The sequence below is a fragment of the Nesterenkonia lacusekhoensis genome, assembly GCF_017876395.1.
In the GTDB taxonomy this organism is placed as follows: Bacteria; Actinomycetota; Actinomycetes; order Actinomycetales; family Micrococcaceae; genus Nesterenkonia; species Nesterenkonia lacusekhoensis.
In genome coordinates this window covers 2,116,343-2,566,410 of record NZ_JAGINX010000001.1, presented here as the reverse complement: position 1 = coordinate 2,566,410, position 450,068 = coordinate 2,116,343, and the positions used below count along the sequence as shown (strand labels likewise).

Annotated in this window: 427 protein-coding genes, 6 tRNA genes, 17 pseudogenes and 4 riboswitches (2 of these 454 running past the window's edge); of the genes and pseudogenes, 235 read left to right on the top strand and 215 right to left on the bottom strand. The window is 66.8% G+C overall.

From position 1 onward, the window contains the following. Positions 1-1,015, bottom strand: partial view of a hypothetical protein gene (locus JOF45_RS12195; RefSeq protein ID WP_210050650.1) — the 5' portion only. Its footprint begins 170 nt before the window's first position; only the first 1,015 of its 1,185 coding nucleotides appear in the window; the start codon lies at positions 1,013-1,015; its stop codon lies beyond the left edge, outside the window. Between the two features lie 89 nt (positions 1,016-1,104). Between JOF45_RS12195 and JOF45_RS12190 the strand changes: the two genes are divergently transcribed. Together JOF45_RS12190 and JOF45_RS12185 are read left to right on the top strand one after the other, a co-directional pair. Continuing rightward, on the top strand, positions 1,105-1,614 hold the full coding sequence (locus JOF45_RS12190) for an SRPBCC family protein (protein ID WP_210050647.1): 510 nt from the start codon (positions 1,105-1,107) through the stop codon (positions 1,612-1,614). 244 nt (positions 1,615-1,858) lie between these two features. Then, a complete protein-coding gene (locus tag JOF45_RS12185; RefSeq protein ID WP_210050634.1) occupies positions 1,859-2,692 on the top strand; it encodes a CGNR zinc finger domain-containing protein in 834 nt (277 codons plus the stop codon). A 77-nt stretch (positions 2,693-2,769) separates the two neighbouring features. On the opposite strand, the gene JOF45_RS12180 is transcribed toward JOF45_RS12185, so the two are convergent. The 9 genes from JOF45_RS12180 to JOF45_RS12140 form a co-directional block, all read right to left on the bottom strand. Beyond that, entirely contained in the window at positions 2,770-3,363 is a 594-nt protein-coding gene (locus tag JOF45_RS12180) for an OmpA family protein (protein WP_210050631.1), read from the bottom strand. A 2-nt stretch (positions 3,364-3,365) separates the two neighbouring features. Next, positions 3,366-4,148 carry a hypothetical protein gene (locus tag JOF45_RS12175; protein WP_210050629.1) on the bottom strand — a complete coding sequence of 261 codons (783 nt, stop codon included), beginning with the start codon at positions 4,146-4,148 and terminating at the stop codon, positions 3,366-3,368. A gap of 166 nt (positions 4,149-4,314) precedes the next feature. After that, on the bottom strand, positions 4,315-5,589 hold the full coding sequence (locus tag JOF45_RS12170; protein ID WP_210050627.1) for a serine/threonine-protein kinase: 1,275 nt from the start codon (positions 5,587-5,589) through the stop codon (positions 4,315-4,317). Then, entirely contained in the window at positions 5,589-6,284 is a 696-nt protein-coding gene (locus tag JOF45_RS12165; RefSeq protein WP_210050625.1) for an RNA polymerase sigma factor, read from the bottom strand. The genes JOF45_RS12170 and JOF45_RS12165 overlap by 1 nt, the downstream gene beginning before the upstream one ends. Positions 6,285-6,371: 87 nt before the next feature. After that, entirely contained in the window at positions 6,372-6,755 is a 384-nt protein-coding gene (locus JOF45_RS12160) for a hypothetical protein (protein ID WP_342591492.1), read from the bottom strand. A gap of 69 nt (positions 6,756-6,824) precedes the next feature. Then, a complete protein-coding gene (locus JOF45_RS12155; protein WP_210050618.1) occupies positions 6,825-7,379 on the bottom strand; it encodes a hypothetical protein in 555 nt (184 codons plus the stop codon). A 24-nt stretch (positions 7,380-7,403) separates the two neighbouring features. Beyond that, complete coding sequence (locus tag JOF45_RS12150) at positions 7,404-8,744, bottom strand: MATE family efflux transporter (protein WP_210050616.1); 1,341 nt, start codon at positions 8,742-8,744, stop codon at positions 7,404-7,406. Next, entirely contained in the window at positions 8,741-9,751 is a 1,011-nt protein-coding gene (locus JOF45_RS12145) for a CPBP family intramembrane glutamic endopeptidase (protein ID WP_210050613.1), read from the bottom strand. The genes JOF45_RS12150 and JOF45_RS12145 overlap by 4 nt, the downstream gene beginning before the upstream one ends. A 56-nt stretch (positions 9,752-9,807) precedes the next feature. After that, entirely contained in the window at positions 9,808-10,812 is a 1,005-nt protein-coding gene (locus tag JOF45_RS12140; protein WP_210050605.1) for an acyl-CoA thioesterase, read from the bottom strand. 165 nt (positions 10,813-10,977) lie between these two features. On the opposite strand from JOF45_RS12140, the gene JOF45_RS12135 reads away from it, so the two are divergent. Beyond that, a complete protein-coding gene (locus JOF45_RS12135) occupies positions 10,978-14,193 on the top strand; it encodes a beta-phosphoglucomutase family hydrolase (RefSeq protein WP_210050603.1) in 3,216 nt (1,071 codons plus the stop codon). A gap of 128 nt (positions 14,194-14,321) precedes the next feature. Here the strand turns inward: JOF45_RS12135 and JOF45_RS12130 are convergent, their stop codons facing one another. From JOF45_RS12130 to JOF45_RS12120, 3 genes are all read right to left on the bottom strand, one after another. Then, positions 14,322-15,671: a sugar porter family MFS transporter gene (locus JOF45_RS12130; RefSeq protein ID WP_210050602.1), complete on the bottom strand. Its 1,350-nt coding sequence runs from the start codon at positions 15,669-15,671 to the stop codon at positions 14,322-14,324. Positions 15,672-15,748: 77 nt separating this feature from the next. After that, on the bottom strand, positions 15,749-16,501 hold the full coding sequence (locus JOF45_RS12125) for a sulfite exporter TauE/SafE family protein (RefSeq protein ID WP_210050600.1): 753 nt from the start codon (positions 16,499-16,501) through the stop codon (positions 15,749-15,751). 152 nt (positions 16,502-16,653) lie between these two features. Next, positions 16,654-17,592: an HpcH/HpaI aldolase/citrate lyase family protein gene (locus JOF45_RS12120; RefSeq protein ID WP_210050598.1), complete on the bottom strand. Its 939-nt coding sequence runs from the start codon at positions 17,590-17,592 to the stop codon at positions 16,654-16,656. Between the two features lie 77 nt (positions 17,593-17,669). On the opposite strand from JOF45_RS12120, the gene JOF45_RS12115 reads away from it, so the two are divergent. Together JOF45_RS12115 and JOF45_RS12110 are read left to right on the top strand one after the other, a co-directional pair. Further along, positions 17,670-18,494, top strand: a complete 825-nt coding sequence (locus tag JOF45_RS12115; RefSeq protein ID WP_210050591.1) for an electron transfer flavoprotein subunit beta/FixA family protein — start codon at positions 17,670-17,672, stop codon at positions 18,492-18,494. Beyond that, positions 18,491-19,489, top strand: a complete 999-nt coding sequence (locus JOF45_RS12110) for an electron transfer flavoprotein subunit alpha/FixB family protein (RefSeq protein WP_210050585.1) — start codon at positions 18,491-18,493, stop codon at positions 19,487-19,489. Before JOF45_RS12115 ends, JOF45_RS12110 begins: the two co-directional genes overlap by 4 nt. 104 nt (positions 19,490-19,593) lie before the next feature. Here the strand turns inward: JOF45_RS12110 and JOF45_RS12105 are convergent, their stop codons facing one another. Continuing rightward, the gene (locus JOF45_RS12105; protein WP_281069769.1) at positions 19,594-21,063 is read right to left on the bottom strand and encodes an AbgT family transporter; all 1,470 of its coding nucleotides are present in this window, start codon (positions 21,061-21,063) and stop codon (positions 19,594-19,596) included. A gap of 62 nt (positions 21,064-21,125) precedes the next feature. On the opposite strand from JOF45_RS12105, the pseudogene JOF45_RS12100 reads away from it, so the two are divergent. The 5 genes and pseudogenes from JOF45_RS12100 to JOF45_RS12080 form a co-directional block, all read left to right on the top strand. Beyond that, a pseudogene (locus tag JOF45_RS12100) lies at positions 21,126-21,665 on the top strand (ISL3 family transposase); the annotation flags it as partial. Between the two features lie 187 nt (positions 21,666-21,852). Then, positions 21,853-22,248: an ArsR/SmtB family transcription factor gene (locus tag JOF45_RS12095; RefSeq protein WP_210050583.1), complete on the top strand. Its 396-nt coding sequence runs from the start codon at positions 21,853-21,855 to the stop codon at positions 22,246-22,248. Continuing rightward, a complete protein-coding gene (locus JOF45_RS12090) occupies positions 22,238-23,116 on the top strand; it encodes a permease (RefSeq protein ID WP_210050581.1) in 879 nt (292 codons plus the stop codon). Before JOF45_RS12095 ends, JOF45_RS12090 begins: the two co-directional genes overlap by 11 nt. Positions 23,117-23,163: 47 nt before the next feature. Then, positions 23,164-23,331 carry a hypothetical protein gene (locus tag JOF45_RS12085; protein WP_210050579.1) on the top strand — a complete coding sequence of 56 codons (168 nt, stop codon included), beginning with the start codon at positions 23,164-23,166 and terminating at the stop codon, positions 23,329-23,331. A 265-nt stretch (positions 23,332-23,596) separates the two neighbouring features. Next, positions 23,597-24,970 (top strand): ISL3 family transposase, encoded by a 1,374-nt coding sequence (locus JOF45_RS12080; RefSeq protein WP_245324190.1) that lies wholly within the window; start codon positions 23,597-23,599, stop codon positions 24,968-24,970. Positions 24,971-25,039: 69 nt separating this feature from the next. Here the strand turns inward: JOF45_RS12080 and JOF45_RS12075 are convergent, their stop codons facing one another. The 6 genes and pseudogenes from JOF45_RS12075 to JOF45_RS12050 all read right to left on the bottom strand — a co-directional run bounded on the left by JOF45_RS12075 (position 25,040) and on the right by JOF45_RS12050 (position 29,650). Further along, a complete protein-coding gene (locus JOF45_RS12075) occupies positions 25,040-26,350 on the bottom strand; it encodes an ISL3 family transposase (RefSeq protein WP_210050577.1) in 1,311 nt (436 codons plus the stop codon). A gap of 57 nt (positions 26,351-26,407) precedes the next feature. Further along, complete coding sequence (locus tag JOF45_RS12070; RefSeq protein WP_210050575.1) at positions 26,408-26,614, bottom strand: hypothetical protein; 207 nt, start codon at positions 26,612-26,614, stop codon at positions 26,408-26,410. Between the two features lie 77 nt (positions 26,615-26,691). After that, a complete protein-coding gene (locus tag JOF45_RS12065) occupies positions 26,692-27,120 on the bottom strand; it encodes a universal stress protein (protein WP_210050573.1) in 429 nt (142 codons plus the stop codon). 84 nt (positions 27,121-27,204) lie between these two features. Beyond that, a complete protein-coding gene (locus JOF45_RS12060) occupies positions 27,205-28,167 on the bottom strand; it encodes an SMP-30/gluconolactonase/LRE family protein (protein ID WP_342591491.1) in 963 nt (320 codons plus the stop codon). 54 nt (positions 28,168-28,221) lie between these two features. Then, positions 28,222-28,947, bottom strand: a pseudogene (locus tag JOF45_RS12055) (SDR family NAD(P)-dependent oxidoreductase); the annotation flags it as partial. A gap of 106 nt (positions 28,948-29,053) precedes the next feature. Beyond that, on the bottom strand, positions 29,054-29,650 hold the full coding sequence (locus tag JOF45_RS12050) for a GntT/GntP/DsdX family permease (RefSeq protein WP_210050569.1): 597 nt from the start codon (positions 29,648-29,650) through the stop codon (positions 29,054-29,056). On the opposite strand from JOF45_RS12050, the gene JOF45_RS12045 reads away from it, so the two are divergent. Continuing rightward, positions 29,600-29,905, top strand: coding sequence for an FCD domain-containing protein (locus JOF45_RS12045; protein ID WP_210051477.1), 306 nt, complete (start codon positions 29,600-29,602; stop codon positions 29,903-29,905). The genes JOF45_RS12050 and JOF45_RS12045 overlap by 51 nt on opposite strands. 95 nt (positions 29,906-30,000) lie before the next feature. On the opposite strand, the gene JOF45_RS12040 is transcribed toward JOF45_RS12045, so the two are convergent. Continuing rightward, positions 30,001-31,257, bottom strand: coding sequence for an alpha-hydroxy acid oxidase (locus tag JOF45_RS12040; RefSeq protein ID WP_210050567.1), 1,257 nt, complete (start codon positions 31,255-31,257; stop codon positions 30,001-30,003). Between the two features lie 12 nt (positions 31,258-31,269). Next, positions 31,270-32,031: an FGGY-family carbohydrate kinase gene (locus JOF45_RS12035; protein ID WP_210050565.1), complete on the bottom strand. Its 762-nt coding sequence runs from the start codon at positions 32,029-32,031 to the stop codon at positions 31,270-31,272. A gap of 89 nt (positions 32,032-32,120) precedes the next feature. Between JOF45_RS12035 and JOF45_RS12030 the strand changes: the two genes are divergently transcribed. Continuing rightward, complete coding sequence (locus JOF45_RS12030; protein WP_210050563.1) at positions 32,121-32,357, top strand: LysR substrate-binding domain-containing protein; 237 nt, start codon at positions 32,121-32,123, stop codon at positions 32,355-32,357. Positions 32,358-32,478: 121 nt separating this feature from the next. Beyond that, positions 32,479-33,465: an L-talarate/galactarate dehydratase gene (locus tag JOF45_RS12025; RefSeq protein ID WP_210050561.1), complete on the top strand. Its 987-nt coding sequence runs from the start codon at positions 32,479-32,481 to the stop codon at positions 33,463-33,465. Positions 33,466-33,484: 19 nt separating this feature from the next. Here JOF45_RS12025 and JOF45_RS12020 read toward each other — a convergent pair whose 3' ends face one another. Both JOF45_RS12020 and JOF45_RS12015 read right to left on the bottom strand, forming a co-directional pair. Further along, positions 33,485-34,024 carry an NADPH-dependent FMN reductase gene (locus JOF45_RS12020; protein WP_210050559.1) on the bottom strand — a complete coding sequence of 180 codons (540 nt, stop codon included), beginning with the start codon at positions 34,022-34,024 and terminating at the stop codon, positions 33,485-33,487. A gap of 101 nt (positions 34,025-34,125) precedes the next feature. Continuing rightward, positions 34,126-35,370, bottom strand: coding sequence for a pirin family protein (locus tag JOF45_RS12015; RefSeq protein ID WP_342591490.1), 1,245 nt, complete (start codon positions 35,368-35,370; stop codon positions 34,126-34,128). 114 nt (positions 35,371-35,484) lie between these two features. Between JOF45_RS12015 and JOF45_RS12010 the strand changes: the two genes are divergently transcribed. From JOF45_RS12010 to JOF45_RS12000, 3 genes are read left to right on the top strand one after another with little or no spacing between them, the layout of a single operon-like run. Next, entirely contained in the window at positions 35,485-36,726 is a 1,242-nt protein-coding gene (locus tag JOF45_RS12010; protein WP_210050557.1) for a hypothetical protein, read from the top strand. 25 nt (positions 36,727-36,751) lie between these two features. Then, entirely contained in the window at positions 36,752-37,798 is a 1,047-nt protein-coding gene (locus JOF45_RS12005; protein WP_210050555.1) for a hypothetical protein, read from the top strand. Further along, on the top strand, positions 37,795-38,145 hold the full coding sequence (locus tag JOF45_RS12000; RefSeq protein WP_342591489.1) for a GntR family transcriptional regulator: 351 nt from the start codon (positions 37,795-37,797) through the stop codon (positions 38,143-38,145). Before JOF45_RS12005 ends, JOF45_RS12000 begins: the two co-directional genes overlap by 4 nt. 109 nt (positions 38,146-38,254) lie before the next feature. Here JOF45_RS12000 and JOF45_RS11995 read toward each other — a convergent pair whose 3' ends face one another. Next, complete coding sequence (locus JOF45_RS11995; protein ID WP_210050553.1) at positions 38,255-38,683, bottom strand: organic hydroperoxide resistance protein; 429 nt, start codon at positions 38,681-38,683, stop codon at positions 38,255-38,257. Between the two features lie 83 nt (positions 38,684-38,766). Here JOF45_RS11995 and JOF45_RS11990 point away from each other — a divergent pair, with 83 nt between their 5' ends. The 3 genes from JOF45_RS11990 (at position 38,767) to JOF45_RS11980 (ending at position 40,867) form a co-directional block, all read left to right on the top strand. Then, complete coding sequence (locus JOF45_RS11990; RefSeq protein WP_210050551.1) at positions 38,767-40,143, top strand: galactokinase; 1,377 nt, start codon at positions 38,767-38,769, stop codon at positions 40,141-40,143. Positions 40,144-40,260: 117 nt separating this feature from the next. Then, positions 40,261-40,410 (top strand): hypothetical protein, encoded by a 150-nt coding sequence (locus tag JOF45_RS11985; RefSeq protein ID WP_210050549.1) that lies wholly within the window; start codon positions 40,261-40,263, stop codon positions 40,408-40,410. 10 nt (positions 40,411-40,420) lie between these two features. After that, the gene (locus JOF45_RS11980) at positions 40,421-40,867 is read left to right on the top strand and encodes a hypothetical protein (protein ID WP_210050547.1); all 447 of its coding nucleotides are present in this window, start codon (positions 40,421-40,423) and stop codon (positions 40,865-40,867) included. Positions 40,868-40,876: 9 nt separating this feature from the next. Here JOF45_RS11980 and JOF45_RS11975 read toward each other — a convergent pair whose 3' ends face one another. Together JOF45_RS11975 and dnaB are read right to left on the bottom strand one after the other, a co-directional pair. Continuing rightward, positions 40,877-41,785, bottom strand: coding sequence for an HAD family hydrolase (locus JOF45_RS11975; protein ID WP_210050545.1), 909 nt, complete (start codon positions 41,783-41,785; stop codon positions 40,877-40,879). Between the two features lie 119 nt (positions 41,786-41,904). Beyond that, positions 41,905-43,266, bottom strand: coding sequence for a replicative DNA helicase (gene dnaB / locus JOF45_RS11970; RefSeq protein WP_210050543.1), 1,362 nt, complete (start codon positions 43,264-43,266; stop codon positions 41,905-41,907). A 55-nt stretch (positions 43,267-43,321) separates the two neighbouring features. On the opposite strand from dnaB, the gene pyrE reads away from it, so the two are divergent. Beyond that, the gene (pyrE, locus tag JOF45_RS11965) at positions 43,322-43,882 is read left to right on the top strand and encodes an orotate phosphoribosyltransferase (RefSeq protein ID WP_210050541.1); all 561 of its coding nucleotides are present in this window, start codon (positions 43,322-43,324) and stop codon (positions 43,880-43,882) included. A 67-nt stretch (positions 43,883-43,949) separates the two neighbouring features. Here the strand turns inward: pyrE and JOF45_RS11960 are convergent, their stop codons facing one another. Beyond that, the gene (locus JOF45_RS11960) at positions 43,950-45,335 is read right to left on the bottom strand and encodes a condensation domain-containing protein (protein WP_210050538.1); all 1,386 of its coding nucleotides are present in this window, start codon (positions 45,333-45,335) and stop codon (positions 43,950-43,952) included. A 136-nt stretch (positions 45,336-45,471) separates the two neighbouring features. Here JOF45_RS11960 and JOF45_RS11955 point away from each other — a divergent pair, with 136 nt between their 5' ends. Further along, positions 45,472-46,272, top strand: coding sequence for an alpha/beta fold hydrolase (locus JOF45_RS11955; protein ID WP_210050536.1), 801 nt, complete (start codon positions 45,472-45,474; stop codon positions 46,270-46,272). A gap of 592 nt (positions 46,273-46,864) precedes the next feature. Further along, complete coding sequence (locus JOF45_RS11950) at positions 46,865-47,983, top strand: LLM class flavin-dependent oxidoreductase (protein ID WP_210050534.1); 1,119 nt, start codon at positions 46,865-46,867, stop codon at positions 47,981-47,983. 14 nt (positions 47,984-47,997) lie between these two features. Here JOF45_RS11950 and glsA read toward each other — a convergent pair whose 3' ends face one another. The 8 genes from glsA to mmsB form a co-directional block, all read right to left on the bottom strand. Beyond that, a complete protein-coding gene (gene glsA, locus JOF45_RS11945) occupies positions 47,998-49,128 on the bottom strand; it encodes a glutaminase A (RefSeq protein ID WP_210050531.1) in 1,131 nt (376 codons plus the stop codon). Positions 49,129-49,356: 228 nt separating this feature from the next. After that, positions 49,357-49,809: a 50S ribosomal protein L9 gene (gene rplI, locus JOF45_RS11940; RefSeq protein ID WP_210050525.1), complete on the bottom strand. Its 453-nt coding sequence runs from the start codon at positions 49,807-49,809 to the stop codon at positions 49,357-49,359. A 28-nt stretch (positions 49,810-49,837) separates the two neighbouring features. Further along, positions 49,838-50,077, bottom strand: a complete 240-nt coding sequence (gene rpsR / locus JOF45_RS11935) for a 30S ribosomal protein S18 (RefSeq protein ID WP_044495657.1) — start codon at positions 50,075-50,077, stop codon at positions 49,838-49,840. A 69-nt stretch (positions 50,078-50,146) separates the two neighbouring features. After that, positions 50,147-50,707 (bottom strand): single-stranded DNA-binding protein, encoded by a 561-nt coding sequence (locus JOF45_RS11930; protein ID WP_210050523.1) that lies wholly within the window; start codon positions 50,705-50,707, stop codon positions 50,147-50,149. 43 nt (positions 50,708-50,750) lie between these two features. Continuing rightward, positions 50,751-51,050 carry a 30S ribosomal protein S6 gene (gene rpsF, locus JOF45_RS11925; RefSeq protein ID WP_210050521.1) on the bottom strand — a complete coding sequence of 100 codons (300 nt, stop codon included), beginning with the start codon at positions 51,048-51,050 and terminating at the stop codon, positions 50,751-50,753. Between the two features lie 103 nt (positions 51,051-51,153). Further along, positions 51,154-52,254 carry a GntP family permease gene (locus tag JOF45_RS11920; RefSeq protein ID WP_210050518.1) on the bottom strand — a complete coding sequence of 367 codons (1,101 nt, stop codon included), beginning with the start codon at positions 52,252-52,254 and terminating at the stop codon, positions 51,154-51,156. Positions 52,255-52,324: 70 nt separating this feature from the next. Then, on the bottom strand, positions 52,325-53,857 hold the full coding sequence (locus JOF45_RS11915) for a CoA-acylating methylmalonate-semialdehyde dehydrogenase (RefSeq protein ID WP_210050502.1): 1,533 nt from the start codon (positions 53,855-53,857) through the stop codon (positions 52,325-52,327). Between the two features lie 14 nt (positions 53,858-53,871). Then, entirely contained in the window at positions 53,872-54,822 is a 951-nt protein-coding gene (mmsB, locus tag JOF45_RS11910) for a 3-hydroxyisobutyrate dehydrogenase (RefSeq protein ID WP_210050500.1), read from the bottom strand. Positions 54,823-54,948: 126 nt separating this feature from the next. Here mmsB and JOF45_RS11905 point away from each other — a divergent pair, with 126 nt between their 5' ends. Continuing rightward, positions 54,949-55,893, top strand: a complete 945-nt coding sequence (locus tag JOF45_RS11905; RefSeq protein ID WP_245324228.1) for a LysR family transcriptional regulator — start codon at positions 54,949-54,951, stop codon at positions 55,891-55,893. Positions 55,894-55,987: 94 nt separating this feature from the next. Here JOF45_RS11905 and JOF45_RS11900 read toward each other — a convergent pair whose 3' ends face one another. From JOF45_RS11900 to JOF45_RS11860, 9 genes are all read right to left on the bottom strand, one after another. Then, the gene (locus tag JOF45_RS11900) at positions 55,988-57,322 is read right to left on the bottom strand and encodes a M18 family aminopeptidase (protein ID WP_210050489.1); all 1,335 of its coding nucleotides are present in this window, start codon (positions 57,320-57,322) and stop codon (positions 55,988-55,990) included. A 20-nt stretch (positions 57,323-57,342) separates the two neighbouring features. Continuing rightward, positions 57,343-58,206, bottom strand: a complete 864-nt coding sequence (locus tag JOF45_RS11895; RefSeq protein WP_210050486.1) for a response regulator transcription factor — start codon at positions 58,204-58,206, stop codon at positions 57,343-57,345. A gap of 133 nt (positions 58,207-58,339) precedes the next feature. Then, entirely contained in the window at positions 58,340-59,728 is a 1,389-nt protein-coding gene (locus tag JOF45_RS11890; RefSeq protein WP_210050484.1) for a sensor histidine kinase, read from the bottom strand. Positions 59,729-59,753: 25 nt separating this feature from the next. After that, on the bottom strand, positions 59,754-60,587 hold the full coding sequence (locus JOF45_RS11885; RefSeq protein WP_210050481.1) for an ABC transporter permease: 834 nt from the start codon (positions 60,585-60,587) through the stop codon (positions 59,754-59,756). Further along, entirely contained in the window at positions 60,584-61,495 is a 912-nt protein-coding gene (locus tag JOF45_RS11880; RefSeq protein WP_210050473.1) for an ABC transporter ATP-binding protein, read from the bottom strand. The genes JOF45_RS11885 and JOF45_RS11880 overlap by 4 nt, the downstream gene beginning before the upstream one ends. Before the next feature lie 70 nt (positions 61,496-61,565). Next, the gene (locus JOF45_RS11875; RefSeq protein WP_210050464.1) at positions 61,566-62,801 is read right to left on the bottom strand and encodes a DUF418 domain-containing protein; all 1,236 of its coding nucleotides are present in this window, start codon (positions 62,799-62,801) and stop codon (positions 61,566-61,568) included. A 3-nt stretch (positions 62,802-62,804) separates the two neighbouring features. Beyond that, positions 62,805-64,946 (bottom strand): TRAP transporter permease, encoded by a 2,142-nt coding sequence (locus tag JOF45_RS11870; protein ID WP_210050462.1) that lies wholly within the window; start codon positions 64,944-64,946, stop codon positions 62,805-62,807. Next, entirely contained in the window at positions 64,943-65,938 is a 996-nt protein-coding gene (locus JOF45_RS11865) for a TAXI family TRAP transporter solute-binding subunit (protein ID WP_210050460.1), read from the bottom strand. Before JOF45_RS11865 ends, JOF45_RS11870 begins: the two co-directional genes overlap by 4 nt. An 81-nt stretch (positions 65,939-66,019) precedes the next feature. Beyond that, complete coding sequence (locus tag JOF45_RS11860; protein ID WP_210050457.1) at positions 66,020-67,495, bottom strand: glycosyltransferase family 87 protein; 1,476 nt, start codon at positions 67,493-67,495, stop codon at positions 66,020-66,022. A 71-nt stretch (positions 67,496-67,566) separates the two neighbouring features. Here JOF45_RS11860 and JOF45_RS11855 point away from each other — a divergent pair, with 71 nt between their 5' ends. Beyond that, positions 67,567-68,652 (top strand): inositol-3-phosphate synthase, encoded by a 1,086-nt coding sequence (locus JOF45_RS11855; protein WP_210050443.1) that lies wholly within the window; start codon positions 67,567-67,569, stop codon positions 68,650-68,652. A 54-nt stretch (positions 68,653-68,706) separates the two neighbouring features. Here JOF45_RS11855 and JOF45_RS11850 read toward each other — a convergent pair whose 3' ends face one another. Then, the gene (locus tag JOF45_RS11850; RefSeq protein WP_210050435.1) at positions 68,707-70,131 is read right to left on the bottom strand and encodes a CCA tRNA nucleotidyltransferase; all 1,425 of its coding nucleotides are present in this window, start codon (positions 70,129-70,131) and stop codon (positions 68,707-68,709) included. 101 nt (positions 70,132-70,232) lie between these two features. Between JOF45_RS11850 and JOF45_RS11845 the strand changes: the two genes are divergently transcribed. From JOF45_RS11845 to trxA, 5 genes are all read left to right on the top strand, one after another. Then, positions 70,233-70,802, top strand: a complete 570-nt coding sequence (locus JOF45_RS11845; RefSeq protein WP_210050433.1) for an NUDIX hydrolase — start codon at positions 70,233-70,235, stop codon at positions 70,800-70,802. A 23-nt stretch (positions 70,803-70,825) separates the two neighbouring features. Further along, positions 70,826-72,604: a murein biosynthesis integral membrane protein MurJ gene (gene murJ, locus JOF45_RS11840; protein ID WP_210050431.1), complete on the top strand. Its 1,779-nt coding sequence runs from the start codon at positions 70,826-70,828 to the stop codon at positions 72,602-72,604. Between the two features lie 39 nt (positions 72,605-72,643). Beyond that, entirely contained in the window at positions 72,644-74,689 is a 2,046-nt protein-coding gene (locus JOF45_RS11835) for a hypothetical protein (RefSeq protein WP_210050428.1), read from the top strand. A gap of 140 nt (positions 74,690-74,829) precedes the next feature. Then, positions 74,830-75,813 carry a thioredoxin-disulfide reductase gene (gene trxB / locus JOF45_RS11830; RefSeq protein ID WP_210051472.1) on the top strand — a complete coding sequence of 328 codons (984 nt, stop codon included), beginning with the start codon at positions 74,830-74,832 and terminating at the stop codon, positions 75,811-75,813. Positions 75,814-75,830: 17 nt separating this feature from the next. After that, a complete protein-coding gene (gene trxA, locus JOF45_RS11825; protein WP_210050426.1) occupies positions 75,831-76,157 on the top strand; it encodes a thioredoxin in 327 nt (108 codons plus the stop codon). Between the two features lie 121 nt (positions 76,158-76,278). Here the strand turns inward: trxA and JOF45_RS11820 are convergent, their stop codons facing one another. Beyond that, entirely contained in the window at positions 76,279-77,679 is a 1,401-nt protein-coding gene (locus JOF45_RS11820; RefSeq protein WP_210050417.1) for a ParB/RepB/Spo0J family partition protein, read from the bottom strand. A 1,871-nt stretch (positions 77,680-79,550) separates the two neighbouring features. On the opposite strand from JOF45_RS11820, the gene JOF45_RS11815 reads away from it, so the two are divergent. Next, entirely contained in the window at positions 79,551-79,883 is a 333-nt protein-coding gene (locus tag JOF45_RS11815) for a hypothetical protein (protein ID WP_210050410.1), read from the top strand. Between the two features lie 244 nt (positions 79,884-80,127). On the opposite strand, the gene JOF45_RS11810 is transcribed toward JOF45_RS11815, so the two are convergent. From JOF45_RS11810 to rpmH, 7 genes are all read right to left on the bottom strand, one after another. Beyond that, complete coding sequence (locus tag JOF45_RS11810; RefSeq protein ID WP_210051471.1) at positions 80,128-81,003, bottom strand: ParA family protein; 876 nt, start codon at positions 81,001-81,003, stop codon at positions 80,128-80,130. Between the two features lie 178 nt (positions 81,004-81,181). Next, positions 81,182-81,841, bottom strand: a complete 660-nt coding sequence (gene rsmG / locus JOF45_RS11805) for a 16S rRNA (guanine(527)-N(7))-methyltransferase RsmG (RefSeq protein WP_245324851.1) — start codon at positions 81,839-81,841, stop codon at positions 81,182-81,184. 205 nt (positions 81,842-82,046) lie between these two features. Then, positions 82,047-82,691 (bottom strand): Jag family protein, encoded by a 645-nt coding sequence (locus JOF45_RS11800; RefSeq protein WP_210050406.1) that lies wholly within the window; start codon positions 82,689-82,691, stop codon positions 82,047-82,049. A gap of 2 nt (positions 82,692-82,693) precedes the next feature. Continuing rightward, positions 82,694-83,662, bottom strand: coding sequence for a membrane protein insertase YidC (gene yidC, locus JOF45_RS11795; protein WP_210050397.1), 969 nt, complete (start codon positions 83,660-83,662; stop codon positions 82,694-82,696). Positions 83,663-83,731: 69 nt separating this feature from the next. Then, positions 83,732-84,163: a membrane protein insertion efficiency factor YidD gene (yidD, locus tag JOF45_RS11790; RefSeq protein WP_342591487.1), complete on the bottom strand. Its 432-nt coding sequence runs from the start codon at positions 84,161-84,163 to the stop codon at positions 83,732-83,734. Beyond that, positions 84,156-84,626 carry a ribonuclease P protein component gene (gene rnpA / locus JOF45_RS11785; protein ID WP_342591486.1) on the bottom strand — a complete coding sequence of 157 codons (471 nt, stop codon included), beginning with the start codon at positions 84,624-84,626 and terminating at the stop codon, positions 84,156-84,158. Before rnpA ends, yidD begins: the two co-directional genes overlap by 8 nt. Positions 84,627-84,739: 113 nt before the next feature. Further along, on the bottom strand, positions 84,740-84,877 hold the full coding sequence (gene rpmH / locus JOF45_RS11780) for a 50S ribosomal protein L34 (protein WP_084709957.1): 138 nt from the start codon (positions 84,875-84,877) through the stop codon (positions 84,740-84,742). Positions 84,878-85,227: 350 nt separating this feature from the next. Here rpmH and dnaA point away from each other — a divergent pair, with 350 nt between their 5' ends. The 10 genes from dnaA to JOF45_RS11730 all read left to right on the top strand — a co-directional run bounded on the left by dnaA (position 85,228) and on the right by JOF45_RS11730 (position 96,406). Further along, positions 85,228-86,787 carry a chromosomal replication initiator protein DnaA gene (dnaA, locus tag JOF45_RS11775; protein WP_342591508.1) on the top strand — a complete coding sequence of 520 codons (1,560 nt, stop codon included), beginning with the start codon at positions 85,228-85,230 and terminating at the stop codon, positions 86,785-86,787. 726 nt (positions 86,788-87,513) lie between these two features. After that, the gene (gene dnaN / locus JOF45_RS11770) at positions 87,514-88,641 is read left to right on the top strand and encodes a DNA polymerase III subunit beta (RefSeq protein ID WP_210050395.1); all 1,128 of its coding nucleotides are present in this window, start codon (positions 87,514-87,516) and stop codon (positions 88,639-88,641) included. Between the two features lie 24 nt (positions 88,642-88,665). Continuing rightward, a complete protein-coding gene (gene recF / locus JOF45_RS11765; protein ID WP_210050388.1) occupies positions 88,666-89,856 on the top strand; it encodes a DNA replication/repair protein RecF in 1,191 nt (396 codons plus the stop codon). After that, the gene (locus JOF45_RS11760; RefSeq protein WP_210050386.1) at positions 89,846-90,424 is read left to right on the top strand and encodes a DciA family protein; all 579 of its coding nucleotides are present in this window, start codon (positions 89,846-89,848) and stop codon (positions 90,422-90,424) included. The genes recF and JOF45_RS11760 overlap by 11 nt, the downstream gene beginning before the upstream one ends. A 197-nt stretch (positions 90,425-90,621) precedes the next feature. Further along, positions 90,622-92,658, top strand: a complete 2,037-nt coding sequence (gyrB, locus tag JOF45_RS11755; RefSeq protein ID WP_210050370.1) for a DNA topoisomerase (ATP-hydrolyzing) subunit B — start codon at positions 90,622-90,624, stop codon at positions 92,656-92,658. Between the two features lie 18 nt (positions 92,659-92,676). Then, the gene (gene gyrA / locus JOF45_RS11750; RefSeq protein WP_210050360.1) at positions 92,677-95,355 is read left to right on the top strand and encodes a DNA gyrase subunit A; all 2,679 of its coding nucleotides are present in this window, start codon (positions 92,677-92,679) and stop codon (positions 95,353-95,355) included. Continuing rightward, a complete protein-coding gene (locus JOF45_RS13685) occupies positions 95,352-96,008 on the top strand; it encodes a DUF3566 domain-containing protein (RefSeq protein WP_210050351.1) in 657 nt (218 codons plus the stop codon). The genes gyrA and JOF45_RS13685 overlap by 4 nt, the downstream gene beginning before the upstream one ends. Before the next feature lie 92 nt (positions 96,009-96,100). Next, positions 96,101-96,174 (top strand) — tRNA-Ile (locus JOF45_RS11740). 31 nt (positions 96,175-96,205) lie between these two features. Beyond that, the gene (locus JOF45_RS13795; protein WP_210050348.1) at positions 96,206-96,319 is read left to right on the top strand and encodes a DLW-39 family protein; all 114 of its coding nucleotides are present in this window, start codon (positions 96,206-96,208) and stop codon (positions 96,317-96,319) included. 14 nt (positions 96,320-96,333) lie between these two features. Further along, positions 96,334-96,406: transfer RNA gene (locus JOF45_RS11730), tRNA-Ala, on the top strand. Between the two features lie 1,152 nt (positions 96,407-97,558). On the opposite strand, the gene JOF45_RS13680 is transcribed toward JOF45_RS11730, so the two are convergent. Both JOF45_RS13680 and JOF45_RS11720 read right to left on the bottom strand, forming a co-directional pair. Continuing rightward, complete coding sequence (locus JOF45_RS13680; protein ID WP_210050339.1) at positions 97,559-98,428, bottom strand: rhomboid family intramembrane serine protease; 870 nt, start codon at positions 98,426-98,428, stop codon at positions 97,559-97,561. A 10-nt stretch (positions 98,429-98,438) separates the two neighbouring features. Next, complete coding sequence (locus tag JOF45_RS11720; protein ID WP_210050336.1) at positions 98,439-98,972, bottom strand: peptidylprolyl isomerase; 534 nt, start codon at positions 98,970-98,972, stop codon at positions 98,439-98,441. 259 nt (positions 98,973-99,231) lie between these two features. On the opposite strand from JOF45_RS11720, the gene JOF45_RS11715 reads away from it, so the two are divergent. The 3 genes from JOF45_RS11715 to JOF45_RS11705 all read left to right on the top strand — a co-directional run bounded on the left by JOF45_RS11715 (position 99,232) and on the right by JOF45_RS11705 (position 102,191). Next, positions 99,232-100,041 carry a hypothetical protein gene (locus JOF45_RS11715; RefSeq protein WP_210050333.1) on the top strand — a complete coding sequence of 270 codons (810 nt, stop codon included), beginning with the start codon at positions 99,232-99,234 and terminating at the stop codon, positions 100,039-100,041. 90 nt (positions 100,042-100,131) lie between these two features. After that, positions 100,132-101,400 (top strand): Mur ligase family protein, encoded by a 1,269-nt coding sequence (locus JOF45_RS11710; RefSeq protein ID WP_210050325.1) that lies wholly within the window; start codon positions 100,132-100,134, stop codon positions 101,398-101,400. Continuing rightward, a complete protein-coding gene (locus tag JOF45_RS11705; protein WP_210050318.1) occupies positions 101,397-102,191 on the top strand; it encodes a type 1 glutamine amidotransferase in 795 nt (264 codons plus the stop codon). The genes JOF45_RS11710 and JOF45_RS11705 overlap by 4 nt, the downstream gene beginning before the upstream one ends. A 32-nt stretch (positions 102,192-102,223) precedes the next feature. Here the strand turns inward: JOF45_RS11705 and JOF45_RS11700 are convergent, their stop codons facing one another. From JOF45_RS11700 to JOF45_RS11690, 3 genes are read right to left on the bottom strand one after another with little or no spacing between them, the layout of a single operon-like run. Beyond that, complete coding sequence (locus JOF45_RS11700) at positions 102,224-102,859, bottom strand: anthranilate synthase component II (protein WP_210051467.1); 636 nt, start codon at positions 102,857-102,859, stop codon at positions 102,224-102,226. Between the two features lie 5 nt (positions 102,860-102,864). Then, entirely contained in the window at positions 102,865-103,029 is a 165-nt protein-coding gene (locus JOF45_RS11695; protein ID WP_210050315.1) for a hypothetical protein, read from the bottom strand. Continuing rightward, entirely contained in the window at positions 103,029-103,865 is an 837-nt protein-coding gene (locus tag JOF45_RS11690) for a class E sortase (RefSeq protein WP_210050313.1), read from the bottom strand. Before JOF45_RS11690 ends, JOF45_RS11695 begins: the two co-directional genes overlap by 1 nt. A gap of 34 nt (positions 103,866-103,899) precedes the next feature. Between JOF45_RS11690 and JOF45_RS11685 the strand changes: the two genes are divergently transcribed. Then, positions 103,900-104,223 carry a cell division protein CrgA gene (locus JOF45_RS11685; RefSeq protein ID WP_342591485.1) on the top strand — a complete coding sequence of 108 codons (324 nt, stop codon included), beginning with the start codon at positions 103,900-103,902 and terminating at the stop codon, positions 104,221-104,223. Between the two features lie 115 nt (positions 104,224-104,338). Here JOF45_RS11685 and JOF45_RS13535 read toward each other — a convergent pair whose 3' ends face one another. From JOF45_RS13535 to JOF45_RS11650, 7 genes are read right to left on the bottom strand one after another with little or no spacing between them, the layout of a single operon-like run. Next, entirely contained in the window at positions 104,339-106,714 is a 2,376-nt protein-coding gene (locus JOF45_RS13535) for a protein kinase domain-containing protein (RefSeq protein WP_210050311.1), read from the bottom strand. Next, entirely contained in the window at positions 106,711-108,555 is a 1,845-nt protein-coding gene (locus tag JOF45_RS11675; RefSeq protein WP_210050299.1) for a protein kinase domain-containing protein, read from the bottom strand. Before JOF45_RS11675 ends, JOF45_RS13535 begins: the two co-directional genes overlap by 4 nt. Then, positions 108,552-110,000, bottom strand: coding sequence for a penicillin-binding transpeptidase domain-containing protein (locus JOF45_RS11670; protein ID WP_210050296.1), 1,449 nt, complete (start codon positions 109,998-110,000; stop codon positions 108,552-108,554). The genes JOF45_RS11675 and JOF45_RS11670 overlap by 4 nt, the downstream gene beginning before the upstream one ends. After that, a complete protein-coding gene (locus JOF45_RS11665) occupies positions 109,997-111,469 on the bottom strand; it encodes an FtsW/RodA/SpoVE family cell cycle protein (RefSeq protein WP_342591484.1) in 1,473 nt (490 codons plus the stop codon). Before JOF45_RS11665 ends, JOF45_RS11670 begins: the two co-directional genes overlap by 4 nt. After that, positions 111,462-113,288, bottom strand: a complete 1,827-nt coding sequence (locus JOF45_RS11660; RefSeq protein ID WP_210050290.1) for a protein phosphatase 2C domain-containing protein — start codon at positions 113,286-113,288, stop codon at positions 111,462-111,464. The genes JOF45_RS11665 and JOF45_RS11660 overlap by 8 nt, the downstream gene beginning before the upstream one ends. A 3-nt stretch (positions 113,289-113,291) precedes the next feature. After that, positions 113,292-113,795: an FHA domain-containing protein FhaB/FipA gene (locus JOF45_RS11655; protein ID WP_210050281.1), complete on the bottom strand. Its 504-nt coding sequence runs from the start codon at positions 113,793-113,795 to the stop codon at positions 113,292-113,294. A gap of 5 nt (positions 113,796-113,800) precedes the next feature. Beyond that, the gene (locus JOF45_RS11650; RefSeq protein ID WP_210050278.1) at positions 113,801-114,631 is read right to left on the bottom strand and encodes an FHA domain-containing protein; all 831 of its coding nucleotides are present in this window, start codon (positions 114,629-114,631) and stop codon (positions 113,801-113,803) included. 371 nt (positions 114,632-115,002) lie between these two features. Here JOF45_RS11650 and JOF45_RS11645 point away from each other — a divergent pair, with 371 nt between their 5' ends. The 3 genes from JOF45_RS11645 (at position 115,003) to JOF45_RS11635 (ending at position 117,715) form a co-directional block, all read left to right on the top strand. After that, positions 115,003-115,548 (top strand): YceI family protein, encoded by a 546-nt coding sequence (locus tag JOF45_RS11645; protein WP_210050268.1) that lies wholly within the window; start codon positions 115,003-115,005, stop codon positions 115,546-115,548. 243 nt (positions 115,549-115,791) lie between these two features. Next, positions 115,792-116,556: a TSUP family transporter gene (locus tag JOF45_RS11640; RefSeq protein ID WP_342591483.1), complete on the top strand. Its 765-nt coding sequence runs from the start codon at positions 115,792-115,794 to the stop codon at positions 116,554-116,556. Between the two features lie 304 nt (positions 116,557-116,860). Beyond that, positions 116,861-117,715, top strand: coding sequence for a hypothetical protein (locus JOF45_RS11635; protein ID WP_210050265.1), 855 nt, complete (start codon positions 116,861-116,863; stop codon positions 117,713-117,715). On the opposite strand, the gene JOF45_RS11630 is transcribed toward JOF45_RS11635, so the two are convergent. From JOF45_RS11630 to JOF45_RS11595, 8 genes are read right to left on the bottom strand one after another with little or no spacing between them, the layout of a single operon-like run. Then, positions 117,700-118,230 (bottom strand): Na+/H+ antiporter subunit E, encoded by a 531-nt coding sequence (locus JOF45_RS11630; protein WP_210050262.1) that lies wholly within the window; start codon positions 118,228-118,230, stop codon positions 117,700-117,702. The genes JOF45_RS11635 and JOF45_RS11630 overlap by 16 nt on opposite strands. A gap of 39 nt (positions 118,231-118,269) precedes the next feature. Next, the gene (locus JOF45_RS11625) at positions 118,270-120,153 is read right to left on the bottom strand and encodes a proton-conducting transporter transmembrane domain-containing protein (RefSeq protein WP_210050247.1); all 1,884 of its coding nucleotides are present in this window, start codon (positions 120,151-120,153) and stop codon (positions 118,270-118,272) included. After that, positions 120,150-121,730: a complex I subunit 5 family protein gene (locus JOF45_RS11620; protein ID WP_245324225.1), complete on the bottom strand. Its 1,581-nt coding sequence runs from the start codon at positions 121,728-121,730 to the stop codon at positions 120,150-120,152. The genes JOF45_RS11625 and JOF45_RS11620 overlap by 4 nt, the downstream gene beginning before the upstream one ends. After that, positions 121,724-123,376, bottom strand: a complete 1,653-nt coding sequence (locus tag JOF45_RS11615) for a complex I subunit 5 family protein (protein ID WP_210050238.1) — start codon at positions 123,374-123,376, stop codon at positions 121,724-121,726. Before JOF45_RS11615 ends, JOF45_RS11620 begins: the two co-directional genes overlap by 7 nt. After that, positions 123,373-123,759: an NADH-quinone oxidoreductase subunit K gene (locus JOF45_RS11610; protein WP_210050235.1), complete on the bottom strand. Its 387-nt coding sequence runs from the start codon at positions 123,757-123,759 to the stop codon at positions 123,373-123,375. Before JOF45_RS11610 ends, JOF45_RS11615 begins: the two co-directional genes overlap by 4 nt. After that, complete coding sequence (locus JOF45_RS11605; RefSeq protein WP_210050232.1) at positions 123,759-124,844, bottom strand: MnhB domain-containing protein; 1,086 nt, start codon at positions 124,842-124,844, stop codon at positions 123,759-123,761. The genes JOF45_RS11610 and JOF45_RS11605 overlap by 1 nt, the downstream gene beginning before the upstream one ends. Next, positions 124,841-125,182, bottom strand: coding sequence for a cation:proton antiporter (locus JOF45_RS11600; protein WP_245324224.1), 342 nt, complete (start codon positions 125,180-125,182; stop codon positions 124,841-124,843). Before JOF45_RS11600 ends, JOF45_RS11605 begins: the two co-directional genes overlap by 4 nt. Continuing rightward, complete coding sequence (locus JOF45_RS11595; RefSeq protein ID WP_210050229.1) at positions 125,179-125,535, bottom strand: hypothetical protein; 357 nt, start codon at positions 125,533-125,535, stop codon at positions 125,179-125,181. Before JOF45_RS11595 ends, JOF45_RS11600 begins: the two co-directional genes overlap by 4 nt. Positions 125,536-125,619: 84 nt before the next feature. Here JOF45_RS11595 and JOF45_RS11590 point away from each other — a divergent pair, with 84 nt between their 5' ends. From JOF45_RS11590 to JOF45_RS11580, 3 genes are all read left to right on the top strand, one after another. Next, positions 125,620-126,330 carry a dienelactone hydrolase family protein gene (locus tag JOF45_RS11590; RefSeq protein ID WP_210050226.1) on the top strand — a complete coding sequence of 237 codons (711 nt, stop codon included), beginning with the start codon at positions 125,620-125,622 and terminating at the stop codon, positions 126,328-126,330. Between the two features lie 202 nt (positions 126,331-126,532). Next, positions 126,533-127,396 (top strand): LysR family transcriptional regulator substrate-binding protein, encoded by an 864-nt coding sequence (locus JOF45_RS11585; protein ID WP_210050217.1) that lies wholly within the window; start codon positions 126,533-126,535, stop codon positions 127,394-127,396. A 48-nt stretch (positions 127,397-127,444) separates the two neighbouring features. After that, positions 127,445-129,091 (top strand): amidase family protein, encoded by a 1,647-nt coding sequence (locus JOF45_RS11580; RefSeq protein WP_210050214.1) that lies wholly within the window; start codon positions 127,445-127,447, stop codon positions 129,089-129,091. Positions 129,092-129,137: 46 nt separating this feature from the next. Here the strand turns inward: JOF45_RS11580 and JOF45_RS13675 are convergent, their stop codons facing one another. The 3 genes from JOF45_RS13675 to JOF45_RS11570 all read right to left on the bottom strand — a co-directional run bounded on the left by JOF45_RS13675 (position 129,138) and on the right by JOF45_RS11570 (position 130,879). Beyond that, positions 129,138-129,626, bottom strand: coding sequence for a zinc-binding dehydrogenase (locus JOF45_RS13675; protein WP_342591482.1), 489 nt, complete (start codon positions 129,624-129,626; stop codon positions 129,138-129,140). Continuing rightward, a complete protein-coding gene (locus tag JOF45_RS13670) occupies positions 129,590-130,084 on the bottom strand; it encodes an alcohol dehydrogenase catalytic domain-containing protein (protein ID WP_342591481.1) in 495 nt (164 codons plus the stop codon). The genes JOF45_RS13675 and JOF45_RS13670 overlap by 37 nt, the downstream gene beginning before the upstream one ends. Before the next feature lie 246 nt (positions 130,085-130,330). Continuing rightward, on the bottom strand, positions 130,331-130,879 hold the full coding sequence (locus tag JOF45_RS11570) for an RDD family protein (RefSeq protein WP_210050211.1): 549 nt from the start codon (positions 130,877-130,879) through the stop codon (positions 130,331-130,333). Between the two features lie 117 nt (positions 130,880-130,996). Between JOF45_RS11570 and JOF45_RS11565 the strand changes: the two genes are divergently transcribed. Continuing rightward, positions 130,997-131,545, top strand: a complete 549-nt coding sequence (locus tag JOF45_RS11565; protein ID WP_210050202.1) for a type 1 glutamine amidotransferase domain-containing protein — start codon at positions 130,997-130,999, stop codon at positions 131,543-131,545. Between the two features lie 122 nt (positions 131,546-131,667). On the opposite strand, the gene JOF45_RS11560 is transcribed toward JOF45_RS11565, so the two are convergent. Both JOF45_RS11560 and JOF45_RS11555 read right to left on the bottom strand, forming a co-directional pair. After that, positions 131,668-131,805 (bottom strand): hypothetical protein, encoded by a 138-nt coding sequence (locus JOF45_RS11560; protein WP_210051494.1) that lies wholly within the window; start codon positions 131,803-131,805, stop codon positions 131,668-131,670. Then, entirely contained in the window at positions 131,802-132,059 is a 258-nt protein-coding gene (locus tag JOF45_RS11555; RefSeq protein ID WP_245324223.1) for a hypothetical protein, read from the bottom strand. Before JOF45_RS11555 ends, JOF45_RS11560 begins: the two co-directional genes overlap by 4 nt. 104 nt (positions 132,060-132,163) lie before the next feature. On the opposite strand from JOF45_RS11555, the gene thiE reads away from it, so the two are divergent. Continuing rightward, the gene (gene thiE, locus JOF45_RS11550) at positions 132,164-132,886 is read left to right on the top strand and encodes a thiamine phosphate synthase (protein ID WP_210050199.1); all 723 of its coding nucleotides are present in this window, start codon (positions 132,164-132,166) and stop codon (positions 132,884-132,886) included. 57 nt (positions 132,887-132,943) lie between these two features. Here thiE and JOF45_RS11545 read toward each other — a convergent pair whose 3' ends face one another. Then, positions 132,944-133,561 (bottom strand): malonic semialdehyde reductase, encoded by a 618-nt coding sequence (locus tag JOF45_RS11545; protein WP_210050197.1) that lies wholly within the window; start codon positions 133,559-133,561, stop codon positions 132,944-132,946. A 209-nt stretch (positions 133,562-133,770) separates the two neighbouring features. Between JOF45_RS11545 and JOF45_RS11540 the strand changes: the two genes are divergently transcribed. From JOF45_RS11540 to JOF45_RS11485, 12 genes are all read left to right on the top strand, one after another. Beyond that, positions 133,771-134,427: a hypothetical protein gene (locus JOF45_RS11540; protein WP_210050194.1), complete on the top strand. Its 657-nt coding sequence runs from the start codon at positions 133,771-133,773 to the stop codon at positions 134,425-134,427. A gap of 101 nt (positions 134,428-134,528) precedes the next feature. Continuing rightward, positions 134,529-134,599: transfer RNA gene (locus JOF45_RS11535), tRNA-Gly, on the top strand. A 171-nt stretch (positions 134,600-134,770) separates the two neighbouring features. Then, on the top strand, positions 134,771-135,718 hold the full coding sequence (locus JOF45_RS11530) for a macrolide 2'-phosphotransferase (protein ID WP_342591480.1): 948 nt from the start codon (positions 134,771-134,773) through the stop codon (positions 135,716-135,718). Then, positions 135,715-137,010, top strand: coding sequence for an FAD-dependent oxidoreductase (locus JOF45_RS11525; RefSeq protein ID WP_210050191.1), 1,296 nt, complete (start codon positions 135,715-135,717; stop codon positions 137,008-137,010). Before JOF45_RS11530 ends, JOF45_RS11525 begins: the two co-directional genes overlap by 4 nt. Before the next feature lie 28 nt (positions 137,011-137,038). Then, a complete protein-coding gene (gene thiS, locus JOF45_RS11520; protein WP_210050188.1) occupies positions 137,039-137,278 on the top strand; it encodes a sulfur carrier protein ThiS in 240 nt (79 codons plus the stop codon). A 3-nt stretch (positions 137,279-137,281) separates the two neighbouring features. Then, positions 137,282-138,106 (top strand): thiazole synthase, encoded by an 825-nt coding sequence (locus JOF45_RS11515; RefSeq protein ID WP_210050180.1) that lies wholly within the window; start codon positions 137,282-137,284, stop codon positions 138,104-138,106. After that, on the top strand, positions 138,106-139,362 hold the full coding sequence (gene moeB, locus JOF45_RS11510) for a molybdopterin-synthase adenylyltransferase MoeB (RefSeq protein WP_210050178.1): 1,257 nt from the start codon (positions 138,106-138,108) through the stop codon (positions 139,360-139,362). Before JOF45_RS11515 ends, moeB begins: the two co-directional genes overlap by 1 nt. 20 nt (positions 139,363-139,382) lie before the next feature. Continuing rightward, entirely contained in the window at positions 139,383-140,381 is a 999-nt protein-coding gene (locus JOF45_RS11505) for a carbohydrate kinase family protein (RefSeq protein WP_210050175.1), read from the top strand. Positions 140,382-140,383: 2 nt separating this feature from the next. Next, positions 140,384-141,319, top strand: coding sequence for an HAD family hydrolase (locus tag JOF45_RS11500; protein WP_210050173.1), 936 nt, complete (start codon positions 140,384-140,386; stop codon positions 141,317-141,319). Next, positions 141,306-142,145, top strand: coding sequence for a glycerophosphodiester phosphodiesterase family protein (locus JOF45_RS11495; RefSeq protein WP_342591479.1), 840 nt, complete (start codon positions 141,306-141,308; stop codon positions 142,143-142,145). The genes JOF45_RS11500 and JOF45_RS11495 overlap by 14 nt, the downstream gene beginning before the upstream one ends. Positions 142,146-142,226: 81 nt before the next feature. Beyond that, on the top strand, positions 142,227-142,544 hold the full coding sequence (locus JOF45_RS11490) for a PLD nuclease N-terminal domain-containing protein (RefSeq protein WP_210050170.1): 318 nt from the start codon (positions 142,227-142,229) through the stop codon (positions 142,542-142,544). 188 nt (positions 142,545-142,732) lie between these two features. Further along, positions 142,733-143,665 carry a sugar-binding transcriptional regulator gene (locus tag JOF45_RS11485; RefSeq protein WP_210050167.1) on the top strand — a complete coding sequence of 311 codons (933 nt, stop codon included), beginning with the start codon at positions 142,733-142,735 and terminating at the stop codon, positions 143,663-143,665. A 36-nt stretch (positions 143,666-143,701) separates the two neighbouring features. On the opposite strand, the gene JOF45_RS11480 is transcribed toward JOF45_RS11485, so the two are convergent. Continuing rightward, positions 143,702-144,421, bottom strand: a complete 720-nt coding sequence (locus JOF45_RS11480; protein WP_210050164.1) for an ASCH domain-containing protein — start codon at positions 144,419-144,421, stop codon at positions 143,702-143,704. Positions 144,422-144,531: 110 nt separating this feature from the next. Between JOF45_RS11480 and JOF45_RS11475 the strand changes: the two genes are divergently transcribed. Beyond that, positions 144,532-146,094 (top strand): mannitol dehydrogenase family protein, encoded by a 1,563-nt coding sequence (locus JOF45_RS11475; protein ID WP_210050149.1) that lies wholly within the window; start codon positions 144,532-144,534, stop codon positions 146,092-146,094. 43 nt (positions 146,095-146,137) lie between these two features. Here the strand turns inward: JOF45_RS11475 and JOF45_RS11470 are convergent, their stop codons facing one another. Both JOF45_RS11470 and JOF45_RS11465 read right to left on the bottom strand, forming a co-directional pair. After that, positions 146,138-147,508, bottom strand: a complete 1,371-nt coding sequence (locus JOF45_RS11470) for a YjiH family protein (protein WP_210050146.1) — start codon at positions 147,506-147,508, stop codon at positions 146,138-146,140. A gap of 1 nt (position 147,509) precedes the next feature. Then, entirely contained in the window at positions 147,510-149,246 is a 1,737-nt protein-coding gene (locus JOF45_RS11465) for a flavin monoamine oxidase family protein (RefSeq protein ID WP_378578142.1), read from the bottom strand. Between the two features lie 164 nt (positions 149,247-149,410). On the opposite strand from JOF45_RS11465, the gene JOF45_RS11460 reads away from it, so the two are divergent. Next, on the top strand, positions 149,411-150,196 hold the full coding sequence (locus tag JOF45_RS11460) for a nitrilase-related carbon-nitrogen hydrolase (protein WP_210050144.1): 786 nt from the start codon (positions 149,411-149,413) through the stop codon (positions 150,194-150,196). Positions 150,197-150,588: 392 nt separating this feature from the next. On the opposite strand, the gene JOF45_RS11455 is transcribed toward JOF45_RS11460, so the two are convergent. Next, complete coding sequence (locus tag JOF45_RS11455; protein ID WP_210050141.1) at positions 150,589-151,740, bottom strand: ABC transporter ATP-binding protein; 1,152 nt, start codon at positions 151,738-151,740, stop codon at positions 150,589-150,591. A 159-nt stretch (positions 151,741-151,899) separates the two neighbouring features. Between JOF45_RS11455 and nagA the strand changes: the two genes are divergently transcribed. After that, a complete protein-coding gene (nagA, locus tag JOF45_RS11450; RefSeq protein ID WP_245324222.1) occupies positions 151,900-153,057 on the top strand; it encodes an N-acetylglucosamine-6-phosphate deacetylase in 1,158 nt (385 codons plus the stop codon). Positions 153,058-153,194: 137 nt separating this feature from the next. On the opposite strand, the gene JOF45_RS11445 is transcribed toward nagA, so the two are convergent. The 3 genes from JOF45_RS11445 to ectA all read right to left on the bottom strand — a co-directional run bounded on the left by JOF45_RS11445 (position 153,195) and on the right by ectA (position 155,521). Next, positions 153,195-153,587 carry an ectoine synthase gene (locus JOF45_RS11445; RefSeq protein ID WP_210050139.1) on the bottom strand — a complete coding sequence of 131 codons (393 nt, stop codon included), beginning with the start codon at positions 153,585-153,587 and terminating at the stop codon, positions 153,195-153,197. A gap of 66 nt (positions 153,588-153,653) precedes the next feature. After that, a complete protein-coding gene (ectB, locus tag JOF45_RS11440) occupies positions 153,654-154,940 on the bottom strand; it encodes a diaminobutyrate--2-oxoglutarate transaminase (RefSeq protein WP_210050136.1) in 1,287 nt (428 codons plus the stop codon). Positions 154,941-154,993: 53 nt separating this feature from the next. Continuing rightward, a complete protein-coding gene (gene ectA / locus JOF45_RS11435) occupies positions 154,994-155,521 on the bottom strand; it encodes a diaminobutyrate acetyltransferase (protein ID WP_210050133.1) in 528 nt (175 codons plus the stop codon). Positions 155,522-155,833: 312 nt separating this feature from the next. Between ectA and JOF45_RS11430 the strand changes: the two genes are divergently transcribed. From JOF45_RS11430 to JOF45_RS11405, 6 genes are all read left to right on the top strand, one after another. Beyond that, positions 155,834-157,243 carry a uracil-xanthine permease family protein gene (locus tag JOF45_RS11430; protein WP_342591478.1) on the top strand — a complete coding sequence of 470 codons (1,410 nt, stop codon included), beginning with the start codon at positions 155,834-155,836 and terminating at the stop codon, positions 157,241-157,243. 190 nt (positions 157,244-157,433) lie between these two features. Then, on the top strand, positions 157,434-157,634 hold the full coding sequence (locus tag JOF45_RS11425; protein WP_210050130.1) for a CsbD family protein: 201 nt from the start codon (positions 157,434-157,436) through the stop codon (positions 157,632-157,634). Positions 157,635-157,750: 116 nt separating this feature from the next. After that, positions 157,751-158,461 carry a response regulator transcription factor gene (locus tag JOF45_RS11420; RefSeq protein WP_210050127.1) on the top strand — a complete coding sequence of 237 codons (711 nt, stop codon included), beginning with the start codon at positions 157,751-157,753 and terminating at the stop codon, positions 158,459-158,461. Continuing rightward, entirely contained in the window at positions 158,461-159,594 is a 1,134-nt protein-coding gene (locus JOF45_RS11415; protein ID WP_210050118.1) for a sensor histidine kinase, read from the top strand. Before JOF45_RS11420 ends, JOF45_RS11415 begins: the two co-directional genes overlap by 1 nt. Positions 159,595-159,757: 163 nt before the next feature. Next, on the top strand, positions 159,758-160,384 hold the full coding sequence (locus JOF45_RS11410) for a DUF305 domain-containing protein (protein WP_210050110.1): 627 nt from the start codon (positions 159,758-159,760) through the stop codon (positions 160,382-160,384). Positions 160,385-160,474: 90 nt separating this feature from the next. Continuing rightward, entirely contained in the window at positions 160,475-161,068 is a 594-nt protein-coding gene (locus tag JOF45_RS11405; RefSeq protein WP_210050107.1) for a CueP family metal-binding protein, read from the top strand. A gap of 30 nt (positions 161,069-161,098) precedes the next feature. Here the strand turns inward: JOF45_RS11405 and JOF45_RS11400 are convergent, their stop codons facing one another. After that, on the bottom strand, positions 161,099-162,661 hold the full coding sequence (locus tag JOF45_RS11400) for an amidase (RefSeq protein WP_210050092.1): 1,563 nt from the start codon (positions 162,659-162,661) through the stop codon (positions 161,099-161,101). A gap of 84 nt (positions 162,662-162,745) precedes the next feature. Here JOF45_RS11400 and JOF45_RS11395 point away from each other — a divergent pair, with 84 nt between their 5' ends. Both JOF45_RS11395 and pheA read left to right on the top strand, forming a co-directional pair. Further along, complete coding sequence (locus tag JOF45_RS11395) at positions 162,746-163,075, top strand: rhodanese-like domain-containing protein (protein ID WP_210050089.1); 330 nt, start codon at positions 162,746-162,748, stop codon at positions 163,073-163,075. Further along, complete coding sequence (gene pheA, locus JOF45_RS11390; RefSeq protein WP_210050086.1) at positions 163,072-163,992, top strand: prephenate dehydratase; 921 nt, start codon at positions 163,072-163,074, stop codon at positions 163,990-163,992. Before JOF45_RS11395 ends, pheA begins: the two co-directional genes overlap by 4 nt. Positions 163,993-164,171: 179 nt before the next feature. On the opposite strand, the gene JOF45_RS11385 is transcribed toward pheA, so the two are convergent. Further along, complete coding sequence (locus JOF45_RS11385) at positions 164,172-165,302, bottom strand: diacylglycerol/lipid kinase family protein (RefSeq protein ID WP_210050079.1); 1,131 nt, start codon at positions 165,300-165,302, stop codon at positions 164,172-164,174. Positions 165,303-165,448: 146 nt separating this feature from the next. On the opposite strand from JOF45_RS11385, the gene serS reads away from it, so the two are divergent. After that, positions 165,449-166,738 carry a serine--tRNA ligase gene (gene serS / locus JOF45_RS11380; protein WP_210050076.1) on the top strand — a complete coding sequence of 430 codons (1,290 nt, stop codon included), beginning with the start codon at positions 165,449-165,451 and terminating at the stop codon, positions 166,736-166,738. Positions 166,739-166,845: 107 nt separating this feature from the next. Here the strand turns inward: serS and JOF45_RS11375 are convergent, their stop codons facing one another. From JOF45_RS11375 to JOF45_RS11350, 6 genes and pseudogenes are all read right to left on the bottom strand, one after another. Beyond that, the gene (locus JOF45_RS11375) at positions 166,846-167,055 is read right to left on the bottom strand and encodes a hypothetical protein (RefSeq protein WP_210050073.1); all 210 of its coding nucleotides are present in this window, start codon (positions 167,053-167,055) and stop codon (positions 166,846-166,848) included. Positions 167,056-167,129: 74 nt separating this feature from the next. Further along, entirely contained in the window at positions 167,130-168,158 is a 1,029-nt protein-coding gene (locus JOF45_RS11370) for an IS481 family transposase (protein WP_210050070.1), read from the bottom strand. A 49-nt stretch (positions 168,159-168,207) separates the two neighbouring features. After that, entirely contained in the window at positions 168,208-169,029 is an 822-nt protein-coding gene (locus JOF45_RS11365) for a hypothetical protein (protein WP_210050067.1), read from the bottom strand. Positions 169,030-169,166: 137 nt separating this feature from the next. Further along, positions 169,167-169,595, bottom strand: a pseudogene (locus JOF45_RS11360) (SDR family oxidoreductase); the annotation flags it as partial. 54 nt (positions 169,596-169,649) lie between these two features. After that, on the bottom strand, positions 169,650-170,138 hold the full coding sequence (locus JOF45_RS11355; RefSeq protein WP_210050065.1) for a Dps family protein: 489 nt from the start codon (positions 170,136-170,138) through the stop codon (positions 169,650-169,652). A gap of 164 nt (positions 170,139-170,302) precedes the next feature. After that, positions 170,303-170,488 carry a sugar-binding domain-containing protein gene (locus tag JOF45_RS11350; protein WP_210050056.1) on the bottom strand — a complete coding sequence of 62 codons (186 nt, stop codon included), beginning with the start codon at positions 170,486-170,488 and terminating at the stop codon, positions 170,303-170,305. Here JOF45_RS11350 and JOF45_RS11345 point away from each other — a divergent pair. Together JOF45_RS11345 and JOF45_RS11340 are read left to right on the top strand one after the other, a co-directional pair. Then, positions 170,459-171,532, top strand: coding sequence for a LacI family DNA-binding transcriptional regulator (locus JOF45_RS11345; protein ID WP_210050054.1), 1,074 nt, complete (start codon positions 170,459-170,461; stop codon positions 171,530-171,532). The two genes, JOF45_RS11350 and JOF45_RS11345, sit on opposite strands and share 30 nt — an antisense overlap. Before the next feature lie 124 nt (positions 171,533-171,656). Continuing rightward, positions 171,657-171,875 (top strand): hypothetical protein, encoded by a 219-nt coding sequence (locus tag JOF45_RS11340; protein WP_210050051.1) that lies wholly within the window; start codon positions 171,657-171,659, stop codon positions 171,873-171,875. A 52-nt stretch (positions 171,876-171,927) separates the two neighbouring features. Here the strand turns inward: JOF45_RS11340 and JOF45_RS11335 are convergent, their stop codons facing one another. From JOF45_RS11335 to JOF45_RS11325, 3 genes are all read right to left on the bottom strand, one after another. Further along, entirely contained in the window at positions 171,928-173,394 is a 1,467-nt protein-coding gene (locus JOF45_RS11335) for a xylulokinase (protein ID WP_210050049.1), read from the bottom strand. A 9-nt stretch (positions 173,395-173,403) separates the two neighbouring features. Further along, the gene (locus JOF45_RS11330) at positions 173,404-173,682 is read right to left on the bottom strand and encodes a hypothetical protein (protein ID WP_210050046.1); all 279 of its coding nucleotides are present in this window, start codon (positions 173,680-173,682) and stop codon (positions 173,404-173,406) included. Positions 173,683-173,868: 186 nt separating this feature from the next. Next, the gene (locus JOF45_RS11325; protein WP_245324814.1) at positions 173,869-174,657 is read right to left on the bottom strand and encodes an HAD family hydrolase; all 789 of its coding nucleotides are present in this window, start codon (positions 174,655-174,657) and stop codon (positions 173,869-173,871) included. 238 nt (positions 174,658-174,895) lie between these two features. On the opposite strand from JOF45_RS11325, the gene JOF45_RS11320 reads away from it, so the two are divergent. Beyond that, positions 174,896-175,819: an aldose epimerase family protein gene (locus JOF45_RS11320; protein WP_210050042.1), complete on the top strand. Its 924-nt coding sequence runs from the start codon at positions 174,896-174,898 to the stop codon at positions 175,817-175,819. Positions 175,820-175,980: 161 nt separating this feature from the next. Here JOF45_RS11320 and JOF45_RS11315 read toward each other — a convergent pair whose 3' ends face one another. Together JOF45_RS11315 and JOF45_RS11310 are read right to left on the bottom strand one after the other, a co-directional pair. Next, positions 175,981-176,235, bottom strand: coding sequence for a cory-CC-star protein (locus JOF45_RS11315; protein WP_210050039.1), 255 nt, complete (start codon positions 176,233-176,235; stop codon positions 175,981-175,983). A 98-nt stretch (positions 176,236-176,333) separates the two neighbouring features. Beyond that, a complete protein-coding gene (locus JOF45_RS11310) occupies positions 176,334-178,040 on the bottom strand; it encodes a carbon starvation CstA family protein (protein WP_210050037.1) in 1,707 nt (568 codons plus the stop codon). Positions 178,041-178,281: 241 nt separating this feature from the next. On the opposite strand from JOF45_RS11310, the gene JOF45_RS11305 reads away from it, so the two are divergent. The 3 genes from JOF45_RS11305 (at position 178,282) to JOF45_RS11295 (ending at position 182,339) form a co-directional block, all read left to right on the top strand. Next, positions 178,282-179,736, top strand: coding sequence for a cytochrome P450 (locus JOF45_RS11305; RefSeq protein ID WP_210050035.1), 1,455 nt, complete (start codon positions 178,282-178,284; stop codon positions 179,734-179,736). A gap of 193 nt (positions 179,737-179,929) precedes the next feature. Further along, entirely contained in the window at positions 179,930-181,003 is a 1,074-nt protein-coding gene (locus JOF45_RS11300; protein ID WP_210050017.1) for a phosphatase PAP2 family protein, read from the top strand. A gap of 163 nt (positions 181,004-181,166) precedes the next feature. Then, on the top strand, positions 181,167-182,339 hold the full coding sequence (locus JOF45_RS11295; protein ID WP_210050015.1) for a DNA glycosylase AlkZ-like family protein: 1,173 nt from the start codon (positions 181,167-181,169) through the stop codon (positions 182,337-182,339). Between the two features lie 19 nt (positions 182,340-182,358). On the opposite strand, the gene JOF45_RS11290 is transcribed toward JOF45_RS11295, so the two are convergent. From JOF45_RS11290 to JOF45_RS11275, 4 genes are all read right to left on the bottom strand, one after another. Then, complete coding sequence (locus JOF45_RS11290) at positions 182,359-182,709, bottom strand: hypothetical protein (RefSeq protein WP_210050013.1); 351 nt, start codon at positions 182,707-182,709, stop codon at positions 182,359-182,361. Further along, entirely contained in the window at positions 182,702-183,790 is a 1,089-nt protein-coding gene (locus JOF45_RS11285; protein WP_245324221.1) for a serine hydrolase domain-containing protein, read from the bottom strand. Before JOF45_RS11285 ends, JOF45_RS11290 begins: the two co-directional genes overlap by 8 nt. Next, the gene (locus JOF45_RS11280) at positions 183,787-184,374 is read right to left on the bottom strand and encodes a winged helix-turn-helix domain-containing protein (RefSeq protein WP_210050005.1); all 588 of its coding nucleotides are present in this window, start codon (positions 184,372-184,374) and stop codon (positions 183,787-183,789) included. Before JOF45_RS11280 ends, JOF45_RS11285 begins: the two co-directional genes overlap by 4 nt. A gap of 161 nt (positions 184,375-184,535) precedes the next feature. Further along, entirely contained in the window at positions 184,536-185,111 is a 576-nt protein-coding gene (locus tag JOF45_RS11275; RefSeq protein ID WP_210049997.1) for a GNAT family N-acetyltransferase, read from the bottom strand. 133 nt (positions 185,112-185,244) lie between these two features. Between JOF45_RS11275 and ppa the strand changes: the two genes are divergently transcribed. Beyond that, positions 185,245-185,724 carry an inorganic diphosphatase gene (gene ppa / locus JOF45_RS11270; RefSeq protein ID WP_210051452.1) on the top strand — a complete coding sequence of 160 codons (480 nt, stop codon included), beginning with the start codon at positions 185,245-185,247 and terminating at the stop codon, positions 185,722-185,724. A 109-nt stretch (positions 185,725-185,833) separates the two neighbouring features. Here the strand turns inward: ppa and JOF45_RS11265 are convergent, their stop codons facing one another. Next, complete coding sequence (locus tag JOF45_RS11265) at positions 185,834-187,015, bottom strand: ferrochelatase (protein ID WP_210049995.1); 1,182 nt, start codon at positions 187,013-187,015, stop codon at positions 185,834-185,836. 73 nt (positions 187,016-187,088) lie between these two features. Between JOF45_RS11265 and JOF45_RS11260 the strand changes: the two genes are divergently transcribed. Continuing rightward, on the top strand, positions 187,089-187,637 hold the full coding sequence (locus JOF45_RS11260) for a MarR family winged helix-turn-helix transcriptional regulator (protein ID WP_245324220.1): 549 nt from the start codon (positions 187,089-187,091) through the stop codon (positions 187,635-187,637). Positions 187,638-187,680: 43 nt separating this feature from the next. Here the strand turns inward: JOF45_RS11260 and JOF45_RS11255 are convergent, their stop codons facing one another. Together JOF45_RS11255 and JOF45_RS11250 are read right to left on the bottom strand one after the other, a co-directional pair. Beyond that, positions 187,681-188,349 (bottom strand): response regulator transcription factor, encoded by a 669-nt coding sequence (locus JOF45_RS11255; RefSeq protein ID WP_210049993.1) that lies wholly within the window; start codon positions 188,347-188,349, stop codon positions 187,681-187,683. Between the two features lie 10 nt (positions 188,350-188,359). Continuing rightward, the gene (locus JOF45_RS11250; RefSeq protein WP_210049991.1) at positions 188,360-189,610 is read right to left on the bottom strand and encodes a histidine kinase; all 1,251 of its coding nucleotides are present in this window, start codon (positions 189,608-189,610) and stop codon (positions 188,360-188,362) included. A gap of 208 nt (positions 189,611-189,818) precedes the next feature. Here JOF45_RS11250 and JOF45_RS11245 point away from each other — a divergent pair, with 208 nt between their 5' ends. The 9 genes from JOF45_RS11245 (at position 189,819) to folP (ending at position 199,823) form a co-directional block, all read left to right on the top strand. Further along, positions 189,819-190,652, top strand: coding sequence for a hypothetical protein (locus JOF45_RS11245; RefSeq protein ID WP_245324219.1), 834 nt, complete (start codon positions 189,819-189,821; stop codon positions 190,650-190,652). 124 nt (positions 190,653-190,776) lie between these two features. Further along, on the top strand, positions 190,777-191,943 hold the full coding sequence (locus tag JOF45_RS11240; protein ID WP_210049989.1) for a zinc-dependent metalloprotease: 1,167 nt from the start codon (positions 190,777-190,779) through the stop codon (positions 191,941-191,943). After that, positions 191,936-193,054, top strand: coding sequence for a tRNA lysidine(34) synthetase TilS (tilS, locus tag JOF45_RS11235; RefSeq protein ID WP_245324218.1), 1,119 nt, complete (start codon positions 191,936-191,938; stop codon positions 193,052-193,054). Before JOF45_RS11240 ends, tilS begins: the two co-directional genes overlap by 8 nt. A 50-nt stretch (positions 193,055-193,104) precedes the next feature. Next, the gene (gene hpt / locus JOF45_RS11230) at positions 193,105-193,656 is read left to right on the top strand and encodes a hypoxanthine phosphoribosyltransferase (RefSeq protein WP_210049980.1); all 552 of its coding nucleotides are present in this window, start codon (positions 193,105-193,107) and stop codon (positions 193,654-193,656) included. A 303-nt stretch (positions 193,657-193,959) separates the two neighbouring features. Further along, on the top strand, positions 193,960-194,808 hold the full coding sequence (locus JOF45_RS11225) for an FUSC family protein (RefSeq protein ID WP_245324217.1): 849 nt from the start codon (positions 193,960-193,962) through the stop codon (positions 194,806-194,808). Between the two features lie 267 nt (positions 194,809-195,075). Further along, positions 195,076-196,191, top strand: a complete 1,116-nt coding sequence (locus tag JOF45_RS11220; RefSeq protein WP_245324216.1) for a TM2 domain-containing protein — start codon at positions 195,076-195,078, stop codon at positions 196,189-196,191. A 165-nt stretch (positions 196,192-196,356) separates the two neighbouring features. Further along, complete coding sequence (gene ftsH, locus JOF45_RS11215; protein WP_210049972.1) at positions 196,357-198,351, top strand: ATP-dependent zinc metalloprotease FtsH; 1,995 nt, start codon at positions 196,357-196,359, stop codon at positions 198,349-198,351. After that, positions 198,344-198,949: a GTP cyclohydrolase I FolE gene (gene folE / locus JOF45_RS11210; protein WP_210049962.1), complete on the top strand. Its 606-nt coding sequence runs from the start codon at positions 198,344-198,346 to the stop codon at positions 198,947-198,949. The genes ftsH and folE overlap by 8 nt, the downstream gene beginning before the upstream one ends. Before the next feature lie 13 nt (positions 198,950-198,962). Continuing rightward, positions 198,963-199,823 (top strand): dihydropteroate synthase, encoded by an 861-nt coding sequence (gene folP, locus JOF45_RS11205; RefSeq protein ID WP_210049960.1) that lies wholly within the window; start codon positions 198,963-198,965, stop codon positions 199,821-199,823. 69 nt (positions 199,824-199,892) lie between these two features. On the opposite strand, the gene JOF45_RS11200 is transcribed toward folP, so the two are convergent. After that, positions 199,893-200,807: a cation diffusion facilitator family transporter gene (locus JOF45_RS11200; protein WP_210049958.1), complete on the bottom strand. Its 915-nt coding sequence runs from the start codon at positions 200,805-200,807 to the stop codon at positions 199,893-199,895. A gap of 156 nt (positions 200,808-200,963) precedes the next feature. On the opposite strand from JOF45_RS11200, the gene folK reads away from it, so the two are divergent. The 14 genes from folK to JOF45_RS11125 all read left to right on the top strand — a co-directional run bounded on the left by folK (position 200,964) and on the right by JOF45_RS11125 (position 216,404). Beyond that, positions 200,964-202,142 (top strand): 2-amino-4-hydroxy-6-hydroxymethyldihydropteridine diphosphokinase, encoded by a 1,179-nt coding sequence (folK, locus tag JOF45_RS13410; protein WP_245324215.1) that lies wholly within the window; start codon positions 200,964-200,966, stop codon positions 202,140-202,142. Next, the gene (locus tag JOF45_RS11185; RefSeq protein ID WP_210049956.1) at positions 202,139-202,753 is read left to right on the top strand and encodes a DUF3180 domain-containing protein; all 615 of its coding nucleotides are present in this window, start codon (positions 202,139-202,141) and stop codon (positions 202,751-202,753) included. Before folK ends, JOF45_RS11185 begins: the two co-directional genes overlap by 4 nt. Further along, on the top strand, positions 202,734-203,267 hold the full coding sequence (locus tag JOF45_RS11180) for a PH domain-containing protein (protein ID WP_210049953.1): 534 nt from the start codon (positions 202,734-202,736) through the stop codon (positions 203,265-203,267). The genes JOF45_RS11185 and JOF45_RS11180 overlap by 20 nt, the downstream gene beginning before the upstream one ends. 8 nt (positions 203,268-203,275) lie before the next feature. Continuing rightward, positions 203,276-205,030: a PH domain-containing protein gene (locus JOF45_RS11175; RefSeq protein ID WP_210049936.1), complete on the top strand. Its 1,755-nt coding sequence runs from the start codon at positions 203,276-203,278 to the stop codon at positions 205,028-205,030. 123 nt (positions 205,031-205,153) lie between these two features. Then, a complete protein-coding gene (locus tag JOF45_RS11170; RefSeq protein WP_342591477.1) occupies positions 205,154-206,125 on the top strand; it encodes a Rossmann-like and DUF2520 domain-containing protein in 972 nt (323 codons plus the stop codon). A 144-nt stretch (positions 206,126-206,269) separates the two neighbouring features. Continuing rightward, positions 206,270-207,010, top strand: coding sequence for a hypothetical protein (locus JOF45_RS11165; RefSeq protein WP_210049927.1), 741 nt, complete (start codon positions 206,270-206,272; stop codon positions 207,008-207,010). 94 nt (positions 207,011-207,104) lie between these two features. Then, positions 207,105-208,121 (top strand): pantoate--beta-alanine ligase, encoded by a 1,017-nt coding sequence (panC, locus tag JOF45_RS11160; protein WP_342591476.1) that lies wholly within the window; start codon positions 207,105-207,107, stop codon positions 208,119-208,121. Positions 208,122-208,156: 35 nt separating this feature from the next. Further along, the gene (locus JOF45_RS11155; protein ID WP_210049917.1) at positions 208,157-210,142 is read left to right on the top strand and encodes a M13 family metallopeptidase; all 1,986 of its coding nucleotides are present in this window, start codon (positions 208,157-208,159) and stop codon (positions 210,140-210,142) included. A 56-nt stretch (positions 210,143-210,198) separates the two neighbouring features. Next, positions 210,199-211,194, top strand: a complete 996-nt coding sequence (locus tag JOF45_RS11150) for a DMT family transporter (RefSeq protein WP_210049915.1) — start codon at positions 210,199-210,201, stop codon at positions 211,192-211,194. 37 nt (positions 211,195-211,231) lie between these two features. Then, the gene (gene lysS / locus JOF45_RS11145) at positions 211,232-212,785 is read left to right on the top strand and encodes a lysine--tRNA ligase (protein WP_342591475.1); all 1,554 of its coding nucleotides are present in this window, start codon (positions 211,232-211,234) and stop codon (positions 212,783-212,785) included. A gap of 24 nt (positions 212,786-212,809) precedes the next feature. Then, entirely contained in the window at positions 212,810-212,962 is a 153-nt protein-coding gene (locus tag JOF45_RS11140) for a hypothetical protein (RefSeq protein ID WP_188682169.1), read from the top strand. Positions 212,963-213,157: 195 nt separating this feature from the next. After that, a complete protein-coding gene (locus JOF45_RS11135) occupies positions 213,158-213,460 on the top strand; it encodes a histone-like nucleoid-structuring protein Lsr2 (protein ID WP_210049911.1) in 303 nt (100 codons plus the stop codon). Between the two features lie 188 nt (positions 213,461-213,648). Next, positions 213,649-214,959: an ISL3 family transposase gene (locus tag JOF45_RS11130; RefSeq protein ID WP_210049903.1), complete on the top strand. Its 1,311-nt coding sequence runs from the start codon at positions 213,649-213,651 to the stop codon at positions 214,957-214,959. A 131-nt stretch (positions 214,960-215,090) separates the two neighbouring features. Next, complete coding sequence (locus JOF45_RS11125; protein ID WP_210051442.1) at positions 215,091-216,404, top strand: ISL3 family transposase; 1,314 nt, start codon at positions 215,091-215,093, stop codon at positions 216,402-216,404. Between the two features lie 291 nt (positions 216,405-216,695). Here JOF45_RS11125 and JOF45_RS11120 read toward each other — a convergent pair whose 3' ends face one another. Beyond that, entirely contained in the window at positions 216,696-217,394 is a 699-nt protein-coding gene (locus JOF45_RS11120; protein WP_245324789.1) for a Fic family protein, read from the bottom strand. Between the two features lie 120 nt (positions 217,395-217,514). After that, positions 217,515-219,062: a SulP family inorganic anion transporter gene (locus JOF45_RS11115; RefSeq protein WP_210049901.1), complete on the bottom strand. Its 1,548-nt coding sequence runs from the start codon at positions 219,060-219,062 to the stop codon at positions 217,515-217,517. Between the two features lie 25 nt (positions 219,063-219,087). On the opposite strand from JOF45_RS11115, the gene JOF45_RS11110 reads away from it, so the two are divergent. Next, positions 219,088-219,513, top strand: coding sequence for a MerR family transcriptional regulator (locus JOF45_RS11110; RefSeq protein WP_210049899.1), 426 nt, complete (start codon positions 219,088-219,090; stop codon positions 219,511-219,513). Between the two features lie 71 nt (positions 219,514-219,584). Here the strand turns inward: JOF45_RS11110 and JOF45_RS11105 are convergent, their stop codons facing one another. Then, positions 219,585-223,142: a proline dehydrogenase family protein gene (locus JOF45_RS11105; protein ID WP_210049897.1), complete on the bottom strand. Its 3,558-nt coding sequence runs from the start codon at positions 223,140-223,142 to the stop codon at positions 219,585-219,587. 80 nt (positions 223,143-223,222) lie between these two features. Here JOF45_RS11105 and JOF45_RS11100 point away from each other — a divergent pair, with 80 nt between their 5' ends. Next, the gene (locus JOF45_RS11100; RefSeq protein WP_210049894.1) at positions 223,223-224,677 is read left to right on the top strand and encodes a GntR family transcriptional regulator; all 1,455 of its coding nucleotides are present in this window, start codon (positions 223,223-223,225) and stop codon (positions 224,675-224,677) included. Between the two features lie 105 nt (positions 224,678-224,782). Here the strand turns inward: JOF45_RS11100 and JOF45_RS13790 are convergent. Beyond that, a pseudogene (locus tag JOF45_RS13790) lies at positions 224,783-225,127 on the bottom strand (type II toxin-antitoxin system VapC family toxin); the annotation flags it as partial. Next, positions 225,124-225,390, bottom strand: a complete 267-nt coding sequence (locus JOF45_RS11090) for a FitA-like ribbon-helix-helix domain-containing protein (RefSeq protein ID WP_210049891.1) — start codon at positions 225,388-225,390, stop codon at positions 225,124-225,126. The pseudogene JOF45_RS13790 and the gene JOF45_RS11090, both read right to left, overlap by 4 nt. 68 nt (positions 225,391-225,458) lie before the next feature. Between JOF45_RS11090 and JOF45_RS11085 the strand changes: the two genes are divergently transcribed. Both JOF45_RS11085 and JOF45_RS11080 read left to right on the top strand, forming a co-directional pair. Continuing rightward, on the top strand, positions 225,459-226,049 hold the full coding sequence (locus JOF45_RS11085) for a GNAT family N-acetyltransferase (RefSeq protein ID WP_210049889.1): 591 nt from the start codon (positions 225,459-225,461) through the stop codon (positions 226,047-226,049). Between the two features lie 26 nt (positions 226,050-226,075). Beyond that, complete coding sequence (locus tag JOF45_RS11080; RefSeq protein WP_210049887.1) at positions 226,076-226,807, top strand: hypothetical protein; 732 nt, start codon at positions 226,076-226,078, stop codon at positions 226,805-226,807. A gap of 16 nt (positions 226,808-226,823) precedes the next feature. On the opposite strand, the gene JOF45_RS11075 is transcribed toward JOF45_RS11080, so the two are convergent. After that, entirely contained in the window at positions 226,824-227,285 is a 462-nt protein-coding gene (locus JOF45_RS11075; protein ID WP_210049878.1) for a hypothetical protein, read from the bottom strand. Between the two features lie 392 nt (positions 227,286-227,677). Here JOF45_RS11075 and JOF45_RS11070 point away from each other — a divergent pair, with 392 nt between their 5' ends. Further along, positions 227,678-230,197, top strand: a complete 2,520-nt coding sequence (locus JOF45_RS11070; RefSeq protein ID WP_210051441.1) for an ATP-dependent Clp protease ATP-binding subunit — start codon at positions 227,678-227,680, stop codon at positions 230,195-230,197. Between the two features lie 124 nt (positions 230,198-230,321). On the opposite strand, the gene JOF45_RS11065 is transcribed toward JOF45_RS11070, so the two are convergent. The 4 genes from JOF45_RS11065 to arsB are packed head-to-tail and all read right to left on the bottom strand — an operon-like array spanning position 230,322 to position 233,739. Beyond that, complete coding sequence (locus JOF45_RS11065; protein ID WP_210049876.1) at positions 230,322-230,777, bottom strand: arsenate-mycothiol transferase ArsC; 456 nt, start codon at positions 230,775-230,777, stop codon at positions 230,322-230,324. Positions 230,778-230,834: 57 nt separating this feature from the next. Next, the gene (locus JOF45_RS11060; RefSeq protein ID WP_210049873.1) at positions 230,835-232,160 is read right to left on the bottom strand and encodes an NAD(P)-binding domain-containing protein; all 1,326 of its coding nucleotides are present in this window, start codon (positions 232,158-232,160) and stop codon (positions 230,835-230,837) included. Beyond that, the gene (locus tag JOF45_RS11055; RefSeq protein WP_210049871.1) at positions 232,157-232,615 is read right to left on the bottom strand and encodes an arsenate reductase ArsC; all 459 of its coding nucleotides are present in this window, start codon (positions 232,613-232,615) and stop codon (positions 232,157-232,159) included. Before JOF45_RS11055 ends, JOF45_RS11060 begins: the two co-directional genes overlap by 4 nt. After that, positions 232,612-233,739 carry an ACR3 family arsenite efflux transporter gene (gene arsB, locus JOF45_RS11050; RefSeq protein ID WP_378579606.1) on the bottom strand — a complete coding sequence of 376 codons (1,128 nt, stop codon included), beginning with the start codon at positions 233,737-233,739 and terminating at the stop codon, positions 232,612-232,614. Before arsB ends, JOF45_RS11055 begins: the two co-directional genes overlap by 4 nt. 92 nt (positions 233,740-233,831) lie before the next feature. On the opposite strand from arsB, the gene JOF45_RS11045 reads away from it, so the two are divergent. Beyond that, positions 233,832-234,239 carry an ArsR/SmtB family transcription factor gene (locus JOF45_RS11045; protein ID WP_210049858.1) on the top strand — a complete coding sequence of 136 codons (408 nt, stop codon included), beginning with the start codon at positions 233,832-233,834 and terminating at the stop codon, positions 234,237-234,239. Positions 234,240-234,376: 137 nt separating this feature from the next. Further along, positions 234,377-235,303: an HhH-GPD family protein gene (locus tag JOF45_RS11040; RefSeq protein WP_210049850.1), complete on the top strand. Its 927-nt coding sequence runs from the start codon at positions 234,377-234,379 to the stop codon at positions 235,301-235,303. Between the two features lie 102 nt (positions 235,304-235,405). Here JOF45_RS11040 and radA read toward each other — a convergent pair whose 3' ends face one another. Beyond that, positions 235,406-236,812, bottom strand: coding sequence for a DNA repair protein RadA (radA, locus tag JOF45_RS11035; protein WP_210049848.1), 1,407 nt, complete (start codon positions 236,810-236,812; stop codon positions 235,406-235,408). Positions 236,813-237,055: 243 nt separating this feature from the next. On the opposite strand from radA, the gene JOF45_RS11030 reads away from it, so the two are divergent. Then, positions 237,056-238,618, top strand: a complete 1,563-nt coding sequence (locus tag JOF45_RS11030; RefSeq protein ID WP_210049831.1) for an NCS1 family nucleobase:cation symporter-1 — start codon at positions 237,056-237,058, stop codon at positions 238,616-238,618. A gap of 226 nt (positions 238,619-238,844) precedes the next feature. Here JOF45_RS11030 and JOF45_RS11025 read toward each other — a convergent pair whose 3' ends face one another. Continuing rightward, a complete protein-coding gene (locus JOF45_RS11025; RefSeq protein ID WP_210049822.1) occupies positions 238,845-239,936 on the bottom strand; it encodes a hypothetical protein in 1,092 nt (363 codons plus the stop codon). Positions 239,937-240,220: 284 nt separating this feature from the next. Here JOF45_RS11025 and JOF45_RS11020 point away from each other — a divergent pair, with 284 nt between their 5' ends. Both JOF45_RS11020 and JOF45_RS11015 read left to right on the top strand, forming a co-directional pair. Further along, positions 240,221-241,027 carry a hypothetical protein gene (locus tag JOF45_RS11020; protein ID WP_210049820.1) on the top strand — a complete coding sequence of 269 codons (807 nt, stop codon included), beginning with the start codon at positions 240,221-240,223 and terminating at the stop codon, positions 241,025-241,027. Next, positions 241,024-242,208, top strand: a complete 1,185-nt coding sequence (locus JOF45_RS11015) for an FUSC family protein (protein ID WP_245324214.1) — start codon at positions 241,024-241,026, stop codon at positions 242,206-242,208. The genes JOF45_RS11020 and JOF45_RS11015 overlap by 4 nt, the downstream gene beginning before the upstream one ends. Before the next feature lie 41 nt (positions 242,209-242,249). Here the strand turns inward: JOF45_RS11015 and JOF45_RS11010 are convergent, their stop codons facing one another. Then, a complete protein-coding gene (locus tag JOF45_RS11010) occupies positions 242,250-242,765 on the bottom strand; it encodes an amino-acid N-acetyltransferase (protein WP_210049818.1) in 516 nt (171 codons plus the stop codon). A 246-nt stretch (positions 242,766-243,011) separates the two neighbouring features. Here JOF45_RS11010 and pstS point away from each other — a divergent pair, with 246 nt between their 5' ends. The 4 genes from pstS (at position 243,012) to pstB (ending at position 247,286) form a co-directional block, all read left to right on the top strand. Next, entirely contained in the window at positions 243,012-244,127 is a 1,116-nt protein-coding gene (pstS, locus tag JOF45_RS11005; RefSeq protein WP_210049816.1) for a phosphate ABC transporter substrate-binding protein PstS, read from the top strand. A 155-nt stretch (positions 244,128-244,282) separates the two neighbouring features. Then, the gene (gene pstC / locus JOF45_RS11000; protein WP_378579597.1) at positions 244,283-245,275 is read left to right on the top strand and encodes a phosphate ABC transporter permease subunit PstC; all 993 of its coding nucleotides are present in this window, start codon (positions 244,283-244,285) and stop codon (positions 245,273-245,275) included. After that, positions 245,275-246,483, top strand: a complete 1,209-nt coding sequence (gene pstA / locus JOF45_RS10995) for a phosphate ABC transporter permease PstA (RefSeq protein ID WP_210049814.1) — start codon at positions 245,275-245,277, stop codon at positions 246,481-246,483. Before pstC ends, pstA begins: the two co-directional genes overlap by 1 nt. Positions 246,484-246,506: 23 nt before the next feature. After that, the gene (gene pstB, locus JOF45_RS10990; protein ID WP_210049812.1) at positions 246,507-247,286 is read left to right on the top strand and encodes a phosphate ABC transporter ATP-binding protein PstB; all 780 of its coding nucleotides are present in this window, start codon (positions 246,507-246,509) and stop codon (positions 247,284-247,286) included. A gap of 22 nt (positions 247,287-247,308) precedes the next feature. On the opposite strand, the gene JOF45_RS10985 is transcribed toward pstB, so the two are convergent. From JOF45_RS10985 to cutA, 3 genes are all read right to left on the bottom strand, one after another. Further along, positions 247,309-248,289 (bottom strand): inorganic phosphate transporter, encoded by a 981-nt coding sequence (locus JOF45_RS10985; RefSeq protein ID WP_210049810.1) that lies wholly within the window; start codon positions 248,287-248,289, stop codon positions 247,309-247,311. 55 nt (positions 248,290-248,344) lie between these two features. Further along, the gene (locus tag JOF45_RS10980; protein ID WP_210049808.1) at positions 248,345-248,956 is read right to left on the bottom strand and encodes a DUF47 domain-containing protein; all 612 of its coding nucleotides are present in this window, start codon (positions 248,954-248,956) and stop codon (positions 248,345-248,347) included. Between the two features lie 284 nt (positions 248,957-249,240). After that, positions 249,241-249,603, bottom strand: coding sequence for a divalent-cation tolerance protein CutA (gene cutA / locus JOF45_RS10975; RefSeq protein ID WP_245324775.1), 363 nt, complete (start codon positions 249,601-249,603; stop codon positions 249,241-249,243). 202 nt (positions 249,604-249,805) lie between these two features. Here cutA and JOF45_RS13405 point away from each other — a divergent pair, with 202 nt between their 5' ends. The 8 genes from JOF45_RS13405 to JOF45_RS10945 all read left to right on the top strand — a co-directional run bounded on the left by JOF45_RS13405 (position 249,806) and on the right by JOF45_RS10945 (position 254,096). After that, positions 249,806-249,979, top strand: coding sequence for an alcohol dehydrogenase catalytic domain-containing protein (locus tag JOF45_RS13405; protein ID WP_342591473.1), 174 nt, complete (start codon positions 249,806-249,808; stop codon positions 249,977-249,979). Positions 249,980-250,048: 69 nt separating this feature from the next. Beyond that, positions 250,049-250,393, top strand: coding sequence for an MDR/zinc-dependent alcohol dehydrogenase-like family protein (locus JOF45_RS13400; RefSeq protein ID WP_245324213.1), 345 nt, complete (start codon positions 250,049-250,051; stop codon positions 250,391-250,393). Continuing rightward, positions 250,341-250,835 (top strand): zinc-binding dehydrogenase, encoded by a 495-nt coding sequence (locus JOF45_RS13395; protein WP_245324212.1) that lies wholly within the window; start codon positions 250,341-250,343, stop codon positions 250,833-250,835. The genes JOF45_RS13400 and JOF45_RS13395 overlap by 53 nt, the downstream gene beginning before the upstream one ends. Positions 250,836-250,895: 60 nt before the next feature. Beyond that, positions 250,896-251,105 carry a hypothetical protein gene (locus JOF45_RS10965; RefSeq protein WP_210049804.1) on the top strand — a complete coding sequence of 70 codons (210 nt, stop codon included), beginning with the start codon at positions 250,896-250,898 and terminating at the stop codon, positions 251,103-251,105. A gap of 4 nt (positions 251,106-251,109) precedes the next feature. Beyond that, positions 251,110-252,606, top strand: a complete 1,497-nt coding sequence (locus JOF45_RS10960; protein WP_210049801.1) for a sodium:solute symporter family protein — start codon at positions 251,110-251,112, stop codon at positions 252,604-252,606. 130 nt (positions 252,607-252,736) lie between these two features. Beyond that, positions 252,737-253,009: a glutaredoxin domain-containing protein gene (locus JOF45_RS10955; protein WP_210049799.1), complete on the top strand. Its 273-nt coding sequence runs from the start codon at positions 252,737-252,739 to the stop codon at positions 253,007-253,009. 224 nt (positions 253,010-253,233) lie between these two features. Further along, complete coding sequence (locus JOF45_RS10950; RefSeq protein WP_210049797.1) at positions 253,234-253,704, top strand: universal stress protein; 471 nt, start codon at positions 253,234-253,236, stop codon at positions 253,702-253,704. A gap of 191 nt (positions 253,705-253,895) precedes the next feature. Further along, positions 253,896-254,096 carry a hypothetical protein gene (locus JOF45_RS10945; RefSeq protein WP_210049795.1) on the top strand — a complete coding sequence of 67 codons (201 nt, stop codon included), beginning with the start codon at positions 253,896-253,898 and terminating at the stop codon, positions 254,094-254,096. Here the strand turns inward: JOF45_RS10945 and JOF45_RS10940 are convergent. The 8 genes and pseudogenes from JOF45_RS10940 to JOF45_RS10905 all read right to left on the bottom strand — a co-directional run. Beyond that, positions 254,065-254,889: pseudogene (locus JOF45_RS10940) on the bottom strand (ISL3 family transposase); the annotation flags it as partial. The gene JOF45_RS10945 and the pseudogene JOF45_RS10940 sit on opposite strands and share 32 nt — an antisense overlap. A 51-nt stretch (positions 254,890-254,940) precedes the next feature. Next, a protein-coding gene (locus JOF45_RS10935; protein ID WP_210051256.1) for an IS3 family transposase occupies positions 254,941-256,052 on the bottom strand; the annotation gives its coding sequence in 2 pieces (ribosomal slippage) (positions 254,941-255,782 and positions 255,782-256,052; 1,113 coding nt in all). Between the two features lie 82 nt (positions 256,053-256,134). Then, positions 256,135-256,622: pseudogene (locus JOF45_RS10930) on the bottom strand (transposase family protein); the annotation flags it as partial. 101 nt (positions 256,623-256,723) lie between these two features. Then, a complete protein-coding gene (locus JOF45_RS10925) occupies positions 256,724-257,644 on the bottom strand; it encodes a rhamnogalacturonan lyase family protein (RefSeq protein WP_210049794.1) in 921 nt (306 codons plus the stop codon). 145 nt (positions 257,645-257,789) lie between these two features. Next, positions 257,790-258,527 carry a metallophosphoesterase family protein gene (locus JOF45_RS10920; protein ID WP_342591507.1) on the bottom strand — a complete coding sequence of 246 codons (738 nt, stop codon included), beginning with the start codon at positions 258,525-258,527 and terminating at the stop codon, positions 257,790-257,792. 24 nt (positions 258,528-258,551) lie between these two features. Then, a complete protein-coding gene (locus tag JOF45_RS10915; protein ID WP_210049792.1) occupies positions 258,552-260,222 on the bottom strand; it encodes an ABC transporter permease in 1,671 nt (556 codons plus the stop codon). Between the two features lie 14 nt (positions 260,223-260,236). Beyond that, the gene (locus JOF45_RS10910; RefSeq protein ID WP_210049789.1) at positions 260,237-261,319 is read right to left on the bottom strand and encodes an extracellular solute-binding protein; all 1,083 of its coding nucleotides are present in this window, start codon (positions 261,317-261,319) and stop codon (positions 260,237-260,239) included. Between the two features lie 35 nt (positions 261,320-261,354). Beyond that, entirely contained in the window at positions 261,355-262,458 is a 1,104-nt protein-coding gene (locus tag JOF45_RS10905) for an ABC transporter ATP-binding protein (RefSeq protein WP_210049787.1), read from the bottom strand. Between the two features lie 184 nt (positions 262,459-262,642). Here JOF45_RS10905 and JOF45_RS10900 point away from each other — a divergent pair, with 184 nt between their 5' ends. Both JOF45_RS10900 and JOF45_RS10895 read left to right on the top strand, forming a co-directional pair. Further along, positions 262,643-263,140: a GNAT family N-acetyltransferase gene (locus JOF45_RS10900; RefSeq protein WP_210049785.1), complete on the top strand. Its 498-nt coding sequence runs from the start codon at positions 262,643-262,645 to the stop codon at positions 263,138-263,140. 280 nt (positions 263,141-263,420) lie between these two features. Further along, the gene (locus tag JOF45_RS10895; RefSeq protein WP_210049783.1) at positions 263,421-264,668 is read left to right on the top strand and encodes an ATP-binding protein; all 1,248 of its coding nucleotides are present in this window, start codon (positions 263,421-263,423) and stop codon (positions 264,666-264,668) included. Positions 264,669-264,827: 159 nt separating this feature from the next. Here the strand turns inward: JOF45_RS10895 and JOF45_RS10890 are convergent. Beyond that, a pseudogene (locus tag JOF45_RS10890) lies at positions 264,828-265,538 on the bottom strand (ISL3 family transposase); the annotation flags it as partial. Positions 265,539-265,593: 55 nt separating this feature from the next. Here JOF45_RS10890 and JOF45_RS10885 point away from each other — a divergent pair. After that, a pseudogene (locus JOF45_RS10885) lies at positions 265,594-266,780 on the top strand (IS3 family transposase). A gap of 31 nt (positions 266,781-266,811) precedes the next feature. Here JOF45_RS10885 and JOF45_RS10880 read toward each other — a convergent pair. Then, positions 266,812-267,420 (bottom strand): annotated as a pseudogene (locus tag JOF45_RS10880) (transposase family protein); the annotation flags it as partial. Here JOF45_RS10880 and JOF45_RS10875 point away from each other — a divergent pair. The 12 genes from JOF45_RS10875 (at position 267,325) to JOF45_RS10825 (ending at position 275,928) form a co-directional block, all read left to right on the top strand. Then, positions 267,325-268,344 carry an ABC transporter permease gene (locus tag JOF45_RS10875; protein WP_342591472.1) on the top strand — a complete coding sequence of 340 codons (1,020 nt, stop codon included), beginning with the start codon at positions 267,325-267,327 and terminating at the stop codon, positions 268,342-268,344. The pseudogene JOF45_RS10880 and the gene JOF45_RS10875 overlap by 96 nt on opposite strands. An 85-nt stretch (positions 268,345-268,429) precedes the next feature. Then, positions 268,430-269,008, top strand: coding sequence for a DUF7134 domain-containing protein (locus JOF45_RS10870; protein ID WP_210049779.1), 579 nt, complete (start codon positions 268,430-268,432; stop codon positions 269,006-269,008). Beyond that, entirely contained in the window at positions 268,968-269,678 is a 711-nt protein-coding gene (locus JOF45_RS10865; RefSeq protein ID WP_210049777.1) for a sensor histidine kinase, read from the top strand. The genes JOF45_RS10870 and JOF45_RS10865 overlap by 41 nt, the downstream gene beginning before the upstream one ends. Continuing rightward, positions 269,675-270,349 carry a response regulator gene (locus tag JOF45_RS10860; protein ID WP_210049775.1) on the top strand — a complete coding sequence of 225 codons (675 nt, stop codon included), beginning with the start codon at positions 269,675-269,677 and terminating at the stop codon, positions 270,347-270,349. Before JOF45_RS10865 ends, JOF45_RS10860 begins: the two co-directional genes overlap by 4 nt. A gap of 113 nt (positions 270,350-270,462) precedes the next feature. Further along, positions 270,463-271,368 (top strand): ABC transporter ATP-binding protein, encoded by a 906-nt coding sequence (locus JOF45_RS10855; protein WP_210049773.1) that lies wholly within the window; start codon positions 270,463-270,465, stop codon positions 271,366-271,368. Further along, on the top strand, positions 271,365-272,108 hold the full coding sequence (locus JOF45_RS10850) for an ABC transporter permease (protein ID WP_210049772.1): 744 nt from the start codon (positions 271,365-271,367) through the stop codon (positions 272,106-272,108). The genes JOF45_RS10855 and JOF45_RS10850 overlap by 4 nt, the downstream gene beginning before the upstream one ends. 2 nt (positions 272,109-272,110) lie before the next feature. Further along, positions 272,111-272,857 (top strand): ABC transporter permease, encoded by a 747-nt coding sequence (locus JOF45_RS10845; protein WP_210049771.1) that lies wholly within the window; start codon positions 272,111-272,113, stop codon positions 272,855-272,857. A 16-nt stretch (positions 272,858-272,873) separates the two neighbouring features. Beyond that, a complete protein-coding gene (locus tag JOF45_RS10840; protein WP_210049769.1) occupies positions 272,874-273,194 on the top strand; it encodes a hypothetical protein in 321 nt (106 codons plus the stop codon). 43 nt (positions 273,195-273,237) lie between these two features. Beyond that, the gene (locus JOF45_RS10835; protein WP_210049767.1) at positions 273,238-274,371 is read left to right on the top strand and encodes a VanZ family protein; all 1,134 of its coding nucleotides are present in this window, start codon (positions 273,238-273,240) and stop codon (positions 274,369-274,371) included. Beyond that, a complete protein-coding gene (locus JOF45_RS10830; protein WP_245324210.1) occupies positions 274,368-275,315 on the top strand; it encodes a helix-turn-helix transcriptional regulator in 948 nt (315 codons plus the stop codon). The genes JOF45_RS10835 and JOF45_RS10830 overlap by 4 nt, the downstream gene beginning before the upstream one ends. Positions 275,316-275,387: 72 nt before the next feature. Then, positions 275,388-275,717 carry a helix-turn-helix domain-containing protein gene (locus tag JOF45_RS13785; RefSeq protein ID WP_378578434.1) on the top strand — a complete coding sequence of 110 codons (330 nt, stop codon included), beginning with the start codon at positions 275,388-275,390 and terminating at the stop codon, positions 275,715-275,717. Continuing rightward, positions 275,653-275,928: a tyrosine-type recombinase/integrase gene (locus JOF45_RS10825; RefSeq protein ID WP_378578431.1), complete on the top strand. Its 276-nt coding sequence runs from the start codon at positions 275,653-275,655 to the stop codon at positions 275,926-275,928. Before JOF45_RS13785 ends, JOF45_RS10825 begins: the two co-directional genes overlap by 65 nt. A 558-nt stretch (positions 275,929-276,486) precedes the next feature. On the opposite strand, the gene JOF45_RS10820 is transcribed toward JOF45_RS10825, so the two are convergent. Beyond that, entirely contained in the window at positions 276,487-277,515 is a 1,029-nt protein-coding gene (locus JOF45_RS10820; RefSeq protein WP_210049762.1) for an IS481 family transposase, read from the bottom strand. Positions 277,516-277,649: 134 nt separating this feature from the next. Here JOF45_RS10820 and JOF45_RS10815 point away from each other — a divergent pair, with 134 nt between their 5' ends. The 3 genes from JOF45_RS10815 (at position 277,650) to JOF45_RS10805 (ending at position 280,413) form a co-directional block, all read left to right on the top strand. Beyond that, on the top strand, positions 277,650-278,246 hold the full coding sequence (locus JOF45_RS10815; RefSeq protein WP_483428761.1) for a Pycsar system effector family protein: 597 nt from the start codon (positions 277,650-277,652) through the stop codon (positions 278,244-278,246). Positions 278,247-278,253: 7 nt separating this feature from the next. Continuing rightward, positions 278,254-278,985 (top strand): adenylate/guanylate cyclase domain-containing protein, encoded by a 732-nt coding sequence (locus tag JOF45_RS10810; RefSeq protein WP_210049758.1) that lies wholly within the window; start codon positions 278,254-278,256, stop codon positions 278,983-278,985. A gap of 316 nt (positions 278,986-279,301) precedes the next feature. Beyond that, a protein-coding gene (locus JOF45_RS10805) for an IS3 family transposase (RefSeq protein WP_210051256.1) occupies positions 279,302-280,413 on the top strand; the annotation gives its coding sequence in 2 pieces (ribosomal slippage) (positions 279,302-279,572 and positions 279,572-280,413; 1,113 coding nt in all). Here the strand turns inward: JOF45_RS10805 and JOF45_RS10800 are convergent. From JOF45_RS10800 to JOF45_RS10785, 4 genes are all read right to left on the bottom strand, one after another. Further along, positions 280,360-280,938 carry an adenylate/guanylate cyclase domain-containing protein gene (locus JOF45_RS10800; RefSeq protein WP_210049756.1) on the bottom strand — a complete coding sequence of 193 codons (579 nt, stop codon included), beginning with the start codon at positions 280,936-280,938 and terminating at the stop codon, positions 280,360-280,362. The two genes, JOF45_RS10805 and JOF45_RS10800, sit on opposite strands and share 54 nt — an antisense overlap. A 265-nt stretch (positions 280,939-281,203) precedes the next feature. Next, positions 281,204-282,022 carry an AAA family ATPase gene (locus JOF45_RS10795; protein ID WP_210049753.1) on the bottom strand — a complete coding sequence of 273 codons (819 nt, stop codon included), beginning with the start codon at positions 282,020-282,022 and terminating at the stop codon, positions 281,204-281,206. Next, a complete protein-coding gene (locus JOF45_RS10790; RefSeq protein WP_210049751.1) occupies positions 282,019-283,425 on the bottom strand; it encodes a Mu transposase C-terminal domain-containing protein in 1,407 nt (468 codons plus the stop codon). Before JOF45_RS10790 ends, JOF45_RS10795 begins: the two co-directional genes overlap by 4 nt. 10 nt (positions 283,426-283,435) lie before the next feature. Further along, complete coding sequence (locus JOF45_RS10785; RefSeq protein WP_210049749.1) at positions 283,436-284,032, bottom strand: recombinase family protein; 597 nt, start codon at positions 284,030-284,032, stop codon at positions 283,436-283,438. A 436-nt stretch (positions 284,033-284,468) separates the two neighbouring features. Between JOF45_RS10785 and JOF45_RS10780 the strand changes: the two genes are divergently transcribed. From JOF45_RS10780 to JOF45_RS10770, 3 genes are all read left to right on the top strand, one after another. Next, on the top strand, positions 284,469-285,029 hold the full coding sequence (locus JOF45_RS10780) for a hypothetical protein (protein WP_210049747.1): 561 nt from the start codon (positions 284,469-284,471) through the stop codon (positions 285,027-285,029). 22 nt (positions 285,030-285,051) lie between these two features. Continuing rightward, positions 285,052-285,387, top strand: coding sequence for a hypothetical protein (locus JOF45_RS10775; RefSeq protein WP_210049745.1), 336 nt, complete (start codon positions 285,052-285,054; stop codon positions 285,385-285,387). A gap of 446 nt (positions 285,388-285,833) precedes the next feature. Then, positions 285,834-286,259, top strand: coding sequence for a pyridoxamine 5'-phosphate oxidase family protein (locus JOF45_RS10770; protein WP_210049743.1), 426 nt, complete (start codon positions 285,834-285,836; stop codon positions 286,257-286,259). A gap of 48 nt (positions 286,260-286,307) precedes the next feature. On the opposite strand, the gene JOF45_RS10765 is transcribed toward JOF45_RS10770, so the two are convergent. From JOF45_RS10765 to JOF45_RS10750, 4 genes are all read right to left on the bottom strand, one after another. Next, positions 286,308-286,850, bottom strand: coding sequence for a TetR/AcrR family transcriptional regulator (locus JOF45_RS10765; RefSeq protein ID WP_281069679.1), 543 nt, complete (start codon positions 286,848-286,850; stop codon positions 286,308-286,310). After that, a complete protein-coding gene (locus tag JOF45_RS10760) occupies positions 286,837-287,220 on the bottom strand; it encodes a DMT family transporter (RefSeq protein ID WP_210049737.1) in 384 nt (127 codons plus the stop codon). Before JOF45_RS10760 ends, JOF45_RS10765 begins: the two co-directional genes overlap by 14 nt. Further along, positions 287,217-287,534: a DMT family transporter gene (locus JOF45_RS10755; RefSeq protein ID WP_210049735.1), complete on the bottom strand. Its 318-nt coding sequence runs from the start codon at positions 287,532-287,534 to the stop codon at positions 287,217-287,219. The genes JOF45_RS10760 and JOF45_RS10755 overlap by 4 nt, the downstream gene beginning before the upstream one ends. Positions 287,535-287,650: 116 nt before the next feature. After that, the gene (locus tag JOF45_RS10750) at positions 287,651-287,989 is read right to left on the bottom strand and encodes a nuclear transport factor 2 family protein (protein ID WP_210049734.1); all 339 of its coding nucleotides are present in this window, start codon (positions 287,987-287,989) and stop codon (positions 287,651-287,653) included. Positions 287,990-288,211: 222 nt separating this feature from the next. Here JOF45_RS10750 and JOF45_RS10745 point away from each other — a divergent pair, with 222 nt between their 5' ends. Beyond that, positions 288,212-288,670 (top strand): GNAT family N-acetyltransferase, encoded by a 459-nt coding sequence (locus JOF45_RS10745; protein ID WP_210049732.1) that lies wholly within the window; start codon positions 288,212-288,214, stop codon positions 288,668-288,670. 174 nt (positions 288,671-288,844) lie between these two features. Here JOF45_RS10745 and JOF45_RS10740 read toward each other — a convergent pair whose 3' ends face one another. Next, on the bottom strand, positions 288,845-289,336 hold the full coding sequence (locus JOF45_RS10740; RefSeq protein WP_210049730.1) for a hypothetical protein: 492 nt from the start codon (positions 289,334-289,336) through the stop codon (positions 288,845-288,847). 57 nt (positions 289,337-289,393) lie between these two features. Next, positions 289,394-289,654 carry a helix-turn-helix transcriptional regulator gene (locus tag JOF45_RS10735; protein ID WP_210049727.1) on the bottom strand — a complete coding sequence of 87 codons (261 nt, stop codon included), beginning with the start codon at positions 289,652-289,654 and terminating at the stop codon, positions 289,394-289,396. Positions 289,655-289,844: 190 nt separating this feature from the next. On the opposite strand from JOF45_RS10735, the gene JOF45_RS10730 reads away from it, so the two are divergent. The 4 genes from JOF45_RS10730 to JOF45_RS10715 all read left to right on the top strand — a co-directional run bounded on the left by JOF45_RS10730 (position 289,845) and on the right by JOF45_RS10715 (position 291,440). Further along, positions 289,845-290,105: a hypothetical protein gene (locus tag JOF45_RS10730; protein WP_210049724.1), complete on the top strand. Its 261-nt coding sequence runs from the start codon at positions 289,845-289,847 to the stop codon at positions 290,103-290,105. Between the two features lie 85 nt (positions 290,106-290,190). Further along, complete coding sequence (locus JOF45_RS10725) at positions 290,191-290,448, top strand: hypothetical protein (protein WP_210049722.1); 258 nt, start codon at positions 290,191-290,193, stop codon at positions 290,446-290,448. A 103-nt stretch (positions 290,449-290,551) separates the two neighbouring features. Continuing rightward, positions 290,552-290,827 (top strand): hypothetical protein, encoded by a 276-nt coding sequence (locus tag JOF45_RS10720; RefSeq protein ID WP_210049720.1) that lies wholly within the window; start codon positions 290,552-290,554, stop codon positions 290,825-290,827. Between the two features lie 4 nt (positions 290,828-290,831). Continuing rightward, a complete protein-coding gene (locus tag JOF45_RS10715) occupies positions 290,832-291,440 on the top strand; it encodes a gamma carbonic anhydrase family protein (protein WP_210049718.1) in 609 nt (202 codons plus the stop codon). A 135-nt stretch (positions 291,441-291,575) separates the two neighbouring features. Here JOF45_RS10715 and JOF45_RS10710 read toward each other — a convergent pair whose 3' ends face one another. The 3 genes and pseudogenes from JOF45_RS10710 to JOF45_RS10700 form a co-directional block, all read right to left on the bottom strand. Then, positions 291,576-292,511 carry an Abi family protein gene (locus JOF45_RS10710; protein ID WP_210049716.1) on the bottom strand — a complete coding sequence of 312 codons (936 nt, stop codon included), beginning with the start codon at positions 292,509-292,511 and terminating at the stop codon, positions 291,576-291,578. Between the two features lie 789 nt (positions 292,512-293,300). After that, positions 293,301-293,552: pseudogene (locus JOF45_RS10705) on the bottom strand (integrase core domain-containing protein); the annotation flags it as partial. Positions 293,553-293,584: 32 nt separating this feature from the next. Continuing rightward, a pseudogene (locus tag JOF45_RS10700) lies at positions 293,585-294,771 on the bottom strand (IS3 family transposase). A 631-nt stretch (positions 294,772-295,402) separates the two neighbouring features. On the opposite strand from JOF45_RS10700, the pseudogene JOF45_RS13665 reads away from it, so the two are divergent. Continuing rightward, a pseudogene (locus JOF45_RS13665) lies at positions 295,403-295,867 on the top strand (site-specific integrase); the annotation flags it as partial. 47 nt (positions 295,868-295,914) lie between these two features. On the opposite strand, the gene JOF45_RS10695 reads toward JOF45_RS13665, so the two are convergent. Both JOF45_RS10695 and JOF45_RS10690 read right to left on the bottom strand, forming a co-directional pair. Next, positions 295,915-296,844 (bottom strand): IS3 family transposase, encoded by a 930-nt coding sequence (locus JOF45_RS10695; protein WP_152744531.1) that lies wholly within the window; start codon positions 296,842-296,844, stop codon positions 295,915-295,917. A 17-nt stretch (positions 296,845-296,861) separates the two neighbouring features. After that, entirely contained in the window at positions 296,862-297,179 is a 318-nt protein-coding gene (locus tag JOF45_RS10690) for a transposase (RefSeq protein WP_010080477.1), read from the bottom strand. 76 nt (positions 297,180-297,255) lie between these two features. On the opposite strand from JOF45_RS10690, the gene JOF45_RS10685 reads away from it, so the two are divergent. Beyond that, on the top strand, positions 297,256-297,486 hold the full coding sequence (locus JOF45_RS10685; RefSeq protein WP_210049714.1) for a hypothetical protein: 231 nt from the start codon (positions 297,256-297,258) through the stop codon (positions 297,484-297,486). 6 nt (positions 297,487-297,492) lie between these two features. Here JOF45_RS10685 and JOF45_RS10680 read toward each other — a convergent pair whose 3' ends face one another. Then, positions 297,493-298,068, bottom strand: coding sequence for a TetR family transcriptional regulator (locus JOF45_RS10680; protein ID WP_342591470.1), 576 nt, complete (start codon positions 298,066-298,068; stop codon positions 297,493-297,495). Positions 298,069-298,327: 259 nt separating this feature from the next. Between JOF45_RS10680 and bioB the strand changes: the two genes are divergently transcribed. The 6 genes from bioB (at position 298,328) to JOF45_RS10650 (ending at position 305,840) form a co-directional block, all read left to right on the top strand. Beyond that, positions 298,328-299,554, top strand: coding sequence for a biotin synthase BioB (bioB, locus tag JOF45_RS10675; protein WP_210049710.1), 1,227 nt, complete (start codon positions 298,328-298,330; stop codon positions 299,552-299,554). Beyond that, a complete protein-coding gene (bioA, locus tag JOF45_RS10670; RefSeq protein WP_210049707.1) occupies positions 299,547-300,899 on the top strand; it encodes an adenosylmethionine--8-amino-7-oxononanoate transaminase in 1,353 nt (450 codons plus the stop codon). The genes bioB and bioA overlap by 8 nt, the downstream gene beginning before the upstream one ends. Continuing rightward, the gene (locus JOF45_RS10665; protein WP_210049705.1) at positions 300,896-303,250 is read left to right on the top strand and encodes an aminotransferase class I/II-fold pyridoxal phosphate-dependent enzyme; all 2,355 of its coding nucleotides are present in this window, start codon (positions 300,896-300,898) and stop codon (positions 303,248-303,250) included. The genes bioA and JOF45_RS10665 overlap by 4 nt, the downstream gene beginning before the upstream one ends. Continuing rightward, positions 303,247-303,960, top strand: coding sequence for an ATP-dependent dethiobiotin synthetase BioD (gene bioD, locus JOF45_RS10660; RefSeq protein ID WP_210049703.1), 714 nt, complete (start codon positions 303,247-303,249; stop codon positions 303,958-303,960). Before JOF45_RS10665 ends, bioD begins: the two co-directional genes overlap by 4 nt. Before the next feature lie 419 nt (positions 303,961-304,379). Continuing rightward, positions 304,380-305,006 (top strand): hypothetical protein, encoded by a 627-nt coding sequence (locus JOF45_RS10655; protein WP_210049701.1) that lies wholly within the window; start codon positions 304,380-304,382, stop codon positions 305,004-305,006. A 15-nt stretch (positions 305,007-305,021) separates the two neighbouring features. Beyond that, positions 305,022-305,840: a spermidine synthase gene (locus JOF45_RS10650; protein ID WP_210049699.1), complete on the top strand. Its 819-nt coding sequence runs from the start codon at positions 305,022-305,024 to the stop codon at positions 305,838-305,840. A 107-nt stretch (positions 305,841-305,947) separates the two neighbouring features. On the opposite strand, the gene JOF45_RS10645 is transcribed toward JOF45_RS10650, so the two are convergent. Together JOF45_RS10645 and JOF45_RS10640 are read right to left on the bottom strand one after the other, a co-directional pair. Continuing rightward, positions 305,948-307,618 carry a sodium:solute symporter family protein gene (locus JOF45_RS10645; RefSeq protein WP_210049697.1) on the bottom strand — a complete coding sequence of 557 codons (1,671 nt, stop codon included), beginning with the start codon at positions 307,616-307,618 and terminating at the stop codon, positions 305,948-305,950. After that, the gene (locus JOF45_RS10640) at positions 307,618-307,941 is read right to left on the bottom strand and encodes a DUF4212 domain-containing protein (protein ID WP_210049695.1); all 324 of its coding nucleotides are present in this window, start codon (positions 307,939-307,941) and stop codon (positions 307,618-307,620) included. Before JOF45_RS10640 ends, JOF45_RS10645 begins: the two co-directional genes overlap by 1 nt. Positions 307,942-308,216: 275 nt before the next feature. Between JOF45_RS10640 and JOF45_RS10635 the strand changes: the two genes are divergently transcribed. The 6 genes from JOF45_RS10635 to JOF45_RS10610 all read left to right on the top strand — a co-directional run bounded on the left by JOF45_RS10635 (position 308,217) and on the right by JOF45_RS10610 (position 314,091). Then, on the top strand, positions 308,217-308,735 hold the full coding sequence (locus JOF45_RS10635) for a hypothetical protein (RefSeq protein WP_245324208.1): 519 nt from the start codon (positions 308,217-308,219) through the stop codon (positions 308,733-308,735). Positions 308,736-308,750: 15 nt separating this feature from the next. Next, positions 308,751-309,191, top strand: a complete 441-nt coding sequence (locus tag JOF45_RS10630; RefSeq protein ID WP_210049692.1) for a hypothetical protein — start codon at positions 308,751-308,753, stop codon at positions 309,189-309,191. Further along, positions 309,188-310,789 (top strand): sodium/solute symporter, encoded by a 1,602-nt coding sequence (locus JOF45_RS10625; protein WP_210049690.1) that lies wholly within the window; start codon positions 309,188-309,190, stop codon positions 310,787-310,789. Before JOF45_RS10630 ends, JOF45_RS10625 begins: the two co-directional genes overlap by 4 nt. Then, the gene (locus JOF45_RS10620; protein ID WP_245324207.1) at positions 310,786-312,186 is read left to right on the top strand and encodes a histidine kinase; all 1,401 of its coding nucleotides are present in this window, start codon (positions 310,786-310,788) and stop codon (positions 312,184-312,186) included. The genes JOF45_RS10625 and JOF45_RS10620 overlap by 4 nt, the downstream gene beginning before the upstream one ends. A gap of 115 nt (positions 312,187-312,301) precedes the next feature. Next, positions 312,302-313,150, top strand: coding sequence for a LytR/AlgR family response regulator transcription factor (locus JOF45_RS10615; protein WP_210049688.1), 849 nt, complete (start codon positions 312,302-312,304; stop codon positions 313,148-313,150). A gap of 113 nt (positions 313,151-313,263) precedes the next feature. Then, positions 313,264-314,091: an aldo/keto reductase gene (locus JOF45_RS10610; RefSeq protein WP_210049686.1), complete on the top strand. Its 828-nt coding sequence runs from the start codon at positions 313,264-313,266 to the stop codon at positions 314,089-314,091. Between the two features lie 138 nt (positions 314,092-314,229). Here JOF45_RS10610 and JOF45_RS10605 read toward each other — a convergent pair whose 3' ends face one another. Next, positions 314,230-316,344, bottom strand: coding sequence for a BCCT family transporter (locus JOF45_RS10605; RefSeq protein ID WP_210049684.1), 2,115 nt, complete (start codon positions 316,342-316,344; stop codon positions 314,230-314,232). Positions 316,345-316,532: 188 nt separating this feature from the next. On the opposite strand from JOF45_RS10605, the gene JOF45_RS10600 reads away from it, so the two are divergent. The 3 genes from JOF45_RS10600 to JOF45_RS10590 all read left to right on the top strand — a co-directional run bounded on the left by JOF45_RS10600 (position 316,533) and on the right by JOF45_RS10590 (position 319,924). Then, complete coding sequence (locus JOF45_RS10600; RefSeq protein ID WP_210049682.1) at positions 316,533-317,789, top strand: endonuclease/exonuclease/phosphatase family protein; 1,257 nt, start codon at positions 316,533-316,535, stop codon at positions 317,787-317,789. Positions 317,790-317,791: 2 nt separating this feature from the next. Next, a complete protein-coding gene (locus JOF45_RS10595) occupies positions 317,792-318,802 on the top strand; it encodes a hypothetical protein (RefSeq protein ID WP_210049680.1) in 1,011 nt (336 codons plus the stop codon). Between the two features lie 150 nt (positions 318,803-318,952). Continuing rightward, positions 318,953-319,924 carry a glycerophosphodiester phosphodiesterase gene (locus JOF45_RS10590; protein WP_210049678.1) on the top strand — a complete coding sequence of 324 codons (972 nt, stop codon included), beginning with the start codon at positions 318,953-318,955 and terminating at the stop codon, positions 319,922-319,924. A gap of 52 nt (positions 319,925-319,976) precedes the next feature. Here JOF45_RS10590 and JOF45_RS10585 read toward each other — a convergent pair whose 3' ends face one another. From JOF45_RS10585 to JOF45_RS10570, 4 genes are all read right to left on the bottom strand, one after another. Next, the gene (locus tag JOF45_RS10585) at positions 319,977-321,047 is read right to left on the bottom strand and encodes a universal stress protein (RefSeq protein ID WP_245324206.1); all 1,071 of its coding nucleotides are present in this window, start codon (positions 321,045-321,047) and stop codon (positions 319,977-319,979) included. A gap of 95 nt (positions 321,048-321,142) precedes the next feature. Beyond that, positions 321,143-322,561 carry a NupC/NupG family nucleoside CNT transporter gene (locus JOF45_RS10580; protein WP_210049674.1) on the bottom strand — a complete coding sequence of 473 codons (1,419 nt, stop codon included), beginning with the start codon at positions 322,559-322,561 and terminating at the stop codon, positions 321,143-321,145. 101 nt (positions 322,562-322,662) lie between these two features. Next, entirely contained in the window at positions 322,663-325,095 is a 2,433-nt protein-coding gene (locus JOF45_RS13660; protein ID WP_210049672.1) for a C40 family peptidase, read from the bottom strand. A gap of 338 nt (positions 325,096-325,433) precedes the next feature. Beyond that, a complete protein-coding gene (locus JOF45_RS10570; RefSeq protein WP_210049670.1) occupies positions 325,434-325,799 on the bottom strand; it encodes a metallopeptidase family protein in 366 nt (121 codons plus the stop codon). Between the two features lie 64 nt (positions 325,800-325,863). On the opposite strand from JOF45_RS10570, the gene JOF45_RS10565 reads away from it, so the two are divergent. Beyond that, the gene (locus JOF45_RS10565) at positions 325,864-326,667 is read left to right on the top strand and encodes an exodeoxyribonuclease III (protein ID WP_210049668.1); all 804 of its coding nucleotides are present in this window, start codon (positions 325,864-325,866) and stop codon (positions 326,665-326,667) included. 74 nt (positions 326,668-326,741) lie between these two features. Here the strand turns inward: JOF45_RS10565 and JOF45_RS10560 are convergent, their stop codons facing one another. Then, positions 326,742-327,239, bottom strand: coding sequence for a DUF4282 domain-containing protein (locus tag JOF45_RS10560; protein ID WP_210049666.1), 498 nt, complete (start codon positions 327,237-327,239; stop codon positions 326,742-326,744). A 222-nt stretch (positions 327,240-327,461) separates the two neighbouring features. On the opposite strand from JOF45_RS10560, the gene JOF45_RS10555 reads away from it, so the two are divergent. Together JOF45_RS10555 and JOF45_RS10550 are read left to right on the top strand one after the other, a co-directional pair. Continuing rightward, a complete protein-coding gene (locus JOF45_RS10555) occupies positions 327,462-328,760 on the top strand; it encodes a tannase/feruloyl esterase family alpha/beta hydrolase (RefSeq protein WP_210049664.1) in 1,299 nt (432 codons plus the stop codon). A gap of 161 nt (positions 328,761-328,921) precedes the next feature. After that, complete coding sequence (locus tag JOF45_RS10550; RefSeq protein ID WP_342591469.1) at positions 328,922-329,965, top strand: LacI family DNA-binding transcriptional regulator; 1,044 nt, start codon at positions 328,922-328,924, stop codon at positions 329,963-329,965. Here JOF45_RS10550 and JOF45_RS10545 read toward each other — a convergent pair. The 4 genes and pseudogenes from JOF45_RS10545 to JOF45_RS10530 all read right to left on the bottom strand — a co-directional run bounded on the left by JOF45_RS10545 (position 329,925) and on the right by JOF45_RS10530 (position 334,638). Further along, a complete protein-coding gene (locus tag JOF45_RS10545) occupies positions 329,925-331,289 on the bottom strand; it encodes a glycoside hydrolase family 32 protein (protein WP_210049662.1) in 1,365 nt (454 codons plus the stop codon). The genes JOF45_RS10550 and JOF45_RS10545 overlap by 41 nt on opposite strands. Before the next feature lie 47 nt (positions 331,290-331,336). After that, a complete protein-coding gene (locus JOF45_RS10540) occupies positions 331,337-332,116 on the bottom strand; it encodes a carbohydrate ABC transporter permease (RefSeq protein ID WP_210051430.1) in 780 nt (259 codons plus the stop codon). A 201-nt stretch (positions 332,117-332,317) separates the two neighbouring features. Further along, a complete protein-coding gene (locus JOF45_RS10535; RefSeq protein WP_188682298.1) occupies positions 332,318-333,229 on the bottom strand; it encodes a carbohydrate ABC transporter permease in 912 nt (303 codons plus the stop codon). Continuing rightward, positions 333,226-334,638 (bottom strand): annotated as a pseudogene (locus tag JOF45_RS10530) (extracellular solute-binding protein). Before JOF45_RS10530 ends, JOF45_RS10535 begins: the two are co-directional and overlap by 4 nt. Positions 334,639-334,848: 210 nt before the next feature. On the opposite strand from JOF45_RS10530, the gene poxB reads away from it, so the two are divergent. Both poxB and JOF45_RS10520 read left to right on the top strand, forming a co-directional pair. Beyond that, positions 334,849-336,564 carry a ubiquinone-dependent pyruvate dehydrogenase gene (gene poxB, locus JOF45_RS10525; protein ID WP_210049660.1) on the top strand — a complete coding sequence of 572 codons (1,716 nt, stop codon included), beginning with the start codon at positions 334,849-334,851 and terminating at the stop codon, positions 336,562-336,564. A gap of 63 nt (positions 336,565-336,627) precedes the next feature. Next, positions 336,628-337,344: a TIGR03085 family metal-binding protein gene (locus JOF45_RS10520; protein WP_210049658.1), complete on the top strand. Its 717-nt coding sequence runs from the start codon at positions 336,628-336,630 to the stop codon at positions 337,342-337,344. A gap of 36 nt (positions 337,345-337,380) precedes the next feature. Here the strand turns inward: JOF45_RS10520 and JOF45_RS10515 are convergent, their stop codons facing one another. After that, positions 337,381-339,519, bottom strand: a complete 2,139-nt coding sequence (locus JOF45_RS10515) for a RecQ family ATP-dependent DNA helicase (RefSeq protein WP_378578033.1) — start codon at positions 339,517-339,519, stop codon at positions 337,381-337,383. A gap of 138 nt (positions 339,520-339,657) precedes the next feature. Between JOF45_RS10515 and JOF45_RS10510 the strand changes: the two genes are divergently transcribed. Continuing rightward, on the top strand, positions 339,658-340,461 hold the full coding sequence (locus tag JOF45_RS10510) for an isocitrate lyase/PEP mutase family protein (protein ID WP_210049656.1): 804 nt from the start codon (positions 339,658-339,660) through the stop codon (positions 340,459-340,461). A 1,027-nt stretch (positions 340,462-341,488) separates the two neighbouring features. After that, entirely contained in the window at positions 341,489-341,821 is a 333-nt protein-coding gene (locus JOF45_RS10505) for a hypothetical protein (RefSeq protein WP_210049654.1), read from the top strand. Positions 341,822-342,158: 337 nt separating this feature from the next. Here the strand turns inward: JOF45_RS10505 and JOF45_RS10500 are convergent. The 4 genes from JOF45_RS10500 to nadE all read right to left on the bottom strand — a co-directional run bounded on the left by JOF45_RS10500 (position 342,159) and on the right by nadE (position 343,421). Continuing rightward, positions 342,159-342,234, bottom strand: a tRNA-Phe gene (locus JOF45_RS10500). Between the two features lie 51 nt (positions 342,235-342,285). Then, a tRNA-Asp gene (locus JOF45_RS10495) sits at positions 342,286-342,359 on the bottom strand. 90 nt (positions 342,360-342,449) lie between these two features. Next, positions 342,450-342,522 (bottom strand) — tRNA-Glu (locus tag JOF45_RS10490). A 74-nt stretch (positions 342,523-342,596) separates the two neighbouring features. After that, a complete protein-coding gene (gene nadE, locus JOF45_RS10485; protein WP_210049651.1) occupies positions 342,597-343,421 on the bottom strand; it encodes an ammonia-dependent NAD(+) synthetase in 825 nt (274 codons plus the stop codon). A gap of 82 nt (positions 343,422-343,503) precedes the next feature. On the opposite strand from nadE, the gene JOF45_RS13655 reads away from it, so the two are divergent. Together JOF45_RS13655 and JOF45_RS13650 are read left to right on the top strand one after the other, a co-directional pair. After that, entirely contained in the window at positions 343,504-344,652 is a 1,149-nt protein-coding gene (locus JOF45_RS13655; protein WP_342591468.1) for an MFS transporter, read from the top strand. Between the two features lie 58 nt (positions 344,653-344,710). Next, positions 344,711-345,031: a trypsin-like serine protease gene (locus JOF45_RS13650; protein WP_342591467.1), complete on the top strand. Its 321-nt coding sequence runs from the start codon at positions 344,711-344,713 to the stop codon at positions 345,029-345,031. 53 nt (positions 345,032-345,084) lie between these two features. Here JOF45_RS13650 and JOF45_RS10475 read toward each other — a convergent pair whose 3' ends face one another. Then, entirely contained in the window at positions 345,085-345,729 is a 645-nt protein-coding gene (locus JOF45_RS10475) for a hypothetical protein (protein WP_210049647.1), read from the bottom strand. 6 nt (positions 345,730-345,735) lie between these two features. Continuing rightward, on the bottom strand, positions 345,736-346,914 hold the full coding sequence (locus JOF45_RS10470; RefSeq protein WP_210049645.1) for a MalY/PatB family protein: 1,179 nt from the start codon (positions 346,912-346,914) through the stop codon (positions 345,736-345,738). Positions 346,915-346,945: 31 nt separating this feature from the next. Between JOF45_RS10470 and JOF45_RS10465 the strand changes: the two genes are divergently transcribed. After that, on the top strand, positions 346,946-347,563 hold the full coding sequence (locus JOF45_RS10465; RefSeq protein ID WP_210049642.1) for a TrmH family RNA methyltransferase: 618 nt from the start codon (positions 346,946-346,948) through the stop codon (positions 347,561-347,563). Positions 347,564-347,631: 68 nt separating this feature from the next. Continuing rightward, a complete protein-coding gene (gene putP, locus JOF45_RS10460; protein WP_210049640.1) occupies positions 347,632-349,125 on the top strand; it encodes a sodium/proline symporter PutP in 1,494 nt (497 codons plus the stop codon). 133 nt (positions 349,126-349,258) lie between these two features. On the opposite strand, the gene JOF45_RS10455 is transcribed toward putP, so the two are convergent. Further along, positions 349,259-349,711: an Lrp/AsnC family transcriptional regulator gene (locus JOF45_RS10455; RefSeq protein ID WP_245324205.1), complete on the bottom strand. Its 453-nt coding sequence runs from the start codon at positions 349,709-349,711 to the stop codon at positions 349,259-349,261. Positions 349,712-349,774: 63 nt separating this feature from the next. Here JOF45_RS10455 and JOF45_RS10450 point away from each other — a divergent pair, with 63 nt between their 5' ends. Beyond that, positions 349,775-350,488: an AzlC family ABC transporter permease gene (locus JOF45_RS10450; RefSeq protein WP_210049638.1), complete on the top strand. Its 714-nt coding sequence runs from the start codon at positions 349,775-349,777 to the stop codon at positions 350,486-350,488. Then, positions 350,485-350,799, top strand: coding sequence for an AzlD domain-containing protein (locus JOF45_RS10445; RefSeq protein ID WP_210049636.1), 315 nt, complete (start codon positions 350,485-350,487; stop codon positions 350,797-350,799). The genes JOF45_RS10450 and JOF45_RS10445 overlap by 4 nt, the downstream gene beginning before the upstream one ends. Positions 350,800-350,843: 44 nt before the next feature. On the opposite strand, the gene JOF45_RS10440 is transcribed toward JOF45_RS10445, so the two are convergent. Then, positions 350,844-351,662, bottom strand: coding sequence for a Cof-type HAD-IIB family hydrolase (locus JOF45_RS10440; RefSeq protein ID WP_210049634.1), 819 nt, complete (start codon positions 351,660-351,662; stop codon positions 350,844-350,846). Further along, positions 351,659-352,072, bottom strand: a complete 414-nt coding sequence (locus JOF45_RS10435; RefSeq protein WP_210049632.1) for a hypothetical protein — start codon at positions 352,070-352,072, stop codon at positions 351,659-351,661. The genes JOF45_RS10440 and JOF45_RS10435 overlap by 4 nt, the downstream gene beginning before the upstream one ends. Before the next feature lie 168 nt (positions 352,073-352,240). Between JOF45_RS10435 and fbaA the strand changes: the two genes are divergently transcribed. The 9 genes from fbaA (at position 352,241) to JOF45_RS10390 (ending at position 361,184) form a co-directional block, all read left to right on the top strand. Beyond that, entirely contained in the window at positions 352,241-353,263 is a 1,023-nt protein-coding gene (gene fbaA / locus JOF45_RS10430; protein ID WP_210049630.1) for a class II fructose-bisphosphate aldolase, read from the top strand. Between the two features lie 125 nt (positions 353,264-353,388). Beyond that, positions 353,389-354,228 carry an HAD family hydrolase gene (locus JOF45_RS10425; RefSeq protein WP_210049628.1) on the top strand — a complete coding sequence of 280 codons (840 nt, stop codon included), beginning with the start codon at positions 353,389-353,391 and terminating at the stop codon, positions 354,226-354,228. Positions 354,229-354,384: 156 nt separating this feature from the next. Next, complete coding sequence (locus tag JOF45_RS10420; RefSeq protein ID WP_210049626.1) at positions 354,385-355,434, top strand: phosphate/phosphite/phosphonate ABC transporter substrate-binding protein; 1,050 nt, start codon at positions 354,385-354,387, stop codon at positions 355,432-355,434. A 22-nt stretch (positions 355,435-355,456) separates the two neighbouring features. Then, positions 355,457-356,305, top strand: a complete 849-nt coding sequence (gene phnC / locus JOF45_RS10415; protein WP_342591466.1) for a phosphonate ABC transporter ATP-binding protein — start codon at positions 355,457-355,459, stop codon at positions 356,303-356,305. After that, a complete protein-coding gene (locus JOF45_RS10410; RefSeq protein ID WP_210049624.1) occupies positions 356,302-357,372 on the top strand; it encodes a PhnE/PtxC family ABC transporter permease in 1,071 nt (356 codons plus the stop codon). Before phnC (JOF45_RS10415) ends, JOF45_RS10410 begins: the two co-directional genes overlap by 4 nt. Further along, on the top strand, positions 357,372-358,571 hold the full coding sequence (locus JOF45_RS10405; RefSeq protein ID WP_245324204.1) for a PhnE/PtxC family ABC transporter permease: 1,200 nt from the start codon (positions 357,372-357,374) through the stop codon (positions 358,569-358,571). Before JOF45_RS10410 ends, JOF45_RS10405 begins: the two co-directional genes overlap by 1 nt. 81 nt (positions 358,572-358,652) lie before the next feature. Further along, positions 358,653-359,075, top strand: coding sequence for a DUF3151 domain-containing protein (locus JOF45_RS10400; RefSeq protein WP_210049622.1), 423 nt, complete (start codon positions 358,653-358,655; stop codon positions 359,073-359,075). A gap of 3 nt (positions 359,076-359,078) precedes the next feature. Further along, positions 359,079-359,723 (top strand): thymidine kinase, encoded by a 645-nt coding sequence (locus JOF45_RS10395; protein ID WP_210049620.1) that lies wholly within the window; start codon positions 359,079-359,081, stop codon positions 359,721-359,723. 171 nt (positions 359,724-359,894) lie between these two features. After that, positions 359,895-361,184 (top strand): adenylosuccinate synthase, encoded by a 1,290-nt coding sequence (locus tag JOF45_RS10390; protein ID WP_210049618.1) that lies wholly within the window; start codon positions 359,895-359,897, stop codon positions 361,182-361,184. Between the two features lie 17 nt (positions 361,185-361,201). Here JOF45_RS10390 and JOF45_RS10385 read toward each other — a convergent pair whose 3' ends face one another. The 12 genes from JOF45_RS10385 to JOF45_RS10330 form a co-directional block, all read right to left on the bottom strand. Beyond that, the gene (locus tag JOF45_RS10385) at positions 361,202-361,534 is read right to left on the bottom strand and encodes a hypothetical protein (RefSeq protein WP_210049616.1); all 333 of its coding nucleotides are present in this window, start codon (positions 361,532-361,534) and stop codon (positions 361,202-361,204) included. A 111-nt stretch (positions 361,535-361,645) separates the two neighbouring features. Beyond that, complete coding sequence (locus JOF45_RS10380; RefSeq protein ID WP_210049614.1) at positions 361,646-362,485, bottom strand: hypothetical protein; 840 nt, start codon at positions 362,483-362,485, stop codon at positions 361,646-361,648. Further along, the gene (locus JOF45_RS10375; protein ID WP_210049612.1) at positions 362,452-362,820 is read right to left on the bottom strand and encodes a hypothetical protein; all 369 of its coding nucleotides are present in this window, start codon (positions 362,818-362,820) and stop codon (positions 362,452-362,454) included. The genes JOF45_RS10380 and JOF45_RS10375 overlap by 34 nt, the downstream gene beginning before the upstream one ends. A 74-nt stretch (positions 362,821-362,894) precedes the next feature. Continuing rightward, positions 362,895-363,215 carry a hypothetical protein gene (locus JOF45_RS10370; protein WP_210049610.1) on the bottom strand — a complete coding sequence of 107 codons (321 nt, stop codon included), beginning with the start codon at positions 363,213-363,215 and terminating at the stop codon, positions 362,895-362,897. 169 nt (positions 363,216-363,384) lie between these two features. Beyond that, positions 363,385-363,873, bottom strand: coding sequence for a signal peptidase I (locus JOF45_RS10365; protein ID WP_210049608.1), 489 nt, complete (start codon positions 363,871-363,873; stop codon positions 363,385-363,387). A gap of 26 nt (positions 363,874-363,899) precedes the next feature. Continuing rightward, positions 363,900-364,418 carry a flavin reductase family protein gene (locus tag JOF45_RS10360; protein WP_210049606.1) on the bottom strand — a complete coding sequence of 173 codons (519 nt, stop codon included), beginning with the start codon at positions 364,416-364,418 and terminating at the stop codon, positions 363,900-363,902. Between the two features lie 10 nt (positions 364,419-364,428). After that, positions 364,429-364,956: a CoA-binding protein gene (locus tag JOF45_RS10355; RefSeq protein ID WP_210049603.1), complete on the bottom strand. Its 528-nt coding sequence runs from the start codon at positions 364,954-364,956 to the stop codon at positions 364,429-364,431. After that, positions 364,953-366,254 (bottom strand): O-acetylhomoserine aminocarboxypropyltransferase/cysteine synthase family protein, encoded by a 1,302-nt coding sequence (locus JOF45_RS10350; RefSeq protein WP_210049600.1) that lies wholly within the window; start codon positions 366,252-366,254, stop codon positions 364,953-364,955. The genes JOF45_RS10355 and JOF45_RS10350 overlap by 4 nt, the downstream gene beginning before the upstream one ends. Then, a complete protein-coding gene (locus JOF45_RS10345) occupies positions 366,251-368,371 on the bottom strand; it encodes an acetate--CoA ligase (RefSeq protein ID WP_210049597.1) in 2,121 nt (706 codons plus the stop codon). The genes JOF45_RS10350 and JOF45_RS10345 overlap by 4 nt, the downstream gene beginning before the upstream one ends. Next, positions 368,362-369,279 (bottom strand): ABC transporter permease, encoded by a 918-nt coding sequence (locus JOF45_RS10340; protein ID WP_210049595.1) that lies wholly within the window; start codon positions 369,277-369,279, stop codon positions 368,362-368,364. Before JOF45_RS10340 ends, JOF45_RS10345 begins: the two co-directional genes overlap by 10 nt. Continuing rightward, positions 369,276-370,400: an aliphatic sulfonate ABC transporter substrate-binding protein gene (locus tag JOF45_RS10335; RefSeq protein ID WP_378578061.1), complete on the bottom strand. Its 1,125-nt coding sequence runs from the start codon at positions 370,398-370,400 to the stop codon at positions 369,276-369,278. The genes JOF45_RS10340 and JOF45_RS10335 overlap by 4 nt, the downstream gene beginning before the upstream one ends. A gap of 110 nt (positions 370,401-370,510) precedes the next feature. Further along, positions 370,511-371,374, bottom strand: coding sequence for an ABC transporter ATP-binding protein (locus tag JOF45_RS10330; RefSeq protein ID WP_210049593.1), 864 nt, complete (start codon positions 371,372-371,374; stop codon positions 370,511-370,513). A 10-nt stretch (positions 371,375-371,384) separates the two neighbouring features. Then, a riboswitch (SAM riboswitch) is annotated at positions 371,385-371,486 on the bottom strand. A gap of 178 nt (positions 371,487-371,664) precedes the next feature. After that, positions 371,665-371,754, top strand: a riboswitch (SAM riboswitch). 6 nt (positions 371,755-371,760) lie between these two features. On the opposite strand from JOF45_RS10330, the gene JOF45_RS10325 reads away from it, so the two are divergent. From JOF45_RS10325 to JOF45_RS10300, 6 genes are all read left to right on the top strand, one after another. Then, on the top strand, positions 371,761-372,615 hold the full coding sequence (locus JOF45_RS10325) for a methionine ABC transporter ATP-binding protein (RefSeq protein ID WP_210049591.1): 855 nt from the start codon (positions 371,761-371,763) through the stop codon (positions 372,613-372,615). After that, positions 372,615-373,277 (top strand): methionine ABC transporter permease, encoded by a 663-nt coding sequence (locus tag JOF45_RS10320; protein WP_210049588.1) that lies wholly within the window; start codon positions 372,615-372,617, stop codon positions 373,275-373,277. The genes JOF45_RS10325 and JOF45_RS10320 overlap by 1 nt, the downstream gene beginning before the upstream one ends. A gap of 84 nt (positions 373,278-373,361) precedes the next feature. Beyond that, positions 373,362-374,249: a MetQ/NlpA family ABC transporter substrate-binding protein gene (locus tag JOF45_RS10315; protein ID WP_210049586.1), complete on the top strand. Its 888-nt coding sequence runs from the start codon at positions 373,362-373,364 to the stop codon at positions 374,247-374,249. 107 nt (positions 374,250-374,356) lie between these two features. After that, on the top strand, positions 374,357-375,199 hold the full coding sequence (locus JOF45_RS10310) for a MetQ/NlpA family ABC transporter substrate-binding protein (RefSeq protein WP_342591465.1): 843 nt from the start codon (positions 374,357-374,359) through the stop codon (positions 375,197-375,199). Then, positions 375,189-376,514 carry an acyl-CoA dehydrogenase family protein gene (locus tag JOF45_RS10305; RefSeq protein ID WP_210049583.1) on the top strand — a complete coding sequence of 442 codons (1,326 nt, stop codon included), beginning with the start codon at positions 375,189-375,191 and terminating at the stop codon, positions 376,512-376,514. The genes JOF45_RS10310 and JOF45_RS10305 overlap by 11 nt, the downstream gene beginning before the upstream one ends. A gap of 2 nt (positions 376,515-376,516) precedes the next feature. Beyond that, positions 376,517-377,863 carry an LLM class flavin-dependent oxidoreductase gene (locus JOF45_RS10300; RefSeq protein ID WP_210049581.1) on the top strand — a complete coding sequence of 449 codons (1,347 nt, stop codon included), beginning with the start codon at positions 376,517-376,519 and terminating at the stop codon, positions 377,861-377,863. Between the two features lie 6 nt (positions 377,864-377,869). Here JOF45_RS10300 and JOF45_RS10295 read toward each other — a convergent pair whose 3' ends face one another. Continuing rightward, positions 377,870-378,634 (bottom strand): GntR family transcriptional regulator, encoded by a 765-nt coding sequence (locus tag JOF45_RS10295; protein WP_210049579.1) that lies wholly within the window; start codon positions 378,632-378,634, stop codon positions 377,870-377,872. Between the two features lie 189 nt (positions 378,635-378,823). Here JOF45_RS10295 and JOF45_RS10290 point away from each other — a divergent pair, with 189 nt between their 5' ends. The 7 genes from JOF45_RS10290 (at position 378,824) to JOF45_RS10260 (ending at position 385,159) form a co-directional block, all read left to right on the top strand. Further along, positions 378,824-379,966, top strand: coding sequence for an ABC transporter substrate-binding protein (locus JOF45_RS10290; protein ID WP_210049577.1), 1,143 nt, complete (start codon positions 378,824-378,826; stop codon positions 379,964-379,966). Continuing rightward, the gene (locus tag JOF45_RS10285) at positions 379,963-380,952 is read left to right on the top strand and encodes an ABC transporter permease (protein ID WP_210049575.1); all 990 of its coding nucleotides are present in this window, start codon (positions 379,963-379,965) and stop codon (positions 380,950-380,952) included. Before JOF45_RS10290 ends, JOF45_RS10285 begins: the two co-directional genes overlap by 4 nt. After that, positions 380,940-381,803 (top strand): ABC transporter permease, encoded by an 864-nt coding sequence (locus tag JOF45_RS10280; RefSeq protein WP_210049573.1) that lies wholly within the window; start codon positions 380,940-380,942, stop codon positions 381,801-381,803. The genes JOF45_RS10285 and JOF45_RS10280 overlap by 13 nt, the downstream gene beginning before the upstream one ends. Continuing rightward, entirely contained in the window at positions 381,800-382,906 is a 1,107-nt protein-coding gene (locus JOF45_RS10275; protein WP_210049571.1) for an ABC transporter ATP-binding protein, read from the top strand. The genes JOF45_RS10280 and JOF45_RS10275 overlap by 4 nt, the downstream gene beginning before the upstream one ends. Continuing rightward, entirely contained in the window at positions 382,903-383,601 is a 699-nt protein-coding gene (locus JOF45_RS10270; protein WP_210049568.1) for an HAD family hydrolase, read from the top strand. Before JOF45_RS10275 ends, JOF45_RS10270 begins: the two co-directional genes overlap by 4 nt. A 53-nt stretch (positions 383,602-383,654) precedes the next feature. Beyond that, entirely contained in the window at positions 383,655-384,593 is a 939-nt protein-coding gene (locus JOF45_RS10265; protein WP_210049565.1) for an endonuclease/exonuclease/phosphatase family protein, read from the top strand. 218 nt (positions 384,594-384,811) lie between these two features. Further along, complete coding sequence (locus JOF45_RS10260) at positions 384,812-385,159, top strand: hypothetical protein (protein ID WP_210049563.1); 348 nt, start codon at positions 384,812-384,814, stop codon at positions 385,157-385,159. A gap of 162 nt (positions 385,160-385,321) precedes the next feature. Here JOF45_RS10260 and JOF45_RS10255 read toward each other — a convergent pair whose 3' ends face one another. After that, positions 385,322-386,725 (bottom strand): LLM class flavin-dependent oxidoreductase, encoded by a 1,404-nt coding sequence (locus JOF45_RS10255; RefSeq protein WP_210049561.1) that lies wholly within the window; start codon positions 386,723-386,725, stop codon positions 385,322-385,324. Positions 386,726-386,740: 15 nt separating this feature from the next. Further along, a riboswitch (SAM riboswitch) is annotated at positions 386,741-386,835 on the bottom strand. A gap of 28 nt (positions 386,836-386,863) precedes the next feature. Here JOF45_RS10255 and JOF45_RS10250 point away from each other — a divergent pair. Continuing rightward, positions 386,864-387,601: a hypothetical protein gene (locus JOF45_RS10250; protein WP_210049559.1), complete on the top strand. Its 738-nt coding sequence runs from the start codon at positions 386,864-386,866 to the stop codon at positions 387,599-387,601. 20 nt (positions 387,602-387,621) lie between these two features. Further along, positions 387,622-388,689: an ATP-binding protein gene (locus JOF45_RS10245; protein ID WP_210049557.1), complete on the top strand. Its 1,068-nt coding sequence runs from the start codon at positions 387,622-387,624 to the stop codon at positions 388,687-388,689. An 80-nt stretch (positions 388,690-388,769) separates the two neighbouring features. On the opposite strand, the gene panD is transcribed toward JOF45_RS10245, so the two are convergent. From panD to JOF45_RS10230, 4 genes and pseudogenes are all read right to left on the bottom strand, one after another. Next, a complete protein-coding gene (panD, locus tag JOF45_RS10240; RefSeq protein WP_210049555.1) occupies positions 388,770-389,201 on the bottom strand; it encodes an aspartate 1-decarboxylase in 432 nt (143 codons plus the stop codon). Positions 389,202-389,333: 132 nt separating this feature from the next. Next, complete coding sequence (locus JOF45_RS13380; RefSeq protein ID WP_245324203.1) at positions 389,334-389,780, bottom strand: PucR family transcriptional regulator; 447 nt, start codon at positions 389,778-389,780, stop codon at positions 389,334-389,336. A gap of 43 nt (positions 389,781-389,823) precedes the next feature. Next, positions 389,824-390,081, bottom strand: a pseudogene (locus JOF45_RS13780) (PucR family transcriptional regulator ligand-binding domain-containing protein); the annotation flags it as partial. Between the two features lie 273 nt (positions 390,082-390,354). Then, positions 390,355-391,625 (bottom strand): IS3 family transposase gene (locus tag JOF45_RS10230; RefSeq protein WP_245324202.1). Its coding sequence is split into 2 segments (ribosomal slippage): positions 390,355-391,322 and positions 391,322-391,625, totalling 1,272 coding nucleotides; the frame shifts between segments, so codons are not numbered across the junction. Between the two features lie 327 nt (positions 391,626-391,952). Between JOF45_RS10230 and JOF45_RS10225 the strand changes: the two genes are divergently transcribed. Both JOF45_RS10225 and JOF45_RS10220 read left to right on the top strand, forming a co-directional pair. After that, the gene (locus JOF45_RS10225) at positions 391,953-393,092 is read left to right on the top strand and encodes a glutathione-independent formaldehyde dehydrogenase (protein WP_210049551.1); all 1,140 of its coding nucleotides are present in this window, start codon (positions 391,953-391,955) and stop codon (positions 393,090-393,092) included. A gap of 150 nt (positions 393,093-393,242) precedes the next feature. Beyond that, entirely contained in the window at positions 393,243-394,406 is a 1,164-nt protein-coding gene (locus JOF45_RS10220; protein WP_342591464.1) for a hypothetical protein, read from the top strand. Between the two features lie 195 nt (positions 394,407-394,601). Here JOF45_RS10220 and JOF45_RS10215 read toward each other — a convergent pair whose 3' ends face one another. The 10 genes from JOF45_RS10215 to JOF45_RS10170 form a co-directional block, all read right to left on the bottom strand. After that, positions 394,602-395,582 (bottom strand): ISAs1 family transposase, encoded by a 981-nt coding sequence (locus JOF45_RS10215; protein WP_210049549.1) that lies wholly within the window; start codon positions 395,580-395,582, stop codon positions 394,602-394,604. Positions 395,583-396,099: 517 nt separating this feature from the next. Further along, positions 396,100-398,694, bottom strand: coding sequence for an HAD-IC family P-type ATPase (locus tag JOF45_RS10210; RefSeq protein WP_342591463.1), 2,595 nt, complete (start codon positions 398,692-398,694; stop codon positions 396,100-396,102). A 5-nt stretch (positions 398,695-398,699) separates the two neighbouring features. Then, positions 398,700-399,851, bottom strand: a complete 1,152-nt coding sequence (locus JOF45_RS10205; protein ID WP_210049545.1) for a zinc ribbon domain-containing protein — start codon at positions 399,849-399,851, stop codon at positions 398,700-398,702. Between the two features lie 353 nt (positions 399,852-400,204). Then, on the bottom strand, positions 400,205-404,218 hold the full coding sequence (eccCa, locus tag JOF45_RS10200; protein ID WP_210049543.1) for a type VII secretion protein EccCa: 4,014 nt from the start codon (positions 404,216-404,218) through the stop codon (positions 400,205-400,207). After that, positions 404,215-405,159 (bottom strand): MinD/ParA family ATP-binding protein, encoded by a 945-nt coding sequence (locus JOF45_RS10195; protein ID WP_210049541.1) that lies wholly within the window; start codon positions 405,157-405,159, stop codon positions 404,215-404,217. The genes eccCa and JOF45_RS10195 overlap by 4 nt, the downstream gene beginning before the upstream one ends. Beyond that, the gene (gene eccD, locus JOF45_RS10190; RefSeq protein WP_210049539.1) at positions 405,159-406,472 is read right to left on the bottom strand and encodes a type VII secretion integral membrane protein EccD; all 1,314 of its coding nucleotides are present in this window, start codon (positions 406,470-406,472) and stop codon (positions 405,159-405,161) included. Before eccD ends, JOF45_RS10195 begins: the two co-directional genes overlap by 1 nt. Then, on the bottom strand, positions 406,469-406,816 hold the full coding sequence (locus JOF45_RS10185; RefSeq protein ID WP_210049537.1) for a hypothetical protein: 348 nt from the start codon (positions 406,814-406,816) through the stop codon (positions 406,469-406,471). The genes eccD and JOF45_RS10185 overlap by 4 nt, the downstream gene beginning before the upstream one ends. Then, positions 406,806-409,181 (bottom strand): nucleotide-binding protein, encoded by a 2,376-nt coding sequence (locus JOF45_RS13645; RefSeq protein ID WP_342591462.1) that lies wholly within the window; start codon positions 409,179-409,181, stop codon positions 406,806-406,808. Before JOF45_RS13645 ends, JOF45_RS10185 begins: the two co-directional genes overlap by 11 nt. 120 nt (positions 409,182-409,301) lie before the next feature. Next, on the bottom strand, positions 409,302-411,152 hold the full coding sequence (locus JOF45_RS10175; protein WP_210049534.1) for a putative sodium/potassium/calcium exchanger: 1,851 nt from the start codon (positions 411,150-411,152) through the stop codon (positions 409,302-409,304). 79 nt (positions 411,153-411,231) lie between these two features. Continuing rightward, entirely contained in the window at positions 411,232-412,857 is a 1,626-nt protein-coding gene (locus JOF45_RS10170) for a PQQ-binding-like beta-propeller repeat protein (RefSeq protein ID WP_210049532.1), read from the bottom strand. Positions 412,858-413,201: 344 nt separating this feature from the next. Here JOF45_RS10170 and JOF45_RS10165 point away from each other — a divergent pair, with 344 nt between their 5' ends. The 5 genes from JOF45_RS10165 to JOF45_RS10145 all read left to right on the top strand — a co-directional run bounded on the left by JOF45_RS10165 (position 413,202) and on the right by JOF45_RS10145 (position 417,027). Then, positions 413,202-413,528, top strand: a complete 327-nt coding sequence (locus tag JOF45_RS10165; RefSeq protein WP_188682434.1) for a hypothetical protein — start codon at positions 413,202-413,204, stop codon at positions 413,526-413,528. A gap of 23 nt (positions 413,529-413,551) precedes the next feature. After that, complete coding sequence (locus JOF45_RS10160) at positions 413,552-413,860, top strand: pore-forming ESAT-6 family protein (protein WP_210049530.1); 309 nt, start codon at positions 413,552-413,554, stop codon at positions 413,858-413,860. 105 nt (positions 413,861-413,965) lie between these two features. Then, entirely contained in the window at positions 413,966-414,310 is a 345-nt protein-coding gene (locus JOF45_RS10155; RefSeq protein WP_210049528.1) for a hypothetical protein, read from the top strand. Next, positions 414,310-416,400 carry an alpha/beta hydrolase gene (locus JOF45_RS10150; RefSeq protein ID WP_210049526.1) on the top strand — a complete coding sequence of 697 codons (2,091 nt, stop codon included), beginning with the start codon at positions 414,310-414,312 and terminating at the stop codon, positions 416,398-416,400. Before JOF45_RS10155 ends, JOF45_RS10150 begins: the two co-directional genes overlap by 1 nt. Before the next feature lie 117 nt (positions 416,401-416,517). Further along, positions 416,518-417,027 carry a hypothetical protein gene (locus JOF45_RS10145; protein ID WP_210049524.1) on the top strand — a complete coding sequence of 170 codons (510 nt, stop codon included), beginning with the start codon at positions 416,518-416,520 and terminating at the stop codon, positions 417,025-417,027. Positions 417,028-417,065: 38 nt separating this feature from the next. Here JOF45_RS10145 and JOF45_RS10140 read toward each other — a convergent pair whose 3' ends face one another. Next, entirely contained in the window at positions 417,066-417,620 is a 555-nt protein-coding gene (locus tag JOF45_RS10140; RefSeq protein WP_210049522.1) for a hypothetical protein, read from the bottom strand. Here JOF45_RS10140 and JOF45_RS10135 point away from each other — a divergent pair. After that, positions 417,614-418,072 carry a hypothetical protein gene (locus JOF45_RS10135; RefSeq protein WP_210049519.1) on the top strand — a complete coding sequence of 153 codons (459 nt, stop codon included), beginning with the start codon at positions 417,614-417,616 and terminating at the stop codon, positions 418,070-418,072. The genes JOF45_RS10140 and JOF45_RS10135 overlap by 7 nt on opposite strands. Here JOF45_RS10135 and JOF45_RS10130 read toward each other — a convergent pair. After that, a pseudogene (locus tag JOF45_RS10130) lies at positions 418,052-418,384 on the bottom strand (transposase); the annotation flags it as partial. The gene JOF45_RS10135 and the pseudogene JOF45_RS10130 overlap by 21 nt on opposite strands. Before the next feature lie 47 nt (positions 418,385-418,431). Between JOF45_RS10130 and JOF45_RS10125 the strand changes: the two are divergent. Beyond that, positions 418,432-419,618, top strand: a pseudogene (locus tag JOF45_RS10125) (IS3 family transposase). Between the two features lie 39 nt (positions 419,619-419,657). Here the strand turns inward: JOF45_RS10125 and JOF45_RS10120 are convergent. Together JOF45_RS10120 and JOF45_RS10115 are read right to left on the bottom strand one after the other, a co-directional pair. Beyond that, a pseudogene (locus JOF45_RS10120) lies at positions 419,658-419,981 on the bottom strand (transposase family protein); the annotation flags it as partial. 394 nt (positions 419,982-420,375) lie between these two features. Continuing rightward, positions 420,376-421,335: an AEC family transporter gene (locus JOF45_RS10115; RefSeq protein WP_210049517.1), complete on the bottom strand. Its 960-nt coding sequence runs from the start codon at positions 421,333-421,335 to the stop codon at positions 420,376-420,378. Positions 421,336-421,553: 218 nt separating this feature from the next. On the opposite strand from JOF45_RS10115, the gene JOF45_RS10110 reads away from it, so the two are divergent. The 3 genes from JOF45_RS10110 to phnE all read left to right on the top strand — a co-directional run bounded on the left by JOF45_RS10110 (position 421,554) and on the right by phnE (position 424,260). Next, a complete protein-coding gene (locus tag JOF45_RS10110) occupies positions 421,554-422,507 on the top strand; it encodes a PhnD/SsuA/transferrin family substrate-binding protein (RefSeq protein ID WP_210049515.1) in 954 nt (317 codons plus the stop codon). A 111-nt stretch (positions 422,508-422,618) separates the two neighbouring features. Next, positions 422,619-423,392, top strand: coding sequence for a phosphonate ABC transporter ATP-binding protein (gene phnC, locus JOF45_RS10105; RefSeq protein WP_210049514.1), 774 nt, complete (start codon positions 422,619-422,621; stop codon positions 423,390-423,392). Continuing rightward, complete coding sequence (gene phnE / locus JOF45_RS10100) at positions 423,382-424,260, top strand: phosphonate ABC transporter, permease protein PhnE (RefSeq protein WP_210049512.1); 879 nt, start codon at positions 423,382-423,384, stop codon at positions 424,258-424,260. Before phnC (JOF45_RS10105) ends, phnE begins: the two co-directional genes overlap by 11 nt. Positions 424,261-424,374: 114 nt before the next feature. On the opposite strand, the gene JOF45_RS10095 is transcribed toward phnE, so the two are convergent. Then, positions 424,375-424,818 carry an SseB family protein gene (locus JOF45_RS10095; RefSeq protein WP_210049510.1) on the bottom strand — a complete coding sequence of 148 codons (444 nt, stop codon included), beginning with the start codon at positions 424,816-424,818 and terminating at the stop codon, positions 424,375-424,377. 122 nt (positions 424,819-424,940) lie between these two features. On the opposite strand from JOF45_RS10095, the gene dcd reads away from it, so the two are divergent. Both dcd and JOF45_RS10085 read left to right on the top strand, forming a co-directional pair. Next, positions 424,941-425,522 carry a dCTP deaminase gene (gene dcd, locus JOF45_RS10090; RefSeq protein ID WP_210049508.1) on the top strand — a complete coding sequence of 194 codons (582 nt, stop codon included), beginning with the start codon at positions 424,941-424,943 and terminating at the stop codon, positions 425,520-425,522. Between the two features lie 174 nt (positions 425,523-425,696). Continuing rightward, positions 425,697-426,626 carry a PDDEXK family nuclease gene (locus tag JOF45_RS10085; RefSeq protein ID WP_210049506.1) on the top strand — a complete coding sequence of 310 codons (930 nt, stop codon included), beginning with the start codon at positions 425,697-425,699 and terminating at the stop codon, positions 426,624-426,626. Positions 426,627-426,748: 122 nt separating this feature from the next. Here JOF45_RS10085 and JOF45_RS10080 read toward each other — a convergent pair whose 3' ends face one another. Next, complete coding sequence (locus JOF45_RS10080; protein WP_210049505.1) at positions 426,749-428,128, bottom strand: MFS transporter; 1,380 nt, start codon at positions 428,126-428,128, stop codon at positions 426,749-426,751. An 87-nt stretch (positions 428,129-428,215) separates the two neighbouring features. Here JOF45_RS10080 and JOF45_RS10075 point away from each other — a divergent pair, with 87 nt between their 5' ends. The 6 genes from JOF45_RS10075 to mnhG are packed head-to-tail and all read left to right on the top strand — an operon-like array spanning position 428,216 to position 435,105. Then, on the top strand, positions 428,216-431,266 hold the full coding sequence (locus tag JOF45_RS10075; RefSeq protein WP_210049503.1) for a Na+/H+ antiporter subunit A: 3,051 nt from the start codon (positions 428,216-428,218) through the stop codon (positions 431,264-431,266). Then, positions 431,263-431,733, top strand: a complete 471-nt coding sequence (locus JOF45_RS10070) for a Na(+)/H(+) antiporter subunit C (protein ID WP_210049501.1) — start codon at positions 431,263-431,265, stop codon at positions 431,731-431,733. The genes JOF45_RS10075 and JOF45_RS10070 overlap by 4 nt, the downstream gene beginning before the upstream one ends. Continuing rightward, positions 431,696-433,468, top strand: coding sequence for a Na+/H+ antiporter subunit D (locus tag JOF45_RS10065; RefSeq protein WP_210049498.1), 1,773 nt, complete (start codon positions 431,696-431,698; stop codon positions 433,466-433,468). The genes JOF45_RS10070 and JOF45_RS10065 overlap by 38 nt, the downstream gene beginning before the upstream one ends. Beyond that, a complete protein-coding gene (locus tag JOF45_RS10060; protein ID WP_210049496.1) occupies positions 433,468-434,085 on the top strand; it encodes a Na+/H+ antiporter subunit E in 618 nt (205 codons plus the stop codon). The genes JOF45_RS10065 and JOF45_RS10060 overlap by 1 nt, the downstream gene beginning before the upstream one ends. Continuing rightward, the gene (locus JOF45_RS10055; protein WP_210049494.1) at positions 434,078-434,719 is read left to right on the top strand and encodes a monovalent cation/H+ antiporter complex subunit F; all 642 of its coding nucleotides are present in this window, start codon (positions 434,078-434,080) and stop codon (positions 434,717-434,719) included. The genes JOF45_RS10060 and JOF45_RS10055 overlap by 8 nt, the downstream gene beginning before the upstream one ends. Beyond that, positions 434,719-435,105: a monovalent cation/H(+) antiporter subunit G gene (gene mnhG, locus JOF45_RS10050; protein ID WP_210049492.1), complete on the top strand. Its 387-nt coding sequence runs from the start codon at positions 434,719-434,721 to the stop codon at positions 435,103-435,105. Before JOF45_RS10055 ends, mnhG begins: the two co-directional genes overlap by 1 nt. 80 nt (positions 435,106-435,185) lie before the next feature. Here the strand turns inward: mnhG and JOF45_RS10045 are convergent, their stop codons facing one another. The 5 genes from JOF45_RS10045 to JOF45_RS10025 form a co-directional block, all read right to left on the bottom strand. Beyond that, entirely contained in the window at positions 435,186-435,452 is a 267-nt protein-coding gene (locus JOF45_RS10045) for a DUF4235 domain-containing protein (protein WP_210049489.1), read from the bottom strand. Positions 435,453-435,523: 71 nt separating this feature from the next. Continuing rightward, complete coding sequence (locus JOF45_RS10040) at positions 435,524-436,858, bottom strand: LLM class flavin-dependent oxidoreductase (RefSeq protein WP_210049487.1); 1,335 nt, start codon at positions 436,856-436,858, stop codon at positions 435,524-435,526. After that, a complete protein-coding gene (locus tag JOF45_RS10035) occupies positions 436,855-437,682 on the bottom strand; it encodes a 3-oxoacyl-ACP reductase (RefSeq protein ID WP_210049485.1) in 828 nt (275 codons plus the stop codon). The genes JOF45_RS10040 and JOF45_RS10035 overlap by 4 nt, the downstream gene beginning before the upstream one ends. 77 nt (positions 437,683-437,759) lie before the next feature. Then, a riboswitch (TPP riboswitch) is annotated at positions 437,760-437,864 on the bottom strand. 427 nt (positions 437,865-438,291) lie between these two features. Continuing rightward, positions 438,292-439,101, bottom strand: a complete 810-nt coding sequence (locus JOF45_RS10030; RefSeq protein WP_210049483.1) for a carbon-nitrogen hydrolase family protein — start codon at positions 439,099-439,101, stop codon at positions 438,292-438,294. A 61-nt stretch (positions 439,102-439,162) separates the two neighbouring features. Then, the gene (locus tag JOF45_RS10025; RefSeq protein ID WP_210049481.1) at positions 439,163-440,119 is read right to left on the bottom strand and encodes an aminotransferase class IV; all 957 of its coding nucleotides are present in this window, start codon (positions 440,117-440,119) and stop codon (positions 439,163-439,165) included. A 90-nt stretch (positions 440,120-440,209) separates the two neighbouring features. Between JOF45_RS10025 and cls the strand changes: the two genes are divergently transcribed. The 3 genes from cls to JOF45_RS10010 are packed head-to-tail and all read left to right on the top strand — an operon-like array spanning position 440,210 to position 443,471. Next, positions 440,210-441,721, top strand: a complete 1,512-nt coding sequence (gene cls / locus JOF45_RS10020; protein ID WP_210049479.1) for a cardiolipin synthase — start codon at positions 440,210-440,212, stop codon at positions 441,719-441,721. 48 nt (positions 441,722-441,769) lie between these two features. After that, positions 441,770-442,720, top strand: a complete 951-nt coding sequence (locus JOF45_RS10015) for a hypothetical protein (protein WP_210049477.1) — start codon at positions 441,770-441,772, stop codon at positions 442,718-442,720. Further along, the gene (locus JOF45_RS10010; RefSeq protein ID WP_210049475.1) at positions 442,704-443,471 is read left to right on the top strand and encodes a hypothetical protein; all 768 of its coding nucleotides are present in this window, start codon (positions 442,704-442,706) and stop codon (positions 443,469-443,471) included. The genes JOF45_RS10015 and JOF45_RS10010 overlap by 17 nt, the downstream gene beginning before the upstream one ends. On the opposite strand, the gene JOF45_RS10005 is transcribed toward JOF45_RS10010, so the two are convergent. After that, positions 443,472-445,013 (bottom strand): anthranilate synthase component I family protein, encoded by a 1,542-nt coding sequence (locus JOF45_RS10005; protein ID WP_210049473.1) that lies wholly within the window; start codon positions 445,011-445,013, stop codon positions 443,472-443,474. Further along, complete coding sequence (locus JOF45_RS10000) at positions 444,995-445,198, bottom strand: hypothetical protein (RefSeq protein WP_210049471.1); 204 nt, start codon at positions 445,196-445,198, stop codon at positions 444,995-444,997. The genes JOF45_RS10005 and JOF45_RS10000 overlap by 19 nt, the downstream gene beginning before the upstream one ends. A 60-nt stretch (positions 445,199-445,258) precedes the next feature. On the opposite strand from JOF45_RS10000, the gene JOF45_RS09995 reads away from it, so the two are divergent. The 3 genes from JOF45_RS09995 (at position 445,259) to JOF45_RS09985 (ending at position 449,247) form a co-directional block, all read left to right on the top strand. Continuing rightward, a complete protein-coding gene (locus tag JOF45_RS09995; RefSeq protein WP_210049469.1) occupies positions 445,259-445,903 on the top strand; it encodes a TetR/AcrR family transcriptional regulator in 645 nt (214 codons plus the stop codon). A gap of 119 nt (positions 445,904-446,022) precedes the next feature. Next, the gene (locus JOF45_RS09990) at positions 446,023-448,722 is read left to right on the top strand and encodes an MMPL family transporter (protein WP_210049466.1); all 2,700 of its coding nucleotides are present in this window, start codon (positions 446,023-446,025) and stop codon (positions 448,720-448,722) included. Positions 448,723-448,887: 165 nt separating this feature from the next. Beyond that, the gene (locus JOF45_RS09985; protein WP_210049464.1) at positions 448,888-449,247 is read left to right on the top strand and encodes a hypothetical protein; all 360 of its coding nucleotides are present in this window, start codon (positions 448,888-448,890) and stop codon (positions 449,245-449,247) included. A 238-nt stretch (positions 449,248-449,485) separates the two neighbouring features. On the opposite strand, the gene JOF45_RS09980 is transcribed toward JOF45_RS09985, so the two are convergent. Then, positions 449,486-450,068: the 3' portion of an HAD-IIA family hydrolase gene (locus JOF45_RS09980; protein WP_210049461.1), read on the bottom strand. 230 nt of this gene lie beyond the right edge of the window; the window shows 583 of its 813 coding nt (coding positions 231-813); the start codon falls outside the window, past its right edge; the stop codon is at positions 449,486-449,488.

The window sequence follows — 450,068 nt, the reverse complement described above, 5'->3', positions numbered from 1 at the left end:
CGGCCGCGGCCAGCAGACACATCAGGTAGAAGGTCTTCGGAAAGCCGGGCAGCCAATAGGGCATCCCGATCAGCAGCGCCAGGAAGAACACTCCGAAGGAGGCGGTGACCAGCGTGTGCAGCTCGTTCTGCACGTTCACCGGCACCATCCCGACGCCGGCCAGGGAGGCCCCCATGCCGATCATCGTCACCCGCACCGCCAGCACGCGAGGGCGGCGGAAGTGCCTCAGACGCCCATGGCGTTCGGTCAGGTGGTTCACCCAGATCTCCAGGTCCCGGGTGATGAAGGCGGTCAGGGTGGTGATGATGACCCCGGAGACGATCAGCGTGGTGTTGAAGGTCCAGAAGCTGGTCAGCCCGGCCTGACCGGTGCCCAGCTCGGAGAACATCACATGCCACCAGAACGGGTTCTCCGCGAAGAGCATCGAGACCAGCACGCCGGAGGCCATGAAGATCGCCAGCAGAGTGGACAGGGAGAAGGCGTTGATCCGCGCCCCGGAGTTGAAGCTGAAATAGGCCGCACCCGCCCCGACGATCCCCAGCAGGATGGAACCGGCGATGTAGTCCACCGTCAGCCCGACGAAGGCCTCCTGGAACACCCGGAACAGGCCCAGGGCCGCCATCACGGCGATGGAGGAATGGGCCACCAGCAGCGCCACGGTGTCCAGCAGCTGCCGGATCCTGGGCCGCTGACCCAGCCAGAGGTTCGCCATCCGGGTGTTGAGCGAATAGCCCAGCACGAAGGCGATCCCGGCGGTCACTCCGCCCACGATCGAGGAGTAGAACTGGATGGATGCGTCCCCGGCCAGCGCCGGCTCGGCTCCCGGGAAGGCGATGAAGCCCACGGCCAGGCCGATGATTCCGCCCAGGATCGCGCTCCAGACGGCCCTGGACTCGACCAGGATCTGAAGCCGGGCCTGCGAACGAACCTGAGACGGCGTCGTCGTCGTGGGGTGTCCTGCCTCCTCCACGGCAACACGAGCGGCCAGGCGGCGTGCTTGGCCGCGCCTGCTCATCGTCACCATGACAGCCCACCACTCTCTTCGCCTCGATGCAGTGGATACCCAAGTTACCGAACCCGGGGCTGTTCCGTAGACTGCCCAGTATGGGAGACACACCACAGAGTCTGGACCGGGGTGCCGAGATCGTCACCTACACGATCACTGTGGATGCGCCTGCGCACCAGCTGTGGGCGATCGCGGCGAACCCGCACCGTCACCATGAGCTGGACGGCTCCGGCACAGTCCGCTCCAGCGCCATCGGGCCCCGACAGCTGATGACCGGGGACCGCTTCCGTGTGGACATGAAGAAGTTCGGCCTGCCCTATGCGCTGACGCTGCGGGTCACCGAGTCCCGACCGCCGGAGACTCCCGACGCCGGCGAGCCCGTCACCGGCGTGGTGGAGTGGCGTCAGCCCACCGGCCACCGGTGGCGCTGGGAGTTCGCGCCCGTCGTCGGCGACGGCGGCGCCGTGCGGACCGAGGTGACGGAGAGCTATGACGCCTCCGGACAGCAGCCGGTGGTGCGACGGTTCCTGAACGCCGTGAAGGTCACCGAGGAGAACGCCCGCGGGATCCGCGCCTCTCTGGAGCAGCTGCGCGCGCGCTTCGCCTGAGGAGTCGGCGTGGAGTGCCAGATGTTACGGTGCCTCAGGTGATGACCTTCGAAGCGTGAGCGGCACGGATACCCGAAGACAGTTTCGGGTGTTGTGCCGAAACTCCCGCTAGACTGAAGGTGACGAAGAGGATCCGCAGGAGTCGTGCACCTGACTCCCGTCGGCTCTGTTCATGTTGCACCAGAGCACCACCGTCGCCGTTCCGACGGGGGTGCACCTTTATTCCTGTCAGGAGAAGAACTGCATGTTCGACGCAGAGATCAATCGCGCGCTGACCGCGGCCGTGGACCTGTTGAATACGGCTGAGGGACAGCACAGCGCCAAACCGATCCCCGATGATCTCACCAGCATCGAGGCGCTGAAGAAGTTCGTGGCCGCGCGGGACTCCTCCCTGGGATGGACGGCCTCCGGCGCCGACCGCGATGAGGTGGACCGTGTCCGAGACCTGCGCCGCAGCGTGGCGGCCATCTGGACGGCGGAGGAGGGCGAAGCCCCGGTCGAGAAGCTGAACTCCCTGCTCGAAGGCGTGGGGACCAAGGTGGTCCCCACCTCTGAGGGCTCAGGCGACGAATCCGCCTACCGGGCGGTTCCCATCCCGGTCAGCAGCAAGCCGGCCGATGTGATGACGGCCAGCATCGCCAACGCCCTGCAGTTCCTGGTGGTCCAGGGTGAGACCGGCCGTATGCGCACCTGCAAGGGCGCCGACTGCGACGCCGCGATCGTGGACCTGACCCGCAACCGCTCCAAGCTGTTCTGCGACTTCGGCAACTGCGCCAACCGTGCCCATGTCCGGGCCTACCGCGCGCGTCAGGCCGCTCTGCGCGAGTCCGCCAAGCGCGGCGGCTCCGAGGCTGCGGCCAAGAAGTCGGCGGCCGCGGGCGAGGCTGCCGCCGAGGAGAAGTCCGGACGCAGCAAGCCCTCCTCCGCGGAGAAGGCCGCCGAGCTGGAGGAGCCGACCTCGGTGTCCTCGGTCGCGGCCAAGGAGTTCCGCGACCGCATGCGCGATGATCTCATGGAGAAGCGCGATAAGAAGGACAAGAAGTCCAAGAAGAAGGGGAAGAAGAAGTCTAAGAAGTAGGATCTCTCTCTTCTCCCAGACGACGGCGGGCCCGGTGCATGATGCACCGGGCCCGCCGACGCATGGGGTGAGGTGGGTCAGTCGCCGTAGCGGATCTCCACTCGACGGTTCGCCGCGAACGTGCTCGGATCATCGTCATCCTCCGTCACGGCCGGCTCCTCGTCCCCAAATCCCTCGACGTCCAGCTCAAGATCCGGGCGCTCCTCCTCCAGGACATCGGCGACCGCCTCGGCGCGGCGCTCGGAGAGCTCCTGGTTGTCGAAGTCATGGGCCTCCGGGACAGGGTTGGAATCGGTGTGGCCGTGCACGTCGACGACGGCGCCCTCCGGCACCTCCTCGGTCAGCGCTGTGATGGATGCGGCGGGCGACTCCGGCAGATCCCACTCCATCGCGCTGAAGAGCAGGTCGGTCTCCAGAACCACCACATCTTCCTCCTCGGACTCACTGTCACCCAGCTCGGTGACGTTGTCATGGCCGGACCAGACGATGATCGAAGAGTCCAAGTCACCCTGGGAGATGCCGCCCTCAGGCTCCGGCGGTGGGCCCTGAGGGATCTCATCCTCCGCCTGTCCGGCTTGGGCCGCAGAGGCCAGGCCCACGGAAGCCACCGCCACGATGGATCCGGCGCCCAGGGCGGAGAGCAGGTGCGTGCGCCATGTGCGGGCAGCCATGATCACTCCTCCTCGTCCTGCTCGTCCTGGTCAGCGCCGCTCCGGGCATCGGCGTCCTGGTCAGCGCTGTCGTCAGCGCTGTTCTCGTCCTCAGACTCCTCGTCCTCAGACCCCTCGGAGCCGCGTGGCTCGTTGCCGTCCCAGTCGATCTCCACGTCCTCGAACTCGATGGCCCCTGGCACCACGGTGACGGTGATGCTGTCGATGTCATCGATCGGAGTGGAATAGTAGCCCCAGTACGGAGCGGTCTGGCCGCTCTCATATCTCAGGGATGACGCGCCGACATCGGTGGACCAGGTGTCCCACTCACTGGGTCCCAGGAGGGTGTACTGCTTGAGGTTCTGACGATCGTTGAGCACGGGGTAGAGATTCTCCCCGCCGAACATGCCGAAGACCGCGTGCTCATCACGGTCGTAGAACTCACCGGTGAAGGACAGCTCCAGGAGCATCACCTCATCGACGACGCGCAGCGAATGCAGTCCGACCTCCACGCTGTTGCTGCTCTCCCCCGGAACCTCATAGACGATGGTCTCGATGGCATCTTCGGGATCCAACGGACCCTCCTGTCCGGCGGAGCCGGACTCGTCATCGGCCTCCTCATCCTGCTCCGGGGCCTCGCTCTCCTCGAGGTCCTCCTCCGAGGTCTCCTCGACCTGGCCGGCCGGCTCTCCCTCTTCGAACTCAGCCGGCTCATCGGCCGAGCAGGCGGTCAGCGTGAGCATGGCCAGCGCGGCAGTTCCGAGCCCACCGCGCAGCAGTGTGGTCTGAGCTGGAGTCTTCTCCATCGCTTCTGTCCCTTCGGTGTGTGATTCAGCGGTATGTGATGCAGGGATCTGTGGTTCAGCGCGGGCGCAGCACCCGGTCATCGTTGTCGTGACGCCTATGAGTCGTTGCGGATGCTCGAAAAGTTGCACCATCGAGGAGAAATCTCTCAGAACCTCCTCCGGATCCTCACTCCTCCGTGACGTCGATGGTGTGGCTGGCCTCGAGTTCAGCGCCCTCCGGAGTGTGGGTGCGCAGGACGACCTCGGCGGTGCCGGGGCTGGTGGGCGTCAGCACCGCCTCCTCCTCATCGGCCAGGTGCCCGCCGGTGGGCAGCACCCACACCCAGGAGTCCACGCCCTCCACCTGGGCGGTGAACGTGGCCGGCTCCCCGACGGCGACTTCCTCAGGCCCGTCGATAGCCACCGAGACGTCCGCAGAGGAGGACGGCACGTCCTGTTCGGAGCCGCGCAGCAGATACCCTCCCAACAGGCCCAGCGCGGCGGCCAACAGCACGACGCCGACCATGGCCAGTCCGCGCTTCCAGGGCGAGGCCCGACGGCGCGGTCCCTCAGTCTTCTCGGGATCAGCGGAATGGATGTGATCACCCGAGCGGGGCGTGACGGACGGCGGGTAGTGACCGGGAGGGACGGGCAGCGCCAGCGCCTGCTCCACCTCAGCCAGCCAAGCGGCGACGTCGGGGTACCGGCGTCGGGGATCTGTCTGCAGCCCGCGCTTGAGGACCCGGCGCAGCGCGCGGTCCATCTCCGGAGGGAGGTCGGCCTCCTCGCCCACCCAGCGCAGCACGGCGGACATCGCCCAGATGTCGGCGCGGAAGTCGACCAGGCCGGTGCCCTGCTGTTCGGGCGGACGAAAGCCGGAAGTGCCACCGGAGACCGTGAGCCCGGAGTTCATGGCCAGGTCCTTGCACATGCCCAGATCGGCCAGCAGCAGACGTTCGTCAGGGCTCACGAGTGCCGATGCCAGCGGCTCGGCCTCCTGGGTCTGCTGAGGCTCCTCCTGGGCGGGGGCGCTGGCCAGCAGGACATTGCCGGGACTGAGATCACGGTGGACCAGCTGGGCGCGGTGCACTGCTGCGACGGCGGCGGCCAGCGGCCGGGCCACGGCCAGCAGATCCTCCCGACGGGGGCGCCAGCCCCTGCGCCGCAGCTCGGTGACGCGCTGGGCGAGGGTGCCGCGATCGGCATGGGCCAGCACCAGATAAGGCTGCTGGCGGTCGGATTCTCCGATGTCATGGACGCTGACCACATGGGGGCTGCTGACCCGGCGCAGGCTGCGACCCTCAGCGATGAAACGTTCCCGGATCTCCGGGTTGAGGCTGTGGTTCTCCGCGAGGATCTTGACCACCACAGTGTCATCGAGGTGCTCATCGCGGGCCCGGTGCACGGTGGCGAAGGACCCGACGCCGATGACCTCCTGGAGCTGATAACGGCCCGCCTGCATCAGAACTCCTCGCTCAGCTGGGCGGCGACCATGGCTCGTCCGCGGCTGATCTGGGCCTTCACCGTGCCCTCGGCGCGGTCCAGGCGCTGGGCGATCTCCGCATAGGTCAGACCGTCGATGTCGCGGAGGGTGACCGGATCCCGGTAGAGATCCGGCAGGGCGGCCAACGCGTCCTGAACGGTGGCGCGGGAGGCGACCATGGAGCTCATCCGCTCGGCCGGGCCGACCTCTTCGGTGAGGGAAGTGGTCTCGCGCCGGCGTCGCAGGTGGTCGGTGACCCGCCGTCGGACGATGCTGCGCACCCAGGTGGTGACCTTGCCGCGACCGTCCCAGGAGGCGGCCGAGGAAGCGATGGAGATCAGCGCGTCCTGGCTGACGTCCTCCACGGCGGAGTGGTCCAACAGAGCCGCTCCGGCGAAGCGGCGGACCACGCATGAGGCGTCGAGGGCTTCGATGAGCAGCTCCACAGCCAGCGGGTTCTCTGCCGCGCGGGAGGCCAGTTCAGCCAGGGCGGCGTCGAGGCCTGCCGACTCCACGGCCTGGGAGGTGAACCGGCGTGCGGCACTGTCCTCGCCGGCGTCGAGCGCGCGCTTCAGCTCAGCGACGAGGTCTGAGGCGGAGTGTGGGGCGGGGTCTGCTGCAGAGTGAGGTACGGGGTCTTCCGCGGACGAAGGCTCACCGTAAGGGTGGGTCATGGGACCAGTCTATGACGTGCCTGTGGACCTCCCTGCTTCCCGTGGGTCAGGGGAGCAGGGACAGGAGCGGCCGAGGAGAAGGGCTGCTCAGCCGTCGTCGCGGCGGCCGTACTTGGGCTCTTCGCCGGCCTCGCGGGCACGCTCGGCCTCTTTGCGGCGAGCCTCCTCGCGGCGCTTGGCCACCTGCTGACGGTAGAGCTCCTCAGAGTTTCGGTTCACCCCGGCACCCTGGGAGAGCTCCTCAGGGTTCTCACGGGAGGCCAGCTGCAGCATGGAGACGATCAGCAGGGCGGCGATGAACGCGATGCCGAAGGCGATCAGACCCAGGTCCACGCGCGGCGAGTTCTCCGTCCCCCCGGAGGCTGCGATGGTTGTGACCGCTGCCGCGACCAGACCGAGCGCAGCGGAGAAGATCAGCGGAGCCTTCACCGTCTCCAGGAAGGAGCGGCGGCCTTTCTTTCCGTCAGCCACTGAGAATCCTCTGTTCACGCGCGAATGTGTACTACCCGATTCTACTTCTTCTACAACGTGTCGAAAAAGTCACGACTTCTTGGAGTCATGGATCAGCCCGCCGCCGCTGATCAGCAGCAGCACGGCCATCACGATCACGCCCATGCCGGAGATGCCCAGGATTCCGTGCGGGTCCAGCTGGCTCCCGACCATCAGGGACACACCGGTGAGCGTTCCCACCGCGCCCAGAATGGTGTGATCCCGCGCAGGGACGAACTCCTCTCGGCTGCGCAGCCCACCCACCAGCTCGGCGACCCCCATACCGAGGAAGCCGACGGCGGCGACGACGGCCGCCGCAGTGTTGCCGCCCACGAACACGGCGGCCACACCGGAGAGCACCCACACCGAAGCGCCGACGGCGAGCATGCCGCGCAGCGAATCCGGGACCACCTCGAGCTTGGCGTAGTCCCAGACGGCGGTGGCGCCCAGGACGAAGAACGCCGCCAGCGAGATCTTCAGCAGCGTGAGGGTGTCGTCCTGCCAGAACGTGGTGAATATGGCGAAGGCCAGAGTGATGAGGCCTCGCATCCACACCGGGCGGATGAGGTCCTGGGCAGTCGGGGCTGGGATCTTCTTCACGGACACGCGGACGATTCTACCCGCCATAGGTCACCGCGACTCCCCGAGCACCATCCAGCGCTCCCCGGCGGCGCGCACGCCCAAGGTCACCCCGCGCGCACCCATGAACACGACGGCGAACCCGACCCACAGCCACAGGATCGCTTGGGTTCCGCCCAGGCCCAGCGTGCTGATCCACCACAGCACCGGAAGGTAGACGGCCAGGTTCACCAGGCCCACCACGGCCAGGTACTGCACATCACCGGCCCCCATCAGGACGCCGTCGAGCACGAACACGTAGCCGGCCAGCGGCTGGGCCACCGCCATGACCAGCAGAGCCGCGGTGATGGAGGAGGCGACGCCGGCGTCGGGCGTGAACAGCCCTGAGCCGAACGGCGCGAAGAGTGCCAGCAGCGCCCCGGTCAGCACGCCGAAGCCCAGTCCCCACCAGATCATCACGCGGACCATATGGCGCGCACTCTCCCGCCGGGCCGCCCCCAGCTCCTTGCCGATCAGCGCCTGGGCGGCGATGGCCAGCGCGTCCAGGGCGAAGGCCATCGTGGAGAACACGGTGAAGGCCACCTGGTGGGCGGCCAAGGTCTGAGGCCCCAGATCTGTGGCCACGAAGACGGTGGCCACGATCGCCGCCCGCAGGCTCACAGTGCGCAGGAACATCCAGAACCCCACGCCGAAGGATCGGCGCAGACCCAGACGATCCGGCCCCAGCTCCACCTTCTGAGCGACCAGCCGCGGCACCAGGATGATCAGATAGGTCAGCGCCATCCCCCACTGGGCGATGGAGGTCCCGACGGCGGCACCGGTCACACCCAGCCCGACACCGTGGACCAGCAGCAGGTTCAGCAGGATGTTCCCGCCGAAGCCGACTCCGGCCACGATCAGTGGGGTCTTGGTGTCCTGCATCCCGCGCAGCACGCCGGTGGCGGCGAAGACCAGCAGGATCCCGGGGATCCCGGGCAGCGACCACAGCAGATAGTCCCAGGCGTTGGCGTGGACCCCGGGGCCGCCGGAGTCGTGGCTGCCCATCAGGCCCAGAAGCTGTTCACCGGCGACCGCGCCCAGCAGCGCCAGCCCGACGCCGAGCAGCAGCGCCAGCCACAGGCCGTCGCGCCCGGCGGCCAGCGCCTTGCTGAGCCGGCCTGCGCCGATATAGCGCGCCACGGCCGGCGTGGTGGAGTAGGCCAGGAAGATCATCAGACCGGTGACCGTGTGCATCACGGTGATGCCGAGGGCGGCTCCGGCCAGCTCCTCGACGCCGAGCCGGCCGATGATGACGGTGTCGGCCAGCAGGAAGAGGGGCTCGGCCAGCAGCGCGCCCAGAGCGGGGACCGCGAGCGCGAGGATCTGCCGCGGCAGCGGACGCGGGTCGCTCATGCGCCGACCAGCACCACGCGCAGGATGTGACCGGCCTGCTCCAGCTGGTCCAGCTGCTCCTCCATGTCCTCGGCCCAGGGCATCACGTAGTAGGTGACCAGCAGCGACATGGTGTTGTTGAAGGCATGCAGCAGCCAGGCGTAGATCAGTGAGCGCCCGGTGAGGATGTAGGCCAGGGTGAAGGCCAGGCCCATGGTCAGATACGGCAGGACAGCGACCAAGGTCAGGTCATCGGCCGCCCCGACGAGTGCCGGCAGGAAATGGAGGAGCGGGAATGAGACCACCGAGATGGCCGCGCAGATCCAGATGTTCACATGCCGTGAGAGCTTGCCGATCAACAGATGCCGGAAGAAGTACTCCTCCACATAAGGGCCCAGCAGTCCGATGACCACGAAAGCGGCCAGGAAGGGCACCACCCCGAGCATCTCGACGATGCCCTCCTGATTCTGTGAGGTCTGCGGCTCCTCTCCGAGGATGAGGACCAGCGCAGCGTTGAAGACCAGGATGCCCACCCAGATGACTGGGATCAGCAGCAGCTTCAGCCACCAGAGGTACGAGAAGGTTCTGATCGAACGGACCAGAGCGCCGAAGGACAGGACGATGGCGACTGTGCCGAGGATGCCATAGCTGATGGCGTTGCCCAAGAAGGCGGCCAGGTTGAGGTCCTCCTGCACGCCGCTGGTGAGCAGATCGCTGACGCCGGGGAGCACGTAGATCAGCAGGGAGATCAGGCCTGTCATGAACCCGAGGATGTAGAGCAGGGTGGCTCCGGCGTCCCACCAGGTGAAGCGGCCGGGATCGGCGTCGAGCTGCCTCTTCCGGGGCGGCTGCGGGTACGGCTGGTACTGCTGCGGAGCCTGACCCGGATAGCCGGGCTGGAACTGTTCCGGCGACGGGCCAGGGGGCTGGAACGACGGGCCGGGCTGCCCGAGCTGCTGCCCGGAGTCCCCGGCCTGACCGGGCTGCTGTGGAGGGTACCCGTAGGGGTTCTGCTCTGGATGCGTCATCGGGTCCAGTCTAGAAGGGACCCATCGCCTCCCCGGCAGAAGCCCGCCCCCGCGGCTCAGCTGGAGGAGGCCAGCGGGCTGGGGGTCAGCAGCGTCGCGTTGCGCAGGTCCCGCAGCTGACGGGCCTTCTCGGCCACGGCGTGATCCTCATCGGTGATCGGCTCCCAGGGCGGGATGTGCCGGGCGGAGCCTTCGCCGTCGGGTGCCACCATCACGGGCAGACCGTAGGCGACCACCTCCGGATTCCGCTCCTGACGTCCGCCGGCACGCACACGCACCAGCACGTGCATGGACTTCGACCCGGTGAGCACCAGGCGGGCATCCACCTCCACCAGATCCCCGATGGTGATGGGCCGGTAGAAGCGCACCCCTCCGGTCAGCACGGCGGCGACGTCATAGCCGCAGTACCGCTCCGCGCAGATCTCAGCAGTCTTGTCGATCCACTTCATGACCGCACCGCCGCGCATCTTCCCGTCCGGATACCGATCCTCGGTGTCGGCCAGGAAACGCAGGGTCAGCGCCTCGGAGCTGCCCATCCCCTCCGGCATGGACTGGATGGTCTCCTCCACCTGACGCCGGTAGACCATGCGCTGAGAAGCGTCGACGTCACGGCGCCGCTCCAGCTCGGTCTGCGGCTCGAAGGGCTCCACCGGCGCAGGATCGCCGTCCTCCCCCACGGCCACATAGATCATGAAGCACTCGGTGCACACGGTCCAGACGTCGTCGGGGGTACCCCCGGCGCCTTCACCCTCAGCGCTCTCGGCTCGCGCGCCCGAGGCCGTGGTGTTCCGGATCAGCACGCGGGTCTGGATATGCACGGAGGTCTTGCCGGTGTGCACCACGCGCGCCTGCACGGTCACCGGAGTGTCCCGCGGGACCGGCACGGTGAAGTGCATATTGCCCACATAGGAGGTCCGACAGGCCGAACGCGCCCAGGAGGCGGCACAGGCGTAGGCAGTCTTATCGATCCAGTCGACGACGACGCCGCCGGCCACTGTGGTCTCTTTGGACGTTCCGGTGACCTCCAGGAACGTCAGCTCGATGCTGCTCCGCCGCGCCATATCAAGAACGGTAGCAGGATCATCGGCCCCGGGAGGAGGACACTGGAACCGGACACATGCCCGAAACCCAAAGTTGCCTAGGGTGACCGCAGCCCCGCGCATAAGATGGGGACGCGGACATGAAATGACAGTAGACGACCTCTGACACCAGCCGAGAGGTACCTGATGCATCCCTTTGAGAATCCCTTCCGTCACAGCGCCGAGGCCAAGCGGCACGCGCTGCGCCACTTCCGGGCGGTGATCTTCGACATGGACGGCGTGGTCACCGACACCGCCGGTGTCCACGCCCAGGCATGGAAGGAACTGTTCGACGCCGCGCTGACGGAGATCGCCGGGTCTCCGCAGCCGGAGTTCACGGACGAGGACTACCTCAACTACGTGGACGGCCGCCCGCGTGAGGACGGAGTCCGCAGCCTGCTGAAGGCGCGGAACCTCCCAGTGCCCGACGGCGACCCGGGCGACTCCCCGCAGACGCTGACGGTCCACGGCCTGGCCGCCCGCAAGCAGAGCTTCTTCGAGCAGGTGCTCGAGCGCGACGGCGTCGAGGTCTTCCAGACCACGGTGGAGCTGATCCACCAGCTGCGCGCCGACGGCATCCCCACCGCGCTGGTGACCTCCTCCCGCAACGGCCGCCACGTGCTGCAGATCGCCGGACTGCTGGATGCCTTCAACGTGATCGTCGACGGCACCGATGCCCTGGAGCTGGGGCTGCCCGGCAAGCCCAGCCCGGCGATGTTCCTGCACGCCTCTGCGCTGCTGCGCGTGGAGCCGGAGGACGCCATCGTGGTCGAGGACGCCGTCTCCGGGGTCCAGGCCGGCCGGGCCGGGAACTTCGGCATGGTGGTCGGACTGAACCGCGGCGATGACCCGTGCCGGCTGAAGGAGGGCGGGGCCGACGTCGTCGTCCAGGACCTCGCCGTGATGAACCTGGCCAACCGCACCACTAAGCCGTATGACCCGGACTGGGTGCTCAGCTATGACAGCTTCGACCCCAAGGACGAGCCCACCCGTGAGGTGCTGTGCTCGATGGCCAACGGCTATTGGGGAACCCGAGGCAACTACCCCGGAACCACGGCCGATGCCACCCACTACCCGGGCACCTACATCGCCGGGGTCTTCAACCGCCTGAAGACCGACATCATGGGCAAGACGGTGGAGACCGAGCATATGGTCAACATCCCGGACTGGACCTTCCTCCAGGTCACCCCGGAGGCGGGAAACCCGCTGCTGCCCGGCTCCCCAGAGCTCATCGACTACTGCCAGGAGCTGGACATGCGCCGCGGTCTGGTCACCCGGATCGCCCGCTTCCAGGACCTCCACGGGCGGCGCACCAAGGTCACCACCCGGCAGTTCCAGGCACTGGCCGGGGTGCAGCTGGCCGCCATGGAGATGAAGATCGAGGCCGAGAACTGGTCCGGCAACGTCAACGTCCGGTCCATGATCGACGGCCGGGTGGCCAACCGGAACGTGGCCGCCGACCGCGAGCTGGCCGGCAACCACCTCGACCCGGTGGACTCCCGCGAGGTCGACGGCGAGACCGTCCTGCTGGAGACCGAGACCAACCAGTCCAAGGTGCAGATCGCCGTCGCGACGCGGACCTCGGTGATGACCAACGGCAACACCCGTCCGATGCGCCGCCCGGTGCACGAGGGCAATCTGGTGGCCGGACAGGACATCTCCCTGCACCTCGACGCCGGGGGGCCGGTGCGGATCGAGAAGATCGCCGCGGTCTCCAACTCCCACGACCACGCCATCTCCACCGTCTGGCACAACGCGGTCAAGAAGGTCCAGCGGGCCTCCCGCTTCCGCACCCTGCTGACCTACCACGAGGAGATGTGGGGCGTGCTGTGGCACCGCTTCGCCGTCTCCATCGGCTCGGAGCCCTCCCGGCAGCAGCTGGCGCTGAATCTGCACACCTTCCACGTGCTGCAGACCGCCTTCGGCGCCCGCCATGACCTGGATGCGACCCTGCCGGCCCGCGGCCTCTCCGGGGAGGGCTACCGCGGTCACCTGTTCTGGGACGAGATGTTCATGTACCCGATGCTGACGCTGCGTCGCCCAGAGCTGACCCGTGGGCTGCTGCTCTACCGGTCCCGCCGGCTCGGAGAGGCCCGTGCGATGGCGCGTGCCGAGGGTTACGAGGGCGCGATGTTCCCGTGGCAGGCAGGATCCGACGGCCGCGAGGAGACTCCCACCGAGCTGTGGAACCCACGCTCGAACTCGTGGATGCCGGACAACTCCCACCGGCAGCGCCACGTCTCCCTGGCGATCGCCTACTCGGTGCTGCAGTACTTCGAGATCACCCAGGACTACACCTTCCTCTCCGACTACGGCGCGGAGATGCTGGTGGAGATCAGCCGGTTCTTCGCCTCGCTGGCCACCTACGACGCCGAGTCCGACCGCTACGACATCGAAGGTGTCATGGGCCCGGACGAATACCACGACGGCTATCCGGAGACCCCGGGCTCCGGCCTGCGGAACAACGCGTACACCAACGTCATGACCTCCTACATGCTGCGGCACACCGCGGAACTGGTGCGGGAGCTCGACGGCCGGGACGATCCGCTCTCCGAATGGCTGGACATCTTCGAGGACGAGCTGGACCACTGGGAGCACATCTCCCAGCGGCTGCGCCTGCACTTCCATGAGGACGGGGTCATCAGCCAGTTCGACGGCTATGAGGATCTGCTGGAGTTCGACTGGGAGGGCTATAAGGCCAAGTACGGCAACATCGGCCGCCTGGACCTGATCCTGCAGGCGGAGGGCGACGCCACCAACCGGTACAAGCTCTCCAAGCAGGCCGATGTGCTCATGCTCTGCTACCTGTTCTCCGCCCACGAGCTCATCAACACCCTGGACCACATGGGCTACGAGCTGACCATCGAGGACTTCGGGAACACGGTGGAGTACTACCTGGCCCGTTCCTCCCACGGCTCCACGCTCTCCCGGCTGGTCCACGCCTGGGTCGCCGCGCGCTTCGACCGCGCCGGCTCCTGGAACCTCTTCAAGGAGGCTCTGGAGTCCGACCTCTCCGACACCCAGGGCGGCACCACCCGCGAAGGCATCCACCTGGGCATGATGGCCGGGACCGTGGATATGGTGATCAGGTGTTATGCCGGCGTCGAGACCCGCGCCGATGCGCTGTGGATGCACCCGCTGCTGCCGGATGAGCTGCCCGAGGTCACCTTCCGGATGCGCTACCGCAACCAGCCGATCGTGGTGCACATCGATCACGAAGAGGTGAACCTGAAGCTCTCCGAGGGTTCGGCGGAGCCGATCGACGTCAACGTGGAGGGCAAGGCCAAGCAGCTGGCCCCCGGCGAGGAGTGGACGGTGAAGCTGGAGCATCAGGCCCGCGAGCATCAGCGCACAGGGGCCTGAGCCCCCGCTGCTGCGATTCACTGCGATTCCTACTGCGATTCGAGCGGGGTTTTCGCCCTTTTCAGCCTGATCAAGGCGTCATAAGGGCCAAAAGCCCGCTCGAATCGCAGGTGCGGCAGGCAGTGTGTTCAGCGCCGGAAGGACTGTTCGATCTGCTCCAGTGAGCGCTCCTTGGTCTCCGGGACCTTGGTCCAGGTGAACAGGAACGCCGCCGCGCAGATGCCTGCGAAGCCCGCGAAGACCCACCCGACGCCGAAGGCCTCCAGCACCGTGGGGAAGAACAGCGAGACCGCACCGTTGGCCACCCAGTGAGCGGCGGTGACCACACCCATGGCGGCCGCGCGGACACCCAGCGGGAAGATCTCGCCGAGCACCACCCACACCAGGGCTCCCCAGCTGACCTGGAACAGGAAGATGAACACGCCGAGGCAGCCCAGAGTGATGATGCCCAGCGGCCCGAGGCCCTCGGGCGCGGGCATGGTCAGGTTGACCGCGGCGAGCACCGCCAGGGAGATCGCCGTGCCGGCTGCTCCGACCAGGAGCATGGGCCGGCGCCCCCAGCGGTCGGTGTAGGTGATGGCGACCCAAACCGCCAGGATGTTCAGCGCGCCGATGATGAGGTTCGAGGCAATGGCGCCCTCGTCGGAGAAGCCCACATTCTGCAGGGTGGTGGGCGCGTAGTAGAGCACGGCGTTGATGCCCATGATCTGCTGGAAGACACCGAGGCCAAAGCCGACCAGCAGGATCGCCAGCACCCAACGCTGGGCCAGGGCGCGCAGGCCTCGGACGCCGTCGCGCTCCTCCTGCTGCTGGACCGTGTGGATCTCTTCCAGCTCGCCGCGCGCCTCCTCAGGGCTGCGGTCGCGCAGCAGCAGCTCATGAGCCTCCTGCTCACGGCCTTGGCGGACCAGCCAGCGCGGGGTCTCGCGCACGGCCAGCAGTCCCAGGGCGAAGAACAGCGAGGGCACCACGGAGAGCCCCAGCATCCAGCGCCAGGACTCCATGGGCGCGAAGGCCACGCCCACCAGGAAGCCGAGGAACTGACCGATCACGATGGCCAGCACGTAGAAGGCGGTGACGCGTCCGCGGATCTTCCGCGGCGACATCTCGGAGAGGTAGACCGGCAGCACGACGGCGGCCAGGCCGGTTCCCAGCCCCACCATCAGCCGGAAGCCGAAGAGGGTCTCCGTGTTCGGGGACAGCGCCATACCCAGAGGCGCAAGAGTGAACAGCACTGCGGTGATCATCAGGACCACCCGGCGCCCATAGGCGTCGGAGAGCCGGCCGCCCAGCGTGGCACCGAAGACGGCCCCCAGAGCCAGTGCAGTGACGACGCCACCCTCGGCCCAGCTGCTCAACTCGAAGTCGCGCCGCAGATAGACCAAGGCCGCGGAGATGACGCCGGTGTCATAACCCCAGTTCAGCCCGCCGAGGGCTCCGAAGAGATAGATCAGCCAAGGACTTCGCGCTCTGAGCATCCCTCCATGATGCCGGAGAGCGGAGAGATCGCCACGTCCGGCTCTCACGGCGCGCTCCAAAGACCCCGCCCGCAGGCTCAGAAGAACGTCATGCGCACGCCGGTGATCAGCGCCAGCAGAGCGCCCGCCACGGCCAGGCCCACCACAAAGCGGCTCACCACTCTGGCGTCCACCGCATTCTGGATCAGCCGCCCGATCCAGATCCCCAGCGGGATCGCCAGCAGCGCTCCCAGCCAGCCCCACCAGGGCAGGCCGGGCACGACGCCGTCGCCCAGGTACCACTTGGAGCCCACGGAGGCGGCGGCGATCACCACCCACAAGGGCTGCATCGTGGCGATCATGGGGAGCAGCGGCCAGCGGGAGAGCATCCCGTAGATGGTCAGCGGAGGAGCCGCCACACCTGCGATGACCGCCCCGGCTCCGGCGGTCACACCGGTGGCGGTCTGCAGCGCCGCGCCGTCCACGTGGACCCGGCCGGCGAAGAGCGACGAGGTGACCAGCCCGGCCAGCACCACGGCCCCGACCACGATGTAGAGCGGCCCGGCCGGCGCCTGCACCGAGACCCACGCGGCGGGCATCATGATCGCCAGCCCACCCAGGGAGAGCCAGAAGAACTTCCGCCACTCGATGTGGGAACGCAGCTCCCACATGATGAACAGCGGCGGGACCAGGCTCAGGAGATTCGCCAGCATCACGCCCTCATGGGGATCCAGCAGGACCACCAGGAATGGGGCCATGACCAGCCCGAACCCGAATCCGGCCACGCGCTGAACGGCCGAGACCAGCAGCACGAGGCCGCAGACGGTGAGGGCGATGAGTGCAGTGGTCATATCGGGTGACATTACCCCTGCTCAGCTCAGGGCAGGGAACCGGCGTCACAGTGTGGACGAGACGAATCGAACGGTGGACGTTCCGAGTTGTTTGGGCGAAGAACTGCCGTCTGAGAGCAGTTTCAGCGCTGGGACGGCAACTCTTCGCCCAATCAACGCTGGCGGGTGGCGTCGTACCGGCTGAGCACGCGCTGGGCCTGCAGGACCACCGGTGCGTCGATCATCTCGTCTCGGAAGCTGAAGGCTCCCACCACGGTCGGCTCAGCGTGGCGGCCTTCGTCCATGGCCAGGCCGGCTTCCTGCTCGAAGGCTGCGATCAGCGCCTTGGCCCACTCCACATCGGCGTCCTCCGGGGTATAGGCCCGCCGCACCGTGGCCACCTGGTTCGGGTGCACACAGGCCTTGGCGATGAAACCCTCCGCCGCTGCGTCCTCGGACTCCACCGCCAGGCGTTGGGAGTCCGCGAGCGCGCCGCAGATGGTGTCGATGGCAGGGATGCCGCAGGCCGCCGCCGTCAGCAGCACCGTGTGGCGGATGTGCCCGATCACTCCGCGCGGAGTGCCGTTGGGACGACGCGCGGTCACTCCGCCCAGCCCGGCGATCAGGTCCTCGGTGCCCCAGAACAGCGCCACCACTGCCTCGTGGTGAGCCAGCCGCTCAGCCTCCAGCACGCCCCGCGGGGTCTCGATCTGCGGAATGATCCCCACTCCGGGCAGACGCTCGGCCAGAGCGTCGAGCTCCTCCACGGACTCGCATTTCGGCACCACCAGGTGACCCAGCTCTGTGCCCGCCAAGGCGTCGAGGTCGGCGTCGAGCTCTCCGGAGGAGGCGGTGTTGACCCTGACCAGCGTGGTGGCGGGGTCCAGGCCGGGCTCCTCCCAGTTCAGCGCCTGGACCACGTTCTGCCGCGCCTGCTCCTTCTCCCCCGGGACCACGGCGTCCTCCAGGTCCACGATGACGGCATCGGAGCGCTCAGCCGCTTTGGAGAAGCGGTCCGGGCGGCTTCCGGGGCAGAAGAGCAGCGCCGGCCCCAGGGAGAATCGCCTCCCCTGCTGCGCGCCGGACGGACGGGGTATGACGGACTCAGACATCGCAGCTCCTATTCGTGGGAACATAGGAGACGTTTCCATACTCGAACCATCACGTCGAGAGTGAGGCGGTCCGTCACATGCCCCATGCGGCTGAAGTGCACATCATCGTCCCGGTCAAATGGGTCCCCGATGCTCAGCTCGAGCGCCGGTTCACCGAGCAGCGGCGCATCGACCGCAGCGAGGGAATCCTCGGCGAGCTCGACGAGTACCCGCTCGAAGCTGCGCTGCAGCTCAAAGAGGCCGCAGAGGCCGAGGTCCGGGTCTCCGCTCTGACCGTCGGCCCCGAGGGCGCCTCCGCCGCGGCGAAGAAGGCCCTGCAGATCGGCGCCGACGACGCCTTCCACCTCTCGGATGAGGCGCTGACCGGCGCCGATGTCTCCGTCACCTCGGCCGCGCTGAAGGCGGCGGTGGACCAGATCCTCGCCGCATCAGAGCTCGACGGCGACGCGCAGACCCTGGTGCTGACCGGCATGTCCTCCGAGGACGGCGAGTCCGGCGCAGTCCCGGCCCAGCTCGCCGAGCGTCTGGGCGCCCATCTGATCACCCAGGTCACCGCACTCTCCCTGGAGGAGGGCCCGCTGACCGCCACCCGCGTCTCCACCGGCTCCGGGCACGCCGAACAGCAGAGACTCGCCGCAGCCCTGCCCGCAGTGGTCTCGGTGACCGATCAGGCCAACGACCCCCGCTACCCCAACTTCAAGGCCATCATGGCCGCGAAGAAGAAGCCGCTGACCACCTGGCAGCTGGCCGATGTGGCCGGTGAGCCCTCCGCGGCCGAGACGAAGCTTCAGGTCCTCTCGGCCGAGGCCCGCCCACCGCGCACCGCCGGTGAGATCATCACCGATGATGGCGATGCCGGCGTGAAGATCGTGGAGTTCCTCGCAAAGGAGCGTGTGCTGTGACCACTGCCCTCGTGTTCTTCGATTCCCTGGCCGCCGACGGCGCCCTGTCCGCCGGACAGCAGGAGCTGCTGGCCGCAGCCCGCGGCCTCGGCGAGGTCGCCGTGGTGACCGGCGCCCCCGGTGAGACCGCCGCCCAGGCACTGGGCTTCGCTGAGGTCGCCACCGTCTACACCGGCGACGGCGAGATCTCCGCGCCCGACCCCGCCCTGGTCGACCTGCTGGAGACCGCGGTCCAGGAGAGCGGGGCCGGCGTCGTGCTGGGCGCCGATATCCCTGAGACCACTGATGCGCTGGCGCGCCTGGCGGTGCGGCTGGACACCGGGCTGATCACCGGCGGCATCGGCGTGGAGTCCTCGGCCGATCAGACGGTCGTGACCAAGCCCGTGCTGGCGGGCACCTACACCACCACAGCTGCTCTGAGCGACGCCGCGGCGGACCGGCCGCTGCTGGTCACCCTGCGCCCCAACAGCATCGACGCCGACCAGGTGGCCGCCGCGCTGAGCCCTGGCGCCGATCCGGAGGTCACCGCGCTTCCGGTCAGCGCCGGCCTCGGCAACGGGGCGGCCGCCGAGGGCCAGATCGAGATCCTGGAGCGCACCGAGCTGGAGAAGTCCGAGCGTCCCGCCCTGACCGAGGCCCGCGTGGTCGTGGCCGGCGGACGCGGCGTCGAGGGCGACTTCGGACCGCTGGAGGAGCTGGCCGATGAGCTGGGAGCCGCCATCGGCGCCTCCCGCGCGGCCACCGACGCCGGCTGGATCGACCATGCCGCGCAGGTGGGTCAGACCGGTGTGACCGTCTCCCCGCAGCTCTACATCTCGGCGGGCATCTCCGGAGCGGTGCAGCAGCGCTCGGGCATGCAGACCGCCCAGACGATCGTGGCGATCAACAAGGACGAGGACGCTCCGGTCTTCGAGATCGCCGACTTCGGCGTGGTGGGCGACCTCTTCGAGGTCATCCCGCAGATGGTGGAGGAGATCCGCCGCCGCAAGGGCTGAGCGCCCTACTGGACACAGATCACCCCGGGCTCATCCCGAGAATCGGCCGAGAAGGCCAGATCTCAGGAGGAACCCGGGGTGATCGTGCTCAGGCCCCGCTGACCTCAGTCGTAGAAGACCGGCGCGTTCGGCCCCAGCGGCAGGTCCAGGCCCATCCAGCCCATCGTCATCAGGGTCCAGACCGCCATGAAGGCCAGCGAGTAGGGCAGCATCACCGAGATCAGCGAGCCGATGCCGATGCGCTTGTCATACTTCTGCGCCACCGCGATGATCAGGGCGAAGTAGGTCATCAGCGGCGAGAGGATGTTCGTGCTGGAGTCCGCCACACGGTAGGCCGCCTGAGTGAACTCGGGAGAGATGCCCAGCTGCATCATGATCGGCACCATGATCGGCGCGAGCATGGCCCACTTGGCCGAGGCCGAGCCGACGAAGAGGTTCACCACACCCACGAAGACGATGAACAGCAGGACCAGCGGCACGCCGGTCATGTTGATCGACTCCAACCAGTCGGCGCCGATCACCGAGAGGATCAGCCCCAGGTTGGACTGGTCGAAGAAGGCGATGAACTGCCCGGCGGTGAAGGCGAGCACCAGGAACATGGCCATACCGGCCAGCGTCCGGGAGAGGTGGTCGACCACGTCGGTGTCGTTGCGGACCACCTTGGTGACGATGCCGTAGACCAGGCCGGGGACGAAGAAGGCCACGATGATCACCACGACCAGCGAGCTCATGAACGGCGACTGGACCACCGCACCGTCCTCACCGCGCAGCGGGGCGTTCTCCGGAACGATCAGCAGCATCATCAGGCCCAGAGTGACCAGCAGGGAGACGCCTGCCCAGATCAGACCGCGCTTCTCCACCGAGGTGATGGTCAGGTCCTCGGAGTTCTGGCCCTTCAGGACGCCTTCGCCCTTCCAGGTGCCCAGGCGAGGCTCCACGAGGAACTGGCTGACCAGGGTGCCGGTGATGACCAGCACGGCGGTGGAGACGATGATGAACCAGTAGTTCATGGCCAGGTTCATCTGATCCGCGTAGGCGGGATCGATGGTGCTGGCGGCCTCGATGGTCAGCTCACCGAGCATGACGTCAGTGCCGGAGAGCAGCAGGTTCGCGCTGAAGCCCGCCGAGACGCCGGCGAAGGCCGCGGCGATGCCGGCCAGCGGGTGACGTCCGAGCGCCATGAAGAGGATCGCGGCCAGCGGCGGCAGCACCACGTAGCCGGCGTCGGAGGCCACCGAGGACATGATGCCGGCGAAGACGATGCCGAAGGTCACCAGGAACTTGGGGATCGACAGGATGAAGCTGCGCAGCAGCGTTCCGATCAGACCGGTCTGCTCGGCCATGCCGATGCCGATCATGGTCGCCAGGACCACGCCCAGCGGCGCGAAGTTGATGAAGTTGTCCACCGCGGAGGTGAACATCCATTCGATGCCGCCGGAGGAGAGGAGGTTGAAGACCTCGACCTCTTCCCCTTCGAGCGGGTCCTGTACGGTCAGACCGGCCTGGGAGAACGCCCAGGAGAGCACGACGACCGCCAGGGCCAGCAGAGCGAAGAGCGAGACGGGGTGGGGCAGCTTATTGGGCTCTTCGCGTTTGAGGGTGTAGCGGCCGGGGCGAAGAACGACGGCGTGGCGGTGTGAACTGTCCCGGGGATGCGTTGGAGAGGACCAGGCAGCGGGTTCAACGTCAGACCACTGGGCACCGGGGTCGTTCTGGGGATCCGCTCTATGGTGCCCGCAGGACGCTGCGCACAGGAGCTGATCTGTTCAGCGAATCCCAGGATAGGAAGCTCACCCGCGTGTTCCCCTCTGATGAGCATGTCGAGGTCGAAGCGACCTGGGCGATCTACCAGAAGATCGTCGCCGTCTACCGGCACCCGAAGACGAGCACCGGCAAGCAGTTACTCATCGAAGTCATCGATGCCCTGCGCCGCGGGGTGCCCAAGCGGTTGCCGGAGCTGATCAGCCTGGGCCGGACCCTGAAGCACCGAGCAGTGGACATCCTGGCCTACTTCGACCGGCCCGGCACCTCGAACGGACCCACTGAGGCGATCAACGGCCGGCTCGAACACCTGCGTGGGACCGCGCTGGGGTTCCGGAACTTGGGCAACTACATCACCCGAGCGCTGCTGGACACTGGAGGATTCAGGCCCCTGCTACACCCTCATCTGCGATGAGCCGTTTTTCTCCGCAGAGCCAGGGGACTGGACCGTGTTCATTCCGGCCGCCTTGTGCGAAGTCGACCACACCGCGATGGCGACCGTACGCTCCCGAACACCTCCGGGTCTCCAGCGCCGCGGAGCAGTAGTGGCGACACAATGACGACCATTTGTGACACAAGCGATGACTTGTTAGTGTGTAGGCATGACCTCAACGATCCAACTCCTCGCCGTGGCTTCGGACCTCACGGCCAGAGAGCAAGCCGCCTATCTGGTGCCGACCCTGGCGGCGCTGGCCGATGAGAACCGCTTGACGATCGTTTTGTCCCTGACCGATGGGGAGAAGACGAACGTGCAACTGCAAGAGGCCACTGGGCTGAGCCAGGCGCTGGTCAGTCACCACGTTGCCGTTCTGCGCAAGGCCGGTCTGGTCACCTCCACTGCGCAGGGTCGCTCGAACCTGATCTCGATCTGCTGCGAGCAACTGGCTACCCCGGTCCAGTGGCTGGCCCACCTGGCCACCCTGACTCCGGCAGGACAGCAGGCCTGCTGCACCGAAGCTGCGATCCCGGCGGGTACGGCGACGATCGATGCTGACTGACACGCTCGGAACCTTCGCCCTCATCCTGGGCGAACTGCTGGCGCTGTTCCTCGTCGTGTCCACCACCATCGCATTGGTCAATCGGCGATTCGGGCCGGAGAAGATGCGGGACTGGATGAGCAACGGCCGCGTCCCCAGCCCCCTTAAGGGTCTGGTCCTGGGGGCGGTGACGCCGTTCTGCTCCTGCTCGACACTGCCCATGCTGGTCGGGATGCTCAACGCCGGAGTCGCTTTCCAAACGGCGATGACGTACCTCATCTCCTCGCCCTTGCTCAACCCGATCATCGTCGGTGGCGTCGGCATCATCTTCGGGTGGCAGACTGCGATCACCTACACGATCTTCACGCTTGCCGTGTCGTTGATCGCCCCGTGGGCCTGGGGCGCGTTGGGCATGGAAAAGAGCCTCAAGCGCGTGCGCGTACAGGGAGAGGGGACGCCTGAGCCATGGAACGGTCTTCGCAGTGAGATGCCCGGAGCGCTGCGGCAAGCCTGGACCGATCTGCGACCCTTGCTCATCCCGATGCTCGTCGGCGTGGCGATCGGGGCAAGCATCTATAGCTTCGTCCCCGCGGACCAGCTCACCGCGTTCGCCGGGGCCAACATCTGGTGGGCCGTGCCCCTGGCGGCGGTCATCGGCATCCCGCTCTACATCCGGCTGGAAACCATGCTCCCGGTCGGCCTCGCCCTACAGTCCGCCGGTGTGGCCGTCGGCCCCATCTTCGCCCTGATGATCGGCGGGGCCGGGGCCTCCCCGCCGGAGGTGTCGATGCTTGCGGCGATCTTCAAACCACGACTCCTGGCCACGTTCGTCATCACCATCCTGGCCGTGGCGATCGGTGGTGGTTACATCATCTCGATCACCGCTTGACCCAACCCAGAACCGTCCCAGCACACCCCTGAAGGAAAGGAACCACCATGGGATTGAAAGACCTGCTCACCGGACGTTCGAGCAAGGAGCAGTCGGACTGCTGCACCGTCGAAATCGTCCCCACCGACGAAGACGACACCCAGCAGAACGACAACGCTGAGGCATCCCAACGGGAAGACGGACGCTGCTGCCAAGACGACAGAGTTCAAGGCTGACACTCCAGAAATCCAAAACCCCGGTCACCGTCACCGGGACCACGAAGAGGACCCCCGCCACCAGCGGGGGTCCTCTTCCGCTGTCCTCAAGTGCTGGTCGTAGCCTGACGCCCTCGCTGAGGGTTACGGTCAAGCGCTGAACGGCAGACGGGAATAGCGGCCATTCGCGGTTAAGCGTGGAGGTGTCGTGGGTCAAGGGGCTCGCGCCCTTGTTGGATGATGGGTTCTGCGAGGAATCACATCGTCTACACGAAGGACGCGAGCTATGTTCCAGCCTACGGGCCCTGACCTGTCCCTGCCCACTGCCAGCAGCACTGCCGAGCTCTTTCGGGATCCGGACTCGGTGGTGTTCAACCTGCCCGGCTACCAGGTGGTCACAGCGTGTGATCTGCCGATGGGTGGCCGCCGGGTCATCGCCGTCGCCAACAGCGTCGAGGCGGCCTGCCCAGACTGTGGGGCGATCTCCTCCCGGGTGCATCAGCGCACCCGCCAGCGGGTCAAGGACCTCGGGGTCGGCGGCAAGAACATCGAGCTGATAGTCATCAAGCCTCGGTTCCTGTGCACCGAGGTTGCCTGTGCTCGGCGGACCTTCACCCAGGTCACCAGCCAGCTGCCCTTCCGTGCCCGGTGCACCGCCCGGTTGAAGGCCGCCGCTGTCGAGGCGGTGCTGGATGAGGGGATGCCGATCTGGCGGGCTTGTGCCCGTCACCGGCTGGGCTGGGCAACGATCAACGCCGCAGTAGTAGCCGATACGCTCACTATCCCTGATCCTGATCTGGTGCCGGTGCGGGCGCTGGGGATCGATGAGCACCGCTTCGCTCGAGCGAAGTGGTTCAAGCACCCCGAGACTGCTCAGTGGTGCCGGGTTGAACCGTGGATGTCGACCTTCGTCAACGCCGACACCGGCCACATCCTCGGCGTCGTCGATGGCCGCTCCAGTGCGAACATCACCCGCTGGCTGAACCAACGCTCCCAAGCCTGGCTGGACCAGCTGGAGGTCGTGGCGATCGACCCCGCTTCCGCGTTCCGCAACGCGGTGCGCCAGGTGCTGCCGGCGGTGGAGATTTCAGTTGATCACTGGCACGTAGTGCGCCTGGGTAACCAGATGCTCACCGAGGTCCGCCAACGAGTCACCCGCGAGGTCTTGGGTCGGCGGGGCCGCAAAGACGATTCAGTGTGGGCCCACCGGATGCTGCTGCTAAGAGCCGGGGACCGACTCACCGAGGCCGGGCTGTACCGGCTAGAAGAAGTCCTCGAGGATGCCGACTTCGAGGAGGTCGCTGCCGCCTGGGCAGTCAAAGAGCGCCTGCGGGCAATGCTGGCCGCCAAGGACATCCCAGCGGCCCAGAACACCCGGATCGACTTCGAGATGGCCGTGGCAGCCGCTGACATGGCCGAGACGGATAAGCTCGCCGCCACCGTCGCGAACTGGTGGACCGAGATCAAAGTCTTCATCCGCACCCAAGTCACCAACGCACGTACTGAAGCCGCAAATACCGGGATCAAGCACATCAAACGCACCGGCCGCGGATTCCGCAACCAGAAGAACTATCAATCCCGTATCCTAGGCACCAGCATCAGGCAGACACGCCGACGCCGCAGGATCCCCCACCAACAGGGACTCCACGCTCAACGGTGAATAGCCGGAATAGCAGGCGCCCCCGGAGGCCGATCGTCATACGGCCCTCACGAGCGCCACTTAGCAGGCTCATCGCAGATGAGGGTGTAGCAAGGGCCTGAATCCTCCAGTGTCCAGCAGCGCTCGGGTGACGTAGTTGGCCAGATTCCGGAAGCCCAGAGCGGTCCCACGTAGATGCTCGAGCCGGCCGTTGATCGCCTCAGTGGGTCCGTTCGAGGTGCCGGGCCGGTCGAAGTAGGCCAGGATGTCCACTGCTCGGTGCTTCAGGGTCCGGCCCAGGCTGATCAGCTCCGGCAACCGCTTGGGCACCCCGCGGCGCAGGGCATCGATGACTTCGATGAGTAACTGCTTGCCGGTGCTCGTCTTCGGGTGCCGGTAGACGGCGACGACCTTCTGATACACACTCCAGGTGGCCTCGAGTTCGACATGCTCATCAGAACCGAAGACTCGATCGAGCTTGGACCCCTGGCCCGGAGTGAGCAGATCGACCCCGGTGCGCAGCGTCTTCCGCGCCCCGTAGAGCGGATCACCCGATCGCCCCCGGTGGCCGGTGGTCTCACGCTGGATGCGCTGCCGGGCCTGGTCCAACGCGTCGCCGGCCAGCGCGACGACATGAAATGGGTCCATCACTGCGGTGGCCTCGGGCAGCTCTTCTGCTGCGGCAGTCTTGAACCCGGAGAACCCGTCCATGGCGACCACCTCGACCCCGGCGCGGAAGTCCTCGCTCTGGGTCCCGAGCCAGGTGGCGAACACGGCCTTGGAGCGTCCTTCGACCATGTCCAACAGCCGGGCCGGGCCTCGACGTTCTCGGACCGGGGTCAGATCGATGATCACGGTCACGTAGTGGGATCCGTGGCCGGTGTGGCGCCAGCAGTGCTCATCGACCCCGATCACCGCGACCCCATCGAACCGGCGAGGATCCTCGAGGAGTAGCTGCCGGCCCGCTGCGAGGACGGCATCGTTGACGGTGTGCCATGAGCAGTCCAGCCCGGCGGCGAGGCGAGCGATCGACATCCTGTCGATGACCACGGACTTCAGCGCCCAGAGCACCGCGTGCCTGGAGAGCTTCGCCCGCGGGGCCGCGGCATCGGTGGTGTCCTGGCGCCAGACCCGCAGGCAGTCTGGGCACCGATACCGGCGAACTCGGATCCAGAGCTGGGTGGGCCGCCACCCCAAGGGGACGTGGGCCAATTTCCGCAGCACCGTGCCCTTCGGGATGCCTTCGCCGCCGCAGGAGCGGCACCAGGGATCATCCTCACGGACTCGGCACTGAAGCACTGCTCTCTCAGGTTCGAGGTGCTGGCCGGTGACGGTCAGGCCGAGCGCGTCGACCATGCAGAAGGTGTCGAGATCCGGGGCGGTGAACGTAGGCTGGGGCACGTCGAGGTCTTTCGGATGGGCTGTGTGGTAACTCCCATCGTCGGAAGGCCTCGACCTCTATCCGGACACCGCCACGCCCAGACCACTGGGACCTGTCTCTACACCCTCATCTGCGAAGAGCCGCTTATTGCCGACCAGCTCGACGCCGTCGAGGAAGCGCTGGAAGATGCCGTGGCGCCGGTTCTTCTCACCCGCCGAGGGCTCCTCAGCGCTGGGCGTCAGGCCGTCGCCGTCGGGCACAGAAGAATCTGGAATGTGGGACATGCCCGGGATTCTTCCATGGAATTGCCGAACCTGCAGGGGTGCCGGCGGATTGATTGCCCTCCGCCGGCACCTGAGGCTCAGTCTTCGTAGGTGTTGGCGATGTAGACGTCGCAGGTGGCGTTGTGCGAGACCGAGTTGGCCACGCTGCCCAGAACACGGGTGACACCGCGCATACGCTGGTTGCCGACGACGATCAGGTGGGCCCCGACCTTGTCCGCGTAGCTCATCAGCGCCTCTGCAGGCTTGCCGTGGGCGGAGGCGGGCACGATGTTCTGACCCGGGGTGCGCAGCTTCTTCACCACCTCTTCGGCGATGTAGAGGGCGTTGTCCGCACTGGAGATCTCCCACTGGTCGGAGCCGGAGTTGGTGTGGGTGATCTTGTGCTCGGTGTGCGCGGAGACCACGTGCAGGGACACTCCGAGCTTCGCGGCGAGATCCTTGGCAGTCTCTGCGGCCTTGCGTGCGGTGGGGCTGCCGTCGACGCCGACGATGATCGGACCGGTCATGATGATGCTCCTCTTATATTCAACCTATGATCAGACAGATATGTGATGCACAGCACTATATCTGAGGAAGTCCGCCCGCGGGACCTAGGCGGAGATCCTCGTCCAGGCGGCATCACGCACGGTGACCGGCAGATGGTAGATGCTGGTGGTCGCTGTGATGAACAGGTCCCTGCCATCCTCTCCGCCGAAGCAGAGGTTCGCCACCACCTCCGGTACCGGCAGATGCCCCAGGTGCTCGCCCTCAGGAGTATAGACGTGAACTCCGTCAGCCGCTGAGCACCAGATTCGTCCTGACTCGTCCACGCGCAGCCCGTCCGGGACGCCTGCGGGGATCTCGAAGAGGGTCCGGCCCTCGGTGCAGCGCACGGCAGGGCCTGCACCTTCAGGACCCACGCCGTCAGCATCATCAGCGCGTTCCACGCGATAGGCCCGCACATGCCGGTTGCCCACGCCCTCAGGCTTGCGCACTGCCGAGGAGTCGGCCACGTACAGCGTGGCGCCGTCTGCGGAGAAGGCCAGCCCGTTGGGCTCCTCCATATCGGTCACCACCGGATCCAGACGTCCCGACGCCGGCTCCCAGCGGAAGACATAGCAGGCGCCGTACTCCATCTCGCCCGGATACCCCTCCCCCGGCGAGGTGAGCCCATAGTGCGGATCGGTGAACCAGACGGAGCCGTCGCCGTCGACCACCACATCATTGGGCGAGTTCAGCCGCACTCCGTTCCACGAGTCGACCAACGGCTCCACGACGCCGTCGCGCTCCGCCTCCACACGGCGCAGCCCGTGGGAGCACTGCACCGCATAGCCCTCCGGATGCCAGGTGCGCCCGTTGGTGAACTCCACACCGGTGCGGTGTTCGGTCACCTCTCCGCGCCGCGGGTCATCTGAGGAGGGGGTGTACTGCAGGATGCGGTCGCCGTGGATGTCGGAGCAGCGCAGCACGCCGGCGTCGGGGATCCAGCAGGGCCCTTCGGACCACGTGGCCCCGGTGGCCACCTGGGTGAGCTGGGCGTCGGGTGCCATCAGTTCTGCGGGCAGGGGCTGCACGGGCCTCTCCTCTCGTCGGGCGGTGTGCGGTGCGGCGGTCACATGGGCTGCGGGTTATGCGGCGGTGTACCCGCCGTCGGCTTGGAGGTTGGAACCGGTGATGAAGGATGCCGCGGAGGAGAGCAGGAAGCAGTTCGCCGCGGCGATCTCCTCGGCCCGTCCGACCCGCTGCATGGGGTGGGTCTGTGCCAGCTTCCTCTCCGCGGCGGCAGGGTCGTCCTGTCCGCTGAGGAAGGAGTCGAGGACCGCGGAGTGCACGGAGCCGGGACCCACCGAGTTGCACCGGATCCCTTCGGCCGCGTGCTCCACTGCGATCTGGCGGGCCAGCTGGACCACCGCGCCCTTCGACGCCGCATAGGCCGCCTGGCGGTGCTGGCCGGTGAGCGCAGAGATGGACCCGGTGTTGACGATCGACCCCTGGATCCCGTGCTCGCGAAAATGCAGCACCGCGTGCTTGCAGCCGAAGAAGACACCCCGGGCGTTGACGTCCAGGCAGCGGTCCCACTCCTCCTGCGTGGTCTCCACCAGGGGTTTGGTGACGATGACCCCTGCGTTGTTGACCACGCCGGTGATCGGACCGAGCTCCGCCGCGGCCTCGGTGAACAGCCGCTGCACCTGATCCTCCTGGGAGACATCGGCCGTCAGCGCCGTCGCGGATCCTCCGCGTGACCTGATCTCCTCGGCGACTCTGCCGACTGCTGCGTGGTCGATGTCTGCCGCGGCGACGGCGACGCCCTGCTCCGCGGCCATCCGCGCGGTGGCCTCGCCGATGCCGGAGCCGGCGCCGGTGAGCCGGTGACGAGCACCCGCTGGCCCCGCAGAGGCAGCGTCACAGACGGTGCGGACCCGTCCTGAGCCGGAGTGTCCTTCACTGCTCGCCCCTCTCTCACGAGATCACCATCCACAGCGCACTGATGATCAGCATTCCAGCCCATCCCAGGATCGTGGTCAATACCGTCCAGGTCCGCAGCCCGTCGGCGACGGAGAGGCCCATGAACTTATTGGCCACCCAGAAGCCGGAGTCATTGACGTGGGACAGCGCGGTGGAGCCGCAGCCGATCGCCAGGACGATCAGCGCCACCTGCAGGGAGGTGTAGTCACCGGCGGTGACCGTGGACTGCACCAGGCCCGCAGCGGCAAGCGTGGCCACCGTGCCGGACCCCTGCGCGACCTTGAAGACGCTCGCCAGCAGGAAGGCCAGCAGCAGGATCGGCACACCGGTGTCCAGCATCAGGGCAGAGATCGTCTCCCCGATGCCGGTGTCGGTGAGGATGCGGGCGAAGACGCCTCCGGCACCCGTCACGAAGACCACGATGGCGGCAGGAGCCAGGGAGGCGTCCATGAGGCCGCCGAGCTCCTCCATCCTCCAGCCGTTGCGCACACCCAGCACGTAGATCGCCAGGGCCACGGTCAGCAGCAGAGCGAAGCCCGGTTGGCCGATCAGCGCCCCCAGGCCTTCGTCGAGGCGGACGCGCACTTCCATCAGGGCATTGCGGCAGCCTCACAGAACACGGCGCTGGCCGTGGTGCTGCAGAGCGTCCGAGCGCTGCTGCGCGTGTGGGTGGACCGCAGCGTCCACTCCCCCGATCACGCCTGCCGAGCCCGCGACGAGCACACCGCCGTGCTGGACGCCATCACCGCACGGGACCCTCAGGGGGCCGCCGAGGCGATGGCAGCCCATATGGCCACCGCCAGCAGGCGGGTGCTCTCGGCCCATGCAGAAAGTCACGAGAACTGAGCTGAGCAAGACTGGGCACAGCAGGACCGAGCCCAGGAGCGCTGAGCGCAGCGAGAGTGCAGCCGCGGCAGAAGCGGATCCGCGACGACTCCCGCTCAGCCTCGGCGGTGGAAACGCTCCAGCTGAGTGACGTGCTTGGGCTCCAGCTCGGCGACCTCGGAGACCTCCAGAAGCTTCATCGTCCGCACGATCTGGTCCCGCAGGATCTCGATCGCCCGGTCCACACCGGGGCGACCGCCGGCCATGAGCCCATAGAGATAGGCCCGGCCGATGAAGGTGAACTTCGCGCCCATCGCCAGCGAGGCGACGATGTCGGCGCCGTTCATGATCCCGGTGTCCAACGTGACGTCCAGGTCCTGCCCGACCTCGCGCACCACCTCCGGCAGCAGATGGAAGGGCACCGGCGCCCGGTCCAGCTGACGGCCGCCGTGGTTGGAGAGCACGACGCCGTCCACCCCGAGCTCGGCCAGCTTCTTCGCGTCCTCGACCGTCTGGACGCCCTTGACCACGATCCGGCCGCTGAACAGGTCCCGGATGATCTTCAGGTCCTCGAAGCTGATGGAGGGGTCGAAGGCTTTGTCGATCAGCTCGCCGACGGTGCCGCCGGTCGAGGTCAGTGAGGCGAACTCCAGCGGCGGGGTGGTCAGGAAGTCGATCCACCACCAGGGGCGCGGCACGGCGTTGAGGATGGTGTTCACGCTCAGCTGCGGCGGAATGGAGAAGCCGTTGCGGGTGTCGCGCAGGCGGGCCCCGGCCACCGGAGTGTCCACAGTGAAGAAGAGGGTGTCGAAGCCGGCGTCGTCGGCTCTGCGGGTGAGCTCGTAGGAGACCTCCCGGTCCTTCATCACGTAGAGCTGGAACCAGTTGCGGCCCTGCGGGTTGGCGGCTTTGACGTCCTCGATGCTGGTGGTGCCCAGCGTGGAGAGGGTGAAGGGGATGCCTGCCGCCCCGGCCGCACCGGCTCCGGCGGCCTCGCCCTCGGTCTGCATCAGACGGGTGAACCCGGTGGGCGCGATGCCGAAGGGCAGTGTTGAGGACCCGCCGAAGATCTCCGTGGAGGTGTCCACTGCGGAGACGTCACGCAGGATCGAGGGGTGAAACTCCACATCCTCGAACGCCCGGCGAGCCCGGGCCAGGGAGAGCTCACCCTCAGCGGCGCCGTCGGTGTAGTCGAAGGCAGCCTTGGGAGTGCGGCGCTTGGCCACCTTCCGCAGATCTTCGATGGTCAGGGCCGCGTTGAGCCGCCGCCGGGACGCGTTGAGATCGATCGCCTTGAACTTCATCAGCGGCGCGAGGTCACGGGGCTTGGGCACCTGGCGCTGGATCCGGTTCCGGTTCTTGGGTTCTGTCATCGTGCTTTCCTCTCAGCCACGGCCTGCTGCCGGGGCAGGCCTATAGGTTCTCAGCCGCTGCGTGCGGGAGATCAGCTCCCGCAGGTCGGGCAGTCCGCCGCTCAGCGTCCCTGCGGAGCGGGCTTGGATCAGCAGGTTGCCCAGGACGGTCGCCTCCACCGGGCCGGCCACCACGGTCAGCCCGGAGCGGTCCGCGGTCGCCTGGCACAGCAGCGCGTTCTGCGATCCTCCCCCGACCATATGCACAGCACCGGGACTCCGCCCGGAGAGCCGCGCCGCATCATCCAGCGCGCGGGCGAAGCCGGCCGCGATGGATTCGACGATGCTGCACACCAGTTCGGCACGAGTGCCCGGCACCGGCAGGTCCTGCTCCGTGCACAGTGCGGCGATCCGCGCCGGCATATCACCGGGGGCGACGAACCGTTCGTCCTGGACGTCGAAGACGACGGCTTCGGCCGGCACCTCGGCTGCGGCCTCCAGCAGGGCCGTGAGACTGGGTTCCTGCCCCGCTGCGGCGGCGTCCTCCCGTGCCCAGGTGCGCAGCGTCTCGGAGAGCAGCCAGGTGCCCATGACGTTGGTCAGGAAACGAGTGGTGCCGTCCACCCCGCCCTCGTTGGTGAAGTTGGCCTGCCGGGAGTCCTCGGTGACCACCGGCGCCTCCAGCTCCAGGCCGACCAGTCCCCAGGTGCCGCAGGAGATGTAGGCGGCGTCCGGCCCCGACAGCGGGGTCCCCACCACGGCGGAGGCGGTGTCATGGGAGCCCACCAGGGTCATCGGGTGCTCTCGGCGCAGCGCTGCCCGGTCAGCCAGTAGCCCAGCAGGTCGGGCACCATCAGCAGCTGCCCATCGATGATGATCAGATCGTGCATCGCACCTCTCAGGTGCTCACGATCCTGGCACTGGTGGGAGCCGGGCGAGGCCTGGCGTTCGTGCCGGAGTCCACCCAGCAGATCGCGACGCCTTCGGTGAAGTACCTGCCCTTGGACCATGGCGAGGACTCCCGCATCGAGCTTCACGCCCTCTGGTCGCCGGAGAACACCAACCCGGTCGTAGAACGCCTGCTCGAGCACCTCCGCGCAGACGGACTGGGGCCGAGCTGATTCCCCAGCGGTATCGAGCGATCCTCATTTTGTCCTAGACAGGCATCGAGCCCGGGTCTAACCTCAGGTCACCAGACCATGATCCATCTCACATCGATCCGCTCTGCCCCTGAGGAGACCCATGTCCGCTGACTCCATCCGAGGCGTCAAACTGTCCTCCGTGACCCTCCCGCTGAAGACGGCCATCTCAGATGCCAAGGTCTTCACCGGCCGTCAGAAGCCGATGACGGAAGTCGCCTTCCTCTTCGCCGAGATCAGCACCGAACAAGGCCTTGAGGGGATCGGGTTCAGCTACTCCAAGCGCGCCGGCGGACCCGCTCAGTTCGCCCATGCCAAGGAAGTGGCCGAAGGACTCATCGGGGAGGACCCCAATGACATCGGTCGGCTGATCACCAAGCTGCAGTGGGCAGGGGCCTCCGTGGGACGCTCCGGTCTGGCCACTCAGGCGCTGGCCGCCGTCGACATCGCGCTCTACGACCTCAAGGCCAAACGAGCCGATCTTCCCCTGGCCAAGCTGCTGGGCGCCCACCGTGACTCGGTGCGGACGTACAACACCTCGGGCGGCTTCCTGAACGCCTCCCTGGATGAGGTCAGAGATCGCGCGAGCCGCTCTGTGGAAGAGGGCATCGGCGGCATCAAGATCAAAGTGGGCCTGCCGGACAGCGCCGAGGACATCAGGCGCGTGCGTGGAGTGCGTGAGCACATCGGCGACGACGTCCCGCTCATGGTCGACGCGAACCAGCAGTGGGACCACAGCACTGCGCTGCGCATGGGGCGCCGCCTGGAGGAGTTCGACCTGGTCTGGATCGAGGAGCCCCTGGATGCCTACGACGTCGAAGGCCACGCACGTCTGACCCGAACCCTGGACACACCGATCGCCACCGGTGAGATGCTCGCCTCCGTGGCAGAGCACGAACGGCTGATCGACGGCGGGGCCTGCGACATCATTCAGCCCGATGCACCTCGGGTCGGCGGAATCACACAGTTCATGCGCCTGGAGACCAAGGACGGGCGCATGCTGATTCCGGACCGGCCCGGACTGGGCATCACCATCAGTGACCAGGCTCGCGCCTGGACCGTGGACTCAGCAGAGTTCGGCAGAATCTGAGGCTGCGCCTTCCCGGCCCTCAGCGGTGCCCAGCGACGAACTCGGTGAAGGCCTCCATATAGGAGGCCGCGCGCCGGGTGGTCTGCTCATCGGCGCCGTCGTCGGTGAAGGTCTCTTTGGCGGCGTGGACCGCCAGCACCGGTGAGCCCATGAGCTTCACGCCCAGAGGCGGGAGGAACTGACGCAGCTGGGACTGGCCGTTGATCGTGCCGAACCGTCCGGGTGAGGCCCCGGCGATCCCCAGCGGCAGGCCGCCGATGATGTTCTTCCCCTGGGGGCGGGTGAGGATGTCCAGCGCGTTCTTCACCGCGGCGGGGAAGCTCTGGTTGTGCTCGGGGCTGACCAGCAGCAGTCCGTCCACCTCTGCGACCTGGGCCTTATAGTCGGCCATGACCTGCGGGAAGTCGTCATCCATGTCCCGGTGATACAGCGGCAGATGACGGATGGGGATGTGGACCATCTCTGCCCGCTCCGGTGCCTGATCCACCAGGAGCCGTGCCAGCTTCTGGTTGAGGGAGCCCTCTGCCGTGCTGCCGATGATGTAGCCGATTCTCACCATGGCCCCACCCTAGCGGGCCTGGCCGCGGGGAAATCGTGTACCTGAACTGTGTGAATACCGGGATCGCGTACCTCATCGTCGAGAATCAGGTACGCGATTCGTCAGCCTCGCGGCTTCATGCGGGTGTTCGGCAGCTGCGGCGCCGGCAGCGGAGCGGACTGCCCGGCCGGGAAGTCTCCGAACTGCGGGAAGGGCCGGCCGTCGTCGTACCGCGTCCCGCCCAGGACATCGCGCAGCTCCCCCTGGATCGGTTCGCCGAGCGCACCGGCCTCCACGTCCACCTCCCGAGTGTCGCCGTTGGGTTCGGCCGCAGTCTCACGCCCACCGGAGCTCCCGACGCCGGCTCCCGCACCGTCCGCGGCGCCGTCGAGTCCCAGCCGTGCGAACATCGGCGAATCCTCCTGCGGCGCCTCGAAGCCCATCTCCGCCTGATAGGCGGCGCGGTAGGCGGCCACCTCCTCATGGGAGCGGCCTACGAAGTTCCACCACATGACGATCTGCTCGCCCAGCGGTTCGCCGCCGATCAGCAGCGCCAGCACCGGCTCCTCGCGGGCCTCCACACGCAGCACCGAACTGCCGGTCTCCACCACGCCCAGGTGGTCCTCCGGGATGTCCTCACCGTTGAAGCGCACCGCCCCGGTGACCTGCAGCAGCGCGTGCTCGTGGTCTTCGGGGACCTCGATCTCCAGCACCGTTCCCGGTTCCAGACGCAGCTCAGCCCCGGTGAGGGGGATGTAGGTCTTCACCGGGGAGTCGTACCCCAGCAGGGAACCCAGAAAGACCTTCGCCTCCCAGCCGTCGCCGCGGACGGGTTCGGGCCGGTGGGCATCCAGTGATGGCTCCACGAACCGGTGCTCATCCGGGAACGCGTACCAGAGCTGAGCGCCGTGGAGGACCTTGGTGTCCGCCGTCGAGTACTCCGAATGGGAGATGCCGCGGCCGGCGTTCATCAGCACCACGTCGCCGGGCCGGACGGTGGCCCAGTTGCCGGCCGAGTCCATATGGTCGATCCGTCCGCAGAACAGCCAGGAGACGGTGGCCAGACCGGTGTGGGGATGGCGCGGCACGCGCATCGGCTGGGCCTCGGTCAGGTCATCGGGCCCGTAGAAGTCCAGAAAGCACCAGGCCCCCACCAGCGAGCGCGCCCGCTGAGGCAGCGTCCGTCGGACCTGCATGGCACGCGGCCCGCCCAACGGCACCTCGCGCGGCTCGAGCATTTCGACGCCGGACTCCCCCACGACCACTCCGTCGCGCAGTCCGCTGGAGGAGCTGAGCTCCTGCACCGTGTCCGAGCTGTTGATGCAGACCTGCTCAGTGGCGTTGACGGGATTGGCTTCGGCGCTCATGGGCCCATCGTTTCAAATGTGAACAGATTCGCCCAGGGACTCCGGCCGCCGCTGGCCCCTCACTCTCATCTGCCTCTCACAGAAGCCCAGCATGCTGGGGCCAGGAGGATGAGGATGACCCAGAACGCTCGCACCCGCATGACGCTCGTAGCCCTGATCGGGGTGAACGGCGCCCTCGTGCTGCTGCTGACGCTGCTGACGGTGCGGACCGTGCTGCTGAATCAGGTCGACCGCAGCGCTGATGAGGCCATCGTGGACGGAGTGGACGAGTTCATCGCTTCGGTGGAGGGCGGCCAGAGCTCCGAGGACCTCCGGGCCGGATCAGGTGAGCAGCTCGACACCGAGGAGGCCCTGATGCGCGAGTTCCTGGCCCGCCGGGCTCCGGAGGAGCACACGGTGCTGGTGGCGGTCTCCGGGGGCGAGACCATCCTCCTGGACAACTCGCAGGAGGGCATGGGTCAGCGGTTCGTCGAGGAGAGCCCCGCCTTCGACTCCCTACTGCAGGCCGACGCCGCCTCCGGCGCGGAGGCAGCCCCCGGCTTCGGCGAGATCCGCTGGGGCAAGGTCCTCACCGATCAGGACGGCGCCTTCCTCGTGGTGCACTTCACCGCCGCCGCAGAGGAGGACGTCGCAGACACGCTCTGGACCTTCACCTGGATCTCCACGGCCGCACTGCTGCTGGTCAGCGCAGCGTCCTGGTTCGGCATCGGGCTGGTCCAGCAGATCCTGGGCCGACGCCGGCGCAGACGACACGACGACGCCGACTGGATGGTGACCCCGGTCCGCCCCCTTCCTGACGAGGCGACTGAGCCCACTGTGCCGCTGAACGATCTGATGGTCCCGGCTGATCTGGAGAAGACTGCTGGCCTGGAGAACACTGCAGGTCTGCTGGATTCTGCTGGCGCCGGACGCCTGCAGCGCACCTCGGCGGCGTCGCTGATGCTTCGCGCTCAGCACCGGCTGCAACAGCATCATCCGGAGCACCGCTTCGTCCTGACCCTGGAGGGCCGCGAGCACGGCGCCGGGCACACGGCGGATGTGCTGGGCACCCTGGCCCAGACCGAGGCTGAATTGGACGTCGAGGCGGTGGAGGCCGAGTATCTGAACCTGGTCGCGGAGGCGCTCGAGCGGGCCGAGCTTGGAACCGCCGTCGTGCTGGGCGCCGGACTCTCGCCCCGCGCAGGTGGCGAGGGCCCGCGGCTGCGCCTTTCGGTCAACGCAGGCTCACCGGCGACCAGCAGCATGACGGTGCCGCTGGAGCCGGAGCGGACCACACCGCTTGTGGCGTCTGCACGGGCTGACTCTCCTTCCCAGCCCGGAGCTCTTGTCGGGGATTCTGTATTGACACATAGTTAGCAGTATCGCGACGGAAGGACGTGTCATGAGCTTCATCCTGTGGAGCTTCATCGCCCTGGCCATCATCCTCTCCGCCGCGAGCAGTCCCAGCCCTGCGGAGCAGAAGACCGGACTCCCCCTGCCCTCGGCGCTGCACCGCCCGGTGAGTCGACGTCTGCGTGCCCAAGCCCGTACCACCCAGATCGGTGGGCTGCTCGGCCTAGCGGTCGGCGCTGCTGTTCTTCTGTTGTCCGAGCTCGCTGACCAGCACGGTGGTCTGGTAGTGCTCGCCGCCCTGCTGGGCATGGCCTGCGGCGGGACGGCGACCACCCTGCTCGGCCGCAAGGGCCGGCTGCCTGACGGACCCCGTGTGGCCCGTCTGCAGGCCACCGAGAAGTCCGACTACGTTCCCGAGGGGCTGCTGTGGGCCGCCCGGGTGGGACCGCCGCTGGCCGTCGCAGCCGTGCTGCTGGCCTGGACGGCACTGAACTACGCGCCGTTCGAGGTCCCCGCGGCCGGCCTGTGGTGGGACTGGATGACGACCGCCGGAGTGAGCGTGCCGACGCTGGCCCTCTGTTGGTTCGCCGTGGAGCTGACAGCTGCCGCGGTGCTCCGCCGGCCCCAACATGCCGGTTCCGAACTCGAGCTGGCCTGGGACGACTGCTGCCGCTCCGAAGCGCTGCGCCACCTCTACGCCCTGCCCGTCGCGCTGTCCGGGCTGACCTGCCTGCTGGCTGTCACCCCAGTGGGGCTGGTGGCCACCGCCCCTGAGGTGCGCGAGGATGCCATGGACGAGACGCTGCTCGTGGGCTCAGGCATGTTCTTGGTCACCCTGCTGCTGGTCGGCATCTTCCTGGTGCCGCTGCTGAAGGAGTTCGGTCGGGGGACGCACCGGCATGTGCTCCGGAGGCTGTGGGCAGGCACCGACTTCACTGACGGAGGCGTGGAAGCCGGCCTTGGGGACTCGGCTACGGCAGCCTCAGAGCTTGCCCTGCCCGGCACTGTTGAGTCCGGCGCTGCCGAGCCCCGTGGAACAGATTCCGACGGCGGTGCGCCCCCTGCGGAACCGCGGCACAGGCGGGATTCCGCATGATGCTGAGGATCGACCCGCATGCCGCTCGCCCGCCCTATGAACAGCTGCGGGAGCAGCTCATGGCTCAGATCCGGCAGGGGCAGCTGAGCCCAGGGACGACTCTGCCCCCGGTGCGGCGCCTGGCCAGCGATCTCGGTCTGGCCCCGAACACCGTGGCTCGGGCCTACCGAGAGTTGGAGGCGGCCGGTGCGGTGAAAGGCCGGGGACGCCGCGGCACCTTCGTGCTGCAGGAACCGACGGCCCAAGCCGCCGAGCAGCTGACCAAGGACTATCTGGCGTCCATGGCCGCGCTGGGCCACACCGACGACGACGCCCTCGCCTGGATCCACCGCCTGCGGCGCGGCTGAGCCACAGTCCCCGGAAGAACAGCCACGAGAAAGGCCCCACGGACCGCATCGCAGTCCGCAGGGCCTTTCTCGATCACCGCGGGCCGATAGGCCCGCCGCACAGCCGGGATCAGTCCTGGCTGGTGGTGACCTTCACGTCGATGTTGCCGCGGGTGGCCTTGGAGTAGGGGCAGAAGGCGTGGGCCTTCTCCGCGAGCTCCTCAGCGCGTGCCTGCTCCTCGTGGGGCAGCACGACCTCGATCTCAGCGGCCAGGCCGAAGCCGTCGTCCTCGGTGTCCTTGCCGATGCTGACCTTCACGCCGATGGCGGCGTCGTCGGTGTTGTAGTCGTCGCCGGCGACCTTCTTCAGGGCGCCCAGGAAGCAGGCCGACCAGCCGGTGGCGAACAGCTGCTCGGGGTTCACACCGTCGCCGGAGCCGCCCATCTCCTTCGGCGGAGCGAGCGTCAGGTCCAGTGCCCCGTCCTTGGTCTTGGCCTGGCCATCACGGCCGCCGCCGGTGGCGAGAGCTTCTGCGGTGTACACGGATTCGACAGCCATCTTCGTGTCCTCTCATTCGATGGGGGAAGAGACCTTCCACCCCTTAGAACATCACATGGAAGTCAGTGGCACAATGGTGCCTCGTGCGAACACTCGACGCCGCCCGGCACCCTGCCGGAGACCCTGAACAGATCACCCAAGACCTGGGGGCTCAGTTCCTCAACACCTTCGGACGCGAAGCCGCTGGAACCTGGTTCGCCCCCGGCCGCGCCAACCTCAACGGGGAGCACATCGACTTCCACGGCGGCCGCTGCCTGCCGATGGCCCTGCCCCACGGCACCTACGTGGCGGCCGCCCCGCGCACCGACGGCATCCTGCAGATGCGCACCCTGGACCCCGAGCTGGACAGCGGAGTCATCGCCTCCGGGCCGGACGCCCCCTCCTGGACCCACTACGTCTCGGGCGTCCTCTGGGCGCTGCAAGGCTTGGGGACCGACGCGGTGGACATCACCGACGACGCCGACCCCGCCCTGGTGACAGATCTCACCCCTGAGGACGGCTTCGGCGCGGATCTGCTGATCCTCTCCACCGTCCCGGTCGGCGGCGGGCTCTCCTCCTCGGCCGCACTGGAATGCGCCTGCGCCCTGGCCTTCGTGGGCTTGGGCACGCCTCTGGGCCACGAACACCCGGAGGACGAGCTGACCTCCGCACTGTCCGATGATCACCGGGCGCTGCTCGCCCAGGCCTGCATCCGCGCCGAGGTGGAGTTCGTGGGCGCCGGAACCGGCGGCCTGGATCAGACGGTGAGCCTGCGTGGGGCAGAGAACCGGATCCTCTCCCTGGACTGCCGCGACTTCACGGTGAGCCAGCTCAACGCCGCCTGCCTGCTGCGCGGCTATCGCTTCCTCGCTGTGGACACCCGCCAGGCGCACTGGCTGGGAGACGGCCAGTTCGCCGCCCGGCGCGCCGAGGCCGAGGCCGCCGGCGCACTGCTGGGCTTCTCCGCGGCCGAGGGCCACCAGCTGCGCGAGGCTCTGCCGGAGCGCAAGCCCAAGAAGCTGCACGTCTCCGAACGTCTGGCCGAGTTCGACGAGAAGACCGCCGACCGCGCCCGGATCACCGGCCCGGACGGCCAGGACTACGATCCCGCCTCCTGTCGGCGTCGCCTCAAGCATGCGCTGATGGAGATGCTCCGCTCCGAGAAGCTGCACACGCTGCTGGCCGAGGAGGCCTTCGGGTTGGACCATATGGCCGCTGAGATCGGCGAGATCATGACAGCAGGCCACGTGAGCATGCGCGATGAGGCTGAGGTGTCCTTCCCGGCCGCAGACCGGATCGTCGACGCCGCCCTGGGCGCCGGCGCCGCCGGGGCCCGCCTGATCGGCGGCGGGTTCGGCGGATCGGTGCTGGTGCTCGTCCACGAGGACAGGATCGCCGATGTGGCCGCGGCCGCGCTGAAGGTCGACTCGGGCCTGCGCTTCCTCGACGTGGCACCCTCAGCCGCCGCCCGGCGGGTCTGAGCCGACGTCGGGAGCCTGCCGAGCCCCGGTTGACGCTCCGCTCAGGCCGTTTCCAGCAAGTCTGCCTACAGTTGCGCAGGTGACGTACCTGGTCCCTATCCGCGCAGCGAGGTGCTCATGACGTCGCGGGAGCCGGAAGGAACGCACCACAGCCCGGAGGGCAGCCACTCTGCGCCCTCCTCCAACCGTGCAGTGGGCATCTGCCTGGTGCTCGGCATCGCGCTGCTGGTCCTGGTGCTGCTGCTGCCGTACTTCGGCCGGATGTAATCTGGAGTGAGTGAGCAGAAAGAAGAAGGCTCCGGCGAAGAAACCCTCCCCCACCCGGAATCCGGCCGCCGCAGCCAGCCAGAAGACGCGCAGCGGCCAGCGGGAACGCACATCAGCTGAGAACGCCTCGAAACGGTCGCGCCTGCTCCGCGGAGGCATCGCCTGGGGCCGCTGGCTGTGGGCGACCGTCACCGCTCTGATCCTGGCCGCCATGCTCTTCGAGCCCACTATGCTGTGGTGCCTGAGCGTGGGTCTGTGGATGGTGGCCGAGACCGAGTTCATCGGACTCTGGATGATCGCCGCAGGGTACGTGCTGGCCTGCGTGCCGTGGGCCTTCGGGCTGGTGATCGGCACCGGCCGCTTCTGGAAGAGCCTCACCCACAGCCTCTGGATCGGGCTGGTCTACGCCGTGCTCGGCTTCGTCTTCCTGGACCGGATCCTCGGGGTCTTCACCTGAGCCGGAGCTTCAGCTGATCTCTACGGCGAAGTGCTGAGACAGCACGCGGGCGATGCCTTCATCGTCGTTGGTGCTGGTCACGACGTCGGCGGCCTCCTTGGCCTCGGCGATCCCGTTGCCCATGGCCACCCCGACGCCGGCGGCGCGCAGCATGGTCACATCATTGCCGTTGTCGCCGAAGGCCATGGTCTCCTCCGCTGCGATGCCCTGAGTCCGGCAGAAGTCGCCGATGGCGGTGGACTTGTCCACTCCCGCCGCCGTGGCCTCCAAGTAGATGGGTGAGGAGTAGGTCAGCTCGATCTGATCGGCATACTCGGCCCGCAGCCGTTGCTCCAGGACCTCCAGCTCGGGACGCTCTGCGCTGAAGAGCACTTTGGTGGGAGCGATGTCCGGGCGGGCGATATCCCCGATCCCGCGGACGGTCAGCCCGTTGCCGGCCGCCTCATGCCTCACCTGGGGGTGATCCGCATGCTCGGAGCCGACCACCAGTTCGGCGTCGTGCGGGAGCATGACCACCACGCCGTGCTGTCGGCCCAGCTCGATGATCGGTTGGGCGGTCTCCGCGGGGACCGGGTGCCGCGCGAGGGTCTCCTCGCTGGCCTGGTCCACCACCACAGACCCGTTGAGTCCGGCGAAGATCAGGTCCCCTCCCAGGCCGCAGCGGGCGGCGAGAGCCTTCAGCCCGGGGATCGGCCGGCCGGAGGCCAGCATGATCCGAGTGCCGGCGGCGCGCATCGCCTCGAAGGCACGCAACGTGCCCGGCTGGGGGACCTTATCGGAGCCCAACAGCGTGCCGTCGATGTCGAAGGCCACCAGGCGGGGGCGCCCCGGGTGGGCGACGGCTTCTGCGGGGGCTCCGGCCCCCGCATCTGTGTGTGCGGAGTCGTACGAACGGTCGACGCGCGGTTCTGAGGTCACAGCGGTGATCCTATCGGAGTGTTCTCGGCGAAGACGCCCGGCCACGATCAACCGCCCCACCCCGGAGGCAGCAGGAGCGCCCTGCGAGAGGTTCGCGGGGCGCTCCTGCTGTCAGGTGCTCAGATGTCCTGAGCCATGTCCTGGAAGCGGGCGTAATGGCCCTGGAAGGCGACGACGATGTCTCGCGTCGGACCGGCACGGTTCTTCGCCACGATGATGTCGGCCTCACCGGCGCGCGGGGACTCCTTGTCATAGACCTCATCGCGGTGCAGCAGCAGGACCATATCGGCGTCCTGCTCGATGGAGCCGGACTCACGCAGGTCGGAGACCTGAGGACGCTTATCGGTGCGCTGCTCGGAACCGCGGTTCAGCTGCGAGAGCGCGATGATCGGGACGTCGAGCTCCTTGGCCAGCAGCTTCAGCGTTCGGGAGAACTCCGAGACCTCCTGCTGGCGGGACTCCACGCGCTTTCCGGAGGAGAGCAGCTGCAGGTAGTCCAGCACGATCAGCTTCAGGTTGTTCCGCTGCTTGAGGCGGCGGCACTTCGCGCGGATCTCCATCAGGGACATGTTCGGGGAGTCATCGATGAACAGCGGCACCTCGTTCAGCCGGTCCACCGCCAAGGACATCTTGTCCCAGTCCTCATCCCGGATGTCGCCCTTGCGCAGGTCCTGGAACTGGATGCGCGCCTCCGCGGAGAGCAGACGCATCGCAATCTCATTGCGCCCCATCTCCAGGGAGAAGAAGGCTGCGGTCATCCCGTTGTTCACCGCGGCCGAGCGGGCGAAGTCCAGAGCGAGGGTGGATTTACCCATCGCGGGACGGGCCGCGACGATGATCATCTGACCGCCGCTGAAGCCGTGGGTGAGCTCATCGAGCTCCCGGAAGCCGGTGGGGATGCCGGTCAGGCCGCCGTCGTGGGAGGCGTTGGTCTCGATCTCATCGATCGTGGGGACCAGTACCTCACCCAGGGAGACGTAGTCGGCCGACTGCCGGTTCTCCGCGACGTTGTAGATCTCCGACTGGGCCTCATTGACGATGGCGTCGACCTCGCCGTCGGCGCCGTGGCCCAATTGGACGATCTTGGTGCCGGCCTCCACCAGGCGGCGCAGGATGGCGCGCTCCCGCACGATCTCGGCGTAGAAGGAGGCGTTGGCCGCCGTCGGGACCGACTGTGCCAGGTTGTGCAGATAGGCCGGGCCGCCGATCCGCTGCAGCTCCTGACGTTTGGTCAGGTGGTCGGAGATCGTGACGACGTCGGCCGGCTCTCCGCGGCCGTAGAGGTCCACGATGGCGTCATAGATGATCTCGTGGGCAGGCCGGTAGAAGTCGGGGCCGCGGACGATCTCGACGACGTCGGCGATGGCGTCCTTGGAGAGCATCATGCCGCCCAGCACGGACTGCTCGGCGGCCATGTCCTGCGGCGGGGTGCGGGATTCCGCCCCGGCCGGCGCACTGGTGTCATAGACGTCGGAACTCACCGTTCCACAATACCGGGTGGAGCCGAGTGCTCGAGCGCCCCTGTGGATGAGTAGGATGGCGCCCATGAGTCATCGCACGCGCCTGCAGGAACTGATCACCGAGCTCGCCGTCGTCCGGGGACAGGTCACTCTCTCCTCGGGAGAGGAAGCCGACTACTACGTGGACCTGCGCCGCATCACGCTGCACCATGAGGCCGCTCCCCTGGTGGGCGCTGTGATGACCGAGATGCTCGACGAGGCCGGCGTCAGCTTTGAGGCCACCGGCGGGCTGACCATGGGCGCAGATCCCGTCGGTGCGGCGATCATGCACCACACCGCGGGCCAGGGCCGCCTGGTGGACACCTTCGTGGTGCGCAAGGCGCAGAAGGACTACGGCATGCAGCGCCAGGTCGAGGGCCCCTCGGTGGAGGGCCGCACAGTGGTCATCCTCGAGGACACCTCCACCACCGGTGGCTCTGCGCTGACCGCCGTGGAAGGCGTGCGCAAGGCCGGCGGCGAGGTCCAGGCCGTGGCCGTGCTGGTGGACCGGGACACCGGTGCCAAGGAGCGCGTCGAGCAGGAGGCCGGCGTGCCCTATCTCTTCGCCTACTCCAAGTCGGAGCTCGGGCTGGACTGAGCTCCACCCGACCGCGGGGCTCGTCCCAGGCGCAGGGCTCGGCTCAGGCTCACGGCTGCACTCTGTGTCATCCCGCCTCCAGCGGGGCCCGCAGGCCATAGACCAGCCCCGCCAACCACGTGCGCATAGCGCGGCGAGCCTGTCGGGTGTCCGGATAGCGGCAGCGCAGGTGCATCCCGGAGTCGTTGATGACGAACCAGATCATCACCCCGTCGGTGCGGATCACCGCGGAGACGTGCTGGGGCTGCAGATCCTCAGCCACGTTGACCGGCAGCTTGCGGTGGTCCAGCCAGGACATCGCGAACATCCCCGGCTCCTGAGGCATCCCACCGTAGGGCTCCATGATGGGCCCCAGCGGATAGGAGCCTAACCGGATGGCCTCTTTGACCGTGCGGTAGCTGGCGGCATAGCCCTCGTCATCGTTCTCCAGCACCGAGTTGGTGATGAACCAGCCCACGGAGTCGAACCAGCGCGGATCCTCCCGACTGTGCACCGGGAAGACGGTGCGCAGCGGCTGATCCGCCAGTTCACGCGCCAGACGAGTCATCACAGAGACGGCGACGCCGATCAGCCGCACCCCCTGCTGCGCGGCGTGGGATTCGAGGAAGGCCAGCGCCTCGGCATCGACGACGTCACGGACCTCCACCACCTCCTGCCTCGGAACGGAGAGGTCTCCGAGGTTCAGCGGGAAGCTGGGCATGGCTCCCCCGCCGGCATCGAGGATCTCCCGCCAGCGCGCGGTGATCTCCTCGGGTGCGGTGGGCTTGGCGGCCATCTGGCGGGTGTGGGCCGCGAAGGAGGCGGCCTCCGGCAGACGGGCGCCCAGGGGGCGGCCGGCGTCGAGGTCCTCCAGGCAGGAGGTCAGGTCCCGGATCAGCACCAGCAGGGACCAGGCGTCCACGTGGGCATGGTCGGCTCCGATGATGATCTGCGGGCCCTGCTGCTCAGGATCCTGCGGACTGGGCTCCACCACGCAGAGCCGGTGCGCGGGCTGGGCGAAAGGGTCGCAGGCCACGTCGAAGAGATCCCGCAGCGCAGCCCTCAGCTCGGCCGGGGCGGCGTCGTCGGTGAGCCGCTGCCAGCGGCTGCCGGTGGGATCGGCACGGCTGAGCCGCAGCTGCGGGCCCTGCCCGCCCGTCCGGTCCCCATGCGCTCCCGCCGGTCCCCCGTCCTCGCCGCCGTCGGGCTCCTCCGCGCTGGTGAAGACCGAGCGCAGCGTGCCGTGGCGGCCCAGGACGTGCTCCCAGGCCTCGGCGATCTGCTCCAGCCCGGTGGGATGCAGCAGTCGGAAGGACGCTGCCATCCAGGAGCCCGGCCTGGAGCCGAAGCTGACGTGACGGCGCTGGTCGAAGGACAGGGGCAGCCGCTCAGTGTCCTCCGGCGTGGCGGTCACCACGCAGCTGTGCAGTCGGCCAGGCTGCACCTGCATCTGGGAGACGTTCGTCAACCGCATATCACGCAGTCTAGGGAGGCTTCGCGTACGCTATGTGTCGCGCGGGAAACCTGAGGTTTACACATCCGCGAGATGCTGGGATCAGCGCCGCGCAGAGCACTGCGGCGAGCGGAACCGAAGAGGTGGCAGCGGAACAGTGGGCATATTCCAGACCGACGGGGCGAAACTCGCCTATGAGATCACCGGGGCCGGTCCCACCTTCGTCCAGCTCCACGGTCTGACCTCCTGCGCCTCACGTGAGCACCGCGCAGGACTGGATATGAGTGGAGCGCTGAGCGGCTTCCAGGTGCTGCGCTATGACGCCCGCGGACACGGCTCCTCCACCGGCCGCACCGTCCCGGAGGACTATCTGTGGCCGCGGCTGGCCGATGATCTGCTCGCCCTGCTCGATGAGCTCTGCCCCGGTGAGCAGGTCCACGCCGCGGGCCCTTCGATGGGCACCGCGACTCTGCTCTATGCGGCGCTGAAGGATCCCGAGCGCTTCGCCTCGCTGACTCTGCTGGTCCCGCCCACCGCCTGGGATACCCGAGCCTCCCAGACCGAGAGCTACCGGAGGTCCGCAGATCTGGTGGAAGGCAGCGGCATCGGGGCCTTCGTGCGCGTCGGTGCCTCGGTGCTGCCGCCGCCGGCTCTGGCGGACCGCCCCCGGGAACGGGTGCCGGCGGTGAGCCAGGAGCTTCTGCCCTCGATCTTCCGGGGCGCAGCTCTGACCGATCTTCCGCCGAAGGACGAGGTGGTCGGCGTCGAGGTTCCCGTGCAGATCCTGGCCTGGGTGGATGACCATGCCCATCCGGTCTCGACGGCGGAGGAGCTGCAGCGGCTGCTGCCGCAGGCGCAGCTGGGGATCGCGGAGACGCCGGAGGATCTGAACACATGGCCGACGCGGACGGCAGATTTCGTGGCGGCCCATCCGGTTAGCGTCGGATCGCCGGGCTGAGCGGCAGAATCACGACCGCGGCCGTGATTCCCTTCCCTTCGCCGCCGAGCCCGACGATCCGTACCAGGCCCTCGCTCATCTGCTCACCGGACGGCCGCGAAGCGCATTCCGTCCTTCGAGCAGGGGGCCGCACACGCCGCGGGCCCTGTTCTCGTCCGGGAGGCTGGGCGCCGCCCCGGGGGTTCACAGGAGCGGATGCACGCCGACTTCTGCCGGCCAATACCCACTCACTGCGCGAGGGACGCCTCACACGATATGGGGACTTCTCGCCCGGGGCAATAGCCTGACCCACAACCCCTGTGGATAAGATGTGGACTGCACGGCGTGTTCTGTGCAGAACATGGGAACAACTCTGTGGAGAGACTTGATCTTCACCCCTCGATATCCCGCTGACCTGGAACGATGTATCCACACACCTGTGAATTGAAGGTTTTTCCCACCCCACAGCACCCCCTCTGTGAGGGGTTGTCGTTTGCCCTGAGTTGGGTGTATAGGCACCTTTCGCCGCCTTTTATCCACACGTTATCCACACCCTGGTATACTTCAATTTTGAAATACCCCTGATCGCAGGCTCACGAGCAAGGAGCTCCTCATGCAGTTCGGCATCTTCAGCATCGGCGACGTCACCCCGGACCCCACCACGGGCCGGACCCCCTCCGAGCACGAACGGATCCAGGCCACCGTGACCATCGCGAAGAAGGCCGAGGAAGTGGGCCTCGACGTCTTCGCGATCGGCCAGCACCACAACCCGCCCTTCATCGCTCCGGCGAACCCGCCGATCTTCATGGCTCACGTCGCCGCCCAGACCGAACGGCTGCAGCTCTCGACGGCGACCACACTGATCACCACCACCGACCCGGTGCGCATCGCGGAGGACTACGCCTATGTCCAGCACCTCACCGGCGGGCGCGTGGACCTGACGCTGGGACGCGGCAACACCGGTCCGGTCTATCCGTGGTTCGGCAAGGACATCCGCTCCGGCATCCCGCTGGCCGTGGAGAACTACGCGCTGCTGCACCGGCTGTGGCGCGAGGAGGGCGTCGACTGGCAGGGCCGGTACAGGACCCCGCTGCAGAACTTCACCGCCACTCCGCGCCCGCTGGACGGCGTCGCACCCTTCGTCTGGCACGGATCCATCCGCTCTCCGGAGATCGCCGAGCAGGCCGCGTACTACGGCGACGGCTTCTTCCACAACAACATCTTCTGGAACAAGGAGCACACCGGACGCATGGTGGACCTCTACCGGGAGCGCTTCGAGCACTATGGCCACGGCACCGCTGAACAGGCCATCGTGGGCCTGGGCGGCCAGGTGTTCATGCGGCGGAACTCCCAGGATGCGGTCCGCGAGTTCCGGCCCTACTTCGACAACGCCCCGGTCTACGGCGGCGGCCCCTCGCTGGAGGACTTCACCGAGCAGACCCCGCTGACCGTGGGGACGCCTGAGCAGGTCATCGAGCGCACGCTGAGCTTCCGCGAGTACGCCGGGGACTACCAGCGCCAGCTCTTCCTGATCGACCATGCGGGCCTGCCGCTGAAGACCGTCCTGGAACAGATCGACATGCTGGGCGAGGAGGTCGTGCCGGTGCTGCGCAAGGAGGTCGCGGCCCGTGAGCCCGAGGGCACGCCGCAGCCGCCCACCCACGAGCTGCTCAAGGCCCGCAAGGCCGAAGGCCGCGAGCCGGTCCCCGGAGGCACGCAGAAGGAGAGCTGAGGGCTGACGGAGGCTCAGTCCTCCTCCGGGTCCGCCTCCTCCACGGCGCCGAAGCGCGGCTCGTTGCTCATCAGGTGCATGCCCATCTCGGAGGAGAGCTTCTCGAACATCTCCACGCCCTGGACGCTGTTGCCCGCACCGTCCAGGCGTGGGGCGAAGCTGGCGATACCCACCTGACCGGGCAGCACGCCGATGATCCCGCCGGAGACTCCGGACTTCGCCGGGATGCCGATCCGCGCCAGCCAGCGGCCGGAGGCGTCATACATCCCGCAGGTGGCCATCACCGACAGCGTCAGCCGGGCGGCCTCCTGGGAGCAGGCCCGCTCCAGGGTCACCGGGTTCACCCCGTTGTTCGCCAGGGTGGCAGCCATCAGCGCGATGTCCTTCACGGTCACCAGCACCGAGCACTGGTCCAGGTAGCCGCGCACCGCCTCGGCCGGCTCTCCGGTGATGATCTCGTGGATGCGCAGCATATGGGCGATGGCCAGATTGCGGTGGGCGGAGTCGTATTCCGAGTCCGCTGAGGCGAAGTCCACGGTCAGCTCGCGGCCTGCGAAGCAGGAGAGCCCCTCCACGATCCGCGCAGTGCGCCGCCGGACCGCCTCAGTGCGGGTGTGGTGCTCCCGGCCGCCGGCCATGGGATCATGCTCGGAGCCGTCCAGCAGCGGGTGCACCGCTATGGCCCCGGCGTTGATCATGGGGTTCAGCGGGCGTCCGGTGCCGCCCTCCAGCGACATCTCGTTGAACGCTTCCCCCGAGGGCTCCATCCCCACTGCGGTGATCACCTGGTCCAGGCCCAGGTCATCCACGGCCATGGCGTAGACGAAGGCCTTGGAGATCGACTGGATGGTGAACTGGTGGCCGTCGTCGCCGGCCGAATGGCTGACTCCGTCGGCCGTGGTCACCGCCAGGGCGTGCAGCCCCGGATCCACAGCGCGAAGCTGCGGGATGTAGTCCGCCACCGCTCCGGAGGTGTCCGCGGCTGTGTGCTCCAGGATCTCGGCGAGGTAGGTGCCCATCGCATCGTCATGGACGTCCTCCGGGGCGTCGATCTCCTCGGGATGCGGCTGGTGGGCCGCAGTCTCGATGACGTCGGTGGGCTCGGCCTGGCTCTGCTGGGGCTGCTGGGAATCTGACTGGGACATGCCACCCAGGCTACGACGCCGACTCCGCCACTTTCATCCGTGGGTGATCAATAAAACCCACTGCTCAGCGCGACACGCCGTGGTTTCGGCCCCCGAGATGGGTTTTTCTGATCACCCACGCGCGCAGCGCCCCAGCGCACAGAAAAGCGGCCCCGGGATCATGTCCCGGGGCCGCTTCTGCTCACTGCCGGATCAGCCCTCAGCGAGGGCCGTCCTCAGCCATGATGATCACTTCTCAGCGACGACCTGCAGGTCGACGGTGGCGGTGACATCGGCGTGCAGCTTCACCGTTGCGGTGTAGTTGCCGGTCGTCTTGACCCGCTCGGGGATCTCGACGGTGCGCTTGTCGATGGAGCCGAGGCCTGCGGCCTCAACGCCCTCAGCGACGTGAGCGGCGCCGACGGTGCCGAACAGGCGGCCGTTCTCGCCGGTCTTCACAGCGATCTTGACCGGCTGGGACTGCAGCTTCTCAGCGATCTGCTGCGCCTCCTCGACGGTCGCGATCTCGCGGGCCTGACGGGCCGCGCGCAGACGCTCGACGTCCTTCTCGCCGCCCTTGGTCCACGTCATTGCGTAGCCGCGGGGCAGCAGGTAGTTGCGTGCGTAGCCGTTCTTGACCTCGACGACGTCGCCGGCAGCGCCGAGACCGGTCACTTCCTGAGTCAGGATGAGCTTTGCCATGGTGTGTTCCTTTCCTTCCTCAGTCCGATCAGCCGCGGCCAGCGCCGGAGTAAGGCAGCAGAGCCACCTCGCGGGCGTTCTTGATCGCCTGAGCGATCTTCCGCTGCTCCTGGACGGACACGCCGGTCACCCGGCGTGCGCGGATCTTGCCTCGGTCGGAAATGAACTTCCGCAGCAGGGCGGTGTCCTTGTAATCGATGACCTTGATGTCAGCAGCCTTCAGCGGGTTCGCCTTGGGCTTCGGCTTCTTCAGTTCAGCCTTTGCCATCGTGGTGCTCCTTCTCTGTGTGGAGCCCGCACTGGGTGCGGGATGGTGAATAGATTCAGTGGTGCAGGATCAGAACGGGGGCTCGCTGCTGCCCGGGGTGTCCCAGCCTCCGCCGCCGGAGGGCTGTCCGCCCCACGGATCGGCTCCGCCGTCGTTGCCCCAGCCGCCGGAGCTCTGCCCAGGGCTGCCGCCGTTGAAGGAGTCGCCTCCTCCGAAGCCGCCGCCTGCTGCAGCACCTCCGCCGAAGCCACCGCCGCCGCCTCCGCGGCCCTGGCGCTGGATGCTCGCCGTGGCGAAGCGCAGCGACGGACCGATCTCGTCGACGTCGAGCTCCCAGGAGGTCCGGCTCTCGCCTTCCTTGGTCTGGAAGGAGCGAGCCTTCAGTCGGCCCTGAGCGATCACGCGGGTGCCCTTGGTCAGGGATTCCGCAGCGTTCTCGGCCGCCTCACGCCACAGCGAGCAGCGGACGAACAGCGTTTCGCCGTCCTTCCACTCATTCGCCTGCCGGTCGAAGAACCGGGGCGTCGAGGCGATGACGAAGTTCGAGACCGCAGCACCGGAAGGGGTGAAGCGGAGCTCGGGATCCGCCGTCAGGTTCCCGACGACGGTGATGATGGTTTCGCCTGCCATGTTCTGTACCTGCTTTCGAGTGGTGTACCCAGGTGTCGCCTGGTCAGGCGACCTTGAACTCTTCGGGACGGATGATCTTGGTGCGCAGGATCGTCTCGTTCAGACGCAGCAGGCGATCAAGCTCTGCCGATGCTGCGGGAGTGGCGTGGAAGTTCACGACGGCGTAGATCGCCTCGGACTTCTTCTGGATCTCGTACGCCAGGCGACGACGTCCCCAGACGTCGATCTCGTCCACGGAGCCGCCGTCCTTCTTGACGATCTCCATGTACTTGGCGAGAGTCGGTTCCACAGTGCGCTCATCCACCTCGGGGTCGACGAGCACCATCAGTTCGTAGTGACGCATGAGTGAACCCACCTCCTTCGGTCTTGCGGTCACGGGATTTCCGTAACAGGAGGTTCAATCGATCACGTAGATCTGCCCATCACGGGCAGTCAACTCAGCAATCTTACCGCCTCCGGCGAACTCCCGCGAACCAGCAGGTCAGGCTCAGAAGACGCCGGTTGCCAGGACCAGAGGGATCAGCGCCGCGGAGTCTGCGCAGGTTCCGCAGGTTCAGCATCAGGATGCTCAGGATGGCGCCGAGCATGGCACAGAGCACCGCCCAGACTCCGCTGCGCTCCCCCAGACTGGTCTCATAGTCATCCAGGTGGCCCCAATCCATGGCGGGGAACACCAGGACGGTGCAGCCGAAGTTGATCGCGAAGACCATCAGAATCGGGATGAACGGGACCAGGTGGTTCGGCGGCCTCAGCGCCGGCTGCTGGCCGGCGTCGGGCTGTGCCGCAGGCTGCGTGGACTGAGTGGACCGCGCGGGGGCGGCGGAGCCGACAGCTGCGGCACCTGGACCGTCCGACTGCGCCCGAGCCTCGGCGGCATCGACCTTGCGCTCCGCCGCGGTGGGATCCCAGAACGTCTCCCCTGCGGCCAGGAGCCGGCGCTTTCGCCCTTCCAACCAGAGCATGCCCAGGATGAAGATCACCGTGCCGCCCAGGATGCCCACTCCCGGAGCCGCGAACGTGTTGGTCTCGAAGGCCTGGCCGGGAATGATGTTCTGCACCTGGGGACTGCCGGGCAGGGCCGTCATGGTGAAGGTCAGCATGCCGTGGGCGATGGCCCCGGGGATCAGCCTGCGCGGGATCCCGGCCTGGCGGAACAGCTCTCGGGCCAGCGGGAACATCACAAAGACGACGACGAACACGCTGATCCCGCCGTAGGTCAGCAGTGCTGTGGTCAGCACTGTGGCCAACATGGCGCGCTTGGGACCCACCCATCGGGTGATGGAGGCGGCCAGGTCCGTGGCGTAGCCCGAAACCGTCATCAGCTTGCCGAAGATCGCACCGGTCAGAAACAGCGGGAAGTACTGGCCGATGAAGTCCGCCAGAGCGGGCATGAAGGTGTCGGTGTAGTTAACCAACACGGGTGCGCCGGAGAAGAGCATCGCCACCAGGGCGCACAGCGGGGCGGCGATGATGATCGTCATCCCGCGGTAGGCCAGGGTGATCAGCAGCGCGAGGGACAGCAGAATTCCGAAGAGACCGAGGATCACAGCTCCTCCTCAAGGGCATGCCTGTCCGGGGCCCGACGGCGCGCACGGCCGCCGGCCCCCGGTCGGCCGATCAGTGGGTGGGGAATCCGAGGCTGACCTGGGACTCGCTGGGTTCGGGCCAGCGGCGGGTGACCACCTTCCGCCGGGTGTAGAAGTTGAAGGCCTCGGGTCCATACATATGGGTGTCTCCGAACAGCGAGTCCTTCCACCCGCCGAAGCTGAAGGCTCCCACCGGCACAGGGATCGGCACGTTGATGCCCACCATCCCGACCTCGATGTCGAACTCGAACTCGCGGGCGGTCTTGCCGTCGCGGGTGAAGATCGCGGTGCCGTTGGCGTAGCGGTTGGCGTTGATCAGCTCCACCGCCTCGTCATAGGTCTCCACGCGCACCACGGAGAGCACCGGACCGAAGATCTCATCGTCGTAGACCGACATCCCGGGCTTCACGCGGTCCAGCAGTGTGGGACCGATGAAGTAGCCCTCCCCCTCGAAGGACCAGTCACGGCCGTCGACGACGACATCAGCGCCCTCCTCTGCAGCACCGGCCACATAGCCGCGCACCCGCTGCAGCGCCTCAGCAGTGATCAGCGGCCCCATCTCCGAGCCGGCATCCGTACCGTCTCCGACGGTGAGACTCTGGGCGCGGGAACGGATCTTCTCCACCAGCTCATCGGCGACATCCCCGACGGCGACGGCCACAGAGACTGCCATGCAGCGCTCTCCTGCGGAACCGTAGGCCGCGCTGACGGCGGCGTCGGCGGCTGAGTCCAGGTCGGCGTCGGGCATCACGACCATATGGTTCTTGGCCCCGCCGAGGGCCTGGACCCGCTTGCCCTGCTCGGCGCTGCGGGAGTAGATGTACTTGGCGATCGGGGTGGATCCCACGAAGGAGACCGCGCTGATGCCCTGGTGGTCCAGCAGTGCGTCCACGGCAGCCTTATCCCCATGGACCACATTGAGGATGCCGTCGGGCACCCCGGCGTCCTTGAAGGCCTGGGCCAGGAACACGGCGGCCGAAGGGTCGCGCTCCGAGGGCTTGAGGATCACCGCGTTGCCCGCGGCGATGGCCGTGGTGATCATCCACAGCGGCACCATGGCCGGAAAGTTGAACGGCGTGATGCAGGCGACGACGCCGAGCGGCTGACGCACCTGGTGGACATCGAGTCCGCCGGCCACCTGTTCGGCGTATTCGCCCTTGAGGTGATGCATCAGACCGGCGCAGAAGTCCACGTTCTCCAGCCCGCGGGTGATCTCGCCGTCGGCGTCGGAGAGCACTTTTCCGTGCTCGGCGGTGATCAGCGCGGCGAGCTCCCCACGCCGCTCCTGCAGGATCTGGCGCAGGGTGAACATGATCTGGCTCCGCTTGGCCAGGCCGGTGCTGCACCACGCACGCTGAGCCTCAGCGGCGGTGGACACAGCCCGGTCCACCAACTGTGCATCGGCCAGGGCCAGCTGGGCGGTCTGTTGGCCGGTGGCGGGGTTGTAGACGGGGGCGAGGCGGCCGGCATCGGTTCCGGCATCGGACTCTCCAGCGATCACGTGACCGATGGTGGGCAGCGCTGTGGGGTCAGAGACAGGGGAAGTGGCTGGGGCCTGGGTCATGGTGGGTCCTTTCATCAGGCGGCGTCGGCGACGTCGTGCTCTGCGGTGTAGCCGGGCGCCTCGCCCTCGGGGGAGACGTATTTGGTGATGAGCGTGCAGTCCTTATGGCCCAGGCCCTCATCGGCGAGTGCCTGCAGCTGTGAGGTGGCCAGCTCGGCAGCGGTCAGCGAGAGATCGGCCTCCCTGCCGGCCTGAGTGGCCAAAGTCAGGTCCTTCAGGGCGAGGTCCGCGCGGAAGGTGGCGTCATAGTTGTTGTTGGCCGCCGCGCTCTCCACGATCCCCGGCACCGGATACCAGGTCTTCTGGGCCCAGGACTGTCCTGAGGAGACCGAGACGATGTCCCAGAAGACCTTCGGGTCCAGGCCCAGGCGCTCGGCCAGCTGAGACCCCTCAGCGGCGGCCATGATGCTGATGCCGAGCATCATGTTGTTGGCCAGCTTGGCCGCGATCCCTGCGCTGGGCCCGCCGGCGGGGAAGGTGTTGCCGGCCATGGGTTCGATGAAGGGCAGGGCCTGCTCCACGTTCTCGGGGCGCCCGCCCACCATGAAGGTCAGGGTGGCCGCCTCAGCACCGGAGATGCCGCCGGAGACCGGAGCGTCCACAAAACGGAGCCCCCGGGCTTCGGCCTCGCGGTGGCACCAGCGGGAGGTCTCGAAGTCCACCGTGGAGCTGTCGATCAGCAGCGTGTCCTGAGAGGCATGCTCAAAGATCCCGCCCTCTCCGGCGAAGACCTCACGGACCTGCTGGCCGGCCGGGAGCATGGTGAAGACGACGTCGGCGCCCTCCAGAGCCTCCGGGATGCCGGTGACGGGGGTGACTCCGCGCTGCTGGGCATCGCCGAGGCTGCGGTGGTCCAGGTCGAATCCGCGGACGCTGTGGCCTGCGTCGACGAGGTTGCCGGTCATGGGTCCGCCCATATTGCCGAGCCCGATCCAGCCGTACTGGGATTCTGATCCATCTGTCATCGCTGCTCACTCCTCCTGCTCACGCTGATGTGATGCGCATCACGCTAGCGGCTCACGAGTGTGAGCTGAAGGCACAGGAGACTGGAGATTTTGCACCGCTGGTGTGCGTCTATGCACACTTGAACGATGAACGCCCCAGATCTCCGCGTGATGACCGACCACCTCGACGAGCTCATGACGCTGTTGGCCGTGGGTCGACTGGGCCGCTACACCGCAGCCGCCGAGTCCCTGGGCGTCAATCACTCCACCGTCTCTCGCCGGATCAGCTCCCTGGAGCGCGCGCTCGGTGGGCGCGTGATGCTGCGCGCCGCCTCCGGCTGGGCGCTGACAGACCTCGGGCAGCGCGCAGTGGAGGCCGCGGAGAAGATCGAGGAGGCGATGGGTGGACTCACCGACCGCGAACAGGACCACGCGGCCTTCACCGGCACCGTGCGCCTGGGAGCCCCGGACGCCTATTCGGTGCATATCGCGGCGCCGGCCATGGCAGGGCTGCTGCGGCGCTACCCCCAGCTGAGCATCGAGAACATCAGTGCCACCCAGCGGGCCCGGCAGGTGCGTTCAGGCCTGGACCTGGAGGTCGTCGTCGAGAAGCCGGAGATCCGGCACGCCACTGCGTCCCATCTGACCGACTATGCGCTGCGGCTCTACGCCACCCGGGAGTACCTGGAGCGCAACGGCACTCCGCAGTCGGCGTCGGAGCTCTCCGAGCACCCGCTGAACTACTACGTGGAGTCCGTCCTCACCGTGGATGATCTGGACCGGGCTGTGGCTCGCCTGCCGCGGATGCGCCGCGGAGTGGCCTCGACCAACATCCTCGCCCACGTCACCGCGACCCTCGCCGGCGCCGGCATCGGCCTGCTGCCGGACTACGTGGCCCGGCAGGATCCTCGGCTGCAGCCGGTGCTGGCTGAGGAGATCGCGCATCCGCTCTCCTACTGGGCGGTCATCCGCCCCGATGCCATGCGCAATCCCGCCGTGGAGGCGGTGTACCGCGCTCTGGCAGAGGCGGGGCCGGACGAGGCGGGGCCGGGGCCGACGGGGCAGACGCAGATCGCCCCGGGCTTCTCCTGAGAATCGGCGATTTCGCCTGATTCTCAGGCAGAACCCGGGGCGATCCGGCGAGCGGTGGCCCAGGATCAGCCGAGCGCGAGTCGGCCCAACCAGCTCAGCCGAGCTCAGCGGTGAAGAAGCTGCGCACCGCACGGGTCAGGTACACCACGTCCTCGACGCCGCACATCTCCCGTGCCGAGTGCATGGACAGCAGCGGGATCCCCACGTCCACCGTCCGGATCCCCAGACGGGTGGCGGTGATCGGGCCGATGGTGGAGCCGCAGGGGATGTCGTTGTTGGAGACGAACTCCTGGGTGGGCACGCCGGCGTCGCGGCAGACCCGCACCCACATGGCCGCGCCGGGAGCGTCGGTGGTGTAGCGCTGGTTGGCGTTGATCTTCAGCAGCGGACCACCGTTGGGCAGCGGGCGGTTGGCCGGATCGTGCCGCTCAGCGTAGTTGGGGTGCACGGCGTGACCGGCGTCGGAGCTCAGGTGCCAGGATGCGGCCAGGGCCTGCGCCCGCTGGGTGACGGTGGCACCCAGGCCCGCATAGATCCGGCCGAGCACCTCCTCCAGGAACGGTCCGGCCGCACCGGAGCGCGACGCCGACCCCAGCTCCTCGTGGTCGAAGGCCGCCAACATGGGGATGGCCTCACCCGACGCCGCCTCCTCGGCAGCCTGCTCCAGCGCCACCACCCCGGCGTGGACCGAGGAGAGGTTGTCCAGACGCCCCGAGGCGAAGAACTCACCTTCTGCGCCGAAGACCCCCGGCTGCTGGGAGTCGGCCACGACCACGTCGTAGCCGTCCACCTCATCGGCTGCGACCCCGGCGGCGTCGGCGATCACCTTCAGCACGTCTGCCTCGGCGGCCTCCTGCGCGGATCCGGCCAGGCTGAGCACCGGCGTGGTGTGGGCCTGCTTGCCCAGCTTCAGTCCTTCGTTGACCTGGCGGTCCAAGTGGATGGCCAGCTGAGGGATGCGGGCCACCGGGCCGGTGGCGGCCAGGTGGGTGGCGCCGTCGCGGGTCACCAGCCGGCCGGCCAGGCGCAGCTCGCGGTCCAACCAGGAGTTCAGCAGCGGGCCGCCGTAGACCTCGGTGCCGGCCTGCACCCAGCCGTGGGAGAGGACGGTGGACCGTGGCTTGAGCTTGAAGCCGGGGGAATCGGTGTGGGCGCCGAGGATGCGGACCGGAGTGGTCGGCGTCGCGCCCTCGGGGACGATCCAGGCGAGCACTGCGCCGTCGCGGACCAGCACATAGCGGCCGGGGCCTGCGGATTCGGGGGCGGCGGACCAGTCCTGGTGCTCGCCCAGCTGGGTGAAGCCGGCAGCCACCAGACGCCGCGCCACGGCCTCTGCGGCGTGGTAGGAGGAAGGGGATTCCATGACGAACTCGCCCAGATCCTCGATGAGACGGTCGGTGCTCTCGGGTGATTCAGCGCTGTTGCTCATAGGCCCCATCCTATGCGGGCTCAGCTCACCAGACCGGTCTGGTACGCATAGACCACGGCTTGGACGCGGTCGCGCAGATGCAGCTTGGTGAGGATCCGGCGCACGTGGGTCTTCACCGTGGCTTCGGAGAGGAAGAACTTCTGGGCGATCTCCGCATTGGAGAGCCCCTCGGCGACGGCGAAGAGCACCTCAGCCTCCCGCTGGGTCAGCGCCTCCCGAGGGGTGCCGTCCTCCAGCGCGGCCGATACCTCCGCGCCGGTCGGCGTCGCCGCAGCACCACCGGCTGCCGGCACGGCGGACGGGGAGCCGACTGCCGGGGAACCAGCCGCAGCACCAGGATCCTCAACGACGGCGGGCTCGACCGCGCTGGGTCCGACAGCGCTGGGTCCGACTGACCCCGGGCCGGAGCTCCCAGGCTTGCGCACAAAGGTGTCCAGCAGCCGCTGAGTGATCCTGGGCGCGACCACCGCGTCGCCCTCGGAGACCACGCGGACGGCGTCGACCAGATCCTCCGGAGCCACGTCTTTGAGCAGGAAGGCGCTGGCACCGGCCTGCAGCCCGGAGAAGGCATATTCGTCCAGGTCGAAGGTGGTCAGGATGATCACCCGGACCTCCGGATTCAGCTCCACCGCCTGACGCGTGGCCTCGATCCCATCCATACGCGGCATCCGCACGTCCATGAGCACCACGTCCACCGGCTGCTCAGGCTGCTTCAGGATCTCCAGCGCCTCCACGCCGTCGGCGGCCTCGGCGACCACCTCCAGATCGTCCTCGCCTTCGAGGATGAGCCGGAAGCCCATGCGCAGCAGATGCTGATCGTCCACGAGCATGACCCGGATGGGCCCGCCGCCCTCATCCGTGCCGTGACTCTGCGTCGTCTCCATGGTCCGTCCCTCTTCCCCTCTCCAGCGCTGTCGCCGTCTGCGGCAGCAGCGCCATCTCCGTCTGATTGTCGCGCAGATGTCGGAAAACCTCTCGTTTCGGCGCCCTTCCGGCACCTGCACGACAGCTGAACCATCAGTGAGGCGGCTGGAGCACCGCCCGTACGGTCCATCCGCGCGGGTGCCCGGGCCCCGCGTAGATCGATCCGTTGTAGAAGGCCACCCGTTCGGCCATGCCGTGGATCCCCTGCCCGGAGCCCACGGACTCGGCCCGCTGCCCGCCGCTGCTGGGCAGGCCGTCGTCGGTGATGGTCAGCACCACCTGACAGCTGCGCCCCATCCCCAGCGCGTCCTGCTCCTCCTGGCTCAGACCCTCCTCATCGCGGAGCCGCTCGGACTCCTCCTCGGTGAGGCCGGTCTGGTGCTCCACGCGGACCTCCACCTGGCTGACCTGCCGGCCGTAGCGCAGCACATTGGTCAGCGACTCCTGGATGATCCGATGCACTGTCAGCCCGAAGCCGGTGTCGTCGGGCAGCGGCGGCCCCACTGTGGTCACCGTCAGCGGAAGCCCCGCCTGGCGGAAGCCCTCATAGAGCTCCTCCAGGGTCTCCCGGACCGGGCCGCGCTCCTGTTCGCGGGCCTCCGCGACGTCGTCGCCGCGCTTGAGGACACCGATGATCCGCCGCATATCTCCCAACGCGCTGCGCCCGGTCCCGGAGAGCTCCTCCAACACCTCAGCGGCGCGCTCCGGATCCCGACGCACCACCACGCGGGCGCCGTCGGCCAGGGAGATCATCACCGAGAGCGAGTGGGCGACCACGTCGTGCATCTCCCGGGCGATCCGATTCCGCTCCCCCACCTGTGCCATCTCCTGGGAGCGCTGGGCCCACTCGAGGATCTCCCGCTGGTGCTCGCGCCCTCGCCGAACCGCAGCTCCGATACCGGCGGACATCCCGCAGAACAGCAGCATCACCGGTGCCGCCGCCCAGAAGAAGGACGCGCTGCTCATCGGCTCGTCCATGGACTCCACCAGCACGGAGGTTCCGTACTCGGCCTCCCAGGCGGAGAGCCGCAGAACCGGAACGTATGAGAAGGCCCAGGAGACCGCAGCTACGGGCAGGGCCCATTTCAGGCCCAGGGCCAGGCCCACACAGTAGAGAGCGAAGCACAGACCGATCAGCTGCGCGTTGTGCCAGGGGTAGATGGTCAGCGCGGCGGCCTCCGCCACGGTCACCGCGGCGGTGACGGTCAGCGGTGCACGATGCCGGAAGATCAGCAGGGCCGCGATCACCAGGTCGATCCCGAGGATCAGCCAGCCGCGCTCGGCCATATCCGCAAAGAGGAACCCCAGGTTCCCCACCGACAGCAGCAGGTAGATCAGCACCACGACGGCGTTCATCACCCGCGGGTGCCGGCGGAACCATCCGCGCACACCGCGGCGCCGGACGATGCCGAGCTCCTCCCAACCCTTCAGCGGTTGGTTCTGCCCGGTCTCGTCCGGCGCCGTGGTCCTGCCGGTGTTCATCTGTCCGAGACTACCGGGGCGGGCCTCACACGTCCCGCTTCACAAACGCCAGCCAGCCCAGCCCGAAGGGCACGGCTGCCCAGATCAGCATCCCGATCCCGCCGAACAGCGGGCCGGGGTCGCTGGCCTCAGGGTTGGTGAAGGTCTCGATCAGGGTGGCGTACTCGTAGTCGAGCAGGGTCTGGAGCCAGTCCGCCTGCATGATGCCCCACGCGATGAACAGCACCGTCTGCAGGACGAACAGGAACACCGTGAGCACCACGATGCCGCCCGCCGAGCTGCGCAGCAGCGCACCGAGCCCGACGCTGAGCACCGCGGTGACCACCACGGCGGCCCAATTGGCGAGGTAGTGGTGCAGCACCGCAGAGTTCTCGAACGGCGCGGTCATGGTCACCGAATCGGTGAAGAACACGACCACCACATGACACAGCACCACGATGACGGCTGTGACCAGTCCGATCAGCGCGGCGGCGGCCAGGGTCTTGGCCAGGTAGAGCGTACTGCGCCGCGGCACAGCCGCCAGCGAGGAGCGCACCGAGCCGCTGGTGAACTCCGTGGTCATGGAGATGACCGCCAGCGAACCGAGCAGCATCATGGCGAACCAGAGTCCCACCACGGCTCCCTGGACCACCCACGCCGCATCGTCCCCGGGCTGGACAGTCGCGGCCATAGCCACGGCGATCAGCACCGAGAGAACAACGGAGATCAGCGAGAGCCAGAAGGTGGTCCGCAGCGCCATCAGCTTGGCGAACTCGGAGCGCAGCACTCCGAAGAAGCTCAGCCCGCTCAGCGAAGGGTCCGTCTCAGCGCGCTGCAGCGTCTGTGCCGGGGAGGTTCCTTGGGCGGTGTTCATGTTCATGAGAGGCCTCCTGACCGGTATTCCACCTCGTCATCGGTGAGCTGCATGTAGGTCTCCTCCAGAGAGGACTGCAGCGGAGTGAGTTCATGCAGGGCGGCCCCGACCTCCAGGGCCCGCTGGCCCACAGTCCGGGGGTCCAGACCTGAGACTTCGAAGGTCTCGGCGTCGCGGCTGGTCAGGGTGACCTCCGGGGCCGAGAGCGCGTTCATCAGCGTGGTGGCCTGTGCGCTGCGCACCAGCACCCGCCCGGGCCCGCCGGAGTCGATGATGTCCTGGATGGGGGCATCGGCGATGATCCGGCCGCGGCCCAGCACCACCAGGTGATCCGCGGTCTGGGACATCTCACTCATCAGATGGGAGGAGAGGAACACGGTCCGGCCCTCGGCGGCCAGCTGGCGGCACATCTGCCGCACCCAGCGCACGCCCTCGGGGTCCAGACCGTTGACCGGCTCGTCGAAGATCAGCGTGGCCGGATCTCCCAGCAGAGCGGCGGCGATGCCCAGGCGCTGGTTCATGCCCAGCGAGAAGCCTTTGATCCGCTTCTTCGCCACAGCTTCCAGACCGGTCAGCTCGATGACCTCCTGGACCCGCGCAGCGCCGATGCCGTGGGTGGCGGCCAGGACCTTCAGGTGCTGGCGAGCGGTGCGTCCGGGGTGGGTGGCGCCGGCGTCGAGCACTGCGCCGACCTCGCGCAGCGGCGCGCGGTGCTGGGCGAAGGGCCGCCCGTTGACGGTGATGCTGCCCCCGCTGGGCCGGTCCAACCCCATGGCCATACGCATCGTGGTGGACTTGCCGGCGCCGTTGGGCCCGAGGAATCCGGTGACCCGGCCGGGCTGCGCGGTGAAGCTGATGCCGTCCACAGCGTTCTTGGACCCGTAGGTCTTCCGCAGGTTCTCCGCGGTGATCATAGTGAGCTCCTTCCCACGCTTCCCAAACTACGCGTGCGGAAGGCCGATGGAACCACCCCTGAGGATGACCTCAGGCTCCACCTTTGGGGTGACCGGCTTTGGGGTGTCCGGCAGGGATGAGGCGGCCATAGGTCACCGCACGCACCAGCACCTCCATCGGCCCCCGGCGCAGGTGCTGCAGCCACAGGGCTGAGAGGATCACCTGAGCCGTCCACAGGATCAGCACGACGGCGCCCACGGCAGCCGCACTCAGCTGCCCCGCCAGTCCCAGACCGAGTCCGGAGAAGATCAGCGCCAGCACCAGCGACTGCCCCAGGTAGTTGCTCAGCGACATCTGTCCGGCCGGGGCCAGCCGGTGGGTCAGCCCTCGGAACGACTCGCTGCGCAGGACCAGCAGAGCGGCGATCACGTACCCGAACGCTTGGACGGGACCGGCCAGGAAGATCAGCGTCTGACCCACCAGCTCTGCGGCGGGCTCCTCGGCGGAGCTGGCCCCGGCCGCGTCGGTGGAGCCCGGCGGGCCCCAGAGCTGCTGTGCGGCCACCCAGCTGATCATCAGGCCCACCACCAGCGCCGGGACCATCCAGGTGATCAGCCGAGCCGTGGCGATCTCGCGGCCCAGGATGCGCTCAATCAGCTGGGCACGGCCCACCGCCAGTCCGATCAGGAAGGCGCCGAAGGCCATCGGCCCCTGACCGAGCAGAACGTTGGGCATCACCCAGGCATACGCCTCCAGCTGGAAGCTCAGATACGAGGACAGCCCGCCGGCATAGGCAGCGCGGGCCGCCTCTGGATCCCCCGCACCAGGTGCTGAGAACCCGTCCCCGCCCAGGGTGAGGAAGGCGCTGGCCACCAGCAGCAGCGGCAGGCCCACCAGCAGCACGACACCGAACAGCACCGCCCAGCGGGCCCCCACTCTGCGCATGCCCAGCAGCAGACAGCCCAGCACCGCGTAGGCCAGCAGAATATCGCCGCTGAACAGCAGGACCCCATGGATAACCCCCAGCACGGCCAGTGAGGCGAAGCGCCGCAGCGACCGTCCGACTTCGCCGACGCCGGCCCGTTGGGCCGATGTCCACTGCCACACGAAGGAGAGCCCGAACAGGAAGGAGAAGACCACGTAGGCCTTGCCTTCGACGAACAGTGTGGTCGCGGAGGAGACCAGCTGATCTCCCGGAGCGTCCCGCGCGGCGCTGCGCCACCCGGACTCCAGGAACTCCGGTTCGGCGAAGTACCAGACGTTGGCCGCCAGGATGCCCAGCAGGGCCAGGGCCCGCAGGGCGTCCACCTCACGCAGACGCTGCATGGATCAGGCGGCCGCCGCTGCCGGTTCCGCGGTGGTTCCGCTGCGCCCGCGGGTCAAGAGCTGCAGGGTCACCGCCGCGATCAGCATGACCAGCCCGGCCCCGGAGACCATCGGGTCGGGGTAGATCAGCAGGAAGCCGGCCCCCAGCAGCAGTGCACGCTGCACCCAGTTCGCCCGGGTCAGCAGGTAGCCGGCCAGCCCGGAGGCCAGGGATATCAGGCCGAGGATCACAGTCCCCAGGGCCAGCAGCAGCTCTGTCACCGTGCCCTGCAGCAGCAGCGCCGGCTCCAGGATGAAGGCATAGGGGATCAGGAACCCGGCGAAAGCTATCTTCAGCGCCGCCACACCGGCGGCCATGGGATTGGCGTGGGCGATGCCCGCACCGGCATAGGCGGCCAGACAGACCGGCGGAGTGATGTCAGCCAGGATGCCGAAGAAGAAGACGAACATATGCGCCGCGATCAGCGGCACATCGAAGTTGTTGTAGAGGATGGGCGCAGCGATCGTCGCGGTGACCACATAGTTCGCCGTGGTCGGCAGGCCCATGCCCAGCACGATGCAGGCGATCATCACGAAGAACAGCAGCAGCAGGAAGTTCCCGCCGGCCAGGTTCATCAGACCGGCACCGAGCTGGCCGCCCAGACCGGTGGAGGTCACCGTGCCGGCCACGATGCCGGCACTGGCGCAGGCGGCGATCACCGGCAGCGCGGTCCGCGCCCCGGCGATGAACATGTTGACAACGGCATGGGCCAGGGCCAGCAGCAGCTTGCCCGTCTCCACCCACGGGCTCCTGCCCTGTCTGACGCCCTCGGCGATGACCGGGATGAAGTGTTCGGAGATCGCCCGCAGCAGGCTGATGGCCAGGGCGGTGCCGATGCCGAACAGCGCGGCTCGCATCGCAGACATCCCGGAGAGCAGCGTGGTGATGATGACCACCAGCGGCAGCAGCATATCCATCCGCACCAGCAGTGAGCGCCAGGAGGGCAGCTCCTCCGGTGCCATGCCCTTGAGTCCGTTGCGCTTGGCCTCGAAATGCACGCTGAGCATCGCACCCAGGAAGTACAGACCTGCAGGGATGATCGCGATGACGATCAGCTCGTTGTACTCCAGGTCCCCGATGTTCTGAGCCATGATGAAGGCCGCGGCACCCATGATGGGCGGCATCATCTGCCCGCCGGTGGAGGCGGTGGCCTCGGTGGCCGCTGCGATATGCGGCTTGAAGCCGGCCTTCTTCATGATCGGAATGGTGAACGAGCCCGAGGCCACCGTGTTGGCCACCGAGGAGCCGGAGATCATCCCCTGCAGTCCGGAGGCTGCCACGGCGGCCTTGGCCGGACCGCCGGTGAACCGCCCCGCGGCCCGGAAGGCCAGGTCGTTGAAGAACTGGCCGATGTGGGTGCGCAGCAGCACCACGGCGAAGAAGAGGAACAGGAAGATGAAGTTCGCCGAGACCTGGATGGGCGTGCCGAAGATGCCCGCACCGGAGGAGAGGAAGGTGTTGGTGACCAGCTCCTCCCAGTCCTGGCCGCGGTGGGAGAAGACCGGCAGCCCGTTGCCGTAGACGGCGTAGAGGATGGCCAGCCCGGCGATGATGACGATGGGCAGACCCACACAGCGGCGCGTGGCCTCCAGGACCAGCAGCACACCGACGGCGGCCACCAGGATGTCCCAGTCCTCGTAGCCGAGCATCTGCACCCGGTTGGACACCAGATAGCCGTAGTTGCCGAAGATATAGGTGCTGCAGTAGATGGCCGCAGCCGCCAGGACGGCGTCGTACCAGGCCACACCGTGATGCCGACCGATCAGCAGGTTGATCCAGCGGCTGCTGTCCGCGGCCGCCGGGCGCAGCAGCCTCCGGGAGGCCGGATAGAGCAGGAAGATCAGTCCGAGGGCACCGGCCACATGCAGCGACCCGTGCATCCAGGTGTTGTAGGGACGGTAGAACGCCGCGAAGAGGTGGTACGCGGTGAAGGCGACCGCGAGGGCCCCCACGAGCCAACCCCACCAGCCCAGCTCCGTGCGGAACCGGCTGGAGATGTCGTGCTCGCGGAGGACCTCCTCGGTCTGCTCCTCAGCAGCGGCCCCGGGGGTGGCCCCACCCTGTGCGGACCGCGCCCGAGACCGCTCAGCTGCCTGATCGGTCACGGCACCTCGATGTCGTTCTCTTCGAAGTAGCGCTGCGCGCCGGGGTGCAGCGGAATGTCGCCGAGACCGTTGAAGGCCTCCTCGATGTCGATGCTGGCGCCCTGGTCCACGGTGATCTGGTCGATGTTGTCGAAGAGTGCCGCGGTGATGTCGTAGGCCAGGTCCTCGCTGACCTCATCGGTGGAGGCCACCAGTGCGGCGAACACCGAGAGGGTGGTGACGTCCTCCTCCAGGAAGCCGTAGGCGTCGGACTCGATCGTGTACGCCTCGTAGAAGCCGTCTGCGGCGATCTCCTCGGCGTCGCTGTCCTCCAGCGAGAGCAGGCTGACGTCGGTGGTCTCGGCCAACTGGGTCAGGGAGGCCACGGGCACACCCACCACGAACATGGAAGCATCGATCTGACCGTCGGCCAGCATCTCGGTGGAGTCGCCGAACTCTGTCTCCTCGGCGGTGTAGTCGATGTCGTAGTGCTCCAGGATGGCGTCCGAGATGGCGCGCGTTCCGGAGCCCACGTCTCCCACCGCGATGGTCTGGCCGTCGAGGTCCTCGATGGACTCGATGCCGGAATCCTCGGTGACCACGATGTGCATGGCCTCGGGGTAGAGGTTGGCGATCCAGCCGAGGTTGTCCACGGTGATGAACTCTTCGTCCTCGCCGTCCTCGCTGATGTCCAGGTCGCCGTTGACCGCATCAGCGGCGGTGTCGTTCTGGGTCATCGCCAGCTGAGCGTCGCCCTGCAGGATCTGGCCGAGGTTGTCCACCGAGCCGCCGGACTCCACGTAGTTCACGCTGGCGTCGGTCTCGCTCTCGAAGATGCTGGAGAGCTCGCCGCCCAAGGGGTAGTAGGCACCGCCGGTGCCGCCGGTGGCGAAGGTCAGGTCCTCGGTGTAGTCGGCGTCCCCGCCGCCGTCGCCGTCACCGTTGCCGCATGCTGACAGGGCCAGCAGCGCAGCGGCGGCCGTGGCTGCTGTCGCAGTGTGTCGGATCCTCATGGTCGTCTCCTCATCAGGTGGAGTGCTCCGGCCGGGCCATCCGACCGGCGAGTGTGATTGAAATCCTACACAAGTGACCGATTACACAGAGGTTAATCCGCCCGAGCGCACCGGATCCCGCTGCGGGCGCCATACGTCGAGGATCACCTGGACCATGAGGTATCCGGTGGCGGCGAACTGGGCGATCACCGCCGCGGCGAAGACCCCCTCCCCCAGGGTGTGCTGCGGAAGGGCCTCAGGCTGCCGGCCCAGGAAGTACATCCAGATGGCCCAGAAGTGCAGGACCTGGAAGGCCTGCCAGATCAGCGCATCCCGCCAGCGCGGACGGGCCAGGGCGATCAGGGGGATCAGCCAGATCATGAACTGCGGCGAGTACACCTTGTTGAAGATCATGAACGCGGCCACGATCAGCAGCAGCAGCTGGACCATGCGCGGCTCCTCCGGGGCCAACAGGCCCAGAGCGAGCACGCTCAGACAGGACAGCAGAAACAGCGTGAAGCTCCAGAAGGAGACCTGGTCTGCGCTGAGGCCCTGGCCATCAGCCAGGAGCCAGACGTGCCAGATCGAGGAGTTGCCGGCCCCACGCTCGGCCGAGAAGCTGTAGAACTGCTGCCAGGAGTCCCAGCTGGCGAGCATGGCCGGCAGGTTGATGAACAGCCAGCTGCCTCCGGCGCCGGCGGCGGTCAGGCCGAACTCGCGCAGACCGATCCGTCCGCTGCTGGCGCGTCCGCCCAGCATGCCCCGTCGGCTGAGCTCATGCCGCAGCGCGAGGACCAGGACGGCTCCCAGCAGGAACAGTGGGAAGATCTTGAAGGAGACCCCGACTCCGACCATCACCCCCGCGCCCAGGTGTCGGCCGCGCACGTGGAGAAGCACGGCCAGGGCCAGGGAGGCGGTGGCCCAGAGGTCCCAGTTGATGCCGGCTCCGAAGAGGATGGCCGGAGACAGGGCCACGATGGCCGCATCCCAAGGCCGGCCCCGGGCGGAGGGGCCGGCGTCGCGTCCGGCGGTGCGCATCACGGTGAGCACCAGGACGATCCACACGGCGGCTGTGAGCAGGAAGCTGATGTCCCAGTGGAGCAGCTCGGTGCGTGCGCCCCAGTAGCCGACGGAGAGCGCATCCAACCCGTGGGTGATCAGTGCGGCGACCGCAGCCACCAGGCCGGTCAGCACCGGGTACTCGAACCGGTGCTCCCCGGAGAAGGGGGCCCAGGGGTTCTGGTCCAGCTCGCGGGCGGAGTAGAGCGCGGCGACGTCCGAGTAACAGCCGTGCAGGTTCATCCCGTCCCCAGCCCAGCCGTTGACCCGGCACCACTGCATGGACAGCGCAGAGAGCAGGATCATCGCCACAGTCATGGCCACCAGGACCCGGGGGACGCTCCAGAAGCGCCCGGCGCCGCCGGCTCCTTCCGCACCGCTCAGCCCTGAGGCCGTGCCGGGGTCGGAGCTCCTCAGGCGGCGCCCGGTCGGCCCGCCGGCACGCTCGCTGAGGTGCGCGACGAGAGGGTCGTCCTGGGTGGGTGCGACGACCCCGTCTCGAGATATGGTCCTCGTCACCAACCTGGGGTCTCCTCGATTAGAGTGAGCCTCATCCGAACGCCTCCGACCTATTCTCAAAGGAGATGAGCTTGGCCTCAAACCCTATCCGTGTCGCGATCGTAGGTGTGGGAAACTGCGCCTCCTCCCTCATCCAGGGAGTGCAGTACTACAAGGACGCCCCAGACGATCAGCAGGTCCCCGGACTCATGCATGTCCGCTTCGGGGAGTACCACATCGCCGACATCGAGTTCGTGACCGCCTTCGACGTCGACGCCGCCAAAGTCGGCCTGGATCTGTCGAAGGCCATCGAGGTCTCGGAGAACAACACCATCCGGATCGCCGATGTCCCACCCACCGGCGTGGAGGTGCTGCGCGGCCCCACCCTGGACGGACTGGGCCGCTACTACCGGGAGATGATCGAGGAGTCCCCGGCGCAGGCCGTGGACGTCGTCGCAGCTCTGCGGGAGGCCGCCGTGGACGTCCTGGTCTGCTATCTGCCGGTGGGCTCCGAGGAGGCCGCGAGGTTCTATGCCCAGGCCGCCCTGGACGCCGGCGTCGCCTTCGTCAATGCCCTGCCGGTGTTCATCGCGGGGGTGCCCGAGTGGGCTGAGAAGTTCGAGCAGGCCGGAGTCCCGATCGTCGGCGATGACATCAAGTCCCAGATCGGGGCGACGATCACCCACCGGGAGCTGGCGCACCTGTTCGAGCGGCGCGGTGTCATCCTGGACCGGACGTATCAGCTCAACGTCGGCGGCAACATGGACTTCAAGAACATGCTCGAACGCGACCGGCTGGAGTCCAAGAAGGTCTCCAAGACCCAGGCCGTCACCTCCAACACCTCAGCGGACCTTCAGGACGGGGACGTGCACATCGGCCCATCCGACTATGTGCAGTGGCTCGATGACCGCAAATGGGCCTATGTGCGTCTGGAAGGCCGCAACTTCGGCGATGCTCCGGTCTCCATCGAATACAAGCTGGAGGTCTGGGACTCTCCGAACTCTGCCGGGGTGATCATCGACGCCGTCCGCGCGGCGAAGATCGGACTGGACCGAGGCATCGGCGGTCCGCTGACCTCCGCCTCGAGCTACTTCATGAAGTCCCCGCCCGAGCAGCTCCACGACGCCGAGGCCCACGAGGCGGTGGAGGCCTTCATCCGCGGAGAGGTGGAGCGCTAGGAGCCGGGCTCGACCCTCGCCCGCTCTGGCCTGCTCAGCGCTGTCGTGCCCAGTTCAGTCTTGTTCCGCCCACCACTGCTTGAGCAGGGCCGCTGCTTGTTCCTCCGCCACCGGACCGTTCTCCATCCGGTGCTCGAGCAGGAACTTGTAGGCCTTGCCCACCGTGGGTCCGGGCGGGATCTCCAGGATCGACATGATCTGCTGACCATCGAGGTGCGGCCGGATCTTATCCAGCTCCTCCTGCTCGCGCAGTGCGGCGATCCGGTCCTCCAGATCGTCATAGGCGTGGTCCAGCCGGGCGGCCTTCTTCCGGTTGCGGGTGGTCACATCTGAGCGGGTGAGCCGGTGCAGGCGCTCCAGCTGGTCTCCGGCGTCGGTGACATAGCGGCGCACCGCAGAGTCGGTCCACCCCTGGTCTCCGTAGCCGTAGAAGCGCATATGCAGCTCCACCAGCAGGGTGACCGCCCGGATGGTCTCCTTGTCGAAGCGCAGCGCCTGCATGCGCTTACGGGTCAGCTTGGCACCGACCACATCGTGGTGACGGAAGCTCACCCCGCCGCGGGCCTCGAAGCGCCGGGTCTTGGGCTTGCCCACATCGTGCATCAGGGCGGCGAAGCGCAGGATGAAGTCCGGGCCGGGGACCGGGCCGTCGGCGTCGGTCTCCAGGTCAGCGGCCTGCTCCAGCACCTTCAGCGAATGCTGATAGACGTCCTTATGTCGGTTGTGCTCATCATCCAGACGCTTCAGCGCAGGGACCTCTGGCAGCACGATCTCGGCCAGGCCGGTCTCCACCAGCAGGTCGACGCCGGCGCGCGGGTGATCACCGATGATCAGCTTCACCAGCTCCTCACGCACCCGCTCGGCGGAGACGATGGAAATCCGCTCGGCCATCGCGGTCATCGCCCCACGCACCCCCTCAGCCACGTCCAGTCCGAGCTGGGAGGCGAAGCGGGCGGCCCGCATCATGCGCAACGGGTCATCGGAGAAGGACTCCTCCGGCGTCGCGGGGGTGCGCAGCTGCCCGGCGTAGAGATCCCGGACCCCGCCGTGGGGGTCCACCAGCTCAAAGCTGGGCAGCTTCAGCGCCATGGCGTTGACGGTGAAGTCGCGGCGGACCAGGTCATCGCCCAGATCCCGGCCGAAGCGCACCTCGGGCTTGCGCGACTCCGGGTCATAGGCCTCGGCCCGGTAGGTGGTGACCTCGATGGTGTCATCGCCCTTGCGGATGCCGATGGTGCCGAAGTCCCGGCCGATGTCCCAATGAGCATCGGCCCAGCCGGAGACCGCGGAGATGATCTCGTCCGGCCTCGCGTCCGTGGTGAAGTCCAGGTCCGGGGAGGTGCGGCCCAGGAAGAGGTCACGCACCGGCCCGCCGACCAACGACAGTTCGAATCCGGCGGCGGCGAAGACTTCGCCGAGATCGACGACGACATCCGACAGCCACGCGCCGTCAGGGAAACCAGAGGGAAGGTAAGGCATAGCCTTCTCAGTTTCCCACACAGCCGGATCCCGCTCCCCCGCCGCTGGTCAGCGTGGACCCTGACACACCAGCGTTGCCTGCGCCGATTAGAGTAGTGGGTATGACCAGTTCGGGAACCGAGGGTGAACGGCAGACGCCTCTGACGGCGTCGATCAGTGCTGCCCGCACGCCGTCGCGCTCCTCCCGCCGCGCTCCGGTGCCGCACCCGCCCCGAGCCCGGGGTGCGCTGCCCACGGTGGAGGAGGTCAGCGCCGGAGGCGTGGTCATCCGTCCGGCCCCCCAGGGCTTCGATGCGGCCATCATCGCCCGCTACAACCGTGGCGGCCGCATGGAATGGTGCCTGCCCAAAGGCCACCCCGAAGGCCAGGAGACCCACGAGGAGGCGGCGGTCCGCGAGGTCGCCGAGGAGACCGGCATCGAGGGCTCCATCCTGACCAGCCTGGGCAGCATCGAGTACTGGTTCACCGTGCCCACCCATCGGGTGCATAAGACGGTCCACCACTTCCTGTTGGAGGCTGTGGGCGGTGACCTGACCACAGAGAAGGACCCCGACCACGAAGCCGTGGACGTGGCCTGGGTGAATCTGGACGAGCTGGAGCGCGTCCTCTCCTTCCCCAACGAGCGCCGGATCGTCAGCCTCGCCCAACAGGTCATCCAGGACTCGCTCTGACGTCTCCGCTATAGTCCTCCCCGATGACACAGACTTCCCCCTCAGCCCGGACGGCAGCGGATCAGCAGGATCCCGACGCCGGCCGAGCCCCCGACGCCGCAGCCGACCCGGACTCCCACCTGCCCAAGAACGGCATGGCCAAAGCAAGCGCCGTCATGGCCGCAGGAACGCTCCTCTCCCGCGTGCTGGGCTTCGTCCGGACCGCGCTGCTCGCGGTGGCGATCGGCCAGACCACGCTGATCGCGGATGTCTTCGAGAAGGCCAACACCATCCCGAACGTGATCTATCTGCTGCTGGCGGGCGGCATGTTCAACGTGGTGCTGGTTCCCCAGCTGATCAAGGCCGCCAAGCGTCCGGACCGCGGCGCCGACTACACCTCCCGGCTGCTGACACTGACCACGGTGATCCTGGCGGTCTTCACACTGCTGCTGACGGTCATGGCCTACCCCATCGTCATGACGCTGACCCGCGGTTGGACCGAGCCCATGCTGGTCCTCGGTGCGGCCTTCGCGGCCTGGACCCTGCCGCAGATCTTCTTCTACGGGCTCTATGCCGTCGTGGGCCAGATCCTCAACGCCAATGCCCGATTCGGCTGGTACATGTGGGCTCCGGTACTGAACAACATGATCGCGATCACCGTGATCATCAGCTTCATCATCACCTTCGGCAGCTACTCCGCCACAGATGATCAGATGGTCGAATGGACCACCCAGCAGACCATCTGGCTGGCCGCCGGACACACTGCCGGCATCGTGGCTCAGGCGCTGCTGCTGCTCTGGCCGCTCTCCAAGCTGGGCATGAAGATCCGGCCCAAGTTCGGCATCCGCGGCATGGGCCTGAAGACCACCGGCAAGATCGCCGGCTGGACCCTGGTGGCCATGCTGATCGGCAATGTGGCCAACCTGCTCTACTTCCGACTGATCTCCGGCGCCACCGCCGGCCGCCAGGAGGTGGCGGCCGAGGGCATCTCCCCGGCCTCCATCCCCGGTGAGACCTCAGCGAACATCGCCGAGCTGATGGTGATCCTGCCGCACTCGGTCTTCGTGCTCTCCATCGCCACAGTGCTGTTCAACCAGCTCTCCCGGTCCATGGACCTGGGCCACCTGGGACGCGCCCGCGAACTCATCAACGAGGGGCTGCGGATCTTCGCCATCCCGGTGATGTTCTTCATGATCGCCATCCTGGTGGTGGCCGGGCCGCTGGGGCGCATCTTCGGCGGCTCCGCGGCCGATGCCCACCTGGCCGGCGCCGCGGTGGGGCAGCTGCTGGTCCTCCACGCCCTGGGCATGCCGTTCCGTTCGGCGAACTTCTACCTGCTGCGCGTCTTCTACGCGGCAGAGGACGCCAAGACGCCGATGTTCATCTACGCCATCATCGCGGCGGTGGGCCTGACGGTCACCCATATCTCGGCACAGATCCTGCCCAGCTATCACGTACCCTTCGTAGTGGTGGGCATGTTCAGCGTGCTGCACATGCTCCAGTATGTGATCTGCCACGTGCTGGTGGTCCGCCGCTGGGGCGGCTTCGGCTTCGGCACCGTGCTGGCCGCCTACTCCCGCTCGGGCGCCGCAGCCGTGGTGGCCGGCGTCGCCGGTGCCGCTGTGCTGTGGCTGCTGGGCGGCTACACGTGGGGCTTCGCGTGGGACTCGATCGGCAGCGCGCTGCTCAGCTGTGCCGCGGTCGGGCTGGTGATGGCCACCGTCTTCGTGGTGATGCTGCGCAGCCTGAAGGTGCGCGAGTTCGATGACTTCATCCAACCGCTGGCCCGGCGGATCCCGGCTCTGGGCAGGCTCAGCCGGTAGGCTGTGACCGGATATCCCAAAGAACTCCCAGGAGGACAAGTGGCGCAGCCGTTCGGCGTCGGCGATGTAGTGGGTGGGCGATACCGCATCACCCACCATGTGGTGACCTCGGCGGATCAGGACATCGTCTTCCAGGCGACAGACGAGGTCCTGGACCGCGACATCAGCATCCTGCTCGCCTCCAGGGCCAATGCCAAGCAGGTGGCGACTTCGGCGAAGGAGCTGGCCACCGGGGAGCGCGATTCCGCCGTCCAGGTCATGGACCTGGGGCTGGCCGAAGACCGCACCTATCTGATCTCCAACCAGGTCGATCCCAACCTGCTGCTGGACCTGGTGGTGCCCGACGCCGCCCCCTACGTGGAGCCGTTCTTCACCGACTCGCTGGGCCAGGAGATCTTCGGCCAGTCCCGTGTGATGGAGCCGGAGACCTATGAGGACGACCTCGAGTACTACGCACGCCTCCACGACGGCTTGAACGAGGACACGGGCACCGAGCAGCCCGAGGAGGACGGCAAGCCCCGACGCCGCCGCCCCGCCTTCCTGGACAAGGTCTCGGACTCGCTGAACAAGCGTCTGGGCACTGACCGCGACGCCGACCGCATCCTCCCCGCATCCCCGGGCCAGCAGGCCGAGGGGCCCGCGGCCGCCGCTGCTGGTGTTGGTGCTGGGGCTGGCGGGGCCCTCGGTGCGTTGACTCTGCAGTCGGATATGGAGCTGGTGGAGGTCAGTCCGGCGGCTGACGGCCAGGAGTCCTTCGAAGCCGCGACAGACCCCTCTGAGCCCTTCTCATCACGAGCCGACGCCGCCGGGGCTGCGGCTGCTGCGGGTGCCGCTGCTGAAGATGCCCCTGGAGGTGCTGCTGCGAAGGCCAGCCAGGATGCTCCCGAGGGTGGCACCTCCGAGGAGCAGGACGGCGAAGTGGTCGAGGCGATGCCCTCTGTGCCCCTGGACACTGTGGCCGCGCAGGCAGCCTCGTCCGGCTCGCCCGCCACGCAGCCGCAGGAGGCTGAGGACGAGCTGGACGACGGCGAGGAGGTCGTCGACGATCCGCCCGAGGAGCCGGTGGCCGAATACGACCAGCGCCCCGCTCCGACTCCGGCCGATGCCGCCGGCCTCTCCGGGGACCGGGAGTCCGAGGCTCTGGCCGGACTGAAGTCCATGGGGTCTCAGGAGCGCGACGGCGGCCGCAATGCCCTGGGCGCCACCGAGGACGCCAGCAGCTTCACCGGTGTGATCAGGGCGGTTCCCCCACAGACCCGTTCCGCCTTTCCCGCGGCCTCCGGCGCCGAGGAGCCGCTGACCGTCGCGGCCGGCGAAGCCGGCGCTGGTGCTGATGCCGGCGGGCTCGGTGAATCCGGTGCTGGTGGTGCCGGTGCTGGTGGCGCTGGTGAGGGTGCCGACTTCCAGGATGAGAAGCCCACGCCCCGCCGCTGGCTGGGGATCATCAGCCTGGCCGCGATCATCGCTGTGATCGCAGTGGCCGCCTTCTTCGTCCTCACCGACGGAGAACCCGATGAGACGGCCCAGGAGGGCTCTGCAGAGGACGAACAGAGCCCTGAGGCTGAGGAGCCGCAGGACGGCGAGGAAGGCGCTCAGCAGGGCGAGGAGCCGGCTGAAGAGGACACCCCCGTACCGGCTGTGGCCGCGGTGACCCGCTCGGTGCCGGACTCTGCCGATCTGGGTGCCGGCAACGACGCCGACCTGTCCGCCATCCACGACGGCGACACCGCGACGACGTGGAACCCCGGTTCCTACGGCACCGCATCATTCGGCAACTTCGCCTCCACCATGTACCTGGTCATGGAGCTGGAGGAGTCTGCGCCCGTCTCCGCTGTGACCGTGACCCAGGAGGGCGAGACCTCCGGGGGCACCTTCGAGGTGCTGGTCAACGACCAGCCCAACACCGACGGCGCGGAGACTGTGGGCAGCGGCAGCTTCGAGTGGACAGAGACCACAGTGGAGCTGGACGAGGGCGCCGAGGGCCAGTATGTGCTCATCGCCATCGATGAGCTTCCTCAGCACACTCCGCCGCAGGTCGCGGGCCTGCCCTACACGCTGAACCTCGCTGAGATCTCCGTGGAGTGAGACTCCCGGCCCAGACCCTTCCGCTGAGAGGCAGACCTCCTGCGGAATAGCTGCATCCTCTTGGTAGTTTCAGTGTGCAGAACTCACACAGAGACGAGGCTGCGGCCCTCTCCCCCGACGACATCCCGAAGGACTCAGACGTGACCGACCAGCTGCCCGATCAGGTCCATGACGTGGTCATCGTAGGATCCGGCCCCGCCGGATACACCGCCGCCGTGTACACCGCCCGCGCCAATCTCAATCCCGTGGTGCTGGCGGGCTCCGTCACCGCAGGTGGCGAGCTGATGAACACCACCGACGTCGAGAACTTCCCCGGCTTCCCCGAGGGCATCATGGGCCCGGAGCTGATGATGAACATGGAGCAGCAGGCCCGGCGCTTCGGTGCCGACATCCGTCATGAGGATGCCGCCGAGGTGAAGCTGGACCTGCCGGTCAAGGAGATCACCACCGCCTCCGGCGATGTGCTCCACGCCCGCACCGTCATCCTGGCCACCGGCTCTGCCTACCGTGAGCTCGGCGTCCCCGGGGAGAAGGAGCTCTCGGGTCACGGCGTCAGCTGGTGTGCCACCTGCGACGGCTTCTTCTTCCGCGAGCAGAACATCGCCGTGGTGGGCGGCGGCGACTCCGCGATGGAGGAGGCCCTCTTCCTGACCAAGTTCGCCTCCAAGGTCACGGTGATCCACCGCCGCGACGAACTCCGCGCCTCTCAGATCATGGCGGACCGCGCCAAGGCCAACGAGAAGATCGAGTTCCTCTGGAACACGGCAGTCACAGCGGTCGAGGGTGACGGCAAGCTGAACCAGCTCACGTTGCAGAACCTGGTGGACGGCACCGAGTCGACACTGGATGTGACAGGACTGTTCGTGGCGATCGGTCATGACCCGCGCGTCTCCCTCTTCGAGGATCAGCTCCAGCTGACCGAAGACGGGACCCTCTGGGTGGACGGCCGCACCTCCAAGACCTCGCTCCCCGGCGTCTTCGCCGCAGGCGACGTGTTGGACCCCACCTATCGTCAGGCCATCACTGCCGCCGGCTCCGGCTGCGTGGCGGCTCTCGATGTCGAACACTACTTGGCTGCGAACACCACCACGGACGCAGCAGAGACTTCAGTATTCACCTCCTGAACGAAAGGAAAGACACCATGGCAGAGCTCAAGAGTGTCACTGACGCAAGCTTCGATGAGGATGTCCTCCAGGCCGATAAGCCCGTGATCGTGGACTTCTGGGCAGAGTGGTGTGGCCCGTGCCGCATGCTCACCCCGATCCTGGAGGAGCTGGCCACGGAGAACCCCGACAAGATCGAGGTTGTGAAGGTCAACGTGGATGAGAACCCCGCCACTGCGGCGAAGTTCGGCATCACCTCTATCCCGGCCGTCTACGGCTTCCAGGGTGGAGAGCATGTGAAGTCCTCCATCGGCGCCAAGCCCAAGCAGGTGCTGGAGCAGGAGTTCGCAGACTTCCTCGCCTGAGGTTTCTCGGGTTACGAAAAGGCGCTGGGCAAACCCCCTCCCTCTTAGGGGTTTGCTCAGCGCCTTTTCTGTGTCCAGAGGCGGGTGAGCCCAGGTCTAGGAGTCTGGGGGCTCCTCGCTCTTATCTGTTGCCGATGAGCTCCATCAGGCGGTGGAGATCGTCCATAGATGCGAAGTCGATGGAGATGCGTCCCTTCTTCGCCCCCAGACTGATCTTCACCTGCGTGTCCAGACGGTCGATCAACGCATCAGAAAGCTCGGCCAACTGCTGCTGACGAGCTGTCTGCGGCGTCTCCTTGGTGTCACGTGAAGCTTTCTGCTGCTTCTCCCCCTGGTTGATGAGGGTGACGGCCTCTTCTGTGGCCCGGACCGACAGTCCTTCGGCCACGATGCGCGCGGCCAGCTCTTCGATCTGCTCATCGTCTTGGAGTCCCAACAGGGCACGTGCATGCCCGGAGGACAGCACTCCGGCGGCCACCCGCCGTTGCACGGTGGGAGGGAGCTTCATCAGGCGCAGAGTGTTGGAGATCTGCGGGCGGGACCGGCCGATCTTCGTGGACAGCTCGTCCTGGGTGCAGCTGAAGTCATCGAGCAGCTGGCGGTACGCGGCGGCCTCTTCCAGGGGGTTCAGCTCGGAACGGTGGATATTCTCCAGGAGTGCGTCCCGCAGCAGGTCATCGTCCTTGGTGCTCCGCACGATCGCGGGGATGGTCTCCCGCTCTGCCACTTTGGATGCCCGCCAGCGACGCTCACCCATGACGAGCTCGTAGGTGTCATCTCCCAAGGGCCGCACGACGATCGGCTGCAGCACGCCGATCTCGCGCACAGAGTGCACCAGCTCGGCCATGTCTTCCTCATCGAACTCTGTACGAGGCTGGCGGGAATTGGGTTGGATGCTGGCGACTGGCAGGGAACGGAACTCCGCACCGTCCACCGCTCCCCCCGTTTCACGTGAAACGGCGTCCGTCCATGAGTGGTCCTCCGCCTGCTGGGGAGCGGGCGCGATCACAGCGTCCTCAGCTGCAGAGCCGGAGGTGGGCTGCTCGGCCGAGCCCGCCGAAGGGGCACTACTGCGGCGCTGACCCAATACGTCGGGCATCTCTGCTCGCTTACCCTTGGCGGCGGTGCGAGTGCGCGGCACACTGGAACTCTTCGCTGCGGCGTCGCGCGTTTCACGTGAAACCGTCTGAGTCCCGATATTCGACTTGGCCGAGAAGAAGACGTCGATCGGGCGACCCCCTGCTGCCGCCGGAGCAGGAGCGTCGGCAGATTCACCGGAACCGCCTGTTTCTCTCTCCTGCTGAGTGGTTTCACGTGGAACGGTGCCCTTCTTGGGACGACTTGCCACGCCCTTGGCGCGCTCCTCCAGTGCAGCTGCCGATTCCACCATCTGATCAGTGGCCGTCTGCTCAGACTCCGCAGCCACCTGGGCAGCTGCGCCTGAGACCTCTTCCTCTTCGGCGTCGGTATTGATCAGTGCACCGAGCCCCCGGCCGAGACCTCGCCGCTTCCGCTCTGCCATCGCATTTCCCCACTTCCACACACGCAGCTCTCGCTGCAGGACGAACAGGTTCGATTCTACGTAGTCTCCCTGGAAGGAGAAGCCCTCTGATTCATCCTGTACGTGAGACTCTGTATCCTGCAGCTGAGGCTGTACTGCGGGGCCCACGTCTGATCCGAGCAGCACATCACGTCGAAACCCGCGGTGCTGCCTCGTCGTGTTCCGGGGCATCGGCCTACGCTCAGCCCCTGCCGCGATCCGTGTACGCCCCTCGGAGTGTGGATCAGGCGGTGGGCGGCCAACACCCTCGGACACCCGTGCACGGTTCCACTATCCCGTCCCCTGCGCTGCATGCTGCAGGAAGGGGTGGCAGTTCCACGTGAAACACCAGCTCTGCGAGCAAACCGTCCCAGGCCGTCCCTTCGCTCCGCCGTTCAACAGCCCGTTCCACGTGAAACCAATTGTCGACGTCAACTCGGATGCCCACCAGTACAAGCCCCATCGGCCGCACCCGCCACGCGCCTGCGGCGGGGCGTCCCACGTGAATCACGGGTCCACCAGCCTCAGACTCGTGATCGGTGAACCTGCCCCCTATGGAGACTCCCCCACAACCTCGCAAGGACCTCCCTTCGGCGCAGCACTGCACGCCCGCGACTCGACTGTCCGAACCACCGTTCCACGTGAAACATGGGACATCCCATTGGCTTCCGATCCGTAGGCGTCAGCGTCCCTGCAATCGCCATCGGTTGAGGGTTCCACGTGAAACGTCGAAGATCGAGCACCAACCCGCCCGGGGCCGATTCACCGGAACGTGACTTTGTGATCTCCGATCGCTATCGCGCGACGCGCTGCAGAACGTCAGCGCAGATTACGCGGCACGAGATCTGACCATGCGGGGCTACAAAGCGTCGGACCTGCACCGATCCATCGACTCTGGAGGGACACAGCCCATCACTCCCTATGAACCTATGCCGTCCTTCCTCACAAGCACCGCCCCGCTCCCTCCCCCGGTTCGTCATACGACGAACGGCACGAGCTGCCCTCCAGAATAGGTCGCACCACGTCCCTGCGTGAGCACAGGATCAGGTCAAGAAACGTCAATCCCAGCGCCTGCTCCGCGCCCCTCGACCGGCTGACCCATGTCGCGGCCCGATGATCCGCTTGCGACCGCGCGTCCGCCGGGCACAGTATTCCTCGTCTTGGCGGAAACGCTCCCGCGGACGGCCCGCTGTCTGCCCCTGTGCTGCGCTTCCTGCCCCTGACCGGTGCACTTGAATACACCCTCCCCGGGGCCAATGAGTCCGCCAGCGCGCTGCTTCACCGCGACGAATAGACCGTTCCACGTGAAACCCGTCGTCACCAGCACCGACCACGCCCGTGTCCGAGACGCCTGCACAAGGAGTTCAGCACGCGACGTCCAGCGACGGCAGAGCAGAGCATCCGTTTCACGTGGAACAGTCACCTGCCGCGTCAGGCGACAGACATCCCTGCGTCATCCAGACCCCGGCGCGGACTGTCCATCCTGACTGTGAATCCCACGATTGCAGCCCAGAACTGCCACCAACCAGCAATCCGAAGCTCCGGAACGAGCTGTCGACCGGACCCCAGGGACTCAGAGTTGCCCTCCACCTGACGACTCATAAGCGACGCCCTGACGCACCAACGCACCAGCACCCGAACAGAGCCAACTGGCTCGAGCATCACGTGCAACGTAGGTTGTCCATGCGTCGCGTTTCACGTGGAACAGACAACCACCCCGCCCCAGGGTTCCCACCGCGAAACCGCCCAGTCCCAAGAGCCAGCTCCCGAAAGCGGGTAGCAGGCAGCGAACACACCTACACATATGAACGGCGGGACGATGTCAGTCGTCCAGGCAGTTCGAGGTGCACACCATGCAGCACAGCTTCATCATGCGGCCGAGCCAGGCGAACTTCCCTCTTCAGCCCAGTCGGTCTCTCCACACACTCCACCCTCGGTCACTCGACGAGGAGATCGCAGAGAGGTACGTAGACCCACCGCTCCTCGAGCTCCTCAGATGGTGGGAGGAGAGCCGGACCAACAATTTCCTCGCTGGTGAGAATCAGTACGTCAACGACGAGCGGGCATCACTCCTACGTGAGGTGTTCGAGAAGCTGATCCCTCTCGTCGAAGCCTCCACCCCAGACTGGATCAGCATTCAGCCCTACTACCCCAAGAGCATTTCCCCAGCTGGCTCCACACCCTGACCGGGCCCTCAGGGCCCGACCGCGCCCTGAGATCATCCACCTCAGCGGTCACAGTTCCACGTGAAACCGCTGCTCGCAGAACGATCACAACGGACTTCTCCCCATCAGGACACCGTCAGCGCGGTCATTCCATGAGGACGAATCGTGGTGGACGGCAGAGTCGGCTCCACCGGCGACGAAGGCCGGCTCAGACCCAACCACAACAGCCGAGAACCCACAGGGGGGGCGTCCTGACCACTACACTTCAGCCCCGTTGAACAAGTTCGGCGGCCGCCTCGAGATAGGCCAGAGCACCGGTGGAGCTGCGGTCATAGGTGATGACGCTCTGCTGGTACGAGGGCGCCTCGGAGATCCGCACATTGCGCGGAATCATGGCGTTGAGGACAGCGTCCGGGAAATGCTCACGGACCTCTTCCGCCACCTGGGACGCCAGGTTGGTGCGCCCGTCATACATGGTTAGAAGAATGGTGGAGACCTGCAGCGGTGGATTCAGGTGCTTCTGAATCATGTTGATGTTGTTGAGCAGCTGGCTCAGGCCTTCCAGCGCGTAGTACTCGCACTGGATCGGGATGAGGACTTCGCGAGCCGCCACAAAGGCGTTGACGGTCAGAAGGCCCAGGCTCGGAGGGCAGTCGATGAAGACGAAGTCGAGCCGCTCCTGGCCGTTCTCGTCGCGATACCGGTGATACTGATCCAAAGCACGCTGGAGCCGCTGCTCACGCGCCACCAAGGACACCAGTTCGATCTCTGCACCGGCCAGATGGATCGTTGCGGGGATGACCTGCAGACGGTCCAGGTCCGGGCAGTCGGCGACGACATCGGCGAAGCTCAGATCATCGATCAGAACGTCATAGATGGAGTCGGTCTCGGCGGAGTGAGGGACTCCCAGCCCGGTGGAGGCGTTGCCCTGAGGGTCGATGTCCACCACCAGGACGTTGAAGCCCTGATCTGCCAGAGCGGCCGCGATGTTCACGGTGGACGTGGTCTTGCCGACTCCGCCCTTCTGATTGGACACGGTCAGGACTCGTGTCTGCTCGGGTCGTTCCAGGTCAGCGGCTTCCAGGGCCTTCCGGCGTCGCGACTCGTCCGCCAGCTGTGCCCCCAGAGGCGAGGAGGCCATGACGCTGTCGATCACCGAGGTGTTCTCAGCAGTCTGCGCCGCCTGCTTGGCCGCTTCAGCAGCACCGCTGGTTTCACGTGAAACGTCGTCCGCTGACACTGAACTTCCCTCCGTGGAGTGTGATGGCGCACCTGGAAGCTACCAGGCACTGTGCAGTCTAGTACCCGCAGGTGACAGGTCACCGACGTTGGCAGCGAACCACCGTGGTCGGCTCCTCGAGAAGATTCTCTCCAAGCTGCAGAACCTCAGGACGTTGCAGCTTATGCTTGCTGATCGCCTTCGACGCAGCATCGATCTCAGCCTCAGCGCTGCGGCCCTTCAGGAGCATGAGCTCACCCTCATCGGCGAGCAGCGGAACTGTCAGGGACAGAAGCTTCTTGAGTGCTGACACGGCACGAGCGGTGACCACATCGGCCATGACCTCGTCCACGGCGTCCTCAGCACGTGCCCGGATCAGCCGAACGTTGTCCAGGCCCAGATCCTTCACCACAGTGTCCATCCACTGCACACGGCGCTCCATCGGCTCGATGAGCATGAAGTCCACATCCGGGCGAGCGATCGCCAGGGCGATGCCCGGCAGGCCGGCTCCCGAGCCGACGTCGGCGACCTCTCCCCCAGCGGGCAGCTCAGGGGCCAGCACGGCACAGTTGAGCACATGGCGGGACCACATACGCGGCACTTCTCGCGGGCCCAGCAGGCCGTGCTCGATACCGGTGCTGCAGAGGTGATCCACGAACCTCTCAGCAAGCTCCAGCCGGTCGCCGAAGATCTTCTCCGCGGCGGTGCGCTCATCCGCGCTGAGCTCCGGGCGCTGCTGCTGCGGTCCCTCGCCGCCCAGGCCGGGCTCGTCGGCGTGGGCCTCCTCCACCTGCAGAGCCTGCTCCTCGGCGCGATCGGCCTGGACAGACTCCGCGTCGGTGCGACCTTCCTCGGTCTCCACGTCGGGGTTCTGCTCGGCGGCCTTGGCGGTGTCCAAGGTTCCCCCGGCATGGGGAAAGGGCGACTTCTGCTCCGGCTGATCAGTCATGGGATCTATTCTCTGCTCAGCCTGCGCTGACCACAACGTGACGGCGCTTGCCCTCACCTTCAGATTCGCTGACCAGCCCCTCCTCGGCCACGAAGTCATGGACGATCTTGCGCTCATAGGCGCTCATCGGCTCCATGTGCACCACGTTGCCATGCTTCCTGACCTCAGCCACGGCGTCGTCGGCGAGCTTCTTCAGCTGGGACTGACGCTGCTCCCGATGCCCGGCCACATCCAGCACCAGGCGGGTGCGACTGCCGGTGGCGGTCAGCACAGCCAGCCGGGTCAGCTCCTGGAGCGCGTCCAGGACCTCGCCCTTGCGTCCGACGAGATCGTCCAGCTCGTCGCCGCCCTCATCGGCCACGATCGAGATGAAGGTACGCTCGCCGCGGACCTCGATGTCGAGGTCGCCGTCGAGATCGACGATGTCCAGCAGCTCTTCGAGGTAGTCGGCCGCGATGTCGCCCTCATCGGCCGGTCCGCCGCCCTCAGCCTCAGTGCTCTCTTCGGCGGCGTCATCCTGCTGATCCTCTGGCTGGGCGTCCTCAGGCTGCGCGTGCTCAACCTGGCGCTCCTCGGCCTCCTGGGCCGACTCCCCCTGGGAGCTCTCCGGGGCCTCAGTCTCTTCGGGCTCCAGGGTGTCCTGCGTCTGGTGATCGCTCATGGCTACTTCTTCTTCCTCTTCTTCTTCGCGGGCTGCGCCTGCTGGCCGAGGTGCTTGCCGGTGGGCTTGGGCTTGTCATCCTTGGCCTTGGCGGCGTGGCCCTCGTTGACCGGGGGCAGGCCCTTGGCGGCGCGGCGGAGGTTCAGCTCCTTCTCAGCCAGCGAGCCCGGCGTCGGGTTGTTGCGGATGACCCACCACTGCTGGCCCATGGTCCAGAAGTTGGTCGCGGTCCAGTAGATGAGCACGCCCACCGGGAAGTTCACACCACCGATGACGAAGACCAGCGGAAGCATGTAGAGCATGATCTTCTGCGTCTGGGCGAACTGACCCTGCAGTGCGGCCTCGGACATGTTCTTCGACATCAGCTGCTTCTGAGTGAAGAACTGGCTGCTCACCATGCACACGATCAGCACAGCGGCGAGGATGACCACATCCCACCGCGTGGGCTCGGCCTGGAAGGAAGGCAGGAGGATGTCCGACATCTGCACCCCGAAGATCGAGGAGCCGTCGAAGCTCTGCACCTCCTGCGGCGAGAGTGCGCCATAGCCCTCCGCCTGGTTCTGGGGCTCGCGCATCCGGTTGAGCATCCAGAACAGCGCGAAGAAGATCGGCATCTGCGCCAGGATCGGCAGACAGGTCATGAAGGGGTTGACCTTGTGCTTCTTGAACAGCGCCTGCTGCTCCTGAGCCATCGCCTGGCGTGAGACCGGGTCCTTCTTGCCCTTGTACTTGGCCTGAAGCTTCTGGATCTCCGGCTGGATGATCTGCATGCCGCGCTGAGATTTGATCTGCCGCACGAACAGCGGGATCAGGATCACGCGGATCAGGATCACCAGCAGGATGATGGAGATGGTCCAGTTCCATCCCGATTCCGAGTCCATGCCCAGCGCGGTGAGCAGGCTGTGAAACATGCTCAGGATGAACGAGACGGCCCAGGTGAAGGGCGCCATGATCGTGTCGAAAAAGCCCATGTATCTCTCTAGTGAGTCGACCGGACGGCCAGTGCGTCATGCGTGTCCGGCCCAAGGACACAGCCGCTCCTAGGGAGCGTTCTGCCCTGTGTCTCCGGGGATTGGCGGATGGTTTGTCTCTATGATCGTGGGTACTGCACCCTGCGGCCAAATCCTCTCCCCCTGTGGGACAGGGTCCACACCACCGCTGTTGAAGGGGTTGCAGCGCAGGATCCTCCAGGCGGTCAGCGCTGACCCCTTGAACACCCCGTGGACCGTCACAGCCTCCAGTCCATAGGCCGAGCAGCTGGGGTAGAAGCTGCACACCTGACCATAGAGCGGGGAGATCACCTTCCGATACCCCCTGAGCAGCAGCGCCATCAGCGCCGAGGGCGCCCGGCGGAGCCTCCCCCAGTGCTGATGCCGCAGAACCTGCTCGTCAGGCGCAGGTCCCGGAACTCCGGGGGTCTCCCCCGGGGTGACATAGAAATCCCGATGCTGGACCCACATCTGCTCAGGCATCGGCAGAGTCCTGGTCGGAACGGGCCTGCGCAGCGTTCTTCTGCCCGACGTCTTCCTGTACGAGGCGCTCCCGGTGCCGCTGAGCCTTCTTCACCGCACGGCGGATCGCCGAACGGACTTCCCCCACCAGCTGCTCATGGCTGGTCTGTGGGGCCTGTTGGAGGGCACGGACCACCACATCGACGCCGACCCCCTCCGGCACCAGCCCCGGCTCGGCCATCAGCGCGGCGAGGATATGCCGCAGCCGCCGCTGAGTCCGGTGCCGGACCACGGCGTTGCCCACCGCTTTGGACACGATGAAGCCGCCGCGCCACGGCGCGGAGTCGGCGTCGTGCTCGCTCTCCGGGGCAGCATCTGTGAACAGCACCGTGACCACGACGGCAGAACCCCCGGCGCGGGCACCGCGGCGCATCACGGCACCGAAGTCGCGTGAGGCGGTCAGGCGATGGTCACGGGGCAGCACGATGCTCCTGTCTCAGCTGGTCTCTGACGGAGGCGGGACCGTCAGCCGATACAGAGACGGCCCGCCTCCCCAAAGGGCGCGGGCCGTCGTGAAAGGTCAGCCGGTGGCCGGTATCAGGCCGAGAGCTTCTTGCGTCCGCTGCTGCGGCGGGCCGAGATGATGGAACGGCCGGCGCGGGTGCGCATACGGGAACGGAAGCCGTGCTTGCGGCTGCGACGGCGGTTGCTCGGCTGGAAAGTCCGCTTGCTCACTGTGTACTCCCAAAATGGATGGTTCGAAGTCATTAGGCGGTATCTGACGAGCATGCGCGGGCACGCTTATACCGCAGGGCGACCTGTCAACACTAGGGGAAAACACGGCGAGTCGTCAACTCGGACCGACCGGAGGGGCCTGTCGCCGAGACGACGATCATCCCGGGCACCCACTAGTTAACACCTGTGCAGAACCTTGTGCATAACTGCCCACACCTCAGCACTCGGGCGATTTCCCCAGCTGTGGAATACTTGTCGACAGATTGGACGTGACCATCGACGAGGGGAGCAGCGTGCCTGCTGAGTCAGAGCTCAACGTGCTGCAGAAATGGCAGCAGGTGCAGACCGAACTGCGTGACCGTCACGGTGTGAACGGGCTCAAACTCACCGACGTCGGGCGGACCGTTCCGCAGGGTGATCAGCTCATCGGCGACACTCTTCTGCTGGCCGTTCCCAGCGAGCGGGTCCGCCAGACCATGCAGTCCACACTTCAGCACCAGCTCGGCGAAGCGCTGCGGTCAGTCTTCGGCCGCGACATCCTCTGCGCCTATGTGATCGACCCCGATCTGGCCGAGAAGCAGCAGGCCAGCACCGAGCAGTCCGCCGGCACATCGACTGCGGCCACGGCTCCTTCGGCCAGCTCGGCCTCGTCCACAGCCGTCGATGATGTGTATCCCGGCCCGACGCCGCATGAGGCCCCGGCCGCGTCCCGCCCGGATCTGAACCGGCCCGATCTGAGCCGGCATGAACCGGCCCGACAGGAGCCGGTCCGGCCCGAGCCCGTGCAGGAGGACTACAGCGCTCGGTTCAACCGCGAGGAGATGCGCCCGCGGCCCACTGTCCCGGACCCGACGGAGGCCGAGGGCCCCGGCCTCTCCGAGACCTCGCGGCTGAATCCTCGCTACACCTTCGAGACGTTCGTGATCGGTTCCTCGAACCGCTTCGCCCATGCCGCGGCGAATGCCGTGGCGGAAGCGCCCGCCAAGGCCTACAACCCGCTGTTCATCTACGGGGACTCCGGACTGGGCAAGACCCACCTGCTCCACGCGATCGGGCACTATGCTCAGCGCCTCTACAGCGGGATCCGCGTGCGGTACGTGAACTCAGAAGAGTTCACCAATGACTTCATCAACTCCATCCGCGACGACGAGGGCGCCAGCTTCAAGCACCTCTACCGCAACGTGGACGTGCTGCTGCTGGACGACATCCAGTTCCTGGCGGACAAAGAGCGCACGGTGGAGGAGTTCTTCCACACCTTCAACACGCTCTACAACAACAACAAGCAGGTCGTGATCACCTCGGACCTGCCGCCCAAGCAGCTCTCCGGCTTCGAGAAGCGTCTGCGGTCCCGCTTCGAATGGGGTCTGATCACCGACATCCAGCCGCCGGACCTCGAGACGCGCATCGCGATCCTGCGGAAGAAGGCCACAGCGGAGAACTTCTCCTGCCCGGACGATGTGCTGGAGTACATCGCTTCCAAGATCTCCACCAACATCCGGGAGCTGGAGGGCGCGCTCATCCGTGTGACCGCCTATGCCTCGCTGAACAAGCAGGAGGTGGACCTGCAGCTGGCTGAGCACGTCATGCGGGATCTCATCTCCGATGACAACGCGCAGGAGATCACTGCGGACCAGATCATCGATGCCACCGCGGAGTATTACAACTTCACAGTGGATGACCTGATGTCCAAGTCCCGCAACCGGACCCTGGTCACCGCCCGCCAGATCGCCATGTACCTGCTGCGTGAGCTCACAGAGATGTCGTTGCCGAAGATCGGCCAGGCCCTCGGCGGCCGCGACCACACCACGGTCATCTATGCCGAACGCAAGATCCGCGAACTCATGGCCGAGCGCCGCGCGGTCTTCAACCAGGTCACCGAGCTCACCAACAAGATCAAGCAGCAGCGCTGACGGACCGACGTCGAAGGGACCAGCCTCGACAGACTCTCTGACGGCCTCACGTGCGATACAGCCTGGGGACAGACCTGTGCAAGCTCATGGCTGACAGCTGTGGAAAACTCAGTTCCCCACAAGTCACACACATGTAGTTCCCCAGCATCAGCACGATCCGAGACCGCTCTCAGCATCGAATTCCACAGTTTTCCCCACATTTCCACAAGCGGCGGTGAACTTTTTCCACGTCGCTGTTAACACCTGTGGATAACCCGGTGGAGAAGGCGGTGGACGGAGCCGCGGAGCTTGGGGAGAACGGAGCGGATCCTGAGGAATCCGCGAAACGACGGGGTTCTTCTCTCCACGGACAGCCCACAGCGCATACCGAGACACTTCACTTAAGACTGCACAGCGAAAATCCCGGCATCAGCGCCCAAGACCCGGTTATCCACAGAATCCACAGCACTTGTTAACACTTCTACCTCCTTACCCCTCATACATCTGACAGATAACAAGAAAGCCCGCGCCCCGTACGCGCTCCACCGGCCGGACCCCAGATATTCCTCCCAGACGAGCCTCGGCAGGCACATCTGGTGCCCACCCTCGATCGTTCCTTGAACGACCGGCTCGCATCGTGCCTGCTGCACCGGTAAGCTCGGGCCTCGACACGACGCCTCAGAAGCTTGACTTTCAACAGGGATCACTTAGCAGGCACTATGGGCTACGCCGGAGAAAGGGAGATCAGTGAAATTCACTGTGGATCGCGATGTTCTGTCCGAGGCCGTCTCCTGGACAGCACGATCTCTCTCCCCCCGTCCCCCGGCTCCGGTCCTCTCCGGACTGCTGATCAAGGCTGAGCAGCACACCGTCACCATCTCGAGCTTCGACCACGAGATCTCCGCTCAGCTGCACATCGAGGCCGACGTCGAGGACGAAGGCACGGTCCTGGTCTCCGGCCGACTTCTGAACGACATCGTCAAAGCTCTGCCGGCCGCTCCCGTGACCATCGAGATCGATGACTCCAAAGCGGTCGTCACCTGCCGCTCATCACGCTTCACTCTGTCCACCATGCCGGTGGACGAGTATCCGGAGCTGCCCGCGATGCCGGAGCTGGCGGGAACAGTCGACGGCTCAGCCTTCGCTCGAGCTGTCAGCCAGGTCATCACCGCTGCCTCGAAGGACGACACCCTGCCGATCCTCACCGGTGTGAAGGTCGAGTTCGAGGGCGACACCATCACTTTCCTGGCCACGGATCGCTACCGGCTGGCCATGCGCGAGATCAACTGGTCTCCGGCCGACCCCAACATCTCGACCTCTGCCCTCATCAAGGCCAAGACCCTCAACGACGTCGCCAAGCAGCTCGCCGGCGGCGGTGAGCTGAACATCGCGCTCACCCAATCTGCTGAGCTGGTCGGCTTCTCCTCCGGCGGACGCCGCACCACCTCCGTGCTGGTCGATGGGGACTACCCCAAGATCCGCCAGCTCTTCCCGGAGGAGACTCCGATCCACGCGGTGGTCAACACCTCGGAGCTCATCGAGGCCGCCCGCCGTGTCTCCCTGGTCTCGGAGCGCAACGGCCACGTGCGCCTGCAGTTCACCGAGGACGGTCAGGTCACCCTCGACGCCGGCGCAGACGACGCGGCAGCGGCGTCCGAGGTCATCTCCGCAGACCTCACCGGCGAATCGATCACCGTGGGCTTCAACCCGGCCTACCTGAACGAAGGCCTCAGCGTGATCGACAGCGAGTACCTGCGCTTCTCATTCGTCTCTGCGCCCAAACCGGCCATGATCACCGGCCAGCAGACTCCCGATGGGGAGAACAGCACCGACTTCCGGTATCTGCTGATGCCGGTTCGGCTCATCAACCAGTAGTCCCAGACCCCAGGTCCTGCGCCTATGTGGCTGTCCCAGCTCACCCTGAACAACTACCGCAGCTATGCGGAGTCCCAGCTTGAGCTCCACCCTGGCCCCAATGTGCTGCTGGGCTACAACGGCGTCGGCAAGACCAACATCGCTGAGGCCGTGGGCTACCTCTCCACGTTGGGCTCCCACCGGGTCACCTACGATCAGCCTCTGGTCCGCCACGGAGAATCTCAGGCGATCATCCGTGCCCAGGCACATCGCGGCACCCAGGAGGCGTTCCTGGAGGTGGAGATCAACCCGGGCCGCAGCAACCGTGCTCGGATCAATCGGGGGAACCCGGTCCGTGCCACCGAGATCCTCGGGATCCTGCGCACAGTGCTCTTCGCGCCCGAGGATCTCGAACTGATCAAAGGCTCACCCGCCGTCCGGCGTCGGCTCTTCGACGATCTGGCTGTCCAACTGCGGCCTGCTCTGGCCCGGGTGCGGCAGGATTATGAGAAGGTCCTCAAACAGCGCAACGCGCTGCTGAAGTCCATTCGACATGAGGGGTTCACCGAAACCCACGAGTCCACGCTGACCGTCTGGGATCAGCAGCTCTCCGAGGCAGGTTCGCGGCTGCTGCGGGCGCGGCTGGAGATGGTCTCCGCCCTCAGGCCCCATGTGGAGAAGGCCTATCAGCAGCTGTCGGGCAGCGTCCGCACCGCCCGGATGGAGTATCAGAGCTCCTTCGAGCAGGAGCCGCCCACCGACCAGCAGGCACTGGCCGAACTGATGCTGGACCGTCTGCGTGCCGCCCGGAAGCAGGAGCGCGAACGGGCGATGACGTTGGTGGGGCCTCACCGGGATGACATCCTGTTCAGCCTGGATGATGTGCCGGTGAAAGGCTATGCCTCCCACGGGGAGACCTGGTCCTATGCTCTGGCTCTGCGCCTGGGGGCCTATCGGGTGATGGTGGACGACGACCCCGACGACGGTGCCCAACCCATCCTGATCCTCGATGACGTCTTCGCGGAGCTGGACGCTCGGCGTCGGCGTCGCCTGGCCGAGCTGGCCGGGGAGGCTGAGCAGCTGATCGTCACCGCCGCAGTCGACGACGACGTCCCCGAGTCCCTGCTGGCCAATGCGTGGAGAGTGGAGTCCGCGGAGCAGATCAGCCGGGTCAGCCCCCTGCACGGGGACCCCGTGCATGAGGATCCGCCGAACGAGGACCACGATGCGGCCTGAGGTCGAGCCCAGTCCCGACGGCGTCTCGGTCCGAGAGAGCGAAGATGCCGCCGCGATCCTGCTCGCCCGGATGCGCAAGGCCGCCGAGGGCCGCGGAGAGCATCGCCTGCGCAGCATGCCCAAGGGCTCCTCGTTGGCGGGGAACCCACGTACCCAGCAGAGCGATGCTCAGAAGCGACGGAGCGCGGCAGGCACCGGATCTCAAGCGAACCGGCGTGACCCGAGCCTGCTCGGCAACGTGGTCGGCGGGCTCATCACGACCCGTGGCTGGTCCTCTCCGGTGGCCGTCGGTTCGGTCATCGCCCGGTGGGACCAGCTGGTCGGGGAGCAGGTCGCCGAACACTGCCGGCCGGAGCGCTTTGAGAACGGCGTGGTCGACGTCGTCTGCGACTCCACCGCCTGGGCCACCAACCTGAAGCTCATGCAGAACCAACTCATGGAGATGTTCACCCGTGAGCTCGGCCGAGGGATCGTCACCGGGCTGAACATCCGCGGCCCGCAGGCCCCCAGCTGGAAGAAGGGCCGCTACCACGTGCGTGGGCGCGGCCCCCGGGACACCTACGGCTGAGCCCCACGGGTGAGGCTGGCAACGCTGCGCCGCTGTCGGCTCATCTGCCGGGATAGAGGCTCGTGGGTGGAACCCAGCCTCATCCCACGGAGCATGAGCGGCTCCCAGGCGGCTTCTCAGCCCTCCCAGGGGCATCTGAAGGGCTGCACACCGCTCGAAAATGCAGGATTCCGGCGTTTTCGCGGTAAGATGAACCAATGACCTCGGACAGCGAGAACCAGCAGAATCAGGGCGGCTACGGCGCCTCGGACATCACCGTTCTGGAAGGTCTGGAAGCCGTCCGGAAACGCCCGGGCATGTACATCGGCTCCACCGGTGAGCGCGGCCTGCACCACTTGGTCTACGAGGTCGTGGACAACTCCGTGGATGAGGCGCTGGCCGGCTACTGCTCGCACATCCAGATCACGCTGCAGAACGACGGCGGCGTCCGTGTGGAGGACGACGGCCGCGGCATCCCAGTGGACATGCACCCCACAGAGGGCAAGCCCACAGTGGAGGTCGTCATGACCGTCCTGCACGCCGGCGGCAAGTTCGGCGGAGGCGGCTACGCGGTCTCCGGCGGTCTGCACGGTGTGGGCATCTCCGTGGTGAACGCGCTGTCCACCAGAGTGGACACCACAGTGCACCGCCAGGGCTATGAGTGGAACATCTCCTTCGCCGAGGGCGGTCGCGTCACTCAGGAGCTGTCCCGGGGTGCTGCCACCGAGGCCACCGGCACCACACAGGTCTTCTACCCGGATCCGGGGATCTTCGAGTCCACCGACTTCGACTTCGAGACCCTGCGCGCCCGCTTCCAGCAGATGGCCTTCCTGAACAAGGGTCTGCGCATCACGCTGCGCGATGACCGCAGGATCGACGAGAACGTGGTCATCAGCGATGAGGTCGCCGAAGAGTCCGACTCTGAGGGCGGCGAACCTGAGGAGCAGAAGGGCCGCGAGGTCGTCTACCAGTACGACGACGGCCTGCTGGACTACGTCAACCATCTGAACTCCGCCAAGCGCGCCGAGCACGTCCATGAGGACGTCATCGCCTTCGAGTCCGAGGACGATGAGCGCGGCATCACCGCAGAGCTGGCGATGCAGTGGACCATGACCTACTCCGAGTCGGTCCACACCTACGCCAACACGATCAACACCCACGAGGGCGGCACCCACGAGGAGGGCTTCCGCGCGGCGATGACCGCCCTGGTCAACCGCTACGCGCGGGAGAAGTCCCTGCTGCGGGACAAGGATGACAACCTCACCGGTGAGGACATCCGCGAAGGCCTGACCGCGGTGATCTCGGTGAAGCTCTCCGAGCCGCAGTTCGAGGGCCAGACCAAGACCAAGCTGGGCAACACCGAGGCCCGCGCGTTCGTGCACAAGGTCGTCAACGAGAACCTCGGGGACTGGCTGGAGCGCAACCCCGGCGCCGCCCGGGACATCGTCCGCAAGGCACAGTCGGCCGCGCAGGCGCGTGTGGCTGCGCGCAAGGCCCGCGAGAACGCCCGGCGGAAGTCCCCGCTGGAGACGATGGGCATGCCCGGCAAGCTCTCGGACTGCTCGTCGAAGGACCCCTCACGCTGCGAGATCTACATCGTGGAGGGCGACTCCGCAGGAGGCTCGGCCAAGCGCGGCCGTGACCCGGAGACCCAGGCGATCCTGCCGCTGCGCGGCAAGATCCTCAACGTGGAGCGTGCCCGCCTGGACAAGGCGCTGTCCAACAGCGAGGTCCAGGCGATGATCACCGCCTTCGGCACCGGCATCGGCGAGGACTTCGACGCCTCCAAGCTGCGGTACCACAAGATCGTGCTGATGGCCGACGCCGACGTCGACGGCCAGCACATCTCCACCCTGCTGCTGACCCTGCTCTTCCGCTACATGCGCCCGCTCATCGAGCACGGACACGTCTACCTGGCGCAGCCGCCCCTGTACAAGATCAAGTGGTCCGGCGGCGACCCCGACTACGTCTTCACCGACGCCGAGCGCGACGTCGCCCTGACCCGCGGCCGCGAGGCCGGGCGCAAGCTGCCCAAGGAGCTGGGCATCCAGCGCTATAAGGGTCTGGGCGAGATGGACTACTCGGAGCTGTGGGAGACCACGATGGACCCGGACAACCGCACACTGATGCAGGTGACCATGGAGGATGCGGCCGCCGCCGACGAGATCTTCTCCATCCTGATGGGCGAGGACGTCGAGTCCCGCCGCGGCTTCATCCAGCAGAACGCCAAAGACGTCCGCTTCCTCGACATCTGATCTTCAGGAGATCCCTACGTGACTGAGAACAACGAGAACCAGGACCTGCCTGTCGAAGGGACCGTCGAGGCGCCCCTGCGCGACCGGATCAGCCAGGTCGACCTGCAGACCGAGATGAAGCGGTCCTACCTGGACTACGCGATGGCCGTGATCGTCGGCCGTGCGCTGCCGGATGTCCGCGACGGCCTGAAGCCGGTGCACCGTCGAGTGCTCTACGCGATGTACGACGGCGGCTACCGCCCGGAGCGCTCCTTCAACAAGTGCGCCCGCGTGGTCGGCGACGTGATGGGCAACTATCACCCCCACGGCGACTCAGCGATCTATGACGCTCTGGCCCGCCTCATCCAGGACTGGGTCATGCGGTATCCGCTGGCCGCCGGGCAGGGCAACTTCGGCAACCCCGGCGACGACGGCCCCGCGGCCCCGCGGTACACCGAGACCAAGATGGCCCCGCTGGCCATGGAGATGGTCCGGGACATCAACGAGAACACCGTCGACTTCCAGGACAACTACGACGGCAAGCAGCAGGAGCCGGTGGTCCTGCCGGCCCGCTTCCCGAACCTGCTGGTCAACGGAAGCTCCGGCATCGCCGTCGGGATGGCCACCAACATCCCGCCGCACAACCTGCGCGAAGTCGCCGACGGCGTCCAGTGGTACCTGAAGAACCCGCAGGCCAGCCGCGAGGAGCTGCTGGAGGCGCTGCTGGAACGGATCAAGGGGCCCGACTTCCCCACCGGGGCGCAGATCCTGGGCACCCGGGGCATCGAAGAGACCTACCGCACCGGTCGCGGCTCCATCACCATGCGTGCGGTGGTCAACGTCGAGGAGATCCAGGGCCGCACCTGCCTGGTGGTCACCGAGCTGCCGTACCACGCCAACCCGGACCGCCTGGCGGTCAAGGTCGCAGAGCTGGTCAAGGACGGCAAGGTCAGCGGCATCGCCGATCTGCGCGATGAGTCCTCCGGCCGCACCGGACAGCGCCTGGTCATCATCCTCAAGCGCGACGCCGTCGCGAAGGTGGTGCTCAACAACCTCTATAAGCACACCCAGCTGCAGGAGAACTTCTCCGCGAACATGCTGGCCCTGGTGGACGGGGTGCCGCGCACCCTGTCCCTGGACGCCTTCGTCCACCACTGGGTGATGCACCAGATCGATGTGATCGTCCGACGCACCCAGTTCCGCCTGGAGAAGGCTGAGCGGGAGGCTCACATCAAGGTCGGCCTGCTCAAGGCCCTGGACGACCTGGACCGTGTGATCTCCACGATCCGCGAGTCCTCCACAGTGGAGGTCGCCCGGCAGAACCTGAAGGCCCTGCTGGACATCGACGACGACCAGGCTCAGGCGATCCTGGACATGCAGCTGCGAAAGCTCGCCGCCCTGGAGCGCCAGAAGCTCCAGGAGGAGTACGACGAGCTGATGCGCCTGATCGCCGGCTATAAGGAGATCCTCGCCTCTGAGGACCGTCAGCGTGAGATCGTCGGCGAGGAGCTCGAGGGCATCGTCGAGAAGCACGGCGACGAGCGGCGCACCCACATCGTGCGCGGCTATGACGGGGACATGTCCATGGAGGACCTCATCCCCGAAGAGGATGTGGTCGTCTCGATCACCCGTGACGGCTACGTCAAGCGCACCAAGATCGACAACTACCGGGCCCAGGGACGCGGCGGGAAGGGAGTGCGCGGTGCGCAGCTACGCGCCGACGACGTCGTCGAGCACTTCTTCGTGACCACCACCCACCACTGGATCCTGTTCTTCACAAACCTGGGACGCGTCTACCGGACCAAGTGCTATGACCTCATGGAGTCCGGCCGCGATTCCAAGGGGCAGCATGTCGCCAACATCGTGGCCTTCCAGCCCGATGAGCACATCGCCGGGGTGCTGCCGCTGCGCAGCTATGAGGACGCGCCCTACCTGGTGCTGGCCACCAAGTCCGGCCTGGTGAAGAAGACCAAGCTCACCGACTATGACACTCCGCGCCAGGCCGGCGTCATCGCCATCAACCTGCGTGAGGAGGACGAGCTGGTCTCGGCCAAGCTGGTCTCCGCCGAGGACGATCTCATGCTGGTCTCCCGGAAGGGACAGTCGCTGCGGTTCACCGCCACCGATGACGCGCTGCGGCCCATGGGTCGCGCCACCTCCGGTGTCACCGGCATGAAGTTCCGCGAGGACGATGAGCTGCTCACCGCTGATGTGGTCACCGAGAACTCCTATGTCTTCGTGGTGACCGAGGGCGGCTACGCCAAGCGCTCCCATGTGGACGAGTACCGCGTGCAGGGCCGCGGCGGCCTGGGCATCAAGGTCGGCAAGCTGGTCGAGGACCGCGGCGACCTGGTCGGGGCCATGGTGGTCGAGGACGACGACGAGGTGCTGGTGGTCATGGAGTCCGGCAACGTTGTGCGCTCCGCCGTGGAGGGCGTGCCGTCCAAGGGCCGCGACACGATGGGCGTGATCTTCGCCAAGCCTCGGAAGAAGGACCGCATCATCAAGGTCGCCCGCAGCTCGGGTGCCGTTCTGGCCGCGACCGGTGAGAACGAGGGCGAGGATGCCGCCGAGGACGGTAACGATGCGGTGACGGCTGATGCCGCACCCAGCGAACCTGAGGGCGCTGATCAGGCAGATGCAGTAGCGTTGGACTCTGATCAAGCCAGCACCGAGCAGGCTCCTGAGTCGGACGAGTCTGATGGAGGTCATCAGTGAGCGCGAAGAACGGCGCAGAGAAGCCCGAGGGTAAGTCCTCCGGGTCCGGTCAGAAGACCCGTTTCCCGGCTCCTCGGCCGCGCGCACAGGGCGGACAGGCTCCTGCCGCCGCCAAGGGCGGGCAGGACGCGGCGTCGGCGAGCAAGGCCTCCGCAGGTGCGGATAAATCGGCGGGCGGGCAGCCTCCGCGCCCGCGCCCCAAAGCCGGCGCCTCGCGTCCCCAGGGCGGCGCCCGGCCCGGAGGACGGTCCCAGCAGGGATTGGTGCGTCCGACGCCGAAGGCGAAGGTCCGCAAGGCCCGGCTGCTGGTCTCCAAGGTGGACCCCTGGTCCGTGCTGAAGATGAGCTTCCTGCTCTCCGTGGCGCTGGGCATCATGACAGTGGTCTGCGCGGTGATGGTGTGGTCCGTCATGGATCTGACCGGTATCTTCGCCCAGATCAACGACCTGCTCGGCCAGGTCCTCGGCACTGAGGGCGATGACGGCTTCCGCGTTGAAGAGATGGTGACGCTGGGGCAGATCGCCTCCTTCGCCACGATCATCGCGGTGATCAACGTGGTGCTGCTGACCGTGCTCTCCATGCTCGGGGCAGTGCTCTACAACCTCTCGGCCTCCCTGGTGGGCGGCATCGGTGTCACCCTGACCGACGACTGAGCTGTTCTGAGAGCTCGATTTGCTGATGGGTGAACAGTCGGTGTAATGTTTAGGGGTCGCGCTGAGGCGCGGCACTCCTTGAAGAGGTATGAGGGCGTATAGCTCAGGCGGTTAGAGCGCATCGCTGATAACGATGAGGTCCGAGGTTCAAGTCCTCGTACGCCCACGACCGACAGGCAGCCTGTGGAGGGAGAAGCATGAAGCGTCTCGCCATGGCTGCTCTGACAGTCGCCGGAATTCTGGCCTACCGCGAATGGCGGAAGGCGGAAGAGACCCGAGGAATTTGGTCTCAGGCGACTGACACGGTCTAGAATGAATACCTCACGGGGCCTTAGCTCAGTTGGTAGAGCGCCTGCTTTGCAAGCAGGATGTCAGGAGTTCGAGTCTCCTAGGCTCCACAGAGAAGAAAGAAGGACCTGCTCCCCCGTGGAGCAGGTCCTTCTTTGTATCTGGCGCCTTTCTCTTCCCCTCCCTGCATCGGCGTCCGCGTTTCAGGGATATCAGCTTCCTGAGAGCGCCTCCTGAGCGTCGGGATATGCCTGAAGAGGGGACCTCGATGAAGGTGTGGGCTGTTACGCCGCAGGAGGTACGTGTGCGGAGCCTGAGAGCCGCTCACAGCCCCTCCTCCCCGCTGCCCCTCTAGCGCTCCCCAACCCCCGTTGTTTGGGCGAAGAGTTGCCGTCTCAGCGGCTTCTGGGGCCTGAGACGGCAACTCTTCGCCCAAACAACGCAGCGGGACCGGCCGCAGTCCTGCATACCGCAGTCCGACGCCGGGCGTCCCGACGGCGCCCTCGGCGGCCTGTCCCGGCGGGGCACCGCCCCGCACGGCACAGTCCCGCTGCTTAGCCGCGCACAGCGCCGCATGACGCCCCGCCGCACGGCGGGCACGAGCCTTGCCCTGTGACACCAACTGAGAAGACGGCAGATCTACGCTCGTAGACCCGCGGCGACCCCCTGTGAATAAGCTCCACAGTTCTACACACCTTGTTATCCCCAGAACCCCCTTAAGTCCACAGTTACCTGTGGAAATCGCTCTGACCTTGGGAAACACACATGTGTTGTTTATCCACACTGTGGATAAACCCTGGGGAAAACGGTACGGGGCTCCTGCGGACCAATGACTTGCCCCCAGCGCTGAGCCAGGGCGATCACCGTCGCCGCGGCCCGGCCCTGTGGCCGAGAGGGGTCAGAGGAGGAGACTGCACAGCAGATGGGAGGGCTGGTCGTCCGGCGGCGACGTGGAAGAGTGCGGACGGGCGTCCGCAGATACCGTCGCCTGGAAGGCGGCTATGGGCTCGCCAGGCACCGGAGTCTGCTGAAGCCTCCACGGCGAGGTCTGTTGCCCGTGGTGCAGGAGCGAAGGCTTGATCAGATGCGCGCGCTATCGGCCTGGATTTCAGCGGAATACCGCGCGTATCTGATCAAGGCTGCGGTGACAGAGGCCCAAGGCTGCGGCGTCAGAGACTCAGGATGGCGGGGGAGAGGCACTCAGCGCTCAGTCTTCAGCGCTCAGTCTTCATAGTTCAGATCGGCCCATCGCCCAGACCCGTTCAGGAGCCGTAGATGTCCACCAGGGGGATGCCCACTGCGATCAGCGCGACCAGGGCCAGGAAGACGGCGCCCAGGCCGAGGCCCTGCAGCAGAGAGCGGTTCTTCCCGCGGGGGACCTTCGCGATGACCAGTGCGCACAGCAGGCCGACCACGAGCCCGCCGAGGTGGCCCTGCCAGGAGATGTTCGGCACGGTGAAGCTGATCAGCATGTTGATGCCCACCAGGACGATCACGCCGCCGCTCTGGCTGCCGGAGGCACGCAGCAGGACGAACAGGGCGCCGAAGAGCCCGAACACCGCTCCGGAGGCGCCCAGCGTGGGGACCGTCGGGTCGCTGAGATACATGACCGCCACAGAGCCGCCCAAGGCAGAGAGCACCAGCAGGGCGATGTAGCGCCACCGACCGATCGCCGGCTCCAGCACACGTCCGATGAACCACAGCGCCACCATGTTGAAGAGCAGGTGTGCGGCGTTCGACGGTGAATGCACCAGCGCTGAGGTGAGCATGCGCCAGAGCTCCACGGGGTAGAGCGGGTGCTCAGAGGTGTGCAGTGGTGCGTAGGAGAAGTATTGCGTGAGATCGGGCAGCCGTGCACCGGCGGCGCCCAGGTACTGGGGGAGGATCTGCAGCGCATAGAGCACCACGCAGAGTCCGATCACGGTCCAGGTGACCAGCGGCCGCTGGTCGGCGCGGACCGGTGCGCCGAACTGCGTGCGGGAGGCGGGCCGGCGTCGTCGGGCCTCCTGGACGCATTGGGGGCAGTGGAAGCCCACTGCGGCCTGCTGCTGACACTGCGGACAGACCGGCCGATCACAGCGTTGGCACTGGATGTGGGCCGGCCTGTCCGGGTGGTTCGCGCAGGTGTTCACAGAGGGAGTGTCACAGCTCGGTGATCTCGATGGTCGAGATGACCACGTCCTCTGCGGGACGGTCGCGCATGTCGGTCTTGACCGAGTTCAGCGCGTCCACGACCTTCTTGGACTCCTCGTCCTTCACCGCACCGAAGATGGTGTGCTTGCCCTGCAGCCAGGTGGTGGGCACCGAGGTGATGAAGAACTGGGAACCGTTGGTGCCCGGGCCGGCGTTGGCCATCGCGAGCTTATGCGGCTCGGTGAAGTCCAGCTCGGGGTGGATCTCGTCGCCGAACTGGTAGCCGGGGCCGCCCACGCCCAGGCCGAGCGGGTCGCCGCCCTGGATCATGAAGTCCTTGATGATGCGGTGGAAGACCGTGCCGTCGTAGAGGGGAGTGTTCACCTTCTCCTCGCCGGTCTCCGGGTGCTTCCAGGTGATGGAGCCGGTGGCCAGGCCCACGAAGTTCTCCACAGTCTTGGGAGCGTGGTTGCCGTAGAGCTCGACGACGATGTCGCCCTGGTTGGTCTTGATCGTTGCCTGATGCGTTGCGATAGCAGTCATAGCTGCCATTCTTCCACGAGACCTCCTCCGACGCCGGGCACGATGCGACGCCGGGCGGGATCCGACGCCGGGCGGGATCCGACGCCGGGCGGGATCCGACGCCGGGCGGGATCCGACGTCGGGCGGGAACAGCCTCACCAGAACCCCCGACGCCGCTGGTGGAGAGCTCCGATGCAATACAGCTCGGCGTGCCATAGCAGGTGAGGGGGCATAAGACGTAGGCTAAGGAGAGCAAACGATCCTGATTCGGAGGACACGCATGTTCGGTAAGAAGAAGAAACCGAGCCACAGTTGGGAGCACAAAGTGCTTGCCGGCGTCGACACCGCCCGCGACTGGACTGCCCCCAAGCTGGGCGCGGCCGCCGACTGGGCGGAAGGCGCCTACCGCACGAACGCTCCGAAGGTTCAAGATGCCTCTTCCCGTGCCTTCGGCGCGGTGAGTGACGGTGCATCTGTGGCTGGCGAGAAGATCAAGCAGCTCTCCTCCCTGGCAGGTGACGGCGTGGCGGCTCAGTACGACAAGCTGCCCAAGGGCGCCAAAGCTGAGGTGGAGAAGGCCCGCAAGAAGTATGAGCACACTCAGACGCGGGTGAAGAACGAGGTCGTGCCCGCCGCCAGCGCCAAGCTCGGCGGCTACGCGGACAGGACGGCCAAGCTGATCCACAAGGCTGAGGTCGATCCCCGTGTGGAGAAGGCTCTGATCAAGGCCACCGGCGATAAGAAGATCGTCAAGAAGCTGCGCAAGCAGTCCGAGCAGTACGCCAAGGACGCTTCCAAGGCTCTGAAGAAGCAGCAGAAGTCCAAGTCCCGCAAGAAGGGCCTGCTGATCTTCGGTCTGGTCGCTGCTGGTGTGACGGCCGGTGTCGCCGCGTGGCGCGCCTCTCAGCCGGTGGAGGACCCGTGGAAGAAGCCCGAGCCGGTCTCCGCACCGACTCCGGCGAAGTCCACGGCGGCCAAGCCCGCTGAGACGCCGGCCGCAGAGCCCAAGAACGGCACTGCGAACGTCAACGCCCAGCCGGCGGAGGAAGCCAAGAGCAAGAACGTCCCGGAGCCCAAGCCGGCTACCTGAGACGTCGTCGCTCCCGCGTCAGGAGAAAAGGACCCGCACCCTGCGGGTCCTTTTCTTCTGCCCTCAGAAGCCTGCGATACCGTTGAACCCATGCTTTCGGTACTGATCGGCAAGGCCGCGCGCGGAATCAGCAGGATCCGCGGCGGGGGAGGCTCGGCCTTCCCGGGCCTGGTGGTGGAGAAGCTCGACAAGAACTTCCTGGCGCGCACCCTCAGGCGGCTGCCGCGCGGGGTCATCGTGGTCAGCGGAACCAACGGCAAGACCACCACCACCAAGATGGTGGTGGAGCTCCTGGAGGGTCAGGGGCTGAAGGTCTTCACCAACCGTTCGGGCAGCAACTTCACCCGCGGGGTGGTCGCCTCCATCCTGGGCGAGGTGTCTCTGAGCGGCAAGCTCGACGCCGACATCGCGGTCCTTGAGCTGGATGAGGCTCACGCAGTGCACTTTGTGAAGGCCGTCCGGCCCAACTACTCGCTGCTGCTCAACGTCATGCGTGATCAGTTGGACCGCTTCGGCGAGATCGACACCACTGCGGGCCTGCTGCGCACGATCGCTCAGCACACCACCGACGGCGTGACTCTGAACCGTGAGGACGCCCGGGTGCGAGCCATCGCTGATTCCCTGGAGGACCAGGAGGTCAGCTTCTTCGGGCTGAGCCAGCAGCTGCGCAGCCACTTCCCCAGCGACGATGATCTCCACCAGAGTGGGGCGAACCAGGCCGCAGATCTGCCGGAGGCCGGCGTCGTGCTGGAGGAGCTCACCGACGACGGGGGCACCTACCGCATCGGTGGCGAACAGGTCAGCACTCAGCTGACCGTCAACGGCGCCTACAACACCTTCAACTCGGCGGCTGCGCTGGCTGTGGTGCGCCAGGCGCTGGGGGAGAGCGTGGACCAGGAGGCGCTGATCGACGCGCTCAGCCGGGTCTCGCCGGCCTTCGGGCGCGGGGAGAGCCTGCAGGTCAACGGCCAACCTCTGGACCTGGTGCTGGTGAAGAACCCCAGCGGCTTCCGCCTGGGCCTGAGCTCCTTCAGCGCTGAGGGGGTCTCCACGATGATCGCCATCAATGACAACTACGCCGACGGCCGCGACATGTCCTGGCTGTGGGACGTCTCCTTCGAGAGCCTGCGGGCGCAGGGGGTGACGAGGGTGACCGGCGTGCGTGCCTATGACATGGCGCTGCGGCTGAAGTACGACGCCGTCCCCTTCGACGCCGTGGAGCCGGACCTGAAGAAGGCGCTGGACGAGTTCATCGCGGCGGAGCCTGAGAAGCCCAAACGCGTCTTCTGCACGTACACCGCCATGCTCGCCCTGCGGAAGCACCTGAGCGAATACACCGAAGTGGAGGCCTTCGCATGAGCGCCCAGAACTCAGCTGAGCAGACGCCCGGCGCCGGCGGACATGGCGGGGGACGAGAAGACCGACAGGTCCACGTCCTGCAGCTCTACCCGCGCGATATGAACATCTACGGCGACTACGGCAACGCGCTGGTGGTCCAGCGTCGACTGGAGTGGCTGGGCTATGAGCCGGTCATGCACACCTATGACCCCGGCGATGAGTTCCCCGAGCAGGTGGACATCATCATCGGTGGCGGCGGGCAGGACAGCGGCCAGGACAAGATCCACGCCGATCTGCTGCAGCAGGGGGAGCGGCTGCGCTCCATGGTGGAGGACGGGGTCCCCATGCTGATGATCTGTGGGCTGTATCAGCTCTTCGGCCACTCCTTCGAGACCCGCGAGGGACAGCGGATCGAGGGCATCGGCGCTCTGGATGTCACCACCCGCGGCACCGATAACCGACTGATCGGCAATGTGGTGGCGCGCTCAGAGGAGTTCGGGGAGATCATCGGCTACGAGAACCACTCCGGCCAGACCTACCTGGGCTCCGGTGTGCGCCCGCTGGGCACCGTCACCAAGGGTGAGGGCAACAACGAGCAGGACGACCACGAGGGTGCCCGGTATAAGAACGTGGTGGGCAGCTACCTCCACGGCTCGATGCTGCCGAAGAACCCGGCCGTGGCCGACTTCCTGATCAGCACCGCCCTGCAGCGTCGCTTCGGTGAGGATCTCTCGCCGGAGGCCGTGGCGGAGCGGATCGACGACACCCTCACGGAGCAGGCGCGCACGACGGCGGCCAAGCGGCCGCGGTAGACCGCTGCGGGCATGTCCTGCAGGGTCAGGCCTCAGCGGATGGGGTTCAGATCGGCGGCCTTCTCAGCGGCGCCCTTCTGGCCCAGCGACTCCAGCCAGTTGCCCAGCATCCGGTAGCCGCCCTCGGTCAGCACCGACTCCGGGTGGTACTGCATGCCCCACAGCGGCGCGGTCCGGTGGGCCAGGCCCATGATGACGCCGTCGGCGGTCGTCGCCGTGACCTCCAGGACCTCCGGGACCGTCTCCGGGTCCACGGTCAGGGAGTGGTAGCGGGTGGCTACGAAGGTCTCCGGCAGTCCGGCGAAGGACTCGTGACCGGTGTGGGTCACCTCGGAGGTCTTGCCGTGCATCAGCTGCTCGGCATGGGTGACGGTGGCCCCGAAGGCCTCACCGAGCCCCTGATGGCCCAGGCAGACGCCCAGCATCGGTTCCTTCGCCTCGGCGCACCACGTGGTCAGCGCCACGGAGACGCCGGCCTCATGAGGCGCGCCGGGGCCGGGGGAGATGAGGACGCCGTCGTGCTGCTGGGCCAGCTCCACCGCTTCCTCGACCGTGTGGTCGTCGTTGCGGATGACCGTGGCCTCGGCGCCCAGCTCCCGCAGATAACCGACCAGCGTGTAGACGAAGCTGTCGTAGTTGTCGATCACCAGGATGCGTGCGGTCATGATCTCTCTCAGGTCCCTTCGAGGGTGGAGTCGTTGAACGGGCTGAACTGGCTCAGCCACGGGAAGGCGAACTCCATCAGCAGAAACACGATACCGGCCACCAGCAGCAGGGCCAGAATGATCCGGAACCACAGCGGCCCCGGCAGCACGGTGTTGAAGAACCAGGCGTACATCAGCGGGCTCCTGCCAGGGCGTCGGCGTCGTCGAAGTGATGCGAGATGTCCTCAGGAACGTCTCCGCCCCACGGCTGGAAGTCCACGACCTCCGCATGGGTGATCAGCCGCTCCGTGTTGGAGTACATCGGATGACAGGTGGTCAGCGTCAGATGCCCGGTCTCCGGCTCAGCCTCCAGGTCGTTGGGCACCGGGGCGATCATCTCGGTCTGGTGCGGATCCACCACATGGGATTCGTAGATCTCATAGCTGTAGATGCCGTCCCCGGAGACCACATAGAGCGGGTCACCGTCCTGGAGCAGATGCTGATCACCGAGCATGTCGCCATAGGTCTGACGGTGTCCGGCCAGCGCGAAGTTCCCGACCTCGTCGACCATCTGGGTGTCCGGATAGTGCCCCACACCGCCGGTGTCCAGCTGTTCAGGCCCGACGCCGTGGCGGATGGGCGCAGCCCACTCGTCACCCAGTCGCGGCGCGTAGAGCATCCCCATGACCTCGCCGGCGTCTGCAGCGGCCTCCATCTGCGGAGCGCAGCCGATCTCAGTGCCGTCCTCCAGGGTGTAGCAGACCTCGAAGTCGGGGGAGGAATCTGAGGCGGACTCAGCTCCGCCCTCCTCAGGGGCGGCTTGGAGGTCGAGGCCGGAGTAGAAGTCATCCTGCGCCTCTTGGCGCTCCCGGTCAGCGCCCAGGCCGGTCCACCAGAGCTCCCAGGCCACGAAGAGCAGCCCGAGGACGCCCAGAGTGATGAAGATTTCGCCGATGCCGCCGAGAAGGCGAGTGGCGACGCTCTTCCCCCGCGGACGACTGGAGCGGGTAGAACCGTTAGAATGGCGCACAGATCAAGGATACCGAACGGAACGAGTCAGCACTGTGCCAGAGTCCAAGAATCGCAGGAACCGCGGGAGCAATAAGCGCAGCCGGAAGGACCGTTCCTCCGCGCAGGAGGAGAGGACCGCGTCCCCGCTGAGCGACGCCGACCCGGTCAGCCTCGACGACCTCGAGCTCGAAGATGACAGTCTTCCTACGTGGTACCGCGCCACGATGTTCGGACTGCTGCTGCTCGGCCTGCTGTGGATCATCGTCTTCTATATCAGCAGCGGCCTGATCCCGATCCGCGCCGTCGGCAACTGGAACGTGGGCATCGGCTTCGGCATTGCGATGGTGGGCTTCTTCATGACGATGCGTTGGAAGTGACCGTTCCAGCCATCACGAGGCTCTGATCGTTGCTCATAGTTGAGGGCCCGGAGGAAAGTTCCTCCGGGCCCTCAACTATGAGCAGCAGGCTCAGCGCGCGGGAAGAGGCTGACGACTACTCATCGTCGTTACCGTTGCCATTGCCGCCGTTGCCATTCCCGTTTCCGCCGTTACCGTTACCGTTTCCGTTTCCGCTGTCGCCCTCGTCGGTATCCTCGTCGTCCGAGTTCTCGTCTCCGCCGTCGTCGTCGCCATTGCCGCCGTTGCCGTTGCCGCCGTTGTTGCCGTTACCGTTTCCGCCGTCGCCTTCGTCGGTGTCTTCGTCCTGGGCTCCGCCATCACCGTCACCGCCGCCGTCGTCTCCGCCGTTTCCGCCGTCGCCTCCGCCGCCACCCTCGTCGGCATCTTCGTCGTCAGTGTCTTCGTCCTCGTCATCCTCACCGGCCTCTTCCTCGGGCTCATAAGCGACGGCAAGGACCACGGTGGAGCCCTGCGGGACGACATCGCCGGCCTGGACCGACTGTCCGTCCACGGACTGGCCGATCACACGGCCCTCCTCGTGGCTGGTGGTCTCCTGCCAGTCGATCTGTACCGTCAGGCCCTGTGCTTGAAGGGTCTCTGTCGCCTCCCAATGCCAGGAGCCGAAGACGCCGGGGAAGGTGAGCAGGCCCGTCGAGAGGACAAGATCCACGTCCGAGCCGGCAGGGACGCTGGTCCCGGCCTCCGGGTCTGTGCTGACCAGGGAACCTTCGGGGACTTCGGCGTGATTCTCCTCGGAGATCTCACCGACCTCGAGCCCCACGTCCTCCAGGGCTTCACGCACCGACTCCTCAGTCTCGCCCTGCAGCCCGTCCGGAACGGTGATCTCGTCAGGACCGGAGGAGATATGCAGAGTCACCTGGGAACCCGTGTCCACTGTGGAGCCCGCCTCCGGATCCGTGCCGACGGCGTGCTCATCTTCGATCTCGTCATGGGTGACCATCTCGACCTCAGCCTCGATGTTCACTTCGGAGAGCTCGGACATCGCCTCGCTGCGTTCCATGCCCTCCACGTCTGGGACCTCCACCTCTTCGGTGCTGAGCATCTGCGTCAGTGCCCACGCACCGCCGCCGAGCAGCACGATCAGCAGCAGAAGCCAGAAGATCCACGCCAAGCCGCGACGTCGCCGCGGCTGCTCCTCGTACTCCTCAAGCTGCTCGTAGACGTCCGGGTCCTCCGGGGTGCGAGCAGACAGCGGAGTCCCGACGCCAGCGGCACCGGCACCCACCACGTCGTCGAAGTCCCGGCCCGTAGGGGAACCGGCGCCCACTGCGGTGATGGCTCCGGTGGGCGCTTCCGCGGCGTCCACAGCGACCCCGTGCAGAGCGTTCTGCAGGGCGGCGTCGAACTCTTCGGCGGACTGGAAGCGCCGCGCCGGGTCCTTGGTCAGAGCCCTATGGACCACTGACTCCATGGCGGGGGAGACCATCGGGTTCAGGTCAGAGACCTGCGGGGGCTCCTCGCGGACATGCTGGTAGGCCACGGAGACCGGGGACTCACCGCGGAAGGGCGGACGGTTGGTCAGCAGCTCGAAGAGCACGCAGCCGGCTGAGTAGAGATCTGAGCGATGATCCACCACTTCGCCGCGGGCCTGCTCGGGGGAGAGGTACTGAGCAGTGCCCACCACCGCCGAGGTCTGGGTCATCGTGGAGGCGGAGTCGGCGAAGGCTCGGGCGATCCCGAAGTCCATGACCTTGACCTCGTCGTCCCGGCTGACCATGACGTTGGAGGGCTTGATGTCCCGGTGCACGATGCCCTTGTCGTGGCTGTACTGCAGGGCCCCCAGGATTCCGGACATGTAGAGGGCGGCATCCTGCTCGGAGACCGGCCGGCCCAGGGCCTGATCGATCTTCTTCTGCAGCGGCTCACCGACTTCGGAGGCGGCGCCGTGTTCGGTATCCACCCGGCCGGTGTCGCTCAGGGCCAGAACGTCGGGGTCGTCCTCACCGCTGCCGCCGCCGCTCTGTCCGCCCTGATCCCGGCGGGAGAGCGGCGGCGGAGGGGGTGGGGTCTCGGCGCTGCGGAGTTCAGCGTCCCTCTGCGGTGAGGAGACCACAGTCTCTTCACCATCGGGGCCTTCGTCGACGTCTTCCGTGTCTTCGGAGGACGGCGTGCCGTGGAGGATGTGACGCAGCGTCACGCCGTCCACATACTCCATGACGATGTAGGGGGTCTTGACCTGGTCGTGGTGCGAGTCCTCCACATCGGCCCGGCCGGTGTCATAGACGCCCACGATGTTGCGGTGGTTCAGCGAGGCCGAAGACTGCGCTTCGCGGCGGAAGCGGCCTTGGAACTGGGGGTCCCGTGCCAGGTCTGGGCGCAGCATCTTCACTGCCACCTGCCGGTCCAGGGACAGGTCATGACCGAGGTAGACGTCCGCCATCCCGCCGCGGCCGATCAGCGATTCGATCCGGTAGCGGCTGTTGAGGATGCGTTCTTCGGTGTCGGTCATCGTGTCATTCTCCCCTGCCAGCCTAATGCGCTGGCCGTGGGGTCGTCAGTCGGCGTCGCGGTCGGAGAGGGGGAGCCGGCGTTCACATCCTCGTCGTCCTCCCCGTCACCGTCGTCCCCGCCTTCATTCTGCCCGTTCTGGCCGTCTTCCTCGTCCTCTTCCGGTTCAGGCGTGGGCGTGTCGGGTGTCGGTGTGGGGCTCGGAGCGGGTGCCGGCGTCGGCGTATCATCCTCGTCCTGCTGAGGACTCTCCTGCTCCTCCTGCTGCTGCTGCGCAGGAGTTTCCGCCGGGGACTCGTCCTCCTCCTGGCCCTCCTCCTGCTCCTGGGTGGGCGCGGGATCCGGGTCCAGAGCAGTGGTGCCGGTGGAGTAGGACACAGTGATGGTGCTGCCCTCCGGGACCTCTCCGGTGGGTGCCGCCGCGAGCACGATCCCGGTGGGCTGGGTGGACTCTGTCTCCTGGGTCTCCACCGTCAGGTCCTGGCCCTCGAGCTCCTCCCGGACCTCCTCCACAGGGCGTCCGACCAGCTCAGCCTCGACCACGTTGACCATCTCCGGTTCCGCGGTGAAGGTCTCGGTGACCGTGGGGGTGGGCTCGGGCGCATCATCATCATCGCCTGCGGTGAGCATCGGCAGCAGCCAGGATCCCAGCAGGGCCAGCGCCACCAGAACGACCAGGGTCAGCAGCGGCCACTTCCATGCGCCGCCGGAACCCTTGTGCTCACCTCTTCCGGCGGCCTCGTCGGCGCCAGAAGCTACGGATTTTCCCGTACCACCGCCCGTGCTCTCCTCATCGGAGTCCGCATCCGCATCGGAGTCCGCAGCGGAGGCATAGGCGGCCCGCTCCTCCCTCGGCTGCTCAGGCGTGCGCGCCGACGGCGCGGCGGCGCCGGCTGAGCTGACGACGGCAGTCGGTGCGGTGCTGGCTGAGGGGATCACCTGAGTGGCGTCCTGGTCCTGGTCGCTCTCCGGGCGGTCCAGGTGGTTCAGCAGTGCGGGCACCGACTCGATGGCGCTGTCGGTGTCATGGCGCAGCAGGGCATCGGCGGCCTCGGCCAGCTTCGTGGCGTTGATCGGACGCTGGCCGGGGTCCTTGGCCAGCATGGACATGATCAGCGCGCGCACCGGCTCCGGAACCGAGTCCGGCAGCTCCGGCGGCGGATCGTTGACCTGCTTCAGGGCGATCGCGATCTGTGACTCCCCGGTGAAGGGACGGTGGCCCACGAGGGCCTCATAGCCGATGATCCCCAGCGCGTAGATGTCGCTGGACCCGGTGGCGTGCTGACCGGTGGCCTGCTCCGGAGAGAGGTACTGGACGGTGCCCATGACCTGCCCGGTGGCGGTCAGCGGAACCTGGTCGGCCAGGCGTGCGATGCCGAAGTCGGTGATCTTCACCCGTCGGGTGGGGGTGATCAGCAGGTTCCCCGGCTTCACATCGCGGTGGACCAGGCCCTGATCATGGGCCACCTGCAGGGCACGGCCGGTCTGGGCGATGATGCTCAGGGTCTTCTCCCAGGAGAGGATCTTGTCCTTCTCCAGGATCACGCTGAGCGGGCGCCCGGGGACCAGCTCCATGACCAGGTAGCCGGAGCCGGCCTGCTCGCCGTAGTCGTAGATGTCGGCGATGCCGGGATGGTTCAGCAGCGCCGTATGGCGCGCCTCAGCGCGGAAGCGGCGCAGGAACGCCTCATCCCCGGTGTACTCCTCCTTGAGGATCTTGATCGCCACGGTGCGGCCCAGGACCTCATCGTTGGCCTTCCAGACCTCACCCATGCCGCCGATGGCGATCCGTTCGGTCAGCTTGTACCGATCGCCCATCGTGATGCCCACAGTTGGCCTCATGGCTCGATCACCGCCTCCAACATCTGCCGCATCTGGGGTCCGGTCATGGAGTGGCCGGTCTCATAGTCGATGTTCTCGTAGACCACCGTCACCGCGTACTGCGGATCATCCGCCGGCGCGAAACCGGTGATCCAGGTGTGGACCCGGCCCTCGGTTCCGGTCTCCGCGGTGCCGGTCTTGGCCGCGATGTCGAAGGAGGAGCTCTGTGCGGACTGGCCGGTGCCCTCCTGGACCACAGCTTCCATCATCTCGGTCATCTCTGATGCGACGTCTTCAGAGACGGCCTCACCGAGGACGTCCGGCTCCGGCTGCTCCAGCAGCTGCAGGTCCGAGCCGCGGATGGAGTCGACCAGGTTCGGATGCATCACGGTACCGCCGTTGGCGATGGCCTGGGAGACCATGTTGATCTGCAGCGGAGTGGCGGTGACGCTGCCCTGCCCGATCGAGGAGTAGACCAGGTCGGCCTGGGAGGTGGTCTCCGGGAAGGCTGAGGTGGAGGTGGACAGCGGGATGTCCAGATCCTGGTTCCAACCGAAGTCCTCCGCCGTCTCGCGCAGCGGGCCCTCACCCAGGTCCATGGCGGCTTCGCCGAAGGGCGTGTTGCAGGACTGGGCCACGATCCAGGTCAGGTCCGATTCGGTCTGCTGATGGCAGATGCCGGTGGTGAAGTTCGGCAGGGTCCGGTCGCTGTCGGGGAGCTCCAGCTCGCTGGGGTTCTCCAGGACGGTGTCCGGATCGTAGTCGCCGGACTCCAGCATGGCCGCCAGGTCCACCAGTTTGAACACCGAACCCGGAGCGATGGTGCTGTTGATCGGCCGGAAGTAATACGGGCTGACGTCCTCGGAGTCCTCCAGCTCAGCGATGGTGGCGTTGTACTCCTCGGTGGAGTGGGTGGCCAGCGCGTTGGTGTCGTAGCTGGGGCGCGAGGCCATGGACACGATGTTGCCGGTGTCCACCTCCTGCACCACGATGGAGCCGCGCTGGCCCTCGGGGATCAGGTCATAGGCCTGGCGCTGCAGGTCCGGATCCAGGGTGAGCTCCACCTGGGCGCCCTCCAGGGTCTCCCCGGTGAACAGGGAGGTCATGCGGTCGAAGAACTGGCTGTCCGAGTGGCCGCTCAGGTATTCGTTGAGCTCCCGCTCCAGGCCGGTCGGATGGGCGGCCACCGGATAGAAGCCGGTGATGCCGAAGTACAGCTCAGGATCGTGATAGACCCGCTGGTAGTCGAAGTTCGAGTTCTCCGCCGGCACCGATTCAGCGATCGGCGAGCCGTCCACCGTGATCGCGCCGCGGGGTGCGCCGCGGTCGTTGTAGATCTGCCGGGCGTTGTTGGGATCGCTGTTGAGATCCTCGGTGAGAGCGACCTGGATGATGCTCAGCGCGGCGAAGAGCGTCACGAACATCGCCACGGAGACCACCCAGGTATGACGGATTGCGTTGTTCACCGGACCGCCTCCTGGAACTGGGTCTCCTCGTCGCCGCTGCGGCCTGTGCTGCTGTCCTGCGTGGCGCCCCGGTCCTCAGCCGAGCCGCCGCGATCCTCGATGCCGGAGGTCTCGGCTCCGGAGGTGTTGACCATCGGGCCCACCACCACCGGACGGCGCGCGGAATGGGAGATCAGCAGCACGATCGCCACGATCAGCCAGTTGGCCAGGATGGCCGAGCCGCCGGCCGCCAGGAACGGGCTGACCAGGCCGGACATCGGGATGACTCGGGTGATGCCGCCGACCACCACGAAAACCTGCAGCACCAGGATCACGGCCAGGCCGGTGGCCAGCAGCTTGCCGAAGTGGTCGCGGGTGCCGATGCCGGCACGCATGTAACGGCTGAACAGCAGCAGGTAGAGGACCAGGATCGCGGAGAGGCCGATGAAGCCGAGCTCCTCGCCGAAGGCGGCGATGATCATGTCGGAGTTCGCCAGGGCCGTCTGGGTGGGCATGCCGTTGCCGAATCCGGTGCCGGTCAGGCCGCCGTTGGCCAGGCCGAACATGCCTTGGACCATCTGGTGGGAGCCGCCGTAGGCACGTTCGTAGATCTCCTGGTCGAAGGCGTTGAGCCAGATCTCCACACGTTCACGGAAGTGGTTCACGAACTGGTACGCCAATGCGGCGCCGATGGCGATGAACACTCCGCCGATGGCGATCCAGGAGAACCGGGAGGTGGCCACATAGATCACCGCGACGAACAGGCCGAAGAGCATCAGCGCGTTGCCGAGGTCGTTCTGCACGATCAGCACGCCCAGGGCCACGACCCAGGCCACGCCCATCGGCGCCAGGTCCTGGACCCGCGGGAACGTGAAGGGCCCCACCTTCTTGCCCGCCAGCAGGATCAGGTCACGGTTGTTGGCGAGGTAGCCGGCGAAGAACACCGCCAAGGTGATCTTGGCGAGCTCTGAGGGCTGGAAGGACATGCCGAAGATGCTGACCCACACGCGGGCGCCGAAGATCTCCTGGCCGATCCCCGGGACCATGGGCAGGAAGAGCAGCAGCACGCTGACGATCAGCGAGACATAGGTCAGCTGACGCAGTCGTCGGTGGTCCTTCAGGAACCACAGCAGCGCGATGGCCGCGCCGATGGAGACCACCGTCCACACCAGCTGGCGGTCCGCGGCACCGTCGAAGCTCGCGGTGAAGTCCAGGCGGTGGATCATGGCGATGCCCAGGCCGTTGAGCGTGATCACGATGGGCAGGATGAAGGGATCGGCGTACTTCGCGCGGAAGCGCAGCGTCAGGTGGAAGGCCAGGGCGATGACCGCGAAGATCGCGCCCTCGATGTAGTAATCCTCGGTGATCGGCTCATCCATGGACACCGCCACCAGGAACTGGGCCCCGATCCCGATGATCAGAGCGACGAGCAGCAGCACCAGCTCGACGTTGCGGCGCGGCTTCGGGGCCGCCTGTACGGTCTCACTCACTGGTCTCACCCGCCTGCTCGTCGTCGTTGTGCTCGTCCTCTGCGGCGTCGCCGTCTTCCTGTCCGGAGTCGCCGCCATCCTCGCCGGCGCCGCCTGCCTGTCCGTTGCCGCCGTCGTCCTCTTCGGCGGCCTCCTCGACGGTGTCGCGCAGCTGCTCCACGATGGTCTCAGCGTGGGCGCGGTCATCGGCCGGGATGCCGGAGGCCACGCGGCTGCGGTGGTACGGCGTGAGGTCTTCGGTGGCCAGCTCCATATGCTCATCCACCTCGGAGAGCGCCAGCGGTCCCAGAGACTGCGAGACGCCGTTGTAGATGGCGACTTCGCCGTCGTCCTCTCCCACGTAGTACTGGGTCTGGGTCCAGATGTAGCCGATGGAGGCGACGACGGCGATCAGGATCGCCAGAAGCGTGACAAACGTCGGCAGGAACCAGGCCCGACGCCGGCGGCGCGCCTCGATGGCGGCGCCCAGCTCGGCGACCTCGTCCTCGTCCCAGTCCTCCAGGACCTCGGGATCCTCCAGATGTTCCGGATCCGCGTCCTGATCGGGGACGGGGGCCTCACCGGGCTCCTCCTCATCGAAGGTGGTGGTTTCGGGGGCCGGCTCGGCCTCAGAGTGGGGCGCAGGTTCGATGGCCTCCTGATCGCCGGCGTCGGTGGGTGATTCGCCCAGCAGCTCGGAGTAGGTGTGGCGGACCGGGCGCAGCGGCTGGCCGGTGAGCAGTGCCGCCATCGGGTGCTCATCCACGTTGCGCGGCACCATCGGGATCATGCCGGTCTCCGCAGCGGAGGCGGCCGCCCCGACCAAACTGTGCGGCAGGACCTCGTGGTCCTGGCCGAGCATGGCGGCCGAGAGCGGGGAGAGCTCGTCGTCGTCGGGGGTGTGTCCCGACAGCGCCTCCGGGTTGACCACCGGGACCAGGCGCATCGTGTCCTCCGGCGAGCCGGCCTCCTCGGCCGGCCGCTCGGCGTCGGCCTCAGCATCGGTCTCGGCGTCGTCGTCGGGGGTCTCCGGCATGGCGCCGTAGCCGCCTGAGGCCGCGGCCACAGCCTTGCGGGAGAGCGGCAGGCCGCCGTCGTCGGGGGTCAGGTCCTGCTCATCGGCCTCCACCACCTCCATGCAGGTCACCGTCACGTTGTCCGGTGCCCCGCCCTCGATGGTGAGGTCCACCAGGTCGTCCACGATGGACTCCAGGGACTGCGTGGAGCGCAGCTTCTGCTCGATCAGGCGGTCCGAGACCACGGCGTTCAGGCCGTCGGAGCAGAGCAGCCAGCGTTCTCCTGCCTCCACGGGGAAGGAGGTGATGTCCAGCTCGGGGGAGGCGTCCACGTCGCCGAGCACGCGCATCAGCACGTTCTTATGCGGGTGGTACTCGGCCTGGTCGGGGTCCAGGCGTCCCTCATCGACCAGGCGCTGGACGAAGGTGTGGTCCTTGGAGACCTGGCGGAAGCGGCTCTTCTTCAGCCGGTAGGCCCGGGAGTCCCCGATGTGGGCGAACTGCATACGGTCCTCGGTGATGAGGATCGCGGTGATGGTGGTGCCCATCCCGACCAGCTTGGGGTTGGCCTCGACCAGCTTGGAGAGGAAGGCATTGGCGGTCTGGATCTCATCCGGCAGGACGGTGTCCGGCTCGGCGAAGCCGCGGGTGTCCAGATGGGCCAGGTCCAGCACAGTGGAGGCGCTGGCGACGTCACCGCCGGCATGGCCGCCCATGCCGTCAGCCACACAGGCGAAGAAGCGGCCTGCGTACCCGGAGTCGTCGTTCTTGGAACGGACGACGCCGGCGTCGGACCGCGCGGCGAAGCGGAATACCAGGGCCATGAGCTAGGTCCTCAGCTCCAGAGCGGTCTTGCCGATACGGATCTTCTCGCCCGGCTCCACAGTGGAGGCGCGGGTCAGCTGCTCCTCACCCAGCCAGGTGCCGTTGGTGGAGCCGAGGTCCTCGATGAACCAGCGGGAGCCCTGCGGGAACAGGCGTGCGTGCTTGCCGGAGGCGTAGTCGTCCTCCAGGACCAGCGTGCACTCCTGAGCACGGCCGAGCATGATGGGGGCCGAGCCCAGCTCCAGCTCTGTGCCGGCCAGCGGTCCCTCGCTGATGACCAGCCGACGGGCCCGGGGGCGAGGCATCTGGCTGGCCTGGTTCTGCCCGTCCTGATGACCACCGTTGCGGGCGCCGTTGGGCTTGGGCGAGCCGGAGGCCCCGGCACGGGTGCGGGACTTCTTGGAGACCATCAGATCGCGGCTCTGCGCCCCGATGATGGAGAGGATCAGGATCCACAGCAGCAGAAGCAGCCCGAACTGCAGGACGGTGACGGCAAGCTCACTCATGGGGTTCAGCGATCCCCGCCCTCGAGGATCAGGCGCAGCCTCGCGCCGCCCAGCGAGATGACTGAGCCGTGCTGCAGCTGCGCCTCGTCATGGGTGCCGGAGAGCTGCTCGCCGTCCACTGAGGTGCCGTTGGTGGAGCCGAGGTCGCGGGCGATGTAGCGGTTGCCGCTGCGCACCACCTCCACATGCTTCCGGGAGATGCCGGTGTCCGGAAGCGTGATGTCGGCCGAGGCCGAGCGGCCGATGACGGTGCTGCCCTCGGCCAGGGTGTGACGGGTGCCGTCCACCTCCAGAACCCCGACGCCGGCCGCTGCGGCCGGCCGCGGCGGTGCAGACGCGGGCTGCGGCGGTGCCGCGGCAGGGCGCGAGGGCGCTGCTGCGGGACGCGACGGCGCTGAGGCCGTCGCGGAGGGTCCGGCGGCGGGGGAGGAGGCCGGGCGCGCCGCGGCGGAGTGGCCGGCGTCGGCGTCGCGGTCCGACTGGGACTCCACGCTGAGCTGGCCGCGCTTGAGCTCGGTGTTCTTCACGAACGTCGCCTTGACCGGGCCCAGCAGGGTGTAGCCCTGGGATTCGGAGTGGCGGATGATCTCGTCGCAGAGCTCCTCGGCGAGGGTGACGCCGTAGCTCTTGGCCTGGGCGAAGTCGTCCTCGGAGAGACGGATCTTATAGAGGTTGGGCGCGACGATGCGCCCCTCCGACATGGTGGAGGACTCGCGGTCCATATGTCGGCGTACTGCAGTGGCGATTTCCACGGGGCCGAGGCTCCCTCCGCGTCCGGCGAAGGCGCCGCGGACGGCTTTTTCGATCCCGCGCTCCAGATTGTCGAGCAGGCCCACCGGCACCTCCTTCAAAGTTCACACTGCTGACCGGCGCATCCCCGTCGGGGATATCCCTGACAGGGATATCTCGGTCAGGAATGCAGGTGCAGTTCGGGCAGTCTCCCAGAGAGTCTAACTCTCTTGGGCCTGCGACACTTCGAGCATCGGCCGGCCTGCCTGGAGGAAGACCCCCGGAACCCACCTGTGAGGGCGGCGGTGCGGGGTGGCGCGCGGCCCCGGGGACAGTGGCGAGTGCCACATCGGAGGCTAGCCTGGGACGCGGCTGAGTTAATTCTTCGGAAACTACTTCAGTTTTGAAATAAATGCGTGCACACTGGGTGTTGTACACCGCGTCACGCACTCAAGCGACACGAACACTACGAAGGAGAATGGCTCCCATGGCAACTCTGACCCCCGGCACCTGGAACCTGGACGCCGCCCACTCTGAGATCGGCCTGACTGTGCGTCACGCCGGCATCTCCAAGGTCCGCGCCGTCTTCCAGGAGGCTGAGTCCACCCTGAAGGTCGCCGAGGACGGCACCGCTGACGTCGAGGCCAAGATCAAGGCCGCCTCCTTCGATTCGAAGAACGCCGACCGCGACGCCCACGTCCGCGGTGAGGACTTCCTCGATTCCGAGAGCCACCCCGAGCTGACCTTCGTGGCCACCGGATTCAAGCCCGCCGGCGAGGAGTTTGAGCTCACCGGCGAGCTGACCATCCGCGGCGTGACCAAGGAGGTCACCTTCGAGACCGAGTTCGGCGGCCAGGCCGTGGATCCCTTCGGTCTGACCCGCGCCGGCTTCTCCGCCTCCACCGCCATCTCCCGCAAGGAGTTCGGTCTGACCTGGAACGCAGCGCTGGAGGCCGGCGGCGTCCTGGTGGGCGACAAGGTCTCCATCGACCTTGAGGTCGCCTACGTTCTCGACCAGGGCTGATCCCTCCCCGCCCCCTGCAGGACAGAGGCCCCGCGTCAGCGTCATGAGCTCGGTGCGGGGCCTCTGCGTGTCTGGGTGAGCTGCGCTGGCCCACCCTCGTTCTACGGACACCCTCGTTCTACCAAGCACTTCTCGGAGAACCCCTGCGGATCTGCAGGGGGAATGTGAATCTGCGTTGATCAAGCGAGGGTGGGCAGGTGAGGTGCGGCGTCGGGATGGTGAGCCGCTGTACCGTGGATTCCTGTGGAGTCCCTCGGAACAATGGTGATCATCGGCGTCGCGGTCCTGGTGGGCACCGTTCTGCAGCGTGTCTCCGGCAGCGGGGTCGGCCTGGTGGTCGCCCCCGTCCTGTCCCTGGTGATCGGTCCGGCGTTCGGCGTGCTGGTGACCAATATGACCACCACCGTCTCCGGCTTCCTGATCATGCTGGCCGTGTGGTCGCGCATCGAATGGCGACGCTACTGGCTGGTGGGGCCGCTGGCCGTGGTCGGCGCGATCCCTGGAGCATGGCTGGTCTCTCAGCTCTCGGCCGCATGGCTGTCCATCATCCTGGGCTCCATCGTGGTGTTCGCTCTGCTGCTGACCGTCTCACTGCCGCGGCTGCCGCACTGGGAGGGCCGCGTGCCCGGGTGGGTGGCCGGGGTGATCGGCGGCTTCTTCAACACCACCTCCGGAGTGGCCGCTCCCGTCATGGTGATCTACTCCCGGGTCTCGAACTGGAACCAGCAGAGCTTCGCCGCCACGATGCAGCCGATCTTCATGACGATGGGTGCGGCGTCCGTGGTGACCAAGCTGGCGCTGGACTCTGTGGGGGAGCTCGACGGTGCCGGGCCGAACCTCGCCGGGCTCTTCGCCGGAATCGTGGCCGTGGTCCTGCTGGGGATCGTGCTGGGCGGACTGGCTGCCCGGGTGGTCTCCGCCGGGGCCGCGCGCACACTGGCGATGACGCTGGCCGGCCTCGGCGGAGCCGGCGCCATCATCCGCGGAATCCTCGACCTCACTCTCTGAACGGTCCCGACGTCGGGTTTGCCGCCTCTGACCTGGACTTTCAGTCGGGCGGACTCTGCTGTCACGGAGTCATGTCAGACCCCCTCCCTAGGCTGTCAGCACGCCGCCGCCGCAGCGGCGGAGAGTTGGGTGCAGGACGTGACAGAAGAGGTGCAGCGTGAACGGCGGAGCAGGACATCACGGACAGTCGGGTCAGGACAGGCAGCCAGGTCAAGGCCGGGAGACAGGCCGCGACCAGCAGGCAGGTCAGCGTCGGGAGACCGACCGGGGCAGAACAGGGACTGCGGAGCCCGCAGTGGTCTTCATGGATCAGTGGCGAGGCGCTGATGGGCCGGGGGACTCGGTGCCGGGGGACTCGGGCGACCGACCGGGCCGGGTGTCCCCGCGCCGGGCCACGATCGAGATGCAGCACGCGGAATCGTTGGATTGGGAGTACGAGGTCATCCACGACGGCGACCAGATCTGGCCCCTGCGCCCGGACGGACTGCCCTCATGGTTCCCTTCAGAGGCCCCGATCCTGCGGAACTCTGCGGTGTTGGTGCAGTTCCCCGACGGGACGCTGCATCTGCGTGCGATGAGCAACGCCGGCACTCGGGCCGTGCAGCTGTTGGCCCAGTGGGGCTACAGCCTGGTGGTGGACTCCTATGCCGATGTCACAGCGGACACCGGTGTGCCCATCACCCGATACCGGGAGATCCGCTGTGCTGAGTACGTCAGCCCGGAGGAGGTCGCCGTGCTGGGCCGCAGACTGCGGCTCGGGGGAGTGGTGGTCCATTCCTATCTGGGAAGCTTCGATCAGGAAGGACTGCGCTTCCGCCGCACCGGCGGGCTGAGCGCCTTCCCAGAGCTCAGGGTGCTGCACCGGACAGCCTTCGACGCCGGCTGCGGCCGTCACTACTTCGGACACCCTCGGCAGCTGCGTGCCTTCGCGCGGCTGTTGGGGGACACAGACTGCTGGCATGCCGCCTCCGACGGACAGAGTGATCCGGGCGCCCTGGCGGTGACCTGCCCTGAGATCGCGCAGGAGGCCGAGGCTACCTACCAGGAGGAGCTCGGGGGCCTGGTGGTGGCTGACTCCTACACCTTCGGCCAGGGCCCGGACGCCGCGGATGAGCACCCCGGCGCCGCGGAGGGGAGGGCCGCTCAGCGGGCGGCCTGAGCCACTCGGTGCTGCAGGCGGGACCACTGTCGCGCCGGGTCCAGGGCGGCGGAGAGAGTATGCAGCTCAACGGTGTCGCCGCGGTGCGCCTCGCGGGTCGGCTCCCCGTGCGGGTCCTCGCCCGGAATGCTGCGTTGGATCATGGAGCCGGGCAGCAGGTTCATCAGTACCATGGCCAGCTGCCTGGCATGCCCTTCGGGCAGGTGGACGGGGGCGGGGATCACAGTGGGATCGATGTCCGGCCGGCGTCGCAGGGCGCGCCGTGCCACATCCACCCCGCCCACCACAGACTGGCCGAGGAACCAGAGGCTGAGCACCAGGCTGAACCACAGGCGGCGCGGCCACCGGGAGGGGCGAGGCGAACCCTGGGGAGGGAGCAGGGCCAGGCTCAGCGCCACGGAACAGGAGACGGAGACCGCGCCGTAGAGCACATATTGGGGGTCAGCCCCGGAGAAGGCAGCCCAGAGCAGCCCCAGCAGCAGGCCTCGCAGGATCACAGCAAGGATCCACTTCACTGCAACCACCTCATCGCTTGTCGTCTCATCTCAGTCGCCTCAGCTCCACCACCAGAGCAGCACAGTCGCGGCCAGCACCAGCAGCAGCACCATCCCAGAGGTCTCCCAGGCGGCGAGCTTGGTCTCAGCACCTGCCATCCAGGATCTGGCCCGACCCCCGGCGCGCAACAGGGCTGAGGAGACGCGCCCCGCCGCGTCCTCGAGGCCGCGGTGAGCCGATTCCACGCTACGGGCAGTTCCGGAGGCGGCACGCATCGCCAGAGACTCTTCCGCCACGATCAGATCCCCCGGAGCCACCAGCGTGCCGTCGGCTCGGGAGACCCGCTCCGGCAGGAACCCGCGTCTCCTCAGCGCCCACACCGCAGCGCCGATGACCAGCCCGGCCAGGATCGGCCAGGTCGCATCCCACAGGACTGCCGGCTCCCAGCTGGGCGCCTCGGCGGGCAGCTCCTCCTCCGGCATCCAGTGCGTCCCGATCAGCCAGGGGACGGTGATGCCTGCCGCGCAGACCGCCAGCCAGGCGAACAGCTCACCGTCGGCCCGGCGCTGCGGAGCCCGGTCGGCATGCCAGATCACCCAGCCGAAGCGCAGCAGCAGCAGTGTGGAGCCCGCCGCCACCCAGGGCAGGATGCTTTCCAGCCCGACGCCGAGCACGGTGACGCCCTCCACGGCCTCCTTGGACGTGTATTTGCCGAAGGCCCCTGAGGTGAACGGAGCTCCGGCCACTGCCGCGCCGGCGCCCAGCATGCCCAGCAGCACCAGCAGACCCGTCGGCCCGTGTCCGTAGTGTTTGACCACCGGGACCCCCAGGAACAGCGCTCCCTTGGCCAGTCCATGATGGACCGCATAGGCCACAGCCGCCCCGGAGGTCAGCGGCGCCAGCTCCGTCTCCAACAGCCCCACACCCACCAGAACGGCGATGAATCCCATCTGCGAGATCGTCGAATACGCGAGCACCACTTTTGGGTCCTGCTGCAGCACACCGACCAGCACCGCCAGGAAGGCGCCGGCCAAGGCCGCGGCCACCAGCGCCCAGGCGGCGATCTCCACGGCCGCCCGGGATGCGGCGTCGCCGTCCTCGCCCAGGGGCAGGAACCGCAGCCAGCCGACCAGACCCACTTTGACCATCACACCGGAGAGCACCGCGGAAGCGGCCGGCGGCGCGGCGGGGTGTGCCAGGGGAAGCCAGACGTGCAGCGGCACTGTCCCGACCTTCACCCCGAAGCCCAGCAGAAGGAGCCCCAGGATGAGCCCGGTGTGTGGGGAGTCCATCACCGCACCGGGCACATGCTCCAGCAGCAGGGCCTCCTGAGTGTCCGGGGCGGCGTCGTCCTGGAACTCCGGGTCCACCGACTCGGAAGATCCCACCAGTGCCGAACCGAGCAGCACCACCGCCGCCAGGATCAGCGTCTCAGAGAGCACCGAGAGGACCAGGTAGATCCGCGAGGCCCTCCGGGCGGCCTCATCCCGGTGATGGATGATCAGCCCCACCGCGGAGAAGCTCATCACCGCAAAGGCCAGATAGAAGGTCACCAGATCGGCGGCCAGATAGGTGCCGATGGTGCCGCAGAAGCAGATCAGCAGCCAGGCCGGCAGCGCCGCGGAGCCGCGCTCGGCGTCCCGCAGCTTCAGCCAGGTGATCGAGGACAGAGCCGCCCCATAGAGAAGCACCGCGATCAGCAGCAGGCCCCGCCCGACAGCGTCCACCGCCACAGTGGAGCCCAGCATCAGCCACGGCACCTCCAGCTCAGACTCGCCCGTCAGGGCCGACAGACCGGCCGGCAGCACGGCCAGAGGCGCGAACAGACCGGCGCGGCGCCGCACCCGGTGCGCGACACCGGGCGGGAGCACCCCCGCGCCAGCGATCAGCGCCACGAAGCCCACCGGAAGCAGAAAGGACAGAACGAACAGGACTGCGCTCATCGGAACACCGCCTCGGCGATGGCTTCAGCGACCTGCAGCGGCGCGAAGGAGAGTGAGGCGCCCAGCCCCACGGCCAGCGTCGCGGCGGCAGTGATCACTGCCGGCACCAGCAGTGCCCCCGGCTCCTTCACGGTCTGGGGCGTCTCCGCGGAGGACGACTCCTCACCCTCCGGTCGAATCTCAGGCGCGCCCTCCGGCCCGCCCTCCGGCTCGGAGAACCACAGAGTCCAGATCACCGGCAGGAAGTAGGCGGCGTTGAGCACCGAGGACCCCAGCAGCACGGCCAGAACCCACCCCTGCCCCGCTTCCAGGGCGCCCAGGCCCAACTGCCACTTGGTGATGAAGCCCGCAGTGGGCGGCAGCCCGATCATCCCCAGGGCGCCGACGGTGAAGGCCGCCGAGGTCCAGGGCATGGACCGGCCGGCTCCGCGCAGCTCGCCGATCGTGTGGACTTTGAGCACCTCGGCGAAGAGCCCGGCGCAGAAGAACAGGGTGATCTTCATGATCCCCTGATGGACCAGGTGCACCACTCCGCCGGCTGTGGCCAGGACGCTGACCATCGAGACCCCGAGCACCACGTAGCTGACCTGGGAGACCGTGGAGAAGGCCAGCCGCTTCTTCAGATCCGTCTGGCGCAGCGCCTGGTAGGAGCCGTAGAGCACCGTCACGCAGGCCACCGCCAGCAGGGGCCCCAGCACGCCGAGCTCCTCGGCCACTTCGATGCCGAAGACGTCATCGATCACCCGCACGATCCCGAAGACACCGGCCTTGACCACTGCCACCGCATGCAGCAGCGCTGAGACCGGTGCTGGAGCCACCATCGCCGCAGGCAGCCAGCTGTGCAGCGGGACCAGCGCCGCCTTGACCCCCATGCCGCCCACCAGCAGCGCGAAGATCGCCACGGCGACCCCGGGGGAGTCGGCGGCCAATTCGGCCACACCCTGGGCCCCGCCCTCCTCGGCGAAGTCCACCGGCCCGGCGTACATGGTCAGCCAGATGACTCCGATCAGCACGGCCACCCCGCCGCTGAGCGCGTAGCCCAGGTACTTGCGCGCCGCCCGCAGAGATGCGGCATCGCCCCAGTGAGCCACCAGGGGGTAGGTCACCAGCGTGAGGATCTCGTAGAAGACCAGGAAGGTGATCAGGTTCCCGGAGAAGGAGATGCCCACCGTGGCGGTCACACACAGGCTGAAGAACCCGAAGAACCGGCTGCGGTCCGACCCGCGCTCCAGATAGCCGATGGCATAGATGGTGGTCAGCAGCCACAGCAGCGCGGAGAGCCCGGCGAAGAACAGCGCCAGCGGATCCACCCGCAGCACCAGATCGATGCTCTCCCCCTCACCCAGCGGCAGGAAGGGCACGGAGAACTCCGGCCGAGTGCCTTCGGCGACCACCGCGGGGACCAGCAGCACCACCAGCAGCACCTTCGCGACGGCGGCGGTCAGGTTCACCCAGGAGCGCAGGCGCACCCGGTCCTCACCCAGGGGGAAGATCGTGACGGCCGCCGCCAGGGAGAGCACCACCATCACCAGCGGGATCCAGGCGAGCACAGTCGCGGGGAGCAGGTTGGTCACCATGGGGCGCCCACCCCGATCAGGGCGTCCAGGCCCACGCCCAGGAACCCGGTGAGCACGGTCAGCAGGCCCAGGAGGAAGGGCGGCACCTCAGCGAGCCGGTGCCGTCGCGGGGATTCAGCCGCAGCGGCGGCCTCGTGAGGTTGCGGGCCGGCGTCGTGCTCCACCTGAGGATCCTCCGCATCCTGCAGCAGCAGCGGGGCGATGGCCCGCAGCAGATAGCCGGCGCTGAGCAGAGTGCCCAGCACCAGCACGGCGACGATCCACCAGTGTTCGGCGGCCACTGCCGAGGTGGCCAGATGCCACTTGCCGGTGAAGCCCAGGGAGACCGGCAGACCGATCAGTCCCACCGCGCACAGGCCCATCGCCATGATCAGCAGCGGGTGCTTCCGTCCCGCTCCGCGCAGGCTGTCGATCTCATCGGTGCCCCACAGCTCCTTCAGCAGACCGGCCGCCAGGAACAGTCCGGCCTTGGCCACTCCGTGTCCCAGCGCGAGGGCCACAGATCCGCTCAAGGCCCCGGAGAGCACGGAGTCCTCGGCCAGCGTGGTCCCGGGCTGGCCCTCCAGAGCGTCGGCCTCCGGGTCCAGCAGCAGCGGCAGGAACAGGAACCAGTAGCCCACCTGGGCCACTGTGGAATAGGCGACCAGCGGTTTGAGGCGGTCCTGGCGCAGCGCCATCACTGAGCCCAGGATCACTGCCAGCGCGCCCATCCCGCCCAGCATCCAGGCCAGCGCGGTCACGGCCGGGCTCGGGTCGACGCCCCACGGCATCACCCACAGCCACAGGCGCAGGATCACGAAGAGCGCCGCCTTGATCACCAGCGCAGAGAGCAGCGGCGACACCGCCCCCGGAGCTCCGGCATGGGCGGGGATCAGCCAGCGGTGCATCGGCATCAGCGCGACCTTCAGCCCCAGGCCCACACTCATCAGACACAGTGCGAAGACCGCCGCAGCATGGGACTCCGGGGTCTCAGCCAGCTGTTGGGCGGCCTGCTCCATATCCAGGGTCCCGGTGGCTGCGAGGATCAGCCCGACGCCGACCAGGAACAGCAGCGAGCCCAACACCGCCACGAAGAGATAGCGCAGCGCCGGCATCCAGGAGTCGCGGCCGCCCAGGGCCACCAGCGCCACAGCGGTCAGGCCCACCAGCTCCAGGCCGACGTAGGTGTTGAAGAGATCCCCGGAGACGAAGACGGCGTTCAGCCCGGACCAGCAGCCCAGCCACAGCGGCCAGAACCCGGGATGGGAGGACTGCCAGACGGCAGGGGAGTCTGCCCGGCCCGCATCGGCCTGTTCGGCGTGGGCCTTTCCGGCGGAGCTGACCAGGCGCTGGCCGGTGCTCGCCGGCATGATCGCCGCATGCAGGGAGACCACAGTCCCCACCGCGGCCGCCAAGCAGAGGAACAGCACGGAGAGGCCGTCGGCACGCAGCCGGATCCCCAGCGGGGCCTCGTAGCCGCCCAGGGGAAGCACCGTGACGGAGCCGGCGACCGCCTGGGCCAGCACCGGCGCGCAGAGCCCACAGATCAGCAGGGCGGTCAGGAGTCCGACGACGCCCCGGGCTCGGCCGCCCAGCAGCACAGCCGCTGCAGAGGCCAGCAGGGGCAGCAGCACGAGCCCGCCCAGTGAGAATTCGGCAGCGCTCATCCGTCCGGGCCCCCGTCCGATCTGCTGTCGGCCACGCCGCTGTCCGCCGTACTGCTGTCGGCCGCGCCGCTGTCAGTTGGTCGTTCGGCGTCGCGCATTCCCTCGATCCGCCGGATCAGAACGGCTCCCAGGCCCGTGAACGCCACGGTGATCACCAACCCGGTGATGACCAGTGCCGAGAGCACCGGATCCGGGGCTGGGTCCTCCGAGCGGGCACCCAGAGAGAGCAGGACCAGTAGGGATCCGACTCCCACCACGTTCATCGCCACCAGCCGAGCCATCAGATCCCGGCTGAGCAGCAGGCGCACCGTTGCGGCCACGGCCATGAGGCTGCCCAGCAGCAGGTACCAGAGCGCTGCGTCCTCGCCGGTCAGGGACTCCATCACTGCACCCCCTCCGGGTTCTCAAGGGTCAGGTACATCAGGAAGAGCCCGACGGCGATCCCCGCCGTCAGGAGGATCTCGACAGTCAGCACGGCAGCGGTGGCCCACTGCGGATCCCAGCTCAGCCAGGCTTCGGAGAGGAGCGGGTCGGCCAGCAGCGGCCCCACCAGGCCCGCCAGGATGAACACCACGACGCCGCCGATCAGCACCGGACGGATCCACGGCTCGGTGCGCTCCCGGGAAGGCAGGGCATCGACGATGCGCAGCAGGATCAGCAGGGCGCAGAGCACGGCCCCGGATTGGAACGCTCCGCCGGAGTCGGAGCTGCCGGCGAAGAGCAGCCACAGTCCGGCCAGCAGCAGCACCGGGGCGCAGAGCCTCACCAGCCACCGCAGGGGCGAGGTCACCTCAGGCTGAGGCAGGCTCAGCTGGTGGAGGCCGGCGTCGCGCCCCAACGTCATGACCGCCACCGCGGCCAGCATCAGCACGGCGGACTCCAGCAGCGTGTCATAGGCGCGGAAGGCCAGCAGCACTCCGGTGATCTCGTGGGTGACTCCGGTGCCCTCCATCTGTTCCTGAAGGGGTCCGGACCAGGCTGGCAGCGCCGGCAGCACCTGGAGCCAGGCGAGGCACAGCCCGACGCTGATCGCCGCCCCTGCGGCACAGCCCAGCAGGATGCGGGCCGGTGCTGTGACGCGGGCCCGTGCTGTGATGCGGGCCAGGCGTGAGCGCGAGGAGCCCGAACCTGCGGAACCGCCGTCGTGCTGCGCGGCGTCGGCGGAGGGCGCGTGCGCTGAGGGTGCCTCAGCTGAGTCAGGGGCGGGGGAGTCAGGGCTTCGGATGGCCAGCCACACCAGCAGTGCGCCCAGGATGCCGCCGCCCAGACCGGCCTCGGCCAGGCCGACGTCCACACTGCCCAGCCGCAGCCAGACCAGGGAGGTCAGCGCGCCCAGTCCCAGGAACCCGGCGGCCAGCGCCAGACGAGACCGCGGGATCAGGGCGCATCCCGCTGCGACCATCAGGGCCAGCCCCAGAGCGATGTCGGGCACGGCCTGGGAGAGGTCTTCGGGCAGCAGGCCGCTCATGACTGCCCGCTCTCGGCCGCGGTGGGGGCGTCGAGATCATCGGTGTGCTCCTCCGACTGGTGCACCTCCACCTCAGCCAGAACGCGAGCCGAGACCGACGCTGCGCCCAGAGCCAGCAGCCAGGCGAGCAGCAGCACGACGGCGGCAGTCCAGGAGCCCAGCAGAAGCCCGGAGCCGGCCATGATCAGGCCCAGACCCAGGTTGTCGGCCTTGGTCAGGGCGTGCAGACGGTTGCGCAGGCCCGGGAAGCGGACCAGCGCGAGCGTGCCGGCGGCGAAGAACAGCGCTCCGGCGATGACCAGCAGCAGGCCCAGCGTCTCCAGCAGCATTGCGATCATGGGCCCTCACCTGCCCGGTGCTCTCTGGCCTGGGGCTGTTCTGCTGCCCGGGGCGCGGAGGTGTCTGCGGGCTGAGCGGGGAGGCGCCGGCGTCGGGCTCCTGCACGCACTGCCGCGGTCACGGCGGCCGTGCCGGTCAGGACCAGGGCGACGTCCACGTAGCGCTCGCCGTCCTCAGCGAGCACCCCGAGGATCCCGGCCAGGGCGGCGCCGCTGGTGCCGGCCAGCAGGATCACCAGCAGCCAGTGCCGGGCCAGACCGCGGCGGGCGAAGACGATGAGCGCCACGACCAGGTTCAGCAGCAGGAGGATGACCACCACTGACAGCACCGCGGTGATGATGTGCGACGGCACAGTGACACCCCCTGACTCTTCGCGTTCTGCACTCCTAGATCTGGTCTATTTCTATCAGGAGAGTTCGCTACTAGAGTCGGTGCCATGGCTGAGAAGACTCCGCATCAGAACATCACCTTCCCGCTTCCGAACTCCGATGTGACCGAGACCGGCCACGGCTACCTGGCGCTGCCGGCGTCGGGATCCGGCCCCGGAGTCATCGTGATCCAGGAGTGGTGGGGTCTGACCGACCACATCAAGGACGTCGCCGACCGGTTGGCTGATCAGGGCTTCGTGGCTCTGGCCCCGGACCTCTACGGCGGATGGATCACCCACGACGGTGACGAGGCCGGGGAGATGATGTCCAAGCTGCCGGCCGAAGAGGGGGCCCGCCAGCTGGCTGGCGCCACCGACTTCCTGCTCGAGCACGAGAAGGTCACCTCCTCCACAGTGGGTGCCATCGGCTTCTGCATGGGAGGCGGCTTCGTGCTCGCTCTGGCTGCTCAGCAGGGCGAGAAGGTCTCGGCCGCCGTGCCCTTCTACGGCGTGGGCCAGGCCGTCCCGGAGGTCTACACCGGAGTCCAGGCCGCAGTGCAGGGCCACTACGCCAATCAGGACCAGATGTACCCGCCGGAGAAGGCTCATCAGCAAGAGCAGCAGATTCGCGAGGAGTCCGGCGCGCAGGTGGAGTTCTTCTACTACGACGCCGGCCACGCCTTCCACAACGATGAGAACCTCATGGGCACCTATGACTCCGAGCGTGCCGAGCTGGCGTGGAACCGTGCCGTCACCTTCCTCAAGGAGAAGGTGGCCTGAGGCCCCTGGGCGGACTGGGCTCGGCTCCGATGTGCTGAATTCTTGGGAACCAGGCCTCTGAGGAGAGCAGTTCCCGAGAATTCGACACATCCGCGGGCCCTCCGCGAAACCGCCCACGAGGTCTTCTACGAGGGCCCGGGTGACGACGTCGAGGATGAGGATGACGACTGATCCTCGGCTCTGCTCCTCATAGACTGAGGGGATGGAGGATCAGGACCAGCAGGACGGCGGCGAGAACCCGCAGCACGCCGCGCAGAGCCCGCAGCACGCTGCGCAGAGCGCGCTGACGCTGGGCGCGATCCCCGGCGCCACGCCGGACAAATGGGTCTCCCGGTGGCGGGAGCGCTATCCGGACTTTCGTCTCAGCGTGGACTACTACGACGACGCCGGACAGCTGGCCCGGCTGCAGCACGGCACCGCCGACGTCGGCTACGTCCGGCTGCGTGAGGGCGAGCCCGATCTGGACAAGGACCAGTTCTCCCGGGTGCTGCTCTACCGCGAGGAACCGGTGGTCTGCGCGGCCCAGGATCACTGGATCGCCGCCGCCGAGGAGTCGGTGACCTGGGAGGAGATCGCCGAGGAGCCCTTCCTGGAACCGGCGGCGATGACCCCCGGCCAGGAGCCTGACCCGCACGAGCCGCTCGCCGGAGGTGAGCTCGCCCGTGCCGAGCGCATCGCCCTGGAAGTCGTCGCCTCCGGAGCGGGCCTGCTGATCCTGCCGAATTCCGTGGCCCGGATGCTCTCGCGCAAGGACATCGTCATCCGCCGGGTCGAGGACATCCCCGGTTACGAGGTGGGCCTGGGTTGGCTCAAGGAGAAGGACAGCGACCTCATCCAGGAGTTCATCGGGGTGGCCCGCGGCCGCAAGCCCGGCAGCGGACGCAGCGCCATCACCCCCGCGGCCACGGGCGCCCCCAAGGGTTCCGGCAAGGGCTCGGCCAAGAACACAGGCGCCAAGAGCGGCACCACAAGCAGAACGTCCCAGCAGAAGCCCCGCGGGAAGTCGTCCGGTCCCGCGCGTTCCGGCCGCCGCCCCTCCTCCCCGAAAGCACGGAGGCGGCGCTGAGCCGATGGTCAGCAACAGGTCAGGAAGCCTCGGTAAAATCCGTCGTCGATGTCTGCTCACCCGTACGCGCGCCTGACCCCCTCCCGTCTCGCCGGCGCCACGGCGGCAGCTGCCCTGGCCGCCCTGGCCCTGACCTCCTGCGCCGGAGACTCGGATTCCGGGACCACTGAGCACCAGCAGACCTACGCCCAGCACCCGGTGGACGAAGAGGTGGAGCTGGATCTGGCCGGCGTCGGGCTCACCGAGGTGGCGCAGGCTCTGCAGGACGGCGAGGTCAGCTCCGAGGAGCTGGTCGAGGCCTATACGGAGCGGATCGAGGCTCTGGATCAGAGCGGGCCGGCGCTGAACGCTGTGCGCATGCTCAACCCCGACGCCGTCGAGGAGGCAGAGGCTCTCGACGCCGAGCGCGAGGACGGCGAGCTGCGCGGTCCTCTGCACGGAGTTCCGGTGCTGATCAAGGACAACATCGACGTCGGCGGCCTTCCCACCACGGCCGGTTCCGCGGCCCTGGCCGACTCCGTCCCCGAGGAGGACGCGGCCCTGGTGGAGGCCCTGCGGGAGGCCGGGGCGATCGTGCTGGGCAAGACCAATCTCAGCGAATTCGCCTACTTCATGAGCTCGGATGCTCCTGCGGGGTACAGCTCGCTGGGCGGGCAGACGCTCAACCCCTATGACGTGACCGAATCCCCCAGCGGCTCCAGCTCCGGCTCCGGAGTGGCCGCCGCCGTGGGCCTGGCCGCCGCCGCGGTGGGGACGGAGACCTCCGGCTCCATCCTGCTGCCGGCAGAGTCGAACTCCGTGGTGGGGCATAAGCCCACGGTGGGCCTGGTCAGCCAGGAGGGCATGCTGCCGGTCTCCTCCACCCAGGACACTGCCGGCCCCATGACCCGCACGGTGGAGGACGCGGCCCTGTTGGCCTCCGCCATGACTGATCCGGACGCTGAGCTGGATCCGGAGGAGCTGACCGAGGCCGTGGACGGTGCCTCCCTGGAGGGCGTCCGGTTGGGCTACCTGCCTTCCCAGCATGAGCCTGATGAGGACGGGCAGAACGGCGACCCGGCCGGCGTTGCGGTCTATGAGGATGCTCTGCAGGTGCTCGAGGACCACGGTGCTGAGCTGGTGGAGATCGACCCGCTGGGCTCCACGGAGGCTGATGACATCCTGCTGGCGGAGTTCGGCCGAGACCTCGATGAGTACCTCGCGCAGCTGCCCGGCGACGCGCCGATGGGCTCGCTGGAGGAGATCATCGCCTACAACGAGGAGAACTCCGAGGCTGCTCTGAAGTTCGGCCAGGGGCTGCTGGAGGAGGCTGCCGGGATCGACCTGGACGACCCGGCGGAGAACGCCGCTTATGAGGCCGACCGGGACCAGGGCCTGGAGCAGAGTCGGTCCTCCATCGACGGCACGCTGGAGGAGGAGAACCTGGACGCCATCGTCTCGGACGGCTCCACTGTGGGACTTGGGGCGCGGGCCGCCTATCCCACGGTCAGTGTGCCCAGCGGCTACCTGGATCCCGGGACGCAGCCGGCCGCTCTGATGTTCCTGGGCACCGAATGGTCCGACGCCGACCTGCTGGGCTACGCCCACGCCTTCGAGCAGGCCGTCGACGTCTGGCAGCCCCCGGCCGAGGCCAACCCGAGCCTGTTCCGCTGCACGATGGATGCGGTGGACAGCCTGCCGGGCGACTGTCCCTGAAGCTGAACTGAGGGCCTGATTGGCTGGCCGGCCGTCGGCACCACGTCTAGGGTGTGATGATGGCGCGACCGCGCAGTTCGCCGTCGTGCAGGCGGCGGTACGCCTCCGGGGCGTCATCGAGGCTGAAGCGCTCAGTCTCCACAGTCAGCTGGCCGGTGCGGGCGAGGTCAATGACCTCCATCAGTTCCGGGCGTGCGCCCCAGTACGGTGCGCGCACGCGGGAACCGTAGGGCTGACCCAGCAGGCCGACCGGTCGGGACACGGCGCCGGCTCCGACCAGCACTATGTCGGTGCGGGGGCCGCTGAGCGCGTCGACGGTCTTCATCACCGCGTCGTTGGTCACGAAGTCGAACACTGCGGCCACCGGTTCAGAACTCACTTCCCGGCGCACCGCATCAGCGGCCTCTTCATCGGAATGGAAGGCGTAGTGCGCCCCCACCTCGCGGGCGAACTCCAGTTTGCTCTCGGTGACATCCAGCGCCACCACAGTGGCTGAGGTCAGTCGACGCAGCAGCTGCACCGCGATGTGTCCCAACCGCCCACGCCGATCACCACGGCGACGCTTCCTGGGACCAGCAGCCTCGTGTCAGAGACGATCATGTATTCCGCCATCGCGCCGTCGGTGCCCAGTCCCGGGGGCACGATGCCCAGCTGTGCAGCATGAGGGCAGTAGTTCTCGAAGCCCTGCGCGCAGGAGTGGCACCGCCCGCAGCCCCGCGGGCCATACACCGCCACAGCCGCACCGGTATCGATGCCGGTGGTGCCGTCGCCCAGGGCGTCGACGATGCCGACTCCTTCGTGTCCCAAAGTCATCGGCAGCGGGTAGCCGTAGGCGGCGTACTGCTCCTCTGAGAGTCCCATGACAAAGCTGTCCGAGTGGCATGCCCCGGCAGCGGTGACTTTCAGCCGCACTTCCCCGGGTCCAGGTTCTGGAAGCGGGACCTCGTGGATCTCGGGGGCCTGGCCGACGGTGACGTACTGAAGTGCCTTCATGGGTACTCCTCCTCAGGTGCGGTTGAGGTCGGTGGGTCGGGCCCTGACAGAGGGCCCTATGCAGGAGCTGTGCACTGAACTCCATGCTCTCTCACGCGGTGCCACCAGCTCTGTTCGGATGTCGACAGCTCCCGCCACGGCGAAGTTCTACCTGGTTCGCGACATCTCAGCCGGCGTACCCGGGGTGAGATGTCGTCTGAGGGGTAGAACTTTCCGCTGGGGCTGGCCCAGAGCTCACCCACACGCTCAGCGGATCCGGCGTGACTCCCGGGAGTTGACCACCACGGTCGACGCCGCCCGGTCATGCCAGCCCTGCCGCTGCGGCTGCTGGACGAGGTTGACCACCAGCGCGGCCACCACCGGCAGGCCCAGCAGGTGCCAGGGGTCGGGCAGCGCCCACAGCGGCAGACCGAAGAGCACCAGCAGCACCGAGCGCAGCACGGCCGGGTTCATCCGGGGCACCTGGCCGGTGTCCAGGCGCAGCACCTTCAGCCCCACGATCATCTTGCCGACGGTCGCTCCCCGCCAGCGCAGCATCAGCGGGTCATAGAGCAGCACCGGCAGCAGGAGCAGCCAGATGGGCAGATTCAGCGACGCCGACTCCGGATCCTGGGCGCTGACCTGCGCGGCGATCACCACCGGCATCAGCAGGGCGAAGAGCAGCACGCCGTCCAGCAGGCGCGCGAAGACGCGCTCGCCGGCGCCGGCCAGCAGCTGGTGGCCGGCATCGGGCAGTGTGATGGCAGGGCGGCTGGGCGGACCCTGAGGGTCGGATTCTGCGGAGGGCTTCGGCATCGTGGTGCTCCTTCTTCTCTTCTCCCTGCTTACCATGCGCTGATCCTGGAAGAAGATGCGCAGCTGATGTGTTGGCCACAGGTGGAAGGTCACACTTCGATCCAGAAGGAGCACATCATGGCTGATCAGACCATCGCAGGAAAGACCATCGCACTCTTGGTGACCGACGGCGTGGAGCAGCCTGAGCTGACCGAGCCGCTGGCCGCCATCCAGGACGCCGGCGGCGCCGCGAAGGTGGTCTCGCCCAACGAGTCCTCGCTGCAGGCGATGACCGGAGATTGGGACCACGCCGACCACTTCGACGTCGACCACCAGCTGGGCAGCGTGAGCTCCGAGGACTTCGATGCTCTGGTGCTCCCCGGCGGCACTATCAATGCCGACACACTGCGCGTGGATGAGAAGGCCCGCGAGTTCGTGAAGGGCTTCGTGGACGCCGGCAAGCCCATCGCCGCGATCTGCCACGGCCCCTGGATCCTCACCGAAGTCGGCGGCGTCGAGGGCCAGCGGGTCACCAGCTACCCGTCCCTGAAGACCGACCTGGTCAACGCAGGCGCCGAGTGGGTGGACGAGTCCGCCGTGGTCAGCAACGGCCTGATCACCTCTCGCACCCCGGATGACCTGGAGGACTTCAACCGCTCCTTCCTCCAGGTGGTCGCCCAGGCCTGATCAGCGGGGACAGCCGCCGATACCCTCAGATGACACGTGTGCCCGCTCCGGATGCTCTCCGGAGCGGGCACACGTCTGCGTGCGGCCTTCCCGCCGGTTCGGCTCAGCTTGGATGGATCGGCTCAGCCTGCCAGACCCTGAGCGGGCGGAGTCCGGGCGAAGCTGCGCGCCGGCAGCCAGGCCGCCAGCAGCGCAGCGCCTGCGGCCGCACACCAGATCAGAGCCAGCCTGCCCCACGGCACCGCGACGCCGATGCTCACCTCGTCGGACGCTTCAGGACCAGAGCGAAGTCCGGCAGGGTCAGGGTCAGGCCCATGCCGAACATGATGATCATCAGCGCGTAGGTCACCCCGGCGTTCAGCGGGGCGAAGGTCCCCGGCATGAGCAGGGCCAGCAGGGCGCCGCCGATGATCAGCAGAGGGAAGACGGTGACGGCGAGCTTGGCGCTGCGCGGGCTCTGATCCGCAGGCGCGGCCGTGGGCGCCGATCCAGGTGCAGGTGACGAGTCGGACACGGTTCACATCGTCGGACCCGGAGGCGGCGCCGTCAACGGCCGGCCCTCCGCATCCCATAGATTGGACCCCTGGCGGGTTGGCGTCCCGGGAGTAGGCTGGAGGCATGACGGATACGACGGCCAGCACCCCGGATCCCAGCCACCTCGGAGAGCTCCGCCGCGAGCGGCTGCTCGCCTCCCGGCTCTACGTCTGCACCGATGTGCAGCGGTTCATCTCCCGCCCTGAGGCCGGGCCTGTGGAGGAGCTGGACTTCGAGGCCCTGCGGATCTTCCTCTCCGAGGCCTATGCCGGGAGAGTCGACATCATCCAGATCCGTGACAAGCAGGTATCCGCCCAGACCGAGCTCGCCGCGCTCTCCCTGCTCAAGCAGGTGGCAGACGAGCAGGGTGGTCTCTCGGCGGCCAACGACCGCGCCGATCTGGCGCTGCTGGCCGACGTGGATGTCTTCCACGTGGGTCAGGATGATCTCTCTACGGAGCAGGCTCGGTTCATCCTGGGTGACGATGTGGTCATCGGACGCTCCTGCCGCACTCTCGACCAGGTCCGGGAGGCCGACGGGGACATCGGGCTGGACTACTTCTGCACAGGCCCGGTGTGGGAGACCCCGACCAAACCTGGGCGTGCCGCCGTCGGGCTGGCACTGCCCCAGCAGGCCGCAGAGCTGGAGTCCTCCAAACCCTTCTTCGCCATCGGCGGCATCGATGCCCAGACCATCGGCGAGGTGACCGCAGCCGGGGCCGACCGGGTCGTCGTCGTGCGCGCCGTCACTCAGGCGGAGGATGCCCGCACCGCCGCAGCGGCGCTGCGGGAGCAGCTCCCCGCCTGAGCGCTGCGCGTCAGGGTTCTGGGGTTCCGAGGGCTCAGAACCTGGGGGCTCAGAAGCTCAGAGGGTCTGGCTGACCTGCTCGAACTCGAACCGTGCCCCGCGCGGGTGCTGGGCATTGTCCACGGAGCTGTCCGCGCCGTGCCCCACGTTCACCACGGCAAGGGTCTTCCATCCGGTCTCTGTGTGGATCACCGAGTCGATGCCTTCTGCGTCCAGCCCGGTCATCGGTCCGACCTCCAGTCCGTGGGCGCGCAGGGAGAGCAGCAGGTAGCCCAGCTGCAGGAACGCATTGTCCCGGCCCATCGCGAGGCGGTTCTCCGGCTGGTCGGCGAAGTTCTCCCGCAGGCCCGGGACCGCCGGGAACAGGGTGTTCATGTGCTCATGCCAGTTCGGGTCCAGGGCGGCCACCACGGTCAGCGGAGCGGCGGCAGTCTTGGCCTGGTTGCCCTTCATCATGTGTTCGACGACGGAGTCGCGGACTGAGCCCTTCTGCAGCACGGTGATGCGCAGCGGCTGGATGTTCATGGAGGTCGGTGCCCAGCGGGCGTCCTCGTAGGACTCACGCACCAGCGCCGGGTCCACCGGGGCCTCGGCGAAGAAGTTGGTGGTGTGGCGCCCGGAGAACAGGGCGTCCAGAGACTTGTTGTCGAGGGCGGGGACGGTGGTGACGCTCATGGGCGGCAGACTCCTTCGATAGACGGCATCTGACCATGGCGAACGCCGACGGCCCCTCGGATCTTCCGGCGGGTGACGCACCCCACACCCTCGTTTTACCAAGCGGAATCCGGATTACCTGCCCGTATACGGGAGGGTAATCCGAGAAGTGCTTGGTAAAACGAGGGTGGCAGGTGTCTGGGGCAGGGCTGCGTGCCTAAGGTGGGGGCATGAGTTCCTTCAGCGATGAGCCTGGCCGCCCTGAAGTTCCCGACGCCGCCCCCTCCAGTGCCGAGACGAGGGCCGGTCGGCGGGCCGCGCGTGAGGCCGCTGAGAACCCCCGGTGGTGGGGCCCCGTCTCCCAGGCGGCTGTGGTCGGTGCCCTCAGCCTCCTTCCCGCCCGGAGGTACCCCGGATGGCTCAAGCAGGGGATGACCTGGGGCAGCACCGGATTGGTCGCGGCTGTGGCGCTGACCCCGGGAGCGATGTCCGGGCTGCTCAAGGCGCTGGGCAGCAAGTGCGGAGACACTGATCCGGAGGAATCGGCGTCGTCGGACTCCTCCGCAGAGGCACGTGAGTCAGAGGCACGCGAGTCAGAGGCACGCGAGTCAGGGGCACGCGAAGAAGCGGGCCGCCCGCAGGTCAGCTGGGTCACCCGCTCGTCGGCGGCGCTGGTGGCCGGTGGATTCACCTACGGGACATGGCGCTTCGCCTGGTGGGCTGATGATGCGGCTGAGCGTGCGCTGCGGCGTATGCGTGTCCCTGCGCCGCGGCTGGTCATGGCCGCGGGTGCGGCGGCACTGGCTTATCGTGAGGCGCACCGGGATCAGCAGGCTCAGGGTCAGGCGGCCCAGGCCGAGCAGAGCCAGCGCCAGACTCAGGGTTGAATTCCAGGTTGAAGGGTGGACGTCCAGCCGATCTGCTGAAAGGCTAGGATGGTCAACACGTCGTCCTGAGGCGGGATCACTCGCACACGGACGGCGGCCAAGCGGGCGTAGCTTAATGGTAAAGCTTCTGCTTCCCAAGCAGACGACGCGGGTTCGATTCCCGTCGCCCGCTCCGCAGCATGAAGGCCGGGCACCTCGATCAGGTGTCCGGCCTTCGTTGTCCCCGGCCCACTACCTGGCTCACTGCCCGGAGCGGCACCTCGCGCAGGAAGCGCGCACCATCGGGCTGCCTTCACAGAGACGCTCCCAGAAGCTCCTCCCTCTGCATGGGTATCCTGCAGGGGTGGACCCTGCCGCCGAAGACGCCCCCGCCGTGAACCCAGTCCCCGAGACCCCCGCTGACCTGCTCGCCCTGGCTACGCGTCACGGGCTGAACCTCACTGAGGAGTCAGTGGAGTTCGTGGACTTCGGGCTGGACTATCAGGTCGCCCTTGCCGCAGACGGCGCCGGCCAGCGTTGGGTGCTGCGGGTCCCTCGCCGGGCCTCCGTGGTGGAGACGATGGCCGCAGAAGCCGCCGTCCTGAACCTGGTCGGCGCCCATCTGCAGGTTGCCGTGCCGGATTGGCGCATCCGCAGCGGAGAGCTCATCGCCTACCCCGCCGTGCCCGGGATCGCCGGAATGACGCTGCAGGACGGTGAGCCGCACTGGACCGTGGACCCCACCTCCGCCGACTACGCGCGGCGCTTCGGCGCGCTGCTCGCGCAGCTGCACAGCATCGACGCCGAGCGGGCCCGGACCGCCGGCGTCGAGGTCCGCACGCCCCAGCAGGTCCGTCAGCAGTGGCGTGAGGACATCGAGAAGGTCACCACCCATTTTCAGGTCAACCCCAAGCGCACCGACCAGTGGCGGCACTGGCTGTCCGAGGACGCCTACTGGCCCCAGCGCACGGTGATGACCCACGGAGAGATCTACCCGGGTCACGTGCTGGTGGATGAGTCCGGCGCCATCACCGGAGTCATCGATTGGACCACTGCTCGGGTGGACGACCCCGCCCGCGACCTCGTCTTCTCCTATGCCCTCGGCGGCGAGGAGGTCTTCGCCGCGGCGGTGGAGGCCTATGCCGACTCCGGCGGTCAGCCGACCGAGCACCTGCTGGAGCACTGCCGGCTGCTCTGGTCCGCCGGCGCGGTGGGCTACGGCCTCTATGCGCTGGAGACCGGCGAGCAGGCCCACCACGAGGCCGCCGCGGCCCAGCTGGCCGCCGACCCCGACGGGGGTGATCCGGCATGACGGCCTCAACGGACCACCGTCCCCACACTGCGGTGATCGGCGCCGGCGTCGTCGGGCTGCTCTCGGCCTGGCAGCTGCGGCTTGCTGGGCACGCGGTCACCGTCATCGCGCCCGACGCCGGCCGGGACGCCTCCTATGCGGCGGCCGGCATGCTCGCCCCCGTCAGCGAGGTCCAGTACGGCCAGGACGAGCTGTGGCCGCTGATGGCCGCCTCCCGGGCTGAGTATCCGGGTTTCCTGGCTACGCTGGCGCGGGCCGTGGAGACCCCCACCGGCTACCGGGAGAACGGCACCATCCTGCTGGCCGCGGACCGTTCCGACCGCGACGCCGTCGCCGACCTGGTCGACGTCCAGCAGGCCCACGGCATGGAGGTGGCCCCGCTGAGCTCCCGCGAGCTGCGCAGCCGCGAGCCCTCCCTGGCACCCGGCCTGGCCAAAGCCTGGGATGTGCCGTCGGACCACCAGGTGGATCCTCGGCAGCTGCTGCGCTGCACCATGGCCGCGCTCAACGCTGACCTGGGCACCTCAGGGCGCGGCTCGGCGCTCGCCGCAGACTTTCCCGACGTCGGCCCGCCGGTCACCTGGGTGCAGGCCCGCGCCGTGCGGGTGGACGCAGCGCCCGAGAGCGCTGACGCGGACACCTCCGCCTCCGGTGTGGGCACCCCGGCCTCCGCCTACACGGTCACTCTCGAGGACGGGCAGACCGTCACCGCGGAGAAGGTGCTGATCGCCCCGGGCCTGGGCTATCCGGAGATCGCCGGCCTGCCCGAGGCTGCCCCGCTGCGGCTGCGGCCGGTCTACGGCGATGTCCTGCGTCTGCGCGGAGAACCGGGCACTGTCCAGACCACCGTCCGTGCGAAGGTCCGCGGCCGCTCGGTCTATCTGGTCCCCCGCGGACCGGAGAGCACCGACGGCGACGGCGGCGTGGTGGTCGGGGCCTCCTCCCGCGAGGACGGGCTGGCCGGGACGCATGCCGGTTCGGTCCAGGAGCTGCTGGATGACGCGGTGGCCGTACTGCCGGGGCTCAAGGACATGGAGCTGGTTGAGATCACCACCCGTGCGCGCCCCGGGACCCCTGACGACCGGCCGTATCTGGGCGCACTGGCGGGGCACTCCGGCGTCGTGGTCTCCACCGGATTCTCGCGCCACGGCATCCTGCTGGCCCCGCTGGCGGCCAGGCTCTCGGCTGCTCTGCTCAACAGTGAGAAACTGGGGGAGCGGGACGCCGCCATGCTGGAGTCGATGGCGCTGGACCGCGTGGAACATTCTCATCTCAGCAGACGTTCCCCCTGAAGCCCCTTTGAGACCCGAGCGGAGAAGAATGCTCACTGTCAGCATCAATGAAGAAGACGTGAAGCTGCCCGAAGACGCCACGCTCGTCGACGCCGTCGCTCAGGTGACCGGGCGCGAGCTCAACGCCGACGGCACCCCCGCCGACGGCGGTCGGCTCGGCGTCGCCGTCGCAGTCGGCTCTGCCGTGGTCCCCCGCAGCCGCTGGGCCGCCACGCAGCTGAGCGGCGGCGAGGAGCTGGAGATCGTCACAGCAGTCCAGGGAGGCTGACATATGACCACTGAGACCCTCACCCAGGACGTCCCTGACGTCCATGTGCCCGCCCTGCAGGTGGGCGGATACACCCTGCAGAACCGCCTGATCATGGGCACCGGCGGCATCACCGACCTGGAGGCCCTGGAGAAGGCGCTCATCGCCTCCGGGACCACGCTGACCACAGTGGCCATGCGCCGCTACAGCCCGGACACCAAGACCAGTGTGTTCTCCATGCTGGAGCGCCTGGGCATCGACATCCTGCCCAACACCGCCGGCTGCTACACGGTCAAGGACACCGTCCTGACCGCTGAGCTGGCCCGCGAAGCCCTGGAGACCGACCTGATCAAGGTGGAGGTCATCGCCGACGAGCACACGCTGCTGCCGGATGTGATCGAGACCCTGGAAGCCACCGAGCAGCTGGCCGACCGCGGCTTCATCCCCATGGTCTACACGATCGATGACCCGGCCACCGCGCTGCGCCTGGAGAACGCCGGCGCCGCCGCGGTGATGCCGCTGGGCGCCCCCATCGGGACCGGCCTGGGCATCCTGAACCCGCACAACATCGAGCTCATCGCCTCCCGGGCAGACGTTCCGGTGGTGCTCGACGCCGGCATCGGCGCGGCCTCCGAGGCCGCCCAGGCCATGGAGCTGGGCTGCGACGCCGTACTGGTCGCCTCCGCGGTCACCCGCGCCCAGAAGCCCACCGCCATGGCCCAGGCCACCCGCCGCGCCGTGGAGGCCGGCTACCTCTCCCGCAGCGCCGGACGGATCCCGCGCCGCGAACACGCCCAGGCCTCCTCCACGTTCGAAGGCCTGATCAACCCCGTCGAAGAGCTCACCTGATGACCGACCTCTCCCAGTACTCCCAGAGTCAGCTGGAACGCTTCCAGCGGCACCTCTCGCTCGTCGGCTTCGGCCCCCAGGCCCAGACCGCCCTGCTGAACGCCCGGGTCCTGGTGGTCGGTGCCGGAGGCCTCGGCTCGCCCATCCTGACCTACCTGGCCGCAGCCGGAGTGGGCAGCATCGACGTGATCGACCATGACGTGGTCGACCGCTCCAACCTCCACCGTCAGGTCATCCACTCGGAGGAATCCATCGGTCGGCCCAAGACCGAGTCTGCGGCTGAGGTCATGCGCGGGCTGCACCCCGAGGTCCGGATCCGTGAGATCCGCGAGCCCATCACCCCGCAGAACGCCCTTCAGCTGGTGGAGCCGGCCGACATCGTGGTGGACGGCAGCGATAACTTCGCCACCCGCTACGTGGTCTCTGATGCCTGCGAGATCGCTGGGAAGCCCCTGGTCAGCGGGTCGATCCTGCGATTCGACGGGCAGGTCAGCCTGTTCTGGTCCGCTCCGAGCGCCGAACATTGGCCCGACGGCGGCCGCGGCCCCACCTACAGGGACCTCTATCCGGAGCCACCCGACGCCGGCGAGGTCCCCACCTGCGCCGAGGCCGGTGTCCTCGGAGTGCTGCCCGGAGTGATCGGCACGCTCATGGCCACCGAGACCATCAAGTTCCTGGCCGGCGTCGGCAAGCCCTTGCTGGGCCGGGTGCTCTCCTACGACGCCTTGGCGGCGAGTTTCCGCGAGATCACGCTGAAGCCGGATCCGGAGCGTGAACCGGTGACCGAGATCGGCGCCGATGTGACCGGGCTCGGCGGGTTCGACCCCGAGCCGGCACACACGCAGCAGAGCGAGGACGAGATGGCCGACCAGCCTGACATCCCGGTGATCCCGGGAGAGATCGACCCCTTCGTGGGAGTTCCCTACGACCAGCACGACATCAGCCCCGGTGAGCTGAACCGCCGGATCCGGGAGGGGCGCGCCGTCGTCGTCGACGTCCGCGAACCCTGGGAGTACGCCATGGGGCATGCCGAGGGCGCAGTCAACGTCCCGCTGCATCAGCTGGCCGACCCCGATGTGGAGGTCCCGGGCGCCGAGGACGCCACCGAGGAGCGCCCGCTGGTGCTGTACTGCAAGATCGGTGCGCGCTCGCGGCAGGGGCTGGACCTGCTGCGCAGCCGCCGCCCGGAGCTGCCGCTGCGCAACGCGGTCGGCGGCTTCACCGAGTTCCAGCACTTCGGCCCGGTCAGCCGCTGAATGTGAGGTAGTTTAGAGGCGTGAGTTCATACCTAGCAGTCATCGGCGAATGCTTGGTGGATGTCGTCCATTCGGAGACGTCTGCCCCCAAGGCGCACGTCGGCGGCAGTCCGTTCAACGTGGCGGTGGGGCTCTCCCGCCTCGACCACGAGGTGGTCTTCGCCGGTCGTCGCGGGGACGACGAGTACGGACGGATGATCGCTCGCAGCCTGCGGTCCCAGGGCATCACGCCGCTGCTGGAGGCCGACGACGCCCCCACCTCCGTCGCCGAGGCCACGCTGGACCCCACCGGCCAGGCCACCTATGAGTTCAGCATCGACTGGACGCTGCCCTCCGCCGAGGAGCTCGAGGAGAAGTACTGCGAGCTGCTCCGCGACCGCGGCACCTCCGCTGACGCGCTGGAGCTGCTCCACACCGGCTCGATCGGTGCGATGATGCAGCCCGGCGCGGAGACCGTCAAAGGCGTGCTCCACCGCGCCCGGGAGACCGCCACGATCTCCTATGACCCCAACTACCGGCCCTCCATCATCCCGAACCGCGAGGAGGCCCGCTCCCAGGTGGAGGAGATGCTGGCTCTGACCGATGTGGTCCAGGCCTCCACCGATGACATCGACCTGCTCTACCCCGAGCGCAGCCATGAGGAGACCATGCGCGCGTGGCTGGATCTGGGTCCGGCGCTGATCACCGTCACCCGCGGCGCCTCCGGGGCGATGGCCCTGGCCCGCTCCGGGTTCGCCGAGCAGCCGGCCTTCCCCATCGAAGTCGCTGACACAGTGGGTGCGGGAGACTCCTTCATGGCCGCCACACTCTCCACGCTGCGTGAGATGGTGCTGCTGGGGGCGGACCAGCGCCAGGCCCTGCATGACCTGAGCCTGGACCAGGTCAGAACGGTGCTGCGCACAGCCGCCCGTGCCGCGGCGATCACCTCCTCGCGCTTCGGCGCACAGCCCCCGACGGCGACCGAGCTGGTCGCAGCGGTGGAGGCGGACCGCGCAGCCGGCACCGCCCCGCAGAGCTGATCATGGCTGGGATCGACGCGCGGACCCTGCGGCTCATCGCCAGCGACATCGACGGCACCATCCTGAGCTATCGCTCGGCGGTCTCCGGGACGGTGAGCAGCCGCACCGTGGCCGCCTTCCACGCCGCCCGTGAGGCAGGAGTGCAGATCGTGCTGGTCACCGGGCGTCCGGTGCGGTGGCTCAAGCCGGTCAGCGACGCCCTGGGTGCCATCGGGCCGGTGATCTGCTCCAACGGCGCGGTGGTCTATGACCTGGCCGAAGATCGGCTGCTGCGGGAGGACCCGTTGGAGGCAGAGGCGCTCTTCGAGGCCAAGGACCTGATCCTGGACATCGACCGGCAGGCTTCCTTCGCCGCTGAGACTCTGGAGCATCTGCACTCGGAGCCTGAGTTCCTGAAGGATTCGCTCTTCTTCGAAGAGGATCGCCGCCGTGCCGCGGGGGTCACCGAGGACACGCTGCGGCTGGGCCCTCTGGACGAGACGCTGGAACGTGACGCCCTGGGCGCCGCCCGCACGCCGGGCGGGGAGGTCGGCGTCGGGCATGCGGCGGACCGTGTGGTGAAGCTGCTGGTGAAGACCACGGCCATGGATGCGGACCTGTTTCTGGAGAAGGTGCGTGAGCGGGTGGGGCACCTGCTCAGCGTGACCCATTCGGCCCCGGGGGTGAGCCTGCTGGAGCTCTCGGCGAAGGGGGTCAACAAGGCCTCGGCGCTCCAGCGGGTCAGTGCTGAGTTCGGTGTGGGGGCGGAGGGCGTGGTCGCCTTCGGCGATATGCCCAACGACATCGAGATGCTGCAGTGGGCCGGGACGTCATGGGTCGTCGGCTCGGCGCACCCGATGGCGCAGTCGGCCGCCCATCACGTCACCGCAGACTGCGACGACGACGGCGTCGCCCAGGTCATCGAACAGCTGCTGGAGGGCGCGCGTGCCCTACCGTGAGCACCCCTATAGGGCAGTCCCCTATCTGCTGAACTCGCGGCCCGGCGCTGCGGGGTCGGTGGACCTCCATCACTCGCCGCTGGCCTTCGTCCACCGCGGTGGGGACCCGGCCCGGGAGAATACGATGGCCGCCTTCGAGGCCGCCGTGGCGATGGGCTACCGCTATCTGGAGATCGACGTGCGCACCTCCTCGGACGGGGTGCTGGTGGTCTTCCACGATGAGACGCTGGAGCGGATCACCGACGGCACCGGCCCGCTGAGCGAGAAGACCTGGCAGCAGCTGGCGGGCCTGCGGCTGCGCGCCAGCGGTGAGCCGCTGTTGAGGTTCGAGGAGCTGCTGACCCGGTGGGAGGACGTCCACCTGAACGTGGACCTCAAAGACGGCGCCTCGGTCGACGAGTTCGCCCGGCTGGTGGAGGCTCACGGGGCTCACGACCGCGTGCTGGCCGCCAGCTTCAACGACGCGCGCCGGCACCGGGTGCGCAGGGCGCTGAGCCGGCGGGTTGCCACGTCGGGCGGGTGGGTGGTCACCGCGCTGATCGTGCTGCTGGGGCCGTTGGGCCTGATGCAGCGGCTGGGTCGGCGCTCCACCGAGATCGACTGCGTGCAGGTCCCCATCAGCCAGGGTCGGATCCGCGTGGTGACGCCCGGGTTCGTCCGCCGCTGTCACCGGGCCGGTCTGCAGGTCCATGTCTGGGTGGTGGATGAGCCGGAGGAGATGCGCCGACTGCTGGACATGGGTGTGGACGGTCTGATGACCGATGACGCCGCGGCGCTGGCCCAGTTCATGGCTGAGCGCGACGGAGCCGTCTGGCCGCAGCGCTGAGCGGCGATTTCGCGCTGGGAGCGGCATCTGCGCGACGACCAGACCTTTCGAGGAGACGACGCCGGCTCCTACCCTGAGTCTATGGAGATGTTGTGGGGTGCCTTCGAGTCGGGGTCGGTCCAGCTGAGCGTCCTCGGCCTGGAGCCCGGTGAGCCGATCCCGTGGTGGCTGCGGGTGGGCGGCATCGCGGCCGCCGCCCTGATCGTGGCTGCGTTCATGGTGATCGTCCAGACCTCCCACTCAAGCGGGCAGAAGATGGCCTGGGCCGCCGTCGTGCTGTTCCTGCCGATCGTCGGCCCGCTGATCTATCTGATCAGTGAGACCATCCGGCACCGCCGCACGCATCCGCGCCCCACCAAAGGCCGTGCCGAGACTATGCCTCCTGAGGACTTCCAGTAACCCCCTCACTGCGATTCGAGCGGGGTTTTAGCCCTTATGAAGGCGAAAATCGGTCCATAAGGGCTAAAACCCCGCTCGAATCGCCTGGTCACGAGCCGTCGGCCACTCATGTGAGAAGTGACGCCGATCATATATGCTCGTATGAGCGTGACGACGGGAAGCTGCGCCGCTTCCCTGAAGGGGGACGAATGTCGGAGGAAGCTGACCTGTCGCTCATGGCCAGGATGGCCGATGAGCACTACCTGCAGGGTCTCTCCAAAGTGGAGATCGCCAAACGGCACGGGCTCTCCCGTTTCCAGGTGGCCCGCCTGCTGGATCAGGCTCGGGACGAGGGGGTCGTGCGGATCACCATCGTGGACCCCACTGAGGCAGGCAGCGGCCGCGGCGACCTCGCTGCTCGGCTCGGGATCAACTCAGTCACCGTGGTCCCGCAGCGCTCAGATGAGACCACGCGCTCGGCACTGGCCCGGCAGGTCGCTCAGATCCTTCCGCAGCGGGTGCACGACGGCGGCCGGCTCGGCGTCGCCTGGTCGCGCACTCTGATGCACCTTCCCGAGCACCTCGACGCCCTCCCGCGGGTGGACATCGTCCAATTGGTCGGGCCCCTGAGTGCTCCGGGATCCTCGACGGCGGCCTCCTCCACCCTGATCCACACCCTCGGCTCCTACTCCGGCGGCCAGGTCTGGCCATTGCCGACTCCGCTGATCGTCGACTCTCCAGAGGTGGCCGCCGCGCTGCGCCCCCTGGAGGAGGTCAGCGCCGCCCTGGAGGCTGCGACGTCCCTGGATGTCGCTGTGGTGGCCATCGGCGGCTGGGGCCCCGGGGCCTCCACTCTGTGGGGTCGGATGAGTGAGCAGGAGCAGGAGCGGGCGCGTGCCGCAGGAGTCGTCTCGGAGTGTTCGGGAATCCTGATGGACATCGAGGGCAACGTGGCGGAATCCGGTATGGAGGATCGAGTGATCGGGGTGCGCCCTGAGCAGCTCAAGCGTGCTCACGTGATCGCCGTGGCCGCCGCCGTGGAATACCCGGAGGCCGTGCTGGCCGCTGTCCGGGCCGGCGTCGTGGATGATCTGGTGCTCTCGGCTGAGCTGGCCGACCGCCTGGCGGAGTCGGAGGGCTGACTTCAAAGCCTGCGCTCTGGCGCCCTGGCCCCTGATTCAGACGCGGTTCGTCACGTGAAACGAGACCACATCCACAGGGGCATCGGCATGGAGGCTCGGATAGTGCCTGTCCAGGGCGGCCTGGAGCTCGGCCAAAGAGTCGAATCCATCCTTCTGGGCGTGCTCCTCGGTGAGTTCTGTGCGGCGCAGGTGCACGACGCCCGTCACGTCCGCAGGAAGTGAGACAGCGGCCCCGTTCTCCTTCTCGAAGACCAGCAGTGCGGGGCCTTGGCGGAACGGATCATCTACGCGGACGGTCTGTCGTTTGGAACCGCCACGGATGCTCTGCTCGTACCCCTCCCACATGTAGATGCGCTGCTCCTGGTCGATGGACCGCTGGTCGAACGCATGCGGCAGCAGATCCCGCACCGGCATCGCTTCGAGCCCTCTCTGGCTCCGCACGACAGAGAGGATCTCGGGGTCCTTGTCGAAGAGAACCTGTCTGCATCTCCCGCAGGGGGCGATGACCTCGCCGGTGGGCCCGTGGACTGCGACGACAGCGTCGATCGGGTCATCGGGGGCCTGTGCGGCATGGTTCGCCAGTGCCGCGATCTCGCCGCAGGGGCCGCCGAGGAAGTGATAGGCGTTCAGGCCGAAGATCACGGCCCCGGACTTCGTCAGCACGGCGGCGGCGACGGTGTGCCCCTCGCCGTGGTGATGTGCTCGGGCGTAGTCGACCGCCTGGTCTGTCAGATCTCGGAGGTGGGAGGGGAGCATAGTGTGAACGCTACACGCGGACTCGGCGTGGCGGCAGACTGTTGAGCACGCCTCCCCTCCCGTCCGATCATATGATCGAAGCCACGCGCTCGTTTGATAGTGTGATCTGCATGACTCTGCTCTCAGCTTCCACTCTGCCGGAGATCGCAGCGGCCAACGGTGACGCCCTCTCGGTGCCCGACTACCGTCTCGAGGGCCGGAAGGTCGGCATCGTGCACTTCGGTGTGGGCGGCTTCCACCGCGCCCACCAGGCCTATTATCTGAACCGGCTGTTCAACGCCGGCCACTCCGCTGAGTGGGCAGTCTGCGGAGTCGGGCTCATGCCGGCAGACGCTGCCATGCGGGACGCCCTGACCGCGCAGGACGGGCTCTACACCTTCGCCGCGAAGTTCCCCGACGGTCTCCGGGAGGCCAGCGTCATCGGCTCCATCGCGGAGTACCTCTTCGCCCCCGATGACCCGGAGCAGGTCCTGTCGCGGATGACGGACCCGGCGGTGCGGATCGTCTCGCTGACCGTGACCGAGGGCGGCTACAACTACAACCCCTCCACCGGAGAGTTCCAGTACGAGACCCCTGCGGTGGCCGCAGATCTCGACGCCGACTTCGGCCAGGACGGCTCAGCGCCGCAGGCCGGTCAGGCTGTGCACCCGCAGACCATGTTCGGCTACGTGGTGGAGGCCCTGCGCCGCCGTCGGGAAGCCGGCGTCGCACCCTTCACCGTGCTCTCCTGCGACAACGTCCGCGGCAACGGTCACCTGGCCAAGGAGATGGTGCTGGCCTTCGCCCGCCGCAAGGATGAGCAGACCCACGCCGAGCCGCTGGCGGGCTGGATCGAGCAGAACGTGGCCTTCCCCAGCTGCATGGTGGACCGGATCACCCCGGTCACCTCAGATGAGGACCGCGCGATGATCGCCGAGGACTATGGCATCGAGGACGCCTGGCCCGTGGTCTCCGAGGACTTCATCCAGTGGGTGCTGGAGGATGACTTCCCCGCCGGCCGCCCGGCCTTCGAGGAGGTCGGCGTGCAGATGGTCCAGGACGTGGAGCCCTACGAGCTGATGAAGCTGCGCCTGCTCAACTGCAGCCACCAGGCCATCGCCTACTTCGGCCTGCTGCTGGGTCACACCTACGCTCACGAGGCCTGCACGGACCCGGACCTGACCCCGTTCACCCGCTTCCTCTACATGGACGACGAGGGCACTCCCACCGTGCCCGAGGTCCCGGGCATCGATCTGGACGCCTATAAGGATCAGCTGATCGCCCGGTTCGCCAACGAGCATGTGAAGGACACGCTGGCCCGCCTGGCCGCCGAGTCCTCCGACCGCATCCCCACCTGGATGATGCCGGTGATCCGCGAGAACCTCGACGCCGGCCGCGACGTCACCGTCTGCGCGGCCATCGTCGCCTCCTGGGCCCGGTACGCCGAGGGCACCGGCGAGAACGGCGAGCAGTGGCCCGTGGTGGACCGGCTGCGCGACCGCGTCATGGCGGCCGCCGCACAGCACGATCAGGACCCGCTGGCCTTCCTCCGCGATGAGGAGCTCTTCGGCGACCTGGTCCAGCACGAGGCCTTCACCCGCCCCTACCTGGACGCGTTGGAGACCCTGCGCACCGACGGCGCCCGCGCCCTGCTGCAGAAGCTCACCGCCCAGCGGCTCAACGGCCGGGGCTGAGCCTTCAGGCGTGACTGAGGATCAGCCGCAGGCACGTCAGCGCTCAGTAGAACAGGTGTGCCAGCCCGATGATGATCGGCAGGCTGATCAGGGTCCGCAGCAGGAAGATCGCCACGAGGTGGTGGAACTTCACGGGGATCCGGGAGGCCAGCAGCATACCGCCGGTCTCAGACATGAAGATCAGCTGGGTCACTGAGAGCGCGCCGATGATGAACCGGGTCATCTCGGATTCGATCCCGCTGCCGATGATCGCCGGCAGCAGCATGTCGGCGAACCCGATCAGCAGCGTCTCGGAGGCTTCTGCGGCCTCGGGGACCTGCAGCACCTCCAGCACCGGGACGAAGGGGTAGCCCAGCCAGGTGAAGAGCTCGGTGTTCTCCGCGATGATCACCGCGATGGTGCCCACCGCCAGGATGATCGGGATGACCGCCAGCCACATCTCCAAGGCGTTGGAGACTCCGCTGCGGGCCACAGCGCCCAGCCGCACCGAGGCGCCGCGGCGTCGGGCGCTCTCCCATGCCCGGGCCAGCAGCGACGTCTCGCCCTGCTGCGGATCCACCACTGCGTGGGAGGCGGTGCGCGGGTCCTCGGTGATGCCCTCGGCGAACTCATCGGGGAATCGGGACAGCGGAGGGATCCGCGGCATGATGATCGCCGCGGCCAGTCCGGCCAGGATGATCGTCAGATAGAACGGCCCGAACATGTGCTCCAGGTTCAGCTGTCCCAGGATCACCACGATGAACGTCACCGAGACGATGTTGAAGGTGGTGCCCAGCACGGCGGCCTCACGCTTGGTGTAGTGCCCCTGGGTGTACTGCTGGTTGGTCATCAGCACGCCGATGGTGCCATCGCCCAACCACGAGGTCAGCCCGACCACGGAGGACCGTCCGGGCACCTTGAACAGCGGACGCATCACCGTGGTCATCAGCGCTCCGGCGAAGTCCAGCAGCCCGAAGTTCAGCAGCAGGGGCAGCAGCAGACCGGCGAGGGCGAAGACCACGATCAGCAGCGTGGCCAGATCCACGATCAGCCCGCCGGTGTCCTCACCCCAGATCCACTCCGGACCCAGCTCGAAGAGGATCGCGACGCCGAACGCCAGCCCCACCACGCGGGTCGCCGCCCACGGCGGGGTCGTCTTGAACAGGGTCCGCCCCAGCTGGTTCTGAAGGAACGCCGGCTTGGCCAGGCTGTAGAGCAGGGTGCCCACCGTGGAGATCGTCACCAGCGTCAGCAGGATCCACGGGATGGCATCGCCGATCAGCTCACCCAGGCTGTTGGCCATCCACGCGATGGGGATGGTGACCGATCCCTCGCCGTCGGGCACCGGCACCATGAAGATGAAGATGCCCAGCAGAGAGGGCAGGAGGAACTTCAGCGTGCTGCCGCCGCGCTGCTGGGGCTGTGCCGTGGTCATGTCATCGGTCCTTCGGTGCGTCGAGATTCACAGGTGCCAGATCATGCCACAGGTCGCCGGGTCCGCGGTTGGCGGCGTCGGTGGCTCCGCCCAGATGGTCCACCACGCCCCACACGGCGTTCAGCGCGGTGGTGACCGCACCCTCGGCCCAGCCGGCGGTGAACGAGATGTCATCACCGGCCAGGAAGATGCCGCGCTGGTGCTCGGGCTGGTCCTTCTGGATGAAGTGGCCGAAGAGCCGCTCCTGATACCGATAGTGACCCGGCAGGTTGTTCTTGAAGGCACCCATGAAGTTCGGGTCGGCCTCCCAAGAGACAGTGATCGGCTCACCTACGATATGCGATCCGATGTCCAGACCCGGGTAGATCTTGTGCAGCGAGTGCAGCATCAGCCTCGTCCGCTCGGAGGCGTCCAGCGCCAGCCACTTCAGGGCGTCGTCGTTCCAGGTGTAGCTCAGCAGGATGGAGGCAGGCCTGTCCGGGCCCTCATCCAACAGGTAGGTGGCCCGGGGCAGGCGGTCGGTCAGCGTCATCGACATCACCGGTCTGCCCGTCTGCGGGTCGATGTCGCGCCAGAACGGCCGGTCCACCATCACAAAGGTCTTCGAGGAGAGCATGTAGTGGCTCTTCTCGATGGCGGTCCACATGTTCGGGGTGAACAGCTCCTCCTGGGTGTCGATCCGGGAGGAGAGCAGCCACGACTGGCAGGTCACCACGGCGGCGCCGAAGTCCTGGGTGCGCCCCCACTTCTCCGTGACGGCGATGCCGCCGGCGGGCAGGTCCGGGTTGGTGCCCCGGCGGATGGCGGAGACCGCGCCCCGGGGTGCTCCGCCGTGCAGGGTCTCCAGGCTGGTGCCCGCGGGCCAGTGCAGGATCTCATCCGGGGCGTGGCGCCAGAGCTCCACCGGAAGCCGCTGCGCGCCGCCGACGATGTTGCGGTGCTGGTCATCGGCGTCGGTGAACACCACCCGCAGCACCTCCAGGATGGAGTTGGTGAAGTCGGTGTCCCAACCGCCGGAGCCGAAGCCGACCTGTCCGAAGGTCTCCAGGTGCTCATAGCTGAGCTCGGAGAAGGCTCGTGAGGAGCTCAGGAAGCCGTAGAAGGACTCATCGTCGTAGCGCTCCACCAGCTCGTTCCACAGCCGCTTCAGGGTGGTTACGTCGCGCTCGCGGATGGCCTGCTGGATGGCCGTCAGCTCGGCCTCCTCCTCCAGGGCCTGCCTCCAGGCCTCGGCGACCTCGCGGTAGAGCTCGGGCAGATCCTCGGCGGTGTCGGCCTGGATGCGCTGATCCTTCAGCTCGATCACCGTGGACGGAGTGGCCGGGGCCAGCGGGTTGGGGAACTCGCGGGTCTCCAGGGCAAGCAGATCGACGTAGTGGTAGAAGGCCCGCCCGGAGGTGGGGAATCGCATGCCGCCCAGATCGGCCACCACATCCGGGGCCGGGTCGAAGGACTGAGTCTTCAAGCGGCCCCCGATGGCTCCTGCCTCGTAGATGACAGGCTTCAGCCCCATCTTCATCAGCTCATAGGCGGCGACGACGCCGGCCAGCCCGGCCCCGATGACGGCCACCTCAGTACCCCGCGCGGCCTCCGGGACGGAGCCCAGCCCGGCCGGATGCTGCAGGTAGTGGTCGTAGCTGAAGGGGAAGTCTGGGCTGAACATGGTCAGCGGCGGCTCGGCGGGCGAGCCTGCGGCGTCGTGGTCAGGGTGCTGCTGGTGCGAGGAGGCGAGCGTCATCGGTGCCTTTCTTCGGTCGTGATGTGAACCTACTGTCAGCAGATGCCCATGGCAATGGTGGCATGTTTCGCATACACGGCGCGCACTGCGGATCTGTTGCTGATCCGCAGTCCGTGAGCACCAGACTGTGTCTCTGGAGGCGGCGGACGGGACATACTGGTGGGATGAAGATCGCACTGATGCAGGAGACTGCTGTGCCGCTGGATATGGCCGGGAACCTGGCGCTGATCGAGGCCGCCGCGCACCGTGCACGGGAGCAGGGCGCCGAGCTGCTGCTGACTCCGGAGCTGTTCCCCGTCGGCTATGCCCCCGCGCAGATCCGCGCCGAGCTCAGCGCTGAGGATGTGGCGGCAGTTCGGGTGGAGGCGGCGGCGATCGCACGGCGCAGCGGGATCGCGCTGGTGGCGAGCCTGCCCGGGCAGCAGGCACCGGAGGAACGCGGCATCACTGCGGTGCTCTTCGGCCCGGAGGGGGAGCGGCTGGGGCAGTACCAGAAGGTGCAGCTCTTCGGCTCTGAGGAGAAGGAGTCCTTCTGTCCAGGGAGCATGGCGCCTGACGTGATCCGCCTGGGCGGGCTGAACCTTGGAGTGGTGATCTGCTACGACATCGAGTTCCCGGAGATGGCCCGCGCTGCCGCGGCGGCCGGGGCGGAGGTGCTTCTGGTCCCCACTGCGCTTGCCGAGGAGCCGCAGGTTCCCCGGCTGCTGGTGCCGGCCCGGGCCCTGGAGAACCGGATGACGGTGGCCTATGCCAACCACTGTGGGTCCGAAGGCGGGCTGAGCTTCGACGGGCTCAGCGTGGTGGCCGGTCCGCGGGGAGAGATCCTCGGTGAGCTGGGATCCGAGCCGGGTCTGTTGGTGGCCGAGGTGGGGCCGCGGCCGGCGTCGGGAGCTGAGGGACCGTGGTATCTGGAGGACCGGCGTACCGAGCTGCACCGTCAGTGGATCTGACCGCGCTGCTGCCCCACCCTCGTTTTACCAAGCGATTTTCAGAAAACCATCACGTATACGGGTGGGTAGACCGAAAATGGCTTGGTAAAACGCGGTTTCGGGAGGGGCGGACAGCGGAGAGCCGGGTCGGTCTGATGGGCTGATGCCCTCGGATCGACCCGGCTCTCCGGGGTCTGCCTGGTGGTGAGTGAGACTCAGAGCAGGATGATCAGGATGACGATCAGCAGGATCGTCGTGAGGCTGATCGGAATGACAACGCGTCCACCCATAGTTCTCTCACCTTCTCTTTCGTTGCGACCATCGTATGGTGGGTCCCCACCCTAAACGTGCGGACCTGGATGGTCACTGAACGGTGGCCGAGGGTGTGGTGAAGATCAGGTCGACGACGCCGGTCACTCCTCCTCTTCCTGCAGGGCCTCCACATCGGAGAGGCGGGCCTCCGGCGTGGAGTCCGGGATGTCGCCGTTGAGGCGCAGCCCCGTCTCCGAGTCGAAGAGGTGGACGTGGTCGATGCTCGGACGGATGCGCACCGTCTCGCCCTTCATGGGAGGCCGGCGGCCGTCCACGCGCACGATCACCGGCTGGAAGGTCTGAATGCCCTTCGGGGTGCCGAAGATGTAGGCGTCGGCTCCGAGCTCCTCGACCAGGTCCACGGTCATGTCCAGGCCGCTTCCGCCGTCGGAGACCAGCTCCATGTCCTCCGGGCGCACGCCCAGGGTGACCTCGTTGCCGTGGGCCTTGGCCAGGTGGCCGCCCGGGATGGGGAACGCCTCGGAGCCCAGCACGATGCTCTCACCCTCGAAGGGCACCTGGAAGAGGTTCATGGCCGGGGAGCCGATGAAGCCGGCCACGAAGACGTTGGCCGGAGCGTCGTAGAGGTTGCGCGGAGAGTCGACCTGCTGGAGGATGCCGTCCTTGAGCACGGCCACGCGGTCGCCCATGGTCATCGCCTCGACCTGGTCGTGGGTGACGTAGACGGTGGTGGTCTGCAGGTCGCGGGTCAGTGCGGCGATCTGAGTACGGGTCTGCACACGCAGCTTGGCGTCCAGGTTGGAGAGCGGCTCATCCATCAGGAAGACCTTGGGGGAGCGCACGATGGCGCGACCCATGGCCACACGCTGACGCTGACCGCCGGAGAGGGCCTTCGGCTTGCGGTCCAGGTACTGCTCCAGGTCCAGGATCTTGGCGGCCTCCTGGACGCGCTGGGCGCGCTCCTCCTTGGAGACGCCGGCGATCTTCAGAGCGAAGCCCATGTTCTCAGCGACGCTCATATGCGGGTACAGCGCGTAGTTCTGGAAGACCATCGCGATGTCGCGATCCTTGGGGGAGACGTTGGAGACGTCGTCGCCGCCGATGAGGATGCGGCCGTCGTTGACCTCTTCGAGGCCGGCCAGCATGCGCAGTGCGGTGGACTTGCCGCAGCCGGAGGGTCCCACGAGGACCAGGAATTCGCCGTCGGCGATCTCCAGGTGCAGGTTGTTGATGGCGGGGCGAGCGCCCGGGGTGTAGATCCGGCTGGCCGAATCATAGGTCACTGAGGCCATGATGAATATGTCCCTTTCACGGGCAGGTACGTGCCCGACGATCCGTAGTGAAAAGTGGTTATGGTGACCCGCGTCTCTGACGTGGATCATTGTGAACGTTATCACGTTTGGCCGCGTTGGGTAGATTGATCCCGCAGAACACCGGAGGGAGAAGCGAGTATGAGCGGCACAGGGCGCCCTGAGATGATCGCCGCGCGCCGGGCGCTGACCCCTCAGGGGCGGCTGGCTCCCTACTGGGTGGAGGTCGCCGAGGATTCCGTCGGGGGCGCGCGCATCAGCGCCGCGGGGGAGGGCCCGCCGCCGCGGGCCCCTGAGGTCGAGGTCCACGGCATCCTCTCGCCCGGGTTCATCGACGTCCACTGTCACGGCGGGGGCGGCTGCTCCTTCGCCGACGGACCGGAACAGGCCCGTGCTGCGGCGGCCGCGCACCGCGCTCAGGGCACGACGACGGTCATCGCCTCCTTGGTCACCGACCCGGTCCCGGCCCTGCAGGAGAGCCTCCAGATGCTCACGCCCCTGGTGGATTCGGGAGAGCTGGCAGGCATCCATCTGGAGGGCCCCTGGCTGAGCGCCCGGCATAAGGGGGCCCACAGCGAGGAGTTCCTGCAGGGTCCGCGCGCAGAGGACATCAACGATCTCCTCGAGGTCGGCACAGTGGCCATGGTGACGCTGGCACCGGAGCTGCCCGGAGGACTCGACGCCGTCCGCCAGGTGACCTCCCACGGTGCGGTGGCCGCCGTCGGGCATACCGATGCGACCTATGAGCAGGTCAGCCGCGCGCTCGGCGCCGGCGCCTCGGCCGGCACCCATCTGTTCAACGCCATGCGCGGGCTGCACCACCGGGAACCCGGCGCTGCCGGTGCCCTGCTGGAGCACCGCTCGGCGCATCTGGAGCTGATCGCCGACGGCGTCCACCTCCATCCGGCCATGCTGCGGCTGATCTTCGCTCAGCACCCCGAGCGTGCCGTGCTGATCTCCGACGCCATGGCCGCCGCCGCGGCCGAGGATGGTGACTACACGCTGGGCAGCCTGGATGTGCGGGTCATCGGCGGCGAGGCCCGGATCCTGGAGCCCGACGGCGCAGTGGGCGCCATCGCAGGGTCCACGCTCACCGTGGGGGCCGCCGTGCGGTACGCGGTCCAGCAGGCGGGGGCCCCTGCGGAGCAGGCACTGCTCGCGGCCACTGCCAATCCGGCGGCCATGCTGGGCCTGGAGCGGGTGGGTTCGCTGTCTGTGGGCAGCCGGGCGGACCTGGTGGTGCTGGACGAGGAGCTCGGCGTCGAGCGGGTCATGCAGGCCGGGGTGTGGGTGACGTGATCGGAAGCAGGGTGGACTGGACCCTGTGCGTACGCAGAAGGCCCGCCGGGAGCCTGTGAGCTCCGAGCGGGCCTTCGTGCGGTCGGTGAGCGGCTTCAGCCCCTCACCTGAGGACTGAGATCAGTCCTCTGCGTCTATCAGTCCTCTTCGATGATCAGCGGGTAGACGCCGTCGGTGTCGTGGACCTCGCGGCCGGTGACCGGAGGGTTGAAGACGCAGACCATGCGCATCTCCTCCTCCACGGACACGTGGTGCTTCTCGTGGCCGTCGAGCAGGTAGAGGAACCCGTCGGTGATCGGGTACTCCTTGCCGGTCTCCTTATCGGTCAGCGTGCCCTTGCCGCCGACGCAGTAGACCGCCTCCACGTGGTTGGCGTACCAGAAGTCGTTCTCGGTGCCGGCCCGCAGCGTGGTCTCGTGCAGGGAGAAGCCGACCTTCTCCTTGGCCAGGACCATGCGGCGGGAGCGCCAGTTGGGCTCGTCGATGTCGCGGTCGGTGCCGTTGAGGTCGTCGATGTGCAGGGTGTACATATCAGGCTCCTAAGAAGATTCTTCGATGAGGGGGCTGGGCCGCGGTCAGCGGCAGGGTCTCTCCGCTCAGTGCGGGGGACGCAGGCGGCTGGGCTCGCCCATCTGACCGGTGGCGGCCAGCACGGCCTCCTCCAGGATCTTCAGGCCCTTCTGCAGGTCTTCAGGCTCCACGGTCAGTGCCGGCATCAGCTTCACGACTTCGTCCTCGGGGCCGGAGGTCTCCACCAGCAGGTTGCGCTTATAGGCCTCGGCGGCCACCTTGCCGGCGGTGTCCGGGTCCGGGAAGGACATGCCGGTGAGGAAGCCGCGGCCCTTCACGTAGGCGCCGTTGACGTGCTCGACGATCTTCTCCATGCCCACGTGCAGCTCCTCGATCTTGCCGCCGAGCTCCTTCTGGAAGGAGTCGTCGGACCAGAAGATCTCCAGCGCCTTGGCCGCGGTGACGAAGGCGAGGTTGTTGCCGCGGAAGGTGCCATTGTGCTCGCCGGACTCCCAGACGTCCAGCTCAGGCTTGAACAGGGTCAGCGCCATGGCCAGGCCGTAGCCGGAGATGGACTTGGAGACGCAGACGATGTCCGGGTGGATGCCGGCCTCTTCGAAGGAGAAGAAGGAGCCGGTGCGGCCGCAGCCGGCCTGGACGTCGTCGACGATCAGCAGGATCTTGTGGCGGCGCAGCAGGTCGCTCAGCGCCTTCAGCCACTCCATGCGGGCGACGTTGAGGCCGCCCTCGCCCTGGACGGTCTCCACGATGACGGCCGCCGGCTTGTCCACACCGGAGCCGGAGTCCTCCAGGACCTTCTCCAGCCACAGGAAGTCCGGGATGTCGCCGTCGAAGTAGTCGTCGTAGGGGATCTTCGAGGAGTTGGTCAGCGGGATGCCTGCGCCGCGCCGCTTCATCGAGTTGCCGGTGACCGAGAGCGAGCCCAGGGTCATGCCGTGGAAGGCGTTGGTGAAGCTCAGGATGTGCTGACGGCCCGTGACCTTGCGCGCCAGCTTCAGCGCGGCCTCCACGGTGTTGGTGCCCGTCGGGCCGGGGAACATGACCTTGTAGTCCAGGTTGCGCGGTTCCAGGATGACCCGCTCGAAGGTCTCCAGGAAGCGGCGCTTGGCCGGGGTCTTCATGTCCATGGAGTGGGTGACGCCGTCGTTGGCCACGTAGTCCACCACGGCGTCTCGCAGCTCGGGGTGGTTGTGGCCGTAGTTCAGGGCACCTGCGCCGGAGAAGAAGTCCAGGTACTTGGAGCCGCTCTCGGTGTACTGGTAGGAGCCGGAGGCCTTCTCGAAGGTGGCCGGCCAGTTCATGCAGTAGCTGCGGACCTGCGATTCGCGAGTCTCAAAGATGTCAGTGGGCATATCTACTTCCTTCAGTGGCGTACGAAAAATGAAAAGTCTGTGTGCAGGACGCGTCAGCGCTTGAGCGGCTCCACCGTGTAGAGGTCCTCGGCGGCGTGGTGTTCACCGGACTCCTCCTGGGGAGGGAAGAGGTCCTCGGTGAAGAGGTCCTGCTTGGTGATCTCGGTGCCGTGGTCGCGGGCCAGGCCGGTGAACAGGGCGATGGAGGCCGCGTTGTCCGCGGTGATGGTGGTCTCCAGGCGCTCGGCTCCGGAGCGGGCGACGACGTCGGCGAGCATGCGCGAGGCCAGGCGGCGGCCCCGGAAGCGGGAGTCCACGGCCACCTGCCAGATGAACAGTGTGGTGGGATCAGTGGGCTTGAGGTATCCGGAGATGAACCCTGCGGCCTCCCCGTCCACTGTGGCGACCACGGAGGTCTCCGCGAAGTCGCGGGTCCACAGCAGGTAGGCGTAGGGGGTGTTCACATCCAGCACCCCCGTCCCCTTCGCGATGCGCCAGAGGTCCGCTCCGTCGGCCAGCGACGGGGTGCGGATCTCGATCGTTTCCGAATGATGGGCAGGACTATCTGCGGAGTTCGACATCGCTTCCACACTAGTAAGGCTCAGCATGGAATCAACTGGGGTCCCCGTGAAAACTGGGTGAAATCGACCGTTTCGAGCCTCTGCTGAGATTCTCCGCAGCAATACCGGTGGCGCGGAATCCCTTCTGCGCATAGGGCTGCGCTCACGGTCCCAGTTTTCCCCAGAAGAAACTGCAGAGCGTTATCAGGATGTGATCGACTATTTATGAGTCACGCCCCTGACAAGGAGGTCGGCAGAGCCCGACGCCGACCTCGGCAGAGCTCGACGCCGACCCCAGCACGCCCGGCGATCAGGGCGATAAGCTGAGCTTTCGTGACTACGCGCAGCAAGACCCTGATCCCCGGGCTCGGATGGAGCCTCCACGGCGACGGCCGGACGATCCGCCCCGGCGATGTCGTCGCCCCTGATGAGCGGCTCAGCTGGGGCCGGAGCATCGGCATCGGCATGCAGCATGTGGTGGCCATGTTCGGCGCCACGTTCCTGGTGCCGCTGATCACCGGCTTCCCGCCCTCGACCACACTGCTGTTCTCCGGCATCGGCACGCTGCTGTTCCTGATCATCACCGCTGGTCGCGTGCCCTCCTACCTGGGCTCCTCCTTCGCCTTCATCGCTCCGGTGACCGCCGCCATGGGCAGCTACGGCATGGGTGGTGCCCTCGGAGGGATCCTCGCTACCGGAGCTCTGCTGTTCCTGATCGGCGTCGTGGTGCACTTCGCCGGCGCCCGCTGGATCCAGCTGCTGATGCCCCCGGTGGTCACCGGGTCCATCGTGGCGCTGATCGGTCTGAACCTGGCGCCGGCCGCCTGGGACAACGTCGACGCCGCCCCGGTCACCGCCACGATCACCATCATCGTGATGCTTGTGTCCGGTGTGCTCTTCCGTGGCCTGCTGGGCCGGCTCTCCATCCTGCTCGGCGTCGTGGTGGGCTACGCGGTGGCGCTGCTGCGCGGCGAGGTGGACTTCTCCGCTGTGGACCCGGCGCTGCGTGCGGCCGCCGGCGGTGATCTGGGCTCGCTGCCGCAGGTGCAGTGGTTCGGCTGGCCGGAGTTCGCCTCACCCGAGTTCCACGTCGGCCTCCTCGGGCTCTTCCTGCCGGTGGTCCTGGTCCTGGTGGCGGAGAACGTGGGGCATGTGAAGTCGGTGGCCCTGATGACCGAGCGCGATCTGGACCCGGTCACCGGTCGGGCGCTGATGGCCGACGGCGTGGCCACCATGCTCGCCGGATCCAGCGGCGGCTCCGGCACCACCACCTACGCGGAGAACATCGGGGTGATGGCCTCCTCCAAGGCCTACTCCACCGCCGCCTACTGGGTGGCGGGCCTGGTCGCCATCGTCCTGGCGCTGATCTCCCCGGTGGGCCAGCTGATCGCCACGGTCCCCGCTGGTGTCCTCGGCGGCGCCGGTACGGTGCTCTACGGGATGATCGGCGTGCTCGGTGTGCGCATCTGGGTGCAGAACCGCGTGGACTTCTCCCACCCGATCAACCTGGCCGTGGCCGGTGTGCCGCTGATCATCGCCATCGCCAACTTCACCATGGTCTTCGGCGAGGTGGTCTTAGAGGGCATCGCACTGGGAAGCTTCGCAGCGCTGGCCATCCACCACGGAATGGGCGCAGTGGCGCGGTGGCGCGGCACCGACGGCGGGTCCGAGGTTCCCGAGGACAAGGAAGAGGCCGACGCCGCACTGGCCACTCCGGTGAACCGGGACGGCCTCGCTGAGTGACCCCGGAATCGACTGGCCACCGATCAGATGCGCACTGGATATCCGCTGTGAATTCACGCAGAACTGGTGACGGCGGCGGCTGTGCTGGGTATGTTGGTGGGACAGGGAAGAGGCGGACCACTCGGCTTCACCAGAAGTCGCCGTCCTCTTGCCGCTGGCAACCCCGTTGCACGAGTGAGAGGAGTTCAGTATGGGACTCGGAGATAAGCTCAACAACAAGGCAGAGGAAGCTACCGGCGCCGCCAAAGAGGGCTTCGGCAAAGTGACCGGAGACATTGAATCCCAGGCTGAAGGCACCAGCGAGAAGCTGCAGGCCAAGGCCAAGGATGCGGTCGACGACGCCAAGGACTCGGTGAAGGGCTTCACCGATGGTCTGAAGAAGGACAACTGATCGCCTGATCAGAGGTCTCGAGCAGGGGCGGAGTCTACGGGCTCCGCCCCTCTCGTGTGTCTGGGGGCTCCGGCGCAGGCACCCCCTGCGCAGCCGGCGTGTTCTACGATCGAGGCATGAGTCGAACCCAGGCCCATGATGCCCCGTGCGTACTGATCGTCGAGGACGAGGAGCCGCTGGTCCGGCTGATCGGGGACTACCTCCGCCGGGACGGATTCGCGGTCCAGGCGTCGGGGGACGGCGCGGAGGCGGTGGACCTCGCCGGTGCGCATGACCCTACGGTGGTGATCCTCGATCTGGGCCTTCCCGGGATGGACGGGGTGGAGGTCTGCCGTCGTCTGAGGACCTTCAGCGATTGTTACATCATCATGCTCACCGCCCGAGCCGACGAGGTCGACCGGCTGATCGGGCTCTCGGTGGGGGCTGATGACTATGTGCCCAAGCCGTTCAGTCCCAGGGAGCTGGTGCTGCGCGTCAAGGCGATGCTGCGCCGTCCGCGGCTTCCGTTGGACCAGGCCCGCAGGCAGCACGCGGTGGGGGAGCTGACCCTGGACCGGACCGCACGAGAGGTGCGGCTGGCCGATGAGCCGGTGGAGCTGACCCGCACGGAGTTCGACCTGCTCGCCGCCATGATGACTGATCCCGGGGCGGCCCTGTCCCGCCGCGAGCTGATCGACCGGGTCTGGGGCGAAGACTGGGTGGGCGATGAGCACCTGGTCGATGTCCACGTCGGGAATCTGCGCCGGAAGCTCGGTGACAGCGGCGGCGACTCCGGCTATATCCGCACCGTCCGCGGCGTCGGGTATAAGACGGGGCCGGGAAGATGATGGCGAGGCGGCCGACCCGGCGCACCCGGCTGGGGACCCGACTCGGGACCCGACTGCTGCTCGGCGTCGCACTGGCCCTCGGGGCCGGTGCGGTGGCCGCGTGGCTCATCGCCCTTCTGGTGGGCCCTGCTATCTTCCATGAGCATATGCTGATGGTGGAGACGCACCATCCGGATCCTGAGGTGGTGGCCCACGCGGAGGACGCGTTCGACCATACGTGGCAGCTCTCCCTCAGCCTGGCGCTGTTCGTCGCCGGTATGACGTCGATCCTGGTGAGCGCCTTCCTGGCACGCAGCATCACCAGCACTCTGACCAGGGTTCGCCATGCGGCTTCCCGTGTGGCTGACGGCGACTATGGGGTGCAGGTCCCCGAGGCCGGCATGGGCGCGGAGCTGGAGGATATGGCCTCGGCGTTCAACCGGATGTCCGATGAGCTGGCGGAGACCGAGCTGACGCGACGGCGCCTGCTCTCCGACCTGTCCCACGAGATGCGCACCCCGGTGGCTACTGTGGACGCGTACTTGGAGGGAATGGCCGACGGCGTCGTCGAGGCCGACGCGGCGACGGTGACGATGCTGCGCGAACAGACCGAGCGTCTGCGCCGCCTGGCTGAGGACATATCCTTGGTCAGCTCGGCCGAAGAGCACCGCCTGGGCATCCAGCCCGAGCAGGTGTCGCTGACTGAGCTGATGGACGGAGCGGCCGCGCAGGCCCGAGCATCCTTCGCGGCCGCAGGCGTGGCACTGGAGACGGAGGACTCCTCCGCAGGAGCGCAGGTCACCGGTGACCGGGACCGCCTCTCCCAGGCTCTGACCAATCTGCTGGACAACGCGCTGCGCCACACGGCTGAGGGGGACAGGGTGATCCTGCGTGCGGCCGGGGCGCAGGAGGTCGCCGTGCTCGAGGTCGAGGACACCGGGGACGGGGTCGATCAGCAGCACATCCCGCATCTGTTCGAACGCTTCTACCGCGTCGACGCTGCCCGGGACAGGGCTCATGGGGGCTCGGGCATCGGCCTGGCGATTGTCCGCTCCATCGTCGAGGCTCATCAGGGCAGTGTCAGGGTCACGAGTCCCGGACCGGGGCAGGGCGCTTCCTTCGTCATCGAACTTCCGCTGAGCCGGCCCCGCTGAGATCGAACCGGGCAGGGCCCGGCGCGGATGTCGGGCAGCTGTCCGCACCAGGCCGAAGAAGGTCAGGATTCGATCAAGGAGTTCTCAAGACGCCGCCTGTGGCGCGACACTTCCCCTGTTCGTCCAGTTGACTGGGATCTCCCCGATGCGAAGGAGATCCACTGTGAGAAGGAACGCCCCCGCTGTCACGTTGGTCGGACTGTTCGTCTCCGCCCTGGCGCTGACCGCCTGCGGAGCATCCGACCCTGCCGACGATGATCCCGGCGCTCAGCAGGATGATGCGGCGACCGCTCCGCAGGAGCAGTTCAACGAGGCCGACGTCGAGTATGTGTCGGGCATGATCCTCCATCATGAGCAGGCAGTGGAGATGTCGGAGATCCTGGCGGAGAAGGACCGCGTGGACGCCGACGTCGATGCGCTGGCTCAGGAGATCCGGACCGCCCAGCAGTCGGAGGTCCAGGAGATGGAGTCCTGGCTGGAGGCGTGGGGGCACGCCGAGCATGATGAGCACGCCGAGCACGGCGGGGGCCACGGCGACCATGAGGACCACGGCGACCACGCCGGGATGATGAGTGAGCAGGACCTGGAGGACCTGGCGGATGCCGAGGGGCCGGAGGCTTCCCGACTGTTCCTGGAGCAGATGATCGTCCACCACGAGGGTGCCGTCACCTCGGCGCAGGAGCACCTGGAGGCCGGAGAGAATCCGGAGGCCCTGGCGCTCTCGGAGGACGTCATCGACGATCAGAGCGCAGAGATCGAGGAGATGGAGCAGATGCTCACCGATCTCTAGCGCCCGGTCTTCCGGCTCGTGCCCCGCCCGTCCGGCAGGGCACGGGTGCGGGTCCTGAGCCTCGCCGACGCCCCACCGAACAGGAGAACCATGACGCAGAACCTCACCGCGCGACGCCGCGCGGCCGTGGCCGGGCTGATGGGAGCGGGGATGCTCCTGACGGCATGCGCCGCCGATGGCCCGCCCGACCCCTCCGGCGACGATCCCGGCGTGCTGGAGTCCCATGGGCTGGATGGGCTCACCGGCCGCGAGCTCGCCGAGGAGCTCGACGCCGCCCCGGTGGAAGAGCGGCCCACAGACCTCATCGCCTCGGTGGAGCCCGACGCCGTCGTGGTGACCGATGAACAGGGTCAGGAGGAATCGGTGCCGCTGCCCGAGGACGAGTTCTACGTCTCCGTCGCCCCGTACATCGACCAGACCCATGACTGCTTCTACCACAGCCTGACCACCTGCCTCGGTGAGCTGGACAACCAGGAGGTCGACGTTACCGTCACCGAGGAGGGCACCGGTGAGGTCCTCGTCGATGAAACGCTTGAGACCTATGACAACGGGTTCTTCGGACTGTGGCTCCCGCGCGACATCGACGCCGAGATGACCATCGAGCACGAGGGCCTCTCCTCCACCACCTCCCTCTCCACAGGGGAGGACGATCCCACCTGCCTGACCACCTCACAGCTGAGCTGAATCAGGTCCGGGCGGCCGCCGGCGCCGCCCTCACACCTCTCGGCGGAGCACCGCCGCCAGCGCCAGCAGCATCTCCTCGGACCCGGTGGGACCGATGATCTGCACCGACCAGCTCTGCCCGGCGTCGTCGGTGTGGGTGGGCACATTGATCGCGGGAAGGCCCAGCACGTTGACCACGGAGCTGTATGGGGTGAACCGGCACTGCTGGATGTAGTTCTCCTCCGGGCTCAGCCCGGCGAACCAGCCGACCTTCGGCGGAGCCCAGGCGAGCATGGGGGTCAGCAGCACGTCCCAGGGCCCGAAGATCTCGTCGGCGGAATCTGCGAAGTCCTGCATCCGGGTGACGGCCTCGGCCGTCTCAGCCTCGGGACGGTTCCTGGCCAGCTCCAGGAAGTACCGGGTCAGCGGTTCGAGCTTCTCCTCCTGCTCCGGCGGGAACTCTATGCTCCCCATCCGCGCGGTCCACAGTGCACGGAAGAGGCGGTGGTAGTCCTCCGGCCAGAAACGGTCCGAGCCGGTGCAGTGAGAGGTGCCATGGACGGTGTGCCCGGCATGCTCCAGTCCGCCGATCCCCTTCTCCAGAGCAGCCACCGCCCCGTCCTCCAGGGTGATCTCCAGATCGGGGGAGAACGGCGATTCCGTGACCACCCCGATTCTCAGCCGGGCCAGACCGGACTCCAGGGCCTCACGCACGCGGCGCGTCGCGGCGCCTTCGGCCAGCACGACGTCGGCTGCTCCCCGCCCGCTGCGGCGTCCTGCCGCTGGGCGCGCCTCCTGTGGGCGGAAGGAGTGGCCGGCCATGACGTCGAAGAGCAGGGCGGCATCCTCGGCCGTGTCGGCGATCGGTCCGGAGACCGGAAGGTTGGTCGCTGACGGGGAGTGGTCGTCGTCGGGCATCCTGCCGCGGCCGGGCTTCAGGCCGATGAGCCCGCAGGCGGCCGCGGGGATCCGGACCGAGCCGCCGCCGTCGGTTCCCGGGGCGAAGGGCAGCATCCCGGCCGCCACGGCCGCGGCCCCGCCGCCGGTGGAGCCGCCGGAGGTCCGGGACGGGTCCAGTGGGTTCCGGGAGGGCTCGGCGATCTGGTTCTCCGAATAGCAGGGGAGGCCGAACTCGGGGACCTGGGTCTTGCCCACGCTGATCGCTCCGGCGGCGTGGACGCGGCGAGCTGTCCCGTGGTCCTTCGCGGCGACAGCGGGCGGCAGGGCGGCGGTGCCCCGCGTGGTGGGCATCCCGGCGACATCCACCAGGTCCTTGAAGCCTGTGGGCAGCCCCAGCAGCGGCGAGCGGGCGGAGAGTCTGCTCAGGGCCGCAGCGCGGTCCTCTGCGGGGGCGGAGTCGAGGACCATGGTGCGCACGGCGTCGGTCTCAGCGGCACGGGCCAGCGCGTAGTCGGCGTCGAGGTGGAGGAAGGCCCCCAGTGAGGTGTGGGCGGAGGCTGCGGTCAGCGCAGTGGTGGCCAGCTCCACCGCGGTGACATCGCCGTCCAGGAAGGCGGCGCGCCAGTGCGCGGCGGTGGCGGCGCGGAAGTCGGTGAGCGTGGTGTCGGTGGTGTGATCCGGGTCCGGGGCGGGTGCGTCGGCGAACGGCTCCATAGGCCAACCCTATGCAGGCGCGCGCGGACAAGCGATAGTGTTGAGCCGCAGAGTCGGATTCTCCCCAGATGCAGGAGGTGCTGGATGTCGGACTTCGAGACGGTCCGCGCGGCGGAGGTTCCCCAGGACGCCAAGCTCTTGGACGTCCGTGAGGACTACGAGTACACCGAGGGTCATGCCCCCGGTGCGCTGCATATCCCTGTGGAGGAGATCCCCACGCGCTTTGAGGATGAGCTGGATCCGGATGAGGACTATTACGTCATCTGCCGCACCGGTGGCCGCGCCGTTCAGATCACTCAGTGGCTGACCGGCCAGGGCTATTCCGCGGTCTTCGTCGGCGACGGCATGGACGGCTGGCTGGAAGCAGGCCGGCCGATGGAGTCCTCCTCGGGGCAGGAGCCCACCGTCATATGACCCGCTATTCGTTCCTGGGTCCCTCGGGGACCTTCACCGAGGCTGCCCTGCTCCAGGTCCCCGGCGCCGAAGAGGCCGAGCGGGTGCCCGCCTCCTCTGTGCTCTCCGCGCTGGCCATGGTGGAGGACGGTTCGGTGGACGGTGCCATGGTGCCCATCGAGAACTCGGTGGAGGGCGGGGTCACCGCCACGCTGGATGCTGTCTCGGTGGCCCACAACCTGCACATCGTGGGCGAATCCCTGGTGCCGATCACCTTTGTGGTGGCCTCGAAGGAGCCGATGCCGCTGAGCGGAATCCGCTCCTTGGCCACGCATTCACACGCCTGGGCCCAGGTGCGCCGATGGACCGAGGTGACGGTCCCGCATGCCGAGTACATCCCGGCCTCCTCCACTGCGGCCGGGGCCCAGGGTCTGCTCGCGGAGACGCCGGTGGCTGATGCGGCGGTCTGTTCGCCGCTGGTGGCCGAGCAGCTGGGCCTGCACGTGATCGCCTCCGGGATCGAAGACGTCTCCGGGGCCGTGACGCGGTTCGTGCTGGTCACCAAACCGGGGCCCTCCCCGGAGCTGACCGGGGCGGATAAGACCACTGTGATGATCCCGCTGCCCGAGGATCGCCCGGGCGCGCTCATGGAGATCCTGGAGCATTTCTCCACCCGCGGGGTGAATATCTGCCGGATCGAGTCCCGGCCCACCGGTCACGGGATGGGGGACTACTTCTTCTCCATGGACCTGGAGGGGCACATCCAGGAGTCCCGTGTGGCGGATGCCCTGACTGGCATCCACCGCATCTCCCCGAAGATCCGTTTCCTCGGCTCCTACCCGCGGGCCGACCGGAAGCCTCAGCAGGTCACCCGGGACGTCAGTGACGCCGCCTTCTCCGCCGCCCGCGCGTGGATCAGCTCGCTGAGACACGCGTAAGAGAGACAGTCGAGGGCCCGCGGCGCCGCGCCAGCGGCGGCGTGGGAGGCTGTCGAACGGGATCAGCTCGCTGAGACACGCGTAAGCCCTGCGTCGATTGGCAGGTCTGAGTCGTCAGACGGGAGTGCGCCCCACCGAAACGTGCCGATGGACGAGTGCAGGCGGCGTCGTCGTCGGGCTCAGGCCTCGGTGATCGTGGCCACGGCGTCCTGGCTGGCGTGGGTGGTGCTGACCCCGTTGACCAGCAACGACGCCGGCCGTACCGTCGTGCGCACGCGCGTCACCTCCCCCACGGCGTCGCCGTCGATCTGGAACGGCATGGGCTCGGCCATCCGGATCACGGTGTGCTCGGCCTGGCGGACCTTCATCACCGGGATCTCCGCCTTGAAGCGGGCGATGGTCTTGGTGATGATCTTGGCCCAGTCGACCACATGGCGCGGGGTGAACAGGACGGCGTCGAGCTTGCCGTCGTCGAAGCGGGCCGAGGGCACCAGCACCATGCCGGCTTGCAGGGAGCCGCAGTTGGCCATGAGCACCGAGCGAACGCGGTAGGTCTCCGGCTCGCCGTCGTCCAGGGTGACGGTGATGCTGCGCGGCTTGCCGGTCACATGCCGCAGCCCGGCCTCCCCGTAGGCCAGCCAGCCGGCACGCTGCTTCAGAGCTTCGCGGGTGTCGCCCATGACTTCGGCGTCCAGCCCGCCTCCGGCGATGACCAGGGAGGTCTCCTCGGCGCTGCTGCCGTCGGGGCGGAACAGCGTCAGATCCAGGGTGTCCACGCGGCGGCTCATGCCGTGGATGGCTTCATCCACGCAGGCCTCCAGATGCGAGTAGGGCAGCCCGATGTTCCTGGCGAAGAGGTTGCCGGTGCCCAGCGGGAGCACGCCCAGGGCAGTGTTCGTTGCGGCCAGCTCGGCGGCCACCGCGCGGACGGTTCCGTCCCCACCGGCGGCGATGACGACGTCGGCGTCCTGCTCCAGGGCGCGTCGGGTCATCTCATAACCAGGGTCCTCGGCGGAGCTGGCCATGACCACCGGGGTCGGCATCCCGGCCCGCGAGCAGGCGGAGTGGATCAGGCGGACGGCCTCGTCGGCGTCCTCCTTGGTCACGTTGATGACCACGGCGATCAGTCGCTGATGCGGGGGCTTGGCGTGGCCGGCCACTGAGGTTTCGATCTCCAGGGCGTGATTGAGCTCCGCGGCTTCGGCGCGGAGGCGGCGGGAAGCGGCCGCGCTGCGCAGGACAAGGATGATCAGCAGGAGGTTCAGTGCCGCGGAGAGCCCCAGTACCCAGATCAGCGAGGTCGTATCCATCCTGGTCAGTCTAGCGAGCTTCGAGCGTTCGGGAAGGTCGAGGTGAGGGCCGCTTCGGTGCCGGCCTGTGGATCAGGCGGCGCCGCCGTCGTCGTGCTCTGCGCTGGCACGGGCGCTCAGGCGCGAAGCGGGATAGGCTGGTGCCCGTGATCGACATCAAGGACCTCATCGAGAACCCCGAGAAGTACAAGGCCAGCCAGCGCGCCCGGCAGGCGGAGGAATCGCTGGTGGATCAGGTGATCTCCGCCCAGGAGTCTCGCAGTGCGGCGATCACCCGCTTCGAGACGCTGCGCGCCGAGCAGAAGGCCTTCGGGAAGAAGGTGGCCCAGGCCCAGGGTGAGGAGAAGCAGAAGCTCCTCGACGAGGTGAAGGACCTGTCCAACCAGGTCAAGGAGGCTGAGGCGGCCTCCAACGAGGCCGAGGAGCAGCTCCGATCCCTGCAGCGGCGCGTCCCCAACCCCATCCATGAGGGCGTGCCCTCCGGCGGCGAAGACGACTTCGTGGTCCTGCGCGAGGAGGGATCCCCGCGGGACTTCTCCGCTGAGGGCTTCGAGCCCAAGGATCATCTGGAGCTGGCTGAGTCTCTTGGTGCTGTGGACATGGAGCGCGGGGCCAAGGTCTCCGGCGCCCGGTTCTACTTCCTCAAGGGTGTGGGCGCTCGCCTGGAGCTGGCCATGATGCAGATGGGCATGGATCAGGCGCTGCAGGCCGGATTCACCCCAATGATCACCCCGACGTTGGTCCGTCCGGAGACGATGCAGGGCACCGGCTTCGACGTCGAGCACGATGACGAGATCTACCGCCTGGAGCGCGACGACCTGTACCTGGTGGGTACCTCTGAGGTCGCGATCGCTGGGTATCACTCGGACGAGATCCTTGACCTCGGCGCGGGTGTTGAGCGAATCGCCGGTTGGTCCACCTGCTACCGCCGTGAGGCCGGATCCCACGGCAAGGACACCCGCGGCATCCTGCGCGTCCACCAGTTCAACAAGCTGGAGATGTTCGTCTACTGCTCCCAGGAGGACTCGGCTGCTGAGCACGAGAAGCTCCTGGCCTGGGAGGAGGAGATGCTCAGGAAGATGGAGCTGCCCTACCGGGTGGTGGACATCGCCGCCGGCGACCTCGGCATGAGCGCGGCCCGAAAGTTCGACTGTGAAGGCTGGGTGCCCTCGCAGAACACCTACCGGGAGCTCACCTCCACCTCCGACTGCACCACCTTCCAGGCCCGCCGCCTGAACATCCGTGAACGCACCGTGAAGGAGGACGGCTCCAAGGGGCCGACCCGTCCGGTGGCCACGCTCAACGGAACTCTGGCGACCACACGCTGGCTGGTGGCGATCCTGGAGAACCACCAGCAGGCCGACGGCTCGGTGCGCGTGCCCGAGGCGCTGCGCCCCTATATGGGAGGCCAGGAGGTCCTCGAGCCTCTCGCCTGAGGTTTTCTGACGCGATTCGAGCGGGGTTTTGGCCCTTATGGGCGGATTTTCGCCGTCATAAAGGCTAAAACCCCGCTCGAATCACCTGTGGGGGAGGGTTCGGAGCATCAGAGGAGGCCCGCCTGGCCGAGCTCGAACCGCGCACGACGGCGGATGAGCGGGAATCCTTGACGCTGATCCACGGCATTGGTGTGCAGCACTGTCCATTCGTCCCGGCGGAAGGCGTGGTCCCGCTGGCCGTCGGACGCCTGCTGCGTGGCGTCGAAATGGTGCGCCCCTTCGTATTGGATCACCAGCTTGACCTGCTCCCACCCCATGTCACCGCTCCAGGGGCTTCCCGGCGACGGGGCCAGTTGGAGCTGGGGTTCCGGAAGTCCTTCATCCAGCAGGGCTAGGTGTAGGAGGGCAGGACGTTGGTGACGCGCCCCGGGACGAGGCTGGCAGGAGCTTGACCGTCTGCAGCTGAGTGGGGGCGGTGATGATTGTAGTGCTGAACCCAGACTTTCATCGCTTCTGCTCGGGCCGACTCGGAGTCGTAGGTCCTCGCGTAGAGGCATTCATCGGCCAGGATCCGCTGGTATCGCTCGACCTTGCCGTTATGCCGCGGCGTGTAGGGCCTGATCCGCTGATGGATCCCGCCGAGGTTGTTCACCGCCTGCGTGAAGTCGCCGGCGGCGAAGTTCACTCCGTTATCGGTGACCACCCGGCCCAGCCGGGTGATGCCTTCGGCGGCGAAGAATGCTCTGGCCTTGTTCAAGAACTCCACCGCGGTGGCGGCCTTCTCGTCTTGCATCACCTCGGTGTAGGCAAGGCGGGTGTATCCATCGACTGCCGAGTACAGGTAGGTGTAGCCGCTGCTGTTGTGGCCCTGCTTCTTCGCGGCGCTCTTCGACCGATCAGCGGCACGGGCGGCCTCGGAGTCTCGGCCGTGGGCGAACCAGCCGCCGCCCTCGGGGATCCGGCCGGCCTTCTTCACATCCAGGTGAACCATCGCCCCAGGTGCGCCGGCGGTGATCGTGCCGGGCTGCCGGTTGGACTCTCCGCCCGGGTCGAGGTGGCGGCGCTTATTGATGCCCAGGTGCTTGAACCAGCGGCCCACGGTGCGTGGGTGGATGCCGAAGCCGTGCTCGTGCTCAAGCTCGACGGCGATGCGGGAGGACGCCCACTTATGCTCCCGGCGCCAGGTCTCGATCAGCTCCACCACCCAGTCCGGGGTGGTATCCGGCGATGCCTGCGGCCGTGACGAGCGATCGTGGAGGCCGTCTTCGCCGTGGTGTTGGTAGCGCTGGTGCCATTTCGACAGGCAGGCTCTCGAGACTCCGGCTTCAGCCGCGACATGGGCCAACGGTCGGCCGTTTTGGATACGGCGGATGAGGCGGAGGCGTCCTTGCGGGGTCAGTGGCGCGTTATCGTGGGACATCGAGGAGCAGGTTCTCTTTCGCTGATGACGGTTGTTTCGCGATTACCCATCATGCCGCGAGAAGGACCTGCTCCTCTTCTATGCCTGGCCCCGGGGAGGTGTAAACAACGTCAGGCCCCGCAACAGCTAGGCGCATCGCAGTCTCCGGAGGGGAGTCGGCTCCGTCTCGGATCAGGTCGAGAGCCTCGCGGGCGGCCACGATCCCGTCGGTCGAGGGGTGCCGTCTCACCACTGCGGTCAGGGATTCGATGCTCTCCCACGGCTGAGTTCTCAGACTCAAGCCCTGCTGAGGCGTGCGGATGAGCTGATCACCGAGAGCGACCAGCTCATTGCGTCTCAGCTGAGGCATCAGGTCGATCAGTACCCTGCCGGGTCGGCTGATCGGAAGCCCGAGCACACTCCCCGTCTCCTCGATCCCCGGCGTCGCGCGGTGACACCTCAGGCCCCGCAGCCGTTCAGCGGAGGTCATATGAGGTCGGCTGATCTCGATCTCTCCGGCCTTGACCCTGCGCTGCAGCCGCGGGGGAAGGGGGAGGCCGAGCAGCTGTGCCGCCGTGCCGTGGCTGAAGCGGGCGCCGTCGTCGAGCTGTGATCTCAGGGCTGTGAGCAGTGCGAGCCGATCGTGGGTGAGTCCCGGAGGCGGTGAGTAGTGAGTCTCCAGCTTCGGTCCGGAGTAGAAGGGCGCCAGCAGCGCCCCGGCGTCGGGGCTGTGGCTTCCTGCGGTGAGGGGGACGTGCTGATGAAGTCCCCAGCCGATGCTCCGGATGTCCCGAGCGCGAAGCCGCTTAGGTGGGATGCCGAACTCCCGGGCCTGGGCCGAGCTGAAGACGCGGCCGTGCAGCTGAGGCGGCAGGGGAGCGGGAGTCTTCATGAGACCACCCTGCCGGTTCCTCGGAAGACCTGCAGAGGTTATCCACAGCTCCGGGATTCGGGCGGGGTTTTGGCCCTTTTGATGGGGAAATTCCGCTCATAAAGGCCAAAACCCCGCTCGAATCGCCTTTCAAGGGATCACACGATGGTGAATCCGCCGTCCACGCGCAGATCGGCCCCATTGACCATAGCCGCCTCCGTGGAGGCGAGGAACACCGCCGCCGCGGCGATCTCCTCCGGCTCGGCAAAGCGCCGGGCCGGGATCTCCGCCTTATGGGCCTCGCCGTGCGGGCCGTCCCAGGCCTTCCTGCCCAACTCGGTCATCACCACGGTGGGGGAGATGGTGTTGGCGGTGACGCCGTGCGGGCCCAGCTCGCGGGCCAGCGAGGTGGTCAGGCCGAAGAGCCCCGACTTTGAGGCGCTGTAGGCGGCATGGTGTTCCAACGCCACATGCGCGGCCTGGGAAGCGATGTTGATGATCCGCCCGTACTGCTGAGCCTTCATCCGAGCGCCGCCGGCACGGCACACGGCGAAGGTGCCGCTGAGGTTGATCTCCAGGGTCCTGTCCCAGGCCTCAGTGCATTCGGTGCGGGCTCACATCCCTGCGCTCTGCCCCTGTGCTCAGCGCTCCAGGTGGGAGCGGATGAACCACTGGAAGAGCTCGAGCTCCTTGACCTGGCCGATCAGCAGGTCCTCAGTGATCGGATCGATCTGGCCGACCTTGCTCAGGACGTCGCGGTGGTCTTCGATGACGCCGGTGTAGACCTTCTCCAGCTCAGCAAGGTGCTCCTGGACTCCAGCCTTGTGGAGCGGATAGTCCTCCCAGTTGCGTGCTGAGACCAGCTCGCCGGTGAGTCCGCTGGGGGAGCCGCCCAGCGTAGCGATCCGCTCGGCCACTTCGTCGACGAAGCCGCGGACGGTCTGAGTCTGGGGGTCGAGCATCTCGTGGACCGCGATGAAGGTGGGGCCCACCACGTTCCAGTGGACGTGCTTGAGCACCAGCTGGAGGTCATTCAGTGCGTGGAGCCGGCCCTGGAGCAGGCCGGCGACTTCGTGGCCGTTCTCCTGGCCGAGGCCCGGAACGGTGTAGTCGGAGTACTTCTGAGCCATGACGAACACTCCTTCGATGTGAACGGACGCTGGCGTATGCCAACAGTCCAGATCTTAGTAACTCGCAACAAGTGGCGCTAGGAAGCTGAGCCTGACCTTCTGTCGGTCCACGCCTGCCCAGAGCTGACCCGCGGTCACCGCTCACCTGCGCCGAGCCGCAGTTCTCACCCCGCGCTGAGTGCGCCCGTGAGGCTCCTGTCGATGGCGCGCGCGGTGGCCTCATCCGTGACCAGAGAGTTGAACCATCCGGTGCGCGCGGCGGCGATGATGCTCGGCGCCTTATGCGGCCCGACGGCGGCGGCGATCCGCAGCGGCACCGCATGCAGGGTCTCCCCGGGGATCCGGACCATGCGTTCGCTGCCGGGGAAGGTGACCTCGTCGCCGGCGTCTCTCCGAAGACCGTCTCCAATGTGCTCACCGGCGCGGCCGGAGTACGGCAGCAGACGCGCGCCAAGGTCGAGTCCGCCATGGTCGAGCTGGACTTCGTGCCCAATCTGAGCGCTCGCGGGCTGCGGAACGGCCGCAGCGGAGTCATCGGTTTCGCCCTTCCCGACGTCGGCACCGCCTTCTCCGCCAGCATCACCCACGCCATGCTCGAAGTGGCCCACGAGCGGGGCGTGATGATCCAGATCGAGGAGACGGCCGCAGAGCCTGAGCGCGAGTACGACCTGGTCTCCCGGGCCCGGACCCATCAGGTGGACGGTCTGATCCTGAACCCGGTCCGCCTGGAGGACAGCGTGGTCGAGCGACTCGATCATCTGCCCCCCCCGGTGGTGCTGATCGGGGAGGTGGAGCAGCACCGCACCGACCGGGTCTTCGTGAACTCCCGTGCCGCGGGCCGACTCTCCGCCGAGCACATGATCGATCAGGGCGCCCGCCGGGTGGCGGTGCTGGGCGGTGGCCTGGCCGGCTCGGAGGACCGAAAGGCCACGATGGGCCAGCGCCTCCAGGGCTACATCGACGGGGTGACGCGCCGCGGACTGCCCGCCCCGGACGAGCTGCAGGTCGAGGTCATCGAATGGACCATCGAGGGCGGCGCTGCGGGGATGCGTGAGCTGCTGCGGCGGGAGGTGGCCTTCGACGCGGTCATCGCCTTCACCGACTCCATCGCGATGGGGGCCCTGTACGCCCTGCATGAGGCTGGGGTGAGGGTTCCCGAGGACGTGCTGGTCTCCGGTTTCGACGACGTCCAACACGCCGCCTATACCTGGCCTCCGCTGACCACCGTCAGGTTCGACCACCACCACTACGTCCGGGAGGCGATGGATCTGCTGGCAGAGCGGATCGCGGATCGTTCCATCGGTCCCCGAGCGGTGGAGATCCCTCATGCGCTGACGGCGCGCCGCAGCAGCGACGCGTGGCCGGCAGGGTATGTGCCGCCGTCGGGCCGTTGAGGTGCACCGTCGAGAAAAGTGACCTGCATCTATGATCTGGGTCACCCTTTGTGCATGATGGCTCCAGCTTTACATCGATGTAATCGCTGAGTGGGAGGAGGTCTTCGGCGAGTTCGACGGCCGTATGAAGTACACCGACGCCGCCACCCTGTACGGGCTCAGTGACCAGTCGGTGTATTGGGAGGAGAAGCGCAGGGAGGAGCAGGTCGAGATGGTCACGGGCATGCGTGCTGCTCGTTGGGGCTGGGAGGACCTGCAGAACCCATGGATGCTGGGGCAGAAGCTGCTGCGCAAGGGTGTCCCACGCAGATCGCCCCGGGTTCTTGCGGAAAACTGCCTCTGAGAGGCGACATGCGGGAAGAGCCCGGGGCGATCAGCGGCTGTAGGCCAGCGCCTCAGCGCTCCGCCACGAGCCCTCGACGCGCGGCGTAGGTCTCCCGCACAGACGGCGTCGGCTCTGCGGCGAAGGTCTGCACAGCAGAGGTGCTCCACTGCGGCGGATCGGGCTCCCCGGAGAGCACCCAGGCGGCCTGGCGGGCGGCGCCGTCGGCCACGTATTCGCCCGGCTCAGGCACCTGCACCTCGCGGCCCAGCACGGCCGGAGCGATCTGCTGCACGGCGGCCGAGCGCGCGGCCCCGCCGATCAGACTGATCGACTCCACCGGGACGCCCAGCGAGGTCATCGCCTCCAGGCCGTCGGCGAGTCCGCAGAGCAGCCCCTCCACGGCGGCGCGGGCCACATCCTGCGGGTTCATCGAGGTCAGGGACAGCCCCACGAAGGATCCCGTGGCATGCGGGAGATTCGGTGTGCGCTCGCCCTCCAGGTAAGGGATCAGGGTCAGGCCGTTCGCCCCCGGCTCTGCGGCCAGAGCCAGCTCGGCCAGCCCGTCGTGGTCCACGCCCAGCATGCGGGCCGCGCCGTCGAGCACGCGTGAGCCGTTGAGCGTCACCGCCAGCGGCAGGAACTCTCCGGTGGCATCGGCGAAGCCGGTCACCATGCCAGAGGGGTCCTGGATGCCCTTCGGAGAGACGGCCGAGACCACGCCGGAGGTGCCGATGGAGATCGCCACATCCCCGGTGGACATACCCAGACCCAATGCGGCCGCAGCATTGTCTCCGGCTCCGGGGCCCAGCGCCACGCCGCCCCAGCCGCGGGAGGCGTCTCCGGTCCCGACCTGTTCGCTCGGGCCGGCCACCTTCGGGAGCACGATCCGCCGTGCCTGCTCCTCGGAGAGATGCAGCGCCTGGGCCAGCAGGTCATAGCGGTAGGTCCCGCCGCTGGGGTCGAAGTACCCGGTGCCGGAGGCGTCCGAGCGGTCGGTGGCCAGATCCTCCAGCCGCTGCGACCCGGAGAGCTTCCAGGTCAGCCAGTCGTGGGGGAGTGCGACGGCGGCCACGCGGCCTGTGTTCTCCGGTTCGGCGTCGGCGAGCCAGCGCAGCTTGGTGACCGTCAGCGAGGCCACCGGGACCGTTCCACTCATCTGCACCCAGGCGGCGCTTCCGGAGGTGTCCTCCCCGCCCGCAGGGACCTCACTCTGAGCGTGCTCGGCGATCAGTGCCTCAGCGGCCTCGGCCGATCGGGTGTCGTTCCACAGCAGAGCGTCTCGGATGACCCCGCCGTCGGCGTCGAGCACCACCATCCCGTGCTGCTGGCCGCCGACGGAGGCGGCGGAGACATCCGCTAGGCCGCCTGCCTGTTCGATGGCTTCCAGCAGGGCGTCCCACCAGTGCTCCGGAGCCACCTCGGTGCCTTCAGGGTGCTTGGCCGAACCCTGCCGGACCAGGGCGCCCGTCTCGGCGTCGCGGATGACGACTTTGCAGGACTGGGTGGAGGAGTCGATGCCGGCGACGAGGGTAGTCATATCCGAAAATTAGCCGATCAGGTGGTTCACTGCCAGCTGGTTGAGCTTCACGAAGCCGTAGTTCCGCTCAGCGGCCTTCTCGGCGTCGAACTCCTCATAGGAGGAGGTGTCGGCCAGGAGGTCGCTGATCGACTCGCCTTCGCCCAGGGTGGGCTTGGCCAGGTCGAAGATGCCGGCCTCCTCGAAGGCTGCCTGGACCTCCGGGTCCTGACGGTAGGCCTTGGCCTTATCGGCCAGCAGCGTGACCATCTTGGCGTTCGCCGCGGCGGAATCCCAGATGCCGTCCACGTAGTCGGTGCGGGAGGGCTTGTAGTCGAAGTGCAGCCATCCGTCGTACGCCGGCTGAGAAGCGGCGCCCGGTCAGCCCAGGCGCCAGTCGGAGACGTCGCTGAACGGCCCGGTGTCAGGGCCGGGGTCCAGGAACTGCGCGTAGCGCTGGTCTCCGTCCAGATGCAGCGCAACGGCGACGCCGGCTCAGTCCCGGGCGAGCACCGACTTCAGCACATCGACCAGGCCGTCTTCGTAGACGGTGCCGGTGGTCTCATCGGCCACGGCGATGACCTCCTCCACGGCCTGGCCCATCGCCACTCCGCGGGCCGCCCACTGCAGCATCTCGATGTCGTTGCGCCCGTCCCCGGCGGCCAGCGTGTCTTCGTGGGCCGCGCCGATCTTCTGACGCAGCATCTCCAGCGAAGAGGCCTTGGTGGTGCCTGCGGCGGCGATGTCCAGCCAGGCGGACCAGCCCACGGCGTAGCTCACGCCCTGCAGACCGATCCCCTCCACGGCCTCCTGGAACTCCTCGGCGGTGGAGTCGAAGGAGTTGACCACCATGCGCACCGCCCGGGACTGCTTGAGCTCTGCGAAGCTCACGCCCTCAGCGGCCAGGCCGAAGGACATGTCTTCGAACCGCTCGGTCGAGAGGAACTCGCCGGCCGAGGTCTCCACGGCGAACTTGGCGTGAGGCAGCTGCTCGCTGAGCTGCTCCAGGGCGGGGGCGGGGTCGAAGATCTGCTGGTCGATGATCTCGTAGTTCTCCGCCAGGGTGGTGTCCACCCGCACGGTCACGCCGCCGTTGCTGCAGACCACGTAGCCGTGCTCGATGCCGAGGGTCTCGACCACCGGCAGGGTGGCCGGCAGTGAGCGGCCCGTGGCCACCACGACGGTGTGGCCGTCGGCGACGACGGCGCGGCCGGTCTGCTTCACGGCCTCGGACATGTGGCCGTCATGGTCCACGAGGGTCCCGTCCACGTCCAGGCACACCATCTTCTTGCCGGACTGGTGGGTGAAGGAGCCGCCGCGGCCGGCAGCGGGGACCGAGAAGTCGCTGGTGCTGGGGGACGCGGAGGAGGTGTCTGCGGAGTCCATAGTTGTCCTCATTATGCCCCAGAAGCTCGCAGAGTTCCGCTGTCATCCGCGTCATAGTGGGTATCTGAGGGGTGCCTCAGATACTGTGGGGTGACACGTCATAGGGCTCAGCCCGCGTTGCCCCTGAAGGAGAACCATGAACGCGACGCAGGCGCCGGTCGTCATCACCGGCGGAGGATATATCGCGGAGGTCCATCCGCGCGGCGGACAGCTGCTCAGTCTGGCCAGCGACCAGGACGATCTGATCGTCCCCGCTGCTCGGACCGAGGGCGGATTCCCTGGCGCGGTGCTGGCCCCCTGGCCGAATCGGATCGCCGGCGCGTCCTACGTCCATGACGAGACCACCTATGAGCTGCCGGTCACCGAGGAGGCGACCGGTGCCGCCATCCACGGATTCCTCCATGAGCACGACCTGACCGTGCTGAGCAGCACCGAGTCCAGCGTCCACCTCACCGGCGTCCTCGAGCCGACCGAGGGCTATCCCTTCCGTCTGGAGATCTCCCTGATCTACCGGGTGGCAGCCGCCTTCGGCCTCTCCACCACGCTCAGCGTGCGCTACCTCCCCGACGACGCCGACCCCGATGTCGACGACTTCGAGGCGGCCGATCAGGCTCCGGCGCCCTTCGCGGCCGGCTTCCACCCCTACCTCATGGCCGGCGACGCCAAGCTGGATGAGTGCCGGCTGTGCCTGCCCGCCCAGGTCATGCTTCTGGGGAAGGACAACGGTCAGGTCATCGGCCGCCAGAAGGTCAAGGGCGACTACGACCTCACCGCAGGCCCCCTGCTGACCGGGCGCAGCATCGATCACACCTTCACCTCGCTGCCCCAGGAGTGGAGCGCCGAGCTGATCCACGGTCCGTCGGGATTCGTGGTTCGCATGATCGGCGACACCCCCTGGGTCCAGGTCTACACCGGCGAGCAGATCGACCGCGCCGGCGTGGCCGTGGAGCCTATGACCTCGCCTCCGAACGCGTTCAACACCGGCGAAGACGTGGTGTACCTGGCGCCGGGCGAGTGGTTCCGCACCGGCTACACCATCGAGGCGATCCGCAACGACTGAGCCTGCTGATCGTCCCTCGTGGGATCGCCCCGGCTTCTTCCTGAGAAACGGCGCAATCGGACGGATCTCAGGATGTCGGCGGGGTGATCCGGGCGCAGCGTTCGTCCCGGTGCAGGGTCCGTCCCGGCGCAGGTGCCGGACTCCCGACGCCGGCCTGCGCCTCAGCAGCAGCCGAGGCCGTCGATGGGGGATCGGTCCATCCCTTGGCGGATGTGCCAGTCGTGCATACGGTCCAGCATCTCCGGCAGCAGCTCCAGCGTGGCGCCGGAGGCCGGGTTCGGCACGCCTAGGGCCTCGGAGAGGACCAGCATCATGAACAGGTCCTCCTCATCGCGCTGAGCTCGGGCGAAGGCACGGCGATGCGGGGCCGCGTAGAACTCACGCAGCCCCGCGTTCACACGCTTCAGCAGCTCCATCACACGTCCGCTCCGTCTCGGGCGGGACTCCGCTGAGTCCCGCCCGTTCCGCGATCGGCCCGCCTGTTCCGCGAACGGTCCGCCCGTCACCGATCAGCTCAGTCCAGCGGAAGCTTCTGCTCCGCAGTGAGCAGCTCGTCGTCCTCGGGCTCCTTCTCCGCTTTCCGGGCGGCGAGCATGGCGATGATCGACTCCACCAGCACCCAGGATCCGGCCACCAGGATGATGACGTTGAGGGTGAACAGCAGCCACTCGCCGTCCTCGTAGAAGCCGACCACCTGGACCAGCGCGGCGTAGAGGCTCATCACCAGCACGAAGGCCATCGGGACGAGCACCGGCAGGATCGGGCGGGACTTCCGGATGAGCATCACGGTGATGATGCCCATGGTCAGGGCTGCCAAGAGCTGGTTGGTGGTGCCGAACAGCGGCCAGATCAGCATGCCGCCGGATCCATCGGCGCCCTGGGAGAACGTCAGTGCGGCAGCGATCACCACCGCCACCGCAGTGGCGGCCCAGATGTTGATCCGCACCTTGGCCATCTCACCGATCTCCTGGACCACGAAGCGCATCAGGCGCACACCGGTGTCCATCGTGGTCGCGGCGAACAGCACCGCCATGGTGGCCAGGATGGTGGCCGAGAGGCCGGTAGGGATGCCCAGCCCGGCGTTGACGATGGCGCCGCCGCCCTCCACGAAGGCCGGCACGCCGCCGGCCTGGAACTCGTGGTAGACCTCTTCCCAGTCGGCGATGGTCTGGAAGCCCGCAGTGGTGGCGATGATCGCGCCCAGAGCCAGCAGGCCCTCGCCCACGGCGCCGAAGTACCCGACGAACTTCGCGTCGGTCTCACGGTCCAGCTGCTTGGAGGTGGTGCCGGTGGCCACTGTGCCGTGGAACCCGGAGATCGCACCGCAGGCGATGGTCACGAACAGCAGCGGCACGATCGAGGGCGTGCCCTCGGGGACGTGCTCGTTGAAGGCCGGGGCCACGATGGTCGGCGTCGCGATCAGCACGGCGCCGTAGAGGATGCCCAGGCCCACGAAGAGCTGGATGCCGTTGATGTAGTCGCGCGGCTGCAGCAGCACCCACACCGGCAGCAGGGAGGCGACGCCGGCATAGATGAACAGCAGCACGATCCACTGGCCGTTCGGGTTCAGTCCCAGGAACTCCTCCGGCAGGCTGACCGGGTAGGCGTTGCCCAGGATGATCAGGCCGTAGAGCGCCGCGACGCCGAGTGCGGTGACCAGCAGCAGGTTCATCCGCAGGCGGTAGATCGCCTGGCCCACCAGCAGCGCGACCACCAGCGCGCCCCAGACGGGGATGACGGCTCCGGGCTGGGCGACGAGCAGGTCGGAGATGACCACGCCGAAGGCGCAGACCACCATGAGCAGCAGCAGGAAGACGACCACCAGGAAGAGGTTGCGTCCGCGCGGGCCGATGTAGCGCCCGGAGAGGGTGCCGATGGATCGGCCCTTGTTCCGCTGGGAGGCCCAGAGGGCACCCAGGTCGTGCATGCCGGCGATGAAGATGGTGCCGATGGTGACCCAGAGGAACGCGGGCAGCCAGCCCCAGATCACGGCGACGGCGGGGCCCACGATGGGTGCGGCCCCGGCCACCGAGGTGAAGTGGTGGCCCCAGAGGACGTAACGGTTGGTGGGGACGTAGTCGACGCCGTCGTCGAACTCGTGGGCGGGGGTCTTGAACTCGGCGTTGAGTCGGTAGACCTTCTTGGCCAGGAATTTCGAGTACAGGATGTACCCGGCGACCATCATGGCGATGCCGATGACGGCCAGGATGAGGGAGTTCATGGGGTCTCCTCGGGTGCGGGAACTTCTGGAGTGATCTATCCCATGTTACCTGGAGCACACTGGGTTCCGGCTCTGCGGCGCGGCGGCCTGCCGGAGCGGGCTCCTGGTCTCGGTCGGCTCCGCGGCCTCGGCAGGCTCCCGGGGCTCCCGTTCGAGGGGTGTTGCTCCGGCCGGCGCCCACCTAGCCTGGTGTCAGCAGTGTGAGATGAGTGCGCAACAGGACGACGAAGGGTGCAGTTCCGTGACACAGCGTTCCCAATCTCAGCAGCACATCCCTGACGGCAGCCGTGAAGTCCCCGAAGGTCAGCATGCGGTGACCGCGCCGGCCTGCGCAGAAGGCCCCACGAGCGTGCAGAATCCGCTGCCCCGGCTCACCTTGGCGGAGACTGCTCAGGTGGTGGGGGAGGTGCAGCTGCCCACGATCGCCAAGGGCCCCATCCTGCGGCGGCCCAAAATGGTGGCCGGCGTCGAGCGCCTCGGCCTGGAGGCCCGTGCGGTGAAGCGCATGCACAAGGTGTCGGAGAAGTACGGCAGCGGGCCGGTGATGCTGAACCTGCCGGGGAAGAGGATGGCTATGGTGCTGGATCCTGAGCACTGCCACCGGGTGTTGGAGGAGACCCCGGAACCCTTCGCCCCGGGGGAGATGCTGAAGCGGAACGCGCTGAAGCATTTCGAACCCAAGGTCTCGCTGATCTCCCACGACGAGGAGCGGGCCGAGCGGCGTCGCCTCAATGAGGAGGCCCTGGGCCACGACCACCCCATCCACCATGCCGCGGCTCAGTTCATGCCGATCGTGCAGGAGGAGGCGCAGCGCCTGCTGAAGCAGGTGGAGCGCGACGGCGGTCGGTTGGGCTGGGAGCCTTTCCACACCGCGTGGCAACGGGTGGTGCGCCGGGTGGTCCTCGGGGACTCCTGGGCGGATGATGCGGAGTTCACTGAGCTGATGGAGAGCCTGCGTGCCTCCGGGAACTGGGCCTTCCTGAAGCCTGTGCCCCAGGAGGACCGGGATGAGCTGATCGCCGGGATCCGCCAGGCGCTGGAGCAGGCAGAGCCCGGCAGCCTGGCCGCGCATATGGCAGAGGCCCACGGAGGCGGCGGGACGGAGTCAGGGGAGGGGCCCGAGGCTGCGGAGCCGGAGAATCAGGTGCCGCAATGGCTCTTCGCCTTCGACCCTGCCGGAATGGCCACGTTCCGCGCCCTGGCGCTGCTGGCGGCCCACCCTGACCGTCTCGACGCCGCCCGGCTGCAGGTCAGCCAGGAGTCCGGTGCGGCGGTGCCTGAGCTGCGGCTGCTGCGTGCCTCTGTGCTGGAGTCGCTGCGGCTGTGGGCGACCACGCCGATGATCCTGCGTGAGACCACGATGGAGGTGGAGTTCGACTGCGGGGTGCTGCCGGCCGGCACCTCCACGCTGATCTTCGCCCCCTACTTCCACCGGGATGAGCGCCACCTGGAGTTCGCCCACCACTTCGCCCCGGAGATCTGGGACCGGCCCCGCGGTCGGGATGAATGGCCGCTGATGCCGTTCTCCATGGGCACCGGAATCTGCCCCGGTCGGCATCTGGTCCTGCTGCTGACCAGTAACTTCCTGGCTCAGCTGGTGGACGATCGCTGCGTGGAGCTGACCTCCCACGAGCTCACTCCGGGCAGCCTGCCCGCTCTGCTCAACAACTACGGGCTGGAGTTCCGTCTCTCCTGAGGGTCGGGCTCAGCTCAGGGGGATGGCGCCCACGGTAGTCCATCGGCATCGGTCTGACCTGGAGCTCCGCTATGGGCAGGCGGGTCGGCCGGAGCATCGGTACCGCTGGAGGGCCTGAATCGTGACCTTCATGTGATGCCGCCACGACGGGGATGTTTACCAAAATGTCATGAATGCGTCATATAATTTTCGGATGAAGTTCCTCCGCTCGTGGCCCTACACCTTCATCGTCATCGTCTCCATCGTGACGGGTGTGCTCGCCATCGCGGCGTCGATGTATACCGGCGTCGGACTGCGCGATCCCGAAGGTTTCCTCGGCCCCGCCTATGTCCGTCTGCCGATGCTCGGCGTCCTGATGTTCCTCGCCGGGCTCCTCCCCGCCGCCATCCGCCGCCGCGGCTGGAAAGAGATCCCACGCGGGATGGTCGAAGTCGTGAAGCATGAGTGGACCGTCAAGCGCGCCCTCTACATCGCCACCGGCATGCTCGCGTTCTATGTCTGCTACGTGGGCTACCGCAACCTCAAGAGCATGCTTCCGATCTTCACCAACGAGGTCGTCTGGGACACCGAGCTGGCAGCTCTGGACCAGTTCCTCTTCGGCGGGGTCAACCCCGCCTTCGTGCTGCAGGACATGTTCGGCGTCGGCGTGAGTGCGGCCGTGCTCTCCTGGGTCTACCTGTTCTATCTGCCGCTGATCCCGATCAGCCTCGGCGTGGTCCTGGTCTTCAGCCGGGACCTGCGTGTCGGTGCCTGGTACGCCACTGCGATGAGCCTGAACTGGATCATCGGCACGGTGTGCTATTACATGCTGCCCGCGGTCGGGCCGATCTACTACGAGGGCACCAACTACGCCTACGGGGCCCTGCCCGAGACCAATACGACGTCGCTGCAGGATGCGCTGTGGAACAACCGGATGGAGTTCCTGGCCGACCCGGTCACCGCTGACGCGATCCACGGTGTGGCGGCCTTCGCCTCCCTGCACTGCTCGGTCACCTTCACCATGGCGCTCTTCGCGCACAAGACCGTGCGCAACGCGGTCATCCGCTGGGCCGGCTGGATCTTCTTCGGCCTGACCTTCATCGCCACGCTGTACTTCGGCTGGCACTACCTGGTGGACAGCCTGGCCGGCATCGTCATCGGTTGGCTCGCGGTGGCCATCGGTGCATGGGCCACCGGCAACCAGTACTCCAGACGGCGGACGCTGGACTCGGACATGACGGAGACCCCGGAAGGTGTGAGACCGGAGAAACCCGCCCTGCGGGTCTGATCCGCACCAGCCTCGCCACGAGCGGTGAGCGCAAGAGAGGGGTCGTCGGCACATCGCCGGCGGCCCCTCTCTGTCTGTGATCACCCGCGGCCCTGTCTGTGATCACCCGCGGTTCTGTCCGTGATCGCCCGCGGCGCTCGAGGGGCGGGGATAGGGTGTTCGCATGGCTGAGATGACGCAGGACCAGGTGCGTGCGGTGGTGGTGGCCGCCCAGCGGATCCCGCGGCCAGCAGGTCCGGGACACTACGACGACGCCGGCGCCGTCCTCCGCGGTCTGGGCCTCATCCAGCTGGACCCGCTCACCCGGGTCTCCACCGCCCAGCGGCTCACCTCGCTGACCCGGCTGCCACGCAGCGCCCGGGCAGAAGAGGTGGACGCCGCCCTGTGGCCCGCCGGCCCGGACTCGCCGGCCGAGCCGGTGTCCTTCGAGGCGTTCACCAAAGTCGCCTGCGTCTTCCCGCTGGAGGATTGGCCGTTGCTGCAGCTGCGCCGCGAAACCGTCCGGGAGGCCGCCGCCTCCACCCTGGACCGCAGCGTCGCCGAGCAGATCCGAGAGGTCGTGGCCCAGAGCCCGCGTGGAGTCCAGGTCGGCACTCTCGAGGCGGCCTTGGGGAGTGCCCGCACCACCGGCTGGAACTGGTCGGAGATCAAGCAGAGCGCGGAACTGATGGTCCGCACCGGTGAGCTGGTGATCACCGCACGTGACGGCGTCGTGCGCCTGTTCGACCTGCCGGAGCGTGCCCTACCGGCCGCCCTGCGCGAGGCGGAGCATCTGCCGGCCGACGAGCTGCGGGCTGGTCTGGCCCGCCGCGCCGCCGGCGCGCTCACGGTGATGACTGTAGGCGACTTCGCCCACCACTACCACCTGAGCCGAGCCGACGCCGCCCACGGCATCGAGCTTGCCGGACTGGTGCCGCTGCAGGTCCAGGGGTGGAAGGAGACGGCCTACAGCCTGCCGGAGCTGCTGGACTCAGCGGATGAGCCCGCTGAGACGGATTCCCGGGGCCTGGGCCCGGTGCAGGAGGCGCGGCTGATCGGCCCCTTCGATCCCCTGCTTCGCGACTGCCGCCGGGCCCTGCGCATCTTCGGCTTCGACTACACTTTCGAGGCCTATGTGCCGAGGGCCGAGCGGATCTACGGGCACTACGTGATGGGTGTGCTCTCCGCAGACCGGCTGATCGGCCGCGTGGACCTGTGGCGCAAGGACGGGGAGCTCGTGGTCAACCGGATCTTCCCGGAGACCGGTGTGCCGCGCCGCAGCGTGGAAGCCCGCACCAAGGCGGCTGCGGGCACGCTGGCCCGCCAGCTCGGCGTCGGGCTGCGTATGCCGCAGTGAGAAGGCGTGGTCCGACCGTTCAGAGGAACGACCAGAGCACTCCTGCAGTCAGCGCGACGACGACGGCGCCCCAGGTCACGGTGCGCACCCTGGCCCAGCGTCCGGCCTCAACTCGGAACCACGGCAGGTCCCGCCCCTGCAGAACCGCCCGCCCCAGCACTGCGGCATAGAAGGCGCTGGCTGCGACCCAGCCCCAGGCCGCCCATGGTTCGGCGGGCAGCAGCGCCCGGGCCGCCGTCAGTCCGAAGAGGGCAAAGATCGCGGCGGTGACCAGGCGAGATCGGTCGACGGCCTTCCTTGCCGCTGAGATGAGGTCGATCATCGTCGCCGCCCAGAGGATGACGGCCACGACTGTCGGCGGGTCAGTCATCGCTGCTCCGTCCCGCCTCCAGCAGCAGGGTCCGGCCGGCGTCGTCCACGGGGTGGTCGGAGGCCGCGGAGATGAACACGGCAGTGCCGCGCTCGCGGTCAAGGCCGAACCACGTGGAGAAGCCGCCGGTCTGGCCGTTGTGCCAGGTGATCTCGCGGCCCTGATGTTCCTGGGTCAGCCACCCGGCACCGATCTGCGTGGACTCGTCGAAGTCGCTGACCGGATCCAGCGCGGAGGCCCCCGGGGCCTCGTCGGACAGGAGCGCCTGGGCCAGGCCGGCCATCGAGTCGGCATCGGCGCGGATGCCCCCGGCCGGGGCATATCCGGCGGAGTCCCAGGGCTGCTGGGCGCGTCCGGATGCGCTCCGGCCGTCCACCGCCTGCGGGTGAGCCGCCCCGTCTCCATGGTCTGGGAGGTAGAAGGTCTCCAGACCCAGCGGTTCGGCCAGCCGACTGCGCACCAGCTCCGAATAGGACGTCTCGGCGACTGCGGCAAGAGCCAGGCCCAGCGCGGCGTAGCCCACGTTGGAGTAGGAGGGGTCGTCACCGCCCACTGAGACGCTGCGCAGGTCTTCGACGACGTCGGCGGGCTCCTCGCGGTAGGGGTTGTGGCCCAGCAGCAGCCAGCGGTAGGAGTCGACCATCATGGTCAGCGAGATCGGCAGTCGCGGCAGCCCCGAACGGTGCTGACTGAGCCCCTCCAGGGTGACCTCACCGGCTGCTGCGTCTGCGAGCTGGAAGACCTGACCCAATGTGGTCTCCGGGTGGACCTCTCCGCGCTCCAGCGCCTCAGCGTAGAGGAGGCCGGTGATGGCTTTGGAGACGGATCCGATCTCGAAGGCTCCGTCCAACGGGGCGCCGATGGTCGCGGTCCGCGTCCCCTCAGGGCTGACCTCGGCGATGCTCAACGCATACATGCCCTCAGTGGAGAGGTGCTCCAACGTCTGTGTGGCCAACTCGGCGTCGCCGTGGACGGGAGTGCTCTCATCGATGGAACCCGCCCCGGGCCGCAGCAGGGCGCCCACCAGGGCCCCGACGACGGCGAAGGTCGCCATGACGGCCACCGTGCGGCGCCGGTTCATCGGTCCACTCCCAGCAGGATGGTCAGCAGCGGCACCACCCGGGCCGCTGGGACCTCATAGCGGCCGCCGCCTGAGGCGCGCAGCCATCCGGAAGAGGTCAGCTGGCGCAGGTGGTGGTAGACCTGCCCACTGGTGCCGAACTCTCCGGTGCCGACGAGATCCTGGACGGTCTCGGCCTCGGCCATCAGCTGCTGCAGGATGCGCAGCCGGGCCGGGTGAGCCAGGGCTGAGAGCGACTCGGCGCGGTCGGCGAAGTCCGAGGAGAAGAGTTCGTCCGCCCCGGCGGCCATCTGCCAACGGGCCTCACCCCCGGAGGGGACCTGGACTGAGCCGACCATCATCACCGCGCCAGGTTCTGGAGTGCGGGCGCGCAGTCCCTCCAGCGCCCAGAAGGCGTCGTCGTCGGAGGGGGTCTGCGGGGTTGGGTCCTGCGGCGTCGACTCCTCTGTCCGCGGGACCTGTGCTGGGGGCACCGATGCTTGAGGTGACTGATGCGCGGGTGCGGCACCCCTGCTCTGCTGCAGCGCGGACTCGAGGACGGCGACCCGTTCCTCCAGTGCGACGACTCGATCCTCAGTGCTCATGCTGTGAGAGTACAACAATTACGTAATTGTTGAAATACGCGTGGAGCTGGGATGCCGGTCCGACTTCACCCGGTGAGGGGTGGAGCCGCTTCAAGCTTCCATGGCTCGTGCAGAGTTCCACTCCCAGTAAGACTGTGGAAGAGGGAGAATGCCGTGGAAGTTCACCGGTGTGTGGGCTGAGGAGGGGCGCTGAGATCTAGGGTGAAGAGCTCACAGGTGGTGTCGTAGTAGCGGTTGCTGGGGCCCTGGTGGATCATGCCGATCCGTGCGGCGACCCTCTGCGAGGCGAGGTTCTCCGGGTTCGTGACCGCCGCCAGCTCTCGGTGTCCGGCCCGGCGGGCGTGTGCGATCAGCAGTCGGGCGGCCTCGGTGGCGTAGCCGGAGCCCCAGGCGTCAGGATGCAGGTGCCAGCCGATCTCGATGTCCTCTGCCGACTCATCCTTCACATGGGCGGAGAAGGGGATGGGTTTCATGAGGGCGAAGCCCGCTGATGAGCCGGTCTCAAGCGTCTCGATCAGCCAGGCTCCGGTGCCGGGTCCGAAGCGCTCGCGGTACCGCCGGATCCGGGCCAGAGCTTCCTCGTGTGTGGTCTCTGTCCAATCGTGGGTGCCCAGGAACCGGGTGACCTCCGCCCGTGAATACATGTCCCGGGCGAAGCCCGCATCGCGCTCCGTCGGCGCACGCAGCCGCAGCCGGGCGCCCATCAGCTCGATCTGATCCCCTGACACTGCATCCATGGCTGGGACCCTACACCGGGGTGCCGCGCACCCCGCTCCTCGCCCCGCAACATGCGTGACAAGCGCGGGGCGGCGTCGTCGTCATACACTGAGCGGTGAGCCTGACACCTGTCTCCAAGGAGGAAAAGTGGCTATTGTCCGCGACGTGACCATCGAGATCCCCGAGGGATCCCGCGTCAAGTACGAGATCGACCACGAGACCCACCGTCTCCGCCTCGACCGCGTGCTCTACACCCCCATGCAGTACCCCACCCACTACGGCTACTTCGACGACACCCTCGGCGAGGACGGCGACCCGCTGGACGCCCTGGTCTACATCCCCGGTGTGGACCTGATCCCGGGCGTGGTCGTGGAGGCTCGTCCGGTGGGCGTGCTGAACATGACCGACGACGGCGGCGGCGACGCCAAGCTGGTCTGCGTTCCGGACGACAAGCGCTTCGACCACATCCAGGAGCTCTCCGATCTGGGTGAGCACCTGCAGCAGGAGATCGAGCACTTCTTCACTCGCTACAAGGATCTCGAGCCCGGCAAGTGGGTCAAGATCGAAGGCTGGCAGGGCCGCGAAGAGGCTGAGGCTGAGCTGCAGCGCTCCATCGAGCGCTTCAAGGGCTGACTCACGCCCCACCGCTTCTCATCGAGTGGCATATCTGAGTGCGCAGAACACCCGCGCGGCGACTCAGATGTGCCACTCGATGTGTTTCACCGCCTCTCGCAGCACCAGATCACGGAGCGACGCCGGCCGCTGCTGGTCTGAAGCCGGCCCTGACGTTCTCACAGCAGCCCGGCCGGCAGACGTCGAACCAGGGGCCCAGGCCGGTCTCCGCGGTCCGACGGTCCGGCTCAGTGCCGGCCATCCGCTCCTCGATCAGATCTGCCAGGCCGGAGACGAAGGAGGGGTGCACTCCGGGGGTGGCAGTGCGGGCTGCCCGCAGGCCCGCCTCCCGTGCGGCCTCCATGGCTTCCTCGTCCAGGTCCCACATGACTTCCATGTGGTCGCTGAGGAAGCCCAGCGGAGACAGCACGACGGCGCGCACCCCCTCTGCCGGCAGCTCGGCGATGCGGTCGCACACGTCCGGCTCCAGCCAGGGCTGGGAGGCCGGCCCGGAGCGAGATTGGTAGACCACCTCCCCATCAGGGGCGGTCTGCCCGCCGTGTTCCTGACGGATGCGCTCCATGACTCGTGCCGCCACGGCGTGGTGCTGCGCCGCGTAGGCCCCGCCTGGGCCGAAGTCCTGGTCGCGGGGGCCTGAGCGCTCGGCGTCGTCGACCGGGATGCTGTGGGTGCAGAACAGGACGCGGATCTCGTCATCGGCCAAGCCCTGGCGGCGGAACTCGGAGACGGCAGCGCCCACCGATTCCGCGAAGGGTTCGACGAAGCCGGGAGCGTCGAAGAACTGCCGGACCTTGTCGATCCGCACGCGGCCCGCCAGGCCCGTGCTGATCAGGGCTCGGGCGAAGTCCTCCCGGTACTGCCGGCAGCTGGAGTAGGAGCTGTAGGCGCTGGTGGCCAGGCCCAGCAGACGGGTGTGGCCGGCGTCGGCGGCTTCCCCGACTGTGTCCTCCAGATAAGGTGCCCAGTTGCGATTGCCCCAGAGGACCGGTTGCCGGATGCCGCGGCGGCGCAGCTCCTGCTCCACGGCCTCGCGCAGCCGGCGGTTCTGCTCGTTGATGGGGCTGACGCCTCCGAAGTGCCGGTAGTGGTGGGCGACTTCTTCGAGGCGCTCGTCCGGGATCCCTCGGCCGCGGGTAACGTTGCGCAGGAAGGGTATGACGTCCTCTTGGCCTTCCGGCCCTCCGAAGCCGGCGAGCAGAATGGCGTCGTACTCCTGAGGGTGGGTGACGTGGGCGTCGCCTGCTGCGGAGGCCTCTGTGGCGTGCGGGACAGGTTCGTGCTGTGCGCTCATGGCGGGGACTCCTCGGAAATCAGTTAGCCTAGCTAATAATTAGCTTAGCGTAGTAGTTGGAGGTTCTGTCCAGTTGGGCGATGCATCGACACCCGAGCACCCGGATTCGTCCATGGTGGATCCGCGGGTCATGGACCCTGCAGGTGAGCTCATAGCCCATGGAGAGGTGTCGGAGGAAGACCTCGACGGCGCTGTGGTCGTTCTGGAGGCGCTGGGGCGCTGGCACCGGGCCGAGCGGCGCATGAGCGAGGCCTCGCGCCGGTATATGAACCTCGGCGAGACCGATATGCGGGCCATCCGGGTGGCCCTGGCCGCCCAGCGCTCCGGCGAGCTGACGACCCCGCGGCGTCTCGCCGAGCATCTGGGGATCTCCATGCCCTCAGTCACCAAGCTGCTGGACCGTCTGGCGCAGGGTGGGCACATCCGCCGGGCTCCGCACCCTCAGGACCGCCGCAGCACCACGGTGGAGGTCACTGAGGAGACTCAGCGTGCCGCGCGTGAATCGGTGGGCCGCAGCCATGCTGAACGGCTGCGTGTGGCGGCCCAGCTCAGCGGACAGGAGCGCGAGACGGTGATCCGATTCCTCGACGCTCTGGCCGCGACCGAGGGAACGCAGGGCTGAGCCCCGGATTCAGCGTTCCAGCAGGCTCAACCCTCCAGCAGGCTCAACCCTCCAGCAGGTCCAGCCGCGCTTGGGCCACCAGCACTGCCACCTGCGCTCCCGAGTCGGCTCCGGTCTTGCTCATCGCCCGCCTGATGGTGCTCTTGACCGTGCTCGGGGAGATGAACAGCTGCCGGGCGATGTCGTCGTAGGTCCTGCCTGCACCCACCAGCTGGGCGACGTCGATCTCCCGTGCGGAGAGTCCGGCCACCTGCCTGCGGGCCGCCGCGCAGACCGGATCTGCCTGGGGTGCCACGTAGCTGGCGATCAGCCGTGAGGTCAGCGCCGGAGAGATCATCGGATCACCCGCGTGGGCCATCCGGATGGCCTCGGCCAGGGAGGTCGTGGCGTCGTTCTTCAGCAGGAATCCGGTGGCTCCGGCGTCCAGAGCACCGCGCATATAGGTGTCTGTGTCGAAGCTGGTCACCGCCAGCACCGCCGGCGGGTTCAGCGTGTTCCGGATCCGCCGGGTGGCCTCCACTCCGTCGAAGTCTCCTTTGAGCAGCAGATCCATCAGCACCACATCAGGACGGTGGGTGCGCACGGCCTGGAGCGCCTCAGGCCCGGTGGTCGCACGGCCGACCACGGTGATGTCCTCCTCGCGGCTGAGGATGCGTTCCAGAGAATCGAGGACGAGCGTCTCATCGTCCACCATGACTGCCGTGATCTGCACGCCGAGGAGTCTACCGGCCGGCCCCCTCTGGTGCGGCTGAAACTCCCTCCTCCGTGCCCCAGGGCAGGAACACGGTGAGTGTGAACTCCTCACCCTCGTGCTGGACCTCCATGGATCCGCCCAGCAGCTCCGCCCGCTCCCGGATGCCGATCAGCCCGGTCTGTGAGCCTCCGGAGAAGCCCGACGCCGTCCCCGCCCGGTTCCCGAACCCCAGGCGCACCCCCTGCTGCGGGTCGCCGGTGAGGCTCATCCGCACCACCTGGTCCGCGCTGTGCCGCAGGGCGTTGGTCAGCGCCTCCTGGGTGATCCGCAGGATCGCCCGCTGCAGTGCCGCCGGTGCGCTGGAATAGCCGTCCAGCAGGATGTAGGGGCGGATGTCCAGACCGGAGGAGGCGGCGTCGTCGAGGATGTCCTGGAGATCCGGGATGCCCGCCGGGGTCTGCGCCGGGGTCGCCGAGGAGGCACCGGACTCCCGCAGGGAGGCCAGCAGGGTCCGCAGGTCCGTCAGGGCTTGGTCGGCGTAGCGGCGGGTGGTGCGCAGGGCCTCGTCCATCTGCTGGTCATCGCCGCGCTGGGAGGTCTGCTCCAGGCTCCCGACCTGCAGCGACAGTCCGGAGAGCCGCCCGGCCAGGGTGTCGTGGACCTCCCGAGCCAGGTCCTCACGCTCGCGGCGGCGGGTCAGCTCATCGGTGAGCTGCTCGCTGCTGTGCTGAGCCGACTGCGCATCGGCCTCGGCCAACTGTGTGGAGCGCCGCTGCCGCGCCCACAGGGAGATGCCCAGCACCAGGCCCAGGCAGATCACCGTCAGGCAGGTCACCAGCACCCGACCGGTCTGTTGGTAGTCCTCGTCCGGCCAGGCACCCAGCCGCACCAGATGGATCACCGCGCTGATGGGGATCACAGCCAGCCCGACGCCGGCCACCACCCACTGCCAGCGGCTGCGGCAGCGCACGATCCACACGGTCAGACCCACTGCCAGAACGAAGGGGTCGGTCTGCAGCAGGAGCGCTCCGACAGTGCCGGCGATCATCGGCACCAGTGGGGCCCGGCGGTACCAGGGCAGCGTCAGCAGGATCAGCATGCCGAAGAAAGCGGTGATCGCGCCGGCGTCGGTGATCTCTCCGGTCTCCGGATCGGTGGCGGCCGGGGAGGTCATGCCCGCTGAGACCAGCACCAGCAGCCCGATGAAGATCATGACGGCGACGATCAGCGCAGAGATCAGCAGGCGCAGGGTCGGATGGAGCCGCTTTCGGGGGAGCATTCGGTCAGTCTACGGAGAGCCGCGGACGTCTCGGAGCGCGGATCGGTCAGACAGGGATGCCTGATCGGGCATGCTGATCCGTCTGATCCGGTGTCCCGGACGACGTCGGACTTCGGAAGGCTCGGAAGAGCACGCCGACGTGCAGCATCCGACGTCGAACCACGCAGCACAGAATCACTCGACACATCGAAGAAAGTGAAGGCATCCCATGTCTGCTCCCGCCCCCGAACACCTCCCCGAGACCAGCGGCTCCGGAACCCAGAGGCCCGGCCGCAACGTCCTGGGCATGATCGCGCTGATCACCGCCATCCTCGGCGCGATCTTCGCCTGCGTGCCCGGTGCGCTGATCCTCGGCTGGATCCTGCTGCCCATCGCCTTCGTGCTCTCCCTGGTCTCGCTGTTCCTGCGGGGCAAGCGGCGCGGCTCCGGCATCGCCGGGCTGATCATCTCCGTCGTGGGCACGATCGTCGGCGTGGTGGTCTTCTTCGCTGTGGTGGCCGATGCCTTCGATGAGGCGTTCACCGACGAGACCGTCGGAAGCCAGCCCGCCCAGCAGGAGGAGGGTTCTGAGCAGGACGGTTCTGAGGGGGAACAGGGTCAGGAGGACGCTGATGAGGGAACCCGCGCCAACCCCTACCCGCTGGGCACGGAGCTGTCCTCCTCCGATTGGACGGTCACGGTCAACAGCGTGGACCTCGATGCTGACGCAGCCGTGGCCGCGGAGAATCAGTTCAACGAGGGTCCCGCAGAGGGTCACACCTACATCCTGGTCAACGTCACCGCCACCTATGCCGGTGAGGATCCCGACGGCGCCAGCCCCTGGGTCGGGGTCTCCTACGTCTCCCCGGCGGGCAACACCTTCAGCGCCGCGGACCAGTCTGTGGTGACGCCGGAGAGCTTCGACTCCTTGGCCACCCTGTACGAGGGCGCCTCGGAGACAGGGAACATCGCCCTGCACGTCCCCTCGGAGGACGTCGAGGACGGGGTGCTCTCCGTGGACCCGGACATGTTCGCCGACACCGTCTACGTCGAGGTGAGCTGAGCCGTTCCCTCGGCCCTCACTCCACCATCGGTTGGCACGTCTGAGTGGTCAGAACACGATTCTGTCCACTCAGACGTGCCAACCGACATATCTGCTTCCGATCCCCCTGTGGTGTGATGGGGACATGAGCGAGCAGAGACTCACCGAGGACCACGCGGCAGACCTGCTGATCAACTGGGAGCTGGCGACGACGACGGCGGCCAAGCTGGCCGCCCCCGGGCCCCGGATGAAGCCCCAGGAAGCGGCCGCTGAGGTCACCGCGCTGCGCACCGCCGCCGAGTCCGCCGTCGGGCATGTCCACCGGATCACCCAGCTCGAGGCCGCCCGGGACCTGGGTGCTGACTCCGGGGAGACCGTGGTGGTGGACCGGCAGGGCTGGGCCAAGGCCAACGCGCAGAGCTTCCGTGAGCTGCTCGCCCCGGCGCTGGCCGCCGCCGTGGAGCGCAAGCCCGAGCTGGCGAAGGGAGCTGGCGGGCAGGGATCCACCACCCAGGTCTTCGGCTCGGCGGTCACCGGGGCCGAGCTCGGCGGGGTCCTGTCCTTCCTCTCAGCCAAGGTGCTCGGCCAGTTCGAGCCCTTCCAGCAGAACCGGCTGATGCTGGTGGCCCCGAACATCGTGGAGATCCAGCGCGAGATCAACGTGGTGCCCGAGGACTTCCGGCTCTGGGTCTGCCTGCACGAGCAGACCCACCGGGTCCAGTTCGCCGCCGCCCCCTGGCTGGCCGATCACCTGAAGGCCAAGATCACTGAGCTCTCCACCAACACGATGAGCCAGGCCGACAGCCTTCCCGAGAAGCTGGCCGAGGCGCTCAAGAATATGCGCAGGCGGACCGAACAGGACGTTGCTGAACAGGGCGCAGCGCCCGACGCCGGCCGGCCCGCCTCCTCCGGGGCGCCCCGGAACCGCCTGCTTGAGGCCATCCAATCCCCGGAGGACCGCGCGACCATGTCGCATCTGACCGCGGTGATGTCTCTGCTGGAGGGTCACGCCAATGTGGTCATGGACGCGGTGGACCACACCATCGTGCCCACGGTGAAGACCATCCGCCGCCGGTTCGAGGAGCGCGGACGCAGCCGAGGACCGCTGGAGAACCTCATCCGCAAGCTGCTGCAGCTGGATGTGAAGGCCGCTCAGTACCGGGACGGACAGAAGTTCGTGGGCCAAATCGTCGAGGCTGTCGGCATGGAACAGTTCAACCGCATCTGGGAGGGCCCCGAGCACCTCCCCACAGAGGAAGAGCTGCACCGCCCGGAAGCCTGGATCCAGCGGGTCCTGTCCGAACATGCCTAGGCTTCCCGAGGCGGTGAACCGCACCCGCGCCGCTGTCGCCGCGTTGCTGGATGGCCGCGGACTGGACCGCGAGGGGCTGGACAGCAGCGGAATGGACAGCGGGGGATCACACAGCGGGGGATCAGGCAGTGGGGGAGAGGGCCGATCGGGTGCCGAGGGTGCGCTGGCCGGTGACCAGCTGGCCCTCGTCGCCTGCTCCGGAGGGGCGGACTCCTTGGCGCTGGCCGCAGCAGCCGCGCATTTCGTCCGCCGGGGGCAGGCGCGTGCGGGCGGCGTCGTGGTGGATCACCAGCTGCACCCGGACAGTGCGGAGATCGCCGCGACGGCGGCCGCCCAGCTGCGCGACCTCGGCCTGGACCCGGTGCTCACCCTGGCCGCCGACGTCGACCCTGCCAGTCCCGACGGGCCCGAGGCGGCGGCGCGCGCCGCTCGCTACCGGGCCTTCGGACAGGCGCTCGCCCAGACCGGGGCCGCACATATCCTGCTGGCCCACACTCGGGACGACCAGGCTGAACAGGTGCTGCTGGGCTTGGCCCGCGGCTCGGGGACGCGCTCGCTGGCGGGGATCCCTGCCCGGCGCGGGCCGTTCCTGCGTCCGCTGCTGGGGATCAGCCGGGAGGAGACTGAAGCGGTCTGCACCCATGAGGGGCTCAGCTGGTGGGAGGACCCGGCGAATGCGGATCCTAAGCACCTGAGATCGCGGATCCGCACCGAGATCCTCCCCACTCTGGAGCAGCGGCTCAGCGGATCCATCCGAGAGTCCCTGGCGCGGACTGCGCAGATCGCCGCTGAGGATGCCCGCTATCTGGAGGACCAGGCCAAAGAGGTGTTCTCGCGGCTGCTCGAAGACCCGGACGAGCAGGGGAATCTGCGGCTTGACCTGGAGCGACTCGCTGCGGAGCCGCCTGCGCTGCGGCGTCGGGTGATCGCTCTGGCCGTCGTCGCCGTCGGCGGGTCCAATCCTTCCAGCGAGCGGATCGCGGCGGTGGAGCAGCTGCTGGCGCGGCAGGGTTCGGCCGGTCCGGTGGAGCTGGAGGGGCATGTCAGCGCCAGGCGCGGCACGCGAGATACGCCGGATTATGGAAAACTTGTCTTCGGAGCCCGCCGCTAGTCGCGGTCTCCTGCAGAACTACCGCCCTATCGAGGAGCAGCTCAGCACTCATGGATGCCCAGGACGTCAAAGACGATCTCACCGAAGTCCTCTACAGCAAGGAAGAGATCGACGCGAAGATCAGAGAGCTCGCAGCTCAGATCGACCGGGATTACGAAGGCAAAGACGTCCTGCTGGTAGGCGTCCTCAAGGGCGCGGTCATGGTCATGGCCGACCTGTCCCGGGCGCTGAAGTCCCACGTCACCATGGACTGGATGGCTGTCTCCTCCTACGGCTCCGGCACCAAGTCCTCCGGTGTGGTCCGCATCCTGAAGGACCTCGACGCCGACCTGATGAACCGCCACGTGCTCATCGTGGAGGACATCATCGATTCCGGCCTCACCCTGTCCTGGCTGAAGTCCAACCTGGAGTCCCGCGGCCCGGCCTCGGTGGAGATCTGCACTCTGCTGCGCAAGCCCGACGCCGTGAAGGTGGACATCGACGTCAGGTACGTCGGCATGGACATCCCGAATAAGTTCGTGGTCGGCTACGGCCTCGACTTCGCTGAGAAGTACCGCAACCTCGACGTGGTCGGGATTCTGGCTCCGCATATCTACGAGTGATCGCACCTTCTGTGCTCCGAACGGCTTGTTCCGGCGCGGGCCGCAGAGGTGATCGCAGATCGTAGGCTCTGGGTCGGGTCCATACTCGTGCGGTGAGCGAACGGCGGGAACGAGTATGGTCAGGAATCATCCGGATCGGTCCTCACCGTGGTGACCACCGTGTAGCCGTACGGGTCGCGATCAGCATCGGAGTTCCGCTGCTGGTCCTCTGTGCGATCGGCCGCCTGGATCTGAGCATGTTCGCGGCCTTCGGCGCGTTCGCCTCTCTACGGGCGCTTCGACGAGTACCGCGACCGGATCAGGATGCAGCTGGCCGCGGGCCTGACCGTGCTGGGCTCGATGGTCATCGGCACCTCCCTCGCCGTGACGGACGCCCCAGAGCCGCTGCGGATTCTCACCGTGGCCGGGCTTGCGGCGGCGGGGACGGCCATCGCAGACGTGTTCCGCTGGCATCCGCCCGGGGCGCTCTTCCTGGTGTTCGCCGCCGGAGCGACCGCCACCCTTCCCTCGACGTCCACGGCATTCCTGGGCCTGGCGCTGGCCGGTGGCGGCTCTGTGGCCTTCAGCCTGCTCATCACCAGCGCCTTCGCTCTCCTGCGTAGGGGCGTGCGGCAGGGGATCGCCCGCCCCGTCAGAGCCTCTGCCTCGGTGCAGCCCGTTCTGTACCGTCGGGTGGCGGCCACCTCGCTGATGGTGGGCGCCGGAACCCTGTTGGCCGGCTTCGCGGGGAGCGTGCTGATCGGGACGCACTGGTACTGGGCCATGGTGGCCGCCGTCGCCGCGCTGGGAGGGCCTCATGTGAAGGCGCGTGTGGTCCGCGGGCTGCAGTGGCTGGTCGGCACGCTCGCGGGCATCGTGCTGGCCACGGGTCTGTTGGCGCTGGAGCTTCCGCCGCTGGCGACCATCGCCGCGGCTGTGCTCTGTCAGGTGGGCGCGGAGCTGTTCGTCAGCCGGAACTATGCGATCGCCATGATCTTCGTGACGCAGCTGGCTCTGTTGATGGTCGACCTCGCGGTTCCGGCGGATGCGGGGGAGCTGCTGCGTGACCGCATGCTGGAGACGGTGATCGGCGTCGCCGCCGGTGCCCTGATCGCTGTCCTGTCGGTGCTGCTGCAGCGGGTGCTGCGCTCTCGCGAGGTCCGCCCGGCATGACCCGTGCGGCTCCGTGACGGATGCGGGTGTGGGTGCCGCAGGAGGTGCCGGTGCTGCTGAGCCGTAGGCGCCGTACGAACTGCCGAGAGTTTTCTGCAGCGCCGCGGGTTATAGCCCGCGGCAGTGTGGAAAACTCACGGCATCTCCGCATCCAGGGTTGCTTGGGGTTCGTGAGGACCTGCCCAGGCGTAGTCACCCGCGGAAGAGCCATCAGTCTTAACAGCGACTGCACGCAAGCTATGTATATGCTGAAAGAAGCGCTTCATCTTGCGCCTTGAGGAGACCTACATGGCACAGCCGTATCCGCCCGCCCAGTATCCCCCGCAGGGTGTTCCTGCAGGGCCGCAGAAGTCTTTCCTCGCAGCGTGGTTGCTCTCGCTGCTGCTCGGATTCTTGGCCGTTGACCGGTTCTATCTCGGTAAGGTTGGCACAGGAATTCTCAAGCTGGTGACCTTCGGAGGTCTCGGCCTCTGGTACCTCATCGACCTGATTCTCATCCTGGCGGGCGCTGCCAAGGACAAGCGGGGAATGCCGCTTCAGGCAACTCGTACCCATCGCCGTGTGGCATGGGGTGTCACTGCGGGCTGGGTCATTCTGGGGATGATCTTCGGAGCGACTACTGCCGGCGCTGATGAATCGGACGCTGACGATGAGGCCGCCGCTTCAGAGGAGGACGGGGCCGGATCAGAATCTGAGGATGAGGCCGAAGACAAGGATCAGGAGAGCTCCGCACAGTCTGAGGATGAGGGCGAGGACAGTTCCGGCGCCTCCGAAGAGGAGCGCGAGGAGGACCCGGCGCCAGCCGATGAGGAGGCGCCCTCCTCAGAAGGCGAAGACCTCTGGTTCGATGACCAATACGGGGCCTTTGATGCCGTACAGGAAGCGGGCGCCGGAGACTCTGTGATCTCTTTGCCCGACGCTGAGGGCGGCATTGTCGTTGCGGAGCACCAAGGGGCGAGCAACTTTGTGTTGAACGTGCTGGACGAGACCAATCAATCCACCGGCGATCTTCTGGTCAACACTATTGGGAGCTATTCCGGTGCCACTGCTTGGGGTCTCACCTCCTTCGGGGAGGGTGTGACGCTCGAGATCACGGCTGATGGTTCATGGAGTGTCGAGATCATCCCGTTCTCTGAGGCTGAAGCGGTCCCTGAGTCCGGGAGCGGGGACGGCGTCTACCTTCATGAAGGAGACGCGGCGGTCCTGGAGGCCACGCACGACGGGACATCGAACTTCGTCGTCAGGGAAGGGACTGATGCTCTCTTCTCCAGTGGGCTCCTGATCAACGAGATCGGCTCTTACAGCGGTTCGGTTCCGATGCAGTCGGGGCCCTCGATTCTTGCAGTCGAGGCCGACGGCAACTGGACGCTTTCCGTCGATTGATCGGATTGGTCCTCTGCGCCCCGGCTGAGGCTCGGGGCGCAGAGGAGCGCGCGTGGGGTCTCCCGCTCTGCCCGGCGCGAACTTTACGTGCCCGCGTCCACCCGTGTCAGCGGTGTCCAGTACCGTATGAGTCAGACTTTTCCTCAGCGCGTATGACGGAGCTGCATGAACTTCAAGAAGATCTTCACCGGTCCGTTCTTCTGGATCATCCTGGCGGTCGCCGGGCTCATGCTCGTGGTGCCCCTGCTGTTCAACACGGGCAGCGCCGGCGAGCGTGTGGACACCAACGTCGGCATGGAGCTGATCCAAGACGGCCAGGTCACGGAGGCGCAGCTCGACGACGGCGACCACCGTGTCGAGCTGCAGCTCGAGGAGCCCTACGAGCAGGACGGCGACGATCTGGGCGAACGCGTCCACTTCTACTTCTCTCAGGCGCGCGCTGAGACCGTGGCTGACACGATCGCTGGGGCCGATGTCGAGGGTTATTCCGACGAGCCCGAGCAGTCGAACTGGCTGCTCTCCATGCTCGGGTTCATGATCCCCTTCCTGATCATCGCTCTGCTGTTCATCTGGCTGCTGACCCGCATGTCCAGTGGAGGCGGCCGGATGATGCAGTTCGGCAAGTCCAAGGCCAAGCAGTTCGACAAGGACATGCCGGAGGTGTCCTTCGACGACGTCGCCGGCGCTGAGGAGGCCGTGGAGGAGCTCCACGAGATCAAGGAGTTCCTGGCCGAGGCGGAGAAGTTCCAGCGCCTGGGCGCCAAGATCCCCAAGGGTGTGCTGCTCTACGGACCGCCCGGCACCGGTAAGACGCTGCTGGCCAAGGCGGTGGCCGGCGAGGCCGGCGGCGCCTTCTACTCCATCTCCGGCTCTGACTTCGTGGAGATGTTCGTCGGCGTCGGCGCCTCCCGCGTCCGTGACCTGTTCAAGCAGGCCAAGGAGAACTCGCCAGCCATCATCTTCGTCGATGAGATCGACGCCGTCGGTCGCCAGCGCGGCGCCGGCGTGGGCGGCGGCAACGACGAGCGTGAGCAGACGCTGAACCAGCTGCTGGTGGAGATGGACGGCTTCGAGGCCAACGCCAACATCATCGTCATCGCCGCCACCAACCGCCCCGACGTCCTGGACCCTGCCCTGCTGCGCCCGGGCCGCTTCGACCGCCAGATCCCGGTGGAGGCCCCGGACTTCCTCGGACGCAAGGCCATCCTGGAGGTCCACTCCAAGGGCAAGCCGCTTGTGGAGGACGTGGACCTGGCAGCTGTGGCCCGCAAGACTCCCGGCTACACCGGCGCCGACCTCTCCAACGTCCTCAACGAGGCAGCCCTGCTGACCGCCCGCTCGAATGCCGACCTCATCGATGATCGCGCCATCGACGAGGCCATCGACCGTGTCATGGCCGGCCCGCAGAAGCGCACCCGCCTGATGAATGAGCACGAGCGCAAGGTCACCGCCTATCACGAGGGCGGCCACGCCCTGGTGGCCGCGGCGCTGAACTACTCCGCCCCGGTCACCAAGATCACCATCCTGCCCCGCGGTCGCGCGCTGGGCTACACGATGGTCATCCCGGAGGATGACAAGTACTCCACCACCCGCAACGAGCTGCTGGACCAGATCGCCTACGCCATGGGTGGGCGCGTGGCGGAGGAGCTCATCTTCCACGACCCCTCCACCGGTGCCGCCAACGACATCCAGAAGGCCACGGACACCGCCCGGAAGATGGTCACCGAATACGGCATGTCGGCCCGGGTGGGCTCGGTGAAGCTGGGCTCCGGGGACAGCAGCCCCTTCCTGGGCAAGGAGATGACCTCCGGCAAGGAGTACTCCGAGGACCTCGCCGCGGTGGTGGACTCCGAGGTGCGGTCCATCATCGAGGAGGCCCACGACGAGGCCTACTGGGCCCTCTACGAGAACCGGCACATCCTGGACCGCCTGGCCGAGGAGCTGCTGCGCGTGGAGACCCTCAACGCCCACGAGGTCGCCGAGATCTTCCAGGACGTGAAGAAGCGTCCGGTCCGCCAGGTCTGGGAGTCTTCCCCGGACCGCCCGATCACCGTCACCTCAGAGGTGGTCCCCGAGGACGAGCGGGATGAGCCCGAGCAGCCGCACCAGCCCGAGCGGGATGAGCCGCATGACCAGCACGAGGAGGGCTCAGATGTCTGAGTTCACACTGGAGGACGAGGCCCCGCGCCACGGCGAGGTCGACCTCCCCCGCATCGAGGCCGCCGTCCGCGAGATCCTGCTCGCCGTGGGTGAGGACCCGGACCGTGAGGGTCTCAAAGAGACACCCGCCCGGGTGGCGCGGGCCTATGAGGAGTCCTTCAAAGGCCTGACCCAAGATCCGGCCGACCTGCTGGGAACGACCTTCGACATCGGCCACGAGGAGCTCGTCCTGGTCCGGGACGTGCCCTTCTACTCCATGTGCGAGCACCACCTGGTGCCCTTCTACGGCCACGCCCACATCGGCTACATCCCCTCCCCGGAGGGCAAGGTCACCGGCCTGTCCAAGCTGGCCCGACTGGTGGACATCTTCGCCAAGCGCCCCCAGATCCAGGAGCAGCTGACCACCCAGGTGGTCGATGCCCTGGTGGAGCACCTGGAGCCGCAGGGAGCCATCGTGGTCATCGAGGGCGAGCATCTGTGCATGTCCATGCGCGGTGTCTCCAAGCCCGGTGCGAAGACCATCACCTCAGCGGTGCGCGGCCAGCTGCGGGACTCGGCCACCCGTTCCGAGGCGATGAGCCTGATCCTGCACAAGTGAGGCACAGCCGGAGATGACGACGACGCCGCAGCCCACCCTCATCATGGGGATCCTGAACCTCACCCCGGACTCCTTCTCCGACGGTGGACGCCACAGCAGCCCCGAGGCCGCCCTGGCCCAGGCCGAACGCATGCGCGCCGAGGGAGCGGACCTGATCGACATCGGCGGGGAGTCCACCCGTCCGGGTGCCGAGCCGGTCGCCCCGGAGGAGGAGCAGCGCCGCATCCTGCCGGTGCTCGAGGAGCTCTTCGTCCACCGCCGGATCCCGGTCTCTGTGGATACCCGCCACGCCGCCACGGCCCGGGCGGCCCTGCAGCTGGCCGGGGAGCGGGCCCCTGAGCTGATCATCAATGACATCTCCGGGCTGCTCACCGATGAGCAGATGCCCCAGGTGGTCGCCGAGGCCGGGTGCCCGATCATCATCACCCATAACCGGGGCGACTCCCAGACCATGCAGTCCCAGACTGACTACTCCGACGTCGTCGGGGAGGCGATCGACGAGCTGCTGCAGATCCGGCAGTGGTACCTGCAGGCCGGCGTCGCACCGGAGAAGATCATCCTGGATCCGGGCATCGGCTTTGCCAAGACTCATGAGCAGAACTGGGAGATCATCCGGCACCTGGACCGCTTCACCCAGCTGGAGCACGCCGGAATCCGTCACCGGATGCTCTTCGGCGCCTCCCGCAAGGGCTTCCTGAACACGCTGCTCACCGACGCCGAGGGCAATCCCCGTCCGGCGGAACAGCGCGATACGGCCACGGCGGTGCTCTCGGGGATCGCCGCCTCCCACGGAGCCTGGGCGGTCCGGGTCCACGCGGTGCGCCCCAACGCCGACGCCGTCGCCGTCACTCAGGCGATTCGAGCGGGCTTTTAGCCCTTTTCAGCGCCGAAACCGGTTCAAAAGGGCCAAAACCCCGCTCGAATCGCCTAGAAGGGAGCAGCCTCAGTGGGCGTGAGTCTCGCGCTCGGCGATGGAGCGGGTCTCCAGCTGGAAGGTCGTATGCTCCACGGCCACGTCGAAATGCTCCGCCACGCAGCTCTGCAGCTGGGTCAGGATCTCCGGGGCGCAGCCCTCGCTGAAGCAGGAATCGTCGACCACCACATGGGCCGAGAGCACCGGCAGCCCCGTGGCCACTGTGGAGGCATGCAGGTCATGGACCTCGTGGACGTGGTCCAGCTCAAGCATGTGGTCCCGGACCTCGTCCAGGTCCAGGCCGCGCGGCGCGAACTCCATCAGGATCCGGGCGGTCTCACGCAGCAGCACCAGCGCCCGGGGGATGATCAGCGCGGCGATCAGCAGGCCCGCCACGGCATCAGCCTGCTGCCAGCCGGTCACCCAGATCACGACGGCGGCGAGCATGACACCCAGCGACCCCAGCGCGTCGGCCAGGACCTCCAGGAAGGCGGCGCGCATGTTGAAGTTCGTCCGCCGGCTTGAGGCCAGCACCGTCAGGGAGGCAATATTGCCCGCCAGACCGATCGCGCCGAAGATCAGCAGCTCCACATGCGGGATCTGCGGGGGAGCGCCCAGCCGGCCGATGCCCTCCACCGCCGCGTAGACGCCGATGCCCAGCAGCAGCGCGGCCTGACCGAATCCGGCCAGGATCTCCACGCGGCGGAATCCCCAGGTGCGCTGCGGCGTCGCGGCCCGGAACATCAGGCTCGCAGCGATCAGCGCGACGATCAGGCCGATGCTGTCGGTCAGCGAATGCACCGCATCGGTCAGCAGGGCCAGTGACCCGGTCACCCAGGCGCCGATCGCCTGGGCGACGACGATCCCGAGCGTGATCGCGCAGGCCAACGCCAGCGGCCGGCGGTGTGCCGAGCCGGCGTCGTGGTGTGCGTGTCCGTGACCCATACCGGCACTGTACGGCCCGCTGTGCCCATCTCCAATGGTGCATTCTGGAGTCAGAATCGTTCTCACCGCATCGGGTCTCGGATGAGCCTGGAGGTTGCGGCGTGAGACGCATCAAATCCCCTGAACAGGGGCCGGGGAATCTGAGAGAGTTGCACTATGAGCGATACCATCCGGCTGACAGGCATCACGGCAGAGGGCTTCCACGGCGTCCTCGACTTTGAGAAGTCCCAGGGACAGCTGTTCCGAGTGGACGCCGCGCTGAGCGTGGACCTGCAGGCGGCCGGGCGCAGCGACAACCTGGAGGACACGGTGTCCTACGCGGGCATCGCCGAGCTCATCGAGGACTCCGTGACCGGCCGGCCCTTCGAACTCATCGAGGCCCTCGCGGAGAACATCGCTCAGCGCGTCCTGCTCTTCGACGCGTGGATCGAGGGCGCAGAGATCACCGTGCATAAGCCCCAGGCCCCGCTGGAGCAGAGCTTCGCCGACGTCTCTGTCACCGTGGAGCGGACCCGCAGCGCAGTGCGCCGGACCGGGGGTCCCACCGCAGGCGAGACGGCCGAATACCTGGACGAGTTCGACGTGGAGGTGCTCAAGGACCTCGCCGAGAATGCCCGCCGCGCAGAGGGGGAGGCCGCCGCCTCGGGCCCGGAGCCCGACGCCGGCCAGGTGGGCCCCTACCGCCGGGTCTCCCTGGTGGATCTGGCCACTGTCTACGACGAGGAGGGCGGCGGCCGCGCCGGCCACGAGACGGTCTGGGTCCCGGCCGACACCCAGCTGGAGCTGCCCGAAGGAACCCGTGACCCTGAGCTTCCCGCAGATTTCCCCGTCCGCGCCGTGGTGGCGCTGGGGTCCAACCTTCCCGACGCCGAGCTCGGCACTCCCGCCGAGCTGCTCGCCTCCGCAGTGCGCGCCCTGGAGGAGGCCGACGGCGTCGAGGTGGTGAACTCCTCGCCGGTGGCCCGGACCAAACCGGTGGGCGGACCGCAGGGCCAGCCGGATTATCTGAACCAGGTCGTCGAGCTCGAGACCACGCGGTCCCCGCACAGCCTGCTCGATGTGCTGCAGCAGATCGAGGCAGACCACCACCGAGCCCGCGGAGAAGGCAGCGGCGAACAGCGCTGGGGTCCGCGCACCCTGGACCTGGACATGATCACCTACGCCGGAGCCGAGATCAGCTCGTCCCAGCTGACCGTCCCGCACCCGCGTGCCGCTCAGCGGGCCTTCGTGCTGCTGCCCTGGTCCTGGATGGACCCGGTGGCGCTGCTGCAGGGCACTCCGGTGCGTGAGCTCGCCGCCCAGGCCGACGACGCCGAACACGTGGATCAGCTGTGAACCGCCTGCGGCCGGGATGGCTTCTGATCATCAGCGCCTCGGCCGCGCTGCTGGGCTTCTGCGCCACAGCGATCATGCTCTCCCACGGCTACGGGTCCCCGGTGCTGCCGATGTCCTCGAGCATCACCCTGGCGGGCATCGGGGCGGTGATCGTGGTGCTGGGCATCCTGGTGTGGCGGGATCAGCGGCACATCACCGAGGCCCGCCGTCGTCGTGATGAGAAGCGGCGTCGCGAAGAACAGGGCCTGCCGGGACCGAGCGAGCCGCCGGCCTCGGGAGCGGCCAAGCCTCGCCGGCTGCACCCGCTGCAGGCGGTGCGTGTGGTGGCCGCCGCCCAGGCCTGCGGCTACGCCGGAGCGCTGATCGCCGGCTGGCACGGCGGAGTGCTGATCGACCTGGGGCCCGCCGCAGGGCTGAGTGCGCCGAACGCAAGTTCATCCTTGGTGATGATCATCGGCGGGCTGATCTGGGTCATCATTGGATTCGTGGTCGAGCAGCTCTGCCGCATCCCACCGGATGAGGGCGGATCTGCCGGCCCCACCGACGGATACACCGAGGGCGGACCGCCCTCACACCGACCAGAGGAGGGGTATGCCCGCGGCACGTCCTGAGGCATCCAATGAGCCTATCGACCCGGCAGGGGTCGAGTGGACCCGTGTGGACGAGAAGTACATCCCGGTCGGGTTCATCACCGCAGTGCTGGGTTGGCTGGTGGTCTTCGTGGCGGTGGGCACCCCGCTGGTGCTCGACTGGATGGACATCATCGGCGGCATCCCGCTGTGGCTGAGCATCCCAGTGTGCGCAGTGGTGGTGGTCTGGGCGGCTGTGGACCTCGCGCTCATCCCGCGGCAGGCCCGTGCCATCGGGTACCACGAGCGGGAGGATGACCTGCTGGTCCGCCGCGGAATCCTCTTCCAGAAGCTGGAGGCCGTGCCCTATGGGCGGCTGCAGTACGTGGACATCCAGGCGGGGCCGCTGATGCGTAAGTTCGGACTGTGCACCGTCCAGCTGAAGACGGCCGCCTCCGCCACTGACGCCTCCATCCCCGGAGTGCCCCGTCAGGAAGGTGCCCGCCTGCGCGAAGAGCTCTCCGCCCGGGGCCAGGCCCGCCTGGCCGGACTGTGAGGCCCGGTATGAGCGAGCAGCACCGCGATCCTGAGCCTGAGCAGGAGCAGGAGCAGGAGCAGGGACCAGAGCAGGAGCAGGAACCAGAGCAGGAGCCCGTCGCGAGCCGGGGCGGTGAGCCGTGGTTCGACGAGAACTGGACCAGGGTCCACCCGCTGAGCCCCTTCGTGCGCGGCTGGCTGACGGTGGCCGCCGTTCCGGTGGTGGTCTTCGGTTACAACTGGGAGATGTGGCGCGACCTCTGGGATGTGTGGCGCTCGGGAGAGCTCATGGCCAGTGTGGAGCGCAACCCCATGCCCTATGTCTTCGGCAGCGGCGGTGCACTGCTGCTGATCGTGCTGATCTTTGTGGGCTTCCTGCTCTCCTGGTGGTTCACCCGTTATCAGGTCACCGAGGACCACGTGATGGTGAAGTCGGGGATCTTCGTGCGGCAGCACCGTCAGGCACGCATCGACAGGGTCCAGGCCGTGGACCTGCGCCAGCCGCTGTTGGCCCGGATCACCGGCCTGGCTGAGCTGAAGTTCGAAGTCGCCGAGGGCGACGGCACCGCCGCCACGCTGGCCTTCCTGAAGAAGTCCGAGGCCGAGGAGCTGCGCACCGAGATCATGGACCGCGCCTCTGGCCGGGATCAGATCCACGCGGAGGATCCTGCCGCAGAGACGTCCGAGGCATCGGCGACCGACGCCGGCCCGGCGCCTCTCGAGTCCAGCCCGGAAGAGGACGGCGGGGATCCGCAGAGCCCCGTCCACAGCAGCCCCGAGCAGCACCACGGCGCCGAGCGGCAGATCACCCGGGTGCCCACGGGGCGCCTCATCGGCTCCGTGCTGATGGGGATGGGCACACTGTTGCTGCTGCTGGTGGTCGTGCTCTCCTTCACCGGAGGGGCGATCGCGCTCGTGGTGACCACAGACGGCGGCATCGGGGACGCTCTGGCCGAGGTGCGGGAGGACTTCAGTGTGAGGGAGCTGATCAGTGTGGCGCCTACGCTGCTGCCCGCGCTGGTGGGTCTGATCGCCATCTACTACCAGGGCTTCAGCAAGGGCTACGGCTTCACCGCCACGATGACCGACGCCGGTCTGCGGCTGAAGTACGGCCTGCTGGAGACCACCACTCAGACCGTCCCACCGGGCCGCGTGCAGGCCATCCAGATCCAGCAGTCGCTGCTGTGGCGGCCCTTCGGCTGGTACAGAATGGTGGTCAGCGTGGCCGGCTACGGCGCCGCCGGGCAGCGGAACACCCTGCTGCCGGTGGGGCGGTTCGAGGACGTGATGGCCGTGACCGCCGAGATGTTCCCGGACCTGCAGGTGGAGAACCCGGAGGCGCTCTTCCGGGAAGGCGTCATGGGGCGCGGCACCGGCGGCGGCTTCACCGAAGTTCCGCGGCGGGCCTGGATCTTCGACCCGCTGGTGCGTCGGCGTCGTGGGTTCTATGCCACGCCCGCGGCTCTGATGATCCGTGACGGGGTGACGCTGCGGCTGCTGAGCTTGGTCCCGCATGAGCGGGCCCAGTCGTTGGGGGTGACCCAGGGGCCGTTCAAGCGACTCTTCCGGCTGGCGAACCTGCGGGTGCACCTGCCCGGCGGTCCGATCTTCGCGATCACCGCCAACCAGGACCTGGACGCGGCCAAGGACCTCTTCGAGAGGCAGTCGGCCTATGCTGCGACCGCCCGGCGCTACAGCGACCGCAACCAGTGGATGCTCCCGGAGGAGCTCCGCGAGTTCGAGAAGAAGGTGGAGGAGGCCGAGGACGCCGGCCGCGCCTGAGCCGCTGCCGACCTCGGGGCCCACACCTCTACACTTGTGTGGGCACTTTGCGGCGTTCTCAGCGCCCGACGCCGGCTCAGAGCGCCTCGAACTGCCCACACAACTGATCTGAAGGAGGCGGCGGTGACCCAGCAGCCCATCGATCCCTACGCGGCCGAACAGGCCCCCTCGCAGCGGGACGGCCGACTCGGCGTCGGCGTGATCTCCGCCGGCAAGGTCGGAGCCGTGCTCGGTGCCGCCCTGCGCGCCGCCGGACATTCGGTGGTGGGTGTCCATGCCGTCTCCGAGGATTCCCGCAGCCGGGCCGAGTCCCTGCTGCCCGACGTCCCGGTCCTGGAGATCCCGGAGATCCTGCGCCGGGCGGAGCTGGTGCTGCTGGCCGTGCCCGACGACGTGCTGCCGGAGGTCGTCTCAGGGATCGCGGAGGCCGGGCACATCCAGGCGGGACAGCTGATCGTCCACACCTCCGGGCGCTATGGCACCGGGGTCCTGGGGCCCGCTCAGCAGGCCGGTGCCATCGGGCTGGCCATCCATCCGGCGATGACTTTCACCGGCATGTCGATGGACCTGCAGCGGCTCAACGCCTGCGCCTTCGCGGTGACCGCACCGGCCCCTGTGCTGCCGATCGCTCAGGCGCTGGTGGTGGAGATGGGCGGGGAGCCTGTGGTGATCGCTGAGCAGGACCGGGGGACGTATCACGCGGCGCTGACCCACGCCTCCAACCACCTGAACACCCTCACCGGGCAGGCGACGGAGATGCTCGGCCGGATCGGCGTGGAGCAGCCCGACCACGTGCTGCGCCCGCTCATGCACGCCGCCCTGGACAACGCGCTGGCCTCCGGCGAGGGAGCGCTGACCGGTCCCATCGCCCGCGGGGACCTCAACACGGTGCGGCACCATGTGGGGCTGCTGTCCGGAGGCGCCGGTGCTGAGGGTGAGGGTGCTGAGAGCGGGGGAGCTGAGAGTGTGAGCGATCTGCCGGCCGATGTCCGCACCGCCTACCTGGCCATGGCTCGGGCGACTGCCCAGCGCGCCCTGGACCGCGGCATCATCACCGAATCCCAGGCTGCCGAACTGCTGGACCTGCTGGGCTGAGGGTCTCGGCGGGGCTGACCCGCCAGATGTGTTGAGTTCTCGGGAACTGCGCCGCTGGGCGCCGAATTCCCACGATTTCGACACACGGGTGCGTTCTGCCCCTAGGGTGGTCAGGCCAGTCTCCGCCGTTCAGAAGGAAAGACCATGCAGGACGAGATCGCCACGCTCGGGCCGGGACTTCGTTCCGCAGCACCCCAGCCCCTCCGCTCGGCCGCGGTGCTGACGGGCGGACTCCTTGCGGTCACCGGCGTCGTCGGATGTTCTGCCGGAGATTCCTCCACAGACCTCTTGGAGGTCTCGTCGGAGCCTGAAGGCGCGGAGGCGGCTCCACTGGACTCTGAGGCCCTGGAGGTCATCCGTGGCACTGAGGGTGTTGAGCAGGCGGCCCCCTGGTTCCAGTCCTTCCTGGAGGTTCCGCAGGACCGGTGGCCCGACGCCGGCACCAATCCCGGCGGGATCGCGGCCACTCCGCTGATCCCCGCGCGCACCCCGGAGGTCGTCGCCGGCGGCATCCCCAACGACGGTTTGGAGCCTGACCAGGTGGTGGTTCCGCACGAGGTCGAAGGCGGCACCCTGGAAGATCTCGTCGGTGAGACCGTGACGTTCACCTACACCGAGGTCACCGGCCCGCAGCAGGGCGAACCGGCAGAGATCGAGCTGGACGTCGTCGCGAGCATCGACAATGAGGACCCCGGCGCCGATGGCCCGCAGCCGGCGTATATGGGATCCGAATCGCTGTGGAGCCTGATGCAGGACGCCGGACAGGTTCCCGAGGGCGAATACAGCCGGATCATCGTCTCGGTGGAGGAATCCGACGAGGCAGAAGCCGTGGAGGAGCGTCTGACGGAGGAAGGCTTTTCCGTCCACAGCGCCCGGGACGCCTGAGCACACCGGCCTGATTCGACCGGCCTGATCCCGCTGGCCTGATCCCGCCGGCCCCCGCGCTGAGCCCACGCGTCCACCCCCATACACTGGACCTGTGACCGAGATCCGCGTGATGCGCACGGCCGCTGAGCTGCGAGCCGCCGTCGTCGACGCCCTGCACCGCGCCGGCCGGGACCGCGCCGGCCGGGACCGCGCCGGCCGGGACCTGCCTGCCGGAGCCGTCCCCACGCTGGGCTTCGTCCCCACGATGGGCGCCCTGCACGCCGGTCACGCCTCCCTCATCGAGGCCGCCCGCGCTGAGGCCGACGTGGTGGTCGCCTCCATCTTTGTGAACCCGCTGCAGTTCGACGACGACGCCGACTACCGCGCCTACCCGCGCCAGCTGCAGACCGACGTGGAGCTGCTGGATGCGCACGGCGTGGACTTCGTCTTCGTCCCCGAGATCGAAGAGATGTACCCGGGCTACCAGGACGGAGACTCCGCAGCGCCGCTGGTCCGGGTCGAGGCCGGCGAGCTCGGCCGCCGCTGGGAGGGAGCCTCCCGCCCGGGTCACTTCGACGGAGTGGTCACAGTGGTCAACAAACTCTTCAACATCGTCACCCCGCAGGCTCCGGCCCGGGTCCAGGCCTGGTTCGGGGAGAAGGACGCCGAACAGCTGGCCGTCATCCGGCGCATGGTCATCGACCTGGACCACCCGGTAGAGATCCGCAGCCTGCCCATCGTCCGCGATCCCTCCGGACTGGCTCAGTCCAGCCGCAACCAGCGCCTCTCGGAGCAGGAGCACCGGCAGGCTGCGGCGCTCTCGGCAGCCCTGTTCCAGGTGCACGATCGGGCGGCTCAGGGCCAGCCGTTGGAGGTGGACGGCGTCGTCGCCCAGCTGAACCTGGCTGACGGGGTGGACCTGGACTATCTGGTGGTGGTCGACCCCAGCACGCTGCAGGAGATCGAGCCCGGACAGATCCAGCCCGGCGGGGAACAGGCCGCCGGCAGCGGGGTCCGCCTCACTGAGGATGACGTGCTCTACGGCCGCGCCCTGGCACTCATCGCGGCCCGCGTGGGACCGGTCCGGCTGATCGACGCCGTCGAGCTCAGATCGGGCACCGGATCCTAGGACCACGGCGAGCGGCACAGGTGTAGGTTGGAGAGATGAGCACTGAGACCTCCTCCTTCCCCTACATCGATGACTCCATCCGGCCGCAGGAGGATTTCCAGAAGCACGTCAACGGCACCTGGCTGAAGACGGCGGAGATCCCCTCCGACCAGGACTCCTACGGTTCCTTCCTCGAGCTGCGGGACAAGGCTGAGGCTGATGTCCGTGCCATCCTCGAAGAGGCCGCCTCAGGTGCCTTCGAGGGCACTGAGTTCGCCGAGGTCGCAGCCCGGGTGGGGGGCTTCTTCGCCTCCTTCATGGACGCGGAGCGGGCCGAGCAGCAGAAGCTCGCCCCCATCCAGAGCTTCCTCGACGAGGTCGACGCCGTCAGCTCCGTCCAGGAGCTGGTGCGGCTCTCCGCCTCCTGGCAGCGCTATGGGATGGACGGCATCGTGGCCGCCGGCTCCCTGCGCGACGCCGGCAGCCCGGAGCGCGAGCTCTGGCACATCATCCAGGACGGCATCGGCCTGCCCGATGAGTCCTACTACCGCGAGGACGCCTACGCGGAGATCCGCGAGGAGTACCAGAAGCACCTGGCCCGTGTCCTGATCCTGGGCGGCCTGGAGCCCCGCCCCGCCGAGGAGGCCGCCGCCGACGTCCTCGGCCTGGAGAAGACCATCGCCTCCCACCACTGGGATGTGGTCACCACCCGCGACGCCCAGAAGCGCTACAACCTGAAGACCCGCGAAGAGGTCATCGCGCTGATGCCGCTGGTCACCGAGGCCTTCGCCGGCTGGGGCCTCACCGAGTCCCAGACCCGGGAGATCGTGCTGACCCAGCCCGATGTCCTGCCCGGTATGCAGGCCGCGCTGACCAGCATCAGCCTGGAGACCTGGAAGCACTGGCTGCGCATCCAGGTGCTGCGCTGGGCCGCCCCGCTGCTGCACGAGGAGATGGTCCAGGAGCACTTCGGCTTCTACTCCAAGACCCTCAACGGCGTCCCGGAGCTCAAGGAGCGCTGGAAGCGCGGCGTGGCCATGGTCAACGGCCACCTGGGCGAGGACGTCGCCCAGATCTACGTCTCCCGGCACTACCCGCCGGAGGCCCGCCAGGCGATGGACGAGCTGATCGAGGCTCTGCTGGGCGCCTACCGCCAGTCCATCTCCACGCTGGACTGGATGGGGGAGGAGACCCGGCGCAGGGCCCTGGAGAAGCTGGAGGCCTTCCGCCCGCTGGTGGGGTATCCGGCGCGCTGGATCGACTACAGCAGCGTGCAGGTCAGCCGCGACGACGTCGTCGGAAACGTGGCCCGGGCCGCTCAGTTCGAGTGGGAGCGGGACGTGAAGAAGATCGACGAGGGCCCGGATCCGGACGAGTGGCATATGACCCCGCAGACGGTGAACGCCTACTACCACCCGCTGGAGAACGTGATCTGCTTCCCGGCGGCCATCTTGCAGCTGCCCTTCTTCTCCGTGGAGCGGGACATGGCGCAGAACTTCGGTGCCATCGGTGCGGTGATCGGTCACGAGATCGGCCACGGCTTCGACGATCAGGGCTCCCGCTACGGCGCCGACGGTTCGCTCACCGACTGGTGGACTCAGGGGGACCGCGAGGCCTTCGAGCAGCGGACCAAGAAGCTGGTGGACCAGTTCGATTCCCTGGTCCCCTCCGCCCTGGAGGACCACGAGGGCGACCACACGGTCAACGGTGAGCTGACCCTGGGTGAGAACATCGGTGACCTGGGCGGCCTGGGAATCGCGCATAAGGCTCTGGCTCTGTGGCGCGAGCAGCAGGGTGTGGAGCCCCAGGAGATCGACGGATACAGCGAGGATGCGCGGTTCTTCTTCGCCTGGGCTCAGGCCTGGCGGCATGTGACCCGCCCGGAGCGTGCCATCACGCTGCTGAGCATCGACCCGCATTCGCCGGCCGAGTTCCGCGCCAACCAGATCGTGAAGAACCTGGATGCCTTCCACGAGGCCTTCGGCACCGCAGAGGGCGACGCCATGTACCTGGCCCCCGAAGACCGCGTGACCATCTGGTGAGCTCGCCGGCACGGTGACACGATGAGCAGGACTGCCACGATGACCGGACTGCCACGATGACTGGGCCTGTCAGGAGGACTGGGACTGTTCAGGGGCGCGGCCTCGGGATCGGGGCGATCACCATCACCTCGGTCCTGTGGGGCACCACCGGCACCGCCGCCACCTTCGCTCCCGACGCCGGCCCCTTCGCCATCGGTTCGGCCGCCCTGGGGATCGGCGGTCTGCTCCAGGCGCTCATCGCTCTGCCGGCGCTGCGGGCCGCCCGCCAGCGGCTGCGCGCGCATTGGGGCCTGCTGGCGCTAGGCGGGCTGGCGGTGATGATCTACCCATTGGCCTTCTACAGCTCCATGCACTATGCCGGGGTGGCCATCGGTTCTGTGGTGTCCCTGGCCTCGGCGCCGCTGGCCTCCGGGATGCTGGAGAGGCTGGTGGACGGCAAGCCGCTGAGCCGCTGGTGGATGCTGGCCGCAGGGCTGGGCATCACCGGCAGCACCATGCTCTGCCTGGCCAAGATGAACGAGCCCGCCTCCTCCACAGCGGAGACGGTGGGCGGCATCGCCGCCGGGCTGGTGGCCGGGGCCACCTACGCCACCTTCTCCTGGGCGGTGCACCGCCTGATGGAGGAGGGCGCGGGCCGAGCCGCCTCGATGGGGGCGGTGTTCGGCGTCGGGGGTCTGCTGCTGATGCCGGTGCTGGTGATCACCGGAGCTCCGCTGATCGCCGGTCCGGAGGCCTTCGCCGTCGCGGCCTATATGGCCCTGGTACCCATGTTCGTGGGGTATCTGCTCTTCGGATTCGGGCTGACTCGGGTGCCGGCGAGCACCGCCACCACGGTGACCCTGACCGAGCCGGCCGTGGCCGCGCTGCTGGCGGTGATCATCGTCGGAGAGCAGCTCTCAGGGCTCGGCTGGGCGGGACTGGCCGTCATCGCGGCAGTGCTGGTCATCCTGGCCGTGGCCCCCACCAATGCCGCGGAATCCGGCGGGTCCGCAGACCCTGATCCGAGCCAGGGACCGGAGGATCAGCACCGCGCGCCCATGCCTGTTCCGTGAAGTGGCACCCTATGCGCCCATAGGGGACAATTGGGGCGTGACTGCCGAGAACCCCACTGCTGAGACCACTGCCAAAGACCTCGATACCAATGACCAGCGTGCTGTCCGCATGGATAAGCGTGAGCGTCTGCTGAGCCGCGGCGTCCAGCCCTTCCCCGTGAAGGTGGAGCGGACCGACTCGCTGGCCGAGGTCCGGAAGCGGTTCGACGGCACCGTGGAGGCCGGCGAGTCCACGGGAGAGACCGTCTCGGTCACCGGACGTGTGATGTTCATCCGCAACACCGGCAAGCTCTGCTTCGCCACTCTGCAGGAAGGCGGCCCGCAGGGATCCGGCTCCCGTCTGCAGGCCATGATCTCCCTGGCCGAGGTGGGTGAGGAGGCCCTGGCCGACTGGAAATCCCTGGTGGACCTGGGCGACCACGTCCGCATCACCGGCGAGGTGGTGGTATCCCGCCGCGGCGAGCTCTCCGTGATGGCCACCAGCTTCGAGATCGCCTCCAAGGCCATCCGCCCGCTGCCGGTGCTCCACGCTGAGCTGAACGAGGAGACCCGCGTGCGCCAGCGCTACGCGGACCTGATCGTCCGCGATGAGGCCCGCGAGATGGTGTACAAGCGCGCGGCCATCACTCGGTCCATCCGCGACTCTCTGCACTCCCACGGCTATGTGGAGGTGGAGACCCCCATGCTGCAGCTGGTCCACGGCGGTGCGCAGGCGCGTCCCTTCGAGACCCACCTCAACGCCTTTGACCAGGACATGACGCTGCGGATCGCCACCGAGCTCTACCTGAAGCGTGCTGTGGTCGGCGGCATCGACCGCGTCTACGAGATCGGACGCGTGTTCCGCAACGAGGGCGTGGACTCCACACACTCTCCGGAGTTCACCACCCTGGAGTCCTACGAGGCCTGGGCGGATATGTACACCATGGCCGAGCGGATGCAGGAGATGATCCGCAACGCCGCCGACGCCTGCGGTGTGGGACGCCAGGTGGAGGTCGCAGGTCCCGACGGCGAGCCCGTCACCGTGGACCTCGACGGCGAGTGGACGTGGCTCAGCGTCTACCCCGGCCTCTCCGAGGCTGTGGGCCAGGAGATCACCCCCGAGACCTCGGCCGAGGTGCTGCGGGAGATCGCTGAGAAGCACGAGGTCAAGGTGGACCCGGCCTGGGGCGCCCAGAAGCTGGTGGTGGAGCTCTTCGGCGAGATCGTGGAGCCGCACCTGATGCAGCCCACCTTCGTCTGCGACTACCCGCCGATCGCCCAGCCGCTGGCCCGCGAGCACCGCGAGAAGCCCGGCGTGATCGAGGCCTGGGATCTGATCATCGGCGGCATGGAGCGCGGCACTGCGTTCTCCGAGCTGGTGGACCCGGTGGTCCAGCGTGAGCGCCTGGTGGAGCAGTCCCGCATGGCCGCTGAGGGCGATGACGAGGCCATGCAGTACGACGAGGACTTCCTGCGTGCCCTGGAGTACGGCGCGCCGCCGATGGGCGGCCTGGGCCTGGGAATCGATCGCCTGGTCATGCTGTTCACCGGAGCAGGAATCCGAGAGACCATCCTCTTCCCGCTGCTGAAGCCGGAAGTGGACAACTCATAAGCCTGAATAGAGGCGAGGAATTCAATGGAAAACTTCTGGACGTATTTCGAAGTTCTGGCCCCGTCGGTCGGCGTCGGCCTGCTGTTCTGGCTGGCCATGCGCTCGATCTTCCGCGCTGACCGCAAGGAGCGCGGCGCCGAGGCGCAGGTGCGCGAGGAGCTGGGCCAGGACCGCTGAGGAACTGGGGTCTGCCGAAAATCGCTCTGGTTTTCTGCTATTCACCGCGACTGATTAGCTTGAAATAACCTGGATGCCCTGAAGTTGACCAGGAAACATTATTCTTGGGATACTTTCTGTGTCTGATATCCCTTCTGAGAGTGCCACCGCATCCGGTTCTTCTGAGCATTCTCTCAACTGAGCAGTGAGGTGCATATGGCTCAGAAAGTAGAAGTCGTCCTCGTCGATGATCTCGACGGCAGTGAGGCGAAAGAGACCGTGACATTCGGCCTGGACTCGCGGTTCTACGAAATCGATCTGAGCGACGACAACGCCAAAGAACTGCGCGATCTCCTCAAGCGCTACATCCGTAAGGGTCGGGCCATCGCACCGCCGTCTCCGCAGAACGAGGCGCGTCAGATCCGCGACTGGGCCGTGAAGAACGGCTACCAGGTCTCCAGCCGAGGTCGTCTGCACCGCGACATCGTGGAGGCCTACCGCAACGCCAAGAAGCGATAAGAGACTTTCCCGGGACTCAGAGTCCCGGCAGTGCAGAGGGGTGGATCCTCGGGGCCACCCCTTTGTCGGCTCTTCGCATTTGAGGGTGTAGCAATTGCGGGGAAGTAGTGGCGTGGCGGTGTGCAGATAGACGTCGAGGCCTTCCGAAGATGGAAGTTCTCACACTGCCCATCTAGAAAGACCTCGACGTGGCCAAGCCTACTTTCACCACCCCTGACATCGATAGTTTCTGCCTGGTCGACCAGCTCGGACTCACCATCACCGGCCAACGCCTCGAAGAACACCGAGCCGTGTTGGAATGCCGCGTCCGCGAAGACGACCCATGGTGCCGGCACTGCGGCGCCGAGGGCGTCTCCATCGGCACCGTCGTGCGCCAGTTGGCGCACGTGCCCTTGGGCTGGCGTCCCACCACACTCGTGGTTCGAGTGCGCCGATACCGGTGCGCTGACTGCGCCCGAGTCTGGCGCCAAGACACCAGCTGCACCGCGGCACCACGAGCGAAACTCAGCTGCCACGCGGTGCTCTGGGCGCTGAAATCATTGGTGATCGACCGCATGTCAGTCACCCGGATCGCGGCCGGCCTCGGCGCCGCCTGGCACACGGTCAATGACGCCGTGCTCACCGCCGGAACGAAACTGTTGATCAATGACCCAGCCCGATTCGACGGGGTCAGGGTCTTAGGCGTTGATGAGCACTGCTGGCGCCACACCGGCCGCGGCAGTCACTTCGTCACGGTCATCATCGATCTGACCCCGGTGCGCAACGGCACCGGGCCGGCCCGGCTGCTGGACATGGTCGACGGGCGTTCGAAGCAGGTGTTCAAGACCTGGCTCGACGCCCAGAACAAGCAGTTCCGGGACGGGATCGAGGTGGTGGCCATGGACGGGTTCACCGGGTTCAAGACCGCCGCCGCCGAGGAACTCCCGCAGGCGACCGCGGTGATGGACCCCTTCCACGTCGTCGCCCTGGCCGGGGATGCACTCGATCGGTGCCGGCAGCGGGTCCAACAAGACACCCTGGGACACCGGGGACGCTCTGGTGATCCTCTCTACGGAACCCGGAGGACGCTTCGGACCGGCGCTGACCTGCTCACCGGCAAGCAACACAGTCGACTGGCCGGAGTCTTCGCTGTGGATGAGCACGTCGAGGTCGAGGCGACCTGGAGGATCTATCAGAAGATCGTGGCCGCTTACCGCAACCCTTCGAAGAGCGAGGGCAAGAAACAGCTCGAGGCTGTCATCGCTTCACTGCGCCGGGCGGTGCCCCGCCGATTGCAGGAGTTGATCAGCCTGGGGAGGACCTTCAATCGCCGGGCTGCGGACATCCTGGCTTACTTCGAGAGGCCTGGCACTTCTAACGGGCCTACAGAAGCGATCAACGGCAGGCTCGAGCACCTGCGCGGCACTGCACTGGGGTTCAGAAATCTCGCCCACTACATCGCGAGATCGCTGCTAGACACTGGAGGCTTCAGACCGTTGCTACACCCTCATCTGCGATGAGCCGCATAGGCTCTTCGCGGATGAGGGTGTAGCCGTCGGTTGACGAGCCGGCGGCGTGGCGGTCGCGGAGACGAGGTCGAGGCCTTCCGATGATGGAAGTTCTCACGCTGTCCATCAGGAAGACCTCGACGATGTTCCACGGTACCTTCGCCGCCCCTGACCTGTCTGCGTTCTGCCTCCTCGATGAGCACGGCCTCACCGTCACGGGCCAGCAGATCGATCCTGACAAGGCGGTACTCGAATGCCGCGTCACTGACCGCGACCCGTTCTGTCGCGGTTGCGGCGCCGAAGGCATCGCCCGCGGGACACAGGCCCGCCGGCTGGCGCATGTCCCGCTGGGTTGGCGGCCGACGACGCTCCTCGTCCGCGTCCGCCGCTTCGCATGCTCCGGCTGTGGGACGATCTGGCGCGAGGACACCACGGCGGCGGCCGAGCCGCGGGGGAAACTCACTCGCGCCGCGATCCGGTGGGCCCTGGAAGCTGTCGTCTGCCAGCACCTGCCCGTCGCGCGGGTCGCAGAGTCCCTCGACGTGTCCTGGCATGCCGCCAACGACGCCGTGCTCGTCGAGGGCCGGCGCGTCCTGATCGACAACCCCCGCAGGTTCGACGGGGTGACCACGATCGGCGTCGACGAACACGTCTGGCGCCACACGCGCCTCGGCGACAAATACGTGACCGTGATCATCGACCTCACCCCGGCCCGCGAGAAGACCGGCCCCGCCCGGCTGCTCGACATGGTCCCAGGCCGCTCGAAGCACGCCTTCAAGACCTGGCTCGCCGGACGCCCCAAGGCCTGGCGCGATGGCATCGATGTCGTCGCGATGGACGGCTTCACCGGCTACAAGACCGCCGCCGGCGAAGAGATCCCCGACGCGACGGCCGTGATGGATCCGTTCCATGTCGTTCAGCTGTTCGGCGATGCGCTCGACAAGACCAGGCAGCGCGTCCAGCAGGAGACTCTCGGGCATCGCGGCCGGACCGGCGACCCGCTCTACGGCTGCCGCCGTCTGCTCAGGACGGGGCTCGGACTGTTGAAGCAGCACCAACTCGCGACGCTCGAGGCAGTGTTCGACCAGCATCCCGATCATGTCGCCGTCGAGGTCACCTGGGACGTCTACCAGCGCGCGGTCGCCGCCTACCGACACAAGGATCCCGCCCGCGGGAGGAAGATCTTCGAACGCGTGATCGCGGAACTCTCCGCAGGCGTCCCCAAGGATCTGCCCGAGCTGATCACCCTCGGCCGGACGATCAAGCGCCGCGCGGCCGACATCCTCGCGTTCTTCGACCGCCCCGGCACGTCCAACGGGCCATCGGAGGCCATCAACGGCCGCCTCGAGCACCTCCGCGGGTCTGCCCTGGGCTTCAGGAACCTGACCCACTACATCGCGAGAAGCTTGCTCGAGACCGGCGGATTCAGGCCACTACTACACCCTCATCTGCGATGAGCCCCTTTGTCGTGTCTCAGCTGCTGGGTGTAGGCGTCTAGGGTGCGGAGGATGCCCGGGTGCTGGTATACGCGGTTCCTCCTGAGCCCAGAGCGTTCTTCGAGCACCCCGTGCTCGGTCAGCTGGGTCAGTGCTCGCTGGGTGGTCATCTCATTGAACTGCAGGTGTCTGCGCAGAAAGGCCGCATTGACCACCGGGTGCGCGATGAGCTGGGGGAGGACCTTCCACGCGGATGCCTGGGGGCGTAGGCCGGCCAGGCGCTCGGAGGAGCCGGCCAGCTCGGCGTTCAGGTCATCGACCAGGCGGGTGCCGGAGGCGGCGGCGAAGAGGGCCGCGTCGATGAAGCAGGAGACCAGGGGGCCGGCGTCGCCGTCTCTGAACTGGGTCAGCGCGTCGAAGTAGTTCTGCGTCTGCTTCAGCAGGCCGGCAGAGAGGGGGGGCGGTCGTGCTGGTGACCAGGCCTTTGCCCTTCAGCATCGCGTGGACGAGTGCTCGTCCGGTCCTGCCGTTGCCGTCCTCGAAGGGATGGATGGTCTCGAACTGCGCATGCGCCAGTGCCGCCTGCAGCAGCACGGGCATGTCGGCACGACGGATGAACCGGATGAGGTCGTCCATCGCAGGCGCGATGTGCTCGGCCTGCGGGGAGATGTGACTCGCGCCGATCGGGGAGACGCCTGAGATGCCCACCCATACGAGGCTGTTCCGATAGCGTCCGGCATAGTTCTCTGACTGGGGCTGTTCCTGGACCAGGATGCGCTGCATGGTCAGCAGAGCGTCCTCATCCAGGCGGTCGGCGAGGTGGAGGGCGGCCTCCATCGCATGGACGTTCCCGATGACGACCCGGGCGCTGTTGCTGCGGCTTTCCTCGAGTTCCGCCAGTGCGAGTTGGCGGGCACCTGCGGTGAGGTTCTCGATCTGCGACGACGAGGCCGATTCTGTGCGCAGCAGGATGGCGCTCATCGGTCCCAGGGCGGTGCTCGCTGGAGGCAGGGTGCTGCGGGCGTGGTCGTCGAAGCGGCTGAGTGCAACTGTCGCTTCGTCGAGATCCGCGGCGGCTTAGTGCCTGTCCTCGGTACCCATTCCCCAGCGCCTATCCTCAGTTTCCTGCCCTCAGTGCCCTTCGCCGAGGGATCCGGAGAGTCGGCCGTGCCGCTCGGCGCTGTCCGGGTTCATGCCCACGATGGTGACGCTCTTGCCGCGGGACTCGTATTTGGTCTGCACCGCATCGAGTGCCGCCACGGTGGAGGCATCCCAGATGTGTGCCTTCGAGACATCGATGACGATGTCCTCGGGGTCTCCGGTGTAGTCGAACTGGTAGACCAGGTCGTTGGAGGAGGCGAAGAACAGTTCGCCCTCCACCTGGTAGACCCGCTGGCCGTCGTCGTCGCCGGTGTCCTGACGGGTCACGGAGGTGAAGTGGGCGACGCGGCGGGCGAAGAGCACCATCGCGACGATCACCCCGACGATGACTCCGTAGGCCAGGTTGTGGGTCCAGACGGTGACCACCACAGTCGCGGCCATGACGGTGGTCTCAGACTTCGGCATGCGCCGCAGAGTTGCCGGAGCGATGCTGTGCCAGTCGAACGTGGCCCAGGAGACGAACACCATGACCGCTACCAGGGCCGCCATCGGGATGACGGCGACGACGTCGCCGAGGACCACCACCAGGATCAGCAGGAAGGCGCCGGCCAGGAAGGTCGAGAGCCGGGTGCGCGCTCCGGAGGCCTTTACGTTGATCATGGTCTGGCCGATCATCGCGCAGCCGCCCATGCCGCCGAAGAAGCCGGTGATCACATTCGCCGCGCCCTGGCCCCAGGATTCGCGAGTCTTGTCCGAGTGGGTGTCCGTGATGTCATCGACCAGCTTGGCGGTCAGCAGGGACTCCAACAGACCCACCAGCGCCATGGTCAGCGCGAAGGGGAAGATGATCCGCAGGGTCTCCAGGGTCCACGGGACATCCGGGATCAGCAGAGAGGGCAGCGAATCGGGCAGCTCGCCCTCATCGCCGACGGTCGGGACCGCGATCGCCGCGAAGACCGTGATCACCGTCAGCACCACGATCGCCACCAGGGGCGCGGGGATGACTTTGGTGAGTTTGGGGAACAGGAAGATGATGAGCAGTCCGGCCGCCGCCAGCGGATAGACCGCCCAGGGCACATCGGTCAGATGCGGAAGCTGGGAGGTGAAGATCAGGATCGCCAGGGCGTTGACGAACCCGATCATGACCGAACGCGGGATGAACCGCATCAGCTTGGCCACGCCGATCAGTCCCAGGATCACCTGGATCAGCCCGCCCAGGATCACTGTGGCGATCAGATAGTCGAGGCCGTATTCGCGGGTGATCGGGGCGACGACCAGGGCGACGGCACCGGTGGCCGCGGAGATCATCGCGGGCCGGCCGCCGAGGAAGGCGATCGCCACTGCCATCGTGAAGGAGGCGAAGAGCCCCACCCGGGGGTCCACCCCGGCGATGATCGAGAAGGCGATGGCTTCGGGGATCAGGGCGAGGGCCACCACGAGGCCTGCCAGCGTCTCAGTGCGCAGCCGGCGCGGCGACTTCAGGGCCGCGAAGATGGAGTGGTCTCTGCCTGCTTCAGGGGCGCCGGTCGTCTCAGTCACGAGGCACAACCCTACCCTGACGTAAGGGTAGAGTTCCATTCGGAGGATGGAGGACAATAGGGGAATGAGCAGTGAACAGCGGGACCTGGAGGAGCCGACGCGGCATATCGGCGAAGTCGCCGAAATCTCGGGGATGTCGCTGCGCACTCTGCGCCACTACGACGACGTCGGACTCCTGACTTCTTCTGGGCGGAGTGCCGGCGGATTCCGCCTCTACACCGATGAAGACGTCGAGCGGCTCATGCTGATCCGCCGTATGAAGCCCCTGGGATTCAGCATCGAGCAGATGCGTGAGCTGCTCGAGCTCACTGACGCTCTGGCCGAGGGTGCCCACCCCGCACCCGTGGAGAAGATCGAGGCTATGCTCGCCGACGCCCGAGAGCGCAGGGAGAAGCTCGCCCGGAAGGTCGAGATGGCCGATGAGTTCATCGAACGTCTGGAGGGCCAGGTCGACCGCGGGGCGCGGCAGGCCGGGCAGGACCGCACCTGAGGCGATTGAGCCTGCAGACGGGCGAGGGGCCAGGCCCGCGGCCCGGCCCCTCGCCCGTCTGCTCGGAGTCCCTACTTCTTCAGCTCATCCGCCAGGTCGTGGAACCGGCGGCTCGGGTTGCCGAAGCGGTGCAGCGTCATGGACACCGACTGCTCCTTCACCCAGTACCGCAGCTCCACACGGCCGGAGGAGGTGACGGCGTCGTCGAGCAGAGCGACCTCGGGGCGGGGAGCGAGCTTTTCGCGGACCTCAGCCGACAGGGTCCCGACCACACGGACACGCGCGCCGACTCCGACGTCGCAGCTGCCGGCGGCGAGCTCGGCGGCGAAATTGGCGTTAGCCTCCCTGGCCAGGGTCAGTCCCAGTTCACCAGCGAGTGCGGTGAGCGCCTTCTTCGTCTCATCGCTCACGCTGGGCGCATAGGAGATGCTCACCGGTGATCCGGTCACAGTGGCAGCGGCCAGAGTGCGGACCACCTCGCGCACCGGAGCGTCCTCGCTGAACCGCAGCAGCACCTCCTGGCTGCGGTACCGGAAGATGTTGGCCTCCGAGTCCAGGCCGGTCCGGTCCTTGGCCGCGCCGAACTCCTCAGCCCACCAGTGGGCGTCGTCGGCGGCTGCGGTGCGGACCCAGTCCAGGTCTTCGGCACTGAGCAGCTCGTTCTCCCGCACGGCGGTCAGCAGACCCGCCGCCGGGCTGGAGATGGCGTTCTTCGGCGCCGGCGCGCCCTCGGTGCCGTAGGCGTCGCTCCACGTGCCCAAGAGCATCAGGTAGTTGGGTCCGCCGGCCTTGGAGCCCAGGCCCACGGAGGACTTCTTCCAGCCGCCGAAGGGCTGACGCTGGACGATGGCCCCGGTGATCCCGCGGTTCACATAGGCGTTGCCCACCTGGACCTGATCCAGCCACTGCTCCACCTCAGCCGGCTCCAAGGAGTGGATGCCGCCGGTCAGGCCGTAGTCGACCGCGTTCTGGAGCTCGATGGCCTCCTCCAGGTCCTCCGCCTCCATCAGCCCGAGCACGGGGCCGAAGACCTCCGTCAGATGGAAGAAACTGCCCGGCTTCACCCCGGCCTTGATGCCGGGGCTCCAGAGCCGGCCGGTGTCGTCGAGCTGTTTGGGCTCCAGCAGCCAGGACTCGCCCGGCTCCAGAGTGGTCAGGGCGCGGGTGAGCTTCTCCGAAGGCAGCTCGGTCAGCGGTCCCACCGTGGCGGAGAGGTTCTGCGGCCAGTCCACCACCAGGGACGACGCCGCATCCACCAGCTGGCGGCGGAAGCGCTCCGAGTGCGCCACCGAGCCCACCAGGATGCCCAGGCTGGCCGCCGAGCACTTCTGGCCGGCGTGGCCGAAGGCCGAACGGACCAGATCGGCCACGGCGAGGTCGCGGTCGGCCGCCGGGGTGACGATCAGCGCGTCCTTGCCGGAGGTCTCGGCGTTGATGTTCAGCTCAGGCTTCCAGGACCGGAACAGCGCAGCGGTCTCCGAGGCGCCGGTGAGGATCACACGGTCCACCCCGTCATGGGAGATCAGCTTCTGGCCGGCCTCGGACTCGTCCGGGAAGACGCCGTGGAGCACCTCGCGCGGCACCCCGGCGTCCCACAGGCATTCCAACAGCGCCATCGAGCAGTGCGGTGTGGGGCTGGAGGGCTTATGGATCACGGCCGCGCCCACTGCCAGTCCGGCCGCAGTACCGCCGGCAGGGATGGCCAGCGGGAAGTTCCACGGCGGGGTGATCAGCACCAGACGATCCGGGGTGAAGACGGCGTGCTCCACCTGCTCCAGCTCCACGGCGCGGTGGGCGTAGTAGCGCAGGAAGTCGATGGCCTCGGAGATCTCCGGGTCCGACTGCGCCACCGACTTGCCGACCTCGGCGGCCGCGATGGAGGCGAGGTGACCGCGGCGGGACGCCATGATGTCAGCCGCACGGTAGAGGATCGCCGCACGGTCGGTGGCCGGGCGGGCGGCCCACTGCTCGGCGGCGCTGCGGGCGTCGGCCACCAGGGAGTCGACCTCTGCGGCGTCCAGCCTCTGCGGCAGGGACTGCCCGGCCAACCACTCGGGTGTGGCGCGTTCCACCACGTCCTCGGCCCAGCGCTGGTTGGCCTCCAGCGCGGGGTTGGTGTCCGGCTCATTGCGGAACTCCGGGATGCCGCCGCTGTAGTCGTCGGCGTCGTGCTGTTCCTCGGCGGTGCGGTCCTGGGTGTGCTGCGGGGTGGGGGCGGTCTCCCCGTCGCGTTCGAGGATCTCGCCCAGCGAGGCGATGGAGCTGTGGAAGCGCTCGGCCTCGCGCCGGAAGATCTCCGAACCCTGGCCCTGCTCGTCCACGGAGAGCTCGAAGATGCCGGACATGAAGTTCTCACTGGCGGCGTTCTCCTCCAGGCGGCGCACCAGATAGGAGATCGCGACGTCGAATTCGGCCGGACGGACCGCCGGGACGTAGAGCAGCAGCTGGCCCACATCGTCACTGATCGGGCCCTGCTGCTCAGCGGCCATGCCCTGCAGCATCTCGAACTCCAGGCGACCTGCGCCCTCGATGTTGTGGACCCCGCGCTCCACGCCCAGCAGGTGGGCGAAGGCGATGTCGAAGAGGTTGTGCCCGGCCACGCCGAGCCGGACACCGGCCATGCGCTCGGGGGTGAGCAGCCAGTGCAGCACGCGCTTGTAGTTCGCGTCGGAGGCTTCCTTGGACTCGCAGGTGACCACGGGCCAGTCGTGGATGTCACCGTGGACGTGCTCCATCGCCAGGTTGGCGCCCTTGACCAGGCGGATCTTGATTCCGGCGCCGCCGTCGGCCACACGGGCGGCGGCGAATTCGGTGAGCTCCTGGACCGCGGCCAGGGCATCGGGCAGGTAGGCCTGGATGACGATTCCGCCCTCGTAGTGCTTCATCTGTTCCAAGGAGAGCAGCTTCTTGAACACAGCGATGGTCAGCCGCAGGTCCCCGTACTCCTCCATGTCCAGGTTGATGAACTTGGAACCTGCAGGAGCCTTGGCCGCCTCGGTGTAGAGCGGGATCAGGCGGTCGACCACGTAGTCCACCGACTCCTCGAAGCCCCACATGGAGATCTGGGAGGCGATGGAGGAGGCTTTGATGGACACGTAGTCCACATCGTCGCGGCGCAGCAGCCGGACGGTGTCCTCCAGGTGCTTATCGGCCTCCTCCTCGCCGAGGACGGCCTCACCGAGCAGGTTGATGTTCAGTCGGTGCCCGTCCTTGCGGATCTCCGAGACGGCCTTGCCGAACTGCTCATCGCGGGCGTCGATGACCATGTGGCCCACCATGGAACGCATCCGGGTCCGCGCCGCAGGGACGACGACGCCGGGCATCAGCTTCCCCAGCTTCGAGCCGGCCTGGATCTGGGCCCGGTCCAGAGCCGAGAGGGTGTCCGGGGCGAGATCACCCAGCTCGGAGAGGGCCTGGGCCGCTGCCTTGGAGTCTTCGGTGCGGATGACCCGGTCCACGAACCCGACGGTGAAGTCCAAGCCGGTGGGGTGGGAGAGCACCTGGGAGAGGCGCTGGGCGGAGGCGTGGGGCTTGACCCCGGAGTCCTGAGTGGCGCGCAGCCATTGGGTGACCTTCTCGATGGAGGCCTCGGCCAGTCGGTTCAGCTCGGTGCGTGTGTGGTCTGCCATGGCAACAGTCTGGGGCGCAACGGGCTCAGTGGGGAACGTCTGCGCTGCCGATTCGAGACAGAATGAGTCAGAATGGACGGATGGCAGCAGAGGGTGCTGGTGACGTGCAGCGCGGGCGTCCGCGGATCCAGGAATCGGCGGATCGCATCGTGGCCAGTGTGCTGGCCACCGCCGGGCCTCGTGTGGGCACCCGCGAGTTCTCCACGCGGCGCGTCGCTGAGCTGACGGGTCTGAGTCAGACCCTGGTGAGCCGCGCCTTCCGCCGGATCCGCGGGGGAGCGGGCGGCGTCGTGACGGTTGCTGGCGAGGAGGTGCCGCTCCGGCTGAAGGAGATGGAGGTGACCTTCCCGTCGATCCGGCTGGTCTTCGAGCCCGTTCCAGCGGTTTCGCAGAGGGTGGGTCCGACGGCGTTCTCCCGACGGGCCGCGGCCCTGATGGCCGCACTGTGGGTCTCGGGCGCTGCTGAGTGGACGGATCCCGAGGCCCCGGCTGCCCGACGTGTTGAATTCTCGGGAACGGGGCCCCGTGAGGGTGCAGTTCCCGCGAATTCAACACATCTGGGCGAGGGCGGTGCGCCGACTGGATCCCTGAGTGTCCGGTGGCGGCCGGGGGAGCGTCCTTGGGAAGAGTTCCTCGCAGAGGCGGCGGCTCTGCTGGACCGCTGTGCCGCCGTTGCGGATGCGATACCCGGGGAGTTGCTGCGCCTGCTGGCCGCGCGCGCCGGGAGGGGCCTGCACGGGGTCAGCTGGGCCCGGGAGGAATCGGCGGAGAAAACTGCCATAGTTTCTGACTCAGACGCTGCGCTCGCCGTCGCGGAGTACCCGCCGCCGGGCCGCGCCCCGCAGAACCCATGGCTGCCCAAGGTGGAGCTCTCGGTGACCGAGCAGATCGCCATCGCACTGCGCAAAGAGATCATGGACTCCGGGTACCGAGCCGGCGACCGCATCACTCCCGGACCGCTGGCCGCGACGCTGGGACTCGGCGTCGGGACGGTGCGTTCGGCGATGCGTCGGTTAGCCGATGATGGGCTGCTGGCTTCGGCCGAGGGCGGGTTCAGCGTCCCTGCAGTCACCGGTGCGGATGTGATCGATCTCTACGCGGCGCGGCTGCATGTGGGAATGGTGCTGCTGCGCGGCTGCGCCACAGCGCCGCGACATCGGCTGCTGCCGGTGCGGCTGGCACTCGGCGCGGTGGAGGCGGCTGCTGCGGAAGGCACCCTGACCGACGTCGGCCAGGCCGATCTGCAGTTTCAGCAGGAGCTGGCCGAGGCCGCCGGGCTGGAGCAGTCGGCGCGCAGCTTCCACGCGCTGACCCTGCGGGTGCGGATGTTCATCTCCGTGCTGCAGCTGGACTACACCCCAGCGGTGGACCGGATCGTCGGCGATGACCGACGGATCCTCAGTGCTGTGCTGGAGGGCCGGGCAGAAGATGCGGTGCGGACCTGGCGCTCCAAGTTGGATCATGCGGTGCGGCATATGTCCGCGCTCGCGCCGGAATCCTTCGACGCCGACCTCTGGTCGCGGCTGAGCCGGTGAGTTTCGCCCAGCAGGCGGACAGGCGGACAGGCGCGGCAGGGCTGGGGCGCCCGCTGTCGTAGTCAGCGGATCAGCTGAGTCCTCTCCGGGGCAAGCCCGTGCCAGCCGGGCATCTGCGGTGAGGACTCGTGTATCCAGCAGCTGGGCCAGGACGATGTACATGGCGTCATAGGGAGAGACGTCATGCCGGAGTGCCCAGGCGGCCTGCGAGAGGTGCTTCATGGAAGCGAACCGCACCGGTGCCCGCCGGAGCCTCTTCACCGCGGACGCAGCCCGGTTTTCGTCAAGCGTCCCTCGTAGCACATTGCCCCGCAGCGTGTTGAGCGTCTCCGGGATCATGACTTCAGGTGCGAACACACGGTGCGTGGCGAGGGCGGACGAGCCCGAAGATTGACGGCCCTCAGTCACCAGTTCAAAGGCGGCGGAGGCATCGAGCACCAGCGGCCTCATATCTCTCCCCGCCGCTCGCGGATGTCAGCGACCACTGCCTCCATATCGATATTCGGCCGACCATGCTTCGCGTGCTCGGCGTCGATCTCATCAAAGACCTCCTGCCAGGCTGACTGCTGGGATGATTCGATCAGTTCCTGGCGCAGGTATTGGCTGAGGGACAGCCCCAGCGCGGCGGCCTGCTTCTTCAGTGCTTTGATCACGTCGTCCGGGACGTCCCGGATCTGAATGGTGCCTATGGGCTCAGTATCGGGTTCATGCACTCTGCATGCAATGGTCGCTGGGTTGGAGGAAGCTGAGCGCACCCGGTGGGCCCCGATAGTGTTGGCTCATGAGTGACTTCGACGAGATGGTCTCCTGGTCGCGCGATCTTCTGCAGGGAGAGAAGGTGCGGCTGCGCGAGCAGCGTCCGGAGGACCTGCCCATCCTGGCCGAGTGGTGGAACGAGCCCGACGTCGCGCTGTTCCAGCAGGATCAGATCGTCAAGAAGCCGCGTGCTGCGGTGGAGGAGAAGCTGTCCGCCTGGTCCGGCAATGGGGACAGCTCCTCTGTGGCCTATGCCGTGACCACTCATGCGGGAGAGGTGGCCGGCCACGTCGCGATCCACGGCATCACCCCGCCTGCGCTGATCGGGACGTTGGGGATCATGATGGGCCCGGCCTTCCAGAACGGGGGATACGGCAGGGAGACGGTGCTGTTGGCCCTGCGCCTGGCGTTCCTGGAGATGGGTGCCCGCAAGGTGGAGCTGCAGGTCTACTCGTTCAACGAGCGGGCCGTGCGGGTCTACCAGAAGCTCGGATTCAGCCTGGAAGGGCGGCGTCGCAACGCGGTCTTCCACCGCGGCGCCTTCCACGATCAGCTGCTGATGGGCATGCTCGACGCCGAGTACCACGAGCATTACGGGCGCAGCTCAGGCGCCTGATTCTTCCTCCGCCCTAGACTGGAGAGATGCCCCAAGGACTCCCGCGCCTCGCGCTGCCGCACCGGCTCTTCGACCGGGTGGAAGAGACGGCACAGCGGTGGGGCATCGACTCGGCTGATGTGGTCGAGCTCCTCTTGGCGGCAGGTCTGCCCACTGATCGAGCGGATCTTGGAGCTGAGGCTGCGAAGGCTTCGGAGATCTGTGCACGATTCGAGGCTGGCGAGACCTTGGGTATGGAGGAACTGGCCCAGAAGCTGGCTCCGCACCGCGTGGGTCTGTTGCGTATGGGGCCGATCGTCAGCGAGGGCGTCAACCGACGCCGTGAGGCTGACGCGAAAGATGTACCTCGTGAAGAGCTTCCACGTGAACATCCTGAGAGTGGCTATCCGCGGCGGTGGATCGGCATGGCAGTGGATGACACTGCTCAGGAAGTCTGGCAGGCGGCCCGTGGGTATTGGCGACTTCGTCCCGATCTCAGCTACCTGGTCCCCACACGTTTCGGCTATGCCCCCTACGTCTTCAAGGTCCAGGATTGGACGCGCTACAGCTCCACGAAATTCTTCGCCGGCACCGGGTGGCTCATTGAGCCCGGAACGGGACAGCGGCGTCGTCTGCTGGAACCGTCAGGAGACGGTCATCTCTCCTCGCTGGCTGATCCGGAGCCTGCCGATGAGGCTGATCAATCGGTCGCGGAGGCCCTCAGCGGCACCTTGCTCCGTCTGGGGCCTCGTGGGACCAACCCGGTCATTCGTATATGAGCAGTCTGGCCTGAAGTCAATCGGAGGAGGAGGTACTTGCGCGGCGTCGCAGGAGATAAGCCAGACCTCCGGAGACGGCGGCGAAGAACACCGCGATCAGCACGCGTCCGGCGATAGCCATGCCGCTGGGGCTGCCGGCTTCACCGCTTGCGAGGAGAGCTGCGCCCAGAAGCATGCCGAAGACTGCACCGTCGACGGCGTTCACTCGGATCAGATTGCCCAGGCCACCTCGCAGGAACCGGAAGGCGGCTGTCCCGCCCAAGACCACGAGGGGAAGTATTCCGAGGTCCTGGGCGACCGAGGGGCTCGGGAGCGTGGAGAGTAGGAAGAGGAAGGCGGCGACGGCTCCGATGATGCCTGCTTGAACCCGATCCCGTGGTGTGGGTTTGGGGGCTGCGCGGTCTTCGGCCTGTAAGCGGCGAAGCTCCGCTTCGCGTCCACGACGGCGTTCTGCCTTGCGCTCTCGCTCGGCTTCCAACGAGGCTCGATACTGAGCGCCGCGCGGGACTCGAGTCCGCTGTTCAGCCGCCCCTTGGGCAAAATTCGCGCCATTGCACTTCTGGCAGCGCGAATTGTGCCACGAGTGGTCGTTGCAGTGTCCTCGCATCTCACGTTCCTCCACGGGCTTGGGTCTTGGTGGGGCGCCGACATGATCGTATCAAGGAGTCGTTGCCAACGACTCGATGAAGTAGATGGGGCTCAGGTGAATTGCCCATCTGAGCCGGCGAGGCATAGGTGAGCAAGCGGCGATTAGAACCCTCTGAACCCGGTTAGTGCACACCTGACTTTTCCCCGTGGCGAACAGGGGCGCCGTCGTCGTCATCACGCCGTAGCCTGGAGACAAGTCAACGCTAGGAGTGTCGATTGGCCATGTTCGAGAGGTTCACGGACCGCGCGCGGCGCGTCGTTGTGCTTGCCCAAGAAGAGGCACGCATGCTCAACCACAACTACATCGGTACTGAGCACATTCTGCTCGGCCTCATCCACGAGGGTGAGGGCGTCGCAGCGAAGGCGCTCGAGTCCCTGGACATCTCCCTGCAGGGAGTCCGCGAGAAGGTGCAGGAGAAGATCGGTCCCGGGCAGAACGCACCCTCGGGCCACATCCCCTTCACCCCTCGTGCCAAGAAGGTCCTGGAGCTCTCGCTGCGCGAGGCCCTGCAGCTGGGTCACAACTACATCGGCACCGAGCACATCCTGCTGGGCCTGATCCGCGAAGGCGAGGGCGTCGCCGCCCAGGTCCTGGTGGAGATGAACGCCGACCTCAATAAGGTCCGCCAGCAGGTCATCCAGCTGCTCTCCGGCTACTCCGGCGGCAACCAGGGCGAGAAGGCCGGTGCCGGCGTCGGCCAGGGCGGCAACCAGGAGGGCAACCCCTCCGGCTCCGTGGTCCTGGACCAGTTCGGGCGCAACCTCACCGCAGCCGCCCGCGAAGCGCAGCTGGACCCGGTGGTCGGCCGCGACTACGAGCGTGAGCGCGTGATGCAGGTGCTGGCCCGTCGCACCAAGAACAACCCGGTGCTCATCGGCGAGCCCGGCGTCGGCAAGACTGCCGTCGTCGAGGGCCTCGCCCAGGACATCGTCAACGGCAACGTCCCGGAGATCCTCCGTGACAAACAGCTCTACACCCTGGACCTCGGCTCCCTGGTGGCAGGCTCCCGCTACCGCGGTGACTTCGAGGAGCGCCTGAAGAAGGTGCTCAAGGAGATCCGCACCCGCGGCGACATCATCCTGTTCATCGATGAGATCCACACGCTGGTGGGCGCAGGCGCCGCCGAAGGTGCCATCGACGCCGCCAACATCCTCAAGCCCATGCTGGCCCGCGGTGAGCTGCAGACCATCGGCGCGACCACGTTGGATGAGTACCGCAAGCACATCGAGAAGGACGCCGCGCTGGAGCGCCGCTTCCAGCCGATCCAGGTGGAGGAGCCCTCGGTGGAGACCACCGTGCAGGTCCTGCGGGGCCTGCGCGACCGGTACGAGGCCCACCACAAGGTCTCGATCACCGAGGAGGCTCTGGAGGCCGCGGCCAACCTGGCCAACCGGTACATCAACGACCGGTTCCTGCCAGACAAGGCCATCGACCTGATCGATGAGGCCGGCGCTCGGCTGCGCATCCAGAAGATGACCCCGCCGCCGGAGCTCAAGGAGTTCGACGCCAAGATCGAGGACGTCCGGCGCGAGAAGGAAGCCGCGATCGACGCCCAGGACTTCGAGGGTGCGGCCAACCTGCGCGATCAGGAGCAGAAGCTCACCGATGAGCGGCAGGCGAAGGAAGATGCCTGGAAGTCCGGCTCCATGGATGAGATCGCAGAGGTCGACGGCGACCTGATCGCCGAGGTCCTCGCGTTCTCCACCGGCATCCCGGTCTTCAAGCTCACCGAGCAGGAGTCCGACCGGCTCAAGCGCATGGAGGAGGAGCTGCACAAGCGGGTCATCGGCCAGGACGAGGCCGTCAAGAGCCTCTCCCGTGCGATCCGCCGCACCCGTGCCGGCCTGAAGGACCCCAACCGTCCCTCCGGCTCCTTCATCTTCGCCGGCCCCACCGGTGTGGGTAAGACGGAGCTGGCCAAGTCCCTGGCGGAGTTCCTCTTCGGTGACGAGGAAGCCATGATCACTCTGGACATGTCCGAGTTCCAGGAGAAGCACACCGTCTCTCGCCTCTTCGGTGCCCCTCCGGGCTACGTAGGCTATGAGGAGGGCGGCCAGCTGACCGAGAAGGTCCGGCGTCGTCCCTTCTCCGTGGTGCTCTTCGACGAGGTGGAGAAAGCGCACCAGGACCTGTTCAACTCGCTGCTGCAGATCCTGGAGGACGGTCGCCTGACCGACTCCCAGGGCCGCGTGGTGGACTTCAAGAACACGGTGATCATCATGACCACCAACCTGGGCACCAAGGACATCTCCAAGGGTGTGATGACCGGGTTCACGTCGACCACCAACGTGTCCACCAACTACGAGCGGATGAAGGGCAAGGTCAACGAGGAGCTGCGTCAGCACTTCCGTCCCGAGTTCCTCAACCGCGTGGATGACACCATCGTCTTCCCGCAGCTGGAGCAGTCCGAGATCGTCAAGATCGTGGACCTGTTCGTCAACCGCCTCCGCGGTCGCCTCGCCGAGCAGTCCATGACGCTGGACGTCACGCAGCCTGCTCGTGAGTTCCTCGCGGAGAAGGGTTACGACCCGACGATGGGTGCCCGTCCGCTGCGCCGGACCATCCAGTCCATGATCGAGGACCAGCTCTCCGAGCGGATCCTCTTCGGTGAGATCCCGCCGGGCGCTGAGATCAGCATCGGACTCAAGGGAGAAGGTGCCGAGCGCGAGCTCACCTTCGATTGGAAGGAGCCGGCCCCGGAGATCGAGGCGGCCGACGAGCCGGCTGCGATCGAGAGCTGACCAGGCGTTTCCACAGCAGAAAGGCCCGGAGCACCTCATGGCGAGGGCTCCGGGCCTTTCTGTGTCCGTCCAGGTTTCTGGGCGACGCCCTCTCGGCCTTCAGTCAGGCTCTCCTCAGCGCGTCTCAGCTGAGAAGACGGCGCTTCAGCTCGCTGACCCGGGCATGGATGTCATCCCGGATGAGCTCCATCCGGTCCCGGCCCTCGATCCCACGGGCGCTGGGTTCATCGGTCTCCCAGCGCTCGACAGACACGCCTTCCGGGGCCTGTACCTGAGCCTCGGCGCCGAGCACGATCACCAGCCCGGCATCCCGCATCGCGTCATCGGTGAGCTGGGTGGGGGTCTCGCCGCTGACATCGGCCCCCACTTCCTCCAGGACCTCTGCAGAGAGCGCGTTGATGCTGGTGCCCGGCTGCGTGCCGGCAGAGCTGACGCGGAGGCGGTCACCCGCGCCGGAGGTCTCCAGCTCGCGGCGCATCAGGCCAGCGGCCATCTGCGATTTGCCGCCGTTGCGCACGCAGACGAACAGCACGCCGGGCGTTGGGGCATCGGGCCTTCCCGTGTCGTGAGTCTCGCTCATCAGTTCTCCTCGATCTCTGGTGTCTGGTCTCTGATATCTCACCCCGGGTGATCGGAGTCAGCTGCAGCAACTGGTGGTCTCAGCGGTCAGGGGCAGCGCACTGGCCCCTGACGCACCGCTCCCTGACGCACCGCTCCCCAGCCCGCTCTTCTCTGGAGGTGCCGGCGTCGGGTCTCCTCCGCAGACGCCGGTCTCCGGCAGGTTCAGCTGGCGCGGTGAGGCGTCCTCGCCCGCCAGGTGGGCGGCGATGGACCGGACCTGCTCATAACCGGTGGCCAGCAGGAAGGTGGGAGCCCGACCGTAGGACTTCATCCCGGCGATGAACAGTCCCTCCTCCGGCTGGGCCAGCACCGAAGCGCCATGAGCGGGGACGCTGCCGCAGGAATGCCGGGTCGGGTCGATGAGCGGAGCCAAGGCGCTCGGCGCCTCCAGGGCAGGATCGGTATCCAGCGCGAGACCGTCCAGCAGCCCCAGGTCAGGCCGGAACCCGGTCTCCCGGATCAGGACATCGGCACGAATCACCCGCCCATCGGAGAGCACGACGCCGACGCCGCTCGACTGCTCCGCCAGGACCTGCTCGGTCTGAGCGGAGGTGATCAGTTCGATGCGTCCGGCATCCACGAGTTCCCGCAGCCTGGCACCGAGGGCTCCACGTGCTGGGAGCTCATCGCGGTCCCCGCCGCCGTAGGTCTTCTCCGGGGAGGCGCGGCGGACGGCCCAGATCACCTGGGTGGCAGGCTCCTCCCGCTGCAGGTCAGCCAGGGCCAGCAGCGTGTTGACCGCACTGTGCCCTGCCCCGACCACGACGGTCCGGCGCCCGGCGAACCTCTCCCGGTCAGCCCCACGCACATCGGGAAGCGGCCCCAGGAGCAGGCCGTGGTCCTCAGCCTGCTGCTCACCAGAAACCGGCTCGCCGAAGATGCCCAGGCCGGAAGGCAGCGCCCAGGTGCCGGAAGTATCCAGCACAGCACCGGCTCGCACAACGGTCCGGCCGGCGTCGGCGCGCTCCACCTGCAGGGCGAATCCCTCGGCATCTGGGTTCACCGCTGTGACGTGGTGCCCGGTGCGGACCCGCTCACGCAGCGCAGGCACGGCGGCCAGCGGTTCCAGGTACCGATCGACCAGCTCGTGACCGGTGGGCAGCGCCTCCGGGCTGGGCTGGAGCCAACCGGTGCCGCGGAGCAGACGCAGACCGGCGTCGTCGAGGGTGTACTGCCACGGGGAGAAGAGCCGGATATGTCCCCAGGCGCGCACTGCGGCGCCGATGCTCTCGCCTGCCTCCAGCACAAGAGGTTCCAGGTCGTGCTCCAGCAGATGAGCGGCGGCGGCCAGGCCCACTGGTCCTGCCCCGATCACGGCAACTGTCGGTCTGTGGCTCGTCACTGTCCAACCTCCGGGTCTGAAGGAGCGGCCGGTGCCAGATCGAAGGATCGGAGCAGATCCTCCACGTGGCCGCGGATCTCATCCCGGATGCCCCGGACTTCCTCCAGAGCCTTGCCGGCCGGGTCAGCCAGCGGCCAGTCCTCGTAGCGCTTGCCGGGGTAGAACGGGCAGTCGTCGCCGCATCCCATGGTGATCACGACGTCGGACTCCTGGAGCATGTCGGCTGACAGCTCGTTGGTGCCGCGTCCGGAGATGTCGATCCCGGCCTCGGCCATGGCCTCCACAGCGGCAGGGTTCACAGATTCGGCTGGCTGGGTGCCGCCGGAGTAGACGCGCACGCGGTCTCCGCCCAGAGCGCGGAGGAAGCCGGCGGCCATCTGGGAGCGCCCGGCGTTGTGCACGCAGACGAAGGTCACGGTGGGAATGTGCTGGGCAGTCTCGTCGACGGGTGTCATGACACCTCCTGAGTCGTGGGGATGGAAGGAGTGAAGAATCGGCGTGCCCACAGGGCCACATAGACCAGCCCCACCAGGACCGGGACTTCGATCAGCGGGCCCACGACGCCGGCCAGGGCCTGTCCGCTGGCCGCGCCGAAGGTGGCGATGGAGACGGCGATGGCCAGCTCGAAGTTGTTGCCCGCTGCGGTGAAGGCCAGGGTGGTGGAGCGCGCGTAGTCCATGCGCAGCAGCCTCCCGATCACCATCGAGGCGCAGAAGGTCACTACGAAGTAGACCAGCAGGGGAGCGGCGATCCGCGCGACGTCGCCGGGCTGGCTGAGCACCTGGTCACCCTGCAGCGCGAAGAGCACCACGATGGTGAACAGCAGGCCGTAGAGCGCCCACGGGCCGATCTTCGGCAGGACGCGAGACTCGTAGGTGCTGCGGCCCAGGCGACGTTCGCCCACGGTGCGGGTCAGGAAGCCGGCGGTCAACGGGATGCCGAGGAAGACCAGCACAGAGATCGTGATCGCTGCGATGGAGAATTCCGCGGAGGTGGTCTCCAGGCCCAGCCAGCCGGGCAGGACCTGCAGGTAGAACCAGCCGAGCACGCCGAACATGATGACTTGGAAGATGGAGTTGATGGCCACCAGGACAGCGGCCGCCTCACGGTCACCGCAGGCCAGGTCGTTCCAGATCAGGACCATGGCGATGCATCGGGCCAGGCCCACGATGATCAGACCGGTCCGAAATTCGGGAAGGTCCGGCAGGAAGATCCACGCCAGGGCGAACATGAACGCCGGGGCCAGCAGCCAGTTGATCACCAGGGAGGTGATGATCAGGCGGCGGTCGCCGAGCACGGAGCCGGTCTCGGAGTAGCGGACTTTGGCCAGGACGGGGTACATCATCACCAGCAGTCCCACCGCGATGGGCACCGAGACCCCCGCGATCTCCACGGACTCCAGGGCGGTGCCGAAGCCCGGGGCGACGGCGCCCAGCAGCAGCCCGAGCGCCATGGCCGCGAGGATCCACACCGGCAGGAAGCGGTCCAGCGTGCTCAGCCGGTTCAGTACGGGGGCTGTGTCGGCAGAGCTGGCCGCAGGGTTGGCGGCAGGGCTGGCGGCGTCGGGAGTGCGGGGCACGGCGTTCCTCTCGAGTCATCGACAAACTTCGATAACCGCAGTATTCTCGGTGTCATCGAAGGATGTCAATATCACCAGATGTCGGAGGCGTGATGACTGCTCAGAGTGACACAGCCTGCTGTGCCGCAGGCCCCGCCCATCCCAGCCTGGAGCCGGAGGCTGCGGCGGACCTCGCCGTGCGCTTCAAGGCACTCGGCGATCCGAACCGCCTCACGCTGCTCTCCCTCATTGCGGCCTCCGAGGGCGGCGAAGCCTGCGTCTGTGATCTGACCGAGCCTGTCGGCCTGGGGCAGCCAACGGTCTCCCATCACCTGAAGATCCTGGTCGACGCCGGCTTCCTCACCCGGGAGCGCCGGGGCAGCTGGACCTATTACTCCACGGTCCCCGGCACGCTGCGGGGGCTCTGCGAAGATCTCTGCGCGGACACTGCGCTGAATCGCATGCTCGACGGCGCGGAGTCCAAGGGCGGTTCGGCCCAGTGTGCCGCGTCCTGCTGCTGAGCTGCGCATCAGCCGCCCTGCGACAGGCGATTCGAGCGGGGTTTCGGCCCTTATGAAGTGATTTTCGGGGCCATAAGGGCCAAAACCCCGCTCGAATCCGGAATGGGGCCGCTCCTGGGCGAAATAGACTGGTCCCGATGTCTGCCTTTTCCCCTCTGGCCCCGCTGCCCGCCGAAGTCCGCCCCCGCGTGATCGGATGGTTCGAGGAGCAGGCCCGTGATCTGCCCTGGCGGCGCCCCGAATGCACCCCCTGGGGCGTGATGGTCAGCGAGGTGATGCTCCAGCAGACTCCGGTCAGCCGAGTCCTGCCCCGCTGGGAGGAATGGATGCGCCGCTGGCCCACCCCGACGGCGACGGCGGACGCGCCGGCCTCCGAGATCCTCACGGTCTGGGATCGGCTCGGCTACCCACGCCGGGCGCTGCGGCTGCAGGCCGCGGCCCAGGCGATGGTGGAACGGCACGCCGATGAGGTGCCCACAACGGTTGAGCAGCTGCGTGCCCTGCCCGGCGTGGGGGAGTACACCGCGGCCGCAGTGGCAAGCTTCGCCTTCGGTCAGCCCGAAGTGGTGGTGGACACGAATATCCGGCGGGTGCACGCTCGGGTGTTCTCCGGCGCCGCGCTGCCGGGCAAGACCTACACCGCCGCCCAGCGGAAGCTGGCCCATGAGCTGATGCCGGAGACCGCCCATGACCAGGGTCGCGAAGCCTGTGCGTGGAACGCGTCCGTCATGGAGTTGGGGGCTCTGATCTGCACGGCGAAGTCGCCGCAGTGTGCCATCTGTCCGGTGGCAGATCTCTGTGCCTGGGTGGCCGCCGGCTCACCGCCGCCCACTGAGGAGCAGCAGACCAAGGGCCAGGCCTGGGCTGGCACCGACCGTCAGGTGCGTGGCGCGATCATGGCCGAGCTGCGCAGAGGTGAGCCGGTTCCACGTGGAACGCTGCTGGAGAGCCTGCCTCTGTCGGAGGCCTCCTCGGAACAGCGTCTACGCTGCCTGGAGTCCTTGCTCAGGGATCACCTCGCCGAGGAGTATGACGGCAGGGTGGCTCTGCCGGGTGTGCTCTGACCAGCCGGCGTGCTCTGACGAGCAGAATCGTGTACCGGAATGACCGCTCTGAGCGGATCGGGTGCCCGATTCTCGACAACGGGGTACGCAATTCAGTGCTCCTCACTCCTCCTTCGGCGGACCGCCGTCGAGCACCAGATTCAATGCCTCGGGCAGGGAGCCGACCTCCTTGACCCGCATTCCCTCAGGAATGCTGTCAGTGCCGTCTGGGTTGCGCGGAATGATGGCGTGGGTGAAGCCCAGACGCTGTGCCTCCTGGAGTCGGCGCTGCAGGCCCGGCACCGGCCGGACTTCTCCCGCCAATCCGACTTCGCCGAAGGCCACGAACCTGTTGGGAAGAGGTTTCTCCAGCGCAGCAGAGGCCACGGCCAGAGCGATGGAGAGATCCGCCGCCGGCTCAGTGATCTTCACTCCGCCCACTGTGGCCACGTAGGCCTCTGACTTCATCAGGGTGGCCAACCGCGCGCGGCGCTGCAGCACCGCCAGCAGCATGGAGACCCGTGGCGAATCCAGTCCGGAGACGGCCCGCCGCGGCTGCGAGGCCTGCGACTCGGCCACCAGTGCCTGGACCTCTGCAGTCAGCGGCCGTCGGCCCTCCAGCGTGATGGTGATGCAGGTTCCCGGCACGCGGTCGGTCAGCGCGGAGACGAACAGCCCGGAGGGATCGGCCAGGGAGGTCAGGCCGTCCTCGTTCAGATCGAAGCAGCCGACGTCGTCGGTGGGGCCGTAGCGGTTCTTCACCGCGCGCAGCAGCCGCAGGCGGGAGTGGCGGTCGCCCTCGAACTGGCAGACCACGTCCACCAGGTGCTCCAGCATCCGGGGGCCGGCGATGTTGCCGTCCTTGGTCACGTGGCCCACCAGGATCGTGGTCATGTTCTTGCGCTTGGCGGCCTCGATCATCGAGGCGGTCACCTCGCGGATCTGTGTGACCCCGCCGGCGGCGCCGTCCACCGCCGCCGAGGAGAAGGTCTGCACCGAGTCCATGATGGTCAGCTGCGGGCCGCCGGCCTCTGCCCCGGTCTCCTCCACCTGTCCGAGGGCCTGGCCCAGGTCCGACTCGGCGGCCAGATAGAGCCCGTCGGTGATCGCGCCGATGCGTTCGGCACGCTTCTTCACCTGGGCGGCCGATTCCTCGCCGGTCAGATAGAGCACCGGCTGCTCGGGGTGGGCTCTGGCCACGGAGGAGGCCACCTGCAGCAGCAGGGTGGATTTCCCGACGCCGGGCTCACCAGCCATGAGGATCACTGCGCCGGGGACCAGCCCGCCGCCGAGCACCCGGTCCAGCTCGCCGATGGAGGTGGCGCGGAAGGAGGCGACCGAGGAGTCGACGTCGTGGATGGCCTCTGCCGGCTGAGCGAGGTTGGAGGCCGCCGTCGTGCGGGCGGTGACCTGCCCCTTCTCCTCGACCGTGCCCCAGGCCTGGCATTCCGGGCAGCGGCCGACCCATTTGACGGTCTGCCAGCCACATTCGGTGCACTCGAAGCTCGGCGCGCCCTTCTTCTTCGCCACTCGTGATCCCCTCTCTGATCTCTGAACTCACCCTATCCGGGGGTTCTGACATGTTTCTGCGCGAGTTTCCACGGAGTTCCGGCAGGGGGCTGTCACGGGCATCAGATTTCAGCGCCGTAAATTGTATGGAACGGCTGTTCCAAAGGAGCGATCTGGATAGAAACAGTCGTTTCTCTCTCGCTAGCGTGAAGGCGATCCGCACCTCCAGGGTGCACCAGAAGTTCCCGATCGGAGACGCCTTTCATGACTGAGACCACCGTCGCGTCCAGCGCGCAGCCGCGGCCGGCTACGTCGCAGTCCAACCTGCCGCAGCCCGCTCTGCCGCAGTCCGCCGGGCAGGCGCCGGCACCGGGACTCCACAACGAGGACCTGGCTCCGGTGCCCGAACATAAGCGCAAATGGGGCGCCTTCGAGATCTTCAACGTCTGGACCAACGATGTGCAGTCCCTGGCCGGATACACCCTGGCCGCCTCGCTGTTCATCGGCGCCGGCATCAGCGGGTGGTACGTCTTCGCCGCGATCATCCTGGCCGGCTTCTTCGTGAACTGGCTGGTCAACCTCTCCGGGGCCCCGAGCGTGAAGCACGGCGTTCCCTACGCGGTCCTGGCCCGGCCTTCCATGGGCGTGCTCGGAGCCAAGTTCCCGGCTCTGGTCCGCGGCGTGGTCGCGATCTTCTGGTACGGCGCCCAGACCTACTTCGCCTCCACCGCAGTGGCACTGGCCTTCAACGCCGCGCTGAGCCACCCCGGTGGAGGCACCTTCATGGGTCTGGACGCCATCGGCTGGATCTCCTACGTGATCGTGGCTGTGCTGCAGGTGCTCATCTTCACCCGCGGCATCGACATGATCACCCGATTCCTGAACTTCGCCGGGCCCGCCGTCTACGTGGTCATGGTGGTCCTGCTGGTCATGATCTGGGTCCGCGCCGGCGACGAGATGATCCCCGCTGTGGGCTCCATCTTCACCTCCGAGGATGTCACCGGGTGGGCCGCGGTCAGCGCGTTCTTCGGCGTGGTCGGCACGATGGTCGCCTACTTCGCCGCGGTCATCATCAACTTCGGCGACTTCTCCCGATTCTCGACCTCCGAGCGTTCGATGAAGCTGGGGAACTTCACCGGCCTGCCGCTCTCCCTGGCCTTCTTCACGTTCCTGTCCCTGTTCATCACGGCCGGGGCCTATGTGGTCTTCCAGGACGTTGGGGACACACCCATGGCCAACCCCACGGACATCGTCGAGCAGACCGAATCCGTGCTGCTCGCCGTGGTCGCCGCGATCACCTTCCTGCTGGCCACGGTGGGCATCAACCTGGTGGCCAACTTCATCCCGCCGGCCTACGACCTCGCCAACCTGGCGCCCCAGAAGATCAGCTTCACCGCCGGCGGCTGGATCACCGCCGGCGTCGGGTTCGTGATCGGTGCCTTCTGGGTGGCCTTCATCGATGAGGTCGGCCTGCCGGCGTTCGTCGACACCCTGGGCGCTCTGCTGGCACCGCTCTACGGTGTGCTGGTCGTCGACTACTACGTGATCCGCAGGTGCCGGGTCCGCACTGAGGACATGTTCACCCTGGACCCGAACGGCCCCTACTACTACCGCAACGGGTGGAACCGGCGTGCCTTGGTCGCCGTCGCGCTGGCCGCCGTCTTCGCCGTGGCAACGGTCTGGGTCGAGCAGCTGGAGAAACTCGAGGGCTTCGCCTGGATCATCGGCGCACTGCTGGGCGGTGTCTTCTACTACGCGGTGATGCGCTCCCAGCGCGCCGCACCGGCGTCGGCGTCGGAGGTCGCGGAGCGCGAGCCGACCGCCTGACCGGACCCGACCTGCCCCGCGCCGCAACCGTCCCCACTCTGTTCTCTTATCCCCAGGAAGTTTCGCGGGGATAAGAGAACAGGGTGGGGACAATTTCTGTCAGCGGCGGCCAAGACCAGTCCCGACGCCGACGCCGCACTGTACCGCCCACGTTCAGCGCCGACGCCGCCCTGTACTGCTCTCACGCAGCCCGGCGTCAGCGCGCGAGCGGCCCTCGCTCTCCGCGTCAGCTCGCGAGCGGCACCCCCGCGCGGCGCAGGCGCCGGATCAGCCGCTGCGGGTGGGCGAGATCGGCCCATGTCCACCGGATGACGATCACGCCCAGGGCGCGCAGCCGGTCCTCCCGGACCTTCTCCCGCACCACCACGTCTTCGGCGGCTTCGCCGGTGGGCCCGGAGTCGCTGCGGTATTTGACGAGTCCGTCGAATTCGCCGACCACCGCAACGCCTTCCCACCAGAAGTCGACCCGGGCCGTTCCGCCGTCGGGCAGCTGGAACTCCTTCTGCAGCTGCGGGGCCTGCAGGCCCCACTCATGGAAGATCACGCGCGACCATGACTCCCCGGGAGACTCTGCGGCCGGGTCGCTGAGCTGCCACAGATGCTCGAATGCGCGCTGCCTCCGCCGGCTGTGCAGCAGATGCTCGTGGGCCTTGACGTCCTCCGTGGTGAGTGCCTGCCCGCTGAGCGGCCCTTGCCCGTGCCGGGCGGCGTCGAGGACGGCCACCCCGTCGGCCGCAGACATCTGCGGAACATAGGTGAGCACAGCGTGGGGGAGGGGGTGCACCTGGAGTCCTGCGGGCGGCGTCGGGAGCCATTCCTTCGGTCCTTGGGCCAGTGCCGTGCGTGGGATCTGCTCTTCTCCGCTGCGCAGTGCGGCCCGGTGGGCATCCCGTCGCTGTCCGCGTGCCGGGGGCGGTTCGACGCGTCTGAGCGGGAACGGCAGCTGGTCCCGGGGTAGGGGAGCGGCTCGTCCCGTCGAGAGGGCGGGGCGGCGTGTCCCGGCGCGGTTCCGTGTGCGGCAGAAGACGGAGATCGAGCGCGGGACCTGCAGAAGCGGCAGGCCGTGTGCTGCCAGGGCCGACTCCGCGGCGAAGACGTCGCCGGGACGAGCCGTGGCATGGGCGGTCAGTGCCATCAGGTACTGCTGCCAGCGCGCCGCCGCGGTCCAGGTGTCCCGCGGCAGGTAGATGCCTCGCTCGATCCGCAGCAGCTCGCCTCGGTTGACGGCCCGGGAGAGCCTGGTGGAGGAGTGGGTGCCGTCGTGCCGGCGCTCGGCCACGAGGAACTCGAAGGGGGCTGGGGTCCTGGTGCGGCTCATCGCTTCAGCCTGACGGAAACCTGCGCGCTCTGCTGGGGCTCAGGCCGAACCTGTGGATAACCGTGCGCCGCACCGGCCGACGTGCACTGCGGCGCAGAGCCGAGTCGCGCAGCCTGGTCGCAATTGTCCCCACTGTGTTCTCTTATCCCCAGGAAGTTTCGCGGGGACAAGAGAACAGGGTGGGGACAATTTCTGTCAGCGCCGGCCCCCACCCGCCCCAGCACCGACGGCGCGGGCGGTTCGGCTGAAGCAGGTGTCCAGTCGCAGTCGATATCCTTGGGCCTATGAGTTCTCAGGGGTCTCGGAGGCAGTCCGATGCGGTGTACCGGCGCCGGCGGATCGCCGTCGGCGTCCTCGCGGTTCTGGCTCTGCTGGGTCTCTGGTGGCTCATCTCCAGCATCGTCGGCCTGTTCACCGACGATGAGCCCCAGGACGCCGTCTTGGACCAGCAGACAGAGTCCGGAGACGACGCCGACGCCGGCTCCGCCCAGAGCGGCTCCGCCCAGAGCGGCGACGCCGACTCCGGCGAGCAGGACGCGCAGCAAGATTCGCAGCAGGACGCTGACCAGGACGCTGAGCAGCAGGGCCCGGACGGCAGCTGCGCCCCCGATGACGTCACGCTCACCGCCGACACCGGTGACGACTCCTACGCCTCGGACGAGGCGCCGCTGCTGATCTTCGAGGTCGAGAACACCGGCAGTGAGGGCTGCACGCTGGATGTGGGCACCGCGCAGCAGACCTTCGTGGTGGCCTCCGACGGCCGCGAGATCTTCAACACCGCCCAGTGCGGCGCGGGCGCACAGGACGAAGAAGCTCAGGACGAAGAAGCTCAAGACGAAGAAGCCCAGGGCGAAGAAGCTCAAGATGAAGAAGCCCAAGACGGCGCCGAAGCCCAGAACAACGACGGCGCCTCCCTGGAGATGGACTTCGAGCCCGGTCAGACGGAGCGGGCTCACCTGACCTGGCCGCGGTCGGACTCCGCCGCGGACTGCGGCGAGCCGGCAGACCTTGAGCCCGGCACCTATGAGCTGACCGTCAGCCTGGGCGGGATCACCTCCGAGCCCCACGAGTTCACCTTGGCAGAGGCATGATGGGACCTGACGACACCTCCGCCCGCAGCAGCTCTCGGCGCAGCCGCGCCGTGGGCCGGGTCGGCGCCCGCCTGCGTGAGGGCCGCCGGTTTCTGGTCAATCGACTGTCGGCCGGGCTGGTCCGTGCCCGGCGCTCCATCCTTCCCGCACTGCAGATGACGGTGGCCGGCGTGGGCGCCTATGCCTTCGCCGAACGGATCCTGGGTCATGAGGCTCCCATCTTCGCCGCCGTCGCTGCGCTGGTCGCCCTGGGCTTCTCCAAGGAGCCCCAGCTGCGGCGCACGGTGGAGATCGCTCTGGGCTGCACGCTGGGCATCCTCATCGGGGACACCACGCTCTACTTCTTCGGCACCGGTCTGGGGACTGCGCTCGCCGTCGTCTTCTTCTCCATCATGTTGGCCCGCATCCTGGATCCGGGTGCCACGTTCACCATGCAGATGGGCCTGCAGGCCATGCTGGTGGTGCTGCTGCCTGCCCCGGACGGCGGTCCGCTGATCCGCAGCATGGACGCTGTGATCGGTGGTCTGGTGGCCATCCTCATCAGCGCGGTCACCCCGAAGGATCTGCGCCGCGAGCCGGTCCGCGAGCTGAAGTCGGTGGCTGAGGAGCTGATCAAGGCCCTGCGCGAGACCGGCGCCGCCGTGCGCGCCACCGATTCGCGGCAGGCCTGGCATGCGCTGATCCGTTGCCGCGGGCTGCAGAGCCAGATCGAGGACGTGGCCACGTCGGTGCGTTCGGCGCGCGAACTGACACGGTATTCGTTGGCTTCCCGCCATCAGCGTCACGATGTCCGCTCGATGGATCGGGTGGCCTCCCAGCTGGATCTGGCGGTGCGCAGCATGCGGGTGGTCTCGCGCCGCACGGTCAGCATGCTGGATCACACGGGGCTGAGCGACGACGGTGCGGAGCGGCTCGGCACCGTCTTCGAGGAGTTGGCCGAGGGCACGCTGCTGCTCTCCCGGACCGTGTCGGAGACCAGCTCCGGGGACAGCCCTCGGATGAGTGTGGCCCGCGACGCCTACGCCCAGGTGGCCCGGCGGCTCCACCCCGCGCGGCTCAGCGTGGACACCTTGGAGGGAGAGACGGTGGTCCTGCTGCTGCGCACCATGGTGGTCGACCTGCTGGAGGCCACTGGGTTGGACCACGACGACGCCGTCGCTCACCTCCCAGCCCTGGACTGACCCCTCGCTGAGCCTGCCAGGAGCAGGCCCGCCGCCTCGGCTCAGAGGTGCAGGATCATCCGCGTATTGCCCAGAGTGTTCGGCTTGACCCGTGCCAGGTCCAGGAACTCCGCCACACCTTCGTCGGGGGAGCGCAGCAGCTCGGCGTAGACCTCTGGGTCCACTGCGCTCTGATCCTCCATGACTTCGAAGCCGTGCCGGGTGAAGAACTCCACCTCGAAGGTCAGGCAGAACACCCGCTGCACGCCGAGGGCTCGGGCGCGCTCCACCAGGCGCCGCAGCAGGGCAGAGCCGACTCCGCGGCCCCGCCAGTCGTCGTGGGAGGCCAGCGTGCGCACCTCTGCCAGGTCCTCCCACATCACGTGCAGGGCTCCGAAGCCCGCCATCTCACCGGTGCCCTCGACCTCGGCCACCAGGAACTCCTGGATGGACTCGTAGTAGGAGACGGTCTCCTTGGGCACCAGCGCCCGTCGCTCCACCAGCGGCTGCGTCATCTCGACGATCTGCGTGACATCAGCGGTGCGTGCGGGGCGGATGTGGAAGCTTCCCGAAGTCATCGCCCCAGCTTAGACGTCAGTCACGGTGCCACGCCGTTCACCAAGGGTTCACCTGTGCGTACTGCCTGCGTCACCTTAAGCGGCATTGATGGTCACCTCAGGTTCTTACTGTGACACTCGGCCAACCGGGTACTGTGCAGCTCTGCGTGCAGCCATGTCCCTGCCTCAGTCGCCTTCCCCGGCTGGCCCGAATGACTCAGATGATGGCGCGGAACCGCGCCACAGCACCCTCAGAGAGGTTCAAACGTGAAGGTAGAACGCTTCGGCCGCGCTGCGGCCCTTCTGTCCGTGGCATCCTTCGCCCTGGTCGCCTGCGGCGAAGCCAACAACCCCGGTGACAACGGCGGTGACGGCGGAGGCGATACAGAGACCAGCGACGTCCAGGGCACTCTGTCCGGCGGCGGCGCCTCCTCCCAGGAAGCTGCCATGACCGCATGGACCAACGGGTTCACCTCCGTGGCGCCGGAGGCACAGGTCAACTACGCCTCGGTGGGCTCCGGCGCAGGCCGCGAGGGCTTCCTCGGCGGCGAGTACGACTGGGCAGGCTCCGACGCCGCCATGGACGACGAGGAGTGGGAGTCCTCCCAGGAGATCTGCGGACCCGACGGCGCCTTCCACATCCCCTCCTACATCTCCCCGATCGCGGTGGCCTACAACGTCGAGGGCGTGGACGAGACCATCAACCTGGACCCGGACACCCTGGCCAGCATCTTCGCCGGCGAGATCACCTCGTGGGATGACGAGGCCATCGCCGAGCAGAACGAGGGCGTGGACCTGCCGGACACCACCATCACGGTGGTCCACCGCGCCGATGACTCCGGCACCACCGAGAACTTCACCGAGTACCTCGAGGCCGCCGCTGACACCTGGGAGCACGAGGCTCACGAGACCTGGCCGGCCGAGCTCTCTGCTGAGTCCGCTCAGCAGACCTCCGGTGTGGTGGACCTGACCTCCCAGACCGACGGCGCCATCACCTACGCCGACGCTTCCCAGATCGGTGACCTGAACTCTGTGGCCGTCGGGGTCGGCGAGGAGTACGTGGAGTACTCCCCGGAGGCTGCCTCCACTGCTGTGGAGACCGCTGAGCAGGTCGAGGGCCAGGCCCCCAACAACATGTCGGTGGAGCTGGACCGTGAGACGCAGGAGGAGGGTGTCTACCCGATCGTGATGGTCGCCTACAACATCTTCTGCAGCGAGTACTCGGATGCTGAGACCGCCGAGCTGGCTCAGGCCTTCGGCGAGTACGTGGTCTCTGAGGACGGCCAGAGCACTGCTGAGGAGGCGGCCGGCAACGCTCCGATGTCTGAGGAGCTGCGCGAGGAGGCCCTCTCGGCCCTCTCGGAGATCTCTGCTGCTGAGTGATCGGCCTGGGCATCTCCAGCCGATCTCCACGGTGTGAATGATGGCGTCGGGGTGCGGATGTCGGAGCTGAGCGTTCCGCCCGCGCCCCGGCGCCTGTTCCCTTGGGACACCGGAGCATCGACACTGCATATGAAGCATCTCGAAAGGCAGACCCCGTGAGCAGTCCTGGCGACTCACCCTCTCCGACCGCCGCACAGGCGGAGCCCGCCGCCGCGAAGAAGCACAGCTTGGCCGAGGGCGACAGCCGAGGAGTCTTCGGCGACCGCGTCTTCTCCACGCTGGCGCTGCTGGCCGGCGTGCTCATCCTCGCCACCTTGGCGTTCGTGGCGCTGTTCCTGACGGTGAACTCCACTGGCGCGATCTACCAGGATGAGGAGGGGCTCATCCTCGGGGCCTTCCTCGAGTACGCCTACCCGCTGGTGGTGGGCACCCTCATCGCCTCGCTGATCGCACTGATCCTGGCCACCCCGGTGGCCGTCGGTGTCGCGCTCTACATCTCACACTTCGCCCCGCCGCGGCTGAGCAAGACCATCGGTTATCTGATCGACCTGCTGGCCGCCATCCCGTCGGTGGTCTACGGCGCCTGGGGCATGAGCTTCCTGGGCCCGGCCCTGGTGCCGGTCTACGGCTGGCTGCACGAGAACCTCGGGTTCATCCCGCTCTTCGCCGGAAGCCCCTCACAGACAGGCCGCACCATCCTGACCGCAGGTGTGGTGCTGGGTGTGATGATCCTGCCGATCATCACCTCCGTCTGCCGCGAGATCTTCATCCAGACCCCCAAGCTCCATGAGGAGGCAGCCCTGGCACTGGGCGCCACCCGCTGGGAGATGATCAGGATGTCGGTGTTCCCGTTCGCGCGGGCCGGCATCATCTCCGGAATCATGCTGGGTCTGGGCCGTGCGCTCGGCGAGACCATGGCCGTCGCCCTGGTCCTCTCCCCGGGTCTGCTCACCGCCTCACTGATCTCCTCCGGCAACAGCACCATCCCCGCCGAGATCGCGTTGGGCTTCCCGGAGGCCCCGCCCGGATCCGAACGGCAGGCCCAGCTGATCGCCATCGGCCTGGTGCTCTTCATCATCACTCTGATCGTGAACATGACGGCCCGGTGGATCGTCAGCCGGCATAAGGAATTCTCGGGAGCCAACTGATGAGTCCTACAGAACCCAAGACCCCGACGCCGGCCTCGGTCGAGGGCCCGGCGGGCCCCGCCGGCCAGCGTGACCCGCAGCGCACTCGAGGCCGCGCCGCCTCGCTGGTCCAGAACACGATGCCCTGGTGGATCGGACTCGTGGTCCTGGCCGCCGCCGCTGTCCTGGGTGCGGCGCTGAGCTCCCTGATCACGTTCAATCTGGCCCTGTGGTTCATCTTCACCGCAGTGCTGTACGTGGTGATCAGCTACATCGTCACCCGGCTGCGGGTGAACCGGCGCAAGGCCACCGACGGCTTCTGGCGCAACCTGGTCTACCTCGCGTTCATCATCGCTCTGCTGCCGTTGGTCTCAGTGATCTGGTCGGTGACCTCGGTGGGTCTGCCCGGCCTGCTGGAGCCCGGCTTCTTCGCCTCGGACATGCAGGGCATCGACGGCAGCATCGATCAGCAGAGCCAGGAGGAGGGCGCCCCCGTGCTGGGCGGCATCCGTCATGCTCTGATCGGTTCGCTGCTGATCACCATCGCCGCCACGCTGATCTCGGTGCCCATCGGTCTGCTGACCTCCATCTACCTGGTGGAGTACTCCCGCGGGGGCACACTGGCTCGGGCCATCACCTTCTTCGTGGACGTGATGACCGGCATCCCCTCGATCGTCGCAGGCCTCTTCGGCGGTGCGGCGATGGCCTGGTTCCTCAGCGTGGGCAACTCCATGGGGCTGCCGCTGCCCAGCCGCTCCACGATGGGCATCACCGCGGCCATCGCGCTCTCTGTGCTGATGATCCCTGTGGTGGTCCGGACCACGGAGGAGATGCTCCGTGTGGTCCCCAACGAACTGCGTGAGGCCAGCTACGCACTGGGTGTGCGCAAGTGGCGGACCATCCTGAAGGTGGTCATCCCGACGGCGATCTCCGGCATCGCAGCAGGTGTCACCCTGTCCATCGCCCGAGTGATCGGTGAGACTGCGCCGATCCTGGTCACCGCCGGCTTCGTGGTCAGCACCAACTGGAACCTGATGCAGGGGTGGATGACCGCCCTGCCGGTCTACATCTTCCGGCAGTTCCAGAACCCGACCTCTCCGAACTTCTCGGATCCCTCCCATCAGCGGGCTTGGGCGGCGGCTCTGGTGCTCATCCTCATCGTCATGCTGCTGAACCTGACTGCCCGGATCATCGCCAAGGTCTTCGCGCCCAAGAAGACCGGGCGTTAGTACAGAAAGAAGTATCGAACACTATGTCTAAGCGCATCGAGACCAAGGACCTCAACGTCTACTACGGCGACTTCCTCGCCGTGGAAGGTGTGAACATCAACATCGCGGCCCGTTCGGTGACGGCATTCATCGGGCCCTCCGGCTGCGGCAAGACCACCTTCATGCGCACGCTGAACCGCATGCATGAGGTGCTTCCCGGGGCTCGGGTCGAGGGCGAGCTGCTGCTCGACGGTGAGAACATCTACGGACCCGGCGTGGACCCGGTGACGGTCCGCTCCATGGTGGGCATGGTCTTCCAGCGGCCCAACCCGTTCCCCACGATGAGCATCCGGGAGAACGTCCTGGCCGGCTATAAGCTCAATGGGGCGCGGATGTCGAAGTCCCAGTCCGACGACATCGTGGAGGAGGCTCTGCGCGGAGCCAACCTCTGGAACGAGGTCAAGGAGCGTCTGGACAAGCCGGGCTCCGGCCTCTCCGGCGGTCAGCAGCAGCGCCTGTGCATCGCCCGGACCATCGCGGTGAAGCCGGACGTGATCCTGATGGATGAGCCCTGCTCGGCGCTGGACCCGATCTCCACCTTGGCCATCGAGGATCTGATCCACGAGCTCAAGCAGGAGTACACGGTGGTCATCGTGACGCACAATATGCAGCAGGCGGCACGCGTCTCGGAGAAGACCGCGTTCTTCAACATCGCCGGAACGGGTAAGCCCGGCAAGATGATCGAGTACGACGAGACGGCCACGATCTTCAACAACCCGAGCAACGAGCAGACCGAGCGCTACGTCTCCGGCAAGTTCGGATGATCTGCACGCCGGGCCGGCCCCGCTAGAGCAGCAGCGGACTCATCGCCAGGGTGAGCACGGCTGTCACGATTCCTGTGGCCAGCGGAGTGGCCGCCCAATAGAGGAACATGCGGATGAACTGACGCCAGTTCACCGTGGCGAAGCGCTGGTTGGACCCGGCGCCGATGATCGATGAGGCCGCCACCAGCGAGGTCGACAGCGGCAGCGCCAGGCCGATGGAGCCGATGAACAGCAGGCCGGCGTTCGAGGTGGCCGCAACCATGCCGCGCAACGGATCGACGGCCACCAGCCGATGGCCCAGGACGTGGCCGATCCGCCACCCGCCGGTCAGGCAGCCTGCGCCGATCATCACGGCGAAGACGAGATAGGCCAGGGGCATCCAGCGGGCGGGCTCCGGCACATCGGCGGCGTGCAGCGCGATCAGCAGCAGGAAGGAGAACCGCTGCCCCTGCTGCAGGCCGGTGCCCAGGCTGGTGACACCCACGGAGATGGACTGCACGCCGCGGGCGACCCTGTTGACCTCATCCGGGTCCTCTCCTCTGGCGAAGGGGACCGTGGCGAAGACCAGCAGATAGGCGAAGCCGAAGGCGACCAGCGGAGAGACCAGCAGCGTCATCAGAGGTGCGAACCAGGGCAGGCCCAGCACGACGTCGCTGTCGATGCCCTCCAGCGTGAGGATGGCCAGGCAGCCGCCCAGGACCCCGGCGATCAGCCCGTGCGTGATGGAGATCGGCATGCCTTTGAAATAGGCGAACGTCCCCCAGGCGGCGACCGAGAGCAGAACTGCCAGGATCATGCCCAGGCTCAGCTCCGGATCCATCTCCGGGAACTCGAACCAGGCGAACAGCCAGACGCCCAGCGGCAGGGCCGCCAGAACTCCGATGCCATGGAAGACGGCCGAGACCCGCGTAGCCACGGGGGCGGTCAGTGCGCGGGTCCGCACCGGGATGGCGATGGAGTTGGCCACGTCCTGCATGCCGGCGACATACAGTGCCGGGAGCATGGCCGCTCCCACAAGGATCAGCAGAATCAGCAGTATCGGATCCACGGCTGCCCCGTCAGGATTCGCGCACGATGATGGACCCGGCCGTGATCGCCACAGTGCGCTGGGCCTCCACAGCGCTGAGCAGCGCCTCCGCCACCTGGGTCTGCTGCAGAGCGATGTTGGGCTGGAAGGCGCCGTCGGTGGAGATGATCCACTCGCGGTGCGTCCTGTTGCCCTGTTTGGCCAGGCGCTGCATCTGGATCCAGTAGTCCTCGAGCTGGTCGAAGTCATCCAGCCGGGAGAGCGCGCCGATGGTCAGATCGACCTGGCGCGTCAGAGTCTCCACCTGCTCGGAGCTCTGCGGGGCCAGTTTGAGGTGCTCGCGGGCGAGCAGGAAGTCCCCGGCGGCCACCACGTGCTCCATCGTGCGGTTCAGCTGCTGGGAGAGGGTGTAGATGTCCTGCCGAGGGAGCGGAGTCAGGAAGACGCTGCGCATATGGGTCATCAGGTTGAAGTGCAGGTCCATCGCATTGCCTTCGAGAGCCAGCAGCTCGTCACGCAGAGCCGCGCGCTCGGATTCGGGGGTCCCCAGCAGCTGCCCCAGCAGCTGGACGCCGGAGCGCACCTCCCGTGCGATCTTCGTCAGCAGCTCTGCGGCCTGTGAACGGCCTCGGCGTGCGATCATGCGATGCGTGTCCCTGTCCCACAGATGAACGAGTCTTGTCTTACAGGTGGGAAGTGTATAGCGCCCACGTTAACTGGTCGGCGCAGGAGGACTCGCAGAGCACGCGATGATGAGAGGGGGCGTGCCGGGCTGGGAACGCCTCACGGCGCGTGGCCGCTCGTAGCGGCTGATGGTTGGAGCCCGGGGGTTACCTGCAGCCCGGCACGTACTTAAGTGTGCTCCCCAGGAGGGGCTGTGGTCAACGCACCGGCCTCTGACGTGAGGTATCTCAAGGAACGCGCGGCTCAGCGCTCGCGTCCGCGGCTGTTGTCGGACACCCACTCGAGGTAGCCGGGGCTGCCTGCGATGATCGGCTGGACGATGATCTCCGGCTCCTCATAGGGGTGCAGCTCCTGGAGCAGCTGTTGGAGGGCAGGTGCCGCTGAGGCAGTGGTCTTGAAGGTCACCGACTGCTCGGGCTCGTGATGGACCTCACCTTTCCAGCGGTAGAAGCTGCGGATCTCTGAGACCTGCGCGCAGGCCGCCAGCTGAGCATCGACGACGGCGGCGGCCAGCTTCTCGGCGGCCTCAGCCGAGTCCGCCGTGGTCTGGACGGTGACGTGACGCAGGCTCTGCGGTGTGGGTGCGGCGTCGTGATTCTCCGGCATGGTCTTCAAAGTGCTCTCTGTCTGGAAGGGATCCGCTGTGTCCAACCTAACAAGGGTGGGGAAGGTCGCGCGGCCGGACCGTGACGTGCGGGACGGGGCGGATCTAGGCTGAGCTCATGAAGGCCAGCGCCTATGTCGTGGAAGAGACCGACGCCCCCTTCATGCTCGAAGAGCTGGAGATCGAGGACCCCACCGAGGGGAGGTGCTGGTCCGTGTAGTGGGCACCGGGATCTGCCATACCGACCTGATCGCCCGGTCCGGGGACATGCCTCTGCCCCTTCCCGGGGTGATGGGTCATGAAGGCTCCGGAGTGGTGGAGAAGGTGGGACCCGGCGTCGAGGACGTGGCCGTGGGAGACCGGGTCATCATGGGATGACCGTACTGTGGAAAGTGCCGGAACTGTCGGCAGGGCCAGCACCGCTACTGCGCCGAGCTGGGCTCGGCTGTGCTCAGCGGCAGGCGGTTCTCCGGGCCGAAGTCCGGGCAGAGCGGGTACAGCAGGCCCGACGGCGGCGAGGTCTCCGGGCACTTCTTCGGCCAGTCCTCCTTCGCCACCTACGCGCTGACCACGGCGAACTCCGTGGTGCGGATCGACGACGACGTCGACCTGACCAGCGCCGGTGTGCTCGCCTGCGGCATCACCACCGGAGCCGGTGCGATCCTCAACTCCGCCCAGCCCAAGCCCGGGGGAGTCTCTGGTGATCTTCGGCGTCGGGGCGGTGGGGCTGTCTGCGGTCATGGCCGCCAAGAACACGCCCGCCACCACGATCATCGCGGTGGACGTCCATGACTCGCGCCTGGAGCTCGCAGCCAGATACGGCGCCACGCACACCATCAACTCCAAGGACGAGAGCGCGAAGGACCGGATCCGGCAGATCGTCGGCGGCGAGGTGGACCATGCCGTGGACTGCACCGGGGTGATCGCTGTGATCGAGGATGCTGCCGAGGTGGTGGGCATGCTGGGTCAGCTGATCCTGGTGGGCGACGCCCCGGCCGGTGCCACCTTCAGCCTGGACCACATGAGCATCCTGTGGGGCCGACGCGTGGTGGGAACTTTGGGCGGGGGCGGAACCGCCCACGACCTGATCCCCGCACTGCTGCAGCTTAACAAGCAGGGACGCTTCCCGTTCGACGAGCTGGTCCGGGTCTACGAGTTCGACCAGATCGATCAGGCCATCGCGGACAGTGCCTCCGGCGAGACGATCAAGCCGGTGCTGCACGTCGGGGAGTGACTCGGGTCCGGGCGACGCCGCGCCCATCGTCCCCGGCCGATCCGCGGTATCCTGAGCCCCATGATTCGCACGGATGAGGACCAGCGCAGCAGCCGGCGTCGTGCTGCCCTGCTGATCTCCATCCCGGTGATCATGCTGGCCATGTTTGTGGTTCCCTACACGCTGCTGCGTGAGGTGGACGCCTGGTACGGCAGCGCGCTGTTCTGGACGGTGGCCACCGGCGTGGTCATCGCGCTGAATGTGATCCTCTCCGCCGACTGGGAGGACTGAGCCGATGCCGGCTGAATGGGTATGGACAGGTGTGGCCGCCTACGTGGTGGTCGCGCTGGCCGCCGCGCTGCTCTCCCGGCCCGGCCGCTCCGAGGACATGTCCGCCTACTTCCTGGGCGGCCGCCGGATGGGCGGATTCGTCTCGGCGATGAGCTACAGCGCCACCACCTACAGCGCCTTCATGATGATCGGCCTGGCCGGGCTGACCTACGCCGGAGGTGTGGGTGCGCTCGGGTTCGAGCTGCTCTACCTGTGTGGCGTCACCCTGGTGCTGGTCTTCGGCCCACGATTCTGGCGGGTGGGCAAGCGGTTCGGCTACATCACCCCCTCAGAGATGATCGGCCACCGCTACGGCAGTCGATCGGCAGGCGCGACGACGGCGCTGGCCAGCTGCATCTTTCTGGTCCCCTATGCCGCGGTCCAGCTGGCCGGCGTCGGGTACCTGCTCTCCGGGATGACCGGGGCGGCCATCAGCTTCACTCAGGGCACGCTGCTGGCCATGGCACTGGCCATCGTCTTCGCCATGGTGGCGGGGCTGCGCTCGGTGGCCTGGACCGATTCGCTGCAGTCGGTGCTGATGATCCTCGGAGCCACTCTGGTGGTCATCGTGGTGATCTGGCAGTTCGGCGGCCTGGGTGCCTTCTTCGACGGGCTGGCTGAGCAGCCCGGTGCGATGAGCGTGCCGGGGGAGGGGTACTTCAGCTTCAGCACGTTCCTGGCCCTGACTCTGCCGTGGGTCTTCTTCTCCATCTCCAATCCGCAGGTCAGTCAGCGGCTCTTCACCCCCGGGTCGATGAAGGACCTGCGGCGGATGCTGCTGGGCTTCCTGATCTTCGGCTTCGTCTACACGTTCGTCTCCGTGTTCTGGGGCTTCGCGGCCCGGCTGCACTTCCCTGACCTGGAGTCCAGCGATATGGCCACCCCTACGCTGCTCGGCTCGGACCTGGTGCCTACGCCGCTGGCGCTGATCGTGATGATCGGCACCCTGGCGGCCTGCGTCTCCACGATCGACTCCATCATGCTGACCCTGTCCTCCACGCTGAGCCGTGACGTCTACGCTGCGGTGCGCCCGCAGTCCTCCGAGCGGGGCCAGCTGCGGCTGGGCAAGGCGGCGCTGCCGGTGATCGCCGGGCTGGCGTATTGGTTCGCGCATCTGGAGCTGGATCTGGTGGCGGTGCTCTCGGTGTCGGCGTCGGCGGGTCTGCTGGTCCTGGTGCCGCCCACCGTGGGCGCCTTCTTCTGGAGGCGGGGAACTGCGGCCGGGGTCATCGTCTCCGTGGTGGTGGCCGGCGGGCTGGTCTTCGCCCTGGAGGCCACGGGCACCCTGTTCCTGGGTCAGGGCAGCGGAGTCTGGGGGCTTCTGGTCTCGGTGGTGCTCTTCGTCGGGGTGAGCCTGTTGACGGCGCCTCCGCGGGATCGGGCGGAGGAGTTCATCGCCGCCTCCCGGCGCGGCCGGCGGGAGACAGCCGACGACGACGCCGCCCTCGCCGCTCAGCGCTGATGCCCGGAGTGGATTGCGTCCCTGCCCTGAGTGGGTTGCGTACCTGAATGTGGTGAATGCGGGGATTGTGGCCCCGATTGTCGACAACGGGGTACGCGATTCTCAGACGGTGAGGTCCTAGGCTGGGGTGATGAGCGAGAACGCAGACCAGCCAGACCAGGCGATCAGAATGTTCGGCGCCGACTGGTGCCGAGACTGCCGGCGGACCAAAGCTCAGCTGGACGAGCTGGGCGTGGCCTACACCTACATCGACCTCGAGGCAGAGCCGGAGGCCGCCGAGGTGGCTCGGGACATCTCCGGGCGGACGAATATCCCGGTCGTGCTCTACCCGGATGCCTCGCACCAGGTGGAGCCGAGCAACGCCGACGTGGACGCCAAGCTGCGCGAACTCCACCTGGTCTGAAACTCCTGTCCTGACCCGGTGATTGCGTTCCTGAATGTGGGAATTACGGGGATCGTGGTTTCCATTCACAACTATGAACTACGCGATCTCCGGCCCCGGTCAGGGCTGGGTGCGGGCGGTCGACACACTCGATGCCGGCACCTCCTCCGGAGCCGCTTCGGGTAGCGTTATGCAGAGCAGCGCTGACGAACAGCGGACGAATGTGACAGCCTTTGGGAGCGATCATGGCCGAGATCATTGTGGTGGGCGTGGACGAGAGCGACACCGCCAGGAAGGCAGCGCAGAAGGCGGCGTCCCTCGCTGCGGCCTTCGGTGCGGAGCTGCATGTGGCGACTGCCTTCAACACGCATAAGGCAGAGACCCTGCAGTCGATCCACACGCAGAGCGAATCGGACGCTGTCAGCAAGGCGTACCGTACGCTCGTGGCCCAGTACGCCGCAGAAGCAGAGGCCACAGCGTCAAAGATCGCCGAGGAGCTGCGCAGCAGCCACCCAGGCCTGACGGTGATTCCGAAGGCTGTCGAAGGCAAGCCCGGTGCTGCGCTCAGCGACGAGGCCGCCAGGGTGAACGCAGATCTCATCGTGGTGGGCAATAAGCGCGTCCAGGGGATCACCCGAGTCCTCGGCAGCGTGGCGCGGACCCTGGCCGGCGAGACGAAGTGCGATCTCTACATCGTCCATACGCATCAGCACTGAGTGACGTCTGGCCCCAGGCCGTCCTGCCCACTGGCGCTCGCATCTGAGGCGGAATTGCGTACCTCATCGGGGACTCTGAGCGGATCGTGTTCCTGATTCTCGAGAATGGGGTACGCAATTCGACCGGCGAGTGATCCCCGCCACTGCCGCGGCCGGAATGGTCCGGGTGAGCAGGGGCGTTGTGCACCCTTGTGACCGTTGATGAGCCCGCGCGGCCGATGATCGCGCTCCACGGAGTGTCCAAGGCGTATCCGGCCCGCGACGAGAGTCGCACCGTCCGTGCGCTGCATGAGATCACCCTGAGCATCCGGGCGGGCGAGATCCTCGGCGTCGTCGGGCAGTCCGGCTCCGGAAAGTGGCTCATCGCAGATGAGGGTGTAGTAGGGGTCTGAATCCTCCGGTGTCCAGCATGGCTCGGGTGATGTAGTTGGTCAGGTTCCTGAATCCCAGGGCGGTGCCGCGCAGGTGCTCGAGCCGGCCGTTGATCGCTTCGGTGGGGCCGTTTGATGTGCCGGGTCGGTCGAAGTAGGCCAGAATGTCGGCGGCGCGCTTGTTCAGGGTTCGGCCCAGTTTCTTGACCTCTATCAGCTTCGCGGGGATTCCGCGGCGCAGCGAGGTGATGACCTCTTGAAGGAGGTGCTCGCCGTCCTTCTTGGAGGGGTGTCGGTAGGCGGCGACGATCTTCTGGTACACGCTCCAGGTCGCTTCGACTTCGACGTGCTCATCAGCGGCGAACACTCTGGTCAGCTTCCTCTCCTGGGGTTGGGTGAGCAGGTCAGCCCCGGTGCGCAGAGTCTTACGAGCCCCGTAGAGCGGGTCGCCAGAACGTCCCCGGTGGCCGGTGGTCTCACGTTGAACTCGTTGCCTCGTCTGGTCCAACGCGTCGCCGGCCAGAGCAACGACGTGGAAAGGGTCCATGACTGCGGTAGCTTCTGGGAGCTCTTCGGCGGTGGCGGTCTTGAACCCGGAGAACCCGTCCATGGCCACTACCTCGATCTCCTCCCGGAAGTCCCTGCTTTGGGCCTCCAGCCAGGTCTTGAACACGGCCTTAGAGCGGCCGGGGACCATGTCCAGCAGCCGGGCAGGCCCAGTGCCCGCACGCACTGGGGTCAAATCGATGACCACGGTGACGTAGTGGGATCCGCGGCCGGTATGGCGCCAGCAGTGCTCATCGACCCCGATGACCCTGGGTTGCCCCCGGAAGTAGGTCCACGCGTTATGCGGGCCGCGGTTTCTTCAATGGGTACAGATTTCAGCATACTCAGCCGGGCTGCGGTACCCGAGCGCTGAGTGGCGCCGGATGGTGTTGTATTCCTTCTTCCAATCCGTGATGATCACCCGAGCATGGGTCAAAGACCAGAAGCTGGTGATGTTCAGGCACTCATCCCGGATCCTGCTGTTGAAGGACTCCACGTACCCATTGCGCCACGGCGCACCCGGCGGGATGTAGTGGATCCCCGTGACCTCCCCGGCCCAGTCGGCCATCGCGTGGCAGATCAGCTCCGGGCCGTTGTCACACCGTAGGACCTCTGGAAGCCCCCGGTCAGCGGCGATAGCGTCGAGGTGGGCGGTGAGGTCATCACCGGTGATGCTGCGGGCCACGATCCCGCCCAGGCATTCGCGAGTGTGCTCATCGACGATCGAGGCGATCTTGATCGCCCGGCCCGTCTCATCGGCGTCGAATTGGAAGTCCACCGCCCACACCACATTCGGCGCGTCCGCCTGCGGGGCTTCCGCGGTGGAGGACCCCACGCGTTTGCGTCGACGTCTCACCGGAACCCGCAGGCCCTCTTCACGCCAGAGCCGCTGGACCTTCTTATGGTTGACCGCCCAGCCCTCGGCTCGGGCATCATGATAGGCCCGCCGGTAGCCCCAGCGCGGGTGGTCCTTTGCATAAGCCCGTAGCCAGGCCCGCAGCCCAGCATCAGGATCACCAGCGTTCTCAGACTTCAGTGCCCGGCGGAAGGCGGATCGGGCAAGCCCGGCCAGCGCGGTGGCTCTGCGTTCACTGATGCCCATGGTGGCCATCAGGTGTCGCGCAGCTGCTCGGCGCCGGTCCGGGCTTAGAAGTTTCCCTCCGCCAGCTCCTTCAGCGCGGCCTTCTCCAGCTCCGCCTCGGCCAGGAGCTTCTTGAGCCGGTCGTTTTGCTTCTGAAGTTCCTTCAGCCGTTTGGCGTCTTCGGCTTTGAGCCCGCCGTATTGGTTCTTCCACCGGTAGTAGGTGGCCTCGGTGACTCCCAGTTCGCGGGCGGTGGCGGCGACGTCGTGGCCTTCTGCCTGGAGCTTCTCAGCGTCTTGGAGCTTCCGGATGATCTGTTCCGGGGTATGGCGTCTTCTCTTGCTTGTCATGGTCACACCAGTTTTCCTGCCCGGAGCGTCGGGCGCTAGTGCGACTCTCATAACTCGTGGACCGAAATTAGGGGGTCATGCCAACCCTCACGCCGTCGAGCCGCGCGGGGTCCTCGATGAGCAGTTGCCTGCCAGCAGTAAGGACAGCGTCGTTGACGGTGTGCCACGAGGATGCCAGTGCGGCAGCGACCCTAGCAATCGACATCCGGTCGATCACCACTGATTTCAGCGCCCACAGCACCGCATGTCTGCTGAGCTTCGCCCGCGGTTCGGCGGCTGCAGTGGTGTCCTGCCGCCAGACCCGTGCGCAGTCGGCGCACCGGTACCGGCGGACCCTCACCCACAAGGTGGTGGGCCGCCACCCCAGTGGCAGATGCGCAAGCTTCCGCACCACCGTGCCCGTGGGACGCCTTGGCCGCCACAGTTCCGGCACCACCGATCATCCTCGGTGAGACGGCATTCCAGGACTGCTCGGTCGCGCCGGGTCTGCTGGCCAGTGACCGTGAGTCCGAGGGAGTCGAGGAGGCAGAAGCTGTTGAGGTCAGGACAGGTGAAAGTAGGCTTAGGCACGTCGAGGTCTTTCAGATGGGCAGTGTAGGAACTCCCATCTTCGGAAGACCTCGACCTCTATCCACCCACCGCCACGCCGACCCCGCCACTCGTCCCTGCTTCTACACCCTCAAACGCGAAGAGCCGTCGAGGTCCTCCTGAGGCATGGTGATGTGCTCGCCGTCGCCGGCCACGGTGCCGGGGGCGGTCTTCATCATGATCTCTGCGGTGCCGTCGCCGTCGAAGTCATAGACCAGGAACTGGGTGTAGTGCGCTCCGGCGCGGATGTTGGGACCCAGCTCGATGCGGTTCAGCAGCTCGCCGTCCAAGGTGTAGGTGTCCACGTACACCTCGCCCGTGTAGCCCACCTGAGAGACGTCCTTGGAGTTGCTGGGGTCCCACTTGACGACGAACTCGTACTGTCCGTCACCGGTGACGTCGCCGACTGAGACGTCATTGGCGTGATAGTCGTACTCTTCGCCCGCCGGGGTGGTGCCGGGCTCCGGCTTCTGCAGGGGCAGGTCATAGTGGCCGTCGGCCCAGACCTCAGCTTCGCCGTCCGGGCCGTTGTGCGCAGCGTTGCCCACCGGGGTGACGGTGTAGGTCGCGTCCGCGCCGCCGTCGGGGTCGTGGAAGTTGGTCGAGTCGTTGACTGTGGCGATGCGCTCGCCGTCGCGCAGCACATGGAAGTTCGGGCCGTTCATGCCGTGACCGGTGGCGCCGGAGACTTCGTCGCCGAGTAGGCGCCAGCTGAGGTGCACACCGTCCTCGGTCCCGACGGCGACCAGGCCGCGGTCCAGGGCCTCCAGCTGGTGGCCGGTCTGATCGTTCTGTGCGGCGACCTGTGATGTGGCGACCGGGCCGGCTGACACCGATCCTGCGGTCAGGCTCAGCACGGCGGCGCAGCCGACGGCGGCCGCGGCGGTACGAGCTGAACGGGTGGTGCGGACGGTGCGAGTAGTACTGGTGGTGCGGGCGGCGGATGGTCCTCGGCTCGGCGCGGTATCGATCCCTCTGGTCAGTGGTGAGCAGTTCTTGGGCATGTAACGTGGCTCACACTAAGTGGATAGCGCATTCCCAGGCAACAGTGATGCCGAGAGCGCATGAGGCATGAGGGCACGAGTCCGGTCGGGCCTGGCAGCGGGCTGCCCCTGCGAAACTGACTCGGCCGCGGAGCTACCCGTCGGGCTAAAGCTGCAGCTGAGGTTGGAGGGAGCGGAACTCGAGAGACGGCGCAGCGTCCGGTGTGAGCGTGAGCAGCGCGTAGCCTTCACCTCCGGCCTCGCCCGCCTTGTGGGTGTGGACGCTGCCCGGGTAGGCGATCAGGGGGGCCTCGGAGAGAACCATGGGTTGGTGAACGTGGCCGAGGACCCAGGCGTCGTACTGGACTTCCTGCAACGCTCGGACAGTTGTCGGGGCGCAGGCCCGGTTGCTCCATTCACCGGTCAGGCTGGTGTGGAGGAGTCCGATGTTGATCATGCCTGAGACCGGGGTGGGGTACCCGCTGCCGAGGTCTCGCAGCTCATCCCTGTCCCGGACCCCCTGGCCGTGCACAGCAATGTTCATCTCGTGCCACAGCACAGTGTCGGAACCATCTCGACCGAGTGGCCCTCTGCCGACCCACCGGGCGGACCCGGGGAGATGCAGCTGTTCGGTGAGCGGAGATTCGACGTCGTGATTTCCACCGATCACCAGTGTGGGCAGGCCGGCTTCGTGGAATGAGGCGAAGAGGTCCTCGGCACGTGCCAGGGCGCGTTCACTGGCGTCGTGGCGGTCGAAGACATCACCGGCACAGAGGACCGCCTCAGCTTCGGAGCAGAGCAGCTGCTCCTGCAGCTGATCGATCGCTGAATACGCGTCCTCTGTGGCCTGGGCTTTCGGGATACCGGTGCCTTTGACGGGTGCTCCGATGTGGAGGTCTGAGATCAGGGCGATGGTGTTCAGGGTTCGTCATCCTCTCGGGGTGAGGTATCTGCGGCGGAGAGAGTCGACGATCACCAGCACGGCGGTGGAGCCGAGGATGCCGATGACGGTCATGGCCATAGCCTCTGCGCGGAAGCCCTGATCGAATTCGCTCATGATCCAGGGTGAGAGCAGAGGGTACGATCCGGGGCGGAGCAGGGAGGAGATCACCACTTCGCGGAAGGCCAGCAGCAGACCCAGGAGCCAACCTGCGACGATGCCAGGCATCAGCAGGGGCAGCATGACTCGCAGGAACGTCTGGGCGGCTGTCGCGCCGGAGGCATTCGCCGCCTCCAGGTAGCGCTCATCGACGGTGCTGCGTGCGGTCTTGACGTTCTGGACGACCATGGGCAGCAGAACCAGGGTGTAGCCCAGCACCAGCATCCACGAAGAGTTGTAGGGGCTGGCCGGAAGCCAGGGCGAGTTCCAGAGGAAGATCAGGCCGATCGCCATGACGATGGTCGGCACAGTGTCTGAGCCCACGGCCAACAGGTCCACTCCGCGGCCGATCGGATGCCGCTTCAGGCGGGCCGAGGTCAAGGTGCTCGCCACCGCGATGACCGTTGCGATGGTCGCTGCGATGAGCGCGAGGGACGCGCTGTTCTGGAGCGCCTGCTGACCGCTGCTGGAACGCAGCACGATGCCGAAGAAGTCGAAGGTGAGGTTCTCCGCGGAGAGAGGCTGTGACCGCAGCACCGTCATCGCGCCGATGAAGATCCCCACATAGGGAATGATGACCGAGACCAGGGCGACGGCGGAGAGCCAGAACCACCCCAAGGCTTCAGCCCAGCGGCTGAGCGTCACTCCGGCCCGGCGTCGGGCACGTCCGCCGAAGGGCTGTTCGCGGCGACCGATCCACTGTTGAAGGACCCACGCGGCACAGCCCAGCCAGAGCAGTACGCTGGACAGGGCCGCGGCGGTGGGGAAGTCCAACGGGTTGATGGTCACCGAGCGGTAGATCTCGGAGACGAGGACCGGAAAGCCGATCTGGTTGCCGAGCGTGACCGGTGTGCCGAACTCCCCGGAGGCGCGGATGAAGACGATCAGCGCACCGAAGGAATACGCAGGGGTGCAGAGCGGGAGAAGGATGCGGGTGAAGCGCTCTCGGGGCGAAGCCCCAGAGACTGCCGCGGCCTCATCGACGCTTCCGGGGACCGCGTCCAGGTAGTTGCGGAGGATCAGGTAGAGGAACGTGAAAACCTCGCTGGCCATCACCAGCGCCATGCCGAAGGGGCTCAGGATGATGGTCCGGACGAGATCGCCGCCGCCCTCGCCGAGGATCTGATCGGCGAGGCCGTTGAAGCGGGTCACGTCGATCCACGCCAGCGCTGAGACGTAGGGCGGTGTCATGAAGGGCAGCATGAGCAGGACGTCGATCCACCGGTGACGGCGCATCTTCGTCCAGGACATGAGGAACGCCAGCGGCGCGGCCATCGCTGTTGCGACTGCCACCACCAGGAGCCCCAGCATCACCGTGTTTCCGAGGGTGCGCAGGTGGCGGGGGTCAGTGAGTTCGGGCAGCGCGGAAGGCTGGTCTCCATACCCGATGACAGCACGGATGAGCACCATGGACAGAGGCGCGGCGACGCCTATGATCAGCAGGATCAGCAGCGGCGTCGCCGCGTTCCGTGTTCGGCGCTCCTGAGCGGTGAGCGGCATGGAGGGGATGAACCTCAGCTCAGGTAGCGGGAGACGAACTCGTCGAGGATGTCCTCGCCGTCAGCCTCGATGGCATCGAGGTCGTAGTCGAGCAGGTCCACGTCCTCGTAGTCGACGTGTTCCGCCGGAACAGAGGGCTGGGCGGGGATCATGTTGTTCCCTGCGGATGCTTCCTGTCCCTGCTGAGAGAGGAAGAAGTCCACGAGGGCCTCTGCGTTCTCCGGGTTGGGCGCCTCGTCGAGGATGAAGAAGGGGCGTGGGGAGACCATCGTGCCGGAATCTGCGAAGACGACTTCAAGCGCTTCGCCGGAGTCGATGGCGGAGTAGGCGGAGTAGTCGACGCCGCCGAGGACTGCGGCATAGGAGCCTGCGGTGACGGCGTCGAGTGCAGGTCCGTTGGCGCCCTGGACGTCCATACCGTTCTCAAAGAGGGCGTCGAAGAGTTCCCAGGTCTCGTCTTCGCCCCATGTTGAGACCATCGCGGCGATCAGGTCGCGGGCGGTGCCCGACTCCCGCGGATCCGGCATGAGTACGAGGTCCTCAAACTCATCGCCGGCGAGGTCCTCCCAGTCGCTGGGCGTGGAGGGGGCGGCGTTGGTGTTCACCGTGAGTGCCAGTGCGGAGCCGTCCCGCCCGTAGAAGCCGTCCCCGATCCAGTCTTCGTGGATCTGATCGGAGGACTCCGGGGTGTAATCCGCCACATGTCCTTCTGAGGCGTAGGCGGAGGCCGGGCCCCAGGAGGCCAGGTAGACGACATCGGCCTGGGGGTTCTCCCACTCGGCGTCGAGGCGGGCAGTGATGGAACCGGTGGTGTCTCCGTAGATCTCCACGTCGACGCCGGTGAGTTCGGTGAACTCCTCGGCCAGTTCTTCGTTGAGCCCCTGGGGGTTGGCGGCGTAGAGGGTCACGGAACCTTCCAGGTCCTCCGGCGCTTCCCACGCGATCTCGGAGTCGGCCGCGGCGGCGTCGTCCCTGTCTTCGGAGTCGGCCTCGGCCTTTTCGGCGCTGCCGCAGGCGCTCAGCGCCAGGACGGAGAGCAGACCGAAGGCACTCAGGGTTCGGAGGGGGTGGTCAGACAGGTTCTTAGGTGCACTCATCGTGTTCCTTCGGGTGTTGTCGATGTGATGAAAGGTCAGGCGGGCTGGCGCATGCCTGGTGCTCGGATCGGTTCTGGTGCTGAGCCCAGGGTGAGCACGTGTTCGGGGGATACGGAGAGACGCAGCAGGCTGTCGAGTTCCACGCGAGTGGAGGACTCCACTGCCCAGTGCTCCTCAACGCCTTCGACCTGGCAGCGGACGAGGTAGCGGCCGCCTGTGTAGGTGCAGGCCAGCGGGGTGGCTTCCAGCAGGATTGCGTCCGGATCCGACGGCGCGGCCGGGTCAGACAGTGCGGCCGAGTCCACGGCGGTGACGTTCTCCGGGCGCACTCCTTCAGTTCTCCCGTTGCGTCGGAACGCTGGAGGGAGTTTGTTGAACGTCCCGACGAACTCAGCCACGAATTCATGAGAAGGATGTCGGTAGAGGGTCTCCGGGGCGTCGAACTGGAGGATCTGCCCGGCGTGCATCACCACGATGCGCTGGGACATCGCCATGGCCTCTTCCTGGTCATGGGTGACATAGAGCGTGGTGAGGCCGAGGCGGCGCGTGAGTTCGACGAGCTCCATGCGCAGCTGGGCGCGAAGGGTCGCGTCGAGTGCGGAGAAGGGCTCATCCATCAGCAGCACGTCAGGGGCGGCCACCACCGCGCGGGCGATGGCGACCCGTTGCTGCTGGCCTCCTGAGAGCTGATGCGGCATCTTGTCCGTGAACTTCTCCATCCCGACGAGGGCGAGTGCTTCTTCAGCCTGAGCCTTGACTTCGCCGCGCTGTGAGTTCCCGCCGCGGCGCGCGGACACCTGGAGAGGGAAGGCTGCGTTCCCAAGGACGGACAGGTGGGGCCAGAGGGCAAGGTCCTGGAAGACCATCCCGATCCGGCGTCGGTTCGCTGGGGTGTCCTTCACCGTGGGTCCCGTGACGACTCGGTCGCCGAATCTCACGGTGCCCTGGTCAGGAGACTCCAAGCCGGCCAGGCAGCGCAGGAGAGTGGACTTCCCACAGCCGGAAGGGCCCAGGATGCTGACGAACTCGCCAGCGCGGATCTTCAGATCCGTGGGATGGAGCCCGGTGCCGTCGCTGAAGATGCGAGAGAGCCCTTCGATCTCAATGCTGATGCTCGCGTTCTTCGTCGTCTGTTCCACAGCGAAGCAACCTACGGGCTCCCAGTGAATCTCCAGAGTACGTTCGGTGTATTTGGAGTGAGCGTAGGGTGAAAGTAACCGGATCCCGTTGAATGTTGCGTCAACGCTGGGGCGTGGAGGCTGGGTTGTCACCGAACGTGCTGTGGTGCGGTCATGAAACTCGGGCACGGGCAGAATGGTGGTGATGCTGCACCGTGCCCGCCTCGAGGATGCCCAGGCCCTGCATGCGCTGCGGGAAGAGCTGGCGCAGTGGCAAGAGGGCATCGGGATCACCCAATGGTCTCCTGGCGAGACCAAGCCCTCCGATTTCCTGGAGCAGATCTCTCGCCAGGAATGGCACCTCGTAAGGGACGGCGACCACGTGGCCGCTGCTGTCCGGATCCTCGACGGCGATCCGGACATCTGGCCCGATTCAGGCATCGCGCCGGCAGGTTATGTCCATGGCCTCATGGTTTCCCGCACTCACGCCGGCCAGGGGCTCGGGCGCCGAGTGCTCAGTGCTGCCGAATCGATGATCTCCGCCCGCGGACATCGGTTGGCGCGGCTGGACTGCGTCACCTCGAACGACGCGCTGCGCAGCTACTACGGAGCCCGGGGCTACACCGAAGTGGGATCGCACAGATTCCCGCCCGAGCGGGGTTGGCGTCCTGTGACGCTCTTCGAGAAGCGCCTTGCTGATTGAGGGTGAGGGACGCGGCTGCAGGTATCGGCCTGTGCCGGGCAATGATCTGGTGGGCCCTGTGGGGATCGAACCCGCGACCAACGGATTATAGGTTCCGCACCCCATCCCGGGTCCGCAGAAGAGCAAGAAGTGCTGGCAGTACGGCTGCTCCACTCGCCCAGTCACTCGAGCAATGCTGCTGACCTGAGGGCCCGGAACTTCCATGTGCGGGGGCAGAGGATGTAGCTCATGATGCGCAGAGAATGTAGCGTAAGAAATGCAGAGAATGTAGCGTAGGAGCATGTCCTACTCGCCTCGCAGCGTCGACGCTCTCCTAGATCACCTGGTGCAGGAAGCCCCCGCTGTCGCACTCGATGGACCTAAGGGTGTCGGGAAGACTGCGACCGCGTCCCGCCGCGCTCAGCATGTCTGGAACATGGAGATCCCTGAGCATCGCGAGCACGTGATGGCCGATCGAACGCTGGGGAACCTTCCATCGGGGACCTTGTTCCTCGATGAGTGGCAGAACTATCCCGATTCCTGGAATGCGGTGCGCCGTGCCGTGGACAACGGCGCAGATCCGGGACGATTCGTTCTGGCTGGAAGCGCCACTCCTCGGCCGGGCAGTGGAACCCACAGCGGTGCTGGCCGGATCCTTTCGGTACGCATGCGCCCCATGGGCCTGCACGAGCGAGGACTCGCAGACCCGAGCGTAAGTCTCGGCGACATGCTTTCTGGAGCGGGCTCCGACATTGCGGGATCGGCCGACTTTTCTATCAGTGATTACTACGACGCGATCGTCTCCAGCGGCTTCCCTGCAATACACAACAAATCCCCGCGATTGCAGAAGAGCTACCTCGATTCCTATCTGCAGAGGATCATCGACCGGGACCTGCCAGAACAGGGCCATTCAGTCCGCCGTCCTGGCACTCTGATGCGGTGGCTGAAGGCGTATGCCGCTGCATCCTCCACCACCTCAACTCAGCAGAAGATTCTCGACGTAGCTGGCGAAGACGGTGAGCGACCAGCCCGGACTACAGTGAACACTTACCGAGAGTTTCTGACCAAGCTGTGGCTGCTTGACCCCATTGAGGCGTGGAGCAACGAATCCAACCCCTTCAAGCAGCTCCAGACGGTGCAGAAGCACCAGCTTGCTGACCCAGCGCTGGCCGCAAGACTGATGGGCCTGACCTCCGGCCGCCTTGCAACCCCTGCGGCAGCAGACAAGGCTGGGAAACTCTTCGAATCCCTTGCCGCACTGACTGTCAGAGTGATCGCCGAGGCTCACAGCGCCTCGGTGGGGCACCTTCGCTCGTATGACAACAGGGAGGAGGTTGACCTCATCGTCGAGGGTGATGAGGGCCAGATCATCGGCATTGAGGTGAAACTGTCGCCTGACTTCAGGGACCAGGACCTCAGGCATCTGAAATGGCTCCGTGAACGTATGCCTGATGACGTGGTCGACCTCATGGTCATTTCGACAGGCGAGAAGGCCTACCGTCGCGCAGACGGCATCGCCGTAGTACCCCTGGCGCTCCTCGGGCCTTGAGCGAATGCCACACCATGGATAACCGTGCTGAACGTGGAACGGGTAGTCAATTCTGCACTTGCCGCGGGACAACCGATTCGGGCTTCGATCCTGCTGGAAGCTGGCGTATTCAGGGGTGGGCCCTGTGGGGATCGAGCCCACGACCAGCGGTTTAAAGGCTCATCGCAGATGAGGGTGTAGCAACGGTCTGAAGCCTCCAGTGTCTAGCAGCGATCTCGCGATGTAGTGGGCGAGATTTCTGAACCCCAGTGCAGTGCCGCGCAGGTGCTCGAGCCTGCCGTTGATCGCTTCTGTAGGCCCGTTAGAAGTGCCAGGCCTCTCGAAGTAAGCCAGGATGTCCGCAGCCCGGCGATTGAAGGTCCTCCCCAGGCTGATCAACTCCTGCAATCGGCGGGGCACCGCCAGGCGCAGTGAAGCGATGACAGCCTCGAGCTGTTTCTTGCCCTCGCTCTTCGAAGGGTTGCGGTAAGCGGCCACGATCTTCTGATAGATCCTCCAGGTCGCCTCGACCTCGACGTGCTCATCCACAGCGAAGACTCCGGCCAGTCGACTGTGTTGCTTGCCGGTGAGCAGGTCAGCGCCGGTCCGAAGCGTCCTCCGGGTTCCGTAGAGAGGATCACCAGAGCGTCCCCGGTGTCCCAGGGTGTCTTGTTGGACCCGCTGCCGGCACCGATCGAGTGCATCCCCGGCCAGGGCGACGACGTGGAAGGGGTCCATCACCGCGGTCGCCTGCGGGAGTTCCTCGGCGGCGGCGGTCTTGAACCCGGTGAACCCGTCCATGGCCACCACCTCGATCCCGTCCCGGAACTGCTTGTTCTGGGCGTCGAGCCAGGTCTTGAACACCTGCTTCGAACGCCCGTCGACCGGGTCTGCTGAAGGTTCGGTTGACTTCAAGACTGCTTAGAAAGCAGGAAGGATGGAAGTCATGCCGAAAGTCGTCTACACCGAGGAGTTTCGCCGGACCGCCGTGGAGCTGGTTGCTGGCGGGATGAGCCAGAAGCAGGTCTGCGCGGATATGGGCTGCTCGAAATCTGCGCTGCAGTCCTGGGTCCGGGCCGCGAAGCTCGAAGAGCACGGGATCGAGCCGGCTAAGGATGCTGAGGAGTCTCGGGAACAGGCGAAGATGCTGCGCCGGATCCGTGAGCTGGAGCAGGAGAACAAGGTCCTGCGCGAAGCTGCGGCGTATCTCTCCCAGGCGAATTTGAAGCTGGGTGGGGCCTCCCCAAAATGATGTTCCCGCTGGTCCGTGACCTTGCCGCCGCCGGGGTGCCGGTGGCGGTGACCTGCCGGGTTCTGGGTTTCACCAAGCAAGCGTTCTACAAATGGGCAGCAGCCCCGATTTCTCAGCGGGATTGGGAGGATGCCCACCTGCTCAACGCCGCAATCGATGTTCATGCTGATGACCCGGAGTTCGGGCACCGGTTCATCGCCGATGAGCTCGCCGCCGCCGGGTACCGGGCCTCTGAGCGGCGGGTGTGGCGGCTGTGCTCACAGCAGCAGATCTTCTCCGCCACTCAGCGCAAGGGCAGGAAGAATCACAAGAAGCCAGGCCCGCCAGTCTGTGATGACCTGCTGGCCCGGGATTTCACCGCCACCAGGTCGAATCAGAAATGGCTGGTGGACATCACCGAGCACCGTACCGGTGAGGGCAAGCTCTACCTATGTGCGATCAAGGATGTCTTCAGCAACCGGATCGTAGGCTATGCGATCGATTCCAGGATGAAATCACGGCTGGCTGTGGCCGCCCTGCATGATGCGGTTTCCCGCCGCGGAGGACCCTCAGAAGTGGCCGGATGCATTGTCCATTCGGATAGAGGGTCGCAATTTCGTTCACGGAAATTCCAGCGGGCGCTGAAGGGATACAAGCTGGCTGGGTCCATGGGACGGGTCGGGGCTGCTGGGGATAACGCGGCGATGGAGAGCTTCTTCTCGACGTTGCAGAAGAACGTGCTCAACAGGCAGTCCTGGGCCACCAGGGATCAGTTGCGAGCCCGGATCATTCACTGGATCGAAGCGACCTATCATCGCCGCCGCCGACAGCGGAGGCTGGGTAAGCTGACTCCGGTCGAATACGAGACCGTTCACAAGGATGCCGTCGCCCTGGCGGCATAAGCCCGACGGTCAACCGAACCTTCAGCAGACCCACCATGTCCAGCAGCCGGGCCGGCCCGGTGCCGTTGCGCACCGGGGTCAGATCGATGATGACCGTGACGAAGTGACTGCCGCGGCCGGTGTGGCGCCAGCAGTGCTCATCAACGCCTAAGACCCTGACCCCGTCGAATCGGGCTGGGTCATTGATCAACAGTTTCGTTCCGGCGGTGAGCACGGCGTCATTGACCGTGTGCCAGGCGGCGCCGAGGCCGGCCGCGATCCGGGTGACTGACATGCGGTCGATCACCAATGATTTCAGCGCCCAGAGCACCGCGTGGCGGCTGAGTTTCGCTCGTGGTGCCGCGGTGCAGCTGGTGTCTTGGCGCCAGACTCGGGCGCAGTCAGCGCACCGGTATCGGCGCACTCGAACCACGAGTGTGGTGGGACGCCAGCCCAAGGGCACGTGCGCCAACTGGCGCACGACGGTGCCGATGGAGACGCCCTCGGCGCCGCAGTGCCGGCACCATGGGTCGTCTTCGCGGACGCGGCATTCCAACACGGCTCGGTGTTCTTCGAGGCGTTGGCCGGTGATGGTGAGTCCGAGCTGGTCGACCAGGCAGAAACTATCGATGTCAGGGGTGGTGAAAGTAGGCTTGGCCACGTCGAGGTCTTTCTAGATGGGCAGTGTGAGAACTTCCATCTTCGGAAGGCCTCGACGTCTATCCACCCACCGCCACGCCGACCCCGCCACTCGTCCCTGCTTCTACACCCTCAAACGCGAAGAGCCGGCATAGGTCTCTCCCGTGGGCTCATTGAGCTGCGTCATAACCTTGCCTCGATCGTTAACTACATCTTCTTCCCGACCTTGGCTGTCTGCGTGATGTACCTACTCCGGGACATGCCCCTTGGAGACACTGATTACTCTCTGGGCCAGTACGCAGTGCCTGGAATCATCTCCATGAACATCCTGTTCACGGGGCTGATGGGAATAGCATCCACGCTGATGCTTGAGCGCGAGGACGGGACCCTGCATCGGGCCCGGGCAATACCTCACGGTGCGATCGGATATTTCCTCGGGAAACTTATCAGCCAAGCGCTTCTGTGCCTGGTCACTTTCACCGTAGTTCTGGCTCTATCGATGATTCTGTTCGATGGGTTCGCGCTGCACAGGGCCAACTCGTTGCTCACTCTGAGCTGGGTGCTCCCTCTGGGAATCGTCGCTATGCTTCCCATCGGCGTGGTCCTCGGTTCCGCGTTGCGGCATCCCCGTCAGCTGAGCTTCGTCTCCCTGCTGCTGATGTGCCTCACTGCCGTGTCAGGCGTCTTCTATCCGTTGTCCCTCCAGTCGCCCATGCTGCAGCTCATTGGCCAGGCGTTTCCTCTCTACTGGCTAGGCCTCGGAGTGCGGGGGGCTATGCTCCCTGATGCGTTTGCGGCGGATGAGCTGGGGGAATCATGGCGTCTACTCGAGACCGCCGGCGTGCTGAGTCTCTGGGCAGTGGTCGGCAGCGCCTTGGCCGTCTACGTCCTGCGAAAGTCGTCGCGACGTGCTGTGGGAAGTCGTATGAAAGAGAGCAGCCCCTGACAGGAGAGCACTACCCGCGGGGCGGCCCCCTTAGCCAGGAATTTTCGGCCTCCCCGAGCTGCTCCGCGAAGGTAGGATCGTTCTGATGGGAACGCTCAGAGAGCCGGACTTCCCTCCATCTCAGGGACCGCGGAACGCCCGCCAAAGCGCCGAAGAGGGCACTGGCTGGCCGGCGACACGTGTTCGGCTGATCGATGCGCTCATCGTGGTGGTCGTCTTCGTCTACAACCTGCCCATCCAGTTCGCTTCCGTCCCTGGCGAGCTCTGGAGCGGAACCGGCGTGGTTCTTTCTCTGGCACTGTGCCTGCCTTACCTGTGGAGACTTCACCTCCCAGTGACAGTCTTCATCCTGACCTTCGCCGCAGCGCTCACACAGCTGGTGCTGGGAGTGGAGCTGTTGGTGGCGGACGTGATGCTGCTGCTGACCCTGTACAACGTGGCCTCGCGTACCAGGTGGACGGTCGCGGTCCCCTCGACTCTTGCGCTGATCGTGTGGTCGCTGATGGCCAGTGTCCCGCTGATCTCGAAGGGCTACCTCAGCATCGGTGAGTTGGGGGGTTCTCCTTCTCGCCGTCGTGTGGATCTGCACATGGGGTCTGCTGGTGGGCACACGCAGGAAGTACATGGAAGTGCTCCGGTCCCGGGCCGAGCAGCTGGAGCGTGAACGCGATGCTGAGGCCCGTGCTGCCGCCGCGAAGGAACGGGCGCGGATCGCCCGGGAGATCCATGATGTGGTCTCTCATAACGTCGGTGCGGTAGGGATCCTGGCAGACGGAGCAGCGACGAAAGTCGAGAGTGACCCGGAACAGGCGAGAACTGCGATGCTTCGGGTCCGGGACACCAGCCGCAAAGCTCTGGCTGAGATGCGCACGATGCTGGGGGTGCTGCGCAACGGCGAGGGCCCGGAGGAGGTTCCGCAGCCTGGTCTGGACCAGCTCGATGCTCTTGTGGCTGAGTTCCGTTCTTTGGGCGTTCCCGTTGAGCTCACGATCCTTGGCGAACGACCCGCGGAGATCACCTCAGGTGTCCAGCTCGCGGTCTACCGGGTGGTCCAGGAGTCCCTGACCAACGTCGGCAAGCACGCCGGCGAGGTCTCCCATGCAGAGGTGAGGATCACGTTCACACCGGATGAGGCGGAGATAGGGGTTGACGACGACGGCCGGGGATACGCGGATCATGCCGGACCAGGGGTCTCCGGCGGGCACGGGCTGGTCGGAATGCGTGAGCGAGTCCATGCCTACGGCGGCCGATTCGAGGCGGGGATGAGACCGGCAGGCGGATACCAGGTCAGAGCGTGGTTGCCTCTGGTGAGCAGAGAGGAGGAGCAGGTGTGAGCATCCGAGTGGTCCTGGTCGATGATCAGGAAATGGTCCGCACCGGATTCCGCATGGTGCTGGAGGACCAGGACGGCCTGGAGATCGTCGGGGAAGCCGAGGACGGGAAGGCCGCCGTGGAATTGGCGGCGCAGACACGGCCTGACGTGCTGCTCATGGATGTGCGGATGCCTCTGATGGACGGCGTGGAGGCGACACGTCGCATCTGCGGGACTGGAGAAAGGCCCCGGGTGCTGATCCTGACGACCTTCGACCTGGACGAGTACGTCTATGAAGGGCTGAAGGCTGGTGCCAGCGGGTTCCTGCTGAAGGATAGCCCGGTGGAGGAGATCGTCGCCGCGATCCGGCACATCCATGAAGGCGATGCCGTGGTGGCTCCACGCATCACACGTCGGCTGCTCCATCACTTCACCGCGGAGCCTTCATCCACTGCTGGGCCCCCGGACACTGGTTTCTTCGACCAGCTGACCCCGCGGGAGCACGAGGTGCTGCAGCTGGTCGCCAGGGGGCTCTCCAACGCTGAGATCGCCCAAGAACTGGTGCTCTCCGAGGGCACGGTGAAGATCCACGTGGGACGCATCCTGACCAAGCTCGACCTCCGGGACCGTGTCCAAGCGGTGGTGCTTGCCTATCAGAGCGGGTTCATCGCAGCTGCCTCGCCTCCTGAGTGAACCGTCCGACGGCACGTCCATCGTCTGAAGGCTCATGTATGCCTTGAGGCATACGGCGAAGATACGCCTGCGGCCAGACGTGCTGGTCAGTGTCCCGGCGCGACAGTGGAGGCATGAGCTTCGTCGTCTCCACTGATCACCTGAGCAAGCGCTACGGCGGCACCACCGTGGTCAACGACCTGAATCTGCGCATCCCGGAAGGATGCGTGTACGGGTTCCTGGGGCCCAACGGCTCCGGGAAGTCCACCACCATGAAGATGTTGCTCTCGCTGATCCGGCCCAGCAGCGGGACCATCGAAGTCTTCGGGGAACCGATGAGCCGGCACAGCCGACGCAGGCTGCTGGGCGGCATCGGCTCTCTGATCGAGTCCCCGCCAGGCTACGGGCACCTCACTGGCGCGGAGAACATGCGCGTGGTGCAGCGACTCCTGGGCCTCTCCGACCAGCAGATCTCCTTCGCAGTGGACACCGTGCGCCTCGGCGAGCAGATGAACAAGAAGGTCCGCAACTACTCGCTGGGCATGAAGCAGCGGCTCGGCATCGCCATGGCGCTGGCACGCCAGCCCCGGCTGCTGATCCTGGATGAGCCCACCAACGGCCTGGATCCTGCCGGCATCGACGAGATCAGGCATCTGCTGCGACGCCTTGCCGACGGAGGGGTCACCGTCATGGTCTCCAGCCACCTCCTCGGAGAGATCGACAAGACCGCCAACGTGTTGGGGATCCTCTCCGGCGGGCAGATGCTCTTCCAGGGAACCCGCGAAGAGCTCTTCACCGCCTCGATGCCGGATTTGAGGCTGAGCACTGCAGACCCTCGGCACACTCGTTCTCTGCTCAACAGCGCTACTGATGCTCACCTCGAGGGCGGCACCGTGAGGGTCTCCAGTCTGGACCATGCTGGTGCCTCACAGCTGATCAGGGACCTGGTAAACGCAGGCGATGAGATCTACGAGGCCCGGCGTGAAGAGCAGTCTCTGGAGGACGTGTTCATGCACCTCACCACAGGAGGCGGGCTGTGAAGACCTCCGCCCTGGCCACCGAGTTCGCCAAGACCAGACGGCTGCGTATGGGGCTGATCGCTGTCACCCTAGCGGTGGCTGTAACCGGCCTGACCATCGCCAGCGCAGCCACCAGTCCGGCATTCTCCACACCCCAGGACAGCTGGAGCGCTCTGCTGGCCGGGATGGGCCTGGCCTTCCCGATCGGTTCTCCGCTGCTGCTGGCTGTGCTGGCCAGCCGACAGGTCGACATCGAGCACCAGTCCAATGGGTGGATCCTCGCCCAGACCTCCGGTATCACCCCCGGAGCCCTGTGTCGGCTGAAACTGCTGACCACTGGCACCGGGGTCGTGCTGGCGACTGTCGCAGCAAGTCTCCTGGTGCTGGCTTTCGGCTTGTTGGTAGGCGGCGGAGGTGCACCGCCATGGGGGCTGTGGGCTGGTAACACGCTGTGCGTTGTCGTGGTGAATCTGGTGGTGCTGGGCCTGCACATTCTGCTGGCAGCCCAGATCCAGAATCAGCTGGTTGGTCTCGGGATCGGAGTGCTGGGCACGCTCCTCGGCGTCTTCGCCTCGGCGATGCCCTCGACTATCGCCCATGCGACTCCTTGGGGGTACTACTCCCTGGCGACCGTCGCCGAGTACCAGGGAGAAGAACTGATGCTCGGTCCCCCAGCAGGCTTCAGTATCGCTGCCCTGGCTGTGCTGGCCGCTGTCGCCTTCACCGCTGTCACTGCGTTCTTCGACCATAAGGAGGCATGATCATGCAGGCCCTCCGAGCTGAGCTCATCAAGCTCAAACGCTCCTTGAGCTGGACAGTGGTGACCCTGCTGCCGCTGATCATGGTGCTCTCCGGAGCAGTGAACACGCTCATGGCAGGCGAACAGCCAGACGATGGCTGGCACACCATGTGGCTGCGCTCAGCGGTCTTCTACGGGCTCTTCCCCCTGGCTGTCGGCATCGGGATCCTCGCCTCACTGGTCTGGCGCAGCGAGCATCAGGGCGGCAACTGGAACGCTCTGATGAGCGGTCCCACCTCGACCTGGCGCATCGTCACGGCAAAGGCCGCCTCCCTGGGCCTGCTCACCGCAGGAATGCAGGTCCTTCTGCTGGGCTCGGTCGTCGCCGTCGGGAAACTCGTCTTCGGGCTTCCCGGGATGCCGCCGGCGGAATACCTCGGCATCACTGCGTTGATCGCCGTGGCGTGCCTGCCGGTAGCAGTGCTGCAGTCCGGGCTATCGATGCTCTTCCGCTCATTCGCAGTTCCGATCGCAGTGGCCTTCACCGGAGCCGGGCTCGCGGTGGTCCTGCTGCTGGCCGAAATTCCCGGGGTTGTCTGGGTGTTCCCCTACGCGCTCATCGGACGGTCCACCCAGCTGGGCACCGGGACCTTCGCGGACTCCGGGGACATCAGCGCAGTCGATGTGCTCACCGTGTTGGGGGCATCAGGCCTGCTCACCTTCGCCCTGCTGGCCGTCTCTGTGGCTTGGTTGGAGCGAAAGGACCTCTGAGGCCAGGTGATGACCAGTGGATGAACGCAACGCAGAGACCGAGCGGGAGATCGCCGTCTTCCCACGCTGGAAGAGGACACCTCGAAGGCGGTTCAGAAGAGCGGCGCTGCCCGCCCTGATCCTCGCCGTCGTGTCGTTGGCTGTTCTTCCCTGCTACCTAAACGACTCCAGGTGGGCTCTGGTGGCGCTGTTACTGGCCGGCACCGGATTCGGACTCGTCGCCTGGTGCATCCACTCCTCCAGCGATGCCACAGGCATGGAAGTCCTCGCGCTGCTGGGCTCCATCGCCGTGCTCGGTCTGTACGCCGGCCTGGCAACTCTGACCTATCTCCCATGAGGGATATACCTCCCGCCCGTGTTCACAACGAAAGGTGGCCCGGATGCACCAACAGCTCGTGAGCTCGGTATTCATCGGACTGCTGCTCTCCGCAGTCCTCTTCCTGCCCCTGACCGCCTGGCACTATCGACGCTTCGGCCGCTTCGACGGCCTGAGACTCATCTGGTCCTGTGCTGGCTTCACCTACCTCACAGGGCTCATAGCTTTCACGATCTTCCCCCTGCCCAGCAGCGAACAGTGCACAGGTCAGATGACGCGACTGGTGCTCTCACCATGGCGTGTTCTCCAAGAAATCCAACAGATCCTCGCCTCCGAGGGTGTCATGGCGGCGCTGGCAAGCTGGACGCTGTGGGAGGCGGTGCTCAACGTCATTCTCTTCGTGCCCTTCGGGCTGATCGCCTGCAGAGTCTTCGAGGCTCCGCGCCCTGCAGTCTTCGTTGCCGCAGTGACCGCTTCGCTGGCGATTGAAGCAACGCAGTACACCGGGAACTGGGGGCTCGCGCCGTGCCCTTACCGAGTTGCCGACATCACCGACCTGCTGACCAACTCCTCCGGCGCGGCCCTGGGCATCCTGCTTGAACGAATCACCCCACGGCTGCTCAGCTCGAAGGAGCACCTTCTCGCGCACAGAGACAGAGCTCGCCCTGTGAACAGGGGCCGCCGACTTCTCGGGATGGTCCTCGACATGGTCTATATCGGCCTCGGTACGGCCGTAGGAGGAAGCTTCGGCGCAGTCGGGTACATGGCGCTCGAGTTCACTCCCGGCCATGCGCTGGTCCCCGAGCAGATGCTTCACCTCCAAGAGAGCATCACGGCGGGAGCTTGGACTGCATCCCTTCTGGTGATCATCCTCCCGGCGATGATGGGTAACGGGGCATCGCTCGGACAGCGCACCGTCTACCTCGCACCTGCTGATCTGAGAAGGAGGAAGCATGTTCTCCGTGCCTTCAACGTCCAGGGGGTACTGGTGTGCGCGTTATTCAACGGACTCCCCACAGTCCTGCTCGTGCCGTTCGGCATTGTGGCGGCATTCACGGCCGCGCTGATCATACCACGAGGCCTCAGCTACACGATCGCGGCCACGCCCATCTGCGACTCGAGGGCCGTAGACGCTGCTTCCCAGAGCTCAGCTGATCGTGAGATGACGGGGATCGGGCCAGGGGAGGCCGCGTCATGACTACGGTTGCCTCCCAGAACGGGGAGCCGGGCCCGACGTTGAGGCAGAAACAGTCCTTCTCCGCTCTCACTGCCCGGTCGGGGGCCTTTCACGCGCCCTTCGGTCCCTGGGCCTATGACTGCATGAAGCTGGTGGTCGTTCGCTCCGGAGCGGCCATCATCACTACCGAACTGGGTCCGGACTTGGTTCACGCGGGTGACTGTCTGCTCCTGAGCCCCGATGTCCTGTTCGGGGGCGAGCCAGAAGGGCTCTTCACCGCGACGACGATCTACGTAGATACCGACTACCTCGCCGATCAGGTGTTCTGGCAGTACTCCAACATCGTCAACGACCGGCTCGACGCGCTGGGGATGGCTGAGACTCTCTATGCAGAGCCGGTGCAGATCTTGAAGCTGGGCCCCGAAAGGGCAGGAGCCATGATGCCGTGGTTGGACGAACTGACGGTCCTCAGTGGCTCCGGGGGATTCCCGGAACACTTCCACCGGATGCAGGCGCTCTGGTCATCGATCATGGACGTTATAGCTCCACTCGTCAGCGTCAGTTCGGTGCGCCGCACGCCCACCCAAAGAGCTCGTTCCAGGCCCGTACTGCCGCGAGACAGAGTCCTCGCCCCGTCCAGGGACGAGGCTGTGAAAGTCCGGGAGATGCTCAGAGAGAACCCGCAGGAGCAGTGGACGCTGTGCAAGTTGGCAGAAACCATTCATCTCTCGCCGAAGCAGTTGTCCCGTATTTTCGCAGCGACCTATGGGAAGACTCCGTTGGCCTACCTGACGATGGTCAGGGTTGAAGAGATGGCGCGGCTTCTCCGGCAGAGGAACCTGCCTGTCGGAGAAGCCGGGAAACAAGTGGGGTGGAACAGTCGGAGCCGCGCCTGCCAGGCTTTTCGCGAGTGTACTGGGATGACTCCACAGCAGTACAGGAAGACTTGGTGCGTCAGAGTTTGATGGCCACTTCCCGGATTTAATATCCCGCATCCTTGGTTGGTCTACTGATAATCCGAGCAAGGGGATTCCATCATGTCAGAACAGTCCCGGAAGCTTTCGGCCGGTGGTCGTCGGAAGCGGTTGGCCCCGTCGGTGAAGTACGAGGTGTTCACCTTGGTGCTGACCAATCAGGCCACCCAGGCAGAGATCGCTGCCAAGTATGGTGTGGACCGGTCCACGATCAAGAAGATCTGCACCACTGCCAAGCAAGGAGCCATCGAAGCACTGGCAGGCAGCTCACGGGCTGCTGGAAGCGGAACGAGCAGCGATCATCGCCCTGGCCATCGCGGGGGAGCAGGTGGATCTGACTCACCGGAAGCTGGCCCACCGCGGCTCACGGCTGGGCACGGTGTATGTCTCTGAGTCCAGTGTCCTTTTTCGGCCTGCTCTTGGAAAAGCTGACATTGCGAACTCCAAGGACTACCGCATCCACGACCTCCGGCATGCCTTCGCCTCCGTGAACGCGAAGAACGGCATCGCGCCCAAGGAGCTTCAGAAGGTTCTCGGTCATAAGACTCTTGCCATCACCACTGACACGTACATGCACCCTTGCCAGGAGGACTTCGGTGGCTGACGAGCGTCTCTCGGCAAGGTGATGCGCCCCCTCCAGGAGGAGTAACCCGTACGCCGCTCCCTGCAGCTCGGGTGTACCCGGGGTGTACCGGAGACACCCGAGCACAAGAAAACCCCAGACTAGAAATTCTCTGACCTGGGGTTTCAGGGGTGGGCCCTGTGGGGATCGAACCCACGACCAGCGGATTAAAAGATCCCCTGAGTGGGTTCTGCTGGAATCGGCCGGTATCGATGGGTGTCGACTGACCTGGGATTTTACAGTTTCGCATGTCGGCGAGCGTCGGTCGGAAGCGGTGGATGTGGAGCAAAATGGCCACCACAATGGCCACCACAATGAGCGGCTCAGGGGTCCTTTGGGGAGCCACCTCCGAGGCTTTTGAATATGGGCACTAGGGTCGAGGGGCCTGGGGCAAGTCATCTTCAGGAACTAAACCAGGGGGGTCGAGCAGCAGCGCAAACCTCTTCAAGCTCAGACTCGCGACTGCCAACCAGCGGACCTCAGAATCAGGCACGCGTGCAACCGATGAGTCCCGTGGCACACAGGGCCATCCTTAGTAGCCTAGATGTAGGAGGGCAGGACGTTGGTGACGCGCCCCGGGACGAGGCTGGCAGGAGCTTGACCGTCTGCAGCTGAGTGGGGGCGGTGATGATTGTAGTGCTGAACCCAGACTTTCATCGCTTCTCCTCGGGCCGACTCGGAGTCGTAGGTCCTCGCATAGAGGCATTCCTCGGCCAGAATCCGCTGATATCGCTCGACCTTGCCGTTATGCCGCGGCGTGTAGGGCCTGATCCGCTGATGGATCCCGCCGAGGTTGTTCACCGCCTGCGTGAAGTCGCCGGCAGCGAAGTTCACCCCGTTATCGGTGACCACCCGGCCCAGCCGGGTGATGCCTTCGGCGGCGAAGAATGCTCTGGCCTTGTTCAAGAACTCCACCGCGGTGGCGGCCTTCTCGTCTTGCATCACCTCGGTGTAGGCAAGGCGGGTGTATCCATCGACTGCCGAGTACAGGTAGGTGTAGCCGCCGATCTTGTGCCCCTGCTTCTTCGCGGCGCTCTTCGACCGGCTGGCGGCGCGAGCGGCCTCGGAGTCTCGGCCGTGGGCGAACCAGCCACCGCCCTCGGGGATCCGGCCGGCCTTCTTCACATCCAGGTGCACCATCGCCCCAGGTGCGGTGGCGGTGATCGTGCCGGGCTGCCGGTTGGACTCACCGCCCGGGTCGAGGTGGCGACGCTTATTGATGCCCAGGTGCTTGAACCAGCGGCCCACGGTGCGTGGGTGGATGCCGAAGCCGTGCTCGTGCTCAAGCTCGACGGCGATGCGGGAGGCCGCCCACTTATGCTCCCGGCGCCAGGTCTCGATCAGCTCCACCACCCAGTCCGGGGTGGTATCCGGCGATGCCTGCGGCCGCGACGAGCGATCGTGGAGGCCGTCCTCGCCCTGGTGCTGGTAGCGCTGGTGCCATTTCGACAGGCAGGCTCTCGAGACTCCGGCTTCAGCCGCGACATGGGCCAACGGTCGTCCGTTTTGGATACGGCCGATGAGGCGGAGGCGTCCTTGCGGGGTCAGTGGCGCGTTATCGTGGGACATCGAGGAGCAGGTTCTCTTTCGCTGATGACGGTTGTTTCGCGATTACCCATCATGCCGCGAGAAGGACCTGCTCCTCTTCTATGCCTGGCCCCGGGGAGGTGTAAACAACGTCAGGCCCCGCAACACCTAGAACCATGTTTCGAATGCCGTCCCGGCGCGGTGGACGACGGGCCGCCGAGGGCCATCCACACGACTCACCCACGCCCGTCAGCTCGCCCGAACCGAACCCGGACCACGCATGGAAGACACTCGCATTGATGAACGAGTGGATTCGCCACTCGGATGCAAAGGCCGGCGTAACGCTGGCCTTCACTGGGGTGATGGCAACGACGACGTTCAACCTCGCAAAGGACTTTACTCCTCGGACTGCGCTGTTCGACACTCTCGTTGTCATCGCCTGCTTCTTGCTTCTCATCACCGGCGCTATGTGCGGATGGACGCTAACACCGAGAGTGAAGGACAAGGATGCAGATCGGGGCACGATCAACAGGCTTTTCTTCGCCAGCATCGATCGAAATTTCAGGGGCAAGCGACAGGAGTACAGCGAGGCGCTCCATACACTGACCTCTGATCCTGTTGAGCTGACGAAAGATCTCGCTGACCAGATACATGTCAATGCTCGGATTGCCACGGTAAAAGCAACCGCTGCAAAGTGGGCCATCCGGTGCGCTCTCGCCGCAGGAGCCGCGATCGCAGTCCTGGCCCTCGTTGTCGGCACCACGAACAGCTAGGACGCAAATGGACGGCAACTACAGACCATATGACTGGACGGCCAGCTCGGCCCGGATCAAAGCGATCCTGGATCAGCCGGCGGGAGCGTACGAAGAGGTAGACGGGCTCCCTGACCGGGACAAGCTCACGTTCTCCAACGGCTTCTACGGCATGTGCTCGGCGATCTTCATTGACATCCGAGACTCGTCCGGCCTGACGTCGAAGCACAAAAGGCCCGTCCTTGCGAAGATCTACCGGTCGTTCATCTCGGAAATGGTCGCAGTCCTAAATTCCGACTCCAATGTGCGCGAGGTGAATATCGTCGGCGACTGCGTGTGGGCCTCCTACAAGACGACGCAGGTCAACCACATCGACGATGTGTTCGCTACCGCAGCGCAGGCCAATACCCTCCTGAAGCTCCTCAACCACCACTACGAGAAGGAAGGGATCACCCAACTCAGCATCGGCATAGGCGTCGAGTACGGGCGGGTCCTCATGATCAAGGCGGGGTACAACGGCAGCACGATCAACGACGTCGTGTACATGGGCGACGTCGTCAACAGGGCAGCCCATCTGGCGCACCTGGCGGGGCGCGGTTGGGGATCGAGCCCGATCGTCGTCGGCGACGTCTTCTACTCGAACCTGAACGAGAACAACCAAGGCCTACTTCGACCGCAGCGGACGTCCCGCATCGGAACCGTGTACCAGGGAAATCCCATCATCCCGCCGATGGACGAGTGGATCAGCTCCCTCAGTTGACATCCGGCGTTAGACCGACCACCAGAACGTCGACCCGTAGATCTGATAGCCCATGTCAGAGGTCCCCAGGTCAGTCCACATGTTCCGCTTCGGATCGCCCCCGAGCTTCGAGGTCTCATTCAGCCTGCTGTAGACGTCGGCGGTGATGTAGGTCGGGTAACGAGGATCGAGCGCGGCCAGCTTCGCCGCATTGTTTGCCGCTTTCCCAACCCACACCAAGTCATTGCTGCCTCTGGCATGACCCCCTAATTTCGGTCCACGAGTTATGAGAGTCGCACTAGCGCCCGACGCTCCGGGCAGGAAAACTGGTGTGACCATGACAAGCAAGAGAAGACGCCATACCCCGGAACAGATCATCCGGAAGCTCCAAGACGCTGAGAAGCTCCAGGCAGAAGGCCACGACGTCGCCGCCACCGCCCGCGAACTGGGAGTCACCGAGGCCACCTACTACCGGTGGAAGAACCAATACGGCGGGCTCAAAGCCGAAGACGCCAAACGGCTGAAGGAACTTCAGAAGCAAAACGACCGGCTCAAGAAGCTCCTGGCCGAGGCGGAGCTGGAGAAGGCCGCGCTGAAGGAGCTGGCGGAGGGAAACTTCTAAGCCCGGACCGGCGCCGAGCAGCTGCGCGACACCTGATGGCCACCATGGGCATCAGTGAACGCAGAGCCACCGCGCTGGCCGGGCTTGCCCGATCCGCCTTCCGCCGGGCACTGAAGTCTGAGAACGCTGGTGATCCTGATGCTGGGCTGCGGGCCTGGCTACGGGCTTATGCAAAGGACCACCCGCGCTGGGGCTACCGGCGGGCCTATCATGATGCCCGAGCCGAGGGCTGGGCGGTCAACCATAAGAAGGTCCAGCGGCTCTGGCGTGAAGAGGGCCTGCGGGTTCCGGTGAGACGTCGACGCAAACGCGTGGGGTCCTCCACCGCGGAAGCCCCGCAGGCGGACGCGCCGAATGTGGTGTGGGCGGTGGACTTCCAATTCGACGCCGATGAGACGGGCCGGGCGATCAAGATCGCCTCGATCGTCGATGAGCACACTCGCGAATGCCTGGGCGGGATCGTGGCCCGCAGCATCACCGGTGATGACCTCACCGCCCACCTCGACGCTATCGCCGCTGACCGGGGGCTTCCAGAGGTCCTACGGTGTGACAACGGCCCGGAGCTGATCTGCCACGCGATGGCCGACTGGGCCGGGGAGGTCACGGGGATCCACTACATCCCGCCGGGTGCGCCGTGGCGCAATGGGTACGTGGAGTCCTTCAACAGCAGGATCCGGGATGAGTGCCTGAACATCACCAGCTTCTGGTCTTTGACCCATGCTCGGGTGATCATCACGGATTGGAAGAAGGAATACAACACCATCCGGCGCCACTCAGCGCTCGGGTACCGCAGCCCGGCTGAGTATGCTGAAATCTGTACCCATTGAAGAAACCGCGGCCCGCATAACGCGTGGACCTACTTCCGGGGGCAACCCACCTCGAATGCCTGTTCGGGCGACGAAAAGCTTCGAGGTATCGATGCCAACCCGCTGCTTGAGCACGAAGGTGCTCTTCGGGTACTTCTCGGCGATCTTCGCTGCCACAATTTTCTTCGATGCCCAGTTGATCTGCAGCCCACACTTCGCGGCGTCGGTGTTCTTCGAGTCCCCGATGAACACACCCATGACACGGTCCCCGTCGTAGGCCGTGATGATGCCGCCCCGCGCTCGAATGATCTTCGCTGCACAGTAGAGATAGCTCTTGTAGACCTCCGCAGCGAACCAGTCCTTATGTCCCTTGACCATCTTCGTCGACGACGCAAGATCCGCGTAGAGGACGGTTGCGTCGAGCTCGACAGCAAGGTTCTTCAGCGGAAGGTCATCGGCGTCGGGCACTTTCTGGCCTGCGCGACGCTCCCACTGCTCGTCGACGGTTTTCTGGACGTACGCATTCAGATCATCTTTCAGACTCATATCACGGCATCTCCTCTGCGCGCCCATTCGTTGGCATGGTCAACCTGGCTACTGCACTGTAAGGAAGTCTTAATAATGCCAGGGTTTTCATGTAACCAGTGTTGCTGTCACCCCCTCCCGAGCCGTAGGTTGCTTCAGTTGGGAATTATGTTCCAGAACCTTTCGTGGTGCCAGTCTGCTGGGAACCCCATCGCTTGTTGAGGGACAGCTGTGACTTTTGAGTTTAAATGGCGGGGTTCTTCAGACGCTTCGTGGCGGGCCGGGGTCAGGTGACGCCGATGACCAGGGTGCTTTGGGCGGCTTCGATGACGTCGTTGGTGATGGTGTCGAGTTCGTTGATCTTCAGCACGCGCTGGATCTGGGGGATGAGGCGTTCGAACAGTCGGAAGTTGCCGCGGGTGACACGCGCGATGGCGGCGATGGCTTGGGCGTCGGTGAAGTCTTCGGGGTCGAGGGTCTTGCCGAGGGAGCGCCAGTGTCGTTGCAGGACGAACAACAGTTCGTCTTGGCCCAGGGGTCGGTATTGATGGGCGAACCCGACCCGGCTGTAGAACTGGGGGTAGTGGCTGAACTGCTTCTCCAGTCCGGGCATGCCGATCAGGATCAGTGCGATGTCGTCTCGGTCGTAGCGGTCGCGCAGCAGTTCCAGGGCGGCGGGGCGAAGCCGTTCGGCCTCGTCGACGATGATCAGCTCGACGTAGTTCCTGCTGCGGCGCCATCCCCAGGTCTCGGGCGTGACGTCGCCGTGCGGCGCGAGGTGCTGTTCGATGCAGATGTTGGTGCGGGTGATGGCCTGGTTGAGCTCATCCTTCAGGGTCCGCGGGGTGGTCAGCACGCTGGGGGTGTAGAGCACGGTGCGGCTCCGGTTCAGGGCGGCGTAGATCTTGGCGTCATCGTCGGAGCGCGGCCCCCAGTAGGTCAGCAGATCGTGGGCCTTGTCCCAGTGCGCGTAGCGGCGCGCCGAGAGCGTCTTGCCCACTCCGGCCGGTCCGAAACACAGGCCGATGGTGTGGCCGCGGCGCACGGCGTCGGCGAACTCGGTGAAGCGGCGGTGTTCTTTGGTGACGATGAAGCGCTGGCTCACCTCAGGTCCTCCTTGTAGACCTTCAACTTCCGTTTCGGCGTCTGCGCCGCCGCTGGGTCCTCCGCGGGAGGTGGTGTCTCGGTGGTGTGTGCGGCCACGCCAGCGATGCGTTCGTTGATGCCGGCCCGTAGTGCCCGGCGTCTCGCGTTGCGAGCGGCCTGGATCTCTTTGAGGCTGACCTTCTGGTCGTGGTGCTCCTGGTTGACGGCCTTGCAGAGGAACTCGTCGTGGTCGAAGACGCGGATCTCGGTGATGTCGCGAGGGTCGTAACGGATCACGACCGACTGTCCGACGTAGCCGGCCAGGGTCGGGGAGACGTAGCGCAGGCCCTGGAATCGGATGCCATCGCGGCGCACGACGCGGGTCTTGGCCACGGTCAGCAACAGTCCGTCGAGAGCTTCCAGGCTCTCGGGCATGCGGGGCAGCCAGCCCTCGGCGATCCACGCGCTGCGCGGGGAGGTGCCGATCTCGCTGTGCGTGCGGTCGTTGTAGGTGGCCACGAACCTTTCGACGGCGGTGTCGAGCTCGGCCAGGGACAGTGTCGGTGTTGGCCAGGGCTGGCCTTCGCCGATGTATCCGGGCAGGTCGGCCAGCAGCTCGGTGTTGACGGTGCCGAAGAACCGCTCGATCTTGCCCCGGCCCTGGGGGCGGGCGACGGTGGAATGGATCAGCCGGATGTGGAGGTCGACGGCGGTGCCGGCGAGCTGGTGGCTGATGAAGTCGCTGCCGTGATCGACGTAGAGCACGTCCGGTAGGCCGCACATCGGCCAGGCCGGGTCGGCCTTGTGCCAGATCGCCTGCCGCAGCGCCAGCGCGGTGTTCATCGCCGACGGTGCGCCCAGGAAGACGGTATAGCCGCAGATCGCTCGGGAGCAGTCATCGAGGATGGTCGTCAACCACGGCCGGGCAGGCTTGCCATCGGTGCCGACTACCAGGATGTCGAGCATCGTGTGATCGGACTGCCACATCGCGTTGGGCCACTCCGCCTGCCGGCGCAGCACCAGCTCGTGCTTGTCGCGGTAGGACGCCGCGCCTTCCAGGGCGAGGGTGACCATGCCCGGGTCCAGGGCGCGCACGATCTCCCACACCACCGAATAGGACGGGACCGGCCACCCGTGGATGCCGCAGATGCCGGTGACCTTGCGATGGATCGTGGCGATAGCCGGCCGCGGCTTGCTCAGCGCCAGACCCTCGATCACGTGGACGAGATCGGTCGGCAAGCGGTGGGTGCCGGCGTCCATTCGCGGGGCCGTCTCCAGGCCCGCGTAGCCGTCGGTCCGGTAGCGGGCGTGCCAGCGCTCCAGGGTCCGCAGCCCGACGCCGGACTCGCGGGCCAGACGCGCGAGCGGAACCTCGTCCTCCACGTGGAGCCGGAGAATGCGCCACCGCGCCGCAGCGTCCATCGCCGCGCACCTACTGCACGACGCTCTCGCGGCCACGCTGCGCGCGCTCCAGGGCACGGTAGACCGTGGAGCGGCCGACGCTGAACAGCTCGGCCAGCTCGCCGACGGTGTGCTCCTTGGCGGCATGCAGTTGGACGAGGTGAGCCTCCTGGCGGGGATTGAGTTTCGGAGACTTCCCTCGCAGTCGGCCCTTGGCCTTGGCGACCTTCATCCCCTCGCGGGTGCGGGCACGGATGAGGTCAGCTTCGAACTCGGCGACCATTGCCAGCACGTTGAACAACAGCTTGCCCATCGGGTCCGTCGGGTCATACACCGACCCGGCGATGCTGAGTTTCACCTCGCGGGACGCGAGGTCATCGGCAATCTCGTGAGCATCCCGTACGGAACGTGCCAACCGGTCGAGCTTGGTGACCACGAAGGTATCGCCATCCCGGCACGCCGCTAGCGCCTGCCGCAGACCGCCACGGTCGGCGTTGCGTCCCGTGAGCCCGTGATCGACATAGATGCGCTTGGGATCGACCCCGAGGTCAGCGAGACCGTCGCGCTGCGCAGTGAGGTCCTGCTCGTCGGTGGAGACCCGGGCATAACCGATCTTCATCGGAGACATGCTCCCCAGTGTGTCATATAAGGACCCGTCACCGAACAGTTCACCGGACGGGTCTTACGGGACACCCCGCCAGGCATGCTGCCGGGCTCCCATGTCGGGAGTGGGTGTGTCCGGTCGAGGTTGGCTCACCGGACACCCGAGAGCTCTGTTTAGGGAGGCCTCTCTGCACATCCTGGCAGTGGGCCCAAGCGAGACTAGGCCGCGCGCCGCGACAGAGTGCATGCCCAGCTTATCTTCAGTTTTTGATCAGTTTATATGTGACTGATATAACAATTGTGTTAACTCTCTGTTGAGCTGGTGACAGGAATCTACGGCGTTAGTAGCATCCAACAGACAAGGAGATTCCTTGTGAGTGATTATTGATTTAATTAATTATAAGTAGTTCTGGGGGTTCTCAGAGATGAGTATCAAAAGAAGATTCGCAACTATCCTTGCCATGACTGGTTTGCTGGCCACTTCTACGCTGGCCGTTGCGCCAGCAGCAACAGCCAATGCGGAGCCGCTAGACGAAATCGACGATATCTCTGTCGTCGCTGAGGAGGTTATCGAGCAGGCTCAAGCTGAAGACCCCGAAGGTTTTGAGAATAGAACTGACTTGGTTTTGAACACTGAATCCTTCCAAAGTCTCCCCGGAGAGGCATCTCTGAACGATCGCGCTGCAGATGCCGAAGTCCTTGCCGCCACTGTGGAGGATGAGCAAGTTCTTACCGGCCTGATGGAGATGCTGGACGCCGGAGTTATCACTCCTGAAACAACCGAGGACGGGGAAGACTACTGGCACGTCCACGAGGACAAAGTGGAAGAGCTCCAAGTCGGCACAGACGGAGCCACGACAGCCTCGATGCCTCAGTGCCCAGCAGCTTGGACCGCCGCACTGAGCTGGATCAGCATTAACGGAGGAAAGTGTGCCCTGTTCGGACCTAAGGCAGCTGTTGCCTGCGCGATTGGCTACGGCATTGCCGGTGAAATCATTGACTACAACCGCGCTTGCAACTAATCACTAGAGGAGCTGACCCGCAATGAAGCACAAGATCCTCGTCTTCGGATCAGCTGGGCTGTGCCTGTTCACGCTGGGGCTCTTGGATAATCCTTGGAACTACGGCATCGCCGTGGTGTTCGGAGCGCTGTTCTACTTAGGTATAGAAATGACCGTCAAACAGGAGGGCGATGAAGCAATCAACGACGACAAGTCAAGGTACGCGCTGATCGGAGTCATTGCTATCTCTTTCATGGTTATACCGTGGTTCGATTGGTCAGGAGAAATGGTCCTTGCGCTGGCCGTCATCTCCCTAGCTTTTGCATCTCTGTCACTGTGGGCAATTTCCCCATCGCGGAATGTTGTCCCTCAGGGATAGAGTCTTCGCACTCCTAAAACTGAATCCACTGATGGGTCTTCTTCCGGGTGGCTGAACTATTGAACTGCGGGTAGTGAGCTACGGGTAGTGCCCCGGCCACGCTCTGGTCTGTTCCACTTGGAGTTTCCGGGTTTCCTTTGATCCCGGTCTGAGCGTCCTTTAGGGCTGGATGATGAGCATCTAATCACCGCCTGTGGTGGACACAGGGCGGCTGCCCAGAGCCTGCCGAAGGCTTCGGCCCGTATCCATTCCGTGGGCAGGTGCAGGATCAGTCGCCGTGCTCGGTGACCGATGGGCTTACGGGACATGGAAGCATCGCGTTGACCCGTGGGAGTCGGGGTGTGCTCGTGAAACGATGTGCTTATCGGCGGAACTCCGTAGCCGTGTGGTTAGACCTCAAAGTGTATGGAGGCGGAATGCAGATTGTTGGCACACGATCCGAGAACATGGATTTGGAAGAGTTCTTGACCAGGCCCTTGTTCGCCCACCTCGCCACGTCTTCCGAGGAGGGGGCGCGTGACGTTCCCCTGTGGTTCCTGTGGGAGAGCGATGCGCTATGGTTCATCGTCGTGGTTTCCGAGAACACCTTCCAACAGCGTGTGCAACAGGACGCCCGAACTGCTGTGGGAATCGTTGACTTCGACGTGGAAAATGGCCTGGTCCAACATGTCAGCTTCAGAGGCCGAGCAACAGTGGAGCCATGGGATTTCGAGAGGGCAAAGCGGGTCCTTGCGAAGTATCTGGGCAACGATATGGCGAAGTGGGACCAGGAGAGGTTCGTTGACGGACTGAACCAGCCGGACGACTGGCTATTCGTCCGGTTTGAGCCCGAGACCGCAATGATACGGGACCAATCATATTTTCCTTCGTGAACGCAGTCCGGTTTACCGATCCCGAACTGGCAGCCTGGAAGCGTTGGTTCATTCGCTCTTGAGGGTGGTGAGGATTGATGCCACGCTGGGCGGTTTCTGGTCGAAGAGGGCTTGGAGCTGGTAGCCATCGGCTGTGGCGGCCAAGTGGGAGGCACGTTTAGCGGGGAAGTGCTCTAACAGCTTGTTGCGCAGGGCACCTACTGTGTGGGCGCTGATCTGTTGGAAGTCGGGGTCACGCAGTCCCAGTAGGTAGAGCTCGTAGGAGACCACTGTCAGGGATCGACCGGTAGTGATCTGATGGTGAATCAGTTCAGCGAGCTGTTCCAACAGGGCATCGCCGCCGGTGTCTTGATAGTCCCAGTCGGCGATCTGGGCAGTTCGCCGGCCCAGCAGCTGTTGGCTGGCTTGGAGCAGCAAACCCTTCACCGAGTCGAAGTAGTAGGAGACTGACCCGACCGGCACCTCAGCTCGGGTAGCGACTGAGCGGGCGGTCACCGAGGCGATTCCGGTCTCCTTCAGCAGCTCCATGGTGACTGCCAGGATTCGTTGACGGCGCTGTGGGTCGTTCGGTGTGTTTCTAGGCCGGGCCATGCTCGGTGTCTTTCTGCGGGGTTTGTCGTCGGGTGTTGATCATCGTCACACCACAGATCACCAGCAGCACTCCCAGCCAGGACCACAGTGTCATGGTCTCGTCGAAGATCCACACGCTGAACAGCACCACCCCGGTGGTGCCTGCCCCGGTCCAGATGATGTAGACCAGGCTCATCGGCAGCACCTTCAGCGCCAGAGAGAGCACGAGAATCGTCAGCACATAGCAGGCCACGGCGATCACAGCAGGCACCGGGAGGGTGAAGCCCTCTGAGGCGCGCAGCGCCAGGGTGCCTACCACTTCCAGGGCGACGGTGGCCCATACATAGGCCCAGCCTCGCCACAGGTCGCGGATGCTCAGCTGCCTGGTCATGACAGTGCGGTCCCCAGCATTGCCACACCGATCAAGGTCACCAGCATCCCGGTCCGCTGAAACCATGTGGTGGAGACCTTGTAGGCCCATGTGTCGATGGCCAGCAGGATCACTGCCGCACTTCCGGTCCAGACCGCATAGACCACGCCCATGGGAAGATGCAGCACCAGCTGGGCCAGCAGCACGGTGGCTATGCCGTAGGCCCCGACTGCGCCGAGTGTGTAGCCCCACCGGCGCAGCCCCTGCGAAGCTCGGGTGCACAGTGTGCCGGTCACCCCGGAAGCAATCGCGGCCACGAGCATCAGAAGAGCCATACTCTTAATCTATGGACAGATGTACATAGTAGTCAAGGCGTGCAGATCGAAGGAACATCAGCCAGGGGGTTCCTCCTCCACCGTCGGAAAAGTCAGCTGCCCCGTAAGCCGATCGCTCAACGGGCGCCGTCTCCGAGGAGGAACTCCCACTCCCGTCGCAGGAGCCCATTGCGGACATCGAACACGTCAACCGAGACGTTCCCGTGGTTGTCGATCAGCTCTGTGACGATCAAACCCGCGTCGTTGCGAAGTGAACGGCGAAGCGTGAACTCTGCATCAGGAGCAGACTCGTAGGTCGCCTCGAGGCGGTTCATGTAAGCATCTCGTCCGTGAACGACGGACGTCGTCCCGGATCCAATCAGTGTCCATTCGACCTCGGGGTGGAGAAGCGCACGAAATGTTGTCCAGTCGCGCGCGTTCTCGGCGGCAAACAGTTCATCGAGTACGTCATTCATAGCGCCCAGTCTGCATCTTTTTCTGGAGGGCTCACTGGATAGGCCCGTACATCCTGTGGAGGGATCGTTTATCGGAACAGCAGCAGGTGGTCTGGGTCGCCCACGCTCTGATTACCGCAGGAAGGGGAAGTTCCCTTCGAGCAGCCCCGTCCGACAGCACGCTTTGGTTATGACGACGAATCGAGTTCTGTCGGGGTAGCGACCATGTAGCAGGATAGACACATGACCGAGATACGGCCCGCAAGGGCTACTGACGCTGAGGATATGGCCGAGGTGCAGAACGCGATCTATCGCGCAGGCCTGCGGGCGAGCCCGGTCGACGTCGCGCTGGTTCGCGAGCGTTACCTCGACATGGAGTATGGGGTCGCGTGCACCGTCGCCGAGCAGCAGGGCCAGGTTGTCGGTTTCCAGTCGCTCAAGCGGGCGTGGCCAGGGAACCCATACGACGTGGCTGAGGGGTGGGGGATCATCGGCACGCACATCCACCCTGACGCTGGTCGAAGCGGATTAGGTCGCCGCCTCTTTGCCGCGTCTCTGACAGCGGCAAAGGCCGCCGGGCTGAAGCATATCGACGCGAGCATCGGCGTCGACAACTCGCCTGCCCTGGCCTACTACTCGGCCATCGGCTTCAGGCCGTACCGGGAGGGCACCGACACCATCCCACACCGCTTCGACGTCTAACAGCTGATCGCCGGGAAACCACGACGATCGAACCATCACAGCCCGTGGAAGAGCCCCTAGCGTCATCCCGCTGAACGATCCCCAACTGGCACAGCCTCGGTGCCCACATGACCGTCGAGGGCACTCTTCGGAGGGGCACCGTAAGCCGTTCCCCAACTGGCACGGCCTCCAGCGTTAGGGTGTGCGGTGACGTGCTGTGAGAAGTGTCGGGATGATGATGACCAGTTGCATGGAGATGACGGCCACGATCAGCGGCAGAACACCGGGCACTTCCCACGGACCCAGTTGCACAAGCATCAAGATCAGCACCGTGGCTGCGAATACCCAGGACACCAGCCGGTACGCTGTGGCGTAGATCGTCCCGCGAATCTGATTTTGTCGCTCATCAAGGACAGCTGGGGAGAGCTCTTCTATCCCCCTGGTGGAGGATTTAAGGGCTCCAAGGATGATGACCAGCCCGACCACCAGTCCTGCGAGGATGGCCCAGAACGCCGCGGTTGGGAGGAATCCGGCGGCCGCGAGGGTGAAGGTGACCGCCTCTAGTGCCAGGATTCCAAGCAGCGCGGCAGACAACAGAGCTCGCCGCTGTGGTGTTCGCAGTCCTTCAAAAGTGGGGTCATCCAGAGTGGCGGCTCGTCGTTGCTGGCGGGTGAGGCTCTGGGTCATCGATGTTTCCTCCTCAGTCACATGTCCTACGGGGTAAAGCTGCGCCGGTACTTCTGATCAGTTCTTGTAGATCTGGTCTGCCATGCTGGCGAAAGGGCGCAGTGAAAAGACCGCATTGATGGGAACTTTCAGCACCTCAGCGATACGAAGAGCAAGCACAAGGCTGGGACTGTACTCGCCTCGCTCCAGGGAGCCGATGGTTTGATAATGCACCCCGACGGCCTCAGCCAGCTGCTTGCGGCTGAGGCCCCGTTCAGTTCGCACCACGGGAACACGAGAGTAAAACTGCGGCACACCAGACTCTTTACCCTGCTCCATGTAGTAAATATACAACGATAAGTAGTCACAGAGCAAAATTGTGTCGCTCTTATGACATCCCTTCGCTGCTCTTGGGGTCAAGGCGCTGTCCGCGTAAGCCGTCGTTCCGTAAAGCGATCAGCCACCGGGACGCCGCCGCTGCTCTGACACTGTGGTATCGAACTCGTGGGGATGATTAGACTCGAAGTCGATGACCGAGAACGAGCATAAGCACCGCACAGATGCGGTCGACGAGGACAATGAAGTAGACGAGGATAAGGAACGGGTTCGCCGTCAATCTTCCGGCGACATGGGGACCGTCTGGTGGTTTATCGCGGCGACCTTTGCCTTCATCCTGCCGGAGAACTTCGGTGCAGGTGAGACCATTCAGAGTATCGGCTGGTGGAGCGGCATCGTCTTAATGCTGATCGGTGCAGTGTTTTTCGTCAGGGACTTGAGACGGAAACGGTGAGCCACGGCTGGTCCACCCGTGCTCCGTTATGGGGCCATGACCGGTCAAGGGTCTGCCACCTCCGAATATGAACCAAGGAGATACAGTGAAGCAGTTCTCACTACACCACAACGGCATGGAACTGTTGGTGGAGTTCGACGAGGCAGCAGTGTTCTGGCATCGGGTGCGGCTGATCGTCAATCACGAGGTTGCTGACCAACGTAGTCTCTTTCTGGGTACGACACGGCTGCGGGCCACGCATCCGCGTCCTTTGGCGGTTGATGCCAGGGTGGGTCTCTTCGGGCCAAAGAGCGTTCTACTTCGCGACAGGGCGGAAACAAGTGTCTTCACCAAAGAGAAATAAGACCTTGGCCCTGGAAGCTGCTGACGACATCAGAGTGCCAGTTAGGGATCGGCAATCGGACTCGATCTTGCCGCGTTGACCTTCGGTGGAGCAGGCTGGGTGTATGGATGAGGATCTGCAGGCCATGACGCGAGACGAGCTGCTGGCTGAGGTGGTGAAGCTTCGCACCGCGGTGCGTGAGCATCGCGACAGTTCTGGGCATGACTTGTGCTGGCATCATCCCGATCTTTGGGGGACCCTGCCCGAACAGGTCGATCCAGACATTGCCGTCCCGCCCTGGCCGAAGTTCATGCGCGGATGCGTTGCGTACCGGCAGTCGCTCGATGAGCAAGCTGCCGAGGTTAGGATCCACGATGCCGAGTTCGACGAAAGGAGGTGAAACCATGCCGCTGATCACCCATCGAGGGGCGACGCCTCAGGTTCACCCCGATGCCTACATTGCGCCGAACGCGGTGGTGTGCGGGGACGTCCACATCGGCGCTGAGGCCCGCGTGTTGTTCGGTGCCGTCGTCACGGCTGAGGACGGCCGCGTCACCATTGGCCACCGGTGCGTGATCAGGGAGAACGCGCTGATACGCGGACGCGGCATCCACCCGGTCGAGATCGGCGACAATGTGCTGATCGGTCCGCACGCCCACGTCAACGGCGCCAATATCGGTGAAGAGTGCTTTCTGGCCACCGGTTGCTCGCTGTTCCCAGGGAGCCGGCTCGCTGCTCGGGTCGAGGTCCGCATCAACGGCGTCGTGCACGCCAACACGGCACTGCCCGCCGATGCCACGGTGCCGATCGCCTGGGTCGCCGTTGGCGACCCAGCCCAGGTTCTATCTCCGGACCAGCACGAGAAGATCTGGGCGATCCAGCGCGACCTCGACTTCGAAGGCACGGTCTACGGCGCAACCGACGACACCTCATTCGCCGACGTTATGGCTCAGCAAGCCCAATGGTACGGCCGCCATCGCGGCGACCAGGTCGCCGACGAGCGTTTGAGATAAGTGGTCGCGCGAGTGTGATTATCGCGTCCCGCAAACGGACCCCCTTGTGGTCCTGCGAAGCTCATCCGGTTCCGTCACTCGCGGCAATGTGCCGCCACGGAGCATCTGAAGAACCCCGCCATATTGCGGACGAAGTCACAGGACAGCCTGGTAGTCCGAAACCAGGTCATAGAGACGTTGTGACCACGTGGGGTCTGAGGCGGTGGTCAGTAACAGTGATTGGATGGCGGAAAGTCCTGGATATATGCGGATGGGACCGTGCCGGGGGTCGGTGATCTTCCATTGAGATCGCGGCCAAGGAACGGACTTGCTCTTTGGAGCCGTGGGTGCGACGCCGAGAACTACGTTCCATAAGCGGCCATGGTGGGCGCCGATGTTTCGGAACCGCAGAAAAGTCCTCAACCACGATGTCAACACTGGTCCGGGGGTGCCGAGCTGGCGGGCGATGCGGTTCGAGTCTTCACGCTGCTGGAGGTTGTCATAGAGCGACTTCACCTGTCCGAAGGTGAGCCCCTCCATCATGATCCATGAGGGAGGGAAGTCCGGTTCGCCATATGTGACCAAGTAATGCTCTAAGGCAGACCGGTAATTGTGTACGTCGCCGGGGTCTTCAGGCCGGCCTTCGAGCTGACGTCGGCTACGTTCACTTACCTGATCCAGAAATTCAGAGTGCCGAGCCAAATCTCGGAAATACGACGGTTCGGTGTACCAGAAGGCGTTCTGATGCTTCAGTGACATTTCGTCAGTCACGGCGGCCCGCAACCTGACCTCAATGTGCTCCAGCGCATCCAGGACGAGGAGCCGGAGCTGGCGGTCAAACGAGTAGAGGCTCATCACATCTTCGAATGTTGCCCCTGGCTTGAAGTCATGATTATCACGACCACGTTGGAATGGGACCATGTAGGCGGAGAGGCGGTAATAGCCGATGTTGCTGATCTGCTGGGCTGCCTGAGCTTCGTCTGTGATGGCAAGTCCACGGCTTCTGAGCAGATCCACTAACGCAGATGAGCTCAGGGGCGGCTTCTCGAAGCGTCTGCTTCCGCGGGCACGGGGCATTCGTCGCTTCGCCATGTCCTGAGTCTAGTCAGGCGGGAAAGAAAAATCCCCCAAGTTGCGCTTCTCCGAGAGGCGTGGAGGATATGATGACTCTATTCTACATGAGATCCAGCTGGCCGCTCGAACCGCGCTGATTTGAGCGGCCAACCTGATGCGGTGGGCCCTGAGGGGCTCGAACCCTCGACCTGCGGATTAACTTCCCACTTCGACTTTCGCCGCCGCCCCGGAGGGCGTTCGTGGTCTGGACTGTCCCTTCACCGTAGCTTGCGCCGTAGGTGCCACCCGTCCAGTCTCTACACCTTCCGAGACGTGGTCTCGGCTTGGCTCGGGATTGCCATCTAGATTTTTCTAGGAAGGGTTCCCCGACTTTGAGTGGTGTCATCCCCAGCGTTTCCACCGAGGCGCTCCTATTTGAAGTCCGATGCTCTACCAACTGAGCTAAAGGCCCATGCAGCGCGCTGCGCTGCCTCCTCAATATTCAGTTTTGTTGTCTTCCAGGCTCAGGGGGCCGGAAGCCCTTTCTGCCCAGAACAGCATCCTCTATCATAGCCCATCTGACTCTTGTCGTTCACTTCGTTGCTGAAGATCTCCTCTCCGTGCTTGCGGGTTGAGGCATCGCGGGTGCTGTAGTTGGTCCGGCTTGTGAGGCACAAGGTCAGCTGCGCTTACTGGGATCTCTGATGGCACGGTGGACCTCTTCTGCGGAGACAGGCCGGAAGTCCCACTGATCGACACCGACGTTGACCTGTGCGGTGCCCTGGGGTGAGAGGCTGGTCTTCCAGTCGGTGTGAACATGACCGCACACTAGGTGTACTTCCCCGTGAGGTTGTGAACGCGGGCTGAGGGAACCAGGCCTCCGATAGCGGTGTGGGTTCGGTGGTGATTGTATTCGTGGAGGAAGGCCTCGTAGGAGGCTTCACGGGCTGACTCGCTGGAGTAGGCACGGGCGTATGCCCATTCCTTCATCAGAGTGCGGTTGAATCGCTCCACTTTGCCGTTGGTCTGGGGCCGCCGTGGCCTTGTGTGCTTGTGCTTCACTCCGTCGCCGAGAGCGTTGGGTCTGCTGAAGGTTCGGTTGACCGTCGGGCTTATGCCGCCAGGGCGACGGCATCCTTGTGAACGGTCTCGTATTCGACCGGAGTCAGCTTACCCAGCCTCCGCTGTCGGCGGCGGCGATGATAGGTCGCTTCGATCCAGTGAATGATCCGGGCTCGCAACTGATCCCTGGTGGCCCAGGACTGCCTGTTGAGCACGTTCTTCTGCAACGTCGAGAAGAAGCTCTCCATCGCCGCGTTATCCCCAGCAGCCCCGACCCGTCCCATGGACCCAGCCAGCTTGTATCCCTTCAGCGCCCGCTGGAATTTCCGTGAACGAAATTGCGACCCTCTATCCGAATGGACAATGCATCCGGCCACTTCTGAGGGTCCTCCGCGGCGGGAAACCGCATCATGCAGGGCGGCCACAGCCAGCCGTGATTTCATCCTGGAATCGATCGCATAGCCTACGATCCGGTTGCTGAAGACATCCTTGATCGCACATAGGTAGAGCTTGCCCTCACCGGTACGGTGCTCGGTGATGTCCACCAGCCATTTCTGATTCGACCTGGTGGCGGTGAAATCCCGGGCCAGCAGGTCATCACAGACTGGCGGGCCTGGCTTCTTGTGATTCTTCCTGCCCTTGCGCTGAGTGGCGGAGAAGATCTGCTGCTGTGAGCACAGCCGCCACACCCGCCGCTCAGAGGCCCGGTACCCGGCGGCGGCGAGCTCATCGGCGATGAACCGGTGCCCGAACTCCGGGTCATCAGCATGAACATCGATTGCGGCGTTGAGCAGGTGGGCATCCTCCCAATCCCGCTGAGAAATCGGGGCTGCTGCCCATTTGTAGAACGCTTGCTTGGTGAAACCCAGAACCCGGCAGGTCACCGCCACCGGCACCCCGGCGGCGGCAAGGTCACGGACCAGCGGGAACATCATTTTGGGGAGGCCCCACCCAGCTTCAAATTCGCCTGGGAGAGATACGCCGCAGCTTCGCGCAGGACCTTGTTCTCCTGCTCCAGCTCACGGATCCGGCGCATCATCTTCGCCTGTTCCCGAGACTCCTCAGCATCCTTAGCCGGCTCGATCCCGTGCTCTTCGAGCTTCGCGGCCCGGACCCAGGACTGCAGCGCAGATTTCGAGCAGCCCATATCCGCGCAGACCTGCTTCTGGCTCATCCCGCCAGCAACCAGCTCCACGGCGGTCCGGCGAAACTCCTCGGTGTAGACGACTTTCGGCATGACTTCCATCCTTCCTGCTTTCTAAGCAGTCTTGAAGTCAACCGAACCTTCAGCAGACCCCAGCAAAGGACGCTGGAGGGCTGATGTCACCGTCGGGACTGACCCGATCAGCGGAAAGCGCATCCGCAAGCCGGTCTATGGCCGATCCCAGGCTCTCTGTGCGGCTGCCCGCCGCGACCTCATTCGTCAGGTGGAAGATGGCACCGTCACCATCGGTTCCGCTCCTACCCTTCAGGAGTGGCTGGATCACTGGCTGTACACCATTAAACAGGGATCCCTGAAAGACAGCACCCTGGAGGGCTACGAGGCCAAGATCGCCTGGCTGAAAGACACAAGACTGGCCCGAACCAAGCTAAACAAGCTCAAACCCGAGCACATCGAGACGTTCTACGCACGTAAGCGAGCTGAGGGCAAGGCCGTTGCTTCGGTGCTCCAACTTCACCGCATCCTCAACGGCGCATTCAAAGCAGCGGTGAAGCGCGGAAAACTGGGCTCCAATCCGCTGCTGAAGGTGGATGCCCCTTCGGGGCGCAGCGATGAGGCCTTTGAGCCGCCGGCCTTCACTCCTGAGGATGCTCGGAAGATCATCGCTCACGCAGAGACGCTGCCACCATCTGAGGCCACACGTTGGATGATGGCCCTCACCTATGGACCTCGGCAAGGCGAGGTCCTCGGGCTGGGGTGGGACGCGGTCGACCTCGATAACGGCCAAATTGACCTTCGCAGGACTATCTACCCCAAGAAATGGCGGCACGGATGCGATGACATCACCCACTGCCCCGCCAAACGACCACATCTCTGCCCATCCAGGTACGGTGGCGGACTCTTCTTCGGAACCCCGAAGTCCCTGGCCGGTCGGCGTAGCCTCCCTGTGCCCGAGCAGGTTCTGAAGCACCTCAAGAAACTGCACGCAGAACACCTCGCGCTGAACGAAGCTGAAGGTAAACGGCGCAAGCCCTACACCGATGCGAACGGGGTCACCGTGGATCTGGTCTTCTGTCAGCTCAACGGTCGTCCCCATCGCCCCGAAAGTGACTGGAAGCGCTGGAAGGCACTCCTGGAGGAGTGCGGAGTTGACCATGTCCGGCTTCATGATGCCCGGCACGTCTCGGCCACGATGATGCTGATGCTCGGTGTCCCGCGTCAAGTAGTTGGCAGGATTTCCTTGGTTTTGAATGTCGGGGTGGTGGGGTCGGCCAGGCCCAGGTGCACCTCCTTGGGCCGGTTCCATGAGATGGCCTCGTGGGGCCGGAGCTCGTTGTACTCGATCCGGTAGTCCTCGGCCCGCTCGGCGAGCACGATCGCGTCGTCGATCTCGTCCAGGTAGAGCCGTTCGTACTTCAGCGTGCCGAAGCCGCGTTCACGGGACCCGTTCTGCCCCGGGGTCTTCACTCGGGTGCGCACGTGGTGTAGCTCGGGGTGGGCGGCGATGAAGGACTCGAAGCGGAAGGACCGGAACGGCCCGCCGTTGTCCGTCACGATGGTCACCACGGGCAACAGCTCACCGGTCTCGGGATCGACCGGGCAGGCCTCGACCAGCGGGTGACCGAACATGGCCTCGTAGTCGGCCAGGGCCAACTCGATCGCGTCGATCGCGTCGTGCTGGTTCCCGGTGGGCGAAACGTGGAAGGGGTGCTCGTACTTGGACCAGTAGTCCCGGCACCCGGCCAGCCGCCAGGTCCCTCCGGTGGTGGTCTCGAACTCGCTGAAGTCCAGCTGCCAGACTTGGTTCGGGCCTGAGGGCTCGGTGGCGAACGCGGCCTTGCGCCGCTCGGCCAGCTTCCGTCGCTCCCGTTGGTACTGCGCGGGCAGAATCAGCCCCTCGTCGCGCAGGATTCGCAGCACGGTCGCCTCGGAAACCACATGCCCGTCGTGGCGGACCATTGCCCAGATCTTCCGATGCCCCCACGCCGGATGGGCCAGCGCGTGCTTGACCACCAGTTCCCTGGCAGCCTGCCGTCCCGGTTGCGGCCACGGTCCCTTCACCGCCGTCCCGGTGCGGGCCTTGGCCTGCCAGCGGCGCCAGGTCCGCTCGGGCATGTCGAAGAGCTGGCAGAACCTCGCGGTCGACATGCCCGCTTCCACGCGGATCACCTCGAGGTCCTCGAAGGGCCCAGCCGGCCCTCCGCGGACTTCTTCCACACCCTGGCTTCCAGGTGTGCCTCGCCCAAGGCCTGGGTCAGCTCGGCGACCTCGGCCTCCAGCTGTTCCTCTCGGGAGGATGGTCCGGACCTGCCGGCCACCAGGGCGGTCTTGCCGGCTTCCAGGAACTCGGCCTTCCACCGTCCGATGGACTGCTCACTGACTTTCTCCTTGCGTGCCGCTTCGGCGATGGACATCTCGCCGGCCAGCACGCTCAGCACTATCCGGGTCTTCTTCTCCGCCGGAATCGAGGGTGGTCTACCCATGACTGACTCTCCTTCAGGACCTACATAACGGCCCTGCCACTAAGTCTGACGCGCGACACTCGGCATTGACGCCCGCGTGGTGATGGACCTCATGGGCTGGAGTCAGCGCACCATGGTGGACCGGTACCAGCATGTGCTCGACGACATGAAGCGTGACGTCGCGGCACAGGTCGGCGACGCGCTCTGGGCTGGACCAAAGTCGTCAGAAGACCCTGATCCGCAGCCAGAAGGGGGCCTCGAAGAGGAAGCCGCCGGTGATGCGATAGTCGTTGACTTTGACGAGTGGAAACAGCGCCGCGTCGGTTAACCCTGATTACGGACTCGGTTCGAGCGTTTGCAATCCATGACAGATGAGCTCGAGCACGGAACGGAACTCTCCGCCCTGCGCGGGCGAAGAGTTCGCGACGGCTTGGGGAGTGATGTCGTCCGCTGCCCCTGTGACGCCAAGAGCTTCGGCCTGGGTGCGCTGCTGCTCGTGGAAAGTGAAGCCCACCACAAAGTGCGTGACCGCCTCAGCTGCGGTGAGCACCAGGGGGTGCTGATCCTCGGGCTTCTGCTGGTCAATACCAAGCTTCGTGTGCACCGGCGAGACGACCAGGCCCAGGGCGAGCGAGCTTGAGACAAGCTCTGCACCGTCCCGGTAGGCCAGAAGGCAGTCTCTGAGCTGCACCCCAGTCCTCAGGGCTCGTTCATGGAGAGAATCACCTTCGACAGTCGCTGAATACATCGGGGCCAGAATTCGGCGGCTGACGTCTGCCAAGAGAGCCTGCTTGCTGTCGAAGTACCAATACAGCGCGCCTGGCCTGACACCTAGCGACTCAGCCAGTTGGCGCATGCTCAAGTTGGGCAAGCCTTGATCGTCAAGGATTCGAAGGGCTGCCTCGATCACGTCATCTCTGGAACGACGCGACCGTGGACGGGGTTGATTTCCTGGTTGTGGAACCATTCGACCAGGTTACTTGAACACTGTTCATTCAGCAGTCCCCGCGGGTCATCAATGGATAGCGTACTGCTGACCCCGGACGGAGTGATGAGGTGCCAAGCGGGATGCAGGCGGAACTGCGGGGCTAATGCGTCGCCTCTCTGTCGCGAAAGAGCGCCAGCAGGCCGATTTGAACAGCGTTCAACTGGGTGATTATGGTTACCTTATGACTATTGAACGCCGTTCAAGAAGCGTCCCCTTCTCACAGCTGGCGCAGCAGTCCCTTGTAGGGGGAGGACTCTCGGTCGAGGAAGCCCTGCAGGTTCTGCAAGCTCCGGAGACCAGGCGGATGGAGCTGGTGGCCGCGGCCTCTGAGGTCCGTCGCCACCACTTCGCCAACACGGTAAAGGTCAATTACTTGGTCAACCTGAAATCAGGGTTGTGTCCTGAGGACTGCAGCTACTGCTCTCAGCGGCTGGGATCCCAGGCTGAGATCCTTAAGTACTCGTGGCTGTCGACCGAGGAGGCGGCCAGTCAGGCTCGGGCAGGGCTGGCCGCAGGTGCTTCGCGGGTGTGCCTGGTCGCCTCCGGGCGAGGGCCTTCGAACCGGGACATCGCCCGGGTCATCGACATGGTCGGGGCTGTCCATGAGACCGCTCCCGGTGCAGAGGTCTGTGCCTGTCTGGGGATATTGAAGGATAGGCAGGCTGAGCGTCTGGCAGAAGCCGGTGTGGACGCCTATAACCACAACATCAATACTGCAGAGTCCCACCATGAGAACATCGTCTCCACGCATTCTTACGCGGACCGGGTCTCCACCGTGGACAAAGCCAAGTCAGCTGGCCTGTCTCCCTGTTCTGGACTCATCGTGGGAATGAAAGAGACCGACGAGCAGATCGTCGAGGCGCTGTTCGCGCTGCGGGAGATGGAGGCAGACTCCATCCCGATCAACTTCCTGATGCCGTTCGAGGGCACCCCCTTGGCCGGCACATGGGATCTCACTCCTCACCGGGCGCTGACGATCGTCTGTCTGGCCCGGCTGGTGTGCCCGGACAAGGAAGTCCGCATCGCAGGCGGACGCGAGCTGCATCTGCGGTCTCTGCAGCCGATGGCCCTGGAGGCCGCCAACTCTCTGTTCTTGGGCGACTATCTGACCAGCAATGGACAGGCCGCCGCGGAGGACCTTCGCATGCTTGCTGATCACGGTTTCGTCATCATGAAACCGGACGGATCCACACAGGACCCGGCTCACCTGTTGGAGGAGATCGAGGCGGCCACCCCACCTCCGAGTCTGCAGCACACCTCCTCGTGTGGCACATGTCCCATCGCTGGCGCAGCAGGTGGCGCGGGCTGCAACGGATGCTCAACAGCGACGACGGAGGAGCGCCACGCAGTGCCGCCGTTGGAGATCCGCCGGCGTGGTGCCGGCACGGAGCTGGCCCCCAATGCCTGATCTGCTCTCCGAGGACCAACGCCTTCTCTGGCACCCGTATTCTCCGGCAGGCGCTGAACAGTTCTTCTCCGTGATCGGAGCCGAGGGAGCCCACCTGCACCTCGTGGCAGACCGTGACCAACACGGCCGAGGAGCCGCCCCGCGCCGTGTGGTGGACGCGATGTCGTCCTGGTGGGCTGCTGTTCACGGGTATGCCCACCCTGAGCTCAACTCGGCGCTGAATCGCCAGGCGGAGAAGTTCGCACACGTCATGTTCGGTGGATTGACCCACTCGCCTGCTGTGGAGCTGGCAGAACAGTTGACAGCAGTGGCCCCAGAAGGGCTCTCCCGAGTCTTCCTCGCCGATTCCGGTTCGGTCTCTGTTGAAGTCGCACTGAAGATCGCATACCAGTACCAGGCAGCTGCCGGCCGGACCCAGCGCAACCGGGTGATAGCACTGCGCGGGGGCTACCATGGCGACACCATCGGTGCCATGGCCACCTGCGATCCGGTGGACGGGATGCACGCCGCTTTCGACGCCCTGGTTCCTAAGCATGTCTTCGCACCCCGGCCACCTGCAGCCCGGCGATGCCCAGAGACCGGTGAGTGGCAGACCGACACGGACCAATTCGCAGTCTGGGCTGCAGAGGTGCGGCGACTGGCCTCTGACCACCGGGACGAACTCACCGCGTTGATTGCCGAGCCGGTGCTTCAAGGCGCCGGCGGGATGCATATCTACCACCCAGAGGCGCTACAAGTGATGCGCCAGGTGTGCAACGAGTATGGACTGCTGCTTATCTTCGACGAGATTGCCACCGGGTTCGGCCGCACTGGGACTTTCTTCGCCGCAGAATGGGCAGGTGTCTCCCCTGATGTGATGTGCATCGGCAAGGCTCTCACGGGAGGGACTATGACAGCGGCTGCTGTTCTGGTCACAGACGACGTCGCTTCTACCGTGAGTACGCCCGGGGCCGGCATGCCGGGGGCCTTGCTGCATGGTCCGACCTTCATGGCCAACCCTCTGGCCTGCGCGGTCTCTCTGGCCTCTTTGAAGCTGCTGCACAACCCGCAGCACCCCTGGCCCCAGTCCGTCTCCACTCTTGAACGTTCCCTTCACCACGGGCTTTCCCCAGCGAGGCGGCTTCACAGTGTTGCCGATGTCAGAGTTCTCGGCGGAGTCGGGGTGGTCGAACTTCACGAGCCTGTGAATATTCCTGCGGTGACTCGCGCCGCGGTGGACAGAGGCGCCTGGGTGCGCCCGTTCCGCCGAGCGGTCTACACCATGCCGCCTTATATCTGTGATGAGGCAGAAGTCGCCACGATCACCGCGGCCATCTGCGGTGCTGTCGAGGAGGTGCACGGGTGAGCAAGACCGAGCAGAGGGCAGGAACCTGGCAGAGGTGGGTCGCTGAGCGCAACCGGGTCCGGCAACGCCGCCAGGTTCACCGAACTGATGCCATTGTTGACCCTTCTCTGGTGGATCTGGCCTCCAATGATTACCTCGGGCTCAGCAATCACCCGCGACTACGAGAGGCCGTGCGGTCCTGGGCGGAGAAGGGTCCGGTGGGTGCAGGCGCCTCACGAGTCGTCACCGGCACCTCAGAGGCGCACCACCACGCTGAGCAGCAGCTGTGCGCCCTGACCGGAGCCCAAGCTGCTGTGACCTTCTCCTCCGGCTACCTGGCAAACCTCGGTGCGCTCAGCGCAGTCGGTGGGCCACGCACTGCCTTCTTCCTGGATGATCACGTTCACGCCAGTCTCCACGACGCCGCGAAGATCGCCTCTTCTGCTCAGGTATCCACGTTCGCTCATCAGGACCTCGACTGTTTGGAGGGATTGCTGCAGGCTGCCTGGCAGAGGCAGCTGCGGGCTGCCGTCGTCGTCGAATCCGTGTACTCAGTGCTGGGCGACAGCACCGACCTTGCAGCTGCCGCAGAACTGTGCCGGAGGTACGAGGCCCTGTTGGTGGTCGATGAAGCACACAGTCTCGGCACACTGGGTGCCGGCAGTGCACTGGGGCAGGCTCAACTGCTCGACATCGTCTCCTCCGAGAGCCCGCCCATACTGATGACGGCCAGCCTGTCGAAGAGTCTTGGCGGCCAGGGCGGGGTGGTGCTCATTGCCGGCGCAGACGCACCGTCATGGCGAGCACACGTGATCAACACTGCACGTAGCTTCATCTTTGACACCGGCCTTTCACCGATTGTGGCCGCAGCTGCCGCTGAAGCCGCTCGCCTGATCCGCACCGAGAAGCCTCATCGCGGACTGGAAGCAGCTATGGGCACCGCAGATCGAGTGCTGACTCGGAACCCGATTCTGGCCCAGCATGTTGAGCCGATAGCCTCTCCCATCGTTTCCGTGCGAATGCCCGACGCCGCCAGTGCTGCCGCCGCGGCATCACAGCTACGAGACCTCGGCATCCTGGTGGGCTGCTTCCGCCCGCCCAGTGTCCCTGACGGCGTCTCCAGGCTGCGGATCACGCTGAAGTCTTATCTTCCCCCACAACAACTGACCCGGGTGCTGGGCCAGGTGGCTGCTGTGGCGGCCAAGGCATGGGGTGCACCGTCGGCATGTCCCTTTGCAGAGGACGACGCCCGACCAGCGGAGAAGAAGCCGGACCAGGTGCTTCTCCAGGATCCAGAGACGATTCGAGCTGTGCTGGGCGACCCCCCACGGTTCTCCGCCTCCAACGCGCTGACGGCAGTTCAACCGCTGACCGGGCAAGTCCGACGATACCTGGCCCGTGAAGGCTTACAACTGCCGGCCGTGCTCGCCTCTGCAGATGGTCCGCGGCACCGTGAGGTGCGCAAACTGGTCGCGCCCTTCTTCTCGCCGGGCAGAGTCAAGCAGATCACACCCCGCATGCAAGAGGTCGCTGCCGACCTCGCCGAGCAGTGCGCCCAGGATGCTGATCACGGCAGTGTGGATCTGGCTGATTCCTTGGCGGGGAAACTCCCGCCGCTGATTATGGCTGAGCTGACGGGCCTGCCTCTACCTGAGTTTAATCAGCTGAAGCGATGGAGCCAGGACTCCCTGGAACTATTCTGGGGCTGGCCGGACGCGCAGCGTCAGCGACGTCTGGCTGAGTCGGCCGTCGAATTCCATCACTGGCTTCGGGAACAGGTTCGTGAAACTGACGATCCTGAGACGCTCTTCGGGGCTCTTAAGACCCACGGCATCACCGAAGCGAAGATCATCTCCTTCGGCTATTTCCTCACCATCGCCGGTCAGGAGACCACCAGCATGCTGATCAGCACAGCCCTCTACCGGCTCTTTGGAGATCCAGGCCTACTGGAGTCCTGCGGCAACACCGACACTGGCGAAGCTGCTAGTCGTTCCGTGGTGCAGAAGTCTCTGGCTCACCAATCTTCAGTCCCGACCTGGCGACGCAAGGCAGAATATTCGACGGTACTGCCCTCAGCTGCAGGCGATATTGAAGTCGCGGCCGGCGATGACGTGTTGTTGCAGCTGAGCGGCATGCATCACTCTGACCCGTCCCTGGCCTTCGGCTACGGCGTGCACCGTTGCCTAGGCGCTGGATTGGCCGAAGAAGAAGCCACCGTTGCAGTACATACGGCAGCACAGGCCATGCCACACTCATGCCTCACCGGAGCTGAGCCAGTTTGGACCTCACTGCTGTCCTTCCAGGCGCCGGAACAGGTGCTCGTCACTTCCGGAGACGACTGCACTGACTCGAGAGAAAGACACCAGATATGAAGCTGCTGATCGGCGTCCTCGGCATAGATACTGAGATCGGCAAGACTGTCGCCACGACGGCACTGGCCCAGCATTACCTACAGAGTGGACATCGAGTCCATATCGACAAGCCGGTCCAGACTGGCGTAGAAGCTGACTCTCACGACCCAGCGGACATCGACACAGTGCATCGGCACCTCGGCACGCCGACCTTGCTCTCCACCTCTGAAGGCCAGCGCCTCGCGCCTACTATGGCACCCCGAGACGCATCCACTGTGACCGGTGAGCCCTTGAAAACTGCCGAGGAGCATATCGAGCGGTGGGCCAGCTACACGCGTTCCACGGATGTTCTCATCGCCGAAGGATCAGGCGGGCTGACTGTCCGATTAACTGAAGAGGGACTGACGCTCTGGGAACTCATTAAACGCGGAGGCAATGCCTTCGGGATCAAGCCCATGCTGATTCTGGTGACACACTCCGGGCTGGGCACACAGAACCACACTGAACTGGCACTGGACCACCTCGCCAGCAGAAACCAAACCCCCGAAGCGCTGATCATCAGCAACCCTCAGCCAGACCTCCAGCCGCAGCTACACGCGGCCAATGCAAGGTTCTTACACGACCTGGCGCTACAGCATGGGATCAGGAGTGCCTTGGAGCTGCCCCACGTCAGCGGGAATGAAGTACCTGCTATCCCCCACACAGGGAAGTACGCCCCAAGCCCGTCTTGATGCGGTGGCTTTGATGGCCTCACACGAGAAAATGGCCACCAAAATGGCCACCAGACGGCCATTGGGCACTCACTAAGAAAGCTGCCGGAGGGCCTGGCATCGTTGATATGACGGGGATCTAGCGGATCACTGAGAGGTTGGCCGATCACCTTGGCAAGCGGATTAAAAGTCCGATGCTCTACCTCTGAGCTAAAGGCCCTGGTCTGTTGTGGTGGCCGATGAGGCCGACTTCCGATGATATCGCACCCGGTGCGGCCGCTGAAGTCGGCGTCGTCAGCTCGCCTTACCCCGGGCTGCGACGCCGTTCAGACAGGCGAGAGGAGCGGCTCGGCGTCGGGCGGGGGTTGGTGCGCGGTCCCGCGTCAGCGGAATACAGTAGGGGCCCCGGACCCTGCAGTCCCCGGGAGAGGAGTCCCAGTATGAGCACGCAGCCGCATCGGCGACCTAAGTTCACCGAACCTGCCGTCTTCGACCAGCGGGAGGGCGGTGCCGACCCCGCCACGATCTCGCAGGCCGCGCATGACACCGCTCATGCCCTGGTCTTCCACGGCCGCGAGTCTGAGGACCCGGAGATCACCGAGCGCTTTGTGAAGCTGGCTGAGACTGAGGGCATCGAGGCGATCGCGGAGCTCTGGGCAGATTCTCCGCCGCGCTCTCTGGCCGGCAGCCTGTGGCGGATCTACGCCATCCGCGCGGCCACCCAGAAGAACGCGGAGAGGATGTCGGAGTACTACCGGCTGGGCCGCAGCGATGCTGTGCCCCATGCCGTCGCAGGGGTTCCTGAGCCGCCGACCGCCGAAGAGATGACCCGGCTGGCCGATATGGTCCTGGCCGGGATGTACACCGGGGACATCGATGTGGCCTTCGATCGTGCCGCGGCCTTCTGCCGTGTGGTCGCCCGCGGCCAGGCGCTCTGGGCCGGCCGGCATGAGGACGCCAGCCCAGAGGACGCACGCCGCTTGACATCCCGCGCGGACCAGCTGTTGGGCACTGCCGAGGATCTGGAAGGATCAGCCCGAGCCTTCCGTGCCGGAACCTTGGACTGAGTCGGACAGTCAGCGATGACCATTGCACGCATCCAGCTCTCCTTCTCCGGGCACTTCGCCGAGCTCAGCCGTGACGACCTCACCGAGACCGGGATGGTGCTGAGCACCGGCCCATCGCCGGATCAGATGGCCGAGCAGTCCCATGTGGAGGTGGAGGATCCCAGCTGGCTCCTCCATGACTACACCCACCGGATGAGCTCGGTGCTGCGGGCGGTGGCTCCGCGGCTGTGGGGCGAGCGGCCGGCGTCGGTCCTGCACCTCGGTGCTGGGGCACTGACCTTGCCGCGCTGGATCCAGGCGCAGTGGTCAGGCTCTGCCGACATCGCTCAGACTGTGGTGGACATCGAGCCGGAGCTGGTCGACTTCGTCCTGGAGCATCTGCCCATGCCCGTGACTCCGGAGAACGTCGTAGCCGATGCCGCCGAGGCCCTCGCTCCGGGCGGAGCGCTGGCCGGACGCAGCTTCGACGTGATCATCGTGGATCTGTTCAACAGCGCCGAAGCGCCGGCGTCGTTGGTCTCCTCGGAGTTCTTCGACCAGGTCTTGGCTGCGCTGAACCCGCAGGGGCTGATGCTGATGAACCTCGGCGATGACGCCGGCATGGCGTTCGCCCGGGAGCTCACCTCCACGCTGCTCACGGCAGTGGGGGAGCCTGAGAACTGTCTGCTCACCGGGCCCGACGCCGTCCTCTCGGCTCTTGAGGAGGGGAACCTGGCCTTCGCGGCAGTTCCGGGCGAGGGCTTCACGGACTTCGAGGGACAGCTCATCTGGGCCGCCGGGCCGCACCCCGGCGAGGTCCTCACCGGTGCCGAGCTGACCGACTGGGCGTCTTGACGCGTTAATGAGATTCGAGTGGGGTTTCGGCCCTTATCAACGCTGATCGCGTCTCAAAAGGGCCAAAACCCCGCTCGAATCGCAGTTGGCTGGTCAGACGGAGGGGGTCACACCTTCGTCGCCTGCTGGGACGGGTAGCGGATCGACTCCACCATCTCCTGGACCTCGTGGCTCGGCGGCCGGGTGAGGTTGGAGACGACGATCGTGACCGTGAAGTTCACCAGCGCACCGAGGGCTCCGATCCCCTCCGGCGAGATGCCGAGGATGTGATCGTTGGCGCCGGTGCCGAAGATCTCCAGGGTGTAGATCATGTAGCCGGCGCTGAACACCAGGCCGGTGAGCATGCCCGCGGCCGCGCCCTTGGCGTTGGCCTTCTTCCAGAAGATGCCCAATATGAGGATCGGGAAGAAGGTCGAGGCCGCGAGTCCGAAGGCGAACGCCACCACCTGGGCCACGAAGGCCGGCGGGTTCAGTCCGGCGAAGATCGCCACCAGCACCGCCGCGGTCATGGCCAGGCGCCCCACCATCATCTGAGTCTTCTCCGAAGCCTGCTCCTTGGAGATCATCCGGTAGTAGATGTCGTGGGAGGCAGCGGAGGAGATGACCAGCAGCAGACCGGCCGCAGTGGACAGTGCCGCGGCCATGCCACCGGCCGCCATCAGTCCGATGATCGGAGCCGGCAGGCCACCGATCTCCGGGGAGGCCAGGACCAGGATGTCGTTGGAGACGATCAGATCCGCCCCGGAGGCGGCGTCGTTCGAGACGGTGCTGATCAGGCCGTCCTCCGCATTCAGCGTCACGTAGCCGGCTTCTGCCCAGGGGTTGATCCAGGAGGGCAGGTCATCGGCCGTGGAGCCTTGGGCGCCCTGCAGCAGGTTCAGGTTGGTGAACGCACCGACGGCCGGCGCCGTCAGGTAGAGCAGGGAGATGAAGAACAGGGCCCAGAAGGCGGAGAATCGCGCACCGCGCACCGTCTTGGTGGTGTAGAAGCGGATGATCACATGCGGCAGACCAGCCGTGCCGAGCATCAGCGAGGCCGTCACCAGGAACACGTCCAGCTGGCCGCCGTCGCGTCCGGCGAACGCCTCGGTGAACTCATGCAGACCGAACTCGGTGCGCAGCGCATCCAGCTCGGAGAGGATGGTGCCGTAGGTGACCTGCGGGATCGGGAAGCCGCCGATCTGCTGGGAGACCGCCACTGCGGGGATCGCGTAGGCGATGATCAGCACGATGTACTGGGCCACCTGGGTGTAGGTGATGCCCTTCATCCCGCCCAGGACGGCGTAGAAGAAGATCACCGCGGCGGCCACCACCACGGCCCATTCGGCCGAGAGGCCCAGGAACCGGGCGAAGACCACGCCGCCGCCGGTCATCTGACCGACCACGTAGGTGAAGGAGACCACGATCGCGCTGATCGCGGCGATCACCCGGACGCTGTCGCTGTAGCGGTCGCCCACGAACTCCGGGACGGTGAACTTCCCCCATTTGCGCAGGTAGGGGGCCAGCAGCAGCGCCAGCAGCACGAAGCCGCCGGTCCAGCCCATCAGGTAGACCGCGCCGTCGGAGCCCATGAAGGTGATCATGCCGGCCATGCCGATGAAGGAGGCCGCGGACATCCAGTCGGCCGCCACCGCCATGCCGTTGGCCACTGTGGGCACGCCCTGAGAGGCGACGTAGAACTCCTTGGTCTCCTTCACGCGGGAGCGCCAGGCGATGTAGATGTAGAGCCCGAAGCTCAGCACCAGGAACAGGAAGGTCCAGAACTGCATCGAACTCATCAGGAGTCACCACCCTCTGCGCCCGCCGGACGCTCCTCGACGCCGAACTCCTTGTCGATCCGATCCATCCACAGTGCGTAGATGAGGATCAGGAGCACGAAGGTGTAGATGGCACCCTGCTGGGCAAACCACAGACCCAGGGGGAAGCCGAGGATCACGATGTTGTTCAGCGGCTCCACCAGCAACACGCCGAACCCGAGGGAGACGGTGGCCCAGACGGCCAGCAGCACCACCAGCAGGCGCACATTCTTCTTCCAGTAGCGACGACGCCAATCCTCGCTCGGAGGAGCGCCCCCTCCGTTCTCATATGTCACATCAGACATGTGAGGCTCCTTTGCTCAGTGCTTGCGCCCCCGCGCCGTACGCGCCAGGGATCTGAGTTCAGACAACTGTGATTCACCTCACAAGACAAGCCGACGTGCCCCAACGGCGCCGGTGATCTGTCGAGCGGCGCCCTGGGGTCCACCAGCGGTACCGGTGGCCAGCATGGACCGCTCGCGGCCCCTGTGCGACCGCTCGGCGGCGTAGCGGTGCCGTTCGGCGCAGGAAGTCCGGTTCCGCAGGTGACTGTGATGGCCGTCACCCTAGAATGGAGGGCATGACTCAGGTGAAGAGCGCGACTCAGATGAAGAGCGCAGCGGAGGACAAGGGTCTCTCCGGTGTGGCCGCCCGGCTGAAGGCCGGCCGGACCAACGGCTTCGGGATCTTCCACCCCGGCAGCTGGGCGATGATGATCGCCGGCATGATGATGATCTTCTCCGCCTTCCTGCCCTGGGTCTATGTGACGCTGACCCAGGAGATCGTCGGCGAGAGCTTTGTGCTCCGCGGCACCGACGGCCCCGGCGTGCTCACCCTGGCCGTGGGCTGCCTGGCCTTCGCCGGAGCCTTCATCCCGCGGCGCGGCCTGGCGATCGGCCATGCCGCAGTCCCCGGCGTGGTGGTGGCGGCCATCGTGTTGCTCCAGATCTGGAACATCATCGCCGCCTCGCTCGAGACGGCCTGGGGAAGCTTCCTGCCCGGAATGGGCCTGGTGCTCGCCGGAGGCGGAGCCGTCATCCTCATCTGCGCCGCGCTGAAGATGTACCGCGGCTGGGCGGCCCCTGCTGCCAAGCGCTGATCCGCTCCGTGCCGCGTGAGAGCTGAACCGGAGGTCCAGGACACTCCTGCCGAGGTCGACGCCGCCTTCCGGACCCTGCGGCGCGTGGCCGTCACCTATTTCATCGTCTTCCTCGCCGTGGTGGCCGCCTTCCCGGTGCTCACCATGACCGTGGACTGGTGGACCGAATCCCGGCTGCTGGGTGAGCTCAGCCCCGCCTTCCTGGCCGCCGCCGTCGGGCTCTACGTGGTCTTCGTCGTGATCGGGGTGGCCGCGGCCACGCTGAGCAGCTCAGTGGAAGCGCGGATGCTGGGCGGCACCGGCTCCGAGCAGGAGGAGCTGGAGCACTTCGGCGCAGATCCCGACGCCGACCCTTTCGCTTCCAGCAGCGCTGACTCCGACAGTGCTCACCCTGACAGCGTTGGCCCTGATAGTGCTGACCCTTATTGGACTGACCAGGACCCGGGGCGGCTGTGAGCTCGGCGGCCGTCATCACCCTGCTCGCCGTCTTCGTGGTGGTTCTGGGCGTCTCGCTGATCACCAGGCCGCGGAACTCCTCCACGGTGGACTTCTACCTGGCCGGTCAGCGCGTGGGGGTGATCACCAACTCCTGGGCCATCTGCGGGGACTATCTCTCGGCCGCCTCCTTCTTGGGGGTGGCCGCCGCGGTGTACGTCTCCGGACTGGACGGGGCCTGGTATGCCGTCGGGTTCGCCGCAGGGTTCGTGCCGGTGCTGCTGTTCGTGGCCGCCCCGCTGCGGCGCTTCGGCGAGTTCTCCCTGGCCGACTTTCTGGGCCGCCGACTGGAATCGGACCGGGTGCGCCTGACCTCCGTCGGCGTGGTTCAGGTGGTGATCCTCTGCTACCTGGTCCCGCAGTCGGTGGGCGGAGGCATCACCTGGGAGCTGCTGGTCGGCCACGGGCTCTTCGGGCTGAGCCCCTACGCGACCGGCGTCCTGATCTCCACTGCGGTGATCGCTGTGGTCGTGGCCTTCGGCGGGATGCGCGGGACCACCTGGAACCAAGCAGTGCAGTTCCTGCTCCTCTTCGCCGCACTGCTGTGGCTGGCCGTCATGGTCACCGCCGACGGCTTCCGCTACGGTGACGAGATCCCCGTCCACACTGAGGACCCGGTCATATTCGGTGAGCCCGGGGCCCGCTACGGACACCTGGGCCAGGTGGCTCTGGTGATCACCCTGGCCATGGGGACCGCCGGGCTGCCCCACGTGATGAACCGGTACTTCACCTCACCCACCGGCCGGGCTGCCCGGACCACCACACTCTGGGTGCTGATGCTGACCGGTGCCTTCTACGCCCTGGCCGTCATGATGGGCACCGCCGCCCGGGACGTCATCCCGCGCTCCGTGGCCGAGCACCCGTGGCTCGAGGAGCTGACCGTGGACGGAGTGCTGCGCGTGCCCGAACACGCTCTGCCGGTCCTGGGACGGATCTACGGAGAAGAAGCGGGGCTGGGTCTGGTGGCAGCGGCGGCGCTGATCGCAGCCATGTCCACCGTGGCCGGGCTGCTGCTGGCCTCTGCAGCAACCTGGGGTCACGACGTCTATGAGCGCCACATCAACCCCAAAGCCACTCAGAAGCAGGCGGTCCGCGCCGGGCGGCTGACCACTCTGATCGCCGCCGGGCTGGCCGCCGGGCTCGCGGTGCTGCTGCGTCCGGAGACGTTCACCCCGGCATCTCCATCATTGGTGGCCACGATGGTCACCTGGGCCTTCGCCGTGGCCGGCTCCGCACTGACGCCGGTGGTGGTGCTCTCCATCTGGTGGCACCGGACCACGGCCGCCGGCGCCCTGGCCGGGATGCTCACCGGGGGAGGAGCGGCGGTGGCCATGTTCGTCACCGCCGGTTTCATAGAGCCCTCCTCGCTGCGGGACCTGTTGGCCGCTCCCACACTGGTGGCGGCCCCGGCGGCAGTGCTGGTCACTGTGATGGTCTCGCGAAGAACCGCCGGGCCGCGGAGCACGCGTGAGGCGTGGGTGCGCATGCACGGCACGGCTGCGGATCGTCAGGCCGAACGGCTGGCGAGGATGATGGTCAGGAGGAAGGGGAAGTCATGACCACTGGCGGGATCCGCGGAAGCCTGACCCTGGCCGGCGTCGTGGTGCTCATCTGGTCGGTGCTGTACCTGATCACCCAGCTGCTGGTCAGCCCGGCGCTTCCGGTGCTGCCCACATTGGGGATCGGGGTGGCGCTCACTGTGGGCGTGGTGCTGGGCTACCCCTCGGCGCTCCGCGGCCCCCGCGGCGGGCGTTCGGCTCGCCTGGGCGGAGTACAGCGCAGCGGTGACCGCTGGGACGACCCCGAACGCAGCGTGCGCGACCTGGCCGCCGCCGGACGTTCCGTCCCGCTGCGCGCCGGACTGACGCCCGACGCCGCCCGCCGCACCTGCGAGCTCCTGCGCCCCATGCTCTCCGGGGACGCGGTCACCATCACGGACCGGGAGAACATCCTGGCCTTCGTGGGCCCCGGCTCCGAGCACCACCGTGACGGCGGTGCTCTGCAGACCCGTTCCGCTCAGCGAGCCATGGGCAAGGGCAGGACTGTGGTGGTCAACGACCCCGCCGGCGTGGGCTGCCGCGAGCCCGGATGTGAGATCCAGTCGGCGGTGATCGCGCCGCTGCGGATCGGGACGCGGGTGATCGGCTCGCTGGGGGTCTTCCAGGACGGGACCCGTATCCCGCCCAAGCGCCTGGTCGAGGACATGGCCAATATGCTCTCTCTGCACCTGGAGTTGGCGGAGCTGGACCGGGAGCGTCGGCTGGCGGCCAGCGCTCGGCTGGATGCGCTGCGGGCCCAGATCAATCCACATTTCCTGTTCAACATCCTCAACACCATCGCTTCCAAGGCGCGCACCCGCCCTGAGGAGGCCCGCGAGCTGCTGCTGCGGCTCAGTGAGTTCTTCCGCTACACGGTTCGGCAGGAGGGGCACTTCGCGGAGTTCGCCCAGGAGTACTTCTTCGTACGGACCTATCTGTCTCTGGAGCAGGCGCGGTTCGGCGACCGCTTGCAGATCCGCTATGACATCGACCCTCAGGTCCTCACCTCTCGAGTGCCCGTGCTGGTGCTCCAGCCGCTGGTGGAGAACGCGGTCAAGCACGGGGTGGCCCGGAAGAAGGAAGGCGGGACGGTGCGGCTGCGTGCCCGGCTGGATCCGCTGACCCGGATGGTCTCCCTGCGGGTCAGCGACGACGGCGTCGGGATGGACGCTGACGTGCTGAACCGGCTGATGGGGGAGGGCCAGCCCGCGGCCGAGGAGGCGCAGAGGCTGCCGGACTCCGCGGCCGAGGGTGATGCCGTGCTCGCCGGAGGCGGGGAGGACGGGAGCCACGCCGGCGTGGGGCTGAAGAACATCACCGAGCGGCTGGATGTGCTCTTCGGAGACCGGTATGACCTGAGCATCACGGCGCCGAAGGCCGGAGGCACAGTGGTCGACCTGAGCATCCCGCTGCGCTGACCCGGCCGCCTCCTGCGATTCGAGCGGGGTTTCGGCCCTTATGAAGCCGGAATTCCGGTCACAAGGGCCGAAACCCCGGCGCAATCCTGTGGCGGGGAGCACATATACTGGCCGCATGCAGCCCCGCGCCCTCATCGTCGACGACGAAGCTCCCGCCCGGGAGGAGCTTCGTTTCCTGATCGAAGGGCTGGGAGATCTCGACGGCGCCGGACCGGTTCAGGTGGTCGGTGAGGCCACCAACGGGGAGGAGGCGCTGCTGCTGCTGACGTCCTTGGACTACGACCTGGTCTTCCTGGACATCCGGATGCCGGGGCTGACCGGCCTGGACGTGGCCCGTGAGCTCAGGGATCAGGCCCGCCGCCCACAGATCATCTTCACCACCGCCTACCCGGACCACGCCGTGGACGCCTTCGACCTGGCAGCCACGGACTACCTGGTCAAACCCTTCGACGCCGAACGCTTCCGCCGTGCCGTCGAGCGAGCTCTCGGTTTCGGGCCAGACCGGCCGGCGGCTGAGGCCGCAGCCGATCAGGCCCAGGATCAGACCTCCGGGCAGGACGCGGGTGCACGGCCGGGCCAGCTGACCCGAGAGGCGCCGCCGCAGACCCCGCGACAGGCCGAACCGCAGCTGGTGCGCATCCCCGTGCAGAAGGACGGCCGCACAGTGCTGGTCCAGGGGGGCTCCATCGTCTACGCCGCGGCCTCCCGCGGCTACTCCTCGCTGAAGCTGGCCGATGAGCGGGTGCTGGTCTCCTTCTCGCTCAATGAGCTCGAACGGCGGCTCCAGGGCCACTTCTGCCGGGTCCACCGTTCGTATCTGGTGAACCTGCGCTATGTGCGCGAACTCGTGCCGGACTTCCGCGGGACGCTGGTGCTGGTGATGAACGACCGTCAGCGCAGCCGGGTGGAGGTCTCGCGCCGCCATTCCCGGGAGCTGAGGCGGCGCCTGGGCCTGCGCGATTAGGGCCGCGGCCGGCACCGTCCGGGTCTGGGAATGCGCTCGGGGGTGCGCCGGTTCGGAAGGAATGGGGCATCGGCATCGATGCCCCGCATCAGAACATCTGAGGAAAGGTCACCATGACTGCAGTACCTGAGATCACCCTCAACGACGGCACCACCATCCCGCAGCTGGGCTTCGGTGTGTGGCAGGTCCCGGCCGATGAGGCCCAGGACGTCGTGGCCGAGGCGCTGAAGGTGGGCTACCGCCACATCGACACCGCCGCCATCTACGGCAATGAGGAGGGCGTGGGCCGCGCGATCGCGGAGTCCGGCATCCCGCGCGAGGAGCTCTACATCACCACCAAGCTGTGGGTGAGCGACTTCAAGGCCGGCCAGACCAAGGAGGCTCTGCGCACCTCGCTGCAGAAGCTGGGCCTGGACTACGTGGACCTCTACCTCATCCACTGGCCCTCCCCGGAGGACGAGAAGTACCTCGAAGCCTGGAAGGCCCTGGAGGAGCTGCAGGCTGAGGGTCTGACCCGCAGCATCGGCGTCTCCAACTTCCTGCCTCACCACCTGGACCGGGTGGCCGAGGTGGGCACCAAGACCCCGGCGATCAACCAGATCGAGCTGCACCCCGCGCTGCAGCAGCGTCAGGTCCAGGAGGCCAACGAGTCCCGCGGCATCAAGACCCAGGCCTGGAGCCCGCTGGCTCAGGGCGCAGTCTTCGGCGATGAGCCCATCGTCAAGGCCGCCGAGGCCCACGGCGTCTCCCCGGCACAGGTCATCATCCGCTGGCACCTGCAGCAGGGCCGGATCCTGTTCCCCAAGTCGGTGACCCCGGAGCGCATCGCCTCGAACTTCGACGTCTTCGGCTTCGAGCTCTCCGACGCCGAGGTGGATGCCATCACCGCTCTGGAGCGTGACGGACGGACCGGCATGCACCCGGACAGCTTCAACCCCTGAGAGGCTGCCGCTCAGCCGTTCAGCTGAGCACCCGGCCCTGAGGGCGGCGGCGGATGCGTTCCGCTTCAGTCCCAGGGCATAGAAAAGTCCCGGCCGGTCGATGGCCAGCCGGGACTTTTCTATGGGTGCAGCTGAGGCTTACTTCTCAGTGCCCTCCTCCGGGGAGTTCTCGCCCTCCAGCACAGGGATGGTCCCTGTGGCGACGGTCTCGTCGAAGTACTCTTCAGCCTCGTGGGCCCAGCCTTCGTAGGATTCCGCGTACTCCGGCGTTTCGAAGCCGACGTCGCTCAGGGGGTCACGGTACCCGTCCTCGCGGTTCCAGTTGAGGACACCGGACTCTGTATCCACAGTGGTGGCATAGGCAGGGACGTCTTCCACAGCGATGACGAGGTCGTCGTTCGCCTTGCCTTCGGCCTGCTTTCGTACGCCGGCCCCGGAGGGCAGGCCCGCCAAAGTGGCCGAGGTGCCGCCGAACATGCCACGCAGTGAGCGGGTCTGCCGTCCCAGCAGAGTGAGCAGGTTGCGCTCCACTTCCCTGCCTTGCTCAGTGCCGGCCTCCTCCCGCGCCACGTCGACCAAGGCAGCCTTCGTGGCGTGGCGGCGCACCCGTACATAGCGGGCGGCGGTGCGGCCTTCGTAGATGTAGAGACGGATCTGGGCGATCATCGCCAGAAGGTACACCACTGATAGGGGCGCGGCCGCGGAGATCGAAGCCACCTGCAGCACGCGCAGCGACGCCGCCGGATCCTGGGCCGCAGCCAGCAGCACGATGGCGGTCACAGCGATCAACACTGTCCAGAAGACTCGGCTCAGTTTGGGGGTTTCGGTGCGTCCGCCATAGGAGAGGACGTCGGTCACCAGAGAGCCGGAGTCGCCGGAGGTGATGAAGAAGATGGTGATCACCATGAGGGCCACCACAGCCATGATCTCGGTCAGGGGCAGATTCTCCAGCAGCAGGAAGAGCGACTCGTCATTGCCGACAGTTTCGCCGCCCTCGCCGTCGGAGACGAGCATATTGCCCTCGGTGATCTGGTACCAGATCCCGGCGGAGCCGAAGATGGAGAACCACAGGATGCCGATGAGGGTAGGTGCCAGCAGCACTCCCAAGACGAACTCACGGATGGTTCGGCCACGTGAGATGCGTGCGATGAACATGCCCACGAAGGGAGCCCAGCTCATCCACCAGCCCCAGTAGTAGATGGTCCAGTCGGCTGACCATGCGTTGCCGAGGCCCTCTCCGTCTCCGCCGGCGTAGTCTGCGCCGCTCTCGAAGAGCAGCTGCGGGAAGGCCACCAGGTACTCGCCGACGTTGCCCACGAAGGACTGCAGCAGGAAGAGAGTCGGGCCGGCGATCAGCACGAAGAACGCCATCAGGGCGGCGATCACCATGTTGAAGTTCGAAAGCCACTTGAGGCCCTTGTTCACTCCGGAGACCACCGAGATCGTGGCGATCGCCATGATGACTGCTACCAGCACCGTCAGGAGGGCCGGATTGTCCGGGTCGGCCCAGTCCATGAAGCCGAGGCCACCGGCGATCTGCTGGGTGCCGAGACCCAGTGAGGTCACGATGCCGAAGACAGTGCCGACGATTGCGACCACGTCGATGACGTGGCCGATCCAGGATTCGATGAGCTTGCGGCCGAAGATCGGCTCCAGCAGCCAGCGCACCGACAGCGGACGTCCCCGGCGATAGGTCATGTAGGCCAGGCCCAGACCGACGACGACATACATGGCCCAGGCGTGCAGGCCCCAATGGAAGATGGTCTGCCCCATGGCATCGCCCATCGCGGCCGACTGGGTGGGGCTGATCAGCGCCCCGCCCTCGTCGAACCCGATGTCGCCGGTCACCTCGGGCGGAGCCACGAAGTGCCAGAGGGGCTCAGCCACGCCCCAGAAGACCAGACCGATGCCCATACCTGCGGAGAAGAGCATGGTGAACCATGACCCCAGGGAGAACTCAGGCTTTTCTTCATCACGGCCGAGCCGAATGTTGCCCGCCTTGGAGAGGCCGGCCCAGAAGGTGAACAGGACGAAGGCCGCCCCGAGGAGCACGTACCACCAGCCGATGCCATCAACGATGGTGCTGTTCAGCGTTTCGAACGCCTCGTCGCCGTACTCGGCGCCGAACCATGTGGCGAAGATGAGGCCGCCTACGATGATGATGACCGCGGGTATGAAAACCGGTTTGTTCAAACCTCGCCATACGTCTGTGAGGGACCAGTCCCTCACCTGTGCTTCGGGTTGCGAAGCCATGAAAGTTCCTCCTCGTCGAATACCAAAAGTCCGTGTTCCATAGGCAACCATACAGAGGTGCCAGTACCACGGAGGATTTTCAGCCTGGCCGTATTACACCTTCATAACGTGTTCCACAATCTGCGGTGACTGGGTTGGCAGTCCCCAGGGGGATGGTTACGGTGGTGGGCATGCCTAATGGCCTGAGTATGTCTGCTGCCCAGAGGAAGGAAGCGTGCAGGAGCGGAATCGCCGCAGTTGCCGCTGCTGGCTTCGTCCTCCTCAGTACCTCCGGAGCCCAGGCCGCCGCATCCGACTACCCGACGCCGGGCCAGCCTGTGGCTCCCGGAGAGGCTGCGAAGGATCTCGACCCCGCCTCCACCACAGTCGAGAAGGATGAGGACGATCTCCGCGTAGCCACGATGAGTGCGGATCTGACCGGCGCCTCCACCGAGCAAGTCCTCGCTGACCTGCGTGACGGCCTGCCGGAGGCACGCACTGTGGCCGAGACGGTTCAGATCAACGCCCCCGAAGTGTTGGTGCTGACCGGTGTCAGCACCGACGAGTACGGAGAGATCGCAGAGACGCTCAACGAGGACTATCTGTCCGTCGGTCAGAACGGCCAGGAGCCGCTGGACTACCCCCACGTCTTCACTGCGGAGACCAACTCCGGGATGGATTCCGGTGCCGACCTCGACGGCGACGGCGTCATCGGAGGCCCGGGCGACACCATCGGCTACGGCGAGTACCCGGGCCACTACGGCACCGTCATCTTCTCCAAGCACCCGATCGAAGAGGATCAGGTGCGCACCTTCCAGGAGTTCCTCTGGGATGACATGCCGGAGAACTCCATGGAGGAGGACGAATTCTCCGAGTTGGAGCGTTCGATCCTGCGTCTGAGCACCGGGACTCTGTGGGATGTCCCCATCAGGGTCGACGGCGAGCACGTGCACCTGGTGGCCAGCTCGGTGGCCCTGCCGGAGGACCGGGAAGATCTGGACACCGCCCGCGGCGGCGATGAGCGCCGTATGGTGGAAGATTTCGTCAGCGGCAACGGCTGGTACCTCTACGACGACGAGGGCCAGCAGGGCCCGCTGATCCCGGGTACTCGTTTTGTGCTGCTGGGTCAGCCCATGAGTCCTCACGGTCTGGAGGACGAGGTAGAGGATCTGAACTCCCTGCTGAGCTCCTACGTCCTGCAGGACACTGAGCCGGCTGCGGTCACCGATCAGCCGGTCGATGAGCGGGTCGGTGCTGAGCACGGAACCGATGAGAGTGCCACCCGCGCCGTCCCCTCCGGAACGGATGTCCGGGCCTCCTATGTGCTGCCCGGGGCCATGATGGACGTGAGCGGATCCGGCGTCTTCTGGCCCGGTGAGGGTGAGTACGGCTATGAGCTGGTGGATCCGGAGAGTCCGCACGCGCCGGAGGATCGTCTGATCTGGCTCGACGTCGGTACTCTGTGAGCATGGCCAAGAAGGATAAGCAGGACAAAGCGCTGATGCGCACGGCGGCCGGCGGGTTCGTCGCCCAGCAGACTGTCTCCATGGTCTCCAAGCAGGCCTTCGATGAGGATGGGAACCTGACGCCCTCGGCAGAGACGTGGCTGACCCGCGCAGTCACCGTGCAGCGTCCTCTGGTGCTGGCCAATCTGCGCCGACTGCGCAAGAAGCACCCCACGCTGAGCAACCGTCAGATGGCCCGAGAGCTCGACAAGGAGTTCATGCGGGTCATGACCGGCAGCGGGGCGGCCATCGGGGCCTCCGCCGCGGTGCCCGGCGTCGGGACTGTGGCCGCTCTGGGACTCTCCGCCTTCGCCACCGGCGGCTTCCTGGAGACCAGCGCGGTCTACGCCCAGTCCATCGCCGAGCTCTCCGGGATCTCCACGGAGGACCCGCAGCGCGCACAGTACCTGGTGATGGCCGTGATGCTCGGCGATGAGGGGCGCAAGCTGCTCAGCGAGCTCTCCGATCAGGCCGGAGGCCGAGGGACCGGCCCCTACGCCTCCCTGGTGCCGATGAAGGCCCTGTCCAGCTCCTCCGGGATGGGCGGGATCATCACCAACCAGATCAAGCGCCATTTCGTCCGGCGCTTCTTCGTGCGGCAGGGCACCTCCATGTTCGCCCGTGCCATCCCGTTTGGGATCGGTGCGGTGGTGGGCGGAGCCGCGAACCGAATGCTGGCCAAGCAGATCATCTCCACGGCCCATCAGACCTTCGGCGAGCTGCCCGAGCAGACGCCCCGGCCGCTGATCGAGGATATGCGCCGGGCCCTGGATCGGGAGAAGCTGCGCGCTGACCGGCGAGAGCGCCGGGAGAAGAAGAAGGAGATCAAGGGCCAGCAGAAGGCGGACCGCAGGGAACGCCGCGACGAGGTCCGCGAGAAGCGTCGGCGTCTGAAGATCGAAGAGGCCGACCGGCGCCTGGAGAAGGCCCAGAGCCGACTGGAGAAGGTTCAGGGCGAGTCTTCGGACAGCTGAGGGCCTCGCAGGCTGAACGCATCGCCAGCCCGGGTGACGGAACCGGCGTCGCAAGGTGGTCCTGAGGTTCACCGGACGTTCATCATGGTTTCCCCGTGATGTCGGCTGTTCCGGGACGCTGAGGCAGTGCGGGCGTTCTAGCCTGGAGCTGTGCAGACCTTCGGCTCTCCTGCTGACAGTTCGCCAGTGCCCGCGCGGCGCCGAGCACGGATCTTCGCACACCGCGGCTCCTCGGGACTCTTCGCCGAACACACGCGTGCGGCCTACGTCCGAGCGCTGGAGGAGCAGGCCGACGGCCTGGAGGTCGACATCCATCTGACCCGCGACGGGGAGGTGGTCTGCTTCCACGACGCCACAGTGGACCGCACCTCGGATGCCAGCGGCCCCGTGGCCTCGATGACCTGGCAGCAGATGCGGGGACTGGACGTCCATTCCTGGAAGAACCCGATGCTGCCCGAGCGCTACGGCAGGCCGACCCAGCAGCTGATGACGCTGCAGGACACCCTGGAGCTGCTCGCCGAGGCTGGACGCAGCGTGAGCCTGGCGCTCGAGCTGAAGCACCCCTCGCCCTATGGCCACCAGCTCGAGGAGCGGGTGCTGCAGGTGCTGCTGGCCCACGGGTGGGACCCGGATACCTCCACTATCAGCTGCCGCGACCTCTCCGGCCAGGTGACCCACACCGTGGAGGTCACCTTCATGAGCTTCTACCCGGGATCGCTGCTGCACCTGGCGGAGCTGGTGCCGGCGGAGAAGCTGTGCGCGCTCTTCGATACCCTGACCCATCAGCACATCGAACGACGGGTGGAACACCTGCGCTTCGGAGCCGCGGTTCGTCCGCTGGTGGCCGCGGTGATGCGCGGGGCTGTGCGCAATGCCGAGGCCCTGGTGTGGAACGCCCACGTGGGCTACGCGGGCCCGGGCATCGCGCTGGTGCGGTCGCGGCGGGCCGAGGTGAAGGCTTGGCAGGCGCGCGGACTGCGGCTGCGGGTGTGGACCGTGGACCGTCCCGAGGACGCCCAGCTGCTGTTGGACCTGGGCGTGGGGGAGATGACCACCAACTACCCGGCACGCATCGGCGCCCTGGTCTCCGGCGACCGGCGCCATCTCTTCCGGGACGTCTGAGCGTCCTGGCAGGGGCCTGCTCAGGACCGCCCGGTGTGCCGGGAGGATCCGGTCAGGACTCGCCGATGGCGGGTCCGAAGACGGGCCGATCGTCCAGACGGTCGTCCTCACGCTCCGGGACCACCATCAGCGGCCCTTCCGCATGGTGGAGCACCCCCTGGGAGGTCGACCCCAGGAGCATCCCCGCGAAGCCGCCGCGGCCGCGTGAACCGACCACCGTCAGCTGAGCATGCCGGGTCTCCTCCACCAGCACCTCCACGGCGGGACCGTCGACGACGGCGGCCTCGATCTCCAGGTCAGGGAAGTGGTTCAGCAGCCAGCGGCGCCCGTTCTCCAGCTTCTCGCGCAGCTGCTGGGCCGCAGACTCATCCTCCATATGAGTGGGGATCCACACCAGGGTGGCCCCCACCGGCGGCAGGGCGCAGACGATCCGCAACGTGGTGCCGCGCAGCGAGGCTTGGCGGGCCGCCGCCAGCGCCGCCACTCGCCCATAGTCGGAACCGTCGACGCCGACCACCACAGGGCGCCGGTCCTTGGTCCTGATGGGGTGGGCGCCCTCTCGGATCAGCTCGGGGGAGGGCTCGGTGCTCGGCTTCTCCGGCGTCGGGGGAGGGGAGGCGGAGACGATCGGGATGGCGCCGGTGGCGGTGGTGACCGCGTTGGACTCCTGGGAGGAGAACTTCAGCGGCACGATCACCGTGGGGCAGGCGGCATGGGCCGGCAGGGCGGAGGAGACCGAGCCCAGGAGGCGGCCGAAGAAGCCTCCGCGGCCGCGGCCGCCGACCACCAGGACCTCGGAGCGCTGGGAGTAGTCCAGCAGGACTCCGGCTGGGTCTCCGGATTCGATCTCGTAGCGCACCTCGCCCGGGTAGTCGCGCAGGAACTCTTGGGCCTGGCTGATGACCTTCTCCGAACCCTGCCGCAGGGAGGAGTCATCCATGAGGGCATATCCGCCGTCCATGGAGGAGGCGGCGAAGGCTGGAAGCGAGTAGGCGGTGACCACCGTGAGGGGCAGGTTCCGGCGGTAGGCCTCAGCGGCGGCCCAGTGGGCGGCGCGCAGGGACTGTTCGGAGCCGTCTACGCCGACGGCGACGCCGTGACCGGCAGGGGTGCGCTCGTTCATCATTGCCTCCTGGTAGGCCGAAGGGGCGTGTGGATCATGGTACCCACACGCCCCTTTGAGGGCTAGAGATCCCTGATCAGAGCAGGGCCAGGCGCTCAGACCAGGATCATCCCCACGATGGCTGCCGACATCAGGTTGGCCAGAGTGCCGGCCAGCACGGCACGCATGCCCAGCTGGGCGATCTCCGAGCGGCGGTTCTTCACCAGGGTGCCCAGTCCGCCCAGCAGGATCGCCAGGGATGAGAAGTTGGAGAAGCCGGTCAGGGCGAAGGTGACGATGGCGGAGGTCTTATCGGAGAAGGTGCCGTCGTATTCGGTGAAGGCGGCGAAGGCGACGAACTCGTTGAGCACGATCTTCTGACCCAGGAAGCTGCCGGCCGCCGTGGCCTCCTCCCACGGGACGCCGATGGCCCACATCAGTGGTGCGAAGACGTAGCCGAAGATCTCTTCCATGGTCAGTCCGCCGTAGCCGAAGATTCCGCCGATCTGGCCGATGAAGAGGTTGACCAGTGCGATCAGTGCGACGAAGGCCAGCAGCATGGCGGCGACGTTGAGCGCCAGGCGCAGGCCGTCGGAGGCGCCGCGGGCGGCGGCGTCGATGACGTTTCGGGCCTCCGGGGTGCCATAGGCCTCATCGTTCCGGGCCGGTGGTTCATCATCGCCGAGGATGTCTTCCTGCTCGCCGGGCGTCGTCGGGTCCTCAGCGGGGGCCTCAGCTGTGGCCACCGCGCCCGAGGGGGCGGCGTCGTCGCTTCCCTCAGCCTTCTCCGCCTTGGTGTACTTGGCCCCGCCAAGCACCGTCTTATCGGTGGACATGGCCTCCGGATGCTCGCGCTCCAGCTCGCCGGCGTCGACCTCATCGAAGGAGCCGGCCGGCACCAGGATCTTGGCCATCAGCAGGGCGCCCGGGGCGGCCATGAAGCAGGCGGCGATCAGGTACTCCAACTCTGCGCCCATCTGGTTCAGACCCACCAGCACCGAACCGGCCACGGTGGAGAGGCCGCCGACCATCACCGCGAAGAGCTCCGACTTGGTCATGCCCGCCACATAGGGACGGATGACCAAGGGGGCCTCGGTCTGGCCCACGAAGATGTTCGCGGCGGTGTTCATCGACTCCGCGCGGGAGGTGCCCAGCAGCAGCTGCAGAGCGCCGCCGATGACGCGGACCACCAGCTGCAGAACCTTCAGGTGGTAGAGGATCGCTGTCAGCGAGGCGAAGAAGATGATCACCGGCAGGACGTTGAGCACGAAGGGAGCGTTCTCATCGAAGAAGTGGCCGAAGAGGAACGCGGTGCCTTCCTCAGTCTGACCGACGACTGCGCGCACCCCGTTGGAGACGGCCTCGAGAAGCACCTGCCCCCAGGGGACGTAGAGCACCAAGATCGCGAAGCCCACCTGCAGCGCCAGCGCGACGGCCACTGTGCGGATCTTGATCTTCTTCCGATCCACGGAGAACAGGACTGCGATGGCGAGCAGCAGGCACATGCCCAGTGCGCCCCAGAGGATGGTGATCATGCTTCCTCCCGAAGGTGATGAGTGATGGAGATGAGAAAGGCGGGTCCTCTCTCGCTACCGCAGAAGAGAGAACCCGCCTGTGTCTCAGGGCTCAGCGACGGTCAGAGCCGCACTGCTGAGGTGGGGCTGCCGAACATCGACCGGACAGAGACGCCGGAGCTCGGGCTGCCGGCATCGACGATCTGACCGTCCCCCAGGTAGATCGCCACGTGCCAGTCCCCCCAGAAGATCAGGTCGCCGCGCTGGGCCTCGCCCACCGAGATGGTGGTGCCCTGGTTGATCTGATCGTAGGTGGTGCGCCCCAGGTTGATGCCGGCCTGTGCGTAGGCCTGCTGCACCAGCGAGGAGCAGTCCCAGTCGTTCGGGCCGTTGGCGCCGAGCACATAGCGTGCGTTCGGGTTGTTGGCCTGAGCGATGGCGAATTCGATGGCTGCCTCGACGCCGCCGCCAGAGGTGGCCGGTGCCGGGGAGCTGCCGCCGGACCCGCCGGAGGAGGTCTGGCTCTGGCTGGCCTCCTGCTGGGCGGCCTCCTGAGCTGCGGCCTCTTCGGCCGCTGCCTCCTGGGCCGCTGCCTCTTCGGCGGCTGCTTCCTGTGCGGCGGCCTCTTCGGCGGCTGCCTGCTCCTCCGCCTCCTGCTGCGCGGCCTCGGCCGCATCATGCTGCTCGCGCAGGTACTCCACGTGCCAGCGCATCGCTGTCCAGGACGCGTTGCCGTCCTCGTTGGTCAGCGCATCGTTGGTCAGCACAGCCTGGTAGTAGTCCTGGGCGCCGCCGCCGAAGTCCGGGGAGTACTCGGCACCCTGGCGCATCAGCGTCTGCATGTTGACGCTGAGGTCGTCGAAGCCGTCGATGACCGGCTCGGGTGCAGGCTCTGGCTCGGGTGCAGGCTCGGGCTCGGGCTCAGGTTCCGGCTCGGGTGCCTGGAACTCGAAGGTCCAGGAGGTCTCGCCGGAGAGCTCGTGGCCCTCCTCGGCGGTGGCTTCGATGGTGATGCCATCCTCGGGGACCTCGACCTGGCCGCTGCCGGAGGAGTAGGAGACGCCCTCCACCTCGGGCACGGTCACCAGGTTGCCGTCCTGGGAGGGGGTCTCAGCCTCGACGGAGACCAGCTCGGGTTCCGGCTCCGGTTCGGGCTCGGGTGCCTGGTAGTCGAAGGTCCAGGAGGTCTCGCCGGAGAGCTCGTGGCCCTCTTCGGCGGTGGCTTCGATGGTGATGCCATCCTCGGGGACCTCGACCTGGCCGCTGCCGGAGGAGTAGGAGACGCCCTCCACCTCGGGCACGGTCACCAGGTTGCCGTCCTGGGAGGGGGTCTCAGCCTCGACGGAGACCAGCTCGGGTTCCGGCTCCGGTTCGGGCTCGGGTGCCTGGTAGTCGAAGGTCCAGGAGGTCTCGCCGGAGAGCTCGTGGCCCTCTTCGGCGGTGGCTTCGATGGTGATGCCATCCTCGGGGACCTCGACCTGGCCGCTGCCGGAGGAGTAGGAGACGCCCTCCACCTCGGGCACGGTCACCAGGTTGCCGTCCTGGGAGGGGGTCTCAGCCTCGACGGAGACCAGCTCGGGCTCCGGCTCCTCCTCGGAAGCCTCGGGCTCTTCGGAAGATGCGGCTTCCCCTTCCGCATCTTCCGAAGAACCGTCGGCAGTCTCTTCGTCCGACGCGTCCTCTTCCTCCGACTCGTCGTCGGAGCCGTCCTCGATGTCCTCTTCGGACACGCGGGCCTGCTCGGCGTCGGCCTGCATCGCACTGAGGTGCCACACGAGGGCCTCCTCATCGATGGAGCCGTCCTCGTTCAGGAAGTCGGCGTTGCCCAGGACCAGCTCGAAGTAGCCCTGGATGTCGTCGCCGTAGCCCTCGAGCTCAGCGAGAGCCTCGAGCAGCTCGTACATGGTCTGTCCGACCTCGGAGACATCGTCGGCGGTGGACTCCTCCACCTCCTCGACAGCCTCATACTGGGCGTCGCGCTCCTCGGCTGCGGCGTCGGCCTGCTCCTGGAGGGCTTCGTACTCGTTGCCCTCCTGCTCGGTCTCGACGTACTCCTGCTCAGCCTGGTCGGACTGGTAGTCCTCAGTGGCCTCATCGGCGAGGGAGGCGTCCTCCTCGAGCAGGAGGTCCTCGGTGCCGCTCTCGCCCTCCTGGTACTCCTCGGAGGCGTCAGAGGCGGCCTCGTCCTCGGATTGCTCCTGAGCCTCCTCGGCCTCAGCTGCGGCGGCGGCCAGCTCCTCGGCCTCGCCGTCTGCGGCCAGGGCGTTCTGGCGCTCGATCTGCACTGCCGAGTCGAGTTCGAGTGCGCGCTGATTCGCCTGGGAGAGTCGCTCGCTGATCTCACCGATCATCTGGTCGGTGCTCTCAGAGGACTCCTGGGCGCTGGAGATGTCCTGCGCGGAGGGGACCTCGGGAAGTTCGGTCACGACCACAGAGTCGGCGGTGCTCTGCGCCTGGCCCTGCTGGTCGGAGTCGGAGGCTCGGTCAGCCACCAGGTCGGGAAGCGTCGTCCCGACGAGCGCGGTCGTCACGACGGCGGCAGTCACTGCTGCCACCGCGAGATTGCGGCGGTTTTTCACGGTAGTTCCTCACTTGTTCCTCACTGGGTGCAGCGTTCACGCATGGGCTGGCCTCCGGCGCGGACAACCGGGCTGGGAGACCCGGGTGACGAGATGGGAAACGCGTCAGAAGCCGTGTGGCGCTACGTCGGTAACGATAGAGGGGCCATTGAGGGCTTGGCAACAGTCCGTGTCGTTCCTGTGATGAATCTGTGAGGAGCGGATCCCCGTCATTCCGGGGAAGTTAGGTCACAGAAAGGTATCGTCAAACCTTCAAGTAGGTTGAAGGTTGAGCTTCCTGACTTCTCGGTGACCCTGTGCTAACCGCGCTGAGATCATCCCCAGCCCAGGCGGTGCAGGGTCGCGTCGTCGATGCCGAAGAAGTGGGCGACCTCGTGGATCACGGTGACGGTGATCTGCTCGACGACCTCCTCCGGGGAATCACAGATCTGCAGGATCGGCTCCTTATAGATGGTGATCCGGTCGGGCATGGCCCAGGGTTCGGAGCCACGTTCGGTCAGTGGGATCCCCTCGTAGAGACCCAGGAGCACCGTCCCCGGGTCCTCCCACGGTTCGGGGTGGTAGCGATCCTCCACGAAGACTGCGACATTGTCGATCTTCGCGGCCAGCTCCTCGGGGATCAGCTCCAGGGCGCGGGCCGCGGCGTCGTCGAACTCATCGTCGCTCATCTGCTGAGGCATGGAGCGAGTCTACGGCGCGCTGCCCGGAGGTTTCAGCCTGAGGCCCGCTGATAGTTTTGGCCTCATGCGTATTGCCACATGGAACGTGAATTCGATGCGTGCCCGGGCCGACCGGGTGGAGGCCTGGCTGGAGCGTCAGGACGTCGACGCCGTCGCCATCCAGGAGACCAAGTGCAAGGACGAGAACTTCCCTTGGGAGGTCTTCGAACACAACGGCTACGACGTCGCCCACTTCGGCTTCAGCCAATGGAACGGCGTGGCGATCGCCTCGCGTGTGGGCCTGAAGGACGTGGAGCGGACGTTCGCCGATCAGCCCGCGTTCGGCAAGGGCGGGAAGGACCCGGTCCAGGAGGCGCGTGCCATCGCCGCGACCTGCGGGGATGTCCGGCTCTGGAGCCTCTATGTGCCCAACGGTCGTACGCTGACCGACGAGCATATGGAGTACAAGCTCGCCTGGCTCAGGCAGCTGCGCGAGCACGCCGAGACGTGGCTGACCGATGACCCCCAGGCGCCGATCGCTCTGGCCGGGGACTGGAACATCGCGCCTCAGGATGAGGATGTCTGGGACATCGATCACTTCCGCCGCCAGGAGCTCACCCACGTCTCCGAGCCTGAGCGTGAGGCCTTTCGCTCTTTCCTCGACGCCGGCTACGCCGACCTGGTCCGCCCTCACACCCCCGGCCCCGGGGTCTACACCTACTGGGACTACACCAGTCTGCGTTTCCAGAAGCGGGAAGGAATGCGGATCGACTTCGTGCTGGGATCCCCGGCACTGGCCCAGCGGGTGGAGTCGGCCTTCATCGATAAGGACGAGCGGCGCGGCAAGGGGGCCAGCGACCACGCCCCGGTGGTCGTGGATCTGGGCTGACAGTCCGGCTGCAGATGAGAAGAGGCGCCGCCCCCGAGGGGACGGCGCCTCTTCTCATCTGCGGTGACTGACGGTCACTGCTTCTGCGAGGTGCGCACCGAAGCCACGGTGAGCTCGATGGCCAGACGGGCGAAGATCAGCACGATCACCGGGACGATCCAGCCGAAGAGCAGCGGGTTCAGGAAGCTCCAGACCAGGAAGTCGCCCGGACCGGATGCGCCGATCACCAGACCGCTGATGACGTCGGAGAGGTACCAGACAGCAGCGATGACCAGGAACAGCGTGTAGAAGGCCTTGGCCGCCTTCTCCACCTTCAGCGTGGTGAAGTCGAGGTCCAGCAGCACGCCGAAGCCCTGCGGCTCCTTCTTCTGCTGCGGGGCCTGCGGGTAGCCCGGCTGGGGGTAGCCCTGGTAGCCGGCGCCGTGGGCGGAGGGAGCAGAGGGTGCGCTGCCCGGCTGCGGGTAGCCCGGCTGCTGCGGGCCGTACTGGCCATACTGCTGCTGGTCGGGCTGCTGGCTGTAGGCAGGGTTCTGGTCCTGCGGGTTCTGGGGGTTGTCGGGCTGCTGAGTCATCGCGCTCCTCCAGGAGTTTGTTCGATCTGTTCTTCATTCCACCAGCGCTGCCCCTCATGCACCGTGCACTGATGACTGCTGTCTTCGTATCAACCTACCGCAGTGGCATACGCCCACAAAGACAGGTGTCAAAGGTGAGATCAGGGGATGTTCGAGGAGTTGCTGTCTCAGTCATTGAGCAGGGCCCTTCCCATATGATCGGAATCATATTTGGGTCGTTCCATGAGCACCGTGACGAGGATGATGACTGTTCTGGCGGCGACAGCCCTGCTCTCCGGCTGTGCGCTGAGCGCTGAAGGGGAGGATCGGGAGGTTTCGGCAGATGCGGAGGAGGAGGCGGCCGTCGGCGTCGGACCTGCTGAGCCGGGCACGTTGGAAACCCGTGAGGAGCTGTCGACCTTCGACTTCGAGGCCACGCAGATTCGACAGGCGGAGCTGATCCCTGAGAGCGAGGAGGAGAACGCCGGTGAGCCGGTGGGTGAGCACTGTCTGGTCAGCGGGGAGATGAACGAACGGACCAGCGACGCCGACGGCGAGCGGTACGCCATCGGCTTCGAGATGCGCCTGCCCGCCGACTGGGCGGGCCGCTTCCTCCACCAGGCCAACGGCGGCCGGCACGCCATGGTGGCGGCCAGCCGCTCCGCTGATGAATATGACGGTTTCCTGGCGGTGGCGCCCGGCTTCAATCTGCCGCAGGCCGCAGTGGCGCAGATCTGGGGCGCCCAGCAGTGGGATCAGGTGGCGGAGGAGCCGGGTGACATCACCACCGCGCTCTCGGCCGAGGAGCGTGAGGTGGTGGCTGATGTCCACGCCGGGGCTGTGGATTCGGCGGGCGATCCGATCTATACCTCCTTCCCCTTCGATCCGGGGATCACCAATGAGGACTGGGGCTGGTGGACCTTCGAGGCCAGCGTGATGCTGGATCCGATGGCTGTGGGCTTCGTCTTCTCCCCGGAACCGGCTGACCCCGCGGTCCTGGAGGACCTGCCCGGATACGCCCTGGAGATGGACATCGACGAGGCGGCCGCCGGGATCTCGGATGAAGGAATCGCCGGGGAGAGCGCCATGGAGTTCATGACCCCGCCGGCCCCTTATGACCTCAGCGAGCTGGAAGCCGCCGGCTCCAAGATGATGGTGGTCCACGGAGCCTCCGACGCCGTGTTCAGTGCTGATGACACGGCCCGCTGGTACCGCGAGGTGGAGTCCCAGCATGAGGATGCTCGGGACTTCGTCCGCTACTTCCAGGTGCCGGGGATGGCACACGTCGAGGACGGCGTGGCCACCGATCAGTTCGATGGGCTCGGCGCGCTGGTGGACTGGGTGGAGCACGGGGAGGCCCCGGAACATATGGAGGCGACCGCCCGCGGGGAGGGCAATCCTGGCGGTGTCAATGAGGAGCTTCCGGACGACTGGGCGGCTGACCGGACCCGTCTGCTCTGCCCCTACCCCGAGGCGGCTCACTATGAGGAGGGCGACCCGGAGGACGCGGCCAGCTTCAGCTGCCGGCAGGGGAGCGGTTGAGCTCTCCGCTGATGCGGGTCACCTCGGGGGTGGGGTCTCATCGTCCGGCATATGAGGCCGGGGTCGTTCCGGGCACGCGGTCTAGACTGGCGGAGCGTCCCACGGCAGAGCTCGTCCGACGGGTAGGGGCGGCACATCGAGATCGCACCAAGGAGGTACAGGTGGGCAGCAGCTCCAGCAGCGGGCCTCCGCGTCGCCGGGTCAGCGCCCTCGACGTCGCGGGGCGGGCCGGGGTCTCGCGAAGTGCGGTGTCAATGGTCCTCAACGGACGTGCCGATGGCAATGTCTCGCCCGCCGCGCAGGAGAGGATCCGCAGAGTTGCGGCCGAGCTGCGCTACATGCCCCAGGGCCTGGGGCAGTCGCTGCGCTCCCGGACCACGCGCACAGTCGGCATCATCACTGATGAGATCGTGACCTCCCCCTTCGCAGGAGGGCTGATCAGCGGAGTCGGTGAGGTGGCCAGGCGACAGGGCTTCATGACCGTCGTCAATGACACGGAGGGAGACCGGGAGCGGCTCCATGAGGCCTGCGAGCTGTTCTTCGCTCGGAGCGTCGACGCGCTCGTGCTAGCAACCGGTGGTCTGGTTCAGATGGAACCCCCAGAATCGGTGAGCGCATTCCCCACGGTGCTCGCCAACTGCTTCGACCCGGCTGGACAGCTGCCCTCGGTCATCCCTGACGAGGTCGGCGGATCTGTTCAGGCGGTCGAACACCTGGTCGGGCTGGGTCATCGGGACATCGTCCTTCTCTCCGGAGGTGAGGAGTCGCCTGCAGTTCCACTGCGCAGGGAGGGCTTCCTCCAGGCGGCGAGAGAGCGCGGCGTCGCTGCCACCGTGCTTGTCTGCGGGTGGGAGATCCATGACGGCTATCGGGCGGCCGCGGATCTCTTCGACTCAGGAGAGCAGCCGAGCGCCGTGATCGCCTCCAACGATCGCACCGCCGTGGGGGTGCTCCTGGCTGCTGCTCATCGGGGCCTTCGTGTGCCCGAGGACATCTCCGTGGTGGGCGTCGACGATCAGCCCCATGTGGCCAGCACCGTGGTCCCTGCTCTGACGACAGTCGCCCTGCCGCATCGCGAGATCGGTCTGCGAGCGATGGAGATCCTCCTGGAGCTGGTCGCGGGGGGAGCCGCTCCGGCGTCGGTGGAGCGGCTCCCCAGCACTCTCATCGAGCGTGCTTCGTCCGGCCCAGCCGCCACCAGGTGAGCGGCGCCGTCTCGGTCCGCAGGACCCATCGGGCATCGTCGGCGGGGTAGTGCCTCAGGGTCGTCGGCGCTTTCGTGAGCGGGTAGACCTCGAGGATCGAACGGTCGATCACGATGCGGTGAGCTGGTCCGGCGTAGACCAGCTCGTCGGACCCGTCACCGTGTCGCAGGACCAGCTCGACCTCGTCCTCGGTCAGCTCATCCGCTGAAGAGCTCTCGCCGATGACGATGTCTGACTCCGCGCCCACGGGTGCCTCGGTTCCGCTCTCATGACGCTGAGGCCCACCCTCACGCCAGCCCGCACACTCCGGCCGGGGCCGGGAGACGAGCTCTCCGCCGCGAAGTGACAGGTCCCTTGGCCAGGTCAGAAGCCCGGACCATCCGAGACTGTCGGAGACTTCTTGGGCGCGGCCTTCCCGCGCCCAGCCGATGAGCACGGGACCCTCCTCGAGCGCGACCACCTGAGGAGCATAGAGGGAGTCGCCGTGGTCGACAGCCGTGGAGCCGCCCACTGCGATGTTCAGGCTCGCGTCAGCGGTTCCATCTGCGGCGGAGAGGTCGACGAGCAGAGCCCGGGTGCCTTCGAGCTGAGCCTCGCTCGGGTGATCCTCGGGCATCCGCTTCCACAGGCAGACCAGAAGCACCCACGTGCCCTCGGGGCCGATCTGAACGAGCTGAGGACATTCCCAGATCGAGGCTTGAGCGTCTTCGGGCACGCCCTGCTGGCCGGAGGACAGCAGAACGCCGCGGTAGCTCCAGTTCCACAGGTCTTCGGCATCGTAGAGAAGGATCGCGGCCTGTCCGTCAGCGAGTCCGGCGCCCTGGATCGCCCATCGGCGGCCCGAGTGCCGGAAGACGAAAGGGTCACGGACCGCGATGACGCGTTCGTCATCGGGCATTCCGGCCGCCACGTGGCGTTCCGGGCCCCACTGTCGGAGATCCTCGGACCCGCGGACCAATGTCACTGAGGAGCTGTGATCGTGGCGCTCCACTCCGCTGTACACCGCCACCGGGGCGGCGTCCTCGTCGAACGCCATGACGCCTGACCAGCAGCCGGCGCTGTCCGGAGCCCCTGGAGTGGGTGCCAACGCGATGGGCTCCTGTGTCCAGGTGACCAGATCGGAGGAGGAGAGGTGTCCCCAGTGGACATTCTCATGGCGCGCCGAGTCTGGGTTGTACTGGAAGAAGACGTGCCAGGTGTCACCGACCCGGCACACGCCGTTGGGATCGTTGAGCCAACCCAGGGCCGGTCTGGGGTGGGCGACAGGGAAGGAAAGGTCGTCCTGGGCAGGACGCGCAGAGGTGGTGGCGGGGTCGGTGGTCATCAGTTCCTTTCGGGTGGGTGCGGGTCAGCGGGATGTGGCTTCGGCAGTCATTTTCCGGCGCCGGCGGTCAGGCCCTCGCGCAGGTATCGCTGGCCGAAGAGGAAGACCACGAGGGCGGGGACCATGGAGATGATGACTCCGGCCAGCACGACGGAGATGCTGCCGGTTCCCAGGTGCCCCTGGAGGGAGACCAAGCCGAGCGGCAGCGTGAAGTTCTCCTCCGAGTTGGTGAGCACCAGTGGGCGGAAGAACTCGTTCCAGTGGTAGTTGAAGGCGAGGATGCCGACGATGGCCATACCTGGAGCAGAAAGCGGCAGATAGATGGAGAAGAACGTCCTCCACGGCCCGGCGCCGTCGATCTCGGCAGCTTCGGCGAAGTCAGTCGGCAGGCTCATGAAGTACTGACGCATCAGGAAGGTGCCGAAAGCGGTCGGGATCGCAGGGATGATCAGAGCCAGCAGCGTGTCTGAGAGGCCCATCCCACGGATCAGCATGAAGACCGGAACGATCGTCACCTGGACCGGCACCATCATGGTGGCCAGAACGAGGGCGAAGAGCAGGTTCGACCCCCGGAACCGCATGCGGGCGAAGACGTACCCCGCCATCGCTGCGGTGAGCATCTGCCCTGCTGCGATCAGGGCGGTCACCAGGGCGGAGTTCAGCACCAGGCGGGTGATGTCGATCTGGACGAAGACCTCGCGATAGGCCGTCAGGTCGAAGCCCAGGGGGATGAAGTGAGGGGGCAGGTCGAACGCTTCCGACGGAGAGCGAAGCGAGGTGGACAGAGTCCACATCACCGGGACGAGCACCGCCGCCGCTGCGACCATGGTGAAGAGGATCGCTGCTGTTCTGCCTGGTGAGGGCAGGCGACGTCGCCGCCGCGCCGGGCGCGATGGAGCGGGTGGGTTGTCTGCGCCTGATGGGCGGGTCTGCTGGGTTGTCACGTCGTGGGCTCCTTCTGGGTGAGCTGGGACGGTGCGGGGAGCGGGCGCCTTCTGCTCGAAGGCAGGGGCTTCTCGGAGGACGGCTCACTGGTAGAAGACCAGCCGTCGTGAGAGTCGGAACTGTCCCCAGGTGATGAGCATGATGATGAGCATCAGAACGAGACCTGTGGCCGAGGCCAGGCCGAATTCGAGCCGTTGGAAGGCCGCTTCGAAGACGACCATCACAGCTGAGCGGGTGGAGTCCCCGGGTCCGCCGCGGGTCAGCACGTAGGGCTGGTCGAAGACCTGAAGGGCGGTGATCATCGCCGTCACTGAGGCGACGAGCATGGAGGGCGAGATCAGCGGCAAGGTGATGTTGCGGAAATGCCTCCAGCCGCTGGCCCCGTCGATCTCGGCGGCCTCGTGCAGCTCCTTGGGGATGGAGGCGAGTCCGCCGATCAGGATGAGGAACGAGAAGCCGAAGTTCTGCCAGACGAAGACGAAGATCACCACGGCGGCCGCGCCCGTCTGGGTCGTCAGCCAGGGGACCGACGAGATGCCCACGAGGTTCAGCATCCAGTTCACGACGCCGAACTGCTCGTTGAACATGTACCGCATGAAGATCGAGACGCTGGCGGCGGAGAGCACCAGTGGGAAGAAGAACGTCGAGCGGAAGAACAGCCGCAGCCAGTTGGGCATCCGGGACTGGATCATGACGGCCAAGAACATCGCAAGAGCCAGCTGGAGCGTCACGGCGATGGCCACGAATCCGATGGTGTTGATGAAGGCCCGGCGGATGGTGGTGTCGGCACCCAGCGCGACGAAGTTGTCCACTCCGTTGAACGTGGGTGCACTGACCAGGTCCCATTCGAAGAAGGCGAGGACCAGCGAGCCGAGGATCGGCAGGATGGTGAAGATCCCCATGCCCACCAGAGTGGGTGCCAGGAGAAGGGCGATGAACCACCGGTGGGAGCGGCGGCGTGCTGGGGTGCCTGTGGGCTTGTCGGTGCTGATCATGCTGGGGACTCCATTGCAGCGGTGAGTTCACCATCGAGGCGATCGAGCGCGTCATGAAGCTGCGCCTGGCTGCCGCCCATCGCTGTGGCCACGTTGCGTGCCAAGGCATTCTCGATCTCTGCCTGCTGGGGCGGTGCCGGGATCGGCCCTGAGTCGGGAAATTCGTCGAGGGTGTCGTAGAAGACCTTCCAACGTTCCGGTCCGGTCTCGCGGTAGAACTCAGGAGTGGCCATCGAACGACGGGTCGGAGTGGTCTGCGGGCTGGGGAATGCCAGTTCCATCCCCTCCTTGGAGGCCGTGAATTTTAGCCATTCCCAAGCCTGCTCCTTGCGTTCTGAGCTGCGCATCATGGCGTAGCCGGCGGATCCGAACTGGTGACGCTGGCTCCGCCAACGGGGGAAGTACTGGACGTCGAACCGGTCTTCGGTCATTCCGGCCTCGTGGAGCCCCTGTGCCCAGTAGCCCCCTGCCGGAGTGGCGCCGATCCGGGAGGAGGCGAACAGGCCGACCAGCGCATTGCCGCCGCCCTCCTCAGGGCGCACGCTGAGCCCTTCCCGGACCCAGCGGTTGAGCATCTCGAAGGTCTCGCCCACAGCATCGGAGGATACGTTCGACGTCGTCCAGCGGTAGCCGCCCCGGCGCTCTGCCAGCTGGTCGGCGGAGTAGAAGCGGTCCCACAGCCAGCTGCCTCCGTCGAACCGATCTTCGCGGAGAATGGAGGTGTCGTTGGCATAGAGCCACGGCACGATGCCCCCGAAGAGCCGGTTGGTCCAGTAGTACGGGCTGAAGTCCGTGCCCTGGTGCTCCTTCATGGTCCGCAGCATCGATTCGAACTCCTCGACATCCCAGTCCTCTGAGGGGAAATCCAGGTTCGAGGAGCGCAGGGTGTCCAGATTCAGATACATATTGGCCGCGTTGAAGTCCAGCGGCAGCGTATAGAGGCTGCCGTCGTACATGAAGGAGTCGATGAGCGAGGGGTGGACATCCTCGAAGTAGTCGGCGACCTCAGTGTGGTCACCATCGACCCATCGGTCGAGCGGTTCGGCCATACGTTCGGCGAAGAGCTGGGCTCCCTCAGTGGCCACATAGGTCACATCAGGTGCGGTTCCGGCCGCCGTCATCGTCAGGATCTTGGTGAAGAAATCGCCCCAGTCCGCCGATTGGATCGCTTGGAGGCGGACGGGAATATCAGGGTGGGCCTCGGTGAAGGCGTCCACGAGGCTTTGGCGGGCGGCCGCGTCCTGGGCAGTTCCCTGGATAGCGATCCGCAGCACGTCCTCGTTGCGGCCGGGGATGTCGGTCCCGGTCAGTCGCGGCCAGGCCGCTCAGGTGAGGCCGACTGCCGTGAGTCCGCCCAGGCCGAGGAGGCCTCGGCGAGAGAGCCTCCGAAGATCTGTCGAGTGATTCATCACACCTTCCTAACACGTGTCAGGGACTGTAGCGTGATCTGCATCATATGGCAACACCGGGGCAGACGACCGACCTCGCCGCCGGGGTCCGGAGCCGGGTGAAGCAGGTCATGGTCTCCGGGGCGCCATAGTCATAGACTCGGTCGCAGGCGGGCCGGGCGGTCCGAGATTCGGGTCGGCCGAGTCCTGCCGCGGAAAGGGGAACGTTCTATGCCGACTGTCGCACGCACAATGGTCGACACCTTGCACGCCAGCGGGGTCCAGCGGGTCTACGGGATCCCCGGCGACTCGCTCAACGGATTCACCGACGCGCTGCGCGCCTCCGGAACCATCGATTGGGTCCAGGTCCGGCATGAGGAGACGGCGGCCTTCGCCGCCAGCGCGGAGTCCCAGCTCACCGGTGAGCTCGCCGTCTGCGCGGGCAGCTGCGGTCCCGGCAACCTCCACCTGATCAACGGGCTCTACGACGCCCAACGATCCCGCACCCCGGTGCTGGCCATCGCCGCTCATATCCCCAGTGAGGAGATCGGCTCGGGCTACTTCCAGGAGACCCACCCGCAGGAGCTCTTCCGCGAGTGCAGCGTCTACGTCGAGCACGTCTCCCAGGCCGACCAGATGCCCCGTCTGATGCGGGTCGCCATGCGTGAGGCCATCGAGAAGCAGGGCGTGGCAGTGCTGGTGATCCCCGGCGACGTCGCCTTGCAGGAGATCAGCGCGGAGCCTGAGACGATCCGGCCGACGGCCTCTGTGGTCACCCCGGCAGAAGGGGAGCTCGAGGCTGCGGCAGAGGCGCTCAACGGCTGCGAGCGGGTCACCATCCTCGCCGGTGCCGGTGCGGCGGGAGCTCATGATGAGCTGCTGCAGATCGCCGAGCGACTCCAGGCCCCGATCGTCCATGCTCTGCGCGGCAAGGAGCACGTCGCCTACGACAACCCCTATGACGTCGGCATGACCGGCCTGCTGGGCTTCTCCTCGGGCTACCACGCCATGGAGGCCGCCGAGACGCTGCTGGTCCTGGGCTCCGACCTGCCCTACCAGCAGTTCTACCCGCAGGACGCCTCAGTGGTGCAGGTGGACCTGCGCGGATCCCAGCTGGGGCGGCGCACCCACGTCGACGTCGGGCTGGTCGGCGGGGTCAGGGAGACCATCGAAGCCCTGCTGCCGCGGCTGAAGACTGACCGCAGCTCCAAGCACCTCGAGACGATGACCAAGCACTACCGGCGCACCCGCAAGGACCTGGATTCGCTGGCTTCGCCCTCCAAACGCACCATCCACCCGCAGTATCTGGCGCGGCTGGTGGACCAGGCCGCCGCTGAGGACGCCGTGTTCATCCCCGACGTCGGTTCCCCGGTGGTCTGGGCCTCGCGGTACCTGAGCATGAACGGCCGACGCCGGCTGATCGGCTCCTTCTCCCACGGTTCCATGGCCAATGCGCTCACCCAGTCGGTCGGCGCGGCTGCGGCTGACCCCTCGCGGCAGGTGGTGGCCCTGGCCGGCGACGGCGGACTGACCATGATGCTCGGTGAGCTGCTGACGCTGACTCAGGCGCAGCTGCCGGTGAAGACGGTGGTCTTCAACAACTCTTCGCTGAACTTTGTGGAGGTGGAGATGAAGGCCGCCGGCTTCGTGAACTACGGCACCGGCCTGACCAACCCGAGCTTCGCCGACATCGCCGAATCCATGGGGATCCGCGGCATCCGCGTGGAATCCTCAGCGGAGCTCCCGGACGCGGTGGAGGAGTTCTTCGCCCATGATGGTCCGGCCGTGCTGGATGTGGTCACCGAACGGCAGGAGCTGTCCATGCCTCCGGCCGTGACCGCTGAGCAGGCCAAGGGCTTCACCCTCTATGCCATCCGTACGGTGCTCTCCGGCCGCGGCGACGAGCTGGTGGACCTGGCCCGCACCAACTGGCGTCAGCTGTTCTGAGCCGCCGCTGATGCTCCAGCCCTCTGACCATGCCGCCGCCCCGACAGTGAGGACCCCCCACCGATGCGCTCATCATCCACCGCCGCCGCTGAGCGTCAGGCTCTCGTCGCAGCTCTGCGCGAGAAGGGCCCGAGGGCCGCCACCCTCTGCGAAGGCTGGACCACCCATGACCTCGCAGTCCATGTGGTCGCCCGCGACTCCCGTCCGCACCTGGTCTTCGGCAGAGAGCTGCCGGTGGTGGGTTCCAAGGCGCAGGAGCAGTACCGGAACATCGAGGGGCTCAGCTTTGCCGAACTGGTGGACCGGATCGAGGCCGGAGTACCCTCCTGGCATCCGGCCCGGAGCCGGGCCGTCGATGACGCGATGAACACCCTGGAGTTCTTCGTCCACACGGAGGATGTCCTGCGTGCCGGGGAGCCGGGGACGAGTCCGGAGTCCGAAGGCGAACGCGCAGGGGCCGGCAACTACAGCGCCGGAGCTGATGACCGAAGCGCTGGAGCTGATGGCGGACCGGCGAGTTCATCTGCTCTGCAGCCGTACCGCCGCAGGCTGTCTCCGAGCCTCCAGAGGCGTCTTTGGAAGCAGGCCTCACGCACTCTGCTGATGGCCGCGGCCCGGAAGCACCGGCGCCGCATCACCTACATCAGCCCAGGCCACGGGTCGGTCACGCACGGAGCCTCCAGGGACCCGATGATCTCCCTCGAAGGCGCCCCGAGCGAGCTGGTGCTCTGGGCCTTCGGCCGCCGGAGCGTGGCCGAGGTCGTGATGCGCCAGCACTGAGCCGCTGCGGGCTGGGACGTGCGCTGCTTGCGACCCTCAGCCGCGCATGCCCAGAGTGAAGGGCAGCACCATCTCCGCCCCGGCCCCGCGCAGCTCTCGGGCGGCCACGGTGAGCGTCCAGCGGGAGATCACCTCGTCGTCCACCAGCAGCACGGCAGCACCCTGGATCTGGGAGGCCATCTGCTCCGGCACGCTGAACCGCCCCAGCAGGCCTGCCAGGCGGAAGGCGCTGTTGGCCTCCGGAGAGCTCGACGGCCCGCCCTCGACCGGTTCCAGAGCACCGGCGTAGGGGAGCTGCCCCACCTGGGCCACGCCGCGAGCCAGTGAGGCGATCAGCTGCGGGTGCCGGCGCGAGGGCACCGAGACGACCACATCCGGGCGGCGCGGCCAGTCCCATTCGGAGAGGACCCGCACCACGGCGCCGGCCAGCTGATCAGGCACCGCGGCGTCCTCACTCTGGAGCGCCTCGCGCACCGGCGGGCCCCATCCGAGGTCTGAGAGCCGGGCCAGGGCTCGGCCCTCCTCGGCCACTTCGCCGGGGCCGAGCCGGCCCTTCAGAGACAGGCCCAGTGCGGCCAGGCCGGTGGGCCACTGCTTCCGTGGGGCGATCTCCACCCCGACCCGGTCCATCGAGGCACGTGCCTGGCTGACCGAGTCCTGGTCCAGCTGGCGCGGATACCAGGGGCCCGCGCAGGTGTCGCACCGGCCGCAGGCGGTGGCGGCGTCGTCGTCGAGGGTCCCTGCCAGGTGGGCCATCCGGCACTGACCGGGCTCCAGCCGCTCGTAGTCGAGCATCGCCTGCTGCTCGGCGCGGCGCAGCCGCAGGATGGTGTCGTAGCGCTCGGCGTCGTACTGCCAGCCCTGCCCTGTGGAGACCCAGCCGCCGCGCACCCGGTGCACCGCGCCGTCCACCTCCAGGACTTTCAGCAGCAGCTCCAAGGGGGAGCGTCGGATCTCCACCATCGTCTCCAGGCGAGCCGCTGAGAGCGGCTCCTCCGGATGCTCAGCCAGCGAGGTCAGCACCGCATCCGCCCGCTGCTGGGTGGGCATGGAGGCCTGGGCGAAGTGCTCCCAGATCCGCACGTCCTCCTGACCGGGGAGCAGCAGCACGTCCGCACTGTCGACTGCACGCCCGGCGCGTCCGATCTGCTGATAGTAGGACACCGGCGACGACGGCGCCCCCAGGTGCACGACGAATCCCAGGTCCGGTTTGTCGAAGCCCATGCCCAGCGCGGAGGTGGCGATCAGCGCCTTGACCCGGTTCTCCTTCAGCGCGGCCTCGAGCTGCTGACGTTCGTCCGGGTCGGTCTGGCCGGTGTAGGCGGCGACCTCATGACCGTGCTCGCGCAGATGCCGGGTCAGGTCCTGGGCCTGGGAGACGGTCAGCGCATAGACGATGCCGCTTCCGGTCAGCGAGCCCAGATGTTGGGTCAGCCAGGCGATCCGCTGCTCGGACTCCGGCAGTGTGAGCACCCCGAGCCGGAGCGAATCGCGGCTGAGGCTGCCACGCAGCACCATCACCTGCTGATCGCTGGTGTCGCCGGCCGGGGCCAGCTGCGCGGCGACGTCGTCCACGACCCGCGAGTTGGCCGTCGCCGTAGTGGCCAGCACCGGGACCTCAGTGGGCAGTCCGCGGACGATCTCCCCGATCCGGCGGTAGTCGGGACGGAAGTCGTGGCCCCAGTCAGAGATGCAGTGGGCCTCGTCCACCACCAGCATGCCCAGCCGCTCGAGCAGCCCGGGCAGCACTTCGTCGCGGAACCGAGGGTTCGCCAGGCGCTCCGGAGAGATCAGCAGCACATCCAGCTCATCGGCGGCCAGCGCCTCCACCACGGAGTCCCATTCGTGGGCGTTCGCGGAGTTCACCGCCTGCGCGCTGACTCCGGCTCGAGCCGCGGCTGCGATCTGGTCCCGCATCAGGGCGATCAGCGGAGAGACGATCAGGCTCACGCCGCGGCCCCGACGGCGCAGCAGATGCGCGGCCAGGAAGTACACGGCTGACTTGCCCCATCCGGTCTTCTGCACCACCAGCACTCGGCGCCGCTGCTCCACCAGGGCGGAGATCGCCTCCAGCTGACCGGGGCGGAAGTCTGCGTCCCGCCCGGTGAGGGCGGTGAGGCGCTCCCGGGCTTCGGCGTGGAAGGCTGCGGAGGGAGGAATCGGTGAGGAGGTCACGGTGTTCACTCTGCCACAGGGGTCTGACACATCGCGCCGGTTCTCCACAGCATGCGGGACGGGTGAACATCACCGCCTGTCAGCCCTCGGCGCTGGATCATCAGCGCCACCGGATCTTCTTCAGGGAAAGGACCCTCCATGACCTCCTCCGGCTCAACCCCCGTCTTCGACGCCGCCACTCTGCGTGCCCGTGCCGAGACTCTGCTGCAGCTCCATCATCGGGACGCTCCGGTGGTCCTGCCCACCGCGTGGGACGTCTGGTCCGCGCGGCTGATCGCCGACGCCGGCTTCGACGCGCTCACCGTGGGCAGTCACCCGCTCGCCGACTCGCTGGGCGCGGGCGACGGCGAAGACATGACCCTGGACCAGGCGCTGGAGGCGATCGCGCGCATCACCGCCGCCGTGGACATCCCGGTCTCGGCCGACCTCGAATCCGGTTATGACACCGATCCCGCGGAACTGGTGGAGAAGGCGCTGGCGGCCGGCGTCGTGGGTATCAACATCGAGGACACTGTCCATTCCCGCGGTCAGATGCGTGGCGCTGAGGAGCATGGCGAGTACATCGCCGGAATCCGCCGGGCCGCCGAGGCGGCCGGAGTCCACCTGGTGATCAACGGCCGTACCGACGTCTATAAGCACGCGGACGATTTCGCCGATCCGCTTGCCGAGACTCTGCACCGGCTGTCTCTGCTGGAACAGGCCGGCGCGGACAGCCTCTACCCCGTGGGACTGCCCAGTGAGCAGGTCCTCACCACGATCCTCGAGCAGGTCAGCACGCCGCTGAATGTCACGGCGCATCCCGAACGCGGCGCCATCCCCGAGGGGCTGGCTCTGCCGCGGCTGGCCGAACTGGGGGTCAGCCGGATCAGCTTCGGTCCGTTGCTGCAGATGGCGCTCGGCGAGCAGGCTGCGCAGCTTCTGGGCCGGTGGAACGAGCAGTGAACGGTTGAGATACGAGTAAGGCCCCGTCCCTCCGAGGAGGAACGGGGCCTTACTGCTCTGGTGGCTCCGACCGGCGTCGATCCGGTGACCTTTCGATTCAGAGATCGTTGCGTTCGGGGGCGATGAGCTCGAAGCGGCGAACCGCTCGAACTCTCCGATTACTGCGATGCTGACTAGTGGTTCAACATCCTGATCGCCCGCTCCTTGAAAGCCGGGCTGCACTTCTTGAGCATAACCCCGACCCTCTTCGTTCAATAGATCGGAGCAGGACCCATGACTGGTCATCACCAAGCGGAAACCCGCCGAATGCTCGTGTTTACAGCGAGTTGCAGAAATGACAGGATGCGGCAGGCACGCGTATAGATCGAATGAACATATCCAACTTGAAAACATGTGATGATCCGAAACCTGACTAAGCTGTCAACTACGGTTGCCCTGGCGCTTGTCCTGCCGCTTGCAACAGCAACTGGAGCCTCGGCGAGTGGCACGCCAACTCAGACCTCTGCGGCGCAAGTAGAAGCGACCACCCAGGCTGCAATCGACGCGCCGGCCCCTGAAGAAGGAAGCCTTTTCGATACCGTCGCTAACGCCGCTACCGAAGACGAGAAGCGAGAGATTCTGGTAGCAGAAGGGTTCGAACAAGTTTCGGGCGAGGGTGAACGCTATGAAAAGACCGTTGACGGGGTGACTTTGGGCTGGAGTATCGACACATCTGTTGACCCCGGGACCATCCAGCCTATGTGGAGTGTTGGTTGGAGCAGTGGACCTTACGTAGCTGCCACTGTGAGCCAGTGGCAGTCGGCTGCCTCGACTGGAACAAGCGTGGGCGCACTGGCCTGTGGCTTTATTGCTAACGTGTGGGGCGGAATAGGATGCGCTGCAGCTGGCCTCGCAGTGTCAGAGGCGATCGATGCGTACGACCCAGGAGCAGTGGGTAGCACGTGCATGGCTGCAAAGCCGACTAATCCGATTACGGTCTTCCCGGTATCCAGCTGCTGATAGACATCTCTCAGGTTAGGAGACCGTGATGCTGATCAAATTTGGACCTAGCCTCGCGATTCTGTTGCTCGGCTCGTTGAGTATTGGTATCGCAGCTGCCGGAACCATTGGTACCAGTGACCAATGGGTGAATCACGGGGTCGCAACAGTTTTGGCCGCGATGATTTTGACCGGACTGTCCTACGCGCGGGGTTGGGCTCACTTCGCTTGGCCTCCGGTTTTAGGCTTCTTGGTCGCTTCGATAGGGGTCGTTACGGCCACCGGCATGCTGATCAACATTGGCTATGGCTTGTTGCTTGTACTGACGTTGTGGCACGCATATCAGGCTGAGAGGCCCCGCTCCGAGCGGGTGACCGATTAATTGGAAGCCTGATCTAGAGAGCGCTATCTCCAGTACTTCGGAGATAGCGCTCTTTAGTTGTGGGGCTGATGCAGGAACAGGGTGAACTGTCCTGGGTTGTGTTCCGATCCCTACGTGCCGGTTTGCCAAGCGAATCACCGACTACCAGCGGCTCCGTCGGGTCGGTGAGGAGTGGCCGCGGAGCTAGCTGTACGAGGCCAGGACATCGCTGAGGCGTTCTGGGAGTCACAAGGCGAGCGGTTGGCCACGCAGCTTCTGGGCCGGTGGAACGAGCAGTGAACGGTTGAGACACGAGTAAGGCCCCGTCCCTCCGAGGAGGAACGGGGCCTTACTGCTCTGGTGGCTCCGACCGGCGTCGATCCGGTGACCTTTCGATTTTCAGTCGAACGCTCTACCAACTGAGCTACAGAGCCATACTCGCCAACAAGCATACCGCGAGCTTGGCGCCTCAGCTCTGGCGAGAGCGACCCTGACGGGACTTGAACCCGCGACCTCCGCCGTGACAGGGCGGCGCGCTAACCAACTGCGCCACAGGGCCTTATTCATCTGTTGTGCCGTTCAGCACGAGGAGAAACTCTACCAGGCTTTCTCCGCCTCCGCAAAATCGGTGACCGGTCTCTGCGGAGAGTACCCCCAACGGGATTCGAACCCGTGCCGCCGCCGTGAAAGGGCGGTGTCCTAGGCCGCTAGACGATGGGGGCGCGAACCCTCGTGGGAACCTATAAGAGTTTAGGGGCAACTCCCAGGGGCGCGCAAATTCAGTGGGACGCGCAGATCAGTCACGCCACCACTGGTCCTGGATCGAGACTGGAACAGTGCGCTTATGGCGAGTGGCCAGATAGCGCCTCTCCAGCTTCTCCGCCTCATCCGCCGGGATCTCGCGGCCCTCTAGGTAGTCGTCGATGTGGTCGTAGCTGATCCCCAGCTCGGCCTCATCCAGCTGTCCGGGGTTCTCATCGAGCAGATCGGCGGTGGGGGCCTTGGTGTAGAGCGGCTCCGAGGCGCCCAGGTGCTTCAGAAGCTGCCGGACCTGGCGCTTGTTCAAGGTGAACAGCGGCAGGACGTCGGCGCCGCCGTCACCGTGTTTGGTGAAGAATCCGGTGATGGACTCCGCGCCCTGGTCGGTGCCGACCACCAATGCCTGCTGTTCGCCGGCCACTGCGTACTGAGCGGTCATCCGCAGGCGGGCCTTCACGTTGCCGCGGTGGTAGTCCCTCAGGTTCCGTCCGAAGCTCTCGGTGAAGGCCACATCGACGCCGGTGACGGCCTTCTCGATGTTGAAGGTGTGGGTGTGGTCCGGTCCGATGAACTCCAGAGCGCGGGCGGCGTCGTCCTCATCCTTCTGGATGCCATGGGGAAGCCGCATGGCATGGAAGGAAGCGTCCACGCCCTGATCGCGCAGCTTCTCCACCGCCAGCTGGCACAGCTTGCCGGCCAGGGAGGAATCCACGCCGCCGGAGATGCCGAGCACGAAGCCCCGGGCTCCCACCGACTGCAGATACTCCGCCAGGAAGTCGGTGCGGCGCCGCACCTCCTCCGCCGGGTCGATCTCCGGCTTGACGCCCATCTCTTCGACGATCTCAGACTGTAGCTCGCGCATGCCCCGAGTCTAATCACGCAGAAGTTTCCTGGAAATGAAGGTGGCGAGGCGGCGTCCCCTTACGATAGGTGCGTGATCGTCGGTGAGTGAGCCCCAGGAGCAGCCGTGGCAGAGCCCTGACGTCCGTGGGCTGGCCCTGTTGCTGCTGGTCACTGCCCTGGCCTTCGGCAACTACGCCGGGCTGCTCTCCGTGGTGCCGCTGTGGGCCTCGGCCGGTGGGGCTGCCAGCGTGGCCGTGGGAGCCACCACCGGGGTGATGATGGGTGCCACCGTGGCTGCGCAGATGGCCTCACCCTGGCTGTTCCGCCTGATGAGCCTGCGCGGGATGATCATCCTCGGCGCCGTGCTCCTGGGAGCCCCGACGCCGCTCTACGTCCTCTCCGACGGCCTGCTCTGGATCCTGCTGATCACCGCAGTGCGCGGCATCGGGTTCGCCATGATGGTCGTGGCCGGCGCTGCTCTGCTGGCCGAGCTGGCCGGCATGGGCAAGCTCTCCACTGTGGCCGCGCTCTACGGGGCCGCGGCCGCTCTGCCCAACCTCGGGGCCCTCTCCGGTGGTGTCTGGGTGGCTCAGACGGTCAGCTTCGAGGTGGTCTTCTGGGGTGCGGGCATCGCCTCGCTGGCAGCGGCCGGGCTCAGTGCGCTGCTGCCGGCAGTGCGCACCGAGTTCTCACTCAGCTCGCTGGCCGGCATGGGGAAGGTCCTGCCTCCGCTGCTCCTCTTCCTCCTCACCGCGGCCGCCTTCGGCGCGCTGACCACGTTCCTGCCGTTGGCGGGTCCCGACGCCGGCCAGGCCGCCACGGCTCTGCTGGTCGCCTCGATCGCACTGATCCTGGGCCGCCTCGGCGCCGGAGTCATCGGCCGTTCAGGAGCCGGGCGGCTGGTGGTGCTCTCCACTCTGCTCGCCGGTGCTGGGCTGGGGCTGCTGGCCCTCTCCCTGCAGGGTCCGCTGCCGCTTCTGCTGCTCGGTTCGGCACTGGTGGGAGCAGGGTTCGGGGCTGCGCAGAACGACTCCTTCGTGGTGACCGTGGAACGGTTCGGTCCCGGCAAGTCCGGTGCGGCCAGCACGGTCTGGAACGTGGCCTATGACGGAGGGTTCGGCGTCGGGGCAGTGGCACTGGGCGCTGTCATCGGGGCCGCGGGCTACAGCGGGGCCTTCGCCGCGATGGCGGTGGCGGCGATCATCATCGCTGCAGCGATGCCCCTGGTCACTCGAGGCCGCGAAGCCTGAGCCCAGCAGAGATACAGCCCAGCAGAGATACAGCCCAGCAGAAATCCACTTCCGCGGGGTGCCGCCGAGGGGCGGGGAGCAGGCCGGCGTCGAGGATGTCTGGGTCCACCCCGAGTACTCCGACACGGCCCATGACCATGACATCGCCGTGGTCACTCTGGACCGTGCCGTCGATGCTCCGACGATCGAGCTGGCTGATGATCCAGCCTTCCCGGCCGCGGGCCAGGACGCCTGCCAGGGCGATTCGGGCGGTCCGCTCGTGGTCGGCGATCAGCTGGTCGGCGTCGTCTCCTTCGGCAACGGTTGTGCGCAGGCCGGGTACCCCGGGGTCTATGCCCGGGTGAGCAGCTACGCGGACCAGATCAGCGCGCAGCTCTGAGGCGGGCAGGCCCCTTCAGGGATCCAGGTCTGCTTCAGAGGTCCAGGGCTGCTTCAGAGGTCTAGGTCGGCGTCGCCGTCCAGCAGCCAGTTGTGCCGCAGCCGCAGCGCCCGCTCAAAGCTGGCCAGAGCAGCGGCGACGACCAGCGCGGTGTTCGCCCAGACCGGCAGATGCAGCGGTGAGCTGAAGGTCCCCACCACATCGGCCACCGCCTCGATGCTGGTGATCTCTTCGAGCAGCTGGGGGATGCCCAGCACCAGCGCGACCACCAGAACCACCAGGGACACGACGCCGATCATGCGGCTGGCCAGCGGATGCCGGGCCGCGAAGCGGGCCCGGTAGCCCTCGTTGGAGTCCGCATCCGGGGTCAGCTGCCGCTCCGGCCCGCCCTCCTGGGGCACATAGTGCATCCGCCTGACCCCGAAGGTCGAGGCCGCCACCTCGATATGCCCGCCCGGCACGGGGAAGGCGGCCGGCAGGGTGGACTCCGCCTCATGCCGCCCGTCCAGGTACAGGTGGGCCTTCTCGTCGAGGTCGAAGTGGTCCAGGCTGACCGCGTAGACCCGAGTGCTTCCCTCCATCCGCAGGTGGAACAGTGACCGGTGGGCCAGATGCCACCAGCGGAAGGCCTTGAGATGATGCCCGTCGCCGGGCTTGACCTTGTTCTGCCGGCGTCGGCGGCTCCATCCTGCGAACATGGTTCTTCAGCGCAGCGCTGCGCCCATCCGTTCCACAGCCTCGGTGATGGTCTGCTGGGAGGCGGCGAAGTTCAGCCGCGCATGGCGCTCGCCGCCCGTGCCGAAGGGATGTCCCGCCGTCAGCGCGACCTTCGCCTGCTGCAGCAGGAACTTGGCCGGTCCCTTGATGGGGGTCTCCTCGCCGCCTTCGGCCACGTCGTCTTCAAAGCCGTAGGCGCTGAAGTCCAACCAGGCCAGATAGGTCCCCTGCGGGGCGGTCCAGGTCAGATCCGGAAGATGGTCGCTGAGCAGTTCGCCCAGCAGCCTCCGGTTGGAGTCCAGCCCCGCCAGCAGCGCCTCCAGCCAGTCTCCACCCTCGCGGTAGGCCGCTGTCTGGGCGATGACCCCGAAGTGGCTGGCGCCGTGGGCCGCCTCCCGGGGCAGTTCGCTCAGCTCGGCGACGGCCTCCTCTCCGGCGACCAGCAGACCTGCCTTGGTGCCCGCCAGGTTCCACGCCTTCGACGCCGCCATCACGGAGAAGCCGCGCGGATCCACCGACAGGTACGGGACGAACTCGGCGTCGTAGGTCAGGGGTGCGTGGATCTCATCGGCGACCACCCGGATGCCGTACTTCTCGGCCAGCTGGGCGACCTGCTCCAGCTCCTCCCGGGAATGCACCGCACCGGTGGGGTTATGCGGATTGCACAGCAGAAACGCCGCGCTGCCGCCCAGGGTGCGCAGGTTGAACGATTCCTCCAACATCTGAAGGTCCAGCCGACCGTCGGCCCCCAGCGGAGCTTCGACCACCCGCATCCCGGCGCTGCGCGGATAGTTGAAGAACGGGGGATAGACCGGGGAGTTCACGATCACGGTGTCGGCCAGATCCGTGACCAGCTTCAGCGCCTCCACGACGCCGGTCATCACGTCCCGCACCGGGCGGATCTGTGTCAGCGCAGGCTTCCAGCCCCAGCGGGCGGAGGCGAACTCGGAGAGCGACTCCGCGAACTCGCCGGAGAAGGGATAGCCGGTGTCGCCCAGCTCCACCGCCCGGTGCAGGGCCTGGGCCACCGGCTCAGCCAGAGGCACGTCCTGCTCGGCCACCCACAGCGGCAGGACGTCATCGCCGAAGGCCCGCCACTTCGCCGAGCGGCGCTGCCGGAGCTGATCGAGGGAGAGCTGTTCCAGGGGATTGGGGAGCTGGCTCATGCTCTGAGCCTACTCAGATACGCTCGACGGTGTGACAGATGAAGAACAGCGAGAGGTCGGCGTCGGGCCGCGGGAGGGCCCGTGGCCGGAGGGTGAGCACTGGGATCCGGAGCTGCTGCGCGACGGGGACCGCCGCAACGTGGTGGACGAATACCGGTACTGGAGCCGCGAGGCGATCGTCGCTGACCTGGACCGACGCCGGCACGGCTTCCACGTGGCCATCGAGAACTGGCAGCACGACTTCAACATCGGCACGGTGGTCCGCACCGCCAACGCCTTTCTGGCCGCCGAGGTGCACATCATCGGCAAGAGGCGCTGGAACCGGCGCGGGGCGATGGTCACCGACCGCTACCAGCATGTGAGGCACCACCCGAGTGTGGAGGACTTCGTCGAGTGGGCGCAGCAGGAGGGGCTGCCGGTGATCGGCGTCGATCTCTTCCCCGAATCTGTGCCGCTGGAGACCTATGATCTGCCGAAACGCTGCGTGCTGGTCTTCGGGCAGGAGGGACCGGGACTCAGCGAGGAGATCCGGCAGGCCTCGCGGGACACGCTCTCCATCGCTCAGTTCGGCTCCACGCGTTCGATCAACGCGGGGGTGGCGGCCGGCGTCGCCATGCATGCCTGGGTGCGCCAGCACCGCTTCGGGTGAGTTGAGTGGAATCAGAGTTTCTCGAGTAACGTGGTGCCGCTCACTGTCCGCCAGTCCCAGGAGTTCGTTTGTCTGACCAGGCCTACCTCGTCGTCGCGCTGATCCTCTACTTCGCGGTGATGATCGCCATCGGGATCTACGCCTATCGGCGCACCGACGACCATGAGGGCTATCTGTTGGCCGGGCGCAGGCTGCCCTCCTGGGCGGCAGCGCTGAGCGCAGGCGCCTCGGACATGTCCGGCTGGCTCATGATGGGCCTGCCCGGTGCTATCTACCTGACCGGCCTGATCGAGGCGTGGATCGCCGTCGGACTGACCCTGGGCGCCTATCTGAACTGGCGGATCGTGGCACCGCGGCTGCGCTCCTACACCGAGGTGGCGAAGAACTCGATCACCATCCCCAGCTTCTTCGAGAATCGGCTGCATGACCGCAGCCGCCTGCTGCGCATCGTCTCCGGGGTGATCGTGCTGGTGTTCTTCACCTTCTACGTGGCCTCCATGATGGTCGCCGGCGGCGAGTTCTTCCGCCTGGCCTTCGACACCCCGTACCTGACCGGCATGTTCGTCGTCGCCGGCGTCACGCTGCTCTACACGCTGCTGGGCGGATTCCTGGGCGCCTCGCTGACCGATGTGGTTCAGGGTGCGATGATGCTCTTCGCCCTGCTCATCGTGCCGGTGATCGCCCTGTTCTCCCTGGGCGGGGTGGGCGAGGCTGTGGCCGTGATCGAGGACGTGGATCCCTCACGGCTCTCGCTGATCGGCGGGGAGGCACTGACGGCGGCCACTGTGGTCGGCGTCGTCTCCGCGCTGGCCTGGGGCCTGGGCTACTTCGGCCAGCCCCACGTGATCGTGCGCTTCATGGCGCTGCGCAGGCCCTCTGAGGCCAAGGCGGCCCGGCGGATCGGCATCGGCTGGATGGCGCTGTCCCTGCTGGGAGCAGTGGTGGCCGGGCTGGTGGGTGTGGCCTACTTCAACGACACCGAGCACAGCCTGGAGAACCCGGAACATGTGGTCCTCGCGCTGTCTCAGATCCTGCTGCACCCGCTGGTCGTAGGCCTGGTCTTCGCCGCCGTGCTGGCCTCGATCATGAGCACGGTCTCCAGCCAGCTGATCGTGAGCTCCTCGGCCTTCGTGGAGGACATCTACCAGGTGCTCGGGCGCAGAACCTCCCCGCGGCGCCTGCTGCTGATGGGCCGGGTCTGCGTGCTGCTGGTGGCCGTGGTGGGCGTGCTGCTCGCGCTGAACCCCGGTGGAACGATCCTGGAGCTGGTGGCCTTCGCCTGGGCGGGCTTCGGGGCCTCCTTCGGGCCGGCCATCCTGCTCTCCCTGTTCTGGCGGCGGCTCAGCGCCTGGGGTGCCCTCGCGGGCATGGTGGCCGGTGCGGCCACTGTGTTCCTGTGGTCGGCCTTCGGCCCGGAGGTCTTCGGGGCGACGCTCTACGAGATCATCCCCGGCTTCGCGGCCAACGTGCTGGTCGCCGTCGTGGTCAGCCTGCTGACCTTCCGCGAGGACCCGGAGCTGGAGCGCGAGTTCGACCTGGCCGTGGAGCAGGCCAAGTCCTGACCTTCTGCTGTCCTGGCCCTCTGCTGTTCTGACCCTCGTTTTACCACCCTGAATTCGGATTACCCCCGCGTATACGGGTGGGTAAAGCGAAAATCGCTTGGTAAAACGAGGGTTGTAGGGGAGGGGTGGAGGCTCAGCCCTTCAGGCGGCGCATGGTCTGGTGGGACAGGACCCGGCTGACCGCCGGCAGCTGAGAGAGCGTGGAGATGCTCAGCGCCTCGTAGGCCTCACCGTCGGCCACCTGGACCCTCAGGTAGTAGTCGGGCTGGCCGAACATGCGCCGCACCTCGGTCACTTCGGGCACCGCGACGGCGGCGGCCTCGAAGTCCTGCACAGTGGCCGTGTTGTTCACGGCGATGTCCACCGCCACGATCACCTCGAACCCCTGTCCGGCGGCCTTGGGGTTCAGCGCGGCGTGGTACCCCTCGATCACCCCGTCCTTCTCCAAGCGCTGTACGCGACGCAGGCAGGGGGCGGGGGTCAGCCCCACGCGCCGGGCCAGTTCAGTGTTGCTCAGCCGAGCGTCCCGCTGAAGCTCGGCAATGATCGCACGGTCCAAGTCATTCACCGAGTGGTTATTGCGCATAATCTGAGAATATCATCGCGCGGAGGCAATTTCTGCGCCTGATATTTTGACTATTATTGCCCTGTGCATGATGCTCCGAAGGACGACGGCCGCCTGCTGCGTCTGACCCCAGCCGCCCGCGCCGGGCTCTCCGTCTCCTTCGCCGTGGCGCTCTACGGCCTCTCCTTCGGCGCCCTGTCGGTGGCCTCAGGGCTGACCTTCTGGCAGACCGTGGCGCTGAGCGCGCTGATGTTCACCGGGGGATCGCAGTTCGCCCTCATCGGGGTGCTGGCCTCCGGCGGCTCTCCGGCCACCGCGTTCACCGGGGCCACGCTGCTGTCGGTGCGCAACACGATCTACGCGGTCCAGCTCAAGGCGCTGCTGAACCCCACCGGCCTCGCCCGGTACGGCGCCGCCCAGGTCACGATCGATGAGTCGATGGCCGTGGCCACCGCTCAACAGACCCAGGCCGAGCGGCGTCGCGGCTTCTGGATCACCGGAGTGGGCGTCTACATCGGTTGGAACATCGCCACAGTGATCGGGGCCGTGGCCGGAGACCACATCGCCGAGCCGGAGGCCCTCGGGCTCGACGGCGCCGTGGTCGCCGCCTTCCTCGCCCTGCTCTGGCCGCGTCTGCGCTCCAAGGAGCCGTGGGCCCTTGCGGTGCTCGCCGCGCTGGTGACCACGCTGACCATGCCCGCGGTGCCGGCGGGCATCCCGATCCTCATCGCCGCCGGCGTCGCGGTGATCTGGGGCCTGATCTCAGCCCGCCGTCAGGAGGCGGTGAGCCGCGCATGAGCAGTCTGTGGATGTGGATCCTGCTGGCCTGCGCCGCCGCCTACGCCACCAAGATCATCGGCTACCTGGTGCCCGCCGCCTGGCTGCAGCACCGGCTGGTCACTCAGATCTCCGGAGTGCTCACCGTCGCGCTGCTGGCCGCGCTGGTCGCGATGAACACCTTCTCCGGCGACGACGGCCTCTCCTTCGACGCACGCGTCGGCGCGCTGCTGGCCGCCGCCGTCGCCCTGCTGCTGCGGGCCCCGTTCATCGTCGTGGTGCTCGTCGGTGCCGCGGCCGCAGCAGGCCTGCGGCTGCTCGGCGTCCAGTAGCGATCGCGTCGTCGGGGCCGGTCCCGCAGGAATCGGTCAGGCGTTCACAGCGACGCCGCCCACCGACTCAGGAACTCTGCGCCGGCCTCATCATGGATGGCCCCGGACTCGGAGACCAGCACCGGGTACTCGGTCTCCGGGATGCCGTCGGCCGGACGCACGTCCACATGGCTGACAGTGTGACCCTGCTCGTGAAGCCAGTCGGCCATCTTGTAGTCGCTGCGTGAGTCGCCCATGGTGTACCAGGCCTGCGGGCGGATGCCCTGCTCGGCCAGCAGGCTCAGGCTCCGGGCCGCCCCTAGGTCCTTGCCCAGGCGCTGGTGCTCCACATCCGTGGAGATGATCGTCGGGTCGATCCGCACCTCATCCAGGCCGCGCTTCTCCAGCAGGGCGCCTATGGCGGCGTCGAACTCCTTCTGGGCGGCCAGGTAGTCCTCCGAGGCGACCTCCACGTGCTGCTCCACGGAGACCATCGCACGCTTGGTCTCGTCGAAGAACATCAGCTCCGAGAAGCGCTCGGCCACCAGGTGCCGGACCTCCTCGCCGAGGGCAACAGGCAGTCGGAGCTCCTCGTCCACCGAGATCTCGCCCAGGCCCTGCGGGGTGACCTCGGCCCAGACGGCGCCCTTCTCGCTCACGGTATGCACAGGGGTCGAGGACTGCAGTCCGGCCGCGCGCAGCACCGGGACCACCTGTTCGGCGATGAACGCATCGGAACGCCCGGTGTTGAAGATGACGGGGATCCCGGCGTTGGCCATGGCCGCCAGGTCCCCGCCGATCGACCCCACCGCCACCGTCCGGGAGACCGGGGAGGCGATGGGGCCGTCGACGTCGAGCAGCAGCCCGAAGGGCGGTGTGCTCACTTCTTGGTCCTCATCAGGTCATCCAGCATCAGTGTCACACCGGTGCCGAACATGATGGCGTCCTTGGCGATCGGCGTGCCTGCCTCTGTGGGCCGGATGCCGTCCTCCTTGGTCATCTCCGGGGTGCGGAAGTACATGGCCATCAGGGCGCCGGAGAACCCGGCCAGGCCGGCGCCGGCCATCCAGCTGGGCACGAACGGGGTCAGCAGGGCGGCGCCGAGTGCCACCTCGCTGCGGGAGAGTGCCTTGCGGAAGGTGCCGGGGGAGAGCTTCTTCACCGGGGGAACGCCGTTGGCGCCCATGTCCTGCATGCCGGCGGCCGCCTCATCGGGCAGCTTCTTGATGTCCAGTCCTGCGTTCAGGATCAGGGCGCCGGCGGTCACTCGTGCGGGGAGATGGCTGAGTTTCATGCCCGCCAACCTAACAGGAGCCCGACGCCGCTCCGTAGGGGCTGGATCACTCTGCTCACCTGTCGGACGCGGTGCTGTCGGGGTGACCCCTTCGGGGCCGCTGGTTAGGATGGGGGCGAGGGCACCGACGCCGTCGCCGCCATCGATTCAGACCTGAAGGAGTTCAGCGTGGCTATTGCAACACCGGACAAGTACAACGAGATGATCGACGCCGCCAAGTCCGGCGGCTACGCCTACCCGGCTGTGAACGTCACCAGCTCGCAGACGCTGAACGCCGCCATCCGCGGTTTCGCCGAGGCGGAGTCCGACGGCATCATCCAGGTCTCCACCGGTGGTGCCGCCTACTGGTCCGGCGCCTCCATCAAGGACATGGTGGCCGGCTCGCTGGGCTTCGCCGCCTTCGCCAAGCAGGTCGCCAAGAACTACGGGGTGAACATCGCCCTGCACACCGACCACTGCCCCAAGGACAAGCTGGACGGCTTCGTCCTGCCGCTGCTGGAGGCCTCCGAGGCTGAGGTCAAGGCAGGCCGCGACCCGATCTTCAACTCGCACATGTGGGACGGCTCCGCAGAGACCCTGGAGGAGAACCTGCGCATCGCCGCAGAGCTGCTGGAGCGCACCTCCGCCGCCAAGCAGATCCTCGAGGTCGAGATCGGCACCGTCGGCGGCGAGGAGGACGGTGTGGAGAACGAGATCAACGAGAAGCTCTACTCCACCGTCGAGGACGCCATCGCCACCATCGAGGCTCTGGGCACCGGGGAGAAGGGCCGCTATATCACTGCGCTGACCTTCGGCAACGTCCACGGCGTCTACAAGCCGGGCAACGTGAAGCTGCGCCCGGAGATCCTCAAGGAGATCCAGGACGCCGCCGGCGAGAAGTACGGCAAGGACCGCCCCTTCGACCTGGTCTTCCACGGCGGCTCCGGCTCCACCGAGCAGGAGGTCCGCGACGCCGTCAGCTACGGCACCATCAAGATGAACATCGACACCGACACCCAGTACGCCTTCACCCGTCCGGTGGCTGGTCACATGTTCTCCAACTACGACGGGGTCCTGAAGGTCGACGGCGATGTCGGCAACAAGAAGACCTACGACCCGCGCGTCTGGGGCGCCAAGGCTGAGGAGTCCATGGCCGCCCGCATCGTCGAGTCCGCGCAGTGGCTGGGCTCGGCCGGCAAGTCGGTCAAATGATGCGCTGAGCGTCCACGCGCCCTTGGGATCACCCCGCTGATCTCCTGCGGACCCGCCCTTCTGGGGCGGCCCGCAGGAGATCGGCGGGGTGATTTCGTCTCTGTGGGTGTGCCAAGATCACTGGCATGCGCGACCAGCTGATCCTCCTGGACTTCGACGGCACTCTCTGCCTGGGCGATGACCCGGTGCTCTTCTACGCCGAGGAGGTCGATCGCCTCCTGGCTGAGCAGGGCAGGGACGGTCCCGAGGCCGGCACGGTCCGCGCGGCTGTGGAGCGTGCCTTCGCGCAGAACACCCTGCTCGCTTCCGAGATCCGCTACGACGCCTCGGGGTGGCCGCTGCACGTGGACCAGGAGGCCGTCCGCTCAGCCGCGGCACAGGAGGCGGGGAAGGCCAAAGCCCATCCGACCTCCTGGCCCCTGCAGGACGGCTACCAGCTGGTCCAGCTGCTCGCCGTCCAGGCGGGACTGACCGATGAGGAGGCCGGCGTCGCCTTTGCGCAGGGCCGCCGGGCTCTGCTGGCCCGCGGACTGGAGCACTCGGACGTCCACGCCCCTCAGGGGGTGGAACAGCTGCTGGCTCAGCTGCGGGAGGTGGCCGGCGTCGTGCTGATCACCAACTCTCCCGCCGATGCCTTCGGCCCCTGGTTGCAGCATCTGGGGCTGACCGACAGCTTCGATGCAGTGATCAACGGGGCGCAGAAGCCCTTCGGCATGCCGGCCGCGGTGCGTGCCGCCCAGGAGCAGGCGGCTCGGGCCGACGGCGGCCTGGAGGTGGTCCCGGAGCGGATCATCTCGGTGGGGGACATCTGGCGCAATGATCTGGAGCATGTCCACGCCCAGGGCGGCACCACGGTGCTCATCGACCGCTTCGGCACCGGGCTGGGTGATCCCACTCGCCGTGTGCAGCAGTGGAGTCAGGTCTCTGATCTGCTGACGGAGATGACCCACGTAAACATTGGGTGACAGCTGATCCAACTGCGCGGTGCCAGGTTGTCGCCCCTCATGCCGCACTCTAGAGTGATGCTCATAACTGCGCCTGTCAGCGCCTCACCGGCTGATCGCTGCGCAGGCGGCCGTCGCGGCCGCTCACCTGCATCTTGAGGAAAGAGGGAAATCCATATGCGTTTCACGACCAAGTCTGCCTTCGCGCTGGCAGGCGTTCTGACCCTGGGGCTGACCGCCTGCGCCGGCGATGAGGGCGACGTCGACAACGAGGGCGGCGAAGGCGGCGGTGATTCCGGCATCGAGTCGGTGGACACCATCACCATCGGCCTGGTCCCGGCCACCGACTCCGCCACCGAGGCCGAGGAGGAGAACGCCAACGCGCTGGCGGACCAGCTCTCCGAGGCACTGGACGGCTTCGACGTCGAGATCTTCTTCGCCGACAGCTACCTGGGCGTCATCCAGGGCATGCAGGCCGGCGACGTGCAGCTGCTGATGTCCGGTCCGGTGGGCATGATCCAGGCCGAGGACGAGGCAGGCGGCCACCCGATCCTCCAGTCCATCCGCTACGGCGAGGACCAGTACGTCACCCAGTGGTTCACCAACGACCCGGACACCTACTGCCTGGACGACGTCGTCGAGGACGAGAACGGCTTCTCCTTCTGCAACGGCATCTACGACGAAGAGTCCGGCGAGATGGCTGAGTACGGCCCCATGGGTGAGGACGCCCTGGAGCTGATCGAGGACGGCACCCCGGTGGCCTACGTGGAGGAAGGCTCCGCCTCCGGCTTCTACTTCCCGCAGACCCAGCTCAACGACCTCGGCGTCGAGGTGGACGCCCAGTTCTCCGGCGGCCACGACGAGGCCGTGCAGAACGTCTACAACGGCGAGTTCCCGATCGGCACCTCCTTCGACGACGCCCGCGAGAACATCGCCGAAGAGAACCCCGACGTCGGCGAAGAGCTCGTGGTCTTCGCCTGGGCCGGACCGATCCCGAACGACGGCATCGTCGCATCCGATGAGTTCGACGAGGACGAGCTGGAGGTCCTGAAGGAGGCCTTCCTGTCCTTCGGCGAAGAGGTTGAGGTCGGCGATGAGGACGAGGGCACCGAGGGTGACCCGCTGTACCAGGTCTACGAGATCGAGGGCCTGGCCGAGGCTGACGAGGACGCGCTGGACGTCGCCCGCGAGGTCTACAACGACTTCGGCGACGAAGCCGGCGAGTGACTCGTTCTGCTCACTGAACTCAGTGACATTCTCTGAGAACCTGGGGCGCGGTCCGGCCGAGCGCCGGGTCCGCGCCTCCAGTGCTGAGGACCCTACCCACATGATCACTTTCGAGAACGTCCACGTCGTCTACCCCAACGGCTTCAAAGGCCTGAACGACATCTCCCTGACCATCGAGCAGGGTGAGTTCGTCGCGATCATCGGCCTCTCCGGAGCCGGGAAGTCCACGCTGATCCGCGCGGTCAACGGCCTGGTGCCCTATACCGACGGCACGCTGACGGTGGGCGACACTGTGGTGGACCCGAGGAACAAGGCCAAGCTGCGCCGACTGCGTTCACGGGTCGGCATGATCTTCCAGCAGTTCAACAACGTCGGCCGCATCAGCGTGCTGAACAACGTGCTGATCGGCCGCTCCGCGATGACGCCCACCTGGCGCTCGCTGCTGGGCTGGTACCGCCCCGAGGACAGGGAGATCGCGTTCCAGTCCCTGGAGCGGGTGGGGATCGTCGACAAGGCCTATAACCGTGCGGCCGCCCTCTCAGGCGGTCAGCAGCAGCGCGTGGCCATCGCCCGCGTGATCGCCCAGGACCCCGAGGTCATCCTGGCCGATGAGCCCGTGGCTTCCCTGGACCCGCCCACGGCGCGCAGGGTCCTCGGGGACCTGCGGCGGATCCAGAGCGAGCTGGGCATCACCTGCGTGGTGAACATGCACCATCTGGACCTCGCCCGGGACTACGCCGACCGCATCATCGGCATGCGCGACGGCGAAGTCGTCTTCGACGGACCCACCGCGGAGGCCACCGACGCCGTCATCCAAGAGGTCTACCAGCGGCCCCTCAGCCAGGAAGACGTCGTCGAGGGGGCTCAGTGACCGAGCTGGCCGACCGGCCGGCGGCACTGAGCACCGGCCCCTCGAAGAGACCCTCGCCGTCCAAGCCCTCGCTCTCCTCCTACCTGCTGCTGGTCGGCGTCGCTGTGCTGGCCTTCGCCTTCTTCTGGTGGACGCGCGAAGACACCGCAGTGCTGTTCCTGCCGCTGGGCTTCACCACGCTCTGGGCCCCGCAGTGGCCGCTGATCGGCTTTCTGGTGATGCTGGCCGTCCTGGGGCTCTGCCGAGCCACGCGGGTCAGCGCCATGGGCGCCTTCGGCGCGCTGACCTGCGTGATCGTCACCTACTGGGCCGGCTCCAGCATCTACTTCCTGGAGCGCATCACTGAGGTGCCCGGTCGGCTGACCGGCGGCAGCACCCGCGAGCAGCTGGTGGGCTACTTCAACCCGGACTGGTCGTATCTCTTCCTCTCGAACGTGGCCGGCACCTCCCGGCCCATCTGGGGCGAATGGCTGATCACCCTGTGCATGGCCGTGGTGGCCACGATCGTGGGATGCTTCATCGGGCTGCTGCTGGCCATGGTGGCCTCCCCGGTCTCCAGTCCGAACAAGGCCACCAGCCAGGGCTTCAAGAGCCTGAACTCCGTGGTCCGCTCGATCCCCGACGTCGGCTGGGCGCTGCTCTTCGCCGCGTTCATCGGCAGCACCGCCTACGGCTTCGGTGCGCTGGCGGCAGTGCTGGCGCTGATCATGTTCAACATCGGGATCGTGGCGAAGCTGCTCGGCGAATCCATCGACGCTGTGGCGCCCGGTCCGCTGGAGGCCGCCGACGCCTCCGGAGCGACCCTCTGGCAGCGCAACCGCTGGTCCGTGCTGCCGGCGGTGATGCCCAGCTTCATCTCCTACAGCCTCTACGTCTTCGAACTGAACGTCCGTGCCTCGGCCGCGCTCGGCGTCGTCGGAGTGGCCGGCATCGGTGGCGAGCTGAGCCGTCAGATCGGGCGCATGTCCCAGGGGTATGAGCACGTCGGAGCCATCCTGTGGGCGCTGGTGGCTGTGGTGCTGGCGGTCGATCTGCTCTCACTGTGGATCAGGAAGAGGCTTCTGTGATGACGAAGGCATCGATGACCTACGGGCAGAAGATCGCGGTGACCCTGGTCCTCGCCGTGCTGGTGGCCGCCGGCTCCGTGCTGCTGACCGCGGCCCCCGCCGCCGAGACCTCGGACGTCTTCCGTCGAGCCATGTGGGGCTCGGCGGCCTGCACAGGGCTGATCGCCCTCGCCCTGGCGGTCTACGGCGCGGCCTATGCGGCCACCGGCAGGCGCCGGGCGAAGGAGACCGAGCGGCTGAAGACCGGCGAGCGTGCGTTCACCCCGGACGCCCTGGATCAGCGCCCCGTGCGACCCTCGAAGTTCTGGTACAACCTGGCTCTGATCTCCATCGGAGTCCTGTTCGTCTCCTCCGCGGCGGGCACCGGGATGACGCTCTCCGCTCTGATCGAGATGCCCTTCCGGATGTGGGACTACATCGTGCAGATGGTGGGCGGCGTGGCCCAGGTCCCGGATGAGGAGGCCCAGGGCCACTGGGCCGACGCCTTCGACGCGATGCTGGAATCGGTGGCCATCGCCTGGATCGGCACACTGGTGGGCGCGCTGTTCTCGCTGTTCTGCGGCATCCTCGCAGCCCGGAACATGACTCCGTTGGCGATCTACATCCCCATGCGGTTCATCCTCTCCGTCATCCGTGCGGTGCCGGAGCTGGTCTTCGCCGTGGCGATCTTCATCCCCCTTCTCGGTGTGGGCCCGGCGAATATGGGCGGTGCTATGGCAGGCGCCTTCGCACTGGGCATCAGCAGCATCGGCACGCTGTCCAAGCTGATCTCCGAGGCCATCGAAGGGGTGGACCCCGGACCGCTGGAGGCCGCCATGGCCTCGGGCGCCACCCACCTCCAGCGGATCCGCTGGGCGGTGCTGCCGCAGGTGCTGCCTGAGGTGCTGGCGATCTGGCTCTACCGCTTCGAGGTCAACATCCGCGCCTCCGCCATCCTGGGCGCACTGGGCGCCGGCGGCATCGGCCGGCTGATCAGCCCGCCCAATGGGCTCTTCGGCCAGCGTCCTTATGAGTGGGACGCCATCGGCATCACCCTGTTCGTGATCATCCTGATCACCATGCTGGTGGACCAGGTCTCCGGCTTCGTGCGGCACCGCGTCATCCACGGCGCGACTGTGCGCCGGAAGAAGGCCGCCAAGAGCGCAGGAAACGACGACGGCGGTTCGGGAGACACCCGCGCTGCCGCAGTCCCGGTGTGAGAGGGCACGCGTGAGGCGGCGTGTCTGAGACGGTATGTCTGAGGTGGCAGGGGGCCGACGGTGAACCGTTAGGATGAGCCCATGAGCCTCGTCGGACAGAACCTGATGGAGCCGGAGCCCACGCTGCTTCCGGCCGAGCCCGAAGTCACCGAGTCCCTGGCCGCCGGGGAGGAGCCGGTGGATCTGGCCGCCAAGCATCCCGAGTCCTCGCTGGTCTGGGCGCTGCTGGCCGAGGAGGCCCTGAACCAGGGCTACACCGTGGAGGGCTACGCCTACGCTCGGGTGGGCTATCACCGGGGTCTGGATGCCCTGCGCGGATCCGGTTGGCGCGGTGCCGGTCCGGTGCCGTGGTCCCACGAGCCCAATCGCGGCTTCCTGCGTGCCCTGGGTGCGCTGGGACAGGCCGCGGCCGCCATCGGGGAGACTGAGGAGGTCACCCGCATCGAGAAGCTCATCAAGGACAGCGACCCCTCCGCCCCGGAGGAGCTCGCCAAGCTGCGCTGAGCGGTGGCCAAGCTCTATTTCCGCTATGGGGCGATGAACTCCGGCAAGTCCACCGGACTGCTCCAGGCGGCCTTCAACTATGAGGAGCGCGGCCAGCGGGTGCTGCTGGCCAAGCCAGCCATCGACACCAAAGGCGAGGACGAGATCGTCTCCCGGCTCGGAGTGGCCCGCACGGTGGATTTTCTGATCCCGCCGGGCACTGAGCTGCGCGAACTCTTCCGTCAGCACGCCGAAGTCGACCCCCAAGGCACTCTGCTGGAGGGCCTGGGCGCAGAAGGGGCGGCCCTGCGCACCAAACCGGTCTCCTGCCTGTTGGTGGATGAGGCCCAGTTCCTCACCGAGGAGCAGGTGGATGACCTGCTGCGGATCGCCGTGCTCGATGGGGTGCCGGTGCTGGCCTATGGCATCCGCACCGACTTCCGCACCCGTGCCTTCCCGGGGTCTGCGCGCCTGATGGATCTGGCTCACGCCCTGGAGGAGCTGAAGACCATCTGCCGCTGCGGCAGCAAGGCGGTCTTCAATGCGCGCCGAGTGGGTCAGGAGATCATCTTCGACGGCGACCAGGTCGCCATCGACGGTGCTGACGTCACCTACGAGTCGCTCTGCGCGGCCTGCTATCTGGAGGCCAGCGGAGGCCGCCTCGGCTGAACCCACCGGGCGCGGCTGATCGGCGGCGAGGCGGGAACTCTTCATCGGAAGAGCCGCCGCTCCTGGGTGTATGTCCTCGGGAGGCCCCGGAACCATTGATCTCACCCTAACGTTGATAGACTCGAACGGGTCTGTGTCCGGACCTGACCGCTTCATGTCGAGAGGAATTCCATGCCAGCCATCGTGATCGTCGGCGCCCAGTGGGGCGACGAAGGAAAAGGCAAGGCGACTGACCTTCTCGGCTCCCGCGTGGACTATGTGGTCAAGCCCAACGGCGGCAACAACGCCGGGCACACGGTGGTGGTCGGCGGTGAGAAGTTCGAGCTGAAGCTGCTGCCCGCCGGAATCCTCTCGCCCAACGCCACTCCGGTCATCGGCAACGGCGTGGTGGTCAACCTGGAGGCCCTGTTCGAGGAGATCGACGGCCTTCAGGCCCGCGGGGCGGACACTTCCAAGCTGCGCATCTCCGCCAACGCCCACCTGGTGGCCCCGTATCACCAGACGATGGACAAGGTCACGGAGCGCTTCCTGGGCAAGCGGGCCATCGGCACCACTGGCCGCGGCATCGGACCTACCTATATGGACAAGGTGGGGCGTCTGGGCATCCGCGTCCAGGACATCTTCGATGAGTCCATCCTGCGGCAGAAGATCGACGGCGCGCTGCGTCAGAAGAACGAGCTGCTGGTCAAGCTGTACAACCGCCGGGCGATCACCGTCGATGAGATCGCCGAGTACTTCCTGTCCTTCGCCGAGCGGCTGCGCCCGATGGTCGTGGACACGACCATCCTGCTCAACGACGCCCTGGATGAGGAGAAGGTGGTGCTCATGGAGGGTGGCCAGGCCACCTACCTCGACGTGGACCACGGCACCTACCCGTTCGTGACCTCCTCCAACCCGACGGCCGGGGGCGCCTCGGTGGGATCCGGCATCGGGCCCACTCGGATCAATCGCTCCATCGGCATCGTGAAGGCCTACACCACACGTGTGGGTGCCGGCCCGTTCCCCACGGAGCTCTTCGACGAGTGGGGCGAGTACCTGCAGAAGACCGGCGGCGAGTTCGGTGTGAACACCGGTCGGCCGCGCCGTTGCGGCTGGTACGACGCCGTGATGGCCCGCTACGCCACCCGCATCAACGGGTTCACCGACTACTTCCTCACCAAACTCGACGTCCTGACCGGCATCGAGCAGATCCCGGTCTGCGTCGCCTACGAGATCGACGGTGTGCGCCACGACGAGATGCCGATGAGCCAGACCGAGTTCCACCACGCCACCCCGATCTTCGAGCACTTCGAGGGCTGGACCGAGGACATCTCCGAGGCCCAGACTCTGGAGGACCTGCCGGTCAACGCGCAGAACTACGTGCTGGCCCTGGAGAAGATGTCCGGCACGCGGATCTCCGGCATCGGCGTGGGCCCGGGCCGTGAGCAGACCATCCAGCGCTATGACCTGATCGAGGACTGAATCCCTCCACCCTCGTCTTACCAAGGCAGATTCGGATTACCCCTCCGGATCCGCAGGGGTAATCCTAGGAACGGTTGGTAAAACGAGGGTGATCTGAGGGAGTCAGGCGCAGTAGACGACGAGACCGCCCACGAGACCCACTCGCCCAGTCGTTGGCCGAGCAGTCCGCGGTTGTAGAACTCGATGCGGAACCCTGTGGGGGAGGTCGCCCCGGAGGGCATCTCCCAATGCACTGTGGGGTTCTGGAGCACACCGCCGCCGACGCAGCGGACGTTGGTCGGAGTGGGGACCACGCCGGCCTGGACGGATCCCGCGATGGTCTGCGCGCCGGCCAGCTGGCGTCGGTCCATTCCGTGGTCGGAGCGCCGGCACCGGAGGCCTGCACCGAGGTCAGGATGAGCCCGCCCGTCAGCAGAGTGGCTGCCCACCGGGCGCTGCGACGACGACGGCGGGCGTTCTGCTCAGGCATCGTCCCTCACCTCCTGCGAGCCGCGATGAAGGGCTCGGCCCAGCAGGACAGAGAGCAGACCGGTTCCCACCAGCGCGAGCAGGGAGAAGCCGGTCTGTGCGAGCCGTCCGGGCGCCTGGGCGCGCGTCTCACCAGGACCGGACCCCGCATCTGGTGAGCCTGCCGCGGAGTCGTCCGGCCTCTCGGAACCCTCAAGCGGGTCCGCTTCTGACGCCGCACCGGGCGCGTCTGAGGGAGAAGATTCCCCCGGCAGCTCGGAGGATATCTCATGCCCGTCCCCCGAGATGTGGAACCGCAGTCTGCTCGTGGAGTTCTGCGTCTCGTGAGGAGAGTCCAACGGCATGCGGGCCTCGACGCGCAGCCAGCGCTCCTCCTCCTCAGAGGAGAAGCTGCCCACCCAGTCGGTCTCGTGCCCGGGGTGCACCGGGCGGAAGACTGTCATCGCCTCCAGGTCTGCGGGGCACTCCTCCTCGATGGAACCCTCGCCGGTGGGAGGAGCCGTCCAGGGCGCCGGACACGAGTAGACGCTGGCCTCCAGGGGGAAGTCCCCGGAGACGGAGAGCCCGGCGGAGATCGTCCCGGCGGAAGGCGCATGGACATGCACGCCCACATCCCAGCGTGCTGTCTGTCCCGGGATGAGGTTGGTCTTCGCTTCCGGCACAGTGGCTGTGATCAGCGTGACGTGCTCGCCCCGCACAGTGTGCACCTCGACCTCCTCGGGATACGAGGGCGCAGAACCCAGCGGGAAGGTCGCCAGGGTCGCGGCGGCCAGGATCGCGGAGAGCAGCGAAGACATGGTCACTCCGGGGAATTGGTGGCGCGGAACTCCCACAGGGGTGTCCCCTGAGTGCCCTGCGCCTCGTTCGGGGCGTCCTCGGGGAGGGTAAGCTCCAGGCAGTAGCTGACCACGCTGCCCCGATCTTCGGCGAGCTCCTGGCTGGACTCGGAACTCGCGGTGACGGCGCTTCCGCGGGGGACGACGGCGGTCCCCGTTCCGTTCTCGAAGACCGCAGAGGCGCAGGTCGTGCCGGCTTCGATGACCCGGGCGGAGTAGCTCAGCCACTGGCCGAGACCCTGCCCATTGGACTCGTCCGCGAGCACTGCACGCAGACGGCGGGAGCGCAGTCTCCGCGCGGCATGCCGCCGCGCCGTCCGGCCCTCAGGCAAGCTGACACCGGGGACAGGGGCGTCTGAGCTCTGTCCAGGTCGCGGCGCCGCTCGGGAACGTCGCGCGGGCACCATCAGTCTTCGACGCTGGTGGCGGTGACCGTCCACACTGCGCTGGTCTCAGTGGCCTGCGCGAAGCCCTCCTCCGCGGCGTCCACGACGAAGCACAGCTGGACTGCCGTGTCCGCGGCCTCCCCGGATCCGGGATCAAGGGTGAGGTCAGAGCTCAGCTCAGTGGAGGAGCCGAGGGTGGAACCGGTGGCCACTGGAGTTCCCTCGGGGGACTCGCTGCAGGTGGCGTCGGCATTCATCGCGTAGATCGAGTAGGAGAGGGCGTCGGTGTTGCCGCCCTCCGCATCCACGGTGATGCCGCCTGATCCGACGACTCCGGCCACGGTGGTGACCGCGTCGGCGCGGATCCACAGCGGGGCGGAGACCGTTCCGCCGGGATTCAGGGCGCCGGCGTCGAAGGCCAGCTGCGCTGCAGGCCCCGTGCGAGTGAGCGGGCCTCTGCCTCCTCAGATTAGATATTCGTGAGGTGCTTCACAAGGGTCTGACTGAGGATCAGGTGTGCCTGCGCGGCCAGAACGCCCATCCGACCAGCACGGAGGCGGCCAGGGTGACGCCGCCCAGCACCCAGGGGTTGCTCATCTGATGCACCGCGTTCGCCACATGGGGCACGTGGGTGAGGTAGGTCCGCGCCTCAGTGATCGTGTAGGGGTGGGGGTCTTCGACCTCGTTCGCGTCGCCCTGCATCCTGATCACCCGTTCGCCCGAGCTGTCCCCGGGCTGGACGTCGATGACCCGGTGGGTGACCGGCAGCTGGCCGGGCCGGTCCACGGTGAGGATCTCGCCGCGTTCCACGCTCTCGGCGGGGACCTCGCGGACCACCGCCACAGAGCCGCTGGGGATGGTGGGCTCCATGGAGCCGGTGCGGAACATGATGAGGCTGATGTTGAACGTCCAGGCCAGGACCACCAGGAGGATGCAGGCCAGCCCCACCAGCGAGGCCAGCCACAGCAGCACCTCCCCGATGAGCCGTCCGAACCTCATAGCCTCAGCCTAGCGCGGCGTTCGGCTCAGACGCGCACGGTCAGCGGGGAGAGCTCCTTGAACTCGCTGCGGTGGAAGGCCACAGGCTCTGCGTCCTCCTGTACGCCCAGGTCCATCACCTCCAGGACGACCACGTCATGGTCGCCTGCGGCGAACTGGGAGTGGATGCGCGTGTTCAGCCACATCGGCACATCCTCGAGGATGAGTGCCCCGTCCTCGGCCACGTGATACCCGACGCCGGCGAACCGGTTCTCTCGGTCCTTCGAGGCGATCTGCCGGCACAGGTCCGAATGCTCGCGCCCGATAACCGAGATGCCCAGGCGGGAGGCGCCGTCGCGCAGCTTCGGCCAGGTCGAGGAGGTGTGCTGGACCGCGAAGGTCACCAGCGGCGGCTCCAGGGAGACGCCCACGGTGAAGGTGGAGGCCAGCAGGACTTCCGGCCGACCGTCCACCTCCGCAGCGACGGTGACCACGCCCTGGGGGAACTGGGAGAAGGCCCGCCGCAGGTCCAGGGGATCGAAGGCACGGGGCTGGACATCACTCATGGACGACCCCTCATCCCTCGTCCCGGAGCTGGCGCTTGGCGCTGATGACTCCGGTGTCGAAGCCGCCCAGATGCAGATTGCCGTGGAAGCGCCCGTGCTCGATTTTGATGCAGCGGTTCTGCACGGCGTTCAGCCCCAGGTCCGTGGCCTTCTGCATCGCCTCCTCCGAATGGATGCCCAGCTGGACCCACAGAGTCTTGGCTCCGGCCTGGGCGGCGTCCTCAGCCAGCGCCGGCAGATCGGCGGGCTTGCGGAAGGCCACCACGATGTCCGGGGACTCCGGCAGATCTGCCAGAGAGGCGTAGCCGGGACGGCCCAGGACTTCCTTGCCCTCCAGGGCAGGGTTGATCCAGTAGAGCCGGTAGCTGGAGTCCGAGGTCAGGTAGGTGCCCACGAAGTAGCTGGCCCGGGCGGGCTTATTCGACATGCCCACGATGGCCACGGACTCGGCGCTGCGCAGCAGCTGCAGGCGCCGGGCCGGGCCGGGCTCCTCCCAGGAGCCATGCGGGTGCTGGGTGTTCTCAACGGTGGCGGTCATGCCTGTGCTCCTTCCAGAGCGGCGGTCAGGGCCTGGTCCAGGTCCCAGATGATGTCCTCGACGTCTTCGAGACCCACGGAGATGCGCACCAGGTCATCAGGGATGCCGGCGGCGTCCAGCTGCTCGGTGCTGAGCTGCTGGTGGGTGGTGGAGGCCGGGTGCAGCACCAGGGTGCGGGCATCGCCCACATTGGCCAGGTGGCTGGCCAGCTGCAGCCTGCCGATGAAGTCCGCACCGACCTCGCGGCCACCCTTCACGCCGAAGCTGAAGACCGAGCCGACCCCCTGGGGCAGCAGCTCCTTGCCGCGGGCGTGGTGCGGGTGGGCGGGCAGGCCGGCATAGTTCACGTACTCGACGCGGTCGTCGGCGTCGAGCCATTCGGCCACCCGCTGCGCGTTGCTCACATGTTCTTCAATGCGCTGAGGCAGGGTTTCGATTCCCTGGATCAGTTGGAAGGCGGCCTGCGGGGTGAGGCTGGGGCCGAAGTCGCGCAGCTGCTCGGCACGGATCTTGGTGAGGAAGCCGTACTCGGCGAAGTTCCCCCACCAGGTCAGTCCGCCGTAGGAGGGGACCTCTTCGGTCATCTGCGGGAAGTTGCCGTTGTTCCACGGGAACGTCCCGGACTCCACGATCACACCGCCCAGGGTGGTGCCGTGCCCGCCCAGGAACTTGGTGACCGAATGGGTGACGATGTCGGCGCCGTGCTCGATCGGCCGGATCAGGTACGGAGTGGTCAGCGTGGAGTCCACCACCAGCGGGATGCCGCGCTCGTGGGCCACATCGGCCAGACCACGCAGATCCACCACATCGGAGCTGGGGTTGGAGACGATCTCGGTGAAGATCAGCTTGGTGTTCTCCTGGACCGCCGCGGCGAAGTCCTCGGCCTCGTCCGAGTCCACAAAGGTGGTCTCGATGCCGAAGCGGCGCAGGCTCACATCCAGCTGGGTGACGGTCCCGCCGTAGAGCTTGGAACTGGCGACGATGTGGTCGCCCTGGCCGCACAGGGCGGCGAAGACCAGGAACTCCGCGGACATTCCCGACGCCGTGGCCACCGCTCCGATGCCGCCCTCCAGTGAGGCGAGGCGCTCCTCCAGAGCGGCGACGGTCGGGTTGCCGATCCGGGAGTAGATGTTGCCGTACTTCTGCAGGGCGAACAGGTTGGCGGCGTCGTCGGTGTCTTTGAAGACGAACGAGGTGGACTGGTGGATCGGCACCGCACGGGTGCCGTAGGTGGCGTCCGGGACGGCGCCGGCGTGCAGCGCTCGCGTGCGGAAGCCGAAGGTGCGGTCATCAGTCATGCTGTGGCCTCTTCTCTCTGGTGTGCGGTCTTAAGGTCTTCGCAGATCTGTTGGATCTGGGGGACGCAGGGTTCGTTCTGCAGGCTTGTGGTGTCGCCGAGGGTCTCACCGTCGTGCAGCTGGGTCAGCAGCCGGCGCATGATCTTCCCCGATCTGGTCTTGGGGACCTCCGGCACGACGATCACTGTGCGCGGTTTGGCCACCGGACCGATGACCTCTCCCACATGGGCGCGCAGCTCCGGCAACAGCTCCTCCTCGGAGCGGTGCCGCCCGCTGCCGCTGAGCACCACGAAGGCGACGGCGGCATGACCGGTGGTGGCGTCATAGCAGGGCGCGACGCCGGCCTCGACCACATCGGGATGGGTCACCAGGGCGGATTCGATCTCGATGGTGGAGAGCAGATGGCCGGAGACATTGATGGCGTCGTCGATGCGGCCCAGGATCCAGATGTCGCCCTCGGCGTCGCGGCGGGCCCCGTCCCCGGCGAGGAACCAGCCGCGACCGCCCTCGGCCTGGGCGTACTTCTCCCAGTAGGAGGTGTAGAACCGCTCCGGGTCGCCCCAGACGGTCCGTGCCATGGAGGGCCCGGTCCGGGTGACGACGATGTTGCCCTGGACGTCGGTGCCCGAGGGGTTGCCGAACTCATCGACCACGGCGGTCTTCCATCCGGGCATCTCCCGGGCCACCGAACCCGGCTTGAACCGGGAGGGATCCCGCTGCTCCGGCCTGGGGGAGAGGACGGTGGAGCCGGACTCGGACTGCCACCAGGTGTCCACCAGTGGGAGGGCCGGCCGGCCGGCGTCGTTCCCCTCCTCCCGGGTGTCCCGGCCGATCTCCCGGCGCAGCCACTCGGCGGCCTCCGGGTTCACCGCCTCTCCCACGGTCCCGCCCAGACGGATGGAGGAGAGGTCATAGTCGGCAGGGATGCCTGAAGGCCACCATCCCATCAGCGAACGGATCAGCGTGGGGGCGGTGTAGTAGCTGGTCACCCGGTGGCGCTGGATGATCTCGAAGTGCCGACCGGCGTGGGGGACGTTCGGCACGCCCTCGTAGATCACCTGGGTGGCTCCGGCGCCCAGCGGCCCGTACATCTCATAGGTGTGGGCGGTGACCCAGGCGAGGTCGGCGGTGCACCAATGGACGTCGGCGTCGCGCTGGTCCGGATCCGGATGCGCGAACAGCCGCAGGTAGCTGTAGACAGCACCGGTCAGGTAGCCGCCGGTGGTGTGCACCAGCCCCTTGGGCTTTCCGGTGGTCCCCGAGGTGTACATGATGAACAGCGGGGTCTCGGCCTCGAAGAACTGCGGCTCGTGCTCGGCCGAGGCGGTGTCGACGATCTCGTGCCACCAGATGTCGCGGCCCAGGCCGTCGCCGTTGAGGTCCTCGGAGCTCCACGGGATCTCACTGCCGGTGCGGCGCAGCACCAGCACGTGTTCGATCTGGTTCTCCCCGGCGACGGCGGCGTCGGCGTTCTCCTTGACCGGGACCGCCCTGCCGCGCCGGAACTGGCCGTCGGTGGTGACCAGCAGCTTGGCCCCGGTGTCCTCCACGCGGAACTGCAGCGCCTCAGCGGAGAAGCCGCCGAAGACCAGCGAATGCACCGCACCGATCCGCGCGCAGGCCAGCGTGATCACGATGGTCTCCACCAGCACCGGCAGGTAGATGACCACGCGGTCGCCCTGGGTGACGCCGAGGGACTCCAGGGCGTTGGCGGCCCGGTTCACCCTCTCCTGCAGGTCGGCGTAGGTGACGTCCTCGCGATCGCCCGGCTCGCCCTCGAAGTGCAGAGCGACGACGTCGCCGCGGCCGGTCTGGACATGACGGTCCACGCAGTTCACCGCCGCGTTGAGCTTCCCGTCCTCGAACCAGCGCATCTGCGGGCCGCGCCGGGCCTCAGGGTCAGGCGGGGTCCAGCTGTGGGTGGTCTGGAAGCCGGTCTCCCAGTCCAGCAGTCCTGCGGCCCGGGCCCAGAAGTCCAACCGCGCGGCCTCTGCCTCCGGGGTGTCATCGCTCAGGTCCGGCTCATCCCAGGCATGGACGTCGGACTCCAGCGGGTGTGCGGTCCTGGTGTGGGCGGCCCGTGGGTGTGCGGTCCTGGTGTGTGTGCTCAGGCCCATTTCGTCAGCGCCTTTCGTTCGATCACACCGAGCAGAGCATCGGTGAGCTTGCCCAGCAGGGCCAGCAGCACGATCGCCAGCAGCAGGCGGTCGGTGCGGCCGTTGTTCTGCGATTCGGTCAGCAGGAACCCGAGCCCCTCGGCCGCGGCCAGCAGCTCAGCGGCGACCAGGAACAGCCAGGCCTGCGCCAGCCCCAAGCGCAGTCCGGAGAACACCGGAGGCACCACGGCGGGCAGCTGGACGGTGCCCAACAGGCGCAGGCCGTGGAAGCCGAACGCCCGGCCGGCCTCCACCAGCTGCGGATCCACGTGGCGCAGCGCCGAGTGGACTGAGGTGAAGACGGGGAAGAACGCGCCGATGGCGATCAGCAGGACCTTGGAGTCCTCACCGATGCCCACCCAGAGCAGCAGCAGCGGAACCCAGGCGAGGGAGGGGACGGCACGGAAGGCTCCCACAGTCGGGTTGAGCAGAAGGTCAGCGATCTTCGACAGGCCCAGCAGCGAGCCCAGCGCCAGTCCCAGTCCGGCACCGACGCCGAAGCCCAGCAGCACCCGCTGCAGCGAGATGCTCATGTGCTCGGCGAGCAGGCCCGATTCGTAGAGCCCGACGCCGGCCTCATAGACATCCAGCGGAGCGGGCAGCTGGATGGGGGAGAAGATCTCCAGCTCCTCGGTCACCACCCACCACACGGCCAGCAGGAGCAGCGGCACGACGGCGCCCACGGCGACTTTGGTCAGCGGATGCAGTCCGCGGCGGGTCGGCTCGGCAGTGCGACGGGCCTTTCCGGAGGCGCTGTCTCCGGTGCTGCTGGCGGGGGCCGCGGAGGCGGTGCTCTCAGCGGAGGTTCCGCTGACCGCGGCGTCGCTCGAGTCCGCGGGGGCTGCGGAGGCGGTGGAGACCTGGCTCATGCGTCCTCATCCTCTGCGATGTCGGCTTCCTCGGCCGCGTCCTCAGAGCCCTCGGCGTCGGAGGGCTCAGCCTGCTCGGCATAGTCGGTGAAGAAGAGCTCCTCGAGAGCCTCGTCCACCTGATCCTGGGAGTCGACGTCGCCGTTCTCCACGAAAGCAGGACCCACCGGCTCCAGGGACTGACGGAGGTCGTCTCCGGGCACCGGATCGATGTCGAAGTCCACCCGCTCCTCGAGGACCAGCTCGGCGACCTCGAGGTCGATGCTCGCATGCTCGGCGAGGATCTCGGCGGTCTCCTCCGGGTGCTCCAGGGCCCACTGACGAGCCTGTTCGTAGACGTCGGCCACAGTCTGGGCGACCTCGGGATGACCCTCCAGGAAATCAGCGGTGGCGTTGATCGTGGAGTAGGTGTTGAAGTCGACGTCGCGGTGCACCAGCTCAGCCCCGCTCAGCTCCGCATCGGCCATGATCGGGTCCAGGCCCGCCCAGGCATCGACGTCGCCGTTCTCCAGGGCCTGACGGCCATCGGCATGCTGCAGAGCCTGGACCTCCACATCCGCCGTCGTCAGGCCCGCCTCCTCCAGCGAGCGGGCCAGGAAGAAGAAGGGGTCCGTGGCCGGGGTGGCGGCCACCGACGCGCCCTCGAGGTCCTCCGGGCCTTGGATGTCGGAATCCGGGGTGGTCACCAGCGCCGACCATTCGGGCTGGGACTCCACGTAGAAGGTGTGGACATCAGCACCCACCGAACGGTTCAGCAGCGCGGCGGAACCGGCGGCGGAGCCCACGTCCAGGTTGCCGGCCCGCAGGTTCTCGTTGGCCTGGTTGGAGCCGTGGGACTGGATCCACTGGACCTCGGTGCCCAGCTCTTCGAGCTCCTCCTCCAGCCAGCCGTGCTCCAGCATGACCAGGGAGAGCGGGTTGTAGGTGGCGAAATCGATGGTGAGCGTCTCCAGCTCGCCGTCGTTCTCCCCGGAGCCGCAGGAGGTGGCCAGCAGCATCACAGCTGCAGTGCCGCAGAGAGCCTGGGCGGAGCGGGTGAATCGGCGAGCGGTGGTGGGCATGTGAGGCCTTTCGGTGGTGAAACGGATGTGGCGGACTGTGCCGGCGATGGACACGGTCACGGGCGGGTTCTCAGGAGGGGCGGGGCCAGGTCCAGGAGCGGGGCCGCAGCTCTCCGCCTCCGGTCCAGGGGCGGGGAGGGGACGGGTGCATCCGCGGATGCACCACGGCGTCAGTGGGTCCCGTCCACGCCCAGCCCGGAGAGCAGCTCCTCGCGCAGAGCGGCGAACTCGGCGGAGGAGCGGGAGCGGGGGCGTCGGCCGGGCACGGTGAGCAGCCGGGTGATGGTGGCGCCTTCGCGCTCGGCGTGCTCCTCAGCGCCCAACAGCAGGATGCGGTCGGCCAGCTGCAGGGACTCGTCGACGTCGTGGGTCACCAGCAGCACAGTGGTGCCGGTCTGGGCGTGGACGTCGAGGAGCAGGTCCTGCATCTTCAGACGGGTCAGAGCGTCGAGGGCGCCGAACGGCTCGTCGAGCAGCAGCACCCCGGGGCGGCGGGCCAGCGCCCGCGCCAGGGAGGCGCGCTGGGCCATGCCTCCGGAGATCTCGCGGGGACGCAGATGAGCGCGATCGCTCAGCCCGACCAGTTCCAGGAGCTCATCGACCCGTTCACGGCCCTGAGCCTTGGGAAGCCCGCGAGGCAGCCCGAGTGCGACGTTCTTCCGGATCGAGCGCCACGGCAGCAGCCGGGGCTCCTGAAAGCCGACGGCCGTACGCGGGTCGTAGCGCCGCACCGGCTCGCCAGCGATGAGGATCTGGCCCTGGTGGCCGGTGTCCAGGCCTCCGACCTGACGCAGCAGCGTGGACTTGCCGCAGCCGGAGGAGCCCAGGATGGCGATGACCTCACCGGGACGGATCTCCAGGGAGACGTCGCGCAGCACAGTGCGCTCGCCGAAGGTCCTGCCCACATTGAGCAGATCCACAGCGAGCGAAGGCGCCGGCGGGGCGGCCGCCGGAAGCGGGGTGGGTGCGTCATGGCCGCCGGTTCCGGCGGTGCTGACGGCGTCGCGCTCCAGGGTGGGTGCGGACGAGCCCATAGGAAAATCACTCCCATCGATCCTGGCGGTAGCACCTTTCGGGGAGAGGACGTCTCTCCGATGGTTGCTGCGGCGTCACAGAGCCAGATCTCTCAGCCGCTCGGGATGGTTACCAGCCCACAGTAAGCGCATCGGCTCCCGGTGGGCAAAAAGCCTCTCCCATTCTGAGACGCGGAGAAATGTTCGATCAGAGATTCTTACGTCATGTGACCGGCAGCGGGGCTCGTTTGACGTCTTCGGTGTGGCAGGACGTACAGTGAACATCAGCTGATCACGCCGCTGATCGGCTGAGACCATCCAGAGCGACTGAGAGATCTGGCTCGAAGATGTCGCAGCAACCACCCCTCGGGGCTCGGTGCTAACGCCAGGAACGATGGAGAGTGTTCATGATTTCATTGCGCCATGTCACCACGACCTTCGCCGCCCGCGGCAAGGAGCCGGTGGTCGCCGTCGAAGATGTGAGCCTTGAGATCCCGCAGGGGAGCATCCAAGGCATCATCGGCTTCTCCGGTGCCGGAAAATCCACGCTGCTGCGCAACATCAACCTGCTCGAGCGTCCCAGCACGGGCGAGGTGGAGGTCGCCGGCACCGAGCTGACCTCGCTGGACGGGGAGGAGCTGCGCCAGGCTCGCCACCAGATCGGCATGATCTTCCAGGGCTTCAACCTGGTGAACAACCTGACAGTGGCCCAGAATGTGGAGCTCTCCCTGAAGTTCGCGGGAGAGAGCTCCAAGAGCGTCCGCCAGGCCCGTGCGGCCGAGGCCCTGGAGATCGTGGACATCACGGAGAAGGCCAAGGCCTATCCGGCCCAGCTCTCCGGCGGCCAGAAGCAGCGGGTGGCCATCGCTCGTGCCCTGGCCACCCGCCCTCAGGTGCTGCTCTGCGATGAGCCCACCTCTGCCCTGGACCCCTTCACCACGGCGACGGTGCTGCAGTACCTGGCCGATGTGAACCGGGACCTGGGCATCACCGTGGTGATCGTGACCCATGAGATGGAGGTCATCAAGGCTCTGGCCGACGACGTCGCGGTCATGGAGGACGGCCGGCTGGTGGAGAAGTTCCCTGCCGCTGACCTGCACCGCGAGGACTTCACTCCGAGGACCTCCATCGGCCGTTACCTGATGAGCGATGGGATCAACGTGGACCGCGGCGGCGGGCACACCGCCGGTGCGGAAGAGAGCGCGCCCACGCCTGCTCCTCGGGTGGAGGAGAATCTCACCGCAGCAGGAGGTGTCCGCTGATGGAACGTGTCATCCAGCTGCTGCCCGAGTTCAGCGAGGCGATGCTCCAGACCTTCGCGATGATCGGCGTCGCGATCCCTTTGGCGGTGCTGCTGGGCACTCCGGTGGGGATCTGGCTGTTCATCCACGCCCCGGGCGGAATCGCTCCGCTGCCCAAGACCCATGCCGTGGTCAACGGCATCGTCAACACGATCCGGTCCTTCCCGTTCCTGATCCTGCTGATCGCGATCATCCCCTTCACCCGCCTGCTGGTGGGCACCACAGTGGGCACTGCGGCGGCGATCGTGCCGCTGACCATCAACGCGATCCCGTACTTCGCCCGGCTGGTCGAGCAGAACATCACCCAGCTCGGCACCGGAGCAGTGGAGGCCTCCCGCGCCATGGGGGCGACCAGGGGTCAGATCATCCGCAACGTCCTGCTGGTGGACGCCAAGCCGGCGATCATCGGCTCGATCACCATCACCACCGTCAGCTTCATCTCCTACTCGGCCATGGTCGGGCTGGTCGGCGGCGGCGGCATCGGCGACTTCGCCATCCGCTACGGCTACTACCGCTACGAGACCGACGTGATGCTGGTGGCCATCGTGCTGATGATCCTGCTGGTCACTGTGGTCCAGTGGGGCGGGACACGGCTGGCCAGCCTGACCGACAAACGCGTCTGAGACGTCTCTCCTCCGCACCTTCCCCCTGACGCCCAGCCCGGTCACAGGCTGAGGCGCGTCCGTCGAACACGAAAGCAGAACCCCATGAGCGATCACTCGCACGCCCCTGTCCGCCGTCTGTCGCTGACCGCAGCCGGTGCGGTCGCCCTGCTGGCCGCCTCCGGCTGCGGCCTGACCGGTGACGATGAGAACACCATCAGCATCATCGTCACCGAGTCCGCACCCTTCCAGGAGCCTGCGGAGATCGTGGCCGACCAGTTGGCGGACCAGGGCTATGAGCTCGACATCCGCTACGTCACCGACATCAACATCCCCAACCAGTCGGTGCAGGACGGCGAGTACGACGCCAACTACTTCCAGCACCTGGCCTACTTGGACAACTTCAACCGCTCCAACGATACGGAGATCGCTCCGGCGTTCTCCGTCTACTACGCCCCGGCCGGGCTCTTCTCCTTGGAATATGACTCCCTGGACGAGCTGCCCGACGGTGCCCAGATCAACCTGCCGGTGGACCCCTCCAACAACGGTCGCGCCCTGCAGCTGCTCGCCGACGAGGGGCTGATCGAGATCGATGAGAGCGTCCCGGTCATCGAACTCACCCAGAGTGACATCACCAGCAACCCGAAGGACCTCGACTTCATCGAGACCGACCAACAGGAGGGCGCCCGGGCCCTCTCCGACGTCGACGCCGGCTTCGCCTTCGTCCGTCTGGTCGCTGAGGCCGGCCACGACGTCGAGGACGCGACTCTGGCCATCGAGGACGGCCGCGAGGAGGTGCGGACACCCTTCACCTGCGTCGTGGCGGTCAACCCTGAGGATGTCACCAGCGAGGAGGCCGAGCTGCTCCAGGATGCCTTCCAGTCCGAGGAGGTGGAGCAGTGGTTCGAGGACTACCAGGGCGGCGTCGTGGACTATGACGACTCCATCACCATCGACGACGCCGCCGAGGTCTGGGAAGAGTTCCAGGCGTGAGCCCCCGTGCATCCGGACCATACAGGGCGACTGGCCCACATAGTGCGGCTGGCGCGAGCAGTGCGGGCGGACCCGCAGAGGTCTCCCGCCGGCAGTTTGGCCGCGGGGTGCTCGGATTGGGCGTGCTGGCCGGCGTCGGGAGCCTCACCGCCTCCTGCGGACTGGTGGGCGATGATCGGCGGATCCGCATCATCGTCACGGAGAACGCCCCGTTCCAGGAGCCCACTCAGATCGCCGAGCGGATCCTCGAGGATGAAGGGTGGACCTTTGATGCCACCTACGTCACCGACATCATCCAGCCCAACACGGCAGTGGACAACGGCGAGTACGATGTCAACTTCTTCCAGAACATCAGCTACCTGCGGCAGTTCAACGAGGACAACGACCTCGATCTGGAACCGATCTTCTTCATGTTCGAACAGCCCTCAGGGATCTACTCCTCCCAGCATCACTCCTTGGAGGACCTCCCCGACGGCGCCCAGGTCGCACTGCCGGTGGACACTGCGAACAACGGACGGGGCATCCGGCTGCTGGCGCGGGCCGGTCTGATCGAGATCGATGAGTCCAAGTGGGTGGCCGAGCTGAGCACCCGCGACATCACCTCCAACCCCAGGGACCTGGAGTTCGTGGAGGTGGATCAGCAGTCTGTGGGCCAGATCTATCCCGACGTCGACGCCGTCTTCGGCTTCGCCCGCCTGCTCGCTGAGATCGATGTCATGCCGGATGAGGTCCTGATCATGGAGACGGAGGAGGAGGCGCTGCCCTTCGCGCTGACCGTCTGCGCCCGCCCCGGATTCCGCGAGGAGGAGCCGGAGAAGTACGAGGCGCTGAAGTCCGCCTATCACTCCGATGAGGTGCGGGAATGGTACGGCGAGTATCTCGACGGCCTGCTGACCCCGGCCTTCGACCGAGACATCGATTCCGCCTGGGAGGACGTCAATGAGCACTGAGACCATATCCGCCGCCGCGGCTGCTGGGGTGGGGCCTGTTGAGGCCGCTGCTCCGCGGCTCTCCGAGGAGCTGCTGGAGGAGATCGCTGCTGGCGCGGTCCAGCGTGAGCTGGAGCGGGAGCTTCCCTTCGAACCCGTCCGTCAGCTCGACGCCGCGCGGTTCGGCGCCCTGCGTGTGCCGGCCGAATACGGCGGCCCGGGGCTGAGCATCGAGCAGCTGGTGACCGAACTGATCCGCCTGGCCGAGGCCGACTCCAACGTGGCCCACCTCTACCGCGGACACTTCGGGTTCGTGGAGGCCATCCGCTTCCAGCCGGAGGAGGTCCGCGCCCACTGGTACAGCCAGGTGCTGGACGGCAGGACGGTGGGCAACGCCTCGACGGAGAAGGGCGGCAACGCTCTGGGTGAGCTCAACACGGTGCTCACCGAGGAGGACGGCCGGCCGCTGCTGACCGGGGAGAAGTTCTACTGCACCGGCACGATCTTCTCCGACTACACCCGAGTCTCAGCCTCCCGGGCCGAGGGCGGGCGGAAGTTCGCCGTCGTCGCGGTGGATGCGCCGGGAGTGACCGTCCACGACGACTGGGACGGCTTCGGCCAGCGGCTGACCGGGACCGGCACCACGGAGTTCGACCGCGCAGAGGTCGCACCGCACGGAGTGCTCGACCGTGTGGTCGGCGGTCATGAGGCCGTGCATGAGGCCGCCTTCTTCCAGCTCTACCTGTTGGCCGCCCAGGTGGGCGTGGCCAAGGCCGCGGTCCGCGACGCCGCCGCACTGGTGGCCACACGCAGGCGCACCTTCAACACCTCCGGCAGCGGGCAGCTGTTCAGGGAGGATCCGCTGATCCAACAGATCATCGGCACGATGTCGGCCAAGACCTTCGCCGCCGAAGCCACTGTGCTGGAGGTGGCCCGGATCCAGGATCGGGCCCTGGCGGCGGGACTGGCCGCCGGGACAGACCGTCCCGGGTTCAGCGGTGAGCTGCCAGAAGAGGTCTACGACGCCGAGATCGCGGTGGAGCGCGCCCACGTGACAGTCCCGGATCTGGTCATCGGGGTCACTCAGGAGCTCTTCCAGACCGTCGGCGCCTCAGCGACGATGCGGCCCAAGGCACTGGACCGGCATTGGCGCAACGCCCAGACGATCGCCACCCATAATCCGATCGTCTTCCGGGCACGCTCGATCGGCGACTACGAGATCAACGGCACGCTGCCGGAGGGCCTCAACGCCATCGGAGATGCCCAGAAGACTGAGGCCCAGAAGACTGATGCCCAGAAGACTGATGCCCAGGGGACGACTGAGGAGAAGAACTGAGCATGCACTTCAACGCCTTCGACATGCTCGTACCGGTCCACCAGTCCCCGGGGCTGTGGCGGCATCCGGAGTCGAGGATCGATGAGTTCGACCAGCTGGACTATTGGACCTCCCTGGCTCAGACGCTGGAGCGGGCCGGGTTCTCCAGCCTGTTCCTGGCCGATGTCCCCGGGCTCTATGACGTCTACGGCAGCAGCCACCACGCCGCCGCCCGCGGGGGAGTGCAGTACCCGCTGCTGGATCCGCAGGTGATCATCCCGGCGCTGGCCGCAGCCACCACACACCTGGGATTCGGGCTGACGGCCTCGGTCACCTACGAGCAGCCCTATCTGCTGGCACGGCGCTTCGCCACACTGGATCACCTGACCAAGGGTCGGATCGCCTGGAACATCGTCACCAGCTACCAGGACTCTGCGGCGCGGAACCTGGGCATGGAGGGCCAGATCCCGCACGACGAGCGCTATGACCGGGCTGATGAGTTCCTCGAGGTCATGTATAAGCTCTTCGAACACTCGGTGGAGGATGGGGCGGTGGTGGCCGATCGTGAGACCGGCGTCTTCACCGATCCGGAGAAGGTCCACGGCATCGAGCACAGCTCACCCTGGTTCTCAGTGCCGGGCCAGATGCTGACCCACCCCGGCCCGCAGCGCACTCCGCTGCTCTTCCAGGCCGGATCCTCGGCACGCGGCCAGAAGTTCGCTGTGGACCACGGGGAAGCGATCTTCGTCATCAATGCCAAGCCGGAGAAGCTGGCTCAGCAGGTCCAGGACACCCGCGCCGCTCTCAAGGAGGCCGGACGTGATCCGCAGTCGGTGAAGTTCTCGGCGATGGTGACCGTCGTCGTCGCCGAGACCGAGGAAGAGGCTCAGGCGCGTCTGGCCGACTATAAGAGGTATGTGGACACTGAGGCGGCGCTGACGCTCTTCGGCGGCTGGACCGGCGTCGACCTCTCCGATCTCAGGGATGAGGACTATGTGGCTGATGTCCAGACTGAGGCCAACCAGTCGGCGCTTGCCATGTTCACCAAGGATCCCTCACAGCGGTGGACGGTGCGCGACGTCGCCGAGTTCATCTCGATCGGCGGGCGCGGTCCGCTGATCGTGGGTGATCCGTCTCAGGTGGTGGACCAGCTGGAGCACTTCCAGCAGGTCTCCGGAGTGGATGGCTTCAACATCTCCGCGGCGGTGCGCCCGGCTGACTTCGAGCGGTTCGAACACTATGTGACCCCGGAACTGAAGCGCCGCGGCCTGCTGGAGGAGCGCCCGGAGACCCCGGTGACGCTGCGGGAGCAGCTGCTGGGCGCCGGTCCGCGCCTGGCCGAGGACCACCCGGCCCGTCAGCTGGGCTGAATGGCCTCAGGAGTTCCAGGGCTCGGTGTCGGGGACGGTCCACTGCAGCGGGCTGTGATGCCAGGAGGACCCGGCCGAGACCATGATCTTCCCGGAGATGTAGCGGTCGGTGGACCATTCCAACGGCCGCCCCGAAGGGTCCCGGGAGATTCGGCGGTGCACCAGCAGGGCGGTCCCGCGGGAGACGCCCAATCGTGCGGCCTCCTTGGACTTCGCGCCCTCGGCGGCGAAGACATGTTCGGCATGGCTGAAGTGCACGTCATGTTCGTCTGCCAGGACCGAGGTGACCGATGCAACGTCGTGTGGGATCCGTGTGACGATCTCGCCCAACCACTCAGGGTAGTGGCTGTGCTCGAGCATGACGTTGCTGCCGTCCAGGGTGCGCAGGCGCACCACACTGAAGACCCGCTGCCCGGCGGGCACTCGAAGCAGGTCCTGATCCATCCGTGAGGCGATCAGCCATTCCGAGGTGATCACCTGTCCGCCCGGGTTCAGGCTCTGCTGCCGGGCCCACTGGGCGAAGCTGCGGAACTCGTCGAAGGAGGCCTGCCGGCGCGGCATGCGGATGACCGTCTTGGGGCGTCCGCGGATGCCGTCCACTGTCCCCTCGGCCACCAGCTCCTTCAATGCCACGCGCACTGTCCCGGGAGAGACCTGGAAGCGCGAGCTGAGTTCACGCTCTGAAGGCAGGGAAGAGCCCACAGGATAGGTGCCTGCGCTGATCTCATCGCGCAGAGCCTGGGCGATGTTGGAGAAGGCGAACGTTGCCATCGCTCCAGTCTACGGCGTTGTTCAGAATTCCCCACGTCGCTCGCTGCTGTTCACCACTGTGTCACCTTCTATCCGACAAGCTGTCATTTTCACTAGTGATCTTCTACTTGACTTGGGGGAGTTCACTAGTGAGGATAGAGAACGCTAGGGCCTGCCGGCCGCACTGGACACAGAAGGACACCCACCCTGATGACTCGCACCCACACCCCCAAGCTGCTCGGCGTCCTCGGCGTCGTGACCCTCGGCCTGACCGCATGCGGAGGCGGAGGGGAGGAGACGGAAGCCTCTGCGAACTGGCGTGACGCCACGTCGGCGGAGGACGGCGGCGGCATGGAGCAGCTGATCGAGGATGCTCAGGCTGAAGGCCAGTTCAACGCCATGGGCCTCTTCGAGGATTGGGCCAACTACGGTGAGCTGCTCGAGGCGTTCTCTGAGGAATACGGCATCGAGATCACCAACGACACCTCCACCGGATCCAGCCAGGACCTGATCAACGCGGTGGTCAACCGTCAGGGTCAGGACAGCTCCCTGGACTACCTGGACACCGGTGTCAGCCACGCCGAGGAAGCCGCAGAGGACGGGCTGCTGGCCGAGTACGCCCCGGAGACCATCGAGGACATCGGCGAGGAGTACACCTCGGAATCGGGCACCTGGATCAACCACTTGGGCGGCACCATCGCCATCGGCTGCGACACCTCCCGGGTGGACGACTGCCCGGAGGACTTCGAAGACCTGCTGGACCCGCAGTACTCCGGACAGGTCGCCCTTCCGTCCAGCCCCACCGCCTCCGAGGGATCCTTCATGATCGTCCACGCCGCGGCTGAGGCCAACGGCGGCAGCTTCGATGACATCGAGCCCGGCATCGAGTTCTTCGGGGAGCTCTCCGAGATGGGCAACCTGATCCCTGTGGAGGCCGACGCCGGCACCGTGGAGACCGGCGAGACCCCCATCGTCATCAACTGGGACTACCTGCTTCAGCCCATCGCCGATGACCTCGAGGAGGACACCGGCGCCGAGCTGGAGATCAACCTGCCCGAGGACGGTCAGGTCGCTTCCTTCTACGCCGCCTCCATCAACGAGGATGCCCCGCACCCGGCGGCGGCCCGGCTGTTCTACGAGTTCCTCTTCTCCGATGAGGGCCAGAACATCCTGCTGGAGGGCTATGTCTCTCCGGTCCGCCTGGACGCCATGATCGAAGACGGCACTGTGGATGAGGAAGCACTGGCTGAGCTGCCCAGCCAGGACGGCGTCGAGGCTCCGCAGCCGACCCTGGAGCAGCGTGAGGCCAACCAGGCGATCGTCAACGAGCAGTGGGACGGCACCGTTCAGTGAGTCTGCCCGTGACCCAGGCCGGTGCCGCACCGGCCCCTCACACTCAGACCGGTGCTGAGTCGGGCGGTGCTGAGACGGGCGGTGCAACCGCATCGCCGGCTCAGCGGCCCTCGCTGTTCAGCCGTGCCCGGTGGCAGGGTGTGGGCTCCGCGCTGCGCTCCCCGGCGACCCTCTCGCTGCTGCCGCTGGGGCTGATCCTGCTGCTCTTCTTCATCGTGCCGATCGTGGGTATGGCGATCATCGCCATCACCGTGACCACGCAGGACGGCGGGACCGGCGTCGGGATGGACAACTTCCTGGCCCTGAACCGCGGGTCGCACTCGGCCGCCATCGTGAACTCGGTGCAGGTCTCGCTGGTGGGCTCCGCCATCGCGGCGGTGGTCGGAACGCTGACCTCGTTCTGCATCGCCCAGATCCGCTCCGAGAAGCTGGACTCGGTGGTCGCAGTCTTCACCTCGGTGCTGGCCAACGACGGCGGCGCGCCCCTGGCGTTCTCCTTCATCGTGACCTTGGGCAACGCCGGAGTGATCTTCGGGATGCTCAACCTCGGAGCCACCGGCTTCTCCCTGTACTCCTGGCAGGGGCTGGTGGTCATGTACCAGTACTTCCTGATCCCCACGATGATCATGGTCAGCCTGCCGACCTTTGTGGGGCTGCGGAAGGAATGGCGCGAGGCCAACGCCGCCCTGGGCGGCTCGGCGTCGACCTTCTGGCGTCGGGTGGGCCTGCCCATCGCGGCACCGGCACTGCTGGGCGGCTGGATCCTGTGCTTCGGCGCGGCCTTCGCGACCCACGCCTCCGCGGCGGTGCTCATCGGCGCCGGCGGCTATCCGCTGATCCCGCTGAACATCGGGGACCTGCTGGGCCAGGCCGGTGACAGCCAGCAGGTGGCCATGGCGCTGGGCGTGACCATGGTGGTCATCGCAGTGGTGACGCTCTTCGCCTTCAACCGACTGCAGTCCAGGAGTGCCCGATGGATGCGCTGAAGAATGCCCGCTGGGTGCCTGTGGTCGCCGTCGCGCTCTATGTGGCGATCCCCGTGCTGTGCAGCGTCTACTACGCCGTCTTCCCCGGTGGCAGCTTCTCGCTGGGCGCCTATTCGGTCATCGCCGAGGACGCCTCGCTGGCGGCCGCGGCCACCCGCACCCTGTCCATCACCGCGCTGACCATCGTCACCCTGGTGGTGACTCTGGTGCCGGCCCTGGTGGCCGTGCACCTGTGGGCGCCGAAGCTGCGACCGATCCTGGAGATCCTCTGCACCCTGCCGCTGGTGGTCCCGCCGATCGCCATCGCCGCCGGTGTGGTGGCCCTGTTGGGCTGGGGCGCACGCCAGGGCAGGGGCTCGCTGCCCAACGCCATCAGCCAGTTCCTGCAGAACCCGGACCTGCCGCTGATCCTGGTGGGCACCTACGTGGTGCTCTGCCTGCCCTTCACCTTCCGCTCCATCGACGCCGGACTGCGGACCATCCCGCTCAAGGCCATGGTGGAGGGCTCGGCCATCCTGGGCTCGAGCACCTTCGGCACCATCTTCCGAGTGGTCATCCCCAACATCCGAGGATCCATGCTGTTCTCGGTGTTCTTCGCCGTGGCCCTGTGCTTCGGCGAGTACTCCCTGGCGGCCACGCTGAGCCAACAGACCATCCCGGTCTGGCTGGACGACGTCTCCTCCAACAACTTCCGGGCGTCGGTGGCCATCGCGGTGCTGCTGAACCTGACCACTTGGGCGCTGCTGTTCGTGGCTACGCTGTCGGCAGGCCGGTTCTCCCCGGCCGGCCGTGCGGTCCGTGCCGAAAAGACGCTCCAGAAGAAGACCACCCAGAAAGCCCTCGCCTCATGAACGTGACCACACCCGCATCCAATGAAGTGACCCTCGAGGGGGTCTCCAAGGCCTTCGGCCCCACCACCGTGCTGCAGAATCTGGACCTGACCATCAGCGCCGGAGAGCTGGTCACCGTCCTGGGCCCCTCCGGCTGCGGAAAGACCACTGCTCTGCGCATCCTGGCGGGCTTCGAGAAGCCCACCGCGGGGCGTGTGCTGGTGGGCGGCAGGGACCTGACCTCAGTGCCGCCGAACCGTCGCGGCATCGGGATGGTCTTCCAGGCCTACAGCCTCTTCCCGAACCTGACCGTGCAGGACAACGTGGAGTACGGGCTGCGCGTGCGCAAGGTGGTCCGTGAGAAGCGCCGCCGCACCGCCCAGGAGATGTTGGAGATGTGTGGCCTGGGCAAATTCGCCTCCCGGTTCCCGGCCCAGCTCTCCGGAGGGCAGCAGCAGCGTGTGGCTCTGGCGCGGGCTCTGGCCACCCAGCCCGAGGTGCTGCTGCTGGACGAGCCGCTCTCCGCACTGGATGCCATCGTGCGCGTCCAGATCCGTGAGGAGATCCGCCGACTGCAGCAGCAGCTGGGGATCACCACGATGTTCGTCACCCACGATCAGGAGGAGGCCCTGGCCATCGCCGACCGGGTGGCCGTGCTGCGCAACGGGGTCATCGAGCAGATCGACGTCCCGCATGAGGTCTACCAGGCTCCGGCCACGCAATTCGTGGCGAGGTTCGTCGGCACGGTCACCGAGCTCGGCGTGGACGCCGGGTTCCAGGGCGGACGGCTTCCGGTGCGTGCCCCCGGCGCCGGCCTGGACACCGTCTTCATCCGTCCCGAGGATCTCACCCTGGTCCCGGAGCCTGAGGGCGAATGCACCGTGGTCAGCCAGATCTACACCGGTGAGCGCACCACCATCCGCGCCGCCGGTGCTGCCCACGACGCCGACGGCCGGCCGCTGGAGCTGGTCACCTCGGTGTCAGCGGCCGAGGCTGCGGACATGACGCCGGGCACTCGGGTGAGCCCTTTTGTGATGTCTGCCCCGGCACTGCGCCTGCCCGCCGATGCGGGCCGCCCCGCGGCAGAATCCGCTCAGTCAGCACATGCGGGAGCTGCCCGGTGAGCGCCGGGCTGACGCTGACATTGGACACGGGGGAGGGCTCATATGAGGTCCAGGTGACCGGAGCCGTCTTCGACTGTGACGGACTGCTGGTGGATTCCGAGTCCATCTGGCTGCAGATGCTCGCCGCGTGGTTGGGCGAACGCGGTGTGCCCGCTGACGGTGTCCAGACGGTGCGTCCGGAGGACTTCCTGGGAATGTCAGTCCATGACACCGCAGCATCTCTGAGCGAGATGCTCGGAGACTCGACCGTTCCGGGGGAGGAGCGGATAGCGGCTGAGCTGACTGAGCGGTACTCCGCACTGCTGGCCCAGGGCGTGGAGCCTATGCCTGGGGCGGTGGAGCTGATCTCAGAACTGGCCGCCCGCTTCCCTGTCGCCGTGGCCAGCAACGGGCTGCGCCAGGATGTCCGTGCCATGCTGGAACAGGTGGGCATCCTGGAGAAGGTCACGACGGTCTGCACGTTGGATGATGTGCTGTACGGCAAGCCGGAGCCGGAGCTCTACCTGACCGCCGTCGGGCGTCTGGGGATCGATCCTGGCCAGGCAGTGGCCTTCGAGGACTCTCCGGCTGGGGTGGAGTCTGCTCGGCGGGCGGGCCTGACGGTGGTCGGGGTCAACCACAGCGAGACGGTGGAGTTGCCGGGCGCCCTTCGCCTGAACGATCTGCATCAGGTCAGCATCAGGGCCCCCGCATGACAAGCCCGGTATGACACGCCCCGTATGACGAGCAGCAGGAGGAGCAGCGCCCGATGACGAACACCCCCACCCCGGATCAGGAACCGCGGCCGGAGGACACCAAGGTTCAGGACACCATCCGCCAGCTGCGCACGCTTCGGCTCTTCTGCTGGAACCTCTGGTACGGCGGAGAAGAGATCGACGACGGCCGAGAGAAACAGGCAGAGGTGCTGTGCGGGCAGCCGGCTGACATCGTCTTCGTCCAGGAGTGCTTCGGCGACGCGGCAGTGGAGCTGGGGCGCGTCAGCGGCATGACGGTCGCTCAGCAGGACTTCGACACCGCTGTGCTCAGCGCGGCACCGACGAGACTGTTGGCGACCTCCACCACCCCCTACGGCACCGCCGCGCTGGTGCAGACACGCATCGGCGAGGTGATCGCCTGGTCGGTGCACCTGGGTCCGTGGGACTACGGGCCCTACCGGGCGGATGAGCTGCCTGAGCAGTCGGCGTCGGTCTTCGCTCAGTACGGGGAACGCGAGCGGGACCGACAAGCTGCTGCCATCCTGACTGAGACCCAGCGGCTGCGTGCTGAGCTGGGGGAGCTGCCGGTGATCGTGGCCGGCGACTTCAACGTACCCTCCCCGGCGGATTGGGACGGAGATCACCGCCCGCAGGCCGCCTGGCCGGCCACCCAGCGGTTCATCGACGCCGGCTACACCGACGCCTTCCGTGCGGTGCACCCAGATCCCGACGCCGCGCCGGGGCGCACCTGGTCCCAGATCGAGCCCCTGGAGAAGGAGCCGCGGGACCGGATCGACTTCGTCTACCTGCTGGGCCTGGACGTGGATGCGGCCGATCACTTCGGCGACGCCGCCGATGACGACGATGCCGCCCAGGATGCAGGCTTCACGCCCTATGGTGGGCCGTGTCAGCACATTCCGGACCAGCGGGCCAACGCCTTCCCCTCAGATCATCTTGCGGTGCGCGCCACCGTCCGCCGGCCCGACAGCTGAGAGGTGTGATCAGATAGGGCCGCCATTCCTGCCGAATCGGCCCGAGTTCCGCGCGTATCTGCTCAAGCGTGCCGCTCACATCCTTGTCGTACGCCCGACATCAGGGACCTGCCAGGGTCTGAGGACCAGGGCCGGTTCAGGGTGCAGAATTGGTGACAACCTTCCGCTGTGGCCAGTAAGTTCTTAACACGGATACCGTCGAGGAAACGGAGATGATCATGGGACTGCTTTCACTGGGTGCAGGTGTGGCGATCGGTTATGTGATCGGCACGAAGTCGGGCCAGAGGAACTTCGACAACCTCAAGAGGACCGCCGGGGAGAAGTGGAACGATCCCAAGGTCCAGGACGCCGTCCGCAAGGCGGAGGAGACGGCCAACAACGTCGCCCACGACGTCGCCGGCCGTGCCAAGGAGGCTGTCACTGCCGCCTCCGGTGCGATCAAGGACGGTCTCTCTGAGGCCACCGACGTCGCGGCCGAGGCCGAAGAGAAGATCGACGACGCCGCGGCGAAGGCCGAACAGACCGTCGATGAAGCCGAAGAGAAGGTCGACGCAAAGACCTCCTAGACCCACCGGCACACGACAAGGGCCGCCTCCCGCATCCAGCGGAAGGCGGCCCTTCTCTCTGTGTGGACCCCTGGTGTGATCAGATAGGGCCGTTATAGCGGCAGTTTCGGCGCTTATAACGCGCGTATCTGATCACACCTCGCGGGCCCACACCCAATAGCATCACCCGCGACGCCGCAGCTGGAACTGCGCGCCGTGGTGGGCCTCCGGCAGGTGATCGCCCTTCTCGAAGAGCTTGTTCCGCAGCGTGCCCGGCCGGTACTCGGTCTTATACCGGCCGGCCTTCTGCAGCTCCGGGACCACGTGCTCGACGATGTCTTCAAAGGTGCCCGGAGTGATGTGGTAGGCGAGGTTGAAGCCGTCGACGTCGGTCTCCTCCTGCCACTCGATCAGCTGCTGGGCGGCTGAGGGGCCGTCGCCGATGATGACCGGTCCGAAGCCCCCGACGCCGACCCATTCGGCCAGCTGGCGCACCGTCCAGACCTCGTCCTCCCGTCCGGAGGCCTTCTGGAAGGTCTCCACAGTCGACTGGATGGCGTTGGACTTCAGGTCGCCGATGGGCTGGTCCAGGTCGAACTGGGAGAAGTCGGTGCCCATCCAGCCAGACATCAGCACCAGGCCGCCCTCGGGGTCGATGTACTGGGTCAGCTCGTCATATTTGGCCTGAGCGGCGGCCTCGTCCGGCCCGGTGACGATGGTCTGCATCGCGAAGATGCGCACATCGTAGGGGTCGCGGCCGGCGTCGGCGGCTGCCTGACGGATCTTCTGCACCGAGGCCTTGGCGAGCTCCTTGGTGGGCGGATTGATGAAGACCGCCTCGGCGTGCTTGCCGGCGAAGGCGCGGCCGCGGGTCGAGGCCCCAGCCTGGTAGATGACCGGGGTGCGCTGCGGGGAGGGCTCCACCACACCGATGCCCGGGGTCTTGAAGAACTCTCCCTCGTGCTCGATCCGGTGGACCTTGGTGGGGTCGGTGAAGACTCCGGCCTCCTTGTCGGCCACCACGGCGTCGTCCTCCCAGGAGCCCTCGAGGAGCTTATAGACCACGTCCATGTATTCGTCGGCGTGGTCGTAGCGCCGGTCGTGCTCCATCTGGTCGTCCTGGCCCATGTTTTGGGCGGCCGAGGGCAGGTAGCCGGTGACCACGTTCCAGCCCACGCGACCTCCGGTGAGGTGGTCCAGGGTGCCCAGCCGGCGGGAGAAGGGGTAGGGGTGCTCGTAGGCGGTGCCGGCGGTGAGTCCGAAGCCGAGGTTCTCGGTGACGGCGGCCATCGCGCTGACCAGCAGGAACGGATCCTGCAGCGGAACCTGGGCGCCGGAGCGCAGTGCGGCGTCGGGGGTGGCGCCGAAGACGTCATAGGGACCGAGCACGTCGGCGATGAACAGCCCGTCGAAGAGGCCCTTCTCCAGGGTCTGGGCCACATGGGTCCAGTAGCCGATGGTGTTGTAGTCCCGTGCGCGGTCCTCAGGGTGACGCCACAGTCCGGGGGACTGGTGGACCACGCAGTTCATGTCGAAGGCGTTGAACAGGATCTCGCGCTGGCCGGAAGGTGTGGTGGCGTGAGGCATAGGATGATGGCTCCTCTTCCATCGGTTCTGGCGGTAGCACCCGGCGAACGGATCGTTTCGGGTTGCTGCGGCGTCGTCGAGCCAGATCTCTCAGCCGCTCTGGATGGGGTACGCGCCCGACTCTACTATTCTGGTCCCATGCCGGAGAATCAGGAGGCCCTGAGAGGGTTCATAGAAGGACATGTCGCACCCTCGCTGCAGGAGCTTCGGATTCTCCAGACGGCGCCTTCGCACCGCAGTCTGCTCCGCCAGGCGCTGAGCCGGCGCACAGTGGAGGTCCGCACCGTGGACCACACCGACGTCTTCGTCTTCGGCGGCACGGTGATCGGTGGGATGGACCACCGGGTGACCACTCTGGTCAGTGCGCACGCTCGGCGGATCGCCGCGGACCAGACGCTGACGCGCAAGCACCTGCAGCTGCAGAACCTGCCGGTCCCCTCAGAGGACCAGCCGCTTCCCGACGGCCTGGACGTCCGCGCCTATGTGGCCGGCCCGCAGGTGGTGGCCGCTGTGGCCTATGTGCCGCTGGCCGCCCTGGAGGAGCAGATCTCTCCGGAGGAGACGCTCAACGCCGAGCAGCTCGCCTCCCTGCGCAGCGGCCCGGCGAATCCGGAGGGCGGCATCGCCGTGGACGTCACCGAGCTGCTGGACCCGGCGCTGGCCGAGCTGGCCGCCGACGCGCTGTGGTCTGTGCCCGGACTGGCCGCCGGAGCCGTGGACCTGCTCGTTCCGCAGCTGGATGCGGCCGCCGACGCCGTCGTGCTGGGCCTGGATGTGGAGGCCAGTGTGGTCACCCATCATCTGCCGGCACTGGGGCAGAGCCGGGACGTGGCCGGAGCGATCGTCGACCAGCTGCTCATCCGCGCCTCCCGCTGACCGAAGGTTATTGTTGCTCCATGGCCCCTCGTACTGCTGTCCACCCCAGCGCCACGGAACGGTTCATCCTCGACCACGTCGAACCGCAGCGCGACCAGCTGCGCACCTGGACCGGCACGCTGGCTCATGACGTGCTCATCCAGCGTGCGGCCCACCGCAAGTCCATGACGGTCAAGCAGATTTCAGACTCCAACCGGATCTTCCTCCTCTCCGATGTGGTGGTCGGTGGGATGGATGCTGTGATCACCTCCCTGGTCAGCCACCAGGCCCGCCGGATCTCCCGGTCCAAGCAGATGACCAAGCGCTACTTGGAGGCCTCGGAGGTCCCGACGCCGAAGGGCAAGGCGATCAACACCACGGAGTTCTCCCGCGCGGTGAAGTACATGAAGGCTCTCGGCAAGCCGGTGGCGGTCAAGCCCTCTTCTGGGCGCACCGGCAAGGGCATCACCACCAACGTGACCACAGAGACTGAGCTGCGCCAGGCCTGGTCCCGGGCGATGGCGGCCCGCTCGGCGACCTCCGAGTCGAAGTACCAGATGGTGGTGGAGGCGCATCATCCCGGGCTGGACGTCCGGGTCTTCGTGGTGGGACAGCAGGTGGCCGGCGCCGTCGCGCGGGTGCCCTTCTACATCGTGGGGGACGGGGTGACCACGGTGGGGGGTCTGGCGGATGCGGAGATCGAACGCCGCGGCGCCGAGGGCTACCTGGCCGCCCGGCAGCCCGAGGTCACGGATGAGTTCCTGGATCCGGTGGGGCTGACCCGCGCCTCAGTGCTGGATGAGGGCGCGCTGCAGCTGCTGACTCCCATCGCAGACACCTCCCGCGGCGGAGGGCTGGCCGTGGACATCACCGATCAGCTCAGCGATGACCTGCAGGATCTGGCGGTGGACGGGCTGTGGTCCATCCCCGGGCTGAACGTCGCGGCTGTGGATCTGCTCGTGCCCAGCCTGGACAGCGCTGAGGATGCGGTGGTCCTTGAGGTCAACCCGTATGCCAACATCACCGAGTTCCACTATCCGGCCTACGGGGAGTCCCGCCGTGTGGCCGACGCGATCATGGAGCAGATCCTGGAGCGCGCCTCCCGCTGAGCCGGGCATCCGTCCGTTCCGTGAGTGATCGACGGATCCCGCTTCTCAGCGCTCCGGCCCTGAGATGCGGTCAGGAATGATCACTCACGTGCGGGGGAGTCGGGGAAGCGCGGGTTGAGCTGGTCCTGAGCGCCCGGGACGGGCTCGGCGGGGTCGTTCCCCAGCCGGAGGATCCCGTTCTGCGCGTCGACGTGGACCACACGCGGCTGGTGCTCTGCGACCTCAGCGTCGGTGCCCATCAGGTAGGAGATGATGATGATCAGGTCCCCGGGGCTCACCAGGTGGGCCGCGGCGCCGTTGATGCCGATGACCCCGGTGCCCCGCTCGCCGGCGATGGTGTAGGTCTCCAGCCGGGCGCCGTTGGTGATGTCGACGACCTGCACCTTCTCTCCCTCGACCATCCCCGCGGCCTCGAGCAGGTCTGCGTCCACGGTGATGGAGCCGACGTAGTGCAGATCGGCCTGGGTGACGGTGGCTCGGTGGATCTTGCCGCCGATGACGGTCCTCAGCATCGCTGCTTCCCTCCGGAATGCTTCTCGATCTGCCGCGGACGATCATCCGCAGCAGATCAACGATACCGGAGCTCGTCCAGCAGACCACCACGGCGACGGCCGAGAGGGGCGTCGCGGAGGCCATCACCGAGGCTACCGCCGGGCGAAGGAGGAGCTGTCGCGCACGGCCAGCACCAGGGAGATCTGATCCTCCAGCGAATGCGGATCCAGCCCGGTGAGCTCAGCGATCCGGCTGAGCCGGTTGCGCACCGAGTTGGCGTGGATGCCCAGGGCCTCGGCGGTCGCTGAGACGGAGGCGTCCGCGGCCACATAGGCGCTCAGCGTGGGCCACAGGGCCCGGCCGTGCCTGGCGTCGTACTGCGGCAGGGGCCGGATGATGTGGTCGCTGAAGGGGCGGAACTGCTCGGCGCTGAGCCGTTCGATCAGACCGTTGAGGGTGGAGAGGTCCCGGGGCCCGGCGGCCTCCCCGCGGCGGGCGCTCAGCGACAGCGCCGCGATCCCCTCCTTCAGGGTCCGGGCCAGCTGCTGGAACTTCACGGTGAACTGGACGAAGGGAAATGTGGGCGGCACGGTGATCATCGCCAGGCCGGCCTGCTCCGCGGCAGGGGCCAGCCAGGGCGGGCGGGGGCCGGTGCCCGCGGACGTCCACGGCCAGGGCCAGCCCCGCGGCCCGGCTGCGCACCAGGTTCGCGACGAAGCGCTCGCAGGCTGCGGCGTCGCTCAGCTCGGAGCCGACGGTCATGATCAGCTCGCCGCCGCGCAGGAATTGGCCCGGGTCCTCCAGCTCCGTGGCGTGGGGGACCCGGATCTCCCGGTCGAGGCCACGCTCCCCGGCGACCAGTTCGACGTCGAACCCCGCCCAGCTCAGGACGTCGCGCATCCGCGGCCCGGCGGCCGCCGCCTGCCCCACGGAGGAGAGATGGTCCGGTGTCATCAGTCTGAAACAGTAGGACGGCGGTATTTCCGCTGTGTTTCGGCGCGGTGTGGGCCCGCACAGCCAGCGCCCCGGAAGCCTGGGACCCTCCCCAGAAACGTGGAGGGAGCGGTGTCTCCGCTCCTACTGTGGCCGCACCTGAACTCTTCGGGCACGAATCACTCCAAGGAGCCTCCATGTCTCAGCACTGAACCGCACTGGGATTGATGGAGACTCCGGCTATAGGGATTCCACCAGCTCATTGGGTCTGATGTTGTCATCGTAGAACAGGTCCTCGAACTCAGCTGGCAGCCGGTCACCGAGGTACCCATGAAGCCGCTCAGTGTTGTGCCAATGCACCCACCCGAGAGTGGCCAGCTCCACATCTTCGACTGTCTTCCATGGACCGCGATGGGTGCGCACCGGTCCTCGGATGAGCTCGGCCTTGTAGTAACCGTTGACGGTCTCGGCCAGAGCATTGTCGTAGCTATCCCCGACGGTTCCGATCGAGGGAGTGGCCCCGATTTCGGCCAGTCTTTCGCCGTAGCGAATGGAGGTGAATTGAGGTCCTGCATCGCTGTGGCACCGTAGCTGCTCGTGCCGTAGGCCTCGGGACCAGCGGGCCATCTCGATCGCGTCGAGCACCGTGTCGGTGCGCATCGTGGAGGCGACCCGCCACCCGACAATCGTGCGGCTGAAGGCATCGATGATGAAGCAGACATAGGCGACACCGGCCCAGGTCGGTACGTAGGTCAGATCGGTGACCCAGAGCCTGTTCGGCGCGATCGCGGTGAACTCGCGATTGACCAGATCCGGATGCCGCGGGGCTTCAGGATCAGGTGCGGTGGTGCGAACCTTTTTGCGCCGGAGGACACCTTCGAGGCCAGCGTGGCGCATCAGTCTGGCTGTCTGATCTCTGCCGATCTGCAGGCCGGCCCGGTTCGCAGCCTTCCAGAGCTTCCTGGCTCCATAGACCCCGTAGTTCTGGGCATGGAGGGCCACCAGCTGCGGGATCAGCTCGGCATCCCTGAGGCTCCGGGCCGAGGGGGCGCGGTTCTTTGCGGCGTAGTAGGTGCTCGGAGCCACCTGCAGCAGAGTCCAGATGGGCTCGACTCCGAGTCGACGACCGTCGATGACGTCGTCTCTGTTGGCGTCGATGAAGGCGACTATCTCGGTGACTGGCGGTCGAGCTCCGCCCCGAAGAAAGTCGCGGCCCGCTTCAAGATCGCGTTGGCCCGCCGCAGTTCACGGTTCTCTTGTTCCAGGGCTTTCTCGCGGGCCGACTGCTCGGTGCTCTGGCCCGGGGCGTGGCCTTCATCGATGTCTGCTTGGCGGACCCAGGACCGGACTGGCTCGGGGCCGTAGCCGAGCTGAGTAGCCACCCGCTTCACGGTGCCACGGTCGGTGCCCAGCTCCTGGCGTAGCTGGCGGACCATTCGCACCGCCGCGGCCTTCTCCTGCTCGGAGTATCGGCGCGTGGTCGCGTTGCCCGGTTTGATCTCTTGTGGCATGTCTCCATCATCCCTTTCCAAACGATGGAGTCTCCAAGAATCCCAGTGCGGTTCAGTCACCGTATGCCGAGGTGGTAGTTATTCGGGGGGCAGTCCACGAGAGTCCTCATTGGCCGGGGCACCCACCCTTGTTAGCCGGATTGCGGTGGTGGAGGATGGGGTTGGGCCCCGATCGCGATTGCTCATCGAACGACCTCGGAAGGTCTTGGAAAAAACTCCACGTCATGTGGTTGATGTCCGCGATCAGCTCGGTCGCGACTTCTGTCGGGGCCGGGCGGTACGGCGCTTAGAACTGACCTGGCCACAAGTTCTCATAAGGAGATCATCATGAAGGCACTTGTTTACAACGGGCCCCACGACGTGGCGGTCGCTGACGTTGCCGATGCGCGTATTGAGCAACCCAACGATGTCCTGGTCAAGGTTACTGCGACCAACATCTGCGGCTCGGATCTGCACATGTACGAGGGCCGCACCGACTTCGAGGAAGGCCGCGTCTTGGGCCACGAGAACGTCGGCGAGGTCATCGAGGTTGGAGCCGGGATCGATAAGGTCGCGGTCGGGGACATGGTCTCGGTGCCGTTCAACGTCTCCTGCGGACACTGCCGGAACTGTGAGCACGGGCTGACTAGCTACTGTCTAGCCGCCAACGTGGAGGGCATGGCCGGCGGCGCATACGGGTTCGCCGACATGGGCGGCTGGATCGGCGGCCAGGCCGAGTACCTGCGCGTGCCGTGGGGCGACTTCCAGTGCTTGCGCCTGCCCGAGGACGCCCGCGAGAAGCAGAACGACTATGTGATGCTCTCCGACATCTTCCCCACAGGCTGGCACGCCGTGGAGATGTCGGGCCTGAAGGCGGGCGAATCCATAGTCATCTACGGCGCTGGCCCGGTCGGGCTGATGGCCGCCCTCTCCGCGAGCGTGAAGGGGGCGCTGAAGGTGATGGTCGTGGACCGCCATCCCGACCGGCTGCGCTTGGCCGAGCAGATCGGGGCGATCGCGATCGATGATTCCAAGGGTGACCCGGTCGAACAGGTCATGGAGCACACCAAGGGCGTCGGTGCTGACCGTGGGGCCGAGTGTGTCGGTTACCAGGCCCACGATCCCCAGGGCAACGAGGACAACGCGGCGACCCTGAATAAGCTGGTCTCCTCAGTGCGATTCACTGGCGGGATCGGCACCGTCGGGGTGTTCATCCCCGAGGACCCAGGCGCCCCAGATGAGCTGGCCCAGCAGGGCAAGGCCCGCTTCGATTTCGGTAACTTCTGGTTCAAGGGCCAGCAGATGGGCAACGGGCAGGCCCCGGTCAAGCGCTACAACCGCCACCTGCGCGACCTGATCGCCGCCGAGAAGGTCACTCCCTCCTGGATCGTGTCCCACAACCTGCCCCTGGCGGAAGCACCGAAGGCCTACGAGCACTTCGACGCCCGCGAAGACGGCTGGACCAAAGTCGTGCTCAACCCCGCCTAAACCGGACCCATAATCGGGTGTCGGTGGGCCGATGCCGGGATCCCCCCCACGGGGTGTAGAGGTAGACCAGAAGTGTGGGGAGTGTTATGAACACACACCACCTCGACATAACCCCGACGGCCCACATTCAGCAGCGGAAGGAGCGGACCGGTGACGACACAGCAGAGCCACACGCAGACCCCCGGGCGGGAGGTGGTGATCGGCGTGCTCGCCGATCCGGTGGCTACCCCGCTAAAGGTCGCGCAGCAACTCGAACAGGAACTACCAGGACTACTGGCCGAGCAGTTGCCGGATCGCCAGTGGAGAGTCGAGGTGCACCGTGAGCGGTTGCCTCCCAGCGACATGCAGCACTTCGAGATGATGAACCTCGCAACGGAGCACAAGCGGCAACGCGGCTGGGACTTCGCGGTGTGCGTCACCGATCTCCCGCTGGCCATCGACCGGCAGCCTGTCGTCGCTGATGCCAGTAGCAGTCGAAACGTCGCGGTGGTCTCACTGCCGGCCTTCGGCGCGATGGCATTGCGACGTCGAGTCCTGGGAGTGGTGGCACAGCTCATCGTGGACCTGCGCGGCGAGACAACCCCAGAGGAGGGCTCTGAGGAACATCGCCGATCCCGTCTGGGCGCACTGGGTGGGGCCTTCCGGCGGGCCACACCCGATCAAGACGGCATCGACCTGCGTATCTTCGCGAGTCGGGGTCGGCTGCGGCTGCTCATCGGAATGGTCCGGGATAACCAACCGTGGCGGCTGGTGTCGGGTCTGCGGGGGGCGCTGGTGGGAGCGTTCGCGTTCAGCGCTTTCTATTTGATCAACGCCACCCTGTGGGAACTCGCGATCACCATGGCGGTGTGGCAACTGGTCGCCGTGGTGCTCGCCTCGATCACCGTGATGCTCACATGGCTCATCGTCTATCATCACCTGTGGGAACGGGTGAGGAATCTACCGGCATATCAACGTGAGCAAGCGGTCCTTTTCAATGCTTCAACCGTGATAACCCTCGCCATCGGGCTGACGTGTGGCTACCTGGGGCTCTTCGCCCTCAACCTGATCGCCGCGCTCATCGTCTTCACCCCTGAAGTCTTCAGCCAGTACGCCGGACCTGAATACGGACTCGGAGAACACCTCCTCGTCGCCCTGTTAACGACCGCCGCCGCAACCGTCGCAGGCGCCATCGGCTCAGGCTTCGAAAGCGAAGAGTCGGTCCACGAGGCCGCTTACAGCTACCGCGAACGAGCACGCCGCGAAGCGCTGCGACGCTCACGAGAAGCCAAGGAAGATGATGAGACGTTGGACGAGACCACGCGCGAAGGATAATCGACTCAGCGAAGAGATCGACCAGGCCCTAAGACGAGGAAGGAAGCTGTGCAGCACGCGCCTCGTCCCCCGAGAATGCATGGACTTTCGGATCGCAGCAGAACAGAAAGCTGGGAGGGGGCCAGGGGCGTGGATATGACCAACATGCCTAGAGTGCGCGATCTGCTCTCCCCAATCGGCAGGGCTCCGGCAAAGTCATGTGAGGCCGAGAATGGTCAGTGGTCGGTGATAGTCGCGGGCTGCCCAGCGGAGGGCGGCGGCGATGTTGGTGTGACCGGCCATGCGGAAGGCGCTGATGACCAGGTTGCGCAGGCTGGCCATGACCTGGGGCGCAGCACCGGTGCGGACCTGGGAGCGGTCCTCGTCGTAGGTGACATCGCGGACCCAGTGGACTCGGTTCTCGATCTCCCAGTGCCCCCGCACCAGCGCGCCGAGCCGAACCGGGCCGGCCTGGGCGGGCGCCAGGCTGGTGATGCAGTAGGCGGTCTCCTTCCGGATGCGCTGGCCGTCCAGGCCGCCGGTGTCACGGCGGATCCGGAAGACCTGCGCGGCATGGGGGAAGTCGATCCCGTCGCCGTCGGTGACCGGCATGGTCCGGGTGGTGCGCTGCTCGGTGCGTCCGTGACCACGCTCGGAACTGACGTCCTCGGCGGCGAAGGCGCGGGCCGGTCCGGATAGCGCCTGCTGGCAGGCGGCGAACAGGGTCGGCTGGTTGGCCTTGACGGTCAGCACGTAGTCGGCGCGCTGTGCCGTGACCAGGTCCTCGGCCGTGGCGCGCTGCGTGTGCAGGGCGTCCGCGGTGATCACCTTTCCGGTCAGGTCCACGCCCGCGGCCATCACATCCGCATACTTCTGATCCATGTAGAAGAGCGCCATGGCGTGGGACGCTTCACCCCGGTCGAAGCAACCCTCTTCGGCCAGCACCGTCCGGAAGTTGTGGGAGAAGGCATCCACCGCAGTGGCACGCACGCAGCCGGAGGTGGCGGTGCCGACAAGGATGAGCGTGTCAGCCTCCAGCAGACGCAGATCAGAGGCAAGCGGCGTTCCGTGGAAGACGCTGGGCGCTCGTTTGGTGTAGACGACATCACGCTCCTCGGGAGCGATCTCCCGGACGATCTCCTGCGGACCGTATCCTTCAGGGGAGTCTTCGCCTCCACGGCAGGGTCTTTGCGCCACAGCCCGCGGCCGAACCCATCCGGGCGTGCGTCGTACCCCGTGGAGTAGAGGATGGGAAGGTTCTTCTCACGGGCGGCGGTCAGCAGCTCCTGCACGTAGGGCATCGCTTCCCAGGCGTGGGGCCGCAGCTGTTGTGCCACTTGGTGACGGAGTCTTCGAGGGGATCATCCTTCTCCCCGGTGAAGACATAGCTGATATCTACGACCAGAATGGCCGGACGCTCACCAGGTCCCAAGTAGTAGCCGTAACCGCTCTGAGGGAAGATCCGCTTGTCCTGCTCGGTAAGAAACTTCTCCCACACTGGCATAGTGCCACTCCTCTGGTTCTACGGAGGGCCGCCTTTCGGCTTCCGTAGAACCCGTGAACGGCGGGGCTGTTTCACCCTAATATCTCTTTGGTCGCATGAAAGTTAAGCCACTATTCAGCTGGCGTCATTGTGCTGCTGACCTCGGGTTTTCCTTCTCTGAGGGGAACTTCCGCCACCAGATCAGGGGTTGATCCTCTCCGGTCAGTCCTCTCAGTAGGTTCGCGGAGGGAGCGGCGGTGTCTCTGCCGAGGTGTTTTCCTGGGAGGCTGAAGGGGCTTCCACCCTGGCCGCGTAGAGCCGCCATCCCAGCTCCACCAGCCCGCTGCCGAGCACTGCGGCCACGAAGGAGGCGGCCAGCAGTTCGGCGCTGGGCATGGCGAAGAGGTGGTACTGCTGGGAGATCGGCACCAGAAGCACCAGCGCCAGCAGCACGTACATGGAGCTGATCAGGATGATCCGCGGCACGCTCAGCGGCCGCAGGGCCACATTGAGCACCCACAGCCCGACGGCGGTCAGGCACAGGGTGGAGGCTGTCTGGATCCCAGGGGCGGTGTCCCCGAAGACCCGGCCGAAGAGGCTGACCGGGATCACCGCCAGGCATATCGCCAGGGAAGCGGGGATGGAGAACAGCACAGATCGTCGCAGGAACCCGGGCCGATACCGGCGGGTGTTGGGCATCAGCGCCAGGAAGAACGCCGGGCAGCCCAGCATCAGGAAGTCCACGGTGGAGAACTGGCGCGGCAGGAACGGGAACTCCCAGAACATCAGCGCGTAGAACAGCCCCAGCAGCAGCGCATAGGCGGTCTTGGTCAGGAACAGGTGGGCCACCCGTTCGGTGTTGGCGATGACCTTCCGGCCCTCGTCGAGCACATCGGGCAGCCGGTCGAACTTCCCGTCCAGCAGCACCATCCGGGAGACGGCCTTGGTGGCCGGCGCCCCGTTGCCCATGGCGATGCCCAGATCGGCCTTCTTCAGGGCCAGGGCGTCGTTGATGCCGTCGCCGGTCATCGCCACCACATGGCCGTTGGCCTTCAGCGCCTCCACCATGGCCCGCTTCTGCTCCGGGGTCACCCGCCCGAACACCGAATGGGTGGACATCACCGCCCGCAGCGCCTCCGGGTCCTGGGGCAGCCGGGAGGCATCGACGCCGTCGCCGTCGACCTGCATGCCCACCTCACGGGCCACGGCGGCGACGGTGCGCGGATGGTCCCCAGAGATCACCTTCAGGCCGACTTCCTGGCTGTGGAAGTACTCCAGGGTCTGCTTGGCGTCGGAGCGGACGTTCTCCTTGAAGGTCAGCAGCGCCACCGGGTAGAGGTCGTTGGGCAGCCGCTCGCCCCGGCCCAGCGGCCCGGAGGCACCGTCCACCACCGTCTCGTAGAGCGGGGCACGGGCCAGCACCATGGTGCGCAGCCCCTGGGCGGCGATCGCATCGGTGTGGGCGAAGAGCTGTTCGGCCTCGATGCCTCCGGCCACCACCGGGTCCAACAGGATCTCCGGGGCGCCGAGCACCCAGTGCCCGGCCAGCTCGCCGGCGTCGTCGGCGAAGGTCACTGCAGACCAGCGGCGGGCTGAGGAGAACTGGACCTGGAAGGCGGCATGGTGCCGCGGCAGGGCATGGAACGGGACCTGCAGGGCTGCCGCCGTCGGGTTGGCCAGCTCATCGTTGCCGAACCAGGCCAGCACCTGCTGCCACGGCTCGGTGCCGGCGATGGCGGTTGAGCTGGGGTCCTGGCTCCAGGTGGTGGGCAGGCCGCGCCGGTCCAACGGGGCCGCACTGTGGAAGGCGACGGTGCCGTCGGTCAGGGTGCCGGTCTTGTCGAAGCAGACCACATCCACCCGTGCCAGGATCTCCACGGCGGGCTGCTCCTGGATCAGCACCTGGGTCTGGGCCAGCTTCACCGCAGCCACAGCGAAGGCGATGGTGGTCATCAGGGCGAGTCCGGCGGGGATCATCGCGGTCACCGAGGAGACGGCGGTGACCATGGCGTCGCGCCAGGCGCCGTCGCTCCAGCCCTGCGAGATCGCCTCGGACCAGCCGCCGTGGGCCTGCATCTGGCCGTTGAAGACCACCGCGGTGATCGGCAGCAGCGCCATGGACAGCCAGAAGGCCACCTTCTCCAGGGCCCGGCGCAGCTCGGAGTTGATCTTCTGGTAGCGCTTGGATTCGGTGGCGATCTTCACTGCATGGGCCTTCTCGCCCACGGCAGTCACCACGAAGCGCCCGGTGCCGGCCAGCGCTGCGGTGCCGGAGAGGATGTAGTCGTCGCGGCGCTTGGGGACCGGGTCCGCCTCACCGGTGAGGATGGACTCGTCCACATCCAGCCCGCGGGAAGAGATCACGATGCCGTCGGCGGGGATCTGGTCCCCGCGGCGCAGCTCCACCACATCGTCCAGGACGATCTGCTCGCGGTGGACGCTCATCAGGGTGCCGTCGCGCAGCACCCGGATATGGTCCTGATGCAACAGCGCGATGGCATCGAGCTTGCGCTTGGCGCTGTACTCCTGGACCAGGCCGATGATCACATTGGCCACGGCGGCTACGGCGAAGAGCAGGTCCAACCAGCGGCCCAGGATGATGATCATCAGGGCGCAGACGCCGATGATCAGGTTGAACAGCGTCATCAGGTGGGTGCGGAGGATCTCCGCGATGGACCGTGAAGTGGTGTGCGGCTGGACGTTGTCCAGGTCGAGGCGCTGCCGTTCGGCCACCTGGACAGCATTGAGCCCATAGCTCTCCAGAATGACCGGGTCCACCGGGGACCGCGACTCGGCAGGGTCGCGGGGCGGGGCTGTCTCACTCACCGATGTCATTCACCTGTGACGCCGATGATCAGTTCCTCGCCGTCAGCACCGACCTGCACGTCCAGCCGGAAGGGGACGTCGTGGCTCTCCTCGAGCTCCTCACCGTCGTGGTGGTCCAAGGAGTCGAAGGTGACTGTGGCGGTCATGTCCAGGCCGGAGACCTCCCAACCGTCGGCGGCGAAGCTCAGGGACGTGTCCGAGGCCTCGGGCATCTCCCAGCTGATGGTCTCGGAGTCCACCTGGTTGGGCGTCTCGATGCCCATGGGGCAGCCGGAGGGCATGAGTACCTGCTGCTCGGCGCACCCCTGCAGGAAGGACTCGACCTCGTTGTGCAGGACCTCCTCGGCCTCCTCGGAGGCCTCCAGCTCCAGGGTGAGCTGCTGGGCGGTGGGCTCGCCGTCGGCGTCGGCGCCCTCCTCCGGGGTGATGACCTCAGTGCTCGTGCCGCCTAGCCACTGGCTGTCGATGCCGAACTCGACCACACCGGGCAGGAAGGTGCTCAGCGTGACGGACTCGTCCTCCAGGTTCACCGGTTCACCGTTGACCTCGATCTGCCCGACGCCGGCGGCATCCGAGCCGGGGACCTCCACTTCGAGGTCGGTCACCGCCTCCGGGGCGATGCTCCAGTCGTCGAAGACGAGCCAATGCGTGCCGGCGTCGACCATGGGCAGCGTGGTCTCATACTCCTCGCCGTCAGCGGTGAAGCTGACCGAGGCGCTCTCAGTGCCCTCGGTGAAGCTCATGCCCTCCATGAGGGACGCGCTGTGGGAGAGGGGCTCGCCGTCGAGGAGCACGGCGTCGCCGCCGGTGTCCTCAGGCACGGAGTCCAGGTAGCCCAGGGCCTCGGCGCCGTTGCCGGAGCGCAGGGCCTCCCAGTAGTTCTCCGCGGAGGCTTCGGTGGTGTAGAGCTGTTCGTCGACCTGCCAGGCGATGACCCCGCCGATGAGCAGGGTGATGGCCAGCGCACTGCCCCAGGCGGCCCAGATCAGCCCGCTGCCCTTCTTCCGGGTGGGCGCCGGCGGCTGGGCATAGGGGTGCTGGTGGGGATGGGGCGGCTGGGTGTGATGAGGGGGTGCCGGGGGACCGGCAGGCGGGCCCGCAGGACCCGGCTGGCCCGGCGGCTGTTCGTCGCCGAATGGATATCCGTGGTGGCTCATCTGCTCAAGATCCCCTGTATTCCTGCGGCTGCCCGTTCCGTCCCTGCGGGCAGCGTGACGTCTGGCTCAGCCTAGCAACCCAGAGCGATCGGGTCCCATCGCAGGCGCGGATCCCGGCTGATCTGTGATGAAGAGGTGATCTTTGGCGTGCCCCGGGGGTTCTCCCAGCCTCGCTCCGCACCCACCGCACGGCACCGTACCCATCCCACCGCACCCCCGTTTTACCAAGGCAGATTCAGATTACCCCTGCGGATCCGCAGGGGTATTTTGAGAAGTGGTTGGTAAAACGCGGGTGAGGGTACGACGCCGGCGGCTCATCTCAGGCACGCACGGTCACCTCACCTGACCGCACATCAGGCATCGATGTGCCGGGCCGGAGCCCCCTCGGAGAGGTAGGTCTGCACGTAGCGCGGTCTGCGGCCCTGGCGCATGAGCTTGCCGCGACCCGGGCCCATGAGCTCAGGCCGGACGCGGCCCACCACGGGCCCTTCAGAGGGATCGCCGGAGAGCATCAGCGAGGGCGCGCCCACCGCACGCACCGCCTCGGAGAGCGGGTCATGCATGATCCCGGAGTACCGGCGGGCCAGCACCACGTGGAACTTGATGTCCGGGGCGCTGGGCACATGCTGCATCAGCGGCTCCAGCGGGCGCGGCATCGCGGCGTTGAGGATGTCGTAGTCATCGACGATCAGGAAGGTGTGGGGCTCCCCGGCCAGGTCCTCGGCCGACATGGTCCGCCGCTCGGCCAGTCGTGCCGCCAGCCCGCCGCGGATGCGCTCGTACATCTCCTGGTTGTTCGCATAGCCGCCCACGAACTCTTCCGGGGCCACATCGGCCAGCAGCCGGCGCGGGTCGAAGATCGCCAGCTTCATATCCGCCGGATCGTACTGCTGCATCAGCTGGACCACGATCGACTCCAGCACCGAGGTGCGTCCGGTCTGGGTGTCGCCGTAGATGATCAGGCCCTGGTCGCGGCCGGTGAGCGCCAGCTCCTCGGGCCGCAGGTCGCCGTCGCGCAGTCCCAGGGAGACCGTGCCGGGATTCTTCGGCACCTCCATCGCAGTGTGCTCCACCAGCTGGGGCAACACGCGGACCTGCCGGACCGGGGTCTCGCCGAAGTCCAGGCTGTTGACCAGCGTGGTCTGCTCGGCGGCGGTGCCCATGGCGTCCTGCTCCAGGCTGGGCAGCGCGAAGTGCCCGATCAGCTTGTCCTGAGTCAGCGCGCGCCCGGGCCGGTCGCCGGTGATCTGCTCGGCCTTCTTGCGGTCGATCTGCGAGTCGCGCGGCTCGTTGAGCGCGAACTCGATGGAGTTGCCGAAGGCGGCCTGCTCATCGGCGCGCAGATCTCCGGGACGGTTCACGGTGACGATCACATGCACGCCCATGGCGGCGCCGCGGCTGAGGATGTCCTTCATCCCGGCCTCCAGCGGTTCGCGCTCATCGCGGGTGCGGATGAACCCGTCCACCAGCAGCACCACGTCGCAGCCCAGATCCGTGGTGATCTCCTCGGTGCCGCGCGCCCGGCGCACCTCGGCGAAGCTGTCCCAGCCGTGCCGGGCCATGAGCGCCTCGCGCTCATCGAGCATCTGCTGGATCTCCTCCACGGTCCGCCGCGCCTTCTCGGCCTCCTTGCGGCTCGCGACGCCGCCCACATGTGGCAGGTTCTCCAGCGGCTTCAGCGCGGAGCCGGTCAGGTCTATCCCGTAGATCGCCACCTCGGACGGCGTGCAGCAGAGCGCCAGTCCAGTACCGATGCTGCGCAGTGCGGTGGAGCGTCCGCTCTGCGGTCCGCCCTGCATGCTGATGTGTCCGCCGCGGCTGGTCAGGTCCAGGTGCCACGGGCCCTGCCACTGGTGGGCCGGGTCGTCCAGGACGCCGACCACCGGTCCCAGCGGACCCTTTCCGGGCAGCGCCGGGCCGGTCTCGCGCTGTTCGAGCTCATAGCCGAGCTGGGCGAAGCTCATCCAGTCCGGCAACGGCGGCAGCCACACCGGGGAGACTGCACTGGGGATCGGGGCCATCTCGCCGACCATCGTGTCCACCATCATCGGCTCGTCCAGCTCGGGCACTGGCGGGGCCGGATCGTTCTCCGGCTCCTTCTCAACACTTCCCGACGCCGGATCAGCAGCTCCCGACGCCGGCTCGGCAGCCTCACCAGAACCATCCTCAGACCCAGCGCCGTCCCCGACCAGGATCGACTTTCCGGACCCGGCGAACAGCCCGAAGGACTCCACGCGGATCTGGTCGGCCTCCAGCTCCTCGGCCTCACCCTCGATGTCGTCGTCGGAGGGTGGCATGGGCCCGGAGACGTAGGAGGCGCGGAACTTCCTGAACACGGTGGTGTCCACCTTCAGGTAGCCCCAACCGGGCTGGGAGGGCAGGTTGAAGGCCTCGGGACGGTTGATCGCGGTCCGGGACTCCATCTCGGAGAAGGTGCGCAGCGCGATCCGGTAGGACAGGTGGTTCTCCAGCCCGCGCAGGGTACCGGCCTCCAGGCGCTGGGAGGAGAGCAGCAGGTGCACGCCCAGGGAGCGTCCGGTGCGACCGATCTGCTGGAACAGATCGTTGAAGTCGTTATAGGCGGCCATGAGCTCACCGAACTCGTCGATGCACACGAACAGATGCGGCATGGGTTCGCCCTCGATCTGCCCTGCCTTGTGCAGCCTGCGGTACTCGGTGATATTGGCCAGGTTCCCGGCCTCCTTCAGCCGCTCCTGGCGCCGCATCAGCTCACCCTGGAGGCTGTCGTGCATACGGGCCACCATGGCGGTGTCATCGGCCAGGTTGGTGATCACACCGGAGGTCTGCGGGGCGTCTTTGAAGGGCGCGAAGGTGGCGCCGCCCTTGAAGTCCACCAGGATGCAGGTCAGGTCCTCGGGGCCGTGCGTGGCCATCAGTGCGAGCACCAGGGTGCGCAGCAGCTCGGACTTTCCGGAGCCGGTCGCACCCACGCAGAGCCCGTGGGGTCCCATACCGCCCTGGGCGGACTCCTTCAGGTCCAGGTGGACCGGGGCCTGATCGTCGTCCACGCCCAGCGGGACCCGCAGGAAGTCGGCGGTGCCGCGCTTGCCCCACACCGAGGTCAGCTCCTTCTGGGTGAAGCCGGGGACGCCCCAGGACGAGGAGAGGCTCTGGATACGCTTATGCTCCGAGTGCTCGTGGCTGTCGGCGGAGAGCCGCAGCGGGGCCAGCTGCCGGGCGATGGACTCGGCGTAGTCGGTGCTGACCGTATCCAACACGCCCTCGCGGAGTGCGCCCTGGTACCAGGCGCGGATGGACCCGTCCTCGGCCCGGACCCGCATGTCCACCCGCTCGGGCTCCAGCTCCTGGGAGGCCAGCAGGTGCATATGGGTGGTGTGCAGGCCGCCCAGATCCGCCGGGGCATCCTCCCACACCGAGTGCGCCTCGCGGCTGGGCTGGTCGCTGATGATCAGCAGCCGGGAGTGGGCGTCGGCGGGGATCTTGGTATAGGACTGTTGGGATTCGATGACGGTCTGCATCCGCCGCTCCCGCTCCGGGGCCAGGGTCTGGACCAGGGAGGAGTAGGTGGTGAAGGTCAGCGGCGCGTCCTTGCCCTGGGCGTGGGGCAGCCACTTCACCCAGTCCCAGTCCTGCTGGTGGGCCCGATCGGTCAGGACCACCACCATCAGGTCCTCGGGGGAGTGGGTGGTGCACAGCTGCAGCAACATGTTCCGCACGGTCAGCAGCTGGGACTCGCGGTCACCCAGGCAGCTGATCACTCCGGCGTTCCGCAGCGGCAGCAGGAAGGGCATGTTCGGGATGGAGCCGAAGCGCTCCTTGAGCAGATGCGCCTCATTGAGCATGAAGGCGTCTGGGGCCTCCACCTGGTCGGCGTCGCCCTGGATCCGGAAGTCGCTGATCGGCAGCGGGGCGGTGCCCACCCGCGGGGCGTAGGCGTCCTGGGACGCGCGCCGGCGTTCCCAGAGCCGCAGCGGGTCCATGATGATCCGGTGCAGCTGCTGGGCGTCGGGATAGGCGTGGTGGTGCTCGGCGCGCAGCCGCTCCTCATCGGCCTCCATGGAGGTCCGTTGCCGCTTGAGGTAGTCCATGTACTGCTTGCGCTGGTTCTGCCGGTTCCGCGCGGACTTGCCGCGCTGGGAGACCATCATCGCGATGCCGGCGATCACCGTGGTGACCATCATGATCGCCCCGATGCCGGCCATGGAGGAGCCGCGGAACATGGTCATCACCGTGACCGAGGCGGCCGCGCCCAGCATGGGGATCAGCATGATCACGTTCATGCCGGTGTTCCCGGAGAGGGCGGGCGGCTCGGCCACCGTATGTCCCGGAGGCATATTCGGCGGGGTGGTGCTGCGGGCCGGGCGGTGGATGACCTGTCTGGTCACAGCACCGCCTCCGCGGCACGGCCGGTCAGCCTGAGCAGGGCGGTGCGGCTGCGGCGTCGCAGCTTCTCGGCCCGGCACTCACCGTCCAGGGCGGCCCGCGGATCCCAGGGCATGGTCACGGTATGACCGCCGAGCTGACGCCGCCGGGTGGAGTTCTTCGACAGCAGCTTCAGCACCGGGGTGCGTGGCTGCAGATGATCGGCCAGATGTGCATCCGGCTCCTCCTGGGGCTCCTGACGTCCCGGTGCGGAGACTGAGATGACGGTGTGGCAGTGCCCGGCGGCCTTGGCTGCGTTCGGGGTCATATATCCGCTGCCCAGATCGATCACGGTGAAGGGCACCGAACGCGACAGCGTCCCCATCAGTCGGCGCCAGTGATCCTCCTTCAACCGCTGGTCAGGACCCAGGCTCAGGCAGCTGACGCCGCCCTGGTCCAGGCCCAGGATCTCCCGGGCGCGCTCGGGGTTGCTGTTGGGCGGCAGCTTCAGCAGCTGGGTGAGCACCTTGCCCAGGGAGCGGTCCTCAGCGCCCAGACGTTGGGCGGCGGTGGAGCGATGGGCTGCCAGGTCCAGGATCAGCACCGGCTCGGCGCGCACTGAGGAGAGCGCCTGGGCCAGCAACGTGGCGGCCGTGGTGGTCCCGACGCCGCCGTGGAGCCCGTGCAGCCCCACCCGGCGTCCGCTCACGGCGGGTTTCCGGATGGTCTCCCAGTGGGTCTGCAGCTCCCGGGAGAGCTTGGATCCGCTGAGGAACTCGTAGATCTCATGGGTCAGCCGCTGAGGAGACAGCGTGCGGTGCACCGGTGCCGCCGCCGGTGTCGGGGCGGGCTCCGGGGGCTGGGCAGGTGAGGGGTCGGCGTCGGGCGCTGTGTCTGTGGCGCTGCCGAAGCCCATCAGTGCGCGGGCGGAGCCGGAGGAGGGTGGCCTGTGCTGGTCAGTCATCAGAAGGTGTCCAAGAGGTCGCCGTAGAGTCCGGTCATGCCCAGGGCCAGGGGCACGCTGGCCAGCGCGCAGAGCAGCTCCACGCGGCGCACCCAGATGCGGAACTGCGCACCCTGGGTGGCCTTCCAGCTCACAGAGGTCAGCAGCAGCACGACGCCGGCCAGTCCGACCAACGCTGCCAGGGCCCAGTGATGGTGGTCCCCGCTCAGCTCGGCGGAAGTGATGCCCAGCACTGCACCCACTGCGGCGAAGCTGATCGCCAGGCGTTCGGGCAGCATCGGCACGCTCTGGGCGCGCAGGGCCAGGGCCACGGTCAGCACCAGGCACAGCGGGAAGGTCCAGATGCGCTGCTCGGTGTCATGGGCGAGCACCGCCGCACTGACGCCGATGGCCGGGGCCATGACCAGGTAGATTCCGGCCACGCTGCCGTGGGCGCGCAGCAGGGCCTGGCCGGCCTCGGCCATGGAGATGCGCTCGCCGCTGCGCTTGGAGGTGTCCAGCGAGTCGATCCCGGAGAGCCCCACGGCCATCCGGGGCGCCGAACCCATCAGGTAGAGGGCCACCACTCCGATGATCCCCGCCGAGAGCATGGTGGAGACTCCGGAGGTGTGCAGCAGATGGATCGAGCCCAGCAGGGCCAGCAGCAGCGATCCGGTGACGATGTTCGGGCGGGCCAGGTGCCCGGCCACCGCCGCGCCGAGGAAGGCGGCGGCCAGTACGACGCCGGCGATCAGCGAGCCCTCCCAGGCTCCAAGGGTGTCGAAGCTCAGGGCGCCGCCGATGATGACTGCGCTGCCCAGCAGGTACAGGGAGATGGTGGGGAAGGCCCGGCCCAGCATGATGCCGCCGGCGGCCAGCAGTGCGGCGGCCACACCCACGCCGATGGTCTCGTTGCGGGTCTCTGAGTGGTGGATGCTCATCAGCCCGCCCACGGTCAGCAGCACGGCGGCGCAGAGGGCGGACACCCAACCGCGGTGGCGCTCCCAGGCCAACGGGTGGGAGTCGCGGTCCGAGGCCACCACCGTGGTGACGTCGTAGACCTCTGGGGGAGGGGAGACGGCCTCGGTCTCCTGAAGGTAGAGCACGGAGCCGTCGCGCAGCTTGGCCTGGTGGGGCGAGGCGTCCATGTCCAGCTCTTCGCTGGACTCGGTGACCAGGGTGAAGCGGCGCTGGCTCTCAGCGGGGATCTCCAGCAGCTCCAGCACAGTGGGGAAGACGTCCACCAGGGGAGCGGCGGTGGGGACGCGCAGATCGGCCCGGCGGTCCTCGGCGACCACACGGATATGGGACATGGAGACATGGATCTCGCTCACCGAAGGCCTCCTTCCGCAGCGGGTGCAGTGGTCAGGCGTGCGGGGGAGTGGGGCGCGGGGAGCGCAGCTGCGGCGCCGGCGTCGTCGTCCACCACGACGACGGCGGCAGGGTTCTCCCGCTGCTCGCGCTCCTGCTGGCGCTGTTCGAGCATGTTCATGATGAAGGAGGCTCCCACGCAGCCGGCGGCGATCAGCGCCGCGATCAGGATGCTGAACATGAGCCGGACCGTATTGGTCCGGTGCATCTGCTCATGCGGGTTGGTCCCGTAGACGAAAGCATCGGTCAGGCGCTGCCGGCGGACCTTCTCCGACTCCAGGAGCCGTACATCATGTTCAAGCTCCATGCCGTTCACCGTCCCGGCTGGGGTAGCCGTCCACGATGGCCGCGGCGATCTCGCGGTAGGCCTTCAGCGTGGCCGGCTTCAGCTGGTCGACCCGGACGCTGTCGCCGTCCGCCACGGCCGGGTCATGCGGGACCACGTAGAGCCCGCGGCAGAGGCCGGCGAGGATCTCGTTGATCTTCTCCGGGATGACCCGGTCGGAGACAGTGTCCTTATCGGTGATCACGATGATCGCCTCATCGGCCAGGTGGCTGTAGCCCTGGTCGTCCAGCCAGGTGAGCACGCGGCGGGCGCGCTCGGCTCCGGAGATGGCGTAGCCGGCGGCGATGACGATGTTGTCGGCGCGCTCCAGCACCGCCTCCATGGCCGGGTGAGAGACGCCGGTGCCGCAGTCTGTTAGGGTGACCGCGAAGTACTGGCTGAGCAGGTCCTGGACCCGGCGGTACTCCTGAGCGGTGAGCGAGTCGGAGAGCTCGGGGTCCTGCTCACCGGCCAGGACGTAGAGCCGGTCGGAGATCTCCAGGTAGTTCTGCAGCCCGGTGAGGCTGTTGATCTGGTCTGCGTCATTGACCACGTCGGAGATGGTCAGCCCGGTGCGGTTGTGCAGCTCGGCCTCACCCAGGGCGCGCTCCACGAGGTCGCCGCTGTCCGGGTTGGCGTCCACGGCGCAGACCATGTCACCGCGGTGCTCGGCCAGCGCGTGGCCCACGCCCACTGTGGTGGAGGTCTTCCCGATTCCGCCCTTCAGGGACAGGACGGCGGTGTTGTGGCTGCCTGTCAGGCGGTGGCGGATGCGCTGGGCGCGGGCCTGCTGCTCGCGCTCCTCGGCGGAGGGGCCGGCCTTGTTGAGCCCGAGGGTGAGCACCTCGACGGTCTTGGCCCAGGTCCCCGGGCTGGGTTCGCGCTCCTGCTCCAGGAAGTTCTCCTGCTCGGCGCGCAGCCGGCGCTCGCGGCGGCTGGGCTCCATGTCCAGCTCCGGCTCCTGGCCGTAGGCGTCCAGCGGGGGACCGGCCATCGGCTGGACGGGCAGGGGCTCCTCGGCGGTCGGGAAGGTGAAGTCGGCCGGTGGGAGGTTCTGGGCAGGGGTGGGATAGGTGGATTCGCGGGCCGGGTTGTGGAGTTCCGGGGTGTGCTGTTCTTGAGCGGGGGCCGGGGCCCCGGGGGTGGGTGAGGTCTCCAGATCAGGGCCCGACGCCGCAGGCTGCGGTTCTGCAGCGCGGTGCGGGTCCTGCTGGGCGTGAGGTTCTGAGGAGAACGGTTCCTGCTGAGTCTGCGGTTCGGGGAGGTCCTCGCCCTGCGGTGCGGCAGGGGCCGGCGCGGTCTGCCCTGTCTGCTGGGTGACCTGGTCGGTGAACTGCGTGGTGGGGTCCTGCTCCGCAGCGGCAGCCGGCTCGGCAGGGGAGGGAGCGGCAGGTGCCTGCTCGCCGCGATCCTCCTGCGGCTGGGTGTGCTGCAGGTCTTCGGGAAGCGGAGTCTCTGCAGAGGCCGTCGGCCCAGCGGCCTCAGCGGGGGCCGGGTCTGCAGGGCTGTCCTGGTGCTCAGCCCGCGACTGCTCTGCGGCAGAGGTCTGTTCGGAGGCAGAGCTCTGATCAGCCTCCGGAGTGTGTCCTGCTGCGAATGTCTGCTCAGTGTCAGCTGCCCGGGCAGGCGACGGTGACGGAGCGGAAGCCTCCTGCTCAGCAGGCTGCTGTGCAGGGGTCTCCGAAGAGACCTGGTCAGCGCTCTGCGCGGCCTCAGTTGCTTCGGGTTCCGCAGCGTCCTCAGCCTCGGCGGGCTGGTCGGAGCTGGTGGGGAGGGCGGCCTCGGCGGAGAACTGCTCCTCCGAATCGGCCGCGGCCGAGGCATGTTCCACGACTTGCGGCTCGTCCTGTTCAGCCGCATGCTGCTCAGCGCCGTCCTGTTCAGCCGGGTGCTGATCAGCAGAGCGCTGGTCTGCCTCAGGCTGGGCAGGCTCGAACGGCGGAGGTGCCGGCGGAGCGGAAGGCTGCCGGTCGGCGTCGTGGGCTGGTTCCTGTGGTGCCCGGGCAGATGACGGCTGCTGGGCAGACGGCTGCGGCGCCGTGCTGTGCTGCGCGGGCCGCTGCGTCTGCTGGTGCTGACTCTGCTGCTGGGCCTGCTGATTGTGGGCAGGCTGCTGGTGGGTGCGCACCTCGCCGTTGGGCATCACCGTGAAGAACGTGGACTCGCCGCTGGGGTCGTCGATGGCCTGGACCGATACAGGCGTCCCGCTGCCATGGGCCTGATGGATCAGGATGTTCAGGCAGTATTCATAGGGGTCCGTGACGCCCTCAGGCATCTGGACAGTCTGGCCGTCGAGGGTCAGCACCCCATCTGCGGTGAACCTGACAGTCCGTTCGGCGACGCTCACAAACACGATCCTCTCAGGGCCCAGAGAGTGTCTGGGCCCACCCGTTCTCCAGAAAATTCCCGGCCACCATTATGCCCAGGCACCACAAGACCGAAAGCGGCCTGCGGGAGTCAGCGCGGTTCAGCTCCCAGCGCGGCCTGCCATGCGGCCGAAGTACCAGATCAGGAACCCGCCGACCAGCGTGGCTCCTGCAGCGATGGCCACGGTCAGACCGACATTGCTGGAGGTACGCTCCCAGCCGGACATGGCCTCGGCGTCCTCCTCGGCCAGCTCGGACTGCTCATCGCGCTCGGCGGGAGCGGAGTTCTCGGCCTCGTCATCCTCCAGCGGCTCGTTCGCCGGGGACTCGTTCTGGTCCTCGTCATCCTCTTCCTGCTGAGCGGCGTCCTGCTGGCCGCCCTCGAGGGGATCGTTGGGCTCCAGACCCATATCGGTCATGCCGTCCTGGCCGGAGGCCAGGGCGTCGTCGCCGAGCTCATCCTCACCGGGCTCCAGGGCCTCCGCCGGGGCATCGCCCTCCAGGCCGCCCTGTCCGGGACGCTCGTCCTCGAGGCCCTCACCTGCGGCGGGGTCCTCACCTGTGGCCGGGTCCTGGGTGGCTGCATCCTCAGCGTCCGGGTCCTGGCCGGGCTCGAGCGCCTCGGGGTCCTCGGAGGCATCCAGGTCAGAGGGTGCCTCGCCGGGCTCAGTGGGAACGGAGTCCTCCTGCTCAGGGGTGTCCTGGGCAGCATCCTCCTCGTCCTCGTCATCCTCCTCGGGCACGGACGGGGTCTCCTCCTGGCCGGGAGCCTCCTGCTCAGGATGCTCCTGGCCGGGGGTCTCCTGACCCGGATCCTGCTCGCCCGGCTGCTGGCCGGGGTACTCCTCGTCAGGCAGCTCCTGGTCATCATCGCCGGGGTAGCCGCCTTCCTGGTCACCCGGGTCCTGGTCGTCCTGACCGTCGTCCTCAGGGTGCTCGTCCTCCTGGCCGCCCTGGCCCGGGTGCTCATCATGGTCGCCCTGGTCCGGGTGCTCGCCGTCCTCATGCGGGGGCTCACCCTGGCCGGGGCCCTCGTCCTCCGAGCCCTCGTCGTCACTCTCGTCCTCGTCCTCAGGCTCCGGGACGGTGAAGTCACCGTAGTCGAACGGCATCGAGGAGCTCGTCACGGCCACGCTGTAGTCGCCGGGCTCCAGGCCGAAGTGCTCGACGAAGTCCACGGAGAGCTCGCCGTTCTCGACGAAGAAGGTGTCGCCGTAAGGCGTGCCGTCGGGACCGATGATGCTCACACTGTACGGTGTGCCGTCCTCCGCCTCATCCACGGAGAAGCCGGTGTGGTCCTCGGTGAAGTCGACCTGGCCGGAACCGGTGCCCAGGTCGGCCCAGTTCTCGCGGTCCTCAGCGAAGAGGTCGCCCATATTGCTGTAGAAGAACGCCCAGTCCTCATCGTCGAAGTAGTCGAAGGACTCCGGCAGCTCGCTCCAGAGGCTCTCCTCGTCGTCGGAGTCCTCATCCTCAGACTCATCATCAGAGTCCTCTTCCTCGTCCTCCTCGGGACGCTCCTCCTCATCCTGCTCAGGAGCCTCGTCCTCGGGAGCGTCGTCCTCAGGGGTTTCGTCCTCGGGAGCACCGTCTTCCGGCGCCTCCTCCTCGGGTTGCTGCTCTTCCTCCGGAGCTTCCTCAGCGTCCTCGTCCTGGGCACCCTCCTCTGCGGCCTCTTCGCCCTCGGAGTCCTCGGGGGCCTCATCCTTTGGGGTGCCCTCTTCCGATGTGCCCTCCTCAGGTGCCTCGTCTGCGGACTCGTCCTGCTCGGCGTCGTCGGCCTGGTCGTCATCGGACTGGGCGGACTGCTCCTCGTCGCGGGGCTCGATCTCGGCCTGCTCGATCTCCTCGGCCTCTTCGGGATTGCCCACGGCTGCGGACATCGACAGCGGGAAGGTCATCCCTGCGACTACGGCTGCGGCAAGAGCGCGGCGGCGATGAGTCTCATTCATCCTGGTCTGTTCCTTCGTGGTCGTGGGTACGGATGTGGTCTGTACGGTTGTCTGTTGTGTGCTGGGCAGCTGCTGCGGCTCAGTCGCCGCTCAGCGCTGCCAAGGTCCCATCGGGACGGCGGATCAGGGCGATCCCGTCCTCCGAGTAGCCGGTGACCCGGTCCGACTCGTAGTGCTGCGTGCCGTCCAGGACAAAGCTGCGGCTGCCCTCGGACTCGGCCAGAGCGGCAGGGCCCAGCGCACCGGTGAAGGTGGCGTCCGGGTGCCGGGCGGTCAGCTCGCCGGTCTCCAGGCTGAAGGCGTAGGGGCCGGTCACGGCCAGCTGCATGCCGCGGCCCACCTGCCAGGCCTCAGGCTCATCCGGGGCGGCCACAGCGGAGGTCACCGTGCCCGGCTCCTCCTCCAGGCTGTGGACCACCAGGTACTCCTCGTCGTCCACCTCCCAGAGGCTGAGCGAATGGCCGGTGCCCACGCTGAGGTGGCGCAGGAAGGAGGCGCCGTCGGTGGGTGCCTGCAGCAGCTCCTCGGAGGCCGGCGGGGAGTCCTCATCGGCGGTCACCGGCAGCAGGGCCACCCGGGGTTCGCCCGGGATGACCTGGATGAGGCTGTCGTCGATGGCCCCGGAGATATAGGAGGGGTTGCCCTCGGTCTCCACGGGGTCCTCCTCCCCGATGATCAGGGCGGAGGTGTCACCGTCCTCGGTGGTGAGCATGGGGGTGGTGCCCGGCGCGCGGACCACTTCGCCCTCCTCCAGATCCCAGCTCTGGTCATCACCCTCGGCGGTGACGGCCACGAACTGGTCCTGGGTGAAGACCCCCGCTGCGGGGGTGTCCTCGTGGAGGAACTCCACCACGTGCTGGACCTCGCCCTCCACCGGGATGCGGGCGATCTCGTCCCCGATCTCGGTGTCCAGCAGGACGACCTCGCCCTCCTCACCGTCGATGACGACGGCGCCGGCCGCGAACCAGTAGGCAGGGTCTTCGGTGCTGAGGCTGTGGGTCCACAGCTCCTCAGTATGAGCATCGGTCAGAGAGGTCTCAGCGGGGTTCAGCGCTGGGGCCGAGGCGATCCAGTTCTCCTGCTCGGAGGCAGGCTCGCTGGCCTCATCCCCGCCGAAGGGCCAGGCCCACAGCCCGGCGCCCAGCGCGATGGCCAGCACCGTTCCGGCGGCCACGGCTCCGGCCACAGGGAACTTCCGGCGCCGGGTGGAGCGCTCCGCGCGGGAGGAACGACGTCGGCCGCGCACCGCAGTGTCAGCCAGGGAGGGTGCCGCATGGTCGCGCGGCGGTCCGGGCTGCTGGTATGGAGGCTGGTGAGGCGCCTGCTGGGGCTGGTGCGGGCCCGGCTGCGGCTGATGAGGGGCAGGCTGGGCCTGCGGCGGGTAGGGCTGCCCCTGGTGGGGCGGCTGAGCCTGTGGAGCCGGCTGGCCCGGCTGCTGCCGGGGTGATTTGTGGGCGGGCTGAGCGGTCAGCGGCGTGGACTCGGCGCGACGTGCGCGGCGGCGCTGCTGATGCTCGGGGGAGAGGTCGGCGTCGGCGTCGGGCTGCCGGGCCTGCTGAGGCTCCTGCTGCTGTGGTGCTGGCGTCTGCTCCGGCGGGATCTGGGCAGGGGAGGTGGAGGAGGTCTCCTGGGGGCGGATCACCGCGTCGTTGAAGCTGGCAGAAGCGTCGCGACGCCGGCGACGCTGTGAGTGTTCAGACGTCATCCGTTGCTGTTCCCTGCATGGCATGCTCAGTAAAGCCGTTCGCCGGATCAGGGTAGCCATAAGGACAGCATGGGTGCGAACTGAGGGAGGCCGGATGAACTTATTGTGTTGCCGAGATGAATGTCGCGTTGCAGGCACCCCATGAAGCTGAACGCTAGCTGGCATTGAAGTGGGAATTCGCTCAGGATGCTGTTCTCGGCTTGACTTGACTGCTGCAAAGTCTGGGAGGGTGGTGCACGCGATGCTGGTCAGGTGTCTGTCTCTGAGTCGACCTGATGGGTGTTGCCAGGAGGCGAGCAGTCGATATCCGAAGGGAGCGTGCCGCTATGGGCGGAGTGTTTGATATGGGGGCTGAGACCCTCTCAAGTCTGACCAAGCAGACCTCGCATGAGCAGCAGGATCTGGGTCAGCTGGTCCGGGAGTTCGTGTCTGCGGTCGAGCCGCTGGAGGGTGTCTTCCAGGGTTCTGGTCGGGCGAAGTTCGATGAGTTCAAGCTGCGGGCTGATGAGGTCGCCAATGAGCTCAATCGTGGGCTGGGTCAGATTGTGGAGGGTCAGGGCGGTATGGACCTGGCGTTTCAGACTGGGGATCAGGAGCTGGCTGATAACTCCTCGGGTGCACAGTCGATGGCGCAGTTCGGTGCAGCCAACTTCGGTAAGGCAGTCGGCTGAGCGCCGCTGGGAAGGATTGAGAGATGCCTAATGTGAACCGTATTTCCTATGACACCAACGTCTCTGCTGACGTTGAGGGCAACATCAACAAGATCGCTGGTCAGCTGCAGGCCCAGATCGGTGCTCGCCGCACTCAGGTCGAGCAGGCGATGAGTGATTTCCAGGCAGACGGGGTGGACGAGGAGTACCGCACGATTGAGACTTCGTGGAATCAGGCTGCGGATGAGGTTGAGGCCATCATCCGGTTGGTGAAGGACACGTTGGAGAAGAATGACACCAGTGCTGAGACTGCTCGGTCGCAGGCGCTGAACGCGGTCTCGGGGATCCGCTGAGCAGAGGCAGAGGCAGAGGCAGCATCGGCAGGGGCGCGTCCGCGCTGTAGGTGAGGGCGCGCCCCTGCAATCTCTTCGAAGGACAGAGGAAACAGACGGAACGGTATGACCAGCTTTGATCTGGACGTCGACGGCGTTCTTGAAGTCTTGGAGAAGGTCTGGCCTGAGGCAGACACGATGTCTGAGAAGGGCAGTCAGGCCACGACGAACGGTAATGCCATTGAGGGTCAGTGCGGGACTGCTGCTGATGTGGCGGCAGCATTCTCGGCCCTGTGGTCGTCGCGGTCTGAGGTGGGGACCAGGGCGGCCGATTACGCCCAGGCGTGCGCTGATGCGGTGGGGATGGCCTCTGCTGCAATTTCTGATCAGGACGATCTGATGGACGATAACGCGGGTATGGCACTTTCGTCGGTTGATCCGGTCCAACAGCCGCTGAAGGTGCATGTCTGATGCATGATGCAGGAGCTCCCACCCTTTCGATTCTCACGCCGATCGAAGTCGATGTGCCGTGGGATGAGTTGGATTCCTCAGCTTCTGGGTTGAAGACCAACTCTTCCGATGTGGAGGCTTCGATGTCTGACGTCGGGACCTCCTGGGGAGGCTTGCAGGCTGCTTATAAGCAACCCGCATCCCAGGAGACTGTATGGTCGGCAATGGACGAAGTGCCCGGTGTGGTCCAGGACTGGGCCGACACGATGGACTCGGCTGGCAACATTATTCAGGACTTCGTCACCGAAGGGCGTCCGCTTCAAGAGACAGCGGAATCCCTGCGTACTCAAGCTTGGCTCCTGGAAGCACGCCTGGCAATCTCAAGGATCGATATCTTCGGCCTTATCAGCGACGATGAGACTGACGAGGACTCCCAGCTCAGGCAAGACATCAACCAGCACAACCAGGACGTGTTGAACTTCAACTCGGACTGGCGATCGCTTGAGAACCGAATCTCCGGACGTCTCGTGGCGCTGCACGGCGCATCTGGAAGAGATTGGGAGATCCCGAGGGTCTATGCGGACGGGTCCGCACGGCCTGGAGCACCAGGTGGTGGGTTCGCAGACTCGTTCGACTTGGGGCAGATCGCTCTTGCTGCAGGCGATTCCCCAAGCGAGGCAGTGGAAGAAGCTGAAGAGCTCTATGGGGACGCAATGGCTGAGGGCGCCACAGGAGAAGATCAACAGCAGTTCCTCGATCAGATTGCCGACATGAGCGCTGAGGAAATTGAGGAGTTCGCTGAGCGAAATGAAGACGCCAATCTTCACAATCTGCCTGCGCCGTCCTCAGAAGCAGATCTTCAGGAGTGGCCTGATGGCGCCTATGGCGTTGCCTGGTGGGATGGCATGAGCGAAGCGCAACAGGCCGCTCTTATCGCAAGTCTTCCGCTCATTACTGGGAATGTTCAAGGTGTCCCGAGTCGGAAACGTAATGAAGCGAACTTGAATGCTCTGGATAAAATTAGAGAGTCAGGCGTGCACGATGAGTATGCCGAAAATCTGGAGTCTATTGAAGACGCGGCCTTGGAGCAGGAAGGCCAAGGAGAGCGTTTCCTTCTCTCTCTGGACGTTGGAACACCGCATGAGAGTAGGCAGCCCCTTGCCGAGATATCCATCGGTAACCCGGACGTACATACGGAGGTCACCTACAGTACTCCGGGTATGAATAGCGGGACCCATAATATGGATACTGAGACTGATAACGCCCAGAGAATGTATGACAATACTTCAAATCAGGCAGTCGTTGCTTGGATGGGCTATGAGCCTCCCACTACCGATGAGACTATCCCTGAAAGCGTCCAGGAAGACTTCATGGACAGCGAAGGAAATGTTGATTGGGAGAATATTACCTGGGAGGACATTCAGAACCTTCAAGAACATCTTGAGGATGCTCATGATGGATTGATGAGTCAGGATGGTTCGGTCATGAATGATGTACGCGCCGATGAAGGCGGCTATCGATTCGCCTACGCGATTGACAGTCGTATCGACTCAAAGGAGGCGCGTGCTGAACACATGGACACAAATGTAGAAAGCGAAATCGACGTCAACATCGTTGCCCACTCGTATGGCACAAATATGACAGCTCATGCCTTGACGAGAACCGATCATGATGTGGATTCTGTTGTTTTCATGGGGTCATCAGGCATTCCAGAGGATGTGGCTTCTTCTGCCGATGAACTCAACATCGCGATGACTGGTCAAGGTGAGCCTGCGCTGTTTGTTGCTGAAGCGGCAGATGATGAATGGGCGCACCTGGGGCAGGGGCAGCCGTTCGGGATTCCGCTAGACAATTTGCTTAACACCCCCCGCATCGATCCGACGGATGACAGCTTCGGTGGCTATGTGTTCACGGCTGATGTTCCGGATCAACTATTCGGAGGGTTCCTTCAGGACCCGCCTGAGTACGAATCAGTTACTGGCCACAGCCGTTACTATGGGGATGGCGAAGACATGGGATACTTGGAGGAGGATACTCTAGCCTTCGAAACAATCCGCCTCATCTTGGACGGTGAGTGGGATTCCGTTGAGTTTGAAAGCGTTCCCCAATAGTAAATGGATGGTGGGGCAATGGCTACGAGGTCAAGCCTTGGCGTAGTCGTCATAATGGTGGGTGCGCTCATGTTGGGTGCATGTGCCGATACTGGATCAGTGCAAGAGGGTGATGACGTGAGCGTCGATTTGGGGGCCGGGGAATCCCGGCAGGAACAGATCAGCGAAATTGAAGTAATTGTCGGCCTCTTGGGGCAGCATATGGGTGAAGATCCTGTGCTTCGCGATGATAGTGCGAACGAATGGACTCCCGAGTATCACGAGGAGAACCGGCGTCCGACAGCAGACTGTTCAGACGATAATTCCTATCGAAATCGTGTTATTTTCGACTACCCGGGCCTAGATTCTCAGGAGGCCTACGCGGCAGCGGAGCGTATTTCAGGGGAGATTGGCTTTACAGCAAACGACGACCTCAATGACGATGGTTCCGCTGGGTCGCGAATGATTTTCGGAGCACGCGGCGAAGGGGGTCGGAGTTTGGTTGTGCGCGAGAAGAGCGGCGATTCTGGCTTGATCGAAGTTGTTTACAACACTCGTTGTTCCACCCATGAGTCTCATGATGAGGCGATGGAAAAGTTCCGTGAACAGGCGCGTGAGGAGCGCCGGAGGGAGCGTGAGGGTTCCTAAGGATCCCGCACGTTCGAGTGAGACTGGCGTCGCGGTTGTTAGCGTGCGCCGACCAGGAGCCTGGAGCGCCTGATGGGAATGTCGATCTGGGGCCCGGCGAAAGCCGGGAGGAGCAGATCGAGGAGATCGGCGTCGTCGTCGGGCTCTTGGAGGACCATATCGGAGACGGAATGGTTCTGCGGGCGGAATCCGCCGATGAGTGGAGTCCTGAGTATTACGTGGAATACCGCGGGCCCACTGCCGACTGTTCTGGTGAGGACGAATGCCGAAACGAAGTCTTCTTCACTCACCCGGAGATCGACGTCGGGGAAGCCTATTCTGTGGCCGAGCGCATTGGGGATGAACTTGGCTTCGCGCCGAACGGGGAAGTGAACCGGCAGAGCGAGGACAGCGCCCAGGGCATCATGTAGGCGGCACGCGCTGAGGACGGCCGGGTGTTCGTCGTAGGCGAGGCCCCTTCTGAAGAAGAGAACGTGCAGATCATCTGTAAGACTCGCTGCACGGAGCATGCGTCGAACCACGAAGCCATCGAGGAGTTCAGGGAAGAGGCGAGGGAAGAACGACGGCGAGAGCGGGCGGCGCAGTGATGTCACTGAAGTCCAAGGGTATGAGTGGGGTGGCTGCCGCGGGGCTGGTGTTCCTCGTCGGCTGCGGTGCGGCGGAGGAGACGCCGTCCGCCGAGGAGCTCTACTGTGATGATGGTTGGTGCGACTTCGACAAGATCGAAGGCTCATACGATCGGAGCTCGCACCGTTCTCTGTACTGCTTTGTTGAAGAGGCTCGCGCGACCGTTGAGCGAGACAGCGTCGATGTGGACCAGCTCGTGGAGGACCTCCCTGACTGGGGCGAAGGAGAGGACGGCTCCGGAGTTCCAGTGATTCTGGATGTAGCGACAACGCCTCCGAACGAAGCGTACGAGCGGACGCTCCGAATCGATGATGCTCTGGAGGAGCAGGGAACGTACGTGGACCGTCGGAACACGGTTCAGTGCATGGAGGAAGTCGACCAGGAGATGATTGAGGGCTCATCGCAGATGAGGGTGTAGCAACGGTCTGAAGCCTCCAGTGTCTAGCAGCGATCTCGCGATGTAGTGGGCGAGATTTCTGAACCCCAGTGCAGTGCCGCGCAGGTGCTCGAGCCTGCCGTTGATCGCTTCTGTAGGCCCGTTAGAAGTGCCAGGCCTCTCGAAGTAAGCCAGGATGTCCGCAGCCCGGCGATTGAAGGTCCTCCCCAGGCTGATCAACTCCTGCAATCGGCGGGGCACCGCCCGGCGCAGTGAAGCGATGACAGCCTCGAGCTGTTTCTTGCCCTCGCTCTTCGAAGGGTTGCGGTAAGCGGCCACGAGGGTCTGCTGAAGGTTCGGTTGACTTCAAGACTGCTTAGAAAGCAGGAAGGATGGAAGTCATGCCGAAAGTCGTCTACACCGAGGAGTTTCGCCGGACCGCCGTGGAGCTGGTTGCTGGCGGGATGAGCCAGAAGCAGGTCTGCGCGGATATGGGCTGCTCGAAATCTGCGCTGCAGTCCTGGGTCCGGGCCGCGAAGCTCGAAGAGCACGGGATCGAGCCGGCTAAGGATGCTGAGGAGCCTCGGGAACAGGCGAAGATGCTGCGCCGGATCCGTGAGCTGGAGCAGGAGAACAAGGTCCTGCGCGAAGCTGCGGCGTATCTCTCCCAGGCGAATTTGAAGCTGGGTGGGGCCTCCCCAAAATGATGTTCCCGCTGGTCCGTGACCTTGCCGCCGCCGGGGTGCCGGTGGCGGTGACCTGCCGGGTTCTGGGTTTCACCAAGCAAGCGTTCTACAAATGGGCAGCAGCCCCGATTTCTCAGCGGGATTGGGAGGAGGCCCACCTGCTCAACGCCGCAATCGATGTTCATGCTGATGACCCGGAGTTCGGGCACCGGTTCATCGCTGATGAGCTCGCCGCCGCCGGGTACCGGGCCTCTGAGCGGCGGGTGTGGCGGCTGTGCTCACAGCAGCAGATCTTCTCCGCCACTCAGCGCAAGGGCAGGAAGAATCACAAGAAGCCAGGCCCGCCAGTCTGTGATGACCTGCTGGCCCGGGATTTCACCGCCACCAGGTCGAATCAGAAATGGCTGGTGGACATCACCGAGCACCGTACCGGTGAGGGCAAGCTCTACTTATGTGCGATCAAGGATGTCTTCAGCAACCGGATCGTAGGCTATGCGATCGATTCCAGGATGAAATCACGGCTGGCTGTGGCCGCCCTGCATGATGCGGTTTCCCGCCGCGGAGGCCTCTCCCAGGTGGCCGGATGCATTGTCCATTCGGATAGAGGGTCGCAATTTCGTTCACGGAAATTCCAGCGGGCGCTGAAGGGATACAAGCTGGCTGGGTCCATGGGACGGGTCGGGGCTGCTGGGGATAACGCGGCGATGGAGAGCTTCTTCTCGACGTTGCAGAAGAACGTGCTCAACAGGCAGTCCTGGGCCACCAGGGATCAGTTGCGAGCCCGGATCATTCACTGGATCGAAGCGACCTATCATCGCCGCCGCCGACAGCGGAGGCTGGGTAAGCTGACTCCGGTCGAATACGAGACCGTTCACAAGGATGCCGTCGCCCTGGCGGCATAAGCCCGACGGTCAACCGAACCTTCAGCAGACCCGCGCGTGGCGGCTGAGTTTCGCTCGTGGTGCCGCGGTGCAGCTGGTGTCTTGGCGCCAGACTCGGGCGCAGTCAGCGCACCGGTATCGGCGCACTCGAACCACGAGTGTGGTGGGACGCCAGCCCAAGGGCACGTGCGCCAACTGGCGCACGACGGTGCCGATGGAGACGCCCTCGGCGCCGCAGTGCCGGCACCATGGGTCGTCTTCGCGGACGCGGCATTCCAACACGGCTCGGTGTTCTTCGAGGCGTTGGCCGGTGATGGTGAGTCCGAGCTGGTCGACCAGGCAGAAACTATCGATGTCAGGGGTGGTGAAAGTAGGCTTGGCCACGTCGAGGTCTTTCTAGATGGGCAGTGTGAGAACTTCCATCTTCGGAAGGCCTCGACGTCTATCTGCACACCGCCACGCCACTACTTCCCCGCAATTGCTACACCCTCAAACGCGAAGAGCCCGATAACGGAGCATTGCCTGGACACGGTCAGCCAGGAGGTCATCCAAGAGTCAGAAGGCCTGTACGAGGGTCCGGCTGACTAGATTTCGGGGCGTGCAGGACTGACCGGTGCCACGTCCCAGCCGAGCCGTCGGCGTCGTCAGCTCATCTGTCACCGCTCTATCGACTCATCACCGTGAAATTACCCGGTGATATGTCGATAAGCCGGTGACAAACCGGCCGCCGCGCCCGCAACCGCGCCCGCCGCCGCGCCCACGCGCACCCGCACCACCACTACACTCCTAGCAGCACCGCTACAACGATCATCGCGGGGATCGCGAGAACCGTGGTGATCAGCACGGTATCGCGGACCATCGGCTCACCGGTCTGATACCGCACCGCGGTCACCAGCACGTTCTGAGCCGTGGGCAGCGAGGCCATCACAACCGCCGCATACAGCGCCAGCCCGTCCAGCCCGAACAGGAACGCCGCCACCGTCCAGGCCAGCAGCGGGTGCAGGATCAGCTTCACGATCACCGCCAGCAGCACATCCCTGCGTTGGCCGGAGGACTTATCCAGCGGTCGGTTCCCCACCAGGGACAGCCCGAAGGAGATCAGCAGCAGCGGGATCGCCGCCCCGGAGAGGATTTCGATCGAATTGTGGATCGGCTCCGGGAAGCTCCACTCCTGCCAGGAGAACAGCAGGCCCAGCAGCGCCCCGATGATCACCGGATTGCCCGCCGTCTGCGCCACCCGCCGCAGAGCAGAGGTCTTCGCGCCAGGTGCGGCGTCGGCGTCGTGCTCCTTCACGGTGGACTGATCCAGCGTGGCCACCAGCACCGGCAGATAGATCGCCAGCTGGAACACCATCACCGGGGCGGCCAGCGCCACATCGCCCAACACATACGCCGCGATGGGGAAGCCCAGATTGGCCGCATTCACCTGCGAGGCGCCCTGCCCGCCCACCATCAGCTCGGAGAAGCTGCGCCGCCGGAACAGCAGCCGCGCCAGCACCATATAGAGGAAGAGCATGGTGAACGCGCTGATCCCCGCGATCAGGAACGCCGGCCCCAGCACATCGCGCACGTCGGCCGCGGAGATCGTCACGAACAGCAGGCAGGGGGAGGCCACGAAGAAGACCACGCGGCTGAGCACGATCCGCGCATCGGTGCCCAACACCCGGAAGCGGCCCAGCAGGTAGCCCACCGCGATGATGATCCAGATGACGCTGAACCCGGAGAGCACCGCCCCCATAGAAATGCCTCCTCACAACTGTGGAACCCGGCCCGTCTCACATCCCTGACGCTGCGACCGCGGGCACCACCCTACTCCTGCCGGGCTGACCTGGGGCTCACGCGGGGTCACCGGGAGTTCGGCTGCGGTTCATCCTGCTGAAGCCGAATGGTCACGTCGAACGAGAAGAGTGGACAGCTGTCACTCACATCACCATTCCTTGAGGGGGAATCTGACCTATGCGCTTCCACGCAGCCCGCAGCAGGACTATGGCCGGAATGGCCGCCGTCTCACTGCTCGCACTGGCCGCCTGCGGCGACGACGCCGACGCCACCGCCGCCGACGGTGAGGGCCAGGAGGTCTGTGGAACAGACCAGCTGCGCTTCTCCGACACCGGCGTGGAGGGCCTGGAGGTCCTGCAGCTGGAGTTCGAAGACTTCCGCGTCGCCCTGGAGGAGGCCACCGGCCTGGAGATCGAGTTCCAGCCCATGTCCTCCCGCACCGCTGCGGCCACAGCGCTGGAATACGACGACCTTGACGTCCTGCTCACCGGCCCCGCCGAGTACGTGGTCCTGCAGGCCGAGGCCGATGCCGTCTCCCTGGTGGGCGTGACCCGCGAGAACTACCGGCCCGCCATCTTTGTGCGCGCCGACTCCGACATCGAGTCCGTGGAGGACCTCGAGAGCGGCCAGATGATCACCGAGGAGGTCGGCTCCACCGCCGGCCACCTCGGCCCGCTGGAGATGCTCGACTCTGCCGGACTGGACCCCGACGCCGGCGACGTGGAGATCACCCCGCTCTCCGACACCCACATCGAGGCTTTCGCAGCCGGCGACGGCGACGCCCTGGGCACCGGAATCGACGATCAGGAGACCATCGACGAGATCGCCGGCGAGGGCGAGGTCGAGGTCCTGGAGGAGGGCCCGGACCTGCCCAACGATCTCTTCGTCGCCCGCGAGGGGCTCGGCCAGGAGTGCGCCGACTTCCTCGAGGAGCAGCTCATCGACAACCAGGACGTGCTGCTGGAGGCCATCGTCTCCACCGGGGAGAACGACAAGTACATGAACTCCGAGTTCGTCGACGCCGAGGACTCCGACTACGACCCGGTCCGCCGCGCCTTCGAGGCCGCCGGCTTCGAGGACTACGCCGAGATGCCGGACGAGGACGAGGAAGACGCCGAGGACGACGAATGATCCATCCGCAGTCACCGTTGTGTGGGCACTTTGTGGCGCTCTCAGCGCCGAGACGCTCTCCAGAGCACCTCAAAGTGCCCACACAACAGCCTCGGCAGAGGAGGTCTGATCATGCATGATCCCGTGATCCGAGTTCAGGGCCTCAGCAAGGAGTTCCCCAACGGCACTCAGGCGCTCGCCGGCGTGGACCTTCAGGTCTCCGCTGGTGAGACTGTGGTGCTGCTGGGGGCCAACGGCTCCGGGAAGTCCACTCTGCAGAAGTGCCTGACCAAACTGGTCCGCCCGACGTCGGGGACGGTGGAGGTCCTGGGCACCGACGTCTGCACCGCCCGCAAGCGTGAGATCAGCGCCCTGCGCAAGGATGTGGGCGTGGTCTTCCAGAAGATCAACCTGGTGCGCGAGCTCAGCGTGCTCACCAACGTCATCCACGGCTCTCTGGGCCGGGTGAGGTCCTCTCGGAACTGGTTCGCCTCCAGTGCGCGCGGCGAACAGCGCGAGGAGGCCATGGAGGCTCTGGAGCGGGTGGGCCTGGCCCATGTGGCCGGGCGCCGGGCCGAGCAGCTCTCCGGCGGACAGCAGCAGCGGGTGGCCATCGCCCGGATGCTTATGCAGCAGCCGCGTGTGGTCCTGGCCGATGAGCCCGTGGCGGCCTTGGACCCGCGGGCCGGCCGTGCCGTGATGGATCTGCTCTGGGAGGTCACCGAGGAGCAGGGCCTGACCATGATCTGCACACTGCACCAGCTGGGGCTCGCCCGCGACTACGGCAGCCGCCTGGTCGCCCTGCGTGAGGGTCGGATCGACATGGACACCTATATGTCCCGTGTGGCGGATGATGAGCTCGAAGGGCTCTATACCGCCGAGGACGAGGTGATGTATGCCCACTGAGCAGACCTCCGCCTCAGCACAGACCCAGCGCTCAGCACCGGCCCAGTCCTCAGCAGAGCGCCTCTCTGCGCCGCCGCGGCTGCAGCCTCCCCGCGGCAGCACTGTGGTCATCGTGGCGATCATCCTGGGCCTGGCTCTGCATGGGCTCTATCGGATGGACATCGACTATGCCCGGCTGCTGCGCGGCCCGGAGAACATCTGGGACTTCATCACCGGGGCGATCCCGCCGAACACCGAACGGTTCCCCACCCTGGCTGAGGCCATGCTGGAGACTGTGGAGATCGCGCTGATCGGCACTGTGATCGGCGTCGTGCTCTCGGTTCCCGCGGCTCTGCTGGCCGCGCAGAACACGACGCCGTTCCTGCCGCTGGCCTATCTCATGCGGTTTGTGCTGACCACGCTGCGCGCGATTCCGGACCTGGTGTGGGCACTGATCTTTGTGATGGCCGTGGGCCTGGGCCCGTTGGCCGGCATCCTGGCCATCACTGTGGATGTGCTGGGCTTCGCCGGACGGTTCTTCGCCGAACGCATCGAAGAGGTCGAACGCGGCCCCATCGATGCTCTGCGCTCCACCGGAGCCGGAGGGGTCGCCGTCGTCGTGGACGCGGTGCTGCCGGCGGCGTTCGCCTCCTTCACCGCAACCAGCCTCTACTGCGTGGAGAAGTCCATCCGCGGGGCCACCGTGCTGGGCATGGTCGGAGCCGGCGGGATCGGCGGGGAGCTGACCACCGCCTTCAACGTCAGGCAGTTCGACACGGCCTTCCTGATCATCCTGATGATCCTGGCCGTGGTGCTGCTGGCCGAACAGCTCTCCTCTACGGTGCGGCGCAGGATGCTGGGCGCGGACCAGCTGACCCGCGCGGTCTGAGAGCTCCCCTTAAGGCGATTTAATGCGATTCGAGCGGGGTTTCTGCCCTTTTGGCCCGATATCCGGCGTCAAAAGGGCAGAAACCCCGCTCGAATCGCATGGAGAGAGGGGGAGTTACTCCTGCTCAGCCTCAGCGGCTGCTTCCAGGAAGTCGGTGCGGATGCGCTCCACTCCCTCGGCGGAGATCTGGAAGCCGTGCTCGGCGCCCGGATCGATGATCACGCCGACGCCGGTGATCGACTGCACCACGGCCACACCCGGGGCGTCGACAGCGTGCGGAGCCTGCTCCAGGTACTCGGCCGGGAACTGCTCCTGGGTGCTGAACAGCGCGATCAGCGGGTTGCCCTCCTGATCCTGGACGGTCAGAGGGTTCACGGTGCTGCTCTCATCGCTGACCTCATTGGGGGTCAGGAAGAAGACAGTGTTGGTCAGGAATGCGCGCACCACATCTGCGGGCTGGGCCTGGCCGTCCTTGCCGGCGATCAGGACCTGCTCCAGGGAGGGAAGCTCTTCGGCCTGCGGGGTCTCTTCGGACTGCGGGGTCTGGTTCTCAGTCATTACTCCACGCGATCACGTCTGCACCGCAGAACGCAATACGAGCAGACCGGACTCGGCCCTCAGCGGAAAATATCCGCACCCCGCGGCGTGGGGACCGGTCATGATGCAATATCGTGGAGCTCGTGCTGCTTTCAGACAGAGACATCCGTGCAGAGCTCGACGCCGGCCGCATTCAGCTGGACCCGTTCGACCCGTCCATGGTCCAGCCCTCCTCGGTGGACGTGCGCCTGGAGAGGATGTTCCGGCTCTTCGACAACCACAAATACGCCCATATCGACCCCTCAGTGGAGCAGCCTGATCTGACCCGCCTGGTGGAGGTGGACCCGGAGGAGCCGTTCGTGCTCCACCCCGGAGAGCTCGTACTGGGGGCCACCTATGAACAGGTCACCCTGCCTGACGACGTCGCCGCCCGCCTGGAGGGCAAGTCGTCCCTGGGCCGTCTGGGGCTGCTGACCCACTCCACCGCCGGGTTCATCGATCCGGGCTTCTCCGGGCAGGTCACCCTGGAGCTGTCGAACATGGCCACGCTGCCCATCAAGCTGTGGCCCGGCTCCAAGATCGGCCAGCTGTGCTTCTTCCGGCTCAGCTCGGCCGCAGAATACGGCTACGGCTCCGCGACGCATCAGTCGCGGTATCAGGGCCAGCGGGGCCCGACGGCGTCGCGCTCCCACGAGAACTTCCACCGCACCATCATCGAAGAGTGACGCGGGGGCGCGGGCCTCGGCCGAGGCTTGATCAGATAGGGCCGCCATTTCTCCGGAATCGGCCTGACGTTCCGCGCGTATCTGTTCTAGCCTCGCTCCTCCGACGCCGGGCCCTCGCCCCGGACCTGTGGATAACGTCGGACGGCTTCGCGGGTTTCCCAGCAGGATGAGGGTATGCGCCCTGCGACCCCGCTCCCCACGGCATTGGACGGCCTGCCGCTCACGGCCGCGCTGCTGCGACGCCACGGCGTCCCCACGCGGCGGCTGAGACGGGGTGACATGACGCCGCTGGGGTCCGGCGTCTTCCTCCCACAGCTCGCCGCCGATGCCCTGGATCCTCACGGGCGTCTGCGGATGCGGGCGCTGGGCGTCACCGCGGACCACCCGGGTTCCTGGGTCTCGCACACCACTGTGGCTCAGCTTCTCCGCCTTCCGCTGCCTCGCCGTGCGGAGCAGGACCTGCACATCACCACACCGAGAGACGCTGCGCCGGTGCGCCGTCAGGGAGTCCGCCCTCACAGAGCGACCGCCCACGCCGGTGAGCTCCGCACAGTGGGGCGGCTGCCGGTGAGCAGTGCGGAGCGGATGTTCCTGGAGTGCGCTGCCGTGCTGCGCCACGATGAGCTCATCGCTCTGGGGGATGCCCTGGTCCGCCAGCCACGGTTCCAGTACGAGAAGCGGGGCCGCCCGTACAGCAGTCTCGAGGTGCTTGCCGCCTACCTGCGTGCTCATCGCTACGATCCGAGTCACCGCCGGGCCGCCGACGCGCTGGGCCACATCCGTGTGGGCGCCGACTCTGCCCAGGAGACCCGGATGCGCCTGGCTCTGGTCCGCGCCGGGCTTCCTGAACCTCAGCTGCAGGTCTCGGCTGACCCTCAGGATCCGCGGTCCCCAGAGGCCGACGCCGGCTATTCGGCGCAGAAGGTCGCTCTCCAGTACGACGGCCAGGTCCACTTCGACGCCGAACGCGCCAAACAGGACCGGCGGGTGGACAGGTACTTCCTCAGCCGCGGGTGGACCGTGCTGCGTTACTACGACGACGATGCCCGCGAAGGTTTTCGTCGTACGGTCCGCGAGGTGCGAAGAACATTGGATCTGCGCTGAGAGGACCTGCTGCGCCGAGGCTTGATCAGATAGTGCCGTCATTTCGTCGGAACCGGCCTCAGTTGCGTGCGTATCTGATCAAACATCCCCCTCCGGCAGCGCGGCCGGCCACCCGCCGGCGTTCAGCGCAACCCGTGCTCGACCATCTTCGCGCGGCCGGTGGGATTGTGCACCAGAAGCAGCATCAGCAGGCCGGCGCCCAGGATCACGATCACGCCGATGATGATCGACTTCTGCCCGCCGATCGCCCACAGCAGCAGGCTGATCAGTGCCGGAGTCATGAAGGAGACGCTGCGCCCGGCCGTGGCGTAGAGCCCGAAGAGCTCGCCGGCGCGGTCCGGCGGGGCCAGCCGCGCCAGGAAGGCGCGTGAGGAGGCCTGCGCCGGGCCTACGAACAGGCACAGCGCGAGGCCGAATATCCAGAACGAGGCCGTCGGGGTCAGCGTGATTCCGAAGATCTCACGCTCCACGTCCAGGAAGTACAGGGCGGCGGCGACCACCACCAGGGAGACCACGCAGAACATGATCACCTGGCGCGGGCCGATCCGATCATCGAACCAGCCGCCGGCGAAGGCTCCCAGGGCGGCCACCACGTTGCCGGCGATGCCGAAGATCAGGATGTCCCCGGCGTCGATCCCAAAGACCCCGACGCCGAGGATCGCACCGTAGGTGAACACCGCGGAGAGCCCGTCCCGGTACAGCGCGGAGGATGCCAGGAACCAGAACGTGTTCCGGTCCTGGCGCCAGAGGCCGAGGATCAGTCGGAACAGGCGCTGATAGGACTGCAAGATGCTCAGCTTCGAAGCGTCCTGACCGGCAGCGGCGTCGGCGGTGGGTGGGCGCATCAGCAGCAGCGGAAGCGCCCAGATCAGGAACCAGACGGCGGCGACCACAGCCACCATGCGGATGTTGATCGCCTCATCCTCGCCGAGCCCGAAGGCATGGGGCGGATCTCCGGCCACCAGGGTGAAGTAGACCAGGGCGAGGATCACGATCCCTCCCAGATAGCCGGAGCCCCACCCGATCCCGGAGACCCGCCCCATGCGTGAGGAATCCGCGATGTCGGTGATCATCGCGTTGTAGTTCAGCTCCGCGAACTCGTTGAACAGCGTCATCGACGCCATCAGGGTCACGCCCAGCAGCAGGAACCCGGGCTCCGGCTTCACGAAGAAGCAGGCGGCCACCAGCCCCACCACCAGGAAGGTGTTGATGGTCAGCCACAGACGACGCCGGCCAGCCCGGTCCGCGCGCTGGCCGATCACCGGAGCGGTCACCGCGATGATCGCCCCAGCGATCGCGTTCGCGGTGGTCAGCCACTGGGCGCCCCGGTCATCGGGGCCGAAATGTTCGGCCGCGAGATAGGTGCCGAAGACGAATGTCACCATCACCGCGCTGACCGTGGAGTTTCCCCAGCTCCAGAGGCTCCAGGCGGTGATGACCTTCTTGTTCAGGGGTGTGGGCACTCTGTCCCCTGTGGCGTGGTCTGCATCACCGGTGGTCATGTGCGCATCGTAGCCTCAGGTTGTTAACATAAAGGGAATCCCTGCTCGGGATGTTCTGGTCGTTGCTTTTCATAGAAAGGGTCGCGGATGCTCGTCATGCTCGCTGTACTGTTTGCGGTGAGCATCATGATCCCCTTCATCTATAACCGGCTCGGGCGGAAGACCTTCTTCATCCTGGCCGCCGTCCTGGGCGTATCCTTCCTCTGGGTGCTCAGTCTTGTGCCCACGGTATTGGAAGCTGCTCAGTCGGCCGCCCCGGGCCAGCCCAACGCCCCGCCGGAGGAGACCCTCCCGTGGATCCCGCAGCTGGGTGTGGAGCTGGCCTTCCGCATGGACGCACTCGCGGCGGCGCTCTCTCTGCTGATCACCGGCGTGGGAGCGCTGGTGATGCTCTACTGCGCCCGCTACTTCGGCCGCCGAGATCGCTCCGTGGGGCCCTTCGCCGCGGAGCTCTTCGCCTTCGCCGCCGCCATGCTGGGCCTGGTGCTCAGCGACGACCTGGTGATGCTCTTCATCTTCTGGGAGCTCACCACCATCCTGTCCTTCCTGCTGATCGGCTACTCGGCCCACCGCATCTTCGCCCGCCGCTCGGCCATCCAGGCGCTGATCGTGACCACCTTCGGCGGCCTGGCCATGCTGGTGGGCCTGCTGTGGATGGGCGAGCTCGCCGGCTCTTACCGTCTCTCCGAGATCCTCGCAGCCGCCCCTGAGCTGATGAGTAGCCACGCATCGTCAGTCGACATCGCTGTGCTGCTGATCCTGGTCGGGGCGCTGAGCAAGTCAGCCCTGGTCCCCTTCCACTTCTGGCTCCCCGCCGCTATGGCGGCCCCGACGCCGGTCTCCGCGTATCTGCATGCCGCCGCCATGGTCAAGGCCGGGGTCTACCTGGTGGCCCGGTTCGCGCCCGGCTACTGGGAGACCACCTTCTGGCTGCCGATCGTGCTGGGCTTCGGACTGCTGACCATGCTGGTGGGCGCCTACCGGGCGCTGCGCCAGACCGACATCAAGCTGGTCCTGGCCTATGGCACGGTCTCCCAGCTGGGCTTCCTGGTGATGATCAACGGCCTGGGCACCGAGGACGCCGCCCTGGCCGGCATCGCGATGCTCATGGCCCACGGCCTGTTCAAGGCCGCGCTGTTCATGGTGGTCGGCATCATCGACCACGAGTCCGGGACCCGCGATCTGCGGATCCTCTCCGGACTGGTCCGCACCCAGAGGCCGCTGTTCTGGGTGGCGCTGATCTCCACGGCCTCGATGGCCGGGCTGCCGCCGCTCTTCGGGTTCGTGGCCAAAGAGGTCGTCCTCGAGTCCTTCTACGCCTATGCGGAGGTCTCCGGGGCCGAGGGCTCCATGCTGGGCTGGGCGGTGCTGGCCGGCGTCGTGCTCGCCTCCGCACTGACCGTGGCCTACAGCGCCCGGTTCATCTGGGGCGCCTTCGCCACCAAGACCTATGAGGGTCAGCGTCTAGCCGACACCACCTTCCACGGGCGGGTCAGCGTCACTTTCCTGGCGGCCCCGGCGGTGCTGGCCCTGCTGACTGTGGTCCTCGCGCTCTACCCGGCGGGTCTGCAGGCGCTGATCGAACCCTTCGCCGGGCGCTTTGAGCCCGCCGAACCGGGTACAGACTCCACCTATCTGGCTCTGTGGCACGGGCTGACCCCGGTGCTGGGGCTCTCCGTGCTGACCTGGCTGCTGGGTCTGGGGCTGTTCCTGCTGCGCGTGAGGGTCAGCGCCGTGCAGGCCCGAGTTCCTGCCCTGGTGGACTCCGAGCGCGGCTACCGCAATGCCGTGCGTGCTGTGGACGGGGTCGCCGTCTGGCTGACGGCCCGCACCCAGCGCGGCTCTCTGGGCTACTACCTGTTCATCATCCTGGCCGTGGCCACTGTGGTCCCGCTGTCGGTGGTGCTCTTCACCGAGCACACGGTGCCGGAGTCGGTGATCGCCTATGAGCAGCCGCTGCAGGTGCTGTTGGCCGCGGTGGTCATCGCCGGCGGCCTGGGCGCGGTCTGGGCGCCCAAACGTTTCATGGCGGTGCTGATGGTCAGCCTCTGCGGCTGGGGCATCGCGGGCCTCTTCGCCCTGCAGGGCGCTCCGGACCTGGCTCTGACCCTGCTGCTGGTGGAATCGATCATCCTGGTGGTCTTCGTACTGGCGCTGCGCACGCTGCCGGCCGGCATCTGGACCCAGAACCCCGCGAAGTTCAAGCTCGGCCGTGCCCTGCTGGGGGTGGCCTTCGGTGCCGTGGTGATGGTCGCCGTCGCGATCTCCATGGACTCCCGCACTGCGGACCCGGTGTCCATCGAATATCCGTGGATGAGCTACGAGGTCGGTCACGGCGCCAACATCGTCAACGTCACCCTGGTGGACATCCGCGTCTGGGACACCTTCGGCGAGATCACCGTGCTGGCCGCCGCGGCCACCGGTGTGGCCAGCCTGATCTTCGTCAAGCGGCGCGACGTCCAGCGCCGCGAGCTGCATGAGGTCCCCACCGGCTCAGTGGGCCGGATCATGACAGACGGCGCCCTGACCCCACGTCAGGCCCGGGAGGTCCAGGTGGCGCGGTCCTTCGCCACAGTGGCCCGGGAGGCCTGGCTGGTGGCTGGACGGACCCTGGCGCCCGAACACCGCTCCATCATCTTCGAAGTGGTCACCCGGCTGATGTTCCACGCGATCATCATGCTCTCGGTCTACCTGCTGCTGGCTGGGCACAACAGTCCCGGCGGCGGCTTCGCCGGAGGCCTGCTGGCCGGGTTGGCCCTCGTGCTGCGCTACCTGGCCGGCGGGCGCTACGAGTTGGAGGCCGCCGTACGGTTCTCCGCCGGGGCGCTCATGGGCTGGGGCCTGGCCGTGGCCTGCTTCACCGGTGTCCTGCCGCTCTTCGCCGGCGGGCAGGCCTTCCAGAGCTTCATCATCGATCTGGACCTGCCCGTGCTGGGCGAGCACCACTTCGTCTCCTCTGTGCTCTTCGACGTCGGCGTCTACCTGGTGGTGATCGGACTGATCCTCGACATCCTGCGCAGCCTCGGCTCTGAGATCGATGTGCGCAGCGAAGAGGAGAACCGACGCCGCAGCATCAGCGTCAGCCGCACCCAGGGCCACGACGTCCACTCGCAGACCACGCTGGGGGTGGCACGATGACCATCAACCTGACCCTGCTGATCGTGATGGGCGTGATGCTCGCCGTCGGGATCTATCTGCTGCTGGAACGTTCGCTGACCCGTGTGCTGCTGGGCATCATCCTGATCTCCAACGGGGTGAACCTGCTGCTTCTCCAGACCGCGGGACGCGCCGGACTGGCGCCGCTGGTGACCGAGGGCGCCGAGGCGGAGGAGTACTTCGATCCGCTGCCCCAGGCGCTGCTGCTGACTGCGATCGTGATCGCCTTCGCCCTGGTCAGCTTTGTGCTCGCGCTGATCTACCGCTCCTGGGTGCTCGCGCGCCAGGACGAGGTCACCGATGACGAGGAAGACCGCCGCGTGGCCGCCCAGCCTGACTATGACCCGGAGGAGGACGCCGAGGTCGAGACTGAGACTTCTGAGTTCATCGAAGAGGAGCAGCTGACGCTCAATGAAGGAGGGGAGGACCGTGGAGACGAATCTCGTTGAGTTCGTGCCGCTGGCGGTGCTGCTTCCCTTCTTCGGAGCGGGCTTCGCCTTCGCCTTCTACCGGAACCAGCCGGTGCAGAAGGCTATCACCGTGGGAACCCTGATCATCACAGTGCTCCTGGAGATCTCCCTGCTGACCGAGATCTGGCACACCGGGGCCCACGCGGTGCACCTGGCCGGATGGCCGGCACCCTTCGGCATCTCCATGGTGATCGACCGGTTCGCCGCGCTGATGCTGGTGGTCTCTTCCCTGATCACCCTGGCGGTGCTGCTCTACGCCGTCGGCCAGGGTGCGGCGGAGGAGAAGAACGACTCCGGCCCGGTCTCCATCTTCTATCCCACGTACCTGATCCTGGTGGCCGGCGTCTCCAACGCCTTCCTGGCCGGGGATCTGTTCAACATGTACGTCGGCTTCGAGATCTTCCTGACGGCCTCCTACGTGCTGCTGACCCTGGGCGGAGGGGAGCAGCGGATCCGCGCGGGCGTGACCTACGTGGTGGTCTCGATCATCTCCTCGATGCTCTTCCTGATCACCATCGGGCTGATCTATGCGGCCACCGGCACCGTCAACCTGGCGGACCTGGCGCTGAAGCTGGGAGAGCTCGACGACGGCACCCAGCTGATGCTCCATGTGATGCTGCTGGTGGCCTTCGGGATCAAGGCCGCCGTCTTCCCGCTGGCCTTCTGGCTGCCCGACTCCTACCCGACGGCGCCGGCCCCGGTCACCGCGGTCTTCGCGGGCCTGCTCACCAAGGTGGGCATCTACGCGATGATCCGCACCGAGACCCTGCTCTTCCCGGGGGAGCGGATCAACACTGCGCTGATGATCATCGCGGCGCTGACCATGATCGTCGGAATCCTGGGCGCCCTGGCCCAGACCGACATCAAACGTATGCTCTCCTTCACCCTGATCAGCCACATCGGCTATCTGGTCTTCGGCCTGGCGCTGAGCTCGATCGTGGGCATGTCCGCGACCATCTATTACGTCGCCCATCACATCACCATCCAGACCACCCTGTTCCTGGTGACCGGGCTGATCGAGCGCCGTGCCGGTAGCTCCAACGTGGACCGGCTGGGCGGGCTGGCGAAGATCTCCCCGGTGCTGGCGATCCTGTTCTTCATTCCGGCGATGAACCTGGCAGGGATCCCGCCCTTCTCCGGGTTCGTGGGCAAGCTGGGCATGATGCAGGGCGGCATCGCGGAGAACACCTGGATCACCTGGACCCTGGTCATCGCCTCTGTGGTGACCTCGCTGCTGACGCTGATGGCCGTGGCGCGGATCTGGGCGCGCGGCTTCTGGCGCAAGGGCGAGGACGCCGAAGACCCGGATAAGCTGCTGCTGTCCAAGACGCTGGCCCATGCTCGGGCCGCCAATAAGCGCCTGCTGCCGATGAACATGGTGGCCCCCACGGCTGCCCTGGTGGCGATGTCTCTGGCCTTCACCGTCTTCGCCGGCCCTCTGATGCAGTTCTCCCGGGCAGCCGCCTATGACATGTACGAGCGTGCCCCCTACCTGGACGCGGTCCTGGGTGAGGAGCGCGTGGACGGGGTCCGTGATGAGCTCACCGAGTTCACCGAGGGCCTGCTGGTGGATGTGGACACCGGCGACGCCGGCGTCGAGGATCACGCTCCGGTGCAGACCGGGCTGGAACCGGAGGACTCGGAGAACCTCGAGGACACCCGGCATTCGACCTCCGGCGATGAGGACGAGCCGGTGGAAGGAGGCGGTGACTGATGAAGCGACCCAAGACGCCGCTGAAGATCGAGCTGCCGCTGATCGCTTTCCTGGGCTTCCTCTGGATGGCGCTGTGGCAGCAGTTCGACCTCGGCACCCTGATCATCGGACTGGTCTACGGGACCGTCATCGTCCGGGTCTTCTACCTGCCGCCGCTGCGTGGCACGGGACGGATCAACCTGCTGTGGGGCCTGATCTTCACCGTCCGGTTCCTGGGCAAGATGGTGCTGGCCTCCTTCCAGGTCTCTTGGATCGCGGTGCGCCGAGGCCCCACCGTGCACAACCGGATCATCTCGGTGCAGCTGCGCTCTCACGACGACCTCCTGGTGACTCTGGTGGGCCACTCTCTGGCCCTGGTGCCTGGCTCGCTGGTCCTGGACGTGGACCGTACGACGGCGACGCTGTACCTGCACTGCCTGGGGGTCACCGACGACCATGGGGCGGAGAACATCCGCCAGGACGCCCTGCGCACGGAGGCGCTGCTGATCCGCACCTGCGGCAACCGCTCGGACCTCGCCGTGGTGCGGGCCGAGCGCCGTCTGGGGCGGATCAGCGGACTGTCCAAGACCGAGCGCGATGCTGCGGTCCGGGTAGGAGAGGGGGCCGCCGATGCTTGAGATCGCGGTCGGGATCACCCAGGTCCTGTTGGCCATCGGTGCGCTCTGCGCGGTGTACCGGGTGTACCGGGGGCCTTCTGTGCTGGACCGTGTGATCAGTGTGGACGTCATCCTGATCATCGTCGCCTCGGTGATGCTGGTGGAGATGGTGCGCAGTGACCACCAGGACTTCATCCTGTTTGTGCTGGTCACCTCGGTGATCGGATTCCTGGGCGCTGTGGCGATCGCTCGATACGTGGTGGCGCGCAAGCCGGCCGATGCTGAGCGCGCCGCGGAGCGGGACGCTCAGGCGGCCGGAATGGAGGAGCCTGAGCCGGAGACGCCGCAGAACGTGGCCGCTTCACCGGTGATCACGGCAGCCCAGGAGTCTGAGGATGAGGCGACGTCCTGGTTTACGGCCCTGGCGAAGTCCGGCTTCGCACCCCAGCGTGGGAAGGACCCCGCGCGCGGCGGGGATGCTGGCGGGGCCTCTGGTGGGGACGCCGCGAACCCCGCAGAGAACGCAGCAGGGAACTCAGCAGGGAACTCAGAGAACCCCGGCGAGGGTGCTGCCGGTGAGGATGCTGGCGAGAGCGCCGGCGGTGAGGATTGCTCAGGCGAGGGATCTGCTGAACAGCCGAAGGGAGAGCGCTGATGGAACTGGATGCTGTGCTCGACGGCGTCGCCGCGGTGTTCCTGGTGGTCGGTGGGCTGATGTCCCTGGCCGCCGGCATCGGGCTGGTGCGCTTCCCGGACCTGCACTCGCGGATGCACGCGGCCACGAAGCCTCAGGTGTTGGGGCTGTTGATGCTGCTGCTGGCTGCGGCGATCACCTGGCGCAGCTGGTCCTGGGTGGCGATCACCCTGCTGGCCTGGGGGCTCATGCTGCTCACGGCGCCGGTCAGCGCACATGTGGTGGGCCGGGCTGGGTACCGGACCAAACACATGCGCGCCGACCTGCTGACCGAGGACGAGCTCGCCGCCGCCGTGGACCGGGTCGGTCGCGAACCAGGTCCACGGCGCGAGGTCGACGACCGCTGAAGCGACCCTGTGGGGTCTCAGCTCGGACCGTGAGTCGGGCCCTGGAAGAGCCGGTCCCGAGTCGGCCTCTCAGCTGAGGATCAGACCTCGGCCTTATCGCCCTTGATCTTCCTCACTGCGGACTTGGCGCCGCGCTGGGAGAGCACCTGCACGCCTGCGGAGATCGCGGCTGAGGTGACGGAGAAGACCAGTGCCTTCTGCAGCGAGATGTTCTCGTCGTCGTCGCCGTGCGGGGTGTCCTCGTCTCCGGTGACCTGCTTCCAGACGGTCTCGAAGACCTTGGTGGCCACGAAGCCTCCGCCGAACGCGATGCCTGTGGTCAGCAGCTTGTCCATGATCTTGTCCATCGTGATACCTCCATGCTCTGATCAGCGCCGTTCCTTCCACGCCCAGCCTAGCGGAGCGCCCCGCACGAACGTCAGCTCAGGTGCTCCCGCAGGGTGGTCCCCTCGTAGTCCTCCCGGAAGCGGCCGCGGCGCTGCAGCTCGGGGATCACCTGCTCCACGAAGTCCTCCACCCCATAGGGCAGCGAGGGCGGCATCAGGTTGAACCCGTCGGCGCCGCCCTCATCCAGCCAGCGCTCGATCTCATCGGCGATCGACTCCGGCGTGCCCACCATGGTGCAGTGGCCCCCGCCGGCGGCCAGTCGGCCCAGCAGCTGCCGAACTGTGGGCCGTTCGGTCTCCACGATCCGCAGGATGGTGGCGTAGCGCCCCTTGGGCCCGCTGAACTCCTCCAGCGGCGGCAGCTCCGGCACCGGGGCGTCCAGCTCCCATGCGGAGGCGTCCTGGCCCACGAACACACTGAGCTGACGCAGCGAGCTGTCCACCGGCAGCAGCTCGTCCAGGGCGCGCTGCTTGGCCCGGGCCTCCTCCATCGTGGAGCCCACATAGGTGACCAGCCCGGGCATGATCGCCACGGAGTCCGGATTCCGCCCGAGCTCCGCGATCCGGCGCCGCACATCGCCCCGGTACTGTTGCCCGGCGGCCAGGTCATAGGCCACTGCATAGATGCCCTCCGCGCGGCGCGCTGCCAGGTCCCGTCCCTGCTCCGAGGCTCCGGCCTGGAACAGCACGGGGCGGCCCTGGGGCGGGCTGGGCACGTTGAGCGGCCCGCGCACGCTGAAGTGCTCGCCGTCGTGGTTCAGCTCGCTCAGCTGCGAGCCGTCCACATAGCGTCCGGGGGCACCGGCGTCGTCGGCGCGGTGCTCCCGCTCGATGAGGATCGACGACGCCGGCCAGGACTGCCAGAGCCCCAGCACCACATCGACGAACTCCTCCGCCCGGGCATAGCGCACGGCGTGCTCGGGCATCTGCGCCATGCCATGGTTCTGCGCCTCGGCGTCGAACATGGAGGTGACCACGTTCCAGCCGATCCGTCCGCCGGAGATGTGGTCCAGGCTGGCCAGCATGCGTGCGGCGTGGAAGGGCGTGAAGAAGGTCGCCGAGACCGTGCTGACCAGTCCGATCCGTTCGGTGGCCCCGGCCAAGGAGGACAGCAGGGTCAGCGGCTCCAGGTGCCAGAGCGGACCATCCTCCACCGCCGTGATGGAGGTGGAATGCCCGTCCGCGAAGAAGACGGCGTCGAGCTTCCCGCGCTCGGCGATCTGGGCCAGCTCCTGGTAGTACTCGACCGACCTGAGCCGTTCGGCGTGGGAGTCGGCGGCTCGCCAAGCGGCCGAGTGATGTCCGACCCCGTGGATGAACAGGTTGAAGTGGGCCTGCCGTCGGCCCGCAGCGGCGCTCGTGCTCATCCCTTGACCAGGCCGCCGTCGACGATCAGGTTCTGCCCGGTGACTCCGCGCGCCCACGGCGAGGCGAAGAACAGCACGGCATCGGCCAGCTGCTCGGGCGTGGTGACGCTGCGCAGCGGTGTGCCCGCGGCGATGCCCTCGAAGACCTCCTCCGGTGTGGCCGCGGAGGCGTCGGTGGTCTGTAGCAGGCCGCCGGAGACCATGTTGACGGTGATCCCGGAAGGTCCCAGGTCATCGGCGAAGGTCCTGGTCAGTGAGAGCAGGGCGGCCTTCGCCGCGGTGTAGTCGTGGTAAGGCACCACCGGGTGCTGGAACAGGTTGGTGCCGATGCTGATCACCCGCCCGATGCCGGCGTCGACCATCGACGGCAGGGCCGCCTGGATGACGTTCAGCGCTCCCTTCACCGAGCCTTCGAACTGCCCGGAGAGCTCCTCGTAGGTGATCTCCTCGGCGTGGGAGCGGGCGTCGCCGTTGAAGACGAAGTCCACCAGGGCGTTGTTCACCACGGTGGTGATCGGGGCGCCGAAGTGCTCGGCGGCGGTGCTGATCAGGGACTCCACGGCGCTGCGGTCGCGGACGTCAGCGGGGAGGGCCAGGGCACGGCCGGCGTGTTCGTCGGCCAGTGCCTGAGCGGCCTCGGCGGAGGAGCGGTAGTTGATCACCACGCGGGCTCCCTGGGCGAGGAATGCCCGGCAGATGGCGGCGCCGAGCCCGCGCGCCCCTCCGGTGACCAGGACGATCTGCTCGGACAGGGCCGGTGCGGACCCGGGGGAGGGGATGCCGGCTGCGGGGCCGGCGTCGGGAGTGGGTGTTGAAGCGGTCATGCGCTCATGCCTCTCTGTTCAGAGGCGAAGGCAGCCCGTGCGGCGATGCGCTGATCCGCGGGCAGAAGCCTCGCGGGTGCGGCTGGGCCGGACATTCCCTTCGCCAGTGCTAACTGGATCAGGTTCGACGGGTGTCATCTCAGCCCCGGTCCTCGCCGGACGGGGCACCCCGTGTCACAGCCCTATCCCACCATGAGTGGCGCAGAACTCTCAATCGCTGGGGCCGTCCACGTCCCGTCGATCGGCATCTTTGAGCCGGGTCCGCGCCGCTCTGCCGACCCATCTGTGCCAATGGATGAGGGGAGAGGCGCCGTCAACCTGGCCTGCGTACGTGGTGTGATCAGATACGCGCGGAACTGAAGCCGATTCGGCAGGAATTACGCGCGTATCTGATCACACCCCCGGGCACCGAGACGATGAGGGGTGAGGGGCTCAAACTGTCGCTAGCGGCTTCCTCAGCGACAGTTATCTTCATAGGTGTCGCTAACGGGCCAGCCCTCGCTCCGTGCTAAGGCCCGGCCATCGGCACAGATGAGTGGGGTCGGAGCCGTTCTGACGACTCAGACGTGCCAATGGACGCAGGATTGAGCAGAGTCTGCCCAAGGGCCCTCAGAGATCGCGGGCGTTGGCCAGCACCGGGATGAGCCGCTGGGTGTGCTCCACCGTCTCGAGGTCCACGTCCACGGTCAGCAGCTGCGGCGCCTCGCCGGCCTGGGCCAGGACCCTGCCGGTGGGTGAGACCATCAGAGAGTGCCCGACGCCGGTGGGCGCCTGCTCCGGAGCTTCCACTCCGGCGGCGCTGGGCAGACCCTGCCCGCAGGCCACGATGTACTGTGTGGAGTCCAGCGCCCGGGCCCGGGCCAGCAGCTCCCACTGTTCCACTTTGCCCGGTCCGGCGCCCCACGAGGCGGGAACCAGCGTGGCGGCGGTGCCGGCGCGGGCGTGGGCGGTGAAGAGGTCGGGAAAGCGGATGTCGTAGCAGGTGGCCAGCCCCAGCGTGACTCCGTCCACCTCGAACCGGACCAGTTCGTCTCCGGGCTGGACCGTCTTGGACTCCTTGAAGCCGAAGGCGTCGTAGAGGTGGACCTTGTCGTAGGAGGCGTGCACTCCGTGCCCGACGGCGATGAGCGTGTTGGTCACCCGGTCGCGCCCTTCGGCGCTGGGGGTCCCAGGGGTGAACATGCCTGCGACCACGATGACGCCGTTGATCTCGGCGATCTCCTTGACCGCGGAGGCCCAGGGGCCGTGGATCGGCTCGGCGATGGGGGTCAGCGGATGTCCGAACGCTCGCTGGGTGGCCTCGGGGAAGACCACCACCCGCGCGCCCTGACGGGCTGCGAGCTCGGTCCACTTCTCGACCTGGCGGAGGTTCTCCCGGACGTCCGGGCCTGTGACGATCTGTGCGGCGGCGATACGCATACGCTCAGCGTACTCCCGCTGACCTGGGGCTGAGGAGGGCCTGCCGTCCTCCGATCCTCGCTCAGTTCAGCGGGTGGTTGACCGGCAGGTCCTGCTTCAGGAATGCGGTCAGCTGTTCGGTGAGCTCCTGGTCGACCTCGAGCTCGCGGTCTTCGATCCGTGCCACGGGTGTCGCATAGCGCAGCGAGGAGCACAGCCACACGTGGTCGGCGTCGTAGAGGTCCTCCGGAGTGAGCGGGCCGTAGCCCAGCTGCCAGCCGGCCTCGGCCGCGGCGGCGAAGATAGCCCCCTGGGTGGTTCCGGGCAGGATGCCGGTTTCCAGCTCCGGAGTGGTCAGCCGCGGCGGCTCGCCCTCGGTGCCGCGGTGCACCAGCAGGACGGTGGAGGTGGGGCCCTCTAGGACCTTGCCGTCGGAGGAGGTGAAGACGACGTCGTCGAACCCGGTCGCCTTGGCGTGGCGCAGTGCGGCCATGTTCACCGCGTAGCTCAGCGTCTTCGCGCCCAGCAGCAGCCAGGGGGCGCGTTCGGCGGCACGAGCGTCGTAGCCGCGGTCCAGCAGGGTCACAGCGATGGGCCTGCCCCGGCCGGCACGCATCTCCGGCGAGATGGGGGTCAGCAGGGTCCAGTAGGTGCCGGCGAAGGCCGGGTCGTCAGAGGCCGGCTCGCCGTCCACACCGCGGGTGGCCACCAGCCGGATGGAGAGCTCCTCAGGCAGCACGCCGCGGGTGCGGTACTCTTCGATGCCCAGCTCCACTGCGGCCCGCCAGGACTCCGCCGGCGGGATCCCGATGCCGGTCAGTTCGGCGGAGCGGGCCAGCCGGTCCACGTGTGCCTGGAACTTCCGGACCTCGCCCTCCACAGCGTTCATCGTCTCGAAGATCCCGTCACCACGGACGGCCCCGAGGTCGTCCACGCGCAGCTGGGGCTGGTGGGGATCGAAGATCATGCCCTGCGGATGCTCGACGTCGATCCGCACGGCGACAGCGGCGACGGAGTCCTCACGGAAATGCTCGGCCATATCACCAGCTTAGGCCATGCCGGGCCTGAGGCGGCTCTGTGTCCGCGCGAGCACGTAAGATGAGCAGGGCCAAAACAGGAGGTGTGCGTTGTGCTGTGGCCATTGAGCGGACTGGGGCTGGAGTCTCTGCCCCAGTGGATCATCCTGCTCATCCTGGTCTTCGAGGTGGGCGTGCGCGTGCTGGTCATCGGTGTGATCCCGGAGAACCGGCGTCCCAACACGGCCATGGCCTGGCTGCTGGCGATCTTCTTCATCCCGGTGGTGGCCCTGCCGCTGTTCTTCATGCTGGGCAGCCATAAGCTCTCGCGGCGCCGCCAGGAGCGGCAGCGTCGGATCAACGAGTCTCTGCTGGAGGCCACCCGTCATCTGGACCTGGCGGATCAGCTGCGCGGTCATGACGAGCAGCTCGGGGACACCGCCGCCCTGAATCGCAACCTGGGTGCCTTCCCCATCCAGGAGGGAAACCAGATCCGCCTGATGACCGAATATCGGGAGCCCTTCGACTGGCTGGTGGAGGAGATCGACGCCGCTGAAGAGTACGTCCATATGCTCTTCTACATCATCGGCAACGACGACGACTACGTGGGTCCGGTGCTGGACGCGTTGGAGCGTGCCGCGGCCCGCGGGGTCAAGGTCCGTCTGCTCTATGACCACCTGGGGACCTTCCGCGTCCGCGGCTATCAGAGGCTCCGGCGGCGGCTGAGCCGGGCCACCCGGGAGCTGGGGGATGGCTTCGAGTGGTATCGCGTGCTGCCCATCCGTCCGTTCAGACGCCGGTTCTCCCGGCTCGATCTGCGCAATCACCGCAAGATCGTGGTGATCGACGGCAAGAGTGCGCTGACCGGCTCCACCAATCTGATCGAGCCGCACTACCAGCGCCGCCGAGCCCGGCGGATCGGCCGGCGCTGGGTGGAGCTGAACCTGGTGGTCACCGGCCCCACGGTCACCGGTCTGGACATCGTCTTCGCCTCCGACTGGTCCGCCGAGACCGGTGAGGATCTGGGTGAGAAGCTGCTGGTGGACATCGAGGCGGATGAGGCCTCGGCAGGCGGCTCACTGGTCCAAGTGGTCCCCTCAGGGCCCGGCTTCCCGGATGAGAACAACCTGCGCCTGTTCAATGACCTGATCTACCAGGCCACGGAGCGGATCATCATCTGCACCCCCTACCTGGTGCCGGACGACTCGCTGCTCTATGCGGTGACCACTGCCGCCCGCCGTGGAGTGGAGGTCCAGGTGATGGTCTCGGAGAAGGCCGATCAGTTCACCGTCCAGCACGCGCAGCAGTCCTACTATGAGGCGCTGCTGGAATCCGGCGTGCGGCTCTTCCGGTACCCGGCCCCGGAGGTCATGCACGCGAAGTTCATGGTGGTCGACGACGACGTCGTGGTCCTGGGGTCCTCCAACATGGATATGCGTTCGTTCTCATTGAACCTCGAGGTCACACTGATGATCGTCGACGAGGACAAGGTTCGGGAGGTCATGGAGATCTTCACCCGTCGAATGCAGGGCGCGGGGGAGCTCGACCTTGAGACATGGAGGCGCCGCCCGTGGGGGGTGCGATATCTGGACAACGTCTTCCGTCTGACCTCGGCGCTGCAGTAGCGGGCACCGTAGAATGAGGGGGTCGGCGTCGCATATTGAGGGGGAACGATGGAGACAGGACTCAGGCCTCTGGCCGTGAGCGCGCTGGCGGCGCTGGTCCTGACCGGATGCGTGGGGCTGGAGCCCGGTTCTGACGTGGAGCCTGGCACTGATCCGGAGGATCAGCAGAGCGGCCCCTCCGAGACCGGCGCAGGAGAAGGCGGCGGAGACTCTGGCCCGGACCAGTCGGAGACCGACCCCGCTGAATTGACCTATGAGGAGCTCGACGCCGACCAGATCGAGTATCTGCTCCTTGATGAGGACGACTGGCCCTACGCCCTCGACTCCTTCGAGCAGGAGGAGGGCGATCCCTTCCTCAGCGAGTACTACGCCGAATGGGCCGAGTATTGGATCCCGCTGGACGGCATCGACTACACCTCTGAGGCGCAGGACTGCTTCGACGGCATCGCCGCGCTGGAGGAGATCGAGTCCGACGGCGGCGAGAACGTCTTCGTCGGAGGGCTGCGGGACAACCCGAACGTCTCCTATGGCGAGGACGTGATCATGACGGGCGCCTCCTCCTTCGGCGAGGAGCAGGACACCGCGGCCGTCTGGGAAGAGGTCCACAGGGCCTGCGACGGCGTCGAGATCGAAGAGGATGGAGACGTCGTCTCGCTCAGTGCGATCGAGCAGGGCAGTTGGAACGGCGTGCACATGGCGGTGCAGGCCGGCAGCTTCTTCGAGCAGGATCTCTACTTCGACGACATCTTCCTGGCCACTCTGGACCGTGGGGAGAACATCGTCTACGCCGTGGGCATGGACGTCCCCTCGGGCACGTTCACCGATGTGCTCCGCGCGCAGGAGCGCAGATTGGACGAGGGGCTGCCGGAGGACCTCGACGACGGCCGCGAGGACGATGACGGTGCCGATGATGGCGCCGACGAAGACGAAGCCGATCAGGACCGAGACGACCAGGACCGAAACGACCAGGACGAGGACGACGATGAGGATGAAGCCTGAGTTCCGCGCTTCTGCGGCGCTTCTGACTCTCTCAGCACTGGTCCTCACCGCCTGTTCCGGCTCTGATGCAGCCGATGAGGCCCCTGCAGCTCCCTTCGCGGCGGTGTCCACGGATGGTTCGGAGGAGCCTGAGGAGGCCCAGGCGGCGGCCGGAGACCAGCCCGTGGTCGCAGCTGAGAGTGATCGTGCCGCGCTGAGCGAGGAACAGATCCTCAAAGCTCTGCTGGATGAGGGGGACATGCCCTTTGAGGTCCTGCAGTTCGCCGAGACCACGGGAACGCAGTACTTCCGTGACCGCATGGGGGTGAACCAGGGCGTCTACGTGGACGGGTTCGGCGAATCGGAGTGTGCCGCCGCCATGGACGCGGTCAATGTGGACCTCATCGGTGAGGATCCGGAATCAGGCGTGATCCGTGAGGTCGGTTATGAAGAGGGCAGCATGGCGCTGTGGATGCTCAGCTACGACCGTCCGGCCGAGTCCGCGAGCGTCTGGGAGCAGCTCCTCGAGTCCTGCGGAGGCTCTGTGCTGGAGAACGAGTCGGAGGTGGCGGAGTTCGGCGGGTTCTCCCACGGCGCCTTCGGCGGAATGACGATGCAGATGCATTTGGCGGACGGGTCCGTGGTCGAAGGCTGGTTCGCCACCAGGGACTTCGGGAACAACCTGGTCATGATCAGTGCGCTGAACCTGGATCAGCCCGTCTTCGAAGAACTGGTGGAGGCACAGGACGAGAAGCTCGACGCTCTGGAGTGATCAGCGCTGTGGGAACTCTGCGCCCAACGCTCCCAGTACGCCCGCCGACTTGGTGCGGACCTCTTCCCATTCGGCCTCAGGGTCGGAATCTGCGGTGATGGCGCCTCCCAGGCCGAGGTGCAGGTGCCGGCGGTCGCCGTCATCGGTGAGCACCGCGGTGCGGATGAGCACCGAGAGGTCGGCGGCGCCGCTGCGGCTGAAGTAGCCGGCCACTCCCGAGTAGGCGCCCCGCGGGCCGGTCTCCAGCTCTTCGAGGATGTTCATCGTGGAGATCTTCGGCGCCCCGGTCATGGATCCCGGCGGGAACGCTGCGGCGATGACATCTGCCGGGTGGGCCTGCCGGTCCAGCTGAGCGCTCACCGTGGAGACCATCTGGTGGACGCTCGGGTAGCTCTCCACTGCGCAGAGCCGTTCGGTGCGCAGCGTGCCGGTCTCGGCGTGGATGGAGAGATCGTTGCGCACCAGATCGGTGATCATCACGTTCTCCGCGCGGTCCTTGGGGTGGGTGCGCAGATCCTGAGCCAGCGCCTGGTCCTCCTCCTCGGTGCCGCCTCGCGGCCGGGTTCCCTTGATCGGCTCCGAACGGACGGTGCTGCCGGGGCCCTCGGGTGTGACGCTGAGATAGCGCTCGGGTGAGGTGGACAGGATCTCCGTGCCGGAGCCCTCGCCCGAGGGCAGACGCAGATACTGGGTGAAGGGCGCCCGATTGCGCTCCCGCATCCGGGCGAAGAGCTCGACGCCGGCCGCAGCCCCGTGGACTTCGGCGCTCACGGCTGTGGTCAGACAGATCTCATAGGTGGTGCCGCTGCGGATCTCCTCCTGAGCGGTGCGGATCGCGGCCATGTACTCCTCCTGGGAGTCCCGCACCCGCAGATTCCGCAGCTCCGCCGGCGGGGCTGCAGGCTGTTCGCTCCGGTCCGACTCCAGCTCCGCGAGGGCCGCGGCCACCTCCTGATCCCACGCGGGATCCGGCTGGAGGGACTGGATCTCCAGCTCTTCGCGGTGGTGGTCGATCACCACTGCGTGAGTGGCGCGGAAGAGGTGGGCCTCGGCCTCAGGCAGGCCGCCGGCGGGAGTCCGCCGAGCGGCGGCAGCACCGTCGGGGGAGCCCAGCTCGCGTTTGAGCTCATAGCCCAGCCAGCCGACCCAGCCCAGTTGGAACGGAGCCGCCGAGGCCGTGGCGCCCTCGGCGTCGGGAGTGATCTCCCAGTTCTCCCGCAGCCAGTCGAAGAAGGGCTGCTCGAGGCTCTGTTCCATCCCGGCATGAGCACCAGGTGCCTCACCGCTGCGGACGCGGCTCGCTGCTCGGACCGTGGTCAGGCCGCGGGAATGCAGCACCTCGCGGCGCTCGGGACCTGAGGAGAAGGCCAGGATGCTGTAGCGGCTGCGTGCGGGAGCGGGGGAGCTGTGGTGGTCGCTGCTGTCCAGCAGGGCGGCCGGGTCCTCGGGGCGCTGCGCGCTCAGCCGAGCGAAGAGAGCCGCGGCGCGATCGGCGCTGCGCGGATGGAGGCCCGCCGGCACCTTCATGAGAGCCCGCGCCATCCGTCGACGGCCATCCACGCGCCCACACCGAGCTGCAGGGCGGAGACCAGCGTCCAGCCGTGATCGATGAACAGGAAGAAGACCCCCGAGCCGGCGACGACCAGGCCGCCGATGAGCAGCAGCCAGTTTCCCTTCGGGGTGGAGGCGGAGCCGGGGCGGCGGCTTCCCTGCGAGCTGTTGGGCATGGATCAAGTCTACGAGCAGGCCGGGTCCGGCCGAGGTTGGCTCACGATACGATGATCTGCGTGACTGAGACCCCCTCCGCTCCCGCCAAGAGCACTGCCGCGCGCCGTGGGCGCCCGCGCAGCGAAGCATCCCATCAGGCGGTCATGGAGGCCACGGCGCGGCTGCTCGACGTGGAAGAGCTGCCCTATGAGGAGCTGACCGTGGAGCGGATCGCCGCAGAGGCCGGCGTCGGGAAGCAGACCATCTACCGCTGGTGGGAGAACAAGGCGGCGGTGGTGCTGGAGGCTCTGGTGACCGGGTACCTGCGGCTGGACTTCCACCAGGTGCCGGACACCGGAGATCTGCGCGCCGATCTGGACAGCTGGGTCGAGCAGAGCGTGAAGGGCATGCGCAAGCAGGATGAGGATGAGGGGATGGTCATCCTGTGCAGTCTGATGGCCGCGATCGTCAGCGGCGGCGAGGCCATCCAAGAACTTCTGCAGAACACCGATGTGTGGTCCGGGATGCATCTGGCGGAACGGCTGCGCTCGGCCCATGCGGCGGGGGAGCTGCGCCCGGATGTGGATCCGAGCATGGTTGCCTCTGCGGTGATGGGCACGGTGGTGATGCAGATGCTGACCACTGGAACACCCGATGGGGAGTGGCTGAAGAAGCTGCTCCATGTGCTGCTCGACGGTGCGCTGGATGCGCGCCGTCCCGCGTGAGCTGTGACTTCGCTCACTTTCGAGTCGTCGCGTCTCGGAATCTATTTATGAGACGCGACGTTCCGTTTATGCTGTATGAGGTTCACTGACCTCTCTCCACCTTCAGAACAGGGTCGCTCATGGCAAAAATGCTCTATCGCCTCGGTCTGTTGGCCGCCCGCCGCGCCAAGACCGTCATCGCTGCTTGGTTCGCCCTGCTGATCCTCGCGATCACTGCCTTCCTGGGCTTCGGCGGCCAGCTCACCGACCAGATCACCATGCCGGACCTGGAGACCACGGAGGTCGCCGACCGCCTGGCCGAAGAGATGCCCGACGCCGGCGGCGGCAGTGCCAGCGTGGTGCTGCGCACCGAGGACGGCAGCTCCTTCACCGAGCAGCAGGAGTCCGACGTCGCTCAGCTGATCGAGGAGGTCGAACAGCACGAGGCCGTGGATTCGGTCACCGACCCCTTCGTCTCCGAGGAGGAGATGGCTGAGTCCCAGGAGGAGCTCGCCGAGGGTCGCGAGGAGCTGGAAGAGGGCTCCCAGGAGGTCGAGGCCGGTTGGGAGGAGCTCGAGCAGGCCCGCGAGGAGCTCGAGGCCGGTCAGGCCGAACTCGACGCGGGGCAGGCTCAGCTCGACGAGGCCATCGAGGAGGCACAGGCCGGAGGCTACTACGAGGCTCTGGCTCCGCAGTTCGAGTACCAGCAGGGTGAGCTCGACGTCGCCCAGGAGGAGCTGGACGGCGCCCGGGCCGAGATCGAAGAGGGCGAGGCAGAGCTGGAGGCCGCCGAGGAGGAGATGGCCCCCGCCGAGGCTGAGCTGGACCGCGGCGAGGCCATGCTCGCGCTCACCGAGGATCTGGGCATGGTCTCCGAGGACGGCGACATCGCCGTCATGAACGTCTCCTTCCACGAGTCCATGGAGAACGTGGGCATGGAGGAGCTCTCCTCGCTGGACGAGGAGCTGACCGCCGCTGAGATCGACGGCGTCGAGATCCTGCCCTCCCAAGACATCTCCATGGAGATGCCGCACCTGTTCTCCACCGCCGAGGCGATCGGCCTGATGGTGGCCGCCGCAGTGCTGCTGATCATGCTGGGCACGCTGATCGGTGCCGGACTGCCGCTGTTCAACGCGCTGATCGGCGTCGGCATCGGTGTGGCGGGTGCGATGGCCCTCTCCGGCACGGTCGAGATGATGTCGATCACCCCGATCCTGGGCCTGATGCTCGGCCTGGCCGTGGGCATCGACTACGCGCTGTTCATCCTGCACCGCCACCGCAACCAGCTCAAAGACGGGATGGGCATCCGCGAATCCATCGCGCTGGCCAACGGCACGGCCGGCAACGCCGTGGTCTTCGCCGGCGCCACTGTGGTGATCGCCCTGCTGGCGCTCAACGTCACCGGACTGCCCTTCCTGGGGCTGATGGGCACCGTGGCCGCGGTCTGCGTGATCATCGCGGTGCTCATGGCCACCACGATGACGCCGGCGCTGCTGTCGCTGGTGGGCCGCCGCATCCTGCGCCGCAAGGAGCGCCGCTACATCGGCTTCCACGAATCCAAGAAGATCACGACGCCGATCGGTGGCCTCAAGGCTCTCGGGATCGCAGTGGTCTCTCTGGTGGGTCTGGGCCTGCTGGCCGTGCCCACCTTCGATATGCGGCTGGGCCTGCCCGACGCCGGCTCCCAGGCCGAGGACTCCACTGCCTACCAGGCCTACAGCGCCACGGAGGAGGCCTTCGGTCAGGGCATGAACGGGCCGCTGCTGGTGGTGGCGGACCTGCATGGCGACTTGGATGAGGGCCAGGCCATGGACTACCAGATCGAGATCGGTGAGGCGCTGGCCGCACGCGATGACATCGACGCCGCGGTGCCGGTGGGCGTCAACGACGAGAACTCGGTGGCCGTCTTCCAGGTGCTGCCGATGGAGGGCCCGTCGGCCGAGTCCACTGAGGCGCTGGTCCACGAGTTCCGCGATGGCGAGCCGCTCTCCGGCGTCGAAGCTGAGACCGAGGGGGTCTATCTCTCCGGAGTGGAGCTCTCAGTGGCCGGCATGACCGCGGCGAACATCGACGTCTCTGATGTCATCTCTGATGCGCTGCCGCTCTACCTGACGCTGGTGGTGGGCCTCTCCCTGGTGCTGATGGTGATCGTCTTCCGCTCGATCCTGCTGCCGGTGGTGGCCACCCTGGGCTTCATCGGATCCTTCGCCGCGGCGATGGGAATCGTGGTCGCGATCTTCCAGTGGGGCTGGATGGGCGATCTCTTCGGTCTCAGCGAGCCCGGGCCGATCGTGACCTTCCTGCCGGTGATCATGGTGGGCATCCTCTTCGGCCTGGCCATGGACTATCAGCTCTTCACCGCCTCCGGGATGCGCGAGGCCTATGCCCACGGCTCCGCCCCGCGCCTGGCCGTGCGGCAGGGTCTGCATGCGGGGCGTTCGGTGGTCACTGCGGCGGCGCTGATCATGGGGTCGGTCTTCGCCGGCTTCATCTTCACCGATGACCCGATGGTCGCCTCCATCGGCCTGGGTCTGGCCGGCGGCGTGCTGCTGGATGCCTTCGTGGTGCGTCTGCTGCTCGTTCCCGCGGTGCTCACCCTGCTCGGCCCGGCGGCCTGGTGGCTGCCGAAGTGGCTGGACAAGATCCTGCCCGACGTCGACGTCGAGGGTGCGGCGCTGGAGCGTGAGGTGACCGACGGCGAGACCGAGGAGGCCGAAGCCGCGCGGAAGGAGGCTGAGGAGGCGAAGGCGAACGGTCGGCGTCGTCGAAGCCGCCGCCGCGAAGGGGCCGAATCCGAGGCGGAGGCCGACGCCGAGGAGTACGCCTCCACCCGCAGCTGAGGATCTTCTTCCCTTTCCGAATCGCGTACCGGAATGTGGTCAATGGCGGACACAATCCGCTCATTCACCACATTCCGGCACGCGATTTCGCGCCTGGGGGTGTGGGGCTGTGCTGGCCGGTAGCCTGAGGACAGAAGACCCCGAGGGCTGAGCGAAGGATGTCGGGTGAACAGAATCCTCTTCGACGGTGATCATGTGGTGGTGAAGCCCCGCGGTTGGGCGAAGATCTTCGGGTTCCGAAGAGAGCTGCGTCTGCAAGCCAGCAACGTCAGACATGTCGCCGCAGACTCTGGCATCGGATCTCGGGGCCCGGAATCCCGCCTGATGGGGACGTCTCTGCCGGGCAGGTATATGGGAACATTTCTCGCTGAGGGACGGGCTTCCTACTGGAATGTCCGGGATCCCCGTCAGAACATCGTGCTGGAGCTCGTCAATGAGGGCTTCCGGAAGGCCGTCCTCACTGTGGAAGACCCTGAGGGAGAAGAGCGCAGGATCCGGTCCTTCCTCGCTGAGCATCGACAATAGGTGCAGCTGAGGCTCGCCCCGGCGCTCAGGCAGCAGAAGGCTCGCGGCGTTCTCTGCATCCGGCTCGGGGCGCCCGGTGTCCGGCGTCCGGTGTCCAGGCTCGGCGCCAGGCCGGGGCCGGGAATCGCCCGGCCCCAGAATCGTGTACCGGAATGTGTCGAATCAGCGGATTGCGGCCGCCATCATCGACAATCAGGTACGCAATTCCGTAGGAGCTCAGGAGCAGGAAAGAAGCCCCTCAGTCCTCGGCATCATCCTGGATGAAGTCGTCCACCAGCTCGTGGACGCCGTCGATGATTCGGTTCGGCCGGAATGGGTACTCAGAGATGCTCGACTGGGAGGAGACGCCAGACATCACCAGGATGGTGTGCATGCCTGCCTCCATGCCGGCGACGATGTCGGTGTCCATGCGGTCACCGATCATGGCGGTCTGCATGGAGTGGGCTCCGAGGTGGTTCAGAGCCGAGCGGAACATCATGGGGTTCGGCTTGCCCACCACGTAGGGGTCGCGTCCGGTGGCCTTGGTGATCAGCGAGGCGATCGCTCCGGTGGCCGGCAGCACGCCCTCGGGGCTCGGGCCGGTGGCATCGGGGTTGGTGACGATGAACCGGGCGCCTTCGTTGATCAGTCGGACCGCCTTGGTGATGGCTTCGAAGCTGTAGTTCCGCGTCTCACCGACCACCACGTAGTCGGGATCGGTCTCGGTCATGATGAAGCCGTGCTCGTGCAGCGCCGTGGTCAGGCCGGCCTCGCCCACCACGTAGCAGCTGCCCTGACCCTGGGCAGCGTCCACCTGCTGGGCCAGGAAGGTGGCGGTGGCC

Excerpts from the sequence above, each read along its gene's own strand:
- JOF45_RS10195 (WP_210049541.1), bottom strand. The coding sequence starts at position 405,159 with ATGACTGACCAGCACAGGCCACCCTCCTCCGGCTCCGCCCGCGCACTG.
- JOF45_RS10505 (WP_210049654.1), top strand. The coding sequence starts at position 341,489 with ATGCTGATCAAATTTGGACCTAGCCTCGCGATTCTGTTGCTCGGCTCG.
- JOF45_RS10775 (WP_210049745.1), top strand. The coding sequence starts at position 285,052 with ATGAAGCACAAGATCCTCGTCTTCGGATCAGCTGGGCTGTGCCTGTTC.
- JOF45_RS12190 (WP_210050647.1), top strand. The coding sequence starts at position 1,105 with ATGGGAGACACACCACAGAGTCTGGACCGGGGTGCCGAGATCGTCACC.
- tilS (WP_245324218.1), top strand. The coding sequence starts at position 191,936 with ATGCCTAGGCTTCCCGAGGCGGTGAACCGCACCCGCGCCGCTGTCGCC.
- JOF45_RS11020 (WP_210049820.1), top strand. The coding sequence starts at position 240,221 with ATGAGTTCTCAGGGGTCTCGGAGGCAGTCCGATGCGGTGTACCGGCGC.
- JOF45_RS10170 (WP_210049532.1), bottom strand. The coding sequence starts at position 412,857 with ATGACGTCTGAACACTCACAGCGTCGCCGGCGTCGCGACGCTTCTGCC.
- JOF45_RS11400 (WP_210050092.1), bottom strand. The coding sequence starts at position 162,661 with ATGGAGCCGTTCGCCGACGCACCCGCCCCGGACCCGGATCACACCACC.
- JOF45_RS12135 (WP_210050603.1), top strand. The coding sequence starts at position 10,978 with ATGCATCCCTTTGAGAATCCCTTCCGTCACAGCGCCGAGGCCAAGCGG.
- nadE (WP_210049651.1), bottom strand. The coding sequence starts at position 343,421 with ATGCGCGAGCTACAGTCTGAGATCGTCGAAGAGATGGGCGTCAAGCCG.
- JOF45_RS10865 (WP_210049777.1), top strand. The coding sequence starts at position 268,968 with ATGGAAGTGCTCCGGTCCCGGGCCGAGCAGCTGGAGCGTGAACGCGAT.
- JOF45_RS10330 (WP_210049593.1), bottom strand. The coding sequence starts at position 371,374 with ATGGGCTCGTCCGCACCCACCCTGGAGCGCGACGCCGTCAGCACCGCC.
- JOF45_RS11610 (WP_210050235.1), bottom strand. The coding sequence starts at position 123,759 with ATGGAGTCCCTGACCGGCGAGGACGCAGCGCTCTGGTACCTGCTGCTG.
- JOF45_RS10035 (WP_210049485.1), bottom strand. The coding sequence starts at position 437,682 with ATGACCGCTTCAACACCCACTCCCGACGCCGGCCCCGCAGCCGGCATC.
- phnC (WP_210049514.1), top strand. The coding sequence starts at position 422,619 with ATGCATGATCCCGTGATCCGAGTTCAGGGCCTCAGCAAGGAGTTCCCC.
- JOF45_RS10510 (WP_210049656.1), top strand. The coding sequence starts at position 339,658 with ATGACCTCCTCCGGCTCAACCCCCGTCTTCGACGCCGCCACTCTGCGT.
- JOF45_RS10870 (WP_210049779.1), top strand. The coding sequence starts at position 268,430 with ATGGGAACGCTCAGAGAGCCGGACTTCCCTCCATCTCAGGGACCGCGG.
- JOF45_RS12180 (WP_210050631.1), bottom strand. The coding sequence starts at position 3,363 with ATGGCTGCCCGCACATGGCGCACGCACCTGCTCTCCGCCCTGGGCGCC.
- JOF45_RS11585 (WP_210050217.1), top strand. The coding sequence starts at position 126,533 with ATGGAGGATCAGGACCAGCAGGACGGCGGCGAGAACCCGCAGCACGCC.
- JOF45_RS12115 (WP_210050591.1), top strand. The coding sequence starts at position 17,670 with ATGCCCCATGCGGCTGAAGTGCACATCATCGTCCCGGTCAAATGGGTC.
- JOF45_RS11540 (WP_210050194.1), top strand. The coding sequence starts at position 133,771 with ATGAGTTCCTTCAGCGATGAGCCTGGCCGCCCTGAAGTTCCCGACGCC.
- JOF45_RS11025 (WP_210049822.1), bottom strand. The coding sequence starts at position 239,936 with ATGAGCCGCACCAGGACCCCAGCCCCCTTCGAGTTCCTCGTGGCCGAG.
- JOF45_RS11915 (WP_210050502.1), bottom strand. The coding sequence starts at position 53,857 with ATGACCCAGGCCCCAGCCACTTCCCCTGTCTCTGACCCCACAGCGCTG.
- JOF45_RS10445 (WP_210049636.1), top strand. The coding sequence starts at position 350,485 with ATGAGCAGTCTGTGGATGTGGATCCTGCTGGCCTGCGCCGCCGCCTAC.
- JOF45_RS10095 (WP_210049510.1), bottom strand. The coding sequence starts at position 424,818 with ATGACTGAGAACCAGACCCCGCAGTCCGAAGAGACCCCGCAGGCCGAA.
- JOF45_RS12005 (WP_210050555.1), top strand. The coding sequence starts at position 36,752 with ATGAGCTTCATCCTGTGGAGCTTCATCGCCCTGGCCATCATCCTCTCC.
- JOF45_RS10425 (WP_210049628.1), top strand. The coding sequence starts at position 353,389 with ATGCGCGACCAGCTGATCCTCCTGGACTTCGACGGCACTCTCTGCCTG.
- JOF45_RS12095 (WP_210050583.1), top strand. The coding sequence starts at position 21,853 with ATGACCTCAACGATCCAACTCCTCGCCGTGGCTTCGGACCTCACGGCC.
- JOF45_RS13795 (WP_210050348.1), top strand. The coding sequence starts at position 96,206 with ATGAAGCGTCTCGCCATGGCTGCTCTGACAGTCGCCGGAATTCTGGCC.
- JOF45_RS10910 (WP_210049789.1), bottom strand. The coding sequence starts at position 261,319 with ATGAGTGCACCTAAGAACCTGTCTGACCACCCCCTCCGAACCCTGAGT.
- JOF45_RS10005 (WP_210049473.1), bottom strand. The coding sequence starts at position 445,013 with ATGGCGCGGGCTCTCATGAAGGTGCCGGCGGGCCTCCATCCGCGCAGC.
- JOF45_RS10750 (WP_210049734.1), bottom strand. The coding sequence starts at position 287,989 with ATGAATGACGTACTCGATGAACTGTTTGCCGCCGAGAACGCGCGCGAC.
- JOF45_RS11720 (WP_210050336.1), bottom strand. The coding sequence starts at position 98,972 with ATGACTGCTATCGCAACGCATCAGGCAACGATCAAGACCAACCAGGGC.
- JOF45_RS10535 (WP_188682298.1), bottom strand. The coding sequence starts at position 333,229 with ATGATCAGCACCGACAAGCCCACAGGCACCCCAGCACGCCGCCGCTCC.
- JOF45_RS11245 (WP_245324219.1), top strand. The coding sequence starts at position 189,819 with ATGTCTGCTCCCGCCCCCGAACACCTCCCCGAGACCAGCGGCTCCGGA.
- JOF45_RS10895 (WP_210049783.1), top strand. The coding sequence starts at position 263,421 with ATGTCCTACTCGCCTCGCAGCGTCGACGCTCTCCTAGATCACCTGGTG.
- JOF45_RS10225 (WP_210049551.1), top strand. The coding sequence starts at position 391,953 with ATGAAGGCACTTGTTTACAACGGGCCCCACGACGTGGCGGTCGCTGAC.
- JOF45_RS10405 (WP_245324204.1), top strand. The coding sequence starts at position 357,372 with ATGACGAAGGCATCGATGACCTACGGGCAGAAGATCGCGGTGACCCTG.
- JOF45_RS10045 (WP_210049489.1), bottom strand. The coding sequence starts at position 435,452 with ATGGACAAGATCATGGACAAGCTGCTGACCACAGGCATCGCGTTCGGC.
- JOF45_RS12040 (WP_210050567.1), bottom strand. The coding sequence starts at position 31,257 with ATGACAGAACCCAAGAACCGGAACCGGATCCAGCGCCAGGTGCCCAAG.
- JOF45_RS11345 (WP_210050054.1), top strand. The coding sequence starts at position 170,459 with ATGCAGGGTCTCCCCGGGGATCCGGACCATGCGTTCGCTGCCGGGGAA.
- JOF45_RS10925 (WP_210049794.1), bottom strand. The coding sequence starts at position 257,644 with ATGCCCAAGAACTGCTCACCACTGACCAGAGGGATCGATACCGCGCCG.
- JOF45_RS11445 (WP_210050139.1), bottom strand. The coding sequence starts at position 153,587 with ATGTACACCCTGCACATCGACGACCTCAACGGCACCGACCGCGACATC.
- JOF45_RS13380 (WP_245324203.1), bottom strand. The coding sequence starts at position 389,780 with ATGATCACCGTGCCGCCCACATTTCCCTTCGTCCAGTTCACCGTGAAG.
- JOF45_RS11315 (WP_210050039.1), bottom strand. The coding sequence starts at position 176,235 with ATGGAGCTGCTGAAGCGTGTGAACGCGGGGCTGCGTGAGTTCTACGCG.
- trxA (WP_210050426.1), top strand. The coding sequence starts at position 75,831 with ATGGCAGAGCTCAAGAGTGTCACTGACGCAAGCTTCGATGAGGATGTC.
- yidD (WP_342591487.1), bottom strand. The coding sequence starts at position 84,163 with ATGCCTGAGCAGATGTGGGTCCAGCATCGGGATTTCTATGTCACCCCG.
- JOF45_RS11615 (WP_210050238.1), bottom strand. The coding sequence starts at position 123,376 with ATGAGCGCTGCCGAATTCTCACTGGGCGGGCTCGTGCTGCTGCCCCTG.
- JOF45_RS11385 (WP_210050079.1), bottom strand. The coding sequence starts at position 165,302 with ATGGATACGACCTCGCTGATCTGGGTACTGGGGCTCTCCGCGGCACTG.
- JOF45_RS11010 (WP_210049818.1), bottom strand. The coding sequence starts at position 242,765 with ATGACTTCGGGAAGCTTCCACATCCGCCCCGCACGCACCGCTGATGTC.
- JOF45_RS10315 (WP_210049586.1), top strand. The coding sequence starts at position 373,362 with ATGAGCGATCACTCGCACGCCCCTGTCCGCCGTCTGTCGCTGACCGCA.
- JOF45_RS10755 (WP_210049735.1), bottom strand. The coding sequence starts at position 287,534 with ATGGCTCTTCTGATGCTCGTGGCCGCGATTGCTTCCGGGGTGACCGGC.
- JOF45_RS10135 (WP_210049519.1), top strand. The coding sequence starts at position 417,614 with ATGTCACTGAAGTCCAAGGGTATGAGTGGGGTGGCTGCCGCGGGGCTG.
- JOF45_RS10645 (WP_210049697.1), bottom strand. The coding sequence starts at position 307,618 with ATGAGTTCGATGCAGTTCTGGACCTTCCTGTTCCTGGTGCTGAGCTTC.
- JOF45_RS11115 (WP_210049901.1), bottom strand. The coding sequence starts at position 219,062 with ATGGAACTCTACCCTTACGTCAGGGTAGGGTTGTGCCTCGTGACTGAG.
- JOF45_RS10855 (WP_210049773.1), top strand. The coding sequence starts at position 270,463 with ATGAGCTTCGTCGTCTCCACTGATCACCTGAGCAAGCGCTACGGCGGC.
- JOF45_RS11055 (WP_210049871.1), bottom strand. The coding sequence starts at position 232,615 with ATGACACCCGTCGACGAGACTGCCCAGCACATTCCCACCGTGACCTTC.
- JOF45_RS11015 (WP_245324214.1), top strand. The coding sequence starts at position 241,024 with ATGATGGGACCTGACGACACCTCCGCCCGCAGCAGCTCTCGGCGCAGC.
- JOF45_RS12065 (WP_210050573.1), bottom strand. The coding sequence starts at position 27,120 with ATGACCGGTCCGATCATCGTCGGCGTCGACGGCAGCCCCACCGCACGC.
- JOF45_RS10915 (WP_210049792.1), bottom strand. The coding sequence starts at position 260,222 with ATGCCGCTCACCGCTCAGGAGCGCCGAACACGGAACGCGGCGACGCCG.
- pstB (WP_210049812.1), top strand. The coding sequence starts at position 246,507 with ATGTCTAAGCGCATCGAGACCAAGGACCTCAACGTCTACTACGGCGAC.
- JOF45_RS13395 (WP_245324212.1), top strand. The coding sequence starts at position 250,341 with ATGGCCGCCAAGAACACGCCCGCCACCACGATCATCGCGGTGGACGTC.
- JOF45_RS10555 (WP_210049664.1), top strand. The coding sequence starts at position 327,462 with ATGAGCACCGTGACGAGGATGATGACTGTTCTGGCGGCGACAGCCCTG.
- folE (WP_210049962.1), top strand. The coding sequence starts at position 198,344 with ATGTCTGAGTTCACACTGGAGGACGAGGCCCCGCGCCACGGCGAGGTC.
- JOF45_RS10250 (WP_210049559.1), top strand. The coding sequence starts at position 386,864 with ATGCCGGAGAATCAGGAGGCCCTGAGAGGGTTCATAGAAGGACATGTC.
- JOF45_RS11620 (WP_245324225.1), bottom strand. The coding sequence starts at position 121,730 with ATGGTGACCAACCTGCTCCCCGCGACTGTGCTCGCCTGGATCCCGCTG.
- poxB (WP_210049660.1), top strand. The coding sequence starts at position 334,849 with ATGCCGACTGTCGCACGCACAATGGTCGACACCTTGCACGCCAGCGGG.
- JOF45_RS11350 (WP_210050056.1), bottom strand. The coding sequence starts at position 170,488 with ATGGTCCGGATCCCCGGGGAGACCCTGCATGCGGTGCCGCTGCGGATC.
- JOF45_RS11355 (WP_210050065.1), bottom strand. The coding sequence starts at position 170,138 with ATGGCTCAGAAGTACTCCGACTACACCGTTCCGGGCCTCGGCCAGGAG.
- JOF45_RS10580 (WP_210049674.1), bottom strand. The coding sequence starts at position 322,561 with ATGATCACCATCCTCTGGGGCGCACTGGGCATGTGCCTGCTGCTCGCC.
- pyrE (WP_210050541.1), top strand. The coding sequence starts at position 43,322 with ATGGCGCCCATGAGTCATCGCACGCGCCTGCAGGAACTGATCACCGAG.
- JOF45_RS11340 (WP_210050051.1), top strand. The coding sequence starts at position 171,657 with ATGAAGTACACCGACGCCGCCACCCTGTACGGGCTCAGTGACCAGTCG.
- JOF45_RS12170 (WP_210050627.1), bottom strand. The coding sequence starts at position 5,589 with ATGCAGGCGGGCCGTTATCAGCTCCAGGAGGTCATCGGCGTCGGGTCC.
- JOF45_RS10615 (WP_210049688.1), top strand. The coding sequence starts at position 312,302 with ATGCAGCCCCGCGCCCTCATCGTCGACGACGAAGCTCCCGCCCGGGAG.
- JOF45_RS10710 (WP_210049716.1), bottom strand. The coding sequence starts at position 292,511 with ATGGCGAAGCGACGAATGCCCCGTGCCCGCGGAAGCAGACGCTTCGAG.
- JOF45_RS10780 (WP_210049747.1), top strand. The coding sequence starts at position 284,469 with ATGACTGGTTTGCTGGCCACTTCTACGCTGGCCGTTGCGCCAGCAGCA.
- JOF45_RS11880 (WP_210050473.1), bottom strand. The coding sequence starts at position 61,495 with ATGATCACCGCGGAGAACCTGCGGAAGACCTACGGGTCCAAGAACGCT.
- JOF45_RS11960 (WP_210050538.1), bottom strand. The coding sequence starts at position 45,335 with ATGCGGTTGACGAACGTCTCCCAGATGCAGGTGCAGCCTGGCCGACTG.
- JOF45_RS10175 (WP_210049534.1), bottom strand. The coding sequence starts at position 411,152 with ATGAATGAGACTCATCGCCGCCGCGCTCTTGCCGCAGCCGTAGTCGCA.
- JOF45_RS11695 (WP_210050315.1), bottom strand. The coding sequence starts at position 103,029 with ATGTACGCCTGGTTCTTCAACACCGTGCTGCCGGGGCCGCTGTGGTTC.
- JOF45_RS12020 (WP_210050559.1), bottom strand. The coding sequence starts at position 34,024 with ATGGTGAGAATCGGCTACATCATCGGCAGCACGGCAGAGGGCTCCCTC.
- JOF45_RS10715 (WP_210049718.1), top strand. The coding sequence starts at position 290,832 with ATGCCGCTGATCACCCATCGAGGGGCGACGCCTCAGGTTCACCCCGAT.
- JOF45_RS12085 (WP_210050579.1), top strand. The coding sequence starts at position 23,164 with ATGGGATTGAAAGACCTGCTCACCGGACGTTCGAGCAAGGAGCAGTCG.
- JOF45_RS10390 (WP_210049618.1), top strand. The coding sequence starts at position 359,895 with ATGCCAGCCATCGTGATCGTCGGCGCCCAGTGGGGCGACGAAGGAAAA.
- JOF45_RS11625 (WP_210050247.1), bottom strand. The coding sequence starts at position 120,153 with ATGAGCGCAGTCCTGTTCGTTCTGTCCTTTCTGCTTCCGGTGGGCTTC.
- JOF45_RS12150 (WP_210050616.1), bottom strand. The coding sequence starts at position 8,744 with ATGAGCGACCCGCGTCCGCTGCCGCGGCAGATCCTCGCGCTCGCGGTC.
- JOF45_RS11810 (WP_210051471.1), bottom strand. The coding sequence starts at position 81,003 with ATGGCCTCCTCGCCTCTGGGGGCACAGCTGGCGGACGAGTCGCGACGC.
- JOF45_RS11320 (WP_210050042.1), top strand. The coding sequence starts at position 174,896 with ATGAACGCGACGCAGGCGCCGGTCGTCATCACCGGCGGAGGATATATC.
- JOF45_RS10800 (WP_210049756.1), bottom strand. The coding sequence starts at position 280,938 with ATGAGTCTGAAAGATGATCTGAATGCGTACGTCCAGAAAACCGTCGAC.
- JOF45_RS10620 (WP_245324207.1), top strand. The coding sequence starts at position 310,786 with ATGACCACTGGCGGGATCCGCGGAAGCCTGACCCTGGCCGGCGTCGTG.
- JOF45_RS10155 (WP_210049528.1), top strand. The coding sequence starts at position 413,966 with ATGACCAGCTTTGATCTGGACGTCGACGGCGTTCTTGAAGTCTTGGAG.
- bioD (WP_210049703.1), top strand. The coding sequence starts at position 303,247 with ATGAAGCTGCTGATCGGCGTCCTCGGCATAGATACTGAGATCGGCAAG.
- JOF45_RS11155 (WP_210049917.1), top strand. The coding sequence starts at position 208,157 with ATGAGCACTGAGACCTCCTCCTTCCCCTACATCGATGACTCCATCCGG.
- JOF45_RS11265 (WP_210049995.1), bottom strand. The coding sequence starts at position 187,015 with ATGAGCGCACAGCACGAACCTGTCCCGCACGCCACAGAGGCCTCCGCA.
- JOF45_RS11875 (WP_210050464.1), bottom strand. The coding sequence starts at position 62,801 with ATGCAGCGTCTGCGTGAGGTGGACGCCCTGCGGGCCCTGGCCCTGCTG.
- JOF45_RS11165 (WP_210049927.1), top strand. The coding sequence starts at position 206,270 with ATGCAGGACGAGATCGCCACGCTCGGGCCGGGACTTCGTTCCGCAGCA.
- JOF45_RS12090 (WP_210050581.1), top strand. The coding sequence starts at position 22,238 with ATGCTGACTGACACGCTCGGAACCTTCGCCCTCATCCTGGGCGAACTG.
- JOF45_RS10600 (WP_210049682.1), top strand. The coding sequence starts at position 316,533 with ATGTCTGCTGCCCAGAGGAAGGAAGCGTGCAGGAGCGGAATCGCCGCA.
- gyrB (WP_210050370.1), top strand. The coding sequence starts at position 90,622 with ATGACCTCGGACAGCGAGAACCAGCAGAATCAGGGCGGCTACGGCGCC.
- JOF45_RS10000 (WP_210049471.1), bottom strand. The coding sequence starts at position 445,198 with ATGCCCAACAGCTCGCAGGGAAGCCGCCGCCCCGGCTCCGCCTCCACC.
- JOF45_RS11565 (WP_210050202.1), top strand. The coding sequence starts at position 130,997 with ATGGCTGATCAGACCATCGCAGGAAAGACCATCGCACTCTTGGTGACC.
- bioA (WP_210049707.1), top strand. The coding sequence starts at position 299,547 with ATGCCTGATCTGCTCTCCGAGGACCAACGCCTTCTCTGGCACCCGTAT.
- JOF45_RS11290 (WP_210050013.1), bottom strand. The coding sequence starts at position 182,709 with ATGACTGACCCGCCGACAGTCGTGGCCGTCATCCTCTGGGCGGCGACG.
- JOF45_RS10435 (WP_210049632.1), bottom strand. The coding sequence starts at position 352,072 with ATGAAACTCAGCCATCTCCCCGCACGAGTGACCGCCGGCGCCCTGATC.
- JOF45_RS10030 (WP_210049483.1), bottom strand. The coding sequence starts at position 439,101 with ATGCGTATCGCCGCCGCACAGATCGTCACAGGCCCGGACGTCCGGGAG.
- JOF45_RS11885 (WP_210050481.1), bottom strand. The coding sequence starts at position 60,587 with ATGAACATGAACACCGCCCAAGGAACCTCCCCGGCACAGACGCTGCAG.
- JOF45_RS10055 (WP_210049494.1), top strand. The coding sequence starts at position 434,078 with ATGCTTGAGATCGCGGTCGGGATCACCCAGGTCCTGTTGGCCATCGGT.
- JOF45_RS10650 (WP_210049699.1), top strand. The coding sequence starts at position 305,022 with ATGACCATTGCACGCATCCAGCTCTCCTTCTCCGGGCACTTCGCCGAG.
- JOF45_RS11240 (WP_210049989.1), top strand. The coding sequence starts at position 190,777 with ATGAGCGAGCAGAGACTCACCGAGGACCACGCGGCAGACCTGCTGATC.
- JOF45_RS13535 (WP_210050311.1), bottom strand. The coding sequence starts at position 106,714 with ATGACCGACACCGAAGAACGCATCCTCAACAGCCGCTACCGGATCGAA.
- JOF45_RS11140 (WP_188682169.1), top strand. The coding sequence starts at position 212,810 with ATGGAAAACTTCTGGACGTATTTCGAAGTTCTGGCCCCGTCGGTCGGC.
- JOF45_RS13670 (WP_342591481.1), bottom strand. The coding sequence starts at position 130,084 with ATGAAGGCACTTCAGTACGTCACCGTCGGCCAGGCCCCCGAGATCCAC.
- JOF45_RS11845 (WP_210050433.1), top strand. The coding sequence starts at position 70,233 with ATGACCAGTTCGGGAACCGAGGGTGAACGGCAGACGCCTCTGACGGCG.
- JOF45_RS10295 (WP_210049579.1), bottom strand. The coding sequence starts at position 378,634 with ATGGCAACGTTCGCCTTCTCCAACATCGCCCAGGCTCTGCGCGATGAG.
- JOF45_RS11865 (WP_210050460.1), bottom strand. The coding sequence starts at position 65,938 with ATGAGGATCCGACACACTGCGACAGCAGCCACGGCCGCCGCTGCGCTG.
- JOF45_RS10950 (WP_210049797.1), top strand. The coding sequence starts at position 253,234 with ATGGCCGAGATCATTGTGGTGGGCGTGGACGAGAGCGACACCGCCAGG.
- moeB (WP_210050178.1), top strand. The coding sequence starts at position 138,106 with ATGACCGACCTCTCCCAGTACTCCCAGAGTCAGCTGGAACGCTTCCAG.
- JOF45_RS10735 (WP_210049727.1), bottom strand. The coding sequence starts at position 289,654 with ATGGAGCAGGGTAAAGAGTCTGGTGTGCCGCAGTTTTACTCTCGTGTT.
- JOF45_RS11175 (WP_210049936.1), top strand. The coding sequence starts at position 203,276 with ATGAGCGAGCAGCACCGCGATCCTGAGCCTGAGCAGGAGCAGGAGCAG.
- JOF45_RS12025 (WP_210050561.1), top strand. The coding sequence starts at position 32,479 with ATGTCCGCTGACTCCATCCGAGGCGTCAAACTGTCCTCCGTGACCCTC.
- JOF45_RS10585 (WP_245324206.1), bottom strand. The coding sequence starts at position 321,047 with ATGAACGAGCGCACCCCTGCCGGTCACGGCGTCGCCGTCGGCGTAGAC.
- JOF45_RS10740 (WP_210049730.1), bottom strand. The coding sequence starts at position 289,336 with ATGACCCAGAGCCTCACCCGCCAGCAACGACGAGCCGCCACTCTGGAT.
- JOF45_RS11415 (WP_210050118.1), top strand. The coding sequence starts at position 158,461 with ATGGCGAGGCGGCCGACCCGGCGCACCCGGCTGGGGACCCGACTCGGG.
- JOF45_RS11820 (WP_210050417.1), bottom strand. The coding sequence starts at position 77,679 with ATGGCAGAGCGGAAGCGGCGAGGTCTCGGCCGGGGGCTCGGTGCACTG.
- JOF45_RS11635 (WP_210050265.1), top strand. The coding sequence starts at position 116,861 with ATGGATCAGTGGCGAGGCGCTGATGGGCCGGGGGACTCGGTGCCGGGG.
- JOF45_RS10075 (WP_210049503.1), top strand. The coding sequence starts at position 428,216 with ATGCTCGTCATGCTCGCTGTACTGTTTGCGGTGAGCATCATGATCCCC.
- JOF45_RS11110 (WP_210049899.1), top strand. The coding sequence starts at position 219,088 with ATGAGCAGTGAACAGCGGGACCTGGAGGAGCCGACGCGGCATATCGGC.
- JOF45_RS10595 (WP_210049680.1), top strand. The coding sequence starts at position 317,792 with ATGGCCAAGAAGGATAAGCAGGACAAAGCGCTGATGCGCACGGCGGCC.
- JOF45_RS10565 (WP_210049668.1), top strand. The coding sequence starts at position 325,864 with ATGCGTATTGCCACATGGAACGTGAATTCGATGCGTGCCCGGGCCGAC.
- JOF45_RS10280 (WP_210049573.1), top strand. The coding sequence starts at position 380,940 with ATGGATGCGCTGAAGAATGCCCGCTGGGTGCCTGTGGTCGCCGTCGCG.
- JOF45_RS10960 (WP_210049801.1), top strand. The coding sequence starts at position 251,110 with ATGCCGGCTGAATGGGTATGGACAGGTGTGGCCGCCTACGTGGTGGTC.
- JOF45_RS10080 (WP_210049505.1), bottom strand. The coding sequence starts at position 428,128 with ATGACCACCGGTGATGCAGACCACGCCACAGGGGACAGAGTGCCCACA.
- JOF45_RS10810 (WP_210049758.1), top strand. The coding sequence starts at position 278,254 with ATGGACGGCAACTACAGACCATATGACTGGACGGCCAGCTCGGCCCGG.
- JOF45_RS11225 (WP_245324217.1), top strand. The coding sequence starts at position 193,960 with ATGCAGCTGGCCGCGGGCCTGACCGTGCTGGGCTCGATGGTCATCGGC.
- JOF45_RS10965 (WP_210049804.1), top strand. The coding sequence starts at position 250,896 with ATGATTCGCACGGATGAGGACCAGCGCAGCAGCCGGCGTCGTGCTGCC.
- JOF45_RS11545 (WP_210050197.1), bottom strand. The coding sequence starts at position 133,561 with ATGAGCGTCACCACCGTCCCCGCCCTCGACAACAAGTCTCTGGACGCC.
- JOF45_RS12010 (WP_210050557.1), top strand. The coding sequence starts at position 35,485 with ATGACCCAGAACGCTCGCACCCGCATGACGCTCGTAGCCCTGATCGGG.
- JOF45_RS10570 (WP_210049670.1), bottom strand. The coding sequence starts at position 325,799 with ATGCCTCAGCAGATGAGCGACGATGAGTTCGACGACGCCGCGGCCCGC.
- JOF45_RS10610 (WP_210049686.1), top strand. The coding sequence starts at position 313,264 with ATGACTGCAGTACCTGAGATCACCCTCAACGACGGCACCACCATCCCG.
- JOF45_RS11890 (WP_210050484.1), bottom strand. The coding sequence starts at position 59,728 with ATGAACACCGGCAGGACCACGGCGCCGGACGAGACCGGGCAGAACCAA.
- pstA (WP_210049814.1), top strand. The coding sequence starts at position 245,275 with ATGAGTCCTACAGAACCCAAGACCCCGACGCCGGCCTCGGTCGAGGGC.
- JOF45_RS10745 (WP_210049732.1), top strand. The coding sequence starts at position 288,212 with ATGACCGAGATACGGCCCGCAAGGGCTACTGACGCTGAGGATATGGCC.
- nagA (WP_245324222.1), top strand. The coding sequence starts at position 151,900 with ATGAGCGGCACAGGGCGCCCTGAGATGATCGCCGCGCGCCGGGCGCTG.
- JOF45_RS11455 (WP_210050141.1), bottom strand. The coding sequence starts at position 151,740 with ATGGCCTCAGTGACCTATGATTCGGCCAGCCGGATCTACACCCCGGGC.
- JOF45_RS11655 (WP_210050281.1), bottom strand. The coding sequence starts at position 113,795 with ATGAGTGAGCTTGCCGTCACCGTCCTGCAGTTCGGGCTGCTTCTGCTG.
- JOF45_RS10640 (WP_210049695.1), bottom strand. The coding sequence starts at position 307,941 with ATGTCTGATGTGACATATGAGAACGGAGGGGGCGCTCCTCCGAGCGAG.
- JOF45_RS11985 (WP_210050549.1), top strand. The coding sequence starts at position 40,261 with ATGACGTCGCGGGAGCCGGAAGGAACGCACCACAGCCCGGAGGGCAGC.
- mmsB (WP_210050500.1), bottom strand. The coding sequence starts at position 54,822 with ATGACAGATGGATCAGAATCCCAGTACGGCTGGATCGGGCTCGGCAAT.
- JOF45_RS10255 (WP_210049561.1), bottom strand. The coding sequence starts at position 386,725 with ATGCCTCACGCCACCACACCTTCCGGCCAGCGCGAGATCCTGTTCAAC.
- JOF45_RS11285 (WP_245324221.1), bottom strand. The coding sequence starts at position 183,790 with ATGAACCGGCGCCGCACGGTGGCCGTCATGGCGACCTTCGCCGTCGTC.
- JOF45_RS10065 (WP_210049498.1), top strand. The coding sequence starts at position 431,696 with ATGAAGGAGGGGAGGACCGTGGAGACGAATCTCGTTGAGTTCGTGCCG.
- JOF45_RS11300 (WP_210050017.1), top strand. The coding sequence starts at position 179,930 with ATGAAGTTCCTCCGCTCGTGGCCCTACACCTTCATCGTCATCGTCTCC.
- JOF45_RS11375 (WP_210050073.1), bottom strand. The coding sequence starts at position 167,055 with ATGGGGTGGGAGCAGGTCAAGCTGGTGATCCAATACGAAGGGGCGCAC.
- JOF45_RS11645 (WP_210050268.1), top strand. The coding sequence starts at position 115,003 with ATGGCTCCCATGGCAACTCTGACCCCCGGCACCTGGAACCTGGACGCC.
- JOF45_RS09990 (WP_210049466.1), top strand. The coding sequence starts at position 446,023 with ATGGCAAAAATGCTCTATCGCCTCGGTCTGTTGGCCGCCCGCCGCGCC.
- JOF45_RS11900 (WP_210050489.1), bottom strand. The coding sequence starts at position 57,322 with ATGAGCAACAGCGCTGAATCACCCGAGAGCACCGACCGTCTCATCGAG.
- JOF45_RS10470 (WP_210049645.1), bottom strand. The coding sequence starts at position 346,914 with ATGAGCCAGCTCCCCAATCCCCTGGAACAGCTCTCCCTCGATCAGCTC.
- JOF45_RS11250 (WP_210049991.1), bottom strand. The coding sequence starts at position 189,610 with ATGCTCCCCCGAAAGCGGCTCCATCCGACCCTGCGCCTGCTGATCTCT.
- JOF45_RS10320 (WP_210049588.1), top strand. The coding sequence starts at position 372,615 with ATGGAACGTGTCATCCAGCTGCTGCCCGAGTTCAGCGAGGCGATGCTC.
- JOF45_RS10025 (WP_210049481.1), bottom strand. The coding sequence starts at position 440,119 with ATGGCCGAGCATTTCCGTGAGGACTCCGTCGCCGCTGTCGCCGTGCGG.
- JOF45_RS11470 (WP_210050146.1), bottom strand. The coding sequence starts at position 147,508 with ATGACCACGGCACAGCCCCAGCAGCGCGGCGGCAGCACGCTGAAGTTC.
- JOF45_RS12080 (WP_245324190.1), top strand. The coding sequence starts at position 23,597 with ATGTTCCAGCCTACGGGCCCTGACCTGTCCCTGCCCACTGCCAGCAGC.
- JOF45_RS12125 (WP_210050600.1), bottom strand. The coding sequence starts at position 16,501 with ATGACCACTGCACTCATCGCCCTCACCGTCTGCGGCCTCGTGCTGCTG.
- thiE (WP_210050199.1), top strand. The coding sequence starts at position 132,164 with ATGACGGATACGACGGCCAGCACCCCGGATCCCAGCCACCTCGGAGAG.
- cutA (WP_245324775.1), bottom strand. The coding sequence starts at position 249,603 with ATGCCGGAGAATCACGACGCCGCACCCACACCGCAGAGCCTGCGTCAC.
- JOF45_RS10830 (WP_245324210.1), top strand. The coding sequence starts at position 274,368 with ATGACTACGGTTGCCTCCCAGAACGGGGAGCCGGGCCCGACGTTGAGG.
- JOF45_RS11275 (WP_210049997.1), bottom strand. The coding sequence starts at position 185,111 with ATGGATGCAGTGTCAGGGGATCAGATCGAGCTGATGGGCGCCCGGCTG.
- JOF45_RS10475 (WP_210049647.1), bottom strand. The coding sequence starts at position 345,729 with ATGTTCGCAGGATGGAGCCGCCGACGCCGGCAGAACAAGGTCAAGCCC.
- JOF45_RS11335 (WP_210050049.1), bottom strand. The coding sequence starts at position 173,394 with ATGACTACCCTCGTCGCCGGCATCGACTCCTCCACCCAGTCCTGCAAA.
- JOF45_RS11590 (WP_210050226.1), top strand. The coding sequence starts at position 125,620 with ATGGCTGAGAAGACTCCGCATCAGAACATCACCTTCCCGCTTCCGAAC.
- JOF45_RS10010 (WP_210049475.1), top strand. The coding sequence starts at position 442,704 with ATGAGGATGAAGCCTGAGTTCCGCGCTTCTGCGGCGCTTCTGACTCTC.
- JOF45_RS11815 (WP_210050410.1), top strand. The coding sequence starts at position 79,551 with ATGCAGCACAGCTTCATCATGCGGCCGAGCCAGGCGAACTTCCCTCTT.
- JOF45_RS10385 (WP_210049616.1), bottom strand. The coding sequence starts at position 361,534 with ATGGACCGACGCCAGCTGGCCGGCGCGCAGACCATCGCGGGATCCGTC.
- JOF45_RS10355 (WP_210049603.1), bottom strand. The coding sequence starts at position 364,956 with ATGACCGCCACCGTTGAGAACACCCAGCACCCGCATGGCTCCTGGGAG.
- JOF45_RS11100 (WP_210049894.1), top strand. The coding sequence starts at position 223,223 with ATGGCAGCAGAGGGTGCTGGTGACGTGCAGCGCGGGCGTCCGCGGATC.
- JOF45_RS11295 (WP_210050015.1), top strand. The coding sequence starts at position 181,167 with ATGGCTGAGATGACGCAGGACCAGGTGCGTGCGGTGGTGGTGGCCGCC.
- JOF45_RS10060 (WP_210049496.1), top strand. The coding sequence starts at position 433,468 with ATGAAGCGACCCAAGACGCCGCTGAAGATCGAGCTGCCGCTGATCGCT.
- JOF45_RS11895 (WP_210050486.1), bottom strand. The coding sequence starts at position 58,206 with ATGGAGACGACGCAGAGTCACGGCACGGATGAGGGCGGCGGGCCCATC.
- yidC (WP_210050397.1), bottom strand. The coding sequence starts at position 83,662 with ATGGGCTTTTTCGACACGATCATGGCGCCCTTCACCTGGGCCGTCTCG.
- JOF45_RS12165 (WP_210050625.1), bottom strand. The coding sequence starts at position 6,284 with ATGACCCACCCTTACGGTGAGCCTTCGTCCGCGGAAGACCCCGTACCT.
- recF (WP_210050388.1), top strand. The coding sequence starts at position 88,666 with ATGTGGCTGTCCCAGCTCACCCTGAACAACTACCGCAGCTATGCGGAG.
- murJ (WP_210050431.1), top strand. The coding sequence starts at position 70,826 with ATGACACAGACTTCCCCCTCAGCCCGGACGGCAGCGGATCAGCAGGAT.
- JOF45_RS11405 (WP_210050107.1), top strand. The coding sequence starts at position 160,475 with ATGACGCAGAACCTCACCGCGCGACGCCGCGCGGCCGTGGCCGGGCTG.
- JOF45_RS10985 (WP_210049810.1), bottom strand. The coding sequence starts at position 248,289 with ATGCTCCCGGCACTGTATGTCGCCGGCATGCAGGACGTGGCCAACTCC.
- JOF45_RS10690 (WP_010080477.1), bottom strand. The coding sequence starts at position 297,179 with ATGGGTAGACCACCCTCGATTCCGGCGGAGAAGAAGACCCGGATAGTG.
- JOF45_RS12130 (WP_210050602.1), bottom strand. The coding sequence starts at position 15,671 with ATGCTCAGAGCGCGAAGTCCTTGGCTGATCTATCTCTTCGGAGCCCTC.
- JOF45_RS11485 (WP_210050167.1), top strand. The coding sequence starts at position 142,733 with ATGTCGGAGGAAGCTGACCTGTCGCTCATGGCCAGGATGGCCGATGAG.
- JOF45_RS10245 (WP_210049557.1), top strand. The coding sequence starts at position 387,622 with ATGGCCCCTCGTACTGCTGTCCACCCCAGCGCCACGGAACGGTTCATC.
- JOF45_RS11425 (WP_210050130.1), top strand. The coding sequence starts at position 157,434 with ATGGGACTCGGAGATAAGCTCAACAACAAGGCAGAGGAAGCTACCGGC.
- JOF45_RS10085 (WP_210049506.1), top strand. The coding sequence starts at position 425,697 with ATGCGCCCTGCGACCCCGCTCCCCACGGCATTGGACGGCCTGCCGCTC.
- JOF45_RS11525 (WP_210050191.1), top strand. The coding sequence starts at position 135,715 with ATGACGGCCTCAACGGACCACCGTCCCCACACTGCGGTGATCGGCGCC.
- JOF45_RS12140 (WP_210050605.1), bottom strand. The coding sequence starts at position 10,812 with ATGGCGCGGCGGAGCAGCATCGAGCTGACGTTCCTGGAGGTCACCGGA.
- ectB (WP_210050136.1), bottom strand. The coding sequence starts at position 154,940 with ATGCCCACTGACATCTTTGAGACTCGCGAATCGCAGGTCCGCAGCTAC.
- JOF45_RS11475 (WP_210050149.1), top strand. The coding sequence starts at position 144,532 with ATGACTCTGCTCTCAGCTTCCACTCTGCCGGAGATCGCAGCGGCCAAC.
- JOF45_RS10070 (WP_210049501.1), top strand. The coding sequence starts at position 431,263 with ATGACCATCAACCTGACCCTGCTGATCGTGATGGGCGTGATGCTCGCC.
- JOF45_RS12015 (WP_342591490.1), bottom strand. The coding sequence starts at position 35,370 with ATGAGCGCCGAAGCCAATCCCGTCAACGCCACTGAGCAGGTCTGCATC.
- JOF45_RS10185 (WP_210049537.1), bottom strand. The coding sequence starts at position 406,816 with ATGGAGCTTGAACATGATGTACGGCTCCTGGAGTCGGAGAAGGTCCGC.
- JOF45_RS10340 (WP_210049595.1), bottom strand. The coding sequence starts at position 369,279 with ATGAGCCAGGTCTCCACCGCCTCCGCAGCCCCCGCGGACTCGAGCGAC.
- JOF45_RS10540 (WP_210051430.1), bottom strand. The coding sequence starts at position 332,116 with ATGGTCGCAGCGGCGGCGGTGCTCGTCCCGGTGATGTGGACTCTGTCC.
- JOF45_RS10160 (WP_210049530.1), top strand. The coding sequence starts at position 413,552 with ATGCCTAATGTGAACCGTATTTCCTATGACACCAACGTCTCTGCTGAC.
- JOF45_RS10455 (WP_245324205.1), bottom strand. The coding sequence starts at position 349,711 with ATGCGCAATAACCACTCGGTGAATGACTTGGACCGTGCGATCATTGCC.
- JOF45_RS10730 (WP_210049724.1), top strand. The coding sequence starts at position 289,845 with ATGACCGAGAACGAGCATAAGCACCGCACAGATGCGGTCGACGAGGAC.
- rpsF (WP_210050521.1), bottom strand. The coding sequence starts at position 51,050 with ATGCGTCACTACGAACTGATGGTGCTCGTCGACCCCGAGGTGGATGAG.
- JOF45_RS11070 (WP_210051441.1), top strand. The coding sequence starts at position 227,678 with ATGTTCGAGAGGTTCACGGACCGCGCGCGGCGCGTCGTTGTGCTTGCC.
- JOF45_RS11570 (WP_210050211.1), bottom strand. The coding sequence starts at position 130,879 with ATGCCGAAGCCCTCCGCAGAATCCGACCCTCAGGGTCCGCCCAGCCGC.
- JOF45_RS10265 (WP_210049565.1), top strand. The coding sequence starts at position 383,655 with ATGACGAACACCCCCACCCCGGATCAGGAACCGCGGCCGGAGGACACC.
- ftsH (WP_210049972.1), top strand. The coding sequence starts at position 196,357 with ATGAACTTCAAGAAGATCTTCACCGGTCCGTTCTTCTGGATCATCCTG.
- JOF45_RS11420 (WP_210050127.1), top strand. The coding sequence starts at position 157,751 with ATGAGTCGAACCCAGGCCCATGATGCCCCGTGCGTACTGATCGTCGAG.
- JOF45_RS10820 (WP_210049762.1), bottom strand. The coding sequence starts at position 277,515 with ATGTCCCACGATAACGCGCCACTGACCCCGCAAGGACGCCTCCGCCTC.
- JOF45_RS11660 (WP_210050290.1), bottom strand. The coding sequence starts at position 113,288 with ATGGCCCTGGTATTCCGCTTCGCCGCGCGGTCCGACGCCGGCGTCGTC.
- JOF45_RS11150 (WP_210049915.1), top strand. The coding sequence starts at position 210,199 with ATGACTGGGCCTGTCAGGAGGACTGGGACTGTTCAGGGGCGCGGCCTC.
- JOF45_RS12000 (WP_342591489.1), top strand. The coding sequence starts at position 37,795 with ATGATGCTGAGGATCGACCCGCATGCCGCTCGCCCGCCCTATGAACAG.
- JOF45_RS11280 (WP_210050005.1), bottom strand. The coding sequence starts at position 184,374 with ATGAGCACTGAGGATCGAGTCGTCGCACTGGAGGAACGGGTCGCCGTC.
- JOF45_RS11480 (WP_210050164.1), bottom strand. The coding sequence starts at position 144,421 with ATGCTCCCCTCCCACCTCCGAGATCTGACAGACCAGGCGGTCGACTAC.
- JOF45_RS10165 (WP_188682434.1), top strand. The coding sequence starts at position 413,202 with ATGGGGGCTGAGACCCTCTCAAGTCTGACCAAGCAGACCTCGCATGAG.
- JOF45_RS10260 (WP_210049563.1), top strand. The coding sequence starts at position 384,812 with ATGGGACTGCTTTCACTGGGTGCAGGTGTGGCGATCGGTTATGTGATC.
- JOF45_RS10635 (WP_245324208.1), top strand. The coding sequence starts at position 308,217 with ATGACTCAGGTGAAGAGCGCGACTCAGATGAAGAGCGCAGCGGAGGAC.
- JOF45_RS11460 (WP_210050144.1), top strand. The coding sequence starts at position 149,411 with ATGAAGATCGCACTGATGCAGGAGACTGCTGTGCCGCTGGATATGGCC.
- rpsR (WP_044495657.1), bottom strand. The coding sequence starts at position 50,077 with ATGGCAAAGGCTGAACTGAAGAAGCCGAAGCCCAAGGCGAACCCGCTG.
- phnE (WP_210049512.1), top strand. The coding sequence starts at position 423,382 with ATGCCCACTGAGCAGACCTCCGCCTCAGCACAGACCCAGCGCTCAGCA.
- pheA (WP_210050086.1), top strand. The coding sequence starts at position 163,072 with ATGACCCGCTATTCGTTCCTGGGTCCCTCGGGGACCTTCACCGAGGCT.
- JOF45_RS10150 (WP_210049526.1), top strand. The coding sequence starts at position 414,310 with ATGCATGATGCAGGAGCTCCCACCCTTTCGATTCTCACGCCGATCGAA.
- JOF45_RS10770 (WP_210049743.1), top strand. The coding sequence starts at position 285,834 with ATGGATTTGGAAGAGTTCTTGACCAGGCCCTTGTTCGCCCACCTCGCC.
- JOF45_RS10785 (WP_210049749.1), bottom strand. The coding sequence starts at position 284,032 with ATGTCTCCGATGAAGATCGGTTATGCCCGGGTCTCCACCGACGAGCAG.
- JOF45_RS11715 (WP_210050333.1), top strand. The coding sequence starts at position 99,232 with ATGTTCGGTAAGAAGAAGAAACCGAGCCACAGTTGGGAGCACAAAGTG.
- JOF45_RS11465 (WP_378578142.1), bottom strand. The coding sequence starts at position 149,246 with ATGACGCTCGCCTCCTCGCACCAGCAGCACCCTGACCACGACGCCGCA.
- JOF45_RS12070 (WP_210050575.1), bottom strand. The coding sequence starts at position 26,614 with ATGTCCCACATTCCAGATTCTTCTGTGCCCGACGGCGACGGCCTGACG.
- folK (WP_245324215.1), top strand. The coding sequence starts at position 200,964 with ATGAGCGATACCATCCGGCTGACAGGCATCACGGCAGAGGGCTTCCAC.
- JOF45_RS10300 (WP_210049581.1), top strand. The coding sequence starts at position 376,517 with ATGCACTTCAACGCCTTCGACATGCTCGTACCGGTCCACCAGTCCCCG.
- JOF45_RS10275 (WP_210049571.1), top strand. The coding sequence starts at position 381,800 with ATGAACGTGACCACACCCGCATCCAATGAAGTGACCCTCGAGGGGGTC.
- JOF45_RS11180 (WP_210049953.1), top strand. The coding sequence starts at position 202,734 with ATGCCCGCGGCACGTCCTGAGGCATCCAATGAGCCTATCGACCCGGCA.
- JOF45_RS10955 (WP_210049799.1), top strand. The coding sequence starts at position 252,737 with ATGAGCGAGAACGCAGACCAGCCAGACCAGGCGATCAGAATGTTCGGC.
- JOF45_RS10015 (WP_210049477.1), top strand. The coding sequence starts at position 441,770 with ATGGAGACAGGACTCAGGCCTCTGGCCGTGAGCGCGCTGGCGGCGCTG.
- JOF45_RS10420 (WP_210049626.1), top strand. The coding sequence starts at position 354,385 with ATGCGTTTCACGACCAAGTCTGCCTTCGCGCTGGCAGGCGTTCTGACC.
- JOF45_RS12185 (WP_210050634.1), top strand. The coding sequence starts at position 1,859 with ATGTTCGACGCAGAGATCAATCGCGCGCTGACCGCGGCCGTGGACCTG.
- JOF45_RS11125 (WP_210051442.1), top strand. The coding sequence starts at position 215,091 with ATGTTCCACGGTACCTTCGCCGCCCCTGACCTGTCTGCGTTCTGCCTC.
- JOF45_RS11600 (WP_245324224.1), bottom strand. The coding sequence starts at position 125,182 with ATGATCGCAATGCTGCTGGAGACGCTGGGCCTGCTGCTGGTCATCGCC.
- JOF45_RS10520 (WP_210049658.1), top strand. The coding sequence starts at position 336,628 with ATGCGCTCATCATCCACCGCCGCCGCTGAGCGTCAGGCTCTCGTCGCA.
- hpt (WP_210049980.1), top strand. The coding sequence starts at position 193,105 with ATGGATGCCCAGGACGTCAAAGACGATCTCACCGAAGTCCTCTACAGC.
- JOF45_RS11930 (WP_210050523.1), bottom strand. The coding sequence starts at position 50,707 with ATGGCAGGCGAAACCATCATCACCGTCGTCGGGAACCTGACGGCGGAT.
- JOF45_RS13785 (WP_378578434.1), top strand. The coding sequence starts at position 275,388 with ATGTCAGAACAGTCCCGGAAGCTTTCGGCCGGTGGTCGTCGGAAGCGG.
- JOF45_RS11365 (WP_210050067.1), bottom strand. The coding sequence starts at position 169,029 with ATGAAGACTCCCGCTCCCCTGCCGCCTCAGCTGCACGGCCGCGTCTTC.
- JOF45_RS11135 (WP_210049911.1), top strand. The coding sequence starts at position 213,158 with ATGGCTCAGAAAGTAGAAGTCGTCCTCGTCGATGATCTCGACGGCAGT.
- glsA (WP_210050531.1), bottom strand. The coding sequence starts at position 49,128 with ATGTCCCAGTCAGATTCCCAGCAGCCCCAGCAGAGCCAGGCCGAGCCC.
- JOF45_RS11310 (WP_210050037.1), bottom strand. The coding sequence starts at position 178,040 with ATGAACTCCCTCATCCTGGCCGTCATCGGCATCGCCATGATGGTCGCC.
- mnhG (WP_210049492.1), top strand. The coding sequence starts at position 434,719 with ATGGAACTGGATGCTGTGCTCGACGGCGTCGCCGCGGTGTTCCTGGTG.
- JOF45_RS10305 (WP_210049583.1), top strand. The coding sequence starts at position 375,189 with ATGAGCACTGAGACCATATCCGCCGCCGCGGCTGCTGGGGTGGGGCCT.
- panD (WP_210049555.1), bottom strand. The coding sequence starts at position 389,201 with ATGCTGAGGACCGTCATCGGCGGCAAGATCCACCGAGCCACCGTCACC.
- JOF45_RS10290 (WP_210049577.1), top strand. The coding sequence starts at position 378,824 with ATGACTCGCACCCACACCCCCAAGCTGCTCGGCGTCCTCGGCGTCGTG.
- JOF45_RS11040 (WP_210049850.1), top strand. The coding sequence starts at position 234,377 with ATGTCTGCCTTTTCCCCTCTGGCCCCGCTGCCCGCCGAAGTCCGCCCC.
- JOF45_RS12035 (WP_210050565.1), bottom strand. The coding sequence starts at position 32,031 with ATGACCCTGGTGGGCTCCCATGACACCGCCTCCGCCGTGGTGGGGACC.
- JOF45_RS11760 (WP_210050386.1), top strand. The coding sequence starts at position 89,846 with ATGCGGCCTGAGGTCGAGCCCAGTCCCGACGGCGTCTCGGTCCGAGAG.
- JOF45_RS12145 (WP_210050613.1), bottom strand. The coding sequence starts at position 9,751 with ATGACGCATCCAGAGCAGAACCCCTACGGGTACCCTCCACAGCAGCCC.
- JOF45_RS10205 (WP_210049545.1), bottom strand. The coding sequence starts at position 399,851 with ATGAGCCACCACGGATATCCATTCGGCGACGAACAGCCGCCGGGCCAG.
- JOF45_RS11395 (WP_210050089.1), top strand. The coding sequence starts at position 162,746 with ATGTCGGACTTCGAGACGGTCCGCGCGGCGGAGGTTCCCCAGGACGCC.
- JOF45_RS10360 (WP_210049606.1), bottom strand. The coding sequence starts at position 364,418 with ATGAGTGATGTCCAGCCCCGTGCCTTCGATCCCCTGGACCTGCGGCGG.
- thiS (WP_210050188.1), top strand. The coding sequence starts at position 137,039 with ATGCTCACTGTCAGCATCAATGAAGAAGACGTGAAGCTGCCCGAAGAC.
- JOF45_RS11995 (WP_210050553.1), bottom strand. The coding sequence starts at position 38,683 with ATGGCTGTCGAATCCGTGTACACCGCAGAAGCTCTCGCCACCGGCGGC.
- JOF45_RS10835 (WP_210049767.1), top strand. The coding sequence starts at position 273,238 with ATGCACCAACAGCTCGTGAGCTCGGTATTCATCGGACTGCTGCTCTCC.
- JOF45_RS11045 (WP_210049858.1), top strand. The coding sequence starts at position 233,832 with ATGACTGCTCAGAGTGACACAGCCTGCTGTGCCGCAGGCCCCGCCCAT.
- JOF45_RS10900 (WP_210049785.1), top strand. The coding sequence starts at position 262,643 with ATGCTGCACCGTGCCCGCCTCGAGGATGCCCAGGCCCTGCATGCGCTG.
- JOF45_RS10110 (WP_210049515.1), top strand. The coding sequence starts at position 421,554 with ATGCGCTTCCACGCAGCCCGCAGCAGGACTATGGCCGGAATGGCCGCC.
- rplI (WP_210050525.1), bottom strand. The coding sequence starts at position 49,809 with ATGGCAAAGCTCATCCTGACTCAGGAAGTGACCGGTCTCGGCGCTGCC.
- JOF45_RS10765 (WP_281069679.1), bottom strand. The coding sequence starts at position 286,850 with ATGGCCCGGCCTAGAAACACACCGAACGACCCACAGCGCCGTCAACGA.
- JOF45_RS11705 (WP_210050318.1), top strand. The coding sequence starts at position 101,397 with ATGAGCGCCCAGAACTCAGCTGAGCAGACGCCCGGCGCCGGCGGACAT.
- JOF45_RS12050 (WP_210050569.1), bottom strand. The coding sequence starts at position 29,650 with ATGGAAGTGCGCGTCCGCCTCGACGAAGGCCTGGGGGCGCTGATCGGC.
- JOF45_RS11800 (WP_210050406.1), bottom strand. The coding sequence starts at position 82,691 with ATGAGCGATCACCAGACGCAGGACACCCTGGAGCCCGAAGAGACTGAG.
- JOF45_RS11850 (WP_210050435.1), bottom strand. The coding sequence starts at position 70,131 with ATGCCTTACCTTCCCTCTGGTTTCCCTGACGGCGCGTGGCTGTCGGAT.
- JOF45_RS10695 (WP_152744531.1), bottom strand. The coding sequence starts at position 296,844 with ATGTCGACCGCGAGGTTCTGCCAGCTCTTCGACATGCCCGAGCGGACC.
- JOF45_RS11030 (WP_210049831.1), top strand. The coding sequence starts at position 237,056 with ATGACTGAGACCACCGTCGCGTCCAGCGCGCAGCCGCGGCCGGCTACG.
- JOF45_RS10815 (WP_483428761.1), top strand. The coding sequence starts at position 277,650 with ATGTTTCGAATGCCGTCCCGGCGCGGTGGACGACGGGCCGCCGAGGGC.
- JOF45_RS10345 (WP_210049597.1), bottom strand. The coding sequence starts at position 368,371 with ATGGGCCTGAGCACACACACCAGGACCGCACACCCACGGGCCGCCCAC.
- JOF45_RS11905 (WP_245324228.1), top strand. The coding sequence starts at position 54,949 with ATGAACGCCCCAGATCTCCGCGTGATGACCGACCACCTCGACGAGCTC.
- JOF45_RS11085 (WP_210049889.1), top strand. The coding sequence starts at position 225,459 with ATGAGTGACTTCGACGAGATGGTCTCCTGGTCGCGCGATCTTCTGCAG.
- JOF45_RS10365 (WP_210049608.1), bottom strand. The coding sequence starts at position 363,873 with ATGAGGTTCGGACGGCTCATCGGGGAGGTGCTGCTGTGGCTGGCCTCG.
- JOF45_RS11580 (WP_210050214.1), top strand. The coding sequence starts at position 127,445 with ATGTCTGCTCACCCGTACGCGCGCCTGACCCCCTCCCGTCTCGCCGGC.
- JOF45_RS10115 (WP_210049517.1), bottom strand. The coding sequence starts at position 421,335 with ATGGGGGCGGTGCTCTCCGGGTTCAGCGTCATCTGGATCATCATCGCG.
- JOF45_RS11490 (WP_210050170.1), top strand. The coding sequence starts at position 142,227 with ATGGAGATGTTGTGGGGTGCCTTCGAGTCGGGGTCGGTCCAGCTGAGC.
- JOF45_RS10350 (WP_210049600.1), bottom strand. The coding sequence starts at position 366,254 with ATGACTGATGACCGCACCTTCGGCTTCCGCACGCGAGCGCTGCACGCC.
- JOF45_RS10325 (WP_210049591.1), top strand. The coding sequence starts at position 371,761 with ATGATTTCATTGCGCCATGTCACCACGACCTTCGCCGCCCGCGGCAAG.
- JOF45_RS11950 (WP_210050534.1), top strand. The coding sequence starts at position 46,865 with ATGCAGTTCGGCATCTTCAGCATCGGCGACGTCACCCCGGACCCCACC.
- JOF45_RS10760 (WP_210049737.1), bottom strand. The coding sequence starts at position 287,220 with ATGACCAGGCAGCTGAGCATCCGCGACCTGTGGCGAGGCTGGGCCTAT.
- JOF45_RS11500 (WP_210050173.1), top strand. The coding sequence starts at position 140,384 with ATGGCTGGGATCGACGCGCGGACCCTGCGGCTCATCGCCAGCGACATC.
- JOF45_RS10400 (WP_210049622.1), top strand. The coding sequence starts at position 358,653 with ATGAGCCTCGTCGGACAGAACCTGATGGAGCCGGAGCCCACGCTGCTT.
- JOF45_RS10790 (WP_210049751.1), bottom strand. The coding sequence starts at position 283,425 with ATGGACGCTGCGGCGCGGTGGCGCATTCTCCGGCTCCACGTGGAGGAC.
- JOF45_RS10980 (WP_210049808.1), bottom strand. The coding sequence starts at position 248,956 with ATGATCGCACGCCGAGGCCGTTCACAGGCCGCAGAGCTGCTGACGAAG.
- JOF45_RS11605 (WP_210050232.1), bottom strand. The coding sequence starts at position 124,844 with ATGAGCGGCCTGCTGCCCGAAGACCTCTCCCAGGCCGTGCCCGACATC.
- JOF45_RS11710 (WP_210050325.1), top strand. The coding sequence starts at position 100,132 with ATGCTTTCGGTACTGATCGGCAAGGCCGCGCGCGGAATCAGCAGGATC.
- JOF45_RS11370 (WP_210050070.1), bottom strand. The coding sequence starts at position 168,158 with ATGTCCCACGATAACGCGCCACTGACCCCGCAAGGACGCCTCCGCCTC.
- JOF45_RS10560 (WP_210049666.1), bottom strand. The coding sequence starts at position 327,239 with ATGACTCAGCAGCCCGACAACCCCCAGAACCCGCAGGACCAGAACCCT.
- JOF45_RS10040 (WP_210049487.1), bottom strand. The coding sequence starts at position 436,858 with ATGAGCACGAGCGCCGCTGCGGGCCGACGGCAGGCCCACTTCAACCTG.
- folP (WP_210049960.1), top strand. The coding sequence starts at position 198,963 with ATGACGACGACGCCGCAGCCCACCCTCATCATGGGGATCCTGAACCTC.
- JOF45_RS11200 (WP_210049958.1), bottom strand. The coding sequence starts at position 200,807 with ATGGGTCACGGACACGCACACCACGACGCCGGCTCGGCACACCGCCGG.
- JOF45_RS10655 (WP_210049701.1), top strand. The coding sequence starts at position 304,380 with ATGAGCACGCAGCCGCATCGGCGACCTAAGTTCACCGAACCTGCCGTC.
- JOF45_RS10605 (WP_210049684.1), bottom strand. The coding sequence starts at position 316,344 with ATGGCTTCGCAACCCGAAGCACAGGTGAGGGACTGGTCCCTCACAGAC.
- JOF45_RS11325 (WP_245324814.1), bottom strand. The coding sequence starts at position 174,657 with ATGGTGTGCCTGGACGTGGACGGGACCCTCGTGGACCATGACGGCCAC.
- JOF45_RS11515 (WP_210050180.1), top strand. The coding sequence starts at position 137,282 with ATGACCACTGAGACCCTCACCCAGGACGTCCCTGACGTCCATGTGCCC.
- JOF45_RS11105 (WP_210049897.1), bottom strand. The coding sequence starts at position 223,142 with ATGGCAGACCACACACGCACCGAGCTGAACCGACTGGCCGAGGCCTCC.
- JOF45_RS10845 (WP_210049771.1), top strand. The coding sequence starts at position 272,111 with ATGCAGGCCCTCCGAGCTGAGCTCATCAAGCTCAAACGCTCCTTGAGC.
- JOF45_RS10545 (WP_210049662.1), bottom strand. The coding sequence starts at position 331,289 with ATGACCACCGACCCCGCCACCACCTCTGCGCGTCCTGCCCAGGACGAC.
- JOF45_RS12120 (WP_210050598.1), bottom strand. The coding sequence starts at position 17,592 with ATGTCTGAGTCCGTCATACCCCGTCCGTCCGGCGCGCAGCAGGGGAGG.
- JOF45_RS11675 (WP_210050299.1), bottom strand. The coding sequence starts at position 108,555 with ATGAGGCCAACTGTGGGCATCACGATGGGCGATCGGTACAAGCTGACC.
- ectA (WP_210050133.1), bottom strand. The coding sequence starts at position 155,521 with ATGTCGAACTCCGCAGATAGTCCTGCCCATCATTCGGAAACGATCGAG.
- JOF45_RS10720 (WP_210049720.1), top strand. The coding sequence starts at position 290,552 with ATGGATGAGGATCTGCAGGCCATGACGCGAGACGAGCTGCTGGCTGAG.
- JOF45_RS11080 (WP_210049887.1), top strand. The coding sequence starts at position 226,076 with ATGCCCCAAGGACTCCCGCGCCTCGCGCTGCCGCACCGGCTCTTCGAC.
- JOF45_RS12175 (WP_210050629.1), bottom strand. The coding sequence starts at position 4,148 with ATGGAGAAGACTCCAGCTCAGACCACACTGCTGCGCGGTGGGCTCGGA.
- bioB (WP_210049710.1), top strand. The coding sequence starts at position 298,328 with ATGACTATTGAACGCCGTTCAAGAAGCGTCCCCTTCTCACAGCTGGCG.
- JOF45_RS11065 (WP_210049876.1), bottom strand. The coding sequence starts at position 230,777 with ATGAGCGAGACTCACGACACGGGAAGGCCCGATGCCCCAACGCCCGGC.